The 459,396-nt window shown below is 68.5% G+C and carries 365 protein-coding genes, 6 tRNA genes, 6 rRNA genes, 2 pseudogenes and 1 riboswitch (2 of these 380 only partly in view); of the genes and pseudogenes, 205 read left to right on the top strand and 174 right to left on the bottom strand.

The window, feature by feature from the left end:
- Positions 1-178: the final stretch of a LysR family transcriptional regulator gene (locus ACQ4L4_RS20110; RefSeq protein ID WP_431100652.1), read on the top strand. Its footprint begins 740 nt before the window's first position; only the last 178 of its 918 coding nucleotides appear in the window; the start codon falls outside the window, past its left edge; its stop codon occupies positions 176-178.
- Between the two features lie 126 nt (positions 179-304).
- Positions 305-1,738 carry a chloride channel protein gene (locus ACQ4L4_RS20105; RefSeq protein WP_431100651.1) on the top strand — a complete coding sequence of 478 codons (1,434 nt, stop codon included), beginning with the start codon at positions 305-307 and terminating at the stop codon, positions 1,736-1,738.
- A 37-nt stretch (positions 1,739-1,775) separates the two neighbouring features.
- Here the strand turns inward: ACQ4L4_RS20105 and ACQ4L4_RS20100 are convergent, their stop codons facing one another.
- Positions 1,776-2,675 carry an MBL fold metallo-hydrolase gene (locus tag ACQ4L4_RS20100; protein WP_431100650.1) on the bottom strand — a complete coding sequence of 300 codons (900 nt, stop codon included), beginning with the start codon at positions 2,673-2,675 and terminating at the stop codon, positions 1,776-1,778.
- Between the two features lie 100 nt (positions 2,676-2,775).
- Here ACQ4L4_RS20100 and ACQ4L4_RS20095 point away from each other — a divergent pair, with 100 nt between their 5' ends.
- The gene (locus ACQ4L4_RS20095; RefSeq protein ID WP_431100649.1) at positions 2,776-3,732 is read left to right on the top strand and encodes a LysR family transcriptional regulator; all 957 of its coding nucleotides are present in this window, start codon (positions 2,776-2,778) and stop codon (positions 3,730-3,732) included.
- Here ACQ4L4_RS20095 and ACQ4L4_RS20090 read toward each other — a convergent pair.
- Both ACQ4L4_RS20090 and ACQ4L4_RS20085 read right to left on the bottom strand, forming a co-directional pair.
- A complete protein-coding gene (locus tag ACQ4L4_RS20090) occupies positions 3,713-4,615 on the bottom strand; it encodes a substrate-binding domain-containing protein (protein ID WP_431100648.1) in 903 nt (300 codons plus the stop codon). The genes ACQ4L4_RS20095 and ACQ4L4_RS20090 overlap by 20 nt on opposite strands.
- 27 nt (positions 4,616-4,642) lie before the next feature.
- The gene (locus tag ACQ4L4_RS20085) at positions 4,643-5,596 is read right to left on the bottom strand and encodes a LysR substrate-binding domain-containing protein (RefSeq protein ID WP_431100647.1); all 954 of its coding nucleotides are present in this window, start codon (positions 5,594-5,596) and stop codon (positions 4,643-4,645) included.
- A 137-nt stretch (positions 5,597-5,733) separates the two neighbouring features.
- Between ACQ4L4_RS20085 and ACQ4L4_RS20080 the strand changes: the two genes are divergently transcribed.
- From ACQ4L4_RS20080 to ACQ4L4_RS20065, 4 genes are all read left to right on the top strand, one after another.
- Positions 5,734-6,996, top strand: coding sequence for an MFS transporter (locus ACQ4L4_RS20080; protein ID WP_431104979.1), 1,263 nt, complete (start codon positions 5,734-5,736; stop codon positions 6,994-6,996).
- Positions 6,997-7,148: 152 nt separating this feature from the next.
- Positions 7,149-7,550 (top strand): GntR family transcriptional regulator, encoded by a 402-nt coding sequence (locus ACQ4L4_RS20075; protein ID WP_377159271.1) that lies wholly within the window; start codon positions 7,149-7,151, stop codon positions 7,548-7,550.
- Positions 7,547-8,509 (top strand): ABC transporter ATP-binding protein, encoded by a 963-nt coding sequence (locus tag ACQ4L4_RS20070; RefSeq protein ID WP_431100646.1) that lies wholly within the window; start codon positions 7,547-7,549, stop codon positions 8,507-8,509. The genes ACQ4L4_RS20075 and ACQ4L4_RS20070 overlap by 4 nt, the downstream gene beginning before the upstream one ends.
- Positions 8,506-9,999 (top strand): hypothetical protein, encoded by a 1,494-nt coding sequence (locus ACQ4L4_RS20065; RefSeq protein WP_431100645.1) that lies wholly within the window; start codon positions 8,506-8,508, stop codon positions 9,997-9,999. Before ACQ4L4_RS20070 ends, ACQ4L4_RS20065 begins: the two co-directional genes overlap by 4 nt.
- A gap of 43 nt (positions 10,000-10,042) precedes the next feature.
- On the opposite strand, the gene ACQ4L4_RS20060 is transcribed toward ACQ4L4_RS20065, so the two are convergent.
- Positions 10,043-10,570: a flavin reductase family protein gene (locus ACQ4L4_RS20060; RefSeq protein ID WP_431100644.1), complete on the bottom strand. Its 528-nt coding sequence runs from the start codon at positions 10,568-10,570 to the stop codon at positions 10,043-10,045.
- Positions 10,571-10,605: 35 nt separating this feature from the next.
- Between ACQ4L4_RS20060 and ACQ4L4_RS20055 the strand changes: the two genes are divergently transcribed.
- Positions 10,606-11,568, top strand: coding sequence for a M48 family metallopeptidase (locus tag ACQ4L4_RS20055; RefSeq protein ID WP_431100643.1), 963 nt, complete (start codon positions 10,606-10,608; stop codon positions 11,566-11,568).
- 172 nt (positions 11,569-11,740) lie between these two features.
- Positions 11,741-13,345: a hybrid sensor histidine kinase/response regulator gene (locus ACQ4L4_RS20050; RefSeq protein ID WP_431100642.1), complete on the top strand. Its 1,605-nt coding sequence runs from the start codon at positions 11,741-11,743 to the stop codon at positions 13,343-13,345.
- Positions 13,346-13,391: 46 nt separating this feature from the next.
- Here the strand turns inward: ACQ4L4_RS20050 and ACQ4L4_RS20045 are convergent, their stop codons facing one another.
- Positions 13,392-14,039: an MBL fold metallo-hydrolase gene (locus ACQ4L4_RS20045; RefSeq protein ID WP_431100641.1), complete on the bottom strand. Its 648-nt coding sequence runs from the start codon at positions 14,037-14,039 to the stop codon at positions 13,392-13,394.
- A 187-nt stretch (positions 14,040-14,226) separates the two neighbouring features.
- Here ACQ4L4_RS20045 and ACQ4L4_RS20040 point away from each other — a divergent pair, with 187 nt between their 5' ends.
- The 8 genes from ACQ4L4_RS20040 (at position 14,227) to ACQ4L4_RS20005 (ending at position 25,298) form a co-directional block, all read left to right on the top strand.
- Positions 14,227-15,432: a hypothetical protein gene (locus ACQ4L4_RS20040; protein ID WP_431100640.1), complete on the top strand. Its 1,206-nt coding sequence runs from the start codon at positions 14,227-14,229 to the stop codon at positions 15,430-15,432.
- On the top strand, positions 15,429-15,860 hold the full coding sequence (locus ACQ4L4_RS20035) for a hypothetical protein (protein ID WP_431100639.1): 432 nt from the start codon (positions 15,429-15,431) through the stop codon (positions 15,858-15,860). The genes ACQ4L4_RS20040 and ACQ4L4_RS20035 overlap by 4 nt, the downstream gene beginning before the upstream one ends.
- A 20-nt stretch (positions 15,861-15,880) precedes the next feature.
- On the top strand, positions 15,881-16,156 hold the full coding sequence (locus ACQ4L4_RS20030) for a hypothetical protein (protein WP_431100638.1): 276 nt from the start codon (positions 15,881-15,883) through the stop codon (positions 16,154-16,156).
- Positions 16,157-16,496: 340 nt separating this feature from the next.
- Positions 16,497-18,893, top strand: a complete 2,397-nt coding sequence (locus tag ACQ4L4_RS20025) for an AAA family ATPase (protein ID WP_431100637.1) — start codon at positions 16,497-16,499, stop codon at positions 18,891-18,893.
- A gap of 67 nt (positions 18,894-18,960) precedes the next feature.
- Complete coding sequence (locus tag ACQ4L4_RS20020) at positions 18,961-20,250, top strand: IS256 family transposase (protein ID WP_431100636.1); 1,290 nt, start codon at positions 18,961-18,963, stop codon at positions 20,248-20,250.
- A gap of 79 nt (positions 20,251-20,329) precedes the next feature.
- The gene (locus ACQ4L4_RS20015; protein WP_431104978.1) at positions 20,330-22,228 is read left to right on the top strand and encodes a UvrD-helicase domain-containing protein; all 1,899 of its coding nucleotides are present in this window, start codon (positions 20,330-20,332) and stop codon (positions 22,226-22,228) included.
- Between the two features lie 194 nt (positions 22,229-22,422).
- Positions 22,423-23,925 (top strand): TIGR02677 family protein, encoded by a 1,503-nt coding sequence (locus ACQ4L4_RS20010; protein WP_431100635.1) that lies wholly within the window; start codon positions 22,423-22,425, stop codon positions 23,923-23,925.
- Positions 23,922-25,298, top strand: coding sequence for a TIGR02678 family protein (locus ACQ4L4_RS20005; protein WP_431100634.1), 1,377 nt, complete (start codon positions 23,922-23,924; stop codon positions 25,296-25,298). Before ACQ4L4_RS20010 ends, ACQ4L4_RS20005 begins: the two co-directional genes overlap by 4 nt.
- A 47-nt stretch (positions 25,299-25,345) precedes the next feature.
- Here ACQ4L4_RS20005 and ACQ4L4_RS20000 read toward each other — a convergent pair whose 3' ends face one another.
- Positions 25,346-26,317 (bottom strand): IS5 family transposase, encoded by a 972-nt coding sequence (locus tag ACQ4L4_RS20000; protein ID WP_431100633.1) that lies wholly within the window; start codon positions 26,315-26,317, stop codon positions 25,346-25,348.
- 94 nt (positions 26,318-26,411) lie between these two features.
- Here ACQ4L4_RS20000 and ACQ4L4_RS19995 point away from each other — a divergent pair, with 94 nt between their 5' ends.
- Positions 26,412-30,563 (top strand): TIGR02680 family protein, encoded by a 4,152-nt coding sequence (locus tag ACQ4L4_RS19995; RefSeq protein ID WP_431100632.1) that lies wholly within the window; start codon positions 26,412-26,414, stop codon positions 30,561-30,563.
- Positions 30,560-31,810 (top strand): TIGR02679 family protein, encoded by a 1,251-nt coding sequence (locus tag ACQ4L4_RS19990; protein ID WP_431100631.1) that lies wholly within the window; start codon positions 30,560-30,562, stop codon positions 31,808-31,810. The genes ACQ4L4_RS19995 and ACQ4L4_RS19990 overlap by 4 nt, the downstream gene beginning before the upstream one ends.
- A gap of 341 nt (positions 31,811-32,151) precedes the next feature.
- Here ACQ4L4_RS19990 and ACQ4L4_RS19985 read toward each other — a convergent pair whose 3' ends face one another.
- From ACQ4L4_RS19985 to ACQ4L4_RS19965, 5 genes are all read right to left on the bottom strand, one after another.
- A complete protein-coding gene (locus ACQ4L4_RS19985) occupies positions 32,152-32,691 on the bottom strand; it encodes a hypothetical protein (RefSeq protein WP_431100630.1) in 540 nt (179 codons plus the stop codon).
- Between the two features lie 175 nt (positions 32,692-32,866).
- Positions 32,867-33,175 carry a hypothetical protein gene (locus ACQ4L4_RS19980; RefSeq protein ID WP_431100629.1) on the bottom strand — a complete coding sequence of 103 codons (309 nt, stop codon included), beginning with the start codon at positions 33,173-33,175 and terminating at the stop codon, positions 32,867-32,869.
- 237 nt (positions 33,176-33,412) lie between these two features.
- Positions 33,413-36,421 carry a di-heme oxidoredictase family protein gene (locus tag ACQ4L4_RS19975; RefSeq protein ID WP_431100628.1) on the bottom strand — a complete coding sequence of 1,003 codons (3,009 nt, stop codon included), beginning with the start codon at positions 36,419-36,421 and terminating at the stop codon, positions 33,413-33,415.
- A 244-nt stretch (positions 36,422-36,665) separates the two neighbouring features.
- Entirely contained in the window at positions 36,666-37,151 is a 486-nt protein-coding gene (locus ACQ4L4_RS19970) for a hypothetical protein (RefSeq protein ID WP_431100627.1), read from the bottom strand.
- Positions 37,152-37,309: 158 nt separating this feature from the next.
- Complete coding sequence (locus ACQ4L4_RS19965; protein WP_431100626.1) at positions 37,310-37,903, bottom strand: LuxR C-terminal-related transcriptional regulator; 594 nt, start codon at positions 37,901-37,903, stop codon at positions 37,310-37,312.
- A 281-nt stretch (positions 37,904-38,184) separates the two neighbouring features.
- Between ACQ4L4_RS19965 and ACQ4L4_RS19960 the strand changes: the two genes are divergently transcribed.
- Positions 38,185-39,078 carry a LysR substrate-binding domain-containing protein gene (locus ACQ4L4_RS19960; protein WP_431100625.1) on the top strand — a complete coding sequence of 298 codons (894 nt, stop codon included), beginning with the start codon at positions 38,185-38,187 and terminating at the stop codon, positions 39,076-39,078.
- Between the two features lie 114 nt (positions 39,079-39,192).
- Positions 39,193-40,497, top strand: a complete 1,305-nt coding sequence (locus ACQ4L4_RS19955; protein ID WP_431100624.1) for an epoxide hydrolase family protein — start codon at positions 39,193-39,195, stop codon at positions 40,495-40,497.
- A 58-nt stretch (positions 40,498-40,555) separates the two neighbouring features.
- Here ACQ4L4_RS19955 and ACQ4L4_RS19950 read toward each other — a convergent pair whose 3' ends face one another.
- Complete coding sequence (locus tag ACQ4L4_RS19950; protein WP_377159300.1) at positions 40,556-41,290, bottom strand: response regulator; 735 nt, start codon at positions 41,288-41,290, stop codon at positions 40,556-40,558.
- 234 nt (positions 41,291-41,524) lie between these two features.
- Here ACQ4L4_RS19950 and ACQ4L4_RS19945 point away from each other — a divergent pair, with 234 nt between their 5' ends.
- Both ACQ4L4_RS19945 and ACQ4L4_RS19940 read left to right on the top strand, forming a co-directional pair.
- Positions 41,525-41,968 carry a hypothetical protein gene (locus ACQ4L4_RS19945; RefSeq protein WP_431100623.1) on the top strand — a complete coding sequence of 148 codons (444 nt, stop codon included), beginning with the start codon at positions 41,525-41,527 and terminating at the stop codon, positions 41,966-41,968.
- Between the two features lie 70 nt (positions 41,969-42,038).
- A complete protein-coding gene (locus ACQ4L4_RS19940) occupies positions 42,039-42,797 on the top strand; it encodes a sulfite exporter TauE/SafE family protein (RefSeq protein ID WP_431100622.1) in 759 nt (252 codons plus the stop codon).
- 21 nt (positions 42,798-42,818) lie between these two features.
- Here ACQ4L4_RS19940 and trhA read toward each other — a convergent pair whose 3' ends face one another.
- The 5 genes from trhA to ACQ4L4_RS19915 all read right to left on the bottom strand — a co-directional run bounded on the left by trhA (position 42,819) and on the right by ACQ4L4_RS19915 (position 47,037).
- The gene (trhA, locus tag ACQ4L4_RS19935; protein WP_431100621.1) at positions 42,819-43,451 is read right to left on the bottom strand and encodes a PAQR family membrane homeostasis protein TrhA; all 633 of its coding nucleotides are present in this window, start codon (positions 43,449-43,451) and stop codon (positions 42,819-42,821) included.
- Between the two features lie 54 nt (positions 43,452-43,505).
- Positions 43,506-43,937, bottom strand: coding sequence for a hypothetical protein (locus ACQ4L4_RS19930; protein ID WP_431100620.1), 432 nt, complete (start codon positions 43,935-43,937; stop codon positions 43,506-43,508).
- A gap of 101 nt (positions 43,938-44,038) precedes the next feature.
- Complete coding sequence (locus ACQ4L4_RS19925; RefSeq protein ID WP_431100619.1) at positions 44,039-45,640, bottom strand: S8 family peptidase; 1,602 nt, start codon at positions 45,638-45,640, stop codon at positions 44,039-44,041.
- Between the two features lie 3 nt (positions 45,641-45,643).
- Positions 45,644-46,417, bottom strand: coding sequence for a zf-HC2 domain-containing protein (locus ACQ4L4_RS19920; RefSeq protein WP_431100618.1), 774 nt, complete (start codon positions 46,415-46,417; stop codon positions 45,644-45,646).
- Positions 46,414-47,037, bottom strand: coding sequence for an RNA polymerase sigma factor (locus tag ACQ4L4_RS19915; protein ID WP_377159314.1), 624 nt, complete (start codon positions 47,035-47,037; stop codon positions 46,414-46,416). Before ACQ4L4_RS19915 ends, ACQ4L4_RS19920 begins: the two co-directional genes overlap by 4 nt.
- Positions 47,038-47,098: 61 nt before the next feature.
- Between ACQ4L4_RS19915 and ACQ4L4_RS19910 the strand changes: the two genes are divergently transcribed.
- Positions 47,099-47,815 (top strand): hypothetical protein, encoded by a 717-nt coding sequence (locus ACQ4L4_RS19910; RefSeq protein ID WP_431100617.1) that lies wholly within the window; start codon positions 47,099-47,101, stop codon positions 47,813-47,815.
- Between the two features lie 4 nt (positions 47,816-47,819).
- Here ACQ4L4_RS19910 and trxB read toward each other — a convergent pair whose 3' ends face one another.
- The 10 genes from trxB to ribA all read right to left on the bottom strand — a co-directional run bounded on the left by trxB (position 47,820) and on the right by ribA (position 59,319).
- Positions 47,820-48,779, bottom strand: coding sequence for a thioredoxin-disulfide reductase (gene trxB, locus ACQ4L4_RS19905; RefSeq protein ID WP_431100616.1), 960 nt, complete (start codon positions 48,777-48,779; stop codon positions 47,820-47,822).
- A 73-nt stretch (positions 48,780-48,852) separates the two neighbouring features.
- Positions 48,853-50,820, bottom strand: coding sequence for a protein-disulfide reductase DsbD (gene dsbD, locus ACQ4L4_RS19900; RefSeq protein WP_431100615.1), 1,968 nt, complete (start codon positions 50,818-50,820; stop codon positions 48,853-48,855).
- On the bottom strand, positions 50,817-51,743 hold the full coding sequence (locus tag ACQ4L4_RS19895) for an FAD:protein FMN transferase (RefSeq protein ID WP_431100614.1): 927 nt from the start codon (positions 51,741-51,743) through the stop codon (positions 50,817-50,819). The genes dsbD and ACQ4L4_RS19895 overlap by 4 nt, the downstream gene beginning before the upstream one ends.
- Positions 51,744-51,817: 74 nt before the next feature.
- A complete protein-coding gene (locus ACQ4L4_RS19890) occupies positions 51,818-52,978 on the bottom strand; it encodes a DUF3570 domain-containing protein (RefSeq protein ID WP_431100613.1) in 1,161 nt (386 codons plus the stop codon).
- A gap of 25 nt (positions 52,979-53,003) precedes the next feature.
- On the bottom strand, positions 53,004-53,246 hold the full coding sequence (locus ACQ4L4_RS19885) for a DUF4266 domain-containing protein (protein ID WP_431100612.1): 243 nt from the start codon (positions 53,244-53,246) through the stop codon (positions 53,004-53,006).
- A 47-nt stretch (positions 53,247-53,293) separates the two neighbouring features.
- Positions 53,294-56,113, bottom strand: coding sequence for a choice-of-anchor D domain-containing protein (locus tag ACQ4L4_RS19880; RefSeq protein WP_431100611.1), 2,820 nt, complete (start codon positions 56,111-56,113; stop codon positions 53,294-53,296).
- A gap of 13 nt (positions 56,114-56,126) precedes the next feature.
- A complete protein-coding gene (locus ACQ4L4_RS19875; RefSeq protein WP_431100610.1) occupies positions 56,127-56,627 on the bottom strand; it encodes a CPBP family glutamic-type intramembrane protease in 501 nt (166 codons plus the stop codon).
- Positions 56,628-56,766: 139 nt separating this feature from the next.
- Positions 56,767-57,273, bottom strand: coding sequence for a hypothetical protein (locus ACQ4L4_RS19870; protein ID WP_431100609.1), 507 nt, complete (start codon positions 57,271-57,273; stop codon positions 56,767-56,769).
- 5 nt (positions 57,274-57,278) lie between these two features.
- A complete protein-coding gene (locus ACQ4L4_RS19865) occupies positions 57,279-58,424 on the bottom strand; it encodes an ImmA/IrrE family metallo-endopeptidase (protein ID WP_431100608.1) in 1,146 nt (381 codons plus the stop codon).
- Positions 58,425-58,695: 271 nt separating this feature from the next.
- On the bottom strand, positions 58,696-59,319 hold the full coding sequence (gene ribA / locus ACQ4L4_RS19860) for a GTP cyclohydrolase II (protein ID WP_377159335.1): 624 nt from the start codon (positions 59,317-59,319) through the stop codon (positions 58,696-58,698).
- Positions 59,320-59,536: 217 nt separating this feature from the next.
- Here ribA and ACQ4L4_RS19855 point away from each other — a divergent pair, with 217 nt between their 5' ends.
- Positions 59,537-61,273 carry a M14 family metallopeptidase gene (locus tag ACQ4L4_RS19855; RefSeq protein WP_377159337.1) on the top strand — a complete coding sequence of 579 codons (1,737 nt, stop codon included), beginning with the start codon at positions 59,537-59,539 and terminating at the stop codon, positions 61,271-61,273.
- A 135-nt stretch (positions 61,274-61,408) separates the two neighbouring features.
- Here the strand turns inward: ACQ4L4_RS19855 and ypfH are convergent, their stop codons facing one another.
- The 4 genes from ypfH to ACQ4L4_RS19835 are packed head-to-tail and all read right to left on the bottom strand — an operon-like array spanning position 61,409 to position 65,605.
- Positions 61,409-62,110: an esterase gene (ypfH, locus tag ACQ4L4_RS19850; protein ID WP_431100607.1), complete on the bottom strand. Its 702-nt coding sequence runs from the start codon at positions 62,108-62,110 to the stop codon at positions 61,409-61,411.
- A 15-nt stretch (positions 62,111-62,125) separates the two neighbouring features.
- On the bottom strand, positions 62,126-62,464 hold the full coding sequence (locus tag ACQ4L4_RS19845; protein WP_377159341.1) for a thioredoxin family protein: 339 nt from the start codon (positions 62,462-62,464) through the stop codon (positions 62,126-62,128).
- 32 nt (positions 62,465-62,496) lie between these two features.
- A complete protein-coding gene (locus ACQ4L4_RS19840) occupies positions 62,497-64,875 on the bottom strand; it encodes a sensor histidine kinase (protein ID WP_431100606.1) in 2,379 nt (792 codons plus the stop codon).
- 19 nt (positions 64,876-64,894) lie between these two features.
- A complete protein-coding gene (locus ACQ4L4_RS19835) occupies positions 64,895-65,605 on the bottom strand; it encodes a response regulator (RefSeq protein WP_431100605.1) in 711 nt (236 codons plus the stop codon).
- Positions 65,606-65,771: 166 nt separating this feature from the next.
- On the opposite strand from ACQ4L4_RS19835, the gene ACQ4L4_RS19830 reads away from it, so the two are divergent.
- Both ACQ4L4_RS19830 and ACQ4L4_RS19825 read left to right on the top strand, forming a co-directional pair.
- Complete coding sequence (locus ACQ4L4_RS19830; RefSeq protein ID WP_431100604.1) at positions 65,772-67,127, top strand: SPFH domain-containing protein; 1,356 nt, start codon at positions 65,772-65,774, stop codon at positions 67,125-67,127.
- Positions 67,124-68,914, top strand: a complete 1,791-nt coding sequence (locus ACQ4L4_RS19825; RefSeq protein ID WP_431100603.1) for a hypothetical protein — start codon at positions 67,124-67,126, stop codon at positions 68,912-68,914. Before ACQ4L4_RS19830 ends, ACQ4L4_RS19825 begins: the two co-directional genes overlap by 4 nt.
- 15 nt (positions 68,915-68,929) lie before the next feature.
- Here the strand turns inward: ACQ4L4_RS19825 and ACQ4L4_RS19820 are convergent, their stop codons facing one another.
- The 6 genes from ACQ4L4_RS19820 to ACQ4L4_RS19795 all read right to left on the bottom strand — a co-directional run bounded on the left by ACQ4L4_RS19820 (position 68,930) and on the right by ACQ4L4_RS19795 (position 77,878).
- On the bottom strand, positions 68,930-71,734 hold the full coding sequence (locus ACQ4L4_RS19820) for an endo-1,4-beta-xylanase (protein WP_431100602.1): 2,805 nt from the start codon (positions 71,732-71,734) through the stop codon (positions 68,930-68,932).
- 23 nt (positions 71,735-71,757) lie between these two features.
- Positions 71,758-73,035 carry a TRAP transporter large permease subunit gene (locus tag ACQ4L4_RS19815; RefSeq protein WP_431100601.1) on the bottom strand — a complete coding sequence of 426 codons (1,278 nt, stop codon included), beginning with the start codon at positions 73,033-73,035 and terminating at the stop codon, positions 71,758-71,760.
- Positions 73,032-73,670: a TRAP transporter small permease gene (locus tag ACQ4L4_RS19810; protein WP_431100600.1), complete on the bottom strand. Its 639-nt coding sequence runs from the start codon at positions 73,668-73,670 to the stop codon at positions 73,032-73,034. Before ACQ4L4_RS19810 ends, ACQ4L4_RS19815 begins: the two co-directional genes overlap by 4 nt.
- Before the next feature lie 100 nt (positions 73,671-73,770).
- Positions 73,771-74,985 (bottom strand): fumarylacetoacetate hydrolase family protein, encoded by a 1,215-nt coding sequence (locus ACQ4L4_RS19805; protein WP_431100599.1) that lies wholly within the window; start codon positions 74,983-74,985, stop codon positions 73,771-73,773.
- A gap of 20 nt (positions 74,986-75,005) precedes the next feature.
- Entirely contained in the window at positions 75,006-76,787 is a 1,782-nt protein-coding gene (locus ACQ4L4_RS19800; protein WP_431100598.1) for an IlvD/Edd family dehydratase, read from the bottom strand.
- A 71-nt stretch (positions 76,788-76,858) separates the two neighbouring features.
- Complete coding sequence (locus tag ACQ4L4_RS19795; protein WP_431100597.1) at positions 76,859-77,878, bottom strand: TRAP transporter substrate-binding protein; 1,020 nt, start codon at positions 77,876-77,878, stop codon at positions 76,859-76,861.
- Positions 77,879-78,059: 181 nt separating this feature from the next.
- Here ACQ4L4_RS19795 and ACQ4L4_RS19790 point away from each other — a divergent pair, with 181 nt between their 5' ends.
- Complete coding sequence (locus ACQ4L4_RS19790; RefSeq protein ID WP_431100596.1) at positions 78,060-78,992, top strand: LysR substrate-binding domain-containing protein; 933 nt, start codon at positions 78,060-78,062, stop codon at positions 78,990-78,992.
- Positions 78,993-78,997: 5 nt separating this feature from the next.
- On the opposite strand, the gene ACQ4L4_RS19785 is transcribed toward ACQ4L4_RS19790, so the two are convergent.
- Positions 78,998-82,282 carry a PAS domain S-box protein gene (locus ACQ4L4_RS19785; RefSeq protein ID WP_431100595.1) on the bottom strand — a complete coding sequence of 1,095 codons (3,285 nt, stop codon included), beginning with the start codon at positions 82,280-82,282 and terminating at the stop codon, positions 78,998-79,000.
- Positions 82,283-82,478: 196 nt separating this feature from the next.
- Positions 82,479-83,309: an orotidine-5'-phosphate decarboxylase gene (gene pyrF / locus ACQ4L4_RS19780; RefSeq protein ID WP_431100594.1), complete on the bottom strand. Its 831-nt coding sequence runs from the start codon at positions 83,307-83,309 to the stop codon at positions 82,479-82,481.
- A 117-nt stretch (positions 83,310-83,426) separates the two neighbouring features.
- Between pyrF and ACQ4L4_RS19775 the strand changes: the two genes are divergently transcribed.
- The 6 genes from ACQ4L4_RS19775 to ACQ4L4_RS19750 all read left to right on the top strand — a co-directional run bounded on the left by ACQ4L4_RS19775 (position 83,427) and on the right by ACQ4L4_RS19750 (position 88,328).
- The gene (locus ACQ4L4_RS19775) at positions 83,427-84,194 is read left to right on the top strand and encodes a GNAT family N-acetyltransferase (protein WP_431100593.1); all 768 of its coding nucleotides are present in this window, start codon (positions 83,427-83,429) and stop codon (positions 84,192-84,194) included.
- 131 nt (positions 84,195-84,325) lie between these two features.
- Entirely contained in the window at positions 84,326-85,033 is a 708-nt protein-coding gene (locus ACQ4L4_RS19770; RefSeq protein WP_431100592.1) for a winged helix-turn-helix domain-containing protein, read from the top strand.
- Positions 85,033-86,349 carry an ATP-binding protein gene (locus ACQ4L4_RS19765; protein WP_431100591.1) on the top strand — a complete coding sequence of 439 codons (1,317 nt, stop codon included), beginning with the start codon at positions 85,033-85,035 and terminating at the stop codon, positions 86,347-86,349. The genes ACQ4L4_RS19770 and ACQ4L4_RS19765 overlap by 1 nt, the downstream gene beginning before the upstream one ends.
- A gap of 386 nt (positions 86,350-86,735) precedes the next feature.
- A complete protein-coding gene (locus ACQ4L4_RS19760) occupies positions 86,736-87,308 on the top strand; it encodes an outer membrane beta-barrel protein (protein ID WP_431100590.1) in 573 nt (190 codons plus the stop codon).
- A gap of 307 nt (positions 87,309-87,615) precedes the next feature.
- Entirely contained in the window at positions 87,616-87,897 is a 282-nt protein-coding gene (locus ACQ4L4_RS19755) for a hypothetical protein (RefSeq protein WP_431100589.1), read from the top strand.
- Complete coding sequence (locus tag ACQ4L4_RS19750; protein ID WP_431100588.1) at positions 87,879-88,328, top strand: hypothetical protein; 450 nt, start codon at positions 87,879-87,881, stop codon at positions 88,326-88,328. The genes ACQ4L4_RS19755 and ACQ4L4_RS19750 overlap by 19 nt, the downstream gene beginning before the upstream one ends.
- Positions 88,329-88,490: 162 nt before the next feature.
- Here ACQ4L4_RS19750 and purB read toward each other — a convergent pair whose 3' ends face one another.
- A complete protein-coding gene (gene purB / locus ACQ4L4_RS19745; RefSeq protein ID WP_297526031.1) occupies positions 88,491-89,858 on the bottom strand; it encodes an adenylosuccinate lyase in 1,368 nt (455 codons plus the stop codon).
- A 158-nt stretch (positions 89,859-90,016) separates the two neighbouring features.
- Between purB and ACQ4L4_RS19740 the strand changes: the two genes are divergently transcribed.
- Both ACQ4L4_RS19740 and ACQ4L4_RS19735 read left to right on the top strand, forming a co-directional pair.
- Entirely contained in the window at positions 90,017-92,923 is a 2,907-nt protein-coding gene (locus tag ACQ4L4_RS19740; RefSeq protein WP_431100587.1) for a polysaccharide deacetylase family protein, read from the top strand.
- Positions 92,924-93,141: 218 nt separating this feature from the next.
- Positions 93,142-93,651: a GNAT family N-acetyltransferase gene (locus ACQ4L4_RS19735; protein ID WP_431100586.1), complete on the top strand. Its 510-nt coding sequence runs from the start codon at positions 93,142-93,144 to the stop codon at positions 93,649-93,651.
- 152 nt (positions 93,652-93,803) lie between these two features.
- Here ACQ4L4_RS19735 and ACQ4L4_RS19730 read toward each other — a convergent pair whose 3' ends face one another.
- The 3 genes from ACQ4L4_RS19730 to ACQ4L4_RS19720 all read right to left on the bottom strand — a co-directional run bounded on the left by ACQ4L4_RS19730 (position 93,804) and on the right by ACQ4L4_RS19720 (position 96,993).
- The gene (locus tag ACQ4L4_RS19730) at positions 93,804-94,496 is read right to left on the bottom strand and encodes a glutathione S-transferase family protein (RefSeq protein ID WP_431100585.1); all 693 of its coding nucleotides are present in this window, start codon (positions 94,494-94,496) and stop codon (positions 93,804-93,806) included.
- A 122-nt stretch (positions 94,497-94,618) separates the two neighbouring features.
- Complete coding sequence (locus ACQ4L4_RS19725; RefSeq protein WP_431100584.1) at positions 94,619-95,800, bottom strand: M48 family metallopeptidase; 1,182 nt, start codon at positions 95,798-95,800, stop codon at positions 94,619-94,621.
- A complete protein-coding gene (locus ACQ4L4_RS19720; RefSeq protein ID WP_431100583.1) occupies positions 95,800-96,993 on the bottom strand; it encodes a YjgN family protein in 1,194 nt (397 codons plus the stop codon). Before ACQ4L4_RS19720 ends, ACQ4L4_RS19725 begins: the two co-directional genes overlap by 1 nt.
- A gap of 241 nt (positions 96,994-97,234) precedes the next feature.
- Here ACQ4L4_RS19720 and ACQ4L4_RS19715 point away from each other — a divergent pair, with 241 nt between their 5' ends.
- The 4 genes from ACQ4L4_RS19715 (at position 97,235) to metW (ending at position 102,036) form a co-directional block, all read left to right on the top strand.
- A complete protein-coding gene (locus ACQ4L4_RS19715; protein ID WP_431100582.1) occupies positions 97,235-97,867 on the top strand; it encodes a glutathione S-transferase family protein in 633 nt (210 codons plus the stop codon).
- Positions 97,868-98,068: 201 nt separating this feature from the next.
- Positions 98,069-99,940, top strand: a complete 1,872-nt coding sequence (gene sppA, locus ACQ4L4_RS19710) for a signal peptide peptidase SppA (protein ID WP_431100581.1) — start codon at positions 98,069-98,071, stop codon at positions 99,938-99,940.
- Between the two features lie 239 nt (positions 99,941-100,179).
- The gene (gene metX / locus ACQ4L4_RS19705; RefSeq protein WP_431100580.1) at positions 100,180-101,370 is read left to right on the top strand and encodes a homoserine O-succinyltransferase MetX; all 1,191 of its coding nucleotides are present in this window, start codon (positions 100,180-100,182) and stop codon (positions 101,368-101,370) included.
- Positions 101,371-101,451: 81 nt separating this feature from the next.
- The gene (gene metW / locus ACQ4L4_RS19700) at positions 101,452-102,036 is read left to right on the top strand and encodes a methionine biosynthesis protein MetW (protein WP_431100579.1); all 585 of its coding nucleotides are present in this window, start codon (positions 101,452-101,454) and stop codon (positions 102,034-102,036) included.
- Between the two features lie 24 nt (positions 102,037-102,060).
- Here the strand turns inward: metW and ACQ4L4_RS19695 are convergent, their stop codons facing one another.
- The gene (locus ACQ4L4_RS19695) at positions 102,061-103,086 is read right to left on the bottom strand and encodes a succinylglutamate desuccinylase (RefSeq protein ID WP_431100578.1); all 1,026 of its coding nucleotides are present in this window, start codon (positions 103,084-103,086) and stop codon (positions 102,061-102,063) included.
- Positions 103,087-103,112: 26 nt separating this feature from the next.
- Between ACQ4L4_RS19695 and ACQ4L4_RS19690 the strand changes: the two genes are divergently transcribed.
- The 3 genes from ACQ4L4_RS19690 to ACQ4L4_RS19680 all read left to right on the top strand — a co-directional run bounded on the left by ACQ4L4_RS19690 (position 103,113) and on the right by ACQ4L4_RS19680 (position 106,668).
- Positions 103,113-103,961 carry a lysophospholipase gene (locus tag ACQ4L4_RS19690; protein ID WP_431100577.1) on the top strand — a complete coding sequence of 283 codons (849 nt, stop codon included), beginning with the start codon at positions 103,113-103,115 and terminating at the stop codon, positions 103,959-103,961.
- A gap of 112 nt (positions 103,962-104,073) precedes the next feature.
- Positions 104,074-105,549, top strand: a complete 1,476-nt coding sequence (locus ACQ4L4_RS19685; RefSeq protein WP_377159389.1) for a M20 family metallopeptidase — start codon at positions 104,074-104,076, stop codon at positions 105,547-105,549.
- A gap of 102 nt (positions 105,550-105,651) precedes the next feature.
- Positions 105,652-106,668, top strand: coding sequence for a LysR family transcriptional regulator (locus ACQ4L4_RS19680; RefSeq protein ID WP_377159391.1), 1,017 nt, complete (start codon positions 105,652-105,654; stop codon positions 106,666-106,668).
- A gap of 68 nt (positions 106,669-106,736) precedes the next feature.
- Here the strand turns inward: ACQ4L4_RS19680 and ACQ4L4_RS19675 are convergent, their stop codons facing one another.
- Entirely contained in the window at positions 106,737-107,900 is a 1,164-nt protein-coding gene (locus ACQ4L4_RS19675) for an aminoglycoside phosphotransferase family protein (protein WP_431100576.1), read from the bottom strand.
- 170 nt (positions 107,901-108,070) lie between these two features.
- Here ACQ4L4_RS19675 and ACQ4L4_RS19670 point away from each other — a divergent pair, with 170 nt between their 5' ends.
- The 3 genes from ACQ4L4_RS19670 to rsmA are packed head-to-tail and all read left to right on the top strand — an operon-like array spanning position 108,071 to position 112,688.
- Complete coding sequence (locus ACQ4L4_RS19670) at positions 108,071-110,482, top strand: LPS-assembly protein LptD (protein WP_431100575.1); 2,412 nt, start codon at positions 108,071-108,073, stop codon at positions 110,480-110,482.
- 10 nt (positions 110,483-110,492) lie between these two features.
- Entirely contained in the window at positions 110,493-111,896 is a 1,404-nt protein-coding gene (locus ACQ4L4_RS19665; RefSeq protein ID WP_431100574.1) for a peptidylprolyl isomerase, read from the top strand.
- A gap of 18 nt (positions 111,897-111,914) precedes the next feature.
- Positions 111,915-112,688 carry a 16S rRNA (adenine(1518)-N(6)/adenine(1519)-N(6))-dimethyltransferase RsmA gene (gene rsmA / locus ACQ4L4_RS19660; protein ID WP_431100573.1) on the top strand — a complete coding sequence of 258 codons (774 nt, stop codon included), beginning with the start codon at positions 111,915-111,917 and terminating at the stop codon, positions 112,686-112,688.
- Between the two features lie 125 nt (positions 112,689-112,813).
- Here the strand turns inward: rsmA and ACQ4L4_RS19655 are convergent, their stop codons facing one another.
- The 3 genes from ACQ4L4_RS19655 to ACQ4L4_RS19645 all read right to left on the bottom strand — a co-directional run bounded on the left by ACQ4L4_RS19655 (position 112,814) and on the right by ACQ4L4_RS19645 (position 116,123).
- Positions 112,814-112,936, bottom strand: a complete 123-nt coding sequence (locus ACQ4L4_RS19655; protein ID WP_377159398.1) for a hypothetical protein — start codon at positions 112,934-112,936, stop codon at positions 112,814-112,816.
- 41 nt (positions 112,937-112,977) lie between these two features.
- Complete coding sequence (locus tag ACQ4L4_RS19650; protein WP_377159400.1) at positions 112,978-113,373, bottom strand: barstar family protein; 396 nt, start codon at positions 113,371-113,373, stop codon at positions 112,978-112,980.
- 452 nt (positions 113,374-113,825) lie between these two features.
- Positions 113,826-116,123, bottom strand: coding sequence for an NADP-dependent malic enzyme (locus ACQ4L4_RS19645; protein WP_431100572.1), 2,298 nt, complete (start codon positions 116,121-116,123; stop codon positions 113,826-113,828).
- Positions 116,124-116,433: 310 nt separating this feature from the next.
- Here ACQ4L4_RS19645 and ACQ4L4_RS19640 point away from each other — a divergent pair, with 310 nt between their 5' ends.
- Genes ACQ4L4_RS19640 through ACQ4L4_RS19620 form a run of 5 tightly spaced genes read left to right on the top strand, consistent with a single transcriptional unit; the run spans position 116,434 to position 121,257 of the window.
- Positions 116,434-118,554, top strand: a complete 2,121-nt coding sequence (locus ACQ4L4_RS19640; protein ID WP_431100571.1) for a two-component system sensor histidine kinase NtrB — start codon at positions 116,434-116,436, stop codon at positions 118,552-118,554.
- Positions 118,551-119,207: a response regulator transcription factor gene (locus ACQ4L4_RS19635; RefSeq protein ID WP_431100570.1), complete on the top strand. Its 657-nt coding sequence runs from the start codon at positions 118,551-118,553 to the stop codon at positions 119,205-119,207. Before ACQ4L4_RS19640 ends, ACQ4L4_RS19635 begins: the two co-directional genes overlap by 4 nt.
- Before the next feature lie 46 nt (positions 119,208-119,253).
- Positions 119,254-120,228, top strand: a complete 975-nt coding sequence (gene thiL, locus ACQ4L4_RS19630; RefSeq protein ID WP_431104977.1) for a thiamine-phosphate kinase — start codon at positions 119,254-119,256, stop codon at positions 120,226-120,228.
- Complete coding sequence (locus ACQ4L4_RS19625; protein WP_431100569.1) at positions 120,225-120,746, top strand: phosphatidylglycerophosphatase A family protein; 522 nt, start codon at positions 120,225-120,227, stop codon at positions 120,744-120,746. The genes thiL and ACQ4L4_RS19625 overlap by 4 nt, the downstream gene beginning before the upstream one ends.
- A 10-nt stretch (positions 120,747-120,756) precedes the next feature.
- The gene (locus tag ACQ4L4_RS19620) at positions 120,757-121,257 is read left to right on the top strand and encodes a CinA family protein (protein WP_067281115.1); all 501 of its coding nucleotides are present in this window, start codon (positions 120,757-120,759) and stop codon (positions 121,255-121,257) included.
- A 54-nt stretch (positions 121,258-121,311) separates the two neighbouring features.
- Here the strand turns inward: ACQ4L4_RS19620 and ACQ4L4_RS19615 are convergent, their stop codons facing one another.
- From ACQ4L4_RS19615 to ACQ4L4_RS19575, 9 genes are all read right to left on the bottom strand, one after another.
- Positions 121,312-123,726: a putative bifunctional diguanylate cyclase/phosphodiesterase gene (locus tag ACQ4L4_RS19615; RefSeq protein ID WP_431100568.1), complete on the bottom strand. Its 2,415-nt coding sequence runs from the start codon at positions 123,724-123,726 to the stop codon at positions 121,312-121,314.
- A gap of 7 nt (positions 123,727-123,733) precedes the next feature.
- Positions 123,734-124,348: a methylamine utilization protein gene (locus ACQ4L4_RS19610; protein ID WP_431100567.1), complete on the bottom strand. Its 615-nt coding sequence runs from the start codon at positions 124,346-124,348 to the stop codon at positions 123,734-123,736.
- A 26-nt stretch (positions 124,349-124,374) separates the two neighbouring features.
- Positions 124,375-125,442: a DNA polymerase III subunit delta gene (gene holA / locus ACQ4L4_RS19605; protein WP_431100566.1), complete on the bottom strand. Its 1,068-nt coding sequence runs from the start codon at positions 125,440-125,442 to the stop codon at positions 124,375-124,377.
- A 19-nt stretch (positions 125,443-125,461) separates the two neighbouring features.
- On the bottom strand, positions 125,462-125,980 hold the full coding sequence (gene lptE, locus ACQ4L4_RS19600) for an LPS assembly lipoprotein LptE (protein ID WP_431100565.1): 519 nt from the start codon (positions 125,978-125,980) through the stop codon (positions 125,462-125,464).
- Positions 125,981-125,982: 2 nt separating this feature from the next.
- Positions 125,983-128,616 carry a leucine--tRNA ligase gene (gene leuS / locus ACQ4L4_RS19595; RefSeq protein ID WP_431100564.1) on the bottom strand — a complete coding sequence of 878 codons (2,634 nt, stop codon included), beginning with the start codon at positions 128,614-128,616 and terminating at the stop codon, positions 125,983-125,985.
- A gap of 89 nt (positions 128,617-128,705) precedes the next feature.
- Positions 128,706-129,176, bottom strand: coding sequence for an ExbD/TolR family protein (locus ACQ4L4_RS19590; protein WP_431100563.1), 471 nt, complete (start codon positions 129,174-129,176; stop codon positions 128,706-128,708).
- A 25-nt stretch (positions 129,177-129,201) separates the two neighbouring features.
- Positions 129,202-129,846 carry a MotA/TolQ/ExbB proton channel family protein gene (locus ACQ4L4_RS19585; protein ID WP_431100562.1) on the bottom strand — a complete coding sequence of 215 codons (645 nt, stop codon included), beginning with the start codon at positions 129,844-129,846 and terminating at the stop codon, positions 129,202-129,204.
- 40 nt (positions 129,847-129,886) lie between these two features.
- Complete coding sequence (gene dapB, locus ACQ4L4_RS19580) at positions 129,887-130,693, bottom strand: 4-hydroxy-tetrahydrodipicolinate reductase (protein WP_431100561.1); 807 nt, start codon at positions 130,691-130,693, stop codon at positions 129,887-129,889.
- On the bottom strand, positions 130,690-131,283 hold the full coding sequence (locus ACQ4L4_RS19575) for an outer membrane protein assembly factor BamE (protein ID WP_431100560.1): 594 nt from the start codon (positions 131,281-131,283) through the stop codon (positions 130,690-130,692). Before ACQ4L4_RS19575 ends, dapB begins: the two co-directional genes overlap by 4 nt.
- Positions 131,284-131,366: 83 nt before the next feature.
- Here ACQ4L4_RS19575 and fur point away from each other — a divergent pair, with 83 nt between their 5' ends.
- Complete coding sequence (gene fur / locus ACQ4L4_RS19570) at positions 131,367-131,798, top strand: ferric iron uptake transcriptional regulator (protein ID WP_377159425.1); 432 nt, start codon at positions 131,367-131,369, stop codon at positions 131,796-131,798.
- A 103-nt stretch (positions 131,799-131,901) separates the two neighbouring features.
- Here fur and hprK read toward each other — a convergent pair whose 3' ends face one another.
- The 3 genes from hprK to hpf all read right to left on the bottom strand — a co-directional run bounded on the left by hprK (position 131,902) and on the right by hpf (position 134,014).
- A complete protein-coding gene (gene hprK / locus ACQ4L4_RS19565; protein ID WP_377159427.1) occupies positions 131,902-132,864 on the bottom strand; it encodes an HPr(Ser) kinase/phosphatase in 963 nt (320 codons plus the stop codon).
- Between the two features lie 49 nt (positions 132,865-132,913).
- Complete coding sequence (ptsN, locus tag ACQ4L4_RS19560) at positions 132,914-133,384, bottom strand: PTS IIA-like nitrogen regulatory protein PtsN (protein ID WP_067281138.1); 471 nt, start codon at positions 133,382-133,384, stop codon at positions 132,914-132,916.
- A 288-nt stretch (positions 133,385-133,672) separates the two neighbouring features.
- Positions 133,673-134,014, bottom strand: coding sequence for a ribosome hibernation-promoting factor, HPF/YfiA family (gene hpf, locus ACQ4L4_RS19555; protein WP_067281141.1), 342 nt, complete (start codon positions 134,012-134,014; stop codon positions 133,673-133,675).
- A 742-nt stretch (positions 134,015-134,756) separates the two neighbouring features.
- Here hpf and corA point away from each other — a divergent pair.
- Positions 134,757-135,746, top strand: coding sequence for a magnesium/cobalt transporter CorA (gene corA / locus ACQ4L4_RS19550; protein WP_431100559.1), 990 nt, complete (start codon positions 134,757-134,759; stop codon positions 135,744-135,746).
- Between the two features lie 578 nt (positions 135,747-136,324).
- Here corA and ACQ4L4_RS19545 read toward each other — a convergent pair.
- Positions 136,325-136,939, bottom strand: a complete 615-nt coding sequence (locus tag ACQ4L4_RS19545; protein WP_431100558.1) for a glutathione peroxidase — start codon at positions 136,937-136,939, stop codon at positions 136,325-136,327.
- Positions 136,940-137,122: 183 nt separating this feature from the next.
- Here ACQ4L4_RS19545 and ACQ4L4_RS19540 point away from each other — a divergent pair, with 183 nt between their 5' ends.
- The 4 genes from ACQ4L4_RS19540 to ACQ4L4_RS19525 all read left to right on the top strand — a co-directional run bounded on the left by ACQ4L4_RS19540 (position 137,123) and on the right by ACQ4L4_RS19525 (position 139,976).
- Entirely contained in the window at positions 137,123-138,004 is an 882-nt protein-coding gene (locus ACQ4L4_RS19540; protein ID WP_431100557.1) for a ferritin-like domain-containing protein, read from the top strand.
- Between the two features lie 125 nt (positions 138,005-138,129).
- Complete coding sequence (locus tag ACQ4L4_RS19535; RefSeq protein ID WP_431100556.1) at positions 138,130-138,597, top strand: VOC family protein; 468 nt, start codon at positions 138,130-138,132, stop codon at positions 138,595-138,597.
- On the top strand, positions 138,597-139,481 hold the full coding sequence (locus tag ACQ4L4_RS19530) for a DUF3034 family protein (RefSeq protein WP_431100555.1): 885 nt from the start codon (positions 138,597-138,599) through the stop codon (positions 139,479-139,481). The genes ACQ4L4_RS19535 and ACQ4L4_RS19530 overlap by 1 nt, the downstream gene beginning before the upstream one ends.
- A 54-nt stretch (positions 139,482-139,535) precedes the next feature.
- Entirely contained in the window at positions 139,536-139,976 is a 441-nt protein-coding gene (locus tag ACQ4L4_RS19525; protein WP_431100554.1) for a group I truncated hemoglobin, read from the top strand.
- 88 nt (positions 139,977-140,064) lie between these two features.
- Here ACQ4L4_RS19525 and ACQ4L4_RS19520 read toward each other — a convergent pair.
- The 5 genes from ACQ4L4_RS19520 to rsmB form a co-directional block, all read right to left on the bottom strand.
- Positions 140,065-140,140, bottom strand: a tRNA-Phe gene (locus tag ACQ4L4_RS19520).
- A 75-nt stretch (positions 140,141-140,215) separates the two neighbouring features.
- Positions 140,216-140,944: a response regulator gene (locus tag ACQ4L4_RS19515; RefSeq protein ID WP_431100553.1), complete on the bottom strand. Its 729-nt coding sequence runs from the start codon at positions 140,942-140,944 to the stop codon at positions 140,216-140,218.
- 6 nt (positions 140,945-140,950) lie between these two features.
- Positions 140,951-143,203: an ATP-binding protein gene (locus ACQ4L4_RS19510; protein ID WP_431100552.1), complete on the bottom strand. Its 2,253-nt coding sequence runs from the start codon at positions 143,201-143,203 to the stop codon at positions 140,951-140,953.
- A 71-nt stretch (positions 143,204-143,274) separates the two neighbouring features.
- On the bottom strand, positions 143,275-143,889 hold the full coding sequence (locus ACQ4L4_RS19505) for a DUF4390 domain-containing protein (protein WP_431100551.1): 615 nt from the start codon (positions 143,887-143,889) through the stop codon (positions 143,275-143,277).
- A gap of 30 nt (positions 143,890-143,919) precedes the next feature.
- Positions 143,920-145,284 (bottom strand): 16S rRNA (cytosine(967)-C(5))-methyltransferase RsmB, encoded by a 1,365-nt coding sequence (gene rsmB / locus ACQ4L4_RS19500; RefSeq protein WP_431100550.1) that lies wholly within the window; start codon positions 145,282-145,284, stop codon positions 143,920-143,922.
- A 262-nt stretch (positions 145,285-145,546) separates the two neighbouring features.
- Between rsmB and folE the strand changes: the two genes are divergently transcribed.
- Positions 145,547-146,266: a GTP cyclohydrolase I gene (gene folE, locus ACQ4L4_RS19495; protein ID WP_377159449.1), complete on the top strand. Its 720-nt coding sequence runs from the start codon at positions 145,547-145,549 to the stop codon at positions 146,264-146,266.
- A gap of 54 nt (positions 146,267-146,320) precedes the next feature.
- Here folE and ACQ4L4_RS19490 read toward each other — a convergent pair whose 3' ends face one another.
- Positions 146,321-146,908 (bottom strand): LemA family protein, encoded by a 588-nt coding sequence (locus ACQ4L4_RS19490; protein ID WP_431100549.1) that lies wholly within the window; start codon positions 146,906-146,908, stop codon positions 146,321-146,323.
- Positions 146,905-147,672: a 7-cyano-7-deazaguanine synthase QueC gene (gene queC, locus ACQ4L4_RS19485; protein ID WP_377159453.1), complete on the bottom strand. Its 768-nt coding sequence runs from the start codon at positions 147,670-147,672 to the stop codon at positions 146,905-146,907. The genes ACQ4L4_RS19490 and queC overlap by 4 nt, the downstream gene beginning before the upstream one ends.
- Before the next feature lie 101 nt (positions 147,673-147,773).
- Here queC and ACQ4L4_RS19480 point away from each other — a divergent pair, with 101 nt between their 5' ends.
- Positions 147,774-149,378 (top strand): DUF4139 domain-containing protein, encoded by a 1,605-nt coding sequence (locus ACQ4L4_RS19480; RefSeq protein ID WP_431100548.1) that lies wholly within the window; start codon positions 147,774-147,776, stop codon positions 149,376-149,378.
- A 141-nt stretch (positions 149,379-149,519) separates the two neighbouring features.
- Here the strand turns inward: ACQ4L4_RS19480 and ACQ4L4_RS19475 are convergent, their stop codons facing one another.
- Positions 149,520-150,794, bottom strand: coding sequence for a glutamate-5-semialdehyde dehydrogenase (locus ACQ4L4_RS19475; RefSeq protein ID WP_431100547.1), 1,275 nt, complete (start codon positions 150,792-150,794; stop codon positions 149,520-149,522).
- Between the two features lie 343 nt (positions 150,795-151,137).
- Here ACQ4L4_RS19475 and ACQ4L4_RS19470 point away from each other — a divergent pair, with 343 nt between their 5' ends.
- The 3 genes from ACQ4L4_RS19470 (at position 151,138) to ACQ4L4_RS19460 (ending at position 154,661) form a co-directional block, all read left to right on the top strand.
- Complete coding sequence (locus tag ACQ4L4_RS19470) at positions 151,138-151,548, top strand: BlaI/MecI/CopY family transcriptional regulator (RefSeq protein ID WP_431100546.1); 411 nt, start codon at positions 151,138-151,140, stop codon at positions 151,546-151,548.
- Complete coding sequence (locus ACQ4L4_RS19465; RefSeq protein WP_431100545.1) at positions 151,541-153,916, top strand: M56 family metallopeptidase; 2,376 nt, start codon at positions 151,541-151,543, stop codon at positions 153,914-153,916. The genes ACQ4L4_RS19470 and ACQ4L4_RS19465 overlap by 8 nt, the downstream gene beginning before the upstream one ends.
- A gap of 127 nt (positions 153,917-154,043) precedes the next feature.
- Positions 154,044-154,661, top strand: coding sequence for a LysE family translocator (locus tag ACQ4L4_RS19460; protein ID WP_431100544.1), 618 nt, complete (start codon positions 154,044-154,046; stop codon positions 154,659-154,661).
- 165 nt (positions 154,662-154,826) lie between these two features.
- Here the strand turns inward: ACQ4L4_RS19460 and ACQ4L4_RS19455 are convergent, their stop codons facing one another.
- From ACQ4L4_RS19455 to ACQ4L4_RS19430, 6 genes are all read right to left on the bottom strand, one after another.
- Entirely contained in the window at positions 154,827-157,706 is a 2,880-nt protein-coding gene (locus tag ACQ4L4_RS19455) for a M16 family metallopeptidase (protein WP_431100543.1), read from the bottom strand.
- A gap of 167 nt (positions 157,707-157,873) precedes the next feature.
- A complete protein-coding gene (locus ACQ4L4_RS19450; protein ID WP_431100542.1) occupies positions 157,874-158,740 on the bottom strand; it encodes a GNAT family N-acetyltransferase in 867 nt (288 codons plus the stop codon).
- A gap of 39 nt (positions 158,741-158,779) precedes the next feature.
- Complete coding sequence (locus ACQ4L4_RS19445) at positions 158,780-159,751, bottom strand: AEC family transporter (protein ID WP_431100541.1); 972 nt, start codon at positions 159,749-159,751, stop codon at positions 158,780-158,782.
- A 180-nt stretch (positions 159,752-159,931) separates the two neighbouring features.
- Positions 159,932-161,761 (bottom strand): ATP-binding protein, encoded by a 1,830-nt coding sequence (locus ACQ4L4_RS19440; protein ID WP_377159471.1) that lies wholly within the window; start codon positions 161,759-161,761, stop codon positions 159,932-159,934.
- A 257-nt stretch (positions 161,762-162,018) separates the two neighbouring features.
- The gene (locus ACQ4L4_RS19435) at positions 162,019-162,963 is read right to left on the bottom strand and encodes a pyridoxamine 5'-phosphate oxidase family protein (protein ID WP_431100540.1); all 945 of its coding nucleotides are present in this window, start codon (positions 162,961-162,963) and stop codon (positions 162,019-162,021) included.
- 8 nt (positions 162,964-162,971) lie between these two features.
- Positions 162,972-163,601 (bottom strand): glutathione S-transferase family protein, encoded by a 630-nt coding sequence (locus tag ACQ4L4_RS19430; RefSeq protein ID WP_431100539.1) that lies wholly within the window; start codon positions 163,599-163,601, stop codon positions 162,972-162,974.
- 138 nt (positions 163,602-163,739) lie between these two features.
- On the opposite strand from ACQ4L4_RS19430, the gene ACQ4L4_RS19425 reads away from it, so the two are divergent.
- Entirely contained in the window at positions 163,740-164,654 is a 915-nt protein-coding gene (locus ACQ4L4_RS19425) for a LysR substrate-binding domain-containing protein (protein ID WP_431100538.1), read from the top strand.
- A 20-nt stretch (positions 164,655-164,674) separates the two neighbouring features.
- On the opposite strand, the gene ACQ4L4_RS19420 is transcribed toward ACQ4L4_RS19425, so the two are convergent.
- Positions 164,675-167,332, bottom strand: a complete 2,658-nt coding sequence (locus ACQ4L4_RS19420) for a DNA topoisomerase III (protein ID WP_431100537.1) — start codon at positions 167,330-167,332, stop codon at positions 164,675-164,677.
- Between the two features lie 132 nt (positions 167,333-167,464).
- Between ACQ4L4_RS19420 and ACQ4L4_RS19415 the strand changes: the two genes are divergently transcribed.
- From ACQ4L4_RS19415 to ACQ4L4_RS19405, 3 genes are all read left to right on the top strand, one after another.
- Positions 167,465-167,992 carry an SET domain-containing protein gene (locus ACQ4L4_RS19415; RefSeq protein WP_431100536.1) on the top strand — a complete coding sequence of 176 codons (528 nt, stop codon included), beginning with the start codon at positions 167,465-167,467 and terminating at the stop codon, positions 167,990-167,992.
- 185 nt (positions 167,993-168,177) lie between these two features.
- Complete coding sequence (locus ACQ4L4_RS19410; RefSeq protein WP_431100535.1) at positions 168,178-169,029, top strand: biotin--[acetyl-CoA-carboxylase] ligase; 852 nt, start codon at positions 168,178-168,180, stop codon at positions 169,027-169,029.
- Positions 169,030-169,035: 6 nt separating this feature from the next.
- Positions 169,036-169,728 (top strand): hypothetical protein, encoded by a 693-nt coding sequence (locus ACQ4L4_RS19405; RefSeq protein ID WP_431100534.1) that lies wholly within the window; start codon positions 169,036-169,038, stop codon positions 169,726-169,728.
- A 428-nt stretch (positions 169,729-170,156) separates the two neighbouring features.
- On the opposite strand, the gene ACQ4L4_RS19400 is transcribed toward ACQ4L4_RS19405, so the two are convergent.
- The 3 genes from ACQ4L4_RS19400 to tkt all read right to left on the bottom strand — a co-directional run bounded on the left by ACQ4L4_RS19400 (position 170,157) and on the right by tkt (position 175,629).
- On the bottom strand, positions 170,157-171,935 hold the full coding sequence (locus tag ACQ4L4_RS19400) for a S8 family peptidase (RefSeq protein ID WP_431100533.1): 1,779 nt from the start codon (positions 171,933-171,935) through the stop codon (positions 170,157-170,159).
- Positions 171,936-172,223: 288 nt separating this feature from the next.
- A complete protein-coding gene (gene gap, locus ACQ4L4_RS19395; protein WP_067281231.1) occupies positions 172,224-173,222 on the bottom strand; it encodes a type I glyceraldehyde-3-phosphate dehydrogenase in 999 nt (332 codons plus the stop codon).
- Between the two features lie 310 nt (positions 173,223-173,532).
- The gene (gene tkt, locus ACQ4L4_RS19390; protein WP_431100532.1) at positions 173,533-175,629 is read right to left on the bottom strand and encodes a transketolase; all 2,097 of its coding nucleotides are present in this window, start codon (positions 175,627-175,629) and stop codon (positions 173,533-173,535) included.
- Between the two features lie 180 nt (positions 175,630-175,809).
- On the opposite strand from tkt, the gene murU reads away from it, so the two are divergent.
- The 3 genes from murU to ACQ4L4_RS19375 all read left to right on the top strand — a co-directional run bounded on the left by murU (position 175,810) and on the right by ACQ4L4_RS19375 (position 178,943).
- On the top strand, positions 175,810-176,502 hold the full coding sequence (murU, locus tag ACQ4L4_RS19385) for an N-acetylmuramate alpha-1-phosphate uridylyltransferase MurU (RefSeq protein ID WP_431100531.1): 693 nt from the start codon (positions 175,810-175,812) through the stop codon (positions 176,500-176,502).
- Between the two features lie 529 nt (positions 176,503-177,031).
- Positions 177,032-177,403: a hypothetical protein gene (locus ACQ4L4_RS19380; RefSeq protein WP_431100530.1), complete on the top strand. Its 372-nt coding sequence runs from the start codon at positions 177,032-177,034 to the stop codon at positions 177,401-177,403.
- Between the two features lie 358 nt (positions 177,404-177,761).
- Positions 177,762-178,943, top strand: a complete 1,182-nt coding sequence (locus ACQ4L4_RS19375; RefSeq protein WP_431100529.1) for an ATP-binding protein — start codon at positions 177,762-177,764, stop codon at positions 178,941-178,943.
- A gap of 90 nt (positions 178,944-179,033) precedes the next feature.
- Here ACQ4L4_RS19375 and ACQ4L4_RS19370 read toward each other — a convergent pair whose 3' ends face one another.
- The 4 genes from ACQ4L4_RS19370 to ACQ4L4_RS19355 form a co-directional block, all read right to left on the bottom strand.
- Positions 179,034-180,170 carry a YbdK family carboxylate-amine ligase gene (locus ACQ4L4_RS19370; RefSeq protein ID WP_377159497.1) on the bottom strand — a complete coding sequence of 379 codons (1,137 nt, stop codon included), beginning with the start codon at positions 180,168-180,170 and terminating at the stop codon, positions 179,034-179,036.
- Positions 180,167-181,411 carry a cation:proton antiporter gene (locus ACQ4L4_RS19365; RefSeq protein WP_377159499.1) on the bottom strand — a complete coding sequence of 415 codons (1,245 nt, stop codon included), beginning with the start codon at positions 181,409-181,411 and terminating at the stop codon, positions 180,167-180,169. The genes ACQ4L4_RS19370 and ACQ4L4_RS19365 overlap by 4 nt, the downstream gene beginning before the upstream one ends.
- Before the next feature lie 318 nt (positions 181,412-181,729).
- Positions 181,730-185,089, bottom strand: a complete 3,360-nt coding sequence (locus ACQ4L4_RS19360) for a two-component regulator propeller domain-containing protein (protein ID WP_431100528.1) — start codon at positions 185,087-185,089, stop codon at positions 181,730-181,732.
- Between the two features lie 255 nt (positions 185,090-185,344).
- Positions 185,345-186,325, bottom strand: coding sequence for a potassium channel beta subunit family protein (locus ACQ4L4_RS19355; protein ID WP_431100527.1), 981 nt, complete (start codon positions 186,323-186,325; stop codon positions 185,345-185,347).
- Between the two features lie 246 nt (positions 186,326-186,571).
- Between ACQ4L4_RS19355 and ACQ4L4_RS19350 the strand changes: the two genes are divergently transcribed.
- From ACQ4L4_RS19350 to ACQ4L4_RS19340, 3 genes are all read left to right on the top strand, one after another.
- Positions 186,572-188,347 carry an alkaline phosphatase D family protein gene (locus ACQ4L4_RS19350; RefSeq protein ID WP_431100526.1) on the top strand — a complete coding sequence of 592 codons (1,776 nt, stop codon included), beginning with the start codon at positions 186,572-186,574 and terminating at the stop codon, positions 188,345-188,347.
- Positions 188,348-188,592: 245 nt separating this feature from the next.
- Complete coding sequence (locus ACQ4L4_RS19345) at positions 188,593-189,867, top strand: FAD-dependent monooxygenase (protein ID WP_431100525.1); 1,275 nt, start codon at positions 188,593-188,595, stop codon at positions 189,865-189,867.
- Between the two features lie 76 nt (positions 189,868-189,943).
- Positions 189,944-191,182: an MFS transporter gene (locus ACQ4L4_RS19340; protein ID WP_431100524.1), complete on the top strand. Its 1,239-nt coding sequence runs from the start codon at positions 189,944-189,946 to the stop codon at positions 191,180-191,182.
- 8 nt (positions 191,183-191,190) lie between these two features.
- Here ACQ4L4_RS19340 and ACQ4L4_RS19335 read toward each other — a convergent pair whose 3' ends face one another.
- Positions 191,191-191,400 carry a hypothetical protein gene (locus ACQ4L4_RS19335; protein WP_431100523.1) on the bottom strand — a complete coding sequence of 70 codons (210 nt, stop codon included), beginning with the start codon at positions 191,398-191,400 and terminating at the stop codon, positions 191,191-191,193.
- Positions 191,401-191,759: 359 nt separating this feature from the next.
- Here ACQ4L4_RS19335 and ACQ4L4_RS19330 point away from each other — a divergent pair, with 359 nt between their 5' ends.
- The 7 genes from ACQ4L4_RS19330 to ACQ4L4_RS19300 all read left to right on the top strand — a co-directional run bounded on the left by ACQ4L4_RS19330 (position 191,760) and on the right by ACQ4L4_RS19300 (position 199,992).
- Positions 191,760-192,605 (top strand): Fic family protein, encoded by an 846-nt coding sequence (locus tag ACQ4L4_RS19330; protein ID WP_431100522.1) that lies wholly within the window; start codon positions 191,760-191,762, stop codon positions 192,603-192,605.
- Positions 192,606-192,865: 260 nt separating this feature from the next.
- The gene (locus ACQ4L4_RS19325) at positions 192,866-194,098 is read left to right on the top strand and encodes an ABC transporter substrate-binding protein (protein WP_431100521.1); all 1,233 of its coding nucleotides are present in this window, start codon (positions 192,866-192,868) and stop codon (positions 194,096-194,098) included.
- Between the two features lie 89 nt (positions 194,099-194,187).
- Positions 194,188-195,063, top strand: a complete 876-nt coding sequence (locus ACQ4L4_RS19320) for a branched-chain amino acid ABC transporter permease (protein ID WP_377159516.1) — start codon at positions 194,188-194,190, stop codon at positions 195,061-195,063.
- A gap of 5 nt (positions 195,064-195,068) precedes the next feature.
- The gene (locus ACQ4L4_RS19315; protein ID WP_431100520.1) at positions 195,069-197,015 is read left to right on the top strand and encodes an ABC transporter permease subunit; all 1,947 of its coding nucleotides are present in this window, start codon (positions 195,069-195,071) and stop codon (positions 197,013-197,015) included.
- Positions 197,016-197,042: 27 nt separating this feature from the next.
- Complete coding sequence (locus tag ACQ4L4_RS19310) at positions 197,043-197,765, top strand: ABC transporter ATP-binding protein (protein ID WP_297523854.1); 723 nt, start codon at positions 197,043-197,045, stop codon at positions 197,763-197,765.
- Positions 197,766-197,921: 156 nt separating this feature from the next.
- Positions 197,922-198,797, top strand: a complete 876-nt coding sequence (locus tag ACQ4L4_RS19305; protein ID WP_431100519.1) for a DUF707 domain-containing protein — start codon at positions 197,922-197,924, stop codon at positions 198,795-198,797.
- 319 nt (positions 198,798-199,116) lie between these two features.
- Positions 199,117-199,992, top strand: coding sequence for a histidine kinase (locus tag ACQ4L4_RS19300; RefSeq protein WP_431100518.1), 876 nt, complete (start codon positions 199,117-199,119; stop codon positions 199,990-199,992).
- Positions 199,993-200,036: 44 nt separating this feature from the next.
- Here ACQ4L4_RS19300 and ACQ4L4_RS19295 read toward each other — a convergent pair whose 3' ends face one another.
- On the bottom strand, positions 200,037-200,807 hold the full coding sequence (locus tag ACQ4L4_RS19295) for an SDR family NAD(P)-dependent oxidoreductase (RefSeq protein WP_377159525.1): 771 nt from the start codon (positions 200,805-200,807) through the stop codon (positions 200,037-200,039).
- Between the two features lie 107 nt (positions 200,808-200,914).
- On the opposite strand from ACQ4L4_RS19295, the gene ACQ4L4_RS19290 reads away from it, so the two are divergent.
- Positions 200,915-201,997 (top strand): LysR family transcriptional regulator, encoded by a 1,083-nt coding sequence (locus tag ACQ4L4_RS19290; protein ID WP_431100517.1) that lies wholly within the window; start codon positions 200,915-200,917, stop codon positions 201,995-201,997.
- Positions 201,998-202,028: 31 nt separating this feature from the next.
- Complete coding sequence (locus ACQ4L4_RS19285) at positions 202,029-203,642, top strand: GGDEF domain-containing protein (protein ID WP_431100516.1); 1,614 nt, start codon at positions 202,029-202,031, stop codon at positions 203,640-203,642.
- A gap of 354 nt (positions 203,643-203,996) precedes the next feature.
- On the opposite strand, the gene ACQ4L4_RS19280 is transcribed toward ACQ4L4_RS19285, so the two are convergent.
- The 3 genes from ACQ4L4_RS19280 to ACQ4L4_RS19270 all read right to left on the bottom strand — a co-directional run bounded on the left by ACQ4L4_RS19280 (position 203,997) and on the right by ACQ4L4_RS19270 (position 206,355).
- Complete coding sequence (locus ACQ4L4_RS19280) at positions 203,997-205,289, bottom strand: RNA polymerase sigma factor (protein WP_431100515.1); 1,293 nt, start codon at positions 205,287-205,289, stop codon at positions 203,997-203,999.
- 99 nt (positions 205,290-205,388) lie between these two features.
- On the bottom strand, positions 205,389-205,799 hold the full coding sequence (locus ACQ4L4_RS19275) for a VOC family protein (protein ID WP_377159538.1): 411 nt from the start codon (positions 205,797-205,799) through the stop codon (positions 205,389-205,391).
- Between the two features lie 190 nt (positions 205,800-205,989).
- Positions 205,990-206,355, bottom strand: a complete 366-nt coding sequence (locus tag ACQ4L4_RS19270; RefSeq protein ID WP_377159540.1) for a YciI family protein — start codon at positions 206,353-206,355, stop codon at positions 205,990-205,992.
- A 269-nt stretch (positions 206,356-206,624) separates the two neighbouring features.
- On the opposite strand from ACQ4L4_RS19270, the gene ACQ4L4_RS19265 reads away from it, so the two are divergent.
- The 3 genes from ACQ4L4_RS19265 to ACQ4L4_RS19255 all read left to right on the top strand — a co-directional run bounded on the left by ACQ4L4_RS19265 (position 206,625) and on the right by ACQ4L4_RS19255 (position 209,931).
- Positions 206,625-207,764: a sensor histidine kinase gene (locus tag ACQ4L4_RS19265; RefSeq protein WP_431100514.1), complete on the top strand. Its 1,140-nt coding sequence runs from the start codon at positions 206,625-206,627 to the stop codon at positions 207,762-207,764.
- Positions 207,765-207,845: 81 nt separating this feature from the next.
- On the top strand, positions 207,846-208,655 hold the full coding sequence (locus ACQ4L4_RS19260; protein ID WP_431100513.1) for a LytR/AlgR family response regulator transcription factor: 810 nt from the start codon (positions 207,846-207,848) through the stop codon (positions 208,653-208,655).
- A gap of 142 nt (positions 208,656-208,797) precedes the next feature.
- Complete coding sequence (locus tag ACQ4L4_RS19255) at positions 208,798-209,931, top strand: GGDEF domain-containing protein (protein WP_431100512.1); 1,134 nt, start codon at positions 208,798-208,800, stop codon at positions 209,929-209,931.
- A gap of 13 nt (positions 209,932-209,944) precedes the next feature.
- Here the strand turns inward: ACQ4L4_RS19255 and ACQ4L4_RS19250 are convergent, their stop codons facing one another.
- A complete protein-coding gene (locus ACQ4L4_RS19250) occupies positions 209,945-211,192 on the bottom strand; it encodes a nucleoside recognition domain-containing protein (protein ID WP_431100511.1) in 1,248 nt (415 codons plus the stop codon).
- 290 nt (positions 211,193-211,482) lie between these two features.
- Here ACQ4L4_RS19250 and ACQ4L4_RS19245 point away from each other — a divergent pair, with 290 nt between their 5' ends.
- Together ACQ4L4_RS19245 and ACQ4L4_RS19240 are read left to right on the top strand one after the other, a co-directional pair.
- Positions 211,483-212,865: a hypothetical protein gene (locus tag ACQ4L4_RS19245; protein WP_431100510.1), complete on the top strand. Its 1,383-nt coding sequence runs from the start codon at positions 211,483-211,485 to the stop codon at positions 212,863-212,865.
- Between the two features lie 130 nt (positions 212,866-212,995).
- Entirely contained in the window at positions 212,996-214,390 is a 1,395-nt protein-coding gene (locus ACQ4L4_RS19240; RefSeq protein WP_431100509.1) for a hypothetical protein, read from the top strand.
- Positions 214,391-214,450: 60 nt separating this feature from the next.
- Here the strand turns inward: ACQ4L4_RS19240 and ACQ4L4_RS19235 are convergent, their stop codons facing one another.
- The 8 genes from ACQ4L4_RS19235 to ACQ4L4_RS19200 form a co-directional block, all read right to left on the bottom strand.
- A complete protein-coding gene (locus ACQ4L4_RS19235; RefSeq protein WP_431100508.1) occupies positions 214,451-215,440 on the bottom strand; it encodes an HD domain-containing phosphohydrolase in 990 nt (329 codons plus the stop codon).
- Positions 215,441-215,444: 4 nt separating this feature from the next.
- Entirely contained in the window at positions 215,445-218,528 is a 3,084-nt protein-coding gene (locus ACQ4L4_RS19230; RefSeq protein WP_431100507.1) for an MHYT domain-containing protein, read from the bottom strand.
- 164 nt (positions 218,529-218,692) lie between these two features.
- A complete protein-coding gene (locus ACQ4L4_RS19225; RefSeq protein ID WP_431100506.1) occupies positions 218,693-219,475 on the bottom strand; it encodes a MetQ/NlpA family ABC transporter substrate-binding protein in 783 nt (260 codons plus the stop codon).
- An 88-nt stretch (positions 219,476-219,563) separates the two neighbouring features.
- Positions 219,564-220,253: a methionine ABC transporter permease gene (locus ACQ4L4_RS19220; RefSeq protein ID WP_431100505.1), complete on the bottom strand. Its 690-nt coding sequence runs from the start codon at positions 220,251-220,253 to the stop codon at positions 219,564-219,566.
- Positions 220,250-221,257, bottom strand: coding sequence for a methionine ABC transporter ATP-binding protein (locus ACQ4L4_RS19215; RefSeq protein ID WP_431100504.1), 1,008 nt, complete (start codon positions 221,255-221,257; stop codon positions 220,250-220,252). Before ACQ4L4_RS19215 ends, ACQ4L4_RS19220 begins: the two co-directional genes overlap by 4 nt.
- A 334-nt stretch (positions 221,258-221,591) precedes the next feature.
- On the bottom strand, positions 221,592-222,179 hold the full coding sequence (locus ACQ4L4_RS19210) for a hypothetical protein (protein ID WP_431100503.1): 588 nt from the start codon (positions 222,177-222,179) through the stop codon (positions 221,592-221,594).
- Positions 222,180-222,268: 89 nt separating this feature from the next.
- Positions 222,269-223,165, bottom strand: coding sequence for a carbon-nitrogen hydrolase family protein (locus ACQ4L4_RS19205; protein ID WP_431100502.1), 897 nt, complete (start codon positions 223,163-223,165; stop codon positions 222,269-222,271).
- Positions 223,162-227,370 carry a YhdP family protein gene (locus ACQ4L4_RS19200; RefSeq protein WP_431100501.1) on the bottom strand — a complete coding sequence of 1,403 codons (4,209 nt, stop codon included), beginning with the start codon at positions 227,368-227,370 and terminating at the stop codon, positions 223,162-223,164. The genes ACQ4L4_RS19205 and ACQ4L4_RS19200 overlap by 4 nt, the downstream gene beginning before the upstream one ends.
- Positions 227,371-227,443: 73 nt before the next feature.
- On the opposite strand from ACQ4L4_RS19200, the gene glnE reads away from it, so the two are divergent.
- From glnE to ACQ4L4_RS19185, 3 genes are read left to right on the top strand one after another with little or no spacing between them, the layout of a single operon-like run.
- The gene (gene glnE / locus ACQ4L4_RS19195; protein WP_431100500.1) at positions 227,444-230,212 is read left to right on the top strand and encodes a bifunctional [glutamate--ammonia ligase]-adenylyl-L-tyrosine phosphorylase/[glutamate--ammonia-ligase] adenylyltransferase; all 2,769 of its coding nucleotides are present in this window, start codon (positions 227,444-227,446) and stop codon (positions 230,210-230,212) included.
- An 18-nt stretch (positions 230,213-230,230) separates the two neighbouring features.
- The gene (gene rrtA, locus ACQ4L4_RS19190) at positions 230,231-230,842 is read left to right on the top strand and encodes a rhombosortase (protein ID WP_431100499.1); all 612 of its coding nucleotides are present in this window, start codon (positions 230,231-230,233) and stop codon (positions 230,840-230,842) included.
- A gap of 9 nt (positions 230,843-230,851) precedes the next feature.
- Positions 230,852-231,736, top strand: coding sequence for a DMT family transporter (locus tag ACQ4L4_RS19185; RefSeq protein ID WP_431100498.1), 885 nt, complete (start codon positions 230,852-230,854; stop codon positions 231,734-231,736).
- A 250-nt stretch (positions 231,737-231,986) separates the two neighbouring features.
- On the opposite strand, the gene ACQ4L4_RS19180 is transcribed toward ACQ4L4_RS19185, so the two are convergent.
- A complete protein-coding gene (locus tag ACQ4L4_RS19180) occupies positions 231,987-232,628 on the bottom strand; it encodes a response regulator (RefSeq protein ID WP_431100497.1) in 642 nt (213 codons plus the stop codon).
- A 291-nt stretch (positions 232,629-232,919) separates the two neighbouring features.
- On the opposite strand from ACQ4L4_RS19180, the gene ACQ4L4_RS19175 reads away from it, so the two are divergent.
- The 18 genes from ACQ4L4_RS19175 (at position 232,920) to ACQ4L4_RS19090 (ending at position 263,372) form a co-directional block, all read left to right on the top strand.
- Complete coding sequence (locus ACQ4L4_RS19175; protein ID WP_431100495.1) at positions 232,920-235,919, top strand: sensor histidine kinase; 3,000 nt, start codon at positions 232,920-232,922, stop codon at positions 235,917-235,919.
- A 242-nt stretch (positions 235,920-236,161) separates the two neighbouring features.
- Positions 236,162-244,276, top strand: a complete 8,115-nt coding sequence (locus ACQ4L4_RS19170) for an IPT/TIG domain-containing protein (protein ID WP_431100493.1) — start codon at positions 236,162-236,164, stop codon at positions 244,274-244,276.
- Positions 244,277-244,331: 55 nt separating this feature from the next.
- Positions 244,332-249,908, top strand: coding sequence for an RHS repeat-associated core domain-containing protein (locus ACQ4L4_RS19165; protein ID WP_431100491.1), 5,577 nt, complete (start codon positions 244,332-244,334; stop codon positions 249,906-249,908).
- A 15-nt stretch (positions 249,909-249,923) separates the two neighbouring features.
- Positions 249,924-250,292, top strand: coding sequence for a hypothetical protein (locus tag ACQ4L4_RS19160; RefSeq protein ID WP_431100490.1), 369 nt, complete (start codon positions 249,924-249,926; stop codon positions 250,290-250,292).
- 12 nt (positions 250,293-250,304) lie between these two features.
- Positions 250,305-250,757 carry a hypothetical protein gene (locus tag ACQ4L4_RS19155; RefSeq protein ID WP_431100489.1) on the top strand — a complete coding sequence of 151 codons (453 nt, stop codon included), beginning with the start codon at positions 250,305-250,307 and terminating at the stop codon, positions 250,755-250,757.
- Positions 250,758-251,738: 981 nt separating this feature from the next.
- Positions 251,739-252,191 (top strand): type II secretion system major pseudopilin GspG, encoded by a 453-nt coding sequence (gspG, locus tag ACQ4L4_RS19150; protein WP_431100488.1) that lies wholly within the window; start codon positions 251,739-251,741, stop codon positions 252,189-252,191.
- Positions 252,163-253,341 (top strand): cytochrome-c peroxidase, encoded by a 1,179-nt coding sequence (locus tag ACQ4L4_RS19145; protein ID WP_431100487.1) that lies wholly within the window; start codon positions 252,163-252,165, stop codon positions 253,339-253,341. Before gspG ends, ACQ4L4_RS19145 begins: the two co-directional genes overlap by 29 nt.
- Positions 253,331-254,515, top strand: a complete 1,185-nt coding sequence (locus tag ACQ4L4_RS19140) for a type II secretion system F family protein (protein ID WP_431100486.1) — start codon at positions 253,331-253,333, stop codon at positions 254,513-254,515. Before ACQ4L4_RS19145 ends, ACQ4L4_RS19140 begins: the two co-directional genes overlap by 11 nt.
- Positions 254,512-256,320 (top strand): GspE/PulE family protein, encoded by a 1,809-nt coding sequence (locus tag ACQ4L4_RS19135; protein ID WP_431100484.1) that lies wholly within the window; start codon positions 254,512-254,514, stop codon positions 256,318-256,320. The genes ACQ4L4_RS19140 and ACQ4L4_RS19135 overlap by 4 nt, the downstream gene beginning before the upstream one ends.
- A complete protein-coding gene (locus tag ACQ4L4_RS19130; RefSeq protein ID WP_431100483.1) occupies positions 256,301-257,002 on the top strand; it encodes a hypothetical protein in 702 nt (233 codons plus the stop codon). The genes ACQ4L4_RS19135 and ACQ4L4_RS19130 overlap by 20 nt, the downstream gene beginning before the upstream one ends.
- Entirely contained in the window at positions 256,999-257,553 is a 555-nt protein-coding gene (locus ACQ4L4_RS19125) for a hypothetical protein (RefSeq protein ID WP_431100482.1), read from the top strand. The genes ACQ4L4_RS19130 and ACQ4L4_RS19125 overlap by 4 nt, the downstream gene beginning before the upstream one ends.
- Positions 257,550-258,155: a hypothetical protein gene (locus ACQ4L4_RS19120; RefSeq protein WP_431100481.1), complete on the top strand. Its 606-nt coding sequence runs from the start codon at positions 257,550-257,552 to the stop codon at positions 258,153-258,155. Before ACQ4L4_RS19125 ends, ACQ4L4_RS19120 begins: the two co-directional genes overlap by 4 nt.
- Positions 258,152-258,733 (top strand): hypothetical protein, encoded by a 582-nt coding sequence (locus ACQ4L4_RS19115; RefSeq protein WP_431100480.1) that lies wholly within the window; start codon positions 258,152-258,154, stop codon positions 258,731-258,733. The genes ACQ4L4_RS19120 and ACQ4L4_RS19115 overlap by 4 nt, the downstream gene beginning before the upstream one ends.
- Positions 258,730-261,120 carry a secretin and TonB N-terminal domain-containing protein gene (locus ACQ4L4_RS19110; RefSeq protein WP_431100479.1) on the top strand — a complete coding sequence of 797 codons (2,391 nt, stop codon included), beginning with the start codon at positions 258,730-258,732 and terminating at the stop codon, positions 261,118-261,120. The genes ACQ4L4_RS19115 and ACQ4L4_RS19110 overlap by 4 nt, the downstream gene beginning before the upstream one ends.
- The gene (locus ACQ4L4_RS19105) at positions 261,117-261,593 is read left to right on the top strand and encodes a type II secretion system protein (protein WP_431100478.1); all 477 of its coding nucleotides are present in this window, start codon (positions 261,117-261,119) and stop codon (positions 261,591-261,593) included. Before ACQ4L4_RS19110 ends, ACQ4L4_RS19105 begins: the two co-directional genes overlap by 4 nt.
- Entirely contained in the window at positions 261,568-261,969 is a 402-nt protein-coding gene (locus ACQ4L4_RS19100; protein ID WP_431100477.1) for a type II secretion system protein, read from the top strand. Before ACQ4L4_RS19105 ends, ACQ4L4_RS19100 begins: the two co-directional genes overlap by 26 nt.
- The gene (locus ACQ4L4_RS19095) at positions 261,954-262,490 is read left to right on the top strand and encodes a type II secretion system protein (protein WP_431100476.1); all 537 of its coding nucleotides are present in this window, start codon (positions 261,954-261,956) and stop codon (positions 262,488-262,490) included. Before ACQ4L4_RS19100 ends, ACQ4L4_RS19095 begins: the two co-directional genes overlap by 16 nt.
- A 102-nt stretch (positions 262,491-262,592) precedes the next feature.
- Positions 262,593-263,372 (top strand): class I SAM-dependent methyltransferase, encoded by a 780-nt coding sequence (locus ACQ4L4_RS19090; RefSeq protein ID WP_431100475.1) that lies wholly within the window; start codon positions 262,593-262,595, stop codon positions 263,370-263,372.
- A 60-nt stretch (positions 263,373-263,432) separates the two neighbouring features.
- Here ACQ4L4_RS19090 and ACQ4L4_RS19085 read toward each other — a convergent pair whose 3' ends face one another.
- Both ACQ4L4_RS19085 and ACQ4L4_RS19080 read right to left on the bottom strand, forming a co-directional pair.
- Positions 263,433-264,392 (bottom strand): quinone oxidoreductase family protein, encoded by a 960-nt coding sequence (locus tag ACQ4L4_RS19085; RefSeq protein WP_431100474.1) that lies wholly within the window; start codon positions 264,390-264,392, stop codon positions 263,433-263,435.
- A gap of 99 nt (positions 264,393-264,491) precedes the next feature.
- Positions 264,492-264,734: pseudogene (locus ACQ4L4_RS19080) on the bottom strand (SDR family NAD(P)-dependent oxidoreductase); the annotation flags it as partial.
- 129 nt (positions 264,735-264,863) lie between these two features.
- Between ACQ4L4_RS19080 and ACQ4L4_RS19075 the strand changes: the two are divergent.
- Positions 264,864-265,766: a LysR substrate-binding domain-containing protein gene (locus ACQ4L4_RS19075; RefSeq protein WP_431100472.1), complete on the top strand. Its 903-nt coding sequence runs from the start codon at positions 264,864-264,866 to the stop codon at positions 265,764-265,766.
- Positions 265,763-266,647, top strand: coding sequence for a LysR family transcriptional regulator (locus ACQ4L4_RS19070; RefSeq protein ID WP_431100471.1), 885 nt, complete (start codon positions 265,763-265,765; stop codon positions 266,645-266,647). Before ACQ4L4_RS19075 ends, ACQ4L4_RS19070 begins: the two co-directional genes overlap by 4 nt.
- A gap of 19 nt (positions 266,648-266,666) precedes the next feature.
- Here ACQ4L4_RS19070 and ACQ4L4_RS19065 read toward each other — a convergent pair whose 3' ends face one another.
- Positions 266,667-267,416 (bottom strand): glucose 1-dehydrogenase, encoded by a 750-nt coding sequence (locus ACQ4L4_RS19065; protein WP_431100470.1) that lies wholly within the window; start codon positions 267,414-267,416, stop codon positions 266,667-266,669.
- Positions 267,417-267,659: 243 nt separating this feature from the next.
- Here ACQ4L4_RS19065 and ACQ4L4_RS19060 point away from each other — a divergent pair, with 243 nt between their 5' ends.
- From ACQ4L4_RS19060 to ACQ4L4_RS19050, 3 genes are read left to right on the top strand one after another with little or no spacing between them, the layout of a single operon-like run.
- On the top strand, positions 267,660-268,010 hold the full coding sequence (locus ACQ4L4_RS19060) for a GntR family transcriptional regulator (protein ID WP_377159628.1): 351 nt from the start codon (positions 267,660-267,662) through the stop codon (positions 268,008-268,010).
- Positions 268,007-268,879, top strand: a complete 873-nt coding sequence (locus ACQ4L4_RS19055; protein WP_377159630.1) for an ABC transporter ATP-binding protein — start codon at positions 268,007-268,009, stop codon at positions 268,877-268,879. Before ACQ4L4_RS19060 ends, ACQ4L4_RS19055 begins: the two co-directional genes overlap by 4 nt.
- Positions 268,880-268,936: 57 nt before the next feature.
- Positions 268,937-269,836 (top strand): hypothetical protein, encoded by a 900-nt coding sequence (locus ACQ4L4_RS19050; protein ID WP_431100469.1) that lies wholly within the window; start codon positions 268,937-268,939, stop codon positions 269,834-269,836.
- A gap of 33 nt (positions 269,837-269,869) precedes the next feature.
- Here ACQ4L4_RS19050 and ACQ4L4_RS19045 read toward each other — a convergent pair whose 3' ends face one another.
- The 4 genes from ACQ4L4_RS19045 to ACQ4L4_RS19030 form a co-directional block, all read right to left on the bottom strand.
- The gene (locus ACQ4L4_RS19045) at positions 269,870-270,448 is read right to left on the bottom strand and encodes an NnrU family protein (RefSeq protein ID WP_431100468.1); all 579 of its coding nucleotides are present in this window, start codon (positions 270,446-270,448) and stop codon (positions 269,870-269,872) included.
- A gap of 67 nt (positions 270,449-270,515) precedes the next feature.
- The gene (locus tag ACQ4L4_RS19040) at positions 270,516-270,770 is read right to left on the bottom strand and encodes a hypothetical protein (protein ID WP_377159636.1); all 255 of its coding nucleotides are present in this window, start codon (positions 270,768-270,770) and stop codon (positions 270,516-270,518) included.
- 37 nt (positions 270,771-270,807) lie between these two features.
- Positions 270,808-270,942, bottom strand: a complete 135-nt coding sequence (locus tag ACQ4L4_RS19035; protein WP_377159638.1) for a hypothetical protein — start codon at positions 270,940-270,942, stop codon at positions 270,808-270,810.
- A gap of 169 nt (positions 270,943-271,111) precedes the next feature.
- The gene (locus ACQ4L4_RS19030) at positions 271,112-271,609 is read right to left on the bottom strand and encodes an Lrp/AsnC family transcriptional regulator (protein WP_377159640.1); all 498 of its coding nucleotides are present in this window, start codon (positions 271,607-271,609) and stop codon (positions 271,112-271,114) included.
- A gap of 197 nt (positions 271,610-271,806) precedes the next feature.
- On the opposite strand from ACQ4L4_RS19030, the gene ACQ4L4_RS19025 reads away from it, so the two are divergent.
- From ACQ4L4_RS19025 to ACQ4L4_RS19000, 6 genes are all read left to right on the top strand, one after another.
- Complete coding sequence (locus tag ACQ4L4_RS19025) at positions 271,807-272,901, top strand: saccharopine dehydrogenase NADP-binding domain-containing protein (protein WP_431100467.1); 1,095 nt, start codon at positions 271,807-271,809, stop codon at positions 272,899-272,901.
- A gap of 81 nt (positions 272,902-272,982) precedes the next feature.
- Entirely contained in the window at positions 272,983-274,488 is a 1,506-nt protein-coding gene (amaB, locus tag ACQ4L4_RS19020; RefSeq protein WP_431100466.1) for an L-piperidine-6-carboxylate dehydrogenase, read from the top strand.
- Positions 274,481-275,566: a 2-oxoadipate dioxygenase/decarboxylase family protein gene (locus tag ACQ4L4_RS19015; RefSeq protein ID WP_431100465.1), complete on the top strand. Its 1,086-nt coding sequence runs from the start codon at positions 274,481-274,483 to the stop codon at positions 275,564-275,566. The genes amaB and ACQ4L4_RS19015 overlap by 8 nt, the downstream gene beginning before the upstream one ends.
- Entirely contained in the window at positions 275,560-276,981 is a 1,422-nt protein-coding gene (locus tag ACQ4L4_RS19010) for an FAD-binding oxidoreductase (RefSeq protein ID WP_431100464.1), read from the top strand. The genes ACQ4L4_RS19015 and ACQ4L4_RS19010 overlap by 7 nt, the downstream gene beginning before the upstream one ends.
- An 81-nt stretch (positions 276,982-277,062) precedes the next feature.
- Positions 277,063-277,147 (top strand) — tRNA-Leu (locus tag ACQ4L4_RS19005).
- A gap of 238 nt (positions 277,148-277,385) precedes the next feature.
- Positions 277,386-278,462 carry a LacI family DNA-binding transcriptional regulator gene (locus ACQ4L4_RS19000; RefSeq protein ID WP_431100463.1) on the top strand — a complete coding sequence of 359 codons (1,077 nt, stop codon included), beginning with the start codon at positions 277,386-277,388 and terminating at the stop codon, positions 278,460-278,462.
- 39 nt (positions 278,463-278,501) lie between these two features.
- On the opposite strand, the gene ACQ4L4_RS18995 is transcribed toward ACQ4L4_RS19000, so the two are convergent.
- A complete protein-coding gene (locus ACQ4L4_RS18995; protein WP_431100462.1) occupies positions 278,502-280,055 on the bottom strand; it encodes a tryptophan halogenase family protein in 1,554 nt (517 codons plus the stop codon).
- A 180-nt stretch (positions 280,056-280,235) separates the two neighbouring features.
- Here ACQ4L4_RS18995 and ACQ4L4_RS18990 point away from each other — a divergent pair, with 180 nt between their 5' ends.
- From ACQ4L4_RS18990 to glk, 6 genes are all read left to right on the top strand, one after another.
- A complete protein-coding gene (locus ACQ4L4_RS18990; protein ID WP_431100461.1) occupies positions 280,236-282,683 on the top strand; it encodes a TonB-dependent receptor in 2,448 nt (815 codons plus the stop codon).
- 9 nt (positions 282,684-282,692) lie between these two features.
- Positions 282,693-283,994: an ABC transporter substrate-binding protein gene (locus ACQ4L4_RS18985; protein WP_431100460.1), complete on the top strand. Its 1,302-nt coding sequence runs from the start codon at positions 282,693-282,695 to the stop codon at positions 283,992-283,994.
- Positions 283,995-284,004: 10 nt separating this feature from the next.
- Positions 284,005-285,012: a carbohydrate ABC transporter permease gene (locus ACQ4L4_RS18980; protein WP_431100459.1), complete on the top strand. Its 1,008-nt coding sequence runs from the start codon at positions 284,005-284,007 to the stop codon at positions 285,010-285,012.
- Positions 284,999-285,823 carry a carbohydrate ABC transporter permease gene (locus ACQ4L4_RS18975; protein WP_431100458.1) on the top strand — a complete coding sequence of 275 codons (825 nt, stop codon included), beginning with the start codon at positions 284,999-285,001 and terminating at the stop codon, positions 285,821-285,823. Before ACQ4L4_RS18980 ends, ACQ4L4_RS18975 begins: the two co-directional genes overlap by 14 nt.
- 116 nt (positions 285,824-285,939) lie before the next feature.
- Entirely contained in the window at positions 285,940-287,316 is a 1,377-nt protein-coding gene (locus tag ACQ4L4_RS18970; RefSeq protein ID WP_431100457.1) for a GH1 family beta-glucosidase, read from the top strand.
- 176 nt (positions 287,317-287,492) lie between these two features.
- Positions 287,493-288,488: a glucokinase gene (glk, locus tag ACQ4L4_RS18965; RefSeq protein WP_431100456.1), complete on the top strand. Its 996-nt coding sequence runs from the start codon at positions 287,493-287,495 to the stop codon at positions 288,486-288,488.
- 186 nt (positions 288,489-288,674) lie between these two features.
- Here glk and ACQ4L4_RS18960 read toward each other — a convergent pair whose 3' ends face one another.
- A complete protein-coding gene (locus tag ACQ4L4_RS18960) occupies positions 288,675-290,696 on the bottom strand; it encodes a M13 family metallopeptidase (protein WP_431100455.1) in 2,022 nt (673 codons plus the stop codon).
- Between the two features lie 135 nt (positions 290,697-290,831).
- Positions 290,832-291,836, bottom strand: a complete 1,005-nt coding sequence (locus tag ACQ4L4_RS18955; RefSeq protein ID WP_431100454.1) for a DMT family transporter — start codon at positions 291,834-291,836, stop codon at positions 290,832-290,834.
- A 138-nt stretch (positions 291,837-291,974) separates the two neighbouring features.
- On the opposite strand from ACQ4L4_RS18955, the gene ACQ4L4_RS18950 reads away from it, so the two are divergent.
- The 3 genes from ACQ4L4_RS18950 to ACQ4L4_RS18940 all read left to right on the top strand — a co-directional run bounded on the left by ACQ4L4_RS18950 (position 291,975) and on the right by ACQ4L4_RS18940 (position 295,343).
- Positions 291,975-292,853 carry a LysR family transcriptional regulator gene (locus tag ACQ4L4_RS18950; RefSeq protein WP_431100453.1) on the top strand — a complete coding sequence of 293 codons (879 nt, stop codon included), beginning with the start codon at positions 291,975-291,977 and terminating at the stop codon, positions 292,851-292,853.
- Between the two features lie 74 nt (positions 292,854-292,927).
- Positions 292,928-293,737 (top strand): enoyl-CoA hydratase-related protein, encoded by an 810-nt coding sequence (locus tag ACQ4L4_RS18945; protein WP_431100452.1) that lies wholly within the window; start codon positions 292,928-292,930, stop codon positions 293,735-293,737.
- A gap of 82 nt (positions 293,738-293,819) precedes the next feature.
- Positions 293,820-295,343, top strand: a complete 1,524-nt coding sequence (locus tag ACQ4L4_RS18940) for a 3-hydroxyacyl-CoA dehydrogenase (protein WP_431100451.1) — start codon at positions 293,820-293,822, stop codon at positions 295,341-295,343.
- Positions 295,344-295,440: 97 nt separating this feature from the next.
- On the opposite strand, the gene ACQ4L4_RS18935 is transcribed toward ACQ4L4_RS18940, so the two are convergent.
- Together ACQ4L4_RS18935 and pcaF are read right to left on the bottom strand one after the other, a co-directional pair.
- Positions 295,441-296,277 (bottom strand): IclR family transcriptional regulator domain-containing protein, encoded by an 837-nt coding sequence (locus ACQ4L4_RS18935; RefSeq protein ID WP_377159673.1) that lies wholly within the window; start codon positions 296,275-296,277, stop codon positions 295,441-295,443.
- 570 nt (positions 296,278-296,847) lie between these two features.
- Positions 296,848-298,047, bottom strand: coding sequence for a 3-oxoadipyl-CoA thiolase (gene pcaF / locus ACQ4L4_RS18930; RefSeq protein ID WP_431100450.1), 1,200 nt, complete (start codon positions 298,045-298,047; stop codon positions 296,848-296,850).
- Between the two features lie 200 nt (positions 298,048-298,247).
- Between pcaF and ACQ4L4_RS18925 the strand changes: the two genes are divergently transcribed.
- From ACQ4L4_RS18925 to ACQ4L4_RS18900, 6 genes are all read left to right on the top strand, one after another.
- Positions 298,248-299,546, top strand: coding sequence for an HD-GYP domain-containing protein (locus ACQ4L4_RS18925; RefSeq protein ID WP_431100449.1), 1,299 nt, complete (start codon positions 298,248-298,250; stop codon positions 299,544-299,546).
- A complete protein-coding gene (locus ACQ4L4_RS18920) occupies positions 299,543-301,705 on the top strand; it encodes a putative bifunctional diguanylate cyclase/phosphodiesterase (RefSeq protein ID WP_431100448.1) in 2,163 nt (720 codons plus the stop codon). The genes ACQ4L4_RS18925 and ACQ4L4_RS18920 overlap by 4 nt, the downstream gene beginning before the upstream one ends.
- A gap of 105 nt (positions 301,706-301,810) precedes the next feature.
- Positions 301,811-302,164, top strand: a complete 354-nt coding sequence (locus tag ACQ4L4_RS18915) for a DUF1840 domain-containing protein (RefSeq protein WP_431100447.1) — start codon at positions 301,811-301,813, stop codon at positions 302,162-302,164.
- Positions 302,165-302,842, top strand: coding sequence for a histidine phosphatase family protein (locus ACQ4L4_RS18910; protein ID WP_431100446.1), 678 nt, complete (start codon positions 302,165-302,167; stop codon positions 302,840-302,842).
- Positions 302,843-302,925: 83 nt separating this feature from the next.
- Complete coding sequence (locus ACQ4L4_RS18905) at positions 302,926-304,002, top strand: sterol desaturase family protein (protein ID WP_431100445.1); 1,077 nt, start codon at positions 302,926-302,928, stop codon at positions 304,000-304,002.
- Positions 304,003-304,128: 126 nt separating this feature from the next.
- Positions 304,129-305,082 (top strand): porin, encoded by a 954-nt coding sequence (locus ACQ4L4_RS18900; RefSeq protein ID WP_431100444.1) that lies wholly within the window; start codon positions 304,129-304,131, stop codon positions 305,080-305,082.
- A gap of 91 nt (positions 305,083-305,173) precedes the next feature.
- Here the strand turns inward: ACQ4L4_RS18900 and ruvB are convergent, their stop codons facing one another.
- The 4 genes from ruvB to ACQ4L4_RS18880 form a co-directional block, all read right to left on the bottom strand.
- Positions 305,174-306,238, bottom strand: a complete 1,065-nt coding sequence (ruvB, locus tag ACQ4L4_RS18895) for a Holliday junction branch migration DNA helicase RuvB (protein WP_377159691.1) — start codon at positions 306,236-306,238, stop codon at positions 305,174-305,176.
- 28 nt (positions 306,239-306,266) lie between these two features.
- Positions 306,267-306,836: a Holliday junction branch migration protein RuvA gene (gene ruvA / locus ACQ4L4_RS18890; RefSeq protein ID WP_431100443.1), complete on the bottom strand. Its 570-nt coding sequence runs from the start codon at positions 306,834-306,836 to the stop codon at positions 306,267-306,269.
- A 110-nt stretch (positions 306,837-306,946) separates the two neighbouring features.
- Positions 306,947-307,600, bottom strand: coding sequence for a response regulator (locus ACQ4L4_RS18885; protein WP_067069232.1), 654 nt, complete (start codon positions 307,598-307,600; stop codon positions 306,947-306,949).
- A gap of 141 nt (positions 307,601-307,741) precedes the next feature.
- Complete coding sequence (locus ACQ4L4_RS18880; protein WP_431100442.1) at positions 307,742-309,217, bottom strand: sensor histidine kinase; 1,476 nt, start codon at positions 309,215-309,217, stop codon at positions 307,742-307,744.
- A gap of 92 nt (positions 309,218-309,309) precedes the next feature.
- Here ACQ4L4_RS18880 and ACQ4L4_RS18875 point away from each other — a divergent pair.
- Both ACQ4L4_RS18875 and ybeY read left to right on the top strand, forming a co-directional pair.
- Positions 309,310-310,263, top strand: a pseudogene (locus tag ACQ4L4_RS18875) (PhoH family protein); the annotation flags it as partial.
- A gap of 350 nt (positions 310,264-310,613) precedes the next feature.
- A complete protein-coding gene (ybeY, locus tag ACQ4L4_RS18870) occupies positions 310,614-311,150 on the top strand; it encodes an rRNA maturation RNase YbeY (protein ID WP_431100441.1) in 537 nt (178 codons plus the stop codon).
- A gap of 16 nt (positions 311,151-311,166) precedes the next feature.
- Here ybeY and ACQ4L4_RS18865 read toward each other — a convergent pair whose 3' ends face one another.
- On the bottom strand, positions 311,167-312,261 hold the full coding sequence (locus ACQ4L4_RS18865) for a magnesium transporter CorA family protein (RefSeq protein ID WP_431100439.1): 1,095 nt from the start codon (positions 312,259-312,261) through the stop codon (positions 311,167-311,169).
- Between the two features lie 41 nt (positions 312,262-312,302).
- Complete coding sequence (gene hemB / locus ACQ4L4_RS18860) at positions 312,303-313,310, bottom strand: porphobilinogen synthase (RefSeq protein WP_431100438.1); 1,008 nt, start codon at positions 313,308-313,310, stop codon at positions 312,303-312,305.
- A gap of 221 nt (positions 313,311-313,531) precedes the next feature.
- Here hemB and ACQ4L4_RS18855 point away from each other — a divergent pair, with 221 nt between their 5' ends.
- The 7 genes from ACQ4L4_RS18855 to ACQ4L4_RS18825 all read left to right on the top strand — a co-directional run bounded on the left by ACQ4L4_RS18855 (position 313,532) and on the right by ACQ4L4_RS18825 (position 318,686).
- Complete coding sequence (locus tag ACQ4L4_RS18855) at positions 313,532-313,960, top strand: CopD family protein (protein WP_377159704.1); 429 nt, start codon at positions 313,532-313,534, stop codon at positions 313,958-313,960.
- 7 nt (positions 313,961-313,967) lie between these two features.
- On the top strand, positions 313,968-315,164 hold the full coding sequence (locus ACQ4L4_RS18850; protein WP_431100437.1) for a VanZ family protein: 1,197 nt from the start codon (positions 313,968-313,970) through the stop codon (positions 315,162-315,164).
- Complete coding sequence (locus ACQ4L4_RS18845; protein WP_377159708.1) at positions 315,161-315,493, top strand: (2Fe-2S) ferredoxin domain-containing protein; 333 nt, start codon at positions 315,161-315,163, stop codon at positions 315,491-315,493. Before ACQ4L4_RS18850 ends, ACQ4L4_RS18845 begins: the two co-directional genes overlap by 4 nt.
- A gap of 16 nt (positions 315,494-315,509) precedes the next feature.
- Entirely contained in the window at positions 315,510-316,145 is a 636-nt protein-coding gene (locus ACQ4L4_RS18840) for an alpha/beta hydrolase (RefSeq protein WP_431100436.1), read from the top strand.
- A 13-nt stretch (positions 316,146-316,158) separates the two neighbouring features.
- Complete coding sequence (locus ACQ4L4_RS18835) at positions 316,159-317,328, top strand: D-alanyl-D-alanine carboxypeptidase family protein (RefSeq protein WP_431100435.1); 1,170 nt, start codon at positions 316,159-316,161, stop codon at positions 317,326-317,328.
- Positions 317,329-317,489: 161 nt separating this feature from the next.
- Positions 317,490-318,371 (top strand): aminotransferase class IV, encoded by an 882-nt coding sequence (locus ACQ4L4_RS18830; RefSeq protein WP_431100434.1) that lies wholly within the window; start codon positions 317,490-317,492, stop codon positions 318,369-318,371.
- Between the two features lie 24 nt (positions 318,372-318,395).
- Positions 318,396-318,686: a DUF493 family protein gene (locus ACQ4L4_RS18825; protein WP_377159717.1), complete on the top strand. Its 291-nt coding sequence runs from the start codon at positions 318,396-318,398 to the stop codon at positions 318,684-318,686.
- Between the two features lie 4 nt (positions 318,687-318,690).
- On the opposite strand, the gene ACQ4L4_RS18820 is transcribed toward ACQ4L4_RS18825, so the two are convergent.
- The gene (locus ACQ4L4_RS18820) at positions 318,691-319,359 is read right to left on the bottom strand and encodes a tetratricopeptide repeat protein (RefSeq protein ID WP_431100433.1); all 669 of its coding nucleotides are present in this window, start codon (positions 319,357-319,359) and stop codon (positions 318,691-318,693) included.
- Between the two features lie 62 nt (positions 319,360-319,421).
- Between ACQ4L4_RS18820 and lipB the strand changes: the two genes are divergently transcribed.
- From lipB to ACQ4L4_RS18805, 3 genes are read left to right on the top strand one after another with little or no spacing between them, the layout of a single operon-like run.
- Complete coding sequence (lipB, locus tag ACQ4L4_RS18815; protein WP_431100432.1) at positions 319,422-320,090, top strand: lipoyl(octanoyl) transferase LipB; 669 nt, start codon at positions 319,422-319,424, stop codon at positions 320,088-320,090.
- 32 nt (positions 320,091-320,122) lie between these two features.
- Complete coding sequence (gene lipA, locus ACQ4L4_RS18810; RefSeq protein ID WP_421036719.1) at positions 320,123-321,133, top strand: lipoyl synthase; 1,011 nt, start codon at positions 320,123-320,125, stop codon at positions 321,131-321,133.
- A gap of 51 nt (positions 321,134-321,184) precedes the next feature.
- Positions 321,185-321,364, top strand: coding sequence for a hypothetical protein (locus ACQ4L4_RS18805; RefSeq protein ID WP_431100431.1), 180 nt, complete (start codon positions 321,185-321,187; stop codon positions 321,362-321,364).
- A gap of 7 nt (positions 321,365-321,371) precedes the next feature.
- Here ACQ4L4_RS18805 and ACQ4L4_RS18800 read toward each other — a convergent pair whose 3' ends face one another.
- The 8 genes from ACQ4L4_RS18800 to ACQ4L4_RS18765 form a co-directional block, all read right to left on the bottom strand.
- Entirely contained in the window at positions 321,372-322,886 is a 1,515-nt protein-coding gene (locus ACQ4L4_RS18800) for an efflux transporter outer membrane subunit (protein ID WP_431100430.1), read from the bottom strand.
- Between the two features lie 15 nt (positions 322,887-322,901).
- Positions 322,902-326,087 carry a multidrug efflux RND transporter permease subunit gene (locus ACQ4L4_RS18795; protein WP_431100429.1) on the bottom strand — a complete coding sequence of 1,062 codons (3,186 nt, stop codon included), beginning with the start codon at positions 326,085-326,087 and terminating at the stop codon, positions 322,902-322,904.
- A complete protein-coding gene (locus ACQ4L4_RS18790; RefSeq protein WP_431104976.1) occupies positions 326,084-329,341 on the bottom strand; it encodes an MdtB/MuxB family multidrug efflux RND transporter permease subunit in 3,258 nt (1,085 codons plus the stop codon). The genes ACQ4L4_RS18795 and ACQ4L4_RS18790 overlap by 4 nt, the downstream gene beginning before the upstream one ends.
- Before the next feature lie 19 nt (positions 329,342-329,360).
- Positions 329,361-330,986: an MdtA/MuxA family multidrug efflux RND transporter periplasmic adaptor subunit gene (locus ACQ4L4_RS18785; protein ID WP_431100428.1), complete on the bottom strand. Its 1,626-nt coding sequence runs from the start codon at positions 330,984-330,986 to the stop codon at positions 329,361-329,363.
- Between the two features lie 238 nt (positions 330,987-331,224).
- Positions 331,225-331,734 (bottom strand): TlpA family protein disulfide reductase, encoded by a 510-nt coding sequence (locus tag ACQ4L4_RS18780; RefSeq protein ID WP_431100427.1) that lies wholly within the window; start codon positions 331,732-331,734, stop codon positions 331,225-331,227.
- 111 nt (positions 331,735-331,845) lie between these two features.
- Positions 331,846-333,015, bottom strand: coding sequence for a hypothetical protein (locus ACQ4L4_RS18775; RefSeq protein ID WP_377159729.1), 1,170 nt, complete (start codon positions 333,013-333,015; stop codon positions 331,846-331,848).
- A 294-nt stretch (positions 333,016-333,309) separates the two neighbouring features.
- Entirely contained in the window at positions 333,310-334,080 is a 771-nt protein-coding gene (locus tag ACQ4L4_RS18770) for an alpha/beta fold hydrolase (protein ID WP_431100426.1), read from the bottom strand.
- Positions 334,077-335,342, bottom strand: a complete 1,266-nt coding sequence (locus ACQ4L4_RS18765) for a CaiB/BaiF CoA transferase family protein (protein ID WP_431100425.1) — start codon at positions 335,340-335,342, stop codon at positions 334,077-334,079. The genes ACQ4L4_RS18770 and ACQ4L4_RS18765 overlap by 4 nt, the downstream gene beginning before the upstream one ends.
- Between ACQ4L4_RS18765 and ACQ4L4_RS18760 the strand changes: the two genes are divergently transcribed.
- The 3 genes from ACQ4L4_RS18760 (at position 335,320) to ACQ4L4_RS18750 (ending at position 336,713) form a co-directional block, all read left to right on the top strand.
- Positions 335,320-335,937, top strand: coding sequence for a hypothetical protein (locus tag ACQ4L4_RS18760; protein ID WP_431100424.1), 618 nt, complete (start codon positions 335,320-335,322; stop codon positions 335,935-335,937). The two genes, ACQ4L4_RS18765 and ACQ4L4_RS18760, sit on opposite strands and share 23 nt — an antisense overlap.
- Before the next feature lie 84 nt (positions 335,938-336,021).
- Positions 336,022-336,447, top strand: coding sequence for a PTS sugar transporter subunit IIA (locus tag ACQ4L4_RS18755; protein ID WP_377159735.1), 426 nt, complete (start codon positions 336,022-336,024; stop codon positions 336,445-336,447).
- Positions 336,444-336,713 carry an HPr family phosphocarrier protein gene (locus ACQ4L4_RS18750; RefSeq protein WP_431100423.1) on the top strand — a complete coding sequence of 90 codons (270 nt, stop codon included), beginning with the start codon at positions 336,444-336,446 and terminating at the stop codon, positions 336,711-336,713. The genes ACQ4L4_RS18755 and ACQ4L4_RS18750 overlap by 4 nt, the downstream gene beginning before the upstream one ends.
- Before the next feature lie 145 nt (positions 336,714-336,858).
- On the opposite strand, the gene ACQ4L4_RS18745 is transcribed toward ACQ4L4_RS18750, so the two are convergent.
- On the bottom strand, positions 336,859-337,704 hold the full coding sequence (locus ACQ4L4_RS18745; protein ID WP_431100422.1) for a GNAT family N-acetyltransferase: 846 nt from the start codon (positions 337,702-337,704) through the stop codon (positions 336,859-336,861).
- Between the two features lie 199 nt (positions 337,705-337,903).
- Here ACQ4L4_RS18745 and ptsP point away from each other — a divergent pair, with 199 nt between their 5' ends.
- The 11 genes from ptsP (at position 337,904) to rrf (ACQ4L4_RS18690) (ending at position 351,258) form a co-directional block, all read left to right on the top strand.
- Positions 337,904-339,682 (top strand): phosphoenolpyruvate--protein phosphotransferase, encoded by a 1,779-nt coding sequence (gene ptsP, locus ACQ4L4_RS18740; RefSeq protein WP_431100421.1) that lies wholly within the window; start codon positions 337,904-337,906, stop codon positions 339,680-339,682.
- A 488-nt stretch (positions 339,683-340,170) separates the two neighbouring features.
- Positions 340,171-341,699, top strand: a 16S ribosomal RNA gene (locus ACQ4L4_RS18735).
- 180 nt (positions 341,700-341,879) lie between these two features.
- Positions 341,880-341,956, top strand: a tRNA-Ile gene (locus ACQ4L4_RS18730).
- 19 nt (positions 341,957-341,975) lie between these two features.
- A tRNA-Ala gene (locus ACQ4L4_RS18725) sits at positions 341,976-342,051 on the top strand.
- 301 nt (positions 342,052-342,352) lie between these two features.
- A 23S ribosomal RNA gene (locus tag ACQ4L4_RS18720) occupies positions 342,353-345,233 on the top strand.
- Between the two features lie 177 nt (positions 345,234-345,410).
- A 5S ribosomal RNA gene (gene rrf, locus ACQ4L4_RS18715) occupies positions 345,411-345,523 on the top strand.
- A 382-nt stretch (positions 345,524-345,905) separates the two neighbouring features.
- A 16S ribosomal RNA gene (locus ACQ4L4_RS18710) occupies positions 345,906-347,434 on the top strand.
- A gap of 180 nt (positions 347,435-347,614) precedes the next feature.
- Positions 347,615-347,691: transfer RNA gene (locus ACQ4L4_RS18705), tRNA-Ile, on the top strand.
- Positions 347,692-347,710: 19 nt separating this feature from the next.
- Positions 347,711-347,786, top strand: a tRNA-Ala gene (locus ACQ4L4_RS18700).
- 301 nt (positions 347,787-348,087) lie between these two features.
- A 23S ribosomal RNA gene (locus tag ACQ4L4_RS18695) occupies positions 348,088-350,968 on the top strand.
- Positions 350,969-351,145: 177 nt separating this feature from the next.
- Positions 351,146-351,258, top strand: a 5S ribosomal RNA gene (rrf, locus tag ACQ4L4_RS18690).
- The 16S, 23S and 5S rRNA genes sit together here with 4 tRNA genes alongside, the layout of an rRNA operon.
- A 71-nt stretch (positions 351,259-351,329) precedes the next feature.
- Here the strand turns inward: rrf (ACQ4L4_RS18690) and ACQ4L4_RS18685 are convergent.
- Entirely contained in the window at positions 351,330-352,274 is a 945-nt protein-coding gene (locus tag ACQ4L4_RS18685) for an MBL fold metallo-hydrolase (protein WP_431100420.1), read from the bottom strand.
- 32 nt (positions 352,275-352,306) lie between these two features.
- A complete protein-coding gene (locus ACQ4L4_RS18680) occupies positions 352,307-354,001 on the bottom strand; it encodes a long-chain-fatty-acid--CoA ligase (RefSeq protein WP_431100419.1) in 1,695 nt (564 codons plus the stop codon).
- A gap of 225 nt (positions 354,002-354,226) precedes the next feature.
- Here ACQ4L4_RS18680 and ACQ4L4_RS18675 point away from each other — a divergent pair, with 225 nt between their 5' ends.
- Complete coding sequence (locus ACQ4L4_RS18675; RefSeq protein ID WP_431100418.1) at positions 354,227-355,171, top strand: esterase/lipase family protein; 945 nt, start codon at positions 354,227-354,229, stop codon at positions 355,169-355,171.
- A gap of 12 nt (positions 355,172-355,183) precedes the next feature.
- Here the strand turns inward: ACQ4L4_RS18675 and hppD are convergent, their stop codons facing one another.
- Entirely contained in the window at positions 355,184-356,308 is a 1,125-nt protein-coding gene (hppD, locus tag ACQ4L4_RS18670) for a 4-hydroxyphenylpyruvate dioxygenase (protein ID WP_377159743.1), read from the bottom strand.
- Positions 356,309-356,445: 137 nt separating this feature from the next.
- On the opposite strand from hppD, the gene ACQ4L4_RS18665 reads away from it, so the two are divergent.
- Positions 356,446-356,928, top strand: coding sequence for an Lrp/AsnC family transcriptional regulator (locus ACQ4L4_RS18665; protein ID WP_431100417.1), 483 nt, complete (start codon positions 356,446-356,448; stop codon positions 356,926-356,928).
- Positions 356,929-356,938: 10 nt separating this feature from the next.
- Here the strand turns inward: ACQ4L4_RS18665 and ACQ4L4_RS18660 are convergent, their stop codons facing one another.
- The 6 genes from ACQ4L4_RS18660 to fusA all read right to left on the bottom strand — a co-directional run bounded on the left by ACQ4L4_RS18660 (position 356,939) and on the right by fusA (position 362,244).
- Positions 356,939-357,550, bottom strand: coding sequence for a methyltransferase domain-containing protein (locus ACQ4L4_RS18660; RefSeq protein ID WP_377159745.1), 612 nt, complete (start codon positions 357,548-357,550; stop codon positions 356,939-356,941).
- Between the two features lie 60 nt (positions 357,551-357,610).
- Positions 357,611-358,423 carry an HDOD domain-containing protein gene (locus tag ACQ4L4_RS18655; RefSeq protein ID WP_431100416.1) on the bottom strand — a complete coding sequence of 271 codons (813 nt, stop codon included), beginning with the start codon at positions 358,421-358,423 and terminating at the stop codon, positions 357,611-357,613.
- 234 nt (positions 358,424-358,657) lie between these two features.
- Positions 358,658-358,909 (bottom strand): hypothetical protein, encoded by a 252-nt coding sequence (locus tag ACQ4L4_RS18650; RefSeq protein ID WP_431100415.1) that lies wholly within the window; start codon positions 358,907-358,909, stop codon positions 358,658-358,660.
- A 66-nt stretch (positions 358,910-358,975) separates the two neighbouring features.
- Positions 358,976-359,161, bottom strand: coding sequence for a hypothetical protein (locus tag ACQ4L4_RS18645; RefSeq protein WP_431100414.1), 186 nt, complete (start codon positions 359,159-359,161; stop codon positions 358,976-358,978).
- A 255-nt stretch (positions 359,162-359,416) separates the two neighbouring features.
- Positions 359,417-360,016 (bottom strand): hypothetical protein, encoded by a 600-nt coding sequence (locus ACQ4L4_RS18640; protein WP_431100413.1) that lies wholly within the window; start codon positions 360,014-360,016, stop codon positions 359,417-359,419.
- Between the two features lie 98 nt (positions 360,017-360,114).
- Positions 360,115-362,244, bottom strand: a complete 2,130-nt coding sequence (gene fusA / locus ACQ4L4_RS18635; protein ID WP_431100412.1) for an elongation factor G — start codon at positions 362,242-362,244, stop codon at positions 360,115-360,117.
- 254 nt (positions 362,245-362,498) lie between these two features.
- Here fusA and ACQ4L4_RS18630 point away from each other — a divergent pair, with 254 nt between their 5' ends.
- Positions 362,499-363,671 (top strand): PQQ-dependent sugar dehydrogenase, encoded by a 1,173-nt coding sequence (locus tag ACQ4L4_RS18630; RefSeq protein ID WP_431100411.1) that lies wholly within the window; start codon positions 362,499-362,501, stop codon positions 363,669-363,671.
- A 30-nt stretch (positions 363,672-363,701) separates the two neighbouring features.
- On the opposite strand, the gene ACQ4L4_RS18625 is transcribed toward ACQ4L4_RS18630, so the two are convergent.
- Positions 363,702-364,211: a GNAT family N-acetyltransferase gene (locus ACQ4L4_RS18625; RefSeq protein ID WP_431100410.1), complete on the bottom strand. Its 510-nt coding sequence runs from the start codon at positions 364,209-364,211 to the stop codon at positions 363,702-363,704.
- Positions 364,212-364,299: 88 nt separating this feature from the next.
- Here ACQ4L4_RS18625 and ACQ4L4_RS18620 point away from each other — a divergent pair, with 88 nt between their 5' ends.
- Entirely contained in the window at positions 364,300-365,088 is a 789-nt protein-coding gene (locus ACQ4L4_RS18620; protein WP_431100409.1) for a TetR/AcrR family transcriptional regulator, read from the top strand.
- Between the two features lie 67 nt (positions 365,089-365,155).
- Here the strand turns inward: ACQ4L4_RS18620 and ACQ4L4_RS18615 are convergent, their stop codons facing one another.
- Both ACQ4L4_RS18615 and ACQ4L4_RS18610 read right to left on the bottom strand, forming a co-directional pair.
- Positions 365,156-365,788 (bottom strand): GNAT family N-acetyltransferase, encoded by a 633-nt coding sequence (locus tag ACQ4L4_RS18615; protein WP_377159765.1) that lies wholly within the window; start codon positions 365,786-365,788, stop codon positions 365,156-365,158.
- Positions 365,789-366,041: 253 nt separating this feature from the next.
- Positions 366,042-367,223 carry a GGDEF domain-containing protein gene (locus ACQ4L4_RS18610; RefSeq protein ID WP_431100408.1) on the bottom strand — a complete coding sequence of 394 codons (1,182 nt, stop codon included), beginning with the start codon at positions 367,221-367,223 and terminating at the stop codon, positions 366,042-366,044.
- Between the two features lie 181 nt (positions 367,224-367,404).
- On the opposite strand from ACQ4L4_RS18610, the gene ACQ4L4_RS18605 reads away from it, so the two are divergent.
- A complete protein-coding gene (locus tag ACQ4L4_RS18605; protein WP_431100407.1) occupies positions 367,405-368,466 on the top strand; it encodes a lactonase family protein in 1,062 nt (353 codons plus the stop codon).
- Positions 368,467-368,609: 143 nt separating this feature from the next.
- Here the strand turns inward: ACQ4L4_RS18605 and ftrA are convergent, their stop codons facing one another.
- Positions 368,610-369,620, bottom strand: coding sequence for a transcriptional regulator FtrA (gene ftrA, locus ACQ4L4_RS18600; RefSeq protein WP_431100406.1), 1,011 nt, complete (start codon positions 369,618-369,620; stop codon positions 368,610-368,612).
- A 100-nt stretch (positions 369,621-369,720) separates the two neighbouring features.
- On the opposite strand from ftrA, the gene ACQ4L4_RS18595 reads away from it, so the two are divergent.
- Positions 369,721-370,167: a rhodanese-like domain-containing protein gene (locus ACQ4L4_RS18595; RefSeq protein ID WP_431100405.1), complete on the top strand. Its 447-nt coding sequence runs from the start codon at positions 369,721-369,723 to the stop codon at positions 370,165-370,167.
- Here ACQ4L4_RS18595 and ACQ4L4_RS18590 read toward each other — a convergent pair.
- Positions 370,161-371,162 carry an AraC family transcriptional regulator gene (locus ACQ4L4_RS18590; RefSeq protein ID WP_431100404.1) on the bottom strand — a complete coding sequence of 334 codons (1,002 nt, stop codon included), beginning with the start codon at positions 371,160-371,162 and terminating at the stop codon, positions 370,161-370,163. The genes ACQ4L4_RS18595 and ACQ4L4_RS18590 overlap by 7 nt on opposite strands.
- 121 nt (positions 371,163-371,283) lie before the next feature.
- Here ACQ4L4_RS18590 and ACQ4L4_RS18585 point away from each other — a divergent pair, with 121 nt between their 5' ends.
- A complete protein-coding gene (locus ACQ4L4_RS18585; protein ID WP_431100403.1) occupies positions 371,284-372,165 on the top strand; it encodes an oxidoreductase in 882 nt (293 codons plus the stop codon).
- 27 nt (positions 372,166-372,192) lie between these two features.
- Here ACQ4L4_RS18585 and ACQ4L4_RS18580 read toward each other — a convergent pair whose 3' ends face one another.
- The 4 genes from ACQ4L4_RS18580 to ACQ4L4_RS18565 all read right to left on the bottom strand — a co-directional run bounded on the left by ACQ4L4_RS18580 (position 372,193) and on the right by ACQ4L4_RS18565 (position 375,492).
- Positions 372,193-372,726, bottom strand: coding sequence for a CreA family protein (locus ACQ4L4_RS18580; protein ID WP_431100402.1), 534 nt, complete (start codon positions 372,724-372,726; stop codon positions 372,193-372,195).
- Positions 372,719-373,909, bottom strand: coding sequence for an acyltransferase family protein (locus ACQ4L4_RS18575; RefSeq protein ID WP_431100401.1), 1,191 nt, complete (start codon positions 373,907-373,909; stop codon positions 372,719-372,721). The genes ACQ4L4_RS18580 and ACQ4L4_RS18575 overlap by 8 nt, the downstream gene beginning before the upstream one ends.
- A 207-nt stretch (positions 373,910-374,116) precedes the next feature.
- Complete coding sequence (locus ACQ4L4_RS18570) at positions 374,117-374,464, bottom strand: antibiotic biosynthesis monooxygenase family protein (protein WP_431100400.1); 348 nt, start codon at positions 374,462-374,464, stop codon at positions 374,117-374,119.
- The gene (locus tag ACQ4L4_RS18565; protein WP_431100399.1) at positions 374,461-375,492 is read right to left on the bottom strand and encodes a hypothetical protein; all 1,032 of its coding nucleotides are present in this window, start codon (positions 375,490-375,492) and stop codon (positions 374,461-374,463) included. Before ACQ4L4_RS18565 ends, ACQ4L4_RS18570 begins: the two co-directional genes overlap by 4 nt.
- A 51-nt stretch (positions 375,493-375,543) precedes the next feature.
- Here ACQ4L4_RS18565 and ACQ4L4_RS18560 point away from each other — a divergent pair, with 51 nt between their 5' ends.
- From ACQ4L4_RS18560 to ACQ4L4_RS18530, 7 genes are all read left to right on the top strand, one after another.
- Positions 375,544-376,251 carry an ArsR/SmtB family transcription factor gene (locus ACQ4L4_RS18560; protein ID WP_431100398.1) on the top strand — a complete coding sequence of 236 codons (708 nt, stop codon included), beginning with the start codon at positions 375,544-375,546 and terminating at the stop codon, positions 376,249-376,251.
- Positions 376,248-377,045 (top strand): DUF72 domain-containing protein, encoded by a 798-nt coding sequence (locus ACQ4L4_RS18555; RefSeq protein ID WP_431100397.1) that lies wholly within the window; start codon positions 376,248-376,250, stop codon positions 377,043-377,045. Before ACQ4L4_RS18560 ends, ACQ4L4_RS18555 begins: the two co-directional genes overlap by 4 nt.
- Positions 377,046-377,274: 229 nt before the next feature.
- On the top strand, positions 377,275-379,449 hold the full coding sequence (locus ACQ4L4_RS18550) for a carboxyl transferase domain-containing protein (RefSeq protein WP_431100396.1): 2,175 nt from the start codon (positions 377,275-377,277) through the stop codon (positions 379,447-379,449).
- A gap of 40 nt (positions 379,450-379,489) precedes the next feature.
- On the top strand, positions 379,490-380,686 hold the full coding sequence (locus ACQ4L4_RS18545) for a diguanylate cyclase (protein WP_431100395.1): 1,197 nt from the start codon (positions 379,490-379,492) through the stop codon (positions 380,684-380,686).
- A 228-nt stretch (positions 380,687-380,914) separates the two neighbouring features.
- Positions 380,915-382,030: a calcium:proton antiporter gene (locus ACQ4L4_RS18540; RefSeq protein WP_431100394.1), complete on the top strand. Its 1,116-nt coding sequence runs from the start codon at positions 380,915-380,917 to the stop codon at positions 382,028-382,030.
- A gap of 262 nt (positions 382,031-382,292) precedes the next feature.
- Positions 382,293-382,574: a hypothetical protein gene (locus ACQ4L4_RS18535; RefSeq protein WP_431100393.1), complete on the top strand. Its 282-nt coding sequence runs from the start codon at positions 382,293-382,295 to the stop codon at positions 382,572-382,574.
- Positions 382,571-383,185 (top strand): hypothetical protein, encoded by a 615-nt coding sequence (locus tag ACQ4L4_RS18530; protein ID WP_431100392.1) that lies wholly within the window; start codon positions 382,571-382,573, stop codon positions 383,183-383,185. Before ACQ4L4_RS18535 ends, ACQ4L4_RS18530 begins: the two co-directional genes overlap by 4 nt.
- 19 nt (positions 383,186-383,204) lie before the next feature.
- On the opposite strand, the gene ACQ4L4_RS18525 is transcribed toward ACQ4L4_RS18530, so the two are convergent.
- From ACQ4L4_RS18525 to ACQ4L4_RS18495, 7 genes are all read right to left on the bottom strand, one after another.
- Positions 383,205-384,272: a serine hydrolase domain-containing protein gene (locus tag ACQ4L4_RS18525; RefSeq protein ID WP_431104974.1), complete on the bottom strand. Its 1,068-nt coding sequence runs from the start codon at positions 384,270-384,272 to the stop codon at positions 383,205-383,207.
- 208 nt (positions 384,273-384,480) lie between these two features.
- Positions 384,481-386,031 carry a methyl-accepting chemotaxis protein gene (locus ACQ4L4_RS18520; RefSeq protein ID WP_431100390.1) on the bottom strand — a complete coding sequence of 517 codons (1,551 nt, stop codon included), beginning with the start codon at positions 386,029-386,031 and terminating at the stop codon, positions 384,481-384,483.
- A gap of 100 nt (positions 386,032-386,131) precedes the next feature.
- The gene (locus ACQ4L4_RS18515; protein WP_431100388.1) at positions 386,132-387,676 is read right to left on the bottom strand and encodes a methyl-accepting chemotaxis protein; all 1,545 of its coding nucleotides are present in this window, start codon (positions 387,674-387,676) and stop codon (positions 386,132-386,134) included.
- A 116-nt stretch (positions 387,677-387,792) separates the two neighbouring features.
- Positions 387,793-389,031 (bottom strand): hypothetical protein, encoded by a 1,239-nt coding sequence (locus tag ACQ4L4_RS18510; protein ID WP_431100386.1) that lies wholly within the window; start codon positions 389,029-389,031, stop codon positions 387,793-387,795.
- Positions 389,032-389,102: 71 nt separating this feature from the next.
- Complete coding sequence (gene icmF / locus ACQ4L4_RS18505; protein ID WP_431100385.1) at positions 389,103-392,489, bottom strand: fused isobutyryl-CoA mutase/GTPase IcmF; 3,387 nt, start codon at positions 392,487-392,489, stop codon at positions 389,103-389,105.
- 181 nt (positions 392,490-392,670) lie between these two features.
- Positions 392,671-393,657, bottom strand: coding sequence for a PEP-CTERM sorting domain-containing protein (locus ACQ4L4_RS18500; RefSeq protein WP_431100384.1), 987 nt, complete (start codon positions 393,655-393,657; stop codon positions 392,671-392,673).
- Complete coding sequence (locus tag ACQ4L4_RS18495) at positions 393,654-396,740, bottom strand: PEP-CTERM sorting domain-containing protein (RefSeq protein WP_431100383.1); 3,087 nt, start codon at positions 396,738-396,740, stop codon at positions 393,654-393,656. Before ACQ4L4_RS18495 ends, ACQ4L4_RS18500 begins: the two co-directional genes overlap by 4 nt.
- Before the next feature lie 173 nt (positions 396,741-396,913).
- On the opposite strand from ACQ4L4_RS18495, the gene ACQ4L4_RS18490 reads away from it, so the two are divergent.
- The 8 genes from ACQ4L4_RS18490 (at position 396,914) to cobA (ending at position 407,863) form a co-directional block, all read left to right on the top strand.
- Positions 396,914-397,549: an ANTAR domain-containing response regulator gene (locus ACQ4L4_RS18490; RefSeq protein WP_431100382.1), complete on the top strand. Its 636-nt coding sequence runs from the start codon at positions 396,914-396,916 to the stop codon at positions 397,547-397,549.
- A 332-nt stretch (positions 397,550-397,881) separates the two neighbouring features.
- Positions 397,882-399,105 (top strand): CmpA/NrtA family ABC transporter substrate-binding protein, encoded by a 1,224-nt coding sequence (locus ACQ4L4_RS18485; protein WP_431100380.1) that lies wholly within the window; start codon positions 397,882-397,884, stop codon positions 399,103-399,105.
- A 44-nt stretch (positions 399,106-399,149) separates the two neighbouring features.
- The gene (gene ntrB / locus ACQ4L4_RS18480; RefSeq protein WP_431100379.1) at positions 399,150-400,067 is read left to right on the top strand and encodes a nitrate ABC transporter permease; all 918 of its coding nucleotides are present in this window, start codon (positions 399,150-399,152) and stop codon (positions 400,065-400,067) included.
- A gap of 127 nt (positions 400,068-400,194) precedes the next feature.
- On the top strand, positions 400,195-400,995 hold the full coding sequence (locus ACQ4L4_RS18475) for an ABC transporter ATP-binding protein (protein ID WP_431100377.1): 801 nt from the start codon (positions 400,195-400,197) through the stop codon (positions 400,993-400,995).
- A 183-nt stretch (positions 400,996-401,178) separates the two neighbouring features.
- Positions 401,179-403,599 carry a nitrite reductase large subunit NirB gene (nirB, locus tag ACQ4L4_RS18470; protein WP_431104973.1) on the top strand — a complete coding sequence of 807 codons (2,421 nt, stop codon included), beginning with the start codon at positions 401,179-401,181 and terminating at the stop codon, positions 403,597-403,599.
- 10 nt (positions 403,600-403,609) lie between these two features.
- Entirely contained in the window at positions 403,610-403,990 is a 381-nt protein-coding gene (nirD, locus tag ACQ4L4_RS18465) for a nitrite reductase small subunit NirD (protein WP_377159815.1), read from the top strand.
- A gap of 13 nt (positions 403,991-404,003) precedes the next feature.
- The gene (locus tag ACQ4L4_RS18460; RefSeq protein WP_431100374.1) at positions 404,004-406,949 is read left to right on the top strand and encodes a molybdopterin-dependent oxidoreductase; all 2,946 of its coding nucleotides are present in this window, start codon (positions 404,004-404,006) and stop codon (positions 406,947-406,949) included.
- Complete coding sequence (cobA, locus tag ACQ4L4_RS18455) at positions 406,946-407,863, top strand: uroporphyrinogen-III C-methyltransferase (RefSeq protein WP_431100373.1); 918 nt, start codon at positions 406,946-406,948, stop codon at positions 407,861-407,863. Before ACQ4L4_RS18460 ends, cobA begins: the two co-directional genes overlap by 4 nt.
- Here cobA and ACQ4L4_RS18450 read toward each other — a convergent pair.
- On the bottom strand, positions 407,831-409,003 hold the full coding sequence (locus tag ACQ4L4_RS18450; RefSeq protein WP_431100372.1) for a YbfB/YjiJ family MFS transporter: 1,173 nt from the start codon (positions 409,001-409,003) through the stop codon (positions 407,831-407,833). The two genes, cobA and ACQ4L4_RS18450, sit on opposite strands and share 33 nt — an antisense overlap.
- Positions 409,004-409,351: 348 nt before the next feature.
- Positions 409,352-411,223, bottom strand: coding sequence for a methyl-accepting chemotaxis protein (locus tag ACQ4L4_RS18445; RefSeq protein ID WP_431100370.1), 1,872 nt, complete (start codon positions 411,221-411,223; stop codon positions 409,352-409,354).
- Between the two features lie 179 nt (positions 411,224-411,402).
- Between ACQ4L4_RS18445 and ACQ4L4_RS18440 the strand changes: the two genes are divergently transcribed.
- Positions 411,403-412,185 (top strand): type III pantothenate kinase, encoded by a 783-nt coding sequence (locus ACQ4L4_RS18440; RefSeq protein ID WP_431100369.1) that lies wholly within the window; start codon positions 411,403-411,405, stop codon positions 412,183-412,185.
- Positions 412,186-412,285: 100 nt separating this feature from the next.
- The gene (locus ACQ4L4_RS18435) at positions 412,286-412,609 is read left to right on the top strand and encodes a hypothetical protein (protein ID WP_431100368.1); all 324 of its coding nucleotides are present in this window, start codon (positions 412,286-412,288) and stop codon (positions 412,607-412,609) included.
- A 3-nt stretch (positions 412,610-412,612) separates the two neighbouring features.
- Here the strand turns inward: ACQ4L4_RS18435 and ACQ4L4_RS18430 are convergent, their stop codons facing one another.
- The 4 genes from ACQ4L4_RS18430 to ACQ4L4_RS18415 all read right to left on the bottom strand — a co-directional run bounded on the left by ACQ4L4_RS18430 (position 412,613) and on the right by ACQ4L4_RS18415 (position 414,955).
- The gene (locus ACQ4L4_RS18430; protein WP_431100366.1) at positions 412,613-413,008 is read right to left on the bottom strand and encodes a tautomerase family protein; all 396 of its coding nucleotides are present in this window, start codon (positions 413,006-413,008) and stop codon (positions 412,613-412,615) included.
- Between the two features lie 203 nt (positions 413,009-413,211).
- On the bottom strand, positions 413,212-413,631 hold the full coding sequence (locus tag ACQ4L4_RS18425) for a YybH family protein (protein ID WP_431100364.1): 420 nt from the start codon (positions 413,629-413,631) through the stop codon (positions 413,212-413,214).
- A 102-nt stretch (positions 413,632-413,733) separates the two neighbouring features.
- Positions 413,734-413,982 (bottom strand): hypothetical protein, encoded by a 249-nt coding sequence (locus ACQ4L4_RS18420; protein WP_431100363.1) that lies wholly within the window; start codon positions 413,980-413,982, stop codon positions 413,734-413,736.
- Positions 413,983-414,121: 139 nt separating this feature from the next.
- Positions 414,122-414,955, bottom strand: coding sequence for an oxidoreductase (locus ACQ4L4_RS18415; RefSeq protein ID WP_431100362.1), 834 nt, complete (start codon positions 414,953-414,955; stop codon positions 414,122-414,124).
- 180 nt (positions 414,956-415,135) lie between these two features.
- Between ACQ4L4_RS18415 and ACQ4L4_RS18410 the strand changes: the two genes are divergently transcribed.
- On the top strand, positions 415,136-416,128 hold the full coding sequence (locus ACQ4L4_RS18410; RefSeq protein WP_431100361.1) for a LysR family transcriptional regulator: 993 nt from the start codon (positions 415,136-415,138) through the stop codon (positions 416,126-416,128).
- A gap of 167 nt (positions 416,129-416,295) precedes the next feature.
- Here ACQ4L4_RS18410 and hslU read toward each other — a convergent pair whose 3' ends face one another.
- The 5 genes from hslU to ACQ4L4_RS18385 all read right to left on the bottom strand — a co-directional run bounded on the left by hslU (position 416,296) and on the right by ACQ4L4_RS18385 (position 422,390).
- Complete coding sequence (gene hslU / locus ACQ4L4_RS18405; RefSeq protein ID WP_431100360.1) at positions 416,296-417,645, bottom strand: ATP-dependent protease ATPase subunit HslU; 1,350 nt, start codon at positions 417,643-417,645, stop codon at positions 416,296-416,298.
- A 172-nt stretch (positions 417,646-417,817) separates the two neighbouring features.
- On the bottom strand, positions 417,818-418,378 hold the full coding sequence (hslV, locus tag ACQ4L4_RS18400) for an ATP-dependent protease subunit HslV (protein WP_297525322.1): 561 nt from the start codon (positions 418,376-418,378) through the stop codon (positions 417,818-417,820).
- Between the two features lie 234 nt (positions 418,379-418,612).
- On the bottom strand, positions 418,613-420,367 hold the full coding sequence (locus ACQ4L4_RS18395) for a hypothetical protein (protein ID WP_431100359.1): 1,755 nt from the start codon (positions 420,365-420,367) through the stop codon (positions 418,613-418,615).
- 91 nt (positions 420,368-420,458) lie between these two features.
- Positions 420,459-421,094: an RNA polymerase-binding protein DksA gene (gene dksA, locus ACQ4L4_RS18390; RefSeq protein WP_431100358.1), complete on the bottom strand. Its 636-nt coding sequence runs from the start codon at positions 421,092-421,094 to the stop codon at positions 420,459-420,461.
- A gap of 150 nt (positions 421,095-421,244) precedes the next feature.
- Positions 421,245-422,390 carry a CobW family GTP-binding protein gene (locus tag ACQ4L4_RS18385; RefSeq protein ID WP_431100357.1) on the bottom strand — a complete coding sequence of 382 codons (1,146 nt, stop codon included), beginning with the start codon at positions 422,388-422,390 and terminating at the stop codon, positions 421,245-421,247.
- A 122-nt stretch (positions 422,391-422,512) separates the two neighbouring features.
- On the opposite strand from ACQ4L4_RS18385, the gene ACQ4L4_RS18380 reads away from it, so the two are divergent.
- From ACQ4L4_RS18380 to ACQ4L4_RS18350, 7 genes are all read left to right on the top strand, one after another.
- Entirely contained in the window at positions 422,513-423,397 is an 885-nt protein-coding gene (locus tag ACQ4L4_RS18380) for an HlyC/CorC family transporter (RefSeq protein WP_431100356.1), read from the top strand.
- A complete protein-coding gene (lnt, locus tag ACQ4L4_RS18375; protein ID WP_431100354.1) occupies positions 423,397-424,947 on the top strand; it encodes an apolipoprotein N-acyltransferase in 1,551 nt (516 codons plus the stop codon). The genes ACQ4L4_RS18380 and lnt overlap by 1 nt, the downstream gene beginning before the upstream one ends.
- Before the next feature lie 100 nt (positions 424,948-425,047).
- On the top strand, positions 425,048-426,025 hold the full coding sequence (gene glyQ / locus ACQ4L4_RS18370; protein WP_431100353.1) for a glycine--tRNA ligase subunit alpha: 978 nt from the start codon (positions 425,048-425,050) through the stop codon (positions 426,023-426,025).
- Positions 426,026-426,043: 18 nt separating this feature from the next.
- The gene (gene glyS, locus ACQ4L4_RS18365) at positions 426,044-428,185 is read left to right on the top strand and encodes a glycine--tRNA ligase subunit beta (RefSeq protein ID WP_431100352.1); all 2,142 of its coding nucleotides are present in this window, start codon (positions 426,044-426,046) and stop codon (positions 428,183-428,185) included.
- 64 nt (positions 428,186-428,249) lie between these two features.
- Positions 428,250-428,900 carry a D-glycero-beta-D-manno-heptose 1,7-bisphosphate 7-phosphatase gene (gene gmhB, locus ACQ4L4_RS18360; protein ID WP_377159861.1) on the top strand — a complete coding sequence of 217 codons (651 nt, stop codon included), beginning with the start codon at positions 428,250-428,252 and terminating at the stop codon, positions 428,898-428,900.
- Entirely contained in the window at positions 428,900-429,718 is an 819-nt protein-coding gene (locus ACQ4L4_RS18355; protein WP_431100351.1) for a lysophospholipid acyltransferase family protein, read from the top strand. Before gmhB ends, ACQ4L4_RS18355 begins: the two co-directional genes overlap by 1 nt.
- A gap of 15 nt (positions 429,719-429,733) precedes the next feature.
- The gene (locus ACQ4L4_RS18350; RefSeq protein ID WP_431100350.1) at positions 429,734-430,657 is read left to right on the top strand and encodes a M48 family metallopeptidase; all 924 of its coding nucleotides are present in this window, start codon (positions 429,734-429,736) and stop codon (positions 430,655-430,657) included.
- Positions 430,658-430,975: 318 nt separating this feature from the next.
- On the opposite strand, the gene ACQ4L4_RS18345 is transcribed toward ACQ4L4_RS18350, so the two are convergent.
- Positions 430,976-432,043, bottom strand: a complete 1,068-nt coding sequence (locus ACQ4L4_RS18345; RefSeq protein ID WP_431100348.1) for an MBL fold metallo-hydrolase — start codon at positions 432,041-432,043, stop codon at positions 430,976-430,978.
- Between the two features lie 45 nt (positions 432,044-432,088).
- Here ACQ4L4_RS18345 and ACQ4L4_RS18340 point away from each other — a divergent pair, with 45 nt between their 5' ends.
- From ACQ4L4_RS18340 to ACQ4L4_RS18325, 4 genes are all read left to right on the top strand, one after another.
- Positions 432,089-432,559 carry a MerR family transcriptional regulator gene (locus ACQ4L4_RS18340; RefSeq protein WP_431100347.1) on the top strand — a complete coding sequence of 157 codons (471 nt, stop codon included), beginning with the start codon at positions 432,089-432,091 and terminating at the stop codon, positions 432,557-432,559.
- A gap of 150 nt (positions 432,560-432,709) precedes the next feature.
- Complete coding sequence (locus ACQ4L4_RS18335) at positions 432,710-433,099, top strand: S-adenosylmethionine decarboxylase family protein (protein ID WP_431100346.1); 390 nt, start codon at positions 432,710-432,712, stop codon at positions 433,097-433,099.
- A gap of 41 nt (positions 433,100-433,140) precedes the next feature.
- Entirely contained in the window at positions 433,141-434,430 is a 1,290-nt protein-coding gene (locus ACQ4L4_RS18330) for a YjgN family protein (RefSeq protein ID WP_431100345.1), read from the top strand.
- 16 nt (positions 434,431-434,446) lie between these two features.
- The gene (locus tag ACQ4L4_RS18325; RefSeq protein ID WP_431100344.1) at positions 434,447-435,562 is read left to right on the top strand and encodes a M48 family metallopeptidase; all 1,116 of its coding nucleotides are present in this window, start codon (positions 434,447-434,449) and stop codon (positions 435,560-435,562) included.
- A gap of 152 nt (positions 435,563-435,714) precedes the next feature.
- On the opposite strand, the gene ACQ4L4_RS18320 is transcribed toward ACQ4L4_RS18325, so the two are convergent.
- Complete coding sequence (locus ACQ4L4_RS18320) at positions 435,715-438,975, bottom strand: prolyl oligopeptidase family serine peptidase (RefSeq protein WP_431100343.1); 3,261 nt, start codon at positions 438,973-438,975, stop codon at positions 435,715-435,717.
- Between the two features lie 69 nt (positions 438,976-439,044).
- Positions 439,045-439,749, bottom strand: a complete 705-nt coding sequence (locus ACQ4L4_RS18315) for an alpha/beta hydrolase (protein ID WP_431100342.1) — start codon at positions 439,747-439,749, stop codon at positions 439,045-439,047.
- Between the two features lie 184 nt (positions 439,750-439,933).
- Between ACQ4L4_RS18315 and ACQ4L4_RS18310 the strand changes: the two genes are divergently transcribed.
- Positions 439,934-440,299, top strand: a complete 366-nt coding sequence (locus tag ACQ4L4_RS18310) for a PspC domain-containing protein (protein ID WP_377159881.1) — start codon at positions 439,934-439,936, stop codon at positions 440,297-440,299.
- 148 nt (positions 440,300-440,447) lie between these two features.
- Here ACQ4L4_RS18310 and ACQ4L4_RS18305 read toward each other — a convergent pair whose 3' ends face one another.
- Positions 440,448-441,098, bottom strand: a complete 651-nt coding sequence (locus tag ACQ4L4_RS18305; protein ID WP_431100341.1) for a class I SAM-dependent methyltransferase — start codon at positions 441,096-441,098, stop codon at positions 440,448-440,450.
- Between the two features lie 206 nt (positions 441,099-441,304).
- Between ACQ4L4_RS18305 and ACQ4L4_RS18300 the strand changes: the two genes are divergently transcribed.
- From ACQ4L4_RS18300 to ACQ4L4_RS18290, 3 genes are all read left to right on the top strand, one after another.
- A complete protein-coding gene (locus ACQ4L4_RS18300) occupies positions 441,305-441,751 on the top strand; it encodes a hypothetical protein (protein WP_431100340.1) in 447 nt (148 codons plus the stop codon).
- Complete coding sequence (locus ACQ4L4_RS18295; protein ID WP_431100338.1) at positions 441,748-443,805, top strand: alkaline phosphatase; 2,058 nt, start codon at positions 441,748-441,750, stop codon at positions 443,803-443,805. The genes ACQ4L4_RS18300 and ACQ4L4_RS18295 overlap by 4 nt, the downstream gene beginning before the upstream one ends.
- A 166-nt stretch (positions 443,806-443,971) precedes the next feature.
- On the top strand, positions 443,972-445,243 hold the full coding sequence (locus tag ACQ4L4_RS18290; protein WP_431100337.1) for a hypothetical protein: 1,272 nt from the start codon (positions 443,972-443,974) through the stop codon (positions 445,241-445,243).
- A gap of 43 nt (positions 445,244-445,286) precedes the next feature.
- Here the strand turns inward: ACQ4L4_RS18290 and ACQ4L4_RS18285 are convergent, their stop codons facing one another.
- From ACQ4L4_RS18285 to thiC, 7 genes are all read right to left on the bottom strand, one after another.
- Positions 445,287-445,631 carry a type II toxin-antitoxin system ChpB family toxin gene (locus ACQ4L4_RS18285; RefSeq protein ID WP_377159885.1) on the bottom strand — a complete coding sequence of 115 codons (345 nt, stop codon included), beginning with the start codon at positions 445,629-445,631 and terminating at the stop codon, positions 445,287-445,289.
- Positions 445,625-445,876 (bottom strand): AbrB/MazE/SpoVT family DNA-binding domain-containing protein, encoded by a 252-nt coding sequence (locus ACQ4L4_RS18280; RefSeq protein ID WP_431100335.1) that lies wholly within the window; start codon positions 445,874-445,876, stop codon positions 445,625-445,627. The genes ACQ4L4_RS18285 and ACQ4L4_RS18280 overlap by 7 nt, the downstream gene beginning before the upstream one ends.
- 388 nt (positions 445,877-446,264) lie before the next feature.
- A complete protein-coding gene (locus tag ACQ4L4_RS18275) occupies positions 446,265-447,938 on the bottom strand; it encodes a bifunctional hydroxymethylpyrimidine kinase/phosphomethylpyrimidine kinase (RefSeq protein ID WP_431100334.1) in 1,674 nt (557 codons plus the stop codon).
- A gap of 92 nt (positions 447,939-448,030) precedes the next feature.
- A complete protein-coding gene (locus ACQ4L4_RS18270) occupies positions 448,031-448,816 on the bottom strand; it encodes a thiazole synthase (protein WP_431104972.1) in 786 nt (261 codons plus the stop codon).
- Positions 448,817-448,928: 112 nt separating this feature from the next.
- Positions 448,929-449,147, bottom strand: a complete 219-nt coding sequence (gene thiS, locus ACQ4L4_RS18265; protein WP_431100333.1) for a sulfur carrier protein ThiS — start codon at positions 449,145-449,147, stop codon at positions 448,929-448,931.
- A complete protein-coding gene (locus tag ACQ4L4_RS18260) occupies positions 449,144-450,268 on the bottom strand; it encodes an FAD-dependent oxidoreductase (protein WP_431100332.1) in 1,125 nt (374 codons plus the stop codon). Before ACQ4L4_RS18260 ends, thiS begins: the two co-directional genes overlap by 4 nt.
- A 5-nt stretch (positions 450,269-450,273) precedes the next feature.
- Entirely contained in the window at positions 450,274-452,211 is a 1,938-nt protein-coding gene (gene thiC / locus ACQ4L4_RS18255) for a phosphomethylpyrimidine synthase ThiC (RefSeq protein WP_431100330.1), read from the bottom strand.
- Between the two features lie 150 nt (positions 452,212-452,361).
- Positions 452,362-452,498: riboswitch (TPP riboswitch) on the bottom strand.
- A 247-nt stretch (positions 452,499-452,745) separates the two neighbouring features.
- On the opposite strand from thiC, the gene ACQ4L4_RS18250 reads away from it, so the two are divergent.
- Positions 452,746-453,606 carry a TonB family protein gene (locus ACQ4L4_RS18250; protein WP_431100329.1) on the top strand — a complete coding sequence of 287 codons (861 nt, stop codon included), beginning with the start codon at positions 452,746-452,748 and terminating at the stop codon, positions 453,604-453,606.
- Positions 453,607-453,642: 36 nt separating this feature from the next.
- On the top strand, positions 453,643-455,007 hold the full coding sequence (locus ACQ4L4_RS18245; RefSeq protein ID WP_431100328.1) for a hypothetical protein: 1,365 nt from the start codon (positions 453,643-453,645) through the stop codon (positions 455,005-455,007).
- Between the two features lie 54 nt (positions 455,008-455,061).
- Here the strand turns inward: ACQ4L4_RS18245 and ACQ4L4_RS18240 are convergent, their stop codons facing one another.
- Positions 455,062-456,003: a LysR family transcriptional regulator gene (locus tag ACQ4L4_RS18240; protein ID WP_431100327.1), complete on the bottom strand. Its 942-nt coding sequence runs from the start codon at positions 456,001-456,003 to the stop codon at positions 455,062-455,064.
- A gap of 152 nt (positions 456,004-456,155) precedes the next feature.
- Between ACQ4L4_RS18240 and ACQ4L4_RS18235 the strand changes: the two genes are divergently transcribed.
- The 4 genes from ACQ4L4_RS18235 to ACQ4L4_RS18220 form a co-directional block, all read left to right on the top strand.
- Positions 456,156-456,782, top strand: a complete 627-nt coding sequence (locus tag ACQ4L4_RS18235; RefSeq protein WP_431100325.1) for an FMN-dependent NADH-azoreductase — start codon at positions 456,156-456,158, stop codon at positions 456,780-456,782.
- Between the two features lie 40 nt (positions 456,783-456,822).
- On the top strand, positions 456,823-457,695 hold the full coding sequence (locus tag ACQ4L4_RS18230; RefSeq protein WP_431100324.1) for a pirin family protein: 873 nt from the start codon (positions 456,823-456,825) through the stop codon (positions 457,693-457,695).
- Positions 457,696-457,793: 98 nt separating this feature from the next.
- On the top strand, positions 457,794-459,164 hold the full coding sequence (locus ACQ4L4_RS18225; protein ID WP_431100323.1) for a hypothetical protein: 1,371 nt from the start codon (positions 457,794-457,796) through the stop codon (positions 459,162-459,164).
- An 88-nt stretch (positions 459,165-459,252) separates the two neighbouring features.
- Positions 459,253-459,396 carry the 5' end (the start) of a hypothetical protein gene (locus ACQ4L4_RS18220; protein ID WP_431100322.1) on the top strand. Its footprint extends 3,129 nt past the window's final position, so 144 of the gene's 3,273 nt are visible here — the first part of the coding sequence; its start codon is at positions 459,253-459,255; the stop codon falls past the right edge of the window.

Raw genomic sequence — 459,396 nt, 5'->3', positions numbered from 1 at the left:
GCAGGAGCTGGCCGACGGGCGACTCGTCGAAGTGCTGTCGGACTGGGAGAGTCCGGCGATGACGTTGTCAGCGCTCTATCCGCAGCATCGGCAGCTGTCGCCGCGCGTGCGGGTGTTCGTCGACTGGCTGGCGCAGCTCTACGCGGAGAAGTTCCCGGTGCCGACGACCGCGGCCTGAGGTCTCAGCCCGGTGCCCGGCGCCGGCGCCTGACGGCGATGGCGGTCGTTCGCGTCTCGCAAGCGCGAGGGGCTCACGTGCGCTCGACGACAGGCATCGCCTGATCGGAGCGGGATACTTGCCGTCATGTCTGGCGATCACCAAGCCCCCCATCCTCCCGCCACGTCTCGCCAGGAAGGCGACGGCAGCGACCATCAGGCGTCCGCGCCCACCGACCCGGATTTCCTGTCGGCGGTACGCGACGACCTGGCCGACTGGCGTCAGTGGCTCGCCCGCGCCGTGGTGCTCGGGTTCGCCGTGGCGGCGGGCCTGGCCGTCGTGGTGTTCACCTGGGTCAGCGAGCAGGCGATGGCGGGTTTCGCGGCGCTCCGCGCGTGGTCACCCTGGGCCCCGCTGCTCTGGACGCCGGTGTGCACGGCCGGACTGGTGTGGCTGACCAGACGCTTCGCGCCGGGCGCCGCCGGGTCCGGCATTCCGCAGGTCATGGCAGCCCTGTCGCCGAGGGTCGATCCGGCCCGGCAAGGGCTCTTCGTGTCGCTGAAGCTCAGCGCCGCGAAGTTGCTCCTGGTGTCCGGCGGCCTGCTGGGCGGACTGGCCATCGGCCGCGAGGGGCCGTCGGTGCAGATCGCCGCAGGCGTCATGCAACATGCCCAACGATGGCTGCCCCGGCGCTCACCGCTCAATCACGACGGTCTGTTGGTGGCGGGCGGCGCGGCCGGCATCGCGGCCGCCTTCAACGCGCCGTTGGCCGGGGTGATGTTCGCCATCGAGGAACTCACTCGCAAGATCGAACAGCGAAGCAGCGGGCTCATCATCGCGGCCATCGTGCTCGCCGGCTTGATCGCCGTGTCGGCGTTCGGCAATGCCAGCTATTTCGGCCGCCTGCGGGTGGAGCACCTCACCTGGACCCATCTGCTTCCCGGACTGCTGACCGCCGTCGGCTGCGGATTGGCCGGCGGCGTCTTTTCCCGTCTGCTCCAGCGCAGCCTGCTCGGAGGTGCCGACCGGTTCAGCCGGTGGCGAGCCCGTTTCCCGGTGCGGTTCGCCTTCGCCTGCGGCCTGGCCATCGCGGTCCTCGGGGTGGTGAGCCACGGCGCCACCGACGGCAGTGGCTACGAGTACACCCGGGGCCTGGTGGAAGGCCACCTGGACCTGCCGGTGCTCTACGTCACGCTGCGCATCGTGGCGACCTGGCTAGCCGTCTGGTCGGGCGCGCCCGGCGGCATCTTCGCGCCCTCGCTGGCGATCGGCGCCGGCATCGGCAGCGACATCGCGCAGCTGACCCACACCACGGAGGGCGCCGCGGTCATGATCGCCATCGGCATGACGGCCTTTCTCGCGGCGGTGACGCAGGCCCCCGTCACGGCGTTCATCATCGTGATGGAGATGGTGGACGGTCACTCGATGGTCCTGAGCCTCATGGCGGCCGCGCTGCTGGCCAGTGTGGTGTCGCGCTGGATCAGCGTGCCGATCTACCACCGGCTGGCTCAGGCCCAGCTCGCCAGGTTGCCGGTGGCAGCGGCCGCGGGAGCGGGAGCGCCGGGGCGCGACGGGGCGTGACGAGGCGCAAGTCCTCCCAGGCGGTTGACCTCCGGCCTCACCCCCACTTCATCTCGCCCTTGGCCACCTTGGCGCCAATCTGCAGCGCCACGCCCATGCCCGCATTCGGATAGCGCCGGGTCATGGCGGCGATCAGTGCGGCGCTGTCGGCGGCCTTGGCCAGCTCATCCTCGAACGCCACGAGATAGTCGCGCGTGTATCGGATCGCCGAGCTGTCTGTCGCCGCGCCGGGCGCCAGGTGGCCGGGGACCACCACGGCCGGCTTGCGCGCGGCCATGGCATCGAGCGTCCTGATCCACGCCGCACGCGCCTGCGCACCCTGCGTGTCGGCCGTCCAGACATGAACGCCGGAGAACACCAGCACGCCGCCGACAACGGCGTTGAGCGAGGGCACCCAGAGGTAGCGCCGGTTCTCGAGACCTTCGGCATCCACGATCTCCAGCGGCTGGCCCTCCACCGTGAGGGTCCGGCCGTCGAAGGGCTCGGGCATGACGATGTCCGCCAGGACCTGCGGACCGTTTTCCTTGAGCTGCGGCCCCCAGGTCGCCAGCTTCTTGGCGACATTGCCCTGGATGGCCGCGATCGTCGCCGACGCGGCGATCACCTTGGCGGCGGGAAACGCGGCCTGCAGGGGCGCGAGGCTGAAGTAGTAGTCGGGGTCGCTCTGGCTGATGTAGATGGTCGTGAGTTTCTTGCCGCTGGCCTTGATGGCCTCGGCGAGCGCCCTGCCGTCGGGGAGCGTGAAGCCGCCGTCGATCAGGATGGCGTCGTTGGCGCCGGAGATCAGCACGGGAGCACGGAAGAAGCCGTTCTCGCCGGCAGGGAAGTGCTTCCAGGTCAGTCGTGTCGTTGCAGCCAAGGCGTTCTTCACGCCCAGCATGGCCGTCGCGACACCGGCGGCGCCTGCCGTCTTGATCACATCTCTGCGCGTCGTCATGGGGGTCGTGCCTTCTTCAAAAAAGTGGAGGGGGAGGGTCTGGACCCCATCGTAGGCACCGAGAATTGATCATCAAATACACACGTGACAAACACAATGTATGTCCAAGGCAAACAATATCGCTGAGAACGGCGGGGGAAGCCACGGCAACCTGAGGCGGCTGACCTACTTCGTCGCCGTGGTGGAAACCGGCTCGTTCACGGCGGCGGCAGAGCGCCTGGGCATCACCAAGGCCGTGGTCAGCCAGCAGGTGGCGCGGTTGGAAAGCGAGTTCCGGACCTCGCTCCTGGTACGGACCACGCGCCGGGTGCAGCCGACCGAAACCGGGCGCGCCTTCTACCTGCGTTGCGCCACGATCCTGCGCGAAGCCGAGGAGGCCTTCGACGAACTGGCCGAGGGGTCGACCGAGCCGTCGGGCGTCCTGCGCTTGACGGCGCCGTTCGACTACGGCGTCGGGATCGTCGTACCGGTCATCGCTGCCTTCATGCAGCGGTACCCCGCCTGCAAGGTGGACGCCATCCTGAGCGACCAGACGCTCAACATCATGGACGGCAACATTGAGCTGGCGATCCGTGTCGGCTGGCTGGCGGAAACCGGACTGCAGGCGCGCAAGATCGGCTCGTTCAGGCAAGTGCTTGTCGCCGCCCCCGCGATGGCGCCGCAACTTGCGCCGCTCACCGGACCGGAAGACATCGCCCGGCTTCCTTTCGTCGCCAACACCGCGTTGCGCGATCACCTCCACTGGGACTTCTCCCACGGCGAGACCGAACGCCGGGACGTGACCGTGCAAGCGTCCGTGCGTCTGGATGCGACGCTGGCCGTGCGCGAAGCCGTGCGCCATGGCATGGGGCTCTCTGTCCTCCCGGATTTCGCCGTCGAAGAGGACCTGGCCGCAGGGCGTCTCATCGAGGTCCTGCCCCAATGGCGCCTGCCTTCCGGCGGCATTCACGCGGTGTTTCCGTCGGCGCGCTTCCGCCCCGTGAAGGTGAGAGCCTTCGTTGATCTGTTGGCGGACAGCGAGCAGCGGCGACGGGCCCTCAACGGGTCACAGGCATAGGCACGATGGTCGACGTCGGATGCAAACCGCTCCGCTTCAGGGCATCCGCATTCGCTGTCGCGGCCAGATAGCGAATGAATGCCTGTGCTGGACCGTGATGCCGACTGGAGCTCACCACGCCGGCCGCATAGGGCGTGACCTTCTGAATCTCGTCCGGCAGCTCGCCGACGATGCGGATGCCCTTCACGGCCTGGAGTTCGCTGCGCTGCTGGCATCCGAAGGCTGCCTGGCGTGAGGCAACGATCTCCCCCACAGGCGTCGCCGGGATCTGGCGGCCCTTCGCCTTCACCTCGTCCTCGATGCCGAGCCGCTTCAGCAGCACGTGCTGGATGTACTCCCCGCTCGCGCTGTCCGACCAGGCGATGGAGGCGGCGCCCAGGAACGCCGCCTTGACCTTCTCGACCGTGTCCAGCTCAGGCGCCGGCTCCCCGGCCGGCACGGCGCAGGCGATGTACGAATCGGCGAGGACGACCTTCGTCGCCCCGTCGACCAGCCCTTGCGCGATCAGCTTGTCCAAGGCCGGGCCCACCATGATCACGACGTCCAGCGGCTCGCCGCGGGCGAGCCGCGCCGGAATCGCCTGCTTCGTCTCTCCCATGGAAGGTCCGAACTGCCGATCGACGATCGCGCCGGGCACGTCCTTTTCATAGCGGACGGCCAGCTCCTTGAACGCCTCGGCGAAGCCGCCCGAGGACACCGCGACGATGCGGTCGGCGGCTTGCGCCAGCGGCGCGGCGGAGAGTGCCGCCATCAGGGCGGCACGGAGAACGAGACGACGGCGGTTGGGCGAGGACGGGCGTTGCATGGGGAGGTCCGGAATCAAGATGCCTGGATCTTGAGGACACCCCGTCGATGCGTCCAGTGCAACGTTCAGCACATTCATTGCGCGGCATGCATCACGCCCACCGCGTCAAGCCGATGAAGCGCCCTTTCGGCTGTCCTTCGGCGTCGCGTCCTGCGCCACGCCCGCCTTCTTCAGCGCCTGCACGAGCAGCTTCGCCAGCACCTCGGCCTGGGTCGAGAGCCGATGCCCCTTGCGCGAGATCAGGCCCAGCGTCCGGCTCACCAGCGGCCGGGTCAGCGGCACGCCCACCAGGTCCTTCGACGAGGTCCCGGTCAGCGCGAGCCGCGGAATCGCGCTGACGCCCAGCCCCGCCCGCACGAGCGCCAGCGCCCCTTCCACGTGATTCACCTCGACATGCGTCACCGGCCGAGCCTTGGCCTGCGCCACCGCGTTGTCCAGCAGCATCCGGTTACCGCTATCGGCTGCCAGCGAGATGAAGCGCTCGCCGACGAACTCCTCCCACCCGACCGAGCGCAGCGTCGCCAGCCTGTGCCGCGCTGGCACCGCCAGCACGTAGCGCTCCTTCACGATGGCGGCGAAGTCGATCGACGGCTCCTGCGCGCCGAGGAAGTTGACGCCGAAGTCGGCCTGCTTCTCCACCACGGCCTTGAGCACCTGCGGCGCGCTGTGGTCCAGCATCTTGATCCGCGTGTCTGGCTGCAGCTTCGCGAATTGCGCCAGCACCTCGGGCAGCAGGTGATTCGCCACCGACGGGATGCAGGCCACGGTCACCAGCCCCGCCCGGCGTTCCGCCCGGTCGCCCACGTCGGAGATCGCGCTCTGCAGCGCGGCCAGCGCCTCGCCCGCATGGGTCAGGAACTGTTCCCCGTCCTCGGTCAGGCTCACCCGCCGCGTCGTTCGGTCGAAGAGCCGCACGCCCAGCGCCTCCTCGATGCGGTCGATGCGACGACTCAGCGCCGACGGCGAGATGAACAGCGCCTCCGATGCCGCCCGGAAGTTCATCCGCTCCGCCACCGCGACGAAGGCCGCGAGTTCACCCAGGTCGAAATTGATTCTCATGGCGCATCAATCGTTCCGTTCTTTGCACTTCCCGCAACTTTGAAGGAAAAGCATGATGCCCCACAAGAGAAAAACCGATACCGGAGACTGCCATGACTACTCTGACCGGGTCGACGTCGACCACGACGCCGCCCAGGATGCCCCGCCGCGCCGCGCTCGGCGCGGTGCTCCGCGTGACCAGCGGCAACTTCCTGGAGATGTTCGACTTCTTCCTGTACGGCTTCTACGCGACCTCCATCGCCCAGACCTTCTTCCCCAGCGACAGCGAGTACCTCTCGCTGATGCTCACCTTCGTGACCTTCGGCGCGGGCTTCCTGATGCGGCCCTTGGGCGCGATCATCCTCGGCGCCTACATCGACAAGATCGGCCGCCGCAAGGGCCTGATCCTGACGCTGGCCATCATGGCCTGCGGCACCGTGTTGATCGCCTTCACGCCGGCCTACGCGACCATCGGCGTGCTGGCGCCGGTCCTCGTGCTGACCGGCCGCCTGCTGCAGGGTTTCTCCGCCGGGGTGGAACTGGGCGGCGTGTCGGTCTATCTCGCGGAGATGGCCACGCCCGGCCGCAAGGGCTTCTACGTCAGCTGGCAGTCCGCCAGCCAGCAGGCCGCCATCATGGTCGCCGCCGCGCTGGGCTATGGCATCAGCCAGTGGTTCTCCACCGCGCAGATCAGCGAGTGGGCCTGGCGCATCCCCTTCCTGGTCGGCTCGCTGATCCTGCCCTTCGTGTTCCAGATCCGCCGCTCGCTCGTGGAGACGGAATCCTTCCTCGCCCGCAAGCACCACCCGTCGATCGGAGAGATCGTCGCCTCCATGCTGCGCAACTGGGCCCTGGTGGGGGCGGGGATGATGCTGGTCGTCATGACGACGGTGTCGTTCTACCTGATCACCGTGTACACGCCGACCTTCGGCAAGTCCGTCCTGCACCTCTCCGCCACCAGCGCCTTGCTGGTGACCTTCTGCGTCGGCCTGTCCAACTTCGTGTGGCTGCCGGTGATGGGCGCGGTGTCCGATCGCATCGGCCGCTGGCCGCTGCTCGTCGTCTTCAGCCTGCTCACGCTGCTGACCGCCTATCCGGCGATGTCCTGGCTGGTCCAGACGCCCAGCTTCGAGCGCATGCTTGCCGTCGAGCTCTGGCTGTCCTTCCTCTACGCCAGCTACAACGCCGCCACCATCGTCGCGCTCACGGAGATCATGCCGGTGGAAGTGCGGACCACGGGGTTCTCGCTGGCCTACAGCCTGGCCACCGCCATCTTCGGCGGCTTCACGCCGCTGGTCTCCACCTGGCTGATCCAGACCACCGGCGACAAGGCCGCGCCCGGTCTCTGGATGAGCGGCGCCGCGGCCGTCGGCCTGGCCGCCACCGCGCTGCTCTATCGCGGGATCGTCAAGGCGCGATGAGCGCGCGGCCCTCCACTAGACGTCTCCCGGAAGAAGTCCGGTCACCGAGTGAAGTCCTCCGCCGCCTGCGGGATTGACGCATCGTCCTGTTGTGTATTACTGTACTGATACACGCTGACGATGCCGTCGGCGCCGCCAGTCGCCACTTGCCGATGGACGCCGACCTCCTCTTCAGCATCAACCCGGGCTCCCCCGAGCCGATCTACCGCCAGCTGGTGGAGCAGTTGCGCCGCCGCGTGGCCAGCGGGCAGCTGGTGGCGGGGCAGGAGATCCCGTCCGTGCGCGAGCTGGCGCAGGCGTTGGCGGTGAATCCGATGACGGTTTCCAAGGCCTTCGGGCTGATGGAGGCCGAGGGGCTGGTGGAGCGTCGCCGCGGCTTGCCGATGGTGGTGGCGGCGCAGCATCAGAAGGCGATGAAGACGCGCGGCCGCGTGGAGCTGCTGCGCCCCACGCTGGAGAAGGCCGCCGCGGAGGCGCGCCAGCTGGAGCTGCCGGCGGATCAGGTGCTGGCGCTGTTCAAGGCGCTGCTCGAGGACCAGGGAGAGACGCGATGACTCACACGTTGAAGCAGACACTGCACGAGACGCTCGATCACTCGATGACGATCAGTCCGGCGCAGAGCCGGGCGCTGGCCGATGACGCCCTCGCCGCGCCGCCGGTGAGCGCGAGCGGCCTGAGGGTCGACTTCAAGGGCCAGCCGGGCGTGCTGGCGGGCCTCGACTGGACGCTGGCGCCGGGGCAGGTGGTCGGGCTGCTGGGCCGCAACGGCGCGGGCAAGACCACGCTGCTGGAGACGCTGCTGGGCCTGCGCGAGCCGCAGGCCGGCGAGGTGCGTCTCTTCGGCCAGCCGGCGCTGACCCCGGACGACGCGCTGCGCGCACGGCTGGGCTACGTGCCGCAGCAGGCGGCGCTGTTCGAGGACTTCCAGGCCGGCGACCTGCTGCGCTACTTCCGCAGCTTCTACACGCGCTGGAACGACGCGAAGGTCGACGGCCTGATGTCGCGCTGGGAGATCCCGCGCGACCGTCGCATCGGCCAGCTGTCGCAGGGCCAGCAGCAGCGGCTGTCCATCATCCGCGCGCTGGCGCACGAGCCCGATCTGCTGGTGCTCGACGAGCCGGTCGCCAGTCTCGACGCCGCCGGCCGCCGCGACTTCCTGCGTGAGCTCGTCGATCAGGTGCTGGACCGCGGCACGACGGTGCTGTTCTCGACGCACATCCTGTCGGACCTGGAGCGCGTGGCCTTCAACGTCGCGTTCCTCAGCCGCGGTCGCATCGCGCTGCAGGCGCCGCAGGACGCGCTGGCGGACGAGGTGCGCTTGCTGGCCGGACCGCTGGGGCGGCTGCAGGCGGCGGTCGACGCGCACGGGGGTCAGGTGTTGAGCCGGCGCGACCTCGGCGAGCAGCCGCGCTGGCTGGTGCGTTTCCCGGAGGGGAAGCTCCCGCAAGTCGATGCCGCGCTGCGCTGCGAGGCGCTCAGCCTCGAGGACCTCTTCCTGGAGCTGACGCAATGAACGCGGCGATGAACGCGGCGCTCCCGCTGCCCGGCGCCGGCGGGCACCTCGCGGTGCTGCGCGCGACGGTGCGGCCGCTGCGCCGGATGTGGTGGCTGCTGCTGCCGCTGGCCGCGATCACGGGCCTGGCCTCGATGAAGTCCGCGTCCGCCGCGGGTGGCGCGTTCTGCATCACGGTCGCGATCGCCCTGCAATTCGTGTGGTGGATGTGTGCCAGCGCGTTGAGCATGCAGAACCACCCGGTCACCGCGCGTCTCGTCCCCGGTCACCTGCGCCTGCTGCGCGAGGTCGGGGTCGCCCTGTTCCTCTTGATCGCCATTGCGACCGGGCTGCTGCTGCATGCCGTGTTCGGCCACTTCCCGCTGTTCACGATGCTGGCGGGGGCCGTGCTGGTCAGCTTCTCCACGGCGCTGCGCTGGCCGATCACCTGGTTCGTGTTCTGGGTCTTTCCGTGGATCCCGAGCGCGCTGCTCAAGGACACCGTCGTCTGGCGCGAGACCGTCGCGGTGCTGCGCGACTGGCACGAGCAGCAGCCCGTGACGCAGGCCGCGCTGGCGATGATCGCGCTGAGCGTGATCCTCTGGCACCTGTTCCAGGATGGCGGTCCCGCGCACCTGCGTTCCTGGCAGTCGGCCAAGATGTTCAGCGACCTGATGTCGATGAAGGCGACCTGCGCGACGCGCGCCGCGCGGCCGCCCGTCCACCCGATCCTGCGCCTCCTCGCCAAACCGTTCACCTGGGGCCTGCCGACCTGGACCCGCCACCTGATCCGCACCGCCACGCCGACGGCCGACAGCGTGGCGGCGCGTGCCGAGATCGCCGCCATGCGGAACCTGCACTGGTCGGCGACCGTGGGCGTGGCCGCCGTCATCTTCCTGGCGCTGCTGCTTGCGGAACTCGCGGTGCTGTACTGGCTGCCCGCGCCGCGCGCCGCGACGGTGCTGCACAACGCGCTGCCGGGTGCCTCGTTCGGCGTGATGTGCGCGTTGTTCGGGCCGACGCTCAGCCTCTCCGCGATGCTGCGACGGACCCGGATGGAGCAGTCCTTGCTGACCCTCGTGCCGGGCATGCCGCGCGGCGAGGCGATGAACCGCGTGTTCGCGCGCCGCATGCTGACGCAGTTCCTGCTGGTGCTGGGCTTCGGGGCGGCGGTGTTGACGCTGATGGTGGCGCTCGTGCCCGGCGACTGGCCGCGCGAACAGCCGCTGATGGGCCTGCATTTCGCCGCCGTCGCGCTGCCCGCGGGGCTGCTGTTGTGGCAGGACTGGTCGCGCAAGCGTCAGCCGGGAGCGACGCAGGCCGTCCTGCTCATGCTCGGAGGGATGCTGGTGGCCGGACTGAGCATCGGCGCGAACCGGTTCTTCGAGATCATGCCCTGGCATGTCGTGGCGATCACGGCACCACTGGCCGTCGTGCTGGCCATGTGGCGGTGGCGCATGGTGCGACGCATGGCGCCGTTCTGGCCGGTCGGGCGCAGCGCAGGCGACTGAGCGGTCGAAACGGCCGCTCAGGTCGTCCGTTCAGCTCGTCCGCTCAGATCGGCAGCTCGGTGTAGTACCGCCCGCCGTGGAAGATCAGCGGCTGCGCCTGTTCGGCGCGGGTGCAGGCCTCGACCTCGCCGACGAAGATGACGTGGTCGCCTTCCTCGTACTGGCTGCGGTTGGCGCATTCGAAGACGGCGGCGCAGCCCTCCAGCACCGGCGCGCCGCCGCAGCCTTCCCGGAATCTCACGCCCGCGAAGCGGTCGATGTCGCGCGTGGCGAAGCGCTGCGCGAGTTCCTTCTGATCCGCCGCCAGGATGTTGATCGCGTAGTGCGAGCCGCGGCTGAACACCGGCATCGATCCGGCCCGGCGCGCCAGGCTCCACAGCACCAGCGGCGGGGACAGCGAGACGGAATTGAACGAGTTGGCCGTCAGGCCGACCAAGGTGCCGTCCTCGGCGCGCGCGGTCACGATGGTGACGCCGGTGGCGAACATCCCGAGCGCCGCGCGGAACTCCTGCGGGTCGAGCGGCGAGGTGGCGCAGGTCGGAGACGACGTGATCAGTGGCGACTGGGACATGATGACCGGGATTGTCGCCTGCCTAGAATCTCGCCATGGTTGATGCTGACTTCTCTCCCGATGCCGACGTGCACCTGCCGTCGACCCCCGCCTACGGTTTCGGTCGTTGCGATTGCCGCCGCTGCGGCGCCGACGGCGCGCCGCGCCAGCCCGCGCGGCGCCTGTTCACCGGCCTGATCGCGGCCGGCGGCGCCATGGCGCTGTCGCCCGCCTGGGCCCAGGACGGGGTCGATGTCGGCAAGCAGAGCCGCTTCACGAAACTGATCTCGGCCGAGCAGGTCGAGGCCGCCGCCCAGCAGCAGTACGTGCAGATGATGCGGCAGGCGCAATCGCAGAAGGCGCTGGCGCCGGCCAACAACCCGCAGTTGATCCGCCTGCGGGCCATCGCGCAGCGGATCACCCCGTTCGCGGCGGCGTGGAACCCGCGCGCGCAGCAGTGGCGCTGGGAGGTGAACCTGATCGGCAGCAAGGAGCTCAACGCGTTCTGCATGCCGGGCGGGAAAATCGCGTTCTATTACGGCATCCTGCAGCAGCTGCAACTGAGCGACGACGAGGTCGCGATGATCATGGGCCACGAGATGGCCCACGCGCTGCGGGAACACGCCCGCGAGCGCATGGGCAAGAACATGGCCACCAGCGGCGCGATCCAGCTGGGCGCGGCGATCTTCGGCCTGGGCGACTTCGGCCGCGGCGTGGCCAACATCGGCGGGCAGCTGCTGTCGCTGACCTTCAGCCGCGAGGACGAGAGCGAGGCCGACCTGGTCGGCATGGAGCTCGCGGCGCGCGCCGGTTACAACCCGCACGCGGGCATCACGCTGTGGGAAAAGATGGGACAGGCGAGCAAGGGCGCGCCGCCGCAATTCCTGTCCACGCACCCGTCGGGGCCGACGCGGATCCGCGACATGGAGCGCACCCTGCCGCGTGTGCAAGGCCTCTACGCCCGCGCCGCGAAGCCCGACCAGCGCTACCAGCCGCCCGCGCCGGCGGCTAGGTCCTGACGGACGTCGGCGACGGACCACGGGCAAGCACGGGGAGACACGCCGCGCCTTTCGGGGTCTGATGGCTTGAAAGCCCGATGCCATCGGGCTTCCCTACGGTTAGGTGCTGGCACAGCGATTGCCCACGCGGCCCACGGGGTCCACACTGGCGCCTCGTCCAGAAGGGGGCCACATGCCGGGTCAGGAGCCGTCGTCGCACGGGTCGGGTGCATCCACCGCACCCGAGGAAGGCGCCGCGCACGTCGGAGCCGCGCTCGACTACGTCACCGACGCCGTCATCCTGTTGGAACACGACTGGACCATCGAGTTCGTCAATGTTGCCTTCGAGCGCGCGAGCGGCCGACAGCGCGAGGCGCTGATCGGCAGGAATTACTGGACCTGCCTGGCCGGCGCGATGGGCGAGCGCTTCGATGTCGAGGCCCGGTCCGCGATGCAGACGCGGGCCGCGCACATCTACGAGGAATTCAACGCCCGCCTCAGCAAGTGGTTCGAGTGCCGGGCCTTTCCCTGCGAACACGGCCTGGTGGTGCTCTTCATCGACGTCACGATGCGCAAGGCCGATGAGCTGACGCGCGTGGACTTCGAGGAGAAGCTGATGCGCATCCAGCGGATGGAATCGCTGGGCACGCTCGCGGGCGGCGTGGCGCACGACTTCAACAACATCCTGGCGGCGATCCTCGGACACGCGGGGATGATGCTCGACGAGCTGCCGGCCGCGTCGCCGCTGCGCGCGCACATGCAGCAGATCAAGCGGGCCGGCGACCGGGCGCGCGACATCGTGCAGCGCATCCTGGCCTACGCGCGGGGCGGCGGACATGAGTTGTCCAAGCACCGCCTGCGCCCGCTGGTCGAGGACAGCATCGGGCTGCTGCGCTCGACGTTGCCGGCGTCGGTGCGGCTGACGGTGGACCTGCACGGGGACGACTGCGTGGCGACGGTCGATCCGGCGGAGGTCCAGCAGGTGGTGCTGAACCTCTGCACGAACGCCTGGCAGGCGATGCCGGGCGGCCATGGGCGGCTGCATGTCGGGTTGCGCGCGGTGCAGTTCGACGTGCCGCACGCGTTCGCGATCGGCCGCGTGGCGCCGACGCACTACGCGGAGCTCAGCGTGCGCGACGACGGTCACGGCATGGAGGAGGACGTGGTGAAGCGGCTGTTCGAGCCCTTCTTCACGACCAAGCCGCGGGGTCAGGGCACGGGCCTGGGGCTGCACATCGTGCACGGCATCGTGCATGCGCACGGCGGCGCGATCGACGTGCAGTCGCGGCCGGGGAAGGGCACCGTGTTCTCGGTCTATCTGCCGGTGGTGGGCAGCGAGGCGGCGCCGCTGGACACGGCGGCGCTGGCGCGGGTCGCCGACCCCGGCACGGGCGAGCATGTGCTCTATGTCGACGACGATCCGATCGTGCTGATGATGGTCGAGGCGCTGCTGAAGAAGGCGGGCTACGACGTCCGCACCTATGCCGAGCCGGCCGACTGCCTGGCGGACATCGAGCAGGGCCGCGTGCCGGTGCAGCTGCTGATCACCGACTTCAACATGCCGGGCATGAACGGCCTGGAACTGGCGGTGGCGGTGCGCGCGACCCTGCCGGCGGTGCCGGTGATCATCACGACCGGCTACATCGGGGAAGAGCTCACCGACTCGGCCGACCGCATGGGCGGCGTGGCGGTGTTGCAGAAGGAGCGCAGCTTCGAGGAGCTCGTGGAGCTCGCCGCGTTGGCGCTGCGGGGCTTCCCGGAATCGCGGTTCCTCGATACGGGGTTGTCGCCGCTCTGAGGGCGCCCGGAGGCCGCTGCAAACGCTGTCGGGAGACGGCGAGGCCTCAGCCCCAGCGCCCGCCGACGAAGGGGTTGGTGCGGCGTTCCTCGCCGAAGCTGCTCTCCGGGCCGTGGCCGGGCACGAAGACGGTGTCGTCGCCCATCGGCCAGAGGCGCTCGTTGATGGAGCGGATCAGCGTGTCGTGGTCGCCGCCGGGGAAGTCGGTGCGGCCGATGCTGCCGGCGAAGAGCACGTCGCCCACGAAACAGCGCTTCGCGCTCGCGGAGTGGAAGACGACGTGGCCGGGCGTGTGGCCGGGGCAGTGGCGAACGGTGAGGGTCTCGTGGCCGATCTGGACGGTGTCGCCGTCCTCGAGCCAGCGCGTGGGCGTGAACATCTCGGCCGGCGGGAAGCCGAACATCGCGGACTGCTGCGGCAGTCCGTCGATCCAGAACTGGTCGCCCTGATGCGGTCCGATGATGGGCAGGCCGCGCAGGCGCGCGAGCTCGCCGGTGCCGCCGGCGTGGTCGATGTGGGCGTGGGTCAGCCAGATCGCCTTCAGCGTCAGGCCCAGGCGCTCGACCTCGGCAAGCAGGCGCGGGATCTCGCCGCCCGGATCGACGATCGCGGCTTCCTGCGTGACGTCGCACCAGACGATCGAGCAGTTCTGGCGGAAGGGAGTGACGGGGACGGTCTGGTCGCGGAGGGGCATGGCAGTTGGGAGCTGATAACAAGGTTTCGAACTGAAGGTCAATGTATCGAACCGGCCCCTCCAGCTTCAGCGAATGCAAATGTCAGAGTTTGGAATCCCTTGGCCGTCTGTGCTAACCGCGCAATCCTGCTACAACCTCACGCACAGACGCGACCAGTCCAAAGTAGAAGCGTCCACAGGGAGGAGCGTGAAGGTCATCAGCACCAATGCCGATCTGAGCAAGCAGCTCATGCGGCTAATCAAGAAGTACCCGAAAGTTGCCTTCGCCACTGCATGGGCGTCGGCAGACACTAACGTCTTTAGAGCGTTGGTCGAGCGCCGGGAGCAGATAGTTGGCGCAGCAATCGGTACGCACTTCTATCAGACCCACCCTGACGTCCTGGACGCGTTCGTCGGCTCGGCCAAGGTCAAGTTCATGCTCCAGCCGGACGGGGTCTTCCATCCGAAGGTCTACCTGTTCTGGAGCTCCGAGGCCTGGGAGGTCGTCGTCGGCAGTCCCAACTTGACGGTCGGGGGCCTCACGAAGAACGCGGAGCTGTCGATACTCATCACCAGCGACGACGGTCAGCCCGATCTAAGGCACGAGATTGCTGACGTGATCAAAGGCTACGTGACGGATGGCACCACTATCACCCAGCAGGAAGCCGACCGCTATCGCGGGCTCTGGAAGCTCAAAGCACGGCAGCTCGAAAAGGTCGTTGACGTCTTCGGTAGCAGGCCGACGTCCAAGCCGGCCGTTCTATCCAATGTCATGTCCATGGACTGGGTTAGCTACCTAGCTATGGTCAAAGAGATGGACAAGACCCACGGGTTCAATGCGCGCCTGGCCATGCTCAACACTGTTCGCGAGCAGTTCGACGAGCACGCGCACTTCAACGACATCCCCTTCGACGCTCGTCGTGGCATCGCAGGCCTTGCCAGCAAGACCATCGAGAACTCCGAATGGTTTGGCAGCATGTCTGGGGCCGGCGTCTTCTACGGTCTCATCAACGACGAGCACGAGGCGTTTTCGTTGGCGCTGGACCAGATCCCCAGCACCGGCGAGGTTCGCAAGGAACACTACGACGCTTACATCAAGGAGTACCTGAAGGCCTACCTCAAGGGTCGTGACGGCCTCGGAACGGCCACTCGGCTCCTGGCGATGAAGAGACCTGACGTCTTCTTATGCGTCGACGCAAAGAACATCAAGAAGCTGGCCAAGGATGTCGGCATCGTGCGGGCGGACCAGTTCGACTACGAGCGCTACTGGGGCGAGGTGGTCCTCCGCCTGCGGGAGGCCCCCTGGTGGCAATCACCGGAACCTACCGACCCGACCGAGCAAACCGTGTGGCGCGCACGGGCAGCGATGCTCGACGCCATCTTTTACGAGGAAAAAAAGGCAAAGAAGCGATGAGCCAAAGGTACACGCACGTCCGCTACGCGGAGCTGAACTCGCCCCAACAGGAGACCTACAACTTCCACAAGATCGCGGCGCGCCTGGCCGACTACGGCTTCAATTGCATCCCGCTCAACGACGACTGGCTTGGCGCCGACTTTCTGGCTAGCCACGTCGACGGCAAGACCTTCCTCAAGGTGCAACAGAAAGGCCGCTTTGAGATCAACAAGAAGTACGCGGACAAAGATCTGCACATCGCCTTCAGGCATGGCGATGACGTCTATGTCTACCCACACGACCTCATGATGGATGCCCTGCTCGCCTGGGGAGCAGCCAAGGGGCGCTTGGTGAATACGGACTCTTGGGCCAATGGTGGCTTCAGCTGGAAGAACCCAACCAAGGAGCACATGAAGCTTCTTGCGCCCTACAGGTTCACCGCTCCCTGAAAAACGTACGGAGGCGCAGAGTGAACCTAGATGGTGTGTTCGTCGAGTCGGACGGCAACGACGACGCGCTTGCCAGCGCACACGGCAATCGGAACCTCGAAGCACAAGGGTCCTACAACACGCTGGACTTTGTGGTGCGCTTCAGGCCGGACCTACATCAGATCCTCGAGAGCCATGGGGGAAGGATCTCGCTGCACGGGATGGCATCGTGGGATGCGGCCAAGGCCTTCTCAACCTACCTTCACGAGACCATCACTGGTGGCAGCACGTGGGAACAAGCGCCGGACTCGTGCTGAGCTTTCTACAGCCCGCCTACGCCCACATGAATCGAAAGCAGCTGGACGAGGTGCTTGCGGCATACGGGGCTGTTAAGCCACTTGTTCGGCTCGCGGAGAACCTTCTCAGCGCTGGCGGCAGGCAGGACGAGTCTCTCAATCGCGCATTAAACAATTGGTATGTGCGTTGCACATGCTGGCGGCAAATCAGCATGGCGTTCGTCGCGTAAGCCCGATGTCGGGTTTCGCCGCAAAATTCCGTTAGATGCAGTGAGGAGGCAAGAGCGCTGACGCTCTCAGGAACGCTGCCGGCCGGCGCGCTCAATAAAGCCTCCCCATCGACATTTCGAGGGAGGTCATCATGAAGCTACAGGCCTATCGGCTGCAGAATTACCGCCGACTGCGCGACGTTGTCATCGAGCTCGACGACGAGATTTCCATCTTCGTTGGCGCCAACAACAGCGGAAAGACGTCCGCCGTCCAAGGGCTGTACTCGATGCTCCGTGGGGAAGCGAAGAAATTCGAGCTGTTCGACTTTAGCGCGGCGCTGTGGGCCGAGATCGACGCCATCGGCAGGACGCCCCCAGGCGATGAGGACGCGCCCGAGAAGTTGCCGTCCATCCTCTTGGATCTCTGGTTCCGCGTCGGCGAAGATGACCTCGCCACTGCGATGTCGCTGCTGCCAAGCACGGAGTGGGACGGAAAGTGCGTCGGGATCCGGGTGGCGTTCGAGCCTCGGGATGCCCACGCGCTCGTCCGGAAGTTCCATGAGCTGCATGAGAAGGCCAACAACGCGGCGATCGCGCTTGCGGCCAGGCGCGAGGCAGCCGGGGAGGCGGGCGCGGAACATGCGGCTGCGGTGGTAGCTGACCCTGGCGAGTACAAGCCCTGGCCGGAAAGCCTCACGAAATACCTCACGAAGGAGCTGAGCAGGGAATACACGTTCCGCTACTACGTGCTCGATGAGCGCGCCTTTGTCGGCTATCAGGCAAAGGAAGCCGACTACGAGCCGCTGCCCCTAGGCAAGGAGCCGGGCGGCGCGGCCATTCTCAAGTCGCTGGTGAGAGTGGACTTCCTGCGCGCGCAGCGGCACCTCGATGATCCGGATGCCGGCAGCTCTGATCGCGCCGAGAGCCTGTCGCGACGCCTGAGCAGGTTCTATCACCGCAACCTGGAGAAGCGTGGCGACGACCACGCGGCCCTCAAGGCGCTCGACACCTCGGAGAAGGAACTGAACTTCCACCTGGAAGAAGTCTTCAGTGACACCCTCAAGCGCCTCGCCAAGCTCGGCTATCCGGGCGTGAACAATCCCGAGATCGTGATTCGGGCGGCCTTGGATCCGACCACCGTCCTGGGGCAGGACGCCAAGGTCCACTACGTGATTCCGGGTGCGGCTACCGCTCAACTGCCCGACAGCTACAACGGCCTCGGGTTCAAGAACTTGGTCTACATGGTGGTTGAACTGCTCGACCTGCACGAGCAGTGGAAGGCCGAGGAGGACAAGCGGGCGCCGCTGCATTTGGTCTTCATTGAAGAGCCTGAGGCGCATCTGCACGCGCAGATCCAGCAATTCTTCATCAGGAACGTTTTGCGCCTCCTTGAGGATGCCAACGACCACGCTACGTTTTTCCACACGCAGCTTGTCATCACCATGCACTCCCCGCACATCCTCTATGAACGCGGGTTCTCGCCCATCCGGTACTTCCGCCGCGTCAGCGACCAGTTGGACCATCACACGGACGTGCGCAATCTGTCGCTATTCAAAACGGGCGCGGCCGACGCTCAAGCGCGCGAATTCCTGCAGCGGTATCTGAAGCTGACGCACTGCGACCTCTTCTTTTCCGACGCGGTCATCTTGGTGGAAGGCAACGTCGAACGCCTGCTCTTGCCGGCCATGATCGAGTCGGCGGCCAAGCGCCTGCGTTCTTCTGCCCTGACCATTCTTGAAGTTGGTGGCGCGTTCGCGCATCGGTTCCAGGAACTGATCGCCTTCGTTGGACTCACGACGCTGGTCATCACGGATCTAGACAGCGTGACGGTCAAGACGGACGCCGCCGCGCAAGGCGCAGGAGCTGGCGGCGCCGTCGACGGAGATAACGAGGACGACGACCTGAAGCCCTTCGAGCTCGAAGACGACGACGAAGCAGAACCGGGCGGCAAGAAGAAGTCCAAGAAGCGTGGCAGCACCTGCCATGCGCACGTGGAAGGTGCCGTCACGTCCAACCAAACCCTCATCAGCTGGATCCCGAAGAAGCGGTCAGTGGCCGAACTCTGGGAAGTCACGGCGGAGCAAAAGACGCTGTTGCTGGCCGAGGGTTCCAGCGCTGAGGTTCGAGTGGCTTATCAGACCAAGGTTTCTGTGACGGTGGGTGCGGCGACCTCGCAGCTCTGCGGCCGCACTCTCGAGGAGGCCTTTGGTCTTGAGAACGCCGACTGGTGCCAGGCTGAGGCCAACCGGGCGGTCGGTCTCAAGCTCAGGCGCGCGCCCAGCAGCCCCGAGGAGCTGGCTGAGAAGTTGCACGACAGGGTGGTCGGCAAGAACTTCGACAAGACCCGCTTTGCGCTGGAGGTCCTCGCAAGTGGGCCGCTCAATGGCTGGAAGGTTCCCGCGTACATCTCCGAGGGGTTGGCCTGGCTCGAAGCCAAAGTGGCCCACGAGCTTGAGGCGGACGCGGCCATCGCCACGGAGGTCGCGACGATTGAGCCGACTGCAGCCGGTGTTGTCGCTGTCATTGCTGGCGAGGGGCAGACGACATGAGCAGGCGAGTCGGGCCTGTCCTGAATTTTGTGTGCGAGGCATAACATGACCCGAACCCGGAGCATTTATGCCAATCGACAAACCTCTGAGCAAGACCAAGCTGAGGAACGCCGCGATTGCGGCCAAGTCTGCCGCGTTGCCCAAGATCCCCGATGAGTTGATCGACCAGATCGTGAAGGGCCAGCCGATGACTGGCGAGGAAGTGAATGCCGCTTCGATGGCGTTCAAGAAGGCCCTGATCGAGAGAGCGTTGGGCGCGGAGCTGGGATTCCACCTGGGCTATCCAAGCGGAGCCGACAAGCCCGAGACGACGAAGAATCTGCGCAACGGCAAGACCGGCAAGACGGTGTTGACCGAGGATGGGCCGCTTCGCATCGACGTTCCTCGCGACCGGGATTCGAGCTTCGAGCCGCTGCTGATTCCCAAGCACGAGCGCCGCTTCACCGGCTTCGACGACAAGATCATCGCCATGTACGCGCGCGGGATGACCGTACGGGAGATGCAGGCCTTCTTGGCCGAGCAGTACGGCGTGGACGTCAGCCCTGAGTTGATCAGCAGCGTGACCGACGCCGTGATGGCGGAGGTGGGCGCCTGGCAGGCGCGGCCGCTGGAGCCGATGTACCCGGTAGTGTTCTTCGACGCGCTGCGCGTGAAGATCCGCGAGGACGCGGTGGTGCGCAACAAGGCCGTCTACTTGGCGCTGGGTGTCCTGCCAGACGGCACGCGCGACATCCTGGGGCTGTGGATCGAAGGCACTGAAGGTGCCAAGTTCTGGATGAAGGTCTTCAACGACCTGAAGACGCGCGGTGTCAACGACATCCTCATCGCGGTCACGGACGGGCTCAAGGGCATGCCGGAGGCGCTCAGCGCGGTGTATCCGGCCACGACGCTGCAGACCTGCATCGTGCACCTGATTCGCAGCAGCCTGGACTACGCCAACTGGAAGGATCGCAAGCCGCTGGCCGCGGCCATCAAGCTGGTCTACACGGCGCCAAGCGCCGAGGCCGCTGCGGCAGAGTTGGACGCCTTCGAGGCAAGCGCCTGGGGCCAGAAATTTCCCACCGTGGTCGCTGCCTGGCGCAGGGCCTGGGACCGCGTGATCCCGTTCTTCGCCTTCCCGCCGGAGGTGCGGCGGGTGATTTACACGACCAACGCCATCGAGAGCATCAACGCGCAGCTGCGCAAGATCATCAAGTCGCGTGGCCATTTCCCTAGTGACGACGCGGCGAGCAAGCTACTCTGGCTGGCCTTGCGCAACATCACGGCCGACTGGGGGCGCGCCGCCAAGAACTGGCGAGAGGCAATGAACCAGTTCGCCATCCTCTACGCAGACCGGTTCACAAGGGCCGGCTCGTAGCCTCGTAAAAGCGCCTCAAACACAGAATTTCTGACACTCCCGGCGAGTCGATAGCCCGGACACCGACGCCGACCGCGAGATCCACGCGTGCATTGCCGCGACGCCGCCGCAGCCCTTCGTGGTTCGTGCCGGCGCTGGTTCCGGCAAGACCACCTCCCTCATCAAGGCGCTGGACTGGGTGATGTCGGAGCACGGCGCCAGCATGCGGGCGAAGAAACAGAAGGTCGCGTGCATCACGTATACCGACCTCGCCGCCAACGAAATCCTGGCGGACGTCAACGACGACCCGCTGGTCCATGTCTCGACCATCCATAGCTTCTACTGGTCCATTGCCAAGACATTTCAGGCCGACATCAAGGTTTGGCTGCAGAACGACATCAGCAGGCGGCTCTCCGAGCTGGAAGAAGAGTTCGAGAACTACGGCTCGCGTGTTCGGCAGACCACGCGCGACAGGAACAAGGCCGACCAGGAGCGCTATACCCGAAGCCTGGAGGCTGTGGCTAACGTCAGGACTTTCAACTACGGCGTGGGCAGTGACTACGCGAAGGGCATCCTCGGTCACGAGGACATCCTTCAGCTCGCCGACTTCCTGTTGCAAAACCGCCCGCTGTTCCGACGGGTCGTGGCGCTGAACTACCCATTCGTGTTCATCGACGAGAGTCAGGACACGTTCCCGGGCGTGGTGAAGTCCTTCAAGGAAGTGGAGGCTCAGATGCGGGGCAAGTTCTGCCTCGGGTTTTTTGGCGACCCTATGCAGTCGATCTTCATGAGAGGCGCAGGGGACATCCCGCTCGAAGACCATTGGCGAGCCATCACGAAACCGGAGAACTTTCGCTGCGCCAAGCAGATCCTTGACGTCGCTAACGCCGTGCGCGCGCAGGGCGACGGCATGGAGCAAGTCCGCGGGCTGCACGAGAGGGTCGATGGGAACCTCAAGCCGGTGGAAGGCTCAGCCCGGATGTTCGTCCTGCCGAACACGCTGAACCGAACGGAGGCCCTGGCAAGAGTCCGGGCGTGGAACACGGCGACGAACAACGACGAGGGTTGGACGACCCCAGACAACGCGGTCAAGATTCTTGTCATCGTGCACCGCATGGCCGCCAACCGGCTCGGATTCGGCGGCATCTACTCGGCGCTGAACGACAAGACGTCGGAGGCCATGAAGCAGGGGATGCAGGACGGCACCGGTTGGCCCGTTCGACCCTTCCTCAGTTTCGCGCTACCGATCGTTGTAGCCGTGAAGGCCGGCAACGAGTTCGCAGCAATGAACCTGCTCCGAGAGTTCAGCCCGCGCCTGGCGCCTGACGCACTGGTCGGCCGCCGTGCCGCAGATGTGCTGCGAGAACTGCACGCCGCCGTTTTGAGACTTGTCGCCATGCTGGATGAGGCAGACGCCACCGTTGGCGATATTGCTCTCCATCTCCGCGACGCCGGCCTATTCGGGTTCGACGAGCGCTATGAGCGTGTACTTGGGTTCGTCGGAGGCATTGGCGATGTTGCTCAAGAGGCCGAGACCGCCGGTGCAGCGCCTACCGAAGGGCGATCATCGGATGGGGCAATGCTCAAGTTCTTCGGGTGCGCTGCACAGGAGCTTCGGCCCTATGAGCGCTATGTCTCAGAAGGCTCCCCCTATGCCACGCAGCACGGCGTGAAGGGCGCCCAGTTCGACCGCGTCATCGTCGTGATGGACGAGGAGGAGAGCGACTACCGAACCTACAACTACGAGCGGGTCTTCGCCAGCGCTGATGCCCGTGCTGCAGATCGTGCACGAGCCCAGGACGGTGACGAAAACACCTGGAGCCGAACGCTGCGATTGCTGTACGTCTGCTGCACTCGCGCCCGGCGAGGGTTGGTGCTGACGTTCTTTGTTGCCGACCCGGCGACCATCGTAGAAAACGTCGTGGCGAGTGGGATCCTGCCACGAAGCGCAGTCTTCAAGCAGGAGGCGCTGACTACGCTGCCGCCAGCTAACGAATAAGGGTGATCGTTGCTACAGCGGCGGTGGGGCACGCTAGATGCTTTGTGCGCTTAATGAATTCGATAGGGGTTGCTAGCTCACGCCATGAGCTATTGACAACGTCCTAATTGAGCGCCGATGCGTGTCAGCTTGACGTCCATCGGCACCGTTCGCTTCTCGTCGACTTCGCCGCGACCGCCTGGGGAGGAGGTTCCATGAAGGAAGAACACACAAAGCTGTTCAGCCACGTGACGGCTGACAAGGCTCGCCTCTATCGAAGCATTTTGGGTGTCTTCGCCTCGGCACGACGTCAGTTCAGGCTTTCTCTGAGGCCGGACGAGATCTTGCTGGAGGGCGCTTGGGGTGATGCTCGACCCATGCCTGAGGAGCTTGCGCTAGCGCTGCAGCAGCTGACGGACTGGGGCAATTTGGAGTCCCAGCCGGATACGACGCGGGTCTCGAACTTGGCCGACTTCTACCGAGCGCGCTTCCTTTATCGACTCTCGTTGGGCGGTGAAGCCGTTGAATCGTCGCTTGAGGTGTTCTCAGAGGCTATGAAGCACCGCGCCGAACTTCAGTCGGTAGCGCTCGAAGATATCGCGACGCGGCTAAAGGCACTTCATCTCCTCGTCACCGAGGGCCAGCCCGATGTCATCAGGGTCCATGAGGGGCTGCGGGACCTGGTGCACCGGTTCGAGGGATTGGCTGAGAACGCGCAGGCGTTCATGTCGGGAGTTGCTCGCGGAGTCGATCTGCAGCGCGCGGAGGCCACGACCGTGGCACGCTACAAGAAGCAGCTCATCGATTACATCAACCGCTTCCTGGGTGATCTCGTGCGGCGCTCGGAGAGCATCGGCCAGTTGATTGTTGCGCTTGAACCATTCATGCGATCGCTTCTCTGGGAGGTAGCGCAGCGCGAGGCGACGGATGCGGCACCCGGCAATGAAGCTGATGCCCTAGATGCGACGACTCGGCATTGGCAGACTTGGACCGAGCGTTGGAAGGGACTTCGCGGCTGGTTTCTGAGCACCGGCTATGAGCCCTCCCAATCAGATCACTTGCGAGCGCGGGCAAGGACGGCCATTCCGCAACTGCTCAGCGCGATCGGCGCCGTCAACGACCGGCGCAGTGGGCGTAGCGACAGATCTGCGGACTTCCGCGCCCTGGCCTATTGGTTCGCCGCCTGCGAGAACGACTCCCAGACGCACCGGATGGCGCGCGCGGCTTTTGGGCTTAACCCTGCACGGCACTTCTCGCTGGTTCCGGCCAGCGACGAAAGCGTTTCTCCGAACACGTCTTGGGCTAACGGGCCATCGCTTGCAATTCATCCGCGATTGCGTGAATACGGCGAGGCCAGTCCTCGCGGTGTACTGCCGCGTGAGAGAGACCGGTCTGAGGAACGCAGAGCCCTCGCCAATCAATTTCGGCAGGAAGCCATGCAGGTCGAAGCTGCTCGGGCGCGTCTGGCAACCGGTCGGGCCGGCAAGCTGTCCGAACTAGGAGTCCTCAACCGCGAAGAGTTCGCGCTCTTTCTTAGCCTGCTGGCGGAGGCACTGTCCGAACAGCGCCGGCCTGACATGGCCGTGGAGCGCCTGACGGGCGATGGACTGCTCAAGATCAAGCTGGAACCCCTTGGTGCCGACACGCGGGCCGTCATCGAAACTGAAAACGGTTGGTTCAGCGGTCAAGACCACTTGCTCACGATCTCCGATGCATGAACAAGATGAAGAAGTCTCTGGATAGCCGCAGTATCGGGCGCTTGCAGCAGCACCGGCAGCAAGACGAATTCCGCGCCGCAATTCGCGCGACATTGATGACCCCCTTGATGTCGTCAATGCATCCTGACTTCGCGCTGGTGCGCCGGCATGCCGATGCACTCGGCGATTGGTATATGCGAGAGGCCGGCTGGCCGCTGCTCAGCTACCGCGAAGGCGTGCGGCTGCAGAAGCGGCCGGGCGATACGACTGACGACACGCGTGGGCTATCGGGTTTCGATCGACGTCGCTACGTTCTGTTCAGCCTCGCCTGCTACGTCCTCGATAGAGCGGATGTTCAAGTCACGCTCCGTACGCTCGGCGAGCAGCTGCTGGTCGCTGCGGCTGACCCACTGTTGGAAAACAGATCCTTCACGTTCGATCTCAAGTCGCACCATGAGCGCAAGGAGCTGGTGGCCGTCTGTAAGACGCTGCTGGAGTTCGGGGTGCTCTCGAGAGTGGCCGGCGACGAGGAGGCCTTCGTCCAGGTTTCCAGTGGTGAGGGTGATGCGCTCTACGACGTCAACCGTCGGCTGCTGGCCAATGTGCTTGCGTGCGCCCGCGGCCCGTCAACCTGGCCAGAGGATGAGCAGCCTGTGACGTTCGATGACCGGATGGCTGCCTTGTGCGCCGAGTACGCACCAGACAGCGAGGACGGTCGTACGGCTGTTCTGCGGTTTGCGCTGGCACGTCGGTTACTCGACGATCCGGTCGTCTACTTGGACGAGTTGGACGATGCGAGCCTCGCATACTTCGCCAATCAACGGGGGGCAATGGCGCGGCGTATCTGCGACGCGACGGGTCTTTCCCCGGAGCAGCGACTCGAAGGGACGGCGCTCGTCGACGTTGAGGGTCAGCTGACCGACGTCTCTATGCCAGACGAGGGCACCGATGCACACGTGACGCTGCTCGTAGCTGAGTACCTGTGCTCGCTCTTGAAGGCCTCAGAAGTGAACGGCCCTGTGGAAGCGCCCACAGCGACCATTGACCAAGTCGAGAGCTTCATTGCCGGTGTGCGTGAGAGGTTCGGGAAGCTCTGGCGTGTGGCCGCCCGACAGGCAGGCTCTGAAGGTTACCTGGCCAAAGAGGCGCTGGACCGGCTCGAACGGCTGCATCTGGTGCGGATCGACGGTGGTTCAGTCATTCCGATGCCGGCGATGTTTCGGTTTTCTCTCAAGGATGTCGTAGTGCAGGGGGCAATCTCAAAGTCTGGCTTCGCATCCCCTAGGGACGGTCTGCAAAACCCACCCTTCGCGCAGTCTGAGCCCAAGTGTTTGGCCCGGGCTCATGAGCTGCTCGAGCGCGGTTGGTCGTGTGGAGTTTCAGGTGGGTTTTGATGCGACTTGGACCGCCGCGGCGCCCGTCTGGCGCGTTGCAGACGCACTCATCCCTGCGCTTCCAACAACCTCCGGCGCACCATCCACAGATTGCCCAGCGCGCACAGCATCGTCAGTCGCACAGTGTTCTTGGCCACGCCCCGATAGCGCACCTTGGCATAGCCAAACTGCTGCTTGATCAGCCGGAATGGATGCTCGACCTTGGCTCGCACACTGGCCTTGAGCTGCTCGACCCGTTCCAGCAATTGGTCCGCCGGGTTTGCGCCATTGAGCGCGCGGCGTTTCCCGGGACGCATGGCGACGTGCCAACGAACCTTGCTGTCCTTGAGCTCCTCGCGCTTGGACACGCCCTGATAGCCGGCGTCGGCGAATACGTCCGTCTCCTGCCCGTGCAACAGCCCCGCCGCTTGCGTCACGTCGTTGACGTTGGCCGCCGTGCCGATGATCGTGTGCACCAGGCCGGAATCGGCGTCCACGCCGATGTGTGCCTTCATGCCGAAGTGCCATTCGTTGCCCTTCTTGACCTGATGCATCTCCGGATCTCGCTCGCCATCGTTGTTCTTGGTCGAGCTCGGCGCGGCAATGATGGTGGCATCCACCACCGTGCCGGTCTTGAGCATCAAGCCTTGCTGAGCCAGGCCGGCGTTGATGAAGGCCAACACCTGCGGCGCCAAGTTCTGCTTCTCCAGCAGGTGCCGGAAGCGCAGGATCGTCGTCTCGTCGGGCATGCGCGCGGCACCATCCAGACCGGCAAAGCGCCGATACAGCGGACGCTCATGAAGCTCTTCCTCCATGGCCGGATCGCTGAGGTTCCACCACAGCTGCAGGCAATGGATGCGCAGCATCGTCTCGATGGGGAACGGCGGACGCCCTCCCAGGGCTTGATGCGCGCCTCGCGCGTACGGCTGGATCAGCGCCACCAGCTCGGCCCACGGCACGACGCTGTTCATCTCGTCCAGGAAGATCTCCTTGCGGGTCTTCTTGGGCAGCGGGTCAAAACCAAGCGAGCTTTGATTCATGCCCACATCGTCGACGACCGACGATCAAATCGCCAGTCGGGGCGACCAGAGGTTTTGCAGACCTTCCCTAGTCTTCTGTCTGGTGAGTTTGACCATGATTGATGTTCAAGAGGCGCGGGCCGTCGATCTGCCCATGCCAACGACGCGGAGGTGGAAGCCGCTTCGGCTGGGTCTGATCGCGCTGTTCCACTACGACAGTGAAGAGTTCTGGTTCAACGATGGGCATTTGCTTCTGAGAGGCAACAACGGCACGGGCAAGTCCAAGGTTCTCTCTCTGACGATGCCTTTCCTGCTGGATGCGAACTTGAAATCGTCACGCATCGAACCGGACGGCGACGGTGGCAAGAAGATGTCGTGGAACCTCTTGATGGGCAATGCCTATGACCGGCGCATCGGCTACGCCTGGATCGAGTTCGGCTGCCTCACGGCAACTGGCGAGCCTGAGTTCGTAACGCTGGGCGCTGGGATGCTGGCGACTGCGGCCAAACCTCAGCCGGATGCCTGGTATTTCATGCTGGACGGGGGCTCCAACTCGCCGCGCATGAACCGCGATCTTTGGCTGTTGTCGACGGAGCGGCAGGTGCTCAACAAAGAGCGCCTGAAAGGAGCCATCCAAGGCCACGGGCAGATCTATCCAACGGCCACTGCCTATCGCCGGGCCGTCGATGAACGCCTGTTCGGGCTTGGCACGGCTCGCTATGACGCGCTCATCGACACGTTGATCCAGTTGCGTCAGCCCCAGCTGTCGAAGAAGCCCGATGAGGCCGCGTTGTCTGGGGCGCTGACTCAGGCACTCCCGCCGATCGCTGACAACATGCTGGTGGATGTCGCCGATGCCCTCGGAAAGCTCGAGGACGAGCGTCAAACGCTAGAGCAGTACAACGCGCTGTCGGTGGCGGTGCGGCATTTCGAGCAACGCTACCGGGCCTATGCAGCAACGCGGACTCGACGCGAGGCAAGGCTGCTGCGAAAGGCTAATACGGACTTTGACAACGCAAGCAAGGCCCGCAACGATGCCGAGGAGAAGGCCGTCGAAGCAGCGGAAGAGGAGCGGATCGCCATCGCGGACGAGGCGCAGGCCGATCTCGCCCTCGTAGATGCCCGCAAGTCGTGGGAAGTGCTGAAGGAAGACCCTGCCAACGCGGATGCCACGCGCCTTGACCGCGCTCAAGCACAGGTCACGCGCAGCAGGAGTGAACTCGCAGAAGCCGCGAGGGCCGTGGAGCAAGCCAGGAAGAATGCGGACGCCGCCTCATCGCGGTTTCAGGAGTACTCAAACCGCGTGGACGTGCATGTCAAGAGCGCTGACTTGGCTTCCGGGGAGAGTCTGACGGCGGCCAGTTCAGCGAAGCTCCGGGATGACGTGCTCGAAAACGTGCTTCTCGTGACGGGCGGCGCCCACTTGCACACGCTCGAGCCTAGCGCCTACGAGCGGGAGCGAGCCGCGTTGCACGGTGTTGCCACGGAGCGCCGCAAGGGATTGAGCGTGGTTCGCACACTGATGGCTGCAGTGGACCGTCAGCGCGCCAACTTCGATGGTCGCCAGCGACGACGCGACGAAGCGCTTGATGACCTCCAGGCAGCCCGTGAGGAGCGCGCTGAGACCGAGGAGAAGTTTGACCAAGAAGGGCGCTCACACGTCGAGTCTTGGAGCGAACATCTTGGCAAGCTGCGTGAGCTTCGCGTCGACCAGGACGACACGTTGACGGCAATCGGCGAGTGGGTACTTAACGTGCCGCCGGAACATCCAGGCCGGCAAGCCCTGGACGCAGCCCATGCCTCGGCCGTGGTCACTTTGTCCGACGACGAGGCGGCGATCAAATCGGAGCGCCAATCCGCCCAGCGTCAGCTCCAAACCTTGCAGACCGAACGCAAAGCGCTGCTGCTCGGAACTGACCCCGAGCCACCGGCGCCGACGGCCAGAGATCCACAGGCGCGTGCTCAGCGGGACGGATCACCGTTCTGGAAACTGGTCGACTTTGCAGAGAGGCTACCCGTTGAGAAGCGGGCACCGCTGGAAGCGGCGCTAGAGGCTTCGGGAATCCTGGATGCCTGGGTATCTCCGAACGGGGAACTGGTAGCGGCAGATGGCGAGATGGCGGTGCTTGACACGACGTTGGTGGCTCGAGCTCCCAAAGTGAGCTCACTGGCGCATTGGCTGGTGCCTGTTTCCGTCGAGGGTCAAACCACTTCGGCCGACGTTGTGCAACGCTTGCTCCAAGGCATCGCCTGCGATGAGGCTGACTCCGGAGACGAAGCGTGGATCGGTCTTAACGGGCGCTATCGAATTGGCCCGGTTTCCGGGGCTTGGCACAAGTCGGAGGCCTCCTATATCGGCGCCACGTCCAGAGCGCTGGCGCGGGCACGCCGGATCGCGGAGATCGACGCTTTGCTGGACGAGCTTGACCAGACGGTAGCCTCATTGGAGGCCAGCATCGAGGCGATCACCGCTCGCAAGGATGCCGCGCGCTCTGAGTTGCAGTCCGCGCCCTCCGAGTCGCTGGTGCGGTCTTGGCATCACAAGTGCGTTGCGGTGATTGAAAGCGAGAGACGTTCCGCCGTCCGGCTCGACCAAACCGAGCGCGAACTCGCCGAAGTCAAGGAACACCTTGATGCGGCCATCAACAAGCTGGAATTGGATGCTGCTGACTTGTGCTTGCCGACTAAGGCGGAAGCCCTGGCGGCCATCGAGGAAGCATTGCTGACCTACGAAGCTAGGCTGACAAAGTTCCTTGACGCCGCCCAAGCGCTGAGGACGCTTCGACCGGAGCTTGCGCTGCAAGAGCAGCGACGCGACGAGGCCCAGGCAGCGCTCGAAGAGGCGTCTGGAAAGGAGTTCCAGCGGCAAGAAGAATTGACCATGGCTGACGCGGAGCTTCGAACGCTGGAGTCGACCGTTGGATTGAAAGTTAAGGAGTTGATGGCTGAACTCGAACGCCTGAGGCTGCTGGTCGGGCGGTGTGAGGAAACGCAAGACGGCGCACGTGATGCCAATAAGCGAGCTGGCGAGAGGAGAGCCATCGCAGCCCAGCACTTCGAAAACAAGCAGGCGGAACTGAACGCGCAGACGACAACACGTGCGACTGTGGTGTCCCAGCTGCAGCAGTTTGCGGTCAGCGGCATCTTGGCTGCCGGAGCGCCCGAGATTGCGGTACCGGAATCTGTCGCCCCCTGGACTGTCGAGCCGGCGCTGACTCTGGCGCGGCGACTCGAGCAGGCGCTCGCGCACGTCAACGATAGCGACGATGCCTGGCACAAGGTACAGAAGCACATCAACGATGACCTGAGCGCCCTGCAGACCGCGCTGTCTGGCTTGGGTTACCAATGCACGGGCGAGCAGACCGACTTCGGCCTGGTCGTTCGCGTGGTCTATCAAAACAAGTCCGAGCAGCCCGGCCGCCTGGTCAAGTTGCTCGAACGCGAGATCGCTGACCGCAGCGAGCTGCTAACCAACAAAGAAAAGGAAATCCTAGAAGACCATCTTCAGGCGGAGATCGCTGCCGAGGTGCAGCGCTTGCTCAAGATGGCGGACGACCACGTAAGCGCAATCAACGAGGAACTGAAGAAGCGACCGACATCGACTGGCGTGAAGTTCAGATTGCTCTGGGAGCCGTTGTCTGAGGCGGAAGGCGCCCCCTTGGGGCTGACCGAAGCCCGCAAGCGTCTCTTGAACAAATCCTCTGACCTGTGGTCGACGGAGGACCGAGAGGTCGTCGGTCGAATGCTGCAGGAGCGCATCAAGGCGGAACGAGAGCTGGCTGAGTCAGGTGCTCAGGCGAGCACCTCGCTCAGCGACCAGCTGGCTCGCGCCCTTGACTACCGCAAGTGGCATCGCTTCAAGGTCGAGCGTTGGCAGGCCAATCAGTGGAAGAAGTTGTCCGGACCGGCTTCAAGCGGCGAGCGCGCTCTGGGTCTGACGGTGCCACTCTTTGCCGCCGTCGCGAGCTTCTACGGCCGCGCGGAGGGCGCGACGGCTCCCAGGCTCATGCTGCTAGATGAGGCATTTGCCGGCATTGACGACGCCGCTCGGGCGCACTGCATGGCCCTGATCCGCGAGTTCGATCTGGACTTCATCATCACCAGCGAGCGCGAATGGGCCTGCTATGCAGAATTGCCCGGCGTATCCATCTGCCAGCTCCAGCGCAGGGACGATGTAGACGCTGTCTTCGTCTCGCGCTGGACCTGGGACGGGAAGGCCAAGAAACAGCAGCCCGACCCTGACAACCGTTTCCCAGCGCGTCCATGACCGCCGACTCTCGCCTCCATCGTTTGCTTGGTTCGCCAGATCTGGCTCTACTGCGTCAGCGACTGAGGCGCCGTCTCGAGGACGAGGGCAACTTGCCAAGGCAGGTGCGTTTGCTCAATCTGGTACCACACGAGCGAACGGCGCTGGCAGCGCTGACAGGCGCGGCCACGCGTGCTACGAACTCTTTCACGCTCGATGTGTCCACGGTGGACGCGATGCTCGTGGAAGCGGGCTTGGCGAGCTCGTTGCGAGACGCGCTAGAGAAGCTGGACGGGCAGATAGTCAATCGCGCAGCGCTCGCAGACGAGCAGCGCGCTGGCTGGGCTGCGGTCTTCGAGGGCGTTAGCAACCATTCCCTGTCGTCATGGCTGGCGAGCGCGCTGAACCGGGGGCTTGTGAAGCGTTATTCGGGGACGCGAACCCAGGTCGCCGCTCAACTTCTGAGCCGCGTCGAGCTGGTTCTCAAATTCCTTCCGGCCAACGGGATGACACGCTCGCAATTAGCTGCGGCGGTCTTGGGTGACGCTCACGCGCTGGACCCCGGGCGGCCTGAGTCCTCGATTGTCCTAGCCGTTCTCCGCCACGCACGGCGCGCCAGCGACGAGGAACAGGACATCGAAGAAGATCGTCGCGAGACATGGGCGACAGCGGGTGTAGTGGTCAATGAACTGGCACGGCCGGCACTGTTTCTGAACTTGCCGGTGGTTCCAAGCGATCAAAGTGCTGGGCGGCACCAGCTCGGACCGCTCGGCGAACCCGATTTCATTTCACTTCGCTGGCTGTTGAGGTCGACCCCAGCGTGGAACGTGGCAGAGCGAGACGTCTTCGTCTGCGAGAACCCCAACATCGTGGCGATCGCAGCCGATCAGCTGAGACACGATTGCGCGCCGTTGGTTTGCACGGACGGAATGCCTGGTGCAGCCCAGCGCACGCTGCTGTCCCAGTTGGCCGCAGCGGGTGCACGCCTTTGGTACCACGGAGACTTTGATTGGCCCGGTATCGGGATAGCCAACCTAGTTATCCGTGAACACTCGGCGCGGCCATGGCGGATGAGTGCGGACGACTATGTGAGCGCCACCGCGACAGTGACGACGCCGGTGTCTTTGGCCGGCGCCATGGTCGCAGCAAGCTGGGATGATGAGCTGTCGGCGCAGATGATGGCGCTCGATGTGAGGGTAGCCGAGGAAGCAGTTGTTGATCGCATGCTCATTGATCTTGGGGGCGGAGCGCTGCCTGCGTCGCCATAGTTGCAGCGTCTCTTGGCCTGGGCGGGTTGCAAAAATATGGCTCAGTCCCTGAATGCAAGCGGCCAACTTTTGCTCTACCTGGCCGTCAGACTGCAGCGGGCTCGTTCGAAACATTGACATTGGCCTCCGCCGCCATGCGAATCGAACGGCATCCAAAGTTCAACACTTTGCAGCTCCATATTTCCTAGAAGTCGACTTCGCTTTCATAGGCGACGGAGTTCGAAACTTTGTTATCAGCTCCCTGGAGGTTCTGCTGGGATGCGGACTGAAGGATGCCATGACCCCTCCAAGCAGGACGCGGGCGCCGACGAGGGGTCGATGACATCCTGGCGGTAAAGGAGTCACGTCCGCAGCCGCGCCACCGCCCAGCCCAACGCCGGCCACGCCACCCGGCGGACGAGGAACGAGCTCAGCGCCAGCACCGAGCCAACGAGGATCGGCAGGATCGGGCCGAAGGTCCACGCCATGCCGAGCACGAAGCCGAGCAGGTACTCCGCGCGATACGTGGGCAACGCGACGCCGCTGAGCAGGATCGCGAGAAGCACGACCGCGGCGTGATCGGGCGTTCCGAGGCTGAAGGCCAGCGACAGTCCGATGCCCGCGCAGGCGGCGCCCAGCGCGGCGATCAGGATGGCGCGTGTCGCCGGGCCGGAGGTCGCTCGGCGCAGGAAACGGCCGGAGAGGATCCACGCCAACGCCGGCAGGGCCACGATGCCCCAGCCGTTGGACACGGACGGCAGGTCGGGATTGGCGAGCAGGTGATGGCTGACGATGCCGCCGTGCGTCCACTGCCACGCGAGATGCGCGAGCTCGAGCACCGCGACCAGGATCGTGATCAGCGCGCGGGTGCGGCGCGTGCCCGTGGCGGTGGTGAGGGACATCGCTCGCTCCTTGCATGGAAGAAGCGGCGATGGTCGGTGAGGGGGCCAGGCATTGCGCGGCGAAAGCGACGAGACGTCGAATGCGTCGGATGGGGCGCAATGCGGGCCAACGGAACGTCGCGCCACAGGTCCACGGACCTCCGGCAGCGGCGATCAGCCTGGCCGCGTCGCGCGTTCACCGCCCGGCGCGGAATCCCCGAACTGCCAGCCGCGCAAGGACTGCAACGACCACGAGCGCAACGCCATCGAGGACGAACAGCTCCACGCCCGGACCTGCCCGCTTGGCCAAGTCGGTCGACTGACCGAAGTGGCTCGCGCCGATGCCATAGGCTTCGACGAAGGCCATGGCGGTGATCCACGACGCCGTCGCGGCAATCGCGATGGCGGCTACGGTGGCCACGTTGGCCTTCAGGTAACTCGTCTTCTTCCGGGTGGTGGCCGGCGCATAGTCGGCGCTCGTCGCCACGTCGAGATCTGCCTGCATGTCATTCCTCCGTCTGTCCGAGGAGGCGTTGTATGAGGAGAGCCCGATCGAATGGCCCGGCGTGTCGTGAACTGCGGAATGGGGCGTTGAATGGGGCCGGGTCGAGGCCAGACGGAGTGCCCAAAAGAAACAGCCTGGTGCACCCCCCCCAGCTCGAAGACGCCATGAGCGTCTCTCCGCCGCGGGTTGCGCACCAGGCCGTCGCCTGGGCGGGGGAGTCTCCTCCCCGTCCGACCCTTAGAGCGAGTTGAGGAACGCCAGCAGCGCCTCCCGGTCCGCCGTGCTCAGCTTGACGAAGCGCTGACGGCTGGCGTCGCCTTCGCCGCCGTGCCACAGCACCGCCTCGGTCAGCGTGCGGGCGCGGCCGTCGTGCAGATAACCGACCTTCACGCCGGTGCCCGCCACGCGCTCGGTGTACCCGATGCCCCACAGGGCCGACGTGCGCCACTGGCTGCCGCTCGCCTGCGATTCGGCGAAGTTGTCGGCCAGCTCGCTGCCCATGTCATGCAGCAGCAGATCGGTGTAGGGCTTGATGATCTGGTTGCGCATCTCGGCCAGCTCGGTGCCCGCGCCCGTCTTCATCTCGGCGATGTGGCAGGCCGTGCAACGGATGGTGGAGAACACCTTCGAGCCCGCCGCGACCTTCACCGGATCCACGTCCAGATAGGACAGCGGCGTCACGCCCTTCGGGAAGCCGCTGACCACGCTGCGCTGCGCCGGCACGCCCAGCTGGGCCACGTAGCGCGAGAGCAGCTGCAGCTCGGCCTCGGACACGCCCTTCTCCACCTTCTTGTTGTTGCACTGGGCCGGGCCGGCCAGGCAGTCGCGGTTCGGGTAGACCGGGGACGTGACCGACATGTCCAGCAGCAGCGCATTGGCCGTCTGGTGACGCAGGCTCACCTTGGCCGCCTTCCAGCCGTAGCGACCCACGCGCACGGCGCCGGTCTCCGGGTCGTAGACCAGGTTGGCCTGGCCCTTCACACCGTCCTCGTCCGGCGTGCTGCGCACCCGCGACAGGATGTCCGCGTCGGTGATCGCCTCCAGCAGACCCATGCCGATCACGGGCTGCGCGCTGCGCAGCGAGTACACCGTCGGCGTCGGGCCGTCGAAGCTGACCTTGGGCTTGCTCAAGGTCACGACGGTGCCGTCGGCCAGCGTGACGTTCTTCGTGTCGAAGCCGGCGACGCGCACGCCGTTGCCCCAGTCCTGCGCCGCGCCGGTGGTGAGCGAGCGGGCGTTCATCTGCACGGCCTCGCCGTAGACCGGGTGGGGCAGCTGCTTGCCGTTGCCGTCCAGCGCGGCCACGCGCACGGCCATGGTGTCCAGGCGCTGGTTGAGCACCTGCGGCGCCAGGCTGCGGCCGTTGTTGATGTGGCAGCCGAAGCAGTTGGTCTGGTTGAAGCGCGGACCCTGCAGCTTCACCGCGTCGGTGTTGCGATCGTTGCCCTGCTCGTTGTGATCGCCGGTCCACATGTTGGTGTGGAACCAGCGCCGGCCCTCGACGAAGGTCTGCATGTTCTTCATGCCGATCTGCGTATTCGGCTGCTGGAACATGAAGGTCGAGTTGTCCGCGTAGTCGTAGGAGATCGACCCGGTGCCGCCCGACAGCGTCTCGACCGGCAGCGGCGCGTTGTTCAGCCGCGGCTGGATGCCGTACTGCGGACGCAGGCCGCTGCCCACCACATAGGTCACCTCGTTGGTGTAGTAGCGGAAGTTGCCGTTGTCCTGGATCGCGTCCATCGCCGCGCGGCTGGAGAAGAACGAGCCGGTGAACTCGATCGCGTCGCCCACCTTGAGGTTGCGCGACGGGATGTTGACGCCGTTGGGCACCATCACGCCGTTGGCATTGGGCGCCAGGTCCGAGTGGCCGGGCACGTTGTCCAGCACCACGGAGCAGCCGTCGTTCGCGCCGACGATGCCGCCGTAGCCCGTGGTGGGCCGGGCCAGTGCGCCCTCGGGCGGCTTGGGCACCACCGGGCAGGAGGTCTTGTCGACGAATCCGTCCGTGTAGGTGGTGTTGTCCAGCAGCCGGCCCGGCGACATCCAGCCGTAGCCGGTGACGTTCGGATCATCGATGCGGCGGAAGAAGGAATGACCGCCGCCGCGCTGCGCCTGCTGGTAGTACTGGTTGACGATGATGCTCGGCTTGGTGACGCCGGCCACGCGGCTGTTGTCGATGAACTCGACGCCCCAGGTGCGGTTCTTGAAGTAGTTGGCGATGAAGTTGAGGTACGCGCCCGGGCCCTTGTCCCGCGGCTTGCCGTTGGCGTCCACGGTGTCGTTGGGGCCGAAGCCGATCTCGTTCCAGTCCTCGCCGCGCTCGCGTCCGTGGCGCGAGCGGCCCACGAAGCCGAAGCGGGTCACCAGCGTGCCGTCGGCCAGCGTGAACTGCACCTGCTCCAGCGTGGGCGGCGTTGCCGGCGTGACGACGGTGCTGTTCGCGGGCGGCGTGGGCACGGCCGAGGCGGTGAGCATCGGCAGCGTGTTGTCGCTGCCGGGCGAGCTGAAGCTGACCTCGAGCAGCGAGTAGCCGTACTGCGTGCCGCGGGCCACGCCCTGCAGGCGCACGTAGCGCGCGTTGGCGTTCAGGTTGAAGAACTCCTCGGTCCCACCCTTGCCGCCGGCCACGTAGCGCAGCTGGTACCAGGTCTGGCCGTCATCGGAGACCTGGATCGCGTACTCCTTGCCATACGCGTTCTGCCACACCAGCTTCATGTAGCCGACCGGCGTCTTGGCGCCGAAGTCGAACTGGATCCAGGCCTTGTCGTCGAAGGCGCTGGCCCAGCGCGTGTTCAGGTCACCGTCGAGCGTCTTCTGGGCGGTGTCGCCGTTGTTCTCCAGCGCGCTGGACGTCGCCGTGATTCCGGTGATGGCCTTGCCGGGCTTGCTGATGTCCAGGCCGGTGGGCGATTGCAGCGACGGGGGCAGCGCGGGCGTCGCGGGGCTGCCGCTGTCGCCGCCGGTGGGCAGGCTTGGCGGCGCGGGCGCGGGCGGGGGCAGTTCGGGCTCGTCGCCGACGGGCGCGGACGCCGGGGGCGCGGGGGCCGGACCGGGCGCTGGCGCGGGTGCCGGCGCGCCGGACACCGGCGGGCTGCCGCCTGCGTCCGAGCCGCCGCCACCACCACCACAACCTGCCAGCGTGCCGGCGGCGCTGAGGGCGACGACGGCACTGAAGACGATTCCCCAGGGGCTTCGCGGGGAAGGGCATGCCGACGTCGGGTCAGCCTCTGAAATGTTGTGGCGCATGGCGCTCCTGCAGGTCCGTAGAACGAGACACCCGGGGAGCGCGCACGAACGCCTGACCCGGGTGGACTTTCATCCCGTTCAAGCAGAGAGCGTGCCGGTTGCGGTTGGTCACAGAGTGCGATCAGCGTTGCAAAACGCGAGCGCGTGACGTCTGACCCTAATCCCAAAGAGGTATTTGCGCGGTATGCGGATCGGGCTCAGGGTCAGGTTTTGTCACGTCCGACATCAGACGCGACAAATAGTGTCACTTCGACAGGCTGGCGCTGGCCGTGGTCACGATGAGCGCGCGTTGGCCGGCCGCCTCGATGCGGGCGAGCTGCTCGGGTGTCGCGATCACGAGGCCGTCATGGCCCTGGGTGTCCAGCAGGCCCAGGCGACGCGCTTCGGACGTCTCCGCCCGGACCTGCTGACGGGTCTTGGGCGTGCCGGTCAGCGCGGGCTCGTAGTTGTCGCGCTGCGAGCGCTGGAGCTCGCCGCTCGCTTGCGCGGCGGCGAGTTCGGCCAGCACCTCGGCGCGCGTGCGCGGCGTACCCAGGTCGCTGGTCCGCGAGAACGGCGCATCCTCTTTCCAGTCGCCGTTGTCGCCGGCCGCGTGGGCGCGGATCAGGTCGGCCTGGACCTGCACGCGGGGGAGCGCGGCGGTCTGCGCGGCGGCGGGTTGCGCGATGGCGGCGAGCGTCGCGGCGATGAGGGTGGCGGCGAACAAGGTGCGGGACGTGGCGGTGGTCATGTCGGACTCCAGTGAAGGGTTGGGGTTGGCGTGGGATGGATTTCATCCGTCGCAGGTATCTGGGGTTTGTCCCCGCCCCGTGCTTTCAGCAAGAGCCTGTATGCGCGCCGACGCGCGATACATGGCGGTACAAGCGCGATCCGCCGAGGCCCGCCGCGCTACGCGATGGGCGCGAAATCGTTCGCCAGGCCGCGTGCCAGCGCGATGGCCGCCGCATGGGTGCGCGAGTTGGCGCCGAGCTTGCTCATGATGGCACCCACGTGCGACTTGACCGTGCCGAGCTCGATGTCCAGGGAGCGCGCGATCGTCTTGTTCGACTCGCCGGCGGCCACGAGACGCAGCACTTCCGTTTCGCGCGAGGTCAGTGCCGTGCGCGTCAGGCTGTCGGCCATGCGCTGCGCCACGGTCAGTCCCAGATAACGCTGACCGCGCGCCGCCGCGGTCACGCCTTCGACCAGCTCGCTGAGCGGGCCGCCGAGCAGCAGGTAGCCATGCACGCCCGCCTCGATCGCACCGCGGATGTCGGCCTCGCGCCCGTGGCTGGTCAGAGCGACGACCCGTGCGCCGTCCAGGCGCTGCAGGGCGCGCTGTCCCGGCGCCGCGAGCCGCAGGGCGTCCTGCAGGTCCGAGACCACGACGTCGATGGGCGGATCCTGCCGCCGCTCGTCGACGCCGTCCTTGAACACGTCGATGCCGCCGTGCTCCCCGAGCGCGGCGGTGATGCCCACGCAGAGCAGGGGATCCGGATGCATGACCAGGACGCGGATCCGGGGCGTCGTGGAACGGGGCGTCGTGACATGGGGCGGTTGGGACGGGAACATCATGGACTTGCCTGGCGAAGTGGTCGGAATGCTTGGCGCCGCCGGCATCGGCCGACGGGGTGTCATGGCGCCGACTCTAGAAGTGGAGCCCCCCGCGCAGCAAGACGCTGACCGCCAAAGTGCTTTTGTGATCTCGACAAAGATCGCCGCGGCGATCTAATCGAGTTCGCGCACATGAGAGTCCGGAGGTCCCCATGGATCGGATCGCTGCAATGAACGCCTTCGTCCGTGTCGTCGAGGCCGGCAACTTCACCAAGGCCGCGGAGTCGCTCTCCCTGCCCAACGCGAGCGTGACGCGCCAGATCCAGAGCCTGGAGCAGGACCTGAAGGTGCTCCTGCTGCACCGGACGACCCGCGCCGTCACCGTGACGGCCGAGGGCGCGACCTACTACGAACGTGTCGTGCGGCTGTTGTCGGATCTGGCCGACATCGAGTCCTCGACCCGCCAGTCGAGCGCGAAACCGGTCGGCACCGTGCGTGTCGACGTGCCCGCGGCGATCGCGACGATGGTGCTCGTGCCGGCGCTCGGCGATTTCCGGCGCGCCTATCCGGACGTGAAGATCGAGCTGGGGGTGGGCAACCGCCACACGGACCTGGTCGCGGAAGGTGTCGACTGCGTGATCCGCGCGGGGGAGGTCAGCGAGCAGTTCCTCGTCGCGAGGCGCATCGGCGGCTTCCGCTTCGCCACCTGCGCGACGCCGGCCTTCCTCGACGAGCACGGCACGCCGACGTCTCCGGAAGAGGTCCCCTTCTATCCCACCGTCGGGCTGGCGGGCGGATCGGGCGGGCGCGTGCAGCCGTTCCGCTTCACGCGGGGCGGGGTCCAGCACCGCTTCACGCTCGAGCACACGCTCGTCGTCAACGACACGAACGCCTACCTGGCGGCGGGGCTCGCCGGATTGGGACTGATCCAGGCGCCGTGCTACACGATCGATGCGGCGGTCCTGGACGGACGGCTGGTGTCGCTGCTCGACGAGTGGCATCCCGACGAGAGCCCCGTGCACGTCCTCTATGCGCCGAACCGCTACCTCAGCGCCAAGGTGCGGGTCTTCATCGACTGGACCGTGGACCTGTTCGAGCGCCACGAGCACCTGCGGCGCGGCTGAGGGTTCAGTTCCGCCTACGACTTCGGTCGCAGCGGCGGACGGCGTCAGGTCGGATGTGGTCTCCCTCGGGATCCGCGAGCCTAGCGGCTCCGAACTCCCGAGGACCCACCGAGCATGAACACATACCCGAGCCGACGCCGCCTGCTTGCGGCGGCCGCCGTCGTCGGCGCTTCCAACATGGCCTTGCCCTGGCTGCCCGCCAGCGCCCACGCGGCTGCGCTGAAGGACGCCGCCATCGGCGACAGCACGGCGATCCGCCCCTTCCGCGCCAGCTTTGCACGCGCGGATCTGGCCGACCTGCGCCGGCGCATCGCATCGATGCGCTGGCCCACGCCGGAGACCGTCACCGATGCGTCGCAGGGCGTGCGCCTGAGGACCGTCCAGCAGTTGGCCCGCTACTGGACGCACGGCTACGACTGGCGGCGTCTCGAAGCGCGCCTCAACCGTCATCCCCAGTTCGTCACGACCATCGACGGCGTGGAGATCCACTTCATCCATGTGCGCTCGAAACATGCGAACGCGCTGCCGGCGATCGTGACGCACGGCTGGCCGGGCTCGGTCGTCGAGCAGCTCAAGCTCATCGAGCCGCTGACCGATCCGACGGCGCATGGCGGCCGCGCGGAAGACGCGTTCGACGTGGTGATCCCGTCCCTGCCGGGCCACGGCTTCTCAGGCAAACCGCGGACGACCGGCTGGGATCCCGTGCGCATCGCCCGCGCCTGGGTCGAGCTGATGCGCCGCCTCGGCTACACCCGCTACGTGGCCCAGGGCGGCGACTGGGGCGACGCGGTCACGGAGCAGATGGCCTTGCTCACGCCGCCCGGGCTGATCGGCATCCACGTCAACATGCCGGCGACGCTGCCGCCCGATGTGGCCCGCGCGCTGAAGCTCGGCGAGCCCGCGCCGGCGGGACTGTCGACCGACGAGCAGCAGGCCTTCGACCAGCTCGACGACTTCTTCAAGCACGGCCTGGGTTACGCGCTCGAGATGTCCAACCGGCCTCAGACGCTCTATGCGCTGGAGGACTCGCCGATCGGCCTGGCAGCCTGGATGCTCGACCACGATGCCCGCAGCCAGGCGCTGATCGCCCGCGTGTTCGACGGCCAGGCCGAGGGACTCACGCGCGACGACATCCTCGACAACGTGATGCTGTACTGGCTCACGAAGACGGCGGTGTCCTCTGCCCGGCTCTACTGGGAGAACAAGCTGGAGTTCTTCGCGATCAAGCAGGTCGCGATCCCCGTCGCGGTCAGCGTGTTCCCCGACGAGATCTACGCCGCGCCGCGTAGCTGGACGGAGCGCGCCTACAAGCAGCTCATCCACTTCAACCGCCTGGACAAGGGCGGGCACTTCGCGGCGTGGGAGCAGACCGAGGTCTTCGTCCGCGAGCTGCGCACGGGCTTCGCCAGCCTGCGCTGAGCGCTGTCTGAGCGCCCGACAAGGCGTCGCCCTCGTGCGGCGCCTTGTCATTGCGCGTTCAGGCGCAGGGCGCCACCGCCATCGAGAGCACGTACCCCGCGCTGCGCACCGTCTTGATGTAGCGGGGTTCGCGCGCGTCGTCCCGCAGGCGCAGGCGCAGGCGGCTGACCAGCAGGTCGATCGAGCGCTCGAAGGGCTCCGTCGGGCGACCCTGCGTGAGGCCGAGCAGCTGGTCGCGGCTGAGCACGCGCTGTGGATGGTCGAGGAACACGCGCAGCAGCCGGTACTCGGCGCCGCTCAGATCCACCATCGACTCCTGGTCGTCGAGCAGGTGGCGCTCGACGGTGTCGAGCTTCCAGGTGCCGAACGCCAGGCGCGGGACCGTGTCGGTCGACCGCATGTTGGGCGGCAGCATGCGGGTGCGCCGCAGGACGGCGCGGACGCGCGCCAGCAGCTCGCGTTGCGCGACCGGCTTGACCAGGTAGTCGTCGGCGCCCATCTCCAGCCCGAGGATCCGGTCCACTTCGTCGCCGCGCGCGGAGAGCATGAGGATGGGCATCGTCCGGTGCTTGCCGCCGCGCAGCTCGCGGCAGAGGTTCAGCCCGTCGTCGCCGGGCAGTTCGAGGTCGAGCACGATCAGGTCGAACGGGCCCGACTGCTCGAGCGCCGCGCGCAGATGACGTCCGGTCGCGACCGCCGTCACGTGCATCCCGTGTTGCTCGAAGTAGGCCTTCAGCTGCTCGCGCTGCGCGCGATCGCCGTGGACGAGGAGGAGGTGGTCGCTGGTGTTCATCGTCATGCTCGTCGGAACTCGACGCCCATTCTTCGCAAGGAACGGGCGCGCGCCATCCGACCTTCGTCGAAGTGCCGGCTGCATCGAACGGTCGGCCGGCGGCAGGCCGGGACCGTCTGCGACTTTGGAACGAGGCGTCGATGCCGAACCAGTCGGATGGCAGGCGGTGGCGGCCTCCGTAGTCTTCGATGCATGGACGTTATCAGGACGTTCTCGCGACAAGGAGCGCCGACGATGGCAACACTGAAATTCCAATTCGACACCACGCTGACGCCGGAGCAGTTCATCGCCGGGCTCACGGACTTCGGTCCGGGTCGGTCGAAGATCTTCCGCTTCAGCACCGACGACTTCCTGCGGGTGCATCGTCAGGGGCGCACGCAGGCGGTCGTCACCGAGGGCTCGCCCAGCATCTGGGAGCGGCTGCACTACGACTGGTCCGTCCCGACCCGCGTCGTGCTGACAACGATGGATTCGAATGTCTGGGGCGGCCGGTCGGGACACAGCTACACCTTCCATCCGTTGGCGGGCGGCAGGACACGGCTGGAGGCGGTCGTCGTCCGCGAAGGCCGCAACCTCAAGGGCCGGCTGCTGGGTCTTCTGCTTGGCAGCGTGGGCCGTGGCACCTTGAGGAACGCCTTGGCCGCGGCGATCGCGGCCATGGAGGCGCGGTACGCCTGATGTCGCCGCGCCCCCGACGCACCCATGACAATTTCTTCAATGCAATGAACGAGCGATCCAGGACGACCCCATGGAACTGACCGCCACCACCATCCTGGTCGCCTTCGCCGGCGTCTTCCTGATCTGCTTCATGAAGGGCGCCTTCGGCGGCGGCTTCGCCATCGTCGGCATCCCGCTGCTGTCGATCGTGATGGACCCGGTGACCGCGGGCGGCCTGCTCGCGCCACTGTTCATCGCGATGGACCTCTTCAGCCTGCGCTACTGGAAGCCGTCGACCTGGTCCAGGCCGGACCTGCAGCTGCTCGTTCCCGGTCTGGTGGTGGGCATCGGGGCGGGTTACCTGCTGTTCCGCGTGCTGGACCATCGCGCAATCGCCATCCTGATGGCGGTGATCACGCTGGTGTTCGTCGGCCTGTGGTTCGTGCGAGGCGGCGAGGTGGTGGTGCAGCCGCGGTCGCCGCGCAAGGCCGTCGCCGCGGGGCTGACCTCGGGGATCACCACCATGGTCGCCCACTCGGGCGGACCGCCCCTGGCGATCTATCTGCTGCCGCTCGGCTTGAGCAAGCAGGTCTATGCGGGCACGACCAGCCTGTTCTTCACGGTCGGCAACCTGCTCAAGGCGGCCCCGTGGCTGATGCTGGCCAAGCCGGCGGGCGCCGTCTGGAGCCTGATGGCGATCTGCCTGCTGGCCATCCCCTCGGGCGTCTGGCTGGGGTGGCGCCTGCATGCCAGGCTGGATCAGCGCCAGATGTACAGGGCCTGCTACGCCTTGCTGGTGGTCACCGCCATCAAGTTGCTGTGGGATGGCGTGTCGGGTTACCTGCGCTGAGCAGGGCGGCGGACGACGCCGCTAGACGAGCACGCAGTGCGCCACTGCGCCGAAGTGACAACCGCTGCCCGCCACGACGAACAGGTGCCAGATGCCGTGGGCGTGACGACTGCAGCCCGGATTGGCGAAGAAGTAGGTGCCGGCGGTGTAGGCGGCGGCACCCGCGACGAACAGCGTCACGCACGCCACCGGCAGTTCCTGCAGGGCGGGGATGCACACCATGGTGGCCAGCCAGCCCATCGCCAGGTAGACCTTGAGCATGGGCCGTTCGACATCGCCCCACACAGTGCGCCGGATGCCCCACAGCGACACGATCCAGACGCTCGCCAGGGCCACCCACCGCCACCAGCCGTCGCCGGTCAGGACCGCGAACGGCGTCATCGTCCCGGCGATCAGCAGGAAGATCGCGCAGTGGTCCAGACGGACCCACAAGCGTTGCCACCGGCCCCGGGTGCTGTGGCAGAGCGTGGAGGCCGCGAACAGCGCGATCAGGGCCGCGCCGAAGATGCAGGCGACGGCGAAGCGCCGGCCGCTGCCCGTGCCCAGCGCCTGATGCGCCAGCCACGCGACGGCGGGAAGGGCCGCCAGCAGCCCCAGGAGATGGGTGCCGGCGTTCAAGCGCTCGCCTGGGTACATCGCCGCCTTCACGGTCATGGGATCCCCCAGCGTAGCCCGATCATGTGACGCCACGTCGGGCGTCCGTCCGGTTCAGTCGCGCAGCGCGTGCGCCAGCGTCTTCCGGATGCGTTCGAAGCGATCGGGATCGGTGGCCCGCAAGGTCTTCAGATCCTGCGCGACCCGCTCCAGCCGGTCCTCCGCCCCGTCGGCCTTGAGCGCCTCGATGTCCTCGCGCAACTGCTCGAAGCGTGCGAGGGGCCCGTTCGGGCCATCGGGCGCGCCCTCCGGATACAGCACGTCCATCAAAGCCTGCACCGCGTCGGACAGCCGGCCGAGCTGCCGCCCGTAGCTGTGCTGCGAGACGATGCGGGCCTCGGTCTGCGGCGCGCTCGAATTGAACGCGTTGATGTTGTAGGTGATGGGCAGGATGGGCTGGGTCAGCTGGCTCGGCGCCAGCGTCAAGGCCCGGAAGGGCCAGCCGATCAGCTGCGAGACATCGAAGGACGGCGACGACGTGGTCATGCGGTGCTCCCTGGGTGCGTGTGGCACGCCGAAGCCTACGGAGATCGCCGCGCAGGCGAATCCCTCATCGAGGGGACGCGCGCTCAGGCCGGGATCACGGATCAGGGCAGGCTGCGCGCCGGTGTGTCGCAACGCAGGCCCGCCACGCCGAGCGCCCGCGCCGCCGCGCAGGCATTGATCGAGCCGGACACGCCCATCGAGCCCAGCAGAGCGCGTTTGAGCCGCTCCGCGTCCGCGCCCGGCGCCGCCGCGCGCAGCAGCGCGATCACGCCGGTCGCATGCGCCGCGGCCAGCGAGCTGCCGGCATCGATGTCGTAGCCGCCGCCCGGCACCGTCGTCAGGACCGATCGGCCGGGCGCGGCGAGCCAGCCTTCGGAGCCCGCGGCCTCGCCCGTGCTGGCCACGACCAGCGCGCCGGGCACTTCGCTCGGAAAGCCCCTGCCGAGCCGCCCCGGCGGCGCCGCCGCCACCAGCACCGCGCCGCGCGACAAGGCGTGCTGCGCGAGCTTCGTCAGCAGCGGATCGCTCGGACCGCCCAGGCTGAGGTTGATCACCTCGGCGCCGTCGGCGATCGCCGCGCCGAGCGCCTGCGCCAGCGTGAAGGAGTTGCAGCGCGCCGGCGCCGGGCCCGCGGCCGCGCTGGCGCCCGCCCGCGCGGTGTCCGTCCAGCACGCGCGATAGCTCGTCACCACGGCGCCCGGCGCGACGCCGACGATGCCCTGGTGGTTGTTCACCTTCGCCACGATGAGGCCCATCACCTCGGTGCCGTGGCGCTCCGGCACGGCATCGACCAACGCGCCGCCGCCGGCGACGTAGTCCCGCTGACCCGACACCTGGCCGAGCAGATCCGGATGCCGCGCATCGACGCCGGTGTCGATCACCGCGACCTTCACCCGCGCGCCGACGCTCACCTGCTGCAGCGCCGCCGTGGACATCTGCTGGAAGCCCTTCTGCAGGCCGAAGTAGGGATCGTTGTAGAGCGAGATCGGCGCGGACGCCCCCAGCGCTGAGGCAGGCGGGGACGCCGGTGCGGACGGCGAAGAGGGCGAAGACGGCGAAGACGGCGAAGACGGCGAAGGCACCGGCGCTTCCGGCGCGGGGGCGTTCAGCGTCTCGAATTCGTTGAGCGGCTGCGCCAGCTTGACGCGGGCGTCCTGGCGCAACCGCGCCAGCACCGCGTCGACGTCATCGCCCGCGCCGAGCGCATAGAGCATGCAGCGCAGGTTCAGCGGGGCGATGGTCCAAGCGGACTGCTCGCGCAGTCCGTACTCGCGCGCGAGCGCCTCCGACATCGCCAGGGCCCGCGCGCTGCCGGCGTAGCCCGCCATCCGGCGATAGTCGCCGCGCGCCGACCCGCCGGCGCCAGGCAGCGGCTCGCCGCGGTCCTCGACGGCCAGGATGATCAGACGGGCTTCAGAGGGCGCCTTCGCCGGCGAAGGTGCGGCAGCGGTGATGGCAGTAACGGCCGTTGCCGTTGCCGTCGCCGTTGACGTTGACGTTGGCGCCGACCCCGACCCCGATTCCGACGCCGACGCCAACGCCGACGCCGACGCCGACGATGACGATGACGATGACGCCGCGGCGGACGCGTCGCCGCCGCCCTCCGCCGCACGGGTCGGATTCGCGGACGCCAGCGCGGCGACCAGGATGGCCAGCGCGATGGGGCCGACGGTCCGCAGGCGGCGCGCGATCGGCGACGGCATCGCTCAGCGTCCCGGCGCCGCGGCGCCGACCGGCTCCGCGAGCAGCACGCCCGGCTCCGCGCGCAGGCGTTCCACCATCGCGGGCACGGCCGCCACCGGCGCCGGCTGCAGCGGCGCCAGCAGCAGGCTGCTCGCGTCCTCGTCCGCGCCGACGATCCTCAGGCCGTGGTGCGTCAGCACCTGCCGCAGCCGCCCCATGTCCACACGCTCTTCCGGCACCAGCCTCACGACCGCGCCGGCGGGCAGCGCGGCCGGCTGGCTCAGCGTCACATAGTCGGCCGGCGGATGACCGTCGCTCCACAGGCGCAGTCCGAGCACGCACATCGCCACCGCCTGCACCGCCACCGCCGCCGTCAGCCAGCGCGTCGTGCGCGATCCGCCGTCGTTGGCCGAGGCGCCGCGTCGTCCTTCCACCGGCGTCGCCGGACCCGCGTCGCGGTCGCGCGCCCAGAGGCGGTCGAGGCCGGCCTGGATCGAGGCCTCCTCGGCGTCGCTGACCGTCGTGCCCGCGGCACCGGCAGCACCCGCGGCGCTCGCCGAACGCGGTGCATCCTGCATGCCGCGATGGATGTTGCGCTGGAGTTCCAGCTCATCGCGGCAATGCGCGCAGTGCGGCAGATGCGCCTGCACCAAGCGGCGCTGCTCGGGCGTCGCCGTGCCGGCCACGACCCACGCGATCGCGTCCCACACCTGGCGGTGCTCGTTCGGCTGACCCATCGCCGGATCGCCGGCAGGCAGTCCCGTGGGGTCGGAGGGGGCGTCGTCGTGGGAAGTCATCGGGTCGGTCCTTCGGTGCCGCTGGCCGGGCGGTCTTCGCCGCCCAGCTCGGGCAGCACGTTGCGCAGCCGGACGCGCGCATGGAACATGCGGGCCTTCACGGTGCCGGTGGCGCAATTCATGATACGGGCGATGTCCTCGCAGGTCTCGCCCAGGTAGTACGCCAGCTCCAGCGTCACGCGCTGTTCCACCGGCAACGCGGCCAGCCCGCGCATCACCCAGTCGCGCAACTCGCGGTCGGCGGACTCGTTGACCGAGGGCTCGGCCATCGCCAGCTCCGCCTCGCTCACCGAGGAGGCGTTGATCTCCTGCGCCGTCACGCCGTCGCGCAGCGCCTTCAGCATGCAGCGGTAGGCGATGCCGTGGATCCAGGTCGAGACCCGCGACTCGCCGCGGAAATTGCCCGCGGTCCGCCACACGATCCACAAGGTGTCGTTGACGACCTCCTCGGCCAGGTCCGGCCGGCCGCAACTGCGCAGCACGAAGCGCGACAGCCGCGGCTGGCAATGCCGGTACAGCTGCTCGAAAGCCGACCGGTCGCCGGCCGAGGCGGCCTGCAACCAGGCACGCAGACGCGACTCGGCGGCCGTGTCCGCTTCATTCGGAACAGGTTGAAACATGGGCGACTGATTTCTGCAGAAGTGTCCCTCATGGGTGCCAGAATCGCCGCCGATGGTTGCCATGCCCCGAAAAAATCCAGATCGAGCCCTCGCCCTCCTGGCGGCGGGCCTCATCGCGTCGGGGGCGGCCGCCGCACAGAACTGGGGCGGCACGGTGTCGGCCGTGACGGAACGCGTCTCGCGCGGCAACAGCCTCAGCGGCGACCATCCGGGCGCCACCGCCGACCTCTACTACCGCGACGACCGCAACTGGAGCCTCGGCCTTGGTCTCGGCACGATGCACATGTCCAACGGGGCGAAGGCGGAAGCGGTCATCTCCGCGACCCGCTGGTGGCAGATCGACGACCGCCGCGTCGTCACGCTGTCCGGCGCCCACTACGCCTACGCCGGCGGCGTCAACGCGAACCGGCTGCGCTACAGCGAGCTGTCGCTCGGCGGGCTCTGGGATACCCCCGCGTGGGGGCAATGGGGGGTGACGGTGTCGGTGTCGCCGGACCTGGCCGCGTACTCGTCGTGGGGCTACCTGGGCCATCGCGGCGCGACCATCGCCGAGCTGACCTGGCACCGCCGCCTCGTCGATGCGCTGGCCGCGGACGTGGGCTGGGGCATGGTCTCCAACTGGGGGCATGGCAGCGGCTCGTACCGCTTCGCCAATGCCGGGCTGGCCTACACCGTCGGGGACTGGCGCTTCAGCGCCGCGCGGCTCTACAGCTCGCTGCCGCAACGCGGCGACCCGTCGCTGCAGCGCTGGGTCGCCGGCGTGGCGTGGTCGTTCTGAAGGCTCAGCCCGACTGCTGCTCCAGGAAGCGCTGCGCGTCGAGCGCCGCCATGCAGCCGGTGCCCGCGCTGGTGATGGCCTGGCGATAGACGTGGTCCTGCACGTCGCCGGCGGCGAACACGCCCGGCACGCTCGTCATCGTGAAGAAGCCCTCCGAGCCGCTGCGCGTCAGCACGTAGCCGTCGCGCAGCTCGACCTGTCCGCGGAAGATCTCGGTGTTGGGCTTGTGACCGATCGCGATGAAGCAGCCCTGCAGCTTGATGTCGGTGGTCGTGCCGTCCTGCGTGCTCTTGATGCGCACGCCGGTCACGCCGCTGGCATCGCCCAGCACCTCGTCCAGCGTCTGGAACACGTGCAGTTCGATCTTGCCGGCCTTGACCTTGTCCATCAGCTTGTCGACCAGGATCGGCTCGGCGCGGAACTTGTCGCGACGATGGATCAGATGGACCTTGCTGGCGATGTTGGACAGGTACAGCGCTTCCTCCACCGCGGTATTGCCGCCGCCGACGACGCAGACTTCCTGCTCGCGATAGAAGAAGCCGTCACAGGTCGCGCAGGCGCTGACGCCGCGGCCCATGAACGATGCTTCCGACGGCAGTCCCAGGTATTGCGCGGAGGCGCCGGTGGCCAGGATCACCGCGTCGGCCGTGTAGACCGCGCTGTCGCCGGTGAGCGTGAACGGACGCTTGGAGAAGTCGACGCTGTTGATGTGGTCGAACACGATCTCGGTCTGGAAGCGTTCCGCGTGCTGCTGGAAACGCTGCATCAGCTCGGGACCTTGCACGCCCATCACGTCGGCGGGCCAGTTGTCCACTTCGGTCGTGGTCATCAACTGACCCCCTTGGGCCATGCCGGTGACGAGCAGCGGCTTCAGGTTCGCGCGGGCGGCGTAGAGCGCCGCGGTGTAGCCCGCGGGGCCGGAGCCGAGGATCAGCAGGGCGGTGTGTCGTTGTGGGAGGCTCATGTCGGTTCTGCTCGGTGCGGTTCGGTGCCGGTCGGTGCCGCCGGGTTCGTCCCTGGGGTCAGGTCTGCGCGGGTCACAGCCTGGCGCGGTCCAGGCGCTGGGCGAATTCGTCGGCGGGCAGGAAGCCGATCGTGCGGGCGGCGGCCAGCTCCTTCCCCTGCGCATCGAAGAACAGGATCCCCGGCGGGCCGAACAGCTGGAAGCGCTTGAGCAGCGCCTTCGCCTCGGCGCTGTTCGCGGTCACGTCGGCCTGCAGCAGGCGCGCATTGCGCAGCCGCGTCGCGATCGCGGGGTCGGAGAAGGTGAGGTGTTCCATCTCCTTGCACGCGACGCACCAGTCCGCGTAGAAATCCAGCATCACGGGACGGTCCGTCGACGCGAGGGCCGCATCGAGCTGCGCCACCGTCGTGATGCGCTCGAAGTCCGGCACGGGCGTGCCGCGCGACGCGGCTTCGGCGCTGGCAAGCGGCAGGGCACCCGCGGAACTCCGCGCCAGATGGCGCAGCGGCATCAGCACGCTGTCGCCGCCGGAGAGCGCGCCGCCGATCATCGCGGCGGACCACAGCGCCACCAGCGCGCCGCCCGCCTTGAGGGCGCGCGGCCGGCCGGACTCGAACGCGCCCAGGCAGATCGCCGCGACCAGTGCGACCGCGCCGATCAGGAACATCAGCGCGCCCGTCGGCAGCACCGGCGACACCAGCCACAGCGCGACCGCGATCAGCAGCAGGCCGAAGAAGGTTTTCACGTGTTCCATCCAGCGGCCCGCGCGCGGCAGCAGCGTGCCGGCGGACAACCCCAGCAGCAGCAGCGGCACGCTCATGCCGCAGGCCAGCGCGAACAGCGCGGAGCCGCCCAGCACCACGTCGCGGGTCTGGCTGATATAGACCAGCGCGCCGGCCAGTGGTGCCGCGACGCAGGGGCCCACCAGCAGCGCCGACAGCCCACCCATCAGGAACACGCCGACGTGGCGGCCGCCCTTGATGCGGTTGGAGGCGTTGTTGACGCGGTCCTGGATGAAGCCGGGCATCTGGAATTCCCAGACCCCGAACATCGACAGCGCCAGCACCGAGAGCAGCAGCGCGAAGCTGCCCAGCACCCAGGGGTTCTGCAGCGCGGCGGCGAAGCCGGAGCCGAGCAGGCCGGCGACGATGCCGGCGCTCGTGTAGACCATCGCCATGCCCAGCGAGTACGCGACGGCCAGCGAGAAGCCGCGCGCCCGCGAGACCGGGGCGCCCTGGCCGACGATGATCGACGACAGGATCGGGAGCATCGGCAGCACGCAGGGCGTGAAGGACAGCAGCAGGCCGCCGAGCAGGAACATGCCGACCACGCGCAGCAGGCTGCCCGACTGGAGCGCGGCGGCGCTGCTGTCGACGGGCGCCTGGTCGGCGGCGGAGGTCGACGCCGTCGAATTTGAGGCTGCTGCCGAGGCCGATGTCACGGTAGCGGTCGGGGACGTCGAAGCAGCCGGCGTGGCCGAGCCTCCAGTCCCCGTCGATGCGGTGTCCTCGAGGGGCGCGGACAGCGCATCCGGCTGCGCCTCCCAGCGCGCCTTCAGCACGCCGTCGCCGCCTCGCTCCAGATGCACCAGCGCCTGCTGCGGCGGGTAGCAGAGCCCGCGATCCGCGCAGCCCTGATAACGCACCGTCAGCGTCTTCGGCGCGGCGCCCTGCGGCAACGGCTGCACGACGCGGATGGCATCGGCCCACAGCGTCATCGTCTTGTTGAAGTTGGGATCGAAGACCGCCTTGCCGGCCGGCAGGCCCGGCGCGGGCAGCGTCGCGCCTTCCGCCTCGATGGCGAAGCGCTCGCGGTACAGGTGATAGCCGGCGGCGACGTTGAATTCGACGATCACCGCGGCCGCGCCTTGGCCTGCGGCCCCGCCGTCCGGGGGCAGCTCGACGCGGGCCCGGCCCGGGAAGGCCTGGGCCGGCTCGAGGAACGCGGGCTCTTCGGCCGCCGCATGCGCGGGAGGGGGAACGGTGACGGCCAGCGCGAACGCGGCCGCCGCACCGGCGAGGAAGGTGGGGAGGAGTCTCATGGCGAAGTCAGAGGTTGAAGCAGTTGTTCGGGGTCGTGCGTGCGAACGTGGCCGTCGGCGTCGACGAGCAGGAATCCGACGCCCGGCGCGCTCAGCCGCGAGGGCGCCTGGGTGCCGATCAGCATGGCCATCGTGGCCAGCGCGCCGGCCGCGACGCACAACGGCGCGACGACGCTGACGGCCTGCCAGTGGCGCACCGGCTGGCCGCTGCGCGGATCGAGGATGTGGCAGCAGCGCCGGCCGTCGGGGGTGATGAAGAAGCGCTCGTAGTCGCCGCTGGTGGCGAGCGCACCGTCGCTGAGCGGGATGCGGGCGCAGACCTCGTCCTCGCGGCGGGGATGCCGGATCGCGAAGACCCAGGGCTGGCCATCGGGACGCGGACCGATGACCCGGATGTCGCCGCCGAGGTTGACGAAGCCGTGCCGCAGCCCGAGTCCGCGCAAGGCGGCGACCGCGCGGTCGGCGGCGTACTCCTTGCCGATGCCGCCGAAGTCGATCTCCATGCCTGGCTGCGGCAGCGCGATCGCCCGGCCGTCCCACTGCACGCGGTGCCAGCCGATGCGTTGAAGCTGCAGCGCCAGGGCATCGGGCGTGGGTTCGCGGGCGGCCTTGAAATCCCAGGCGCGGCGCAGGCAGCCGCTGGTGATGTCGAAGAGACCGTCGCTCTGCCGATGCAGCTCGGCGGCGAAGTTCAGCAGTTGCGCCGTCTCCTCGTCGACGGCGACGGCGTTGCGGCCGGCGCGCGCATTGATCGCGGAGATCACGCTGTCCTCGCGGTAGCGCGAGTACTTGCGCTCGATGCGGCGCACCTCGGCCTCGGCGGCCTCGCAGGCGTCGGCGGCCCGGTCCGCCGCCACGCCGCCGAGCACGATCTCGTTGGGCGAGGCCATTGCGGTGAAGGCATGGCGGTGCAGGGACCACATGGCGCGTTCGTCGCTTCCGTTCGTCGTTGCGGGGTCGTCGTTGCGGGTTGGTCGTTCCGGGGTGTCGATGCCGGTCAGAACTTGTGCGAGAGACCGACCTGCAGCCAGTCGGCCTGGAAGCGCGCCAAACCCGGCGAGCCGCTGCCGCCCAGGCGCCAGGCGGCGCGCTGTTCGTAGTGCTCGAGGCTCAGGTCGGCGGTCCAGCTCGGCGCGATCTCGTAGGCGACCTTCATCCCGACGGTGATCGCGCCGAAGGCGGACAGCCGCTGGTCCGGGGACAGGTATTGCGGCGAGGTCGCGGTGTAGCCGGGCGGCAGCGGCGCGCCGAGCGCGCTGTCGTAGACCGGGTCGTAATAGAACTTCGCGGCACGCTGCGTCGTGTAGCGCAGCGTCGGCGTGACCGTCCAGCCGCCGGACAAGGGCTGCACCCAGGCCGTCTCCAGCGTGTTGGCGCGCACGCCGAAGCTGTCGGCGTAATAGCGCCAGCTGCTGCGCAGCGTGGCCTTCCAATCGCTGAAATGATGGTTCCAGCGCGTCATCAGCGTGTACTGCTCGCGCCGGTCGGGGCGACGGTCCGGGAACTTGTACGGGTCCGAGTACATGCCGTGGCCCCAGCTCGCGCCGAGGCTGATCTGCACCAGGTCCACCGCCGTCCAGGCCTGCGTCACGCCCGCGGTCAGCTGCGTGGTGTTGCGGCCGCGGCTGAGGGTCGGATCGTCGGAGGAGCCGATCCAGTCGTCGCTGTACGCGGCGCCGATGTTCCAGGTGGTGTTGTTGTCCTCGCTGGAACGGCGATAGCCCGCGGAGACGGTGCGCGAGCGGTAGTCGTGTTCGGTCGAATACGCCGCGCCGAGGGACCACGCGTCGCGGTCGTTGTAGCGCGTCACCTGGATGTCGCCGGCCTTGCGGGTCTCGTCGAGCCGCGAGGCGCCGGAGACCGCGCTGTGATAACGCGGCGAGGCGCCGGAGACGCTGTCGTTCACCAGTGATCCCTCGACGGACCAGCGGCCGGCGACCGGCACCATCAGGTAGACCGAGGGGGCGGTGACCTTGATGCGGTCGAAGCCCGGCTGGCGGTCGCGGTAGTGCAGCAGCTTGACGGACATCTCGGCCTGTTCGGGCGGGGTCTCGGCCAGGGCCGGAGCCTGCAGCCCGGGGAGCAGCAGCGCGGCGGCGAGCACGCCGCCCCAGGCGTTGCGCCCGCCGGCGCCCGCGTCGACATCATCTGCAGGCATCGCCGTACCGGCGCGAAGGTCGTGCTCAGTTGCAGCCACAGCCACCCCCTCCCACGCCGTTGCCGCCGGACGCGTTTTCCTTGCTCGTGTAGATGTGCTGCGCGAAGCGGTCGCCAAGGACGTCGCCGCCCATCGTCATCTCGGGACGGGCGAGCGCGCCCTTCTCCCAGGGCTGGGGCGGCTGCAGGGCGCAGCCGGTGGCGGCAAGCGCGATCAACGCGAGGATCGCGGCGCGCGCGAGGCGCTGTGGCATCGGACGTGGGGACATGGGGAACTCCTCGAAAGAAAAATCAGGTCGAAGAAGAGCGCGGCGACTCACGACGCCTTCAGCGCGGCGACGATGCGGGCCTCGAGCTCGGCCTCGTCCTCGGCACGGAAACCGCTGTGCTGCATCAGCACGCGACCATCCGGACCCAGCAGCACGGAGCTCGGCATCGTCCTCACCCCGACGCGACGGGCAGAGTCCCCCTTGGGGTCGAAGCCGAGCGAGACGCTGGCGGGCACCTCCTTGAGGAAGGCCTGTGCATCGGCGCGGCTCGCGTCGAGATTCACCGCGACGATGCGCAGACCCTGCGGGCCGTACTTGGCCTGCATGCGGTTCATCCACGGGAAGGACTGGCGGCAGGGGCCGCACCACGATGCCCAGAAATCGACGTAGGTCAGCTTCGCCTTGCCGTCGTGGAGCGGAACCGGCGCGCCATCGGCGCTCGGGACGCTCGCGATCGGGAGAGGCTGGCCGATGTCGGCTGCTTGCGCGTCTTTGGGAGCCGAGGAGAAGACGGCCGTCAGCGCGATGGCCGTTATCGCCAAGGGGGTTGCCTTTCGGAAGGCCGCCTGGACTGCCCGGCGCCAAGCGCGGGCTCTCCACGGTGCAGGGGGCATCCATCCGGGAACCCCCAGCACCATTCCGGCCCCAGCATCACTCGCTGCCGTCGCGTTCTCCGGAGCGGTCATTGCCTGCGCGCTTGCTGGTGCCGTCGCTGCGCGGATGCGCTGATCCTCCGCATCCTCTTGGCTCCCTTTCGCGCGGCGCGGGAGAGGGCGGGGGGCGAGGGTCTGCGCGGTGGTTGCGGTGCTCGTGGTCCTCGTCGCACGGCGGCGCCACAGGATCAATGCGGAGAGGCCGGCCATCAGCAGCAGCAGTGGGTCGGCGGCGCCGGTGCCCGAGCCGATCGTGCATCCGCCACCACCGCTGTTCGAGGGCTCGGTGTTGCCCGGCGTGCCGCGCAGCGCGACCGTCGTCGTGGCCGGCGTCATGTCGCCCTGCAGCGTGAGCGTGCCGGTGTCCGTGCCGGTCGGTGCGGAGGCGGCCGCGCCGGCACCCAGCCAGCGCAGCGTGACCTGGCAGTTCGCACCGGGTTGGACGGTGAAGGGCGCGGCCCCGCAGGTGTTGGTGCCCGTGGTGTCGATCGAGAAGCGGGCGCTGTCGACGCTGATCGCGCTGATGTGCAGGACGCCGGCGCCGCTGTTGCTCAGCGTCAGCGGGCGACCCGTCGTGTCGGCGGGACCGAAGTCGAGAGAGGGCGCCGACAGCTGCAGCGCCGGCTGCGGCGGGGCAACACCGACACCGGTGAGCGTCAGCGGCGCGGGCAGCGAGGCGTTGTCCGCGACGACGGCGGCCGTGGCCGCGCGTGCGCCGACGCCGCGCGGGCTGAAGCCGATCGCGAGGTCGCAGGTGGCGCCGACCGCCAGCGCGGCACCGGCGGTGCAGGTGGAGCTCGTGTCGACGCGGTAATCGGCGGCGGCATCGCCGGCGAAGGCGAAGCTGCCCAAGGTGGCGGCGACGTCGCCGGTGTTGCTGAGCGTGAAGTGCTTGAGGCCGCCGTCCGCGCCCATCGTGACGGAGCCGAAATCGGCGCTCGTGGCGGCGGTCCAGACCAGGATCGGCGTGTTGGCGAGGACGCCGTTGCCGCTCAACGCGACCGACTGCGGCGAGGCGGCGGCGTTGCTGGTGAGGCTCAGCGTGCCGGTGGCGGCGCCGGCGCCGGCGGGGGCGAAGCTGACGTTGACGGCGCAGCTGCCGCCGCCGGGAACGCCGCCGCTGCAGGTGTCCGTCGTCGTGAAGGGTCCGGTGGCGGCGATGGCGCTGAAGCTCAGCGCGGCGTTGCCGGTGTTGGAGACGGTGACCGTCTGCGCGGCGCTGGTCCGTCCGACGGTCAGCGCGCCGAAGCTGAGTTGCGTGGTCGACAGCGAGGAGACCGGCGTGGGCTGCGTCTGGCCGGTGCCGCTCATCGCGATGTTGACGTTGGCGGTGGCGTTGTTGGCCGTGGGCGCGGTCGCCGCGACCGCCAGCGTGGCGGCGCGCGCGCCGGTCGCTGCCGGGGTGAAGGTGGCGGTGACGGTGCAGCTCGCGCCGACGGCGAGCGGCGTGCCGACGGCGCAGCTGCCGCCGCGGCTGAAGTCGCCGGCGTTGGCGCCGGTGACGCCGATGCTGCTGAAGTCCAGGGACGCGGTGCCGGTGTTGCTCAGCGTGACGGTGCGCGCGGCGGAGGCGGTGGCCAGCGGCTGGTTGCCGAAGGCCAGCGTGGTGGCGTCGGCGGAGAGCACGGCCGTGAGCGCGACGTTGGCGGTGCCGCTCAGCGTGATCGGGATGGGCGTGGAGATGCCGTTGTGGCTGATCGTCAGCGCGCCGCTGCGCGCGCCCGCGGCGGTGGGGCGGAAGACGACGCCGACGGTGCAGCTGGTGCCCGCGGGCACGGTGGTGCCGCAGGAGCCGCCCTGCACGGCGAAGTCGCCGCCGGCGACCGCGGAGAGGCTGCCGAGCGCGGCGAGCCGGCTGGCGCTGATGGTGATCGTGGAGACCGCGCTGGACTGGCCGACGGCGGTCTGCGCGAAGCTGATCGACGAGGGCGAGTTGCCGAGGTAGGCCGCGATGTCGGCGATGTCGGTGGCGGAGACCGCGCCGCCCACGCCGCTCATCTGCGGGATCGTGTTGATGGCGTTCTGGAGCATCGCGGGGTTGTTGCGGCCGCGGTCGACGACGGCCGTCGAGGCCACCGTGTGGCAGGCGGCGCAGACCTGCGAGAAGCGGGCCTGGCCGGCGACCGGGTCGGCGGCGAAGGCAGGACCCGCGAGGACCGCGGCCGTGATCGCGACGATCGCGCCGGGGAGGGCGGTGCGCAAGGGATGGGTCATGTCGGAAGCCTCGTCAGGATGAGGAGAGGGAAGTGGGGAAGGCCGATGGAATCGAGGTTTGGCGCAGGGCATCGAGCGGGGCATCGAGCGGAGCGTCGAGCGGGGACGCGAGCACCGGAGCGAGTACCGGAGCGAGTACCGGCAGCAGCGTGGGGGCGGCGAGCAGCCAGCAGGCGTTGAAGCCTGCGTGCCAGGCGATGCAGCGGGGCAGGGAGCGATGTCGTCGGTAGCTGCGGCCGATCCACCAGGCGGGCAGGGCCGTGGCGAGCGCGAGCAGCAGCGCCGGGCTGGTGGGCGTCAAGCCGGGCGTGACGATGGCGAGCACGAGGGCGTGCGTCGCGCCGAAGGCGAGCGCGGTGAGCGCGACGGCATGGCGCCGCGCGGCGGCGGCGCGCGCGGTCGACAGCCGCTCCTGGAGGCCGAGCCGGAAGAGGATCTCTTCGAAGCAGGGCGCGAGCAGGAGCTGCCGGAGAACGACGTCCCAGGGGATCGGGACGGGGAGGAAAGGCGGCATGGGCGCGGCGGAAATTCACGCAGGGGTTCTGCGTAGGTGCCGGCGCGCGGGAGAAAGGTTGCGAAGGGGCGGGGGCGTTACGAGTTGGTCACAAACGGGGGCGAGCGCGTTGGTCCTGGTGCTCTCGTCCGGTCCGGCGTCACGCAGTCTCCAGATCTGCGAAAGAAGCGAACTTCATGGCGTATCGCTTCGTCGCGAGCGTGGCCTTGAAAGCATCGGCTTCGGGGACGGTGATCAGCCCTGCAGCAATGCATTGCCGGAGGAGGCTCTCAGTGCGAAGAAGGCGCTTCTTTCCCAGCAGCTCTGTCGCGATGCGCTCGGCATCCCCCTTCTCATCGGTGGCGACGGCGCAGTTCCGCATATGGGCGATCGCAATGCATGCAGCCTCCCCGGCTTCGATGAATGAGCGCAGGCTGTTGTACAGATCCTCGGTTTCCTCATCGTCGAGATCGCAAGGATGAAGGTGTCCTTCTTCAAAAGCGAGGGAGAGGGCCTTGGCCTGGTTGTCCCAGGTGATTTCGTCGATCACGTGTTGAGGAACGATGAACCCTCGATCATTCAGGCGGTTCAGCAGATCCAACTGCTGAATGTGGATGAAGTTGATCAGGACATTAGTATCCGTCACGACGGTCTGAGTAGTTGTCATCCAGATCACTCCATGCTGAGAACATCAATGAGACCAGCGATGGCTTCTCGACTGAAGCCGAACTCTTCGCCGATCTCTCGCAGCTTGCCGCGCGAGATTCGTTCTTGGCGATAGACCTCGAGGGCCAGGCTCAACATCCGTCCACGACTCTCCTTGCGGCTGTCAGTCTCGGGTGCGTTGAACATTCCCAGCAGCGTTGAATAAGGCTCGCCCTCGCCGTTCGCCTCTTGTGCCGAGAGGGCGTCGAATTCGATTGCCGAGACAAGTTGAAGGTGCCTGATCCGGCGAAGGGCGGATCGGCGGCTGACGCCGAATGCCTGCGCGACCGCCGCGATCTCCAGCAACCCGATCGCCTTTCCAGCGGGGCGATCGATGGCGTGCAGCACGCCGCCTTCAGGCATGAGGAAGGCTGCGGCGAAGGCATCGGCGCGCAGTTCGATCAGGTCTTCCGGTGGACCGATCTTGCTGAGCGAAGCCAGGCGATGCCGGTCCATCAGTACATGACCATATTCATGCGCCAGTGAGAAGCGTCGCCGGGTTCGAGACTGGGCAGCGTTGAATAGGACGAACGCGCCGAAGCGCGGATCGAACAGCGTCACTCCACAGACGTTGTCGGGAAGTGAAACGGCCACGCTCCCCACGCCGTTCGTCTCGAAGAGGTGCTGCATCCGATAAAGATCCCTGTCGCCGAGATTCAGGCGTTCCCGTTCTTCAATCGCGGCGAGCTCTCCCTGACAGGTCGCTTCTGCACGGTCGCATGGCGCAGGAAGATGGAGCGCGGGCCGGAGCGCTGCGGCGCGGTTGTTCCCGATCCTTCCTTCAAGCGAGGAAAACTGCAGGGCATAGGCAATGCCCTCCTGCAGCGATCGCGTCAACTGCATGCGGGCCGTCGGCTGAGAAGTCGACCGGAACAGGGCCGCCAGTTCTCCGTCATCGACGAAGTCTTGGTCGACGAACTCCCAGGTTTTCCGGCCCACCGCGTAGGCGATGCGCTCGAACGCGTCACCGCGTGCGGAGCGCTCTCCGCGTTCGATGGCATCGATGTCCTGCGCCGACAGATCGACGAATTCGCCCAATTGCTCTTGGGTCAGATGGAATCGTTCCCGGGCGATGCGAATCTGCTCGCCTCGCCGTTGCTGCCTCACCGTCATCGCGGCTCCCCGATCGAAGTGGAAAGCAGCAGATCGTGAATCGCGGCGCGCTCATTGACGATGACTCAGTCTCATCGTCTTTCGTGCAGCTCCCACTTGTTTGAGGAGTCCCCATCGCGGCGATGAGTGGGCGACGGATTCAGGCGCGTCGCCGCCCGGCCATTTCCTCGCCCATCACACGCAGCACGGTGCCAGGTGTTGCCGCATTCGCCGACGGATACGCGTCGTAGTCCTCGGCGTCAGTCCGGGATGACTCCGGGGTCGCCCCGGATCACTCCAGGTAGTGCCCCATCCGCTTGCGTTTGGTCTCGAGGTAACGCTCGTTGTGCGGGTTCGCCGCGATGCGCAGCGGCACCAGCGCCTCGACCTCGACGCCGCCCGCCACCAGCGCGTCGCGCTTCTGCGGGTTGTTGGTGATCAGCCGGACGCTCTTCACGCCCAGCAGGCACAGGATGTCGATGGCGTCGGCGTAGTCGCGCTCGTCCTCGGCGTGGCCCAGGCGCAGGTTGGCGTCGATGGTGTCCACGCCGGCTTCCTGCAGCGCGTAGGCGCGCAGCTTCTCGACCAGGCCGATGCCGCGCCCTTCATGACCGCGCATGTAGATGACGATGCCGCCCTCGTCCTTCAGCAGGTCCAGCGCGCTCTGCAGCTGCGGACCGCAGTCGCAGCGCAGCGACTGGAAGACGTCGCCCGTCAGGCACTCGCTGTGCACGCGCAGCAGGCCGCCGCGCGCCTGCAGCGGACCGACCGACAGCACCAGGTGCTCCGATCCCGTCGCGGGGCTGCGGAAGGCCCGCGCCTGGAAATCGCCCAGCGTCGACGGCAGGTGCACCACTTCCCACTCGGTCGCCCCTTGCGTCCCCAACGGGATCTTCTCGCAGTGATTCACAGCCATCTCTCCAGCTTCGCCTCGGCGCCCTCGCGGACGTCCCGGTCGTGTCGTTCGTTCATGTCGTGCGATGCGCGCCCGTCGGAGCGACGGCGCGCACGTGCAAGTCCAGCAATTTAACCCGTCTCAGGGAAAACGCGCTGTCGCGAGGTGGAGAGCCCTCTCGGTCGCCGGGGCCTGGGCATGCAAAATCGGCCGCACCGACACCGCCCCTGGGACGCCCATGACCGCTCTCCCGCCCGCCGCCGCGCCCGCGTCGACGCCATCGCTGCCGACGCCGCGCTTCGACGAATTCCCCCGCTACGACGCGCTGACGCAGCTGCTGTTCAGCTACGCCGAGGCCTGCCCCAACCTGGTGTCGGTGCGGTCCATCGGCAAGAGCTTCGAGGGCCGCGAGATCTGGGTCGTCATCCTGACCAACACCGCGACCGGCAGCGATGTCGAGAAGCCCGCCTTCTGGCTGGACGGCAACATCCACGCCGCCGAGCTCACCGCCTGCACGACCTGCCTCTACTACCTGCACGACCTGCTGAGCAAGTACGGCACCGACCCGCAGGCCACCCACCTGCTGGACACGCGCACGATCTACATGGTGCCGCGCCTGAACCCGGACGGCGCCGAGCTGGCGCTGGCGGACCGGCCGCGCCACATCCGCTCGTCGACGCGCCCGTATCCGTTCGACGAGGAGCCGGTCGAAGGCCTCAGCGTGGAAGACATCGACGGCGACGGCCGCATCCTGACGATGCGCATCGCCGATCCGCACGGCGGCTACAAGAAGCACCCGGACGATCCGCGCCTGATGGTCGCGCGCCAGCCCGGCGAATTCGGCGGCGAGTACTACCGCCTGATGCCCGAGGGCCTGGTCATCAACCACGACGGCTTCAGCATCAAGGTCAACCGCGACAGCGAAGGCCTGGACCTGAACCGCAACTTCCCCGCGGGCTGGCGGCAGGAGTTCGAGCAGGTCGGCGCCGGTCCCTACCCGACCAGCGAGCCCGAAGTGCGCGCGATGGTGGACTTCATGGTGAGCCACCCCAACATCGGCGCGGCGATCAGCTTCCACACGCACAGCGGCGTGATCCTGCGTCCCTGCGGCACGCGCGGCGACGACGACATGGCGCCCGAGGACCTCTGGGCCTTCCAGCGTTTCTCCAAGCTCGGCGAGCAGCACACCGGCTATCCGGCGGTGAGCATCTGGCACGAGTTCAAATACCACCCCAAGGAAGTCATCACCGGCACGCAGGACTGGGTCTACGAGCACCTGGGCGCGCTGTTCTGGGTGGTGGAGCTGTGGTCGCCCAACAAGGAGGCCGGCATCACCGGCTACAAGTGGATCGACTGGTTCCGCGACCATCCGGTCGAGGACGACCTCAAGCTGCTGAAGTGGAGCGACGAGCACTGTGGCGGCAAGGCGCATGTCGAGTGGACCTCGTTCATGCATCCGCAGCTGGGGCCGGTGGAGATCGGCGGCTGGGACAAGATGAACTTCTGGCGCAACCCGCCGCCGCACCTGCGCGAGCGGGAGGCTGCGCGCTTCCCCGCGTGGATGAACCAGATCGCGCTCAGCCTGCCGAAGCTGGAGCTGCTGCGCACGGAGGTCCGCGCGCTGGGCCCGGACACCTGGCGCGTGCGCATGGCCGTGGGCAACAGCGGCTGGCTGCCGGCCTACGTGACCAAGCAGGCGCTGGCGCGCAAGCAGACGCGGGGCGTGATGTTCGAGATCTTCCTGCCGGTCGATCCCGAGGTCGGGCTGGTCAGCGGCAAGCCGCGCATGGAAGGCCCGCAGCTCGAAGGCCACGCGCCGAAGCAGACGCAGCTCGCGTTCCTGCCGGAGCGGGATATCACCGGCGACCGCGCCTACGGCGAATGGACGGTGAGAGCGCCGAAGGGCACGCGACTGAGCCTCGTTGCCTGGGCTGATCGCGCGGGCACCGTGAGAACTGAAGTCACCCTCGATTGACGTTGGTCGTCCTGCGACGACCGCAGCCCTCACCCCTGCCCTCTCCCGCAAGCGGGAGAGGGAGTCCGCCAAGCTGACTCCTCCTTCACCCTCTCCCGCTTGCGGGAGAGGGAGGGGTGAGGGCCAGCGGCCGTGTCAGTGCCTCGGCTCGTTCTTGTCCTGCTCCGCAGCCGTGAGCACGGCTTCGCGCCAGAGGCGCGCCGGGATGAACGTCCGCAGCTGCTCCATCGCGCGCTCGATGAGCGCCGGATGTAGTTCATGGCCCACATGCGGGAGCACGTCCGCCGTGATGTCCGCGCCGAGCGACATCAGCTCGCGCGCGGCGTTCAGCAGCGCCGGGTAGGGCAGCTCGCCGTCGTCCTTGCCATGCAGCAGATGGATGGAGACATCCTTCGGCGCATGCTGCGGCCAGTAGGCAAACGCACCGCCGAAGGCGAGCACGCGACCGGCCAGCTGCTCTTCCTGCTGCAGCGCCTCGAGCGCCAGGATCGCGCCCTGCGAGAACCCCGCCAGCGCGACGCGCCCCCATTCCAGATCGAGCTTCTCCGCCCACCCGCGCACCAGCGCGACCAGCGTCGGCACCGCCGCGCTCAGGCGCAGCGCCCGGAGCGTGTCGTCCCCGTCCTCGGAGTACCACTGGAAGCCCGCGCCGCCGCCCGGGATCGCATCGAAGGGCTCGAAGCCGTCGAGCAGCACCAGCGCGGCGCGCGGGTACTGGCGGTGCAGCGCCTCGGCGAGCGGGCGCATCTGTTCGGCATCGGCGCCGGCGCCGTGCAGCAGCACGAACAGCAGTTCAGGAGCTCCGTCCTTGGGGAGCAGCACATGGGCTTGGGTCATGGCCGCGATTGTCCGTCACGTGCCGTCGATGCGCTCCAGCGCGGCCCGGATATCCGCGGCGTTCGTGGGCCTGACCAGGCGCTCCACCTCCTGCCCGTCGCGCATGAAGATCAGCGTCGGCCACAGCTTGACCTTGAAGGAGCGCCCCAGCGGCTGGCCCTTGCCGTCCTCGACCTTGATGTGCTGGACCATCGCGTGCCGGCCTTCGAAGGCCTGCTCCAGCAGCGGCTGCGCCGCCTCGCAGATGGGGCACCACGAGGCGCCGAACTCGACCAGCAGCGGATGCTCCTTCGACAGCGTGTCGACGGCGTCGCGGATCGGCTCGGTCAGCGCGTAATGGGGATTCATCGGCATGAAGACCTCCTTGTCGATTGAGGCGGCGGGGCTCAGGCCGCGGCGCGGCGCAGGCTCATCTCGAACACCACGCCTTCCGGCACATTGAATGCCCGGATGCTGCCATCCATCTTCGCCAGGTAGGTCTTCGCGACAAAGAGCCCCTGGCCGCGGCGTTCCCCGTTGACCTGCGGGGCGGTGTCGGAGACGCCGTATTCGAAGATCTGGTCGAGCATCGCCGTGTCGATGTGCGGCCCCTGGTTGCGGATGCGCAGCAGGACGAAGCCGGGCTCGCCCGCCTCCAGGGTGATGGCAATGGGCGTGCCTTCGGGCCGGTAGCGGTCGGCATTGCGCAGCACGTGGGTGACGGCGTCCTCCAGCGCGTAGGCCTCCGCGTGCACGGGCTGCGGCTCGGGCAACTCGGTGGCGAAGGTCACGTCGTCGATGCCGGCGTAGTGCGCGTTCGCGGCCACCTCGCGGCAGAAGGCGGCCAGGTCCAGCGCCTCCGTGTGCAGGTCGGCGGACGCCAGCGCCTCGCTCGGCGGCGCGCTGCCGTAGAGCACCTTCACCGCCTGCTGCATCCGCTGCACGTAGCGGTGGCTGGGATCGTCGCCCGCGCCGTGCAGCACCATCAGCGACTGCAGCGGCGACATGATCTCGTGACCGACCGCATGCCACATCTCGCGCTCGCGTTCGGCGCGCAGCTGCTCGCGGCGCAGGCCGTCCTTCACGCGGGTCAGCGCGTCGGCCAGGCTGCCGGCCAGGATGCCCAGCTCGTCGCGGCCGCGCAGGTCGGCCACGTCGAGTTCGCCGATGCGCTGGTCCGCCCGCGCGTCCTGCATGTTGTAGGAGACGGCGGCCGCGCGCTTCGTCAGCACCGCGATGCCGCGGATCAGCCCCAGCTCCACCATCAGCCACGCGAGCGCGACGGCCGCCAGCATCGCCGCCGCCAGCCAGGCCAGCGGGCGCGCCTCCAGCGCCAACTGGCGGTCGAGGCTGCGCAGGTCGCCGCGCAGGTCGAGCCGGTAACGGCCGCTCGGCGTCGCCACGTCGTCGGACGCGGTCAGCCAGCGGATCTCGGTGGCATCGGTGTCGGCGCCGACGCCCAGGACCTCGCCCTGTACCGGCAGGCGGCGCATCACGTGGATCAGCCACGGCAGCGCGCGCTCCGACAGCTCCGGGCCGCGGCGCTCGGCGATCGTCATCGCCTGCTTGCCCAGTCGCTCGATGCGCAGCGTCTCGCCCGGCTGCAACGATGCGCCGATCCGGTCCAGCGACAGCGCGAGCGACGCGCCCGGCCTGGCGCTGTCGAAGAGGATCGGAGCCGGAGCCGGAGCCGGAGCCGGAGCCGAAGCCGAAGCCGAAGCCGGAGCCGGAGCCGAAGCCGAAGCCGAAGCCGAAGCCGAAGCCGAAGCCGGAGCCGGAGCCGAAGCCGAAGTGGGAGTGGGAGTGGGAGTGGGAGTCTGTGTCGACGGGGCGGTCACGCCGGCGGGCATCGGCTCGGAGGCCGCAGCAGACAGCTCGGCGGGCACGATGGACTCCGTGGGCGCGATGGGTTCGGCAGGCCCGAGCAGCTCCACCCGCACCCGCATCTGGTCGAGGTCCGCCGGCGGCCAGACCGGCCGCGCGCGATGGCCCGCGTCGTCGAAGAGCGCGTCCTGGAACGCTTCCACCGGGAGCCGGATCGAATAGAAGGTGCGCCTGGCGCAGTCAGGACCGCTGCTGCCTTCGGCGCAAGGCCCCTCGCGCCAGAGCCAGCCGCGGAACTCGCGCACCGGGCGCGCCTTGCCGGGCAGCTGCGGTCCCGCGCCCAGGAAGCCGGTCAGCCGGCCGCGCTGCGTGCCGTCGGCCGCGGCGGTGCCTTCGAACGGCGCGATCCAGGTCTGCGTGCCGCCGCGCAGCTTCAGCGTCACGCGCGCGCGGTGCACGCCGCTCAGGTCCAGCGCGCCGTGCTCGCGGCCGGCGAGCGGGCCGCTCTCCAGGCTGCCGACCAGGTAGAGGAAACCGCCCGCGTAGGCGTTCGCGCCGACGGCGGCGCACAGGCTCGCGCCGTCGGGCCAGCGCAGGCCGCAGCCGGCCATCTCGACGGCGCGCTGCGCCTTGTTCTGGTCGTCGAAGTCGATCGCCGAGAACGGCAGCAGCACCGGTGCCTGGCCGTCGCGGTCGCCCACGCCCATCGTCGGATTCAGCAGCGCCAGCTGGCCGCTCGGATGGCGCAGCTGCAGCACGATCTCGGCCAGCGACTGCCGGAAGCCCTGCGCATACCGCTGGTAGGCGCGCTGCTTCTGATCGATCAGCACCGTCAGCACCAGGCCGACCGTCGCCAGCGCCAGCAGCAGGAAGGCCAAGTGCACGACCGCGCGGCGGCGGAACGCCGCCAGCCCCAATCGCGGCACGGCCAGCGCGGGCAGTTCGACCGGTCCGAGCTTCATGCGACGTCCATGCCGACCGTCATCGCGGGCCCGACCACCGGAACCCCCGCATCGGCACGTTCTCAATCGCGTCGAAAGTCGGATCGACTTCCTTCAGCGCCTCGCGCAGCGTCGACACGTGCTTGCGCACGTTGTCGCGCGTGCGGCCGCTCTTGACGACGTCGTAGAGCTCCTCGTACGACACCACCTGCGGCGCGCGCTGGTACAGCGTGGCGAGGATGCGCTGCGCCGTCAGCGGCAGGTTGATGCGCTGGCCCTTCCACAGCGGGCTGCGCTGCCAGAGCGGGTCCAGCTGCAGCGCCTCCGGCGCGGCCGGCACCGGCTCGGTGGCTTCGCGGGCGCGGGCGGCGCGCAGGATGTCGAGGAAGGTGTCGATGAACTCGGCCTCGTCGAAGCTGGTCTTCTGCAGGTAGTCCCAGGCGTCGAGCGCCTTCATGATCCCGCGGTAGATGGCGGCCGGCATCGCCGACACGACCAGCACCGGCGTGCCGGCGTTCAGCTTGTTGATCTCGTTGATCAGCGCGATGCCGGCGTTGCGCTCGCGGCCGAGCTCGATGTCGAGCACGACCATCTCGTAGCGCTCGCGCGCCAGCGCGGCCTCGGCGGCGTCGCGGTCGAACCATTGGTCCACCTGCAGCTCGGGCCGCGCGGCGCGGATCCAGCCGGTGAGCTGCTCGCTGGTGGGGCGGTCGTCCTCGATGACGGCGACCTTGTTCCTGGGGATGGCCATGGCGCCGGATTATCGACATCGCCGCGCCCGGCGGCGCGACCCGCCCGTGAAGGTTTCTTCCGGACCGTGAAGGGACCCGCCGACGCCCGCATTGAGGCTTCCGGGGCGTCTGCGGACCATGAGCGTCATCCCAACACCCGAATCAACGGGAACCCCGGAGGACCTCATGAACGACCGCCTGCAATCGATCCGCAACGCCGCCGCGCGGCTCAAGGCTCGGCTGCCCGGTTTCTCCCGCCGCCACCGCGGTGACGAGCTTGGCGACGAGTTCGGCGGCGAAGGCGCCGGCGCTGGTGCCGGTGCCAATGCCGGCGGCCTTGGCCTGCCGCTGAAGCGCGCCGGCGCCGGCCTGGTCCGCTGCCTGCCCTGGCTGGCCGGCCTCACCGCCGTGGCCGGCGCGGTGGCGCTGCTGGTGATGCATCCGCCGGTGCACGAGGTGCCGCGCGGCGCCGTCAGCCTGCGCACGAACATGCTGACCGGCGGCGTGACGGAGGCCCGCTCGGGCTCCATGCTCCAGCTGCCCGGGCTGCATGACGTCCGCGACCTGCCGGTGCGTGATCGCAGCTATCACCCGCAGCGTTTCGCCCGCGCCGACGGCGAGGCGCCGCTCCAGTCGCTCGAAGGGCTGTCGCTGGGCCTGGACCTCACGGTGCGCTGGACCGTCGACACGACGCGGCTGGCGCAGCTGGCGACCTCGCTGCCCGACGACATCGAAGGCGACGTGATCGCGCCGGCGCTGCAAGGCATCGTCTACCGCCAGATCGCGACGCACACGGTGCGCGAGATCTTCTCGACGCAGCGCGGTCCCATCCAGGCCGCGCTGGAGTCCGAGCTGCGCCGCAAGCTGGCGGTCGACGGCATCGTGCTGCGCGGCCTGGAGATCGGCAACGTCGACCTGCCGCAGGAGTACCGCGCCGGCCTGGAGAACCTGCTGTCGGAAGGACTGGCCAGCGAGAAGATGCGCTACACGCTGGAGCTCAAGGAGAAGCAGGTCAAGCAGACCGAGCTGGAGGCGGCGGCCGAGAAGGTCCGCCGCGAGACCGCCGCCGAAGCCTCGGCGCGCGAGCAGATCATCGCCGCCAAGGGCCAGGAGGAGGCGATGAAGCACGTGCTGCCGTTCAAGCAGCGCCAGGTCGAGCAGCGCCAGCTGGAAGCCGAGGCCGAGCGCGTCGCGCGGGTCCGCATGGCCGAGGGCAACGCGCAGGCGCGCGGCATCGAGGCCGAGGGCGAGGCCAAGGCGCGCGAGAAGCTGGCCGACGCCGAGGCCTATCGCCAGTCGCGCATCGGCAAGGTCGCGGTCGACCAGATGGCCGCCGAGGGCGCGCTGCTGAGCCGCCATCCGCTGCTGATCCAGAAGGCGATGGCCGACAAGCTGTCCGACAAGGTGCAGGTGATCATCGCGCCGCCGCCGTCGGACGGCGGGTTCATCGGCAAGACGCTGCTGGGGACGAAGCAGGACGGGCGTCCGGAAGGACGCCATGAAGGTCGCTCGGAAGGCGAAGGCGAGGGGACCTCGCAATGAACCGCCACCGTGCCTCCGCGTTCCTGGTCCCGTCCCTGATCCTGAGTCGAAAGGGTTCCGACATGTGCCGCCTGAAGCTCGTGATGGCCGCCGCGATTGCCGCTGTCGCCGTTCAACTGCTGTGCGTCCACTCGGCCGATGCCGCCACGCCGATCGCGACCGCGACCGCGACTGCTAGCGCGACCACGACCGCGACAGCGACTGGCGACGACGCCGCGCCGAAGCCGCCGATCAAGCGGGTCTCGGCGGACAACGCGGCACCGCGCACCGCGCTGGTGGTGCAGGACAACGTGGCGATGCGCGCGGCGGCGAAGGATTCGTCGCCGGCGCAGGCGCAGCTCTGGCGCGGCGAGGCGCTGGAGATCCGCGGCGAGCGCCCTGACCACTTCCAGGTCTACGACTACCACCGCGAGCGCGGCGGCTTCGTCCGCAAGGCGGCGCTGCTGCCGCTGAACGGCCCGGCCGCGCAGCCGGACGCGCTGCTGGCCGCGCTGCGCGTCGTGCGCCAGCAGCCGGGCGCGGAATCGCTCGGTCTGGGCCTGGCCGCCGCCTACGTGCAGGCGGCGAGCGCGGCGCAGATGAACGGCGTCGACGGCGCGGAGGCGCTCGATGCGATGGGCACGCTGGCCGAGCGGCTGGCCGATCGCGCCTCACGCACGCCAGCGCGGGCGGACGGCGTGGCGACGGCCGCGCCGTCGGCCGCGGAGACGCAGGTCGCCGCGCAGCTCGACGTCGCCGCGCGTTACGGCCTGCGCTTCCGCACGCTGGAGCGCGAGGCCGGCGCGATGCAGCTCTGCTACGACGGGGAGGCGTTCCGCCGCGTGCTGGCGATGCCGGCGTCGACGCCGGAGCAGAAGGCGCGCGCCGCGCTGGCGCTGACGCGCGCCGACTGCCTGGACCCGGTCGCGACGCCGCCGCAGCGCGAGCAGATGGACCAGTGGCGCGCGGACGTGCTCGACAAGGTGGATCTGCGGGATCCGGCGCTGGCGACGCATTGGCGCAACCGCGTGCTGATGCGGCAGTCGGGCGTGTGGAGCAGCCTGGCCTTCATCCGTGCGCGACGGGCCAGCGCCGCGGGCGCCGTGGGCACTGCTGCGGGCACCGCCGCGGCAGTGGCCTCGACCACGACCTTGCAGGTGGATGCTTCGTCGGCCGCATCGCGCCGGGCGCTCGAAGCCTTCGCCCGCGTCGTTCCCGCGGAGCTCTCCGACGACGACCAACCCACCTACAACGACGCCGCCATGCGCGGCAACGCGATGCGCTGGGCCGCGCTGCCGGCGGGTGCGCCGGAGCAGACGCTCGGCCCCGTGAAGTTGAGCGTGGCCGCCGGCCAGCCGGGCGAGACCTGCCTGACGCTGACGATGAACGGCGCGAAGGAAGGCAGCGCGCCGCTGCTGCGCCACTGCGCCTGGGGGCTGGTGATGACGGCATCGGCGCGCATCAACCGCGAGGGCACGGCGATCGCGATCGCCTCGGTGCCGGCGGACGGCTGGCGCGAGCTCTGGCTGCTGCGCCGCACGGCGCAGGGCTGGAAGGTGTCGGTGCTGCCGCCGGTGGCGGCACAGCCCGGCCTGGGCTACGCGGAATTCGCCGGCTGGGTGCCGGGCGGCAAGGAGCTGCTGGTCGCGCGTGAGTCCCGCGCCGAAGGCCGCTACAAGCGCAGCTACGAGCTGGTCGACCTCGACACGCTGGAGACGAAACGCCAGGCCGGCGACGTGACGATGCTGGGTGCGTTCCAGCGCTGGCAGGCGGCGGATTGGCGAGGGTCCAGTTTGAGCGCGAGGTGAGGGAATCTCAGCGCCTCAGTGGCACCTGATGCCTTCCGGAAGCATCCGCGCGAGGGCGGCGAGATCGCGGGCATCGACGACGCCGTTCTGATCCAGGTCCGCATGGCCGAGGAAGCCGGATTGGCCTGGACGCTTGCCGACGGACGCCGTCGCCGCCGCAAGATCCTCGCACGTCGAGTGCGGGCGCGGAGGGCCCGGCATGTCAGGTTCGATGTCGTAGGCGTAGAGCCTCACGCTCGTGCCCTCCCGGGGACTCCTCGCCTGCAAGGCGACGAACCCGCCTTCCGCCGCTTGCCGCTGGCTGATCGCGTTCCCCGCATCCCGGTTCGGCGTCACCCCGTCGACGACCTCCTTCAGCACGAAGTGCTGTTTCACGCCGTTCCTGTCGGTGTACAGGAAGAGCTTCATCTCCCCGGTCTTCGGGTCCACGGGCGTGCTGAACCACACCGCCTGATCCAGCGCCCTCTCGGCGATCTGCGAGCCCTCCTGGCCATTCGTCTGTCGCGTGATCAGCGAATGCTTGTCCGCAAGAACGCTGCCACTGGCGCCATTGCCTCGGAACATGACATGCGGGTAGACATTGGTGCCATGGATGAAGCTCTGCATCGTGTGACCTTCGCGAGTCGCGTACGGTCCCGCGGCAGGGCTCACCGCTTCCTCGAAGACGAACTTGTGGTTGTCCTGGGCCAGGGCCGGTTCACTCTCTGGCGCATTCGAATTGCGCAAAGGCACGAGCGTGCGGCCGCGGAGGATCACAGGCGTGCGCGAGAGCGACTCCGGCGATGCGCTCGTCGCGGGCTTGCTTCTGTTGGTCAGGGCCGCGGCCTGGGTCCGCCCGTTGAAGGCGGAATCCGCCGACACGACCATGTACGTCCGTCCCGGTTCGAGCCGGGTGACGAGTCGCCAGGCCTTTTCCGTCGCCGGATGCTTGTGCAGGCGCAGGCCGGACGGGCTGGCGATCGGGTCTCGTGAGGACAGGACCAAGGTGCTGCGTCCATGCTTGGGCACCGCCTTCATGTCCGTGACGCCCGACGCCCTGGCCATGCCATCGGCGCCATAGGTGGTCTGGTACTGCTTGAACCGGGTCACGCCGTCGCTGAAGCGGACGTCCGCAAAGGACAGCGGCGCTTCCAGCGTGTTGGCCGCGTCCATCCACCCCACGGTCATGTTGCCGAAGGACAGCACGAAGGTCGCCGTGTTCTCCACGCCCACGGCGCGGTAAGCCTCTGCCGGCGCGGGCCCGCGGGCGGTCACCGTCACATGGCAGGGGCTGCCGGGATTCACGGCGCAGTCGGTCGGGTTGAATTTGATCCTCTCGACTGCAAACCCCGGCGGCAGCGAGACGTTGCGCGCGCTGAAGGCGACGTGCCTCGTGCCGGCCGGCACGTGGATGTCGAGCATCGCCTGCGCGTTCCTGCCGCCCCAGGTCCTGGCCTTGAAGGTTTCTCCGCCATACCTGAAGGTCGCCGTGACACCGTGCGGCGGCAGGCCTGCGTCGATGAGGTACTGCTCCGGGTTGGTCGCGGCCCAGTAGGCCTCCTTCGGACGCCCGACGCCAGACCAGGGATACCCGTTGGTGTGATAGCCCGGGTCCGTCATTCCCCACCAGGTGACGCGGTGGACGCCGCCCTTGTATTCGGGGTGACGCCCCGCCGTGCCGCCAGCGTACTCCTTGAGCAGGCTGAACAGTTTGGCGTACTGGACGCCCTGCTCCATGAACAGGGCGTCCATCTCGGGTCCGTTCTGGATGCGCTCGCCCTTGTCCAGACCCAGCGTGGGTGCGAGATCCAGTTCGGTCAGATCGACGTTGACGCCCGTGTCGAGATAGGTCCTGAGGGTCCTTTCGAAGGCGTCCAGGTTGAGCCGCATGTCCCAGTGCCCCTGCGTGCCGATGACGTCGACCAGCGGCCTGGGTCTGCCCTTGGCATCCAGCAGGATCCGGCCCTTGCCCGCGGCCGACTCGGCCGCATAGCGTTCATTGAACTCCTTGACCATCGCGGCGATGGCGGAGGCCTTCGAGGCGCGCTCGTTGTCGTTGAAGTCGTTGTAGTTCAGCAGCGCCGTCGTGTTCTGGCGCGCGTAGTAGAAGGCGTCATACAGGTAGTCCCAGCTTTTCCCGCCCTTGGCATAAGCCTGGGCCCATCGCGACGGGCGCTCTTCGGGGTTGTAGCCCGTGCGCAAGGCGTTTCTCCAGTCGGCGGGGTTGTCGGGGCTGTCCTTGAACGCTTCGTTGACGACGTCCCAGGCGTAGACCTTGAAAGGTTGTTTGTCGAAATGCCCGGCCACGGTCCGGACGTAGTACTCGAGGTTGGCCTTCGCGGTGGGGTAGTCCCACGGCGTTTCCCAGCCGCCGGTCGAGGTCAGGACATTGGGCGCCGGCCATTGCCCCGATTGGTTGTGCCAGAGCAGCACGTGCCCGGTCACCTTGACGCCGCGCGCGTTGGCCGCGCCGATGTCGGCATTGATGCCCGAGGTCAGATTCGTGAGGAAGTTCGGCGCTGGATTGCTGCTCCCGCCATTCCAGAAGTCCGGCTTCATCGCGTTGCTGGGCGTCACCGCGTTGAAGTGCTTCACGGTCATGGCGGCGACCGAGTCCTCGCCCGGCACCACGTCGGCGCCGAAATTGGCGGCACTGAGGTTGGTGCTGCCGATCAGGAAGTGATGCCGGTAGACCTCCTTGAGCGCCGGCCATTCGGCAGGACTGGCTGGCCGATCGACGGCCCACGCGCCGTTCATGATCGCCAGTCCGGCCGGCCAGGCCATCAGCCAGCGTTTGATGGCGAGTCTGCCGGGCTTTGCCAGGTGCATGGCCAGGTGCATGTCTTGTCTCCTTGGTCTGGCGTTCAATAGAACCAGCGCAGCGGCGCCAGCACCGTCTGCGGGAAGAGAACCATGATGAACAGCACCGCGAACTGGGCCGCCATGAACGGCAGCACGCCGCGGGTGACCTCGTCCATCTTCATGCGGCCGACGCCGGCCACCACGTTGAGGATGGTGCCCACCGGCGGCGTGATCAGGCCGATGGAGTTGTTGATGATGAACAGCACGCCGAAGTAGATGGGGTCGATGCCGGCGGCCTTGATCAAGGGCATCAGCACCGGCGTCATGATGAGGATGGTGGGGGTCATGTCCATGGCCGTCCCCACCAGCATCACCAGCAGCATGATGGCCACGAGCAGCAGCGTCTGGTGGTCCAGCAGCGGGCGCAGCAGCTCCACCATCTGCGTGGGCAGGTTGGCCACCGTGATGAGCCATGCCGACACCATCGCCGCGGCCACCAGGAACATCACCACCGCCGTGGTGCGCGCCGCCGCCACGAACGCGCGCACCAGCGCCTGCAGCGACAGTTCCCGGTAGATCACGGTGGCCACGAACATCGCGTAGACCGCCGCGACGACCGCCGCCTCGGTGGGCGTGAAGACACCCATGCGCAGTCCCACCAGGATGAACACCGGCAGCAGCAGCGCCCACACCGATTCGCGCGCGGCGGTCCAGATCTCGGCGCGTGTCTTGCGGGGAGGCAGCGCCAGCTTCTCCTTGCGGCCCACCCACCACCAGGTCAGCGCCAGACCGATGCCGATCATGATGCCGGGCACGATGCCGGCGATGAACAGCTTGCTGATCGACACGTTGGCGGCGACGCCGAAGATGACGAAGCCGATGCTGGGCGGGATGATGGGGCCGATGACACCGGCCGCCGCGATCAGCCCGCCCGAGACCTCCCGTTTGTGCCCGGCCTTGACCATCATCGGCAGCAGCAGGGCCGTCAGCGCCGCGGCGTCGGCCACGGCGGAGCCCGACAACGCCGACAGCAGGCAGGCCGCCACGATCACCACGTAGCCCAGTCCGCCCTTGACGTGGCCGACCAGCGCCAGCGCGAAGTTGACGATGCGCTGCGACAGCCCGCCGACGTTCATGATCTCGCCGGCCAGCATGAAGAAGGGCACCGCCAGCAGCGGGAAGCTGTCGGCCCCGTTGATGAAGTTCTGCGCCAGGATCTGCGCGTCGAAGAGGTCCAGGTGCCACATCAGCGCCACGCCGCTGGCCAGCAGCGCATACGCGATGGGAATGCCGAGCGCCATGGCGCCCACGAGGCTGCCGAGGAAGATGAAGACCGTCATGACCGCGCGTCCCGGGAGGTGCCGTTCGAAGCGTCGGCGTTGGCGTTGGCGTCCGGGCGTGCGTGCGTGGGGTCCCGCCGCGCGTCGGCGCGCGCGAGCTCGGCCTGCAGGCTCTCGAGCTCGGCCTGCTCTTCCGACTCCTTGACCATCACGAGCTCACTTTCTCGGAGATGGCCGCTGAGCAGGCGCACCAGCTGCAACAGCAGCAGGAGGCCGGCACACACCGAGAAGACCACGCCGGATCCGTAGAAGAGCGCCATGGACGCGCCGGTCACCGGCGCCTCCACGTCCAGGTTGATGCGCGCCTGCTGCCAGCTGCCGTCCAGGAACAGCCAGGTCACGTACAGCATCAGCAGGTGGCCCAGCAGCATGCAGGCCTTCTTGCCGGCCAGCGGCAGGCGCGACACCAGCATGTCGGTGCCCAGGTGGCCGCCCTCCTTCAACGCGGCCACCGCCCCCATGAAACACAGCCAGACGAACAGCCAGCGCGACACTTCCTCGCTGACGGCGATGCCGGAGTTGAACGCGTAGCGCAACACGACATTGCCGAACACCAGCACGACCATCACCGCGAGCGCGCCGGCGATCAGCAGGTCGATGGCCCGACAGAACCTGTCGATGGCGACGTCGATCATGGCCTCACCTCCATGCACAGCCCGGCCGTCATGACAGCCCTGACAGCAGCCCTGACGGCAGCCCTCACCAGGGCCCTGACTTCGGCCCTCGGAGCGGACCTCACAGAGCAGCTCCCTGCAGCAGCCCGCGCTCGGCCAGGTTGCCGATGAGGGCTCGCAGGCCGAAGCGCCACGGCGGCGCGGCCTCGCTGTGCGTCACCCGGTTCTGCAGAGCCCCCAGCCAGTGGCTGTGGATGGTGACCACGTCGCCCAGCTTGTGGGTGAAACCGCCGCCCGGCTCGTCGCGATCCTCGATGGGCGCGAACAGCGTGCCCAGGAACAGCATGAAGCCGTCGGGGTACTGGTGGCAGGCCATCGTCTGCGCCACCAGCTCGACGGGGTCGCGGCTGATGCTGGCCATGGTGTTGACGCCGCTCAGCGTGTAGCCGTCCTCGCCGCGGACCTGCAGGTGCACGGTCTCGCGGCGGACCTGATCCAGGCCGAAGCCGTCGTCGAACAGCCGGATGAAGGGGCCGATGGCGCAGGAGGCGTTGTTGTCCTTGGCCTTGCCCAGCAGCAAGGCGCTGCGCCCTTCGATGTCGCGCAGGTTGACGTCGTTGCCCAGCGCGGCGCCGACGATGGCGCCGCGGCTGTTGACGGCCAGCACCACCTCCGGCTCCGGGTTGTTCCAGGCGGAGTCGGACCGGATGCCGATGGCCTGGCCATGCCCGACCGCGGCCAGCACCGGCGACTTGGTGAAGACCTCGGCGTCGGGCCCGATGCCGACCTCCAGGTACTGCGACCAGAGCTTCTTCTGCTGCAGCAGGGCCTTGAGCGCCAGCGCCTCGGGCGAGCCGGGGCGGATGTCTGAGAGGTCGCCGCCGATCAGCGCCGTGACCTGGCTGCGCAGCGCCTGGGCGCGACTGGCGTCGCCGCCGGCCTGCTCCTCGATCACGCGCTCGATCATGCTCGCGGCGAAGGTCACCCCGGCGGCCTTGACGACCTGCAGGTCGCAGGGCGCGAGCAACCAGGGCAAGGCGTCGTCGCGGCCCTCGGCCTTGCTGTTGTCCAGCAGCGCCTCGATGCTGCACAGGAATTCGCCGGACACCGCGCGGACGGCCTTTGCCGGCTGTTCGGTGTCCAGCAGCGTGCTCATGGTGGCGAATTGCTGGGTGACGTCGAACACGCCCTCGGCGCGCAGCGCCACCACGGCCGGGCCGGCGCTCGATCCTGCGCGCCACACACGCGCGACGAGCGTGCCGGCCAGGCCGTCCTGCGGCAGGACGGGGTGGAGGCCATCGGTGCGCACCGGCAGGGCCGTCGTTGTTGCAGTCATTGAGCGTTCCTCGTGCGGTGTCAGTGGTTGTGGCGCGGCGTGCGCTCGGCGATGCGGCGGTACTTGAGGGCCATCTCCAGCGTGGCGCCATCGGCCAGCTGGCCGGTGTGGCTGCGGTAGAGCTCCTCCCACGGCGACTGGCTGGCCGGCACGGGCGGCGGCGCCACCTCGCGCAGGCGGCGCGCGATCTCGTCCTCGGACACCAGCGCGTCGCAACGGCCGGCGTTGAGGTCGACGCGAATCACGTCGCCGGTCTGCAGCCAGCTCAAGCCTCCGCCCACCGCGCTCTCGGGCGAGACGTTGAGGATGGAGGGGCTGTCGGCCGTGCCGGACTGGCGACCGTCGCCCAGCGTGGGCAGGGTCTGGATGCCGCGCCGGATCAGCGCGTCGGGCGGCTGCATGTTCACCACCTCGGCCGAGCCCGGCCAGCCGATGGGACCGGCGCCGCGCATCACCAGGATGCAGCCCTCGTCGATCTCCAGCGCCGGATCGTTGATGCGCGCGTGGTAGTCGTCGGCGCCGTCGAACACCACGGCGCGGGCCTCGAACACGCCCTCGTGGCCGGGCCGGCTGAGGTAACGCTCGCGAAAGCGCTGCGAGATCACCGAGGTCTTCAGGATGCCGAAGTCGAACAGGTTGCCGCTCAGCACCAGGAAGCCCGCCTTGGGCATCAGCGGCGCGTCGAACGGCCGGATCACCTCACGATCGCTGCTCTCGCGGCCCTGGATGTTCTCGCCCACGGTCCGGCCGGTGACGCTGGCGCACTCGCCATTCAGGCGGCCGGCCTTTGCGAGCTCCCACATCAGCGCCGGCACGCCGCCAGCGCGGAAGAAGCGTTCGCCCAGGAACTTGCCGGCAGGCTGCATGTTCAGCAGCAGCGGCAGCTCGTAGGCGTGGTCGGTCCAGTCCTGGGGGCGCAGGTCCACGCCGGCGTGGCGGGCCATCGCCATGATGTGGACCTGCGCATTGCTGGAGCCGCCCGCGCAGCTCACCACCGCCAGCGCGTTGAGGAAACTCTCGCGGCTGAGGATGCGCGACGGACGCAGGTCCTCGAAGGCCATGCCGACGATGCGGCGGCCGGTGTCGTAGGCCATCTGGCCGCGCTCGCGGTACGGCGCGGGAATGGCGGCGCAGTCGGGTAGCGACAGGCCCAGCGCCTCCGCCACGGCGTTCATCGTCGACGCCGTGCCCATGGTGTTGCAGTGCCCGGCCGACGGTGCGCTGGCGCACGCGCGCTGCAGGAACTCCTCTTCGTCGATCTCGCCAGCGGCCAGTTGACGGCGGCTGCGCCAGATCACCGTGCCCGAGCCCACCAGTTCGCCGCCATGCCAGCCGTCGAGCATGGGCCCGCCGGACAGCACGATGGCCGGGATGTCCACGGTGGAGGCGGCCATGATGCCGGCCGGCGTGGTCTTGTCGCAGCCGGTCGTGAGCACCACGGCGTCGATGGGGTAGCCGTACAGGATCTCGACCAGGCCCAGGTAGGCCAGGTTGCGGTCCAGCGCCGCGGTGGGGCGGCGGCAGTTCTCGAAGATCGGATGCACCGGGAATTCCATCGGAATACCGCCGGCGTCACGGATCCCGTCGCGAACGCGTCGGGCGAGGTCCAGGTGGATGCGATTGCACGGGGACAGGTCGGAGCCCGTTTGCGCGATGCCGATGATGGGGCGGCCCGAACGCAGTTCCTCGGGCGTCAAGCCGTAGTTCATGAAACGCTCCAGGTAGAGCGCCGTCATGTCGGAGCGTTGGGGATCGGCAAACCATTCGCGCGAGCGAAAGCGCCGACCGGCTGGGTTGTCCATGGCCATCGTCTTGAAAGAAGAGAACGGGGGAAAGGGGGAAAGCGGCGCCGCCGCCTTCCACTGCTGGCGAACTACTTCCTGGCCGTCGCGGCGCCGCGCACCTTGGCCAGCTCGCCATTGAGTTCGGCGGTGGTGTCTTCGCCGAACTCCTTGCTGAACTTGGTCAGCACCGTCTGGAGTTTGCCGCGCATCCTGGCCTGCTCGGCCGGCGGCAGTTCCGTGATCTGCATCCCGGCCTTCTTCAGCTCGGCCAGAGCCGTCTCGGAGAACGCCCGGATGGTCTTGCGTTCGTGCAGGGTGGCTTCGCGCGCCGCCTCCTGGACGATCTTCTGCTCCTCGGCGGACAGCGCGTCCCAGGTCTTCTTGGACATCAGCAGCACCCAGGCGCTGTACATGTGCCTAGACAGCACCAGGTGCTTCTGCACTTCGTAGAACTTGCTGGCCAGGATGGTCGCCGGCGGGTTCTCCTGCCCGTCCACCGCGGTCTGCTCCATCGCCGAGTAGAGCTCGGTGAAGGGCATGGGAGTCGCGTTGGCGCCCAGGGCGTTGAAGGTGTCCAGGAACAGCGGGCTCTGGATGACGCGCAGCTTCAGGCCGCTCAGGTCATCGGCGCGCTGCACCGGGCGGCGCGAGTTGGTGACGTGGCGGAAGCCGTTCTCCCAGAAGCCCAGCCCGATCAGCCCCTTCTCCGGCAACCTGGCCAGCAGCTTCTGCCCGAACGGACCGTCCAGGACGGCGTCGGCTTCCTTCTCGTTGTTGAAGGTCAAGGGCAGGTTCAGCACGCCGAATGGCTTGACCAGCGACACCAGCGTGGAGCTGTCGGGGATGGTCATCTCCAGCGTGCCGCCGCGCAGCGCCGAGGTCATGCTGACGTCGTTGCCCAGCGCGCCGCTGGTGTAGACCCGCGCCGTCAGCTTGCCGCCGCTCCTGGCCGCCAACTGGTCGGCGAAAAACTTCAGCGCCTGTGCCTGTGGGTGGTCTTCGCTGAGCCCGGTGCCGATCTTGAACACGTGTTCCTTGATCTGCGCCGCAGCGGGGCTGGCCAATGCGACGAGCAGCGCCGCAGCCCAGCCGAGTGATCTGATTTGCATGATGTCTCCGCAGTGGTTGTGCGCGCGCCGCGGCGGCCCCGCCGCGACGCACCGGCTCTCTGTGAGGCCGTTGTTTGTGAGGTGCAGGCTACGTGAGCCCCCCCCTGACGGTCCACTGACTTTTTTGCTAGCATCGATTCCAAATGCTGATGAGTTCACACAGGACTTCGGATCACCCCTGATGCTGGCGCAAGTCTCCCGTTTGCGTTTCCGGCACCTGCAGTTCCTGGACATCCTGGGCAAGACGCGCAATCTGCGCCTGGCCGCCGAGCAGATGCACATGACGCAGCCGGCGGCCACCAAGGTGTTGATGGACATCGAGGAAATGCTGGAGGCGCGTTTGTTCGATCGCCTGCCACGCGGCATGCGACCCAATGAGCTGGGACTCTTCACCTTGCGCTACGCGCATTCGGCGCTCGACGGCCACCGCAAGTTCATCGACGAGTTCAGCACGCTCAAGCAGGGCGGGCACGGTCATCTGACGATCGGCGCCATCTCCGGTTCGGCGGCGCACCTGCTGATTGCCGCGGTGGCCGAGCTTCAGCGCTTGCGCCCGCTGCTGGTGGTGAAGGTGCTGGAGCAGAGCAGTGACCAGCTGATCGTGTGGCTGGCCGAGCGCAAGATCGACGTGATGATCGGCCGGTTCACCGAAGACTCGCAACGCGACCAGTTCCAGTACGAACGGCTGTCCGGCGAGAGCCTGCATATCACCGCGGGCCTGCACCATCCGCTGCGTGGCGCCCAGCCCCCCGGTGTTCGGGAACTGTCGCGGTGGCCGTGGATCCTCTATCCGACGTCCACCGCGCTGCGCAAGGTCTCGGATGGCATCTTCAGCGACGCCGGCTTGTCGCTCACCTCGGGGATCGTGGAGACGCCGTCGTTCCTCTTCGCCCTGGAGCTGTTGCAGAGCACGAACATGCTGTCGCTGCAGCCCGCCGGCCTGGTGGACAAGTATGTGCGGCGCGGCTTGCTCACGCGCATCGCGTCCGAGCTCCCCAACCGCATGCCCGACTTCGGCCTGATCACGCTCCAGGGCGAGCCTCCCGGCACGGCCGTGCTGGCGTTCATGGACGTGATCCGCAGCATTGCAGACCAGGCCCCCGAAACGGCCTAGGCAACTCAGTCTGCCGTGAGCTTCACCAGCACCTGCCGCAGCCGTTGCGCGTCGATCGGCTTGGTGAGGAACTCGTTCATCCCGGCGGCCAGCGCCTCGTCGCGTTCCTGGACCAAAGCCGCCGCGGTCAGCGCAATGATCGGCAGCTGCGTCCCGTCGTAGCGCTGGCGCAGCTGTCGCGTGGCCTCGTGGCCGCTCATGACCGGCATCTGCACGTCCATCAGCACCGCGTCGAAGGGCTTGCCCATGCTGGCCGCGGCCGTCACCGCCTCCACCGCCTGGCTGCCGTCGCTGGCCTGCGAGACCTCCGCGCCCCACTGCTCGAGCATGGCCACGGCGATCATCATGTTCACCGGGTTGTCCTCGACCATCAGGATGCGGCGTCCCGCGAGTTCCGCGTCCTCGGCCGGCGCGTGGCGTTGCGCGCTCACCGGCGCCGGCGCCGCGGGCAGCGGCAGCTCGGCCCAGAAGGTCGCGCCCGCGCCCGGCTGGCTGTCCACGCCCACGTCGCCGCCCATCAAGGTCGCCAGCTCGCGGCAGATCGACAGCCCCAGGCCCGTGCCGCCGTAGCGGCGCGTGGTCGATTCGTCGGCCTGCGTGAAGGGCTGGAACAGCCGCTCGTGCATGGCCTCGGCGATGCCGGGGCCGGTGTCGCTGACCTCGACGCGCAGGCGGCGCTCGTCCAGCCGGCGCACCCGCACCGCCACGCGGCCCTGCTCGGTGAACTTCAGCGCGTTGCTCAGGTAGTTGCTCAGGATCTGCCGCGTGCGCACCGGATCGCCGATCACCCAGGCGGGCACCGCGTCGTCGACGTCGATGCTGAAGCCCAGCCCGCGCGCCTGCGCCAGCGTCAGGTAGCCCATGCGCATCGTCGCCAGCATGTCGCGCAGCGCGAAGGGCACGGTCTCCAGCGTCAGCCGGCCGGCCTCGATCTTGGACAGGTCCAGGATGTCCGACATCAGGCCCGACAGGCTCTCCGCGCTGTCCACCATCTGGTCCAGGTAGTGGCTGCGCGTGTCGCCGTTCAGGTCCGGCTGCTGCAGCAGCCGCGCCAGGCCGACGAGGCCGTTCAGCGGCGTGCGGATCTCGTGGCTGATGTTGGCCAGGAACGCGCTCTTGGCGCGGTTGGCCGCCTGCGCCTCGTCCTTGGCCTGCGCCAGCGCGGCTTCGACGCGCCGGCGCTCGGTCACGTCTTCCATGATCCAGATCGTGCCGCCGCGGCTCGGGTGGTTCGGATCGACGGCCCGCGCCAGGATCCGGCACAGGAAGCGGCCGCCGTCGCGGCGCCGCATCAGGCGTTCGACCTCGACCTGCTCGCCCGCCGCCAGGCGCGGACCGAGCTCGTGGCCGACGGCCTCGTAGTCCTCCGGGCTGGGCCACACCACGTTGCCGGCCTGGCCGATCAACTCGCCCGCGGGCCAGCCGAACATCTCCTCCACCAGCCGGTTGGCCTGCACGAAACGCTGGTCGCGCGTCAGCGCGATGCCGATCGACGCGTTCTCCAGGATCGCCGCGTGGACCAGCCGCGTGCGCTCGGTGTCGCTGACGTCGCGCGAATTGACGACCAGGTAGGACATCCCGTCCATCACGAACGGCGCCGCCGACAGCAGCATCGGGATCGGCTGCCCGCGCCGGTTGACGAAGCTCGCCGGCAGGTCGCTGACGCGGCCGTGCAGGCGCAGCGCCTCGACCAGCCGGTCGCGGTCGGCGATGTCCTGCCAGATGCCGAGCTCTTCCGAGCTGCGGCCCAGCACTTCGTCGGCCGTGTAGCCGCTGACCAGCTCGAAGGTCTTGTTGACCATCACGTAGCGGCCGCTGACGGTCTCGGTCAGCGTGACGATGTCGGGGCTGGTCGCGAACAGGTGCGACAGCAGCGCCTCCGATCGGCGCAGCGCATCCTGCGCGCGCGAGGTCTCGGTCTGGTCGATGAAGAAGGACAGCGTCGCGGGACCGGTGGCCGCGTCCACGCGCACGCTGGTGGCTTGCACCAGGCGCCGGCGGCGCGACAGGGTCCGCAGCCGGAACTCCGTCATCGGCAGCATCGCGCCGACGGGCAGCGACTCGATCTTGGCGGCGCGCTGGCGGGCGCGTTCCTCGTCGCCGGGCTCGTAGTGCGAGAACAGGTCCTGGCCGATCATCGAGGAGCGCTGCGTGTACCCGAACATCGCCATCGCCGCCGGGTTGGCGTCCATCACGCGGCCCCAGCGGTGCAGCACCAGCGGCGACGGCGAGCGGCGGAACAGCTCGCGGTAGCGCGTCTCCGTGGCCACCATGGCCTGCTCGGTCTGGACCTCGTCGGTGACGTCGCGGCCCACGCCCCAGTAGCCGCGGAAGTTGCCCTTGGCATCGAAGCGCGGTTCGCCGCTGATCGACACGTAGTGCAGCGAGCCGTCCTCGGCCGTGCGGCGCATCACCAGGCCGCGGAACGGGCGGTGGGATTCGAGGTCGGCACGGTGCGCGTCGAGTTCCTCGTCGGAGAGCCCCAGGTGCTCGATCTCCCACGGCGCGCGGCCGAGCCGCTCCGCCATCGACAGGCCCGAGGCGCCCGGGTTGTGTTCGGTCAGATGCGTGAAGCGGAACTGGCGATCCATCTCCCAGTACCAGTCCGCCGCCATGTTGAGCAGATGTCGGAAGCGTGCATGCCGGTCGTTGACCTCCTGCATCGCGCGCCGGATCAGCTTGGCCGTGCCCAGGCCGACGACCAGCCCCGAGGTCAGCAGCAGCAGTTGCGTCAGCAGCCGGGCGGTGAGTCCGATCGGCGCCCCGGCGACCGGGATCCAGCCGCCGAGCTCCGCCGAGGCCAGTCCGCCCAGCGCGGCCAGTCCCAGCCCGAACAGCGACAGGCCCGCGCCCAGTCCGATCATGCCGGTGCCCAGCGCGACCATCAGGCCCATGATCCCGAGGCTCGCGGCATTGAGCCCGAGCTGGCGCGACACCGCCAGCGACAGCGCCGTCGCCATCGCCAGGCACATCAGCGCGACCGTCGCCGCGGGACCGTGATGGGAAGGGAGCCGCCACAGCATCGCCAGACCGGCGACGGTGGTCACGAGGGCGAGCGCCGGCGGCAGCAGGCCGCCGAAGGGTTCCGACGCGCCGGCGCTGGCCAGCAGCAGCAGGCCGGCCATGCCAGACAGCAGCACGCACGCGGCCATGAACAGCCGCGCGGCGCGCCATTGCAGCTTCGCGGGCAGGCTGTCGCCGCGCGACAGTTCGTGCCCGACCAGACTGCTCAGATCGTCCTGGGAATCCTTGCTCACTCGTCCCCGCCCCAACTCGTTGTAGGTGGACATGCCCTTTCCCTCCTTGGAAAGGTTCCGGGGCGAGCGGCATGCCGGATTGGCGCGTCGGCCCGGAATTGCAACGTCCGGTAACGGAGTCTCGGCGAGCGGGGGGTGTTCTGGAGAGGCGAGGAATCCCGAAAGCTGCCCAGTCCGGTGCGCGTTCGGGGTTTCTGCCAATTAATTGGCGGGCGTTGCCGCCGGGGAATCAGGCGGCGGCGGTGGGGCGCAGGGCGTCGCGTGTCGCCAGCGCGACACGGCGCGCGGCGGCGGCGAAGTCCTCGCCGGCGGAGGCGTACAACACCGCGCGGGAGGAATTCACGATCACCGTGCCCGCGTCCTTGCGCCAGCCGGCCGCGACCGTGGCCGCGGCGTCGCCGCCCTGGGCGCCGACGCCCGGGATCAGCAGCGGCAGCGTCGGGGCGAGCTCGCGCACGCGTTCGATCTCCTTCGGGTAGGTCGCGCCGACCACCAGGCCCAGCTGGCCGTTGACGTTCCAGTCGCCCTGGGCCAGCGCGGCCAGGTGTTCGAACAGGCGCGGCTGGCCCGGCACGTCGGCCAGGCGCTGCATCTGCCAGTCGTCGCCGCCCGGGTTGGACGTGCGGCAGAGCAGGAAGGCGCCCTTGTCGGCGTAGCGCAGGTAGGGCTCGACGCTGTCGCGACCCATGAACGGCGACAGCGTCACCGCGTCGGCCTGGTAGCGCTCGAAGGCCTCGCGGGCGTACTGCTCGGCGGTGGCGCCGATGTCGCCGCGCTTGGCGTCCAGGATCACCGGCACGTGCGGCGCGTGGCGCTTGATGTGGGCCATCAGCTGCTCGAGCTGGTCCTCGGCGCGGTGCGCGGCGAAGTAGGCGATCTGCGGCTTGTACGAGCTCACCACGTCCTTGGTGGCGTCGACGATGGCGGCGCAGAAGTCGTAGATCCGGCCGGCGTCGCCTTTCCAGTGGGTCGGGAACTTCGCGGGATCGGGATCCAGCCCGACGCACAGCAGGGAGTCGTTCAGGCGCTCGGCGGCCTGGAGCTTCGACATGAATTTCATGTGGGGTATTGTCCCGCTTTTGTGGGGGACGGCGTCCACGGGGACGTCGGCAATGGCGCTGATGATGGCGTCGATGAGGACCCTGGTGATGACGCTCACGGGCGCTGGGAGGCGTGGATGGACGTGTTGAGAACGGCGCGCTTGCGCCTGCGGTGGTTCCGGCAATCGGATGCGGCCTTCGTCCGCGGGCTGCTCAACGAGCCGGCCTGGATCGAGCACATCTACGACGCGCAGGTCCGCACCGACGAGCAGGCCGCGGCCTGGATCCGGGAGCGGCTGGAGGCGCGCTACTGGCTGCTGGGCTTCGGCTTCTGGGCCGTCGAACGGCTGGAGGACGGCGAGCTGCTCGGCCTGGCCGGCGTGATCCAGCGCGAGGGGCTGCCGCATCCGGACATCGGCTACGGCTTTCCAGCGCGCTTCTGGGGCCAGGGCTACGCGCGGGAGGCGGCGGCGGCCACCTTCGACTACTGCCGCCAGGTGCTGGGGATGCGGCACCTGCTGGGCACGACGGCGCCGGAGAACGAGCCGTCCGGGCGCGTGCTGCTCGCGATCGGCATGACCGACGAGGGCCTGCAGCAGACCGAGGCGCACGAAGGCCTGTCGCGGGTCTATGCCTGGCATGACCCCGAGGGGCGGGACGACGCCGGGGAGATCGCGGCGTTGCGCGCCCGCTGGCACGCCGCGCTGCGCGGCCCGGCGCGGGCGGCGCTGATGGCGTGCGTGACGCCGGAGACCGTCGATCGCGTGATGGCCAGCCGCACCGACCTGTCGCCGCAGGCGCTGGACCACCTCGCGCAGCGCTGGGCGCCGATGGCGGACGACCCGACGCTGCGGGCCGTGCGCACCCCCGCGGGCTGGCGGCTGGACATTCCGGCCGACCGTTGACGTCCCCTGTCGGGCCCGGCGGGCGCCGGCCATCACGGCGCCGTCGGGCGTTGGCGGAAACACGCGCGTGCGCATGCGCGCTTAAGCGTGGCTGAAGTCGGCGGGGGAGGGCCTCGCCTATGCTCGGTGCCATGGATATTTCTGCTCAGAGCGCCGCGCGCATCCTGCTCATCGAGGACGACGAGCGCCTGGCCCAGCTGGTCGCCGACGCGCTCGGCAAGGCCAACTACGCGGTGACCGTCTGCGGCGACGGTCTGGCCGGCGAGGCGCTGATGCGGCAGGAGCCCTTCGACCTGGTGCTGCTGGACGGCCATCTGCCCGGCAAGGACGGTTTCGACGTGCTGCGCGACACGCGTCGTGATTTCGCCGGCCGCATCGTGATGCTGACCGCGCGGGACGACGACATCGACCAGGTGCTCGGTCTGGAGGGCGGCGCGGACGACTACATCGCCAAGCCGGTGGCGCCGCGTGTGCTGCTGGCGCGGCTGAAGGCGCTGCTGCGCCGCGATGCGCTGCCGGCGGCGCACCCGGTCGGCGAGGCGCTGCATTTCGGCCCGCTGACGCTGCTGCCGCAATCGCGCGAGCTGCGCCTGAACGGCGAGCCCGTCATCCTCACGACCGCCGAATACGAGCTGCTGAATTTCCTCGCGCACCGCGCGGGTCAGGTCGTGAGCCGTGACGACATCATGCAGGGCCTGCGCGGGCTGGAGTTCGACGGGCTGGACCGCGCGATCGACGCGCGCATCTCGCGGCTGCGCAAGAAGATCGGCGACGACGCGCAGGCGCCGGTGCGGATCAAGACGGTGCGCGGTCAGGGCTACCTCTTCGCGATCGACTGATGGCCGCGATCACGCTGCGCGCCTCGCTGTTGCGGATGGCGCTGGGACTCGGGCTGGCGGTGCTGGCGCTGATCCTGCTCGTCGAGGGGCTGGTGCTGATCGGCGCCTCCGAGGTCACCAACGATTACGTCCGCAACTTCATGCGCGGCACGGTGGACCTGCTGGTGCGGGACCTCGCGCCGCTGGACCCGCCGGCGCGGCGCGAGCGGGTGCGCGAGCTCGACGCGCAGTTCGACTATCCCGTGCGCCTGATCCGCACCGACCTCGCGCAGCTCAGCGCGGACCAGCGCCGCCGGCTTGAACGCGGCGAGGTGCTGGTCACCGGCTTCAACCGCCGCATCTACGCGGCGCTGCCGGGTGAGCCCGATCAGCTGCTGCTGCTCGGCCCGCTCGATTCCAAGCGGGCGGGCGAGCTGCCGAAGGAACTCGCCGCGCAACTGGGCGTGGCGGTCGTGATCGCGCTGGCGGTCGCGCTGATCGCGTGGTGGCAGTTGAGGCCGTTGTGGCGTGATCTGCGCGGATTGCAGCGCGCGGCCGAGCGGCTGAGCGCGGGCCGGCTCGACACGGAATTGCCGCCGCTGAAGAGCCGACTCTTCGCGCCGGTCGCCGCGGCGACGCGCGCGATGCTGGAGCGGCTGGCCGCCGCGATGGCGACGCAGCGCGAGCTGACGGGCGCGGTCTCGCATGAGCTGCGCACACCGCTCGCACGATTGCGCTTCGCGGTCGATGCGCTGGTCGACGAGGACGACCGCGACCGCCGCGAGCAGGCGGTGATGGCCTGCGAGCGCGACATCGCCGAGCTCGACGAACTCATCGACGCGAGCCTGACGCTGGCGCGGCTCGACATGGGCGCGCTGCAGCCGCATGTGATGCAGGGCAACCTGGGCGACATGCTCGCGAAGGAAGCGGCGTCGCTGGCGCCGCTGCTCGACGGCAAGGCGCTGGACACGGACCTGCGGCTGCCCGATGAATTGCCATTCGACGAGCGCCTGCTGCCTTATGCGATCCGCAACGGGCTGCGCAACGCGGCGCGGTACGCGAAGGGCCGCATCCTGATGACGGCGTGGGTCGAGGCGGGCCAGCTCTGGCTCGCGATCGACGACGACGGCGAGGGCGTGCCGCCGTCACTGCGCGAGGCGGCCTTCGAGCCCTTCAAGCGGTTGGAGCGCAAGGGGCGCGGGACGCGCGGCTTCGGCCTGGGCCTGGCGGTCGTGCGGCACGTCGCGCATGCGCACGGCGGGCATGCGCGGCTTGGCGAGGCGCCGCGGCTCGGCGGCGCGCGGTTGCTGCTGTACTGGCCCGCCACGGCCGCCTGAAGACCCAGGCACTGCCACCGCCGCTGGCCCTCACCCCCACCCTCTCCCGCAAGCGGGAGAGGGAGTCCACCAGGCTCGGTCCTCTTCCCCCCTCTCCCGCAAGCGGGAGACGGAGTCCACAGGCTCGGTCCTCTTTCCCCCTCTCCCGCAAGCGGGAGAGGGAAGGGGTGAGGGCCAGCGACCGTCGCAGTGCGCGGACCGCCCCGCGTGAAGCTTCGTCAAGCGCTGCGTGCCCGGCTGTCATCGACCGTCACACAAGCGCTCAACTCGCGCCACAGACGCGGCGAGGCCGAATTCCCAGAATGAGCTCCATGTCGAACGAGCCTGGCGGATGTCCAAGGCAACCCCGGACGACAGATCGGTCAACAGCTCTGAAGGAGTTCCAAATGAACAGCAACAACAACACCCGCACCTCGATCAACGGCAAGAAGGCCGGTCTGCTGGCTGCCGCGGCAGTCGCGCTGACCTTGGGCGTGGGCGTCGCGCACGCTGATCCGGTGACCCCGTATTACATCGGCGGCGACGTCGGCAAGACCACCCAGCGTGTGGACGGCAACGCGCAGAAGCGCACCTCGGACAGCTACAGCATCTTCGGCGGCTACAAGTTCAACGAGAACTTCGCGGCTGAAGTGGGCTACACCGACCTGGGCAAGGTCGACTTCGGCGGCGTGACGGCGAAGAACAAGGTGTACTCGCTGGACGGCATCGCCCGCGCCCCGCTGGGCAAGGGCTTCGGCGTCTACGGCAAGGTCGGCGTGGCGTATGCCGAGCGTGACTTCAGCAACGGCCTGGGCGACAAGGACAAGACCGGCCTGAAGCTGGGTGTCGGCGTCGACTACGCGCTGACCAAGAACGTCTCGCTGCGCGCCGAAGCCACGCGCTTCAACAACATGCCGCAAGCCAACGGCTTCGACAAGAAGGACGATCGTCTGAGCATGGGCCTGGCCTATCAGTTCTAAGACGACCGGACACGGTTGACCGGTGCTGATTCCCCCCGGCACCGGCGCCTGACGGGGCTGCTCCGAGCGACACCCGACCCCCGATTCCCCGGCAGGTGCAAGGGCAGTGCAGAAATGCACTGCCCTTTTTTCATTGCCATCGGACACGCGCGTGTTGTGCTGGCGGTCCGCGCCCGATGTCGACGACGCACACGCGGGTCATGGGCGCCGCGCCTCGTTCTCGATGGAATGCATCCGCGCCGTCACCCGACGGTGTGATTCATCGAATCCGACTTCGTGGATCCGACTTCCTTTCGAGAACATCGACATGAACGCATTGAAATCCTCTTGTGAATCGCGCGACCTGGAGTTCCGCGAGCTGACCGACGCGGAGATCGACACCGTGCACGGCGGCGATTCGTGGGCCGGCACGCCCGAAGGGCGCGCCACGGCCGACGCCACGGCCTGCGCCAACACCATCCTCGCGTGGAGCGGCATCGGCTCCACCGTGGGCGGCATCGGCGGCAGCTTCATCACCGTGCTGGGCGGCTGGGCCATCGGCGGCGGCCTGGCCGCGGAGTACTCCAAGGCATGCAACATCACGCGGTGAACACGGACGTCCCCGCGCGGCCGCGGCCGGGGTGCCTGCCCCGCGCCGTGGCGCGCGTGATCGCCGCGGGCGCGGGCGCCCGGCTCGTGCTCGCGCTGCCGGGATGCTGTGCGGCCTGGTCGTACGCCGGGATCTTCCTGGCGATCCTGGCGGCGTTCCTGTGGGGCGTCGTCGTCTTCCGGGTGACGCTGGTGTTCCTGGCGGCAGCCGCCGGCGGCACGCGCCCCCGGCGCTCGCGGGCAGGTGTCGCCGCGCTGGGGGTCTTGGTCGCGGCGATCGGCGCGGAGGCCTTCCTGGCGATGGCGGGCGTCGCGACTGAACCCGTGGTGGCCGTGGTGCTCGAGGTCATCGCCGCGAGCTGGGTCATCGGCTGCGTGGTGCTCGTCGGACGTCGCTGGCGTCAGCCGCCGATGGTCGATCGGGACGCCTGATAGCAAAAAGGGGCAGTGCCTGTTTGCACTGCCCCATTCTTGCGATCCTGCCGATCGCTCAACGCTGATCGCCCGACGCCGATCGAATGCCGATCCCCCGACGTCGATCGCTCCACGGCGACCGCTCAACGGCGATCGACCGGGTCGAACGGTCCGGATCGATCAGATCCGCTTCGCCAGCGCTTCCGCCGTGCCGGTGTAGTTCCCCGGCGTCATCGCCAGCAGGCGCTGCTTCTCGGCTTCCGGCAGTTCCAGGCCCTGGATGAAAGCCTGGATCGATTCACGCGTGATCGCCTTGCCGCGCGTCAGTTCCTTCAGGCGCTCATACGGATTGGGCAGCGCGTAGCGGCGCATCACCGTCTGGATCGGTTCGGCCAGCACTTCCCACGAGCTGTCCAGGTCCGCGTCCAGCGCGGCCTGGTTGAGTTCCAGCTTGTCGAGGCCCTTGGTCAGCGAGTCGTAGCCCAGCAGCGCGTAACCCAGCGCCACGCCCATGTTGCGCAGCACCGTCGAGTCCGTCAGGTCGCGCTGCCAGCGGGAGATCGGCAGCTTCTGGCTCAGGTGCGTCAGCACCGCGCTGGCCAGGCCGAAGTTGCCCTCGGCGTTCTCGAAGTCGATCGGGTTGACCTTGTGCGGCATCGTCGACGAGCCGATCTCGCCGGCCTTCGTCTTCTGCTTGAAGTAGCCCAACGACACATAGCCCCACACGTCGCGCGACCAGTCCACCAGGATGGTGTTGGCACGCGTCACGGCGTCGAACAGCTCGGCCATGTAGTCGTGCGGCTCGATCTGGATCGTGTACGGGTTGAAGGTCAGGCCCAGCTGCTTTTCGATCACCGACTGGCTGAACGCCTCCCAGTCCTTCTCCGGATAGGCCGACAGGTGCGCGTTGTAGTTGCCCACGGCGCCGTTCATCTTGGCCAGCAGCTTCACCTCGGCGATCACGGTGCGGGCGCGGCGCAGGCGCGCCACGACGTTCGCGATCTCCTTGCCGACGGTGGTCGGGCTGGCGGTCTGGCCGTGCGTGCGGCTCAGCATCGGCGCGGCGGCGTGGGCCTGGGCCATCGCGGTCATCTTCTCGATGACGCGGTCCAGCGCCGGCAGGATGACCTGGTCGCGCGCGGCCTTCAGCATCAGGCCGTGGCTGGTGTTGTTGATGTCCTCGCTGGTGCAGGCGAAGTGCACGAACTCGCCCGCGCCTTCCAGTTCCGCCTTGCCGGCGAACTGCTGCTTGATCCAGTACTCGACCGCCTTGACGTCGTGGTTGGTCGTCTTCTCGATGTCCTTGATCGCCTGCGCGTCGGCTTCGGAGAAGTTCGCCACCAGCGCCCGCAGGAATTCGCGCGAGGCCGTCGACAGCGGCTTCAGCTCCGCCAGGCCGGCGTCCGACAGCGCAATGAACCACTCGATCTCCACCTGCACGCGGCGGTGCATCAGGCCGAATTCGGACAGCAGCGGACGCAGCGCGGCCATGCGCGACGCATAGCGGCCATCCAGGGGCGACAGGGCGGTGAGGGCGGAGAGATTCATGGCGCGCGCGGGCCGGAACCGGCCATTCAGGGGGTGGGACAAACCCGGGGATTCTACAGAGCGGGTCACAATGGCCCCCGCTCCGCGCAGCCACCGGCCGAGGGACGGTGTCCGGCAGGTCCGGCGCGGGGATATCGAGGGAAGGTTCGAGGGAAGGCATGCAAGAGAGAAGTCAACGCAAGGGCGCCGTCTGGATGACCGCCCAAGCGGCCGTCATGGCCGCGGCATCCGCCGTCACGATGACCCTGATGAGCGGCTGCAAGCCCGGCGGCGATGCGCCCCGGCCGCTGGCGCCGGTGGAGGCTGCCTCGGCCAATCCGGCCATCAGCGCGACGCTGCTCAAGCAGAGCGACGAGGTGCTGGCGCGCTACCGCCAGATGATCGTGCTGATGGACGGCGAGTCCGCGCTCAAGACCGCTGAACGCGACGCGGTGCGCGCCGTCGGCATGCTGCTCTTCCACGACATGCAGGACAGCATGCGTGCCCTCGGCGAGACCGCCTCGAAGAGCACCGACCCCGCCGGCGTGGCGGCGCTGTCGGACCTGCTTGATCGCATCGAGCAGGAGCCGTCGTGGTTCGACGCCGACCGGCTCGCGTTCAAGGAATTCCTGACGCAGCTCTCGCAGCAGTTCTCGACCTCGCAGAGCATCGCCGGACTCAAGCTGGCCAAGCGCGCGGGCGAGGACCTGAGCGTGCTGGCCGAGATCGAGAACGCCTACGAGCAGGAGCTGCGCGACACATTCGGCCGCTTCGCACAGCGCGGCATCGTGCCCAAGCGCGAGAAGTGGACCGACTACGTCGCCAAGCTCAAGGGCCTGTATGCGCGCGACCGCATCCTGAAGGACTACGCGACCATCCTGCCGGACCTGCAGGCGCGTCCGAGCATCACGGAAGGGTCCGACGAGGGCGCGGTCTCGACGACCGCGGTACCGACCGTCCAGACGGCGCAGACATCGCCGGCAGCGGCTGCCACCCGCGGTCCCAGCAAGCAGGAACGCGAGTTCTTCGGCCGCCAGCTGCCGCCCAAGACGGTGCTGCTGACCTTCGACGACGGCCCGCACCCGCGCTACACGGACGAGATCCTGGAGATCCTCAAGCGCTATCAGGCGCCGGCCGTGTTCTTCGAGCTGGGCCGCAACCTGGGCAGCGTCGACGCCAACGGCAAGGTCAAGCCCGGCCCCGGCAGCGAGGTCGCCAAGCGCGTGCTCGCCGCCGGCCATCCGATCGCCAACCACAGCTTCAGCCACGGCGTGATGTCGAAGTTCGAGCTCGACAAGGTCCGCCAGGAAGCCAGCTCGACCGAGGCGCTGCTCGACGCCGCCGGCCGCGACGGCCAGGCGCTGTTCCGCTTTCCCTACGGCGCGCGCAACGACGCGGCGCTCGGCGCGATCGAGGCGCTCAAGCTGCGCTCGATGATGTGGAACGTCGACTCGCTGGACTGGTCCGACCCGATTCCCAAGTCCATCGCCGCGCGCGTGCTGGGCGAGCTCGGCAAGCAGCAGCGCGGCATCGTGCTGTTCCATGACATCCATGCACGCACCGTCGAGGCGCTGCCGCTGGTGCTCGACCAGCTCAAGGCCGAGGGCTACAAGTTCGCGGCCTGGAAGGACGGCAAGATCGTCGCGACCGACACGCCCGCCGCGGACGCGGCGGTGCCGGACCTTGCGGGCGCGAACCTCTATCGCGACAGCGTCGCGCTCGTGATCGGCATCGACCAGTACAAGGCCTGGCCGCGACTGCAGCACGCGGTGCGCGATGCCCGCGCCATCCAGGAGACGCTGCAGACGCAATTCGGTTTCCGGCCCGAGAACGTCACCACGCTGACCGACGGCGACGCGACGCGCGCCAACATCCTGCGCGCGCTCAACGGCATGACGCGCAAGGGCGGCGACGGCAAGCTCAAGCGCGACGACCGCGTCTTCGTCTTCTTCGCCGGCCACGGCAGCACGCGCAAGCTGCCCAGCGGGCGCGACGTCGGCTACATCATCCCGGTCGACGCTGGCACCGACGACCTGCAGACCGACGCCATCGCGATGCCGCAGCTGCAGGAGCTCAGCGAGGCGCTGCCCGCCAAGCACGCGTTCTTCGTCATCGACGCCTGCTACTCGGGCCTGGGCCTGACGCGCGGCGGCGCGCCGGGCGGCAGCGCCAACTTCGTGCGCGACAACGCGCGGCGGATGGGCCGCCAGATGATGACCGCCGGCGGTGCCGACCAGCAGGTCGCCGACGACGGCCCGGGCGGACATTCGGTCTTCACCTGGACACTGCTGCAGGCGCTGTCCGGCAAGGCCGACCTCAACGGCGACGGCCTCATCACCGCGACCGAACTGGCGGCCTACGTGGCGCCGGCGGTGTCCGCCATCGCGCACCAGACGCCGGCCTTCGGCAGCCTGCCGGGCAGCGAGGGTGGCGAGTTCATCTTCGAACTCGCGTCCGCGCAGGAGCAGGCGCTCAGCGGCGACAGCAACCAGCTCGACGCCAAAACGAGCGCGCTCGCCAAGCAGGCCGACGACGCCCGCAACGCGCAGCTCCAGCCGGTGGCGCAGGCCTCCGCGCCGACCGGTGCCGCGCCCGGATCTCCGGCGGCCAGCGCGACCTCGGTGCAGGTCACGCTGAAGGGCCTGGACGGTAGCGACACGGCGATCGCCACCAGTGCCGCGCCCGCGCCGACCAGCGCGCGCATCGCGGCGCAGCGCGCCAACGACCGCGGCCTGCAGCTCTACAAGGAGCGCCGCTACGACGAAGCCGAAGCCGCGTTCACCGAGGCGCTCAAGCTGCAGCCGAAGTTCGCGCTCGCGGCCAACAACCTCGGCTTCATCTACTACAAGCGCGACAAGCCGGCCGAGGCCGCGCGCTGGTACCGCAAGGCGATCGAGATGGACGGCAGCCGCGCGCTGGCGCATCTGAACCTCGGCGACGCCTTGCTGCGCGCGGGCGACGACGCGGGCGCGCAGGCCGCGTACCAGGCCTTCATCGAGCTCTCGCCCAAGCATGTGCGGGCCGCGGAACTCAAGGCCTGGATCGAGCATCCGGACAGCGCGAAGAAGCCGGAACCGCCGCGCTGAAACGATGCCCTTCCCGCTGCCGCGTGATCGGCCGGGAGGGGCCTCGAACGGCGACCGATCAGCGATCGGGCCGCGATCGTTCAGCGACTGGAACTGACGGCGACCGGGCGTTGGAAAGGACCGACGGCGGGCGGGTTGTCCCTGATGCGAGGGGCATTCCGCCTGCTGCTTAATCCGTCCTTTCCCGCTCGGTTGACGACTGGTTACCGCTTCGTTCGATGCTTTCCCTGGCCTCCGATGGCGCCGCACCGCGCCTGATCCGTGTGCATCAGATTGATCCCCTTGCCTGGGCGCCGCTGCTGGCGGCCAGCGAGAGCGAGGGGCGGCAGATGCTGCGCCGCCTGATGGACGAATGGCGCAGCGGCGCCAACCGTTACGAGCAGCCCGGCGAGTCGCTGTGGGCCTGGCTCGACGCGAACGGTCAGGTCATCGCGGTGGGCGGGCTCAACGTCGAACCGCCGCCCGGGCGACCCAGCACGGGTCGCATGCGTCGCTTCTACGTGCATCCCGACTGGCGTGGCCACGGCCTTGCGAAGCGTCTCGTGAACGCGGTGCTTGCCAGCGCGCAAGGGCATTTCAGCCGCTTGCATGTCAACTGCGAAGAAGCTGCGTCTGCGACCTTCTGGACCCGTTGCGGCTTCGCGCCCATCGACGCGACCCTCGAGCCCATCGAGCGTCCTGCCCGCTACACCCATGTGCGGCTGTTGCCGCAGTTCCACGCCGCCTGACGACAAGACCTGTCCCTCCCCCGAAGTCCTCGGTAGCAAAACCGTGGCAGTGAGACAGTGATGGGGGACGGGAGGGCGTGGGGTTTTGGCGCTTGACGCCAAGGCCCCATGCCCTCGCGGCCAACGCCCATGCCGACGAAGGAAAGAGCGCCTCAGGAAGTCTTCGCCGGCCAGTGCTTTGCGCAGACCTCGGCCACGTGAGGCAACGCTTCGATGCGCTGGAGCAGCGCGAAGAATTCGGGCCGATTCGCCTCCAGGTGTTTCCTTGACCCTGACCATTTCGACACGATCACTGCCATTGCATCGAGCGCGCCGGGTTTCGCGCCGCTGAGCCACGGCTGGCCGGGGAACATGTCCGCGAAGATTTCCCAGTGCTTGTGCAGCCGCGCTTTCGTGCCGGCGATGATGGCCTCGCGGTCGTCCTTGTCGGTGCGGGTCGAGTAGCGTTCCGGGTAGTCGATGATGCTGATGCAGCTGTAGCAGTTGGCGGCGATGTAGACGAGGCCGCGCAGGATCTGGTCGCGTTGGCGATCGCTGTTGCCGAGTAGTGTCGCGTCCGGGAATCGCAGGCCGAGGTGCATCAGGATGGCGCCGCTTTCCGTGAGCACGTCGCCGTCGGGCGTGTGGAGCGTCGGGATCTGCATCAGCGGATTGAGTGCGCGCAGCGCGTCCTGCTCCGACGCGTTTTCCCATGAGGACGCGTGCACGGTGCGGTACGCCTGGCCGCACCAGCGCAGGCCGATCTCGACGATCGAGGAGCCGGAGCCTTGCGTGCCGTAGAGGACGTAGCCGACGTCGGACGCTGAGTGGGAAGTCGAGTTGGAAGCCGAGGGGGAGGCGGTCATCACGATCTCCGCGAAAGTGGAGCGGAGAGTGTAGAAGCGCGGCCTGTGCCCCCTGCCCGCCGCGCGGCCGGCCCTCGATCAGGGCTGGGTCAGCGTTCGACCAGCGCTCGATGAGCGCTCGATCAGCGCTCGAAGAACCGCATCCGCTCGTCGTCCGCCGGATGCGTGTTGAACGCGATGCGCAGCAGGTCGCCCGCGCCCGCCTTGGCCCGTTCGCCGATGTCGCGTCCGAGGCCCTGGGGCTCGGAGGCACGCTCGGCCCGGGCCTGAGCGGACCGCTTCGACCGCCACTCGCCAAGGCGCTCGAACAGCACCAGCATCGCCCGCGGCGACCGGCCGCTGTCGATCAGCAGCCGCTTCGCCTGCGCATCGGCCGCGCGTTCGAAGTCGCGCGAATAGCTCGCCTGCATCAGCACCGCCGGCGCGCCCGCGAGCAGGCTCGAGAAGTCTCCCACCGCGAAGCCCAGCAACCCGCCCATCAGACTCGCGCGCATTGTCAGCCGCAGGCCATGCTGCTCGCGCACATGGCCGAGTTCATGCGCCAGCACGCCGAGCACCGCATCGGGCTCGTCGCCGAGCAGCTTCAGCAGTTCGTCGGTGACGACGATGTGCCCGCCCGGCAGCGCGAACGCATTCGGGCCGAAGGTCTGGCCGGCGTCGCGGAAGTGCAGTTCGTACGCCGTCGATTCGCCGGGCTGGCTGGCGACCATCGCGGCGAAGCGCTCGCGCCATTGCTGCTGATCGCGTACCGGCGTCTTGCTCGGCTTCAGCAGCAGGCTGTCGATCTGTTCCATAGAGGCGTCGCCGATCGACTGCTCGATCGACGCGGGCAGGTGGCGCGCGATCACGTCCGCGGCGGCGGGCACGCCCCAGTGCCAGGTCGCGCCGCCGACGGCCACGACCACGACCAGCGCCACGATCGAATGCTTCCAGCTGGAGAACCATCGCACCGCGAGTCCGCCCCCCAGCCCGCGTCCCTGCGTCGAGGCGTCGGCCCAGGCGTCCCAGTCGGCGGCGTCCTTGGCCATCAGTACGCCGCCGTCGGGCAGCTGCGCCTGCCGCTGTCCGTGGCGCGTGCGCTCGGGCCATTGCACCGCGCGGATCGGGTAACGGCGTTCGACGCCCTCCAGCGCCTGGTCGTGGACGACCAGCTGCTCGCGGTCCAGCCACAGCCGGACCGGCCGCGCGCGGGCGCTGCGGCCGTCGAACCAGTCGGCGTGGAGCGTTGCGGCCTGCGCGGCATCCGCGGCCTCCACGCCGTCCGATCTGTCCGATCCGTTCGATCCGCCCGCTGCGTCCGGCATCACAGACCCATGTCGATGCCGAAGAAGTCCCCCGCGAGCTCGCCCGCGGCGTCCTGCGAGGCGCTCTCCTGGCCGGCCACCCAGGTCTCGGGATCGCCATCCATCGTCAGGCTCACGGCCTCGAGGCGCATGCGCGCGGTGTGCACCGCGGCGAACGGCCGGTACAGGCCGAGGGTCACCGCCGTCAGCAGCCAGTTCTTCAACGTGAGGCCGGCCAGCGCGCCGAAGCGCAACTGGCTGGTGAAGGAAAGGTCGTCGGTCGTCGTGCGGTTCCAGAGCAGGTTCTGGAACCGCGCCGTGAAGAAGGGGCCGACCAGCGCGAAGAGCAGCAGGTAGGTCAGCCCGAACGACACGAAGGTCGAGATCATGATCACCACCTTCGACCCGCTCAAGGCGCTCGCGCCCACGACCGCCATGGCCGCCAGCATGCCTGCGACCACCACGGCCAGCCCGATGCCGGCGCCCTTGAGGCACAGCCAGTACACGCTGCCGGCGCCCAGTCGCAACTCGCCTTGCTGTGCCGCGATGCGGTAGCCGTTGTGCTGGTAGCGCTTGGCCGCCGCGACGATCCATGGCATCACCAGCGCCATGCCGAGCACGGCCAGCAGCACCAGCAGCTCGACGGTCCCGAAGCGCGGCTTGCCGTTGACCGGCAGCCCGGCCGGGCCGCCGACCGCCTGTGCCGCCAGCACCACGCCCGAAAGGATCCAGATCGGCAGCGCCGGGGCATAGGCGCCCTTGAGCGTCCCCGTGAAGCCCAGGCGCAGGCCGCGCCAGGCGGTGTTGCCCAACCGGAACTGCATGCCCGCGCGCCACAGCGCCGGCCAGATCGCGGCCATCACGACGAAGGCCACCAGTCCCGCCATCGGCGAGAAATGCCCGGCTGCCGAGTACGTGCCCATCAGCACCAGCAGCAGCACATGGCCGCGGAACATTTTCCACGGATCGCCGTGGAAGGTCAGCGCGTGGCCGTCGACCAGCGTGTTGGCGTAGAAGTAGCGGATGCGCCGCGCCTTCGCGAACGGCCAGTACAGGCTGGCCGTGACGATGGTCAACAGCAGGTTGACGATCCAGATCCGGAAGTATTCGCTGCCCGATCCGGTGAACTGGATCTCGAGCTTGCGCTTGCGGTACTCCGACAGCGGCCATCCGGTCAGACCGCCGGTCGCCGCTCCCTCCTCGTGCTCTCGCATGATTCCCTCTCTCTGTCGTTGTGGTGGCCGGTCTCCCGGGGAGCCGATCCGTGTGCATGGGCGCACCGCTTGCCTGATGCGCCGTCGTCGGCCCCCTCGGCCGCGGCCCCGCATCCAGGCGGGGCGGGCGGGAGTGTGCGTCACCGGCGCAGGGGACGGCAATACACCCAAATGAGGGCTGCGCCACTGTCGCGTGCGGGAGTCAGTCCCCGGAGGCGACTCGTTAGAATCCCGCGACACCATGAAGCTCATCGGATCCCTCACCAGCCCCTACGTCCGCAAGGTCCGCGTCGTCATGGCGGAAAAGAAGCTCGACTACCAGTTCGAGCTGGAAGACGTCTGGGGCAGCGACAACATCCTCAAGATCAATCCGCTCGGCAAGGTGCCGTGCCTGGTCATGGAGGGGCAGGACTCGATCACCGGCGCGGTGTTCGATTCGCGCGTCATCGTCGAGTACGTCGACACGCTGTCGCCGGTCGGCCGCCTGATCCCGGAGCGCGGCCGCGAACGCTGCGAGGTGCGCACCTGGGAGGCGCTGGCCGACGGCCTCATCGACGCCTGCGTCGCCGCGCGTCTCGAGCACACCTGGTCCGGCCGCGCGCCGGGCGAGCGCAGCGAAGCGTGGGTGGAGCGTCAGATGAACAAGGTCCTGGCCTCGCTGCAGGCGATGGCCAACGGACTGGGCGAGAAGAACTGGTGCTCCGGCAACCACTTCACGCTGGCCGACATCGCGCTCGGCTGCGCGCTGGGCTACCTGGACTTCCGCTTCGCCCAGATCGACTGGCGCGCGGCGCACCCCAACCTCGCGAAGCACTTCGACAAGCTCATGACGCGTCAGAGCTTCCAGGACACGCTGCCCCCAGCGAACGCCTGACCCGCCGTCGCGCACTGATATCGCGCACGCGTCGCGGACGACACCGGCCGGAGGCCGGACCGTCGTTCGCGGCGCCTCCCTCCGATGGGCGGGCGCGCCACTGACTTCCCGCCCAGGTGTTCAAACGGGCCCACAATGGCCCGATCCGGCTCGACATCCGAGCCGTTCTGACATTCCTTTGACGGATCCCGGGAGGATTGGATGGGTGTGAAGCGAGCGTTGGCGCCGATCGGGCGCTTTTTCGGTGGCGTGTGGTGGTTCCTGAACGGCACGCGGCGCGTGGTGTTCACGCTGCTGTTCTGGGTGATCGTGATCGCCCTGATCTGGGCGGCGGTGCACGGCGGCAAGCCGCTGCAGGACAAGACGACGCTCGTGCTGGACATCCGCGGCGAGGTCGTGGAGCAGTTCTCCGGCTCGCCGCGCGACCAGGCGATCGCGCAGATCAAGGGCGAGGCGCGCGCCCAGACGCGGCTGCGCGACATCCTGCGCGCGCTGGACGCGGCGGCCAAGGACGACCACATCGTGCAGGTCGCGCTGAACCTGGACCAGTTCGGCGGCGCCACGCCGGCCGCGCTGCATGAGATCGAAGCCGCGCTGACCCGCTTCAAGGCGAGCAAGAAGCCGGTGATCGCCGCCGGGCTGGCCTTCGACCAGCGGTCCTACTACCTGGCCGCGCAGGCCACCGAGGTCTACATCCACCCGATGGGCAGCGTGTTGATCGAGGGCTACGGCCGCTATCGCAACTACTACAAGGACGCGCTGGACCGCGTGGGCATCACGCCCAACGTGCTGCGTGTCGGCACCTACAAGAACGCGGTCGAGCCCTACTTCGCCAACGGTCCGTCGCCCGCGACGCTCGAGGCCGAGAGTTATCTGTACGACGATCTCTGGGCGCGGTACCAGACCGCGATCGAGACGGCGCGCAAGCTGCCGAAGGGCTCGGTGCAGCGCGCGATCGACGAGCTGCCGCAACGGCTGAAGGCGGCCGGCGGCGATCCCGCCAAGCTGACGCTGGCCGAGAAGCTGGTCGACGGCCTGAAGACCGAGGACGAGGTCGAGGCGCTGCTCGAGAAGCGCGGCGCCAAGGACGAGAAGCGCCTGCGCCAGATCAACCTGGGTGCCTACGTCGCGCAACTGCCGCCCAAGCTGCCCAAGCCCGAGGGGCAGGTCGGCGTGATCGTGGCCGAAGGCGAGATCGTCGACGGCAGCGCCGGCCCGGGCAAGATCGGCGGCGAGTCGATGTCCCGGCTGATCCGCCAGGCGCGCGAGGACGACAAGGTCAAGGCCGTCGTGCTGCGCGTGAATTCGCCGGGCGGCAGCGCGTTCGCCTCGGAGCTGGTGCGTCGCGAGCTGGAACTGACGCGCGCGGTCGGCAAGCCCGTCGTCGTGTCCATGGGCGGCGTGGCGGCGTCGGGCGGGTACTGGATCTCGATGTCGGCGGACGAGGTGATCGCCGACGCGTCGACGATCACCGGCTCGATCGGCGTGTTCGGCATGCTGCCCACCGGTGAGAAGCTGCTGGACAAGCTGTCGATCCACACCGGCGGCTACACGACGACCTGGCTGGCCAACGGCTATGACCCGCGGCGCCCGCTGGATCCGCGGATGGCGCAGGTGGTGCAGTCGTCCATCGAGCACATCTACGCCGACTTCACCGGCAAGGCGGCGCAGGCGCGCAAGAAGTCCTCGCAGCAGATCGACGCCGTCGGCCAGGGCCGCGTGTGGACCGGCTCGCAGGCGCTGGAGCGCGGGCTGGTCGACAGAAACGGCCTGCTGTCCGACGCGATCGCGAGCGCCGCCAAGCGCGCCAAGCTCGGTGACGACCCGACGGTGCGTTACGTCGAGCCTGAGCGCAGCGCCGTCGAACGTCTGCTGACCAGCATGGGCGACGCCGCGGCGCCGTCGCTGCGCGGCATGGTCATGCATGCGCTGGGCGGCATTCCGGCGGTGCCCGCACCGCTGCGCGAGGCGCAGGTCGACATCACCTGGCTGGCCGAGCAGGCCGAGGCCGGCCCCGCAGGGTCGAAGCCGCCGGTGCGCGCGATCGTGCACTGCCTCTGCACGGCCCCCTGAGCGGCACCGCGAGCGGCCCGGCCCTGCGAAGGGCCGGAGCGCGCGCAGGCGTCTCCGGGCGGCGGCCCGGGGTGCCCAGGGCCACGCGCAGGCGTGGCTATACTTCCGCCGATGGCGCCGATTTGTCCGGCTTGCGGGCGCCCAAGAAATGCAGCTAAAGAGGGACACCCGATCCACGGATCGAGACCCGGTGTTCCGCTTCAAGCAGCGGCGCCGGGTTTTGTTTTTTGGGGTGTTCCATGGGATCTGTCGGTGACGTCACACCGCAGCGGCTGTTGTTCGACGAGCCGCTGATCTTGCGCAGCGGCGCGCGCATCGCCGGTTATGAGTTGATGGTCGAGACCTACGGCCGGCTGAACGAGGACAAGTCCAACGCGGTCCTTGTGTGTCACGCGCTGAACGCGAGCCACCATGTGGCCGGCACGCACGCCGACATCGACAAGAGCGAAGGCTGGTGGGACAACCTCGTCGGCCCCGGCAAGCCGCTGGACACGGACCGCTTCTTCGTCATCGGCATCAACAACCTGGGTTCGTGTTTCGGTTCGACCGGCCCGATGCACCTGAACCCGGAGACCGGCCGCGTCTACGGCAAGGACTTCCCCGTCGTCACGGTGCAGGACTGGGTCGACGCGCAGGCGCGCGTGCTGGACCGTTTCGGCATCCAGAAGCTGGCGGCGGTGCTGGGCGGATCGCTGGGCGGCATGCAGGCGCTGGACTGGTCGCTGCGGTATCCGGAGCGCCTGCGCCACTGCATCGCGGTGGCGACGGCCCCCAACCTGTCGGCGCAGAACATCGCGTTCAACGAGGTCGCCCGGCGGGCGATCATCACCGACCCCGAATTCCACGACGGCTTCTTCTACGAGCACGGCGTGGTGCCGCGCCGCGGGCTTCGCGTGGCGCGCATGATCGGCCACATCACCTACCTGAGCGACGACGTGATGGAGGAGAAGTTCGGGCGCCAGATGCGCTCGGCGGAGCTGGGGTATTCGACCTCGGACATCGAGTTCCAGATCGAGAGCTACCTGCGCTACCAGGGCGACAAGTTCAGCGAGTACTTCGACGCCAACACCTACCTGCTGATCACCCGCGCGCTGGACTACTTCGACCCCGCGCGCGAGCACGGCGGCGACCTGAGCCGCACCTTTGCCACGGCGCTGTGCAAGTTCCTGGTGGTGAGCTTCACGACCGACTGGCGCTTCTCGCCGGCCCGCTCGCGCGAGATCGTCAAGGCGCTGCTCGACAACCGGCGCGACGTGTCCTACGCGGAGATCGACGCACCCCACGGTCACGATGCGTTCCTGCTCGAGGATCCGCGTTACCACGGCGTGCTGCGCGCCTACTTCGATCGCATCGCGAAGGAGCATGAGAAGTCCTTGCCCGGTGGCGCGTCCGCGCCGGTCTCCCACCGTCTGCAGGGAGTGGCGGTATGAGCGCAGCGCAGGGCTGTCCCAAGCAAGCTCACGTCCCGTCGGGGGACTGGACGCGGCGCGCCGCGGACGAGGGGGCCAATCATGAGTGACCGTGCGGTGATGGACATGATCGCGGCGCTGGTGCCGACCGGCTCGCGCGTGCTCGACCTGGGCTGCGGCACCGGCGAGCTGCTGGCGCACCTGCAGGCCACGAAGGGCTGCACCGGCTACGGCGTCGAGCTGGACGATGCGAACGTGCTCGCCTGCGCGCAGCGCGGCGTGAACGTGATCCAGCTCAACCTGGAAGAGGGCCTGGCGATCTTCGAGGACCAGAGCTTCGACGTCGTGCTGCAGCTGGAGACGCTGCAGAACCTGCGCAACACCGAGGCGATGCTGCGCGAAACCGCGCGCGTCGGCCGGATGGGCGTGGTGAGCTTCCCCAACTTCGCGCATTGGCCGAACCGTCTGCAGATCCTCGCGGGCCGCATGCCGGTGACGCGCGTGCTGCCGTACCAGTGGTACGACACGCCCAACATCCGCGTCGGCACCTACGCGGACTTCCAGATCCTGGCGCGCAAGTGCGGGCTGAGGGTGCTGGACAGCTTCGGCGTGCAGGAGGGCCGCCAGGTCCGCGTGCTGCCGAACCTGATGGCCAGCATGGCGGTGTTCAAGTTCGATCGGGACTGAGCCTCGGCGGCCCCGGCGGGGCGCTCACGCCTCGTAGCGCCCCAGCCGCACCATCGTCTGTCCGCTTTGACCGGCGCGGCGCGACGGCATGATCAGCACGCAGTCGTCGTGCGGCGTGACCCACAGGCGATCGCCATCCTCGGCCAGCGGCGTGCCGGCGTTCGGGATCACCTTCAGGTGGTGTGTCGGCACCAGGAACCGGAACTCCGGCGTCACCGCCGTCACGCCTTCGCCGACGCGCACCAGGCGCTGCCGCTCCGGGGACGGCACGCGCAGTCGTGCGTCCGCCCAGGGCGCGTCGACCATCTCCAGGTGCCGCAGGAAGCGCAACGTGACGTCGAGGGCCATGTCGGCGCTCGCCGGTTCCCAATGCGAGCCGCATTCGACCAGCACCGCCTGCCGGGCGCTGCGCGGATCGGCGAAGCCGCCGCGATCGATCAGCCGCAGGCCCGCCGCATGGCCGGTGTCCACCAGCAGCGTCTCCGGCTGGCCCAGCGCCCGCGCCAGCGGCACGCTCTTGTCCGTCATGCCGCAGATCGTCAGCGCCGGCGCGCCGGCCTCCTGCATCGAATGCAGATCCAGCAGCACGTCCGCCGCGTCGATGAAGGGGGCAAGCTCGCGCGCCCGTCGCAGTTCGGCCGAGTCGCGCGGACCGCGCAACACGGCGTCGTCCCAGACCCGGTTCATGTCCTCGTCGACGCAGCGCGACGAGAACGGCTCCATCGCATTGAAACGCCCGAAGGCCTCGACGTTGGCGAAGGCCAGCACCAGTCGGCCGCGCAAGGGCGTGACCCGCTGGCTCAGCAGCGTGTCCAGCGCGATCGCGCCGCACAACTCGTTGCCGTGCGTCAGCGCGACGACCATCGCCGTCGGCCCCGGCCGGCCGGAGTCCAGCACATGGACGAACTCCACGTCGGTTCCCGGGCCGTGCCGCCAGCGTTCGATCGCCGGCGGCTGGAGCCGGACTTCCGGGTTGAAGGGCGGGAAGGACTCGAGCAGGGCGGGCGTCATCGTCTTCGAAACGTGGGGGTCGTCCACGGCGGGGGACATGCCGGGCGATCCTACACTCCGGGCCCATGAAGACTCTCACCGGCCATGACGGCCTCCCGCTGCACTGGCGGGAATGGGGCGCCGACCTGTCGCTGCCCACCCGCGGCACCGTGCTGATCGTCCACGGCCTGGGCGAGCACATCGGCCGCTACGAGGCCGTCGCCCAGCGCCTGAACGACTGGGGCTGGCATGTCGCCGGCTTCGACCAGCGCGGTCACGGCGCCTCCGGCGGTCCGCGCGGGGACATTCCCCGGCATGACAGCCTGCTGCTCGACCTCGCCGCCACGATCGACTGCCTGCGCGCCGACGAGCGCAAGGGGCGGGGCCCCTTGATCCTGCTTGGTCACTCGATGGGCGGCGCGGTCGCCGCCCGCTTCGTCGCCGGCGCCCTGGAGAACGCCCCGTGGTCGCGGCCGGTCGACGGGCTCGTGCTCAGCTCGCCGGCGCTGGACGCGGGCCTGTCCGCCTTCCAGCGCGGGCTGCTCGGCGCCACGCTGCCGCTGGTGCCGCACCTGGCCGTCGGCAACGGGCTGAACCCGTCCTGGGTCTCGCGCAGCGCGGACGTGGTCCAGGCCTACAAGGACGACCCGCTGGTTCACAACCGCATCACCCCGACGCTGGCGAAGATGATCGCCAGCTTCGGCCCCGAGACGCTGCCGCTGGTGCCGCGCTGGACCACGCCGACGCTGCTGATGTGGGCGGGCGCGGACCGTTGCGTCGCCCCCGCCGGCAGTGCCGCCTTCGCCGCCGCCGCTGCCGCGGGCGGCGCCGTGCAGGCCGTGCCCTTCCCGGGCCTGGCGCACGAGATCTTCAACGAGCCTGAGCGCGAACAGGTCTTCGCCCGCCTGCGCGCCTGGCTGGGCTCACGCTCCTAGAATCGACCGATCCAGCCCCCTTTCCCCATCCCCTCACTTTCCGCCCGGACCGGCCGCCCCGCGCGACCCCGGACCCAGCCAAGGCGGCCCACCGGCCGCGCAGGAGACCCGCATGAACGCACGTGATCCGTCGTTGCCGCTGCAGACCGATGAAATCAGCGCCCTGGGCGCCTTCGCCGAAAAGGTCTGGGACCAGGAGATCGTCCCCGCGCTGACCGACTACATCGCCATCCCCGCCAAGAGCCCGATGTTCGACGCCGACTGGCAGGCCAACGGCTACATCGAGCGCGTCGTCCGCGACGCCGCCCAGTGGGTGGAAAGCAAGAAGATCCCCGGCCTGAAGCTGGAGGTCATCCGCCAGGAAGGCCGCACGCCGGTCATCTTCTTCGAGCTGCCGTCGACCAAGGCAGAGAGCACCGACACCGTCGTCCTCTACGGCCACCTGGACAAGCAGCCGGAGTTCAACGGCTGGCGCGCCGACCTCGGCCCGTGGACGCCGAAGTACGAGGACGGCAAGCTCTACGGCCGCGGCGGCGCCGACGACGGCTACGCGATCTACGCCTCGATCACCGCGCTGCTGGCGCTGGACCAGCAGGGCATCCCGCGCCCGCGCTGCGTCGGCCTGATCGAGGCCTGCGAGGAATCGGGCTCCTACGACCTGCCGGCCTACATCGACCTGCTCCGGCCGCGCCTGGGCAACGTGTCGCTGGTGGTCTGCCTGGACTCCGGCGCCGGGGACTACGACCGCCTCTGGATGACGACCTCGCTGCGCGGCATGGTTTCCGGCGTGCTCAAGGTCGAGGTGCTGACCGAAGGCATCCACTCCGGCGACGCGTCGGGCGTGGTGCCGTCCTCGTTCCGCATCCTGCGCCAGGTGCTGGACCGGCTGGAGGATTCCAAGACCGGCCGGCTGCTGCCCGAGTCCTTCCATTGCGACATCCCCGGCGTGCGCTTCGAGCAGGCGCAGGCGACCGCGGCGATCCTGAAGGAAGAGGTCTACAAGCGACTGCCCTGGGCCTGCGGCGCGGACGGCGGCCCCGTGCTGCCGGTGACCTCCGATCCGGTCGAGGTGCTGCTCAATCGCACCTGGCGGCCGACGCTGTCGGTGACCGGCGTGGACGGCTTCCCCGAACTGAAGAGCGCCGGCAACGTGCTGCGCCCGTACACGGCGTTCAAGCTGTCGCTGCGCCTGCCGCCGCTGATCGACGGCAACGAGGCCGCGCTGAAGCTCAAGGCGCTGCTCGAGGACAACGCGCCGTACAACGCCAAGGTCAGCTTCGTGCCGGACGGCCGTGCCGGCGCCTACGGCGCCACCGGATGGAACACGCCGGAGCTGTCGCCGTGGCTGAGCCAGGTGCTGGACGACGCCAGCCAGGCCCACTTCGGCCAGCCGGTCGGCTACATCGGCCAGGGCGGCACGATCCCGCTGATGAGCATGCTGCAGAAGGGCTTCCCGGCCGCGCAGATGATGGTCTGCGGCGTGCTGGGCCCCAAGAGCAACGCCCACGGCCCCAACGAGTTCCTGCACGTGCCCTACGGCAAGCGCCTGACCGCCGCGGTGGCGCAGGTGATCGCCGCGCACCCCTGACGGCTGCGGACCCGGTCTGCGGCCCGTGGGTCGCCCAGGTCCGCTGATCGACGCACAGAGAGGCGGCTCGCGGCGACGCGGCGTCCGCCCGGAGGAGACGGGATGGATCAGGTCAAGGCGATGCGGGTCTTCACCCGTGTGATCGACGAGGGCAGCCTCGCCGGCGCCGCGCGTGCGATGGACCTGGCGCCCGCCGTGGTCACGCGGCTGGTGGCGGACCTCGAAGAGCACCTCGGGGCGCGGCTGCTGAACCGCACGACGCGGCGGCTGTCGCTGACCGACGTCGGCGAGGGCTACCTCGAACGCTGCCGCCGCATCCTCAGCGACATCGAGGAGGCCGAGGCGCTCGCCTCCGCCGCGACCAACGAGCCGCGCGGCACGCTGCGTGTCCTGATCCCGCCGGCCATCGCGATCCATCAGCTGGCGCGGCACATGGCGCGCTTCCATGCGCTGTACCCGCTGGTCAGCGTCGAGCTGGTCGCGCCGGGACCCGTCGACACGCTCGACGAGAGCTTCGACATCACCGTCATCTCCACCCGCAGCCCGCTGCAGGGCGACTTCATCGCCCGCAAGCTGGCGCGCACCGAGGTGATCCTCTGCGCATCGCCCGAGTACCTGGGCCGGCGCGGCAAGCCCCAGCATCCGTCCGACCTCAAGCAGCACGACGTCATGCTGCCGCCCATCCACGAGCTGACCCGCGGCGTGACCTTCGAGCGCTGCGGCGCGGACGGCCTCACCACCGAGAGCTTCTTCGCGATCCCCAGCCGGCCGGTGATGACGACCTCTTCGGTCGACACCAAGTACGCCTGCGCGCTGCACGGGCTGGGCGTGGCGGGGCTGCCGTCCTTCGTCGTCGGCGATGCGCTGATGGAAGGGGCGCTCGAGCGCGTGCTGCCGCAGTGGCGCATCTACAGCTACCAGCTGTGGGCCGCGATGCCGACCCGCAAGTTCGTCCCGGCGCGCACCCGCGCGTTCATGGACTTCCTCGTCGAGATCTTCGGCGGGAAGGACGAGGATCCGTGGCTCACCGCCGCGGGCTGCCCGTCGTATCGGGCGGCGCAGGAGTTCCTGGCCGCTCAGGCCGCCAAGGCCGCCGCCACGCCCGCCGAGGGCGACTGAGGCAGCGCGGCGCGATCGTTGCCTGTCTGGCGAGCACGGCAACGACGCCCGCGCGCCGTCTGCGCCGCTCAGCGGAGGCTGAAGCCGACCTGCGTGTATTGAGGCTGCAGATCTTCGATCAGGCGCAGCAGCGGCGACAGCTCGATGTAGCGCGTCGCCGTCTTCACCACGTAGGCGTAGAAGCGCGGCAGGTCTTCCGCGTAATGCGGCTTGCCGTCGCGGTGCTTGAGCCGGCAGAAGATGCCCATGATCTTCAGCTGCCGCTGCAGCACGGTCCATTCGAGGCGGCGCCAGAACAGGCCGAAGTCCAGCGCCATCTCGTGCGGGTCCTCGCCGTTCGGGTCCAGGCCGAAGAGGCCGGCGCGCTTCGCGCCTTCCCAGTAGCGCACCGCCCAGTCGAGCTCCTCGGCCTCCTCCCAGGAAATGAACGCGTCGCGCATCAGCGAGGCGATGTCGTAGGTGACCGGGCCCATCACCGCGTCCTGGAAATCGAGGATGCCGGGCGTGGCGAAGGACGCGGTGCCGACGGCACTGGCGGCGTCCGCGGCGGTTCCCGCCGGACAGACCATCAGGTTGCGCGGCATGTAGTCGCGGTGCATGGGCACGCGCGGCTGCGCCAGCACGTTGGCCGACAGCAGCGCCACGGTGCGGTCCCAGTAGCCGCGCTGCTTGTCGTTCCAGGTCTTGCCGTGGTGGGCCTGGACGCACCAGTCGACGAAGATCTGCAGCTCGCGGCGCACGAAGGCGTCGTCGAACAGCGGGAGCGCGCCGTCGGCGCGGGCTGCGTCGCTGGTCTGCCAGCGCAGCAGCGCGGCGGTGGCGTCGCGCATCAGCACGCGGGGCGTTTCCGAGTCGCCGGCGCGTTGCGCGGCGAGCAGCGCGTCCAGGTAGGACGCGGTGCCGAGGTCTTCCGTCAGCGCGAAGCCGAGCCCGGCATCGTGCGCGAGCATCTGCGGCACATGCAGGCCGCGTTCGGCCATCAGGGCGCCGACCTTGACGAAACTCGCCACCTGGTTGGGCGAGGCCGGATCGTCCATGACGATCCGCGTGCCGCCGTCCGCCGTGGCGATGCGCAGGTAGCGGCGGAAGCCCGCGTCGCTGCTGGCCGCGGCGAGCGTGTCCTCGCGCAGCCCGTGCGTCGCCACGAGGGGCGCCAGCCAGCGATGGAATCGGGCGGCACGGTCGGCATCGGGCCAGAGCGGGGACGATGCGTGCGGGGCGGAAGGGGTCATCGGCGGGGGAAGCAGAAGGGCCGCTGCGCGAGCGGCCCCGGGGTCGGTGACAAGGCGCTCCGGCGGTCCTGCCGGCTCGCGAGCCTCGTGGATAATGATTCTACAAACCCCGGGCAGCGCGGCGCGATCGACGCGCGGCCGCCTGACCTCTGCAAGACGCTGCCCGCCTGATGCGCCCACCGGTTTCCCGTCCCCGTCCGATCTCGCTGGCTGCCGCCCTGGCGGTCGCGTTGCCCGCGTTCTCCGCGGCTTCCGCGCAAGCGCAGGAGTCCGCCGGCCAGCCGCTGATCCTCAAGTCGGTCAAGCAGTTGCACCAGACCAAGCGCAAGGACGCCCGTCCCGCGATGGCCCTGAGCGCCGACCGCATCACCAGCGACATGGACCAGACCTCCACCGCCGAGGGCGACGTCCAGCTGCGCTACGGCGGCATGCTGCTGAGGTCGAAGACGCTGCGTTACGACTACCCGCAGGACCTGGCCACGGCCGAGGGCGAGGTCGAGCTCAGCCAGAACGGCGCCGTGCTGCGCGGACCGAAGCTGGAACTCTTCGTCGACAAGTTCGAAGGCCAGCTCCAGAGCCCGACCTACTTCTTCGCCGCGACCGGCGGCAGCGGCAGCGCGCGGGCGATCCACTTCCTCGGCGACCAGCGCATGCGGGCCGACGAGGCCACCTACTCGACCTGCCCGGTGTCGGAGAAGGGGGAGAAGGACGCCGCCGATGCCGCCAGCGGAAAGGGCAAGCGCGACTGGGAACTGGTCACCAGCAGCCTGAACCTGGACTTCGATGCCGGCGAGGGCGTCGCCAAGGACGCCGTGGTGCGTTTCCTCGGCGTGCCCATCCTGGCCGCGCCGTCGCTGAGCTTCCCGCTCGGCGACCAGCCCAAGTCCGGCCTGCTGCCGCCCAACGTCAACATCGACAACCGCAGCGGCGTCGAGTACAGCCAGCCCTTCTACTGGAGCATCGCCCCCAACCGCGACGCGACGATCACGCCCTTCGTGATGACGCGCCGCGGTCCCGGTGTCGACACCCAGTTCCGCTACCTGGAGCCGGGGCACCGCGGCCAGATCGACTACGCGCTGCTGCCGCACGACCGGGTCACCGGCATTTCGCGCTGGGACCTGCGGCTGAACGCCGACGGCGACGTGATGCCGAACTGGACCTACAACGTCCACACCGAGCGCGTCTCCGACGACAACTACTGGAAGGACCTGCGCAGCCGCATGCTGTCGCAGACGCCGCGCCTGCTGTCGACGGACCTGCGCACGCAGCGCGACTTCAGCTTCAACTGGGGCGAGATGCAGACCTACGCGCGGGTCCAGAAGTGGCAGCCCTTGCAGGTCGCGCAGGTCGAGGACCAGTTCGCCTCGCCGTACCAGCGTTCGCCGCAGATCGGCGTGCGGCTGCAGACCGGCGCGGACGAATCCGTGCTGGCCGGTTATCTGCCGACCGGCCGCCGCGCGCGGCTCGAGGGCGGCCTGGAGCTCGAGTACAACCGCTTCGACCTGCCCGGCGGCGCGCTGGGCTCGCAGACGCAGACCGGCGAACGGGTGCACCTGCTCGGCCACGTCAGCCTGCCCTTCAGCGGCGCGGCGTGGTGGCTGATCCCGAAGATGTCGATCAACGCGGCGAGCTACAACCTCGACCAGGCGATCGACGTGACCGGCCGGCGCTCGATCGGCCGCACGATCCCGACCTTCAGCGTCGACCATGGCTGGATCCTGGAGCGCAACACCTCGCTGTTCGGCCAGGCCATGCGCCAGACGCTGGAACCGCGCCTGCTGTACGTCAACACGCCGTACCGCGACCAGAGCGCCATCCCCAACTTCGACGCGGCGCCGCGGGACTACAACTTCGATTCGGTCTTCGCGGAGAACCAGTTCTCCGGCGTCGACCGCGTCAACGACGCCAACATGCTGGCCTTCGGCGCGACCACGCGCTGGATCGAGGACGAGCGCGGCGAGGAGCAACTGCGCCTGGGCATGGTCCAGCGCTACCTGTTCCGCAACCAGCAGATCACGCCCGACGGCACGCCGCAGACGCACCGCCTGTCCGACGTGGTGCTGCTGGCCTCGGCGCACTTGAACCAGGCCTGGTGGACCGACAGCACGCTGCAGCTGAACTCCGCCGACGGCAAGGTCGAACGGACCGTGCTGCGGCTGCGTTATTCGCCGGGGCCGTTCCGGACCCTCAGCGCGTCCTATCGCCTGGCCCGTGGGCAGAGCGAGCAGGTCGAGCTGGCCTGGCAATGGCCGCTGTTCGGACCCGACCGCAAGTCGGTCTCCGGTGGACCCGGCTGCGCCGGCGCCTGGTACGGCGCGGGCCGCCTGCAGTACAGCATGCGCGACAAGCGCTTCACCGATTCCGTGATCGGCGCCGAGTACGACTCCGGCTGCTGGATCCTGCGCGTCGGCGCGGAACGCCAGGCCACCGGCCGCGCGGAAACCAACACCCGACTGATCCTCCAATTGGAGCTGGTCGGCCTGTCGCCGCTCGGTTCCAATGCCCTGAAAGTGTTGAGAGACAATATTCCGGGTTACCGTTCGCTGAGCTCCGAGCGCTCGGCTTTTGGCACATATGACTGAACTGCGTTCGATGCGATATCTCAAGCCGGTGGCGGCCGCCCTCCTGTCCCTGACCGCCGCCCTGGCCGGCTCGGCATCCTCGGCGCAGACGACGCGCGCTCCAAGCCCTGCGACCGCGGCTTCCGCGCCTGCCGCGGCGGCGTCCGCGCCGGCGGCCAATCGCCCGGTGGTCGAACAACGGCAACTCAAGCCGGGCGACTACATCGCGGTGATCGTCAACACGGACATCGTGGCGGCGTCGGAAGTGATCCAGCGCACCGAGCGCGCCCGTGAGGAAGCCCGCCAGCGCGGCCAGACCGTCACCAACGAGCTGCTGCACAAGCAGGCGCTGGACAGCCTGGTCGATGAACGCGTGGTCGTGACCTACGCCCGCGAGAACGGCCCGCGCGTGGACGAGCCCGAACTCGACCGTGTCGTCGCCAACGTCGCCACCCAGAACAAGCTGACCCTGCCCGAGCTGCGCCAGCGTCTGGCCGCCGAAGGCATCGACTTCAAGCGTTTCCGCGAGAACCTGCGCGACCAGATGCTGAGCGAACGTGTCCGCGAACGCGAGGTGCAAGGTCGCATCCGCATCACCGACGGCGACATCGACAAGTACCTGGAAGAGCGCCAGGCTGCGTTGCAGGGCCGCGCGCAGCTGAACATCGCGCAGATCCTGGTGCCGGTGCCGGAGGGCCTGGGCGTGGCGGGCGTGGCCGAGCGCAAGGCGCGCGCCGACGCGGCGCTGGCGCGCATCCAGGCCGGCGAGGACTTCGCCAAGGTCGCCCGTGAGGTGTCGGAAGACGCCAACAAGAACCGCGGCGGCGAGATCGGCCTGCGCGCCGCGGACAAGCTGCCCGACGTCTTCGTCGACGCGGTCAAGGACCTGAAGGACGGCGAGGTGCGGCCGCAGCCGCTGCGCTCCGAGGCCGGCTTCCACGTCCTGAAGCTGATCGAGCGCCAGACCGGCAAGGCCTCGATCAACGTGGTCGTGCAGACCCGCGCGCGCCACATCCTGCTGCGTCCGTCCGAGCAACTGAGCCCCGAGCAGGCCACCCGCCGGCTGGTCGAGTTCAAGCGCGCGATCGAGTCCGGTCGCGCCACCTTCGAGCAACTGGCCCGCGCCAACTCGGAAGACGGCAGCGCGCAGGAAGGCGGCGACCTGGGCTGGGTCTCGCCGGGCGGCTTCGTGCCCGAGTTCGAGCAGGCCATGGACGCGTTGCCGCTCAAGGGCATCTCGGACCCGGTGCCGTCGCGTTTCGGCATCCACCTGATCCAGGTGATGGAGCGCCGCGACGTGGTGCTCGACACGAAGCAGCTGCGCGAGCAGGCCCGCAATGCGCTGCGCGAGCGCAAGTACGACGACGCCTACAACGACTGGATGAAGGAACTGCGCGCCCGCGCCTTCATCGAGACGCGCGAGTGGCTGGACTGAGCGGCCGGGACTGAGTTCATGGGACATGTCGCGCGCAAGCGCTTCGGCCAGCACTTCCTGACCGACAAGGCCATCATCGACGGCATCGTCGATGCGATCGCGCCGGGCGAGGACCAGGCGATGGTCGAGATCGGCCCGGGCCTGGGCGCGATGACGTTGCCGTTGCTGCAGCGCCTGCCGGCGTCCAGCCGGCCGTTGACCGTCATCGAGCTCGACCGCGATCTCGCCGCCCGGATGCGCAAGCGCGGCGACGTGACGGTCATCGAGTCCGACGTGCTGAAGGTCGACTTCGCCGCGCTGGCCGCCGAGCGCGGCCGCAAGCTGAAGGTCGTCGGCAATCTGCCGTACAACATCTCGTCGCCGATCCTGTTCCACCTGCTGGGCTTCGTGGACCACGTGGTCGACCAGACCTTCATGCTGCAGAAGGAAGTCGTCGACCGCATGGCCGCCAGCCCGGGCGGCAAGGACTACGGACGGCTGAGCGTCATGCTGCAGTGGCGTTACGACGTCGAGGCGCTGTTCGACGTGCCGCCGGAAGCCTTCGATCCGCCGCCGCGGGTCGACTCGGCGATCGTGCGCATGGTGCCGCTGTCGGCGCCGGCGAAGATCGACGAGGCGTTGCTGAGCGAGCTGGTCGCGTCGGCCTTCTCGCAGCGCCGCAAGCTGCTGCGGCATTCGCTCGGCAAGTGGCTGGAGGCCCGCGGCTTCCAGGGCGAGTTCAACCTGCAGCGTCGCGCCGAGGAAGTGCCGGTGGCGGAGTTCGTCGCGCTGGCGCTGGCTGTCCAGGGCTGAGCGCGTCGCGACTCCACGCGACTGCACGCGATTCCGCGCGATTCGATGGCGGCTCAAACAAAAAGGCCTTCCGTCGCCGGAAGGCCTTCTGCATCGGACCCGAGGGTCAGTCGTTCTTCAACGGATCACGCGGCGCTGAGCCACATGGACGTATCGAAGGCGCTGCACATCATCGGCATGTTCATGCCGAAGTTCGGATTCGGATTCGCCTTGGTGCTCTTGAGCACCGGCTTCGCTTCGGGGGCCACTTCAGTCGCCCGCTCCCATGACCCTTGTTCTTGGGAGCGGGCTACTGAAAAGAATAGAAACACCGGAATGAGACTTTCCGCTCGGCCCAGAAATCGGCGGCCTCGCGGAAGACGTCGAGCAACTGCTCGCGCGCCTCACGGTCGAACTTCGCATGGTCCGGCAACTGGTCCAGCACCACGACGAAACCCGGTTGCGTGCCCGACTTGTGGACCAGATTGGTCATGCAGTCGTACAGCGCTTCCATGTTCTTTCCGAAGTGCGCCGGGAACAGGAAATTGCTGGCTATCAATTCCAGCACGTCCTGTTTGGTCTCCGCTGGAGCCAGGTCGGCGTACAGGAAGTGTTGGCCGGCGTCCTGCGCGGCCTGCATCAAGTCCTCGACCCGGTAGGCTCTGATCGCCTGCACGATGTTGGGACGGACTGTCTGCAAAAGCATTGTCGCGTTCCTCCTAGATGGGGTTCCGAGTTCATGTCCAACCCTCGCCGTGGCCCCGGACAGAACCCGCAGGGGAGCCTGCGATCGTCGGTGGCATGGGTGGGGTCAGAGAGGGTTAACCCTGAACTCTGAAACCGAGATGGTACAGAAACGGACCCGAATGCTCAAGCCGGGGGCTCCCTGAATGCCCTAAAAAGCGGCACTGTGAGCGTGCGCACACATTCGGTCTTTGCTCAGCCAGCGTTGGTAGTCATCCGCCAGAAATCGACTGGTGAGCCGCTACAAACTTTTTATATAGGCAGGGTCGCAGGTCGGGTTTAAAGGCCCTCCGCGGGCCCCGTCCAGGGGCGTGAGGGTCCCGGCGACCGAATAATCTTCGGTCGCCGGGCAATCGTCCGGCCAGGGATGCGAGACCGCGCGCGACTGGATTTCCGAAGGAACCCGTCCGGATCTCAGCGGGCCGCGTTCGCGTCCGCGACGGTCAGGGCCGTCATGTTCACGATGCGGCGGACGGTGGCCGACGGCGTCAGCACATGGACCGGCTTGGCCGCGCCCAGCAGCACCGGCCCGATGGCGATGCCGCCGCCGGCGGCCGTCTTCAGCAGGTTGTAGCTGATGTTCGCCGCGTCGATGTTGGGCATGACCAGCAGGTTGGCTTCGCCCGTCAGCGTGCTCTTGGAGACCAGCTGGTCGCGGTAGTGCGGGTCGAGCGCGGCGTCGCCGTGCATCTCGCCGTCGGCCTCCAGCCAGGGCGCCTGCTCCTTGATCAGCGCCAGCGCGTCGCGCATCTTGATCGCGGACGGGCAGTTGCTCGAGCCGAAATTGCTGTGCGACAGCAGCGCCGCCTTCGGACGCAGGCCGAAGCGCATCATTTCCTCGGCCGCCATCTGCGTGATCTCGGCGATCTGCTCGGCGGTCGGGTCGTAGTTGACGTGCGTGTCGACGAGCATGAGCTGGCGGCCCGGCAGGATCAACCCGTTCATGCAGGCGAAGGTCTTGACGCCGGGGCGCTTGCCGATGACCTGGTCGATGTACTGCAGGTGCATCGCGGTATTGCTCCAGGTGCCGCAGAGCATCCCGTCGACTTCCCCCTTGTGCAGCATCATGGCGCCGATCAGCGTCAGGCGGCGGCGCATCTCGATCTTGGCGAGCTGCTGGGTCACGCCCTTGCGCTCGGTCATCTCGAGGTAGGTCTGCCAGTAGTCGCGGTAGCGGTGGTCGAACTCGGTGTTCACCACGTCGTAGTCGCGACCTTCTTGCAGGCGCAGGCCGAAGCGCTCGCAGCGTTGCGCGATGACCTGCGGACGGCCGATCAGCGTCGGGCGGGCGATGCCCTCGTCGATGACGATCTGCACGGCGCGCAGCACGCGTTCCTCTTCGCCCTCGGCGTAGGCCACGCGCTTGTGCTTGGCCTTCTTCGCGATCTGGAAGATCGGCTTCATCGTCGTGCCGGAGGCGTAGACGAAGCTCTGCAACTTCTCCAGGTAGGCCGGCATGTCGGCGATCGGACGCAGCGCGACGCCGGAGGCTTCCGCCGCCAGCGCGACCGCCGGGGCGATCTTCATCATCAGGCGCGGGTCGAAGGGCTTCGGGATCAGGTACTCGGGGCCGAAGCTCAGGTTCGCGCCCGCATACGCGGCGGCGACGACCTCGCTCTGTTCCGCCTGCGCCAGTTCGGCGATCGCGAGGACGGCGGCGATCTCCATCTCGTCGTTGATCGTCGTCGCGCCGCAGTCCAACGCGCCGCGGAAGATGTAGGGGAAGCACAGGACGTTGTTGACCTGGTTCGGATAGTCCGTCCGGCCCGTGGCCATCAGCGCGTCGTTGCGGATCGCGTGGACGTCCTCCGGCTGGATTTCCGGATTCGGGTTGGCCAGGGCGAAGATGATCGGCGTGGCCGCCATCGACGCGACCATGTCCTGCTTGAGCACGCCGCCCGCCGACAGGCCCAGGAAGATGTCCGCGCCGGCGATCACGTCGCGCAGGCTGCGCTGCTCGGTGGGCTGGGCGTAGATGGCCTTGTCCGGATCCATCAGCTCGGTGCGGCCTTCGTAGACGACGCCGGCCAGGTCGGTCACCCAGATGTTCTCGCGCGGCAGGCCCAGCTTGACCAGCAGGTTCAGGCAGGCGAGGGCGGCGGCGCCGGCGCCCGAGGTCACCAGCTTCACCGACTTGATGTCCTTGCCCGCGACCTTCAGGCCGTTGAGCAGGCCGGCGGCGACCACGATGGCGGTGCCGTGCTGGTCGTCGTGGAAGACGGGGATCTTCATCCGCTTGCGCAGCTCGCGCTCGACGTAGAAGCAGTCCGGCGCCTTGATGTCCTCGAGGTTGATGCCGCCGAAGGTGGGCTCCAGCGCGGCGATCACGTCGACCAGCTTGTCGAGGTTGTGCTTCTCGTCGATCTCGAGGTCGAAGACGTCGATGCCGGCGAACTTCTTGAACAGGACGCCCTTGCCTTCCATGACCGGCTTGGAGGCCAGCGGTCCGATGTCGCCCAGGCCCAGCACGGCCGTGCCGTTGGAGATCACCGCGACCAGGTTGCCGCGCGAGGTGTAGCGGAACGCGTTGGCGGGGTCGGCGACGATCTCCTCGCACGCGGCGGCCACGCCCGGCGAGTACGCCAGGGCCAGGTCGCGCTGGTTGATCAGCTGCTTGGTGGCCGCGATGGCGATCTTCCCGGGGGTCGGGAACTCGTGATATTCGAGAGCGGCCTGGCGCAACTGCGCACGTTTTTCTTCGGACGTGGACATGGGGGACTCTTCTGGTTGAAACCGGTCCGCCGTCGTGGGCCGGGTCGGCGATTGTAGGAGTCCGCCCCGACGGCGGCAGTGCGGACTATGCGTATGCTGCATGTCGGGAGGGCCGCAGGCACATACGCGAAACTGCGCATCGCCAGGGGCCTCCAGCGCGCCATACTGCCTGCCCCGCACGCGCGCGAGACACTTGCCAGGCGCTTGGCGCAGCGCGCCCGGGCGATCCTTTCAATCGCCTTTCATGCTGCGTTCACGCCGCGTTCACGCGTCACGTGCCGACATTCCTTTCGACGCCCCTTCGATCCGCTTGCCTGCTCCGACCATCATGCGGCCCGCCGCTCCCTTCACCCCGTCGGCACCGGGCGCCCGGCCGCGGCGCTGGCGTCGCGCCTTGCTGTGGGGGACGCTGGTCGCGCTGCTGCTGATCGCGCAGTCGCTGCTGCTGTCGCTGACCTTGAGCCATGAAGCGGCGCGCGCCCAGGAGGCGTCGGACCTGGCGGCGGCCGAGGTGACCGCGCGCGCCAAGCAGCTGATCGGCCGCGACCTGCAAGGACTGCAGGGCCTCATGTGGGCCGAGGACGACGACTGGCGCGGCAACGCCGCCGCGCAGCTGCGCCAGACGCGCGTGTTGCTGCGCATCGAGTTGCGCGACTCCGAGCGCCAGGTCCGGCGTGCGGTCGACTCGCCTTACGCGCCGCCGCTGTTCTCCGTCCTGGCACGCGAGCAGCTGCAGATCGAGACCGAACTCGCCTGCATCGCCGCGCTGCGGCAGGGCACGCCGCTGTTCTCGCGCTCGTACTTCGTGCCGGGTCCGGGCGGCGACGGCATGGAGGTCGCCGACCTCTGCCTGCCGCGCGTGCGCGCCGGGGAGCCGCGCTCCTACGTCGTCGCGACGATGGGCCTGCGGCCGCTGCTGGAGGAGTCGATCTCGCAGGACCAGGCGCGCCGCTTCGAGATGTCCTTCGTCGAGGGCGACGGCACGCGCCTGGCGCGCACCGGCCTGACGCGCGGCAGCGGCTTCTACCTGTCGGAGCGCCTGCTCGACCTGCCCGGCCTGAGCCTTCAACTGCGCGTCGACAACGCGACCGGACGGCCGCAGCTGATCCCGAACCTGGCGACGGCGCTGGTGCTCGGCCTGTCCATGGCGCTGTTCGCGCTGGTCATCATCCTGGCGCGCGACACCCGCAAGCGCGCGCAGGCGGAACACGCGCTGGCGGAGTCGCTGGCCTTCCGGCAGGCGATGGAGAACTCGCTGATCACGGGACTGCGCGCGCGCGACCTGGACGGCAACATCAGCTACGTGAATCCGGCCTTCTGTGCGATGGTCGGCTACCCGGCGGAGGAGGTGGTCAACACCGGCCGTCCGCCGCACGCGCCGCCGTACTGGCCGCCGGAGTTCACCGATGAATACTGGCGCCGGCACCACGACCGCGAGGCGCGCTGGGAAGCCGGGCTGCCGCCGCGAGAGGGCTTCGAGACGGTCTTCGCCCGCAGCACGGGCGAGCGTTTCCCGGTGATGATCTACGAGGCGCCGCTGCTGAACGCCGAAGGCCAGCAGACCGGCTGGATGAGCGCGGTGCTGGACCTGAGCGCGCAGCGCAAGGTCGAGGAGCTGTCGCGCCAGCAGTCGGACCGGCTGCAGGCGACGGCGCGGCTGGCGACGGTGGGCGAGATGGCCTCGCTGCTGAGCCACGAACTGAACCAGCCGCTGGCGGCGATCGCGAGCTACGCGACGGCTTCGATCAACCTGATGGTGCGCGAGGCCGACGATCCCCAGACGCCGGCGATGGTGCGCCAGGCCGTGACGCGCATCGCCGAGCAGGCCGAGCGCGCCGGCCGCGTCATCAAGAGCGTGCACGACTTCGTCCGTCGCCGCGAGGCGGCGCGTGAATGGGTGAACGTGGAGCAACTGCTGGACGCGGTGCTGCCGCTGATCCGGTTGCAGGCGCGCAAGAGCGGCGCGCGCATCGAGATGGACCTGTCCAAGGGCCTGCCGCGCGTGCGCTGCGACCGGACGATGGTCGAGCAGGTGCTGCTGAACCTCACCCGCAATGCGATCCAGGCGATGGACGGTCCGACGCCGCTGGCCGACCGGACGTTGATCATCCAGGTGAAACGGCTGCAGCCGCGTTGGCTGAGCTTCGCGGTGATCGACCGCGGGCCCGGCATTCCGCCGGAAGTGGCGCGCCAGCTGTTCACGCCCTTCTTCACGACCCGGACCGAGGGCATGGGCCTGGGCCTGAGCCTGTGCCGCACGGTCGTGGAGCAGCACGGCGGCGCCATGGATTTCGAAAGCCGCGTCGCGCCCGCGTCGCCGACCGGGACCGAGTTCCGTTTCAGCCTGCCGTGCGAGGATGCGCCTGGTTCGGCCCTGAAGTCCGGGACCGAGCGCTTCCCCGTCACTGGATCTGGAGAGTCGTCCGCATGAAGCCGCAGTCCCTGCCGATGGTCTACCTCGTCGACGACGAGGAAGTGGTGCGCGACGCGCTTGCCTGGCTGCTGCGCTCGCGGCGGCTGCTGTCCGAAGGCTTCGGCAGCGCCGAGGCCTTCGAGTCGATGCTGGACGGCCTGCCGCGCAGCGGGCGCGACTGGCCGTCGGCGCCGAGCTGCCTGCTGCTGGACGTGCGGATGCCCGGGATGAGTGGCCTGGCGTTGTTCGAGCGGCTCATCGAGCGCGGCCTGCTGGAGACGCTGCCGGTGATCTTCCTGACCGGCCATGGCGACGTGCCGACGGCGGTCGCGGCGGTGAAGCAGGGCGCCTACGACTTCGTCGAGAAGCCCTTCTCGGACAACGCGCTGGTGGACCGTGTCGAGCATGCGCTTGCGCAGAGCGCGGAGGCGATCGCCGCGCGCGACGCGAAGCTGGCCCTGGGTCATCGCGTCGGCGACCTGACCGAGCGTGAACGCGAGGTGATGCAGCTCGTCGTCCAAGGCCTGCCCAACAAGCTGATCGCGGACCAGCTCAACATCAGCGTGCGCACGGTGGAAGTCCATCGCGCGCGGGTCTTCGAGAAGATGGATGTGAAGTCCGCGGTCGAACTGTCCAACCTGCTGCGCGGCGACAATGCCGCCCATGGGTGATTCTTCTGACGCATCGGGTGCGGGCGGGCGCCGGGATGGCCGGCCACTGGGCGAGTTCGACCTGATCGACCGCTTCTTCGGCCGCGCGGGGCGCGCCGGCCGGACCGAGGGGGGCGCGGTGGCGCTGGGCATCGGCGACGACTGCGCGGTGCTGACGCCGTCGGCGGGCCATCAATGGCTGGTGACGGCGGACATGCTGGTCGAGGGCCGGCACTTCCTGTCGACGGTGTCGCCGCGGCGGCTCGGCCACAAGGCGCTGGCGGTGAACCTCAGCGACCTCGCGGCCTGCGGCGCGACGCCGAAGGCCTTCTTCCTGTCGCTGGCGCTGCCGCGCGTCGACGAGACCTTCCTGGCGGGCTTCGCGCAGGGGCTGTTCGAGCTCGCGGACGCGCATCACATCGTGCTCGCCGGCGGCGACACGACGGCGGGGCCGCTCAACATCAACATCACCGCGATGGGCGAAGTGCCGGCTGGCCAGGCGCTGCTGCGCTCGGGCGCACAGGTGGGCGACGACGTCTGGGTCAGCGGCACGCTCGGCGATGCGCGGCTGGCGCTGGAGGTGTTCCGGGGCACGCTGTCGCTGAGCGCGGCGCAGTTCGACGAAGCCCGCCTGCGGATGGAAATGCCCGAGCCGCGTGTCGCGCTCGGCCGCGCGCTGCGCGGGATCGCGACGAGCGCCGTGGACGTCTCGGACGGGCTGGCCGGCGACATCGGCCATGTGCTGAAGCGCTCCAACGTCGGCGCGACGCTGCGGCTCGCGGACCTGCCGCGCTCGGCGGTGCTGGGCGCGATGCCGGAGGACATCCAGCAGCTGTGCCTGCTGAGCGGCGGCGACGATTACGAACTGGTCTTCACCGCGCCTGCGGATGGGCGCGAGCGCGTGCTCGATGCGGGGCGCGCGTCCGGCACGCCGGTGTACCGCATCGGCCGCATCGATGAAGCACCCGGCCTGCGCATCGTCGATGGCGCGGGCCGTCCGCTGCAGGGCTCGCTGCAGAGTTTCGACCACTTCAAATCATGAGCGCGGTGCGTCCGACTTTCGGCTTCATGGCGAGGCACCCCGCGCACTGGATCGCGATGGGTTTCGGCAGCGGCTTGGCGCCGAAGGCGCCGGGCACGGTGGGCACGCTGTGGGGCTGGGCCGCGTTCGCGATCCTGAACCTGTGGCTGACGCCGCTGCTGTGGGGCGTGGTGATTGCCGCGAGCATCCCGATCGGCTGGTGGGCCTCGACGGTCACCGCGCGGAACCTGCGGACCTGCGATCCGGGCTCGGTCGTGTGGGACGAGATCGTCGCGATCTGGCTCGTGCTGTGGCTGATCATGCCGGCGGGCTTCTGGTGGCAGCTGGCGGCGTTCGGTGTGTTCCGCTTCTTCGACGCGGCGAAGCCGGGGCCGGTGCGCTGGGCTGACGCGCTGTTCAAGATCGAACCCGGACAGCCGGTGACGGTATGGCAAGGCTTCGGCATCCTGTTCGACGATCTCGTGGCGGCCGGATGTACGCTTGTGGTGTTGGCTGGCGCGAGGGTGTTGCTGCAATGAGGAGATCCCCATGCTGTTTCCCGACGAATCCGAACTGATCGAACGCATCGCCCTGGCGCTGATCCAGCGCAAGGAGCGCATGGGCACCGCGGAGTCCTGTACCGGCGGGCTGATCGCGGCGGCGTGCACGAGCCTGGCGGGATCGAGCCAGTGGTTCGAGCGCGGCGTGGTGAGCTACACCAACCAGGCGAAGACGGAACTGCTCGGTGTGCCGGCGGCGCTGATCACCCTGCACGGCGCGGTGAGCGGGGAAGTGGCCGAGCAGATGGCGCGCGGGCTGGTGGCGCACGCGCCGATCGACTGGGCGATCGCGGTGACCGGCGTGGCCGGACCGGGCGGCGGGACCGAGAACAAGCCGGTGGGGACGGTGTGGCTGGCGCTGATGCACGGCCGCCAGCGCGTGCGCGTGTGGAAGGAACACTTCACCGGCGACCGGCATGCGGTGCGCGCGCAGACCGTGCGCGCGGGGCTTGAGGCGCTGTGTGATGCCCTTGAGGACAGAGATTCCTGACAGGCGTCGAATCCAGCACGGTAGCCGACGTTCATCCAGGGCAAGACCTGCCCCTCACAACCCCGCCAGAATGGTGTTCGCTCGCGCGTCTCCCAGGTCCGGCGGCTGCCAGCCGCGGAGCCAATCGGCGAACTTCTCCGCCGGCATCGGCCGCGACAGGTAGTAGCCCTGGCCCTGGTCGCAGCCCAGCGTCTGCAGTAGCGTCCATTGCTTGGCCGTTTCCAGCCCCTCGGCCACCACCGTCAGCCCCAGGTTGTGCGCCAGCTCGATCGTCGAGCGCACGATCTTCGCGTCGTCGATGTCGCGCTCCATGTTCATCACGAAGCTGCGGTCGATCTTCAGCTCGTCCACCGACAGCTGCTTCAGATACGCCAGCGACGAGTAGCCCGTCCCGAAGTCGTCGATCGACAGCTTGAAACCGAGCGCGTGCAACTGTTCGAGGGTCTGCAGCGCGCGTTGCGGGTCGTCCATGATCGCGGACTCGGTGATCTCCAGGCACATCGCCGGCGGCGGCACGCCCGCCACCAGGTCCGCCACCTTGATCGGCAGGTCCTGGTCCATCAGGTCGCGTGTCGACAGGTTCACGCTGATCGGCAGCGCGAGGCCATCCCGTTGCAAGGCCATCCACGCCTGCGCCGAGGCATGCAGCACCCACGCGGTGATCTGGCGGATGAAGCCCGTCTGCTCGGCGAACGGGATGAATTCCATCGGCGGCACCAGGCCGCGCGTCGGATGCTGCCACCGCACCAGCGCCTCCACACCCGAGATCTTCTGGCCGTGCAGATCCACCTTCGGCTGCAGGAACAAGCGCAGTTCGCCAGCGTCGATCGCGTGCCGCAACTCGCTCAGCAGCGACAGCGATTCCTGGCTGGCCGCATCCATGCTCGGTGCATAGACCTCGCAGCCGCTCTGTCCGCGCTTGGCCGCGTGCATCGCCAGCTCCGCGCGCGCCAGCAGCAGCATCGGATCGCGCCCGTGCTGCGGATACAGCGCCACGCCCATCCCCGCCGACAGGTCCACCGTCTGATCGTCGATGCTCAGGGCCCGTTCGAAGTCGCGCTGGATGCGCCTGCAGATCGATTCGGCCCGGGTCGCGCCGGCGCCCTCGATCATCAGCAGGAACTCGTCGCCGCCCACCCGCGCGATCAGGCTCACCTCATCCTTCAGCAGGTGCTGCAGCCGGTCCGCCACCGCGCGCAGCAGCCGGTCGCCGAAGGGACGCCCCAGCACGTCGTTGACATGCTTGAAGCGATCCAGGTTCAGCATCAGCAGCGAGAAGCGCACGTCGCTGTCCGCCATCCGTCTCGCGAGGGCCTGCTGGAACTGCTCCCGATTGGGCAGGTCGGTCAGCGGGTCCCAGAAGGCGAGGCGGTTCACCTCTTCCTCGCGCGCCCGGATGCCCTGGCGCATCGCTTCGAAAGCCTCGGCCAGATCACCGATCTCGTCGCGCGAGGGGCGCTCCACGGGTTGCGCGTAGTCCCCCTGGCCGAGCCGGTGCGCCGCGCTCGCCAGTGCCTTCACCGGGCCGCTGATGCGTCGTGCGGTCAGCACCGCGCCGATCGCGAACAGCACCACCCCGGCCAGGCTGACGCCCAGCAGCATCCATTGCAGACGGCGGTAGGGCGCCACCGCCTCGTCGACCGAGCGCAGCAGCAGCACCGCCACGGTCTTCTCCATGTCGCCGCCGTGTGCCAGCGGCTGCAGGCGTGCCTGGAACTGCTCGCCGTCGAGTTCCAGATGGAAGGTGTGCGTGGCGCGCTCCGCCGTCGCGATCGCCGGCATCGCCTGCACCGCGCGCGCCGTCGCCGCGGGATCCAGCACGCTCGACAGCACCTGCCACTGCCCCGGCGCGGCCTGCGTGAGCAGCACGCCCTGGATGTGAACGATCCGCTTGAGCTCCTCCAGCTGCTCGTTCCTCATCTCGAAGCCGGTGAAGATCCAGCCACCCAGCCCCGCCGCCCGCATGCGCGCGACGACCACCTGATAGGCCTTGCCGTCGAGCAGCAGCAGCTGGCTTTGGGTGCGCCCCTGCTGCTGCCGCGTCACGCCGCGCAGCAGCGGCGCGATCCGGCGCGCGATCGGGTCGGTGGCCGTCACCAGCTCGAAGGCGTCGCTGGCATAACCGATGAAGGCGGCGTCGCCGCGTTCGCTCAGGTTGGTGAACACGTCCTGCAGCGTGGCGCGCAGTTCCTCGCCCTGCAGGCCCTGCGCGACCGCCTCGCGCAGGCCGTGGTCGGACTGCAGCAGGTCGGCCACCAGGCCGCGCTGCTCGTTGTCCTCGTCGATCAACTGGATCAGGATGCGCTCGCTGGCCTCGAGTTCCTCGGCCACCGAGGCCCGCGCGTTGCGACCGATGCCTTCGTTGATGAGCGTGAGGTTCAGCACCTGGACCACCAGCAGCAAGGCCAGGAACAACGCGACGATGCGCCCTTCCAGCCGCCGCAGGTTGAGGAAGTCCGGCCAGCGCATCGCGGCGTCAGTCCTTCAGCTCGACCTTCAGCACGCCCGCCGCCCCCGCGCCCACCGTCATGGGTTGCGCGGTCGGCGCGGCGTTGCCCAGGCGCGTCGCCCACAGACGCAGGCGGTGATCGCCCGCCGGCAGGTTCAGCCTGACCTCGCCCCTGGCGTCGGTGATGCCGAACACCGGCGTGTCGACGACCACGATGTGCGCGCTCATCCGGTCATGGATGTTGCAGCCCAGCTGCGCCACGCCGGCCTTGTCGAAGACCACCGGCTCCGACGGCGTGCCCGAGTACAGCTTGAGCTCGAACTTCTTCGTCGGCGAGAACGAATAGACGTGGTGCCGGACGGTGTCGAAGTTGGGGAAGTTCACCGCCGTGCCGGTCTGCACCACCAGCAGCTGTGGCTGGAACTGGCGGTCCCGCTGGGACATCTCGGCGGTCACACCGGTCGCGGGCCTGGCCGGCTGGCCCTTCAGTTCGACGGCGACGGCTGCGTTCGGCACCGGTGCGCCACCGGCGTCACGGACCTGGATCGTCCAGTCCGCCGCATGGGCGGCCGTGGCGCTCATCAGCGCGCCCGCCAGTGCCGCGGCTGCAATCGACGAGGGGGCGGAACGGGAGGGGCTCATCAGCAACGCGAGAGGGAAGACAAGCGTCAACCATAGCGGGTTTTCTGTGCCGGCGGGCGCAGGGCTTGCTCCAGCATCAGGGCCAATCGCCCCAGCGCTTCCCACGGATCGGTGGGCCATTCCGGGTGACGCAGCCCCTTGACGATGCCGTCGCAGATCTGCGCCGCCACGACCAGCCGCGTCAGCGCCGCGCCGTGCAACTGCGGCACGATGCGTTCGAAGAGGCGCTCCTTCGGCCCCCAGATGCGGGACTCCCGCAAGGCCATCGGCAGTGGCTTGCCCGCGGCCACCGCGTCGTGGACGCGCTTCAGGCCGCGGATGTCCTCGGCCATGGTCCAGTGCACCAGCACCGCGGCCTCGCCCTCGGCCTTCAGGCCGTCGAGCATGCGCAACACCCGACCCACCTTGCCGCTCAGCAAGGCCTCGCTGAGCTTGAAGACATCGAAACGGGCCACGTCGAGGACTGCCGCCTCGATCTGCTGCAGGCTCAGCTCGCCCGCCGGGTGGAGCAGCGCGAGCTTCTGAAGCTCCTGGTGCGCGGCGAGCAGGTTGCCCTCGACGCGATCGGCGAAGAATTCCAGCGCGCGCTGGCCGTCCGGGCCGGCCGCCACCGGCTGCCCCTGCTGCTGCAGCCGCCGGGCGATCCAGGCGGGCAACTCGCGCCGCTCGACCGGGTCGACCTTCACCGACACGCCGGCACTGTCCAGCGCCGTGAACCAGGCGCTGCTCATCTGGGTCTTGTCCAGGCGCGGCAGCGTCACCAGCGTCAGCACGTCCGGCGGCAAACCGTCGACATACCGCTGCAACGCGTCCGAGCCGTCCTTGCCCGGCTTGCCGCCGGGGATGCGGATCTCGATGAGCTGCTTGTCGGCGAACAGGCTCATCGCCTGCGACGCCGCGATCACCGAGGCCCAGTCGAAGTGCGCGCCGCTGACGATGAAGACCTGACGCTCGCTGTAGCCCTGCCTGCGCGCCTCGGCGCGCAGCGTGTCGGCGGCCTCCTGCGCGAGCAGCGGCTCGTCGCCATGCACGACGTACACCGGCTTGAGCCCTTTCGCCAGATGGCCGGCGAGCGCTTCGCCCTTGATCTGCATGCGCGCGGTCCGTCCGGGTTCAGTTGGGCAGGTGCACCGCCGCCAGACGACGCAGCAGCAGTCCCACGGCCTCCACCTGCATCGCCTTCTGCAGCGACGCCTCTTCCTGCTCCTTGGCCAGCGCCGCGCTTTCGCTGTAGTTCATGTCGCGCGTGAGCCGCAGCTCGGTGCGCGGCAGCAGGATGTCCCCGCCCGCCGTGCGCAGCGAGTAGTCCAGCGACAGCCGCAGCTGCCATTCCGTGATCTGCCCGGCCGCGGTCGTCGCCACCGAGGTCTTGTCGCGGATCTCGCGCTCGGCGTCGATGATCACGTCCGCGCGGTTCGGGTCCTCGACCAGGCGCACCGTGCTGCGCTGCACCTGCCGGCGCAGTTCCTGCGCCAGCGGCGAATGCGGGATGAAGCCGGTCAGCGCCAGCGTCTTGAAGTGATAGACCGGTTCCTTGCGCAGCTCGAAGCCGCAGCCCGACAGCAGGCCTGCAGCACCAACTGCGCCCAGGGCGCCCAGGGAAGCGAACGACAGCAGATCGCGGCGCTTCATGCTCACACCACCACGTTGACGAGACGGCCGGGCACGATGACGACCTTCTTGGGCGCCTTGCCTTCCGCGAATTTCTCGAAGTCCGGGCTGGCCAGCGCGATCGCCTCGATCGCGGCCTTGTCGGCCGAGGCCGCCACCTTGATCGCGCCGCGCAGCTTGCCGTTGACCTGCAGCATCAGCTCGATCTGGTCCTGCACCAGTGCCGACTCGTCGACCTGCGGCCAGGCGGCGTCCAGCAGCTCGCCCAGCTCGGCGGCGAAGCCGAGCTCGGTCCACAGCGCGTGCGCGATGTGCGGGCAGGCCGGGTAGATCACGCGCAGCAGCACCGAGAAGCCCTCGCGCACCGCGGCCGACTGGCCCTCGGCCTTGAAGCCTTCCAGCGCGTTGAGCAGCTTCATCGCGCCGGAGACCACGGTGTTGTACTGCATGCGCTCGTAGTCGTACGAGACCTGCTTCAGCACCAGGTGGACTTCGCGGCGCAGCGCCTTGCCGTCGTCGCTCAACGCGGCGAAGTCGACGCCGCCGGTCTTGATCGCCTCGGCGTGCTTCGTGCCGAAGCCCCACACGCGCTTCAGGAAGCGATGCGCGCCTTCGACGCCGGCGTCGTTCCACTCGAGCGTCTGCTCCGGCGGCGACGCGAACATCACGAACAGGCGGGCCGTGTCGGCGCCGTACTCGTCGATCAGGGCCTGCGGGTCGACGCCGTTGTTCTTCGACTTCGACATCGTCGTCATCTCGTACTCGAGCGGCTTGCCGTCGGCCTTCAGCGTGCCGCCGGTCGGCACGCCGTGCTCGTTGCGGGTGACGTCGACCTCGTGTTCCCAGTAGTAGTGCTTGCCGGCGTCTTCCGGCTTGCGGAAGAAGGCGCCCTTCAGCACCATGCCCTGCGTCAGCAGGTTGGTGAAGGGTTCGCTGAACTTGATCAGCTTCAGGTCACGCATGACCTTGGTCCAGAAGCGCGCGTACAGCAGGTGCAGGATCGCGTGCTCGATGCCGCCGATGTACTGGTCCATCGGCATCCAGTAGTCGGTGCCGTCGGCGACCATCTTCTCCGGGTTGGTCGCGTCGCAATAGCGCATGAAGTACCACGAGCTGTCCACGAAGGTGTCCATCGTGTCCGTCTCGCGCTTGGCCGCGGCGCCGCACTTGGGGCAGCTGCAGTCCAGGAAGTCGGCGCGCTTGTTCAGCGGGTTGCCGCTGCCGTCGGGGATGCAGTCCTCGGGCAGCACGACGGGCAGGTCCTTCTCGGGGACGGGCACCGCGCCGCAGGTGTCGCAGTGGATGATCGGGATCGGCGTGCCCCAGTAGCGCTGGCGGCTCACGCCCCAGTCGCGCAGGCGCCAGGTCGTCTTCTTCTCGCCCAGGCCCTTGGTGCCCACCAGCTCGGCCACCTTGTCCACCGCCTGCTTGTGCGTCAGGCCGTCCAGCGCGCCGGAGTTGATGCACACGCCGCGCTGCTTGTCGCCGTACCACTCGGCCCAGGCGTCGGTCGAGTAGGCCTCGTCGCCCACCGCCACGACCTGCTTGATCGCGATGCCGTACTTCTTCGCGAAGGCGAAGTCGCGCTCGTCATGTGCCGGCACGCCCATCACGGCGCCGTCGCCGTAGCTCATCAGCACGTAGTTGCCGACCCAGACCTCGACCTGTTCGCCGGTCAGCGGGTGCGTCACGAAGAGGCCGGTCGCCAGGCCCTTCTTGTCCTGCGTGGCCAGTTCGGCCTCGGTCGTGCCGCCCTGCTGGCATTCCTCGATGAAGGCGGCCAGCGCGGGATTCGTCTTCGCCGCGTGAGCGGCCAGCGGATGCTCCGGCGCGACGGCGCAGAAGGTCACGCCCATGATCGTGTCGGCGCGCGTCGTGAAGACGTAGAGCAGGCCGCCCTGGATGGGCTGGCCATCGTCGCCGGCGATCGCATGCGGGAAGGCGAAGCGCAGGCCCTCGCTCTTGCCGATCCAGTTCTCCTGCATCAGGCGCACGCGCTCGGGCCAGCCCGACAGGTAGTTCTTGTCCGACGGATCGGCGACCGCGGCCAGCAGTTCCTCGGCGTAGTCGGTGATCTTCAGGTAGTAACCGGGGATCTCGCGCTTCTCGATCGTCGCGCCCGAGCGCCAGCCCTTGCCGTCGATGACCTGCTCGTTGGCCAGCACGGTCTGGTCGATCGGGTCCCAGTTCACGACCTGCGTGCGGCGCTCGGCGATGCCGGCCTCCAGCATCTTCAGGAACAGCCACTGGTTCCAGCGGTAGTAGTCGGGCTTGCAGGTGGCGATCTCGCGCGACCAGTCGATCGCCAGGCCCATGGCCTGCATCTGCGACTTCATGTACGCGATGTTGTCGTAGGTCCACGCGGCCGGCGGCACCTTGTTCTTCATCGCCGCGTTCTCCGCGGGCAGGCCGAAGGCGTCCCAGCCCATCGGCATCAGCACGTTGTAGCCCTTCATGCGCAGCTGACGCGTCAACATGTCGTTGATCGTGTAGTTGCGGACGTGGCCCATGTGCAGCTTGCCGCTGGGATAGGGCAGCATGGAGCAGGCGTAGAACTTCGGCTTGGACGCGTCCTCGACGACGCGGTAGGCGTCGCGGGCGTTCCAGTGATCGCGGGCGGCCTGTTCGACCTCGGAGGGGGCGTATTTCTCGTTCATGGTGGCTCGGGCAACGTAGCCGTCGATTGTAGGAGGCCGCGCACGGTCGCCCCATCCACCGTGGGAGGGCCACCCTGCGGGGGGAACGATCAGCGCTTCGGGGGAGTTGCGGCGGCGCCTTTTGCAGGCTCGGCGCCGTCGGCGGGCTCGCCGTGCTCGGCGACGAACGCGATCCGGTTCAGGCCCGCCTTCTGTGCCCAGCCGATCAGCTGCGCGACCTTGCCGTAGGGCACGGACTGGTCGGCGCTCAAGCGCAGCTCGGCATCGGGCTGGCGCTGGGCCAGTTGCGTCAGGCGCTCGCGCATGGCCTTGGCATCGAGCTTGTCCTCGCCCAGCACGTACTCGCCCTCAGGCGTGATCGCCAGCGCGATGAAGCTCGCACCCGGCGCGGGCGAGGCGGCGTCGCTCTTGGGCAGGTCCAGCTTGAGCGCGCTGCCCATCAGCGGCGCGGCGATGATGAAGATCACCAGCAGCACCAGCATGACGTCGATGAGCGGCGTCATGTTGATCTCGCCCATCGGCTTGGGCGCTTCGCGGCGTTCAAGGCGGCCGAACTTCATCGCGTGGTCCGGACGGGAAGGGCGCTCACGCGCCGCCGACGAGCTCGCGCAGGTCGTGCGCGAAACCTTCGAGCTCGGCCTCGCAGGCGGCGACCCACTTGCCGAAGAGGTTGTAGGCCAGCACCGCCGGGATCGCCACGGCGAGGCCGGCGGCGGTCATGATCAGCGCCTCGCCGACCGGGCCGGCGACCTTGTCCAGGCTGAAGTTGCCGGTCGAGGAGATGCTCATCAGCGCGTGATAGATGCCCCAGACCGTGCCGAACAGGCCGACGAAGGGCGCGGTGGCGCCGACCGTCGCCAGCACGACCTGGCCCCGGCTCAGGCCGTTCAGCACGGCGTGCAGCGCGTCGCGCAGGCGGCGCGTCAGCTGCGAGGTCTTCTGCGCGGAGGCCGCCAGCGTGCCCGGCGCGCTGTCCTGCATCGCGGCGTCGATCAGCGGCAGCATCAGGCCGCCGCGATCGAGCGCCTTGAGCTGGTCACGGCCCTGGCCGACGTCGGGCGCTGCCCAGAACACCGGCAGGCCGCGGCCGAGGTCGGTCCGCGCCCGGGCCAGCGTCCAGCTGCGCCAGAAGATCAGGACCCAGCTGCACACCGACATCGTCAGCAGCAGCAGGGAAACGAAACGGGCGACACCGTCGCCCGCTTGCCAGAGATGGATCAGTTCGGTCATCGCGTCGCGGGTCGGGCGCCGATCGTGGCAGCGTGCGGGGTCAGGCGATGCCGAGCACGTCGTTCATGTCGAACAGCCCGGTCCTGCGTTCGCCCAGGAAGCGCGCGGCGCGCAGGCTGCCCTGCGCGAACGTGGCGCGGCTCGACGCCTTGTGGCTGATCTCGATGCGCTCGCCGATGCCCAGGTACATGACGGTGTGGTCGCCGATCACGTCGCCACCGCGCACGGTCGCGAAGCCGATCGTCGACGGATCGCGCTCGCCGGTGACGCCTTCGCGGCCGTAGACCGCGCAGGTCTTCAGGTCGCGGCCGAGCGCCTCGGCCACGACCTCGCCCATCTTCAGCGCGGTGCCGCTGGGCGCGTCGACCTTGTGGCGGTGGTGCGCCTCGACGATCTCGATGTCGTAACCCTGCGCCAGCGCCTTCGACGCCTGCTGCAGCAGCTTGAGCACCACGTTCACGCCCACGCTCATGTTGGGCGCCATCATGACGGCGGCGCGCTGCGCGAACTCGCCGATCTTCGCCTTCTCGTCCGGGCTGAAGCCGGTGGTGCCGATGACGGTCCGCACGCCCAGCTCGGCGCACAGCGCGAGGTGAGCCATCGTGCCTTCGGGACGGGTGAAGTCGATCAGCACATCGGCCTTGGCCAGGCCGGCCCTGACGTCGCTGGAGATCGCGACGCCCGTGGTCTGACCCAGGAAGGCGCCGGCATCCTGGCCCAGCGCGGGGCTGCCGTCGCGATCGAGCGCGGCGGCCAGTTCGAGGTCGTCCGCCGCCAGCACCGCTTCGACCAGCATCCGGCCCATGCGGCCGGACGCGCCGGTGATCGCGATCCGCAGACGGCTCATCGACGGGGCTCCAGCGGCGGGTAGTCGCGCGTCGGGCCGATCGGCTCCGGCGTCGCGGTCGCTGCGGTGCGCACCGGCGGGGGCAGCGCCTTGCGCTCCTCTTCCGTCAGTTCGAGCTTGGGCTCCTTGCCGGAGACCTTCAGCGTGTTGATCGACGCGATGAATTCCTTCTCGGTCGGCAGGTCGTCCGGGGCGTCGATCTTCGACAGCTGATCGCCGTTGAAGGTCAGCAGGATGTGGCGGTTCTGCGGTGCGGCACCCTGGCGCCGGATCGTGAAGACGTAGTCCCAGCGGGATTCATGGAAGACGTCGGCCAGCAGCGGCGAGCCCAGGACGTCGCGCACCTGGGCGCGGGTCATGCCGGGCTTGACCGCGGCAATCTGCTCCTTGGTGACGACGTTGCCCTGGACGATCTCGACCCGATACGGGGTGACCAGGCCGAGCACCTTGTCGCCGCTCACGGAGAGCGCGTCGAACTTGGGCATCTGCGAGCAGCCGCCCAGCGTCAGGAGACCAACAACCAGGCCGGCCACGGCGGTGCCGGAGGCGTTCCGGCGTGCAATGCGGGGGATACGGAAATTCAATGACATGGCACGTCTCGGCCGAGGCGCTAGGGCTATGATCGACGGATTCTAGCGGCACGCACCCACGCTATTCCGCAGGCGCAAACCCCATGAACCGGTCAGACGAAATCAAGAACAGCGGGCTCAAGGCCACCTTGCCCCGCATCAAGATCCTCGAGATCTTCCAGACGACCCAACAGCGGCACATGACCGCCGAGGACGTTTACAAAGCTTTGCTCGATGAGCGCGCGGACATCGGCCTTGCGACGGTCTATCGCGTGCTCACGCAGTTCGAGCAGGCGGGCTTGCTGTCGCGCAATCACTTCGAGTCCGGCAAGGCGGTGTTCGAGCTCAACGAGGGCCATCACCATGACCACCTCGTGTGCCTGACCTGCGGCTTCGTCGAGGAGTTCTACGATCCGCAGATCGAGGAACGCCAGCACGCCATCGCGATGGATCGCGGCTTCCAGTTGCAGGAGCACTCCCTCGCGCTGTACGCGAACTGCGTGAAGAAGGACTGTCCGAACAAGACGGCTCGTTGAGCGGTCCGACATCGGCGATGAAGACGCCGACAACGACAACGACCAAGACAAGGGGCTCCGATGGAGCCCCTTTCTCTTTCCCTGATCCGTTGGGGATCGAGGCTCAGTTCGTGTCGTTGAGGCCCTGCTCGATCGCGCGCTGGTGGCGCTCGACGAACTCGCGGTAGGTGTCGATGCCGCGCAGCTGCAGGATGGTGTTGCGCACCGCGGCCTCGACCAGCACGGCCAGGTTGCGACCGGCATCCACCGCGATCACGACCTTGCGCACCGGCATGCCCAGCACGTCCTCGTACAGCGGCTCGTAGGGCAGGCGTTCGAAGTCCCGCTCCATCGTTTCCTTGCGGACCAGGTGGACGATCAGCTTGAGGCGCATCTTTCGGCGCACCGCCGTCTCGCCGAAGATCGCCTTGATGTCCAGCAGGCCGATGCCGCGGACTTCCAGCAGGTTCATCAGCAGCTCGGGGCAGCGGCCCTCGATCGCCGTCTGCGCGATGCGGAAGAAGTCCACCGCGTCGTCCGCCACCAGGCCGTGGCCGCGGCTGATCAGCTCCAGGCCCAGTTCGCTCTTGCCCAGGCCGGACTCGCCGGTCAGCAGCACGCCCAGGCCGAGGATGTCCATGAACACGCCGTGCCGCGTCGTGCGGTTGGCGCAGACATGCGCGAGGTAGGCGCGGACCAGGTCGATGACGTGGCCGGCGCTCTCGGCGGTGGTGAACAGCGGGATCTCGGCGCGGTCGCACATGGCGACCAGCCGGTCCGGCGGCGCCTGATCGTCGGCGACGATGATCACCGGCGGTTCCAGCGTGACGATGCGCGCGATGCGGCGGTCCAGCACGTCGCCCGAGGCCTGGCTCAGGTAGCCGACCTCGCGTCGGCCCACGATCTGCACGCGGTATGGATGGATGTAGTTCAGGTAGCCGACCAGATCGGCGGCCGACTGCGCGTCGCGCAACGCGGCTTCGTCGAAGCGGCGCTCAGGATGCGCATGCCCCGCGATCCACTCCCAACGCAAGGCCTCGCGGTGCTCCTCGAACAACCGGTCCGCGCTGATGGAGGTGGCTTTCAAGTTCGGCGGCCGTGGTCGTGGCGGTGAGGGGTGTGAGGGATGTCGGCGCTCAGGCGACCGACTTCAGCGGTTCCCAGTCGGCGATCAGGCGATGCACCGTCGCGGCTTCGGGTTCGGTCTTGAGGCGCTCACGCAGTTCGCGGTCGGACAGCATCTCGGCGATCTCGGACAGGATCTCGAGGTGTCTCTGCGTCGCCGCTTCGGGCACCAGCAGGAAGATCAGCAGCGTGACCGGTTCGTCGTCCGGCGCGTCGAAGCCGATCGGCTGCTGCACGCGCAGCACGGCGGCCAGCGGATTCTTCAGCCCCTTGATCCGGCCGTGCGGGATCGCGACGCCGTGACCCAGGCCTGTCGAGCCCAGACGTTCGCGGGCGAACAGGTTGTCCGTGACCGCGGCGCGGGAGATGGAATGGTTGTTCTCGAAGAGCAGCCCCGCGTGTTCGAAGACCCGCTTTTTGCTGGAAGCGTCCACATCGACCAGCACGTTGCTGGCAGGAAGGATGGCGGCGAGACGGTTCATCGGGCATTTGCCGGTCACGACGACCGGCCGGCTGGGAGAGCAGCGCTGCGCACCAGCGGGGCGCAGATTCGAGGGTTGAGGGACAGGATTATAGGAATCCCGCTACCGACAGGGGGTGTGACGGATGCGACGCTCCTGTGAAAAGCTCGTCCCTGGTGTTGCATTGCAACAATTCTTGGCAAAAAGGCGGCCCGACGGGCCGCCTTGCGGGCGGAACCCCGGGAAATCCCCGGGGTCCGGAGCGGGTTCACCGCCCGGCGTGGGCCGTGGCGGGAACCCGGGAGCCGGTCACCCGGCGCTCAGGTCCATGCGCTTGGCCGATTCATGATGATGGTTCTGCACACGGTCCTTGTGGCGGCAGACCTGCCGATCCAGCTTGTCCATCAGCTCGTCGATGGCCGCGTAGAGGTCCTCGTGCGAGTGCTCGCAGAAGATCTCCCGTCCCTTCACATGCAATGTGACTTCCGCGCGTTGGCGTCGATCCTTCTCCTTCTGCTTCTCCACGGTCAGCAGGACGTTGATGTCCACGACCTGGTCAAAGTGCCGGATCACCCGGCTCAACTTGTTCAGCACGTACTCACGCAGAGCCTGTGTCACTTCGAGATGGTGGCCGCTGATGGTCAGGTTCATAAAGCCTCCTTTCACAAGGGCTTGGTCGGAAACGGTGTCGGAGTCGGCGGCGGATGCCGCGGGAAAAGAGCGGTTCAGGGTCTTGGGGGTTTTTGTGCCTTGAGGCGGTGGGGAAATCGATGTGGGTGGAAGGCCACGCCGCCGACAAGGAGTCGGAAGCGTGCGGGAAGCGGATGGGAGATCAGGAGGATGGTGTCGGAATGAACGGTCCGCGAGGGACCCGGAAGGCCGCGAGGGCCGATGGCATGCGGGTTCTGAGGCGACATCGATGAAGAAGACGAGGCCAGTCTGCTCCCGATCCGGGCCTCGGGCAAGTGATCAAAAGCAAGGTTTGGGGGCGAATATTCCCGCCTTGCGGCATGGCGAGGTCCGTGCTCGAATGCTGGATGTTGTGCGGCGGACGCTTCCAGGCGCTCTTCCTTGCCGCTGCCGAGAACGCGATGTGATAATTCCGCGTCCCGATTACTGGAGTTCCCCTTGGACAGCGACCACCCTCGGTGGCCATCCACTCCAGCGTCAATCCGCCGCAGCCCCTGAGCGTTCAGCGTCACCGCGCCAACGCCGCCGCGACGCTTGTCCGGAGTGAGACGGGCCACCTTCGACCTGCATCCCGCGCGCGCCGCTGTCCCGGCGCCGCCCGCTCTCCGACAACTTCCTGCGCCGCGACGATCCCGAGGATCCGTCAACGCGCACTCCGGCTTGCGCGTTCGCCAGAGCGCGTCACCGCCGACGAAGGACCTGCATGCTCAATGTTTTCACGCTGGACAACGGCCGCCTCAAGGGAGGCATGGTCCAGGAGGAGATCGCGACCGCCGCCGAACTGCTCGCGCGCACGGACGACGGTCGTGACCCGGTCTGGGTCGACCTGGAGTCGCCCACGCCGGAGGAGAAGGACTGGATCCGCGAACGCTTCGGCCTGGTGATCCCCGAGGACATCGTCGACGAGGATCTGGAGGAGTCCGCCCGCTTCTACGAGGAGGACAACGGTGAGCTGCACATCCGCTCCGACTTCCTGATCGACGACATGGAGGCGCCCCGCAATGTGCGCGTGGCCTTCATCCTGTTCAACAACGTGCTGTTCTCGGTCCACAACGAGGACCTGCCGGTGTTCCGCCTGCTGCGCCTGCGCGCGCGTCGCATCCCCGCCCTGATCGAGGACGCCAAGGACGTGCTGCTCAAGCTCTACGACGCCGATGCGGAGTACTCCGCCGACGTGCTCGAGGGCATCTACGACAACCTCGAGAAGGTCAGCGCCCGCGTGCTGAAGAAGGACGTCAACGACACCGAGGCCGGCGCGGTGCTCGCGGCCATCGCGCGCGAGGAAGACCTGAACGGCCGCATCCGGCGCAACGTGATGGACACGCGCCGCGCGGTCAGCTTCATGATGCGCAGCCGCATGCTGAACGCCGAGCAGTTCGAGGAATCCCGGCAGATCCTGCGCGACATCGACTCGCTCGATTCGCACACGGCCTTCCTCTTCGACAAGATCAACTTCCTGATGGACGCCACGGTCGGCTTCATCAACATCAACCAGAACAAGATCATCAAGATCTTCTCGGTCGCGAGCGTGGCATTGCTGCCTCCGACGCTGATCGCCAGCGTCTACGGCATGAACTTCGACGGCATGCCGGAGCTCCACTGGAAATACGGCTACGTCTTCGCGATCGGACTGATGATCGCGTCGGTCACCGCGCCCTTCATCTACTTCCGCCGCAAGGGCTGGCTCGCCTGATCCCGTCCAAGTCCGCCCAGGCGCTTGCGGGCCCGGGAGGCGTCTGCGAGGCAGAAATACAAAGGGCTTCCGCGAAGCGGAAGCCCTGGGTAGAAAAGTAGCCTCAAGACGCCCCTGGCCAACGAGGGAGGGAGGGAGGAGGAGGAGAAAGGCCTCGGGATTGCAGCTTCACGAGGAAGCAGGTCTTGCGGCTGAAAGTGGATGCGTCGACTGTACTCCCATCGCTGCCGGGATCGGTGGAAACCCCGAATGCCCTCCTGAACCGCTGCGCCTTCCGGCGCGTTTAAGCGTCCCCAAAGGGAGCGCTGCTATCGGCTGTCGGCGCTGTCGTTTGTCGTCAGCGATGTGTTGAACGAGCCGTCATGGTGCAGCGCATCGCGGTCGATGTCATCCCATCGATCAACGAATAAGTGAGCAACTGTCACCGTTGTCCCGCCTAGCCGGGACAGTTTTCAGGGTGATGACGAGCCTTCGCGACAGGCGCACCGATTGCCTGATCCTGCGCCCTGAAATCAGCTTTTTCGAGAGAAGAGGACTTCGAGGCGCAGGTTTTTCGATTCAGTGGCCCAGCACGCCCCTCACTGCGGTTGCGCCACCAGCTTTTCCACCGCCTGGGTGAACTGGGTGCTGTCGGGGCTCACGCCGGACGCGAAGCTCATGACCTGCTTGCCGTCGCGCGAGATCAGGTACTTGTGGAAGTTCCACTTCGGCGCCTGACCCGTGCGCTTGGCCAGGTCGGCGAACAGCGGATTCAGATCGGATTTTCCGGCGGCCACGTTGCTCTTGCTGAACATCGGGAACTTCACGTTGAAGGTGTTCTCGCAGAACTCGGCGATCTCCTTGTTGCTGCCGTACTCCTGGTTGCCGAAGTCACCGGAGGGAAAACCGAGCACCACCAGGCCCTTGTCCGCATAGCGCGCGGAGAGGGTTTCCAGCGCCTTGTACTGCGGCGTGTAGCCGCAGAAGCTGGCCGTGTTGACCACCAGCACGACCTTGCCGGCGTACTGGCACAGCGCCTGGGGCTTCTCGTCCTGCAGGCGGGGCATCTGCCGGTTGAGCAGTTCAGGGCACGAGGCGCTCGATGCAGTCGTCTCGGCCGCGGGCGCGGCGTGGGCGGACGTCGCGGCGAACGGCGACACCAGCGCCAGCAGGAGCGCGGCTCGCCTGAAGAAGGAACCGAAGGACTGGGTCATGTCGTTATCTCCTGGGATCGGTAAATCCGGATGGTCCGAAGGCTGCGGCGCTGCGTAAGAAGCGAACGTGGCTTCAGGTCCGTTGGAAGCGCGATTAGGCCAGATCGCCCCACGGGCGGATGGCGTAAGGGAATGTCATGGTGCGACCGGTAGAATCCGCCGCGCTCAACAGGACGCAGACAGATGCTTTATCCCGAACTCTTCAAGCAACTCGAGGCCGTGCGCTGGAACATGGACACGGATATCCCGTGGGACAAGTTCGACGCGTCCAAGCTGACCGATGATCAGGCGCGCACGATCAAGATGAACGCGATCACCGAGTGGTCCGCGCTGCCTGCCACGGAGATGTTCCTGCGCGACAACAAGGACGACAGCGACTTCTCGGCCTTCATGAGCGTCTGGTTCTTCGAGGAGCAGAAGCACTCGCTGGTGCTCATGGAGTACCTGCGCCGCTTCCGTCCGGACATGGTGCCGACCGAAGCGGAGTTGCACGAGGTGCGCTTCGAGTTCGACCCGGCCCCCGCGCTGGAAACGCTGATGCTGCACTTCTGCGGCGAGATCCGTCTGAACCACTGGTACCGCCGTGCCGCCGAATGGCACACCGAGCCGGTCATCAAGGCGATCTACGAGACCCTGTCGCGCGACGAGGCCCGCCACGGCGGCGCCTACCTGCGCTACATGAAGCGCGCGATGACCAAGTTCGGCGACGAGGCCAAGGCCGCGTTCGCGAAGGTAGGCGTGCTGATGGCCAGCGCGCGCCGCACGGCCCAGGCGCTGCATCCGACCAACCTGCACGTGAACGCCAAGCTGTTCCCGCGCGACACCATCCAGAGCCGCCTGCCCGATCCGGAATGGCTGGAGCGCTGGCTGGACAAGCAGATCCAGTTCGACACCGTGTGGGAGAACAAGGTGGTCGAGCGCATCCTGCACAACATGAGCCTGCTGATGGAGCGCAGCTTCGCCAGCGTCCAGGAGCTGAACCGCTTCCGCAAGGAACTGACGCAGCGCCTGGCCCAGGCGGCGCAGCAGGGGCAGGGCGGCGACGCGGCGCCGAAGGCGACCTGACCCTCCCGGAGCCCCCCGCTCGCACGAAGGCCCGCTGACGCGGGCCTTTTCTTTTGTCATGGTCGCACCGAGGCGGTCCTCGCACATGGCCCTGGCGCATGCGCACCAGGTCCGCCGCGGCCACAATGCGTCATTCCCTTTCCATTCCTTCCAACGCCATCCGCCGACCGCTCATGAAGTATCTGCACACCATGGTCCGAGTGACCGACATTGAAGCGTCCATGAAGTTCTACCGCGACGCGCTCGGCCTGCAGGAAGTGCGCCGCAGCGAGCACGAGGCCGGCCGCTTCACGCTGGTCTATCTGGCGGCGCCCGGTGACGAGGATGCCCAGATCGAACTCACCTACAACTGGGATCCCGAGGTCTACACCGGCGGTCGCAACTTCGGCCACGTGGCCTATGCGGTGCCGGACATCTATGCCGCTTGCCAGCGGCTGATGGACGCCGGCGTGACGATCAACCGTCCGCCGCGCGACGGCCGCATGGCCTTCGTGCGCTCGCCCGACAACATCTCGGTCGAACTGCTGCAGGACGGCCCCGCGCTGCCGCCGGCCGAGCCGTGGATCTCCCTGCCCAACATCGGCGCCTGGTGATGCTTCGATCGCTGGTCCCCTTGCTGTTGGCCGTGCCGCTGGCCTGCGCCGCGCAGGCACAGGGCAAGCTGCTGCTGACCGGCGGGGTGAGCAGCATCGACGGCGCTGCCGGTGGTGGCCTGACCCCCTGGGCCCTGACCGGCAGCTATGCCACCAGCGGCCAGGTCGGCGCCACGGCCTACTTCACGCGCCTGCCGGTGCAGGACTACAGCCTGTCCGGCTACGGCGCGTCCGTGGCCTTCGGCGAGCGCGCCGAGCTGTCGATCGCGAAGCAGGATTTCAGCGCTGGTGGCACAGGCGCTGCGCTGGGTCTCCCGGGGCTCCAGCTGAAGCAGACGATCCTCGGTGCGAAGGTCCGGCTGGGCGGAGACGCCGTGCTGGACGCCGACACCTGGATGCCGCAGATCGCGCTCGGTGTCGAATACAAGCATCTGGATGCCGGCGGCCTTGCGCCGACGCTGAGCGCGCTCGGCGCGAAGCGCAACGGCGTCGACGTCTATCTGAGCGCCACCAAGCTGTTCCTGGCGCAGAGCACGCTGGTGAACGTGACCTTGCGCGCGACGCGGGCCAACCAGAACGGTCTGCTGGGCTTCGGCGGCACGGCGAGCAGCCGGTACTCGCTGATGCCCGAGGTGTCGGTCGCGTACCTGATCAACAAGCAGTGGGCGATCGGCGCCGAGTACCGCATGAAGCCCGACAAGCTCTACCCGTCGGTCCTCGGCGACGGGCTGCGCGAGGATGACTGGAAGGATGTGTTCGTCGCCTGGGCGCCGAACAAGCACGTCTCGCTGACGGCGGCCTACGTGGACCTCGGCCGTGTGGTGCCCGGCATCCAGCCGCGGAGACAGCGCGGTGTCTACGGGTCGATCCAGTTCGCGTACTGATCCCGGCGCGACGCCAAGTCGCCATCACGACGAATCGACGAGGAGACCTGGACGATGCGATCTGCCCGAAAGATCTGGACGGCCGGCGCGCTGGCGCTGCTGATCGGCGTGGGCGTGCATGTGCATGCGCATGCGGCGGACGACGCGTTGTACCGTTCGCTCGGTGGCGATGAAGGCATTGCCCGCATCGTCGACGGCATGGTCGATCGCGCCTATGCGGATCCGCGCATCCAGAAGAAGTTCGATGGCGTCAATCCGAAGGCGCTGAAGGAGTCGCTGCGCAACCAGTTCTGCATGCTCAGCGGTGGCTCGTGCAAGTACGAGGGCGAGACGATGAAGAACTCGCATGCCCACCTGGCGCTGACCAAGGCCGACTTCAATGCGTTGGTCGAGGACCTGCAGTTCGCGATGGATGACCAGCAGGTGCCCTTCGCGGTGCAGAACCGGTTGCTGGCGCTGCTCGCGCCGATGCATCGGGACATCATCACGCGGTAAGGCGCGGCGGGAGCCGTGCCCTCGATGGCCTGACTGGCGCGTCGGGGCAGAAAGCAGAAAGCCCGGCAGAGCCGGGCTTTCTTGAATCTGGTGGCCAAGGGCGGAATCGAACCACCGACACGCGGATTTTCAATCCGCTGCTCTACCAACTGAGCTACTTGGCCGTGAGACTGTGTCTCTCGCTCCGTTGTTCCAGGTCTTGCGGCCCGTGCCGAACAACGAAGACAGCGACTATAGCACTAAATTCCGCTGCCTCGCTTGTTTCTCGACAAATCGACGCCCAGTTGCTTGAGCTTGCGATACAGGTGGGTGCGTTCCAGGCCGGTCTTCTCGGCCACGCGGGTCATCGAGCCGTTCTCCTTGGCCAGATGGAATTCGAAGTAGCTCTTCTCGAACGCATCGCGCGCCTCGCGCAGCGGGCGGTCCAGTTCGAAGACCTGTTCGGAAGCCAGGCCCTGATGCGGCAGCGGCGTCACCGGGGCCAGGCCGGCCGTCTGGACCGGCAGCGAGCCGGCCGCGATGGGCGGCAGCGTCTCCGGACGCGGATAGCTGTTGCCGATCGCCGTCCCGATCACCGGCGCCGCCGGCGGCGCCGGGCGGGGCGCGGTCTTCACCAGGGCCTGCTCGACCGCGCGCAGCAGCTTCTGCAACGTGATCGGCTTTTCCAGGAAGGCCATCGCGCCGAACTTGGTCGCCTCGACCGCCGTGTCGATCGTGCCGTGGCCGCTCATCATGATGACCGGCATCGTCAACTGCCCGGTGCTGCCCCACTCCTTGAGCAGCGTGATGCCGTCGACGTCCGGCATCCAGATGTCCAGCAGCACCAGGTCGGGACGCGAGCGCTCGCGGCTCGCCCTCGCCTGCTGGGCGTTCTGCGCGAGTTCGATGGTGTGCCCCTCGTCGGAGAGGATTTCGGACAAGAGGGCGCGGATGCCCAGTTCGTCGTCAACAACAAGAATGGTTGCCATGTATGCCTACTGTTCACGCGGCCGAGGCGCGTCCTGCGCAGGGCTCGGTGCAGTCGCGAGTTTTGAAAATGATAACGAAACTTGTGCGCCGCTCGGCGGCTGATCGGCGCCGCTGGCTGCTGGGAGATTCACCAAGCGGATGCGAGCGCCGTGCTCGTCCGCGATTTTCTTCACCACGGCAAGCCCGAGCCCCGTGCCCTTGGTCTTGGTCGTGACGTAAGGCTCGAAGGCGCGCTTCAGCACGTGCTCGGCGAAACCGGGCCCGTTGTCGACGATCACCAGCCGCAGCGCCCGCAGCTCGCCGGCCTCGGTCAATGACTTCTGGGTCCGCACCGTCACGTGGCCGTCCGGGCGATGGCTGACCGCATCCAGCGCGTTCTGCACGAGGTTGTGGATCACCTGCCGCAATTGCGGCGCGTCGCCCATCATCAGCGGCGGATCGGTCGCCAGGTCCGCCTTCAGCTGCCCCGCCTCCTGGGCTTCGGCATACAGCGTCAGCACCTCGGCGACCAGCGCGTTCAGGTCCAGCGGCGAGAGCTTGGCCGCGGGCAGCCGCGCATAGTCGCGGAACTCGTTGACCAGCTGCTTCATCGCCTGGACCTGGTTGACGATGGTGCCCACCGAGCGCACCAGCATCGCCTGGTCGGTGCCCTCGAGCTTGGACTCGAGCTTGAACTGCAAGCGCTCCGCCGACAGCTGGATCGGCGTCAGCGGATTCTTGATCTCGTGCGCGAGCCGTCGCGCCACCTCGCTCCAGGCGGCGGAGCGCTGCGCCGACACGACCTCGCTGATGTCGTCGAACACCAGCAGGCGCGCGCCCTGCGGCAGCAGGGCGCCGCGCACCAGCAGCGTCAGCGCGGCCTTCTCGTCGAGCTGCAGTTCGAACGAATCCTGCCAGTGCTCGCGCTCGCTGGCCTCGGGGCTGCTCTGCAGCTCGAAACGCTGCCAGATGTCCTTGCCGAAGGCCGCCAGCACCGGCAGGTCCTCCAGCGGCCGGCCCACGTAGGCCGACAGCGGCAGCTTCAGGATGCGCGTCGCGCCGGGGTTGACGGTCTCGATGCGGCGATCGGCGTCGAACACGATCACGCCGGCCGTCAGGTTGTCGAGGATGGTCTGCACGTGCGTGCGCGCGCTCTCGAGCTGCGTCACGCTGTGCTCGACCAGCGCGCGTGCGTCGGCCAGCTGCTGCGTCATGTCCGCGAACGAGCGCGTCAGCCCGCCGAGCTCGTCGCGCGAGCGGAACACCGGCTTGGCCTTCAGGTCGCCGGTCGCGACCTCGCGCATGCCTTCGGCCAGCAGCAGCAGCGGCTGGACCAACTGGTTGGACAGCGCCACCGCCAGCAGCAGCGCCGCGAACACCGCGAGGATCAGTACCAGCGTCAACGTGCCCAGGTACATGCGCCGCAGGCCGTCGCGCAGCAGCGAACGCTGCAGGTACTCCTGGTTCGCCGCCGACACGTTCAGCGCGTTGCTGATCACCTTGCCGGAGATTTGCTTGACGACCATCAGATAGCGGTCGCTGTTGGTCAGCTGCAGCGCGCTGCTCGGCAGCAGGGCCAGCGAGCGGATGCGCGCCTCGCCCTGCATCGCCAGCTGCTCGTCCTCCAGACCTTCCAGCCGCGAGGCGATGCCGTTGCTGCGCGCCTGCGAGATCAGCGTGGAATTGGGCCGCGCGGGGATCTCGCTCGACTCGCCGCCGGCGGACAGCACGATCTGGCCGTTGCCCGCGACCAGGGCGACGCTGCGCGCGCCCAACTGGTCGCGCAGCCGCTCCAGCGCCAGCGGCGCCAGCGCGCCGTCTTCCCAGCGCTCGGCCGCGGCGCGGGTGCGAACGGTCTGCTCGGTGCGCAGGTTCTCAAGCGTGTCCTGGCCCAGCGCCAGGCCCGCCTCCAGCGCGCTGGCGAGGCGTTGGTCGAACAGGCTCTCGATGCTCCGGTTCACGAACTGGTAGGAGACCGTGTAGATCAGCAGGCCCGGCACCACGCCGACGATCGCGAAGATGCCTGCGAGCTTGAGCAGCAGGCGGCTGCCGAAGCGGCCGCGCTTCACCCGCAGCGCGAGCCGCGTGCCGGCGACGCCGATGACGACGATCAGCGCGGTGGCGACCGCGACGTTGACCCAGAACAGCCAGACGTAGTGGCGCTCCAGGAAGCCGCGTTGCGCGGTCGTGCTGATGGACAGCAGGAAGGCCAGCATGCCGCTGGCACCCGCGATCGCGGTCACGGAGATCAACCACGCCAGGCGCGCCGACTTGGTCACGGGTCAGGGTCCTTGCTGAATCAGGGGGATCGGAAAAACGACGGAGGAAGAGGACGGCAAGGTGTGCCTGTTCAGGGCTGCGGCCGGTTGGGGGGTGGCGTGGACGGCGCCTCCAGGGTCAGCGTGAGATTGCGGTCGACGCTCAATGCCCAGCCCTGGCTGCCGCCCAGCCCGATCTGCATCGGCCGCGGGAGCTGCGCAGTGTCCAGCTTGTAGCTGAACTCCAGGTAATAGCGGCCATCGTCCTCGATGTCCTTGGCCTCGGCCACGCGCCAGCCGGACACGCCGCGCAGCGACGAGATCGCCTCGCCGAGCGTGTCGAAGCTCTGGTGCAGGCCGCCGGTGCTGACGCGGTACTGCCGGGTCAGCGGCTGCCAGGTCAGTCGCCAGGTCCGGCTGGCCTGGGCGACACGCGCATCGCGCCAGTACCAGCGGTTGCGCAAGACCTGGATCTCGGCGACGAAGTAGATCGCCACGCCCTTGAGCAGCGCCTCCTCGGCCTGCCGGGGCAACTCGAAGCGGGTGCTGAAACTGACGGCCAGGCCGTCCTCGACGCGTTCCGCGTTCAGCACCTGCAGGGCCACGCCCTGGGCCAGCGCCCAGCCGTGCAACGCCAGCAGCGCGCCGACCAGGGTCAGGCGCTGCCACCAGGAACGCAGCGGAACGGGACGGGACGGCGGGGACACGCGGACGGATGCAGGGGGGAAGTTCTCGGGTCAGGTCTTCTGCAGCAGCGCGTAATAGAAGCCGTCGGTGACGGCCGCCGCGCTGGATGCGGAGTCCTGCGGACCATTGTCTGCGAGCGGCAGCAGATGCCCGGCCCCCTGGTCGAACTGACGCGACCGCGCATCGCCATGGCGTTGCAAAAATGCGTCGATCTGGTCCTGGCCTTCGGCCTTGAAGACCGAGCAGGTCGCGTAGACCAGCCGCCCGCCCGGCTTGAGCAGCGGCCACAGCGCCTCGAGCAGTTCGGACTGGATGCGTGCGAGCGACGGAATGTCGTCCGGGCGGCGCAGCCATCGCACATCCGGATGCCGGCGCACGATGCCCGACGCGCTGCAGGGCGCGTCCAGCAGGATGGCGTCGAACGGACGGCCGTCCCACCAGGCGGCGGTGTCGCGGGCGTCGGCGGCCTTCACGGCGCCGTCGAGCTTCAGGCGCTGCAGGTTCTGGCTCACCCGTTCCAGCCGCTTGGCATCGGCGTCCAAAGCCAGCAGATCGAGGCGGTTGCCGGCGAGTTCCTGCAGGTGGGCCGTCTTTCCGCCCGGCGCGGCGCAGGCGTCCAGCACCCGCGCGCCGTCGCCGAGCTCCGGCCACGCCTCGTCCGGGGACAGGTCTTGCGGCCGCCGAAGGCCCAGCACCAGCGGCGCGGCCAACTGCGCGGACGCGTCCTGGACCGAGGCATGTCCGCCGTCGAAACCGGGCAGGGCCTGGACCGGTCGCGGCTCGTCGAGCACGACGGCCTGCGGGAACAGCGGACCTGCAGGGTGCGCGGCGATGCCGGCCTCGCGCAGGCGGGCGAGGTAGCCGTCCAGATCGTCGTGCGCCGGATTGACCCGCAGGGTCATCGGCGGCTTCTGCTGGTTGGCCTGCAGCAGGCGTTGCCACTGGGCGGGCCAGTCGTTGCGAAGGCGGTCCTGCCACCAGCGCGGATGGTTGAAGCGGGCGACGGGATCCGCTTCGGCGGCGGCGACCAGCGCCTCCCGCTCGCGCAGGAAGCGCCGCAGCACCGCATTGACGAAGCCCGCGCTGTTGGGCGCGCGCTGGCGCACCGCATGCACGGCCTGATCGACGAGCGTGTGATCGGCGTACGCGGTTTCGCCGGGCCAGAGCAGCGCCAGTGCGGTCACCAGCAACGCGTCCACGCGCGGCGGCGGATTCTTCGGAGCGAGCGCCGCACGCACCGCCTGCGCCGCGCCGAGCCGGCGCAACACGGTGAAGCTCAGCGCCTGGACGCCTGGGCGGATATCAGCGGGAGAACGGGCGAGCCACTCGGTCAGCGAGTGGCCGTCGCGCACGGCCTGGACCGCGTCGGCCGCACCGGCCAGTAGCCGGTGGAGTGGCGGGGCGCCGCCGGACACGGCGTTCTTGGACGAGGAAGGGGAAGGAGAAGAGGGGGCAGACACCGGTGGAGTTTAGTGGCGAAGGCAGCGTGCGCTTGTGGGGCCGGAATGACTCTGGGGGTTCCCGGAGGGATGCCCCCTGAGTCGTGGAGAGCCCGCGCCAGGCCTCCCGCCAGCAAGTGCCTCGGCAGGAGGAACCCCGCGCCCCGCCAGGGCCCCTTGCTACCCCCAAGAGCCTTGCTTTCGCAATGGCATGAAGATGCCGCGACAATCCCGCCCCATGACGAGCACCCTCATCCTGAGCCCCGAAGAGCTGGCAGCGCTGCCGGCTTCCGACCGCATCCGTTACCGGCTGGTCCAGGCGGGCCGGCGCCATCATGCCAACGACAACATCGCCGAGTTCATCGAGGCCGGCGAGCTCGACCAACTTCAGGCCGAGGTGCAGGCGCGGATGCAGGACGTGCTGCAGTCGCTGGTGATCGACACCGACAGCGACCACAACACGCAGGAGACGGCCAAGCGGGTGGCGAAGATGTTCGTGAAGGAGGTCTTCGCCGGGCGCTACGCGCCGCCGCCGCCGGTGACCGAGTTTCCCAACGCCGAGCGTCTGAACGAACTGATGATCGTCGGCCCGATCACGGTGCGCAGCGCCTGCTCGCACCACTTGTGCCCGATCATCGGCAAGGTCTGGATCGGCCTGCTGCCGAGCGAGCACTCGAACCTGATCGGCCTGTCCAAGTATGTGCGCCTGACCGAGTGGATCATGAGCCGCCCGCAGATCCAGGAAGAGGCGGTCGTGATGCTGGCCAACGAGCTGCAGGACCGCGTCAAGCCGGACGGCCTGGCGATCGTGATGGATGCGGACCACTTCTGCATGCACTGGCGCGGCGTCAAGGACATGGACTCGACGATGACGAACAGCGTCATGCGCGGCTCGTTCCTGAAGGATGCGACGCTGCGCGCGGAGTTCCTCGCGCTGATGAAGAACAAGAAGGCCTGATCGCTCCCGCGATCGGTGACGGGGGCCCGCCTGGCGGGCCCTTCGCGTTTCAGCTCAGAGGCTGCGCGCCTCGCTGAAGCCGACGAAGCTCATCAGCACGCGGGTCGGGAACTGCCGGATCGCCGCGTTGTAGGCGTCGACCGCCTGGTTGAAGACCTGCCGCGAGAACGCCCGCTGGCGGTCGATCATCTTGAGCTCGTCGACGGCGCCGCCGAGGTCCGGATCGGCGCTCAGCTCCGCGTGGTGCTCGACCAGCGACACCATCCGCGTCAACGCTGCGCCGTGCACGGCCGCGGCCACCGCCAGCAGTGCCACCGGATCCGCCGCATAGGGCTTGGCGCGCACCGCCTGCGCGGCGGCCCGGGCCTCGGCCTGCGTCGAGGCCAGCGCGTCCAGGCTGGCCTGCTCGCTGGGCAGACGCTCGCGCAGCCGTTCCAGCAGCAGATCGCCGTGGGCGAAACGGCGCGTCAGCGCGTCATCCAGCTGCGCGTAGGCCTTGCCGATCTCATTGCGCAGCAGCATCACGCGGTTGTAGGCGCCGATGCTCCAGAAGGCCAGCACCGCGGCCAGGCCCCACAGCCACCAGTTCCAGTGAATCGCCTGCACGGTGCTGGCTGCGCTGACGGCGCTGACGGGGATCACGGAGCGACGGCCGGACCGGCCGACGACTTGGCGACCTGGAACTCGTTCCAGCCCTTGGCGCGCAGCTCGCAGGCCGGGCAGTGACCGCAGCCCCAGCCCCAGGCGTGCCGGGTCTTGCGCTCGCCGAGGTAGCAGGTGTGGGTGTGTTCGATGATCAGCTCGTTGAAGGCCTCGCCGCCGAGCGACTCCGTCAACGCCCAGGTCTGCGCCTTGGTCAGGAACATCAGCGGCGTGTCCAGCGTCATCGGCGTGTCCAGGCCCAGGCTCAGCGCGACCTGCAGCGCCTTGAGCGTGTTGTCGCGGCAGTCGGGGTAGCCGGAGAAGTCGGTCTCGCACATGCCGCCGACCAGCACCGACGCGCCGCGGCGATAGGCCAGCGTCGCGGCGAAGGTCAGGAACAGCAGGTTGCGCCCCGGCACGAAGGTATTCGGCAGGCCGTTGGCCTGCAGCTCGATCGCGCGCTCCTGCGTCAGCGCGGTGTCGGAGATCTGGCCCAGCAGGCTCAGGTCGAGCAGGTGGTCCTCGCCCAGCTTGGCGGCCCACCGCGGGAACTGCGCGGTGATCTGCGCGCGCACGGTCTGGCGGCAGTCCAGTTCGACCCGGTGGCGCTGGCCGTAGTCGAAGCCCAGGGTCTCGACCTCGGCGAAGCGGTCCAGCGCCCAGGCCAGGCAGGCAGTGGAATCCTGACCGCCGGAGAACAGCACCAACGCCTTGCGGCGCGAGGCATGGACAGCGGGAATCGGGGCGGTGGCGGCGTCGGACATGGGGAAATGGTAGCCAGGGGACCAGCGGTTGACAGGGAATGCGGCAGGCCGGAAGTGTGCCAGCACCGTGATAGCGTCGTCGGCCTCCAGGAGGAAAAGCAATGCAACGAGTGTTCATGGCGTCGGTGATCGCTGCTGGCATCGCAGCGTTCAGTGTTCCGGTGGTCGCGGCGACTGGCCCATCCGCAGGCGCCGCGCCGCAGGGGTCGTCCGTGATCGCCCAGGTGCTGCTGTATCCGGGCGGCGCCCAGGTGGAGCGCGCCACGCGCGTGCCGGCCGGCGCAACGCAGGCGCGCTTCGCATGCCTGCCGGCGGGCCTGGAGCGCGACGCGATCCAGGTACAGGCTGCCGCGGGCATCAACTTGGGCGAGCTCAAGATCGATCGCGTGCCGCGCGACTCCCTGCCCGAATGCCGTCAGCGCGATCCGCGCGTCCGCGAGGTCGAGCAGCAGCGTGACGCCGTCGAGGCGGAGATCGCCGGTGTCGACCTGGCGCTCGGTTACCTGAAGGGTTTGTCGGACCGGGAGGCCAAGCCCGGCGCGGCGCTGGCCGCGAGCCTCGAAGCCCTGCGGCGCAACGCCCAGGAATTGACGCTGAAACGCCAGGCGCTGAAGGAGCGGCTGACCGACATCGGCAACGACCTCACGGCGGCGAAGGCCGCGGCGCCGACGGCCTCCAGCCAGGTATCGGTGGTGACGCTGCGCCTCTCGACAGGTGAGGGCGGCGACATCGGCCTGTCGTACCGGCTGAGCGGCGCCGGCTGGCAGCCGCAGTACCGTGCGCGGCTGGACACGGCGACCGGTGGTCTCGTCATCGAGCGTCTCGCGCAGATCGCGCAGAACAGCGGCGAGGACTGGACCGACGTGAAGCTGAAGTTGTCGACCGTGCGACCCCGTCAGAGCGTGGCGGTCGATCCGCTGCAGCCGTGGACGCTGGAGCTCGACCGCCCGAAACCGAACGTGCGCGGGCGCCTGTTGTTTGAATCCGCGCCGGCGGCGGCCATGGCGCCCGCGCCGATGGAGCGGATGGTTGAGGTCACCGGTTCCCGGGTCGCGCCGTTGAGCTTCGATCCGAGCGTCTTCGAGGGCGAGTTCGGCGCCGAATACGACCTGCCGCAGCGCGTCACGCTGCGCGCCGATGGCGCGGTATCGACGGTCAGCCTCGGTCGGACGACCGCGGAGGCGCGCCTGCTCGCGCGCGTGCAGCCCAAGACCGAGTCGGCGGCCTACCTCGTCGCCGAGCTGCCGCGTCCGCAGGGCTCGTGGCCGACGGGGCCGGTGCAGCTGTTCCGCGACAACGCGCTCATCGGGCAGGTGCCGCTGCAGTTCGGCACCGAGATGACCTGGACCTTGCCCTTCGGGCTCGACGACCGGCTGCGCGTGCGGGTCGAACCCGACAAGCGCGAGGGCGCCAACGGCGGCTTCATCGGTTCGCGTCGCGAGGTCGTGCTGACGCGTCAGTGGCAGGTCGAGAACCTGCGCAGCCGCCCGGTCACCTTGCAGGTGCTGGAGGCCGCGCCGGTGCCGGACCACGAGGACGTGCGCGTGCAGACGCAATTCACGCCGCCGGTGACGACGGCCGGCTGGCGCGATCGTCCCGGGATCCAGATGTGGGAATTGCTGCTGTCACCCGGCCAGACGCAGCGCTTCCAGGCGGTCTACCGGATCAGCGCGCCGAAGGATGAGTACGTGTCGAACATGCCCTGAATGCCCTGACCCTCGGGTCCGGCATCGGTATCGGTATCGGTATCGGTATCGGCATCGGCATCGGCATCGGGCCAGGGACAGGGACAGGGGCCCGGCCTGGCCTGTCCCGGCCTGCCCACGGATGTCGAGGCCCGGGCCGGATCAGCCCCTGATCTCGCCCTGACCCAGCACCACCCATTTCATCGACGTCAGTCCCTCCAGGCCCACCGGGCCGCGGGCGTGGAACTTGTCGGTGGAGATGCCGATCTCCGCGCCCAGGCCGTACTCGAAGCCGTCGGCGAAGCGCGTGCTGGCGTTGACCATCACGCTGGCCGAATCGACCTCGCGCAGGAAGCGCATCGCGCTGACGTGGTTGGTGGTCAGGATCGCGTCGGTGTGGTGCGAGCCATGTCGGTTGACATGCGCGATGGCCTCGTCGAGCGAGTCCACGACCTTGATGCTGATGATCGGGGCGAGGTACTCGGTGTCCCAGTCCTCGGGCGTCGCGGGCTTGAGCAGGTCGCGCGGCACCGCTTCCAGCAGCGCCAGCGTGCGCTCGCAGCCGCGCATCTCCACGCCCTTGGCCGCGAACACCATGCCGATGCGCGGCAGGAAATCGGCCGCCTGCTTCGCGTGGACCAGCAGCGACTCGGTCGCGTTGCAGGGGCTGTACTTCTGCGTCTTCGCGTTGTCGACGACGGTCACCGCCAGGTCCAGGTCGACCTCGGCGTCGACGTAGCTGTGGCAGTTGCCGTCCAGGTGCTTGATCACCGGCACGCGCGCCTCGCGGCTGATGCGCTCGATCAGGCCCTTGCCGCCGCGCGGAATGATGACGTCGACGAAGGCGGGCATCGCGATCAGCAGACCCACCGCGGCGCGGTCGGTCGTGTTGATCAGCTGCACCGCGTCGCGCGGCAGGCCGGCTTCCTCGAGGCTGTCCGCCACCAGCGCCGCGAGCGCCAGGTTGCTGTGCAGCGCCTCGGAGCCGCCGCGCAGGACGCAGGCGTTGCCGCTCTTGATCGCCAGCGAGGCGGCCTCGATGGTCACGTTGGGGCGGCTCTCGTAGATCATGCCGAACACGCCCAGCGGTACCCGCATCTGGCCGACGCTGATGCCGGTGGGGCGGCGCTTCATGCCGGTGATCTCGCCAATGGGGTCAGGCATTGCGGCGATCTGCTCGCAGCCTTCGGCGACGGTGGCCAGCACCTTCGCGGTCAGGCGCAGGCGATCGACCATCGGCGCTTCCAGGCCGGATGCCGTCGCCGCGGCGAGGTCCCGTTCGTTCGCGGTCGCGAGCGCCGGGCCCGCTTCGCGCAGGCGGCGCGCGAGCGCCTGGAGGGCGAGGTTCCGGGCGGCGGTCGGGGCGGCGGCCATCAGCGTCGCGGCCGCGCGGGCCGCCTCGCCGACGCCGGTCATGTAGGCGTTGAGGTCGGTCATAGGTTTTGGATTCTGACCGATGCCCCGCCGCCGCCGCCGCGCCGGGGCCATCGAAAGCCGAAAGCCAAGCCTTCGCGGTGTCACCCATGTCCTGGCACACCTTGCCACCCATGTCTTCCGTCCATGCGACTCATGGGAGAGGAAGCAAGCGGCGCACTGCGTCGGCCGCTGGCCCTCACCCCTCCCTCTCCCGCTTGCGGGAGAGGGTGGGGGTGAGGGCCAGCGGCGTTGGACGTGCTGAAGCCCAGGCTACGGGTATGTCCCAGGAACCCGGCCCTTGCGGCAGGTCGGCTCGATCTTCTACAGTTGTAGTACGACAAGTGTAGAAACGCGGGATCCGACGATGGACGAGCCGACCAACGACGACGGCAAGGGCGATGTGTCGCTCAGCGAGCTGCAGCTGGCGCTGATGCGCGTGCTGTGGACGCGAGGGCAGGCCAGCAACGCCGAGGTGGCGGAAGCGCTGCGCGAGCAGCAGCGCCCGCTGGCGCACACGACGGTGGCGACGCTGCTGTCGCGGCTGGAGAAGCGCGGCCTGATCGCCAGCGAGCGCGACGGCCGCGCGCTGGTCTACCGCGCCGCGGTCAGCGAGCCGGAGGTGCAGCGTTCGATGGTGTCGGGGCTGTTGAGCACGCTCTTCGGCGGCAAGCCCGAGGCGCTGCTGAGCCATCTGGTCTCCGAAGGCGAACTCGGCGACGATGACCTCGCCAGGATGCGCGCGCTGCTGAAGAGCAAGGGTGGCCGCCATGATTGAAGCCCTGTCCGGCTGGCTGTTGAACTACCTGCTGCACAGCACGGTGCTGCTGGGTGGCGTCTGGGCGCTGGAACGCGCGGGCTGGCTGAAGCACCCGGCGTGGCGCGAGGCGTTCTGGCGCGCGGCCTTCTTCGGCGCGGTGCTGACGGCGAGCGTGCAGCCGCTGACGCAGGTCACGCGGATCGCGTTGCCGGAGGTCTGGAAGGCGGCACAGGAGCAGGGTGCGAGCGCTGCTTCAATGCCGGACGCCGCGCGCTCGGCGATCGTCGAGGGCGAACCGACGCCTGCTCCGGCGCCCTCGCCACCGCCCGCGCCAACGCCTGTCGGGCGCGCGGCCAATCCCCTGACGGTCGTCGCCGACAACGTCGCCGATCACGTTGCCGAACACGTCGTCGACATCGGCGATGACGCGATGGCCCATCGCCGCGAACTCCTGCGCGAGGGTCTCGCCGCCCTGCTGCTGGCCTGGCCGCTGGTCGCGCTGCTCGGTCTCGGGCTGACGCTGATCCGCTGGTTGGGACTGCGCCGGCAGGTCCGCGCGCTGCCGGTCTGCGACGATCCGGAACTTCAGCAGGCCGCCGCGGAACTCGCCGGCATTGCCGGCGTGCGCGCGCCGACGCTGCGCGTGAGCCCGCACTGGGCCAGTCCGCTGGTCGCGCCGGGTGGGCAGATCTGTCTGCCCGCACGCCTGATGCGCACGCTCGACGGCCAGCAGCGTGTCGCGGTTCTCGCGCACGAGATCGCGCACCTGCGCCGCCGCGATCTGGCCTGGCGCCTGGCGGCCCGGCTGGTGTCGCAACTCGGCTGGCTGCAGCCGATGAACCGGCTGGCGATGCGCCGGTTGGACCTGCTCGCCGAACTGGCCTGCGATGCCTGGGCCGCGGCCGAGGCCGGCGCGATGCCGTTGGCCGAGGGCCTCTACGTCTGCGCCCGCGACCTGGCCGCCGCGACCGCCGCGGCCGAAGGCCGACGCGGCGCCCGGCCGATGCCGGTGCTGGCCAGCGCGATGGCCGCCGCTCGGTCCCCGTTGATGACGCGCATGGACGCGCTGCTGGAAGGCTCGCCGCTGGCCGGCACCACGCCCGCCCGCCGCCGTCTCGGCCGCGTGTTGATCGCCGGCGGCCTGTGCGCCATGGCGCTGGCCGTGCCGATGCTGGTCATCGGCAAGGCGCCGCGGCTCAACGTCGACCTGAGCGGAGTCAGCGGCGCGTTCTCGTCGGCGTTCAGCGGCATGAAGGTCACGCGACAGGTCGTGATCGCCGATGGCGTCGAACGTCGCGTGAACTACTCGGGCGACCTGGCGTTCAACGGCGACGAGACCGACGTCGTCTCGCTCGACGACAAGCTCTCGATCATGGAACGCGCCGATGGCGTGACGCGCCGCGTCGAGATCGCCGCCGACGGCAAGGGCGGGCAGGTGCGCCGCTTCTGGCTCGACGACGACATGAAGCCGATCGATGCGCCGGCGCAGGCCTGGATCGCCGGGCAGATCGGCCTGATCGCGGAAAGCGTGCAGGGCAGCGGACCGCGCGTGGAGCGCCTGCTGCGCCAGGGCGGGACCGAGGCGGCGCTCGCCGACATCGGCAAGGCGCAGGACGCGATGGCGCGCCGCACCCGCATCGAGGCGCTGCTCGAGAGCGGGCCGCAGAGCGACGAGACCGTGTCGCAACTGATCGCGCTGGCCGGCCGGATGAAGGACGACTTCCAGCGCCGCACCGCGTTCATCGCGCTGATCCAGCATCGGGCGCTGGCGCCGGGTCAGCAGCGCGAGCTGCTGGCGCTGGTCCCGACGCTCAAGGGCGACTTCGACCGCCGCGAGGTGCTGGTGGCGCTGTCCCCGCAGCTCGCCAACGACGGTGCCGTGATGACCGCCTGGCAGCAGGCGGTGCGCGGCTTCGGCGGCGACTTCGACAAGCGCGCGGCCATCGTCGCGCTGATCGACGAGGACCACGAGGCCACGCCGGACCGCCTGCGCACGGCGATCGCCGCGAGCGGCATGATCCGCGGCGACTTCGACCGGCGCACCGTGCTGGAGGCGGCGGCCCATCAGATGCGCGGGAATGTGGCGCCGTATGCCGCGGCCTATGTCGACGTGGTGCGGGGCATTTCGGGCGACTTCGACCGCCGCTCGGCGCTGACCGCGCTGATGGACGAGACCCAGGTCGATCGCGAGATCGCGCTGCAGGTGTTGCGGGCCACGGGCAGCATGAGCGCCGGTTTCGACCGCGCCGAGCTGTTGATCGCGCTGGCGGAACACCTGCCTGCGGATCCGGACGTGCTGACGCAGTACCGGCAGGCGGCGCGCGGGCTGAGCACGCACGACCGCGGCCGCGTGGAGGCGGCGATCGACCACCTGGCGCCGTCCTGAGATCCCCCTGCGCGTCCCGTGCGTCCTGCGCCGGCTGCGCGGGCTGTGTGACCCCCGGGCGGCGCTCTCCTTGGCCCCGTACCGTGCCTGATCGTTGGCAGCGCCGTGTCGGCGCACAATCGCCGACATGGCACCGCACACCTGGACCCTCTACTTCCTGGCCGTGATCGGCCTGTCGCTGACACCCGGCCCCAACAGCCTGCTCGTGCTCGCGCATGGCGCGGCGCACGGCAGCCGGCGCACGCTGTGGACGATCGCGGGCGGCGCGACCGGCTTCGCGGCGCTGATCGGCTTGTCGATGCTCGGCATCGGCGCGCTGCTGCAGACCACCGCCAGCGCGCTGCTGGTGTTGAAGATCGCCGGCGGCGCCTACCTGATCTGGCTGGGCATCCAGCTGTGGCGCTCGCCGGCCATCCAGCTGCGTCCGGCCGAGGGCGCTTCCGCGGCGCAGGGACGGGGTCGCGTGCTGTTCCGGCAAGGTCTGCTGTCGGCGGTCTCGAATCCCAAGGTGCTGCTGTTCTACGGCGCCTTCCTGCCGCAGTTCATCGATCCTCAGCGCGATCTGCTGGTGCAGTTCGTGTGGCTGGCGGCGACCTTCGTCATCACCGAGGCGATCGTCGAATTCCTGATCGCCAGCCTCGCGCACCGCGTGCGCCCCTGGCTGGAGCGCTCCGGCCGCGGCTTCAACCGCGTCTGCGGCTCGCTGTTCGCGATGATGGGTGCCGCGCTGCCGCTGACCCGCTGACCCGCTGACCCGCCGAAGCGATGAAGCGCCGAAGCGCCGGAGCGATTAAGCGATGACCCGCAGGACGGCGGGCCGCTGAGCGACTGAGCGACACAATGGAAAACGGGCGCCGAGGCGCCCGTTGTCGTTGGTGCCCGCGATCTCAGCGCGGGAGGGAGCCTGTCATCACGGCTTCGCGGCCGAGGCCGGCGCCGACGGCGCGGTCACATCCACCGGCGCGCCCTGCAGGTCGCGGATCTCCAGCGGCTTGCGCCCCAGGGCCTCCAGCTGCGGCAGCACCTTTGCCTTGTCGCCGACGGCCACGACGATCAGCGCGGCCGGATCGACGTAGGTCTTCGTCGCCTTGTAGGCGCTGCTGGCGTTCACGGCGCCGTACTTGCGCGGCAGCGACGTGATGCTGTCCGCCGGCGCGCCGACGGCCCATTCGCTGGCGTAGCTCGAAGCCACGACGCGGTTGGTGTCGAACAGCCCCGGCAGCGCCAGCAGCTGCGCGTTGCGCACGCGGTTCAGCTCGTCGGCGCCCATCGGCTTGGCGCGCATGCCGTCGATCTCCTTGAACATGTCGGTCAGTGCGGGACCGGTGACGTCGGTGCGCACGCTGCCGCGGATGCCGAACAGGCCGCTGTCGCGGTTCATCGTGTAGGCCGAGTAGATGCCGTAGGTGTAGCCCTTGACCTCGCGCAGCTGCGTGTTGATGCGCGACGTGAAGAGACCGCCCATCGCGGCGTTCATGACCTTGATGTCCTCGGCGTCGGGCGTGCCGGCCTTCGGTCCGGGCGCGACGACGCTCAGCGCGGTCTGCGGCGCATTCGGCTTGTCGACCAGGATCACGCGGGCGGCGACCGGCTGCGGCGCGGCGGCGTTGACGGCGGCGGCGGCCGTCGCCGGACGCGCCCAGCCGCCGAACAGGCGCTCGGCCAGCGACTTCAGCTCGTCGGCCGAGATGTCGCCGGCGACCACCAGCGCGGCCTGGTCGGGCCGGTAATGCGTCGCCCAGAACTGGCGCAGCGCGGCGGCGTCGGTGGCCTTGATCGAGGCCTCGTCGCCGATCGCGGCCTTGGCCAGCGGATGGCCTTCGCCGTAGATCACGCGGTTGGAGACGACCGATGCCACGGCCGGCGCCTGCTCGCGCTGCTGCTGCAGCGCGGCCAGGCGCTGGTTCTGCATGCGCGCGATCTCGGCGGCGTCGAAGGCCGGGTGCAGGGTGACGTCCGCCATCAGCGCCAGCGTCTGCGCGAAGTTGCGCTTCAGGCTGCTGGCTTCGATGCGGGCCTCGTCGCGACCCGCGCCGCTGCTGATCGCCGCGCCCAGCGCGGCGGCCTCGTCGGCGATCTGCTGCGCGGTGCGCGTCTGCGTGCCCTGCTGCAGGATGCCGGCGGTGAAGCTCGACAGGCCGGGACGGTCCGCCGGGTTGGCGGTCTGGCCGGCGCGCACGACCAGCGTCGCGCTCACCAGCGGCAGGCCCGGGTTCGGCACGTGGATCAGCGTCAGCCCGTTGGCCAGCGTCAGGCGCTTGCCCTCCGGCAGCACCGAGGCCTTGGCCTTGCCGCCCTTGGGCTGCGTCTTGCGCCAGGCGACATCGGGGTTCATCGACTCGCGCTCGCCCTTGGCGGCCTTCTCGGGCATCGGCGGGGTGGGGACTTCAGCGGCCAGCTTCTGCTCGCCCGGCGTCGCCAGCACGACGACGCGCGCGTTCTTCTTCAGCTGCTGCGCGACGACGTCGCGGATCTTCTCCGGCGTGATCGCCTGGTAACGCGCCAGGTCCTTGCCGATGTAGTTCGGGTCGCCGGCCTGCTGGTTGTAGTAGTTGATCTGGTCCGCCAGGGCCTGGACCTTCTCCAGGCGCGCCAGCGTGCTGGTCTCGATGGCGGCGCGGGCGCGGACCATCTCTTCGGGTGTCGGCGGGTTGACGGACAGTTCGGCGACCGCGTCGTCGACGATCTTCTGGATCTCGTCCAGCGACTTGCCGGGACGCGCGATCACCTCGACCGAGAACACCGAACCCAGCGACAGCGAGTACTGCTGCACCTGCACCGACTGCGCCAGCTGCTTGTCGTAGACCAGCGTCTTGTAGAGGCGGCTGGACTTGCCGCCGCCCAGCACGTGGGAGGCGAGGTCCAGCTCCGCGTCGCCGGGCTGGAACACGGCGGGCGTGTGCCAGGCGATGTCCAGGCGGGGGAGCTCGATGCGGTCGGTCACCTCGACGCGCTTCTCCTCGGTCAGCTTCGGCTGCGGGACGTTGACCGGCGGCACCGGGTCACCGGCCTTCAACGGACCGAAGTACTTCTGCACCAGCTGCCTGGCCTGTGCGGGATCGAAGTCGCCGGCCAGCACCAGGGTCGCGTTGTTCGGGCGGTAGTAGCTGCGGGCGAAGGCCTTGACGTCGTTCAGCTTGATCGACTGGATGTCGGCATGCGAGCCGATCACCGTCGCGCGGTACGGATGGCCCTCCGGGAACAGCGCCTGGTACAGCGCTTCCTCGACGATGCCGTAGGGGCGGTTCTCGACGGACTGGCGGCGCTCGTTGCGCACGACGTCCTGCTGGTTGGCCAGCGACACCGAATCGACCTCGTCGATCATGTAGCCCAGCATGTCCGACTTCAGCCACAGGCCGAGTTCGAGCTGGTTCGAGGGCAGCGTGAAGAAGTAGTTCGTGCGATCGAAGTCGGTGGAGCCGTTGGAATCGGTGCCGCCGGCGGCGTCGATGATCTTGTCGGCCGCGCCGCGCGGGATGTGGCGGGTGCCGGCGAACATCAGGTGTTCGAACAGATGCGCGAAGCCGGTCTGGCCCGGGGCCTCGTTGCGCGGGCCGGCGTGCACCCAGAGGTTGAAGGCCACCAGCGGCAGGCGGTGGTCCTCGACCAGGATCACCTCGAAGCCGTTGGCCAGCTTCACCTTCTCCAGCTTCACGTTGAGCGTGCCGCCGACGGTGGTGACGGCGCTGGTGCCGGCCGCGGCCGGCGCGGCCAGCGCGCTGTTGATGCCGCCGAGGGCGGTCAGGACGGCCAGGGTGATGGCGGCGGGTGCCGCGGGCATGAATCGCATGGTGGGACGCTTCCCTTCAATGTTGGTGCGGGGCACGCTAACCAAAGCGGGCCTCCCTCACAAGTGCCGGAACTCTGAAAGATCAAGGTTTGGCGAGCTGGAACCGATCGTGCGGTCGGTGCCACGTCAAGGCCTCGTCAACACGAGGCCTTGTCCAACGAGCGCTGTCACAGCGGGCGCAGCATCAGTTGTTGATGCAGCGGCTGCGGCACGGCGCCCAAGGCGCGCAGTGTGGCACCGCCAAGGTCCTCGCGCTGCAGTTGCGGCACGCGCAGGCGGCGTTCCGGATACACCGCGGCGATGGCCTGGATCAGCGCGCGGGCTTCGTCCGGTCGCGGCGCGATGAAGCTGTGGACCATCACGGTCTCGTCGGGCAGGCTGAAGACGATCTGGCTGTCGGCGGTCTGCCAGCCGTGATAGTCGATGCCGTGCCGGATCGTGGCCGCGGTCACCTGCAGCGGCAGATCGGGAATGCGCTGCTCGGCGGCCTCCAGCCAGCCCAGCAGATGGGGCATGTCGATCGCATGAGGCGCGCCGGTGGTCGAGGGCGCGGGCGCGATCGTGCCGGGCTCGGCCACGAAGCCGAACAGGTCATGCTGCCTGCGGAAGCCGCGTCCCTCATACAGGCGTCGGGCTCGCTCGTTCTGCGCGAAGACCTCGAGCTCCACGGCCCGCAGCCCTGCAGAGGCTGCGCGGGCGATGAAGTCATCGAGCAGCGCGGGCGCGGCTCCGGTGCCGCGCGCTGCGGGCAGCGCGCCCATGGTCGCGAGGCGCCAGCGATTCGACACCGGCCGCTGCGCGACGAACGCGAAGGCCAACGGCGCGCCGGCCGCGTCGAGCGCGACGCGCGACAGCGGCAGGTCGACGCCCTGACGCGCGAGGAACATCGGCCACTGCGCGAACGGGATCTGGAACGGACCGATCAGGTAATCGGCGAACGCGTCGGTGAACGCGGCATGGAGGACCTCCGGCGCGACCTCGTCGCCGCGGACGAAGGAGAAGTCTGCGCTCGAGGTGGTCGTCGTTTCCGTCATGTCGTCCTTGTGTTCAGAGGCAAAGATCGGAAGGCCCGTTCACGTGAGCCACGCCGGAATCGCTAGCCAGATCGGCGCCGTCGCCGCGAACAGCAGCGTGCCCAGCACGATGGCGCCGGAGGCTTCGGCCTCCAGCGTCCGGTAGCGTTGCGCGAACATCATCGCGTTCGAGCCCGGCGGCAGCGCGGCCATCATGACGATGACGGCGAGCGGCATGCCCGACAGCCCGAAGCCCCAGTGCGCGATGCCCAGCACCAGCGCCGGCAGCACCAGCAGCTTGAGCGCGGCCAGGCCGAGCAGCGTGCGCATCGCGCCGCGCGGCAGGCCGTAGTAGGACAGCGACATCCCGATCAGCACCAGGCACAGCGGCACGACCGCGCTGCCCAGCATCTGCAGCACCTCGACCAGCACGGCGGGCAGCGGGATGCCGGTGGCGTGCCAGGCGAAGCCGCAGAGCACCGGCAGCACGACCGGGTGGATGACGGTGTTGCGCATCGTCGTGAGGATGGTCCGCTTCAGGCTCGCGCCGTGGGGCGTGTGGCGGGCGAGGTCCATCTCGACGAGGACGGTGGCGATGGTCAGCAGCGTCAGCGCGTGCAGGCTGACCACGGTGATGTGGACTGCGAGGCCGCTTTCGCCGAACACGCCGGCGACCAGCGGCACGCCGACCTGCAGCGTGTTGCCGAAGCTCGCGGTGATGCTGCGCACGGCGGGGGCGGCGGGGCTGTCGGGGTGGCGCTTGCGCTCGTACAGGTAGACGGCGACCAGCATCAGCACCACCGGTGCGAAGAAGGCGGCCACGGTGAGCCAGGGCAGTTCGGAGATCTCCACGCGCGCGGTGGTGCGGAACATCAGCGCGGGGACGAAGAGATAGAACGCGATGTTCGAGAGGATGCGGGCCGGGTCGTTCTCGCCGCCGGCCTTGCCCAGCCAGCGCATGTGCCCGACGAACCAGCCCATGCCCGCGGCGATGAAGATCGCCAGCAGCTTGTAGAACAGGACGGCAGTCATGGCGGAGGAGTATGCCGCTGCGCACCTCCCGACCGCGCGCCGCCCGCACACCGCGGTCCTCCAACGACGCCGAAGTCAGCGATCGCCACTGGGGCCGGAATGGTGCTGGGGGTTCCCGGAGGGATGCCCCCTGCACCGTGGAGTGCCCGCGCCTGGCGAAGCGAAGTCCGAAGGGCCGCGTCAGGAAGCCAGCGGCAGCTCCAGCGCGAAGCTGAACTTGCTGCCCTCATCCGGCGAGGTCTCGACGGTGATCTCCCCGCCCATGAGCCGCACCAGTTGCTGGCTGATCGCCAGCCCGAGCCCGGTGCCGCCGGTGCGGCGCGACTGGTCCGCCACCTGCTCGAAGGGCTGGAACAGTCGTTCCATCTGCTCCGGCGCCATGCCGATGCCGGTGTCCGAGACGGTGAAGCGCAGCATCAGGCTACTGGGTCCCTGCGCGACCACGTCGACGGTGAGGCCGATGCGCCCGTGGTCGGTGAACTTCACCGCGTTGGACAGCAGGTTCAGCAGCACCTGCCGCAGCCGCTGCCCGTCCGCCCGCACGCGCGAGGGCAGTTGCGGGTCCAGCTGCACGGCGAAGGCCAGGCCCTTCTCGGCCGCGCGCGGTCGTATCGATTCGCTGCAGATCTCCAGCAGGGCCCGCAGGTCGAGCGGGCTCATCTGCAGCGTCAGCTTGCCGGCCTCGATGCTGGCGACGTCCAGCAGGTCGGTGATCAGCACCAGCAGGTGTTCGCCCGATTCGCGCATCAGCCTGATGCGATGCTGCTGGGCCGGGCTGAGCGAACTGTCCATCTGCAGCAGCTGCGCGAAGCCGAGGATCGCGTTCAGCGGCGTGCGGAACTCGTGGCTCATCGTTGCGAGGAACCGGCTTTTCGCCTGGTTCGCGGCTTCCGCGCGCTGCTTGGACTGGGACAGCTCGACCGTGCGCTCGGTGACGAGCTCCTCGAGATGGTCGCGATGCTGCGTCAGTTCCTGTTCCGCCAGCCGGCGCAGCGTGATGTCGCTGACCAGGCCCTCAATGCGCGGCGCGCCGTCCAGCACCAGATGCAGGCTGAGTTCGACCCACAGGTCGCGGCCGTCACGCGTCGTGACCAGCAGCGGCACCTGCTGCAGCAGCCGGTGGCGCTCCAGCGCGCGGGCCAGCCGGCGGTACTCGTGGTGTTCGATGCGCACCATGCGCCGCAGGGTCACGCCTTGCGCGTCCTCGGGACGCCCCAGCCCCAGCATCTGCGCCAGCGCCTTGTTCACGCGCAGCAGCCGTCCGTGGCCGTCGGCCTGGAAGATGCCTTCGGCCGCGTTCTCGAACAGGCTGCGGTAGCGCTGCTCGCTGCTGCGCAGCCCTTCGGCGAAGTCGAGCAGCTTGGCGCTCATCGCGTTGAGCTGCTCGGTCAGGTCGCCGATCTCGTCGGCATGCTCGGGCTCGATGTGGGCGCCGAGCTCGCCGCTCGCCACACGTTGCGCCAGTCCGCGCAGGCGGGAGACCGGGCGCTCCACCAGCCGCCGCACCAGCACGTAACTGGTCAGTCCGATCGCCAGCAGCACCGTCGCCAGCAGGCTGGCCACCAGTCGCCGCGTCTCGCCCAGGGTCTGGTCGATGTAGCTGCGCGTGTAGACCAGCGTCGCGCGGCCCAGCGCACCCGCCGGGCCTTGCGCGCCGGCGCGGTGGCTCAACTCGAATTCGAGCGAGAGCGGCCGCACCGCCGGCGTCTGGCGCGAGCGCTGCAGCGTCTCCAGCCCCGGCGCCGCCAGCGTGATCGACTGAACCTCCGGATCCGCCATCACGGCGTCCAGCAGCTCCGACAGCGCGGCACTGTCCAGGTTCCAGACCGGCTCCGCGAAGCCGCGCGCCACCAGCTGCGCCATGCGCTGCTGGCGCTCGATCAGCGCCTCGTTGAGTTCGTGCTCGTGGCGGTCGACCCAGTACAGGCCGATCAAGCCCACCAGCACCGTCGCGCTGAGGCTCAGCGCAGCGACCAGCCGCGTCTGGATGCTCAGCGTCGATCGACCCATGACCGCATGCCCTCTCCTGATCCGCAAAATTGTTTGCGGTCGAGTGTCGCGCAAATGCGAGGGGCGTCCGAAGATTGAGGCACGAACCGGCCCCCCAGGATTTCACGGGTTGCGAATTGGGGGAGCGCGAAAGGGCCGCCCGCGTGGCCTGCGATCGAAGCCGGGCGCGACCGGTGCCCCTCTCCGCTCAATCGCCTGCGCATGCTCGGCATTCGCTTCGAGGGGCACCGGTCGCGCCCGGCTTCTCCAACTGGGGACTAACGTGGGTCCGGTTCTGGCTCGGCGGTGAATTGAGGCGCGAGACGCGCTTCGTTCCAGCGCCAGGGCAGGGCGCCGGGGCGGCGCAGCCCGGCCGTGACGCGCAGGGTCAGTCCGTGCTTGTCGTCGGTCCAGGTGACGTCGGACTCGGCGGCCAGGTGCAGCAGCTCGCCGCGCGCGTAGTCCGGCACCAGCAAGCCCGCGCGCGGATGACGCAGCAGGTTGCCCAGCGTCATGAAGAAGCGGTTGCCGGGAAACTCCGGGATCCACAGCGTGATGCCGCCGTCCAGTCGTCGTTCTGCCCGGATGAAGCCGGGCGGGCCGCCGCGGTGCGAGACGTCGACACCGTCCGCGCGCCCGTCGCCGGGCACCGGCGCCGACGCGCTCGCGATGAACAGGGTGTCCGCGGCCTCGATCAGCGCCAGCGCGCCGTCATCGAGCGCCGCGCACAGCGGCTGCGCCAATGCGGGCGGCGCATCGTCCCAGGCCAGCGGATCACGCGCCTGGATGTACTTCGGGCAATTGCCGAAGCTCTGCACGACGCCGACCGACAGACGTTCGCCGGACAGCGCGAGCAGCCGCCCGTTCATGCGGTTGCGCCGGCGGGTGTGCGGCTCGAGCCCGAGCAGCCCCACCGGCGCGCCCGGTCCGCGCGCCCGCAGCGCGGCGAGCGCGGGATCCTGGCCGTCCAGCGCCGCAGCCACCGTCATCGTCCGCGCGTCCGGAGTCGCGACGAAGCCGGGCGGGCCCGCCAGCATCGTCGCCCACGGCTGGCCCGCGGCATCGATCGCGCCGAGCAACAGCGTCGGCAGCTTGTTGAACAGCTCGCGGTGCTGGTCGGGCATGTGGTCCCGGACCACCTGGGGGCCGATCTCGGCCATGCGCGCGCGGACGCCCATCCGTTCCTGCAGCGTCTGCTCGCCGGGGTGCCAGGTCGTGTCCATGGCGGGCCTCAGAACTTGTCCGGCAGCGGCTTGAAGCGCGGCAGCGCCTCGATGCGCGCCAGCCAGCCGCGCAGGCGGGGGTAGTCGGCCAGCGACACGCCGCCCAGCGGCGCCTGCGCCGTGTAGCCGTAGAAGGCCACGTCGGCCAGCGTCGGGCGGTCAGCGATCAGGAAGTCGGTGCGGGAGAGCTGCTCCTCGATGAGCGCGAACAGCCGGTGTCCCAACGCCAACGAGGCCGGATCGACCGGCAACCCGGTCAGCGCGCGGAAACGCGGCGTCGCCGCGCCCGGCCCGAGCAGGCTCACCGACAGGCTGAACCAGCGCTGCTGCCAGGCGGCCTCGATGGCATCGCGCGGCAGCCAGCCGGCATCGGGCGCGTAGCGCGTCGCCAGGTAGACCAGGATCGCGTTGCTCTCCGGCAGGACCAGATCGCCGTCCTCCAGCACCGGCACCTGGCTGAGCGGATTCATCGCCACGAACGCCGGTTGCCGTTGATCGCCGCCGGCCAGGTCGATGTCGACCATCGTGCAGGGCAGGTCGAGCAGGGACAGCAGCAGCTCGACGCGGTGGCTATGGCCGGAGGCGGCCACGCGATGCAGACGGAACGGCGCGGACGGGCGGAGGACGGAGGCGTTCATCGGGGAGGGCTCCAGCGGAGGTCTTCAGAGGCCCGTACCGTAGCTCTTGCAGTCGCTGGCTGGAATGCCGATGGCGGATCATTCAGAATTGCAGCTGCCGAAATAATGTGACGCTGCGGGCTTGCGGCGTCCCTGGACATGGATCACCTCGACCGCCTGCGCTGCTTCGTCGCCGTGGCCGACACGCAGAGCTTCGCCGCTGCCGCGCGACGGATGGGTTGCTCCGCGCCGGCCGCCACGCGCGCCATCGCGGCCCTGGAGCAGCGGCTCGGCGTGCAGCTGTTCCAGCGCAGCACGCGCTCGGTGCGGTTGACCGAGGCCGGGGAGCGCTTCGTCGTCGACTGCCGTCGCATCCTCGGCGACCTCGACGAATCGGAGGCCGCGGCGGCCGGGGCGCAGGCCGAGCCGGCGGGCCTGCTGTCGCTGACCGCGCCGTCGATGTTCGGACGGCAACACGTGGCCCCGCTCGCCGCGGAGTTCCTCCAGCAGCACGCGCGGATCCGGCTGAAGCTGCTGCTGGTCGACCGGGTCGTGTCGCTGCTGGACGAGGGGCTGGACCTGGCGGTGCGGATCGCCCATCTGCCGGATTCAGGATTGACCGCGGTGCCGGTGGGCGCGATGCGACGGGTGATCGTGGCCTCGCCCGACTATCTGCGCCGTGCCGGTGAACCGCGCACGCCGCGGGACCTCGTCGACCACCGGATCATCGCCAGCTACTTCGACGGCCAGAGCATGACGCCCTGGCGCTTCCGCGACGGCCCGCAAGCGCTGTCGCCCACGCTGATGGTGAACGACAACGCCGCGGGCATCGCGGCGGCGGTGGCCGGTGTGGGCCTGGCGCGGTGCCAGGTCTATCAGGCGGCGGACGCGGTGCGGAGCGGCCTGCTGCGCATCGTGCTCGCCAACCATGAAGTGCCGGCGGCGCCGGTGCATCTCGTCCATGCCGCCGGGCGTCGCGTGCCCGCGTCGCTGCGGCTGCTGGTGGACTTCATGGCCGCGCGGCTGCGCGCCGAGCCGGTGCTGGGCGGCGACGCGTTCCTGCGCGCGCCCTAGCGCCGTGCATCGCGAGGGAATCAGCCCTTCGCCGTCGCCTTCTTCGCCGCGACCTTCTTGGCTGCGGGCGTCTTGGCCGCGGGTTTTGCGCCGGTCTTGGCGCCCGGCTTCGCGGCGCGCGGCTCGAACTCGAAGATCACCTTGCCTTCCTTCTTGTCGTAGGTCAGGAAGGCCTTGAACTTGCGACGCGTCTTGTTGGAGACGAAGTTCTCCAGCAGGTCCGTCTTGCCGGTCGCGAGCAGCTTGCTCATCTGCTCGGGCTCGATCGGCTGCTGCAGGATGATCTTGCCGCTCTTGAAGTCGCAGCTGACCTTGTCGCCGACCGCGTGCTCGCAGACGTAGTTGCTGCCGAAGTCGAAGACGCGGCCGTTGCACTTCGGGCAGGGGCCCAGCGGCGTGTGAGCGCTGAAGTCCACCGGCTCGCCGTTCTCCTCGGCCTTCTTCGCGTCCTCGCCGAAGTCGAACTCCAGCTTCCAGTTGTCGATCTCGGCGTCGAACACCAGCGCCAGCTCGGCCGTGAACGGCCAGCCGGCCTTGGAGCGGAAGCCCTCCAGCGGACCGACCTTCTTGTCGCGCAGGAAGGTCTCTACCTCGGCCAGCTCGAAGCTGCGGCCGCCCGGGATCTTGGGGATCGAGAAGCCGCACTCGTCGCCGTTGCCGACCTTGCCGGTGCAGGTGAAGCGGCGGTAGTTCTCCTTGACCACGCCGCCGCACTTCGGACACGGCGTCTTCAGCGTCGCGTAGTCGCCGGGGATGGTGTCGCGGTCGTATTCCTTGGCTTTGCGCACGACCTTCTCGGTCATCGCGGCGATCTCGGCCATGAAGGCCTCGCGCTTGAGGCGACCCTTCTCCATCTCGGACAGCTGGAACTCCCAGTTGCCGGTCAGCTCGGGCTTGGTCAGTTCCTCCACGCCCAGGCCGCGCAGCAGCGTCATCAGCTGGAAGGCCTTGGCGGTGGGGATCATCTCGCGGCCTTCGCGCAGCATGTACTTCTCGGCCAGCAGCCCTTCGATGATCGCGGCGCGCGTGGCCGGCGTGCCCAGGCCCTTCTCGGCCATGGCCTCGCGCAGCTCGTCGTCGTCGACCAGCTTGCCCGCGCCTTCCATCGCCGACAGCAGCGTCGCTTCCGTGTAGCGCGCCGGCGGCTTGGTCACCAGCGCCTTCACCTCGGTGCCCTCGGTGCGCACCACCTCGCCGGCCTTCACCGGTACCAGCATCGCGCCGCTGGTGCCCGGCTCGGCGTTCTCGTCGGTCGCTTCCTTGCCGTAGACGGCCTGCCAGCCCGGCTTCACCAGCACCTTGCCGTTGGTCTGGAACGCATAGGACTTCTCCGGCGTCTTCACCGTCGAGATCCGCGTCGTGACCTGGAACTCGGCCGGCGGGAAGAACACGGCCAGGAAGCGCTTGACGACCATGTCGTAGAGCTTGGCCTCGGCCTCGGTCAGGCTGCGCGGCGGTTGCAGCGTCGGGATGATCGCGAAGTGGTCCGACACCTTGGTGTTGTCGAAGACCTTCTTCGTCGGCTTGATGTAGCCCTTGTCCAGCGCCGTCTTCGCGTGCTGCGCCAGCGCCTGCAGCGGCCCGGGCATGTCCTCGCTGGCGATCATGCGCGCGGTGTCCTGCGCGACGATCAGGTAGTCCTCGGGCAGGTAGCGGGAGTCGGTCCGCGGGTAGGTCAGCACCTTGTGCTTTTCATACAGCGCCTGCGCCAGGCCCAGCGTCGTCTTGGCCGAGAAGCCGAAGCGCGAGTTGGCCTCGCGCTGCAGCGTGGTCAGGTCGTACAGGCCGGGGCTGGCCGTCGTGCTGGGCTTGGATTCCTCGGTCACCGTCGCGGGCTGGCCCAGCGCGGCGGCGGCGATGGCATCGGCCTCCGCCTGCGTCCAGACGCGGTCCGCGCGCTGCTCGGGATCGTCGGCGTTCTTCTTGAACGCGGGGTCGAACCACTTGCCCTCGTACTGGCCGGCCTCGGCGTCGAAGCTGCCGCGGATTTCCCAGTAGTCGCGGTAGACGTGCTTGCGGATCTTCTCCTCGCGCTCGACGACGATGGACAGCGTCGGCGTCTGCACGCGGCCCACGGTGGTCAGGAAGAAGCCGCCGTCGCGCGAGTTGAACGCGGTCATCGCCCGCGTGCCGTTGATGCCCACCAGCCAGTCGGCTTCCGAGCGGCAACGCGCCGCGTCGGCCAGCGGCAGCATCTGCTGGTCGGTGCGCAGGCGCTCGAAGCCGTCGCGGATCGCCTGCGGCGTCATCGACTGCAGCCACAGCCGGCTCACCGGCTTGGCGACCTGCGCCTTGGCGGTGCCGGCGTACTGGACGATCAGGCGGAAGATCAGTTCCCCTTCGCGCCCCGCGTCACACGCGTTGATCAGCGAGGTCACGTCCTTGCGCTTGATCAGCTTGACCAGCGCGTTGAGCCGGCCCTTGCTCTTGTCGATCGGGTTCAGATCGAAGTGGGGCGGGATCACCGGCAGGTGGGCAAAACTCCACTTGCCGCGTTTGACGTCGAACTCCTCCGGCGCCTTGATCTCCACCAGATGGCCGACGGCCGAGCTGACGACGTACGCGTCGTTCTCGAAATACTCGTCATGCTTCTCGAACTTGCCCGACAGCGCGGTCAGCGCCTTGACGATGTCTTGCGCCACCGACGGCTTCTCCGCGATCACCAATGCCTTGCTCATGCGCTTGCTTCTTTCCTCTTCGTTCAGGCGTCCAAGATCTTCATGAACGTCTGCCTACAATCCGGCCTCGCGCGCCTACGTACGTGTGTACACGCGCGCGCACCCATGAATTCAATGTACCGGACTCGCTCCATGCCGCAACCGCGCCCCGCTCCGAGTGTTCCCGCCCCCGCCGACGATGCCGTCGCTCCTCCCGTGACCCGGAGAAGCGCCCGGATCCAGGTCCGGGCCTCCGGCGTGCATGGCCGCGGCGTGTACGCGCTGGTGCCGCTGCAGGCCGGCGAGAAGCTCATCGAATACAAGGGCGAGCACATCGACTGGGACGAAGCGCTGCGTCGCCATCCGCACGATCCGTCGCAACCGGACCATACCTTCTACTTTCACCTTGAGACCGGCGGGGTCATCGACGCGGCGGTCGACGGCAACAACGCGCGCTGGATCAACCACGCCTGCAGCCCCAACTGCGAGGCGCGCGAGCTCGACGGCCGGGTGTTCATCCATGCCTTGACGGACATTTCCCCTGGCGAGGAGCTGTTCTACGACTATGGTCTGGTGATCGACGAACGCTATACGCCCAAGCTGAAGAAGCGGTTCGAGTGCCGCTGCGGCACGCCGGGCTGCCGCGGCACGATGCTGGCGCCCAAGGACAGGAAGCGCTGAGCGGCGTCCAGAGCGGGCAGGGAACGTCGGAGGTCGCCGACGCACCCTGTCAGGTCCTACAGCCACCGATTCGCGGTGCAGGCCCCCGGACGATGACCATCTCCCTCTAGACTCGGACCATTCACGACCACCGGGCCGCTCGGCCCGGGAAGACCAAGACGGATCGCAAGATCACATTCGCGGCGATGCAAGAACATCAGAACTGGGGCGCTGAGGCCCTGTGGCAAGACCTGGAGCCGTTGCTGCCGGGGCTCAGCATCGAGGTGCTGGCGCGGGTCGAATCGACCAACGCCACGCTGATCGATCGCGTGCGCCGCGACGAGGGCACCGTGGCCACGGGGCGCGCCGGCGATCGTCCGTACGGACGGCGCCAGCACGACCTGCACCCCTGCCTGCTCATCGCCGAACACCAGACCCACGGCCGCGGCCGGCAGGGTCGCGCCTGGCACAGCACGCCAGGCGCGTCGCTGACCTTCTCGCTGTCGATGCCGGTGGAGGTCGCGGACTGGTCCGGACTGTCGCTGGTCGTCGGCGCGGCGATCGCCGAGGCGCTCGACCCCGACGGCAGCCGCCTCGGCCTGAAATGGCCCAACGACCTGTGGCTGGACGAGCGCAAGCTCGGCGGCATCCTGATCGAGACCGTGCCCGCGGGCAGCTCGCGCATGGCGGTGGTCGGCGTGGGCCTGAACGTGTCGGACCGCGCGAAGGTCGCGGAGTCGCAGTTGAACACCGGCTTCGCCTGCCTGCAGGAACTGATTCCCGACGTCACGCCGCCGCAGGCGCTGGCGCGGCTGGCGCCGGTGCTGGTGAAGGCGCTGGCGGCGTTCCCGCAGACCGGATTCGGTGCCTGGCGCGAGCGCTTCGCGCGCCGCGACCTGCTTCAGGGCAAGGCGATCACCGCCGGCGCGCTGGAAGGCACCGGCGCGGGCGTCAACGATCGCGGTGAACTGCTGATCGACACCCCGCAGGGTCGCCAGACGGTCAGCGGCGGCGAGGTCAGCGTGCGGCTCGGCGGCGCGTCCGCCGGACAGGGGTAAGCCACGATGCTGCGCGCCGCGGTCGTCCTGCTCTTCGTCGTCAACGTGCTGGTGTTCGCGTGGAACAAGGGGTGGATCGCCGGTGTGGCACCCGCCACGCCAAGACTGGACCAGCAGATCAATCCGGAGCGGCTGTCGCTGCTCAACCAGAAGGCCGTCACGCAGCTCGCCGCGCGGTCTTGCCTGGAGCTGGGGCCGCTGATCGGCGATGAGCTGCTCAAGCGCGCCAATGCGGCGCTGACGGGCGCCGGAATTCCGGCGTCGTCGATCGAGGCCAATGCCGTCAACACCGGCGGCGTGTGGGCGCTGGCGACGATCAAGATGCCGAGCAAGGACTTCCGCGAACGCAAGGAAGAGACCTACCGCGGCGCCAGGATCGCGTTCGAGCCGCTGCAGGGCTTCCCCGACGAGCAGCCCACGCTGGTGCTCAGCAAGCACGACAGCGAAGCGGCGGCGCAGGCGGCCCTCGACGGGATGACCAAGCGGAACTACAAGGGCCTGCGCGTGATGCGTCTGCAAGAGCCGCTGCAGCAGACCACGCTGCGGCTGGCACGGCTGGACGGCGTCCAGACCGGGAAGCTGAATGCGCTGGCCAATCCGCCCTGGGGCGAGAAGCGCAAGGATTGCTCCGTGGAGGCGCCGGCCGCTTCATCCGCGGCAAGCGCGGCGAACGGCTCAGGGTCGGGTGCGAGCCGCTGACGGCAAGACCTGACCCCCTCTGACCGCCCTTGACCCTTGGCCCTTGGCCCCGCTCAGGGGGAGAGTGCTGAAGCCTTCTTACCCCCTCTCCCGCTTGCGGGAGAGCAACCGCGTCAAGCGTCCGCGGACAGGAATGAGGGCGGGGCCGGCGTCGTCGATGGGAGAGCCCGTCGAAGCGCTCTCGCTCCCTCTCCCGCTTGCGGGAGAGGGCAGGGGTGAGGGCCAGCGGCGGTGGAAGTACTGCAGCCCTCTTGCTGCTCCGCCCCGCTTGCGGGACACCGCCTACCTGACGAGTTCCGGGCGTTGGCCGCCTATGCGTGGGGCCCCCGCGGCAAGCGCGGAAACCCCACGCATAGCCGTCCCCAACCAGCTTCGTACTGCCCCGGTTTTGCGACCGAGGACTTCGTGGATGTGGATCTCAGGCTCGATTACTTCGAGCGGATCCTGGCGAGACGCGGCTTCGGCCAACGCAGCGCCACGATCGCCAGGACCAGGCCTGCCAGCCACAGACCGCTCATCGCGCCACCACCGCCACCACCCGACGACGTGTCGGTGGGCGTTGTCGGCGTGGTGGGAGTCGTCGGGGTCGTGGCAGGCGTCACTGCAAGCACGGCCGCATTCGCATCCAACATCCCGGCGCCGCACGTGCTGGTCGTGCAGTTGCACTCGAGCTGCGGTTGCGTGCTGTTGCCCGCCACGCACTGCGCGACACCTGCGGCAGCCGCCGGGAAGGCCCGTGCGGACGATTGCAGCGCGGTCTTGATCTGCGCCGGCGTCAGGCTCGAATTCACCGACAGCATCAGCGCGATCGTGCCGCTGACCAGCGGCGTGGAGAAGCTCGTGCCGGTGCCGGTGTAGTTGAAGGCATTGCTGGCCGCGACCGGCGTGGTCGTGCCGCTGTTGCTGGTGGACAGGATCGGGTACAGGCAGGTACCGGTCGTGTTGACGCAGTTGCCGCCCGGCGCACTGATGGTGATCTGCGGGCCCAGATTGGAGAAGCCGACCTTGGTCCCCGCATGGCGCAGGCCCGCCACCGCGATGACGTTGTTGCAGTTGGCCGGCGTGCCGACGGCGACGCCGCCTTCCTTGGTCGGGTCGTCGTTCTCGACGCCGTTGCCGGCGGCTGCGACGACCGTCGCGCCCACCCCGACGGCCGCGTTGATCGCGTCCTGATAGGTGCCCGAGCAGGTCCCGTCGCCGCCCAGGCTCATGTTGATGACCTTGGCCGGGGTGGTGTTGGTGGGCAGGCCCGGCACGGTGACGCCCGCCGCCCAGCGCATGCCCGCGGCGATGTCGGAGGCCCAGCCGCCGCACTTGCCCAGCACGCGCACCGGCTGGACCTTCGCGCCGTAGGCGAGGCCGGCCATGCCCTGGCCGTTGTTGGCGATGGCCGCGATCAGGCCCGAGACGCGCGTGCCGTGCCAGGAGCTGGAGCCGATGTCGTCCGCCGTGCAACTGGTGCCCAGCCGGCCGCTGTCGATGTCGGACTGGTCGACCCAGTCGCCGGGATCGCTCGGGTCGCTGTCGGCGCCGTCGCCGTCATTGGCGGTCGCGATCACGCTGGTGCCGCTGTTGCCGAAGCCGATCATGTCGTAGCCCTGGACGAACTGGCCGGCCAGGTCCGGGTGGTCCATGCGCGCGCCGGTATCCAGCACCGCGACGACGACGCCCGTGCCGGTCGACTTGTCCCAGGCCGCCGGTGCATTGATCGAGGACAGCACCGTGGCGTCCGGCGCCTTCAGGTACCACTGGCCCGCGGTGACGCCCGCCGACGCGGCGGTCGCATACAGCGGATCGTTGGGCACGGAGAAATGCTTCTGCCAGCGGTCGACCTCGACCGACTCGACATCGCCGTCGGTGGCCAGCCGCTTGGCGAGCTCGGCCGAGCTCATGCCGCTGGCCGTGTAGACGTGGGTGCGGCTGTCCAGGCTGCGACGCGCGTGCAGCGTGGCCGCGTGTCTCATGCCCAACGTGGTGCCGCGCACCTGCGCGATGTCCTTCGCTTCGGAGGCCGTCGCCCGCACGGCGAGCGGCCGTGCCTTGACCGCATCCGCCTGCGCCTTGAAGCGCACGATCACGCGGGCGAAATCGGGTTGTTGATCCGGCTTCAGGGCGGTGCCGGTGACCGCGCCGGCGGTGCCGGCTCCGAACAACCCGAGTACAGCCACGACAGCAGCCAGACGCTTCGGCAAAGACAGCACGGACATGCGGAAACTCCACAAAACTGAGCTAACCAGTTTATGTGTGAGGCCCACAAGAAATTGCTAATGCGATGACACATTTGCTGCGAGGCATCACCTCCAAAGGGGGATTACTCACGCAAATTTGAGTCAGCTAACGTCGAAGTGGTGACCGTTCGTATCGGGGACGGTTTCGGCATGCCGGGAGGCCTTGAAGGACGCCTTGAGAGACGCGCGCGACCCGGACGTGGCGGAAACGAAAAAGCCCCGCCGGGGCGGGGCTTCGGGAGGCGGGAAAGAGGCCGCCGGTGGCGCTTACTTGGCGACGACCTTGACCATCTCGAGCACCTTGTTCGAGTAGCCCCACTCGTTGTCGTACCAGGACACCAGCTTGACGAAGGTGCCGTCCAGCGCGATGCCGGCGTCGGCGTCGAAGATGGAGGTGCGCGGGTCGCCGCGGAAGTCGGTGGCGACGACCTTGTCCTCGGTGTAGCCCAGCACGCCCTTCAGGGCGCCTTCGCTCTGGGCCTTCATTTCGGCGCAGATCTCGGCGTAGGTGGCGTTGTTGTTGAGCTCGACGGTCAGGTCGACGACGGAGACGTCGGAGGTCGGCACGCGGAAGGACATGCCCGTCAGCTTCTTGTTCAGCTCGGGGATCACGACGCCCACGGCCTTGGCGGCGCCGGTGGAGGACGGGATGATGTTCTCGAGGATGCCGCGGCCGCCGCGCCAGTCCTTGTTGGACGGGCCGTCGACGGTCTTCTGCGTGGCGGTGGTGGCGTGCACCGTGGTCATCAGGCCGCGCTTGATGCCCCACTTGTCGTTCAGCACCTTGGCCAGCGGGGCCAGGCAGTTGGTGGTGCAGCTGGCATTGGAGATGATGGCCTGGCCGGCGTAGGTCTTGTCGTTGACGCCGTAGACGAACATCGGGGTGTCGTCCTTGGACGGGGCCGACATGATGACCTTCTTGGCGCCGGCGGTCAGATGCTTCTCGCCGGTTTCCTTGGTCAGGAACAGGCCGGTGGCTTCGACGACGATGTCGGCGCCGACCTCGTTCCACTTCAGCTCGGCGGGATCCTTGACCTGGGTCAGGCGGATGCGCTGGCCGTTGACGATCAGCGTGTTGCCGTCGACCGCCACGTCGCCGTCGAAGCGGCCGTGGACGCTGTCGTACTTCAGCATGTAGGCCAGGTAATCGGGCTCGAGCAGGTCGTTGATGGCGACGATCTGGATGTCCTTGAAGTTCGCCACGGCGGCGCGGAACACCATGCGGCCGATGCGACCGAACCCGTTGATACCGATCTTGATGGTCATGAGGAATGTCTCCTGCGAGTGAAATGAATCGATGACGTCATGGGCGCGTCGCCCAGCCAGTGGACGTCGTGCCGCGGAGGTGTTCGGTCCGGCGCGTCGAGCGGGGCTGCGAGGCAGCGGGCCGGGGCGCCGGGAACCCTCGATTTGAACAGATCGGCGACGACCGACGTTTCGAGCGGGTTACCGGGTTACGAGGAATTTCAAAGCGTGGGTACATCGCCGGTGCGGGACGCTTCGTTCGAAGCTGCACGCCCAGCAAAAAGGGGTGCCGAAGCACCCCTTTGCTGTCGATCGCCGAAGCGGTCGTGGCTTACTTCAGGCGCGCCTTGCCCAGCACCACCTTGACGGTGTCGGCGACGTTCTCCGGCGTGAAGCCGAAGTGCTTGAACAGCACGTTGGCCGGAGCCGATTCGCCATAGGTGTCCAGGCCGACGACGGCGGACACGCCGTACTTCCACCACAGGTCGGTCACGCCGGCCTCGATGGCGACGCGCGGCAGGCCGTCCGGCAGCACGCCCTTCTTGTACTTGGCGTCCTGGCGGTCGAACAGGCTCGTGCAAGGCATCGAGACCACGCGCACCGGGATGCCGGCCACGGCCAGCTGCTGCTGCGCCGCGATGGCCAGCTGCACTTCCGAGCCGGTGGCGATCAGCACCGCCTGTGCCTTCTTCTTCAGGCCGACGTCGGCCGGCTCGCTCAGCACGTAGCCGCCGGTGGTGATGGCGTCGACGGCCTCGCCCGACTTCTTCAGGTAGGGCAGGTTCTGGCGGCTCAGCGCCAGCACGCTGGGGCGCTGGCTGTTGGCCAGGGCCAGCGTCCAGGCCACCGCGGTTTCAGCGGTGTCGGCGGGACGCCAGACGTCCAGGCCGGGGATCAGTCTCAGGCTGGAGACGTGCTCGACGGACTGGTGGGTCGGACCGTCTTCGCCCAGGCCGATGGAGTCGTGCGTGAACACGTGGATCACGCGCTGCTTCATCAGCGCGGCCATGCGGATCGCGTTGCGGCTGTAGTCGCTGAAGGTCAGGAAGGTGCCGCCGTAGGGGATGAAACCGCCGTGCAGCGCGACGCCGTTCATGATGGCGGCCATGCCGAACTCGCGCACGCCGTAGTTGATGTGGCGGCCGCCGTTGGAGCTGCCGTCCTCTTCCAGGCGGAAGGCGGGCGTGCTCTTGGTGTTGGTCAGGTTGGAGCCGGTCAGGTCGGCCGAGCCGCCCAGCAGTTCGGGCATCGCGGCGGTGAAGGCTTCCAGCGCGATCTGGCTGGCCTTGCGGGAGGCGACGGTCTCCGCCTTCTCATGCGCGCCGATGACGGCCTGCGCGGCGACGTCGGCGAAGTTGGGCGGCAGCACGCCGGCGATGCGGCGGGAGAACTCCGCGGCCAGTTCCGGGAACTGCGTCGCGTAGGCGTCGAACTTCTCGTCCCAGGCCTTTTCGAAACCGGTGCCGGCGTCCTTGGCGTCCCAGTCGGCGTAGACCTCGGCGGGCAGCACGAAGGGCTCATGCGACCAGCCCAGCGCTTCGCGGGTCAGCTTGATTTCCTCGGCGCCGAGCGGCTCGCCGTGGGCCTTCGACGTGTTGGCGCGGTTCGGGCTGCCCTTGCCGATGTGGGTCTTCGCGATGATCAGCGAGGGCTTGTCCTTGCTGGTCTTGGCCAGCGCGATGGCGGCGTCGACGGCGTCGACGTCATGGCCGTCGACCGGGCCGACGACGTTCCAGCCGTAGGCTTCGAAGCGCTTGGCGGTGTCGTCGCCGAACCAGGGACCGACCTGGCCGTCGATGGAGATGCCGTTGTCGTCGTAGATCGCGATCAGCTTGTTCAGCTTCCACGAGCCGGCCAGCGAGCAGGCTTCATGGCTGATGCCTTCCATCAGGCAGCCGTCGCCGAGGAAGGCGTAGGTGTGATGGTCGACGATGGTGTGGCCGTCGCGGTTGAATTCCTTGGCGAGCTGCTTCTCAGCCAGCGCGAAGCCGACGGCGTTGGTGATGCCCTGGCCGAGCGGGCCGGTGGTGGTCTCGACGCCGGGGGTGATGCCGACTTCCGGATGGCCCGGCGTCTTGGAGTGCATCTGGCGGAAGGCCTTGAGCTCGGAGACGGGCAGGTCATAGCCGGTCAGGTGCAGCAGGGCGTAGATCAGCATCGAGCCGTGGCCGTTGGACAGCACGAAGCGGTCGCGGTCGGCCCACTGCGGGTTGGCCGGGTTGTGGCGCAGGTGGCGCTTCCACAGCGCGACGGCGATCTCGGCCATGCCCATCGGGGCGCCCGGGTGGCCGGAGTTGGCCTGCTGGACGGCGTCCATCGCCAGGGCACGGATGGCGTTGGCCATCTGGGTGGTGTTCGGGGTGACGACGGCAGCGCTGGTCTCGGCCATGGTGTTGGTCTCGGGCAGGAGTTGGGGCAAACCCGGCATTCTAGTGACCCGCCGCAAACTCGCTTTGGGCGCCCCGCTTCGTTGCGAATCCTCGCCATAGCTGGGCTATGGCTCCGGTTCACGCCTAGCGGTGCATCCCAAAGCGAGTCCGCGGCGGGTCACTAGATCGAGCGGTGAGGTAGAACACTACACTCGCGCTCGATATTTCCTGGATTGACGATGCGAGCCATGATCCTCGCGGCCGGGCGCGGCGAGCGCATGCGGCCGCTGACCGACCACACGCCCAAGCCCTTGCTGAAGGTGCGCGGCAAGCCGCTGATCGAGTGGCACATCGAGGCGTTCGCGCGGGCCGGGATCCGGGACATCGTGATCAACACGGCGTGGCTGCACGAGCAGTTCGAAGCGACGCTGGGCGACGGCGCGCGATTCGGCGTGACGCTCCACTACAGCCACGAAGGCGAGCGCTACGGCCGCGCGCTGGAGACGGGCGGCGGCATCGCGACGGCGCTGGACCTGCTGTGCACGGACGGCGACGACGCGTTCTGGGCGGTGTCCGCGGACATCTTCATTCCCGACTTCGAGTTCGACCCGGCGAAGGCCGCGGCCTTCGCGGCGAGCCCGCTGCTGGCGCACCTGTGGTTCGTGCCGAAACAGCCGCGGCACCCGACGGGGGACTTCGGCATCGACGCGGAAGGCTTCGCGACGATCGATGGCGATCTCGAGGTCTACAGCAACATCGGTCTGTACAAGCGCGCGTTCTTCGACGGCGTGCAGCCGGGGCAGCACCAGCGCATCCGCGCGAGCCTCGACCGCGCGATCCACGCGCGGGCGGTGACGGCCGAGCTCTACACGGGGCCGTGGGCGAATGTGGGGTCGCCGGAGCAGTTGGAAGAGCTCAACGGCAAGGACTGACAACGAGCAGCCTGTTTTGAGATCGCAATTTGCGATCTCAAACGATGAGACCCGGAAACGAGAAACCCGCCTTTTGCACGTCTGCTTGTGCAGAACCCTGGCCGAAACCAGGACGTGGGGCGGGTGTGTTGGGATGAGGTCTACGCGGCAACTTCGGGATGAAGCAAGGGCCGTGTGGCGTCGTTGAAGACGACCTGACAAGACCTGGCCCTTCGGTGGGAAGCGGATCCCCCACACGACCCCACGATGGCGGAATCGCCGGAGCGCTTTGATCTTTATCAGAGAGTGATTCGTCGACCGGTTGCACGATGCACGCAGGTGCTTCAAACACCTTGAGAAGCGCGCCACCTCAGACGTGGTGCGACCCCAATCATTCGATTGCGGGCGAGATGGGTCATTCCGCGAGGATGGCCGCACTTCGTTCTCAGGTGTTTGAACATCTCGCCCACCCCTTCGATTCGATCGACCGCATGTCGCGGCTCGGCGGTCGAAGCCGGTGGTTTCCAAAGTTCTTCGGAGTCTTACGAACATGGGAACCCTGCATCAAACGCGTATCAACGAAGCGCGCGGTCCGATCCGCGATCGCCGTCCGCTGGCGGGCTGCGACGTCGGCTCGCTCATCAGCCTTCAAAACGAATGGGGCATGAGCGACGCGCAGCTCTTCGGCCTGCGCCTCGGCGCCGACGCTTTGTGCCTGCGCACGGACGTGTCCGTCGCCTCGGCAATCGCCAACCTGCGTCACACGCTGGTGTCCGCAGCGGCGACGCTGTCGATGGTCGAGGACAACTGCGTCGAGGGCGATCCGTCTCGCCACGTGGTCGAGAGCGTGCGTCAGTCGCTGCGTGAAGGCCTCGGCATGCTGGGCATCGTCAGCCGCGCGGTCGACGAGGTCCCCGTTTGAGATCGCAGATTGCGATCTCAGAGGATGAGGCATCGTTGTTGAATTGGGGAGGAATCGAAGGGCGCAGTGCAGACTGCGCCCTTCGTCGCTTCGTGAGCGGAAGTCGACGGAGAAAAAGGGCGATCCAGTGACGCGGATCCACCCAGGCTACGCAACAGATTGGTGCACCTGCTGTGGACAAGACCTGACCCTCTTCCTACCTAGGAAGGAGGCGCCAGAAGTCTTTGATTTAAATCAGAGAGCGTTTCGTTCGACGCGCAGAGCATGCGTACTCGTAACTCCGATTGCGGCTCGACAAATCAGAGCGGCGCTCGGCGATCTCGTTCCGCCTCGTTGAATCGATCTGGAGAAGTAGCCTGTGTCCATCTTTCATCGCACTGCGCTGGCCCAAGAGCTGGCAACCCACATCCTGGATGACGACCTTGCGCCTGCACGGTCGGGCCTCTTTCTCGGCGCCCGTCGTCGCACCGGCAAGTCGACGTTCCTGCAGCAGGACCTCTGCCCGGAACTGAAGCGCCGCGGCGCCATCGTCATCTATATCGACCTCTGGGAGGATCTGGATCAGGACCCAGGCGATGTCATCATCGAGGCCATCCGCGCAGAGCTGGCGCAGCATGAAGGTGTTGTCATGCGCCTTGCCCGTTCGGCCGGCTTGGAGCGGGTGAACATGGCCGGCGTCGCATTCACGATGGACCGGGTCGGCCTGGGCAAGCAGGTCTCTCTCGCGAAGGCGTTGGCCGCGCTTTCCGATGAGTGCCAGCGAATGATCGTGCTCATCGTCGACGAAGCGCAACATGCGACCACGACCGAGAAGGGGAGCACGGCGCTCTATGCCATGAAGGCCGCGCGCGACAAGCTGAACATGGGGCCGCATCACGGACTGCGCATCGTGGCGACGGGCTCGAATCGCGACAAACTGGCTGTGATGGTGGAGTGGAAGGACCAAGCGTTCTTCTGCGCACCGATGAAGGAATTCCCTCCGCTGGGTGCCGATTTCCTGGACTGGATCTGCAAACGCGCACCGGCTTCGGCGGCGTTGACCGTGGACGCACTGGCGAGGCTCTTCGAGCGTTCCGGCTATCGTCCTGAGTGGATGCAGGAAGGGCTGAGCGCACTTGCTGCGCGAGACGATTGGACCCCTGCGACTGCAGCCGCCGCCTTTGAGGAGGCCGTCGAGGCGCGCGCCGAGATGCGGATTCAGAGCCTGCTCGGTCTGGTGGGACTGCTCAGCCCGCTCCAATCAGCCGTGCTGCGCGTGCTCGCAGCGCAGGGGCGGCGTTTCGTGCCCTTCTGGGATCGCACCCTGGAAACCTACCGGCTCGTGATCGAGGTGGACGACGGCAACAAGGTCAGCGAGTCCATCAGCGTCGAGAACGTTCGACTGGCCCTGGATGCACTGAAGGACAAGGGGTTCCTCTGGCGTTCTCCCCACGGCATCTACGCCCTGGAGGAGTTCGGCATTCGTGAGGCGCTGGAGGAGGGGCGCCTGCTGACGGAGTCGACGCAGCGTGTCACGCTGATGGGGCGCCAAGCTGCCTGAAGCGGAACGCGGGCTGGATGCCACGCATTCAGCCCGCGAGCAGCACCCCTGCGGCGACCTTCTACGCGAAAGTCGCAGCAGTCAAACCGCTTACCGTGCCGTCCCCACCGGCCTTCCGGCCCACCGCTCGCACTGCTGCCGCACCAGCTCGTTCAACAGCTGTTCCTTCTCCACGACCCCGCGCGCCCACGTCGCGTCGTTGCCCTGCCAGCGCATCTCCTCGCGGACATACCGCAGCGCCGGCTCCGCCTTCAACGCGACCGCGTGCGGCTCCAGCGCGTGCAGCGTGACGTTCAGGTCCTCACGCAGGCTGCGGTGCTCGCCGCTCTTCGGATCGACGAAGGTCCCGTCCAGTCCGAACCGGCACGCCTGGAACCGGTTGAACGTGTAGGGCAGGTAGTCGTCCTCGTGCAGCTCGAACGGCTTGTCGTGCGAGATCCACCGCGCCAGGCACTGGATCAGCGCCGCCAGCGCCGACGCCTTCTCGATCGTCAGTGGCGTGTCGAGCACCCGCACCTCGATCGTGCCGTACTCGGGCTTGGGTCGGATGTCCCAGTAGAAGTCCTTCATGCTCTTCACGACGCCCGTGTGGGTCATCTTCTCGAAGAACACGAGGAAGTCGTCCCAGGTCAGCACGAAGGGCGCGCGCCCCGACAACGGGAATGCGAACACCGAGTTCAGCCGCGCCGAATGGAAGCCGGTGTCATTCCCCTGCACGTACGGCGACGACGCCGACAGCGCGATCAGATGCGGGATGAAGCGCGACAGCCCGTGCAGCAGCCGCAGCGCCTGGTCCGGGCCCTCGCAGCCGATGTGCACGTGCTGCCCGAACACCGTGAACTGCTTGCTCAGGTAGCCGTACAGCGAAGAGATCTCCTGGAAGCGCGGCTTGTCGAAGATCCGTTGCTTGCTCCAGTGCTGGTACGGATGTGTGCCGCCGCCGGACAGGCCGAGGTTGAGCCGGTCGGCGCTGCGCACCAGCGCGTCGCGCGTGACCGTCAACTGCTCCAGCACCTGCTCGTAGTTCGTGCACACGTTGGTGCAGAGCTCGATCATGCTGTCCGTGATCTCGGGCGTGACGTCGCCCGGCACGGTCTCGCCCTTCATCACCCGCAGCAGGTCCTTCGAACCCGGCATCAGGTCGTAGTCGTGGCGGTTGACGATCTGGAGCTCCAGCTCCACGCCCATCGTCAGGGGCTTCGAAATGGCAAACGGTTCGAGGCTCATCGCTTCGCAGCCTCCTTGACTACAGGCGTTTCAGGGTGATGCTCGCCGGCGAGGCGCAGGCCCCATTGCACGGCGATCGGGCCGACCAGCTCCATCAGGGCGATCGTCGACAGGATGACGGGTGCGAGCAGGGTCGCAATCTGCGGATGGTGCAACTGCACCTCGCTGAACAGCACGAGCATCGTGCCCGACACCGGACTCAGGCACACCGCCAGCGCGATGCCCTGGCGGGCGTCGATGCCGCTGAGGCGCGCCATGCTGGTCAGGGCCAGCGCCTTGGCCACCAGGCGCAGCAGCAGCAGCGCCAGCGCCAGCACCGCGCCCATCGCCAGCGCCTGCAGCGTCCAAGCGGAACCCACCGCGACGAACAGCATCAGCACCAGCACCCCGCCCGCCGTGCCGAAGTGGCGCGGCCAGACCCACGGCCGTTCGGTCGTGTTGCGCAGGATCATGCCGGCCAGCAGCGGCACCAGCAGCGTCGACAGGTTCAGCACCCGCGCCACGCTCAGCGCCACCAGCACCAGGCCCAGCAGCATCAGCACCGAGTTCTCGTTGCGCAGGTCCAGCCGGCGCATCAGGTTGGCGGTGAGCCGCGCCAGCAGCGCGGCGACGATGATCGAACCGACGAACGCATACAGCGGCTGCGCGACGGCTTCCAGCCAGTCGCCCTTCTGGTCCAGCGCGAGCCAGCCCAGCAGCAGCTTGTGCGCCAGCACGCCGTAGATCGTGTTCAGCGAGGTCAACGCGAGCATGCGCTCGCTCACCTGACCGGCGGCGCGCAGCTCGGCGCCGACTCTGCCGACCACCGCGGCGCTGGACGCCATCGTCAGGACCGCGCAGCTGAACGAGACCAGCGGACTCACGCCCAGCAGCGTCAGCCCGAAGCCGACGACGACGAAGGACGCGAGCGCCTCCGCCGCGCTGGCGCCCAGCAGCGCCTTGTTGTTGCGCAGCCAGCGCAGGTTCACGCGCGAGCCCATCTCGAACAGCAGCAGCGCCAGCGCCAGATCGACGACGAGCCGCAGCCGCGCGTCCAGCGCGCCGTTGGCGAAGATGCCGTGGCCGAGCGCCGCCAGCACCATGCCGACGACGCTGTAGCCGACGACGCGGGGCAGGCCCAGGCGGCGGTTCACGAATTCGCCGAGCACGCCGGCGGCCACCATGGTCAGCGAGGCCCAGAACAGCCAGTCGGGCCGAGGCGGCCAGCTGCTGAACTGCAGGAAGTTCGCAAAGTCGTTCATCAAAACGAAGGTTCTCCTCGATTCGTGGACGGCGGCCAGCTCCGGATGTCCGGAGGGCCGGGGGACAGCCCCCGATCATCGGGCCAATCCGGTCGCCATGGCGGCGATCCAGGACAGGCGCTGGCAGCCTTTACTTGTCGGCTTTACCGATTGCCGGTCATCGGCCATCGGGTGGGAGCGTCAATTGCCGTCTCCGCGCCGGTCTCGTCGCACGTGGGGCAATCGGCGGACCGGGAGGTGATCCGGATGAGCCGTGCCGCAGGGGTCAGGACTTGCCGGCGTCGATCCTCCGCGAGGATGCGGATCGGGGATCGGGAATCAAAGGGCCGGCGGCGAAGAGCGCACGACCGTCAGGTCGCCGCTCGTCAGCCAGTCTGCCATCGATTCGCGCGAGTGCTGGCGCAATGCGCCCTCGAGGTCGGGGACATCGTCCCGCGGCGGGATGCCGATGACGCCTTCCCACCCGTTGCGGCCGCCGCGCTTGACCGCGTACAGGGCCTCGTCGGCGAGCGCGATCGTCGCGGCCCAGTCCAGCGCGCGCGGGAACGCCGGCGCGAGCGGGAAGGCCGCGAAACCCACCGAGCAGGTCACGTCCACGGTCCGGCCTTCGCCGAGATCGAACGGCGCGCCGCTGACCTGCAGGCGCGCTCTTTCGGCGAGTTCGGCCGCATGCGCCCGGGACGTGTCCCGCGCGACGATGAGAAACTCCTCGCCGCCCCAGCGAACCAGATAGTCCGCCTCGCGGAACACCACGGTGAGCCGCTCGCGCATCTGCTGCAGCACCGCGTCGCCGGCCGCGTGGCCGAGGCGGTCGTTCAGCGTCTTGAAGTGGTCGAGGTCGAGCAGGAAGAAGATCAGGTCGCCGTCGTCCGGCGGCGCCACGCGGTCGCTGTGCGCCTGCTCATGACGGCGCACCGCGAGCGCCACGTCCGCGTCGATGTGCTGCGTCAGGAAGCGGCGGTTGCGCAGCCCGGTCAGCGGATCGGACAGGCTGGATTCCTCCAGCGCCACCGTCTTCGCCTGCAGGTCGAGCGAGAGCCGTTCAAGCTCCGCCGTCCGAGCCCTCACCTTGATCTCCAGCGCCATCTGCGAACGCCGCAGGTACGAGGTGCGCAGCGCCACCAGCAGGTAGACCAGCGCGATCAGGGTCGCGCCGCCGAGCGTGCGCGCCCACCACGTCTGCCACCAGTCCGGCAGCACGCGCACGGGGATGTCGAGCTCCAGCGGGCTCCACACGCCGTTGCGGTTGGTGCCCCGCACACGCAGCCGGTACTTGCCCGGGTCGAGGTTCGTATAGACCGCGACGCGCAGGTCGGCGCCGGTGCTGATCCACTCCGGGTCGAAGCCCTCCAGCTGGTAGGCATAGCGGTTGCGTTCGGGCTCGCTGAAGTCGAGCGCGGCGAACTCGACGCTGAAGCTGCGGTTGTCGGCGCCGATGGTCAGGCCGTTCTCGGGCAGCTTGCCGGCGGCCAGGCGCTGGCCGTCCACGCGCAGCTCGGTCGTGACCAGCGCGGGCTGATAGGCCCAGGCCTCGAAGCGTTCGGGCGTCACCACCAGCACGCCCTTGCTGCCGCCGAACAGCAGACGTCCGTCGCGCGTCTTCATGTAGGCGCGGAACCAGCCGGTGCCGATGTCGACGCCGTCGGCGTTGGTCAGCTCGTAGTAGTTGTCCTTGGCCGGGTCGTAGACGAAGTTGTGCGACCAGATGCGGCCCTCGCCGTCCTCGAGCAGGTTGGCGCCGAAGGCGCGGCCGAGCACGCCGTGCTTCTCGCTGATGCGGTCGAACTCGGCATCGCGGCCGTCCCAGCGCGTGAGCAGGTGCAGCCCCGCCGCGGTGTCCACCCACAGGCGCTGCTTCGAATCGACCAGCAGGCCGACGATGGAGTGATGGCTCAGGTCGCGGCCCGGCCGGGCGCGCGCGACGACCAGTTCCGTGCCGCCCGGGGCGATCCGGTACAGGCCCTTCTCGGTGCCGACCCACAGGCCGCCGTCCTCGGTCTCGGACAATGCGTTCACGTCGCCGGTCAGCGGCTGGCCGCCTTCCTGCCGGAGCCGGATCGGTGTCGTCAGTCCGGCCTGAGCGCCGTGTGCGCCTTGAGCGCTTTGAGCGCTTTGAGCGCCCTGCGCCGGCGAACCCGGTGGCAAGCGGAAGAGCCCGTCCTGCGTGCCGATCCACAGCGTGCCGTCGCGGCCGGCGAGCAGCCGTCGCGCGCGGCCCGTGCCGGCCTGGATGACGCGCAGCAGCTGCCGTTCACGCGTGTACTGGTGCAGGCCGCCGTCGCTGCCGAGCCAGATCGTCCCGTCCTTCATCTGGACGAGGCTGGAGATGCGTCCGCCCGACAAGCCGCCGCGCTGACCCGGCGCGGGGCGCAGCGTCGCGATCGAGCGCAGTTGCTCGTCGAGCACGGTCACGCCGCTCTCGTTGCTGCCGAGCCAGATCTCGCCGCTGTCGAGCTGCACCATCGCGCGCGTGCTCGGGTCGATCAGCTGCGCCTGCCTGCCGGGATCGCGGCCGCGCACCCAGGTGCTGGTGTTCGACGGGTTGTGACGCTGGAGGCCACCCCCGTATCCGCCGGTCCAGATCCAGCCGGCGCGGTCGCGCATCAGCGCGCGGACCTCGTTGCCGCCGAGGCTGCCGCGGTTGAGCGGATCGTGCTTCATGGTCCGCAGCAGCTCGCCGCTGGCGACGGCGCGCAGCTCCAGCCCGCCGTTGCGGCCCAGCCAGAGGTGGCGATCGTCCAGCGCGACGAAGGTGTTGACCGAGCCGTTCACCGCTTCCTCGGCGCGCTCGAGCAGCGTGCCCTCGCCGGTCTTCGGATCGACGAGGGCGAGGTCGCCCTGCTGCGTGCCGGCCCAGACCCGGCCGTCGGGCGCGAGGAACAGGCTCAGCACGATCTTGTTGGCGAGACCCGGCTTGCCCGGCGTGGAGAACACCGGCTCGAAGCGGTCTGAGCCGGCGCGCTTGCGCGCCAGGCCCTTCCAGGTGCCGACCCACAACGAGCCCTCGCCGTCGACGACCAGCGACTGGACGCGGTCGTCGGGCAGGCCGCCCAGCGCGCGGTCGGCCTGGCGGAAATGCTGGAAGCGGCCCTCGACCGGGTCGTAGCGGTCGAGCCCGTGACCGATCGTCCCGATCCAGAGCTGGCCGTCGCGATCCTCGGCCAGCGCGCGGATCGTGCCGGCGGAGACCGCGCTGCGCGGCAGCTGGGGATTGGCGTCGGAGCGGAACAGCGACAGCTTCTCGCTCTGCGGATCGTAGGCGGCCAGGCCGTCGGCCTCGGTGCCGATCCACAGGCGGCCGTCGCGCGCGACCAGCAAGGCGCGGATGAAACCCAGGCTGCGCGCCGAGCGCACGCCGTTCTCGATCGGAGCGCCGGGCTGGCGGAAGTTGTAGCCGTCGAAGCGCACCAGGCCCGCGCCGGTGCCGATCCACAGGAAGCCGGTGCGGTCCTGTGCGATCGCCGAGATGATGTTCAGCGGCACCGGGGCGTCGATGCCGACGGTCTCGAAACGCGGCTCAGCGAGCAGCGACACCTCGGGCGGCGCGGGACGGTCCGCGCGCGCCTCGTCCGGGAATGCGGCGGCACCGCCCGGCGTGAGCGCCATGGCCGAAGCCAGGACCAGCACGACGGCGGCGCACAGACTCGACAGCAGGGGAAGGGCACGTCGTCGCAACATCGCGCGGGATGCTAGCTGGCCGCCCTGCAGGATTGCGGCACCGGCGCGACAACCCCGCCCCGTCAATGAGGGGCTTGGCGGGCGGTCTGCGGACAAACCCCGAGGCCGGGGCGAAGGATGGTGCAGGCGGCGACAGCCTGCGTGAGGCCAGGCGCGGGCACTCCACGACGCGGGGGGCATCGCCTCCGCGAACCCCCCGCATCATTCCGGCCCCACGGGCACTCGCTGCCCGCGGGGCAGAGGCCTGCTCTGCGACTACTTGGCGAGGGGCAGGGTGATCGCGTCGATGCGTGCCAGGATCTCGGGCGTCAGCTTCGGCGTGACGGCCAGCGCGCCCAGGTTGTCCTGCAGCTGCGAGAGCTTGCTCGCGCCGAGGATCACTGTCGACACGCGCGGGTTGCGATTGATCCAGGCGATGGCCAGTTGCGCCAGCGTGCAGCCCAGTTCGTCGGCGATCTTGCCCAGCTCGGCCACCGCCGCATTGCGCTGCGGTTCCTGCAACTGCTCGCGCAGCCAGGACATGCTCTCCAGCGCGCCGCGGCTGCCCTCGGGGATGCCGTTGCGGTACTTGCCGGTCAGCAGGCCGGAGGCCAGCGGGCTCCACGTCGTCAGGCCCAGGCCGATGTCCTCGTAGAGGCGGGCGTACTCCTTCTCCACGCGCTGGCGGTGGAACAGGTGGTACTGCGGCTGCTCCATCACCGGCTTGTGCAGGTGATGGCGCTCGGCGATCTCCCAGGCGGCGCGGATCTCGTCGGCGCTCCACTCGCTGGTGCCCCAGTACAGCGCCTTGCCTTGCGTGATCATGTCGCTCATCGCGCGCACGGTCTCCTCGATCGGCGTGTGCGGGTCGGGACGGTGGCAGTAGACGAGGTCGATCTCGTCCAGCCCGAAGCGCTTGAGCGAGCCGTCGATGGCCTGCATCAGGTACTTGCGGTTCAGCGTGTCCTTGTAGTTGATCGTGGTGCCCGACTTGTCGATGCCCCAGTAGAACTTCGTCGAGACGACGTAGGTGTGGCGGCCCCAGCCCAGCTGCTTGAAGACCTGGCCCATGATCTCCTCGCTCTTGCCGAGCGCGTAGGCCTCGGCGTTGTCGAAGAAGTTGATGCCGGCGTCGCGGGCCGCGGCCATCAGCTCGACGGCCGAGCCGGTATCGACCTGGTTGTGATACGTCACCCAGGAGCCCAGGGACAGTTCGGATACCTGCAGGCCGCTGCGGCCGAGTCGACGGTATTGCATGCGTCTTTTCTCCTCTTAGAGGCGCGCAAGGTTAGCGGAGCCCGGCGCGGCTGTCAGACGGCATGTCGAATGCCCCGTTCCCGTGGGGACGTCCCTGTCATCGCCCCGCTGTCGCGCTGCCGTCACCCTGCCGTCACCCTGCCGTCGGGTTGTCGTCGTCGTGTCACCGTGAACACGAACACTGCGCCGCGCACATGCGACTGCACGTGCTTCATCCTCATCACGCCAGCCTCCGCTCGCCCGACCATGACCAAGAAGCCCCTGCTGAACCTGCTCAAGAACGACGAGCCTGCCTCGTCCTCCGAGACCATCGATCACACCCGGCGCCATCTGGTGCGTGGCGCGCTGGCGGCCGGCGCATTGGCCGGCCTGCCGCTGGCCGGCTGCGGCGGCGACGGCGGCGATGCGCCGCAGGTCGCGGTGGTCTTCAGCCACGGCGTGGCCAGCGGCGATCCGCTGAGCGACCGCGTGATCCTCTGGACCCGCGTGCTGGCGCAGGACAGCGCCGACGTGCGCGACGTCCCCGTGAGCTGGGAAGTCGCGAGCGATGCCGCCTTCGCGTCCATCGTGGCCAAGGGCGACGCGACCGCGCGCGCCTCGAGCGACTTCTGCGTGAAGGTCGACGCCACCGGGCTGCAGGCCGGCGTGCGTTACTGGTATCGCTTCAAGGCCTACGCGGCGACCTCGACCGTCGGTCGCGCGAAGACCTTGCCGACCGCCAACGTGGCGCAGGTGCGGCTGGCGGTGTTCTCGTGCTCGAACTATCCGACCGGCTACTTCAACGTCTACGCTGAGGCGGCCAAGCGCGCCGAGACCGACAGCTACGACGTCGCGGTCCACCTGGGCGACTACATCTACGAGTACGGCCCCGGCCAGTACGCGAGCGGGAGCGCGCAGGCCCTGGGCCGCGTGGTCGAGCCGCAGAAGGAGATCGTCGCGCTGGCCGACTACCGACGCCGCTACGCGCAGTACCGCGCCGACGCCGATCTGCAGAAGCTGCATGCCGCGCTGCCGATGATCGCCGTCTGGGACGACCACGAGGTCGCGAACGATGCCTGGAAGAACGGCGCCGAGAACCACCAGCCGGCCACCGAGGGCGACTTCGCCGCGCGCCGCGCCGCCGCCGTGCAGGCCTGGCACGAATGGCTGCCGGTGCGCGACGGCAGCGATCCGCTGACCACGTACCGCAGCTTCAACTTCGGCGCGCTGATGTCGCTGCACATGCTGGACACGCGGGTGCTCGCGCGCGACAAACAGCTCGACTACGCCGACTACATCACCGCGTCCGGCCTGGACAGCGCAAAGTTCCAGACCGACATGGCCCGCACCGACCGCACGCTGATGGGCGCGACGCAGAGCCAGTGGCTGCAGGCGCAGATGCAGGCCTCGACGGCGACCTGGCAGGTGCTCGGACAGCAGGTGCTGATGGGGCGGATGAACATCCCCGCGCCGATCCTGTTCGAGGCCAACGCGCCGGGCACCGGCGTGTCGGTGTCGCAGTACGCGGCGATCGTCGCCAAGGCGCAGAGCAATCCGGCCGGCCTGACGCCGCAGGAGCAGGCGGTGCTCGCCGCGCCCAGCATTCCCTACAACCTCGACGCGTGGGACGGCTATCCGGTGGCGCGCGAAACCTTGCTCGGCACCGTGCGCCAACTGGACAAGAACCTGGTCGTGTTGGCCGGCGACACGCACAACGCCTGGGCGAACGATCTGCTCGACGGCGCGAACCGCCAGATCGGCGTCGAGTTCGCGACCTCGTCGGTCACCTCGCCGGGCTTCGAGGAATACCTGCCCAAGGAGAACCCGCAGCAGCTCGCCGGCGCGCTCACGCAGCTGATCGGCCCCCTGGTCTACGCGGACACTTCGCGCCGCGGCTACATGACGGTGACCGCGACGGCGACCGAGTGCCGCTGCGACTGGATCTTCGTCAGCACGATCCTGAGCCGCGACTACACCGCGACGGTGGCCCAATCGCTGCGCACGCTGCCCGGCGCGACTGGGCGCAAGCTGGTCGCCGTCTGACGCCTACTCCCCCTCCCGCTTGCGGGAGAGTGGGCGCAAGCTGGTCGCCGTCTGACGCCTACTCCCCCTCCCTCTCCCGCTTGCGGGAGAGGGCGGGGGCGAGGGCCAGCGGCGGTGGCAGTGCAGAACCCTTCCCGCTTGAGCGTGAGGGTCGCACGCGTCTCTCGGTCCCAAGGGAGCCGGCGCTATAGTCGTCAGCAGCTGGTTGCCTGACGCAGCCGGCATCAGTTTCCCGGGTCGACGTCATGTCCCAGCCTCCAGTCTCCGATGCCACTTCCGCCGCGGCCGCCGATGCCTTCGATGCCTCCTTCGACGGCAACGCGCCGCCGCTGCGCCTGGCGGTGATCGGCGCGGGCCCGGCGGGCCTGGCGCTGGCGCTGCTCGCCGCGCGTTACCTGCCGCAGGCGCAGGTCAGCCTCTTCGACGCCCGGCCGCTGGAGCGCGACGTCTCCGGCGATCCGCGCACCATCGCGCTGTCGCTGGGCAGCGTGCAGCTGCTGCAGCGCCTGCGCGTGTGGCCCGCGGCGCAGGCACAGGCGATCCGCGAGGTCCACGTGAGCCAGGCGCCGCCGACGCTCTCCAGTCCCTGGTTCGGACCGTCGGGCGAGCCGGAGGTGCACATCTCCGCCGCCGAGCAGTCGGTGTCGCAGCTCGGCGCGGTGCTGGCCTACGGGCAACTGGTGGCACCGCTGCAGGCCGCCTGGCAGCAGGCCAGCGCGCTGGAGCCCAAGCGCCTGATCAGCCGTTTCGGCCAGGCGGTGGACGGCATCAAGCAGGACCGTCCCGATGAGGTCGAGATCGACGCCGGCATCGCCGAGCGCTTCGACCTGGCGGTGGTCGCCGAGGGCGGCGTGTTCTCCGAACAGGCCCGCAAGGCGCTGGCGCACGACTATCGGCAGAACGCCTGGGTGGGCACGGTGACGATGTCGCCGGACAGTCCGGCGGGCGTCGCCTACGAGCGATTCACGCGGCGAGGCCCGCTGGCGCTGCTGCCGCTGCCGGACCGCGAGGGCCAACGTCGCGCCGCGCTGATCTGGTGCCAGCCGCAGGACGAGGACGAGGTCGCCGGCCTGACCGACGCGCAGCGGCTGACGGTGATCCAGCAGCAGCTGCCGGACCGCGTGGGACGTCTGCAGGGCATCGGTCCGCTGAAGTGTTTCCCGCTGGGCCTGAACGCCGAGCGCACCTTGGTCGAGGGCCGCCGCATCCGCATCGGCAACGCGGCGCAGACGCTGCACCCGGTGGCGGGCCAGGGCCTGAACCTGGGCCTGCGCGACGCCTTCGCGCTGGTCGAGGCGCTGCGGCGCGATCCGCGCATCGACATGGCGCTGCGGCGCGTCGAATGGCAGCGCGCGCCGGACCGCTGGGCGACGATCCTCACGACCGATTTCCTGGCCCGGACCTTTGCCTGGCGCTGGCCGGGGCTGCCGGCGGCGCGCGGCCTGGGCCTCGCCGCGCTGCAGGCCCTGCCGCCGCTCAAGCGCGCGCTGGCCGGGCAGATGATGTTCGGCCGCCGCTGAGCCTGCGCATCGAGCCGTTCCGCCGAGCCATCCCGACGCCCCTTCCATCGAGCCGCCGCCGACCACGCCCCTTCCCATGAGCAGTCCCCCGGGCGCGGCCAGTGCCGCCGCCTCCCTCCACGACTACGCCGAACCCGGCACCACCGCCTACCGCCGCATCGCGTTCGCGCTGTTCCTGGCGGGCTTCACGACCTTCTCGCTGCTCTACAGCGTGCAGCCGCTGCTGCCGCTGTTCGCGGCGGAGTTCCAGGTCGGCGCGGCGGCGAGCGCCTTGTCGCTGTCGCTGGCCACGGGCGCGCTGGCCTTCGCGATCCTGTGCGCCGGCGCGCTGTCCGAAAGCATGGACCGCAAGCGGCTGATGTTCGCGTCGATGGCGATGGCCGCGGTGCTGAACCTGATCGCCTCGGTGGTGCCGAGCTGGCACGCGATGCTGGTCGCGCGGGCGATCGAGGGCCTGGTGCTCGGCGGCGTGCCCGCGGTGGCGATGGCCTACCTGGCCGAAGAGATCCACCCCAAGGGCCTGGGCCGCGCGATGGGCCAGTACGTCGGCGGGACGGCCTTCGGCGGCATGATGGGCCGGGTCGGCGTGAGCGTGCTGAGCGACGCCTTCGGCTGGCGGCCGGCGCTTTTCGTCGTCAGCGTGCTCGGGCTGGCGGCGGCGATCGGGTTCTGGTTCCTGCTGCCGCCGTCCAGGCACTTCGTGCGACGCAGCGGCGTGAAGCTGTCGGAGCACGTGGCCGCGTGGCGCGGCCACCTGACGCATCCGATGCTGCCGCTGCTGTTCGCGATGGGCTTCCTGATGATGGGCATGTTCGTCGCGGTCTACAACTACGCCGGCTTCCGGCTGATGCGCGCGCCGTTCTCGCTCAGCCAGAGCGCGATCGGATTGATCTTCTGCGCCTACCTGTTCGGCATCGCCGCATCGGCGACGGCGGGCGGCCTGTCCGACCGCTTCGGGCGCGCCCCGGCGCTGCTGTCGGGCATCGCGCTGGCGACGACCGGCGTGCTGCTGACGCTGACGACCTGGCTGCCGGCGGTGATCGTGGGCATCGTGCTGCTGACGATCGGCTTCTTCGTCGCGCACTCGGTGAGCAGCGCCTGGGTCGGCGCGCTCGGCGGACGCAGCAAGGGGCATGCGGCGTCGCTGTACCTGCTGGCGTACTACATCGGCTCCAGCACGCTCGGCGCGATGGGCGGATGGTTCTGGGACCATAGCGGATGGGGCGCGCTGGTGGGGTACGCGCTGGCGGTGCTCGCGGTCGCCGCGCTCGCCGCCAGCAGCTTGCGTCGCCGGGCGATGCAAGCTGCTGTCTGACGGCTGGATCAGCCGAAGGTGCCCGCGCCCGAGCCGGCGCCGGTCTGGAATTCAGCCGCCGCGCCGGACTCGTTGTGGTCCCGGATCGCGTCCCAGGCCAGGTCCAGCAGTTTCCCGCCGCCCCAGCCCCGGAGGAAACCGATGACGCAGACCGGGCCGAGGAGGCCGCCGCTGACCTGATCCATCAGGCCCAGGTCCAGTTCTTGGATGTCATTCATGTCGTTGCTCACTTCCTTCAATGGAGTCAAGAACGGTCCGCGGATCGAGTGCCGCGGACCGGACGGCGTGAGTAGCGACCGTGCCATGGGGCTGCATGACACCTCGGCGGGGCGTGGCACGGATCACGGCGAGTGCAGTCGGCAACTTCAGGTCATTTCGCGCCGCGTGCGGATCCGAAGAATGCGGTCTCCCATGATTCTCGAGAGGCGCCATGCACAACGACGCTGTCCTTGCCCCATCCACGCCCACGATCCCCCGGTTCCCGGAAGAAGATCTCCATTTCTCGCTCCCCGCGCACGCTCGTCCGGCCGCGCCGTTCCGCGATGAATTCCTCGGTCCCGAGCCCGGGCTCTCCCCGATGCGAGCCGGTCGATGCACCGTCATCCAGGCGCTCGCCCGGCCGCCGGATCGCGCGTTCCTGGCCGAGTTCCTCGTCGATTTCACCTGGGCGTCGTCGTTGCTCGAGGGGAGCAGCTATTCGGTCCTCGACACGGCCGCCCTGCTCAAGTGCGGGCAACGCAACGCGTCCAAACCGATGGACGAGGCCGTGCTCGCGCTCAACCATCAACGCGCCGCGGAGCATCTCTGGTCGGACCGTGAGTGGAGCGTCGACAACCTCTGCCGGATGCATGCGCTGCTGACCGACGATCACGGCCTGACGGAGGTCTGCGACTCCGACCACTTCCTGCCGATCGAGCAGCGAGGCCGGCCGAGGGAGTTCCAGGACATCCGTCTGCGTCAGTCGGCCTATCTCCCGCCCTTCCGTCCGGGCACGGGTCACGCGACCTCGCTGCTCGGGCAGGTGATGGCCGTCGCCCGCACCTTGCATCCCGTGCAGGCCGCCTTCTACCTGCTGACCCGCGTGGCCTACATCCAGTCCTTCGCCAACGGCAACAAGCGGACCGCCCGCATCGCCGCCAACCTGCCCTTGCTGGAGTCGGGGCTGCTGCCGCTGTCCTACGTCGACGTCGACAAGGCCGAATACCTCCGCGGCATGGTGGCGTTCTATGAGCTGGGCAGCGCTCGCGTCCTCGAGCGGACCTTCATCCGTGCCTACGCGAAGTCGGTCGTGCAGGCGAGTCAGGTGCCCGCAGCCTGGCGCGCGAACGGCTTCAACGCCGACGAGGTCAGCGAGCGGCTCGCCGAGTACATCACCACCGGCCGACGCCCCGCCGATCCGCAGGCCGCGGTCTTCCTCGCGTGATCCATCCGACCCGCCAGACGCCATCGCCAACGCCGTCCGGGCGCACCTCGTTGGTGATCCCTGTCGACACGTCCAGCTACCTGACACGACGCTGAACACCCCGATCGGGGTTTTCGATTACGTAGTCGCCTGCGTGCATTTGGACACGCTTGATGCACCATGCGCCGAGAAGGCTGACGCCGGGCGTCCGGCTGCTGTTTTGCCGCGCTCCAGGGTTGGCATTCCGACCCCTCATGGACCAAGACCATTCGGAGACAAACATGAAGTTCAGCGCGCGTTGGATCACCGCTACCGCACTGGCCGCCGCCAGCTTCGCCGCCCTCGCGGCCGACCCGATCAAGATCGGCGTTTCGGGTCCCTTCACCGGCGGCTCGTCGTCGATGGGCGTCAGCATGCGCGACGGTGTGCGATTGGCAGCTCAGGAAATCAACAAGAACGGCGGGGTCTTGGGTCGCCAGATCCAGCTCATCGAACGCGATGACGAAGCCAAGAACGAACGCGGCGTCCAGATCGCCCAGGAGCTGATCAACCGCGAGAAGGTCGCCGCCACCGTCGGCTTCATCAACACCGGCGTGGCCCTGGCCGCGCAGCGCTTCTACCAGGACGCCAAGATCCCGGTGATGAACAACGTGGCCACCGGCTCCGTGATCACGCAGCAGTTCAAGGACGCGCCCGACAACTACGTCTTCCGCAACGCCGCCCACGACAGCATCCAGGCACCGATGATCGTGGAGGAAGCCATCACCCGCCGCGGCTTCAAGAAGGTCGCCATCCTGGCCGACTCGACCAACTACGGCCAGCTCGGCCGCGCCGACCTGGAGAAGGCCCTGGAGCTCAAGGGCATCAAGCCGGTCGCCGTCGAGAAGTTCAACATCAAGGACGTCGACATGACGGCCCAGCTGCTCAAGGCCAAGGAAGCCGGCGCCGAGGCCATCCTGACCTACGGCATCGGCCCCGAGCTGGCGCAGATCGCCAACGGCATGACCAAGCTCGGCTGGAAGGTGCCGATGGTCGGCAGCTGGACGCTGTCGATGGCCAACTACATCGACAACGCCGGCCCCGGCGGCGAAGGCGCGCGCATGCCGCAGACCTTCATCCAGGAACCGACGACGCCCAAGCGCCAGGCCTTCATCGTCAACTACCTGAAGACGTTCAACCCGAAGAACAGCCGCATCGACTCGCCGGTGTCGGCCGCGCAGGGCTATGACTCGATCTACCTGCTGGCCGCCGCGATCAAGCAGGCCGGCGGCACCGACGGTCCCAAGGTCAGGGCCGCGCTGGAAGACCTGAAGGCGCCGGTGGAAGGCGTCGTGACGACCTACAACAAGCCGTTCACGAAGACCGACCACGAGGCCATCACCGCCAACATCCCGGTGTTCGGCGAAGTGAAGGGCCAGCGCGTCGTCTACGCCTACGAGTCCGACTTCAAGGCCGCCTCCGAGATCAAGGTCAAGGACGTGAACGCCAAGGGCGCGCTGACCCAGAAGAAGTGACCCACTGAAACGGCCGCCTCGTGCGGCCGTTTTTCCGGGCGCCGTCCACGCGACGTCGCCTCCGATTTCCCAGCAGTTCCGGACTCCGTATGCAGATCCTGACCCAACTGGTGTTCAGCGGCATCGCGCTCGGCATGATCTACGCGGTCATCGCCTTCGGCTACCAGCTGACCTTCTCGACTTCCGACACCCTCAACTTCGGCCAGGGCGACGCGCTGATGCTCGGCGCGCTGGTCGGGCTGACGCTCGTCGGCCACGGCGTCAACTACTGGCTCATGATCCCCATCGTGTGCCTGTTCGGCGCGCTGCAGGGCGCCTTCGTCGAGCGCATCGGCGTGCGGCCCGCCATCAAGATCAAGTCGGAGTTCGGCTGGATCATGTCCACCATCGCGCTGGGCATCATCTTCAAGAACGTGGCCGAGAACGTCTGGGGCCGCGACGACCTGAAGTTCCCCTCGCCGCTGCCGGAGGCGCCGATCAAGTTCCTCGGCGCCAACGTGCTGCCGATGGAGATCCTGGTCGTGGGCGGCGCGCTGGCGCTGATGCTGGCCGTCGAGCTCTTCAACCGCCGCTCGATCTACGGCCGCGCCGTCGTCGCGACCTTCAACGACCGCGACGCCGCCAAGCTGATGGGCATCAACACGGGGCTGGTGATCACCTTCTCGTATGCGCTGTCGTCGCTGACCGCCGCCTTCGCCGGCGTGCTGATCGCGCCGCTGACGCTGACCGGCGCCACGATGGGCGCGGTGCTCGGCCTGAAGGCCTTCGCCGTGGCGATCATCGGCGGGCTGACCTCGGGCATGGGCATCATCGTCGGCGGGATCATCCTCGGCATCGCCGAGACGACGACGGGCTTCTACCTGTCCACCGGCTACAAGGACGTGCCGGGCCTCGTGCTGCTGCTGATCGTGCTGGCGTTCAAGCCGGCCGGCCTGTTCGGCAAGACCGCGATCAAGAAGGTCTGAGCCTCATGAGTGTCATTGCCAAGATCAATCCGAAGAAGTTCATCGCGGGCGCGGTGGCGCTTGTCGCGCTGCTCGCGTTCCCGCTGGTGTCCGGCAACCCGTACTACATCCACCTGGTCGAGACGATCCTGATCTACGCGATCGTGCTGTTCGGGCTCGACATCGTCGTCGGCTACACCGGGCAGGTGTCGCTGGGCCACGCGGGGCTGTTCGGCGTGGGCGCCTACACGGCCGGCGTGCTGGTCATGAAGTTCGGGCTGCCGATCTACCTGACGCTGCCGGCGGCGATCGCGGTGACGGCGGGCTTCGGCGCGCTGCTGGCGCTGCCCGCGCTGCGCGTGACCGGTCCCTACCTGGCGATGGTGACGCTGGCCTTCGGCACCATCATCCAGATCCTCATCAACGAGATGGACTTCCTGACGAACGGGCCGATGGGCATCACGCTCACCAAGCCCAAGCTGATGGACCACACGATGACGGAGGACGAGTACTACTGGCTCGTCGTGGTGATGCTGATCGCGTCGCTGGTGTTCGTGCACCGCGTGCTGCGCTCGCACCTCGGGCGCGCGTTCGAGGCGCTGCGCGGCAGCCCGGTGGCGTCGGACTGCATGGGCGTCTCGGTCTACCGCTACAAGGTCTACGCGTTCGTGATCAGCGCCGGCCTCGCCGGCCTGGCGGGCGCGCTGTACGCCTACTCCGAGCAGTACATCTCGCCCAACACCTACAACTTCGAGCTGACGGTCTTCTTCCTGCTGGCCATCATCATGGGCGGCCGCAAGACGCGGACCGGCGCGCTGCTCGGCGCGGCGATCATCGTGGTGCTGCCCAAGCTGCTCGACGACCTGGAGCTGTTCCGCTACGTGTCGGTGATCTTCGCGATCGTCGTGGCGGCGGTGACGGCGGTGGCCTGGCGCCGCGGCAAGGTCAGCGGCGTGCAGGCGGCGATCCCCGTGGTGGGCAGCATCGCGCTGGCGGCGCTGTCCTTCGTGCTGCAGACGATGACCGACTGGCGGCTGTCGATCTTCGGGCTGATCACGCTGTTCGTCGTGTACTACCTGCAGGACGGCATCGTCGGCTTCGTGCGCAACGCGCTGCACCTCAAGGCCAAGCCGGTGGGCGAGGGCGGTCCGGTGGCGGAGAAGCCGTCCGATGCGATCTCCCAGGCCACGGGCGCCGGCGCGGGCGACGAGGTCCTGATCGACGCGCGCGGCGTGCTGATGCAGTTCGGCGGCCTGAAGGCGCTGAACAACGTCGACCTGCAGGTGCGGCGCGGCACGATCCACGGCCTGATCGGGCCGAACGGGTCGGGCAAGAGCACGATGATGAACGTGCTGACCGGCATCTACGTGCCGACGGCGGGCGAGCTGAAGTTCGTCGACCGCTCGCTGGTCGGGCGGACCTCGGCGGACATCGCGCTGTCGGGCATCGCGCGGACCTTCCAGAACGTGCAGCTGTTCGGCGAGATGAGCGCGCTGCACAACGTGATGGTGGCGCTGCATCACAGCTTCGGCAGCAACCTGGTGCAGGTGGCGCTGCACTCGCCGCGCTATACCGAGGAGGACGCCAAGGCGCGCGCTCGCGCGTTGAGCCTGCTGGACTTCGTCGGCCTCGCGGACCTGGCCCTCGAGGAAGCGCGCAACCTGCCCTACGGCAAGCAGCGGCTGCTGGAGATCGCTCGGGCGCTGGCGCTGGATCCGCGCCTGCTGCTGCTGGACGAGCCGGCGGCGGGGCTGACCGCGCCGGACATCAAGGAGCTGATGCGCATCATCGGCAAGATCCGCGACCACGGCATCACGGTGATCCTGATCGAGCACCACATGGACGTGGTGATGGGCATCTGCGACGTGGTGTCGGTGCTGGACTTCGGCCAGAAGATCGCCGAGGGCAAGCCGGCGCAGGTGCAGGCCGATCCGAAGGTGATCGAGGCCTACCTCGGCGGCCAGGCGGTTTGAGCGCGGAATGCAACGGAACGAACTGACATGCTGAAGATCGATCAACTGCATGCCGGCTACGGCAAGGTCGAGGTGCTGCACGGCATCTCGGTGGAAGTGCCCAAGGGCAAGGTGGTGACGCTGATCGGCTCGAACGGGGCCGGCAAGACGACGACGATGCGCGCGGTGTCGGGAATGATCGCGCCGAGCGCCGGCCAGATCACGCTCAACGGCAAGCGCATCGACGGGCTGGAGTCGTATCACATCGCCCGGCTGGGGCTGGCGCATTCGCCGGAAGGGCGCCGCGTCTTCGCGACGATGAGCGTCACCGACAACCTGCGGCTGGGCGCGTTCCCGCGCTACACCGGCGCGCGGCCCAAGGGCGACGTGGAGGCCGACCTCGAGAAGGCGATGGAGCTCTTCCCGCGCCTGAAGGAGCGGCGGCAGCAGCTTGCGGGCACGCTGTCCGGCGGCGAGCAGCAGATGCTCGCGATGGCGCGGGCGACGATGCTGAATCCGGAGGTCGTGCTGCTGGACGAGCCGTCGATGGGCCTGGCGCCCATCCTGGTGGACGAGGTGTTCCGCATCATCGCGCGGCTGAAGTCGGAAGGCGTGACGATGTTGCTGGTGGAGCAGTTCGCCGCGGCGGCGCTGGCGGTGGCGGACTACGGCTACGTGCTGGAGAACGGCCGCATCTCGCTGCACGGGCCCGCGGAGAAGCTGCGCACCGATCCGGCGGTGAAGGCGGCGTATCTGGGCGGCGGGCACTGACGGGCGGACCACCGTTCGTATCAGCGTCGACACGAACGGTCTCGAACGTGTCGGCGGCTCGGCGAGCCGTCCAAACCTGCGATACGTCGCACCGCTTCAATGGGGGGCACCGCGCGGCCGTCGCCGCGACGGTCCCCGCCCTTGTTGGAGCGACCGATGCCGACCCTCTCCCTGCCTGACCGCCCGCGCCGCAATCTCGTGATCGTGCGTGCGGGTGATTGCTCGCTGCATCCGCAGTGGGTGGCCGCACCGCGGCGCAACTTCGATCTGCTGGTGTCGTACTACGGCGCGATCGACGGCCTGCATGCCGACACCTGCGACCTGTACGAGCGCCGCCGCGGACCGAAGTGGCCGTGCCTGGGCGAGCTGCTGGACCAGCACCCGCAGCTGGCCGAACACTACGACGCGGTCTGGCTCCCCGACGACGACCTGGCGGTGGACACGGCGACGATCTCCCGCATGTTCGATCTCTTCCATGCGCACGGGTTGGCGCTGGCGCAGCCGGCGCTGACGCGCGACTCGTACTTCACCTTCGACACGCTGCTGCGGCAGGACGGCTTCCTGCTGCGCCACATGGGCTTCATCGAGGTGATGGCGCCGATCTTCTCGCGCGACTCGCTGCTGCGCTGCCAGCCCTCCTTCCACCGCAGCCGGATCGGCTGGGGGCTGGACTTCGTCTGGCCGGGCCTGATCGACAACGCGGACCGACGCCGCATCGCGGTGCTGGACGCGACGCCGGTGTGGCACACACGACCGGTGCGGGGCGGCGATCTCTACAAGAACCATCCGGACGCGGATCCGAAGGAGGACGAACGCCGCGTGCTGGCGACCTACGGTCGGGAGGCGTCGCGCTTCTTCGCGAAGTACCAGTTCTTCGGCGGCGTGCGCGAGGTGCGACCGCCGCTGGGACAGCGCCTTGCGCTGGCGCTGCGCGGGCTGAACGCGAAGCGGCGCTGGGCGCGCCGACGCCGGCAGCTGCTCGAGCGCGGCATCGTGACGGCGGAAGGCGGGGAGACGACGGGGACGGTGTGAATCCGGCAGCGCCCTACTTGAAGCAGTAGGAATCGCGCGCACGTCGACCGCGAATGCGCAGGTGTCGTCAGCGCCTCGACTGCATAGAGTGACTGCATCGCCCAACCGGGCCTGAAGCAGTCGAGGTGCATGCATGACGACAGAATCCCATCGCGAGCCGGACCGCCCGCCCGTGGAGGCGTGGCAGGCGCAAGGCCTCTATCCGTTCTCCGGCGATCCCGCAACGACTGTTGAGGTGATCGAGCGTCAGCTCTTCGATGAAGCGGCCTGGCACTTGTCTCGCTTCCATCCGGTGTTCCCGACCCTCACGCCCGAGGCCGTGGCGCTGCAGTTCCGGCTGTTGCGGCAGGCGGTCGAATGCGGTCCGGAAGAGCTGCAGCTCCTGCTGACCGAGGTACTCAACCTGCCCGCTGAGGAGCGGCAGATGATGGCGGAGCTCCTCAAGGATGTGTCGTTGTCGTCGGTGATCCGCGAATCGCATGTGGTCGCGCAGCGGCTGCAGTTGCTCGATGGACTCGAGACGCTCCTTTTTGACAAGCAGCTCCAGCCGCACGTGAAGGAGCGCGGCGAATTGCATCCCATCGTCGCGCGCAACCCGTGGCTCTTCGGTGACGAATTCGCTCTCTCCGTCGACAACCGGTCGCTCACGGAGGTGCTGCGCAAGCACCAGAAGATGCTGGGAGGCGAGATCCAGATCGACAAGCCGCTCGAAGGCCCGAAACAGAAGCTGGCCATCATCGACCTCATGTTCTCCCGCGCGACGCGTCGTCATCAGCCGTCGACGCTGGAGCATCTGGTGGTGGAACTCAAGGCGCCGCGGGTCAGGATCTCCGAGGACGAGATCGATCAGATCAACCGCTACGCCAAGCGCGTGTCACGCGATGAGCGCTTCCGCGGCGTCGAGGTCAAATGGTCGTTCTGGCTGGTGGGTCGGGAACTCGCGAGGGGCGCGCGCGAGCACGCGGAGTTGGAGCGGGAAGTGCATCTTCCGTACAACTTTTCGGTCCGCGTGACAACGTGGGCGGAGGTGATCGACGAGAACCGCGCACGTCTCCAGTTCCTGCAGGAAACCCTCGACTACAAGGCCAGCCGGCAGACGGGATTGAAGCACCTTCAGCGGCGTTATCCCGACTGCCTGGGCGAAGTGGTCCAGCGCGCGCGTGAACCGCAGGGACTCTATGCGCGCGGGAGGTGAGCCTGGGCGAAGAGGCAGCATCGCCGCCGCCTTCGCTCACGCCATCAGACAAACATGCCGCCCGACGCCTCCACGCGCTGCGCGGTGATCCAGCCGTTGTCGTCGGACAGCAGCGAGGCCACGACCGGGCCGATGTCGTCCGGCAGGCCGGCGCGGCCGAGCGCCGTGACCGAGGCGATGAAGCCGTTCACCTCCTTGTTGTCGCGCACCGCGCCGCCGCCGAAGTCGGTTTCGATCGCGCCGGGCGCCAGCGTGTTCACGCGGATGCCGCGGGCACCGAACTCCTTGGCCATGTAGCGGGTCATCACCTCGACGCCGCCCTTCATCGTCGCGTAGGCGCCGTAGCCGGGAATCGTGAAGCGCGCCAGGCCGCTGGACACGTTCAGCACGCTGCCGCCGTCGTTGATCAGCGGCAGCAGCGCCTGCGTCAGGAAGAACGGACCCTTCAGGTGCACGCGCATCAGTTCGTCGAACTGGTCTTCGGTCGTGTCCGCCATCGGCGTGTGGACGCCCATGCCGGCGTTGTTGACCAGGTGGTCGAAACGATCGCGCTGCCAGTGCTGCTTCAGCGTCTGCTTCAGCGCCTCGGCGAAGGCCGGGAAGGCGCCGCTGTCGCCGACGTCCAGCTGCAGCGCCGCCGCGCGTCCGCCGAGCGCGCGGATCTCGTCGACCACGGCCTGCGCTTCGCCCTGCTGGCTGCGGTAGGTCACGATGCTGTCGATGCCGCGGCGGGCCAGATGGACGGCCGCATTGCGGCCCAGGCCGCGGCTGCCGCCGGTGATCAGCGCGATCTTGGTGTTGGAGGAAGTGGTCATGGTGAGCTCCTGTTCGGACGGGTTGATCGGATGCAGGAACTTTATTGATCGACGAATGGCGTATAAACCACCTAAGTCTGATTTGACCGTTCGTCCAAGGTGAACAAATGAGCGACGCCAACCTCCTTTCCTCACCGACCTCCGCAGCCCGTTCACCGACCGCGCCTGCCCCTCCGACGGCGCCGGGCACCGCGTCGGGCACCGCGTCGGGCACCACGCCGGGCGCCACGCCAGGCGCAGCGCTGGCCTCGCCGCCGCCGTCCCTGGACACGCTCCAGGTCTTCGTCCGCGTGGCGGAGCTGGCCAGCTTCACGCAGGCGGCGCAGAGCCTCGGCCTGCCGAAGGCGAGCGCCTCGACGGCGGTCCAGCGGCTGGAGGCCAGCCTGGGTACGCGGCTGTTCCACCGCACGACGCGGCGCGTGCAGCTGACGCAGGACGGCCAGGCCTGCTACGAGCGCTGCAAGGACCTGCTGGCCGATCTCGACGACATGCAGACGATGTTCCAGCCGGCGGCCAGCGGGCTGCGCGGCCGGCTGCGGGTCGACATGCCGATGCGGGTGGCGCATGACATCGTCGTGCCGCGCCTGCCGGAGTTCCTCGCGGCGCATCCCGGATTGGAGCTGGAGCTCAGCAGCACGGACCGGCGCGTGGACCTCGTGCGCGAGGGCTTCGACTGCGTGCTGCGGGTCGGACCGCTGAGCGACTCGAGCCTCGTCGCGCGACCGCTTGGCGGGATGGAGATGGCCAACCTGGCCAGCGCCGGATACCTCGCCGCCTTCGGCGTTCCGCAGTCGTTGGAGGATCTCGCGCACCATCGGCTCGTCCAGTACGCCACGACGCTCGGTCAACGCTGCCCGGGTTTCGAATGGTGCGATGCGTCCGGCGCGACGCGCTTCGAGCCCATGGCGGGGGCGCTGACCGTGAGCGATTCCGGCTCGTACACGGCGGCCTGTCTTGCGGGTCTCGGCATCACGCAGGTGCCGCGCCACGGCTTCGAAACGGAAGTGCTGGATGGCCGGCTGGTCGAGGTGCTTCCGCAGTTCCGGCCCGCGCCGATGCCGGTCCACCTGATCTATGCGCACCGCCGGCAACTGCCCCGGCGCGTCCAGGCCTTCATGCAATGGCTGGCCGACCTGATGGTCCCGCGCCTGTTGCCGCTATCCTCTGCGTCTCCGGCCCTGACGGCCTGAACCGCTGATCACCTTGCGTTCCGATCCCCTCTTGGACCCGCTCTCCGCCCCTTCCCAGCAAGCCCGCGCCGCGCTGCAGGCCGGTGACGCCGTCGCCGCGCAGGCGCCCGGCGAGGAGTGGCTGCTGCTGGCGCTGGAGGAGGGGGACGACGCGCAGCGCGCGCAGGCGCTGCTGCACCTGGCGCGATGCGACCGCGTGCTGCACCGGCCAGGTGACGCACGGGAGCGGAGCGAGCTGGCGGCGCGGCTGTTCCGGCAGCAGGGCGACGCGATCGGCGAGGCTGGCGCGTTGTCGGTGCTCGCGCACAGCGCGTCGACGGCCGGGCATCACGAGGAAGCGATCGAGGCGGCGCTGCTCGGCCTGCGGCTGGCGCAATCGCGCGGTGACGGCGCGGCGCTGGTGGTGGCGCTGCAGGACCTCGGCGCCTGCCACGTGTGGGCGCGCAATTTCGACAAGGCGGCCGAAGTGCTGCGACAGGCCGCCGACGCGGCCAACGCGTGCAAGCCCCGGCTCAGTCCGCTGATCGCCTGCCTGTGGCTCGCGTTGGGGTCACTCCTTGCCTATGCCGGCGAGCGCGAGCAGCGCGGCCAGTTGCCGCCGCTGGGGCCGCTCGAGGGCCACCTGATCAACGCACGGCATCTGCTGTCCGAAGGCGATGCCGAGACGCATTGCTGGTGGACGTTGATGCAGACGATGGCGCAGATCTGGAAGGGCGCCACGGCCTACGCGCAGCCGGAGCTGCAGCAGACATTGGCGCAACTGCCGGAGCAGGAGCGCCACTGGCTCGTCGCCTTGGCGGGCTGGGTGCAGGCGGAGCTCGCGTGGGCGCGACGGCTGTGGCCGCAGGCGCGGCGCGCGGCGGCGCAGACGGTGACGGCGGCGGACGCCGTGCAGCACGAGCCGCTGGCGCAGCTCGGCGAGCTGATCGCCAGCCAGATCGAGGAACAGCAAGGGCAGCCGCAACGCGCGCTGCAGCGGATGCGCGCGCTGCGCGAGCGCGAGGCGCGCGTGCGGATCGCGAGCCTCGCGAGCCGCGAGGCGACGGTGCAATGGCAGCTCGACGCACGCCGCAGCGAGCGCGACCGCGCGCAACTCGCCGATGAGGCGCTTCGTCTGGAAAAGCTGTCGATGGAGGATCCGCTGACGGAGCTGGCGAATCGCCGCAGCTTCGAGGATCACGCGCGGGCGCAGCTCGCCGGTGGTGGTGTGGTGAGCCTGGCGCTGATCGACGTCGACCATTTCAAGCAGGTCAACGACCGGCACTCGCACCTGGTCGGCGACCAGGTGCTGAGCCAGATCGCGCGCCTGATGCGGCAGCATGTGCGGGAGCACGACGTCGCCGCACGCCTGGCCGGCGACGAGTTCGTGCTGCTGCTGCGCGGCGCGACGGAAGAGATCGCGCAGCAGGCCTGCCTCCGGCTCGACGAGGCGGTGCGCAAGCACGACTGGAGCACGGTGTCGGAGGGCTTGCAGGTGAGCATCAGCATCGGTGCCGCGCAGCGCCAGGAAGGCGACACGCTGGAGACGCTGATGGCGCGCAGCGACGCCGCGATGTACGCCGCCAAGCGCGAGCGCAAGAGCGCCGCGATGGCGGGGACGTGGCTCACCGATGAGAGCGAAGGCGAGGGCGATTCGCCGGATTGACTACTGCGCGTTGCAAGAGTGCAAAGAGTTGCGAGTTCGCTGAAAGAGCGCTGTTCCTAGACTGCGAGCCTTTCTACAAAGGGCTTTGCATGTACGACGAGGACATCGACATCGGCATCGACATCGCAGCGATCAAGCAGCTGCAAGGTCCCGCGCGCTGGGAACGCCTGAAGGAGCTACAGCGGAAGCTGTTGGCTATGGCCGCGGCGCGGCCGCTACCTTGGACTGAAGAGGAGGGGCCGCCTCCCTCGATGTTTTGCCGGTGTGGGAGTAGCGCCTGTCTCATACGGCTAGGCCGCGAGGAGAACTCGCTCCGAGGAACGGAGTTGCGAGAGTTCTTTCTCTGAAGGGGCCTCAGTGCCCCTGCTCCCTTGCCCGTTTGAGCAGCAGCTCCCGCTCGCGCTCATTGCCGGTCATCGCGGCGGCGCGTTCGAATTCCTCTTTGGCCTCGGCATTGCGGCCGAGCTTGGACAGCAGGTCCGCGCGCACGCTGGGCAGCCAGTGGTACTGCTTCAGCGCGGGCTCTTCCATCAGGCGGTCGACGATCTCCAGACCGACCGCGGGACCAAAGGCCATCGACAGCGCCACCGCGCGATTCAGCTCCACCACCGGTGACGGATGCCGCACCGCGAGCGCCTCGTAGAGCGCCGCGATGCGCGGCCATTCGGTGTCCTCGGCGCGTTGCGCCCGCGCGTGGCAAGCCGCAATCGCCGCCTGCAGCGCGTACGGTCCCAGGCCTTGCCCATCGTCCAACTCGGCGGCCAGGCGGTCGGCCGCCTCCAGCGCCGTCAGGCCGCGTTCGATAGCCGCCGCATCCCACGTCGACCGGTCCTGCTCCAGCAGCAGCACCGGCTGCCCCTGCGCATCGACACGCGCCGCGGCGCGTGAGGACTGCAGCTCCATCAGCGCGAGCAGGCCGTGCACCTCGCTCTCCCTCGGTGCGAGCTTCACCAGCATGCGCGCCAGCCGCAGCGCCTCGTCGCACAGGTCCTGGCGGATCCAGCGCTCGCCGCTGGTGGCCGCGTAGCCCTCGTTGAAGATCAGGTAGAGCACCTCCAGCACGGCGGCCAGCCGCTCGGTCAGCGCCTCGCCACGCGGCAGCTCGAACGGCACCTGCGCGTCGCCCAGCGTGCGCTTCGCGCGGACCAGCCGCTGCGCCACCGTCGGCTCCGACTGCAGATACGCGCGGGCGATCTCGCCCGTCGTCAGTCCGGCCACCATCTTCAGCGTCAACGCGACGCGCGCTTCCAGGCTCAGCACCGGATGGCAGGCGCAGAACATCAGTCGCAGCACGTCGTCGCCGATCTCGCGCGCCGCGCGGTCGTCGTCCAGGCGCTCGACGAAGTCCGGCACGATCATCGCCTCACGCGCGTCGAGCTCATGGCCGAGCTGCTCCAGCTTGTCGCCGCTCAGCTTCACGTGGCGCAGCCGGTCCAGCGCGCGGTGCTTGGCCGTCGTCATCAACCAGGCGGCGGGCTTGTCCGGCAGGCCCTGCCTCGGCCAGGTCTCCAGCGCGGCGACCAGCGCGTCCTGCGCCAGCTCCTCCGCCAGCGGGACGTCGCGCGTCAGCCGCGACAGGGCACCGATGATCTTGGCGGACTCCTGCCGCCAGACGGTCGTGATCGCGCGATGGGTCTCGTCGGTCATGCGCGCGATCGTACGGCCACAGGCCGCCCCATGCCGCACGACATGCCGCCGCCGAGGGCGCGGCGGCCGCCGCGCGGTCGCGCGCGGGCCGGCCCGGCCTCAGGCGCCGGGGAACTGCGTGATGTCCATGTACATCAGCTCCCAGATGTGCCCGTCCGGGTCCGCATACGCCTGCGAGTACATGAAGCCCATGTCCTGCGGCTCGCGCGGCACGGTGCCGCCGGCGGCCAGGGCCTTGGCGATCAGCTCGTCGACCTGCGCCTTGCTCTCGCAGGACAGGCAGGTCAGCACCTCGGTCGTCGCATGCGCGTCCGAGATCCTGCGCGGCGTGAAGGTCTGGAAGAACTCCTCCACCAGCAGCATCGCGTAGATGTCGTCCGAGATGATCATCGACAAGGCCTGCTCGTTGGAGAACTGCGGATTGAACTCGTAGCCCATCGCGCCGTAGAAGCGCTTGCTGCGCTCGACGTCCTTGACGGGCAGGTTCACGAAGATTTGCTTGTGTCGCATGGGGGAACTCCTCGATGGGTGTGAAGTCGTCGGGCCCGTGCGGGTGGATCGGTGGTCGCATCGTGCCCTCCTGATGGCGGCGCTCCGCTTCCGGAGCGTCCACACTGGCACGACGACGCAGCCCCGCCGGTTTCGACAGGACGCGACGCGATCCTGGAAAAAAACTGAGGGGAGTCCTCGGGAGGAGGCCTCAGGCCTTCGACTCCGCGTAGCAGGGGACCAGCGAGCGGACCTCCACCGTGCACCACTCCGCCGCCGGACATTCGCGGGCGATCGCGAGCGCCTCCTCGCGCGTCGTCACGTTCAGCCAGAAGAAGCCGCCGACCATTTCCTTGGCCTCGGCGAACGGACCGTCGATCGTCGTCATGCGACCGTCGCGCTTGGCCACGCGGGTCGACCCGTTGACCGACTGCAGCGACTGCGCCGCGTGCAGCAGCCCCTTCGCCTGGAGCTGCCCGGCGTAGGCGGTCATGCGGTCGTAGGCCTCGCGGCCCTCCTCGGGCGTGCGCGCCTCGCGCTGGCCGACAGGTTCGTTGATCAGCAGGATGTAGCTCATGCGGGTCTCCGTGGAATGCGGGCGGAATGCCGGGGGAAGGTGGACTCGGCGGGAGTCGCCCGGATCTGCGGGCCATTTGTGCGGGCGATTTGTGCGTGCGATTTCTGCGGGCTATTGGACACCACGTGCCCCCGGCACTGTCAAAGGTCAGGGCATGAGGCGCCGGCGACGGGCCGGTCCACGCCGCCCGCCGTCGATCCGCCCGGCGCGCTGTCGATCCGTCGTTTCCCCGGGCCGGGCCGCCGCGGCGGCTCCCTACACTGCGCCGCATGACTCCCGCCCCCTCCCGGCCCCTCTGGCGTGACGCCCGCCGACTGCGCGCCTCCTGGCATGCCTGGCTGAGCAACGACGTCCAGCCCAGCGGCCCCGGATGGCTGCAGTGGGTCTGGACGCTGCTGTTCTCCTGCGCGCTGGCGGTCGGCTTCACGGTGCTGGGCTTCCTCCTGAACGCGCGCTCCGCCCGCTGGTCCGATCCCGCGATGTGGGCCTGGTGGTACGGGAAGAACGTCATCGTCTGCGTGACCATCGGCCTGGTGATCCAGACGCTGTTCACGATCCTCGTGCCGCTCTTCGGCGGCCGCGCCCGCATCCGCGGCTGGGCCAACTGGAAGCGCACGGTGTTCTTCTCCGCCGTGCCCCTGCTGGGCGTGCTGATCGGCTGGGTGCCGGGCATGTGGATGGCGGGCCTGGCGAACTGGGTGCGGATGGACTGGTCGCAGGGCGGGAAGATCATCGGCATCACCTCCGCGCTCTCGCTGTGCATCACCTTCGCGTTGCACCACTGGTTCGCGTCGAGGCACCGGCAGCTCACCGCCGAGCGCCGCGCCACCGAAGCGCAGCTGAGGCTGCTGCAAGGCCAGATCGAGCCGCACTTCCTGTTCAACACGCTGGCCAACGTCCACTCGCTGATCGACTACGACGCGCCCAAGGCCAAGGAGATGCTGGGCGCCTTCACCGCCTATCTGCGGTCGTCGCTCGGCGGCCTGCGTCGCGAGACCGGCCCGCTAGACGACGAGCTGTCCCTCGCCACCGCCTACCTGACGGTGCTGCAGACGCGGATGGAAGACCGTCTGCGTGTCGAGATCCACGCCACGCCCGAGGCCCGCGTCGTGCCGCTGCCGCCGATGCTGCTGCAGCCCCTGGTCGAGAACGCGGTCCATCACGGGCTCGAGCCCAAGATCGAGGGCGGCACCGTGCGCGTCGATGCCGCGCTGAGCGGCGGTTTCCTCGTGATCGAGGTGCGGGACGACGGTGTCGGCCCCGGCGCCTCTCGCCGCACCGGCAACGGCATCGCGCTGGCCAACCTGCGCGAGCGCCTGATGACGCACTACGGCGACCGCGCGTCGCTGACCCTCGTTCCCGCCGAGCCCGGCTGCCGCGTCACGCTGCGCGTGCCGCTGGACACCTGAGCGCCTGAGCGCCTGAACGCTTGAACGCTTGAACGCTTGAACGCCCGACGGCCTGACTCACTTCTTCTTCCCATGCCGACCATGACCGCACCCACCGCGCTGATCGCCGACGACGAACCTCACCTGGCCCGCGCGCTCGCGGCGCAACTGGCCGCCGTCTGGCCGGAGCTCGACATCGTCCACATCGCCCGCAACGGCCAGGAAGCCGCCGAGCAGATCGCGGCGCTGCAGCCGGACCTGGCCTTCCTCGACATCCAGATGCCGGGCCTGACCGGACTCGAGGTCGCCGAGGGCATCGAGGGGGCGACGCGTGTCGTCTTCGTCACCGCCTACGACCAGTGCGCGGTGCAGGCCTTCGAGCAGGAAGCGATCGACTACGTGCTCAAGCCGGTGGAGGCGGAGCGGCTCGGTCGCACGGTCGAGCGGATCCGCCGCGCGCTGGCGAAGCGGGACGCGGGCGCGGCCGGCGCGGCTGGCGATCACGGCGAGGACGGCGTGGACGCGCGCCTGCTCGCCGCGCTGCAGCGCCTGCACGCGCCGGGCGGCGCGACGGCGAGGGTCGCGGGGCCGCTGCGCTGGGTGCGCGCGACGCAGGGCGACCTGACGCATCAGGTCCCCGTCGACGAGGTGCTGTTCTTCCGCGCCGACGACAAGTACACCTGCGTGCAGACCGCAACGACCGAGTACCTGATCCGCACGCCAATCCATGAGCTCGCCGCGCAGCTCGACGGTGAACGCTTCTGGCAGGTGCACCGCTCGACGATCGTGAACCTGGACCATGTGAGCGGCACGCGCCGCGACGAGCTGAGCCGGCTGTTCGTGCGCGTGCGCGGCCATGCGAGCGAGCTGCCGATCAGCCGCGCGTACGTGCATCTGTTCAAGTCGATGTAGGCCTCAGGGCGGTTGGCGGCCCGTTGTCGGCCTGTTGTCGGCCGTTTGGTGGCCGTTTGGTGGCCCGTTGGCGGCCGGAGTCGGGCCGCGGCGGCGAGGCGACCGAGGTCCCGTCACGGGCGCCGCCTACACTGACGGGCACATGCAGCTCGATCCCCGCTCGATCACCGTCATGACCGCGCTGATGGCGGCGATCATGGGCGGCGTGCTGCTCGGCGTGCGGCGCAACTATCCGCCGACGATCCGCGGATTGCTGCCCTGGGCGCTGGCGCCGATGACCTGCGCGCTCGCCGCCGGCGTCTACGCGTTGCAGGGCCTGCTGCCGGAATTCGTCGTGGCGCAGACCGGCAATGCGCTGCTGCTCACCGGTTGCGGGCTGTTCTATTTCGGCTCGCAACGCTTCTTCGGACAACGCGTGACCTGGCGCCTGTGGGGCGCGATCGCGCTGCTCAGCCTGGCCGTGCTGACCTGGTTCCTGGTCTGGCCGGACTACCGCGTGCGCATGGTCGTGTTCACCGGGACGATGACGGCCTGCGTGCTGGCGCATGCGCGGCTGGTCCTGCGGGACGGCCGCGGTTTCGCGGCCCGCCTGATCGGCGCGACGCTGCTGCTGCAGGCGCTGGTCCTCATCGCGCGCGGCGTCGCGACCTTCTGGGTCGACGGCACGCAGTCCTCGCGTTTCGCGATGACGGCAGTGCAGACGAGCTACATCGCGAGCTACTGCTTCAGCGTGCTGCTGCTGAGCGTGGGCGTGCTGCTGATGGCCAGCGAGCGCGTGCGCGAGGAATTCGAGCTGCTCGCCACCCGCGACGCGCTGACCGGCGCGCTGACGCGTCGCGCGCTGCTCCAGGCCGGCGGCGAGGAATTCGATCGCTGGCGCCGCTACGGGCAGCCGCTGTCGCTGCTGCTGCTCGACATCGACCACTTCAAGCTGGTCAACGACCGGCACGGTCACCAGGCCGGCGACCGGGTACTGGCCGGCGCGGTGGCGGTGATGCGTGAGCAGCTGCGCGTGACGGACCGGCTCGGCCGTTATGGCGGCGAGGAGTTCGTGATCCTGCTGCCGTCCACCGATGCCGAGGCCGCGCATGCCTCGGCCGAGCGCGTGCGGGCCGCGCTCGCGACGCACGCGCCGGAACCCGGCATCCCGCCGTGCACGGCGAGCCTGGGCGTGGCCTGGGCGCTGCCGGGGGATGTCAGCCTGGACGCGCTCCTCGCGCGTGCCGACGCGGCGCTCTATCGCGCCAAGGCGAACGGGCGCGATCGCGTCGAGTGATGCCGGCGCGGCCTCACTTGAAGAACCAGTACCCCACCACGATCGCGCCCACCAGGCCGACGAAGTCCGCGAACAGGCCGCAGGTCAGCGCGTAGCGGGTCTTCTTGATGTTGACGCTGCCGAAGTAGACGGCCAGCACGTAGAAGGTGGTTTCGGTCGAGCCCTGGATGATCGCGGCGAGCTTGCCTTCGAAGCTGTCGACGCCGTAGGTCTTGAGCACGTCCACCATCAGGCCGCGCGCGCCGCTGCCCGACAGCGTCTTCATCAGCCCGACCGGCAGCGCCGGGACGAAGTCCGTCGGCAGGCCCAGCGCGCCCACGCCGGCGGCAATGCCACGCACGACGAACTCCATGCAGCCCGTCGTGCGGAACACCGAGATCGCCACCAGGATCGCGATCAGGTAGGGAATGATCTGGATCGCGACGCCGAAGCCCTCCTTGGCGCCCTCGACGAAGGACTCGTAGACGTTGATGCGGCGCCACGCGCCGACGGCGACGAACATCACGATGATGCTCAGGATCACGCCGCTGCCCAGCACGCCGATGTACTGCGACATCACCTCCGGCGGGTAGCTGTGCAGCCAGCCGAAGACGCCGGCCATGATCGCGATGAAGCCACCGACGAACACCAGCACCGGCACGCTGAACAGGTTGATGCGCTGCACCCAGGCCACCGCGATCAGCCCCGACATGAACGAGATGAAGGTGGCGATCAGCGTGGGCAGGAAGATGTCGGCCGCGTTGAACCCGACCAGGCCCTGGTCCACCGCCATCGCCTGCCGGATCGCGATCACCGTGGTGGGGATCAGCGTGATGCCGGCGGTGTTCAGCACCAGGAACATGACCATCGCGTTGCTGGCGGTGTCCTTGCGCGGGTTGAGTTCCTGCAGCTCCTTCATCGCCTTCAGGCCCAGCGGCGTGGCGGCGTTGTCCAGGCCGAGCATGTTGGCCGAGAAGTTCATGACCATCGAGCCGCCCGCCGGATGGCCGCGCGGCACCTCCGGGAAGATGCGGCCGAAGAACGGGCCCATCGCCCGCGCGAACAGCTGGATCACGCCGGCGTTCTCGCCGACCTTCATCAGGCCCAGCCACAGGCTCATCACGCCGACCAGGCCGAGCGAGATGTCGAAGCCGGTCTTGGCCGTGTCGAAGATGCCGGTCAGCACCTGCGTGAAGATGGTCAGGTCGCCCTGGACCAGCCGCGCCAGCGCGACCGCGAAGCCGATCAGGAAGAACCCGATCCAGATGAAGTTGAGCACCATGGGCGCGCATTATTCCGGCCCCGCGCGCATCGGGCCGACGCGACTGGGGATTGCGAGCATCACCTTGTGGGGGCGGGTCATAACCGCCGCGGGACAGGACGGGGGATCACGTCGGGCGGACGCCGGACCGTCGCATCCGTCGCGCGCACGACATCGGCACACCTGGGGCCGGCGGGCCCGATGCCGGGCAGTCGAGGGCCGAGCTGCCCCTGCTCGCGGTCATTGAGCCGCGAGGGCGGTCTTCGAAGAATGGCCTGGCCCTTCCTGTCGTCGAAGGGCTGGAGACCGTCATGTCGATCCTTTCCCGCTGCCGAGGGCCCGCCGGCCCGATGTCCCACGCCAGGCGCCCCCGCATCCGCCGCGGACGCGGTCCGTGGATGCTCGGCGCCCTGCTGGGCACGATCCTCGCCGCCGAGGCGGCCGCGGACGCACCGCGGCGTCCCGCGCCGTCCGCGACGCTCTACCAGGTGCCCGTGTGGGTGCTGGGGCGGGATCATTGCTCCGCGACGCAGATCTCGCCGCGCGTGGCGTTGACCACCTACGCCTGCGCCGTCGGCGCGTTGTCCCCCGCGGGCGATGGACGCGTCCAGCTCATGCAGCGCGTCAACCGGCGGCCGTTGAGCGGACGCCTCATCGAGGACCGCCTGCTGCGCAACGCGCCTCCGGCAGGATTGCAACTGATCCTGCTGGACGAACCCCCGTCCTGGGAGCCGCTGGGCACCACCGGCGCGCCGATCCCGAGCTATCGGCGCGAGCGGGAACTGCTCCGAGACCCGGCCGCGCCCAGCCCCGCCCGGTGGGAGGGCACGCGCCTCTATGCCTACGGACCCACGCCGACGCGGGTCGATCGCACCGACACGCCCATGTTCATCCGGAGTTATCACGGCGTGACGGGCTCGGGCCTGCGATTCGGCGATGAGATCCACCTGCCGCTGACCTACCGCTCGCTGGACTTCCACCGGCGGACGGAGCCGGAGCGTTTTGCCTCCGCCCCCGGGCGAGTCGCCGCCGGCACGGACGTCCTCGGCGAGGACGTGACAGCGGCCTTGGGCGGCCGCGACGACGTGTCGCGCGCCGACCGCTGGCTGATCCCGCTGGTCGGAACGGCGACGGACGGCATCACCCGCTCCGACCGCCCGATGCCCTTGCCCGGTCAACCGGCCGTGCTCGACGCGCCCTTCCTCGGCGCCAACCAGGGCGCCGGCCTGATGGCGACGCGCGCCTCGCCCGAGGACGAGTACTACCGGCCAGGTGCGCTCGTGGGGCTTCTGGCCGCACCGGGCACCTTGCATCTCCGTCTGGCCCTGCATTGGCCGGAGGTGCACCGGGTGATGCTGGCTCAGGGACTGCAGGCCGATGCCGCGCATCTGGCGCGGCAGGTCCTGGATGCGAAGCCGCCGGAGAACGGCAATGCCGAAAGCGGAGCGCCGGGCGACATCTTCGAGAGCGAGGATTCCCGGACCGGCGTGACGAGCTTCTATCGACTGAAGGCGCGGATCCCGGACGGGTCCTCCTGGTGGTTGCCCAGGACCGGGAACGACAGCGATCCGTGGTGGGAGCCGCTCGGCACCGCGCTGCCGACGCGTTGGCATGTCCTGGGCTGGCGCGCGCCGCAGTCGGGCCGGGCGCCGGAAGTCGACGACATGCCGGCCGAGGATCCCGCCGTGCCATGACCTCGACCGGGAGGAGACCTGACCCCGGTCGATCGACGCGGGTCGCGGTCCGGCTCAAGCGCATTGGGCCGGCGCGGCCGACTTCGAAGAATGGCCAGACCCTTCCTGGGTGGAAGGGGTGGAGTGCCTCATGAATGATCGTCTCTCCCGGCCCTGTCGTGGCCTGGCCCGCTGGCTGCTCGCGATGCTGCCGCTGATCGGCGCGGGCGGCGTCGGCGCCAGCGTCACCACCGGCGTCAACAGCGGCGCCCGCATCGAGATGCCGCCCGCCTGGCTGCTCAGCAACATGCATTGCTCGGCGACGCTCATCACGCCGCGCGTCGCACTGACGGCGCAGCGTTGCGTCGAGGGCTGGTCCCACCACAGCTTCCGTCACCGCGGGACGGATCAATGGCAGACGGGCGTGGCGGTGACGTATCCCCGCCGGCTCGGGCCGCTGGGCGATGTGGCACTCGTCCTGTTCGACGCGCCGTTCGACGCGCCGTTCGGCGGCGGCATGCCGACCACGGTGCCCCTTCCCAGCTATCGCCTCGAGCAGCGGCTGCTCTCCGATCCTTTGCCGATGACCGGCGAACGCATCAGGACGACCCTGGCAATCTACGGCCAGGATCACGATCCTGGCGGCGTCTGGACCTCCGCGCGTCGCAGGACGACGTATGTGGCCGACACCGAGATGCCCCTCATCCATCGTTCCTTTGCCGGGATCCGCGCCTGGAGGACCTCGGATGACCTCTACCGGCACTTCTTCTTCCCCTACAGCTACTTCTGGCAGTCGGCGGCCGCCGGCCTCCATGCGTCGCTCTATGAGACGCCCGCCGGTCAGGGCGGGCTGGCGTTCAGCGACAGCGACACGGACGACCTGATCGTGGGCCTCACCGGGCACACGGCCGGCTGGGGCCGGTTCGCGGTGTCGCCCATCGATGCCGGCGACCGGGGCGGCGCCATCCTCGCGACCCGGCAGGTCGGTGAATGGCTGGTGAGCACCGTCTCCGGCACGGTCGTCCATCCGCGGCTGAGCGCCTATTGGCCTTGGGTCTACAGGACGCTGATGGCCCGGGCGATGCGCGACGACGCGGTGCAGCTGGCGAGGCAGGTGCTGGGCACCGGCCGCTGGGGCGACAACGATCAGCGCGGCACCCTCGGCGACATCCATGTCTACGAGAACCCGTACAACGGCGATGTCGAGTTCTTCCGGCTGGCGGCGCTCGACGGCGATGGACGCTACGGGTACTTCTCCACCAGCAAGACGGACAACCTCCACTGGGAATACCTCGGGACGGATCTGCCGGACAAGCTGCAGGCGACGACGCCGGTGCATGCCTGGGGCGAGAACGATTTCCGGGGCACCCTCGGCGAGGTCTTCATCCATGCCAACCCGTACTCGAATCGCGTCGAGTATTTCCGGTTGAAGGCGCTGGACAGCGGTCAGCGCTACTGGCTGCTGCCGAGGGACGCCGGCGACACGTTCTGGTGGACCTATCTCGGCACCGATCTGCCGACGCGCACGCTCAAGTTCGTCGAGTGATCGTGACGTCCCGCGGCGATCCCGCGCGGCGCCGGCGCAGGCGCAGGCCCAGTCGCCGGGTCAACTTTCGAGGAAGCGCTCCCGCACTTCCAGCACCTGCGGCAGCACGCTGATGAAGAGCTCGACCAGCGCCGGGTCGAAGTGCCGGCCGGCCTGCGCGCGCAGGTGCTCGACCGCGCGCTCGATCGGCCACGCCGGCTTGTAGGGCCGGATGCTGGTCAGCGCGTCGAAGACGTCGGCGATGGCGACGATGCGGGCCTCCTGCGGAATCGCCTCGCCAGCCAGTCCTTCCGGATAACCGCTGCCGTCCCACTTCTCGTGGTGCGTCAGCGCGATGCGGCGCGCCAGGCCCAGCAGCCCGGTCGTCTGGTCGCCGAGGATCTCGGCGCCGATGGCCGGGTGGCGGCGCATCACCGTCCACTCGGCCTCGGTCAGCGGACCCGCCTTCTGCAGGATCGCGTCCGGAATGCCGAGCTTGCCGACGTCGTGCATCGGCGCGGCGTGCAGCAGATCGTCGGCCTCCTGGTCGGTCCAGCCCGCGGCCAGCGCCAGCAGGTGGGCGAAATGGCTCATGCGGACGACGTGCCAGCCGGTTTCGTTGTCCTTGTATTCCGCCGCGCGGCCCAGCCGCTGCACGATCTGCAGCCGCGTCTCGCGCAGCTCGTCGGCGCGCACCAGCGACAGGTGCGTGCGCACCCGCGCGCGCACGACCGGGGGGCTCACCGGCTTGGCGATGTAGTCCACCGCGCCGGCCTCGAAGCCCTCGGTCTCGTCGCTCGAATCGGCCAGCGCGGTGACGAAGATCACCGGCGTGCGCTTCGTCGCCGGCTGCGACTTCAGCACCCGGCAGACGTCGAGGCCGGACAGGCCCGGCATCATGATGTCCAGGAGGATGAGCTGCGGGGACTCGCTCTTCGCGAGCTCCAGCGCCTTCTGCCCGTCGCGCGCGAACAGCAGCCGGTAGTCGTCCTGCAGCACGTGGCGCAGCACCTGCAGGTTGGCCGGCTCGTCGTCGACGAGCAGCAGCTTGGGGCGGTGATCGGCGATCACGGCGTCATCCTCGCGCGCCCGAGGCCGCCGACGAGGCCGCGCTCAGCTGCCTGCGCAGCGACTGCAGCAGCAGCACGGCCGCGTCGAAGTCGAAGTCGTCCAGCGCCCGCGCCAGCGGCGCGATGCGCTCGGCGCCGAAGGCAGCACGCAGCGCGGCCAGCGATTCGTCGTCGAGCTCGCTGCGCTTGAGCGCCGCCGCCAGCCGGTCGATCAGCGTCTTCTTCTCGCGGATCTCCTGCGCCACGGCGACCGCCGCGGCCGACGGCTCCGCCATCGGCATCGGCGCGCTCGCGGCGAAGCCCGACGGCGTGCCGTCCAGCTCCACGATCGCGTCCAGCGTGTGCTGCAGCGCCATCGCCAGCGTGTCGACGAGCGCCATCAGGTCTTCCTGCCGGCCCAGCCGCAGCGCCGATTCGACCGGCTGCGCCGCGGCGAGCAGTTCCGGCATCGCCAGACTGCCGGCCACGCCGCGCCAGCGGTGCACCAGCCCGCGCATCTCGATCCATTGCCGGCCGTGCGTCAGCTGATGCAGCCGCGCGACGCCGTCGCGCTGCTCCTCGGCGAAGCGGCGCAGGCCGCGCTGCCACGCGGTCACGCTGCCCCACAGCCGAAGGCCCTGCTGCCAGTCCAGCGGACCCGCCATCGCGCCCGCGATGCGGGCATCGATCGCATGGCGCGTCGTCGGCACCGGACCGGCCAGGGCCGGCGAGCGGCCCGGCGTCAGGCCCAGCACACGGGCGATCTCGGCGAACAGCCGCGCCGGGTCCAGCGGCTTGACCGCGAAGCCGTCCATGCCGGCGGCCAGCGCCGCCTGGCGGTCTTCTTCCAGCACGCTCGCGGTCAGCGCGACGACCGGCGTGTGGCCGCGACCCTGCGCATGCTCGAAGTTGCGGATCCGGCGCGTCGCGCCCAGCCCGTCCAGCCCCGGCATGTGGACGTCCATCAGCACCGCGTCGAAGCGTTCGTCGGAGAAGGCCTTCAGCGCCTGCAGCCCGTCCGAGGCCAGCGTGACCTGATGGCCCTCGCGGCCCAGGATGATCTGCAGCAGCTCGCCGTTCTGCGCCACGTCGTCCGCCACCAGCAGGCGCAGCGGCGGCAGCGTCACGGCCGCCTCGGTCGCGTCGGACTCGGCGCGCGCGGCATCGCCCGCCGGCAGCGGCAGCCAGACGTGGAAGGTGCTGCCCTGGTCGACTTCGCTCTCGACGGTGATGCGGCCGCCCATGCGCTCGACCAGCTGGCGCGAGATCGTCGTGCCCAGCCCGGTGCCGCCGAAGCGGCGTGTCGTCGAGGCGTCGGCCTGCGCGAAGGCGTCGAAGATCCGGTCCAGCCGGTCGGCGGCGATGCCGATGCCGGTGTCGATGACGGCCAGATGGATCTGTCCGCCCTCCTGGCGCATGCGCAGCGTCACCACGCCCCGCTCGGTGAACTTGATGGCGTTGCCGACCAGGTTCAGCAGCACCTGCTGCACGCGCAGCGGGTCGCCCTTGAAGAAGCGCGGCTCGGCGCCCGGATAGTCGAGGTGCAGCGCCAGGTTCTTGCGTTGCGCCAGCAGCCGCAGCGAGTCCAGCGCCTGCTCGCAGACGGTGCGCAGCGAGAAGTCCACGACCTCCAGTTCCATCGCGCCCTTGTCGAGTTTGGCGGTGTCCAGGATGTCGTTGAGCAGCGACAGCAGCGAACGCGCGGAGCCCCGCACCGTCGTCAGATGGCGGCGCTGCGAGTCCGTCAGCGTGGTGTCCAGCAGCAGCTCGGTGAAGCCGAGGATGGCGTTCATCGGCGTGCGGATCTCATGGCTCATGTTGGCCAGGAAGGCGCTCTTGGCCGCGGCGGCGGATTCGGCGCGTTCCTTGGCTTCCTCGAGCTGGCGCTGCAGGCGCTTGGGTTCGGTGATGTCGAGGATCACCCCGTCGATCCACTGCGCCGCGCCGCGGGCGTCGCGTACCGCGCGACCGCGCTCGGACACCCAGCGTTCGCCGGCCTCGCGGGTGTGGACGCGATACTCGATCGAATACGGCGCATCGGCGGCCACCGCGGTCTCGACCGATGCGTTCACGCGCTCCTGGTCGTGGCGGTGGATCAAGGCGGCGAAATGCTGCCGGCCCTCCAGGAAGTCCTGCGCGGGCCAGCCGGTCAGTTCCTCGACGGCGTCGTTGATCAGCAGCATCGACCAGTTCTCGTCCATGCGGCAGCGGAAGGTCACGCCCGGGCTGTTGGCGATGACGGTGCGGTACTTGGTCTCGCTGTCGCGCAATGCCTGCTCCATCGTGAGCATGCGACGGCGCTCGTCCATCAGGTCGGTGTTGAGCCGGCGCAGCGCCAGCAGGCCGTTGGCGCCGGCGGTGATGGCGCTGATGGCCAGCGCCATCACGGTCACGGCCAGGGCCAGCCAGCCCGCGTTCGCGACGCTGGTGTTGCAGGGGCCGTCGCCCAGCCCGACGAAGCGCGCCGCGCCCATCGCCGTGTAATGCATGCCGGCGATCGCGCAGCCCATCACCAGGCCGCCCAGCGCGATCGCCCAGTGGCGGTGGATCCGGCCGGCCAGGCCGAAACGGATCCACAGCGCCAGCATCGCCAGCAGCACCGCCACGACGATGGAAGCGGCGAACCAGAGGGGGTCGTAGCGCAGCGCGAGGGACATCTCCATCGCCGCCATGCCGGTGTAATGCATCGTGCCGATGCCGGCGCCCACCAGCACGCCGCCGACGACCAGCCGCCAGCCGTCGAGCTGGTGACGGGCCAGCAAGGCCAGCGCGACCCAGGACGCGATCACCGCCGGCACCATCGAGATCGCGGTGATGTGGGCGTCGAAGGCGACCTGCGCGCACAGTTCGAACGCCAGCATGCCGATGAAGTGCATCGACCAGATGCCGCCGCCCAGCGCCAGCGCGCCGGTGGCCAGGATGGCCTGGCGGCGCCAGCCCTTGGCCGGCTTGGCCACGCCCGCGACCTGCAGCGCCAGCGCCGAGGTCAGCGAGGCGACGACCAGCGACAGCAGCACCAGCGGCCAGTCGTAGCGGCCGGTGAGCAGCAGCGTCGGGGCGCCGTCGCGGAACAGGAAGAACTGCGGCAGGACCGCGAGGAGGTCGGACACGGAGGGGGCAGGTCGTGCGCTCGCGCGAGCGCACGACCCGGGCATGGGAGGAGAGCGCCATGGTGCCAAGAAGCGGCGTTCGTCATACGGCACAAATGCGCGACTACTCGCCCGCAAATGCAAACGCCCCGCGAATGCGGGGCGTTTAGCGGAGCGTCCGGAGATCAGAACGCGGGGACGACCGCGCCCTTGTACTGCGTCTGGATGAAGCGCTTGACCGCCTCGGTCTGCAGCGCGGTAGCCAGCTTCTTCACGGCCGGGGCGTTCTGGTTGTCGTCACGCGTGACCAGCCAGTTGGCGTAGGGCGACTCGCCGCCCTCGATCGCCAGCGCGTCCTTGGACGGATTCAGCTTCGCTTCCAGCGCGTAGTTCGTGTTGATCAGCGCCAGGTCGACCTGCGGCAGGATGCGCGGCAGCGTGGCGGCCTCGATCTCGCGGAACTTCAGCTTCTTCGGGTTGTCGGCGATGTCCTTGGTCGTGGACAGGATGTTGGCCTTGTCCTTGAGCTTGATCACGCCGGCCTTGTCCAGCAGCAGCAGCGCGCGGCCGCCGTTGGTCGGGTCGTTGGGAATGGCGACGGTGCCGCCCTCGGGCAGCGCGGCCAGGGTCTTGTGCTTGGTCGAGTAGGCGCCGAAGGGCTCCACATGCACCGCGGCGACGGCGACCAGGTGCGTGCCCTTGCCCTTGTTGAACTCGTTCAGGTAGGGCTTGTGCTGGAAGAAGTTGGCGTCCAGGCGCTTCTCGGCGACCTGCACGTTGGGCTGGACGTAGTCGGTGAAGACCTTGACCTCGAGTTCCACGCCCTGCCTGGCCAGCTCGGGCTTGACGAGGTTCAGGATCTCGGCGTGCGGCACCGCGGTGGCGGCGACGGTCAGCTTCTCGGCGGCGGCGGTGCCGGCGGCCGCCAGGGACAGGGCCGCGACGGCGGCGGTGAACAGCTTCTTCATGGGTAGAACTCCTCTGAGGGAACGGTGCCGCGCGCCTGCTTGGGGCGCCCGGCGATGGAAGGGGGAGGCGGGGTGCGGGTAGACGTGACTAGCGATGGGAGACGCGGGTCACCAGCCAGTCGCCGAACATCTGCAGCAGTTGCACGAGCACCAGCAGCAGCACGACGGTCACGACCATGACCTCGGTCTGGAAGCGCTGGTAGCCGAAGCGGATGGCCAGGTCGCCCAGGCCGCCGCCGCCGATGACGCCGGACATCGCCGTGTAGCCGACCAGCGTGATGGCGGTGACGGTGAGCGCGGAGACGAGACCGGGCAGCGCCTCGGGCAGCAGGCCCTGCCACACGATCTGGCGCGTGCTGGCGCCCATCGCGAGACCGGCCTCGACGATGCCGCGGTCGACGCCGCGCAGCGCGGTCTCGACCAGGCGTGCCAGGAAGGGCGTCGCACCGACGACCAGCGGCGGGATGGCGCCGGCCACGCCGAGCGAGGTGCCGGTGACCAGCAGCGTGAACGGGATCAGCACGATCAGCAGGATCACGAAGGGCAGCGAACGCAGCACGTTCACGACGAAGGACAGCAGCGTGTACACCTTCGGCGAGGACACCAGCCGGTCGCGGTCGAACAGGTAGAGCGCGATGCCCAGCGGCAGGCCGAGCAGCGCGGTGAACAGCAGCGAGCCGCCGAGCATCAGCAGCGTGTCGCCGCCGGCGGCGGCGATCTCGGGCCAGTCGATGGCCTTCAGCGTGTCGAACAGGGAGGGGGGGGTGGCGAGGCTCATGCGCGCAGCTCCTCGACCTGCACTCCGCGCTCGGCCAGCAACTGGCGCGCGGCCGCGTGGTCGCCGCCGCTGACGGCGATCGTCAGCTGCCCGTACGGTTGCTTCTTGATCCGGTCGATGCGGCCGGCCAGGATGCCGAAGTCCAGATTCGCGTGACGGGCGACTTCGCCCAGCAGGGGCTCGTAGGTGCGTTCTCCGAAGAAGGTCAGCCGCCAGAGACGGCCCGCGACATGCGCGTAGTCGTCGCGCTGCTCGCCTTCGTCGACGTGTTCCGCGGCGAGGACGAAGCGCTTCGCGGTGCCCGAGCGCGGATGCAGGAAGACCTGCGCCACGGGACCCTGTTCGACGATGCGGCCGCCCTCGAGCACCGCGACCCGGTCGCAGACGCGGCGGACCACGTCCATCTCATGCGTGATCAGGACGATGCTGAGCTTCAGCTCGTCGTTGAGCTCGGCCAGCAGGTCCAGGATCGAGCGCGTGGTTTCGGGGTCGAGCGCGCTGGTGGCCTCGTCGCACAGCAGCACCTGCGGGTCCAGCGCCAGCGCGCGGGCGATGCCGACGCGCTGCTTCTGTCCGCCCGACAACTGCGCGGGGTACTTGTCGGCCTGGTCGGCGAGACCGACCCGGGTCAGAAGCGCCTGAACCCGCGGGGCGATGCGGGCAGCGTCCCAGCCGGCGATGCGCAGCGGCCAGGCGACGTTCTGCGCCACCGTGCGCGAGCTCAGCAGATTGAAGTGCTGGAAGATCATCGCGATCTTCTGCCGGGCCGCACGCAGGCCGGCAGCGTCCAGCGCCTGCAGGTCCTGGCCGGCCACGACCACGCGGCCACTGTCCGGCCGCTCCAGCAGGTTGATCACCCGCAGCAGCGTGCTCTTGCCAGCGCCCGACGCGCCGATGATCCCGAACACCTCGCCCGATTCGATCTTCAGATCCACGCCCTGGAGCGCCAGAACGCGGCGACCTTCGACGTCATACGATTTGTGCAGGTTTTGGAGTTCGATCACGGAAAAATGAAGGACGCTAGCGGCAGGTGACACCCGTTGCCGTCGTGCGCCTCTCTTTGGGGCGGAAACCGTGATGCTTAGGGATTACCCGACGTTTGGCAAGCAATCAATGCTTATATGCATATGCCGGGGTGGGGATTCTGCTGAATTCGTATAACGGGAAGGGAGCTTTCAGCGTCCAGGCCCGGGGGCTGTTTCGGTGTCGGACGAATTTCCTTCGGCGGTTCGGGCGTTGGCCGCCGAGGCATGGGGCCCCGGACGCAAGGTCCGAAACCCCACGCCTCACCGTCCCCAACCACTTCCGTACTTCCCCGGTTTTGCTACCGAGGACTGCCTACGTTGGAAGAGCGAGGGAGGCGAGCTCGCGGATCAGGTCCGCAATGTTGTTGCGTAGCGCGGACTCCGTGGCGATGCGCAGCTGCTCGCTCGGGTTCAGGCTGTCGTCGATGCCGGCCTTCTGCGTCGTGCGCAGCGTCCGCTGATAGAGCACCTTGCCGCCGCCAGCGGCACGTTCCGTCAGTGTGTAGCGGACGGAGAGGGCGACCTCGGGCAGCACCGGCACGTTCGGTTGCGCGAGCGCCAGCACTTCGACCTGCAGCTGGTAGCGGCCGGTGTCGGGAACGTCCGGCATCAGCCCCAGGCGTCGCAGCGACTCCTGGTAGGTCTGGTTCAAGGTCATCGCGTTGATGCGGCTGCCCCACCACATCGAGGTCTCCTGACCGCCGGTGACCGGCAGCAGGTCGATGTTGCGCCGCAGTTGCGGACTGATCCACGAACGCAGCTGCAACGACTCCATGTCGGTCAGCGAGGACTCCAGCGGCCGCGCCGGCGTGCCGCATCCCGCCAGCAGCGCGCAGGCGCACGCCGCGGCAGCCAGTTGGGCCAGCGCGGAACGAAGAGGAGCGGGGCGACGGTCGATCATGCCGGGCATCTTGCCTCCGCAAAGCGGGCGTCGATCGCCTGAAGTGGACCGCTTTCGGGGCTCAGTGTCCGAGGCTCGGCGTTCGGCGCTCAGAGCCGCCGATGCTGCAGCGCCGGCAGTTGCTCGCGCACCTGCGCGATGCGCGCCGGATCGATCCTGGCCACCGCCAGGCCTTCGCCTTCGGGCACGCAGGCCAGGACCTCGCCCCAGGGGTCGACGATCATGCTGTGGCCCCACGTGCGGCGGCCGTTCTCATGCGTGCCGCCCTGCGCCGCGGCGATGACGTAGGCCTGGTTCTCGACCGCGCGGGCGCGCAGGAGCAGCTCCCAATGCGCCTGTCCGGTCGTGAAGGTGAAGGCCGCCGGGACGCTGATGAGGTCGAGCGGCCGCTCGCCGCCGAAGCTCATCGCGCGGTACAGCTCCGGGAAGCGCAGGTCGTAGCAGATGGAGAGCCCCACGCGCAGCGTCGGTCCGTCGGGGATCGCCACGTCGACGGTCACCGGCGCCTCGCCGGCCTCCAGCACGCGGGCCTCGTCGTAGCGCTCGCGGCCGTTGTCGTAGCAGAACAGGTGGAGCTTGTCGTAGCGCGCCGTCAGTGAGCCGTCCGGCGCGAAGACGCAGGTGGTGTTGCGCACCCGCTCCGCCGGTACCGGCGCGCCGTCGATGGCCATCGGCAGCGTGCCGCCGAGGATCCACACGCCGTGCTCGCGCGCCGCGCGGCTGAGCGCGCCCTGGATGGGCGCGTCGACGTCGCCGGGCCGCTCGGCGAAGGGCAGCTTGTCGGTGTCCTTGTGGCCCATCAGGCAGAAGTACTCGGGCAGCGACACCAGCGCGGCGCCTTGCCGGGCGGCCTCGCCGATCCAGTGGCGGGCGCGCTCGAGGTTCTCCTCCAGCCGGGTGCCGGCCACCATCTGGATCGCGGCGACGGTGACCGGGGCGGCGGCGCGCGGCCCGGCGCTGGGGGAGGCGGTGGATGGCGTGCTCATGGGGCGGTCTCTCCTTGCGGGGCGGCCGTGCTGTTGTAGCTGCCCTGCGGCTGGGCGCGGCGCGGCAATTGCTCGATGCGGGGATCGGACCAGGTGCCGGTGACGCGGAATTCCTCGCTGCTGGCCGCGGCCAGCGGCTTGCGCAGCAGCCACTGCGCCAGGAAGGCGCCCAGCCCGATCGCGGGGTTCACCGCCGCATAGGCGAGCGCGGCGCCGCCGGCATTGATCTCGGGCAGCACCAGCACGTGCAGGTCCTGGGTCTCGGCGGCAAGGTCCGCGCTGCCTTCCATCAGCACCGCGGCCTGCAGGCCCTTCATGCGCAGGTTGTCGCTGCGGGCCACGCCCTTGCCGATGCGGATGTCGCCGGTGACGTTGTCGAAGGCGAAGCCCTCCGAGAACACGTCGCGGAAGTCCAGCATCAGCCGCCGCGGGATGGACTGGAGGCTCAGCACGCCCAGCAGTCGCCCGACGCCGGGCTCCGCCTTGAGGAACTGGCCCTTCTCCATCGCGACGCTCAACTGGCCACTCATGCTCGCGTAGTCCGGCGAGAGCGGCGAACCCTGCCAGGCCACCTGGCCGGTCAGTTCGCCCTTGCCGCCGCGCAACACCTGGCCCTGGCCGAGGCGCTCCATCAGCTTGCCGGCGTCCGCGACGTCCAGCTTCCAGTCGAGCTCCGTGCGGCGCAGCGCCTGGCCGGGTTCCGGCGCCCACTTGCCGGACGCGCTCAGCGTCGCGTCCGGGCTCTTGAGCACGAGCCGCCCGAGGCGCCAGTCCCGCGCGTCGCTCTGCTGCTGGGCATCGATTTCCAGCCGGCCCAGCCGCTTGCCGCGGAGCTCGAAGTCCTCGACGACGATGTCCAGCGTCGGCACCGACTTGGGCTGCTTGTCGAGCAACTGCTCGACGCCGTCGACGTCGCTGCGGGGCACGGACAGCCGGGACAGCCGCGCATAGACGCGGCCCGGCTGGTTGGGTTTCGCGGCCCGCACCTCGATCAGGCCGCTGAGCTGCTGCGCGTCCATCGAGACCCGCCAGCCCGCGCCGGCGTCGTGCGAGATGCCGGCGGTGACGGCGTTCAGCGTGCGACCCGCCACCTGCAGCGTCTGCGCCTTCAGCGTCAGCTGTGACGGCGCGTACCCGCCGTCGGCCATGCCGTCGGTCGCGCTGTCGAGCGCCGTGCCTTCCTTCCCGCCCGTCAGCCCCGGCAGCGCGGTCTGCCAGGCGTCGGCGTTGAACTGGTCGAAGGTGGCGCGGGCGACGACGCCCTGCGCCGGCAGCTCGGGCAACTTCTCGCGCACGGAGACGGCGCCGCGCAGGACCTTCGCCTCGTGCGTCGTCACGTCGCGCTGGTAGAGCGCCTGCACCGGGCCGGCCTCGACGCGCAGCTCCTCGCGCTGCGTGCCGGCCGGCGCCGCGATCGCCCGCGTGGCGATGCGCAGGGGCCAGGTCTCGTCGGCGGACTTGTGCATCGGCGCCGGCAGGTTGACCGCGATGCCCTGCATCGGACTGGTGACGGCAACTTCCGTCTGCCCGCTCTTGAGCACGCCCAGCTCGAAGCGCAACGAGGTCTGTCCCGTCATCACCGACGCGACCTGTTGCAGCCCCAGTTCGGGCGCGTTGCGCAGCGCCTCGGCCGTGACCGTGCCCAGCGCCGCGAAGCGCATCGAGCCGTCGGGCAGGCTGCCGCCCTCGAACGTGGCGTCGCCGCCCAGCACGCGCGCCTGCCCGCCGCGGATCTGCAGCCCCTTCTGGTCGAAGCTCACCAGCGCCTTCGCCTGGCCGAGCAACGGGGTGTCGGGCCGGATGCGCACGTCGTTGCCCGTCAGCGTGACCAGGCCCTTCACCGTCGTGTCGTCGATGTGCATCAACGGCAGCCGCAGGTTGAGCTTCAGCGCCATCGGGCCGGTGGCGGTCGCGTTGTCCAGCACGTGGCTGGTCAGCGCCGCGACCGGCGAGTTCTTCACGTAGCGCAGACCGTCGACCAGCGCGCCGCGCGCCTGGCCGTCGATTTCCAGGACGGGCGCGTGGTGGTACAGGTCGGGGATCGATCCCTGGACGTTGAACAGCTCCACGCCCATCAGCTTCGTCTTGGCGTTGCGGATGCTCATGGCGGCGCGGTCGAAGATCAGCTCGGCGTCCAGCTGTTCCATCGCCGGCCACGGGGACTGGAAGGCCGGGTGCTCGTCGTCGGCCGGGTGGCTGGGCACATAGGCCAGCGTCAGGTTGCGGACCTGCCCGGACACGCGGAACTGGCCCTTGCTGCGCGGCGCGTCGAAGGGGAAGTCGAGCAGGTCGCCCTGCAGCCGCACCTGGATCTTGTGGACGGTGCCGTCGCGGATCGCGTCGCGGACATACCGTCGCGCCTCGTGGCCCATCGACGCGGGCAGGTAGCGCAGCACCCGCGGCGCGCTGATCTCGTCGATGCGGCCGGTCAGGTCGAGCTTGCCCGCGTCGTGCGGACGCTTGCCGTCACCGCTCTGCCAGGTGCCGTCGATCTCCGCGCGCAGGTCGTCGTTGGCGATCCGGACGCCGTTGAACTGCACCGACCAGCGCGTGCGGGGCTCGTCGGGGGCCGAGGCCGCGGTCGAGATGGAGGCCGCCGCGAGCGGGCTGACCGCAGGCTTCGCGGGCGTCGGCAGCACTGTGGCAAGGGCCGGCGCGCGCTTGCCGCCGACGGGCGCCGGACGCTGCGCCTGCCAGCGCAGGGTCGCCTGCGCCTGCTTCAGCGGCAGGGACGGCTCTTCGAAGACGCCAGGCAATGTCACTTCGCCGTTGTTGATCGCCAGCGTGGCGCTGCCGCCCTGCTCGTTGGCGTCGAACTGGAGGTCGGCGCCGCTGACGCCGGGCCGGCCGGTCGGCGGCGAGGAGCCCGGGTCCGCGGGTGCTTCCGGCGCCGCGGCCGTCAGGTGCAGGCCCTGCAGCTGCCCCTTGGCGCGGTAGCTGCGCGGCGCGTCGAGCGTGCCTTCCCAGTGGAGCTGCAGCGCGTTGAGCAGGCCGCCGGGTTTCATGTCGGCGATCAGCTGGCGTTGCGACTCGGCCAGCGGCAGCCGGGCCAGGATCTGTGCCCCGAGGGTCAGGTCCAGCTGCTGCGCCTGGAAGTCGCCTCCGGTCAGCGCCCCGGTCTTGGGGTCGCGTTTCACGTCCAGCAGCCAGTCCGAGCGCGGCCAGTCGAGGCCGTCGCCCGCCTGGAAGCCGAGCCCCTTGGCCTCCAGCGACAGCGATTGCGGCGTCTGCTTGAGCACCAGCCGGCCGCCGATCTTGGCCAGCGCGAGCTCCGGCAGTCCCGGCGCGACGCGCAGCTTCACCGCGCGCAGGCCCATGTCCAGCGTCAGGCTGCGCGGCTCGCCGCGATCCACTTCCAGCCAGGCGCGCAGCGCGCCGTCGCCTTCGTTGAGCTCGAAAGGCAGGTCCACGTAGCGGCGCAGCTCGCTGACGTCGGTACGCGGCAGGTGGCCGAAGAGCTGCCCGCTCCAGCGCTGCACCGCGCCGGGCCGGTCCAGCAGCGACTGGGTGAATTCGCCGCGCAGCGTGAAGCGCTCGCCCCAGCCGGCCGGCGGTGTCGCATCCAGCCGCAGCCGGTGGCGCCGCAGGCCGTTGCGCAGCACCAGGTTCAGGTCGAAGAGCTCCAGCGGCGGCGCCGCGCGCAGCTCGTCGACCCAGCGGATGCGGCCGTGCAGGATGACGAATTCATGCTGCTCGAAGAACCAGTCGGCGGCGTCGTCGGAGGCCTGCGTGTCGGACGGACCGTCGACGCTGAGTCCGGCGACGAAGACGCGGCCCTTGGCATCGCGACGCAGCAGCAGCTCGGGGCTGTCCAGCAGCAGCTGGGAGAAACGCAGTTCGAGGGCCAGCAGCGAGCGCGGCGACAGCGCGGCGCTGACGCGCGGCAGGTGCAGGGCTTCGTGGCCGGCGGCGTCGGTGATCCGGACGTCGCGCAGGTCCAGCGTGGGGATCCAGCCCGAGGATTTGGCGCTGATGGCGCCGATCTTCACAGGTACCCCCAATGCCTGGGTGGCTTGCTTTTCGAGCTCGGGTCGCCAGTCGTCGATGTGGGGCAGAATCGCCCAGTGCAATGCCAGCCAGGCCGCGATCAGCAGGGAGAAAACCCCTGCCGAAGCCAGACCGAGCCAGAGGGCGCAACGTGCCCACCAGCGTCGTTTCGCGACCGCGGAACCGGAGTCAGGACTGGTGGCGGCGGACGAAGACATGTAAGGGTGGACGGCGGTCGCCGAATCTAGCACAGCCATTCCGGCCATGAGCCAGCGAGAGCATTCTTTACCGATGGATTCAGTTGCCTCGGCAACCTCGGACCCGGCAGGCGCCACGACGCCCGCCGCGTCCGCGGACCACAGCCGTTTCGTTCAGCGCATCCGCCGCCGTTACGCGGCTGAATTGCCGTTGCTGCCGCCCGGGCTGCCGGACGACGTCACGATGCGTGCCGTCGTGGACCGGCTCCGGCAAGCCGGGCGCCCGCTGCCCGCCGCGCTGCGCGTGATGCGCCAGTTGGTGATGGAACGGCTGGCCGTGCTCGACGTCGAGCAGGGCGCGCCGATGACCGACGTGACGCAGGCGATGACGCACCTGGCGGAGGTGACGCTGGACATCGGCGTCGTGGCCTGCCGCGCCGAACTCGACGCCCAGTACGGCGCGCCACGCGACGCCGCCGGCCAGGACATCGACTTCTGGGTCGTCGGCATGGGCAAGCTCGGCGGGCGCGAGCTCAACGTGTCCTCCGACATCGACCTGATCTATGTCTACGAGGAAGACGGCCAGACGGAAGGCAACGGCGCCGGCGGCCAGAAGATCTCCGCGCACGAATACTTCGCCCAGCTGTCGCGACGGCTGTCGACGCTGATTGGCGACGTGACCGAGGACGGTCAGGTCTTCCGCGTCGACCTCGCGCTGCGGCCGAACGGCAATTCCGGCCCCCCCGCCGTCAGCATGGCGATGCTGGAGGAGTACTTCCTCGTCCAGGGCCGCGAATGGGAGCGCTTCGCGTGGTTGAAGAGCCGCATCGTCGCGCCGCGCGAGAGCGTCAAGAGCGGCCGCGCGATGCAGCTGCGCAGCCTGGTGACGCCCTTCGTCTACCGGCGTTATCTGGACTACGGCGTCTTCGAAGGCCTGCGGCAGCTGCACCGCAAGATCCGCGACGAGGCCCAGCGACGCGCCGCCGGACGGCCCGAGCGGGCCAACGACGTCAAGCTGTCGCGCGGCGGCATCCGCGAGATCGAGTTCATCGTCCAGCTGCTGCAGGTGGTGCGCGGCGGGCAGTTCCCGGAGATCCGCACCCGTTCGACGTTGAAGGCGCTGACGCGGCTGGCCGCGCGCGGCCTGATGAAGCCCGAGACCGCCACGGCGCTGGCCCAGGGCTACGACTTCCTGCGGCGCGTCGAGCACCGCATCCAGTACCTGGACGACCAGCAGACCCACTGCCTGCCCGCGGCCGACGAGGACATCGGCTGGATCGCGCGCAGCCTGAGCCTGACCTGCAACAGCCACGCCTGTCCGCTGCTGGACAAGCTGATGGAGGTGCGGGAGCTGGTGGCGACCGAGTTCGACGCGCTGCTGCACGACGGCGTCGCGCCGGGCGGCAAGGGCAATTGCAGGAACGGCATGTGCGGCGGGCCGCCGCTGCCGATCGACAGCGAGGAATTCCTCGACAAGCTGCCTGCCGAACTGGCGGGCAATGTGCGCCGCTGGGCCCAGCAGCCGCGCGTGCAAAGCCTGCGCGAGGAATCCCGGCTGCGGCTGGCCAAGCTGGTCGGGCGCGCGGCGCAGGCGGTGCGCCAGGGCGAGTGCACGATGGACGCGGCACAGCGCTTCGTCGACTGGATCGAACCGCTGCTGCGCCGCGAGAGCTACCTGGCGCTGCTGGTCGAGCGGCCCCCCGTGCAAGGCCGGCTGCTGCGCCTGCTGGGACTGGCGCGCTGGCCGATGCGCTACCTGATGCAGCATCCCGGCGTGATCGATGAGCTGGCCGACGCGCGACTGCTGAACGAGCGCTTCGACGGGCCGGCCTTCATCCAGGACCTGCAGGCGCGTCACGACGCCTGGGCCGAACACGGCGAGGCGAGCGAGGATGCGCTGCTCGACAGCGTGCGCCGCGCGCATCACGCCGAGGTCTTCCGCACGCTGGTGCGGGACGTGGAAGGGCAGATCAGCGTCGAGCAGGTCGCCGACGAGCTGTCGCTGCTGGCCGATGCCACGCTGCAATGCGTGCTCGCCTGGGCCTGGGACCGGCTCAAGCAGAAGCACCGTCCGGCACCGCGCCTGGCGGTCATCGCCTACGGCAAGCTCGGCGGCAAGGAACTGGGCTACGGCAGCGACCTGGATCTGGTCTTCCTCTTCGACGACGAGGACGACAACGCGGCCGAGATCTACGGCGCCTTCATCCGCAAGCTGATCACCTGGTTGACGATCCGCACCGCGGCGGGCGAGCTCTTCGACATCGACACGGCGCTGCGGCCCAACGGGAACTCGGGGCTGCTGGTGACCTCGCTGTCCTCGTTCGAGAACTACCAGGGCGGGCGCGGCAGCAACACGGCGTGGACCTGGGAACACCAGGCGATCACGCGCGCGCGTTTCTGCGCCGGCGACGCGTCGCTGGCCGAGCGTTTCGAGGCCACGCGCCGTGCGGTGCTGACCGCGCCGCGCGATCCGGCGGCGCTGCGCGAGGAGGTCGTCGCGATGCGCGAGAAGCTGCGCGCGGCTCGGACCGTGCGTGCCGGCTTCTTCGACGTCAAGCACAGCCCGGGCGGCATGGTCGACGCCGAATTCGCGTTGCAGTACCTGATCCTGGCGCACTCCGCGCAACACCCGGAACTGCTGGCCAACGCCGGCAACATCGCGCTGCTGCAGCGCGCCGAGTCGTTCGGACTGCTGCCCGCCGACGTGGGCCGCGCAGCCGCGGACGCGTACCGCGAGCTGCGTCGCGTGCAACACCGGGCGCGGCTGAACGAGCAGTCGACCTCGCTCGACGGCGAGGCCGCCGAGGCGCTTGCGCCGCAGCGCGACGCGGTGCTGGCGCTCTGGCGGGCCGTCTTCGGCTGAGTCGCGGAGCGGGACCGGATGCCGGGACGCGCTTGGCTCCTCGTCGCGATGGCGTTGGCCATCGGCTCGATGGTCGCCTGGATCCAGCCGCCGCAAGTGCAGGCCGCGATGGCGTGGCGCCCCGAACTTGCGGCGACCGAACCCTGGCGTGCCGTCAGCGCGGCGTGGCTGCACTGGAGTCCGCAACACCTGATCGCCAACCTCGCCGGCTGCGCCGTGATCGGGCTGCTCGGCATCGCCGCGCGGCTGACCGCGCGTGACGCGGCGGCGTGGCTGCTGGCGTGGCCGCTGACGCAGTTCGGCCTGCTGATCGAGCCGTCGCTCGAGCGTTTTGGCGGCGCGTCCGGCGTGCTGCACGCGGGGGTCGCGGTGGCCGCGATCGGCATGATGCGGATGCGGGCGTCTCACGGGCGGGAGCGCGTGATCGGCTTGCTCATCGGCATCGGACTGGCCGTGAAGGTCGCGGCGGAGCGGCCCTTGTCGGGGCCGGCCTTGCGGCATTGGGACGGCTGGAACATCGCGATCGCGCCGCTGGCGCACCTGACGGGGCTGATCGCCGGCGTGGCGACGGCGCTGCTGTGTGCGTTGGCCGCGCGGGCCTGGGCAAGTCGCACTGACCGCCGGGCATGATCCGGCGCCATGGAACGCAAGCAGCATCTCGACAGCACGGCGGTGGTCATCCTCCTGGGATGCTGCGTGCTGTGGGGCCTGAACCAGGTCGCGGCCAAGGCCGCGCTGACCGAGATCGGTCCGCTGTGGCAGGCGGCCTTGCGCTCCGGCCTGGCCGGCGCGCTGGTCTGGGGCTTTGCCGCGGCGCGCGGCATCGCGCTGTTCCGGCGTGACGGCAGCCTGCCGGGCGGGCTGCTCGCGGGCCTGCTGTTCGCGGCCGAATTCGCCTGCATCTTCATCGGCCTGCAGTACACGACGGCGTCGCGGATGGTGGTCTTCCTCTACCTGTCGCCGTTCGTCGTGGCGCTGGGCATGCCCTTGATCTCGCCGGCCGAGCGGCTGACGAAGCGCCAAGCCGCGGGACTGCTGGTCGCCTTCGGCGCGGTGGCCTTTGCGTTCGGCGAGGGACTGCACGGGACCGGGCAGACGATGCAGTGGCTGGGCGATGCACTGGGGGTGCTGGCCGCGCTGCTGTGGGGCGGAACGACGCTGGCGATCCGCGCGACGAAGCTGTCGTCCGCCAGCGCGGAGAAGACGCTGCTGTACCAGCTGGCGATCTCGGCGATGGCGCTCGCGGCCGGCGCGATGGTGGCCGGCGAGTCGCTCCCGCTCGACTGGTCCTGGCGCCTGCTGGGGCTGTTCGGTTTCCAGGCGGTCATCGTGTCGTTCGCGAGCTACCTGCTGTGGTTCTGGCTGATCCGCCACTACCCCGCGACCAAGCTGTCCAGCTTCACGCTGAGCACGCCGTTGTTCGGCCTCATCGCAGGCGCGCTGCTGCTGGGCGAGCCGATCACGCCACGGTTGATGCTCGCGCTCGCGGGCCTAGCGGTGGGGATCGTGATGGTGAATCGTTGAGGCTGCTCAAGGCGAATTGAGGAAGTCGAGGAAGCGCCTACCGCTCGCATCGCCGTCCGTCGATTCGCCTGCTCGAACGCCGGGAGGGCCTCGCCATCCGACGGTGACCCCCTCGCTGCCGGATTCGCCGGCTTCGAGCAGGCACGCCTCGTCGCCATCACGCCGTCCATCGACATCCAGATGGGCCGGGTGGGCAGCGGGACCTGAGGGTGCGGGGCAGGCCGCTTCCGGCCCGGCTGCGGTCAGGCGTTCAGAGTTCAATGATCCCGCGCTTCAACGCGATCGTGACCGCGTGGGTGCGGTCCTTCGCCGACAGCTTGCCCAGGATGGTCCGCATGTGGACCTTCACCGTCTCCTCGGTCAGCGAGAGGTGCTCCGCCACCTCCTTGTTCGCGTGACCGAGCGCCACCAGGCGCAGCACCTGCGTCTCGCGCAGCGACAGCGCACGGCTGCCGGCGTGCTGCGCGATGGCGGCCTCGATGGCCGGCGGCACCATCATCCGGCCGGCATGCACGCCGCGGATGGTGTCCAGCAGCTCGGTGCGCATCAGGCCCTTGAGCAGGTAGCCCACCGCGCCGGCCTTGATCGCGCGCGCGGCCTGGAAGTCGCCGGGAAAGGTCGTGAGGATGACGATCCGCGCCTGCGGGAACTCGCGACGGATCGCGGTCATCGCCTCGATCCCGTCCATGTCCCGCATGCGCAGGTCCATCAGCGTCACGTCGGGCTGGTGCTGGCGGAAACGCGACAGCGCCTCCAGGCCGGTGGTGGCCTCGGCCACCATGCGCATGTCGGGCTCGGCGTCGATGACCGTCGTGATGCCGCTGCGCATCAGCGCATGGTCGTCGACGGCCATCACCGTGATGGGGGAGGAGATCGGGGCGGAGTCGTTCACGCGCGGTCAGCGGTCAGGTCGGGAGCGCCGGCTCGTGGGCGCAAGGGCCGAAGCGTAGCCGCAGCCGACGGTCCGGATCGCCCCTGGGGCTACTCCCGCTCCCTCGAAAGAGTTAGCCCGGAGGTGTCGCGCCGGCGCCTCGCGCCACCCCCGCGGCTCGCCCGATCCGGGCGCCGCTTCTGCTAGTGTTCCGGCCCCATGACGTTGTCGCTCGTGATGTCCGCTCCCATGTGCCGTACGCCCCGGGCTTCGCCGGCGGCGACGGCGGCGTTGCGCGCGATGGCGACGCTCATGACGGTCGCGAGCGGGGCCTGGAGCGCGATCGGGCTGGCGGTGCTGGCCGCGACGCTGCTGCTGGTCGCCGTGCCGGTCCGGGCGCTGGACCACGGGCTGGCCATGAACCAGTTCCATCACCGCGCCTGGACCGCCGAGGACGGCGTGCCGATGGAAACCTGGACCATGGCCCAGACGCCGGACGGACTGCTCTGGATGGGCGGACCGAACGGCCTGACGCGTTTCGACGGCGTGCGCTTCGAGCGCTTCCGCCCGCCGCCGCCGCAGGAGTTCCCGTCCGGCACCGTGGCGAAGGTGCTGGCGACGTCCGGCGGCGATCTGTGGGCCGCCTTCTTCCCGCGCGGGCTGGTCCGGATCCGCGGCGACCAGGTCTGGCGCGTGCCGGTGACGGAGGCGGTGGCGACCGCCCGCATCCGCTCCATCGCCGAGGATGCGGACGGCGCGATCTGGGCGGGCGGTGCCACGGAGCTCTTCCGCTTCCAGAACGACCGCTGGGAGCGCATCGACGCGTCCTGGGGCGTGGAGGGCCGCGCCATCGACGGCGCGGTCGTCGACGGGCGCGGCACCGTCTGGATCTGCGACAACGAGCACCTGCTCGGACTGCCGCAGGGCGAGACGCGCTTCCGCGCCGTCGGCGACTGCAAGGAGGCGACCAGCCTGCAGGTGCTGCGCGGCGAGACCTGGCTGGTCTTCGCCAACGAGATGCGCAAGGCGCCGGCGCTGTCGCGGATGGCCATCGCGCGGGACCCGCGGCTGTCGACGCGGCGGGGGTCGTCGACCGTGGTGGACCGCGACGGCAATCTGTGGACCGTGTTCTGCCCGGCGGGACTGTGTCGCCGCCGGCTGCCCTGGCCGCTGGAGGGCGACCGCGTGCCGCTGACCGGCGAGTACGAACGCTTCGCCGCGCCGGAGGGCCTGTCGGGCGACTTCGGGATGATGATCCTCGAGGACGTCGAAGGCAGCCTGTGGGTCGCGACCAAGACCGGCCTGGACCGCTTCCGGCGGGCCGCGCTCGTGCCCGCGCGGATGCCGCGCGCCACCAGCAACTTCGCGCTCGCGGCGGATCCGGGCGGCGGGGTGACGGTGGCGGCGTACTCGCCGGTGGCGTCGACCGTGTGGCGGCTGTCGGGCCCTGCGGGCGAGGCCGAGAAAGTGCCGGCGCCGCCGGGCGCGCAGATCACCGCGGCGGGCCGCGACGGCCAGGGGCGGCTCTGGCTGGTCGGACCCGCGGGACTCTGGCGCCGCGAGGGTACGCGGTGGGAGGGGATTCCCAGACCGCCGGGCGTCGGGGAGCGCTGGATCAGCGGCATCGTTCCGTACGGCGACGGCCTGATGGTCGCCTTCCAGCGCGGCGGCGTGCAGACCTGGGAGAACGGCCGCTGGCAGCCGCTGTCGTTGCCGGGACAGCCGTCGCCGCTGGAGGCCGCGGTGGCGTGGGCCGGCGACGGCACCTACTGGTTCGGACTCAAGGACAACCAGGTGCTGCGCTGGGCCGACGGCCAGGTGCGCAGTTTCGGGCCGGCGCAGGGCGTGGATGTCGGCGACGTGCTGCTGGTCCATGCCGGCCGATCGCGACTGCTGATCGCCGGCGAACGCGGCGTGGCGATCCTGTGGGACCACCGCTTCGTGCCATTGACGACCGAGGTGCCGGAGACGCTGGCCGGCGTGTCCGGCATCGCCGAGACCGCGGACGGCGACCTGTGGCTCAACGGGCGCAAGGGGGCGGTCCATGTCCGGCGCGAGGACCTGCTCAGCTTCCTGGGGGATCCCGGCCAGCCGCTGAAGGTGGAGGTGCTGGACACGCTGGACGGCCACCCCGGCGGCGCCACCGCCTTCTGGCCGCAGCCGAGCGTGGTGGAGGCCGCGGACGGCCGGTTGTGGTTCGCGGGCACGACCGGCGTGGCGTGGCTGGATCCGCGGCGGTCACGGCGCAACGCGGTGCCGCCCGTGGTGCGGATCACCGGGCTGCGCGCCCATGGCGTCGAGTACGCGCCGGGCGCGAAGGTGACGCTCCCGAAGCACGCCGAGATGATGGAGCTGCGCTTCTCCGCCGCGAGCCTCGCGGTGCCGGAGCGGGTGAGCTTCCGCTACCGGCTGGACGGGGTCGATACGCGCTGGCGCGACGCGGGTCCGCGGCGGGAGACGGTCTACAACAGCCTGGGACCGGGCAGCTACCGGTTCCACGTGCTGGCCGTCAACAGCGACGGCGTCGCGGCGCCGCAGGAAGCGATCCAGGACATCGTCATCCCGGCCGCCTGGTACCAGACGGCGCTGTTCCGCGTGTTGTGCGTGGCGGCGGTGATCGCGCTGATCTGGGCCTTGCACCGACTGCGCCTGAGGCAGGCCGCGCGGCGGGCGCGCGAGAAGATGCGCACGCGCATGGCCGAACGGGACCGCATCGCCCGCGAGCTGCACGACACGCTGCTGCAGGGCGTGCAGGGGCTGATCCTGCGGTTCGAGGCGCACTCCGCGCAGTTGCCGGCAGCGCATCCGGTGCGCGCGGCGATCGATGCGGACCTGGTGATGGCCGACGACGTGCTGGACGAAAGCCGTCGCCGCGTGATGGCGCTGCGCGGCTCCCAGCAGGGGGGCGCGAGCCTGCCGAGGGCGCTGGAGGACATCGCGTCGCAGCTGGCGCGGGACTACGACGGCGAGTTCCGGCTGGAGATCGTCGGCCGCGAGCGGCCGCTGCGGGCGGAGGTCCGCGATGAGCTGCGCCTGATCTTCGGCGAAGCGCTGTTGAATGCGTTCAGGCACGCGCGGGCGAATCGCATCACGATGACCTGGCGCTTTGGATGGTGGCGACTGCGCGTGGAGCTGCGCGACGATGGCGAAGGCATGCCGCCGTCGCTGGCCGCGAGCGGCCGACCAGGGCACATGGGACTGGCGTCGATGCGGGAGCGCGCGCGAGCCGTGGGCGCGCGCCTGACGATCACCAGCACGCCGGGGCAAGGCACGAGCGTGACCTTGACGATGCGTGCATCGCACGCGAGTTGATGGGTTGCAAACTTTTTCTTCACGGGCCACTTGCAAAGCACTGATGGCTGTCGGCAGAATCCGCCCCGCCGGACGTCCATCGAAGAATGAACCGCCGGCAAAAGGGAACGATTCCAAAGCAAACACGGAATCGGCAGGGAGGAAGCCGCTGAGCTAGTGACAGGACTTGCGCCGTGAGGTGCCAGGTCTTGCTGCGCGCGTGCGCCCGTACTCCCCGCCGGTGACCGGACAGGGAGTTTCAAGTGAGCTCGACTCGGCAAGACCTGGTGGTGTCAACCAAGCGCGGCGTGCATCGCGGCATGCGGCGCGGCGTATTGGCGGGTGGCTGGGGCGCGGTGGCGCTCGCGCTGCTGATGGCCGGGTGGAGCGCTGCGCGCGCCACGGGCTACGTGTACGACGACCTGGGCCGGCTGGTGCAGGTGGTGCTGCCCAATGGCAGCGGCACGCAGTACGTGTACGACGCGGCGGGCAACATCACGGCGGTGCGCGCGGTCAACGCGGGCACGCTGAGCATCACGAGCTTCACGCCGGAGTCGGGCGCGCCGGGCAGCAAGCTGACGGTCAACGGCAGCGGCTTTGCGACCAGCATCGCGGGCAACACCGTGACCGTCGGCGGCGCGAGCGCCATCGTCACCGCCGCGACGGCGTCGCAACTGACGGTGACCGTGCCGGCGAGCGCCGCAACCGGGCCGGTGGGGGTGACCACGGGCGGAAGCAGCGTGACCTCCGCCAAGCCGTTCACGGTGGTCAGCAGCAAGACGCCGACGATCGCGAGCTTCACGCCGGTGCTGGGCACGACCGGGACGGTGGTGACCTTGACGGGCACCAACATCCAGACGACGGCGTCCGACAACCGGCTGCTGTTCAACACGAGCGGCCTGGCGACGCTGAGTGCCGCCACGGCCACGACGCTGACGACCAAGGTACCGTCGGTCGGATCATCCGGGCGCCTCACGCTCTCGACGCCTTACGGCAACGCGCTGAGCACCGCCGACTTCCTGGCCGTGCCGGACAACCGCACGCCGAGCAACGTGGCCGCGTGGACGCGCATCGCCGTGGGCGGCGCGGGCGCGACGCTGGGCATCCCGGCCGCAGGCAAGCACGCCGCGGTGATCTTCGACGGGACGATCAATCAACTCGTCACGCTGGACACCAGCGGCAGCACGCTGGGCGGAGCGCTGGGCTATGCGGTGTACGGACCGCAGGGCACGCAACTGGCCACCGGCAGCGTGAGCGCATCACAGCCGCAGGCCTATCTGCCGACGCTGACCGCGGCGGGTACCTATGCGGTGTTCTTCGATGCCGGCGCAGCGGCCACGCTCAAGGTGGCCGCGACGGTCGACCAGAGCTTCGCGATCGATGCGGGCCGGACGACCATCCGGGACGTGTTCCCGGGGCAGACCGCGTCGGTGCCCTTCACGGGCACGGCGGGACAGAACCTGGGCTTGTCGCTGAGCGGGCTGACGTTCACCGGCACGGGCGCGACCGCGGCGGTCACGCTCCAGGTGGCCAAGCCCGACGGCACGGTGTGGCAGAGCAACACCAGCTGCGTGACGGCCAATCCCGGCGCAGCGTGCGAACTGAACCTGAGCGGCTTGCCGGTGAGCGGTGCCTACGCCATCCGCGTGCTCAACCCCGCGGGCAACCGGCCCATCGCCGCAGGCGTGCTGACGCTGAGCAGTGACAAGACCGGCACGCTGGTGGATGGCCAGGTGCAGTCGCTGGCGGTGCGCACTGGCCAGAACGGCCGCATCACCTTCGCGGCTACGGCAGGGCAGGTCGCCACCGTCTGGCTGGGCAACCATGCAACCAATCCGTCGGTGGACATTCCGGTCACGGTGCTCAAGCCGGACGGCTCGTCCGCCTTCACGCAGTCGCTGGCGGCGAGCGTGCGTGGCGGATACCTGACGGTCCTGGCCGCGCAGAGCGGCAATCACGCCGTGTTCGTCGATCCGGCCTATGGGGCGTCGGGCAACCTCGAACTGGTCCTCAACCCGGCGGTGACGACGCTGACGGTCGATGGCGCACCGGCGTCGCTGGCGGCCTCGCCAGGCGCGTATCTCGTGTTCAACGGCGTTGCCGGGCAGAACCTGGGCCTCGGCCTGACGGGGCTGAGCTTCCCCGGCGGCGGCCTGGCGACGCTGACCGTCCGCAAGCCCGACGGCAGCGTGCTGTCGGAGGCCAGCTGCTCGTCGGCCAGCCCGGCCAGCGGCTGCGATCTGAACCTGAGCAACCTCCCGGCGACCGGTCTCTACCGCGTGCAGCTGATCTCGACTTCCGCCGCTCAACCGAGCGCCGCGACCTTCGTCCTCAGCAGCGACAAGGTCACCACGCTGACGGCGGCCACGCCGGCCACGGCCACGCTGCGGGCGGGACAGAACGGCCGCTTCACCGTGCAAGGCACGGCGGGCCAACCGATGAACCTGTGGGTGGGGCAGGGCGTTTCCGATCCCGCGGGCGTCAGCATCGCGGTCAACGTGTCGCGTCCCGACGGCTTGAACGTGGGATCCACGACTCTGTCGACCAGCAGCAACGGCATGGCGTTCACGATCCCGTCGGCGCCCGTGACCGGGACCTACACCGTGTTCGTCGATCCGGGCTTCGGCGCGGGGGCGACCGTGCAGGCCTTGTCCGAGCCGGTGGCGACGCCCGTCGCCGTCGATGGCGCCACCGTCAACATCGCGGCCACGACCGGCGGCTACGGCACCTTCACCGCGACCGCCGGCCAGAATCTCGGCCTGGGGGTGAGCGGCCTGGCTTTCGCCACGGGTGTCAGCGGCACCGCGACGCTGCGCATCGTCCAGCCCAATGGCTCGGTCTGGCTGAGTGCGACTTGCGCGAGCGCCAACCCGGGTGGCAACTGCGAGGTGAACCTGCCCAATGTGCCCGCCACCGGCACGTACAGGATCCAGCTCGTCGGCAACAGCGCGCCAATCACGACCGCCAACGTCACGCTCAGCACCGATGCGATCGGCGTTCTGCCGCAGGATGGCAGCACCAACCTCGCGCTGCGTACTGGCCAGAACGGACGCTACACGATCGCTGGAACCGCCGGCCAGCAACTGACGCTGACGTTCAGCACGCTGAGCACGACGCCGGCCGGCCAGGCCGCGATGCTGACGCTGCTCGATCCGAGCGGCAGCAGCGTCTGGCAGTCGACGTTGAATGCCGCGTCGGTCGGCACGGGCATGACGCCGCCGCTGCTGCCGGGCACGGGCAACTACACGCTGTTCGTCGATCCGTCGTACGGCTCGGCGCTGACGGGCGCGCTCTTGCTGGGCAACACCCCGGTAGTGCCGCTGCCCGTCGACGGCGCCCCTGCCGCGCTGGGAGGCACCAAGGGGCTCTACGCCTCGTTCACCGGCAGCGCCGGCCAGAACCTGGGCCTGGGTTTGACCAATCTAACTTTCTCGGGCGGGGCGAATTCTTACGTCAGTCTGTACGTCTACAAGCCGGACGGCTCGCCGCTTGTGTCCGGCACCACCTGCTACGCCGGCGTCGCCCCCTGCGGCGTCAACTTGAGCCGCCTGCCGACAACCGGCAACTACCTGGTCCGGGCGGTCCCGGTCGGCGCCACGGCGGTGAGCTCGCTCACGCTGACCCTCAGCAGCGACGTGTCCGGCACGCTGACGGCGGGCACGCCGCGGGCGGTGACGCTTCGTTCCGGTCAGAACGCGACGCTGAGCTTCGGTGGCACCGCAGGACAGCCGGTCACGGTCCGCATGAAGGACCTGTCGACCACGCCGGCTGCGTTGAACGTCAACCTGTCGGTGCTGCGCTCAGACGGGTCGGTGATCTCGACGGTCAGCGGTTCGACCAGCTCGGACGGCAACCAGATCCACGTACCCAGCCTGCCGAGCACCGGCAACTACGTCGTCTTCGTCGATCCGGAGTACGGCGCGGCGGCCGCGCTGTCCGTGGTGGTCGACGGCGCCGGCGACATCGTGCCGGACGGCGCTGCGGTGGGCCTGCCGGTGCCGATGGCGGCTGGCAGTGCGAAGACGCTGCAGTTCAGCGGCACGGCGGGTCAGTCCGTCGGCGTAGGACTCTCCGGCCTGGCCGGTACGGGATACGTGGCACTGGAACTGCAGGGACCTGCCGGCGCCAGTTCGCTGACGTCGGCTACCTGCTATGCCAACAGCGGCGGCACGGGGGCCTGCGGCCTCAACCTGACGCTGCCGGCGACGGGCTCGTATCTGATCCGCTCGCGCGTGAACGGCGGCAGCGTCACCGCCGGGTCGGTCACGCTCAGCAACGATGCGACGGGCACGCTCAGCGCAGGCACACCGGTCGCGCTGAACCTGCGCACCGGCCAGAATGGCCGTCTGGTTCTGCCGGCCACGGCCGGTCAGCCGGTGACGCTGCGATTCCGCAACATGACGACCGCGCCGGCCGGCTTGAATGTCGGTGTGTCCCTTTACCGTCCGGACGGGGTCCTGGTCACCTCGGTCAACGGGACGACGTCGGGCGACGGCGGCTACCTGCGCGTGCCGGCCATGCCGGCCAGCGGGAACTTCATCGTCTTTGTCGACCCTGAGACCGGCAGTGCCGCAAGCCTGTCGATGGTGCTCAATCCGGCTGCCGACATCGCCATCGACGGCGATCCGGTAGCGCTACCCGTGCCGATGGCTGCGACGACCGGCAAGGGATTGCTGTTCTACGCGACGGCGGGCCAGAACCTCGGTGTGGGGCTCTCCGGCGTGAGCAGCAGCGGTGGTTATGTGGTGTTCTCGGTCGTCGGTGGCGACACGGGCACCACGTCTTACGGGCAGGCCACCTGCTATCCGGCCGAAGGCAGCTGTGGCGTCAACCTGACGGGCCTGCCTGCCGGGGCCTACCTGATCCGCGCCCAGGCCGGCGGCGGCACGACCACGGGCGGCACCGTGGTGCTGAGCAACGACGTGGGAGGACCATTGACCGCGAACACGCTGCTGCCGCTGACCCTGCGTGCAGGCCAGAACGGGCGAGTGAGCTTCGAGGGCACGGCGGGCCAGCCGGCCACATTGCGGTACGCGGTGACATCGACGACGCCGGCGAGCCGCAACATCTCCGCCACGCTGTATCGCCCGGATGGCGTGGTGTTGACCAGCAACAGCGGCACAGTGTCGAGCGACGGCAATCAGATTGCCGTCGGCAGCCTGCCAGTGAACGGTACCTATACGTTGCTGCTAGATCCGGAGTACGGCAGCGCAGCCTCGGTGTCGGTGACGCTCAATCCGCAAGACGACCTCATCGTGGACGGCGCGGCGGTGAACCTGCCGGTGCCGATGGCGACGGGCACGGCGGCAAGCCTGACCTTCAAGGCCACGGCGGGTCAGAGCCTGGGCTTGGGCCTCGGCAGTCTGACCGGGACCGGGTCGGTGAGCTTGTCGGTCCAGGGGGCCGCGGGCACGATCGTCAGTGCGAACTGCTATCCGGGCGACGGCGGTTGCGGCCTGAATCTGCCCAACCTGACGGCCGGCCAGTACCTCGTCCGCGCGCAGATCAATGGCGGCACGATCACCGGCGGCGCCATCACGCTGAGCAATGACGTGGGCGGCGCGCTGAGCACCAACACGCCGATGCCGCTGACGTTACGAGCGGGCCAGAATGGGCGGATGACGTTCGCGGGCACTGCGGGTCAACCGGCGACGCTGCGCTACAGGGTGTTGTCGACCTCGCCCGGCGTGCGCAATGTCTATGCCACGCTGTATCGGCCCGACGGGAGTTCGCTGACGTTCAACTATGGTTCGCCGTCGAGCGATGGCAGCCAGATCCATGTCGCCAGCCTGCCGACCACCGGCACGTATACGCTCGTGCTGGACCCTGACTACGGCGTTGGCGCCTCGGTGACGACGACGCTCAACCCGGCGGACGACATCGTCGTAGACGGCGCGGCGGTGAACCTGCCGGCGCCGATGGCGACGGGCACGGCGGCGAGCCTGACCTTCAAGGCCACGGCGGGTCAGAGCCTGGGCTTGGGCCTCGGCAGTCTGACCGGGACCGGGTCGGTGAGCTTGTCGGTCCAGGGGGCCGCGGGCACGATCGTCAGTGCGAACTGCTATCCGGGCGACGGCGGTTGCGGCCTGAATCTGCCCAACCTGACGGCCGGCCAGTACCTCGTCCGCGCGCAGATCAATGGCGGCACGATCACCGGCGGCGCCATCACGCTGAGCAATGACGTGGGCGGCGCGCTGAGCACCAACACGCCGATGCCGCTGACGTTACGAGCGGGCCAGAATGGGCGGATGACGTTCGCGGGCACTGCGGGTCAACCGGCGACGCTGCGCTACAGGGTGTTGTCGACCTCGCCCGGCGTGCGCAATGTCTATGCCACGCTGTATCGGCCCGACGGGAGTTCGCTGACGTTCAACTATGGTTCGCCGTCGAGCGATGGCAGCCAGATCCATGTCGCCAGCCTGCCGACCACCGGCACGTATACGCTCGTGCTGGACCCTGACTACGGCGTTGGCGCCTCGGTGACGACGACGCTCAACCCGGCGGACGACATCGTCGTAGACGGCGCGGCGGTGAACCTGCCGGCGCCGATGGCGACGGGCACGGCGGCGAGCCTGACCTTCAAGGCCACGGCGGGTCAGAGCCTGGGCTTGGGCCTCGGCAGTCTGACCGGGACCGGGTCGGTGAGCTTGTCGGTCCAGGGGGCCGCGGGCACGATCGTCAGTGCGAACTGCTATCCGGGCGACGGCGGTTGCGGCCTGAATCTGCCCAACCTGACGGCCGGCCAGTACCTCGTCCGCGCGCAGATCAATGGCGGCACGATCACCGGCGGCGCCATCACGCTGAGCAATGACGTGGGCGGCGCGCTGAGCACCAACACGCCGATGCCGCTGACGTTACGAGCGGGCCAGAATGGGCGGATGACGTTCGCGGGCACTGCGGGTCAACCGGCGACGCTGCGCTACAGGGTGTTGTCGACCTCGCCCGGCGTGCGCAATGTCTATGCCACGCTGTATCGGCCCGACGGGAGTTCGCTGACGTTCAACTATGGTTCGCCGTCGAGCGATGGCAGCCAGATCCATGTCGCCAGCCTGCCGACCACCGGCACGTATACGCTCGTGCTGGACCCTGACTACGGCGTTGGCGCCTCGGTGACGACGACGCTCAACCCGCCGGACGACATCGTCGTAGACGGCGCGGCGGTGAACCTGCCGGCGCCGATGGCGGCGGGCACGGTGGTGAGCTACGTGTTCAGAGCCACGGCCGGACAGAATCTGGGCCTTGGCGTGAGCGGTCTGGCGACCACCGGCACGGCGAACCTCAGCCTGCAAGGTCCGAACGGCAGCAGCAACAACAGGAGCTGCTACGGAGGCGACAGCGGTTGCGAAATGAACCTGCGTAACGCGGTGGCGGGGTCGTACCTCATCCGCTTCCAGACCAACAGCTCGACGGTAACGGCCGGGGCCGTCACGCTGAGCAACGATGCGGGCGGGGCGTTGACGGCGGGAACGCCGAAGCCGCTGAGCCTGCGCGCGGGGCAGAACGGGCTGCTGACTTTCACCGGCACGGCGGGGCAGCCGGCGACCTTGCGCTACACGGTGGCGTCGACGACACCGGTCAATCGGACGATCTACGCCACGCTGTATCGACCGGACGGAACCTTGATCACGACTGCGTCAGGTGGCCAGGCGAACGATGGCAGCCAGATCTACGTGGCGAGCCTGCCGACGAACGGCACCTACACGCTGGTGCTGGACCCGCAGTACGGGGCGGCTGCCACGATGACGGCGACGCTCAACCCGGCGGACGACATCGTCGCCGACGGTGCGTCGGTGAACCTGCCAGTGCCGATGGCGGTGGGTTCGGCGGCGAGCTACGTGTTCAAGGCTATGGCCGGGCAGAACCTGGGCCTTGGCGTCAGCGGCCTGGCGACCACCGGAACGGCCAACGTCATCGTGCAGGGGCCGGACGGCAACACCAACACCAGGACCTGCTACGGCAGCGACGGCGGTTGCGAATGGAACCTGACCAACACGATGGCGGGTTCGTATCTGATTCGCTTCCAGGCCAACGGTACGTCCGTGACCGCCGGGACGGCGACGCTGAGCAGCGATGTCACGGGAACGATGGTGGTGGGCACGCCGTATCCGCTGACAGTGCGCCATGGCCAGAACGGCCGGCTGACGGTGACTGTGCCGGCGGGGGCGAGATCGCTGGTCGTGGGTACGCCGTCGACGACGCCGACTGGCAAATACGTGCTGGTGCAGGTGCTCAACGCGAGCGGCTCCATCGTGGCGAGCAGCAATTACTCGACCAGCGGAGGCACGCTCAGTCTCGGGACATTGGCCGCGGGGACCTACACGGTGGTGGTGGATCCTAGTTTCGGCGCGAGCGCGTCGGTGACGCTGACGATGCAGTGAGCGGATCGAGCGATCCAAGCACACGCGAACAAGAGATTCACGCAAGAGGGTGGCGATGAAAACAGGAATGATGACTTCGGTGTCGCGGCTGGCGACGGCCTTGGGGCTGGCGGGCGTGATGCTGCTGGGGACGATGTCCTCGTACCCGGTCAATGCCGCGAATGCGGCGCAAGGTGCGCAGGGGCAGTCGATGTCGACGGCCAACTCGCCGGCGGCCGCAGCTGTGCTGCAGTTGCTGGGCGCGCGCCCCGCGGCGACGACGGGACAGAGCGCAACGCAGTTGGCCGATGGCGGCTGGCTGTTGTTGGGCGGAACGGCGGGCGCGACAGCGAGCATCAGCTCGAGCGGTGGTTCAGGGGGGACCTCGAACGGAACCTCCAGCGCAGGCGGCAAGCCCACTGCAGGAGCATGGCGCGTTGACCCGGTCAAGGGTGGCACAACGGCGCTGAGCGCGCAGCTCAACGTGGCGCGCAGCGGCCACACGGCCACGCTGCTGCCCGACGGCACGGTGCTCGTGCTGGGTGGCACGTCGGCGGGCGGTGCGGTCACGAGCGTGGCCGAGCGCTTTGATCCTGTCAGCGGAAGCTTCAATGCGCTGGGCGCAGTAGGCGTGCTCGCTCGCAGCGGCCACTCGGCCACCGTACTGCCGGACGGGCGCGTGCTCATCGCTGGCGGCGTGGATGCAAAGGGCGCGGCGGTGCGCGAGGTCGAGGTCTACGACCCGTTGACCGGCGGTATCGAACGCGCGAGCGACAGCGTGACCCGCCAACAGCATCGTGCGGCACTGCTGCCCGAAGGCGGCGTGCTGCTGTGGGGCGGCGCGGACGCGCAGGGTCAGGCCTTGCCACGCGGTGCGCTGTACGACGCGGCAACGCAGCGTTGGAGCGCGGTGACGGCGGAGGTCGCGGCCAAGGCGGCGCAGTCGCTGGGCAGCGCTGCGGCGCCTGCCGTGCTGGAGAGCCAGCCCGCCAGCGGCGCGGCGCAGGTGCCGGTGGCGCAACGACTGATGGTGCGCTTCAGCAAGCGCATGGACGTGGGCAGCTTGAATGCGGCCACGGTGACCCTGGTCGGCCCCAACGGCGCCGTCAAGCTTGACGCCGTCGGCGTCGAAGGCGGCGTGCTGCTGTTCGTGACGCCGCGCCAGGAGTTGTTGCCCAACGCGGCATTCACGCTGTTCGTGCAAGGCGCCAAGGACGAGTTCGGGCAGGCACTGCCCATGCAGGCCATCGGCTTCCGCACCGCGGCGCTGGGCAAGCCGGGCAAGGGCAATGGGGTCACGCCCGGCAGCGCTGCTGCGACCCCCGCGCCGGTGACGGCGGCACCCAAGCCGACGCCGGCTGCTTCGGCGCCGGTGGTGATGGACGAGGACGAGCGCTGGATCCCGGGTCAATCGAACTTCGGCGGGAACTGGACCAGTGGACGCCGGCACCAGGCCGAGCGCACGATGCCGCAGCAGGCCCGCGTGCGCTGGGCGCTGCACGGAGACCCAGCGTTCGCCAAGCTGCGTCCGGCGGACGTGGCGGCCAAGCGGCTGCCGCGCGCGCCGCAGTCGAGAGTCGGAGACGGCACGTCGGTCAGCGGCCAGGTGCTGCGGCTCAACGGCAAGCCGCTGGCCAACGTGACGCTGGCCATCGGCGAGCGCCGCACGCGCACGGACGCCAACGGCGAGTTCACGCTGCGCAACGCGCCGTCGGGCCGCCAGATCCTGGTGATCGACGGGGGCACGGCCAACAACGGCGATTACAAGTACGGCCGCTACGAGTACGGCATGGAGGTCACGGCGGGCGAGGACAACGCGCTGCCGTTCGTGAGCTGGATGACGCCGCTGGACACGGCGCACACGGTGACGATCGCGTCGCCGACGACCGCTCCGGTGGTGCTGACCAACCCGGCGGTCCCGGGGCTGGAGCTGCGCATCCCCGCGGGCACGGTGATCCGCGACACGCAGGGCAAGATCGTCACGGAGCTGAGCCTGACGGCCATCCCCGTGGACCAGCCGCCGTTCCCGCTGCCGGCGTTCCCGGTGCCGGTGTACTTCACGGTGCAGCCGGGCGGGTCGCACCTGGTGGGCATCGATGCGAAGAGCGCCAAGGGCGCGCAGCTGATCTACCCGAACTTCGCGGGCTCCAAGCCGGGCACGCGGGTGAACTTCTGGGACTACGACGCGAAGGAGCGCGGGTGGTTCATGTACGGTCAGGGCGCGGTGTCGGCCGACGGCAAGCAGGTGGTGCCGGATCCGGGTGTGGTGATCTATGAGTTCACGGGGGCCATGATTGCGAAGCCGGATATCGCGCCGCCGCTCGGACCGGACACCGATGGTTGCGAATGCGGCGACCCGGTGGACATGTACACAGGCCTCTTCCTCAACAACGAGACCGACGTCGTTATCAACGACGTCATGCCGATCACAATCAGCCGTTCGTTCCGCCAGGCCGACGAGACCTCGCGCGCTTTCGGCATCGGGACGGGATTGAGCTACGACACCTTCCTGGTGGGCAATGCCTATCCGTACACCTATCAGAACTTGGTGCTCTCGAATGGCGGACACGTGTGGTTCCAACGCGTTTCATCGGGGACCAGCTACACCGACGCGGTGTACAAGAGCCAGGACTACTCTGGGGGGCTCTACACGGGTGCAATCCTGAAGTGGGACGCCAGCTATCCTGGTGCGACGTGGAGCATCACGTTGCGGGACGGAACCGTCTACTACTACCCGATGTCCTACAACGCGGCGGACTATCGCAACGCGGCCGCCATCGCCATCAAGGACCGCAACGGCAACCTCACGACGCTGTCGCGATCCAGCGGCAATCTCACTAAGGTGACGTCGCCCAACGGGCGCACCGTGACGCTGACCTACGACACGGTCAGCCGTATCACCAAGATCACGGACGACATCGCGCGCGAGTGGAAGTACGAGTACGACACGCAGGGACGCCTGATCAAGGCGACGGATCCCCTGAATAACAGCCGGCAGTACACCTACGAATCCAAGGTCCTGGATCCATCGAAGTCCATGGCGGGAATTACGTCGATGACGGCGATGCTGACGGTGGTGGACAAGCGTGGCAACACGATGGTGACCAACGCCTACGATGATGCGGGCCGCGTGGCCAAGCAGACGTATGCGGACGGCACCACGATGAGCTTCGCCTACGGCACGACGCTGACGAAGATTCCTCCGCGCACGGTGTTCACCTGTTTCGTCAGCGGCGGGGGGCCCGGCATCGACCTCACGGATGCCTCCCGTAGTTGCCAGCAGACCGTCGATACGGCGGTGGTGAATCAGGTGGATGTGACAGATCAGCGCGGGACGGTGACTCGGCTCGTGTTTGACGAACAGGGGAAGCTGGCGAAGAAGATCGAGGCAGTCGGACTGCCGGAAGAGCAGACCCGACTTTATAACCGGGACGCCGCCACGGGCCAGATCCTCAACGAGGTTGATGCCTTAGGGCGGAAAACCGCATACGAGTACGACGCACTCGGAAACGTGACCAAGACGACCCGGCTAGCGGGAACTGCGAATGCGGTAAACACGTCGTCGGTCTACGAAACAATCTACAGCAGACCGATCACATTGATCGACGCCAATGGCAATGCCTCGTCAATGCAGTACGACGCGTCGGGCAACTTGACACGGATTGAGAACGCCATGGGCGAGGCCGTGAAGCTTAGCTATGACCATCAAGGAAAGCTCATTGGCATTGAAGACGCTTTGCATCACCGTTCGACGTTCTCTTATACAGGCGGAGATTTGTCCGCCTATATCGATGCGCTAGGAAATAGGTCAACACTGTTCGCGGATTCGGTGGGTCGAATCAAGGGCATCACAGATTCATTAGGCAACTCTCGATTCGCGGCTTTCGACGCCATGGATCGTCTGATTAGCCTGACGGATTCCATGGGTGGCACGATGCGTCTTCAATACGACGCCAATGGCAATGTGCTGGCTCAAACAGATGAAAATCTAAACGTAACGTCATTCACCTATGACAAAAGAGATCGGCAGCTGTCTCGGAAGGACGCGTTGCAGCAGACAAGCAAGCGTCTTTACGAACCCGGGGGGATAGACAGCCAGCGAGTAGATCGCAAAGGTCAATTGAAGTCGATCGTGTCCATCGACGGCCTAGGACGCCCAGTGAAAGTGGGTTTTGGCGCAACCGAGAGCAACCCTTCATCATTCAAAAGCACGGTCAGCTATACCTGGGATAAGGCGGATCGCGCAACGCAATTCGTAGATAGTGTGTCTGGAACCATCGTTCGCACTTACGATGACTTTGACCGGCTGTTGAGCGAGACCTCACAAAACGGAACGGTAAGCTACACATATGACACAGGCGGCCGCCGGCAGTCGATTGCAGTTTCGGGGCAGCCGACTGTGCGTTACACCTGGGACGCCGCCGACCGTATCACAAGGATCTCGCAAGATGCCGGTTCAGTTAACGGAAATACCGCTCAGGAGATTATTTTTAGCTATGACGAAGTCGGCAGGCGGAGCCGAGTTTTCATGGCGAATGGGATTGTGCGGAAATATTCCTATGACGCTCGTGGTCAAATTTTGGGCATCTCCTATGCAAACTCTAATGGCGTGGTATTTGAAGACATTAACTATAGTTATGACGCTGGCGGTAGACGAGTCTCGGTCGAAGGTAGTCTTGTCGGCGCGACAGTTGATGCCGAGGTACTAAATACGGAATTCGATTCTAATGGCCGCCTGATCAAACGTAACGGGCAGACCTTGAGTTACGACTCAAATGGAAATTTGACTAATGATGGGCAGAGGATCTACGTCTGGGATGAGCGCGATCGGCTGGTAGGCGTAAGTGGGGAGAATGCCACAACCTATCAATATGATAGTCTTGGACGAAGGTTGTCACGTTCAGTAGCTGGCTTTACCACCCTGTTTGTTTCCGACGGTGCAAATCTGGCGCAGACCATAGTGAATGGTGTGCCGGTGGCCCATGTGGGAGGGCTAAATCTCGACGAGTTGTATGCTGTTTACCGTGGAGGGATGTCAAATCATCTTTTAATCGACGCATTGGGGAGCACTTTGGCTACAACTGATGCACAGCAGATGGTGGTGTCCCGCAACACCTATAGCGCATATGGCCGCGCGGCATTAGTTGGAAGCGATATGAGCGATGGCCAATTTACAGGTCGAGAAAGTGACAAAAACGGTCTACTCTATTATCGAGCGCGCTACTACAGCCCTGAATTGAGTCGATTCATTTCGGAGGATCCGATCGGATGGAGTTCGGGGCAGTCGAATCTCTATGCATATGTAGGCGGCGATCCAATTAGCCGGTCGGACCCTTCGGGTTTGTGCCCAATGTGCCTTATTCCGGCACTCCCCTATGTTGGAGAGGTTCTCGTTCTTGGCGCTGCATGGTGGATATCACAACAATCGAAGACGCCGAATGAGGGTACTCCTGGTTCCTGGCACACCAATCCAGGTAGTGGTCAGGAGCGACTTTATGGTCCCAATGGCAGACCGGAGGTGGACATCGATTGGGACCATGACCATGGCCAAGGTCAACCGCACAACCACAATTGGGGTCCGAAGGGGCGCGAAGTTCCGGAGGGAGGTTTTTCGCCTTGGCCGCGTGGGCGGGGAAATCCTGCTTGTAAATGAACTGAGAGGAAGTATATGAATGAAACCGTCGCATTGTTTATGGACGAAGGCAGTGTGATGACCGTAGAGGGGCTCGCGCAATGCATGCCTGTGTGGCTTGCTGATACGTCCGCTCATGTGGAACTGAAGAATCGTTTGAAGAGTAAATCTCCATTAATAGCCGCGACGTGGTTCCCGATTCGGGGCGGAGAGACTTTGGAGGAAGCGGCGGGGCGAATTGTTTTTTCACTGGACGATCATTACAACGATCTCGCGCAAGGTGTTGGATATAAGTATCTTCTAGTTTTCGGCGTGAGGTTTGAGGCGGTCATCGAGAAAAGCTTTCTTGAATTAGACTTCCATCGATTCGAAAACACATGTTTCGGCTTCACCGCAGCGAAATAGCATGTGTTGGCTGTGAAGGAGGTCCATGCCACATTGCTCGCCGCAATTGAATCGGAGCTCCCTCTGCGGCTCGACGAGGTCGATCAGTATTGGGGCAGCTGTGTCATGCTGGGTGGTCGCACGCCTGGCGGTTCTCCGGCCTATTTGCGCGTCTATCTCTGCGACTGGAAACTGGCGCGCGACGATGATCTTTTCGCCACGTCGGACGGGTCGGTGCAAGAGAACCGGGACGGTCTGTGGGGGCTCCTCGGCACGCAGCTGATGTCGTTGAAGATTTCACTGAAGCGCCGACGAGTGAGGTCGGACTTCGATTCAGGGCACGTCCTGATGATGTACGTGAATCTGGAGGCCTACGGCGAGGATGCGACGCTCTTCTTCTCGAGCTGGCCGATCGGAATGATCTCGTTCAAGCACACGGTCGGAATTGCGCTTGAACCGCACGCGGATCCGATGAATCCGAATTGAAGTGGTCGGAGCTGCGCGCAAATGCGTCCGAGTGAGTCGACAGTCCGGCGCGCGATCATTGGCACCTTCAGTTGACACCGGGCAAGGGTGTTCCTCCAATCGGACCCGCAAATGGCCCCATTCCCCTCGTTTATCCAAAGCCGAAACCGAAAGCCAAGTAGCCGATGGTTCGCCGCATGGTGCTTCGCCGTTGCTTGTGTCCCTTGCGCGGCCAAGCCGGTCGAGATCGACTTCTTCCGGGAGTGGCTGCCAGCGAATGGCGTCATGGTGTCGGAGCAAGTCTTTGTGGGCGTCTCATGTGGTGCGCTGGTTCTTGCATTCGCGCTGGGGGCGAAGCTCTGTTTGCGAGAGGCACGGAAGCTTGGCCCGAGCAGGTCGCTCGTCAAATGAACAAGATGCGCGCATTCAGGCTCGCATCCGCCGCGCTGTTCGTGCTCCTCTGCGTGGTCGGCCTAGTACTCGCTCTCTTACGGCTGGGAAGCTAGGTCTTGGTCTTTCCCGACAGCCCGTTCTGGTCCGCCATCCCCAGTCTGACGATCATGGCGTTCATGCTGCTGCGGTGGCGACCCCTAACGCCGCAGAACTGGATCGGCGCTGGATCGGCGCGGGCTGTGCAGCTATGGCTTCCATAACTGGGCCAAACTGATGACCCGGTACGACGACGGCAACTGGAGCGTCACACGGACGCCATTGAGGCCTGGCCATCGTGGGTCTGGCGCGGGCGCGCGTGTTCGCGACCCGTCACCGCAGGTAACGATTTCCTCTCCCGCCATGCGCTTTCCCTCATGCCTCTCTGCCCCCCTTCCATGCCAGAATCCGCTCGCAAAGAACAAGACTGACTGAGCTTTTGAAGCGCCCTCTCCGGGCGCTGCAAAGGGAGGAACCCACGAACCGGAACCGACGCCGCCCCGCGGTGCAGCGAGGTGCGCCTGACCGGCGCGTGGGCAGGCCCGTCCGCGGGCAACGACGACGCTGTACACGATGTTTGCCAACGCCCCGACCGCTCGCGCGCACCGGTCCCCGGTCTCCCGCCATCGCGGCTTCACCCTCCTCGAACTGCTGGTGGTGATCGTCATCATCGGCCTGCTCGCCGCCTACGTCGGCCCGCGATACTTCTCCCAGATCGGCAAGTCCGAACGCGGCGTCGCCAAGGCCCAGATCGACGGCCTGGCCAAGGCGCTCGACGCCTACCGCCTCGACACCGGCCGCTACCCCGCCAGCGAGCAGGGACTCAACGCCCTCTACACCGCCCCCGGCGACGAGCCGAAGTGGGCCGGGCCCTACCTGCAGAAGGCCGTGCCGGCCGACCCGTGGGGACACGCCTACGTGTACCGCTCGCCCGGCCAGGGCAACACCGACTTCGATCTTCTTTCCCTGGGCAAGGACGGTCAGCCCGGAGGCGAAGGTGAAGCCGCGGACATCTCCTTCCGTTGAGCGCCCGACGTCGCGGCTCAAGGCCGCGGCGCTCGCGCTGCTGACGGTCGCCGCCTGCACGACCGGCGGACTGGCCTCGATGCTGGTCAGCGCCGGCACGCCCGCGCCGCCCGCCCGGAGCGCCGCCGTCGACCCGGTCGCCGCGCTCGGCGAAGAACTCTTCTTCGACCCCCGCCTCAGCGCCGACGGCCGCGTCAGCTGCGCGTCCTGCCATCTGCCGGACAAGTACTTCAGCGACGGCCTGCCCGTCTCCAAGGGCGTCGACGGCAAACCCGGCGCGCGCAACGCCCCGAGCCTGCTGAACGCGCTCGCGAACGGCTCGCAGTTCTGGGACGGCCGCTCGCCCACGCTCGAGCATCAGGCCCTGCAACCCTTCACCAACCCAAACGAGATGGGCCTGCCCGACCTCGACACGCTGGTGCGCCGCGTCGCCGACGATCCGGCCTACCGTCAGGCCTTCGCGCGCGCCTTCGGCACCGCAGCCCGCAGGGACGGCATCACCGCGCCACGCATCGCCGACGCGATCGCGCGTTATGAACGCACGCTGGTCGCGCCACCCGCCCCCTTCGACCGCCACACCGACGCGGCGCCCGCGATGTCGCCCGAAGCGCTGCGTGGCTACCGGCTCTTCACCGGCTACGCGAAGTGCGCGTCCTGCCACACCGTGAACGGCGGGAACGGCGTGAACAGGCCTTCGGCTCCGTTCACGGATGACACGTTCCACACGCTGTCAGTTGGCCTCGAACGCATCGCCGGCGACCTCGCCCCGCTCTCGCTGGAGGTCGTCCGCCTGCGCGAGAACGGCCGCAGCGCCGACGACGTGCTCGTCGAGCTGCCGCAGGCGTCCCCGCTCGGCCGCTTCATCCTCACGCTGAAGGCCGGCGACATCGGCGCCTTCCGCACGCCCAGCCTGCGCAACGTCGCCGAGACCGCGCCCTACATGCACGACGGCAGCCTGCCGACGCTGGAGGAGGCCGTCGACCACGAGGTCTACTACCGCAGCTCCGAACAGGGCCGGCCGATGCTGCTCACGCCCACCGAGCGCCGCGAGCTCGTCGAGTTCCTGCGCACGCTCTCGTCGCCGCGCGACGAGGTGGCTGCGCTCGGACGCCCCGTGCCCCCATCCGTGCGGAGGGACCATGCGTTTTGAGGTCCGCGGCGTCGGCGCCGATCACGCCATCACCACCGTTAGCCTCGAGGCCGTGAGCGCCGACGAGGCGAGGCGCGCCGCCGAGGCCCTCGCGCTGCGCGTGCTGCAGGTGACGGCCCGGCCGGCGTCGGCGTACAGCCTGCGCCGCTCGCGCTTCTCGCTGCTGCTGTTCAGCCAGGAGTTGCACGCGCTGCTCAACGCCGGCCTCGGTCTGGTCGAAGCCTTGCAAGGCCTGGCGGAAAAGGAGACGGCCGGCGATACCCGCACCGTGCTCGACCACCTGCTCGTCCGGCTGCGCGGCGGTCAACGCCTGTCGACCGCCCTGACCGACCTGCCGCATGCCTTCCCGCCCCTGTTCATCGGCCTTGTGCGCGCCGCCGAGACCACCGGAGAGCTGCCGCGCGCGCTGACGCGCTACGTCGACTACCGAGCCCGTGTCGAATCGGTGCGCGCCAAGGTCATCAGCGCCTCGATCTATCCGCTGATCCTGATGGCCGTCGGCGGTCTGGTGACGCTGTTCCTGGCGGGATACGTCGTGCCGCGCTTCGCTGCCGTCTACCAGGACAGCGGTCGCGAACTGCCCTGGGCGTCCAGCCTGCTGCTGGCCGCCGGCACCTTCCTCGGCGCCCATGCGCTGTCCGTCCTCGCCGTGACGGTCGGCGTGCTGGGCGCCGCCGGCGCGGCACTGATGCGGGCCGTGCGCAGCGGCGCCCTCGCGGCCTGGGCGGCCAGCCTGCCGTGGCTGGGCCGGCACGTGCGGCTGTACGAGCTGTCGCGGCTGTACCTCACCCTCGGCCTGCTGCTCGAGAGCGGCGTGCCTGCTGTGCAGGCCATGGAGATGTCGCGCGGCGTCACCGCCCCCGCCATGGCGCGGCGGCTGGCCGACGCCCGCCTGCGCGTGCAGGCCGGCGGCGCATTCTCCGAAGCCTTCGAGACGCTCGGCCTGACCACGCCGATCTCGCTGCGCATGCTGCGAGTCGGCGAACAGTCCGGGCAGCTCGGCCGCATGCTGATGGAGGCCGCCGCGTTCTACGACGGCGACGTCGCCCGCTTCGTCGAGCGCTTCACCCGGGCCTTCGAGCCCCTGCTGATGTCGGCGATCGGCTTGATCGTCGGCCTCATCGTGCTGCTGCTCTACATGCCCATCTTCGATCTCGCCGGGAGCCTCGGATGAATGCCGCCGTGATGCCGCTCGACGCCGACAACCACCCGGAGAAGGACACCGACAGGAGCTCCGACGCGGACGCCGCGCTCGACGTCCTGCAGCCGCGCACGGCCGGGGCCGATGGGCCCGATGCGACCGCGGCTCTCGCGAGGTCGCCGCTCACGCTGGCCGATGTCCGCGCGGCGCGTCCACTGGCCCAAGCCGACGGGGGTCCCTTGCTCGACGCCCTGGCGTCACGCCACAGTCTCCGGGCGCAGGACGCCGCGCGCGACGTGGCCGCGCTGGTCGGCTGGCCGTGCGCCGACACCGCGCGGCTGGATGCATGCCAGCCGATGTTCGACCGTCTGCCGATCGCGCAAGCGCTGCAGCGGCGCTGCGTGCTGGTCCGCGACGGCGAGCAGGTGCTGGCGGTCGTCGCCGATCCCTTCGACGAGGACCTGAAGACCTGGCTGCGCTGGCGCACCGATCCACCGCCGCGGCCCTGCCTGGCGCCGGAAGCCGACATCCGCGCCTACCTCGCCAAGCAGGAGGCGCAGATCCGCGCCGTCGACGCCATCGCGGCCGAATCGCAGGACGGCGCGGCGGTGGCGTCAGAAACCGAGGTGCTGTCCCTTGCCATGCTCGGCGAAAGCAGCAGCCCGGCGGTCAAGCTCGTCAACTCCACGCTCTACGACGCGCTGCGCGCGATGGCATCCGACGTGCACCTCGAGAGCACGCCTGCCGGCATGAGCATCCGCTACCGCATCGACGGCGTGCTCGATCACGCCACCAGCATCTCCGGGCGCGAACTCGCGGCCCAGGCGATCTCGCGCATCAAGGTCCTCGCGGAACTCGACATCTCGGAGCGGCGCATCCCCCAGGACGGCAGCTTCCGCGTCGAGGCGCAGGGCCGCGAGATCGACCTGCGCGTCTCGGTCATGCCCAGCGTGCATGGCGAGGACGCCGTCATCCGGATCCTCGACAAGCAGACGATGGTGCAGGCGCATGGCGCGCTGTCGCTGAAGGCGCTCGGCTTCGACGACGGTGCGCTCGCCGCGCTGCGCCGGCTCGTCGACGAGCCCTACGGCATGCTGCTGGTCACCGGACCGACCGGCTCAGGCAAGACCACGACGCTCTATGCCGCGCTCGGCGAGGTGCACGACGGCCGCGACAAGATCATCACCATCGAGGACCCGGTCGAGTACCAGCTGCCGGGCGTGCTGCAGATCCCCGTCAACGAGAAGAAGGGGCTGACCTTCGCGCGCGGTCTGCGCTCCATCCTGCGCCACGACCCGGACAAGATCATGGTCGGTGAGATCCGCGATCGCGAGACCGCCGAGATCGCCGTGCAGTCCGCGTTGACCGGCCATCTGGTGCTCAGCACGGTGCACGCGAACAACGTGTTCGACGTGTTCGGCCGCTTCTCCCACATGGGCATCGATCCCTACGCCTTCGTGTCGGCGCTCAACGGCATCTGGGCCCAGCGGCTGGTGCGCAACGTGTGCCCGGCCTGCGCGCGGGAGGCCGCGCCGGCGCCGGCCCTGGCGCACCGGCTCGGGCTCGATCCCGCGGAGCTCGCCGACGGTCGCTGGCGCGAGGGCGGCGGTTGCGGCGAGTGCCGCGGCACCGGCTACAAGGGGCGCACCGCGATCGCCGAGATCCTCGCCTTGAACGACGAGATCCGCGAACTCATCATCGAGCGCGCCTCGGCGCGCCGCATCAAGGAAGCGGCGGCCCGTCACGGCACGCGCACGCTGCGCGACGTCGCGCTCGAACTGGCGCGCCAGGGCTGGACCACGTTGGAGGAGGTGAAGCGTGTCACGCTTCAGTCGTAGGAAGCCGCTAGCGATCGAGCTCTCGCGCCGGTCCGTCCATCTGGGCGGCGCAGAGGCGGCGTTGGCGCCGGCGCGCCCCTGGTCGTCCCAAGAGGAATTGCGCGCCGCGCTCGCCGACGCGCCGCGTGGCGCGCCGTGGCGCGTGCTCGTCGGGGTGGCGTCGGCCCGTCATTTCATGGTCCGCCCGCCGGTGAACGCACGACGGCTCGCGGACCTGCGCGCCATCGCCGCCCTGCGCTTCGAGGACCTGCACGGCGACAGCGCCGCGGACTGGTTGATCGAAGGCGACTGGGACGCGCGCCGGCCCTTCCTCTGCTGCGCGATGCCCACGGCCTTGTTGCGGACGCTGCGCGACGTCGCGAAGCAGTCGGGTGCCGGCACGCCGAGTGTGGAGAGCGCGTTCTGCGCCGCCTGGAACGCGGCGGGCGCCCGGAGCGTGGATGACGCGGACTGGGTCCTGCACACCGGCCTCGACGGCACCTTGCTCGCGGCCGCCGAGGCGCGGCGCGTCCGCGCGATCGGCGATCTCGACTGGCGCCCCGGCGAAGACGAGGAGGCGCTCTGGCAGGCGGCCGAGCGCCTTGCGATGGCCTGGTCGCTGTCGCCTCCGGCCGGCCTCGTGCTGCTCGGGCAGGGCGGCGGCGCACCGCGCCGGTGGACCCGTGCCGGAGGCCCCGCATGAAGCCGCTGCGATTGCGTTTCTCGGCGCCGTGGCGGCAGCGCCTGGGTGCCGGGCCCGTGGCCATGGGGGTGCTCCTGGGCGCCTTGGCGTGCCTCGGACATGAGCTCTGGACGACGCTGCGTCTCGACGCGCAACTGCGCGAACAGCGCATCGCGCTGGCGGCTGCGCAGGCGCCGCGCCCGGCGGCCGGGTCGCGGGCGGCGTCCGCTCCCGGCATTCCCGCCATCCAGGTGGTGGCCGCGAACGCGGCGATCCGTCGTCTCAATCTCCCCTGGCGCGAGGTGTTCGACGGACTTGAGGCGGCGGCCGGCGAACAGGTGAGCGTCGTCTCCATCGAGCCCGAAGCCGACAAGCGTCTGCTCCAGGTCGGCGGCGAGGTCGCCACGCCGGACCGGATGCTGGACTTCGTGTCCCGGCTGAAGCGACTCGACGCCTTCGAGCAGGTCGTGCTGCGGCATCACGAGGTGGCGTCCTCCGGACCGTCCGATGCCCGGCCGCTGAAGTTCATCGTCGCGGTCACCTGGCGCGATCCCCAGGAGGCGGCACGATGAGGTCGCCGCGCCTGTGGCTCGAGATCGCGTTCGCGACCGGCCGGTTGCCGGCGGTGCCGTTGGTCGCCGGCCTGCTGCTCATCGCCGCGTCGACGCTGCGCCTGCATGTCCTGCCGGAGCAGCGACGGGAGCAGGTGCGTCTCGGCATGGCGATGGACGACGCGCGCGCCGCCGCGCTGCGCACCCGGGCGATCGCCGGCGTCGCGCCGACGGACGAGTCCCAGCGGTGGCACGCGTTCCTCGCGTCGCTCGGCCCCGCCGAGCGCTCCGAAGAGCAACTGCGCACCCTCTTCCTGCTGGCCGAGGACGCCGGATTGACGCTGCGTCAGGCGGACTACCGCGAGTCGGCGGCGTCCTTCGGGCAGGTCCGGGTCCTGGAGTTCGTCCTGCCCGTCGAGGGGCGTTACGAGCAGATCCGGCAGTTCGCCGAACAACTGCTGCTGCGGGTGCCGTTCTGCGCGCTCGACAGCATCCGCCTCGCCCGCGCCAACGCCGGCGAGGCGCGCGTGGAGGCGAAGCTCCGCTTCACCCTCTACCTGCGCGATACGTCCGCGCGCACCGCCGTCGATCGTGACGGCCAAGCGCGGGGGAGCGGGCGATGACCCCGAAGCGTATCGCCTTCTATGCCTGCGTCGCGACGGCCCTCGGCCTGGCGCTCTGGCTCGACCCGGCGCCCGGCACGGCGTCGTCCGAAGTCGTGCTGCCGGTGTCGCGCGTGGCGGCGACAGGTCCGGCTGCCGCCACAGTGCCGTTGCCTGCGCCACAGCGGACGCCGTCGGCCATGTCCCCTTCGGCGGCGGGGCGAGGTGGCGCCGGCACCTCGGTGAACGGAGCGGCCAACGCGGCACCGCGCCTGCTCGCGCAGCGCGATCGCGCCGACATGTTCGGCGACGCCGCGACCCGGGAGGCGCCGATGTTCCGCGCCCGAGGCTGGGGCGCGCCCGCGGCGCCGGTCGCGGCGAGCTCCGCCGTGGAACTGCCGTCGCTGCCTTTCACCTATGTCGGCAAGCAGCAGGTCGGCGGCGAGTGGCGCGTCTTCCTGCAGGACGCCGACGACATCCACATCGTGCAGGCCCGGGACACCGTGGCCGGCGCCTACCGGGTGCTCTCGGTCAAGCCGCCCACGATGACCCTGGAACACCTGGCGACGCACACCGTCCAGACCCTCGAGATCGAATGAACCCCGTCCACTCCCAGGCCGTCCGTCGGCCGCGCGTCCTGCTTCGCGCCTGCGCCCTGGGCGCGGCGGTCCTGCTCGCCTGTGCGTGCACGACCTCCGCGCCCGATGTCGATCGGGCCCGGCTGACGTTCGACGAAGGCCGCATCGAAGAGAGCCTCGCCCAGCTGCGCGAATCGATCGCGGAGCGCCCGCGCGATCCCGGGTTGCGGCTGACCTACCTGACCCTGCGCGAACGCGGCATCAACGACCTGCTTGCCCAGGCGGCGCGGCAGACCGGCGAGGCGGCGGTCGGCGAGCGCGCGCGCCTGTACCGGCGGGTGCTCGCGATCGACCCCGAGAACAGCCGCGCCCGCGGCGGCCTGGCCGCCCTCGAGCGCGACGCGCGCCTGGCCAAGGACCTCCTCGACGCACAACTGGCCATCGACTCGCGCGATCATGCGCTGGCGCTGACCCGCCTGCGCGCGCTGCTGCGCGAGGAGCCGCAGCACGCCAAGGCGCGCGCGATGCTGCAGGCGGTGCTCGACAAGACGACCCAGCCCGCCGTCGATCCGGCGCTGACGCAGGCGCTGCTCAAGCCGATGAACATCGACTTCAAGGACGCTTCGCTGAAGCAGGTCTTCGATGTCCTGGCCCGCACGGCCGACATCAGCTTCGTCCTGGACCGGGACATCAAGCTCGATCAACGGGTCACGCTGTCCGTCAAGAACGTGCCGGTGCGCGACGCCATCGACACCGTGCTGATCACCAACCAGCTGGAACAGCGCGTGCAGGGGCGCAAGACGATCGTGGTGTATCCCAACACCCCGGCCAAGCAGAAGGAGTACCAGCCGCTGAAGGTGCGCACCTTCTTCCTCGCCAATGCGGACGCCGAACAGATGGCCAACACCTTGAAGACGGTGCTGAAGGCCCGCGACGTGGTGGTGGACAAGGCCCAGAACGCCGTCGTGCTGCGGGACACGGCGGGCGCGGTGCAGATGGCCGAGCGGCTCGTGGCGCTGGGCGATCTCCCGATCGCCGAGACGATGATCGAGATCGAGGTGCTCGAAGTCAGCCGCGACCGGTTGAGCAACCTCGGCGTGCAGTTCCCGCCCTCCGCGGCGCTGACGCCCTTGCCGCTGACCAGCGGCGGCAGCCTCACGGTGGACGACATCCGGAACCTGACTCTGGGTCGCATCGGCGTGTCGGTGGGCGCGACCACGATCAACGCCAGCGGCCAGGACGCCGACGTCAAGACGCTCGCCAATCCGCGCATCCGGGTGCGTAACAGGGAGACGGCCAAGATCCTGATCGGCGACCGCGTGCCCAACATCACTTCGACGGCGACCTCGACCGGTTTCGTCTCCGAGAACGTGCAGTACATCGACGTCGGCCTGAAGGTGGAAGTGACGCCGACGATCAGCGTCGACAACGAGGTCGCGTTGAAGATCGCGCTGGAGGTCAGCAGCGTGGTCCGCCAGGTGACGACGCCCAACGGCACCAATGCCTACCAGATCGGCACGCGGTCCGCGTCGACGGTGCTGAGGTTGAGAGACGGCGAGAACCAGGTGCTGGCCGGGCTGATCAACGAGCGCGACAACAGCACGGTCAACAAGGTGCCCGGGCTGGGGGACCTGCCGGTGGCGGGGCGGCTGTTCTCGAGCGACAACCGTACGAAGACGTCGTCCGAGATCGTCCTGTCCATCACGCCGCGGCTGGTCCGCGGCATCGCCCGTCCCGATCCCGGCCTGCTCGAATTCGAGTCCGGAACCGACGGCAACCTGAGGAGCGGCGACGGCGAACCGGCTTCACAGGCAAGCCAGGCAGGCCAGGCCGGCGCGCTGTCCACCGTCGAGCCTGGCGTCCGCGGGGCCACGGGCGGCCGGTCCGACGCTGCGACGCCGGGGTCGTCGGGATCGACCGACTCGTCGTCGGCGGGCGCTGATCAGGGCAGGCGCGAACCGACGCCCGCGGCGGCCGGCGGCGCGTCCATCCAATGGTCCGCGCCGGCGCGGGTCGCCACCGGCGGCGAGTTCAAGGCCGATGTGGTCCTGAACGCCGGGCAGCCGCTCACGTCCATGACCCTGGTGCTGGCCTATGACCCCGGCGCGCTGCGGGTGAGCGGCGTGTCGGAAGGCGCCGCGCTCAGCGGCGACGGCACGATGACCACATTCAGCCAGCGCGTCGACGCCGCCACAGGCCAGATCTTCATCAGCGCCGCGCGGCCTCCCGGCGCGCCCGTCGCCGCGGCGCAGGGCAGCGGCGTCTCGATCGGGTTCGTCGCGGGGCCGAACGCCGGCGACACGCAACTCCGCGTGGTCTCGGCCGCGCTGTCCGGGCCGGACGGCGCCGCGCTGCCGACCGCGCTGCCGGCGCCGCGCCCGATCAAGCTGGAAAGGGCCGGCAAGTGAGCTCGGCGGGACGCGGGTTCACGCTCATCGAGCTGCTGGTGACGCTGGCGGTGCTGTCGGTGCTGGCCACCCTGGTGCTGCCGGTGGCCCAGATCGAGTCGCAACGCGTGCGCGAGCGCGAGCTGTCGCGCGCGCTCAGCGAGTTGCGCCACGCGATCGATGCCTACAAGAAGGCATACGACGAAGGGCGCATCGAGCGCAAGGCCGACGCGACCGGTTATCCGCCGACGCTGGAGGTGCTGGCCGAAGGCGTCGAGGACGTTCGCACGCCCGACAAGCCCCGGATCTACTTCCTCCGTCGCGTGCCGCGCGACCCGATGTCCACCGATGCGTCGGTGCCGGATGCGCGCACCTGGGCGCTGCGCAGCTATGCCAGCGAGCCCTCGGCCCCGGCGGAAGGGGAGGATGTGTATGACGTGCATTCGCGATCGACGCGGGTCGGACTCAATGGCCAGGCCTACCACCGCTGGTGAGCGGCGTCGCGGCCGCGGATTCACGCTGATCGAGCTCCTCGTGGTGCTGGCGATCGTCGCGCTGCTGCTGTCGCTGGCGCTGCCCCGCTATTTCCGGCATCTGGAGGCGGCCAAGGAGACGGTGCTGCGCACCAACCTCCGCGAGACGCGCGACCTCCTGGACAAGTACTTCGCCGACACGGGGCGGTATCCGGACACGCTCGACGAACTGGTCACCGCGCGCTACCTGCACGCGGTGCCCTACGACCCGGTGACCGAAAGCACGCAGACCTGGGTGCTCGTGCCGCCAGACGACGCCGCGCTGGGGGGCGTGCGCGACCTGCACAGCGGCGCGACCGGCGCGGCGGCGGACGGCACGCCGTGGTCGCAACTGTGAGGTCGCGCCGCGTTGACGGCGGCTTCACGCTGGTCGGCCTGTTGCTGGTGCTGGCCGTCGTCGCGCTGTCGCTGACGGCCGTCGTGTCCACCGCGGCCATCGTCAAACGCCGGGATGCCGAGGCCGCGTTGCTGGAGCGGGGTCGCTGGTACCGGGAGGCCCTGCTGGCGTACGCGCGCAACACACCACCCGGCGCGCCGTCGCGCCCGCGCAGTCTGTCGGAATTGCTGCGCGACCCGCGCCATCCGGAGCCGCGCCGGTACCTGCGCGATCTGATGCCCGATCCAATCACGCTGCGGGACGACTGGGTGCTGCTGCTGGATGCGGAGGGCGGCATCGCTGGCCTGCACAGCGCGTCGGCACGTCCGCCATTGAAGGTCGACGGATTCCCGCCGCCGTTCCAGGACTTCGCCCATCGCGCGCGCCTGGATGAATGGGTGTTCTGGGGGCAGCCAGCGGCGGGGGTCATGCCCGTGCCCGTGCCCGTGCCTGGTGCGGCTCCGGTGCTGCCGTTGCGGTGACGTCAAGGGCCGACGCGGCGCAGGTTGAATTCATGACTTGCAGATGCGCTGCCGGATGAGCGCTACGCTCCTCCAGATCATCGACCTGCAGAAGGAGCCCTCATGAGTTCAAGACTGTTCGCACTGGCCACCGTGACCGCCGCCGCGCTGATGTCGTCGCTGGCCATGGCGCAGACGCCCGTCGTCGACGCCGCCGTCTCCGCGGCGGTGGCGGATGCGACACGACCTGCCAAGGACGTCCAGCAGGACGCCTCGCGGCGACCGGCGGACCTGGTCGCCTTCTCCAAGGTGAAGCCCGGCGACAAGGTCATCGACGCGGTGCCCGGCGGCGGGTACTGGACGCGGATCTTCTCGACGCTGGTGGGCCCCAAGGGCAAGGTCTACGCCTACGTGCCGAGCGAATTCGCCGTCTTCAAGTCCAACCCGGCGGCCACCGCCAGGGCCATCGCTGCGGAGCCGGGCCACGGCAACGTGGAGCAGACCTCGAGTCCGCTGGCGCAGCAGCCGCCGGCGTCCATCCACAACACGCTCGACGTGTTCTGGACCTTCGAGAACTATCACGACTTCCACGACAGCTTCATGAAGGGCGCTGACGTGAACGCCTACAACAAGGCGGTCTTCAGCATGCTGAAGCCGGGCGGGTACTACATCGTGGCCGACCATTCGGCCGTGGCGGGGTCAGGTCTGAAGCACACCGAAGACCTGCATCGCATCGACCGTGAGACGGTCAAGGCCGAAGTGGAGAAGGCCGGATTCGTGCTCGACGCGGAAACCGATGCGCTGGCCAATCCCGCCGACGACCGCACGCTGAAGGTGTTCGATCCGGCGATCCGGGGCAAGACGGATCGCTTCGTGCTGCGGTTCAGGAAGCCGGCGCAGTAAGAACTGTCGGGGCATGCGGCTCGCGCCGCCTGTTCCTGCCGCTCCCGCTGGATTGCGTGCTCAGGGCAGCAGGACGATCTTGCCGATGGTCTGACGACTCTCCAGGGCGCGGTGCGCCTGCGCGCCGTCGCGCAAGGCGAATGTCTGCGAGAGACGCAACGTCACGACGCCTGATCGGATCCAGCTGAACAATTCCGTTGCGCGAGTCCGGCGCTCTTCGGCGGTGGTGAGCACGTTCCACAGATCACCGCCGACGAGGGCCAGCGAGCGATCCATGAGCCGCCGGGGATCCACCGGCGCCGGGTCGCCCGCCGCCATGCCGTAGAACACGATCGTGCCGCCGGTGCGCGCGGCATCCAGGCTCTCGCGCAGCGTGGTGCCGACCGAGTCGTACACGACGTCCGCGCCGCGCCCGTCGGTGAGCGCCTTCACGGCCTGCAGCCACTCTTCGGCCGGGATCACCACGTCGGCGCCGGCCTCGCGCACGGCTTGTCGCTTGGCGTCGGTCGAGGCGATGCCGATGACGCGCGCGCCCAGGTGCTTCAGGATCTGCACGAGCAGCAGCCCCACGCCGCCCGCCGCCGCGTGCACGACGGCCCATTCCCCGGGGCGGACCGCGTAGCTGTCGCGGCACAGGTACTGCGCCGTCAGGCCCTGCAGCAGGCAACCGGCGGCCGTCTCGAAGGACGTCTCGTCCGGCAGCGGAATGAGCCGGTCCACATCGACCGCGCAGAGTTCCGCGTTGGCGAACGGGCTGTCCGCGAAGCCGACGCGCTGACCGGGCCGCAGGCCGCTGCCCTCGGGCGCCGCGACGACCTCGCCCGCGCCTTCGTAGCCCAGGATCCACGGCGGTGATCCCGCCAGGTGATAGTTGCCCTTGCGCCGATAGACGTCCGCGAAGTTCAGGCCGATGGCGCGCATGCGAACGAGCGCCTGATCGGGGCCAGGAACGGGATCGGGCACCGCTTCGTAGCGGAGGACGTCGGCATCGCCGAACTGGTGGAAGACGAGTGCTTGCATGGAGGGCCCGGAGGGATGGTCGAAGCGCGGCTCGTTCTACAGCGACCTCGTCAGGCCGCCGTCGACGCGCAGGTTCTGGCCGGTGATGTAGCCGGCCCCTTCGATGCGACCCCAGCGAGCCAGCGCCTGATCGACGAGCCCTTTCAGATCCGACTCTGACTGGTTGGAGCCGGTGACGCCGATGCCGCCCAGTTCGCGTCCGAGGGCTTCGCCCTTGCCCGACGAGGAGAGCACGGCGACCCGGAAGCCGTCCTGGGCGAGGCGGCGCGCCGCGGCGGCGCCCATGCCGCTGCCGCCCGCGGTGATGATGGCGACCTTTTCTACTGTCGTATCGGCTGTCATGGTGCTCTTCCTGTGTCGTGCCGCCGCCGGATGGCGCCTGCCCACGTGGATCGATACGCTATCAGCGCCGTCTCGATCCGGCGAGCACGCCCACCTACATTCATCCAGTAGAAAAGCTACAGTCCATCCATGAACACACCGCTGGTGGGGCTCCCGTCGCTGAAGGCGCTCCGTATCTTCGAGGTCGTGGCGCGGCACCTGAACTTCCGGCTCGCGGCCGAGGAACTCGACGTGACGCAAGGCGCCGTGGCGCAGCAGATCCGTGCCCTCGAGGCCGACCTGAGCATCAAGCTCTTCGAGCGGCATCCGCGCGGCCTGGCGCCGACCGGTGCCGGCGCGGCCTACGCGCGTCGCGTGCGACTTGCCCTGGAAGAGATCGCCGACGCCACGCGCCTGCTGCGCCCTGGCGACCGGCACGTCACGATCAGCGTGGCGCCGACGATCGCCACCAAGTGGCTGCTGCCGCGATTGCCGCGCTTCACCGCGCGTCATCCTGATATCGACCTGCGTGTCCTCGCGACGGAACGCGTGTCCAGCTTCCACGCGGAGGGTGTCGACCTGTCGATCCGGTGTGGGCGCCCGCCGTTCGGCCCGGGTGTCGAGGCGCGGCTGCTGTTCGAGAACAACCTGATCGCCGTGGGCAGTCCGTCGTTGCTCGCCGGCGCGGCGGCCCTGACGCCGGAGCGGCTGGCGAGCTGTCCGCTGATCCACGACGGGCATGACTCCTGGCCGGCATTTCTCGCGCAGGCGGGCGTGGCGGCTTCGCCGTCGAAGGGCACCCGCTTCAACCAGACGGGCCTGGCCATCGACGCGGCGATCGCCGGGCAAGGCCTGGCACTCACGGGCAGGTTCTTCATCGAGTCCGACCTGGCGGCCGGCCGCTTGGTGCAGGTGACGCCGCAGGTGCTGCACCTGGGCCTCGACTACTACCTCGTGTCGCCACGGCGCGCTCGCGGAGACGCGCCGTTAGGGGATGTCGCCGCGTGGCTGGTCGAGGAGGCGGCGAGTGCTGCTCAAGGCTGCGTCGCATGAACGACAAGCTGCTTGCCCTCCGACTTTTTGCGCGCGTTGCGCGCACCGGGAGTTTCTCGGCCGCCGCTCGAGAACTGGACGTGTCCCAGCCTTCAGTCTCGCGGATCATCGCGGCGCTCGAGCAGGACGTGGGCGCGGCGCTGGTCACCCGCACGACGCGGGCGCTCACGCTGACGGATGCCGGCACGGACTATCTGGCGCGTGTCGAGGCCATCCTGGCCTCGCTCGAGGAGGCCGATCACGTGGCTCGCGGGTCGCTGGAACTGCGCGGCTCATTGCGGGTCGCCTTGCCTGCGAGCTTCGGCGTGCGCGAGATCGTTCCCTTGCTGCCGGGTTTCCTGACACGCCATCCGCTGCTGAACGTCAACCTGTTGATGAACGATCAACGGCAGGACACGCTCAGGGAGGGCGTCGATGTCGCGTTGCGTCTCGGCGATCTGGCGGATTCGAGCGCGACCGCGCGCCTCATCGGTCGCACGCATCGCTTGATCGCGGCATCGCCGGCCTACCTGAGAGCCAACGGCACGCCCACGACGCCGGCCGACCTCGCGACTCACACGGCCATCGTCGGCCCTGCGGGAACGAGTGCCGCGGGCTGGTGGTTCCAGAAGGACGGCCGGGACATGACGGTCCGCGTCGACAGCCGGCTGAGCGTGTCCGTCAACGAAGGCGCCGTCGCCGCTTCTGTGGCGGGGATGGGCGTCGTGACGACGGCGTTGTGGGGATGCCGCGCCGAACTCGCGACCGGCGCGCTCGTCCAGTTGCTTCCCGACTGGACCATGAAGGACGTCGAAGTCCACGGCATGTTCACGCCGGGCCGGCCGCCGAAGCCGTCGGCCCGGGCATTCGTCGAGTACCTGATCGCCGAACTGCCGCGCTAGCGCGGCAATCCAGACCTGATCAGGCGCGCTGTCCACCAGAGGCCGTGATCCGTTCGCCGGTCACCCAGGCCGAGTCGTCGGAGGCCAGGAACCGCGCCACGCGGGCGATGTCTTCCGGTTGGCCCGGGCGGCCGAACGGGATCGAGGCGATCACGGCCTCGACGGCCTCCTTCGGCCAACCCAGCGCGGCGATGCCTTCGGTGATGGTGGCGCCCGGTGCGATGCTGTTGACGCGGATCTTCTTCGGCGCGAGTTCGACCGAGGTCACGCGCGTGACGGCGTCGACGGCGCTCTTGGAGGCCGCGTAGATCGCCGAGTTGGGCATGTAGCCGACGCTGGCGATGGAGCTGATGTTGATGATGCTGCCGCCGTTCGGGCCGAAGTGCTTGGCGGCCTCCTGCGTCGCGGTGATCAGGCCCAGCACGTTGGTGTTGAACTCGCGATGGAACTCCTCCTCCGTGGCGTCCTGGACGGCACCGAAGGCGTAGACGCCCGCGTTGTTCACCAGAATGTCGAGCTTGCCGAAGGCGCGCTTGGACTCTTCGAACAGCCGGCGGATGTCGGCGGTCTTGGAGAAGTCGGCCTGGATGGCGACGGCCTTGCCGCCCGAGCTCTGGATGTCGGCGACCAGGGCGAGCGCGGCGTCCTTGCTGGTCGCGTAGTTCACGACGACTGAGGCGCCGGATTGGGCGAATAGCTTGGCGATGCCAGCGCCGATGCCTTTGGAGGCGCCGGTGACGATGGCGACCTTGTCGGTGAGTGTGGTCATGGATTCAATCTCTGGATGACGGCGCCGGGGTGGCGTCGGGATGAACTTTGGTTCATCGTCCAGTGAATGAGTAGGTGCGGGGACGACTAAGACTTATTCGTTGAGAGGGGGGAATCCCCTGCCAAGGCTGCTCCGCTTCATCCCCCCTTTTCTGCAGTCTGTCGCCCCCCGCTAGGGGAGCACGGGGGGGCTTGATATGGTGTGCTACATCAGCAACACACCGGCGCTTCCGCGCCCCGCGTCATGCACAGCTGGAACGATCAAGCGCCGATCTATCAGCAGCTCGCCGACCGACTGGCGTCGCAGCTGCTCGACGGCGATCCCCCCGAAGGCGAAGCGCTGCCCTCCGTGCGCACGCTCGCCAGCCAGTACCTCATCAACCCGCTGACCGTCAGCCGCGCGCTGCAGGCCCTCGTCGACGAGGGCCTCGTCGAGAGCCGCCGCGGCCTGGGCATGTACGTCCGCGACGGCGCCCGCATCCGCTTGCTGCACACCGAGCGCGAGCAGTTCCTCCAGGAGGAATGGCCCCGGTTGCGGGAGAAACTTCGCCGCCTGGGCCTCCGGCCCCAGGACCTGAATTGGGAGGACGCATGAAGACGCTCATCGAGGCCAGCCACCTGAGCCTGAACTACGGCCGCAAGGCCGCGCTGCAGGACCTGACCTTCACCATCCCCGCCGGCCGCGTCGTCGGATTGCTCGGCCACAACGGCGCCGGCAAGACCACGCTGATGAAGACCCTCGTCGGACTCAAGCGCGCCGAAGGCGAGCTCCGCGTGCTCGGCCTGGATCCCCATGCGGACCGCGCCCAGCTCCTGACCTCGCTCTGCTACATCCCCGACGTGGCCGTGCTGCCGCGCTGGGCCAAGGTCTCCGAGCTGATCCGGCTGATGGCCGGCCTGCAACCCGCGTTCTCCGCCGACCGCGCCCGGCAACTGCTCAAGCGCACCTCGGTCACGGAGAACGACAAGGTCAAGCAGCTCTCCAAGGGCATGGTCACGCAGCTGCATCTCGCGCTGATCGCGGCCATCGACGCGAAGCTGATGATCCTCGACGAGCCGACGCTCGGCCTGGACGTGATGTCGCGCAAGAGCTTCTACGAGATGCTCATCGACGAGTGGTGCGACGGCGAGCGCTCGGTGCTCATCTCCACCCACCAGGTCGAGGAGGTCGAGACCCTGCTGTCCGACGTGCTGATGCTCGACGAGGGCAAGCTGGTGCTGAACATCTCGCTGGCGGAGATGGACGAGCGCTTCGTCGCGCTGTCCCATGACCCCGACGCCGCCGAGCTGGTCGCCGCCAACCACCCGCTGCTGCGCTACCGCGTCCAGGGCCGGCCCGCCGCGCTCTTCGACGGCGTGCCGCCCGATGCCGTCGCGCATCTGGGCCAGCGCGTGCGCCCCAGTCTGGTCGACCTGTTCATGGCGCTGACCCGCAAGCCCGAGCGCCAGGCCACCGAAGCCTGACCGGCCTCATCGCCACGCTTTGCGACCCGCTGCGACCCTCTTCAAAGGACCATCCCCATGACGCTCTTCAACACGCTGCTGCTGCGCGAGTGGCTGCAATACAAGCGGGCCTGGATCGGCCTGGTGCTGGCGCCCGTGCTGGTGCTGCTGGCGCTGGTGCCGTTCAGCCAGGTCGACGACATCGACGTGCCGAGCCCGGAGCCGGTGGCGCTGATCGCCGGCCTGCTCACCGTCGGCCTGGTCCTGGCGCTGGCCCTGGCCGTGTCCGTCTACCAGCTGATGGGCCTGGCCCGCCGCGACCAGCAGGACCGCTCGATCGAGTTCTGGTCCTCGCTGCCCGGCAGCCATGCGGCCAGCATCGGCGCGCCGATCGTTGCCCACGGCATCCTGGTGCCCGTCGCCGCCACGCTGCTGGCCCTGGTCGGCGGCGCGATCGTCGGGTCGGCGATGGCGTTCAAGGAATTCGGCCTGGCCGCGCTGCAGCAGACGCAGTGGTCGGCGCTCTTTGCGGCCACCTTGTGGCTCGGGCTGCGGCTGGCCGTCGGGCTGGTACTCGCCGCGCTCTGGCTCTCGCCGATCGTGCTCGCGCTGATGGCCGCTTCGGCCTGGCTCAAGCGCTGGGGCGCGCCGCTGCTCGTCATCGCGGTCTCGGCCTTCCTCAACATCTACAAGAACGAAACCGCCGCCGAGGTGCTGCGCAACGCGCTGATCACGCAGGTCGCGGGGGTCGGCGCATCGCTGGTCCAGACCGGGACCAGGCTGGTGATCGACTCGGACCGCGAGGGCCATCTCAACATGCAGGACTTCTTCGACATGCTCTACCGTTTCCCGGACTACGCCCGGGATGGGCTGCCGCAGGTGCTGCAAGCCGCGTGGCATCCGCAGTTCGTCGGCGGTCTGGTGATCGCGGGCCTGTGCTTCTGGCTGCTGGTCCTGCAGCGCAAGCGCAGCCTCTGAGCGGACAGGAAGCGCCCGCCGAGGGCGCTTCCTTCATCCCATCGTCGGGAAGGGACTGACGCCGATGATCAGCCGGTGCAGCCCCATGACGAGCGCGATCCAGGCGACCACGCCGATCGCGACCGCGATCGCCGTCCCCTTGGCGGTCCCCGCGGGCGGCGGCGGAGCGCCACGGCGCCGGGCCGATCGGAAGTCCAGGATCGCCCAGGCCAGGAAGGCGCCGAACAGCACGAGGTCCGCGACCGTGTTGTTGGCCAGCAGGTGACCGAAGGCCCACAGCTTCACGGACAGCAGCATCGGGTGATGCAGCTTCGCCTTGATGTGGTTGCGGGGGACCTGCGAGGCCGCCAGCAGGATCAGCGAGGGCAGCATCAGCAGCCCGGCCAGATGGCTCATGCCGCGAGGCGTCGCCCACAGCGGGTGCGGATCGGGCCGCGCCTGCCCGTAGCCCCAGATGATCAGCAGCAGGCCGATCACGGAGAGGGCGGTATAGCTGAGCTTCCAGCGTTTCTCGCCCCACGCGGCGAGGCGGACGTCGCGCCAGGCCGGCGCGACGATGCGGACCGAATGCGGCCCGAGGAAGAGGATCAGTCCGAGGATGAGTGCCCACATGGTGAAGTCGCTCCTTTGCGGCGCGGACTATGCGCCTGCCGGGAGGACATCACCAGTGCCTGGCGGATCAAGAGACCCTTGTCGCGGACGGCTGGAATGCGGGAGAAGCCGGCGTCGTGGCGGCGGGCTCCCCGGTCGGGGCACGGACCTGGCGCAGATCGCCTTCGGCATGGTCGAGCCACGCCATGGCCGCCAGCAGGGCCAGCACCGCGACGGCGATGCCGATCGCGGGCAGCAGCAGGCGTCGCCAGCGGTGGGCGGCAATGGGCGGCTGTGCGGGCACCGGCGGTGCGGCGCCGTGGAGACGGGCAGGGGCTTTCATGGCGGAACTCCGGTGGACGTGGAGGTCGCCGCGGCGCTCAGGGGAGCACGGCGCCGAGACCCCACAGCAGCGACGGATAGACCGCGCCCCAGGCCACCGCGAGGATCGCGAGGGCCTTCATGCCGACGAAGATCGGCGGGACGTACTTGGCGGTGACGGCGGGCTTCGACATGGTGCGCTCCTTGAGCTGGCGACTCATGAATTGCAAACGGCGTGCCAGCTCGGCGCGTTGACGGGCGCGGGCGTCGAAAACATGACGTTACTCACGCATCACGAGACCGACATGGTCCGCGCGGCCGGGCTCACGCGCGCTTCACGCCGCGAGCTTGCCGCCGCGAGCGTCACGCGCTCCGGTCCACCCGGAGCGCCAGCAGCACCGAGGTGTGCGTCTTGATCACGCCCTCGATGTCGCCGATCTCGTCGAGCAACGCATCCAGTCGCGCCGTGCTGTCGGCGCGCAGCGTGGCCATGTAGTCGAACTCGCCGCTGACCGACGCCAGCTGGCGCAACTCCGGCAGTCGCGAGAGTCGCTTCACCACCTCGCGCCCGGCGCGGGGCTGCACCGTGATGCCGACAAAGGCCTGCACGCCACGCTCGACCGCCTCGCCGCCCAGACGCACGGTGTAGCCGGCGATCAAGCCCTCGGCCTCCAGGCGCGCCAGCCGCGCCACCACGGTGGTGCGGGCCACGCCCAACTTGCGTGCAAGGTCGGCGGTGCTTTCCCGCGCATTCGCCTGCAGCAGCGCGATCAGGTCGCGGTCGGTCCGGTCGCGCAGGGTCGCGGGCGACGAGGGGAGCGATTCGGACGCCGGGTCCGGCGCGGTCTTCCTGGCATTCATGGGCGAGGCCTTCGACAGGCTGTGACGGAGTTCTCGGGATAAACCCTCGTTTTCGCCGGAATGAATGATCCGGCTGACGAATCGTCAGTATCGACCTGTTTTCCGTCGAACTCGTGCTTTCTTTCGTCAGCGGAGGTTCCGACACTGCCCGCATCGCATCTGAAACCTCATCCGCACAGGATCACAAGGAGTACGACATGAAAGTGGCACTGCTGGGCGCCGGACACATCGGCCAGACCATCGCGCGACTGCTGCAGGGCAGCGGCGACTACCAGGTCACCGTGATGGACAAGAACGCCGGCGCGCTGAAGCTGCTGGCCGGCCAGGGCGTCGCGACGAAGACCGTCGACACGGAGGACAAGGCCCAGCTCGCCGCCGCGCTGCGCGGCAACGACGTGGTCGTGAACGCGCTGCCGTACCACCTGGCCATCACCGCCGCGCACATGGCGCTGGAAGCCGGCTGCCACTACTTCGACCTGACCGAGGACGTGGCCGCGACCAAGGAGATCAAGCGCATCGCCGAAGGCGCGAAGACCGCCTTCATGCCGCAATGCGGCCTGGCGCCGGGCTTCATCGGCATCGTCGCGCACCACCTGGCCAAGAGCTTCGACTCGCTCAGCGACGTCAAGATGCGTGTCGGCGCGCTGCCCGCGTTCCCGACCAATGCGCTGAAGTACAACCTGACCTGGTCGGTCGACGGCCTGATCAACGAGTACTGCCATCCCTGCGAGGCGATCCACGACGGCGCCCTGATCGCCGCGCTGCCGCTGGAAGGCCTGGAGCACTTCTCGCTGGACGGCACGGAGTACGAGGCCTTCAACACCTCCGGCGGCCTGGGCACGCTGTGCGAGACCTGGGAGAACAAGGTCCGCAACCTGGACTACAAGACCGTCCGTTATCCGGGTCACCGCGACCTGATGATGTTCCTGCTGGACGACCTGGCGCTGAAGAACGACCAGGAGAAGCTCAAGGACATCATGCGCAAGAGCATGCCGGCGACGATGCAGGACGTGGTGCTCGTGTTCGTGACGGTGTCGGGCATGAAGAACGGCGTGCTGATGCAGGAAGTCTTCGCCCGCAAGATCTTCGCGGAGCGCGACGGCGCGCAGCCGCTGTCGGCCATCCAGATCACCACCGCCGCCGGCATCTGCGCCGCGGTCGACCTGTTCCGCGAAGGCAAGCTGCCGCAGTCGGGCTTCGTCCGTCAGGAAGAAGTGGCGCTGCCCGATTTCCTCGCGAACCGTTTCGGCAAGGCGTATCAGCAGTCCCGTCAGGTTGAATCGATCGGCTGATCGATCGGCTGATCGATCGGCTCGATCGATTCGATCGGCTCATCGCACGACCCGCCTGAACGGCTGAAGGAGAATTCCCCGATGACTTCCACCACCACCGACCTGCTGGCCGCCCTGGGCGTGCCGGCCGCCGCCGTCACCGGCGGCTCCATGACCGTCCGCAGCCCCATCGACGGCGCCGTGATCGGCGCGGTCCACGAGGCCAAGGCCGCCGACATGACCGCCGCGATCGCCAACGCGCAGCAGGCCTTCCTGGCCTGGCGCACCGTGCCGGCGCCCAAGCGCGGCGAACTCGTTCGCCTGTTCGGCGAGGAACTGCGCGCCAACAAGGCGGCGCTGGCCCGCCTGGTCTCGCTCGAAGCCGGCAAGGTGACCAGCGAAGGCGAAGGCGAAGTGCAGGAGATGATCGACATCTGCGACTTCGCCGTCGGCCTGTCGCGTCAGCTGCACGGCCTGACGATCGCCAGCGAGCGTCCCGGCCACCGCATGATGGAGCAGTACCTGCCGCTGGGCGTGGTGGGCATCATCTCGGCGTTCAACTTCCCCGTGGCGGTGTGGGCCTGGAACTCGGCGCTCGCGCTGGTCTGCGGCGACACCTGCGTCTGGAAGCCCAGCGAGAAGACCCCGCTGACGGCGCTCGCGACTCAGGCGCTGTTCGAGAAGGCCGTCGCGCGTTATGAGGGCGCGCCGAAGTTCCTGTCGCAGGTCCTGATCGGCGGCGCCGGCGTCGGCGAAGCGATGGTCGACGATGCGCGCGTGGCGCTGGTTTCGGCGACCGGCTCGACGCGCATGGGCCGCGCGGTCGGCCCGCGCGTCGCGGCGCGTTTTGGCCGTTGCCTGCTGGAGCTGGGCGGCAACAACGCCATCGTCGTCACGCCGAGCGCGGACCTGGACCTCGCCGTGCGCGGCATCCTGTTCGGCGCCTACGGCACGGCCGGCCAGCGTTGCACGACGACCCGCCGCGTGATCGCGCATGAATCCATCCATGACGAGCTCGTCGCCCGCCTGGACCGCGCCCGCGCGCAGCTCAAGATCGGCAGCCCGGTCGAGCCCGGCAACCTGATCGGCCCGCTGATCGACAAGGCCGCCTTCGACGCGATGCAATCGGCGCTGGCCGCCGCGCGTGAACAAGGCGGCGAGGTCAGCGGCGGCGAACGCGCGCTGGCGTCGCAATATCCGGAGGCGTTCTACGCGGTGCCGGCGCTGGTCCGCATGCCGGCGCAGTCGGCCATCGTGAAGCACGAGACCTTTGCCCCCATCCTGTACACGCTGAAGTACAAGACGCTGGACGAGGCGATCGCGCTGCAGAACGACGTGCCGCAGGGCCTGTCCTCGGCGATCTTCACCAACGACATCCGTGAAGCCGAAACCTTCGTCAGCGCCAGCGGTTCCGATTGCGGCATCGCCAACGTGAACATCGGCACCTCGGGCGCGGAGATCGGCGGCGCCTTCGGCGGCGAGAAGGAGACCGGCGGCGGCCGCGAATCCGGCTCGGACGCGTGGAAGGCCTACATGCGCCGCACGACCAACACGGTCAACTATTCGCGCGAGCTGCCGCTGGCGCAGGGTGTGAAGTTCGATGTCTGATCTGACGGCGGAATTGAAGGCCCGCGTGGCCGAAGCCGCCGGCAGCGGCGTCTTCCAGGTGTTGAGAGCCGCGCTCGGCGAGGGGGCGGCCTCCGCCGCCTTCGCCCGCGTGCAGGTGGTGCCGGGCCTGCGGCGTCCCGCGGGCGAGCGCGTGTCGCGCGCCGAGCTGGCGCAGGCGCTGAACATGGCGCTTTTCCTCGACGTCACCGATCGCGTGCCGATGGCCGCGGCCTACGTGGCCGACCTGCAGCGCGACGGGCAACAGCTGGTCTTCGACCACGGCGCGCTGCGCACGGTGGCGTGGCCGTCCGGCGCGCTGCCGCCGGGCGAGGCTGCGATCACGCGCGTGCTGCGTCCGCTGGGCTTCACGATGGCGGCGACGTATCCGCTGCCGCGCCTGAAGATGACCGGCCGCGCCTGGCGCCACGCCGACTTCCCCGAGGACATCGCGCAGTTCTTCGTCTCGGAACTGCACCCGGAGCGCTTCTCCGGCAGTTTCCAGGGTGCGGTGACGCGGGTGCTGGCGACGTCGCAGGACCCGCTGACACCGGGCGATCTGGCGCTGCTGGAACAGCTCGCGCGCGACGGCGATCTGCCGACGGCGTCCGCGGTGGCGCTCCTTCCCCAGCTGGTCGGCTGCTTCGCGCGGCAGCATGCGCTGTTCGAGGCGGACGACTACCAGGTGCTGCTCGCCGAGTCGGCCGAGATGGCCTGGATCGCGACCGAAGGCAACGCCTTCAACCACGCGACCGATCGCGTGGCCGACATCGAGTCGGTGGTTGCGGCACAGCGCGCGCTCGACCGGCCGGTGAAGGACGCGATCGAGACCTCCGCGACCGGGCGCGTGCGCCAGACCGCGTTCAAGGCGGCGCGCGTGATGCGCGAGTTCCTCGATCGCGGCCAGCGCGTGATGCTCGAAGTGCCGGGCAGCTTCCACGAATTCATCCAGCGCGCGCCGCTCGATGAGTCCGGTGCGCTGGACCTGGCCTTCGACGCGGGCAACGCGACCGGCATCTTCAAGATGACGGCCGGCGCGGCCAAGGACGCCGACACGACGGGCGAGGCCGCGGCGTGCTGAGCTTCCAGGCCGGCGGCTTCCTCGCGGAGGCCATCGCCGTCTGCGGCGAAGCATTCGTTCAGGTGGGCGCGGACATCGAGCCCCGCTTCCTGCAACCGGCGCGTTATGCCGCGGGGCGGGCCGCCGCGCTCGTGCGTCCGGGCAGTCGCGACGAGGCGGCGCGCGTGCTGGCGCTCGCGGCCGCCTGCGGGCTTCGCGTGGTGGTGCAGGGCGCGCACACCGGGCTGGTCCGCGCGGGCACGCCGGACGATGCGCACGGCGAGGTGCTGCTCAGCACCGAGCGGCTGCGCGAGGTCTTCGAACTCGACCTGCTCGATCGCACGCTGCGCGTGTCGTCGGGCTTCCGGCTGTCGGAGATCAACGAGCGTCTTGAGCCGCACGGCCTGTGGTTTCCCGTCGACCTCAGCGCCGATCCGTCGATCGGCGGCATGGTCGCGCACAACACCGGCGGCACGCGGATGCTGCGCTACGGTGACGTGCGCGCCAACACGCTGGCGCTGGAAGTCGTGCTGGCGGAGCCGGCGGGTCAGGTCTTGCGTCTGGGGCAGGGGCTGCAGAAGGACAACTCGGCGCTGGCGCTCGGACAGCTCTTCATCGGCTCGTCGGGCAGCCTGGGGCTGGTCAGCGAGGTGACGATCAAGCTCGCGCCCTTGCCGCGCCAGCGGGCCGTGGCGCTGGTGGCGCCGGCGTCGCTGGCGGAGGTGTTCCCGCTGTACGCCGACGTGATGCAGCGTTGGGGCGGGCTGGTCTCGGCCTTCGAAGGCATCAGTCGCGCGGCGCTCGAAGCCGGGTTGCATGGCCAGGATGTCGCGCGCTGGTTCGAAGGGCAATTGCCGGACTACGCCATGCTGATCGAACTCAGCAGCGAGCTGCCGGCGGATCAACTTGCGCTCGATAGGCTGCTGCAAGGCTGGCTCGAGGGCGAGTTCGAATCAGGGCGGGTGCGCGATGCCGTGCTCGACGCCGACGAGGCGATCTGGGGACTGCGCCATCGCATCAGCGAAGGACTACGGGTGCAGGGCAAGGTGATCGGGCTCGATCTCTCGCTGCCGCGCAAGCACTTCATGGCGTTCCGCGAGCGCGGGGCGGCGTGGCTGGCCGAGCGCTTCCCGCAGGTCCGGCTGGCCGACTTCGGCCACCTGGGCGATGGCGGGATGCACTTCAACATGGTGTGGCCGGCGACGGCTGGCGCGCTCACGCCGGAGCAAGAACTGACCCTGCGCGAGGGCCTGTACGCGCTGGTCGCGGCGCTGGGTGGATCGATCAGTGCGGAGCACGGGGTCGGGCCTCAACTGCAGGCGGCGTACCGGGCGCATTGGGAGCGGGTGGAGCCGGGGATGCTGGATTGGGCGAGGAGAGTACAGGTGTTGTGGGATCCGCACGCCCGTCTTGGAAAAGTGAGTTGGGGTGGTTGAATCGCTTGTCAGTGTTCAAAACCATGCTAAAGTCCGATTCCTCGCTGCAACGGAAGTTGTGACGGGGAAGAAATCCTGAAAGCCCAGGTGGCGGAATTGGTAGACGCACTAGTTTCAGGTACTAGCGGGTAACTCCGTGGAGGTTCGAGTCCTCTCCTGGGCACCAAATCTGAAAAGCCGGCTTCTAGCCGGCTTTTCTCATTCTGGCCGCCCAGGAAGTGATGTCCGGGGGACATCACGGGAGGACTCGAATGGTTTGGACCGTGAGGTCCAAACCGGGGTCGCGCTTGCGTGACCGAGTCCTCTCCTGCGGGGTCAGCGAGCGGAGTTGATGTGCTCCGGGGCTCCCCCGCCCACGCCGATCGTTTCCCTATGGCAAAGTCGGGCGAGCCTTCCGGATCCATATGCCGCCACGTAAACCCGCCACCATCATCGACGTTGCCCGAGAAGCGGGGGTCTCCATCAAGACGGTATCCCGGGTTCTGAATCAGGAGCCCGGTGTCCATACCGAGACCCGCGAGGCGGTCCTGAAGGTCGTTGCCGACCTCAAATACCGCCCGAAGCAATCCGCCCGCAGCCTCGCCGGCGGCCGCTCCTTCCTGATCGGCCTGCTGTACTACGACCCGTCCGCGGCCTTCGTCGGCGGTGTCCAGCAAGGCGCGACGCTGCGCTGCCGCGAAGCCGGCTACCACCTCGTCGTCGAGTCCCTCCACAACGACGCGCCCGACCTCGCGATGCAGGTCGACCGCATGGTCTCCGCGCTGCGCCCCGACGGCATGATCCTCACGCCCCCGCTGTGCGACCACCCCCAGGTCCTGGCCGCCTTGCGCGAGAGCCAGACCCCTTGCGTGCTGATCTCCCCCGCCGCCGACCAGCCCGACCACCCGAGCGTCCGCATGGACGACGTCCATGCCGCCGAGGAGATCACCAACCTGCTGATCAGCCTGGGCCACACCCGCATCGCGATCATCAAGGGGGCGAAGGAGCAGGTTGCTTCCAAGCGCCGGTACCAGGGCTACCTGTCCGCGTTGAAGGCGCACAAGCTGCCGCTCGACAAGGACCTGGTGGTGCAGGGCGACTTCACCTTCGACGCCGGTGTCGAGGCCGCCTATCAGCTGCTGAGCCGTCGCCAGCGTCCGACCGCGGTCTTCGCGAGCAACGACGACATGGCGCTGGGCGTGCTCGCCGCGGCGCAGCGCCTCGGCCTGGCGGTGCCGGGCGATCTCTCGATTGCCGGCTTCGACGACACACCCGCCGCCGCGCGCGTGTGGCCGCCGTTGACGACGGTGCGCCAGCCGATGGACGACATGGCGCGCGTCGCGGTGGACCTGCTGATCGGCGCGCCGCGCGATGCCGATCCGGATGTGGAAGCCGACGAGGCCGCCAAGCCCAGGCACCGCGTCCTGCCGCATGAGCTGGTCGTGCGCGACTCCACCGCGGTGCTCGGCACGACCACCGCGCCGCGCCTCAAGAAGGCCTGAGCGCTTCGAAGGCCCGAGGCCCGTCCTCACGACGAGCCTTCAGGCGGCCCGCCGCCCCGTCCGCGCGAGGAGTTGCTCGATCAACACCCGATGCGGCGGCAGATCCCGCAACGCATGCGCGCCGAGTTGCGCGATCGTCGCGAACTCCCGCCGGGCCTCCTCGCTGCGCATCAGCGCGGCGGCGCCGGTCCCGAGCTGGGTCTCGAATTCCATCCCGTAGAGCACGTACTGCCAGCTGGCCGGCAGGTACATCTCGACGTCGGTGATGAAGTCCAGCCGCTGCGGCGGCCGGCAGCGCCACATCGCGAGCTTCTCCTTCAGCGAATCCGTGAACGACGCCGGATCCGCGTTGTCGCGCCAGAACGCGGTGTCCGTGCGCCGCGTCAGTCCGTAGTGCAGCTTGATGAAGTCGACGATCCGCGCGTAGCGCTCCTTCATGAACGCGTTGAAGTGTTTCGCCACCGGCGCCGTGTCGCCGTTGAACGGGAACAGCTGCCCGATCAGATAGGCCGCCGTCTCGATGAGCCCGATGCCCGACGACTCCAGCGGCTCCAGGAACCCACCCGACAAGCCGACCGCCACGCAGTTCTTCACCCACTGCGTCTCGCGGTAGCCGATGTTGAGCGCGAGCTTGCGCGGCGTCAGCGCCTCCGACGCCGGGCCGATGTAGCGGCGCAGCGCGCGCTCCGCCTCGACGTCGTCGCAGTACCGGCTGCTGTAGACGTGACCGATCCCGCGGCGCTCCTGCAGCCCGATGTCCCAGATCCAGCCGTGGTCCTGCGCGCTGGCGATCGTGTACGACGCGATCGGCGCATCGGGCTTCGCATACGGCACCTGCATCGCCAAGGCGCTGTCGACGAACAGCACGTCGCTCATCGACTTGAACGGTGAGCCCAGCGCCTCGCCGATCAGCCGCGCGCGGAAGCCGCTGCAATCGACATACAGCCCGGCCGTCAGCGTGCCGGCCTCCTTCGTGTGCACCGCGGCGATCGCGCCCTGTTCATCGAGGGCCACGCGATCCACCGTCGCGATCACGCGCTTCACGCCGAGCGCCTGCCCGTGCTCCGCCAGCAGCGCGGCGAAGCGCCCCGCGTCGAAGTGATACGCATAGTTCAGCGGCCCGAGGAAGTCCCCGTCGCTCGCGCGTTTCGGTCCATGCCTGGCATCGGCCACCGCCTTCTGCAGCGTCACCGCCTCCGCGAACGCGCGCCCCTCGCCGGCCTCGCCCATCAGCCAGTACGGCAGCAGTTCCGGCGCGCCGGGGCGCTGGCTCGGCTGGCTGAACGGATGGAAGTAGTGATCGGCGCCGGGCGTCCCCGGCGGCCGCACCCAATGCTCGAAACGGATGCCCTGCTTGTACGTCGCCGAACAGGCCTCGAGGAACTCCGCCTCGGCGATGCCGATCGCCGACAGCGTGCCGCGGATCGACGGGAAGGTCCCTTCGCCCACGCCGATGATGCCGATGTCGCTGGACTCCACCAGCGTGATGCGGACGCCGCCGTGCGTGGTGCCGAGCTGTCGCGCGAGGAACGCGGCGGTCAGCCAGCCGGCCGTGCCGCCGCCGACGATGAGGATGTCCTGGATGGGCTGCATGCGCTTGTCTCCTGATGTTGTGGGGCGCGGTCCGATCTACGGGTAAATGATAGTGAGAAAAATGACAACGATGTCAATCGACCCGTTGACAGCGTTGTCATGCCTTGCCTACGATGCACTCAAATTACAAGAACAAGACCCGGAACAGAGCTTCGTATCGAAAGCCCACCAGGAGACAACATGACTGACCGCCTCATCCGCCGGCCGCGCCTCGGCCTGTCCACGCCTGTCCAGATCGCGGTCCTCGCGCTGATGGCCGGCGCCGCCCACGCCCAATCGACCGAAGCTCCCGCGCCTGCGCCGCAGGCCGAAAGCAGCAGCACCGCCGCGTCCTCGACCGACGCCAAGGAGAACAAGGCGCTGCCGCAGGTCGTCGTCACGGCGACCAAGCGCAGCACCTCGCTGCAGAAGACCCCGATCGCGGTGACCGCGATCAGCGCGTCGACCATCGACGACGCCCACGTCAAGAGCATGCTCGACGTGTTCAACCTCGTGCCCAGCATGCAGGGCACGGGGCAGGGCGACCACGGCATCGTGAGCATCACGCTGCGCGGCATCGGCAACGACTCGGCCAAGACCGAGTACGCCGACCCCGAGGTCGCGCTGTTCGTCGACGGCGTCTTCGCGCCGCGGCCCGAGGGCGCCGCGACCATGCTGTTCGACCTCGACGGCATCGAAGTGCTGCGCGGCCCGCAGGGCACGCTGTGGGGACGCAACTCCACCGTCGGCACGATCAACATGAAGACGGCCAAGCCGGTGTTGAAGGACAACACCGGCTACGTCGAGCTCGGCACCGGCAGCTACAACCGCCTGGGCGCGAAGGGCGCGATCAACATCCCGCTGGGCGACACGCTCGCCGCGCGCGTCGCGTTCATCCACGAGCAGCACGACGGCTACGTCGACTACCAGAAGCCCACGCAGTACACGCTGGCGCAGCAGCAGGCGGCGTACAACGCGGGCAACACGGCCGGCACCTTCCCGCCGTTCCAGCCGATCAACTACAACCTGTTCACCACCGGCGGACCGAAGTACAACGCGCAGGACCAGACCGCCGCGCGCCTGAGCTTCCTGTGGCAGCCGATCAAGGCCTTCCGCTGGGACGTGTCGGTCGAGCAGTTCGCCGACCGCGGCACGCCGGCGATGAGCCTGATGCAGACGCCGCGCGAAGGCCAGAAGTTCTGGTCCGCGCTGATCGACACGGCGCCGTCGCTCAAGCGCGACTCCACGTCGATCCGCAGCCGCGCGGAGTACGACATGGGCGGCATGTCGCTGGCCTACGTCGCGGGCTACACGCACTTCAAGGGCTCGGGCACCTACGACCAGGACCTCGGCGTGCAGATGCCGACCAGCTTCACGACCGGCGCCAACCACCAGGAAGACAACACCGTCTGGACCAGCTACCGCAGCCAGAGCCATGAGCTGACGCTGCAGAGCACGCAGAAGCAGACCATCGACTGGGTGCTGGGCCTGTACTACGCGGCCGAGGACAACGGCATCCGCTTCGACATCCCGATCATGAACGGGACGCAGCAGGGCACGGTGAGCTGGCAGGGCTCGTTCATCCAGCCCAAGGAGACGGTGGATTCGAAGGCCGCCTTCGGCCAGGCGACCTGGAACCTGACCGACGCGTTCCACGTGACCGGCGGCCTGCGCTACACGCACGACGACCGCAAGAACATCGGCGGCCGCGGCTGGACCTGGGCCTACAACGCGGCGGCGCCGCAGATCCCGCTCAATCCGACGATCGATCCCTCCGATCCGGCCAACGGCTACCAGGCCGGCAACATCAACGACGCGCACTACAAGGGCAGCAAGACCACCTGGCTGGCGCGCGCGACCTACGACATCGACAAGAACTCGATGGCCTACGGCAGCGTGTCCACCGGCTACAAGTCCGGCGGCACCGGCGACGGCGGCCTGCCCTATGGCCCGGAGACGCTCACCAACTACGAGATCGGCTACAAGACCTCGCTGCTGGACGGCCGCATGACCTTCAACGTCAGCGCGTACCACATGAAGTTCAAGGACTTCCAGTTCAGCGCGCCGGTGATCGTCAACGGCAACCGCCAGTTCGCGTACTCCAACGCGGAGGGTGCGAAGGTGTCCGGCCTCGAGATCGAGACCGCCTGGATGATCACCAACGACGACAAGCTGATGCTGTCGGCTTCGTACACGAAGACCAAGCTCGGCGCGCTGGTGGCCGCGTCCAACGACTACCAGCTGCCGACCTGCTTCGACCCGACGCTGGGCGGCACCTGCCTGAACGTCACCGGCAACGAGCTGCCGCACGCGCCGAAGGTGGCGATCCAGCTGATGTACGAACACGTCTTCCCGCTCGCCAACGGCGATCAGGTCGCGCCGCGCATCAGCTACCACTACCAGTCGGCCAACTGGCTGTCGGTGTTCAACCTGGGCGAGGGCGATCGGCAGAAGGCCTATTCGACGGCGGACATCAGCGTGCGCTACACGTCGAAGAAGAACTGGTATGTCGACGGCTTCGTGCGCAACGTCTCGGACGAGAAGATCAAGACCAGCGCCGGCAGCGCGGTCAGCTTCGCCAATCCGGTCTGGACCGCGCAGTACGCGGCGCCCCGCACCTTCGGCGTGAACGCGGGCTACAACTTCTGAGCGCTCGCTGTGCCGACTGTCCACCTGAACCGGCGATCGGCAGCGTGCGCGCTGCTGGCTGCCGGGGTGGCCGCCGCCGTTCCTGCCTCGCTCCCTGCGGCGGCCCAGGTGCTCCCGACGCGCACGCCGACCTCGGTGCTGCGCGTCGCCACATTCCCCGATCTCGATCGCGCCGCGATCGCCGCCGCGCCGCGCTGGCGCGCGCTGCATCCGGACGTCGAGCTCAAGTTGCTGTCGATGCAGTACGCCGATCACCACCTGTCGATGACGACCGCGCTGGCGACCGGCTCCGGCCTGCCCGACGTGATGGCCATCGACCTGCGCTACATCGGCAAGTTCGCCGGCTCGGGCGGATTCGTCGACCTGAACCAGGCGCCGTTCAACGCGGCCGCGCATGCGGACGAGTACGTCCGCTTCGCGATGGCGCAGGGCGTGGGGCCGACCGGCGCGCAGGTCGCGATCCCCGCCGACATCGGCCCCGGCACGCTGATCTACCGCAAGGACCTGCTCGACCGGGCCGGTGTCAGCGAGGCGGAGATCACCCGCGACTGGTCCTCGTACCTCGCCGCCGGCGAGCGCATCCGCAAGGCCACCGGCGCGTACCTGATGGCCGATGCGGCCGACCTGCGCGACATCGCGCTGCGCCAGGGGCTTCAGGACGGCGAGGGCCTCTACTTCGATGCGGAGGGCCGCGTGCTCGTCGAATCGGCCCGCTTCCGCCACGCGTTCGAGCTCGGCCGCGCCGCGCGCCGCGCGGGCCTGGACGCGCGCGCGATCGCGTGGACCAACGACTGGGCGGCCGGCTTCAAGCAGGGCCGCATCGCGACGCAGATGATGGGCGCGTGGCTCGTCGGCCAGCTGCGCAACTGGATCGCGCCGCAGACGGCGGGGCTGTGGCGCTCGGCGCCGCTGCCCGGCGGCGTGCAGGCGGCCTACGGCGGCTCGTTCTATGCGATCCCGAAGAAGGCCGCCAACAAGACGGCCGCCTGGGACTTCATCCGCTTGATGACGGCGGACGCGCAGGTGCAGCTCGAGTCGCTGAAGGTGCTCGACAGCTTCCCCGCGATGCGCGCGGTCCTGCGTGATCCGGTGATGGACGAGCCGATCGCCTTCCTTGGCGGCCAACGCGCGCGCCAGCTGTGGCGCGAGACCGCGTCGCAGATCCCCGCGATCCCGGTGAACCGCTTCGACGTGCTGGCCACGACGGTGATCCGCGACGAGTTCGAGCGCGTCATCGCCAAGGGCAAGGCCATCGCGGAGGCGCTGGCCGACGCGCGCCATCTCATCGAACGCCGCGCGCGCCGCCGCTGAGGTCACACGCATGTCCGCGCGTCGATTCCCCTCGCTGTCCGCACTGCGCTGGCCATCGTTCCGGTTGCCGGCGCTGCGCTCGCGGCGTCTCGCGCCATACCTGTTCATCGCGCCGTTCTTCGCGCTGTTCCTGGTGTTCAGCCTGTTCCCGCTGGTGTTCTCGATCTACCTGTCGCTGCAGCAGTGGAATCCGGCCGAGGGCCTGCACACGATGCACTGGGTCGGGCTGGAGAACTACGGCTACGCGCTCACCGACCCTTGGTTCTGGGATGCGCTCTACAACACCGCCTGGTTCGCGCTGGTGGCCGGCGTTCCGCAGCACCTGGTGGCACTGCCTCTGGCGTTCTTCATCCATCGCCGCTTCAAGCGCGGCCGGGACCTGATCGTCGGCGCGTATTTCGTCCCGTACATCACGTCGAGCGTCGCGATCGCGCTGATCTTCACCACGCTGTATTCCAAGGACTACGGCCTGATCAACGCCGCGTTGGCGGAACTGACGCGCATCCCCTTCATCGGCAGTCCGCTGGCCTCGCTGACGGCGCTGAAGGACGGCGGCATCGACTGGCTCGGAGACGCCGACGTCACGCGACCCGCCGTGGCCTTCGTCGTGTTCTGGCGCTACCTGGGCTGGAACCTCGTGCTCTATCTGTCGGGCCTGCAGGTCATCGACAAGGACCTCTACGAGGCGGCGACGCTGGACGGCGCGACCGAGTGGCAGCAGTTCTGGCACGTCACGCTGCCGCTGCTCAAGCCGATGATGTTCTTCGCGGTGACGCTGACGATCATCGGCAACCTGCAGCTGTTCGAGGAACCGTTCATCCTCGTCGACGGCGAGAAGGGCGTCGCGTCGTCGGTGATGACGACGGCGATCTTCATGTACCGGACGGCGTTCTCGGACGGCGACTTCGGCACCGCGTCGGCGATGTCGTGGTTGATGTTCGTGCTGATCGCCGTGCTGACCTGGGTCAACGCGCGGCTGTTCGGCCGCGATCCGCGGAGTCGCCATGGCACGCGGTAAGAAGAACTGGTTGGCCGCCCTGATCGTCGCCGGGGGCGCGCTGCTGCTCGTGGCTCCTCTGTACTTCACCTTCGTCTTCGCGACGCACGGTCGCACGGACATCTTCAACACGCCGCCGCCGCTGTGGTTCGGCGACGCCGCGCCGTCCAACCTGCGGCTGCTCGAGGAACGCCTGCCGTTCTGGCGCAACCTCGGCATGAGCCTTTACGTCGCGTCGATGACGACGGTGCTGAACCTGCTGTTGTGCTCGCTGGCCGGTTACGCCTTCGCGATCTACGAGTTCCGCTTCAAGCGCACGCTCTTCGCGATCGTGCTCGGCTCGATGATGCTGCCGGCTTTCCTGCACATGATCCCGAGCTTCATGGTGATGGACGCGCTGGGCTGGATCGACGAGCCCCGCGCGCTGTACGTGCCGGCGGCCGCGAGCGCGCTGGGCATCTTCCTGATGCGGCAGTACATCGGCTCGGCAATCCCGCCCGACCTGATCGACGCCGCGCGCATCGACGGCTGCGGCGAGCTGCGCATCTTCTGGAGCATCGTGCTGCCGCTGCTGACGCCCGCGCTGGGCACGCTGGGGCTGATCACCTTCATCGCGAGCTGGAACAATTTCGTCGCGCCGCTGGTCGTCATGCGCTCGGCCGAGAACTACACGCTGCCGCTCGCGCTGCGCTCGATGCAGGCGCCCAACAACACCGAATGGGGCGCGCTGATGATCGGCAGCGCCATCGCGATGCTGCCGCTGCTGGTGGCGTACTTCTTCAGCGCCCGGCGGCTGGTCGCCGGGCTGACCTCGGGAGCCGTGCGCGGCTGAGGCCGGCACGCTTCTCGCCACCGACCGCCGGAAACGCCATGTCTTCTCCCGCGATTCCTTCGACCTCCTCGATTCCCTCGATTCCCTCGATCCCTTCGACCACGACTGCCACCACCATGCACGCGAACGACGCCAACCCCGCCGCAGACACCGCCACCTTCCGATCCCTGATCCAGTCGTTGCCCGCGGACTTCCAATGGGGCTCCGCCACCAGCGCCGCGCAGATCGAGGGCGCGGCCCGCGAGGACGGCAAGGGCGAGTCGATCTGGGACCGCTTCTGCGCCCAGCCGGGCCGCATCAAGGACGCCTCCAACATCGACGTGGCCTGCGACCACTACCGCCGTTATCCCGAGGATGTGAAGCTGATGAAGTGGCTGGGGCTGGACGCCTACCGCTTCTCGTTCTCCTGGCCGCGCGTGCAGCCGCTGGGACGCGGCGCGTGGAACGAGGCCGGCTTCGCGTTCTATGACCGGCTGATCGACGAATTGCTCGCTGCGGGCATCAAGCCCAACGCGACGCTCTACCACTGGGACCTGCCGCAGGCGCTGGACGATTCGATCGGCGGGCTGCTGTCGCGCGACGTGGTCCCGCTGTTCGCCGAATACGCCGCCGAGATCGCGCGGCGCTTCGGCGACCGGTTGTCGACGATCGCCACGCTGAACGAGCCGTGGTGCTCGGCCACGCTGGGCTACGAGACGGCGCAGTTCGCGCCCGGCCACACCAACCGGGGCGAGGCCTACCAAGTCTCGCACCACCTGCTGATGATGCACGGCGCCGCGATGCAGGCGATGCGCGCGGTCGGTTCCAAGGCCCAGCTCGGCATCGTGCTGAACCACACGCCGTCCTTCCCGGCCGACCCGCTGAGCGAGGACGACCGCCGTGCCGCGCGCATCGACGACGGCACCAACGTGCGCTGGTACATGGACCCGGTGTTCCGCGGCCAGTACCCGGCGGACATCGTCGAACACCTGGGCGCCGACGCGCCGAAGATCCAGGACGGCGACCTCGCGCTGATCCAGCAGCCGCTGGACTTCCTGGGCATCAACTTCTACACCCGCAGCGTGCTCAACGGGCAGCAGCAGTTCGTGACGCCGCCGGGGGAGCTCGGCTTCACCGACATGGGCTGGGAGATCTACCCGCAGGCGCTGACCCAGCACCTGCTGCGCATCACGCGGGAGTACACGCCGCCGCCGATCGTCATCACCGAGAACGGCATGGCCAACGCGGACAGCGTCGTCGACGGCCGCGTGCCCGACGCGGCGCGCATCGCCTACCTGCGCGGCCACCTGGAAGCGCTGGCGCAGGCGGTGGCGCTGGGCGCGGACGTGCGTGGCTATTTCTATTGGAGCCTGCTGGACAACTTCGAGTGGAACTCGGGCTATCTCAAGCGCTTCGGGTTGTTTCACGTCGACTATGCGTCGCAGCAGCGGCTGGCCAAGGACAGTGCGCACTGGTATCGCGACGCGATCGCGGCATTCAAGGCCGGTCGCTGAAGGGCGCGTTGAGGGGGGCGTTGAGGGGCACGTTGAGCGCGACGCGCTAAACACCGGCCGCGACGACATCCGTCACCGGGATCCGGCGACGGACTGTGGCAGCATCCATGACTTTTCGGGGCAGGCGACCCACTTGCCCCGCGAAGGCATGGAGCATCGGTGAAGGAGCACAAGGCATGACACAGGGCGCAATGGCGCCGGCGCGGTTGCTGGCGGATGTGGGCGCGACGCACGTGCGTTTCGCCAGCCAGGGCGGTGCGGCCGAGCCGCTGGAACACGTGGCGCGGTATGTCTGCCAGGACTTCGACACGCTCGCGGACGCAATCTTCTATCACCTGCATCGCGAGGGCCTGCCGACGCCGCGCAGCTGCGCGATCGGCATCGCGACAGCGGTCACCGGCGACCACGTCCGGATGACCAATCACCACTGGAGCTTCTCCACGCGGGCGTTGCAGTCGGCGCTCGGGGCGGAGCGGCTGCTGGTGATCAATGACTTCACGGCGCTGGCGTTGGCGTTGCCGACGATCGGGCCGCAGTCCACGCGCAAGGTCGGTGGCGGCGAAGCCGTCGTCGGCGCGGCGCGTGGGTTGGTCGGACCAGGGACGGGATTGGGCGTCTCGGGGCTGTTGCCGTCCGAGGATGGAACCTCGATGGTCGCCGTCGGCGGCGAGGGCGGGCACGCGACGCTCTCGTCCTACGAGCCCGAGGAGCGCGCCGTGCTCGACCTGCTGCATCGCCGCTTCGGTCATGTGTCGGCGGAGCGCGCGGTGTCCGGGCCCGGGCTTGAAAATCTCTACACGGCGCTGGCCGAACTGCGCGGACTCAAGCTCGCACCCGGCGAAGGTCGGACCGCGCCAGCCATCACCGCCGCCGCGCTCGCCGGCGAACCCTTCAGCAGCGACGTCGTCAGCATGTTCTGCGCGCTGCTCGGCGACATCGCCGGCCACGTCGCACTCACGCTGGGGGCGCGCGGCGGGCTCTACATCGGCGGTGGCATCGTGCCTCGCCTCGGGGAGTGGTTCGATCGCAGCCCGTTCCGGGCGCGCTTCGAGACCTGCGGACGGCTGACCTCCTACCTGCGAGCCATCCCGACCTTCGTCGTGCATGAGGCCGATCAGGCGCCGTTGCTCGGGGCGAGTCGCGCGCTTGACCGGGATGTGTTGACGCACTGAGGGCGGTTGTCCTTCTTCGGCCGGGGCGTTGGCCGCCGATGCATGGGGCCTTGGCGTCAAGCGCCAAAACCCCACGGATCGCCGTCCCCCATCACTGTCATCCTTCCACGGTTTTGCGACCGAGGACTGCAATGAAAAACGGCCGGGGACTTTGTGGTCACCGGCCGTTCGTTGCGGGGTCAGGCGTTACCAGATCCGGATGCGGTCCTCGCTGGGCTTGAACATCTTGTCGCCGGGCTTGGTCTTGAAGGCCTCGTGGAAACCGTCGTGGTTGACGGCAGCGCCGTTGGCGCGGAACTCCGGCGGCGAGTGCGGATCGATCGTCAGCAGCTGCAGCTTGCGCTCGTCACGCGCCTTCTCGCGCCAGGCCTGCGACCAGCCCATGAAGAAGCGCTGCTCGCCCGTGTAGCCGTCGATCACCGGAGCCGGCTTGCCGCCCAGCGAGCGCAGGTAGGCCTTGTAGGCGATCTGCAGGCCGGACAGGTCGGCGATGTTCTCGCCCAGCGTCAGCTTGCCGTTCAGGTGCTTGCCGGCGATGGGCTCATACCCCTCGTACTGCGCGACCAGCTTCGCACCGATCGCGTCGAAGGCCTTCCGGTCGTCGTCGGTCCACCAGTTGCGCAGCTTGCCGTCACCGTCGAACTGGCTGCCCTGGTCGTCGAAGCCGTGGCTGATCTCATGCCCGATCACCGCGCCGATGGCACCGTAGTTCACGGCGTCGTCCGCCTTGGTGTTGTAGAAGGGCGGTTGCAGGATGGCGGCCGGGAAGACGATCTCGTTGAGCGTCGGGTTGTAGTACGCGTTGACCGTCTGCGGCGTCATCAGCCACTCGCGTCGATCGACGGGCTTGCTGGCCTTGGCGGCCTGGCGCTTCCATTCGAAGGTCGACGCGCGCAGGTTGTTGCCCACCGCGTCGCCCGCCTTGACTTCCAGCGCGGCATAGTCGCGCCAGACGTCGGGGTAGCCGATCTTCACCATGTACTTCGACAGCTTGTCCTGCGCCTGCGCCTTGGTCGACGGCGTCATCCAGCTCAGCTTGTCGATCGACTCCTTGTACGAGGCCAGCAGGTTGTTGACCAGCTCCACCATCCGCGCCTTGTCCGCCGCGGGGAAGTAGCGCGTGACGTAGACCTCGCCGACGGCCTCGCCCAGCGCGCCGTTGACGTTGCCCACCGCCTGCTGCCAGCGCGGCAGCGGGCTCTTCGCGCCGGTCAGCGCGGCGCCGTGGAAGGCGAAGTGCGCGTCGCGGTAGACCTTGGGCAGCGTCGAGGCGTTGGCGTCGATCGTGCGGAAGGTCAGGTAGAGCTTGAGGTCGTCCAGCGGAGCCTCGCCCAGGATCTTCGCGGCGCCCGTCAGGTAGCTCGGCTGCGAAGCGGAGAGCTTGTCCAGGCCCGGCAGCGAGGCGGCGGTGAAGAAGGCGTTCCAGTCGAAGCCCGGTGCCTTCTGCGCCAGCTCGGCCGGCGTCATCGGGTTGTAGGTCTTCTGCGGATCGCGCAGCTCGACCTTGTCCCATTGCACCTGGGCCAGACGCTCCTCGAGCGCCAGCACGCGCTGCGCGCTGCCCGCCGGATCGGCGATGCCGGCGGCCTTTGCCAGCTTCTGCAGGTAGTCGACGTAGGCGCCGCGCGCCTTGGACAGGCGCTCGTCGTCCTTCTTCAGGTAGTAGTCGCGGTCCGGCAGGCCCAGGCCGCCTTGCCAGGTCTGCAGGCGGTTGATGGTCGGGTCCTGGTAGTCGGCCTCGATGCCCAGCGGCACCGGCGAGTCGACGACGCCGGTCTGCGCGCCCAGCCAGGTGGCCAGCTGCTCGCGTGTCTGGATCGCGGCGATGCTGTCCAGCAGCGGCTTCACCGGCGCGAGGCCGGCCTTGTCGATCGCCGCGGTGTTCATGTAGGCGGCGTAGTAGTCGCCGATCTTCTGCTCGACGGTGCCGGCCTTGGCCTTCTTCTTCGAGAGGTCCTCGATGATCGAGCGGGCCCGCTTGTCGGAAAGGTCCGCCAGCAGGTGGAAGGCGCCATAGGAGGACTTGTCGGCGGGGATCTCGGTGGTCGAGAGCCAGTGGCCGTTGGCGGCGCGGAAGAGGTCGTCCTGCGGGCGGACCGACTTGTCGTAACCCTTGAGATCCAGACCCGATTGCGGCTGTGCCGCCATTGCGAAGCCGCCCAACTGCATCAGCAGGGCGAGGGTGGTGAGGCGGAGGACATTCTTCATCGCAAGCAGCTCTTGAGCGCGGGCCGAGCCCGACGAGGCCGCCAGCCTATGCCAGAAGACAGCCCCATGACAAAAGGCATGAGGCCGTCTGTGGCGGCCGTCGCACCGGGGCTTTCCAGCTTGCCGGCAGGCGCATCAAGTGGCTGGGCACCGCCCGCCGGTGCTCGCCATCGCCCCGGCCTTTACCTCCGCTTTACCGGGGGCATGGTCCGCTGTTCCGGTGAGGCCGGCGACTCGCGCTGCCGATGCCGGCGAGCGCGTGCTCAACGTGAGGGCCGCGATGACGAGCGCCGCGCCGATCCACTCCTGCATGGCCGGATGCTGGCCCAGCGCGACGCTCATCAGCAGCGCCGACACCGGCACGCCGTTCAGGAACAGCGTCCCGCGCGAAGCTCCCAGTTGCCGCACGCCGAAGTTGAACGCCACCACCGCCGCCACCGTGGGCACTGCCGCGATGTAGATCAGATGCGGCGCGACGGTCGTCACGTCTTGCCAGGCAGGCGCGTCGACCCAGCCGCCGGCGGTGGCGACGAGCGCGAACGCCACCTGCCACGGCAGCGCCGCGATGGCGGTCAGGCCGGTGTATTCCAGCGGACTGAGGTCGGGCACCTTCGCCGCGCCCCGCGTGTAGAGCACCCAGCCGACCGTGCCCAGCAGCGTCAGCGCGTCGCCGAGCAGCATGTGCGGCGGACCGTCGGTGCGCCCCAGCACGCCGGAGACGAGGATGACGCCGCTGAGCGCCAGCACCGCCGCGCCGGCCACCGCGATGCCCGGCCGCTGACCGTCGAGCAGCCAGCGCAGCAGGATCGTCGTCATCGGCATCGTCGCCATCAGCACCGCGCCGTGCGAGGGCAGCGACAGCTTCAGCCCCTCCAGCACCAGGATGCCGAAGAAGCCGTAGCCCAGCACGCCGTAGCGCGTCAGCGTGCCCCAGTGGGCGCGGAGCTTGGCCCAGGGCCGTTCGCCGAAGAAGACGACCAGCAGCGTCATGCCGACCCCCGCGAGCAGGTAGCGCACCGCCGTGAACCAGAGGGGATCGAGCCGGCTCAGCACCGGCTTGCCGACGAGGAACAGGCTGCCCCACGAGACCGCCGCGAACAGCATCGCGACGGTGGCGGCATAGGGGTTGGAGAGGCTCATGGCGCCCTTCGCTTTCGCAAGACTTCGATGGGAGGGAAGTCTGGGCGCCGCCTCGCGCGGGGTCTATGCGCATCTTTGGAACACGCGTTCCGGGAATGTGAACAACGGTCCCGCGGCGGCTTGTCAGAATGCGGACCCATGGAGCTGTACCAGCTGAAGAGTTTTCTGGCCGTGGTGGCCGAACGCAACCTGACCCGCGCCGCGGAGAAGGTGTTCACGTCCGTGCCCGCCGTCAGCGCGCAGATCAAGGCGCTGGAGGAGGAGCTCGGCGTCCAGCTGTTCGAACGCAGCTCGCGCGGCATGACGCTGACGATCGCCGGCGAGAAGCTGGCCGAGGAAGCTCGACGGACGCTGGACGCCGCCCAGCGTCTGCGCCAGGCGGCGGCGCAGATCCGCGGCGACGTCCAGGGCGTGCTGCGCATGGGGACGGTCAGCGACCCGATCTCGCTGCGCCTGGGCGAGGTGCTGGTCAAGCTGGCGGAACGGCATCCCGGGATCGGGCTGCAGCTGATGCAGCGTCTGTCGCTGCACAGCCTGCAGGCGCTGCGCCGGGGCGAGGTCGATTGCGCGTACGTGCTCCACGACGGCGAGACCGCCGAGGGGCTGATCGTCAATCGCCTGCGTCGGATGGAACTCGCGGTCGCGGTGCCGCGCCGCTTCGCGGACCGCGATTGGCCGGTGTCGCGCGACGCGCTGCTGTCGCTGCCGTGGATCGGCACGCCGGTGGACTGCGGTCTGCGCGCCGCGGCCGAACGCCTCTTCCAGAGCGCCGGCCGCGAGCCGCCGCACAGCCTGATGGCCGAGACCGAAGCCGCCGTGCGCGGCATGGTCGCCAGCGGCCTCGGCGCCGCCGTGCTCCGGCTGGATCAGGCGCAGGCCGCCGTCAACGCCGGCGAGTTGCGCATCTGGCCGCACTGGCAGGACGAGACCTGGCTGTGCTGGCTCCAGAAGGATGGCCCCGAGGAGCATGCGCTGACCGCGCTGCGCGAGCTGGTCGAGGAAGTCTGGCGGGAATGAACGAACGTTCGGCTTGATTTTTCGACCGACCGGTCGGGCTGCGATACTCCATTGATCACAACGGAGACTGCATCGTGGAGACCCTGCAGATAACGACCGACGCGCGTGGCGTGACCCGCGTGACGATGAACCGGCCCGAGGTGTTCAACGCCTTCGATGAAGTGATGATCGCGGACCTCGATGCCGCTTTCGTGCGACTCGGCCAGGATCCTGCCGTCCGGATCGTGGTGCTGGAGGGCGCCGGCAAGGCCTTCAGCGCCGGTGCCGATCTCCAGTGGATGAAGCGCGCGTCGGAAGCGACGCAGGACTGGAACGTCGAGGACGCGCGCCGATTCTCCGGCATGCTGGACCGCATCGCCCGCTGCCCGAAACCGACGATCGCGAAGGTCCACGGCGTGGCGCTGGGTGGGGGCGTCGGATTGACGCTGGCCTGCGACATCGCCGTCGCCACGGCCGGCGCGCAGTTCGCCGTCAGCGAGGCCCGCTTCGGGATCCTTCCGTCGGTGATCGGCCCCTACGTGATCAACGCCGTCGGCCCGCGTGAGGCGCGTCGGCTGGCGTTGACCGCCAGTCGCATTGCCGCCGCCGAGGCACTGAGAATCGGCCTGTTGCATGAGGTCGTCGAGAGCGACGCGGCCGGCGGACTTGACGGCGCCGTTGAGCGCTGGATCGCGGAGCTGCTGATGAACGGCCCTCAGGCGCAGGCGGAGATCAAGACGCTGTTCGCGCAGCTCGAGGTCGGACCGGTGAGCGGCGAGGTCCGCGAGTTGACGGCACAGACCATCGCCCGCGTGCGCATGGGCGCCGAGGCGAAGGAGGGCTTCGCCGCATTCCTCGCCAAACGACCTCCCGCCTGGGCGCCGAAGCCCGACGGTGCAGCGTGAGGTGACGGGACGCGGGTCGGCGCGCGATGCGCCGCTTCGCAGGATCGATGGCGAGACACGAAGAGAAGATCAGGAGACAGCAATGGCGAAATCGACGGGATCCTGGCGCATCGCGACGGCCGAAGCCGCGCAGGCGCCGGTGGCGGTGATCGGCGCGGGCGTGATGGGCGCGGGCATCGCGCAGGTGGCGGCGCAGGCCGGTCACCCGGTCCAGCTGATGGATCTGCGTGAGGGCGCCGCCGCTGCGGCGATCGCGCAGATAGGCAAGGCGCTGGACGGACTCGTGTCCAAGGGGCGCCTGGAGGCGGCGGAACGCGACGCGGCGATGGGTCGGCTCTCGCCGGCCGCGGCGACGGTTGAATTGAAAGACGCGGCGCTTGTGATCGAGGTGATCGTCGAGAAGCTCGAGCCCAAGCAGGCGCTGCTGCGTGAACTCGACGCCCTGCTGCCGCCCGATGCGCTGATCGCGTCCAACACCTCTTCGATCAGCATCACCGCGCTCGCCAACGGGATGGCGACGCCGCGCCGCCTGGTCGGCATGCACTTCTTCAATCCGGTGCCGCAGATGAAGCTCGTCGAGGTGGTCGGAGGCGCGGAGACCGCCTCCACCGCCGCGTCGGCGATCGAACAGTTGTCGCGCCGCTGGGGCAAGACGCCGGTGCACGCGAAGTCGACGCCGGGGTTCATCGTGAACCGCATCGCGCGGCCGTACTACGCCGAAACGCTCGCGTTGCTGCAGGAACAGGCCGGCTCACCGGCGCAACTGGACCGCGCGCTGCGCGGCGCCGGCTTTCGCATGGGGCCTTGCGAGTTGATGGATCTGATCGGACACGACACCAACTACCTGGTGACGCAGTCGGTGTTCGAGGCCAACTTCGGCGACAAGCGATATCAGCCGTCGCTGGTGCAAAAGGCGCTGGTCGACGGCGGCCGACTGGGACGCAAGTCCGGCAAGGGCTTTTACAACGGGGTGCCCGCCGTCGCGCCACCGGCCGCTCCCGCCGAGGAGGACGTCGGTGTGGTCACGCTGGCGGGACAGGGCGTGTTGATCGACCGGCTCGGCGATTGGATGATGACGCGCGGCGTCACGTTCGAGCGCGATCTGACGGCGGACTGGCATGGCGTGGCCATCGAGGGTCTGCAGTTGCACTTCACTCGAGGGCGTTGCGCCGCACAGCTGGCGCATGAGCGCAGCCAGCCTGGCCTGGCCGTGATCGACTGGCCGCTGGTTCCTGACCGCATCGACGGCCTGGCCATCGCCTTTGCGCCGCGCATCGAGGCGGCCTTGCGGACGCGCGCCGAAACGCTGCTGCGCAGCCTCGGCTGGGAGCCTCTGGTCCTGCGCGACGTGCCCGGACTCGCCGTTGCGCGGACGATCGCGATGCTCGTCAACGAAGGCGCTGACGCGGTCTGGCAAGGAGTCTGCGACGAGGCCGGCGCCGACACGGCGATGAAACTCGGCGTCAACTATCCGGCAGGCCCCTTCGAATGGCTCGCGCTGCTCGGTGCGTCGGTCGTCGTCGACATGCTCGACGGGCTCTTCGACGCGTATCGCAGCGAGCGCTACCGCGTCAGCCCGCTGCTGCGGCAGCGCCTGTGGGCTTGAGCGACAGGACAGCAGCGACCGGACCTGGATCCGGACATGAAAAAAGCGACCCGCGGGTCGCTTTTTCATTGGCGCTTCCTAGATCTGTCCGGACGCCTCAGAGCAGCATGCGCAGGTGCGCTTGCGCCTGCAGCAGCGGCGGCAGGCAGTGCTCGACCATCTGCTCCATGCTCATGCGCGTCGCGTGGACGCTGATGGCCATCGCGGCGACGGTGTCGCCCTTGTAGTTCTTCAGCGGCACGGCCACCGAGCGCAGGCCTTGCTCCAGCTCCTGGTCGATCAGCGCGTAGCCCTGGGCGCGGGCGCGGGCGATCTCGATGCGCAGGCGTTCCGGATGCGTGATCGTGTGCGGGGTCAGCGCGGTCAGTTCCTGGCGGGCGATGAAGGCGTCGACTTCCGCTTGCGGCTGGGCCGCCAGCAGCACGCGGCCGTTGCCGGTGCAGTAGGCCGGCACGCGAGTGCCTGGCTGCAGCGTCGGGGAGACCACGCGGCCCGCGCTCGTCGCCGAGATGCAGATCACGTCGTTGCCGTCCAGCACGCCGGCCGACGAGGCTTCCTTCATCGCATATGCCAGCTTGTGCAGCTCGGGTTCGATGATGCGCGGCAGGCGGGCGGAGTGCATGTAGCTCTGGCCCAGGCGAAGCACCTTCGGGGTCAGCGCGAACATCTTGCGGTCCTGCGAGACGAAGCCCAGATGGGTCAGCGTCAGCAGGTAGCGGCGGGCGGCCGCGCGGGTCAGGCCGGTACGGCCGGCGACCTCGCTGATGGTCAGTCTGGGGCGTTCCTGATCGAAGGCTTCGATCACGGCCAGGCCTTTTTCCAGGCCGGCCACCAGATCACGCTTCAGCGGACCGGTACGGACTTCAGCGTCAGGGGAGGGGACGACCGCCTGGATGGCGGTCAGTTCATCATCGTGGGCTCGTGCAGCGGACATGGCGGGGAGGGAGGACGTGCGTTTGACGCCCAAATCTGCTGGGCGTAAGCAGGTGATGTCCACGACTATAGGGACAACCCTGTGAAGAATGTTTGCCAGGGCAAATGTTTTATCCGCCAATCGCACGCCAATGCATCAAGTTGGTGCATTTTCTGCGCAGAACGCCCCACCGCCTTGGTCAGGTGGTGTACGTGGGCGTTCAGCGGGAAAAAGGTGCGCGAAACCGCGGTCGGTGGTCGCTAAGCAGGCGGTCAAGAGTCAGACATCATGCTTGTCACCGCATACCCGACATATATGAGCGGTATGCGCCATCAAACGAAGTCAGTATCACACGCGGTGTGCGATTGGCGCCTACGTGGTCCTACGTGCGCCCATGACTATTTCTTTGCCGCCCCCAACCTTTGGCTATGGGTCCGTTCGCAGTGGCCGGCTTGATCAGCGCTCCCGCGCTGCACCAAAATGAGGTCGGACAACCTGGGCGACTGCTGGAATCTTCAAACGCTGACCGGAGTGCCGGGTTCAGCCATGAACGAGGGACAAGGAGCCGGTCGCCGCCGGCTCCCGAGCCGGTCAGAGGCGCTCGACGACGACCGCGATGCCCTGGCCCACGCCGATGCACATCGTGCACAGCGCGTAGCGGCCCTGGATCCGGTGGAGCTGGTTGATCGCCGTCGTGACCAGCCGGGCGCCACTGGCGCCGAGCGGGTGGCCCAGCGCGATCGCACCGCCGTTGGGGTTCACGCGGGCGTCGTCGTCCTGCAGGCCGAGGTCTCGCAGCACTGCCAAGCCCTGGGCGGCGAAGGCTTCGTTCAGCTCGATGACGTCCATCTGGTCCAGGGTCAGGCCGACCTGGGCCAGGACCTTCCGCGTCGCCGGCGCAGGGCCGATGCCCATGATGCGCGGCGCAACGCCGGCCGTCGCCATGCCGAGCACGCGTGCCCGCGGGGTCAGGCCGTGCCGGGCGATCCCGGCTTCGCTGGACATCAGCAGCGCGCAGCTGCCGTCATTGACCCCGGACGCGTTACCCGCAGTCACGCTACCGTCCGGTCGGACGACACCCTTGAGCTTGGCCAGCGCCTCCAGGCTGGTCTCGCGCGGGTGCTCGTCCTGGCGCACGACGACGGCATCGCCCTTCTTCTGGGGAATCGTGACCGGGCAGATCTCCGCGTCGAAGAAACCGCTGCGCTGCGCGGCCAGCGCCTTGGTTTGGCTGGCAAGCGCCATGCGGTCCTGCGCGTCGCGCTCGATGGCGAAATCGACGGCGACGTTCTCGGCTGTCTCCGGCATCGCGTCGACGCCGTACTGCGCCTTCATCCTCGGATTGATGAAACGCCAGCCGATGGTGGTGTCGTGGATGGCACTGGCGCGGGAGAATGCGGTCTCCGCCTTGGGCATGACGAAGGGCGCGCGGCTCATGCTCTCGACGCCGCCGGCGATCATCAGGTGGGCTTCTCCGGCCCGGATCGCTCGGGCGGCGCTGCCGACGGCGTCCATGCCGGAGCCGCACAGCCGGTTCAGCGTCACGCCGGGCGCGCCGATGGGCAGGCCAGCCAGCAGGGCGGACATGCGCGCCACGTTGCGGTTGTCTTCGCCCGCCTGATTCGCGCAGCCGTAGAACACGTCGTCCAGCGCTTCCCAGTCCAATGAGGGGTGACGCGCCATCAGGGCCTGGATCGGCACCGCACCCAGATCGTCCGCGCGAATCGACGACAGGGCGCCGCCGTAACGCCCGAAAGGGGTGCGCTGCGCATCGCAGATGAAGGCGTGCATGAAAAGTCTCCTGTATCTTTATGAGAATGCGAGGTTCGGAGGATCATAGGCGGGCACAGGAAAAACCTGTGACAAGTTGCACGATCCCCTCGTGATCATGCGAAACACCGTACGGTTGACGCGCTTTTGATTTAAGTTGCGCCCCTCCGCAGCCGAAGCTGCTGACGAGGGCGTCCGAACCGGGACGCGGAACTACAAGAATGAAGGACAGATCGGCAGACCCGCTCATCGATGTGAACCAGCTGAAAGTCGGGATGTTCATCCATCTCGACCTCGGCTGGATGTCGCATCCGTTTCCGCTCAGCAGCTTCAAGCTGAGTTCGGAAGAGCAACTGCTGATTCTTCGTCGCCTTGGCCTGAAGCAGGTGCGCTGGAGTCCGGGCAAGAGCGACCTGCCGCTGGACGCGACGCCGATGCCCGCGCCGTTGCCCGCAGCGGCCGTCGTCGAGGAAAACCGCAGCGCCGAGGACGAGGTCCGTGAACGCCATCGCCGCCTGTTGGCCGAGCAGCGCGAGGCGCTGCTGCTGTGCGAGCGCCAGTACGCCGAGGCTGCGAGTGCCCTGCGCGACCTGATGGACCTGGTGCCGCGCGAGCCGACGGACGCGCGCGACCGGTCGTCCGCGTTGTCCCGCGCGCTGCTGGACAAGATGCTGGTCGAGGGCGACATCAACATCCGGCTGCTCAACGAAGGCGCCGGCGACCGCGGCACCGCGCATGCGCTCAACGTCGCCGTGATCGCGATGCTGCTGGGCCGCGCCTTCGGCCTCGGCCGCGACGAGATGCTGGACCTCGGACAAGGCGCGCTGCTCCACGATATCGGCAAGATGGAGCTGACCGCCCGCTTCCGTCACCGTGACGACAGCTTCACCGCCGCCGAGGTCGCCGCCTACCAGCAGCACGTCGCCAAGGGGGTGGTGCTGGGGCAGAAGATGGGCGTGGGGGCCGGGCCGCTGCTGATCATCGCGCAGCATCATGAGCACGCCGACGGCAGCGGTTTCCCGCAGCGCCTGAACGCCGACCGCATGAGCATCGGCGCCCGCATTGTGGCGCTCGTCAACCGTTTCGACGGGCTGTGCAATCCGCTGCTCAGCTCCAAGGCAATGACCCCGCACGAAGCGCTATCCCTGATGTTCGCGCAGGGACGCAGCCGTTTCGACGCCACCATGCTCAACGCCTTCATCCGGATGATGGGCGTGTATCCGCCGGGCTCCGCCGTGCAGCTGACCGACGACCGCTACGCGCTGGTCGTGGCCGTCAACTCGTCGCGCCCGCTCAAGCCCAAGGTCATGGTCCACGACCCCAAGGTGCCGCGCGACGAGGCGCTGGTGCTGAACCTGGAAGAGCTGCCCGACCTCGGCATCCGCCGCAGCGTCAAGCCGCAGCAGTTGCCGCGCGCCTCGCTGGACTATCTCAGCCCGCGCAGCCGCATCGCCTACTTCTTCGAGTCCGCCGGTGCGACCTCCCTCCCGCCGTCACCCCCCGGGGAGATGGCTGCGTGAATCTGCCGACCCGAGCCACCGCCGCATCTCCCGCGGTGTTCAACACCGCGTTCCTGCCGCTGATCGACGGCCTGCAGGAGGCGGTGTGGCTCGTGGACGCGCGCACGCATAGCGTTGTGGCAGTCAACCACGCATCGCAGCAGTTGCTCGGACTGCAGGCCAGGGACCTGGTCGGAAGCAGCGTCGAATCGCTGGCTGCCACGCCGGAGGATGCGCTGTTCTGGATGGACGCCGCGATCGGCCGTCGCGAGAGCCTGCACACCGACACGATGATGCGTCACGCCGACGGGCGCATGCTGTGGGTCTCCCGCCGCATCAGCTACGTCGCGCAAGCGCAGGGCGACGGCCTGTGGCTGATCGCGATGCGCGACCAGACCCAGCAGCGCCAGCATGACGAGGAGCGAGAGACGCTGCTCGCCGAACTGCGCGCCACGCTCGAATCCACCGCGGATGGCATCCTGGTCACGGACCTGGCCGGCCGGATCCGCAGCTTCAACCAGCGGCTGGCCTCGCTGTGGGGCATCCCCGAAGACCTGCTCAACGACCGCAATGACGACGCCGTCCAGGCCTGGATGCGGCGCAGCGTCGTCGACGGTGCCGCCTACGCCCTGCGGCTCGGCGCGATCCAGGAATCACCGCTGCTGCACACCAGCGACAACATCAAGCTGATCGACGGCCGCGTGCTCGAGCGCGTATCGCTGCCGCAGTGGAGCCGGGGCCGGCCGATCGGCCGCGTCTACTCGTTCCGCGACCTCAGCGAGAAGCTCGCCGCGCACCAGCGCATTGAAGAGCTGTCGCACAACGACATGCTCACCGGGCTGCCGAATCGTCGCGCGCTGATGGAACGCGTCGACTACGCGCAGGCCATGGCACGCCGCGAGACGACCCCGTTCGCGCTGCTCAACGTCGACCTCGACCGTTTCAAGCAGATCAACGACACGCTAGGCCACTCCTACGGGGACCGCGTCCTGAAGGAAGTGGCGCTGCGCCTGAAGGAGTCGCTGCGCGAGGTCGACACCGTCGCGCGGCTTGATGGCGATGAGTTCGCGCTCCTGATCCACCAGGCGGATGCCCGCGGCGCCGAGCACGCGGCGCGTCGGGTCCAGGAGGCGATGTCACGCCCGTTCTGCTTCGACACGCTGAGCTTCACGGTCACCTGCAGCACCGGCATCGCGCTGTTCCCCGGCGACGGCGCCAGCGCCGAGGAACTGCTGGCCAGTGCCGAGCGCGCCATGCACTGGGTCAAGGAAAGTGGCCGCAGTGCCTTCCGCTTCCACCAGCCGCGCAAGGACGTGGACTTGCTGTCGCGCATGCGGCTGGACCACGCGATGCGACAGGCGCTCCAGGAACACGAGTTCCGCCTGCACTTCCAGCCGCAGGTCTCGCTGGAGACCGGCGAGCTCATCGGTGCCGAGGCGCTGATCCGCTGGCGCGATCCGCTGCGCGGCGACGTGCCGCCGTCCGAGTTCATCCCCGTGGCCGAGGAGAGCGGCTTCATCGTCGCGATCGGTCAATGGGTGCTGCAGCAGGCGGTGGCGCAGGCCGCGGCCTGGCTCCAGAAGGGGCTGCGCGTACCGGTGGCGGTCAACGTGTCGGCGCTGCAGTTCCAGCAGACGCAGTTCGTCGAGCAGGTGGCACAGGCGCTGCGCGCTTACGACCTGCCGCCGTCGCTGCTGGAGCTGGAGCTGACCGAATCCGTCCTGCTGCGCGATGCCGAAGAAGCCCTGCATCGGATGGAGGCGCTGTCGGAACTCGGTGTGCTGACGGCCATCGACGATTTCGGTACCGGCTACTCCAGCCTGGGCTACCTCAAGCGCTTCCCGATCCAGCGCCTCAAGATCGACCGCAGCTTCGTCAAGGGGCTGCCGGGGGACGCGAGCGATGCAGGCATCGTCAACGCGATCGTCCAGATGGGCCGCGCGCTGAACCTGAAAGTCATCGCCGAGGGTGTCGAGACCGAGGCGCAGCGCGACTTCCTGGCTCGCTGTGGCTGCCACGAGTACCAGGGCTTCCTGTGTGCGCCGGCGCTGGAGACGCGGGCCTTCGAGGAGCGTCAAACCCAGATCGCGGCGCAGGCGGAGGCCGGAAGGCTGGCCCGCGGACAGGCGGTGGCGCCGCGTGCCGCGCGCGCGTCCGTGCATCTGTTGCGCGGCGGGTGAGCCGCACTGCGCTCGAAGCTGCATCGGGATCGACCCGGAGATCGGGCGAAACGGGGTCGGGAGGTCTCTCCACTGCCTTCCGCGCGAGGGCGGCACAATGCGCCGATGGCCGCCGTTGACGGCCGGGAGACACGCGTGCTGTACAAGTTCAAGTCGAAGGCCGGGGCTGATGTCATCATGTTGGCCGCCCATGGCGAGCAAGCGCTGCAGGCCCTGGGCCGCAGTCCCGCGCCCCAGGGGATTCTCCAGGCGTCTGACCTGCCCGCGCTGATCGCGCAGGGAGAGTCCGCGATTGCCGAGGAGCAGCGAGCGCTGGATCGTGCCGCCGACGAGGCCCTGGCCGACGGCCGCAAACCGCCGCCCAAGCCCGAGGTCACCTTGCGCCAGCGCCTGTGGCCGCTGCTGGAACTGATGCGTACCGCGCAGGCCGCCAGCACCGACGTGGTCTGGGGCGTCTGAGTGGACTCGACCCTGATCCTGGCCATCCGGCATGGCGAGACCGCGTGGAACCGCGAAGGCCGTTTGCAGGGCCACTTGAACCTCCCGCTGAACGCGCTGGGCGAGCGCCAGGCCGAGCGGCTCGGTGCCGCGCTGGCCGACCATCCGATCGACGCGATCTACGCGAGCGACCTGGATCGTGCCGCGGTGACGGCCCGGCATCTGGCGGCGCCGCACGGCATCGATGTCCAGTTCGATGAGCGACTGAGGGAGCGCGCTTTCGGCATCCACGAGGGCAAGCTCTGGACCGAGATCGAATCCGGTTTTCCTGAGGACGCCCTCCGCTGGCGCCGGCGTGAGCCGGACTTCGAGCCGCCCGGCGGCGAGAGCCTGACCACGCTGTACGCGCGTTGCGTCGCCGTCGTGTCCGAACTGGCCGAGGCGCATGCGGGGCAGACGATCGCGATCGTTGCGCACGGCGGGGTGATGGACTGCCTATACCGGGCCGCGACCCGCATCGACCTGCAGGCGCCGCGCAGTTGGGTCCTCGGCAACACGAGCATCAACCGGCTGCTGTACTCGCCGCAAGGATTCAGCCTGGTCGGATGGAACGATGATCACCATTTGCAAGGCCTGACGCTGGATGATCCTGGCGTGCCGGGCTTCATGCCGGCCGCGACGGCGACAGCCAAGGCCTGAGCGCCGGATCGCCGGCTCCCACGAGGGACGGCGGCCGCGGAGATCGACAGAAGCGCCGCATCGAGCGCTCATCGAGGAGACACATGACCGACGCACAGATCATCGTGCTGGCCACGCCGGTGTTCTTCGCCCTGATCGGGCTTGAGTACTGGGTCGGCCTGCGCCGCGGCCGCAACACCTACCGCCTGAACGATGCAGTGAGCAGCATTGCACTGGGCATGCTCAGCCAGGTGGTGGGCGTGCTGACCAAACTCTTCACGCTGGGGATCTACACCTGGGTCTTCGAACGGGCGGCCTTGACCCACCTCGACGCAGGCGCCTGGTGGGTCTGGCTGTTGGGGCTGCTGCTGTACGACTTCCTCTACTACTGGCACCACAGGCTCGGCCACACGACCGCGCTGCTCTGGGCTGCGCATGCCGTCCACCACCAGAGCGAGGACTACAACCTTTCCACCGCATTGCGCCAGACCGGGAGTGGCTGGCTGGTGGGCTGGATCTTCTACATGCCGATGGCGATCCTCGGCTTCCCACCGCTGGTCTACGCAGTCGTCGCGCTGATCGACCTGCTGTACCAGTTCTGGGTGCACACGCAGCAGATCGGCAAGCTCGGCTGGTTCGACCGCTGGTTCTGCTCGCCGTCCAATCACCGCGTGCATCATGCCGTCAACGATCCCTATCTTGATCGCAACTACGGCGGAATCCTCATCATCTGGGACCGGATGTTCGGCAGCTTCCAGGAGGAACTGGATCGCGAGCCCTGCGTCTACGGCACCCGGGATGCGCTGAAGAGCTGGAACCCCTGGACCGCCAATGTCCAGGTCTACGCCAAGCTGCTGGCCAAGACGCGACGCACGACGCGTTGGCGGGACAAGTTGCGCCTCTGGTGGGAGCCGGCGCACTGGGAGCCCGGTGTCGGCGCCCGCATAGCGCCCGGATATGACCCGCACACCAGGCCGCTGTTCGACCCGAAGGTCGCGTCCTCGCACGCCTGGGCAGCGGGAGTGATGTTCCTGCTGCTGCTCGTCGCCGTCGCGCTGTTCCTCTGGAACGCCCATCGACTTGGTCCGATCGAGCAGATCGCCGTCCTCGCCGGACTTCTGGCGGGACAGGTGCTGACCGCGCGTCTGCTATCACCCGCCGACCCCCTCGTTCACCCCTAACGGGGAACTGTTGCAATTTTGCGTCGGGCGTTATGGGTGCGTGCAACGCACTTCTATACTCCGCACACCTTGCAGTAAAGCCATTGAGCCAGACCGGCTGAAACCTCCAACTGGATGAAGGTGGGTATGAAAAAGATTGCATTCGCTGCGGCCATCGCGGCTCTTTCCGCTCCCGTGTTCGCGCAGAGCTCCGTCACGCTCTGGGGCCGTATCAACACCTCGGTGGAAAGCATCAAGACCGGCAATGCCGATCGCGTCGCCTCGGTGATCAACAACAACTCCCGCCTGGGCTTCAAGGGCACGGAAGATCTGGGCAGCGGCCTGAAGGCCAGCTTCGCGCTGGAACACGGTCTGAACTCGGACGACGGTCGCCAGACCAGCTCGGCGTTCTGGAACCGTGAAGCCAGCGTGCAACTGGCCGGCGATTTCGGCGCGATCCGTCTGGGCCGCTGGACGCCGGGCTCGTACTACGCCACGGCGGACTACGTGTCGATGCACAACCACGACACCGGCACGTCGGAAGACAAGCTGTACTCGGGTGCCGGCTTCACGCAGACCAACAAGGTCGGCTACTTCACGCCGAACATCAGCGGCTTCAACGGCGAGTTCACGCTGCACGCCGGTGAAGGCGTCGACCCGCGCGGTTACGACGTCGCCCTGAACTACGACCAAGGCCCGGTGCACCTGGGTGCTGGTTACAGCAAGCAAGGCAGCGCCAAGCAGTACGCGATCCGCGGCCTGTATGAACTGGGCGCCTTCACCTTCGGCGGCTACGCGCAGCGCGAAGAGTCGGGCACGCCGCAGTCGGCCGGCGCGAAGGATTCGCGTTGGATCGGCCGTGCTGCCGTGATGTACACGCTGGGCCAATCGGAATTCCACCTGAACGTCGGTGGCACCAAGGCGGGCGCGTACTCGTTCAACAGTGGTCGTAACGGTGGCAAGCAATACACGCTGGCCTACAACTACAACCTGAGCAAGCGCACCAAGGTCTACGCGTTCTACACCGCCGTGGACGCCACCACCGCGAACAAGCGCGACGACCTGAACTCGTTCGCCCTGGGCGTTCGTCACAACTTCTGATCTCCGGATCACGAAGCAGAAAGGCGCTCCTCGGAGCGCCTTTTTCATTGGTGCGTCGGTGCGCCTGTTGTCTTGCAGGTTCCCCCGGCGCTCATTCAAGCTCGAACAACTGCCCCGCCTGCTTCGGCGGAGCGACGCCGAGGTGGCGATACGCCGCCAGCGTTGCGATCCGCCCGCGGGGGGTGCGCTGCAGGAAGCCCTGCTGGATCAGATAAGGCTCGATGACGTCCTCGATGGTGCCGGGCTCTTCGCCGATCGCCGCAGCGACGTTGTCCAGCCCCACCGGCCCGCCGTCGAAGCGGTGCACCACCGCCTCCAGCAACTTGCGGTCCATCAGGTCGAAGCCCAGCGGATCGACGTCCAGCATCGCCAACGCCTTCTCCGCGATCGTGCGGGTGATCGTGCCGTCGGCCTTGACGTCGGCGTAATCGCGGACGCGACGCAGCAACCGGTTGGCGATCCGCGGCGTGCCGCGCGAACGCCGCGCGACCTCGAGCGCGCCTGCCGGCTCGATCGGTGCGCCGAGCAGCGACGCAGACCGCGTCACGATGCGCTGCAGTTCATCGGCCGTGTAGAACTCCAGCCGAGCGACGATGCCGAAGCGATCGCGCAGCGGGTTGGTCAGCATGCCGGCGCGTGTGGTCGCGCCGATCAGTGTGAACGGCTGCAGGTCAAGCTTGATCGAACGGGCCGCCGGGCCTTCGCCGATCATGATGTCGATCTGATAGTCCTCCAGCGCCGGATAGAGGATCTCCTCGACGACCGGCGAAAGCCGGTGGATCTCGTCGATGAACAGCACGTCGTTGCGCTCGAGGTTGGTCAGGATGGCGGCGAGGTCCTTGGGCTTTTCCAGGACCGGCCCGCTGGTCTGGCGCAGGTTGACGCCCAGTTCCGCGGCGACGATGTGGCTCAGCGTCGTCTTGCCCAATCCCGGCGGTCCGAACAGCAGCACGTGATCGAGCGCCTCGCGACGCTTTTTCGCGGCGCCGATGAAGATCTCCAACTGCTCCCGTGCCTTGGCCTGGCCGACGTACTCGTCGAGCAGCTTGGGGCGCAGTGCGCGCTCGATCGCGTCCTCGTTCGGCGACGCCGGTTGTGCGCTGATCAGGCGGGCCTGTTGCGGCGCGGGCGTGAAGTCGTCGGTCTGGATGCTCATGGTGGGAGGGTACGCCGCGCGCGCGGATTCATGACAGGTGCTTCATCGCCAGCTTGATGCCTTCACTGACGCCAATGTCCCCCGGCAGCGTCTTCAGCGCGGTACCGGCTTCCTTCTCGCTGTAGCCCAGCGCGACCAGCGCCTGGAGGATGTCGGCCTGCGCGTCGTTGGCCACGGACACCGGCAGCGACAGGTCGGGGCCTAGCTTGCCCTTGAGTTCCAGCAGCAGCCGTTCGGCCGTCTTCTTCCCGATGCCCGGGACCTTCACGAGACGGCCGGCCTCCTGCCGGGACACGGCCTGCGCCAGGTCGCCGACCGACATGCCTGACAGCAGCGACAGCGCCATCTTGGGGCCGACGCCGCTGATCTTGATCAGCAGACGGAAGGTGCTGCGCTCTTCGGCGGTGAGGAAGCCGAAGAGGACGTGGGCATCCTCGCGGATGCTCAGGTGCGTCAGCAGCGTGGCGGGCTCGCCCAGGCCCGGCAGATTGAAGAAGGTGCTCATCGGCACGTCGACTTCGTAGCCGACGCCTTGCACGTCGATGAGGACCTGCGGGGGCGATTTTTCCGCAATGACGCCGGTGAGCTTGCCGATCATGGGCGCGGATTATCCGCGTTCGGCGGCGATTCGACGGCGATTTGCTGGATGTTTGTCCAGTATTTTCCCGAGGCGTGCGGCCAGGCCTCGAGATCCGGCGCGCAAAGCGCTCAGTTGCGGCCGAAAAGCCCCAGGCGCTGTGCTTCCAGCGCCGCCTCGGCGCGCGAGCTCACATTGAGCTTGCGGTAGATCTGCTTCACGTAATCGGCGATCGTGTGGCGCGACAGGCCCAGTTGCACGCCGATCTCGGGCAGCGTGAAGCCCTTGGCGACGCGCAGCAGCACTTCCGTCTCGCGGTCCGTCAGCGAGACCTCGTGCAGCACCTGCGCGGCCTGTGGCCGGCGTTGCGACGTGAAGTAGGCGATGACCTTGCGCGCGATCGACGGGGACAGCGGCGGCTCCCCCTGGCTGATGCGCTGGAGCTGCTCGACCAGCAGTTCGCGCGACTGCTCCTTGAGCAGGTAGCCGAAGGCACCGGCCTGCAGGGCAGGGAAGAGGTGCTCGTCGTCGTCGTGGATGGTGACGATCACCGACTGGACTTCAGGCTGTTTCTCGCGCAGCGCGGAGATCACGTCGACCCCGGAACCGTCCGGCAGGCCCAGGTCCAGCAGGGCCAGCGTGAAGCGCTGCGAGTTGACCTGCTGCAATGCGTCCTGCACCCGCGAGCACTCGGTGACGACCGCGTTGGCGAAGACCTGTTTGACCAGGACCTTGAGCCAGGCGCGGATTTCGGGAATGTCTTCGAGGAGCAGGATGTGGTTCATGGCGCGGATTCTTGCTCAGGATTGTCGTGCGGGCGGAGTGCTCGCTGACTTCCTGCAACGGTACGGCTTTCTGGAGGGACTGACCATCCTGATCAACGCCGGACTGTGGCGCCGGCGGCAATGGATCACGCTGGCATGCGATCAGAGCGGGATCGTCAGCCGGATGACGGTGCCCCAACCGGGGCCGGATTCGACCAGGCACTGACCATGCATCTGCTTGGCGCGTGCCTTCATGCTGGCCATGCCGTGTCCCTTGTCCAGGCGACCTTCAAGCTCCAGCGGAATGCCCTGGCCGTTGTCCTGGATCACCACCGAGAAGTAACCGTCCTGCGCCGAGCAACTGATCACGCAATGCGTGGCGCCGCTGTGCTTGATGATGTTGCTCACCGATTCGCGCAGGATGCGCGTCGTCTGCACGTAGGCGCGGGCGGGGAAGGTGTGCTCGATGTCCTCGGCGGGCGATTTCCACTCGGCCAGGATGTTGGCCTGGGCCAGGCGCGAGACCACCTCCGCGCGCCAGTCCCCCAACGCGTCCAGCAGTTGCACCGGCTTGCCGGTCAGGCCACGCACCGACAGTCGCATCTCCTCGAGCGCCTCGCGCGCGAGCGTGGAGATCCGGTCCGACTCGCTGGTGTGGACGATGGTCAGCAGCTTCGCACCGAGGTCGTCGTGCAGGTCGGCGGCGATGCGCTTGCGCTCGCGTTCGGTGACCTGCTCCAGCTTGGTTTCCGCGACCTGATCGAAATGGCGCTCCAGCTCGGCGATGCGCTCCTGCAGACGCAGCTCACCTTGCAGGACGGCGAGCTCGGACTGCGTGAGGGCGCGGGCGAACTCGCGCACGCGATGCAGGCCGAGTCCCAGCAGGCACAGTGGCCCGAGGATGCCCGCCAGACCGCTGCCCGGTAGCGTCCATGCGGCCAGCACCGCGAGCGCGCCGAAGCCGATCAGCACGCAGCTGAGGATGAAGTCGGACTGCGGGTATCGCTCCTCCAGCGTCGGGAGGAACATGTCCTGCCACAGATGCCAGAGATGCCAGCCCATCGCGACCAGCAGCTGGGCGCCCAACCACCAGAGCGCGAAGGAGGCGATGCGCGTCGCCGGCACCGGCAGCAGCAAGGCGGCAGGAAAGAGCAGTGCCTGGGCCAGCAGCGCGCGATGCATGCGGCGATCGCGTCGTCGCATCCGCCGCATCAGGTAATGGACGGCGCACCACAGCAGCCACGGCGCCAGGATCACCGCGATCCCCGTGCGCCAGGACGACAGGGGCGCGAGGCCGACCGTGACGACCCATCCCGGCATCAGCACGAGCAGCCAGCTGATGTGACGCTGGGCGCGGCGTTGCCAGATCAGCAACCCCAGCACGAAGGCCATCAGCACCAGCGCGGACTGCAGACCGTAGGCGAGCTGTGGCGCCAGGCGCGTCCATAGCGTCGCGAAGGAATCGGCGGTGACGCCGTCGGCGCCGGCGACCGCCGCGCCCGCCACCTGGGCGAGACAGACCGGCACGGCCAATGTCAGCGCGGCCGCGGCGCCGAACGCCGCAGGTCTGGATCCTCCCTGTGCCGGCACGGCATCGCTGTGGCCGGCGTCTCCTTGTTGTTCCGTGATCCGGTGCATGGGGGGCGATTGTGCAGGCGCAGCAAGCGCGCGGCGCACCGGCGCGCGACAATACCGCCCTCAACCCCCCTGAATACGGAGCCTCCTCCGCCTTGAACCTGCGCCACGCCTTCACCCCCGCCGACAACCGGCGTCTGTCGCACCTGTGCGGCCCGCTGGACGAGCATCTCCGCCAGATCGAGGCGGCGCTGACCGTGCGCATCACCCACCGCGCCGAGCACTTCAACATCGAGGGCGACCGCGCTCCGGCGCAGCGCACGCTCGCCTTGCTGGAGTCGCTGTACGCGCGGGCCGACCGGGCCATTCCCGGCGAGAGCCTGCGTCTGGCGATCGTCGAGGCCGCCAATGACGTGGCCGCGCCGACGAAGCTTGCCAACGGCGAGGACGCGGATGGCGACAACATCGTGCTGCGCACGCGCCGCGCCGACCTGGCCGGCCGCACGGGCAACCAGCATCTCTACCTGCGCAGCATCCTGTCGCACGACATCAGCTTCGGCATCGGCCCCGCAGGAACGGGCAAGACCTTCCTCGCGGTGGCCTGCGCGGTGGACGCGCTGGAGCGCTCGACCGTGCAGCGCATCATCCTGACGCGCCCGGCCGTCGAGGCGGGTGAGCGCCTCGGCTTCCTGCCCGGCGATCTGACGCAGAAGGTCGATCCCTACCTGCGCCCGCTCTACGACGCGCTCTACGACCTGATGGGCTTCGATCGCGTGACCAAGGCGTTCGAGAAGGGCCAGCTGGAAATCGCGCCGCTCGCCTTCATGCGGGGGCGCACGCTGAATCATGCGTTCGTCATCCTCGATGAGGCGCAGAACACGACGCCCGAGCAGATGAAGATGTTCCTGACGCGCATCGGTTTCGGCAGCAAGTGCGTGGTGACCGGCGACACGAGCCAGATCGACCTGCCGCGCGGCATGCACAGCGGGCTGGTCGACGCGGAGCAGGTGCTGGACGGTGTCGAGGGCATCGCGATCACGCGCTTCACGCGCGCGGACGTCGTGCGTCATCCGCTGGTCGCGCGCATCGTGCAGGCTTACGAGGACCAGGCGGAAGTGCTGGCGCGCGAGGAAGCGCGCGCGCAGGAAGAGTATCGCGCGCAGTTCGCGGAAGAGCGCGAAGAGCGTCGTCTGAGGGCATTGCGGATGCGCGAGGCGGCGCTTCGATTCGATGAGGCGCCATCGGCACCGCCGCCGCCGCCTTCGCCCGCGACGGTGAAGAAGGCGCCCCCCAGGAAGCCCGCGTCCAGGCCGGCGGCGAAGAGCTCGGCGACGAAGCCCGTCGCGACGAAGACTGTCGCGAAGAAGGTGGCCGCGAAAAAGGTGGCCGTCAAGAAGCCCGCTGCGAAACAGGCGGCGGCCAAGTCTGCCGGCAAGTCCGCGCGAAAGGGAGCCGCGCGATGAGCCGCCCCGAATTGAGCTTGTCGCTGCAGTTCGCGGACCCGCGCCACAAGGCGCTGCTGCCGCGGCACAAGGTGATCCGCTGGATGCGCGCCGCGCTGGAACTGCCGGGTGAGATCACCGTCCGTATCGTCGACGCGGAGGAGGGGCAGTCGCTCAATCGCGAGTACCGCTCGAAGGATTACGCGACCAACGTGCTGACCTTCGACTACACGCACGAGCCCGTCGTCGCCGCGGACCTGGTGATCTGCGCCGAGGTCGTCGAGCGCGAGGCGAAGGAGATGGGGCTGGACCTCGCGGCGCACTACGCGCACATGCTGGTCCATGGCACGCTGCACGCGCAAGGCTACGACCACGAGGAAGAGGACGAGGCCGAGTGCATGGAAGCACGCGAGACCGAGGTCATGCTGGACCTCGGCTTCGCCGATCCGTACGCGGCGGCGAAGGCCAAGCCGGCCGAACCGGCGAAACCGGCCAAGAGCGCAAAACCCGCAAGGGCTGCAAAGGTCGACAAGGTCGCGAAGGCGAAGCGCTGAGCGCTTCGCGTGCGCGCTACTGCTGCGTGCCCAGGTAGCGCTTGCGCCAGAAGAAGGCGCCGAGCGCGAGGGCGGTGACGACCATGCCGCCGACGGCGATCCAGAAGCCGGTGGCCCGGTGGATCAGCGGCAGGGTGTCGAAGTTCATGCCGAAGACGCCGGTGATCAGGTTCAGCGGCAGGAAGATGGCCGTCAGCACGGTCAGCGTCCGCATGATGTTGTTGGTGCGCTCGCCGGTGAGCGAGAAGTGCATCTGCACCGAAGTCTCGGCTGAAGTCTCCAGCCGCCGCACATGGGTCAGGACCCGCTCGACGTGTTCGAGCACGTCGCGCGACCGCACGCGCAGCAGCTCGCGCTCGCGCTCCGCGCGCGCATCGCCGACGGGCCATTCGCCGAGCGCATCGATCCATTCCTGCACGGCACTGCGCTGGTCCTCGCAGAGGTCTTCCAGCCGCGACAGCGTGTCGCGGGCGTGCAGCACCACCGGCCAGTCGCGGAAGTGGCCGCGCCGATCGAGCAGCAGGTTCTGCAACGTGGTCAGCTGACGGGTCAGCAACCGGCGCAGATCCAGGTAGCTGTCCACCATGTGGTTGACCATGCGCAGCATCAGCTCGGCCGGGCTGTGGGGCAGGCGGGTGCTGCCGCGCAGGTCGCGACCCTCCTGCTGCGCGCCGAGCTTGCCGGCGAAGTGATCCCGCAGCGAGCACTCTCCCGGATGCACCGTGATCAGCACGCGGTCGAAGACGGCGAAGCCGACCGGACTCGTGTCGATGGCCTTCAGCGCCTCGTTGACCGCCGCGGCGTGTCGGGGCTCGTCGTCGGACAGGTACTGCTCGCTGCCGGGCATCGTCGCGAGCCGGCGGAAGACCATCAGGTCGTACGAGCTCGTGTAATCGAAATGCGAGGGCAGCTGCGGATTCATCAGATCCGAGACATGCAGATCGAGCAGTTGCGCGCCGGCCCAGCGCATCAGCCGCTGCTGCAGCGTGCCGAGCTGGAGCTCGAACTCGCGCCGCGGCAGCCCGATCCACAGGAAACCCTCGGGCGGGAGTTCGTCAGGCAGCGCGGCGAGCTCCTCGTAGAGCGCGTCGCTGAGATGGAAGATGCGCATGCGTCGGTCGGGCAGCCGGCGTTCCCTGGAGCCGTCGAAGCTCAGGCGCCGGCGCGGATCAGGCGCGCCGCGTCCATCGCGAAGTAGGTCAGGATGCCGTCGGCGCCGGCGCGCTTGAAAGCGAGCAGCGCTTCGAGCATCACGGCGTCGTGGTCCAGCCAGCCGTTGGCCGCGGCCGCCTTGATCATGGCGTACTCGCCGCTGACCTGATAGGCGAAGGTCGGGACCTTGAACTCGTCCTTCACCCGGCGGACGATGTCCAGATAGGGCAGGCCGGGCTTGACCATCACCATGTCGGCGCCTTCGGCCAGGTCCAGGCCGACTTCGCGCAGCGCTTCATCGCTGTTGCCCGGATCCATCTGATAGGTCTTCTTGTCCGCCTTGCCGAGATTGCTGCGCGAGCCGACCGCGTCGCGGAACGGGCCGTAGAAGGCGCTGGCGTACTTGGCGCTGTAGGCCATGATCCGCGTGTGGATGTGGCTGTCGGCCTCGAGCGCCGCGCGGATCGCGCCGATCCGGCCGTCCATCATGTCGCTGGGCGCGACGATGTCCACGCCCGCCCGGGCCTGGACCAGCGCCTGCTGCTTGAGCAGCTCGACGGTGCGGTCGTTCAGGATGTAGCCCTGCTCGTCGAGCACGCCGTCCTGTCCGTGGCTGGTGTACGGGTCGAGCGCCACGTCCGTCAGCACGCCCAGGCCGGGCACCTGCTCCTTGAGCGCCCGCACGACGCGGGGAATCAGACCGTCCGGGTTGGTCGCCTCGATGCCGTCGGGCGTCTTCAGCGCCGTGTCGATCGCGGGGAAGAGGGCGATCACCGGGATGCCGAGTTCGACGCATTCCTGCGCGACGGGGATCAGCCTGTCCAGGCTCAACCGGGACACGCCCGGCATCGACGCGATCGGTTCGACGCGGTTCTCACCCTCATGGACGAACACCGGGAAGATGAAATCGCTGGCGTGCAGGCGGTGTTCGCGGACCAGCGCCCGGGTGAAGGCGTCGCGACGCAGGCGACGGGGGCGGCTGGCGGGATAGGGGGCAGGAAGTTGCATGATTTCCGAGAAGTACCACCAGCATGAGGGGTCACTAGGTGGAAAGACGTAGATTCCGAAATTCGGCAGATCTGTTAAAGTCGTTCTTGAATGATAGCCGCTCGGCTGTCGTTCCCTGCTTTTCCTCCCTGAGCAGGAGCCTTAACGTGATGACAGCGATAAGGCTTTCCGACCCCGGCTGTGAAGCCGGGGTTTTTTTTCGCGCCCTCCATAATGCCGCGATGCTCTGGATCAAAGCGCTACACATCATTTTCGTCGCCGCGTGGTTCGCCGGCCTCTTCTATCTGCCACGGATCTTCGTGAACCTGGCCATGGTGCCCGCCGACAGCCACGCCGAGCGCGAACGGCTGTTGATCATGGCCCTGAAGCTCTACCGCTTCAGCTCGGGATTGATGCTGCTCGCCCTGGCCTTCGGGCTGACGCTGTGGCTCTACTACGGCATCGGGCGCGGCCCGGGCAACGGCTGGATGCACGCCAAGCTCGCGCTCGTCGTCGCCGTCATCGGCTATCACCACGTGTGCCGCGCGTTCCTGCGCAAGTTCGAGATGCTTGCCAACCGTCGCAGCCACAAGTGGTTCCGCGTGTTCAATGAGGTCTCGGTGCTGATGTTCGCGGCGATCGTGATCCTGGTCGTCGTCAAACCCTTCTGATCCGGTGATGCATCGGCGCAGTTCCGCCACCTGGCTGGCCCTGTGTTACGCCGTGCTGGTGGTCTACGCCAGCCTGTACCCGTTCTGGCCTTGGCGGATGCCGCCGAGCCTGCCCTGGCCCGGCTTCGTCGGGCTGCCCTGGCCGCGCTACTGGGGCAAGTTCGACATCTGGGTCAACGTCGTCGGCTATTGGCCGCTCGGATTGCTCTGCTTCGCCGCGGTGAGCCGCGGCAGCGGCAGCCTCGTGCGTGCGCTGCTGCTGACGGTGGTCGGGCTGCCGCTGCTGTCGTTCTCGATGGAGACGCTGCAGTACTTCCTCCCGGGCCGCGTGCCGTCGCTGGCCGACTTCCTGTTGAACAGCGCCGGCGCCTGGCTGGGCGGGCTGTGCGCGTGGGCGGTGCTGGGACTGGGCGGGCTGCGGCGCTGGAACGGCTGGCGCGAGCGCTGGTTCGTGCCGCACAGCGCGGGCGCGCTGGCCTTGCTGGCGCTGTGGCCGGTGGGGCTGCTGTATCCGGCGCCGCTGCCCCTGGGGCTCGGCCAGTTGTTCCCGCGTCTGCGCGAGTGGGCCGAACTGCTGCTGGAGAACACGCCCTGGGAGCTGGTTCCGAAAGAGCTGACCGACGAGCTGCCGCTGCCCCCGGGTCTGGAGGCGATCGCCATCGCCATGGGCGTCCTGGCGCCGTGCCTGCTGGCGCTGTCGGTCGCGCGACCGGGCAGGCGTCGCGGGTTGCTGGTGCTGGGCGCGATCGCTTTGGGCGTGACGACGACGGCCTGGTCGACGGTGCTGAACTTCGGCCCCGATCACGCCTGGGCCTGGCTGACCGCCACGACCGCGCCGGGCCTGATCATCGGCGGCGTGCTCGCGATGCTGGCGGCGTTCATGTCGCGGCGCGCGAACGCGGCGTGGGGTCTGGTCGTGCTGACCGTGCTCATCGCGCTGATGGCCGAGGCGCCGTCCGACCCGTACCTGCTCGAGAGCCTGCAGTTCTGGGAACAGGGCCGCTTCGTCAATCTTTACGGACTGGCGCAATGGGTGGGGTGGTTGTGGCCGTTCGCGGCGCTGGCGTGGCTGCTCTACGGCGTCACGCAGAGCGATCGATCAGGCCCGCCGCCTGCCATTGGGCGGTCTGAAGGACAGGCCGATCGTGACGGACCGCACGAACGGCCGCTCGGTGGAAACCCTGAAACTACAATCGACCGATGAGCTCTGCCAGCTACTACCAACGCCACATCTTCTTCTGCCTGAACCAGCGCGAGAACGAGAACGCCTGCCTTCAGCACAACGCGCAGGAGGCTTTCGACCACTGCAAGAAGCGCGTGAAGGCCGAGAAGCTGGCCGGCAAGGGCGGCGTGCGCGTGAACAAGGCGGGCTGCCTGGACCGCTGCGCCGGCGGGCCGGTGGCGGTGGTGTACCCGGACGCGGTCTGGTACTCGTTCGTGGACAACAGCGACATCGACGAGATCGTCGAGCGCCACCTCAAGCATGGCGAGGTCGTCGAGCGATTGGTGCTCGACGATTCGGTCGGCCGCTGATCGGGAGCCCGCTCGCATGAATGCACAGACCCAGCGCCGGCAGATCGCCGGTCCGGCCGGCGAGATCGAATGCGCCATCGACGAACCCGCGGTCGACGCGGGCCCGCTGCGCGGCGTGGTGGTGATCTGCCACCCGAATCCGACGCAGGGCGGCACGATGGACAACAAGGTGGTGCAGACGATCGCGCGTGCGTTCGTGCACCTGGGCTATCGCGCGGTGCGCTTCAACTTCCGCGGCATCGGCAAGTCGGCCGGTGCCTGGGACGAAGGCCGCGGCGAGGTCGACGACGCGCTGGCCGTGATCGCCGCGTTCCGCGATCCGGCGCAGCCGCTGGCGCTGGCCGGCTTCTCCTTCGGCGGCTTCGTCGCGTCGCAGGCGGCGCTGAAGCTCGAGCAGGCCGCGGAGCGTCTGCTGCTGGTCGGTCCGGCCGCGAGCCGTTTCGGCGTCGCGACGGTGCCGGCCGATACCGTCGTGATCCACGGCGAACAGGACGATGTGGTGCCGCTGAGCGCGGTCTTCGACTGGGCGCGCCCGCAGGCGCTGCCGGTCATCGTGGTGCCCGGTGTCGGGCATTTCTTCCATGGGCAGTTGCCGCTGCTCAAGAACTTGGTGCTGCGCGGCTGGCATGCCGTCGGCGACGCGCGCACCTGAGGATTCCTCCCGAATGAAACGCTTCCTTGCTTCCCTGGCCCTCGGCTTGGGCCTGTCCAGCTTCGTGATGACGACCGGCGCCTCGGCGCAGGCGCTGACGCCGCCCGAGATCGCGGCGCGCAACTTCGTCCTGCTGGACCTGACGACGCACCAGACGCTCGCCGAGCGCGACGCCGACACGCCGCAGGATCCCGCCTCGCTGACCAAGCTGATGACGGCCTACGTCGTCTTCGACGCGCTCAAGGCCAAGCGCCTGACGCTGGACCAGACGCTGACCGTCTCCAGGCGCGCCTGGGACGAACGCAAAGGCGACCCGTCGCTGATGTTCATCGACACGACCATGACGCCCAAGGTCGACGAGCTGCTGCGCGGCATGATCATCCAGTCGGGCAACGACGCGTCGGTCGCGCTGGCCGAAGGCGTGGGCGGCACCGTCGAGCAGTTCGTCGCGATGATGAACAAGCAGGCGCAGGCCTGGGGCCTGAAGAACACCGCGTTCAAGAACGTCACCGGCATCACCGAGCCCGGCCACAAGACGAGCGCGCGCGACATCGCGGTGATCTTCTCGCACGTGATCCAGGACTTCCCGCAGTACTACGCCGACTACTACTCCAAGCGCGAGTACACCTTCAACAAGATCCGCCAGTCCAACCGCAACATGCTGCTGGGCCGCGATCCGTCGGTGGACGGCGGCAAGACCGGCTACACCGATGCGGCCGGCTACTGCCTGGCCGCCAGCGCGCAGCGCGACGTGCCCAACGGCAAGCGCCGCCTGCTGAGCGTGGTCATGGGTACGGCCTCGAAGGAGGCGCGCGCGACCGAGAGCCAGAAGCTGCTGAACTGGGGTTACTCGGCCTTCGACGCGGTGCGCCTGTTCGAGAAGAACCAGCCGATCACGACCGTCAAGGTCTGGAAGGGCGCCGCGCCGGAAGCCAAGCTGGGCGCGGCCGACGCGGTCTTCGTCGCGGTGCCGCGCGGCGAGGGCGGCAAGCTCAAGACCGACATCCAGCGCACCGACCCGCTGGTCGCGCCGCTGGCGCTGAACCAGCGCGTGGGCACGCTGAAGGTGACGACCGCGGGTGGCGCGCCGGTGGCCGAGGTGCCGCTGGTCGTGCAGCAGGAGGTGCCGCTGGCCGGCATCTTCGGCCGCGCCTGGGACGCGATCCGGCTCTGGATCAAGTAAGACCAGAAGACCCGCGGACCAGCGGGGTGGCTGGCGCCATGGCCCGGTCGGGCCGTGGCGACGGGCCTGTCGGCCAAGGCCCCTCGCTTGCCGGGGTTGGCGAGCCGGGCCGGCGGCGTACAGTCGGTGGCTTCGGCGTGACCACACAGCGGGAGCCACTGATGACCATGCCCTGGGTTGACCTGCCCTGCTACCTGAACGGCCACCTGGGCCGGCTCGGCGATGCCCGGGTGCCGGTGATGGACCGGGGATTCCTCTTCGGCGACGGCGTCTACGAGTCGATCCCTGTCTACGCGCGCCGGCTGTTCCGCGTCGACGACCACCTCGACCGTCTCGGTCGCAGCCTGAAGGCGCTGCGCATCGAGGACCCCTACGAGCGTGAAGCCTGGCTGGACCTGTTCCGCAGCCTGGTCGCGCACCTGCCGGAGGTCGACGACCAGATGATCTACCTGCAGGTCACCCGCGGCGTCGCGGCGCGCGGCCATGCGATGCCCAAGGACCTGGAGCCGACGGTGCTCGCGTACACACAGCCGCTGCACGCGCTGACGCCGGAGCAGCGCCACCAGGGCCTGAGCTGCGTGACGGCGCGCGATTTCCGCTGGCAGCGCGGCGACATCAAGAGCATCTCGCTGCTGGGCAACGTGCTGGCGCGGCAGGCGGCCGCCGATCAGGACGCCGACGAGACCGTGCTGATCCGCGACGGCTACGTGACCGAGGGCTCGAGCAGCAACGTCTGGATCGTGCGCGACGGCGCGCTGCTGACGCCGCCGCCGGGCGAGACGCTGCTCGAAGGCATCCGCGTGCGTCTGCTCAAGGAGCTCTGCGAGGAACTCGGCATCGCCTGCAACCTGCGCCCGATCGCGGAGACCGAGCTGAGCACCGCGGACGAGATCCTGCTGACCTCCGCCAGCAAGGAAGTCGCGCCGGTCACGCGGCTCGACCACGACCAGGTCGGCCATGGCGCGCTGCGCGGCAAGCCGGGCCCGGTCTACGCGAAACTCCACGAGGCCTATCAGCGGGCCAAGGTCTTGCAAAGCCGCTGACCGACTCCACTTGAGTTCCCCATCATGACCAGCTTCAACAACGCCCCGATCCCGCCCGAGCAGTCGCTCATCGAGTACCCGTCGCAGTTCCCCATCAAGGTGATGGGCGCGCATGTGGAGGGCTTCGTCGAGGCGATCGTCAGCGTCGCGCAGCAGTTCGACCCGGCCTTCGACGTGTCGAGGGTGGAGAAGCGCCCGAGTTCGGGCGGCAAGTACCTGGGCGTGACGATCACCGTCACCGCGACCAGCCGCGAGCAGCTCGACGAGCTCTATCGCACGCTCACCACGCACCCGATGGTGAAGGTGGTTCTCTAAGCGCTCAGACCGAGCCGGCGTCGGCGGCCAGCGCGTCGTCGACCGCCTTGAGCTTGTAGGGCGCGGCCTCGTCGCCGTTGCGTGCGGCGATGTCGTACCAGTAGCGCGCCAGGCGCAGGTCGCGCTCGACGCCCAGCCCCGACTCGTACATCGACGCGATCAGGTACTGCGCGCCGACGTCGCCGCCCTTGGCCGCTTCGCGGTACCACTGCGCGGCCTGCGGGAAGTCTTTCCCGGCACCACGACCGAGATAGAACGCGGTGGCCACGGCCACCTGCGCGTCGACGCTGCCGTGCTCGGCCGCCTTCAGGTACCAGGACTGGGCCTGGACCAGGTCCTGCTTGCCGTCGGCGCCTTGTTCGTGGAACTGGCCCAGCGCCAGCTCCGCGCGGACGAGGCCACGGCCGGCGGCGCGCACGAGCAGCTGGCGCGCCAGCTTGGGATCGGGCTTCGGCACTTCCGCGCGCAGATGCATCATCGCGAGGTTGTAGTCGCCCAGTGCCAGGCCTTGCTGCGACAGCGCGCGGAACTGCTTCTCGGCGGCGCGGAGGTCTCCGCGCTCATAGGTCGCGAGGGCCTGTTCGAGCGTGACGCTGGCGGCCGACGCGGTACCGCCGTGCAGCGCGAGGCAGCAGACCGCGAGCGCGGCAAGGGCCGTGATGTGACGCGGCATGGCGCGGCTCCTGAATGTCCCGATGGCGCAGATGCTAGAGCCATCGCGGATAGCATGCCGACATGCTGATCAAGACCCTGGGCCGCGTCGACTATGCGGCCACGCTGGACGCGATGCGCGCCTTCACGGACGCACGCGGTCCGGACACGCCGGACGAGCTCTGGCTCTGCGAATTCGACCCCGTCTACACACAGGGCCTGGCCGGCCAGGCCGACAACGTCCTGGATCCTCAAGGCATCCCGGTGGTGCAGACCAACCGCGGCGGACAGGTGACGTACCACGGCCCCGGTCAGGTGGTCGCCTACCCGCTGGTGGACCTGAAGCGGCTGGGCATCTTCGTCAAGGAATACGTCTTCCGCCTCGAGACCGCCGTGATCCAGACGCTGGACGGCTTCGGCGTGACGGGTCACCGCGTGGCCGGGGCGCCCGGCATCTATGTACGGCTGGACGACCCGGGGGCGCATGCCGCCCTGACCGGGCCGGCCGACCCGGCGGACCCGTTCCGAGGGCTGGGCAAGGTCGCGGCGCTGGGGATCAAGATCAGCCGGCACTGCACGTATCACGGCGTCGCGCTGAATGTCGCGATGGACCTGAAGCCCTTCCTGGGCATCCATCCGTGCGGATACGCAGGGCTTCAAACGGTGGACCTCGGTACACTCGGGGTTTTCACGGACTGGGCCACGGTGGCCCAGCGGTTCGGAGATCGGCTCGCCGCCCAGCTCCAACCCTGAGGCCCGGAACAAGGCAACCGAGAGAACGCCTGATGGCAACCGAGAACGTCACCCACGAAGCCAAGAGCGCGTCCGACTACGACGCGACCGCCAAGCAGAAGGCGCAAGCCAAGACGGCGCGGATCCCGATCAAGATCATTCCGGCGGAACAGCTGAAGAAGCCGGACTGGATCCGCGTGAAGGCCGGCTCGCCGTCGACGCGCTTCTACGAGATCAAGCAGATCCTGCGCGAGCACAAGCTGCACACGGTCTGCGAGGAAGCGTCCTGCCCCAACATCGGCGAGTGCTTCGGCAAGGGCACGGCGACCTTCATGATCATGGGCGACAAGTGCACGCGGCGCTGCCCGTTCTGCGACGTCGGCCACGGCCGGCCGGATCCGCTGGACGTGGACGAGCCGCTGAACCTGGCCAAGACGATCGCGGCGCTGAAGCTGAACTACGTGGTGATCACCAGCGTGGACCGCGACGACCTGCGCGACGGCGGCGCCGGCCACTTCGCCGAATGCATCCGCAAGGTGCGCGAGCTGAGTCCCCGCACGCAGATCGAGGTGCTGGTGCCCGACTTCCGCGGCCGCATGGACCGCGCGCTGGACATCCTGAAGGCCGCGCCGCCGGACGTGATGAACCACAACCTGGAAACCGCGCCGCGCCTGTACAAGGAAGCGCGTCCGGGCTCGGACTACCAGTTCAGCCTGAACCTGCTGAAGCGTTTCAAGGAAGCGGTGCCGGGCGTGCCGACCAAGAGCGGCATCATGGTCGGCCTGGGCGAGACGGACGAGGAGATCCTCCAGGTCATGCGCGACATGCGCGCCCACGACATCGACATGCTGACGATCGGGCAATACCTGGCCCCGTCGGGTCACCATCTGCCGGTGCGTCGCTACGTGCATCCGGACACCTTCAAGATGTTCGAGGAAGAGGCCTACAAGATGGGCTTCACGCACGCGGCGGTCGGCGCGATGGTGCGCTCCAGCTACCACGCGGACCAGCAGGCGCATGCCGCGCTGGAGAAGGTGGAAGCGGAGAAGGCGTCCGCGGCCTGACCCATCGCACGCCATGAAAAACGGCTCCCTGGCGGGAGCCGTTTTGCTTTGATGCGCTCGCTGCCGCTGCCGCTGCCGCTGCCGCTGCCGCTGCCGCTGCCGCTGCCGCTGCCGCTGCCGCTGCCGCTGCCGCTGCCGCTGCCGCTGCCGCTGCCGCTGCCGCTGCCGCTGCCGCTGCCGCTGCCGCTGCCGCTGCCGCAGTCCTGCTTCGGCTGGGGAGAAAGCCCTTGAGCGCCCGTCAGGCCGGCGTCCAGCGCCCCGCCACGTTCTTCAGCAGCAGGTTGATCGCCGCCAACTGCCGGTTGCGCACCGACAGCAGCGAAGCCTCCGCGTTGAAGGCGCTGTTCTGCGCGGTCGTGACGTCGAGGAAGGACACCGTCCCCGCACGGTACTGGTCCGTCACCAGCTCCAGGTTGCGCTGCGCGGCGTCGAGCGCCTCCTGCTGCAGCCGCGCTTCCTCGCGCAGATGGTTGGTGAGGATCAGGTTGTCCTCGACCTCCTGCAGCGCGGTCAGCACCGTCTGGCGATAGGTCGAGGTGGCGACCTCCGCGCTCGTGCGCGCCTGCGCGCTCGCCAGCTTGCGCTGGCCGCCGTCGAAGATCGCCTGCGCCAGCGACGGCCCGAGCGACCAGAACAGGTTGGGCGCCGACAGCAAGTCGGTCAGCGTGCTGTTGCGATAACCGGCGCTGCCCGACAGCGTCAGCGACGGGAAGTACGCCGCGTCCGCGACGCCGATCTGCGAGTACGCCGCCGCCACACGCCGCTGCGCGGCCGCGATGTCCGGCCGGCGCTCCAGCAGCTGCGACGGCAGCATCTCCGGCACCGCCGGCGGCTTGGGCAGCGCCGCGTTCTTCGCCAGGTCCAGCGCCGACGGCGGCAGTCCCAGCAGAACCGCGATCGCGTGCTCCAGCTGGCCACGCGTCGAGCGAGTCTCCAGCAGCTGCGCCTCCGCCGAGCGCAGTTGCGTCTGCGCCTGCAGCACGTCGCTGCGGGCGGCAACGCCGCTCTGGTAACGCGCCTGCGTGAGGTCGAGGAAACGCTGATACGCCTTCACGCTGCGGTCGTAGAGCGCTTCCTGCGCTTCGGCGGTCCGCAGCGAGAAGTAGGTCTGCGCCAGCGTGGCCTGCGCGCTGAGCCGCGCCGCGGCGAGGTCGTCGGCGCTCGCCTGCAGCGTGGCGCTCGCGCCTTCGCTCGCCAGGCGCAGCCGGCCCCAGAGGTCGGGCTCCCAGCTCGCGTTCAGCGAGGCTTGCACGCTGTTGGTCGGTCCGCGGTTGATCGAGCCGTTGGTGACGTTGCCGTCCGGGCTCGCGCTGCGCGTGCCGGAGACGCCGACGGACAGCGTGGGGAACAGCGCCGAGCGGCTCCCCTCCAGCGCGGCGCGGGCGCCGGCCACCTGCGCGATGGCCGCCTTCAGGTTCTCGTTGCCGATCACCAGGCGGTGCTGCAGGTCGTTGAGCACGGGGTCGTCGAACAGCGTCCACCACTGCTCGGGGACCGGCTCGGCGGCGGCGGGCCGTGCCTGCTTCCAAAGCGCGTTCTCCTTGAACTGCGCCGGCGCCGCGACCGGCGCGGGCGGATCGACGCGCGTGACCGCGCAGGCGCTCATCAAGGCGACCAGCGTCGTCATCGCCGCTGCCGCCGCGATCGTGTGGAGGGCGGCCGCGCGCGGACGCGCGGCCGCCTCGGAGGCGGAGGCGAAGGTGGCGTTCTTCATCATCGGGGTCTGCATGTCGCTCTGCATGACTGTCTGCATGTCTGTGTGCATGGCTCAGCCCTGCAGGGTCGGAGCCGCGGGCGGCTCGGGATTCATCGGGTGAGCGGCGTCTGATGCGCTGTCGGCCTTCGCGGCCTTCGCGGCGCGCTTGGCCGCGCGGCGCTTCATCACGCGCTGGCGCAGCCGCTCCATCGTCACGAAGACGACCGGCGTCGTGTAGAGCGTCAGCACCTGGCTCAGGATCAGGCCGCCGACGATCGCGATGCCCAGCGGCTTGCGCAGCTCGGCGCCGTCGCCGCTGCCCAGCGCCAGCGGCACCGCGCCGAAGATCGCGGCGAAGGTCGTCATCAGGATCGGCCGCAGCCGCAGCTTCGCGGCGCGGAAGATCGCCGCGCCCGCCGTCAGGTGCGCCGTCGTGCGCTGCCGCGCGATGGCGAAGTCGATCATCATGATCGCGTTCTTCTTGACGATGCCGATCAGCAGGATCACGCCGATCAACGCGATGATGGAGAACTCCGTGTTGAACATCATCAGCGCCAGCAGCGCGCCCACGCCCGCCGACGGCAGCGTCGACAGGATGGTCACCGGATGCACCAGGCTCTCGTAGAGCATGCCCAGCACCAGGTAGATCGCGATGATGGCCGCGCCGATCAGGATGGGCTGCGACTTCAGCGCGTCCTGGAACGCGTTGGCGGTGCCGGCGAAGGTGCCGCGCACCGAGACCGGCACGCCCAGCTCCGACATCGCGTTGTTGATCGCGTCCGTGGCCTGCGACAGCGACACGCCCTCGGGCAGGTTGAAGCTGATCGTCGACGCCGGCGAGCCGCTCTGGTGGTTCACCGACAGCGGCGTGTTGGTCGTCTCGAAACGGCTGAACGCCGACAGTGGCACCTGCGCGCCCGTACTGCTCGTGACGTAGAGCTTGCGCAACGTCTCCGGCCCTTGCAGGTACTGCGGGGCCAGCTCCATCACCACGCGGTACTGGTTCAGCGGGTTGTAGATGACGCCGACCTGGCGTTGGCCGAAGGCATTGTTCAGCGTCGTGTCGATGGTGCTCACCGTCACGCCGAGCCGCGCGGCCGCGTCCCGATCGATGACCAGCGAGGTCTGCACGCCCTTGTCCTGCTGGTCGGTGTTGACGTCGGTCAGGTCCGGCAGCTGCGACAGCGCGTTGCGCACGCGCGGCTCCCATTCGCGCAGGACCTCCAGGTCGTCCGCCTGCAGCGTGAACTGGTATTGCGCGTTGGCCTGCCGGCCGCCGATGCGGATGTCCTGCACCGGCACGAGGAACAGGTTGGCGCCGGGCTCATGCGCCATCTTGTCGCGCAGCCGGTTCACGACCTGGTCCGCGGAGACCTTGCGCTCCTTCAGCGGCTTGAGCGTGATGTAGAAGTTGGCGCCGTTGCGCTGCCCGCCGCCGGTGTTGCCGTTGACGTTCTCCACCGCCGGATCGGACAGGATGATCTCCATGAAGCGGTCGACCCGCTTGCGCATCATCTCGAAGGAGCTGCCCTGGTCCGCCTGCACGCCGCCAATCAGCACGCCGGTGTCCTGCTGGGGGAAGAAGGTCTTGGGGATCGCGCCGTAGAGATGCACGTTCAGGGCGACCACCGCCACCAGCGACAGCAGCGCCACCGGCTGGTGCCGCAGCGTCCACATCAGCGAGCGCCGGTAGCCGCGCGCCAGCGCGCGGTTGAAGCGTCCCGCGGCGCGTGCGAACCAGCCCTTGCGTTTCGTCGCGGCGCCCGGTTCGGGTTCCTTGCGCGGCTTCAGCACGCGCGAGGCCATCATCGGCGTCGTCGTCAGCGACACGATCATCGACACCAGGATCGAGGCCGACAGCACGACGGCGAATTCGCGGAACAGGCGCCCGACGACGCCGCCCATCAGCAGGATGGGGATGAACACCGCCACCAGTGACAGGCTGATCGAGATCACCGTGAAGCCGATCTCGCGCGCGCCGCGCAGCGCGGCCTCGACGGGCTGCAGGCCCTGCTCGATGTAGCGGGTGATGTTCTCGAGCACGACGATCGCGTCGTCCACGACGAAGCCGGTGGCCACCGTCAGCGCCATCGCCGACAGGTTGTCCAGGCTGTAGCCGCACAGGTACATGACACCGAAGGTGCCGGCCAGCGACACCGGCACGGCCACCGCCGGCAGCAGCGTCGCGCGCCAGCTGCGCAGGAACAGCAGCACCACCAGGATGACGAGGCCGACCGCGATCGCCATCGCGCGCTGCACCTCGTCCAGCGAGGCGCGGATGGTGGGCGTGCGGTCGCTGATGACCTTGAGGTCGATCGCGGGCGGGATGGAGGCCTGCAGCCGCGGCAGCAGCTCGCGCACGTGCTGCACCGTCTCGATGATGTTGGCGCCCGGCTCCTTCTGGATGAACAGCAGGATCGCGGGCTGGCCGTTGGAGGCGCCGTAGTTGCGCACGTCCTGGACCGAGTCGCTGACGTCGGCCACGTCGCGCAGCCGCAGCGCGGCGCCGTCGCGGTAGGACAGCACCACCGGCGCGTACTCGGAGGCGGTGCGCGCCTGGTCGTTCGCGCCGACCTGCCAGTAGCGGCCCGACTCCTCGACGGCGCCCTTGGGCCGATTCGCGTTGGTGTTGGTGATGGCCTGGCGCACCTGGTCCAGCGAGATGCCGTTGGCCGCCAGCTTGTCCGGATTGAGCTCGACCCGCACCGCCGGCAGCGCGCCGCCGCCGACGTTGACCTGCCCGACGCCGCCGACCTGCGCCAGCCGTTGCGCGAGCACGGTCGACGCGGTGTCGTACATCTGGCCGCGCGTCAGCGTCTGCGAGGTCAGCGCCAGGATCATGATCGGCGCGTCGGCCGGGTTCACCTTGCGGTAGGTCGGGTTGCTCGGCATGCCTGTCGGCAGCAGCGTGCGCGCCGCGTTGATCGCGGCCTGCACGTCGCGCGCGGCACCATCGATGTCGCGGCTCAGGTCGAACTGCAGCGTGACGTTGCTCGATCCGAGCGCAGACCGCGAGGTGATCTCGGTGACGCCGGCGATGCTGCCGAGCGCGCGTTCGAGCGGCGTCGCCACGGTCGCGGCCATCGTGTCCGGACTCGCGCCCGGCAGCGAGGCGGACACCGAGATCGTCGGGAAGTCCACCTGCGGCAGCGGCGCGATCGGCAGGAAGTGATACCCGAGCATCCCCGCCAGCGCGATGCCGATCGTGATCAGCGTCGTCGCGACCGGCCTCGCGATGAACGGCGCTGAAATATTCATCGCAGGTCTCCGCCAGGACCCGCCGGTCCGACGGGTCCGGCCGGAGCGATCGGGCCGACCGGACCGATGGGCCCGGCAGGATCGGCGATCTGGGGCGCGTCCGGACCGCGGCGTTCCTCGGCGGCGCGCGTCGCGCGCTTCACGCCGCGGCGCTCGCGCCAGCGCTGCGCCATGCGCGCGAAGCCGAGGTAGATCACCGGCGTCGTGAACAGCGTCAGCAGCTGGCTCACGATGAGGCCGCCGACCATGGTCACGCCCAGCGGGTGCCGCAGTTCATGGCCGACGCCGGTGCCCAGCATCAGCGGCAAGGCGCCCAGCAGCGCGGCCATCGTCGTCATCAGGATCGGGCGGAAGCGCAGCAGCGAGGCCTGGTGGATCGCGGCGCGCGGCTCGAGTCCCTGCTCGCGCTCGGCCTCGAGCGCGAAGTCGATCATCATGATCGCGTTCTTCTTGACGATGCCGATCAGCAGCACGATGCCGATGATCGCGATGATCCCCAGGTCCAGCCCGCCGAGCAGCAGCGCCAGCAGCGCGCCGACGCCCGCCGACGGCAGCGTCGACAGGATGGTGACCGGGTGGATGTAGCTCTCGTAGAGCACGCCCAGCACGATGTACATCGTGACCACCGCCGCCAGGATCAGGAACAGCGTGCTCGACAGCGAGTTGCTGAAGGCCTCCGCCGCGCCCTGGAAGCTGGTCTCGACGCTGATGGGCAGGTCGAGCTGGGCCTGCTCCGCCTTGATCGCGTTCACCGCATCGCCGAGCGCGACGCCCGGCGGCAGGTTGAACGAGATCGTCGCGGCCGGGAACTGCGCGACATGGTTGATCGCCAGCGCCGCGGGGCGCTCGACGATCTGCGCGACCGAGCTCAGCGGCACCTGTACCGAGGTGGTCGACGCCGTGCCGGTGGCACCGGTCGTCGTCGTGCTGCCGGGCACGTACAGGCCTTCGAGTGCGCGCGGTCCGCTGCGGAACTCCGGCGCCGCTTCGAGCACGACCCGGTACTGGCTGGACTGCGTGTAGATCGTCGAGATCAGGCGTTGGCCGAAGGCGTTGTAGAGCGCGGTGTCGATCGCCGCGATCGTCACGCCGAGCCGGCCCGCCGCCTCGCGGTCGATCTGCACCCAGGCCTGCAGGCCCTGGTTCTGCAGGTCGCTGGCGACGTCGGCCAGTTGCGGCAATTGCTTGAGCCGCTCCAGCAACTGGTCGTTGGCCTTCTGCAGGTCGCCCGAGTCCGGCGAACTCAGCAGGAACTGGTACTGCGTCTTGGAGATGCGGTCCTCGATCGTCAGGTCCTGCACCGGCTGCATGTAGGCGGTGATGCCCGGCACCTGCCGGTTCGCGTCGCCCAGCCGCGCGATGATCTCCGTCGCGGACGCATGACGCGTCGAGAACGGCTTCAGCGTGATCTGCATGCGGCCGGTGTTCAGCGACGCATTGGCGCCGTCGACGCCGATGAAGGACGCGATGTGGTCGACGTCGGGATCCTTCAGGAAGACCTCGGCGAGCTTCTGCTGGCGCTCGCTCATCGCGTCGAAGGAGGTGCTCTGCGTCGCCTCGGTGATGACCTGCAGCAGGCCGGTGTCCTGCACGGGGAAGAAGCCCTTGGGCACGACGACGTACAGCAACGCCGTCAGCGCCAGCGTCCCGAAGAAGCCCAGCAGCGTCAGCACCGGACGGTCCAGCACCCAGTCCAGGCCGCGGCCGTAGGCCCGGATCATGGCGTCGAACTTCTCGCCGAACCAGGTGCCCAGGCGCGAGTGCTTCTGCTCGACCTCGGGCTTCAGCAGCCGGGCGCTCATCATCGGCGTCAGCGTCAGCGAGACGAAGGCCGAGATCAGGATGGACACCGCCAGCGTGATCGCGAATTCATGGAACAGGCGGCCGACGACGTCGCCCATGAAGAGCAGCGGGATCAGCACCGCGATCAGCGAGACCGTCAGCGAGATGATGGTGAAGCCGATCTGCTTCGAGCCCTTGATGGCCGCCTCCATCGGCGAGTCGCCCTCCTCGACGTAGCGGGCGATGTTCTCGATCATGACGATCGCGTCGTCGACGACGAAGCCGGTCGAGATGGTCAGCGCCATCAGCGTCAGGTTGTTGATCGAGAAGCCGGCGAGGTACATCACGCCGAAGGTGCCGATCAGCGACAGCGGCACCGCGACGCTCGGGATCAGCGTGGCGCTGCCGCTGCGCAGGAACAGGAAGATCACCGCCACCACCAGCACGATCGCGAGCAGCAGCTCGATCTCGGTGTCGTCGACCGAGGCGCGGATCGTCGTCGTCCGGTCGGACAGGATCTGCACGTCGACGGATGCGGGCAGCGTGCCCTGCAGCTTGGGCAGCAGCGCCTTCACGCGGTCGACGGTCTGGATCACGTTGGCGCCGGGCTGACGCTGCACGTTCAGGATCACGCCGGGCGTCGTGTCGGCCCAGGCCGCCAGGCGCAGGTTCTCGGCGTCGTCGACGATCTCCGCGACGTCGTTCAGGCGCAGCGGGTTGCCGTTCTTCCAGGCGATGATCAGGTTCTGGTATTCGGCGGCGGAGCGCAACTGGTCGTTGGCATCGATCGTCGACGCGCGCTGCGCGCCGTCGAAGCTGCCCTTGGCCTGGTTGACATTGGCCGAGGCGATGGCGCTGCGCACATCGTCCAGCGACAGTCCCAGCGCCGCCAGCGCGCGCGGATTCGCCTGGATGCGCACGGCGGGCCGCCGGCCGCCGGCGATGCTGACCAGACCCACGCCGTCCACCTGCGACAGCTTGGGCGCGAGCCGGTTCTCCACCAGGTCGTGCACCTTGATCACCGGCAGCGATGGCGAGGTCACGGCGATCGTCATCACCGGCGCGTCGGCCGGGTTGACCTTGCTGTAGACCGGTGGCATCGGCAGATCGCTGGGCAGCAGGTTGCTGCCGGCGTTGATCGCGGCCTGCACTTCCTGCTCGGCGACGTCCAGCGACAGGCCCAGCGAGAAGCGCAGCGTGATCACCGAGGCGCCGCCCGAACTCGACGAGGTCATCTGGCTCAGGCCCGGCATCTGGCCGAACTGGCGCTCCAGCGGCGCGGTGACGGTGGTCGAGATGACGTCGGGGCTCGCGCCCGGATAGAGCGTCGTGACCTGGATGGTCGGGTAGTCGACCTCCGGCAGCGCGGACAGCGGCAGCAGCCGGTAGGCGAGCAGGCCGGCCAGCAGGATGGCCAGCATCAGCAGCGAGGTCGCGACCGGCCGCTCGATGAAGGGACGGGACGGGTTCATGGCCATGGCCGGGCCTCGATCAGTTGCCGCCGCCCGAGGCCGCCTGCCGCTTCGCGCGTTCGGCGCGTCGCTCGGCGATCCAGGCTTCCCGCTCGGCGGGACTCATCTTCATGACCTTCTCTTGGACATCGGGCGGCAGGCGGTCCAGCCAGGCGGGACGTTCGCCGCCGGACTGCGCCGCATCGTTGCGAGCCTCCGCCGTCGGCGCGCGCAACGCGGCGTCGGCCGGATTGCCGGAGCCCTGGGGCGACGACGCGCCCGAAGCCCGACGGCCTTCGCCCCACGCGCCGGAAGCGGCACCGCCCGGTGCGCTCGCGCCACGGCCGCGACGCGGTGCCGCGTTCGCGCCGGCGCGCTGCTTCGGATCGGTGGCGATGACCTCGACCTTCGCGCCTTCGCGCAGCCGGTCGACGCCGTCGATGACGACGCGATCACCCGGTTCGACCTTGCCGTCCACGGCCATCCAGTCGCCGTCGACCGCGCCGGTCTGCACGACCCGCGTGGTGACGGTGTTGTCCGCGCCCACGACGTAGACATAGAAGCCCTGCGCGCCGCGCAGCACCGCGGCGGCCGGCACGGCCAGACGGTTCTGCTCGGTCGCGAGCTGCAGCTTCACGCTGACCGACTGGTTGGGAAACAGCGCGTCGTCGTCGTTCGGGAACAGCGCCTTGAGCTTGATCGTGTCGGTGGTGATGTCGATCGCGTTGTCGGCGGTCGCGAGCTTGCCGGTGGCCAGGCGCGTCTTGCCGTCGCGGCTCCAGGCCTCGACCGTCATCGCGGTCTTGCCCTTCAATCCGGCACTGACCTGCGGCAGCAGCGCCGAGGGGACGGCGAAGGTCAGCGCGATCGGGCGCGTCTGCGTGATGCTGACGATGCCGTTGGTGTCGCCGGTCTGCACGACGTTGCCGATGTCCGCCTGCTTCAGGCCGACGCGGCCCGAGATCGGCGCCTGCACCCGGCTGTAGGTGACCTGCAGCCGCGCGCTGTCGACGGCGGCCTGATCGGCCTTGACCGTGCCGACAAGCTGGTTGACCGTGGCCTGCTGCGTGTCGACCTGCTGGCGCGCGATCGCATCCTTGGCGAGCAGATCCTGGTAGCGCGTGAGGTCGATGCGGGCGTTGTCCAGCGTGGCCTTGTCGCGGGCGAGCTGGCCTTCGGCCTGGCCCAGCGCGGCCTGGAACGCGCGCGGGTCGATCTGCGCGAGCGTCTGGCCGGCCTTGACCTGCTGGCCTTCGGTGAAATGGATCTGCTGCAGCACGCCGCTGACCTGCGCGCGCACGACGGCGGTGTTGGACGCGCTGATCGTGCCGATCGCGGCCGCGGTGTGGCGGATGTCCTGCAGCCGCGCGGACATCACCGAGACGGGCTGCACGCGGTTGGCGGCGAAGCGGCCGCCACGACCGGGACCACCCCCACCGGGGCCGCCGGCGCCGCCCGGTCCGCTGGCGGCCGAGGCGGGTCCGCCCGTCGCGCCGTCGGCGCCGCGGCCCTTCCACCACCACCAGCCGCCGGCCGCGACGGCCAGCACGAGAAGGCCGAGGACCCAGGGCGTCGCCCGACCTCGCTGTCGCCGGTGCGTGAATGCGTGGGAAAGCGGGGAGCTGACAGTCCCCGGCGTGCCGGGCAGGTTCTTGTTCGTGTTCATTCGGGCGGGCGATGCTTGCTATGTCGCTACCCTAGTATCTGGCGACAGCACCCTGGTGTACCCGAGGAAAAGAATCGCAAAGCGTCGGAGCTAACCCGCGCATTCGAGGGGATCACGAGGGGGGCATCGACGCCGTCCTGGCCTCGCGTCGACCGGCGATCCGCGCCTGGTCGACGGGGCGGTCCGGCCATGAAAAATGCCGCTCGAAAGCGGCATGGATCGGTGGGGCGGAGTGGGCTCAGCTTTCGGCGAGCAGCTTCTCGATCGTGCCGTGCAGCGCGGCGAAGTCGGGTTCGCCGACGAAGCGCTTGACGATCTCGCCGCGCTTGTTGATCAGGAAGGTGGTCGGCGTGAGCTGCACCTTGCCGAAGCTGCGGGCGATCTCGCCGGTGCTGTCCATCGCGACGCCGAAGGGCAGGTTGCGCGTCTCGGCGTAATTGGCGACGTAGGCCGGCGGGTCGTAGCTCATGGCCACGGCCAGCGTGTCGAAACCCTTGTCCTTGTACTTCTGGTGCGTCGCGACGACCTGCGGCATTTCCTTGACGCAGGTTGTGCAGGAGGTCGCCCAGAAATTGACCAGCATCACCTTGCCGGGCCACGCCTGCGCGGAGGCGTGCTTCGAGCCGTCGAGCAGCACGTAGTTCACCTGCGGGGCAGGTTCGGGCTTCAAGCCCTCATAGGCGAGGCCGGCGCCGACACCGACGGCGGCAACCAGCAGCAGGAGTCCGGACCAGCGAGGCAGCTTCATGGTGCGCGAGTGTATGCGCGAGGGTGTCGGCCCGCCACTTTGGAGGGGCTTAAGCCGGGTGCCCGCCCAAGGCGGCGGCGAGGGGCGGCTCCGGGTCGGCTTGCCTGGGCGTCAGAGCGCCTTGGACAACTCGAACAGCAGCACCGACGGCAGCGCGTCCTGCAGGTTCTGGCGCGAGATCCGCGCCATGTGGTCCGCCGTGGCCGTGGACAGCTGCGTCTGCTGATCGCCGTCCAGCACTTCGATGAAGCTGAAGCTGGGCACCTCGCCGGTGATGTCGGCGCGCAGGCGGTCGAAGTCGGCGTCACGCATCGACTGCTCGAAAGCGATGCCGTGTGGCAGCCCCTCCTCGCAGAACTGCAGCGCCTCGTCCATCGAGCCGACGGCGTCGATGATCAACCCCATGTGGCGCACGGCGTTCTGGATCTCCTGACGCACCTCGCGGCGCGGCGAGACGATCAACAGATGGCAGCCCGCCAGCGGCTTGGAGTTGTGCGACGGCGTGGGATCGTCGAGCTCGGGCCGTTCCGGCCGAGCCGGCGGCGCCAGTTCGTGCGGCGCGGCGGGCTCGTCGACGGCGACATGCGGAAACTCCAGCGTCAGCATCGTGATGCCGGCTTCATCGTCGCGCAGCGGCAGCGCGCCGAGCGTCAGCGCGGTCTGCTCGATCAGGCGCCAGTGCAGCGAGTTCAGCGACTCCGGCGGCGCGTTGATCACCGCCGACGGGGCACTGCCCAGGTCCAGCGAGCGGTGGGCGAAGCGACACATCAGCCGCGCCTTGGCCGGCCACGGCGTCACGTCCAGCCGCATCTCCAGCGAGGAATGCGTGTTGGCGAGCGCCCAGTCCATCACCGCGTTCAGCAGCGAGAACAGCAGCGACGCGTCGGTGACCACCTCGATCGGCTGCAGCAGCTGCCGGATCTGGATGCCGCGGGCCTGCGTCTCGCGGCTGCGCTGCGTCAGCACGCCGCGCAGCACCTGCGTCAGCGGCACGCGCTCGCGGGACAGCCTCAACCGTCCCGATGCCAGCCGCGCCAGCTGCTGACTCACCATGCCCGCCTCGCGTGCCTGCGCCACCGAGTCGCGCAGCGCCCGCAAGCCCTGGCGATCGATCTGGCCCGTGCTGATCAGCGTGTGGATCCGCTCCAGCGCCGCGCTCAACGGGCCGGCGATCTCGGCGCCGAGCTGCTGGACGATGTCGCCCCATTGCGAATCGCTCGGGGGCTGCGCCATGTCATTGGCAGCCAACGGCGCGGCAATGGAGGGGGGCGGGCGGGACATGCTCTCTCGTTCTTGTGAGCCTCCGGCGGCATGCCGGGGCAGGGAGGCGCCATGGTTCCGCGCGGTCCCGGGGGAGGCCATCCCGTGACTCGGGGGCAATCGCCCCCCTGGGTGGATGGCGTGAAATGGCTCACGATTGCTCGAGTGGCGGGGGCGGATGGCGGACGTTCCTGGACTGCTTGCGCCGAGCGTTGGCCGCCAGGTCATGAGGCCCCCGCGGCAAGCGCGGGAACCTCACGACCTGCCGTCCCCAACCACTGCCGTCCTTCGACGGTTTTGCTACCGAGGACGCCGTCAGGGCTCCTGGGCCTGGCGGTCGGCGAGCATCAGAAGCCGCTCGGTGAGTTCCTTTGGAGCGGAAACCATGACCTGATGACCGGTGGGGATCTCGAAGAGTTCCCAGCCGGGCTGGTTGCGGGCGCGCTCGCGCGCGGCGGCGATGGTGAGGAGGGCCGGACGGTTGCAGTCGATGAAGGTGCGTGGGCGCTTCAGCCACGCCGCCTGGTCGAAGTCCAGCGGGCTGTCGTAGACGCCGCCCGGCTGCGGGCGCTGGCAGCGCATCATCCAGTCGAAGTCGTCCGGCTTCAGGCCCATGCCGTTGGGCTCGGTCACCGGCAGGTGGCCGAACTTCGAGATCAACTCGCGACGCTGGATCTGGGTTTCCGGCGTGTGGCGGCTGGACCAGGACTCGCCCGGTTCCGGCACCACGGCGTCCAGGTAGACCAGCCGCGCGATGCGGTCCGGCATCTGATCGGCGACGCCGGTGATCACCATGCCGCTGTAGCTGTGGCCGACGAGCAGGACATCGGCCAGTTCCTCGCACTCAATGACCGCCTTCACATCGTCGATGTGCGTCTGCAGGCGGATGTCCGCGTGCGGCTGATGGGCCCGTTCGCCGACGCCGCTCAACGTCACCGGGAACACCTGATGCCCGGCCGCACGCAACGGTCCGAGCACCCGCTTCCATGCCCAGGCGCCCAGCCAGGCACCGTGCACCAGCACGATGTTCACGCCCTGGCCGGGAGATTCCTCATTCCGGACCTGCGCCGGATCCTTGCTGCTCATGCGATGACCCCTTCCTCGCGCCATGCGGCGATCGCGTCGGGGCCGTGTCCGAGTTCGGCGAGGACCTCGTCGGTGTGCTGCCCCATCAACGGCGGGGGCAATCGGTAGGCCACGGGTGTCTCCGACAGCTTCATCGGACTGGCGACCACCCGCAGCGCATCGCTCTGCGGATGCGCCATCGACACCACCATGCCCCGGTGCTGGACCTGCGGGTCGTCGAAGACTTCAGCCAGGTCGTTGATCGCGCCGCCCGGGACCTTGGCCGCTTCCATCGCATCGAGCCAATGCTGCCGAGGTCTTTCGGCGACGCGGGCGGCCAGCAGCGGGACCAGGTCGTCCCGATGCCGGACCCGCTGCGAGTTGGTCGCGTAGCGCGGATCACGGGGGAGGTCAGGCAGGCCGAGGAGTTCGCAGAACTTGACGAACTGACCGTCGTTGCCCACCGCGACGATCAGGTGCCCATCGCTGGCCTGGAAGACCTGGTACGGCACGATGTTCTGGTGGGCGTTGCCCATGCGGCGCGGCGCCTTGCCGGTCGTCAGGTAGTTGGCGCCGAGGTTGGCCAGCATCGCGACCTGCGTGTCCAGCAGCGCCATGTCGACGACCTGACCCTGGCCTGTCGCGTCCCGGTGGCGGAGCGCGGCGAGGATCGCGACCGTCGCATACATGCCGGTGAAGAGATCGGCCACCGCCACGCCGACCTTCTGCGGCCCGCCGCCGGGCAGCGCGTCGGCCTCGCCGGTGACGCTCATCAGTCCGCCCAGGCCCTGGACCGCGTAGTCATAGCCGGCGCGATCACGGTATGGCCCGGTCTGGCCGAAGCCGGTCACCGAGCAGAACACGAGGCGCGGATTGATCTCGAGCAGCGCCGCGGCGTCGAGCCCGTAGCGGGTCAAGTCGCCGACCTTGTAGTTCTCGACCAGAACGTCGGCCCGCCGCGCCAGCTCCCGGATCAAGTCCTGACCCCGTGGGCTGGCGATGTCGATCGCGACCGAGCGCTTGTTGCGGTTCGCGCCGAGGTAGTAGGCCGCCTCGGCGGTGTCCTGCCCGTCCCGGTCCTTCAGATAGGGAGGCCCCCATCCGCGGGTGTCATCTCCCCCTGGGTGGCCGCCCTTTGGCGGGCGCTCGACCTTGATCACGTCCGCGCCGAGATCGGCCAGCGTCTGCGTGCACCAGGGGCCGGCCAGCACGCGGGAGAGATCCAGCACGCGCACGCCCGTCAGGGCCATGGCGGAGGGCGTGGGGGAGTTCGCTTCGCTCATCGGGGCATTGTGGGGGATGCGGCGGCGGGCCGCGCCGGGGCGCGCGCGGCGTCGTCACGGCCTCGATAATCGTCCGATGCGTTCGTCTTCCCTGCTTGTTTCGATCATCCCGCTGGTGCTGGCCGCCGGGTGCAGTCCGGCGTTGAACTGGCGCAAGGTGAGTCCGGAAGGCGCGCAGGTGCAACTGATGTTTCCTTGCAAGCCAGACCGCGAGGAGCGTACGCAGCCCGGCCCGGCGGGCCAGGCGGTCGCCGTGCGGTCACTGAGCTGCAAGGCGCGGGGGGCCCAGTTCTCGTTGACCTGGACGGATCTCCGGGATGCCGGGGCGACGTCCGCGGCGATGCGTCGCATGCATGAGGGCATCGCCCGGCAGATGGCCCCGCAGGCGTCCGCGCCCTTGGGCGTGCGCGGTATCGCGGCCGATCCGGAAGCGTTCCAGCAATCGTTCGAGGCCCGCGCCGGCCAGCCCCGCCAGCAGGTGCGGCAGGCGGTGTTCTCCCGCGGGGGACGGCTGTATCAGTTGCTGATGCAAGGCGAACGCCTCGACCCGGAAGCCTGGGACGTATTCCTCGGGTCGGTGGAACTGCCGCCTTGAGGGTGGGGGGCTGCATCCTCCCCACGATTGAGGGTTTGTGCGAGCCACGCCCGCACCATGCTGCGCCGCACGATAATGATCGCCATGTCCGGCCTGCTGTTGATCGCTCACGCCCCGCTGGCCACCGCGCTGAAGCAGGTGGCCGAGCACACGTTCCCGCATTGCTCGCTGCAGCTGAGGGTGCTGGACGTGACGCCTGAGATGAGCGCCGACGACGTCGAGTCGCAGGCGCGCGCGCTGATCATCGCTTCCGGACACCAGCAGACCCTCGTGCTGACCGACGTCTACGGCGCGACACCGACGAATGCGGCGCTGCGCCTGCAGGGCGAGCAGGTGAAGGTGTTGACCGGCGTCAACGTGCCGATGCTGTGGCGCTCGTTGTGCTACGCCGGCGAAGGCCTGGAGGCGCTGGTCCAGCGCGCCAGCCAGGGCGGCACCCAGGGCATCCTGTGCGACGCGACGGCGCCCTGCGCCTCCAACAATTCCTCGTCCCATCCTTCCTGCACATGATCAAGTCGACCCTCACCATCAGCAACAAGCTGGGCCTGCATGCCCGGGCCTCGGCGAAGTTGACGAAGTTGGCGGGAGGATTCAAGGCGGAGGTCTTCATGACCCGCAACGGCCGTCGCGTGAATGCCAAGAGCATCATGGGCGTCATGATGCTGGCGGCGGGCATCGGCGCGGAAGTCGAACTCGAGACCTCCGGCGAGGACGAACAGTCCGCGCACGATGCGATCACGGCGCTGGTCAACGACAAGTTCGGCGAAGGCCAGTAAGGCGAACGCCAGCCCCTCCAATTGCCCCGACGAACCACGCGGTCCGAAGAAGCCGGAGCGCCGGTACCCTGCGGAGCGAATGCCGAGCGTGAGGAGGCGATTGAGCGGAGCGGGGTACCGGCGCTCCGGCTTCGCAGCGCTGTGCTCAACGCCCCAGGAAGTGCTTCCGGTACCGCGCCGGCAGATCCGCGATGCGCATGATCATCGGCAGGTCTGCGGTATTGAAGTCCGGATCCCAGGCCGGCCGGCCGAGGATGCGCGCGCCGACCCGCAGGTAGCCCTTGATCAGGGGCGGTGGCTCGACCACCAGGTCCTGACGCAGTTCGTCGACCGGCAGCGGCAGGCGCGGGCGCACTTGCCAGGCGATGTCCGCCATGTGACTGGCGTCCAGCTGGCGCCACAGGCTGGCGGCGTAGTGACCGCCGTCGCGCATGCTGATGCTGGCGCAGCCGATCATCGTGTCCAGGTCGTTGCGCACCATGAATTCGGTGAGGGCGCCCCACAGCGCCATGATGGCGCCGCCGTTGCGATGGTCCGGGTGGACGCAGGAGCGGCCCAGTTCAACCATGCGCGGACGCAGCGAGCGCAGGCGGGTCAGGTCGAACTCGGTTTCGCTGTACAGCCCGCCGGCGCGGCGGGCCGCCTCCGGCGTCAGCACCCGGTAGGTGCCGATCACCTCGCCGGGCTGCCCGTGCTTGTCGAGCGTGCGCACCAGCAGGTGCTCGCAGAAGGGGTCGAAGAGGTCGATGTCATGCCCGGTGGGCGCGCCGACCGGCACGCTCAGGCGCGCGCCCATCTCATCGACGAAGACCTGGTACCTCAGGCGCTGGGCCTGGCGGACTTCGTCCTCCGTGCGCGCCCAACCCACGTGGAAGCGAGTGCGCGCAGCATCGACAGCGACGTCTTGCGAACTGGCTGGAAGTGACCTCCGAGGCGCTTCGACAGGGCGCAGATCGGAGAAGGGCAGGGTAGGCAGCGGCAGATCCCTCATGGCAAAGCCTCGCTGAAGTGATGGCCGCGATGCTGAGCGGGCGGGGTGACGCGTCGGTGACCCTCAAGTGAACGAACCGTGACAGTCGCGGCCTCGTCACGTTCATGCATCGGGGTGATTGACGCCGGCTCCACAGAGGTTTTCGCGGAGTTCACCTTCGTCCACCGGGGGATTCGGAACCCGCTGCTAAAGTCGGCGCATGAGTTTCCAGGTCTTCGGCATTCCCGTTTCTCGCGGCGTGGCGATCGGCCGCGCGGTGCTGGTCGCTTCCAGCCGCGTCGACGTCGCGCATTACTTCATCGCCGCCGCCGATGCGGAGCAGGAGTACGCCCGCCTGGTGCGGGGCCGCGATGTGGTCACCCGTGAATTGCAGGGGCTGAAGGCCGAACTGCCGGAGGACGCGCCGCACGAACTCGACGCGCTGCTGGATGTCCACCTGCTGCTGCTGAACGACGAGGCCCTCGTCGACACGGCGCGCGACTGGATCGTCGATCGTCACTACAACGCCGAATGGGCGCTGTCGGCTCAGCTGGAAGTCCTGGCGCGTCAGTTCGACGAAATGGAAGACGACTACCTGCGCGAGCGCAAGGCGGATCTGGAACAGGTCGTCGAGCGCATCCTGGCCGCCCTCGCCGCGGAACTGGACGATGCGCCCGCCGGCGGACCGGCCGCGGTGGTGGCCCGGGACTTCGCCGGAGAGGATCCGCTGCTGCTGGTGGCCGCCGACATCGCGCCCGCCGACATGATCCAGTTCAAGCGCAGCGTCTTTCAGGGCTTCATCACCGACATCGGGGGGAAGACCTCGCATACCGCGATCGTGGCGCGCAGCATGGCCATCCCCGCCGTGGTGGGGACGCGAGAGGCCTCGCGGCTGATCCGCCAGGACGATTGGGTCATCATCGATGGCGACGCGGGGACGGTGATCGTCAACCCGTCCCCCATCGTGCTGGAGGAATACCGCTTCCGGCAGCGGCAGTCGGAACTGGAGAACGCACGTCTCGCGCGTCTGCGGCACACGCCGGCGATCACGATGGATGGGCAGCGCATCGAACTCCACGCCAATATCGAGCTGCCGGGCGATACGGTGGCGGCGCTGGCTTCCGGCGCAACCGGCGTGGGCCTGTTTCGCAGTGAGTTCCTGTTCATGAATCGCGACGGCGACCTGCCCAGCGAGGAAGAGCAATTCGCCGCCTACAAGAGTGCGGTCGAAGCGATGGCCGGTCTGCCGGTGACGATCCGCACGGTTGATATCGGCGCCGACAAGCCGCTGGACCGGATGTCGGTCAACGAGCTGCGACACGAACATGTGCTCAACCCGGCCATGGGCCTCCGGGCGATCCGGTGGAGTCTCGCGGAGCCGAGCATGTTCCGCCAGCAACTGCGCGCGATCTATCGGGCGAGCGCGTTCGGCAAGGTGAAGCTGCTGATCCCGATGGTCGCCCATCTCGGGGAGATCCGTCAGGTCCAGGAGGCCGCCAAACGTGTGAAGGTTCAGCTTGACGATGCGGGTCAGCCTTATGGCGAAGTCGAACTCGGTGTGATGGTGGAGGTGCCCGCGGCGGCGATCATGCTGCCGCAACTGCTCAGGCATGTGGACTTCGTGTCGATCGGGACCAACGACCTCATCCAGTACACGTTGGCCATCGACCGCGCCGATGAGGCGGTCGCCCATCTCTATGACCCGTGGCATCCCGCAGTCCTCCATCTGCTGGCGCATTCGATCGCGCAGGCACGAGCGGCCGGGAAGGAAGTCAGCGTCTGCGGCGAAATGGCGGGCGACGCCGCCTTCACCGATCTGCTCCTGAGCATGGGGCTGACCAGTTTCTCGATGCACCCGTCGCAGATCCCTTCGGTCAAGCAACGGATCCTGCGGGCGGACGTGCCGCGGCTGGCTGCTGCGCTGCCTCGCATCCTGGAGAGCGATGAGCCGGCGAAAGTCGCTCTGGAAGTACTCGCGCCGCAATCCCGCCTGCATTGAGCCGCGCGCCCTCGGGCGGCTGCGGTCGAACATCGCACCTCCCAAGCAAGTCGTATTGGGGGAGTTGCACGGGTGAAAAAACTCGTGCTAGACTAGCGGTCTTCGCTGTTCACGACAACGTTCTGAACGGCGGCCTCGGAGGGTATGCCGAGGTAGTCAAGTGAATAACTAGCAAAAGCCAGTTTTCATTTGGCGGCGAGATTCTCGCAGTCGCTGATGAAAATAATTTCTCTGACTGCTTGACGGGTTCGAAAGAAATCGTTCATAATCTCGCTTCTGCGCTGCTGACGACAAATCAGCGGTGCGACGAGGCAAGGCGAAAAGCCTGAAGCGAAAGCTGCTTCGATGTTCTTTAAGAATTTACAGCCGATAAGCGTGGGCGTCTGGACGAGCGACCTGAGAAGGTTAAATCGCTAGATGCTCACGGAAGATATGAATGAAGCTATGAAAGTAGTCTTTGTTCGATTCCGTTGAGTTTATTCAAGATCGAACTGTAGAGTTTGATCCTGGCTCAGATTGAACGCTGGCGGCATGCCTTACACATGCAAGTCGAACGGTAACGCGGGGCAACCTGGCGACGAGTGGCGAACGGGTGAGTAATATATCGGAACGTGCCCAGTTGTGGGGGATAACTGCTCGAAAGAGCAGCTAATACCGCATACGACCTGAGGGTGAAAGCGGGGGATCGCAAGACCTCGCGCAATTGGAGCGGCCGATATCAGATTAGGTAGTTGGTGGGGTAAAGGCCTACCAAGCCGACGATCTGTAGCTGGTCTGAGAGGACGACCAGCCACACTGGGACTGAGACACGGCCCAGACTCCTACGGGAGGCAGCAGTGGGGAATTTTGGACAATGGGGGCAACCCTGATCCAGCCATGCCGCGTGCGGGAAGAAGGCCTTCGGGTTGTAAACCGCTTTTGTCAGGGAAGAAAAGACTCCTACTAATACTGGGGGTTCATGACGGTACCTGAAGAATAAGCACCGGCTAACTACGTGCCAGCAGCCGCGGTAATACGTAGGGTGCAAGCGTTAATCGGAATTACTGGGCGTAAAGCGTGCGCAGGCGGTTATGCAAGACAGATGTGAAATCCCCGGGCTCAACCTGGGAACTGCATTTGTGACTGCATGGCTAGAGTACGGTAGAGGGGGATGGAATTCCGCGTGTAGCAGTGAAATGCGTAGATATGCGGAGGAACACCGATGGCGAAGGCAATCCCCTGGACCTGTACTGACGCTCATGCACGAAAGCGTGGGGAGCAAACAGGATTAGATACCCTGGTAGTCCACGCCCTAAACGATGTCAACTGGTTGTTGGGAGGGTTTCTTCTCAGTAACGTAGCTAACGCGTGAAGTTGACCGCCTGGGGAGTACGGCCGCAAGGTTGAAACTCAAAGGAATTGACGGGGACCCGCACAAGCGGTGGATGATGTGGTTTAATTCGATGCAACGCGAAAAACCTTACCTACCCTTGACATGCCAGGAATCCTGCAGAGATGTGGGAGTGCTCGAAAGAGAACCTGGACACAGGTGCTGCATGGCCGTCGTCAGCTCGTGTCGTGAGATGTTGGGTTAAGTCCCGCAACGAGCGCAACCCTTGTCATTAGTTGCTACGAAAGGGCACTCTAATGAGACTGCCGGTGACAAACCGGAGGAAGGTGGGGATGACGTCAGGTCATCATGGCCCTTATGGGTAGGGCTACACACGTCATACAATGGCCGGGACAGAGGGCTGCCAACCCGCGAGGGGGAGCTAATCCCAGAAACCCGGTCGTAGTCCGGATCGCAGTCTGCAACTCGACTGCGTGAAGTCGGAATCGCTAGTAATCGCGGATCAGCTTGCCGCGGTGAATACGTTCCCGGGTCTTGTACACACCGCCCGTCACACCATGGGAGCGGGTTCTGCCAGAAGTAGTTAGCCTAACCGCAAGGGGGGCGATTACCACGGCAGGGTTCGTGACTGGGGTGAAGTCGTAACAAGGTAGCCGTATCGGAAGGTGCGGCTGGATCACCTCCTTTCTAGAGAATGACGAGACCGTCGGGTTGCTTAGGCAGCTCGGGAGAGTCGAGTTGAAAAATGCGAGTTCAGCGCGCCCACACTTATCGGCTGTAGACACACAACAGTGAGTGAGAAAACGCGTGAGCCTGGCGAGCTGGCCTTGCCGGTTGGCGCGATACAGGAGCACGCATGAAACGCGTGGGTCTGTAGCTCAGTCGGTTAGAGCACCGTCTTGATAAGGCGGGGGTCGCTGGTTCGAATCCAGCCAGACCCACCACGAGGGTCGTCAAGATCTTGGGGGATTAGCTCAGCTGGGAGAGCACCTGCTTTGCAAGCAGGGGGTCGTCGGTTCGATCCCGTCATCCTCCACCAATCACTTCACATGGGTGGCAAACCACAGCGTCAAGAATGGCGTTGTGGTTTGCCAGTCTCGACATTCATGTCGGCTGTTGTTCTTTAACAATTCGTAGAGTCGAATCAGCGTTGCTGGCGGAAAGCCGGCGCTCGTAAAGGGGCGTCCGGCACCGTGCCGCCAGCGACATTTGATTGCGTCAACAAACTTCAACTCTGAAAAGAGTAGAAATTGAAGAACGGCGAACGCGTGATACTCAAATAAATGCTCAAGTTGTTGAGCATCTGTCCTTGACGACATCTGCGGATGTCAAAGTTATAGGGTCAAGTGACTAAGTGCATGTGGTGGATGCCTTGGCGATTACAGGCGACGAAGGACGTGATAGCCTGCGATAAGCTTCGGGGAGCTGGCAAATAAGCTTTGATCCGGAGATTTCCGAATGGGGAAACCCACCTCGTTTAGAGGTATCGCACACTGAATACATAGGTGTGCGAGGCGAACCGGGTGAACTGAAACATCTCAGTAGCTCGAGGAAAAGACATCAACCGAGATTCCGAAAGTAGTGGCGAGCGAAATCGGAGTAGCCCTCGTGTTTTAGCAGTTGGCATATCAGAACGGAATGGAAAGTCCGGCCATAGCGGGTGATAGCCCCGTATGAGAAATGTCGATTGTGGAACTAGGCACGAATAGAGTAGGGCGGGACACGTGAAATCCTGTCTGAATATGGGGGGACCATCCTCCAAGGCTAAATACTCGTAATCGACCGATAGTGAACAAGTACCGTGAGGGAAAGGCGAAAAGAACCCCGGGAGGGGAGTGAAATAGATCCTGAAACCGCATGCATACAAAAAGTAGGAGCCCGCAAGGGTGACTGCGTACCTTTTGTATAATGGGTCAGCGACTTACATTCAGTGGCGAGGTTAACCGAATAGGGTAGCCGTAGAGAAATCGAGTCCGAATAGGGCGATTTAGTCGCTGGGTGTAGACCCGAAACCAGGTGATCTATCCATGGCCAGGATGAAGGTACCGTAACAGGTGCTGGAGGTCCGAACCGACTAGTGTTGCAAAACTAGCGGATGAGCTGTGGATAGGGGTGAAAGGCTAAACAAACCTGGAGATAGCTGGTTCTCTCCGAAAACTATTTAGGTAGTGCCTCAAGTATTACCTTCGGGGGTAGAGCACTGTTTAGGCTAGGGGGTCATGGCGACTTACCAAACCTATGCAAACTCCGAATACCGAAGAGTACAGCTTGGGAGACAGAGCACCGGGTGCTAACGTCCGGACTCAAGAGGGAAACAACCCAGACCGCCAGCTAAGGTCCCTAAAATTGGCTAAGTGGGAAACGAAGTGGGAAGGCTAAAACAGTCAGGATGTTGGCTTAGAAGCAGCCATCATTTAAAGAAAGCGTAATAGCTCACTGATCGAGTCGTCCTGCGCGGAAGATGTAACGGGGCTAAGCCAGTTACCGAAGCTGCGGATGCACAGTTTACTGTGCGTGGTAGGAGAGCGTTCTGTACGCCTGTGAAGGTGGGTCGTGAGGCCTGCTGGAGGTATCAGAAGTGCGAATGCTGACATGAGTAGCGTTAAAGGGGGTGAAAAGCCCCCTCGCCGAAAGCGCAAGGTTTCCTACGCAACGTTCATCGGCGTAGGGTGAGTCGGCCCCTAAGGCGAGGCAGAGATGCGTAGCTGATGGGAAACAGGTCAATATTCCTGTACCGATCAATAGTGCGATGTGGGGACGGAGAAGGTTAGCTCAGCCGGGTGTTGGATGTCCCGGTTCAAGCCTGTAGTCGTGCCTGGTAGGCAAATCCGCCGGGCTTAGATGAGGGGTGATAACGAGTCTGCTTGCAGACGAAGTGAGTGATACCCTGCTTCCAGGAAAAGCCACTAAGCTTCAGCTATTGACGACCGTACCGCAAACCGACACTGGTGCGCGAGATGAGTATTCTAAGGCGCTTGAGAGAACTCTGGAGAAGGAACTCGGCAAATTGACACCGTAACTTCGGAAGAAGGTGTGCCTTTAGTAGGTGATCCATTTACTTGGTGAGCCCAATGAGGCCGCAGAGAATCGGTGGCTGCAACTGTTTATTAAAAACACAGCACTCTGCAAAGACGAAAGTCGACGTATAGGGTGTGACTCCTGCCCGGTGCTGGAAGATTAAATGATGGGGTGCAAGCTCTTGACTGAAGTCCCAGTAAACGGCGGCCGTAACTATAACGGTCCTAAGGTAGCGAAATTCCTTGTCGGGTAAGTTCCGACCTGCACGAATGGAGTAATGATGGCCACACTGTCTCCTCCAGAGACTCAGCGAAGTTGAAATGTTTGTGATGATGCAATCTCCCCGCGGAAAGACGGAAAGACCCCATGAACCTTTACTGTAGCTTTACATTGGACTTTGAACAGATCTGTGTAGGATAGGTGGGAGGCTTTGAAACCTGGTCGCTAGATCAGGTGGAGCCAACGTTGAAATACCACCCTGGTGTGTTTGAGGTTCTAACCTTGGCCCGTTATCCGGGTTGGGGACAGTGTATGGTGGGCAGTTTGACTGGGGCGGTCTCCTCCCAAAGTGTAACGGAGGAGTTCGAAGGTACGCTAAATACGGTCGGAAATCGTGTTGATAGTGCATTGGCATAAGCGTGCTTGACTGCGAGACTGACAAGTCGAGCAGGTACGAAAGTAGGACAAAGTGATCCGGTGGTTCTGTATGGAAGGGCCATCGCTCAACGGATAAAAGGTACTCTGGGGATAACAGGCTGATACCGCCCAAGAGTTCATATCGACGGCGGTGTTTGGCACCTCGATGTCGGCTCATCTCATCCTGGGGCTGTAGCCGGTCCCAAGGGTATGGCTGTTCGCCATTTAAAGAGGTACGTGAGCTGGGTTTAAAACGTCGTGAGACAGTTTGGTCCCTATCTTCCGTGGGCGCTGCAAGATTGAGAGAGCCTGCTCCTAGTACGAGAGGACCGGAGTGGACGCACCTCTGGTGTATCGGTTGTCACGCCAGTGGCATCGCCGAGTAGCTAAGTGCGGAAGAGATAACCGCTGAAAGCATCTAAGCGGGAAACTCGTCTCAAGATGAGTCTTGCCGGGGCCTAGAGCCCCCTGAAGGGTCGTTCAAGACCAGGACGTTGATAGGCTGGGTGTGGAAGCGCAGTAATGCGTTAAGCTAACCAGTACTAATTGCCCGTGAGGCTTGACCCTATAACTTTGACACTCAAAACGTCAGGGTGAGTGGTCACGCAGATCGACGCGCATCCCGCTCATGCTGGGAATGCCCGATCAAAACCGTTCTTCAAACCTGAAGACGCAATCAAACCAAGCTGATTTGACTCTACCGAATTGGGCCTGCTGAGCCCCTCAGCAAGCCAACCAGTCAAGCCTGATGACCATAGCGAGTCGGTCCCACCCCTTCCCATCCCGAACAGGACCGTGAAACGACTCAGCGCCGATGATAGTGCGGATTCCCGTGTGAAAGTAGGTCATCGTCAGGCTAATATCCGGAAGCGCCCGGTCTGAGGACCGGGCGTTCCTTTCTCTGCTTGCAGAGATCAGCGCTTCGCGGAGCGTTGATCTCTGGAGCTGAGGCGGTGTCGATCGGATCATGAGAATGATCGTGAAAGACGCTTGACAAGTTCAAACGAACTCGTTTATAGTCTCATCTCTGCGCTGCTGACGACAAATCAGCGGTGCGACGAAGCAAGGCGAAAAGCCTGAAGCGAAAGCTGCTTCGATGTTCTTTAAGAATTTACAGCCGATAAGCGTGGGCGTCTGGACGAGCGACCTGAGAAGGTTAAATCGCTAGATGCTCACGGAAGATATGAATGAAGCTATGAAAGTAGTCTTTGTTCGATTCCGTTGAGTTTATTCAAGATCGAACTGTAGAGTTTGATCCTGGCTCAGATTGAACGCTGGCGGCATGCCTTACACATGCAAGTCGAACGGTAACGCGGGGCAACCTGGCGACGAGTGGCGAACGGGTGAGTAATATATCGGAACGTGCCCAGTTGTGGGGGATAACTGCTCGAAAGAGCAGCTAATACCGCATACGACCTGAGGGTGAAAGCGGGGGATCGCAAGACCTCGCGCAATTGGAGCGGCCGATATCAGATTAGGTAGTTGGTGGGGTAAAGGCCTACCAAGCCGACGATCTGTAGCTGGTCTGAGAGGACGACCAGCCACACTGGGACTGAGACACGGCCCAGACTCCTACGGGAGGCAGCAGTGGGGAATTTTGGACAATGGGGGCAACCCTGATCCAGCCATGCCGCGTGCGGGAAGAAGGCCTTCGGGTTGTAAACCGCTTTTGTCAGGGAAGAAAAGACTCCTACTAATACTGGGGGTTCATGACGGTACCTGAAGAATAAGCACCGGCTAACTACGTGCCAGCAGCCGCGGTAATACGTAGGGTGCAAGCGTTAATCGGAATTACTGGGCGTAAAGCGTGCGCAGGCGGTTATGCAAGACAGATGTGAAATCCCCGGGCTCAACCTGGGAACTGCATTTGTGACTGCATGGCTAGAGTACGGTAGAGGGGGATGGAATTCCGCGTGTAGCAGTGAAATGCGTAGATATGCGGAGGAACACCGATGGCGAAGGCAATCCCCTGGACCTGTACTGACGCTCATGCACGAAAGCGTGGGGAGCAAACAGGATTAGATACCCTGGTAGTCCACGCCCTAAACGATGTCAACTGGTTGTTGGGAGGGTTTCTTCTCAGTAACGTAGCTAACGCGTGAAGTTGACCGCCTGGGGAGTACGGCCGCAAGGTTGAAACTCAAAGGAATTGACGGGGACCCGCACAAGCGGTGGATGATGTGGTTTAATTCGATGCAACGCGAAAAACCTTACCTACCCTTGACATGCCAGGAATCCTGCAGAGATGTGGGAGTGCTCGAAAGAGAACCTGGACACAGGTGCTGCATGGCCGTCGTCAGCTCGTGTCGTGAGATGTTGGGTTAAGTCCCGCAACGAGCGCAACCCTTGTCATTAGTTGCTACGAAAGGGCACTCTAATGAGACTGCCGGTGACAAACCGGAGGAAGGTGGGGATGACGTCAGGTCATCATGGCCCTTATGGGTAGGGCTACACACGTCATACAATGGCCGGGACAGAGGGCTGCCAACCCGCGAGGGGGAGCTAATCCCAGAAACCCGGTCGTAGTCCGGATCGCAGTCTGCAACTCGACTGCGTGAAGTCGGAATCGCTAGTAATCGCGGATCAGCTTGCCGCGGTGAATACGTTCCCGGGTCTTGTACACACCGCCCGTCACACCATGGGAGCGGGTTCTGCCAGAAGTAGTTAGCCTAACCGCAAGGGGGGCGATTACCACGGCAGGGTTCGTGACTGGGGTGAAGTCGTAACAAGGTAGCCGTATCGGAAGGTGCGGCTGGATCACCTCCTTTCTAGAGAATGACGAGACCGTCGGGTTGCTTAGGCAGCTCGGGAGAGTCGAGTTGAAAAATGCGAGTTCAGCGCGCCCACACTTATCGGCTGTAGACACACAACAGTGAGTGAGAAAACGCGTGAGCCTGGCGAGCTGGCCTTGCCGGTTGGCGCGATACAGGAGCACGCATGAAACGCGTGGGTCTGTAGCTCAGTCGGTTAGAGCACCGTCTTGATAAGGCGGGGGTCGCTGGTTCGAATCCAGCCAGACCCACCACGAGGGTCGTCAAGATCTTGGGGGATTAGCTCAGCTGGGAGAGCACCTGCTTTGCAAGCAGGGGGTCGTCGGTTCGATCCCGTCATCCTCCACCAATCACTTCACATGGGTGGCAAACCACAGCGTCAAGAATGGCGTTGTGGTTTGCCAGTCTCGACATTCATGTCGGCTGTTGTTCTTTAACAATTCGTAGAGTCGAATCAGCGTTGCTGGCGGAAAGCCGGCGCTCGTAAAGGGGCGTCCGGCACCGTGCCGCCAGCGACATTTGATTGCGTCAACAAACTTCAACTCTGAAAAGAGTAGAAATTGAAGAACGGCGAACGCGTGATACTCAAATAAATGCTCAAGTTGTTGAGCATCTGTCCTTGACGACATCTGCGGATGTCAAAGTTATAGGGTCAAGTGACTAAGTGCATGTGGTGGATGCCTTGGCGATTACAGGCGACGAAGGACGTGATAGCCTGCGATAAGCTTCGGGGAGCTGGCAAATAAGCTTTGATCCGGAGATTTCCGAATGGGGAAACCCACCTCGTTTAGAGGTATCGCACACTGAATACATAGGTGTGCGAGGCGAACCGGGTGAACTGAAACATCTCAGTAGCTCGAGGAAAAGACATCAACCGAGATTCCGAAAGTAGTGGCGAGCGAAATCGGAGTAGCCCTCGTGTTTTAGCAGTTGGCATATCAGAACGGAATGGAAAGTCCGGCCATAGCGGGTGATAGCCCCGTATGAGAAATGTCGATTGTGGAACTAGGCACGAATAGAGTAGGGCGGGACACGTGAAATCCTGTCTGAATATGGGGGGACCATCCTCCAAGGCTAAATACTCGTAATCGACCGATAGTGAACAAGTACCGTGAGGGAAAGGCGAAAAGAACCCCGGGAGGGGAGTGAAATAGATCCTGAAACCGCATGCATACAAAAAGTAGGAGCCCGCAAGGGTGACTGCGTACCTTTTGTATAATGGGTCAGCGACTTACATTCAGTGGCGAGGTTAACCGAATAGGGTAGCCGTAGAGAAATCGAGTCCGAATAGGGCGATTTAGTCGCTGGGTGTAGACCCGAAACCAGGTGATCTATCCATGGCCAGGATGAAGGTACCGTAACAGGTGCTGGAGGTCCGAACCGACTAGTGTTGCAAAACTAGCGGATGAGCTGTGGATAGGGGTGAAAGGCTAAACAAACCTGGAGATAGCTGGTTCTCTCCGAAAACTATTTAGGTAGTGCCTCAAGTATTACCTTCGGGGGTAGAGCACTGTTTAGGCTAGGGGGTCATGGCGACTTACCAAACCTATGCAAACTCCGAATACCGAAGAGTACAGCTTGGGAGACAGAGCACCGGGTGCTAACGTCCGGACTCAAGAGGGAAACAACCCAGACCGCCAGCTAAGGTCCCTAAAATTGGCTAAGTGGGAAACGAAGTGGGAAGGCTAAAACAGTCAGGATGTTGGCTTAGAAGCAGCCATCATTTAAAGAAAGCGTAATAGCTCACTGATCGAGTCGTCCTGCGCGGAAGATGTAACGGGGCTAAGCCAGTTACCGAAGCTGCGGATGCACAGTTTACTGTGCGTGGTAGGAGAGCGTTCTGTACGCCTGTGAAGGTGGGTCGTGAGGCCTGCTGGAGGTATCAGAAGTGCGAATGCTGACATGAGTAGCGTTAAAGGGGGTGAAAAGCCCCCTCGCCGAAAGCGCAAGGTTTCCTACGCAACGTTCATCGGCGTAGGGTGAGTCGGCCCCTAAGGCGAGGCAGAGATGCGTAGCTGATGGGAAACAGGTCAATATTCCTGTACCGATCAATAGTGCGATGTGGGGACGGAGAAGGTTAGCTCAGCCGGGTGTTGGATGTCCCGGTTCAAGCCTGTAGTCGTGCCTGGTAGGCAAATCCGCCGGGCTTAGATGAGGGGTGATAACGAGTCTGCTTGCAGACGAAGTGAGTGATACCCTGCTTCCAGGAAAAGCCACTAAGCTTCAGCTATTGACGACCGTACCGCAAACCGACACTGGTGCGCGAGATGAGTATTCTAAGGCGCTTGAGAGAACTCTGGAGAAGGAACTCGGCAAATTGACACCGTAACTTCGGAAGAAGGTGTGCCTTTAGTAGGTGATCCATTTACTTGGTGAGCCCAATGAGGCCGCAGAGAATCGGTGGCTGCAACTGTTTATTAAAAACACAGCACTCTGCAAAGACGAAAGTCGACGTATAGGGTGTGACTCCTGCCCGGTGCTGGAAGATTAAATGATGGGGTGCAAGCTCTTGACTGAAGTCCCAGTAAACGGCGGCCGTAACTATAACGGTCCTAAGGTAGCGAAATTCCTTGTCGGGTAAGTTCCGACCTGCACGAATGGAGTAATGATGGCCACACTGTCTCCTCCAGAGACTCAGCGAAGTTGAAATGTTTGTGATGATGCAATCTCCCCGCGGAAAGACGGAAAGACCCCATGAACCTTTACTGTAGCTTTACATTGGACTTTGAACAGATCTGTGTAGGATAGGTGGGAGGCTTTGAAACCTGGTCGCTAGATCAGGTGGAGCCAACGTTGAAATACCACCCTGGTGTGTTTGAGGTTCTAACCTTGGCCCGTTATCCGGGTTGGGGACAGTGTATGGTGGGCAGTTTGACTGGGGCGGTCTCCTCCCAAAGTGTAACGGAGGAGTTCGAAGGTACGCTAAATACGGTCGGAAATCGTGTTGATAGTGCATTGGCATAAGCGTGCTTGACTGCGAGACTGACAAGTCGAGCAGGTACGAAAGTAGGACAAAGTGATCCGGTGGTTCTGTATGGAAGGGCCATCGCTCAACGGATAAAAGGTACTCTGGGGATAACAGGCTGATACCGCCCAAGAGTTCATATCGACGGCGGTGTTTGGCACCTCGATGTCGGCTCATCTCATCCTGGGGCTGTAGCCGGTCCCAAGGGTATGGCTGTTCGCCATTTAAAGAGGTACGTGAGCTGGGTTTAAAACGTCGTGAGACAGTTTGGTCCCTATCTTCCGTGGGCGCTGCAAGATTGAGAGAGCCTGCTCCTAGTACGAGAGGACCGGAGTGGACGCACCTCTGGTGTATCGGTTGTCACGCCAGTGGCATCGCCGAGTAGCTAAGTGCGGAAGAGATAACCGCTGAAAGCATCTAAGCGGGAAACTCGTCTCAAGATGAGTCTTGCCGGGGCCTAGAGCCCCCTGAAGGGTCGTTCAAGACCAGGACGTTGATAGGCTGGGTGTGGAAGCGCAGTAATGCGTTAAGCTAACCAGTACTAATTGCCCGTGAGGCTTGACCCTATAACTTTGACACTCAAAACGTCAGGGTGAGTGGTCACGCAGATCGACGCGCATCCCGCTCATGCTGGGAATGCCCGATCAAAACCGTTCTTCAAACCTGAAGACGCAATCAAACCAAGCTGATTTGACTCTACCGAATTGGGCCTGCTGAGCCCCTCAGCAAGCCAACCAGTCAAGCCTGATGACCATAGCGAGTCGGTCCCACCCCTTCCCATCCCGAACAGGACCGTGAAACGACTCAGCGCCGATGATAGTGCGGATTCCCGTGTGAAAGTAGGTCATCGTCAGGCTAATACCCCGCCAAACCCCTCGATCAGCCATGGTCGAGGGGTTTTGCCTTTTCCGGAAGCAATCTCCGACTTCAACCGCTCGCAGCAGAGATTGTTCGAATTGGCGTCGAGTCCTGTCGCAATGCGCCGGCAAGTACGAGGTTCTGCACCAACTGCGCTGCCCAACCATGTAGCGGATCCGAGTCAAAGAACCGTCTCCAGGTCTGGACCAGGATAGGTGTGCTCGCCAGCCACTCGACCAAGTCCTCCGTTGGGCAGGCTTGAGCTTCGAGCATGTGGAAGACTGTCAGCGCCTTAGCCGCATGCATGGCGTGTTTTCGAGGCTCGCGCTGGAAATACTCGAGTCTTCCGCGTGCAGAGCTCAGGGCGGCTTGTGCATCTTTAAATGGCGAGCCATGACCCGGGATAACGATTCGAGGGTCGAGCGATTCGATGAGGTCCAGCGTCACGCCCACTTGCGCGAACGCGTGTTCGCCGTCGAGCTCCGGAAAAACAATGCCGAAACCCCGTTCCCATAATGCGTCAGCCGAGATCAGTGTCCGGTTCTCCGGCTCAAAAAGGATCACCGAGTGAGGATCATGGCCTGGTGCCGAATGAATCTGCCATTCGTGCCCACCTTGGTACAAGGCTTCGCCGGGAATCAGCTTGCCCGTGGGGCTGAACTGTTCACAGTATTGGCCAGTGGCGCGAAAACTGAGTGCGGACTCGTCCCAGGCCAAGATTGCCGCGAATTCGCCCGGGGGGATCAAAACTGGGCAACGATACTTCGCCGAGAGGGCCGCGTTTCCACCGCAATGATCCGAGTGCAAGTGACTGTTGGCGATCAGCCGGAGCTTTTCACCCGGCCGGAGTGATTCCGCGATCAGTGCGAGCGTCTGTTCACGATGGGACGAGTACCCGGTATCCACCAGGACCGCACCTTCCTCAGGTGTCACGCCATGAAGCAAAATGTTGTTGGAGGAGAGCCATCCGCGCTCCAGCACGGTCATGCCGGCAGGAAGGTCTGGATGGCTCATCGCTCCGCGTCTCGCCAAGTCCAATCGAACTGCTACTGGCGCAACTCGCGCCTGAGGATCTTGCCGACATTCGTCTTGGGCAACTCATCGCGGAACTCGATGTACTTCGGACGTTTGTAGCCGGTCAGTTGCTTATGACAGTAGGCGGACAGGTCCTCTTCCGCGAGCGCCGAATCCTTCTTGATGACGAAAAGCTTCACCGCCTCACCTGAATGCTGATCGGGAACTCCGATCGCCGCGCATTCCATTACCCCGGGATGCAGATTGACCACCTGTTCAATTTCGGTGGGATATACATTGAATCCGCTGACAAGGATCATGTCTTTCTTGCGATCAACGATGCGCGTGAAGCCTTCGGCATCCATGACGCCGATGTCGCCGGTTTTGAAGAATCCGTCCGGGCCGATCGCCTGAGCGGTGTCTTCCGGCCGATTCCAATAACCGGCCATGACTTGAGGCCCGCGGATGCAGATCTCTCCGCGCTGCCCCAATGGCACGTCATTCCCGTCGTCATCGCGGATGGCAATCTCGGTATTGGGGACAGGCAGCCCGATCGAGCCGTTGAACTGATCGAGGTCGAGGCGGTTCACCGTCGCGACAGGAGACGTCTCTGAGAGTCCATAACCTTCGACCACGGGACAGCCGGTGATGCGAGCCCATTTCTCCGCCGTGGCCTGCTGCACTGCCATGCCGCCGCCGTTCGAGATCACCAATTCGCTGAAGTCCAGCTTGGCGAAGGCGGGGTCGTTCGCCAAGGCGTTGAACAGCGTATTGACCGCGGGGAACATGTTCACGCGGTAGTTGCGAAGCGTGGCGATCAGCCCTGGAATGTCGCGCGGATTGGGAATCAGCAGATTCATGATCCCCATCCGCGCGCCCAGCATGTAGCATGCCGTCAGCGCGAAGATGTGATACAGCGGCAGCGCGCAGACGATGGTCAGCGGTTTGTCGCCCAGCTTGTTGAGCATCGGCGCGAACCACGCCTCGCTCTGCAGGATGTTGGCCACGACATTTCGATGCAGCAGCGTCGCGCCCTTGGACAGGCCGGTCGTGCCGCCGGTGTACTGGAGGAAAGCGGGATCCTCGGCGCCCACCTGCACCGGCCTCAACGACTGGCCTGCCCCTTCCGCAAGCGCCTTGTTGAAGCGCGTGACGCTGCGGCCGCCGGTCAATGGCAGCCGGAATTCCGGCACCATCTTCTTGACATGTCGAACCGCGAAGTTGATCAGTGGTCCACGCCACCAACCGAGCATGTCGCCCAAGCCCGTGAGCACCACGTGCTTCACCTGCGTTCGGTCGATGACCTCCGACAGCGTCTTGGCAAAGTTTTCGAGGACGATGATCGCCTCGGCGCCGGAGTCTTTCAGCTGATGCTCGAGCTCGCGAGGCGTGTACAGCGGATTGACGTTCACGACGACGTAACCTGCGCGCAGGATCGCGGCGATCGTCACCATGTACTGCAGCACGTTCGGCATCATGATGGCGACGCGAGCCCCCCGCGCGAGACCGCGGTGCTGCAACCAGGCGCCCAATGCGGTCGAGAGCTCATCGACCTGCGCGAAGGTCAGACGCTGATCCATGCAGGCGGCCGCATCGCGGCGCGCGTGCTTGCGGAAGGCCTCCTCCAGCAGGGCCACCAGCGAAGGATAGACATCGACGGGGATCTCGGCAGGAACGCCCGGCGGATAGTTCTTGAGCCAAGGCTTGTCGGTGTGGGTTTCGGTCATGTCTCCTCGTCGCGTTCTTGATGTTGGGGAGGGGGCTGGCCCCCGAGGAACTGCCGATGCTGGCGGCTGACGCGGTCTCGTCGTAGCGGGGATGCCCTAGGCCGACGCGTCACGTGAGGGACAACGTGGGTGTTCCGAGGGGCGGTGCACGCCGCCGCAGAATTTTCCGAACTCTCGGCGACGCCGAACCCACCTCTACACTCGACGCTTTGCCCGGGAGCCCGGATGAACGGCAGGCTGCAGCGCCTCACTTCCCTGTTTCGCTGGATCGTCGGACCGCTGCTGTCCGCGTGGGCGGGCGTTCTCTGGACGCCATGGATCGGTCTCTCCGTCCTCGCGCTGTTCGTGCTGGGGCCGCCTTTGACGATGCTGCCGCAGTTCCTGGTTCTGCGCGTCATTCCGCCGGCGCCGGGGCTCCCGACCGCCCCGCTCGGCGACCTGCTGCACGCATGGTGGCGCGAAGTCGTCGTGGTGACCAAGGTGTTCAGCTGGCAGCAACCGTGGGCAGAACACCAGGAACCCGATTTCATCCCCGACGCGGCGCAGGGACGAGGGCAGCGCGGCGTCGTGCTCCTGCACGGCTATGGCTGCAATCGCGGCTTGTGGAACGGATGGATGAAGGCGCTGCGCAAGCGTGGCATTCCCTTCATCGCCATCACCCAGGAGCCCGCGTTCGGCTCGATCGATCGTTACGCGCCTCAGATCGAGGCCGCCATGCACGCGCTGCAGGCGTGCACGGGACAGGCGCCGTTGATCGTCGCGCACAGCATGGGCGGATTGAGCGCTCGCGCCTGGTGGCGCAGCCAGGGCCATGCCTTTGATCGCATCCATCGCATCCTGACGCTGGGCACCCCGCATCACGGCACGCTGCTGGCGAAACTCGGCACCACCGAAAACGCTCGCCAGATGCGCGGCGATTCGGAATGGCTGAATCAGATGGCGCGCGAGGAGCCAGCCCAGTTGGCAGGTCATTTCGATTGCCTCTACGGGCACTGCGACCAGATCGTGTTCCCGGCGGAGACCGCCATCCTGCCCGGCGCCCGCGTCCTGCACCTCCCGGCGCGGGGACATCTGCAACTGGTGTTCGAGCCGCAGGCCTTCGAACGGGCGATGCAACTGCTCGAAGAGCCCGCCCAGCGTGCACCCGAAAGGGCGAGCCGGGCGGGCTGAGTCAGGCCAGGGTCAGGCGTCGGCCTTCAGCACGCCGCGGCGGATCTGGTCGAGCTCGATGCTCTCGAACAGCGCCTTGAAGTTGCCCTCGCCGAAGCCTTCGTTGCCCTTGCGCTGAATGATCTCGAAGAAGATCGGGCCGATCACTTCCTTGGTGAAGATCTGCAGCAGCAACTCGTGCGGCGCGCCCTGATGCGCGGCGCCATCGATCAGGATGCGCAGGCGGCGCAACTCGTCGAGGTTTTCGCCGTGCTCGGGCAGGCGCTTCGACACCAGGTCGTAGTAGGTCTCGATCGTGTCCTGGAAAACCACGCCGGTCCCCCGCATGCCTTCGATGCTGCTGTAGATGTCGTCGGTGCCCAGTGCCACGTGCTGGATGCCTTCGCCGTGATACAGGTCCAGGTATTCCGCGATCTGGCTCTTGTCGTCGCTGCTCTCGTTGATCGGGATGCGGATCTTGCCGCAGGGGCTGGTCATCGCCTTGGACTTCAGGCCGGTCAGCTTGCCCTCGATGTCGAAATAGCGGACCTCGCGGAAGTTGAACAGTCGCTCGTAGAACTCAGCCCATTCCTTCATGCGTCCGCGGAAGACGTTGTGGGTCAGGTGATCGATGTAGGTCAGGCCATGACCCTTGGGCGTCGACTGCACCGCCTTGCCCTCCGCGTCGAGCAGCGGAACGAAGTCGACGTCGTAGATGCTGATGTTGCCGATCTCGCCGGCGGCCGCGCCGTTCTTGCCTTGCCAGCGGTCGACGAAGTAGATCAGCGAGTCGCCGATGCCCTTGATCGCCGGGATGTTCAGCTCCATCGGGCCGGCCTTGTTGTCGAAGCCCCAGGCGCCCAGTTCCAGCGCGCGGCGGTATGCGGAGGCGGCGTCCTTGACGCGGAACGCGATCGCGCAGATCGACGGGCCGTGCAGGCGCGCGAAGCGCTGTGCGAAGGCGTCCTGCTCGGCGTTGATGATGAAGTTCACATCGCCCTGGCGATACAGCGTCACGTTCTTGTGGCGGTGGCGCGCGACGGCGACGAAGCCCATCGAGGTGAACAGCGCGCCGAGCGCGGCGGGATCGGGCGCGGCGAATTCGATGAACTCGAAGCCGTCGGTGCCCATCGGGTTGTCCCAGGGGGTGAATGCCATGTTTGTCTCCAATACCCGGTCAAGGGGATCTGGTCAGAAATGCGATGGCGTCACTGTAGAAGGTGGGGGGCGCAGGAATTCTGCGATCCACGTCGTCCTCGTGGGGTGAGGCGCAGGAATCCTGCAAGAATCCCGACATGGACAAGCAGATCGAGCTCGATGCGATCGACCGACGCATCCTCCACGCCCTCCAGGCCGATGGCCGCATAACCTACGACGCGCTGGCGGCGCAGGTCAACCTGTCGTCGTCCGCGGTGCTGCGGCGGGTCCGGAGGCTGGAAGAAGGCGGCGTGATCACCGCCTACGTGGCGCTGGTGAATCCGGAGCGGGTGGGGCTGGGGCTGACGGCCTACATCAACGTCCGACTGGAGAAGCACACGGAGAGCCACAAGCGCACGCCGATGGACCTCTTCCGCGCCGCGGTCCAGACCTGGCCCGAAGTGGTGGAATGCGCCGCCCTGACGGGGGAGATGGATTACCTGCTGCGTGTGCTTGTCGAGGACATGAGCCACTACGCGCGCTTCATCAGCGACACCCTGTTGCGTCATCCCAGCGTGCAGGACTGCAAGACGAGCTTCGTGCTGGACCGGTTGAAGAACACGACGGCCTTGCCGGTGTGAGTCGGAGCCGTCAGCGGCGTTCCAGCACCACCGCCAGTTCGAACCACCCCCGCTCGTGGGGGCGTTGCAGATAGGGCGGCGCGGGCCACTTCCAAAGCGAGAGCGGGAACAGGGCCCTCACCGCGTTGATGTCGCAGTGGTACGGCGGGCCGACGACCTGGCCGAGCTCGGACTCCTCGCGCCGCGCTTGCATGAACAGGCCCAGCAGCCGCCCTCCCGGCTTGAGCCAGCGCTGCAACTGCTCGGCGTAGGTCGTCCATTGATCGGGGTGCAGGGCGCAGAGGCAGGTCTGCTCGTAGACCAGGTCGAGCGGCTGATCCGGACGCCAGGCCAGCACGTCCGCCTGTTCGACCCGGCCCGGCAGGTGCGCTTCCTTGAGCTTGGCGCGCGCGCACTCGACGGCCGCCGGTGTGTAGTCCAGCCCGGTCACGTCCAGCCCCGCCTGCGCCAGCACGGCGAGTTCGTGGCCGCGGCCGCAGCCTGGCACCACGATGCGCTGGCCCTTGCCGAGCAGACCTTCGCCCATCCATGCCGCCAGTTGCGGATGCGCGCTGCCGCGGTCCCAGCCGGTCTGACCGGTCTCGAACCGCTGTTGCCAGAACGCTTGATCGGGGCCGGCCATGTTGTCTCCTCGCGCGGTGTCCGCGTTCCTGCGAAGCGGACAGCGTAACCGGGCGCGGGGTCAGATGACGCCGTCGACCTCGTGGACGAGTTTCAGCGTATGGGCCGGTGAGAGGCTCATCAGCTGGCCGATCTCGATGAGATCGTCCGGCACGGCCGGGTTCTCCCAGCTCTGTGCGGTGTGTCGCGCCAGGCGGACTGCCAGCATCACGCTGCGGACCTGCGGGTCGTGGACCTTCTTGTCATCGACGATGTGGGCGAGCAACTCCGGCAGACGCCAGGTGCGCATCAAAGCCTGCTCGAGATCGCCGAGTTCCACGTTGAGCACCGCGCGCTGCGCCGCGACGCTGCGCAGCGTCGGGTCGGCCTCCTGACGGCGTCGGATCTCGAGCGCGAGGTCCGGCGCCTCGCACCACAGCAGCATCTCGGAGAAGTCGTGGAGCAGCGCGGCGCTATGGATGACGGCTGCGTCGGGATCGGCGCGGTGGGCGGCAAATCCCAGTGCGAAGCGGGCCGCGCGCTCGGCGCGGTGCAGCACGCGCTGCACGCCGGCCAGCGCGTCCGGCCGGTCCGCCAGACGCTGCTCGACCGTCGGCTGCTCGCCGAAGGCCTTGAAGAAGGGGGTGATGCCCATCAGCACCAGCGCGGCCGTGACCGTCTCGGTGTCGGTCAGCAGCCGGCTGGAGCGCTGCGACGCGGCATGCGCCAGCAGCTTGAGCGTCATCAGCGGGTCCTTGCTCAGGAACTCGCCGAGCAGGTGCGCGTCGACCGCGTCCTCATTCGCGCGCCAGAGTTCCAGTTGCTCGGCCGTGCTGGCCAGCACCGGAATCTCCATGTCGCGGAAGCGGGCCGTCCACGCCGCCAGATCCGGCAAGGGCCGGGTCAGCGGCTGGAACGGCGTCCGCGGCGCCGGAGGCGGGGAGGGAATCGGCGGATTCCCCGGCCCGCTCCCGGACGGGGCAGACGCAGCGGGCGGAGCGCTCTGGGTCATGAAGCGGGGTCGTCGCGTGGGCGGCGATGCACGGTGAATGTTGTTCATCGTATATCGGCTCGGCGCCGGCGAGCTTGATCCCCACCGCGGCCACGGCGACCGCGAGCCAGACCGGCATCACAGCCGTTGCACACCCGCGAGGGTGCCCTGCAGTTGGCCGTCGACGTAGATCCGGCCGGCGCCATCGGCATCGGCGTGGAACTCGAGCCCTTCGGCCGGTGCTTCCCGACGCGCCGCCGGAGCGACGTGCCAGGCCCAGCTGATCAGGCGCCCGCCGGCGCTGAGCAGCAGGACCGCCAGCCAGCCCCGGAGGCTCTGCTGGCGGACCAGACCGTGCATGCGGCCTGGCATCAAGGTGATCTCTTGCATTTCTTGTCTCCCGGGGCGGCCTGCGCCGGACCGGGAGGACATCCCGTTCCGTCGGAGGCTACCCTTTCAAGGGCTGAAGTCGTCGTGCCGCTGAAGCGCGCGCTTCAGGGCCTGCTGTTCCTGCTGGCGGCGACCGCCGCCGGTGGGGCCGTGACGGCCCGCGGAACGGCCGTGGCTCAGGGCCACGAAGGGATTGCGCGGCTTGCGCAGGGTCATTGCGAGACGCGGACGGGGAGTGGTGAACTGGGCCATGGCAAGCCTCCTGTGATGACAGACGAAAGGGGACGGAAAGGGGTCGGACAGCGTGAGCGCCTCGGTCCCGGGACGGCGCCAGACAGCGCGGCCGTTGCGGCGGGGGCTCAAAAGTTGCGCAGATGATAAACATCTGATTATCAAGCGCAAGAGGTTTTCATCAGACGTTGTCCCTGGGCGACGGGACGCGCCCAGGCGGGCGCCCACCGGGCCGGTGTGGCGTGAGCAGGGGCGGGAGAGTGCGGAAGAAGCGCGTCAGCGCTTCTTGGACTTCAGCGGTGCGATGCTCCGCTGCAGCTTGTGCCAGTCGTCGACGTCGGAGGCCGCAGGCACGACAGCCTTGGGTGCCGGCAAGGGCGGCGCATTCGGCGCGGGCGGGGTGAGCACCTCGCCCAGCAGATCCAGCAGGCGCGTGCGCGCCCGTTGCGGATGACGGCGGTAGTAGGTCAGCACCAGACCGACGATGAAGCGCTCGTCATCGTCCTGTGGCAGGCTGGGAGAGTTGTCCGCCGAGCCTGGCCGGCTTGCGCTTGATAAAGCCGCGTTGCTCTGCAAGGTACCGCCGGCCGCCGGCGCGGCGGTGCCGAGCGGGCCGTGTTCCTGGTCCATCCAGCCGTTGGGCTTGTGGGTCAACTGCTCGAACTGGCGGGCCAGCCGCTCTCCGATCTGCCGCGAGCGACTCTTGATCTGGCTCCAGTAGCTGGGCTGGATCTGCAGGCGCTCGGCAAAACGGCGCTCAAGGCCGCGCAGGGCGGCGGCATCGGGATGTTTGATCGTCGCGGAGACAAATTCGTCGAACAAGCGCATCGCGTTGTCCAGGCGGATCTGCGCGACGTCTCGGTGGGCGGAACACATCTCCCAATGATAAAGCTTCGTTCACAAACGCCCGGCACCCACCCTGGGGCCGGCGCCGTGCCCATCGGCGTGGTAGCGCTACGGTGGGGGAGCGGGGGCTACTCCTCCTCCTTCAGGTGGTAGCCGGCCGCCAACTGGGCCTGCGTATTGGGGGGCACCGCCTCGTAGTGGGACAGCACCATCGTGTAGCGCCCCTGGCCGCTCGTCATCGCGTTGAGGCGGTTCTGGTACGCGCTGAGCTCGGCCAGTGGCGCCAGCCCGTCGACGCCGATCAGTCCAGGCACGCTGCTGCGTGTCCCGAGCACCTGACCGCGCCGCGACGCCAGGTCGCCGGTGATGTCGCCGGTCGCGTTCTCGGGCGCGCTGATCTCGACCTGCACGATCGGCTCCAGCACCACGGGCCTCGCTTCGCGGACCGCCGCGATCAGCGCCTTCTTGCCCGCCGTGATGAAGGCGATCTCCTTGGAGTCGACCGAATGGTGCTTGCCGTCGAAGACCGTCACCCGCAGGTCGACGACCGGATATCCGGCCACGACGCCCTGCGCTAGCGCCTGCCGCACGCCTTTCTCGACCGCCGGCATGAACTGGCCGGGGATCGTCCCGCCCTTGACCTCGTCGCGGAACTCGAAGCCTGCGCCGCGCTCCAGCGGCTCGATGCGCAGCCACACCTCGCCGAACTGCCCCGCGCCGCCGGTCTGCTTCTTGTGGCGGTAATGGCCCTCGGCCTTCGCCGAGATCGTTTCGCGATACGCGATCCGTGGCGGCTGGGTCTGGACGTCGAACTTGTAGGTCTCCTTGAGCCGGTCGAGCAGCACTCGCAGATGCAGCTCCCCCAGCCCGTACACCAGCGTCTGTCCGCCCTGAGGGCCGAGGCCCTCCTCCTGGCCGCCGCGTTCCAGGCGCAGGCACGGGTCCTCCTCGACCAGGCGCGCCAGGACCTCCCACAGCCGCTGCTCGTCGCCATGCCGGCTGGGTCGGATCGCCACGCCGTGCACCGGCGTCGGCAACGCGATCGGCGCCAGGTGCAGATGCTCGTCCTCCTGCGCGTCGTGCAGCACCGCGTCGTAGTGCAACTCGTCGATCTTGGCCAGCGCGCACAGGTCGCCGGGCAGCGCCTGCTCGATCTCGACGTGCTCCTTGCCCTGCAGCATGAACAGATGGGCGACCCGCACCGCCTTGCGCGCGTGGCCGACGAACAGCTGGGCGTTCTTCCTCAGCGTGCCCTGATGGACGCGCAGCATCGCGAGCTTGCCGAGGTAGGGGTCGGACTGGATCTTGAAGACATGGGCGACGACGTGCTGCGCCGGATCCATCGCGACGATCAGCGGTTCCGCCTCGTCGCCTTCGCGTCGCATGAACTGCGGCGGGTTCGCTTCATAGGGGTTGGGCAGCAGCTTCTCGATCACGTCGAGCAGTTCCGCCACGCCCGCGCCGGTGCGCGCGGACACGAAGCACACGGGGATCAGGTGTCCCTCGCGGAAGGCCTGTTCCAGCGGGGCATGCAGCTCGGTGGCGGGCACGTCGCCGTCGTTGAGGTAGCGGTCGACGAAGTCCGGATCGACCTCGACGACCTGCTCCACCAGCGCGCGATGCGCCGCCTCGACCGAGCCGAAGTCGCTCTCCCCGCTGCAGCCGAAGAAGCAGTCCTGCACCCGCGCGCCGCCCGCGGCGGGCAGGTTCAGCGGCAGGCACTCCCGCCCGAAGGCCGCTTGCAGCTGCCCGAGCAGCGCCTGCGCGTCGACACCCGGCGCATCGATCTTGTTGACGATGATCAGCCGCGTGAGGTCGCGCCCCGCCGCCGCGTCCATCATCCGTTGGACCATCAGCTCGAGGCCGTTCTGCGCGTTGATGACGACGGCGACCGTTTCCACCGCCTCCAGCGCCGGCAACGCCTGCCCGATGAAATCGGGCGCGCCGGGCGTGTCGAGCAGGTGGATGCGCAGGCCCTCGTGCGTGATGTGCATCTGCGAGGCCTGCAGCGAATGCAGCATCCGCCGCTCGAGTGGATCGTGGTCGCTGACCGTGCTGCCTTTCTCGATGCTGCCGGCGGTCTTGATGGCGCCGGCTTTCAGCAGCAGGGCCTCGGCCAGCGTGGTCTTGCCGGCGCCGGCCGGGCCGGCCAGGACGAGGGTGCGGATCGCCGCGATGCCGGGATGCCGGGCCACCGCGGCGCCGCCTGGGCTGCCCGCGGGGGCGCCTTCCGTGTCGGGGGAGGGAGTGGGGGACATGGCTCGTTCCTCTCAGGCAAGAGTTGGACGTGGGTCTGGAGCCGGACTGCGGCCAGCGTAGAGGAAGCGCAGGGCCTGCACAAGCAGGGGCATCCGGCGCGGTCCCGGGCGCGCATGGTGATTGCCCCTCTCGCGGGAGCGTCTGGAGACGCCGATTTCATTCGCTTGCAACGCCGTCGCGGACGCGGCCTAGACTGGCCGCCTTCACGGTGTCGTGACACCGGCACGGGCGGCAGGCAACAAGGAGAACGGACATGAGCGTGGCGGAATGGATGTCGACACTGGCAGTCGCGATGGCGGCCACGGCGTGCGGTGGCGGTGGCGGCGGCGGCGGGGATGACACCGCCGCGCCGACCCAGCCCGGCGGCGGCGCGGCGGCGCCTTCGATGCAGACGCTGAACAGCATGCTCGACCGTCCCTGGGGCCTGACGCAGCTGCCGGACGGCCGTCTGCTGGTGACGCAGAAGGGCGGCACGATCGTGCGGCTGTCCGCGGCCGGCAAGACCGAGGCGACCGTCGCCGGCGTGCCCAAGGTGCTGGACAGCGGCCAGGGCGGGCTGCTGGGCATCACGATCGATCCGGACTTCGCGACCGCCGGCAGCAACTGGGTCTACTTCTCCTACTCGGAGCCGGGCACCGGCGCCGAGTCCGGCAAGGCCGGCACCACGGTCGCGCGCGGCCGGCTGGAGGGCGACGCGCTCACCGGCGTGCAGGTGATCTTCCGGCAATCCCCCAAGGTCGACGGCACGGGGCACTACGGCTCACGGCTCGTCTTCGCGCGCGACAAGACGCTCTACATCACGACGGGCGAGCGCATGAAGGGCAGCCCGTCGCAGGACCTGCAGCAGACGCTGGGCAAGGTGATCCGCGTGAACCGCGACGGCAGCATCCCGGCGGACAACCCGAGCTTCGCCGCGGGCGCCAAGCCGGGCATCTGGAGCTACGGCCACCGCAACATCCAGGGCGCCGTGCTGCATCCGCAGACCGGCGAGCTGTGGATCACCGAGCACGGACCGCAAGGCGGCGACGAGGTCAACATCGCGCGCGCCGGCCAGAACTACGGCTGGCCGATCAAGAGCTACGGCTGCGACTACGGCTCGCCGGTCGGCGACGCCTGCCGCATCGGCGGCGGCACGCATGCGCCGGCCTATGTCGAGCCGCTGACGACCTGGACGCCGATCTCGGTCGCGCCGGCGGGGCTGGTCTTCTACACGGGCAGCATGTTCCCGGAGTGGCGCGGGCAGTTGATCTCGGGCTCGCTGGCTGGCACCGCGCTGTGGCGCATCGCGCTGAACGGCGACACGGTGAGCGGCAAGGAGAAGATGTTCGGGGATCTCGGCGAACGCTTCCGCGACGTGATCCAGGCGCGCGACGGCGCGCTGCTGACGGTGACCGATGGCGGCAAGCTGATGCGTCTGTCGCGTTGAGGCGCTGATGCGCTGATGCCTGACCAGCGCTCAGTCCAGCCGCTTCCAGTACAGCGCGGTGGCTTGCAGTTCGCCGCGCGGGTTGGCGGCGAAGCACGGGATCTCGCCGGTGCGCTGGAAGCCTTGCGACTGGTAGAAGGTCTCCGCGGCGGACTGGGCTTCCGTGTCCAGGGTCAGCAAGCTGAGGCCCGCGTCGCGCGCGGTCTGTTCCAGCGTGGCCATCAACTGGACGGCGAGGCCACGTCGCCGCGCGTCGCGGTGGACCATCAGCTTCATCACGTCCGCACGATGGCGCTGATTGGGTTTGCCGCAGATCGCCAGCTGCACCGTACCGAGCACCCGGTCGCCTTCGCGCACGATCCACAGGCGATGACGCGGCCCGAGCTGTTCGAACACGCCTTCCCAGTACTCGCGCATCTGGGCCTCGTCGACGTCCTCCAGGAACCCCAGCGAGCCGCCGCCATCGATGACATCGAAGAACAGCTCGCCGAGCGCCGGCATCCAGTCGCGGTCGGTGCCGCGCAGTTCGATCAGATCCATTTTCTGTGGCATCGTTGATGCTTCATTCAAACCGTTGATCAAATACTAACCAATGGTTAGCAAATCCACAAGTGGCGGCCGCGCGCCGATGCCGGACCCGCGTCCGAGCGGTCCGAAAGGCCTGCACAACACGTCGGGCGTCGTGCAGGACCGGCCGGATGGTTCGGCCGACGCGAGACCGCAGGCGAAGCCCCAGCCGCGCGTGCGGCAGAAGGTGGCCAAGCCGGAAGGTCCGCTCAAGCGTCAGGCGCAGCGAAAGGCCTTGAACGAGGGCGACCTCGACGGCGACGCCGCCCTGGGTCTCGGCGGCGATGGGGACGTGCCGCAGACCGCCTCCCAGCAGCGGCGCGCCGCGCACAAGCTCGCGCTGGAGGCAGGGATCCTGGCCGCGGCGCGCGAGCTGTTTGCGGAGCGCGGCGCCGACGCGCTCACGCTGCGCGAGGTCGGCGCGGCGGTGGGCTACTCGCATGCGACGCTCTACAGCTTCTTCCACGACAAGGGGGAACTGCTCGCGCGCCTGGCCGAGGACAGCCTGCGCACGCTGCTCACGCGCTTGCAAGGCGCGGCGGACGGAGCCGCCTCAGGCGGCGAGGCTGCCGCCGTGGCGCGGGCCTTCGTGAACTGGGGGTTGCAGCACCCGCACGACTACCGGCTGCTGATGCTCGACACGCCGGTCGCCCTGCGCGAATCGCTGATCGCGGGCCTGGACGGATTGATCGCCCCGGCGGCGTTGCCGGCGCCGCGCGCCGCGGCGCTCTGGGCGGGGCTGCACGGCCTGGTGATGCTGGAGCAGGGCGGGCTCGCCGCGCTGGGCGGCGTTGCCGCGCGAGCGAAGCGCATCGAAGCGCTGCTCGCGGGCCTGCTGGCAGGGCGCTGACGCACGCGCTGCCGCTCGGGCGCGCCAGGACGCCGGGCGCCGGCGTCCGTGTGCCGGCGCGCGAGGCTCAGACCAGATGCGGCAGGCGCTTGTAGTACAGCGCGGCGGCCTGCAGCTGGCCCTCGGCGCCGTGGCAGTGATCCGGGATCTGGCCGGCGCGCTGCCAGCCGAGATGCGCGAACACCGCTTCCGCCTGCGAGTCCGCGCAGGTCTCGAGTTGCAGCAGGAATCGGCCCTGCGTCGCCGCCGCGCACTCCAGGCGCGACATCAGCTGTCCGGCCACGCCGCGGCTGCGCTCCTGGCTGTGCACCATCAGCCGTTGGACTTCCCCACGGTGGTGCGCATTCGCCAGCGGGCACAGCGACAGCTGGACGGCGCCCAGCAGACGGCCCGGACCTTCCGATTCGCAGGCGATCCAGAGCATGTGGTGCTGGCCCAGCCGCGCGAAGACACCGTGCCAGTAGTCCAGCGCCTGGTAGCGCGACAGCGGAGCCAGGAAGCCCAGCGTGGCGCCGAGATGGACGTTGTCGATCAGCAGGTTCGTCAGGGCGGGCAGCCACTGCAGATCGCGAGAGGTCAGCTTGACCACCTCCATCGGCGCGCGCTGCAGGTGCTGCGACGCGGCGGCATCGCTGGCCAGCGGATTGAGGGCGCGAGGGGCTCGAGCGTGAACGGCCGTGGGACTGAGGGCGACATGCATGTGCGGGAACTCCAGGGCGAGGGTCTACGGCATCCCGACCGATCTCGTGGATCACGGCGGGACCTGGAAAACCCTGACGCAAACGTCATGCCAACCGGGCGTTGGCGCATGTCGACTGGGCGATTGCCGCGCGAGTGGCGTGGCGCGCGTGAACCGCGTCACGTCTCATGGCCTCGCGGGGAGGTGGACGGGGGCCGATCGGACCTCGTCCCGACGCCGTCGTGCCCGCCGGGGCCGTGAGCCGAGGGAGTGCTCAGGCCGGAACGGCCACGCTGAGCTCGGCCTCGAGCCCCGGTTCGGCGCACAAGCGCCCCTTTCCCTGGCGTTTGGCGGCATACAGGGCCGCTTCGGCGCGGTGCAGCAGATCCTCGATGTTGCGGTCGCCATTGCGCAGCTTGGCCCAGCCGGCGGAGTAGCCGAGCGTGAAGCCGAGCTCGCGCGGCGCGAGCTCGAGCAAGGCATCGCGCAGCCGGCGGTCGAGCGCGGGCGGCCCCACCAGGTCGGAGCGCGCCATCAGCACCGCGAAGCGTTGGCCGTCGATGCGCGCGACCACGTCGCCCAGGCGCTTCTGCTCGTCCAGGCAGCGGCCGAACAGCGCGATGGCCTGATCGCCCTTGGCCTCGCCGTGCGTGGTGTTGATCGCCTTGCAGCCGTCGACGTCCATGACGAGCAGCATCAGCGGCTCGCTGTAGCGCCGGGCCATCGAGATCATGTCCACCGAGCGCTGCTGGAACGCACGGCGGTTGGCCAGCCCGGTGGACGCGTCGATCTGCGTGAGGCGGCGCAGCTCGGCCTCGCTCTCGCCGCGCCAGGCCACGAGGATCGCGACCGCGGCGGCCAGCACGCAGACGTTGGCGACGACGGCGAAGACCATGTTGAGCGGATGCGGGGCGTCGAAGCGGGGCAGGTTCGCGGTGTCGAAGCCGGCCAGGTAGGCTCGCGACAGGTTGAGCACGGCCAGCAGGCCGAGGCTGACGGTGAACAGCAGCCGCCAGCGCAGGTTGCCGACCGGGCCGCGCTTGACGGGCTGCATCAGGCTGGTGCCGAGCGCGAGCATCTGCAGGCCGATGCAGCCGTTGGACCAGGCCAGGCGCAGCGCATAGTTGTCCCAGCCGGCGCCGTAGCCGACCATGACCAGCACCGGCATGCCGTACTGGAAGAGGCGGCCGAGCCGCCCCGGCAGCCAGCGGTCGGCGGCCATCCACAGCAGCGTGACGCTGAGGCTGAGCAGCCCGAGCGCGACGATCGACGTCAGGCGCGTGCCATCGGGCGGCAACAGCAGTAACGCCCAACCGGTGGCCTGCGCGACCGCGCTGAGCTGCGCGCGACGGGCGGCGATGCTGTCGCACCAGCCGAGCAGCAGCGGCAGCAGCAGCGCCAGCGCCAGGGACTGGATCAGCATCAGGCTGAACAGCGTCGGGACGTCGAAGCGCATACGCGGCACCCGCCGGCGAGGGCGGGCTGGAGCTGGTCATGACAGGGCATTGTGGCCGTGTCGGCGCCCGTGCGGGGTGGGGCTTGCGCGGAGGGGCGCCGGAGGGTGGCCCGCCAGAGGGGCGGCGACGTCCCGGCGCTACGCCGGCAAGGCCCCGCGCGGCACGTACAGTCGCGGCTCGATGAACACCTCGACGTCCACGACCATCGCCGCCCCGCCCGAGGGCCTGCCGTTCGCCTACGCCGGCGGCTATGCGCCGCAGTGCACCGGCATCCATGCGCTGGTCCGCGACGCCGACGGTCGCGTGCACGCGCGTCTCGCGGCGGCGACGCCGGGCGGCCCGACCTGGCTGCACCTCGCCGAAGGCGGGCGACGGCTGCATGCGCTGCTGGAAGACGGGCATGCGCTGGCGACCTTCGACGTCGATGCGGAGGACGGCGCACTGCGCCTGCTGTCTCGACAGGCGACCGGCGGTGCGTTGCCGGTACATCTGGCGCTTGATGCGCAGTTGGACCATGCGTGGATCGCGCATTACGGCGACGGCACGCTGCGCCGCGCGGCGATCGGCGCGGATGGCGCGCTCCAGGGACCCGAGCGGGTCATCGCGCCGCGAGTCGGTGCCGACCCCGCTGCCGATGCGCATGCGCACATGGTTCGCCGCCACCCACGATGGCCGCTGATGCTGGGAAGCGACCTGGGGCGCGACCTGCTGCGGGTGTGGCGGCTCGAGGGCAGCGCTGCAGACCCGGTCGAACTCGACGGCCTGACGCTGCCGACGGGATCGGGTCCGCGCCACTTCGTCTTCCATCCCCGAGATGACGCGCAGGTCTATCTGCTCAACGAGCGGGCCAACGCGCTCGACTGGCTGGGCCTGGACGGGGAGGGGCGTCTGACGCATCGACTGCGGCTCAGCAGCCTGCCGGAAGGATTCGAAGGCCTGACCTACGCCTCGGACCTGCTCGTCGCGCCGGATGGCCGCCGGCTCTTCGCGCTGAACCGGCTGCACGACGCGATCGCCGTCTTCGACCTCGACGAGCAGGGGCGGCCGTCATGGCGCGGCGAGACCTGGGCACAAGGCAGCTACCCGCGCAGCGCGACCTTCAGTCCGGACGGCAGGGAGCTGTGGGTCTGCCTGCAGCGCAGTCATCAGGTCTGCGTGTTCCGGCTCGACGGCCAGGAACTGCCGCGCTTCGACGGTCGATTCATTGCCATGCCAGGCGCGGCCTGCGTCGTGTTCCGCTGAAGCTCGACCACCCGACCACCCGACCACCCGACCACCCGACCACCCGACCACCCGACCACCCGACCACCCGATCGACCGTCTCTTCACTCGATCGCTCGATCGCTCGATCGCTCGATCGCCCGACTACCAGACCACCGACACGATCAGCCGAACTGACGACGGTAGCGAGACGGTGCCGGCAGGCCGATCAACCGGAAGTGCCGGCGCATCGATTCTGGCGAGCCCAGTCCGGCGAGGTCCGCGACGGCCTCGACGTCGAGCGCTCCACGGGTCTCGAGCAGCTCCTTCGCGATGGCGACGCGCTCGCGGGTCAGCCACTCGAGCGGCGCGAGTCCGGTGGCGTCCTTGAAGCGGCGCTGCAGCGTGCGGGCGCTCATCGCGACGTGGCGGGCCATCGACGCGACGGTGTGTGCCTCGCGCGGATGCGCGCGCAACCAGTCCTGCAGCACGGCGATGGGACTGGATTCATCCGAAGGCATCGGCCGGGGAACGAATTGCGCCTGGCCGCCTTCGCGGTGCGGCGACATCACCAGCCGCTGCGCCACCGCGTTGGCGACGCGTGGACCGTGATCTCGGCGCACGAGGTGCATGAGCATGTCGAGACCGGCGGCGGATCCCGCCGAAGTGACCAGTTCGCCCTCGTCGACGTAGAGCGCGGACGGGTCGACGTCGATCAACGGGAACTCCTGCGCGAGCCGCTCGGCATATCGCCAGTGCGTGGTCGCGCGCCTGCCGTCGAGCAACCCCGCATGCGCGAGCACGAAGACGCCGGAGCAGATCGTGCACAGCCGCGCGCCGCGCGCGTGAGCGGCGCGCACGGCCTTGAGCAGCGCCTCGGGCGGCCGCTCCGCGGCGTCGCGCCAGCCGGGGATGACGATGGTGTCAGCGCGGCGCAGCATCGCCAGCGTGTGCGGTGCTTCGACACGGACACCGCCGGTGCCGCGCAGCGGCCCGGGCTCCGCGGCGCAGATCGCATGCTGGTACCAGGCGACGCCCAGCTCCGGACGCTCGAGCGCGAAGAGCTCGACCGCGCAGCCGAACTCGAACATGCAGAGCCGGTCGTACGCCAGTATCGCGACGAGATGCGGCTTGTCCGCGGCGGAGGCTGCGTCGGAACGACCGGCGGCTCGGGCGAAAGCGGGCGAACGGGGCATGGCGCGATCTTACCGATTGACGTCGTTCCGGCCACTCGTCCGAAGCGAGGCGCTTCGCGACACTGGCTGCCGTCGAACCACTCCGTTGAAGGAATTCCCGATGAGCTCGAACATCTCCGCCGTCCCCGCCGCTCCGAGCGCCCAGGCGCTCGCCCACTTCGAGCAGGCGTTCGCCTTCGAGACCGACTGCTGGGACGTGCACGACGCGTTCACGCGTGGCGTCGAGGACTTCGTGCTGCTCGACGTCCGCAGCCACGAGCTCTTCGCCCGCGGTCACGTGCCCGGCGCCGTGAGCCTGCCCCACGGCAAGATCACCGAGGGCAAGATGGCCGCCTACCCGATGGACACGCTGTTCGTCGTCTACTGCGCCGGTCCGCACTGCAACGGCGCGCACCGCGGCGCGATCCGGCTCGCGAAGCTCGGCCGACCGGTGAAGCTGATGATCGGCGGGCTGACGGGGTGGATCGATGAGGGGTTCGAGGTCGCAAGCATCGAAGCGCCGGCGGCGCCCGCAGTGCCCGAAATGCTCGAAGGCGCCGCTCAATGAGACGACACAAACGGCCCCTCGTCCTGCTCCGGGAGGGCGAACGAGGCCTTCAGCCGCGCCACCTCCGCCTGCGGCGTCTGTCCGAAGAGCCGGCGGAACTCGCGGCTGAACTGTGAAGCGCTCGCATAGCCCACGCGATCGGCGGCCGCCGCGGCCGTCATGCCCTTCTGCAGCATCAGCAGCCGCGCCCGGTGCAGGCGCGTCGACTTCAGGTACTGCATCGGCGTGGTCTGCGTGACCGTCTTGAAATGCGCGTGGAAGGCGGCCAGTCCCAACCCCGCCTCGCGCGCCAGCCGCGAGACGTCGAGGCGCTCCGCGTAGTCCGCGTGGATGCGCCTGAGCGCCAGCGCGATGCGCCCCAGGTGCCCGCGTTCGCCGAGCACGGTCCGCAGCGTTGCGCCCTGCGGGCCGCTGAGCACGCGGAAGTACAGCTCCCTCAGCAGTGCCGGACCCAGCACGGCCACCTCGACGGGATCCATCATCGCTTCCAGGAAGCGCAGCAGCGTGGCCTCGATCCGGTCGTCCATCGGCGAGGCCTCAAGTCCGAGCGGATCGACGGGCTCGACCTGTTCGTCGTGCCCGACAGGTTCGACCTGTTCGACCGACCCGAGCGCACCCGGGCCGCGGTCGCGGGTGCCGCCGCCCTGGTCGATCGCCAGGGCGACTTCCGCGGCCAGCCCAGGGTCGAGACGCAGGTAAGCGGCCAGCAGCGGCGCCTCCTGGCTCGCATCGGTCTCCATCGTGAACGGCACCGGCACGGCGACCACGAGGTAGTGGCGGGCGTCGTAGACGATCGTCCGATCGCCGATGAAGCCGCGCTTGCGGCCCTGGCAGACGAAGACGATGCCCGGCTCGTAGAGCACGGGCGTGCGGTCGAGCGGGCGGTTGCTGCGCAGCCATCGGACCGAGTCGAGGGGGCTCACGGTGTAGCCCTCGGTCGGCGCGAGCTGGAGCAGCAGGTCGCGGATCTGGCGTTGGCGGGTGGCGTCGGACATGGGATGTCCGGTGATTCTCGACCCTCGCGGGGCCCGGCCCGAGGCCGCATGGAGGAATAGGCAAGACCCGTGGGCGCACAGGCCTGCGCAGGCGGCGCGCCGATTCCTAGCATTCCCCTCCATGAACACGACCCACGCACTTCCTTCGCAGTCGTCGGAGCGATCCGGCAAGACCTTCCTCATCACCGGCGTCAGCAGCGGCTTCGGGCGCGCCATCGCGGATCGCGCGCTGGCGGACGGCCACGTCGTCGTCGGCACCGTGCGCGACGCCGAGGCGGCACGCGACTTCGAACAACGCTGCCCGGGCCGGGCGCATGCGCGGCAGCACGACGTGACGGCGCTGGCGCTCGCGCAGCCGCTGGTGGCCGCCATCGAAGCCGGGATCGGCCCGATCGACATCCTCATCAACAACGCGGGCTACGGCCACGAGGGCATCCTGGAGGAGAGCCCGATCGAGGACCTGCTGCAGCAGTTCCAGGTCAACGTCTTCGGCGCGGTCGCGATGATGAAGGCGGTGCTGCCGTTCATGCGAGGCCGGCGCGCCGGTCGCATCGTCAATACGACGTCGATGGGCGGCTTCATCACGATGCCGGGCATCGCGTACTACTGCGGCAGCAAGTTCGCGCTCGAAGGCATCTCCGACGCGCTGGGCAAGGAAGTCGCGGCACTGGGCATCAGCGTCACGGCGATCGCGCCGGGGTCGTTCAGGACCGACTGGGCCGGGCGGTCGATGGTGCGGTCGGCGCGCAGCATCGCCGACTACGACGCGGTCTTCGATCCGATCCGCGCGCGGCGGCAGGCGGTGAGCGGTCGTCAGCTGGGCGATCCCGCACTGGCCGCGGGCGTGATCGTGGACCTCGCCGTCGGAGAAGCTCGGCCGCCCGCGCATCTGCTGCTGGGCAGCGATGCGCTCGGGCTGGTGCAACAGAAACTGGCGTCGATGAACGAGTCGATCGAGGCTTGGCGGGCGGTCACCGTCAGCACGGACGCGCCGCTCGAGTGACGTCCGCTGGCGGCGGCTCCGGCGTCGTCACTTCACCGGAATCACCGTCCCCCGATCCACCGGCACGGCCGTCACGCTGTTCTGCGGCGAGCCTTCGATCACCCGGTCCGAGTAGGTCAGGTAGACCAGCGTGTTGCGTTTCGGGTCGACCATGCGGACGACGCGCAGCCGCTTGAACACCAGCGAGGAGCGTTCCGAGAACACCTCCTCCTGCTTGGGCAGCGGCTTGGGGAAGCTGATCGGGCCGACCGCGCGGCAGGCGATCGACGCTTCCGACTTGTCCTCGGCCAGGCCGAGGCCGCCCTTGATGCCGCCGGTCCGTGCGCGTGACACGTAGCAGGTCACGCCGTTCACGGCGGGATCGTCGTAGGCATCGACGACGATCTTGTGGTTCGGGCCGATGAACTTGAACACCGTGCTCACTTCGCCGATCTCCTCGGCGCTGGCGGCGACACACGCGGAGGCGACGAGCGCGAGCACGGCGGCACCGGTGGACAGGATCGCCGCGCGGCGCGGACTGCGGACAGGGCGGGTGGGACTGGAAGGACGAGGGCTACGCATGCTGGGGACTCCTTGGATCCGCCGTTGTAGCACGCTGTGTGCCGACGAATTGCGAAGGGATCCAACGGTCCCGCAGGCGCATGAAGGGGGACTCCACCCGCCGGTACAACAGCCATCCGCCGAGTAGACAAGCCGCTGCGATCACCGGCACCGTCCAACCCGAGGCCCGCATCAGGCCGAGCGCCGCCAGCGGCTTCACGAGTGCAAACGCGATCGGCTTGTGGGTCAGGTACAGCGCATAGGACCAACGCGCCAGCGCGTTGGCACCAGGAACCTGGAGTCGCGTCATCGGTCCTTGCGGCGCGAGCACGGCCAACACCATCAGGCCGAAGCTCCAGGCCAGCGCGCTGTAACCCCAGCTGCTCATGGCATGGCCGTAGCCGTAGCCATCGATGTAGTAGAAATTCAGCATCAAGGTCAGCATGCCGAGGCTCGCCGCCGCGCCGATCGCGAGCAGCGTCTTCGCGCGCCGCATCAGCGCCGACCAAAGATCCGCGTGGCCATGCTTCAGCAACGCGATCGCGACACCGGGCAGGAACTCGTCCAGTCGCGCGAGGCTGCCGTAGTACAGGTGCGGGTAGTAGCCCAGCGACGGGTCCTGCGTCCCGTACAGGCGCCACAGGTGATCGCGCCAGAGGATCGCCGCGAGGGTCAGCACGCCGATCAGCGACCACGCCAGCGCGCGGCGGTGCCGCTCCAGCGCGGCACCCAGCATCAGCGCCGCGGGCAGCACCAGGTAGAACTGCTCCTCGATGCACAGCGACCACGCGTGCGAGAACGCCGTGCCCGGCGTCAGCGCGATGTTCTGCGTGAAGGTGAGGAAGCGCCACAGCGGCGGCGGCTCGCGTCCGCCCATCACCTGCGGGAACAGCCAGTAGAGCGCGAGCACCACGTAGAAGTTGGGCAGCGTGCGCAGCAGGCGCCGCCCGTAGAAGCGCGGCAGCGAGAGCTGCCCGCCGCGCGTCATCCCGCCAATCAACTGGTTGGCGATCAGGTAGCCGCTCAGCACGAAGAACAGGTCGACGCCCGCCCAGCCGATGCTGCTCAGCCAGCCGAATGTCGGCGTGCCGCTCACGAAGACCTGGTAGTGGTACGCGAAGACCAGCAGGATGGCGGCGGCGCGCAGCGTGTCCAGGCCGTGCTGGCGTGGCGAACCCGGGGCGGGCAGGGAAGGCGATGACATGGGCGGGGTCCGGCCTCTAGGCCGTGTCGTGTGAGCGGCGGCGATTCTCGGCGCGCTGCCCGACGCCGGGCGCGATCGTGCGACGAAATCGTCGCGCGGGACGATCAGACCCGAGCGGAAGGCGCGTTACGCCCGTTACGCCCATCAAGCCCATCAAGCCCATCAAGCCCATCAAGCGCGTCGAACGCGTTGAGCGCGTTGAGCGAGTCAGGCGCGGTGCCGCTCCCGACTGTCCGAGGGAGCCTGCTCACGCTCGGTCATGCCGTAGTCGCGAAGGACGGCGGCGACGCGCAGGCGGTAGTCGGCGAAGACGCCCGCGCGGCCTTCGGATTGCGCGCCGCGGTGCGCCTCGATGCGGCGCCACTCGCGCACCGCCTCCTCGTCGCGCCAGAAGGACAGCGACAGCAGCTTGTCCGGGTCGGTCAGGCTCTGGAATCGTTCGATGCCGAGGAAGCCGTCGACCTCCTGCAGCAGCGGCTTGAGTTCGGCGGCGAGTTCCAGGTAGCGGTCGCGGCCGTCGGCGCTGGGGATGACTTCGAAGATGACGGCGATCATGGGTGGGGCTCCTCGTGCGGGTCGTCCAGGAACTGCGGAATGTCCATGTTGGGCAGCGACAGCGGCGCGGCGGGTTCTGGCAGTCGCAGGCCCGGCTGACTCGAGAGCCAGGCCAGCGCCGCCTGGATGCTCGTGAGTGCCAGGCCTTGCCCGGGGCAGCGATGCGCCCCGTCGCCGAAGGGATGATCGGTGCCGGCGAGCGGAACGCTCACCGGTGCGGCAGGCTCCTGCCGCACATCGAAACGTCGGGTCACGCGGACCGCGCCGCCGTCGCGGGCGATGCGCAACAGGTCCTCGCGCGTCGGCACGCGTCCGGTCGACCGCCCGTCGAGCAAGGCATGCCCGAGCAGCGCGGCGCCGGCTTCATGGCTCTGCCAGATCAGCGCCAGCCGGTTGGCGGTGAACGTGGCGCGATCGGTCCATCGGACGGGCGGCGCATGCCTCAGCAGGGTCCATTGCAACGGGGCATCCGGCGAACGGCGCTCCGCGTCGTCGAGCGCGGTCAGCAGCGTCGTGACCGCCGCGCCACCCGCCAGCACGGCGTCGGCGTCGGCCTGCGCGCCGAGTCCCACCGCCATCGCGCGCAGGCCGGCATGCAGTCGATGTTGCGCGCCGACGTCGTTCATCTCGATGCCGAGCAGGCTCGCCGCCGTCGACGCCGGGACGGCCCAGGACCAATGCAACCACCCGCCTTGCAGCGCGATCGCGGCCTGCCGTCGTGCATGGGCGCGGATATCGTCGTCCGAGAGCGCCATCAGCGCACGTGTCAGCGCGGCCTTCTCGGGCGCGTGCGCGGCGTCGTCGCGCTGTCGCAACCAGCACGCGAAGACCTCGGCCAGCGGTCCGCCGTGCGCCTGCAGCGGCGGCGGCAAGGGCTCGCCCGGCGGTCGCATGCGCAGCGCGGGATCGAGCAGCGGGGGCATCGGCGGCGGCACGGCGCGGTCCCGGGACGGGTCCTCGGCAGCTTGCGGCGGATGGAAGGGACAGGCATTCATGGCGGAGGTCTCGGCGGTCGGTGGCAACGGCATGGGGGAATCTTCGCGATGGATCGCCAGGAACGCTTCGCTTAGCATCGAAGCATGATTGACGCCCCCACCGCCGACGAGGCGCTGGCCCACATCGCCGCCAGCATGGCCGAGCCGGTGCGCGCGCGCATGCTGTGCTGCCTGATGGACGGCCACGCGCGCACGGCGACCGAGCTGGCCGCCGTCGGCGACGTCGCCGCGTCCACCGCCAGCGCGCACCTGGCCAAGCTGCTCGGGCAGGGACTGGTCGGCTGCATGGCGCAGGGCAAGCACCGCTACTACCGGCTGGCCGGCCCGGAGGTCGGCCAGGCGCTGGAAGCGATGCTGGTGCTGGCCGGTCTGCCGCGGCCGCGTTTCGAGCCCAGCACGCCGCCCGCGTTGCGTCAGGCGCGGCGCTGCTACGACCACCTCGCCGGCCATTGGGGCGTGCGGCTGCACGACCACGCGCTGCGCCTGCACTGGATGACGCCCGATCCCGACGAGGTCCGCGGCTATCGCTTCACCGGCGGGGGCCTGGACGCGTTGCGCGAGCTCGGCGTCGATGTCGACGCCGCCACCGGCGCGCGCCGTCGTCGGCTGGCCTGCGCCTGCATGGACTGGAGCGAGCGGCGCCCGCACCTGGGCGGCGCGCTCGGCGCCGCGTGGCGGCAGGCGATGCTGACGCAGGGCTGGCTCGATCCCGACCCCGACAGCCGCGCCCTGCGCGTGACGCGCCGCGGACAGACCCGACTCGAACGACTTCTGGAGGACACGACGACATGAGCACCTCGATCCACGTGGGCATCGGCGGCTGGAACTTCGAGCCCTGGCGCGAGACCTTCTATCCCAAGGACCTGCCCGCCTCGCGCGAGCTGGAATACGCCAGCCGCAAGCTGAGCGCCATCGAGGTCAACGGCACCTACTACTCGACCTTCAAGCCGGCGACCTTCGCCAAGTGGCGCGACACCGCGCCCGAGGGTTTCGTGTTCTCGCTCAAGGCCAACCGCTTCGCGACCAACCGGCGCGTGCTGGCCGAGGCCGGCGAGTCGGTGATGCGATTCATCGACAGCGGCGTCGCCGAGCTGGGGCCCAAGCTCGGACCCATCGTCTGGCAGTTCGCGCCGACCAAGCGCTTCGATCCGGCGGACTTCGGCGCTTTCCTGAAGCTGCTGCCGAAGGACTCCGCCGGCGTGGCGCTGCGGCATGCGCTCGATGTCCGGCATGAGAGCTTCCGCTCGCCGGAGTTCCTGGCAATGGCGCGCGACCACGGCGCGGGCGTCGTGTTCACCGAGTCCGACGACTATCCGCCGATCCCCGACCTCACCGCCGACTTCGTCTACACGCGGGTGATGCGCACGCGCCCGGAGCTCGTCACCGGAGTCACGGAGGAGGAGCTCGACGGCCTCGCCGCCAGCGCCTCGCGCTGGGAGTCCGGCGGCCAGCCCGACCGGCTGCCGCTGGTCGAGGCCGACCGCGCGCCGCCCAAGCGCGCGCGCGACGTGTTCGTCTTCTTCATCAGCGGCGCGAAGGAACGCGCGCCGGCCGCGGCGATGGCGCTGATCGAGCGCCTGTCCTGAGCCGGACCAGCCGGACCAGTCGGACTGGCAGGACTGGCAGGACTGGCAGGACTGACCGGACCTGAGCCGGACCTGAGCCGGACCTGAGCCGGACTGGAGCGGGACTGGAGCGGGACTGGAGCGGGACCTGCGCGGGACGGACGCGGGCGCGCCGCCGCCCGCTGTCAACTTCGCGGCAGCGCGCCGCCGGCGGGCCGCCTAGAGTCGGCGGTCACCCGGGAGGTTCCGCATGCCGTCGCTCGTCGCTCCGTTGTCCGCCACCGTCCAGCAGTGGCTCGTCGCCGTGGGTGAGATCGTTCGACGCGGCCAGCCGGTCGTGCGGCTCGAGGCGATGAAGATGGAGCACGAACTGTCCGCGCCGGCCGACGGACGCATCGAGGAGCTCTTCGCCGCCGAAGGCGAGCTGGTGCGCGAGGGCAATGCCTTGATGGCGTGGCAGGCCGCGTCTCCCGCATCTGCATCCGCATCACCTGCACCCGCACCCGCACCCGCACCCGCACCCGCACCGGCACCGGCACCGGCACCGGCACCGGCACCGGCACCGGCACCGGCACCGGCATCCGCACCGGCATCCGCATCCGCAGCCGCAGCCGCAGCCGCAGCCGCAGCCGCAGCCGCAGCCGCAGCCGTGCCCGTCGTGCCCGTGCCTGCACCTGCCCTTGCATCTGCGTCCGCGGCGGAAGCAGCGGGCGAGGCTGCGGCGGCGGCCCGCCACGGCGCCCCGAACGACAGGATCGTCGAATCGTCGACGACCGGCGAGCGCGCCGACATTCGCGCATGGCGCGAGCGTCATGCGCTGCTGGCCGACGAGGCCCGGCCCGACGCCGTCGCCAGGCGGCACGCACTGGGCCAGCGCACGGCGCGCGAGAACGTCGATGCCGTCTGCGATCCCGGCAGCTTCACCGAATACGGCGCGCTCGCGATCGCCGCGCAGACCGCGCGTCGTCCCGGCGAGGACCTGCGGGCCCAGACGCCTGCCGACGGTGTCGTGACCGGCATTGCGCGCCTGCGCGGCCGGCCGATCGCCGTGATGGCCTACGACGCCACCGTGCTCGCCGGCACGCAAGGCTTCCGCAGTCACCAGAAGACCGACCGGCTGATCGAGCTCGCGGAGCGCCGCCAACTGCCGTTCGTGCTGTTCGCCGAAGGCGGCGGCGGTCGGCCCGGCGACACGGACATGCCGGTCGTCGCGGGCCTGCATGTCGCGACCTTCGCGCGACTGGCCGCGCTGGCCGGGCAGGTGCCGACGATCGGCGTCGCGGCGGGACGCTGCTTCGCGGGCAATGCCGCGCTGCTGGCCTGCTGCGATCTGGTCGTCGCCACGCGCAGCAGCAACATCGGGCTCGGCGGTCCCGCGATGATCGAAGGCGGCGGCCTCGGTCGCTTCGAACCCGGGCAGATCGGCCCCGCGCCCGAACTCGCACGGGCGGGCGTCGTCGACGTGCTGGTCGACGACGAACAGCAGGCCGCCGATCTCGTACGAGCCTTGATGGCGTGGATGTGCCGGCTGCCCGCAGCCAACGCGGCCCCTGCCACCGGCTCAGGCGATGCAGCCAACGCGGACGCGTCAGCCACCGCAAGCGCTGCAAGCGCTGCGGCCTTCGCAGCTGCCGAACCGGACCAGGCACCGCTCGACGACGCGATCCCCGAGATCCGCCAGCGGGCGTACCCGGTCCGCGACATCCTTGCGCGTCTCTTCGACACGGGCTCGCTGGTCGAGCTCGGTCGCGGCAGCGGCGACAGCGTGATCACCGCCGCCGCCTTTCTCAAGGGCCAGCCGGTGGCCGTCGTGGCGAGCGACTGCGCCGTGCTGGGCGGCGCGGTCGATGGCGCCGCGTCGCGCAAGCTGGCGCGCTTCTGGCGGCTGTGCGAGCGTCTCGGCCTGCCGGTCGTCAGCCTGATCGACAGCCCCGGCTTCATGGTCGGCCCGGAGGCCGAATCCACCGGCCAGCTGCGAGAGGCCGGCGAGCTCTTCCGTGCCGCGGCGGCGTTGACGGTGCCGCTGGTGGCGGTGGTGATGCGACGCGCGTTCGGGCTCGGCGCGATGGCGCTGGCCGGCGGCAGCCTGCACCGGCCGATCGGCTGCGCCGCGTGGCCGCGCGGCGAATTCGGTGCGATGGGACTGGAAGGGGCGGTGCGGCTCGGCTACCGCAAGGAACTGGCGGCCGTGCCCGACGGGCCCGAACGGCAGGCGCTGTTCGAGCGCCTGCTCGCGGCGCAGGTGGCGCGAGGCCAGGCGCTGGCGATCGCCGAGACGCTGGAGATCGACGCCGTGATCGCGCCGCGACAGACGCGCGACTGGATCGCCGGGCTGATCGGCGCGGCCCCGGCGACGTCCTCCGCCGGCTCGCCGGCCCACCCGCAGGCAATGACAGGTCCTTCACGCGCGACGCCTGCGATGTAGGGGGGCAGCCGGCGCGCGCCGATCACTACACTCACGCGTCATGGCGTCCATCCACATCCCCACGCTGATGTTGGCGCTGCTGAGCGGTTTCGCGATGCTCGGCGTGCAGCTGTGGGCGGCGCAGCGCAGCCGGCTGCGCTACCTCGACCTCGGCGTGTGGACCTGGGGCTCGTGGACGCTGCTGGCCGGCTTCACGATGCTGTCGGCGCGCGTGGTGCTGCCGGTCTGGGTGTCGGCGCTGCTCGGCAACGGGCTGATCGCGCTGGGCATCGTGTTCTACAACGAGGCCATCCATCGGCATGTGCTGGGCCGTTCGCTGCCGCGCTGGATGTGGTGGGGCGGCCCGACGGTGGCCTGGGGCCTGACGGCATGGATGCTGGCCTGGCCGCTGGCGGCGCGCACCAGCGCGATCTCGCTGGTCTTCGCGACCCTGCTGCTGCCGGCGGTCTTCGTGCTGCTGGGGCCGGGCTGGCGCGGCGAATCGTCGCTGCGCGCCGTCGGCATCACGCTCGTGGCCGCGGCGGCCAGCCTGCTGCTGCGCAGCCTGCACGCGATGACGAATCCGGAGGAATACCTGGACCTGATGCAAGGCAGCCTCGGCCAGGGCCTGACCTTCCTCTTCAGCTTCCTCTGCCTGATCGGCGCGGGTTTCGGCTTCGTGCTCGCGAACTTCGAGCGCATCGCGCGGCGCATGGAGGAGGTCGCCTCCACGGACGGCCTCACCGGCTGCCTGAACCGGATGACCGCCGACGCGCTGCTGCGGCACGAGCTGGAGCGCGGCCGGCGCGAGGGCACGCCGCTGGCCTTCGTGCTGCTGGACCTGGACCACTTCAAGGACGTCAACGACTGCCACGGTCATCACGCCGGCGACGACGCGCTGCGCGCGTTCGCGGCCGAGGTGCGGGCGCGGCTGCGCGCGTCGGACGTCGTGGGTCGCTGGGGCGGCGAGGAATTCGGGCTCGTGCTGCCGGCCACCGACGGATCAGGCGCGATCCGGCTGGTCGAACAGATCCGCGAAGCGGTGGCGACGCTGCAACTGTGCGACGGCGACGGGCGTGCCTTCACGCTGACGGTGTCGGCCGGCGTCGCGGTCGCGGAGCCCGGCGACCAGGTGAGCGCCGATCAGCTGTTCATGCGGGCCGACCGCGCGCTGTATCGCGCCAAGGACGGCGGGCGCAACAACGTGCAGGTGCACGACAGCAACTGGGAACTCGGCGCGGGGTCGTCCGCGGCGTGAGCCTGCGCCGGGCGGCGACCTGGGCGCGGCCGGGCGCGCGGGGCGGGCCTTCACGATCAGCGGCATCGCGCGTTTCAGGATCGCCTTCTGCGCGGCCTTGGGCGGCAGGTCCTGGGCGCGCGGGGCGGCGTGGTCGATGCAGGCGTCGACGCGCGGATCGAGGGTCGGCATGGCGGCCGAGCGGAGCGCTTCCGAGGTCGCCGGACCAGCGTGGTCTATGCTCGGTCCATGCATGTGAAGCGCTCCAACTCCCTCCTTGCCCGCCTGCCGGCGGCCCTGCCCATCTGGTCGCTGCTGGCGCCGCTGGCCGCGATCCTCGCGCTGCTGGGGCTGACGGCGGGCGCCACCTCGACGCTGGTGCTGACGGTGGTGAGCGTGCTGCTGATCGCCGCGGTGCTCGCGGCGGTGCATCACGCCGAGGTCGTCGCGCATCGCGTGGGCGAGCCGTACGGCTCGCTGGTGCTGGCGGTGGCGGTGACCATCATCGAGGTGGCGCTGATCGTGTCGCTGATGCTGGCCGGCGGGGAGTCGACCAACGCGCTGGCGCGCGACACGGTGTTCTCCGCGATCATGATCGTGTGCAACGGCGTGCTGGGGTTGTGCATCCTGGTCGGCGGCTGGAAGCATCAGGAGCTGGCCTTCCGTGTCGAGGGCACGAGTCCGACGCTCGCGGTGCTGGCCGCGCTGTCGGTGCTGACGCTGGTGCTGCCGGCGTTCACGACGAGTTCGGCCGGGCCGACGTTCACGACCACGCAGCTGCTGTTCGCGGGCGGCGTGTCGCTGGTGCTCTATGGAGCCTTCGTGTTCGTGCAGGCGGTGCGGCACCGCGACTATTTCCTGCCGGTGGCCGGCGTCGACGACCAGGACACGCATGCGCCGCCGCCGAGCTGGCGCGTGGCCGGCACGAGTCTGGCGCTGCTGCTGGTGTGCCTGGTCGGCGTGGTCGGTCTGGCGAAGCTGCTGGCGCCGACGATCGAGCGCGGCGTGAGTGCGATCGGCGCGCCGCCGTCGCTGGTGGGCGTGATCGTGGCGATGCTGGTGCTGCTGCCGGAGACGGTGGCGGCGGTGCGCGCGGCGCTGCACAACCGGCTGCAGACCAGCCTCAACCTGGCGCTGGGTTCGGGACTGGCCAGCATCGGGCTGACGATCCCGACGGTGGCGGTGCTCTCGCCGCTGTTCCCGCACTCGCTGGTGCTGGGGCTGACGCCGTTGAGCATGGTGCTGCTGTTCCTGACCTTCATCGTCGGCGGCCTGACGCTCGGCGGCGGCCGCGCGACGGTGCTGCAGGGGGCGGTCCACATGGTGGTGTTCGTGGTGTTCCTGTTCCTTGCGGTGTTCCCGTGATCCCCTGATCCCGTGATGCGTCGCCGACTCGCGCGACGTGTCTGAATGACGAGAGCCGCCCAAGGGCGGCTCTTCTATTTCCGGGTAGTCAACGGCCGATGAGCTTGCCGCACATCGGCTCCCAAGCTTCTTTGCTCTGACTTTGATCGATTCGTGGCGCGGAGTCGGATGACAACTTGCCGTCCGTCTGTCGGATCTAAAAAATACGCGGTTTCTCGTACAATGAGAGCCTGGCGTGAGTGGACCAAAGGGATACAGGGCGGTGAAGCAAGCGGTCATTCGCGCGCTGGAGTCGGGTGCCTTCCGACACGAAATGCGGACTTCCTACGATGAGAAGAACCTGCTGGGCTATGGCGAGGTGACTGTGAGTCAGGTGGTGAAACTCATCAAGGACAGCACCGGGACGGAGTACTCGTGTTCCCCACTTCATGGGGATCCGTCCTACGACTGCCATCTGCTCAAAACGGGAGGCTGGTACGTGAAGTTCTACTTCGCGGACCCGCACACCGTGTTCATCAGCGTTCATCGGATGAAACTGTCATGAAGATCTTTGAGGTTGGAGAACATAGCAAGGCCTACTGCCAAGACTGTCGCAAGATGGTTCGAACTACCTTCGCGCGAAGGGACGTGCCTTTCAGCGACGGGCGAGGTGTCGCACGAAATGTGCTCGTTGGCGTGTGTGATGAATGCGAACGGGCGATCGAGGTGCCTCCGCAGACGACTCCGGCGTTGGCCAAGGCTCGCAAGGCTGCGACGCAGGCCATCGAGGCGAATCTGCCGGCGCCTTACATCGACGTGCTGGACAGCGCGGTCCTTCGAATCGACGGGCAGGCGTCTACGGACTTCCGCCGTGCCCTGCTGACGTACTTCGTTCACAAGATCGCGCTTGACGAACGCGGGCGGACGCTGCTTCTACTGTCGCACCGCAAGGCGATCGAACTCTTCCCCGAGGAGCGCGGCGTAGTTCGTCGGCGCCTGTCAATGAAGGTGCCTCCACGGGTCACCGATGACTTCCGAAGGTTGGAGGCGTCCACGGAGCTGAACACTACCGAGCTGCTGAAGTCCGTCGTGTTCCTGATCCGTCAGCGTGTTTTGGAAGAGCCCAAGCCGCGTTTGATTGGCGAGTTGCAGGCGTTGTCCGCGATCTGGGCGTGATCACCGGGGGCGAGGTTGCTCAGCGCGGCCATCCCTCCGCCTTCGCCCCGTACTCCCACGTGAACGGCACGCCGGTCTCGCCGAGCACGCGGCGCACGATCGCGGGGTAGAGCCGTTCGGCCATCACGTCGTTGGACAGCAGCACGACGCAGGCGCGGCGATGTTCGAGGCACACCATCGTGTTGCCCGTCTGGTCATCGTGGCCGCCCTTGAAGTAGCCGCGGCCTTGCGGGCCGTCGAAGACGACGACGCCCAGTCCGGCCGCGAGGTCCGGCCTGCGTTGTGACGCAGGCAGCTCCGGCTGCAGCGTCGGGAACTGCGATGCGGTCGTGATCGGTGCCTGCGGGCGCGTCATCTCCGCGCGGCTGCGCGGCGAGAGGCCGTCGCCACGCGCAAGCCCCGCCGCGAAGCGCGCGAAGTCGTCGATCGTCGTGTCCATCGAGCCCGCCGCGCGCACGCGGCTGCGCGCATCGTGCGGGACCCAGCGGCGCGCTTCGGTCACGCCGTCCGCGAGGTTCGTCGCGAAGTCCGCGCGCCACTTCATCGCCGTCATCGTCATGCCGAAGCGGTCGAAGACGCGGCGCTGCATCTCCTGGCCGAGGTCCAGCTTCAGCCGGCCTTGTTCGAGCACGAACTGCAGCAGGATCAGACCCTCGCCGGAATAGGCGTAACGGCTCCCCGGATCAAAGTGGAAGCGCAGCTTCCCGTCCGGCTCCAGGAACGCGAAGTTGCCGAAGCCGCCGCGATGCGAGAGCAGCAGGCGTGGCGTCAGCGCCCGCCAGCGTTCATCGCCGCGCAGGTCCGGCCACGGGCCGTAGCGGGCATCCTTCGGGTAGTCGGGCAGCGGACGGTCCAGCAGGGTGGCGATCGAGGCGTCCAGATCGACGCGGCCCTCGTTGGCGAGCTGCATCACCGTGTAGGCGAAGACCGCCTTGGTCAGCGACGCACCGTACATGACCGTGCCGGTCTGCAAGGCCTGACCCTCCGCGTTGCGATGACCGTAGCTGCGCACCGCGCGGATCTGACCGTCCTCGATCACGGCGAGCGCCAGACCTTTCACCTCGCCCGAGGTGATCGATTCCCTGATCAGGGCTTCGGCGACATCGAGGCCGGCCGCAGCGGTGACGGCGACTGGCGTTACGTTGGTCGTGGCGGTCGTGGCGGTCGTGGCGGTCGTGGCGGCGGTGTGAGTCTGAGGCTGCGCACAGCCCCCGTCGAGGCGGTCAAGACGGCCAGCGCCGAACCAGCGATGAGCGCGGCACAGGTGGCCGCGACCGAAGGCCCTCCTCGAGGCCTCATGCCGCCAGTCGGAAGGTGCTCACCAGCGCGTTGAGCTGTTCCGCCTGCGCGCGCAGGCTGCCCGCCGCCGCGGCCGATTCCTCGACCAGCGCCGCGTTCTGCTGCGTCATTTCGTCGAGCCGCTGCACGGCGACGTTGACCTGGCCGATGCCGTCCTTCTGCTCGGCGGCCGCCGTGGCGATCTCGCCGACGATGTCGGCCACGCGGCGCACGCCCTGGACGATCTCGCCCATGGCCAGTCCCGCGTTCTGCGCCAGGCGCGTGCCGGTATCCACGCGCAGCACGCTCTCGCCGATCAGCGCCTTGATCTCCTTGGCCGCGCCCGCCGATCGTTGCGCCAGCGCCCGCACCTCGCCGGCCACGACCGCGAAGCCCCGACCCTGTTCGCCGGCGCGCGCCGCCTCGACGGCCGCGTTCAGCGCCAGGATGTTGGTCTGGAACGCGATGCCGTCGATGGTCCCGATGATGTCGTTGATGCGGCGCGAGCTCGACTCGATCTGCTGCATCACCGCGACCACCTCGCCGACGACGTCGCCGCCCTTGGACGCCGACACGCGCGTCGCGCTCACCAGGTCGTTGGCCTGCTGGGCCGAGCTCGCCGTGTTGGCGACCGTGCCGGTCAGCTCTTCCATCGACGACGCCGTCTCCTGCAGGTTGGAGGCCGTGGCCTCGGTGCGCGCCGACAGGTCCTGGTTGCCGGTCGCGATCTCGCGCGTCGCGACATTGATCGTCTCCGTGCCGTCCCGCACCTGGCGCACCATGCGCCGCAGCGACTCCTGCATCGCGCTCAGCTCGCGCAGCAGCACGCCGATCTCGTCGCTGCGGTCGACGACGATGTCCTGGCTCAGGTCGCCGCTGGCGATGGTCTGCGCCACCGCGCCGGCCCGCACCATCGGCGCCCGCACCGAGTGAGTGATCCGCCACGCGATGAAGATCCCCAGCACGACCGCGACGCCCGTCAACGTCAGCATCAGCGTCGCCGCCTGCGCGGCCTGCTCACGCTGCTGCGCGGCGAAGTTGTCGGTGTCCTCCGAGATCAGCGTCACCAGCTTCTCGACCGATGCCAGGTAACTCGCCGCCACCGGGATCAGCGTCTGGTCGACCTGCCGCCCGCCGGCCTCCGGGTCCGCCTTGATCGCGGCCATCACGCCCTTGCGGATGTCGACGTAGCGCTGCCGCTCGGAAGCGATCACCGGCAGCTGGGCCTTCTGCTCCGGATCGTCGATGACCTTGTCGAGCTCGGCCTGCAACTGGTTGATGCGTTCGGTCGTACGCGTCATCTCGGAGGACAGGAAACCGCTGAGTCCCTCGTGTCCGCCGGACTTGGCCATCGCCATCACGCGGTTGAGATTGAGCTCGGTGGCGGCGCGCCAGTTCGTGGCCATCAGCCGGCGCTGCTCCAGCGTGTGCAGCTGGTCGCTGAGCCGCACCATCTCGCGCAGCTTCATCACGCCGACGCCGGTCATCAAGGCGGCCATCGCGAGCACCGCCGCGAAGCCGACTTGCAACAGGGTCGTGATCTTCATCCGGCTCAGGACCTGCAGCATGTCGTACTCCAACAGCGATGGTGCAATCGATTATGGGAGTGCCGCTGCGGGGCGGCAACACGCGGGAGAACCCGGCCCCCCCGGCCCCGGGGGCGCGCGCTCACGCGAGCCGGAACACCCGCACCAATTCCGCGAGTTCCTTGGCCTGCTGCTGCAGGCTGTCCGCGGCCGCGCTGCTTTCCTCGACCAGCGCGGCGTTCTGCTGCGTCACTTGGTCCAGCTGCGTGACCGCGTCGCCGATCTGCTGGATGCCGCGCGACTGTTCGTGGCTGGCGGAGGCGATCTCGCCGATCAGCACGCTGACCTGGCGCACCTGGTCGACGATGCCCTGCATCGCCGCGCCGGCGTTGTCGGCGAGTCCGGAGCCGGACTGCACCTGCGCCACGCTGCGCCCGATCAGCGCCTTGATCTCGCGCGCGGCCTGCGCCGAGCGCTGCGCCAGCGCGCGCACCTCCGAGGCGACCACCGCGAAGCCCTTGCCCTGCTCGCCCGCGCGCGCGGCTTCGACCGCGGCGTTCAGCGCCAGGATGTTGGTCTGGAAGGCGATGCTGTCGATGACGCCGATGATGTCGGCGATCTGCCCGGACGAGGTGCTGATGTCCTGCATCGTCCGCACGACCTGCTGCACGACGCCGCCGCCCTGGCTGGCCGCCGCCGCGGCGCGCGTCGCCAGCGCATCCGCCTGGCCGGCGGTGGAGGCGTTGTTCTGGACCGTGCTCGACAACTGCTCCATCGACGCGGCCGTCTGCTGCAGGTTGGCGGCCTGCTCCTCGGTGCGCTGGCTCAGATCGAGGCTGCCGCTGGCGATCTCGCTGGAGCCGGTCGCGATGCTCTCGCTGCTGTGGCGCACGCGGCTGACGATGTCGCGCAGCGAGCCGGCCATGGCGCCGAGCGCCGCGATCAGCCGCGCCGCCTCGTCCCGGCCGGGCGTCGCGTCGCGATTGCGCAGGTCGCCCTGCGCGACGGCCTCGGCGAAGTGGACCGCCTCCTGCATCGGCGCGGTGATCGAGCGCGTCGTGAACACGCCGGCGCCCAGCGCGATCAGCACCGCCGCCAGCGCGGCCGCCAGGCTCCAGCCGCGCACCGAGGCGGCGGTGGCTTCCGCCGTGCGGAAGGACTCGGCCCCGACACGCACCTGCAGCGCCAGCAGGGCGTCGATCGCGACCTTCGCCTGCGCGCCCAGCGTCACGATGCGGTCGCCGTAGATCGATTGCGCCTTGGCCGAGTCGCCGGCCTTGACCGCGTCGCGCGCGGCCAGCAGCCCCTGCCGGACGTAGTGGCCGCGGACCTCGGCGAAGGTCGTGGCCAGCTGCTTCTCCTCGTCGGTGAGGTAGGTGGCCATGTAGTCCTTCCACAGCGCGGTGATCGTCGTGATGTTGGCCTGCAGCTGCGCGTCCAGCGTCGGCAGCTGCGCCGGGTCGCGCATCATCTCGGTCACCAGGATGCGGTTGCGCAGCATCAGGCTGTCGATGTCGCCGATCTGCTTCAGGGGAATGGTCCGATCCTCGTAGATCGTCTTGAGGTCGGCGAAGACGAGGCTGCTGCCGCGGATGCCGAGCGCCGAGACGGCGAGGATCAGCAGCAGCATCAGCCCGAAGGCCAGCGACAGGCGCTTGCCGGTGGTGAAGCGACGCAGGAAGGGCATGGCGGTCTCCGGCGGTTCTTGTGAACGACGATGGCAGAGCCGATTGCACGATATGTGCCAGCGCAAGGGAAGCCCCGCGCCCCGGCAGACGCCAGCCGCCGTCGCCGTGCCCGGTGTCACGACGGATCGTCCGCCTGCGAAAGCGGGTCCGCGAAAGTGACGCGCCGGGATCGCGGCCGCGCCGTCAGCGCTTCCATCTGCAGCAGGCCCATGCGGCGCAGCACATCGCCCTCGGGCAGACGCACCTGCCATTCGGCAAAGTTCAACATGGCCTCGCCGAAGCCCTGGCCCCCCTCCCAGGCCTTGCGCAGGCCGGTCGCCGCGGCGTGGCGTGCCTTGCACGCCTCGTCGATGCACTTCGCCTGCGTGTAGAAGTCGTCCGGCCAGGCCCATCGCTGGAGCTTGGCCAGCGTGACGAGGTCGCGCGGCGGCCGGATCGGTCGGAACGCGCCGCGGGGCGGACTGGCGATGTGCCATTGATCGTCGAGGAGGTGGGCGATCCGCAACAGGTCCTGCTCGTCCAGCCCTTGCTTGAGGTAAGGCGGAGGCGCCAGGCGGAAGGGAAGCATCCGGAGCAGCAGGTCCTCGATGGCGATCGAGCCCGGCGCGGGAAGCAGTTCGCGCGGCACCATGCGCAGCGCACGGCCGATCGTGAGCTGCTCCTCGGCGTTCGGCTGGATCCTCGGGTGAGCGCCCTCCTTCCGGTGGTCGTCGACGCCGGAGCGGCCGAACCAGGAGGCAAACAGGTCGGCGAGCCGGCGCGACAAGTCCCCGAACGCCTTTGCCGGCGGCAGTTCCAGCCGGCAGTCGTCGCTGCACAGGGCGTCGCGCAAGGCGGCGACCGTCATCAGGCGCGTCGGGGCGACGTCGGTGTCCTCCCGCGCCAGGGGCACGCAGCTCGGGGCCCGCTCGGTCAGGCGGAACAGCACCGGGATGCCGGACGGGTTGCGCAGGTACGGGAGTGGGTCCGTGGTCTCGAACAGGCGCAGCGCCGTGTCGGTCGGCAGGTCCACGAGGGTGCGCTGCGCGTCGACATGCGGCGCGCTGACGCATTCCGTGCCGGACAGCTCCCGCAGGAAGCGGTTGACCGTGGAGGCCGTGCAACCGTCGGGCAGCGCCACCACCGGCGGATGGTCGGCGGGGTGCGGAAACGCGTGCTTTCCCAGCAGCCGCAGGAAGCCGTCCGGCAACTCGTCGAGCGTGGTCGGACGCAGGTCGCGCAGATCGGCGACGGACGTGCCGGCGCCGGTCAGGCGCAGCAGCACCGGATGGAGGATCGTCCTGTCGCCGCCGCGGCGCGACAAGGTGGAGAACGCCTGGACGAGCGCGGAGGGGAGAGCGGAAGGTGGCAGCATGGCGGGAGACCTCGACGAAGGTCTCCCCTAGTGCCGGACCGGCGGACGCGCGGCGCGCGCCCGCGGATCACTCACATGCTGCGCCGGTACTGCCCACCCACTTCAAACAGTGCCGCGGTGATCTGTCCCAGCGAGCACACCCGCACCGCGTCCATCAGCACGTCGAAGACGTTGCCGTTGGCGATCACCGCCTGCTGCAGCCGCTTGAGCATGGCCGGCGCCTCGGCCGCATGGCGCGCGTGGAAATCGCCCAGGCGCGCCAGCTGACCCTGCTTCTCCTCCTCGGTCGAGCGCGCCAGCTCGATGTGGTCCGGCACCGGGTCGCCGTGCGGGTTGCGGAAGGTGTTCACGCCGATGATCGGGTACTCGCCGGTGTGCTTGAGCATCTCGTAGTGCATCGACTCTTCCTGGATCTTGCCGCGCTGGTAGCCCGTCTCCATCGCGCCCAGCACGCCGCCGCGCTCGGCGATACGCTCGAACTCGGTCAGCACCGCCTCCTCGACCAGCTCGGTGAGCTCGTCGATGATGAACGCGCCCTGGCTGGGGTTCTCGTTCTTCGCCAGGCCCCACTCGCGGTTGATGACCAGCTGGATCGCCATCGCGCGACGCACCGATTCCTCGGTCGGCGTGGTGATCGCCTCGTCATAGGCGTTGGTGTGCAGCGAATTGCAGTTGTCGTAGATCGCGATCAGCGCCTGCAGCGTGGTGCGGATGTCGTTGAAGGCGATCTCCTGCGCATGCAGCGAGCGGCCCGAGGTCTGGATGTGGTACTTCAGCTTCTGGCTGCGCTCGTTGGCGCCGTACTTGTCGCGCATCGCCACCGCCCAGATGCGGCGCGCGACGCGGCCCAGCACGGTGTACTCGGGGTCCATGCCGTTGCTGAAGAAGAAGCTCAGATTGGGCGCGAAGTCGTCGATGTGCATCCCGCGCGCGAGATAGGCCTCGACGAAGGTGAAGCCGTTGGACAGCGTGAACGCCAGCTGCGAGATCGGGTTCGCGCCCGCCTCGGCGATGTGATAACCGCTGATCGACACCGAGTAGAAGTTGCGCACGTCGTGGTTGACGAAGTACTGCGCGATGTCGCCCATCACCTTCAGCGAGAACTCGGTCGAGAAGATGCAGGTGTTCTGGCCCTGGTCCTCCTTGAGGATGTCCGCCTGCACCGTGCCGCGCACGTTGGCCAGCACCCAGGCGCGGATCTTGGCGGCCTCGTCGGCGGTCGGGTCGCGGCCGTTGTCGGCCTTGAACTTCACGAGCTGCTGGTCGATCGCGGTGTTCATGAACATCGCCAGGATCGACGGCGCCGGGCCGTTGATCGTCATCGAGACCGAGGTGGTCGGGTGGCAGAGGTCGAAGCCGTCGTACAGGACCTTCATGTCGTCCAGCGTCGCGATGCTGACGCCGGAGTTGCCGACCTTGCCGTAGATGTCGGGCCGCGGCGCGGGATCGGCGCCGTAGAGCGTGACCGAGTCGAAGGCCGTCGACAGCCGCTTGGCCGGCAGGCCCTCCGACACCAGCTTGAAGCGCCGGTTGGTGCGGAAGGCGTCGCCCTCGCCGGCGAACATGCGGGTGGGGTCCTCGCCCTCGCGCTTGAACGCGAACACGCCGGCCGTGTACGGGAAGCTGCCCGGCACGTTCTCCAGCATCAGCCACTTCAGCAGCTCGCCCTGGTCCTCGTACGGCGGCAGCACGACCTTGCGGATGCGCGTGCCCGACAGCGAGGTCGACACCAGCGCCGTGCGGATCTCCTTGTCGCGGATCTTCACGACGTACTCGTCGCCGGCGTAGGCCTGCTGCATGTCGGGCCACTGTGCGAGCAGCTGGCGCGCGTCGGCGTCGAGCTTCGCCTGGCGGGACGCGGCGAGCGCTTCGAGCGCGGCGACGTTGCCCTGCGCATCGCCCTTGGCGTCGGACTGGCCGAGCATCGCGGCGCTGGCCGTCAGCTGCTGGATCTCGCGGGCCAGGCGCGCTTGCGCGCGCGCCCGCTTCTTGTACGAGCGCACGGTGTCGCCGATCTCGGCGAGGTAACGCGAACGCGCCGGCGGCACGATGGGTGTCTGGTGGGTGCTGAAGCGCGTGGCGGCGACCGGCAGGCGGCCATCGCCGTCTCGCAAGGGCAGGCCGAGCTCGGCCAGGCGCGGCTTCAGCGCCTGGTAGAGCGCGGTGACGCCGTCGTCGTTGAAGCGGCTGGCCATGGTGCCGAAGACCGGCAGTTCCTCGGCCTTCTTGCCCCAGGCCTCCTTGTTGCGCTGCACCTGCTTGGCGACGTCGCGCCAGGCGTCGGCCGCGCCCTTGCGGTCGAACTTGTTGATCGCGACGAACTCGGCGAAGTCCAGCATGTCGATCTTCTCGAGCTGGCTGGCCGCGCCGAACTCCGGCGTCATCACGTACATCGGCACGTCGACGTGCGGCACGATGGCCGCGTCGCCCTGGCCGATGCCGGAGGTCTCGACGATGACGAGGTCGAAGCCCGCGACCTTGGCCGCGGCGATCACGTCGGGCAGCGCCTGTGAGATCTCGGAGCCGAAGTCGCGCGTCGCCAGCGAGCGCATGAAAACTCTGTGAGCCCCCACGCTTGCCCCTTGCGGGGCTGCGCTGCCCCCCGAGGGGGCTGCGTGTCCTTGGGACGGCCCGGCGGACACGCGCTGACCGGCCGACCACGGCGCGATCGCGTTCATGCGGATGCGGTCCCCCAGCAGCGCGCCGCCGCTCTTGCGGCGCGACGGATCGATGGAGATCACGGCGATGCGCAGCGCGTCGTCCTGGTCCAGGCGCAGGCGGCGGATCAGTTCGTCGGTCAGCGAGGACTTGCCCGCGCCGCCGGTGCCGGTGATGCCCAGCACGGGCGTGCGCAAGCCCTTGGCGGCCTCGCGCAGCGACTGGGTGAAGGCCGCATCGGCGCGCCCGTTCTCCAGCGCCGTGATGGCCTGCGCGAGTCCGCGCCAGGCCGCTTCCGAATGGCCCTGCAGCGCCGCGATCGTCTTCGGCGCCGCGGCGCTGAGGTCCTGGTCGCAGCGCATGACCATCTCGCCGATCATGCCCATCAGGCCCATGCGCTGGCCGTCCTCGGGGCTGAAGATGCGCACGCCCTGGTCGGCCAGGTCGCGGATCTCGGCCGGCACGATCACGCCGCCGCCGCCGCCGAAGACCTGGATCTTCTCGCCGCCGCGCTGGCGCAGCAGCTCGACCATGTACTTGAAGTATTCGACGTGGCCGCCCTGGTAGGAGCTGACCGCGATGCCCTGCGCGTCTTCCTGCAACGCGGCGGTGACGACCTCGTCCACCGAGCGGTTGTGGCCCAGGTGGATGACCTCCGCGCCCATGCTCTGCAGGATGCGCCGCATGATGTTGATCGCCGCGTCGTGCCCGTCGAACAGGCTGGCGGCGGTCACGAAGCGGACCTTCTGGGTGGGGCGGTACTCGGCCAGGGCCTTGTACTCGGCGGACATCTCGGTCATGACGTGTGTCTCCGGCTGGGGGCGCGGTCGCCTGCGCGGGATGAGGATGGTCCCGCCGCGGCGCCTGTCGTGGGTCGACCCCTTTTGGGGATCGATGTTGCGCGCCGATTCTAGATTCCGGTTGACGTTTACGTAAACGAGAGATGACCGGGGTTGTTCACCCGCGAAGGGCGGGGAATCCCTAGGGTGTCGGGGAATTTGGCCGACGGAGGCGACGCGAGCGGCCCAGCGCGAGCAGCGCCAGCCCGAGGGCCATCAGCGCCCAGGTGCGCGGTTCGGGGACCGTCGCCGCAGCCAGCGAGGCGGCGTAGTTGATGCCGACGTCGTTGAAGGCGGTCACGTCCGCCATCGGGCGGCCCTGCGCATCGGTGACGCCGACGATCCCGTCCCAGCCGAAGCTGTGGGAGAAGTCGGTCAGCCCGGCGCCCCAGGCGGTGATGCGCGAGTCGGTGTCGGTCAGGCCGACCACGGCCGTCGCATAGAGCGAGCTGCGCCACTGGATGTCGATCGCTTCGCCGAAGGTGACGGGCACGGTGTACGTGAAGGTGCCGACGCCATCGCCGGAGGCATAGCGGCTGCGCTCGCCGTTGTAGAAGTAGTTGACCTCGTAGCTGTCGACTCGGAACGGCGACGTGGTGGCCGCATTCAGCGTGAGCGCCGTCTGCCAGGAGGTCTCCCCGCCATAGACCCCGCCCGGCCCCTCCAGGACGGAGGCGTAGCCGTCGGGCCAGCGCACGCCGTCGACGACGATGCGGAAGCTCATCGTGCCGGTCGTCCCGGACACGCAGGCGGGGCAGGTGATCGCGAAGTGGTCGCTCCATCCGCCTCCCACCACCGCGGAGCCCACGGCGACGCCGGAGCCGTCGCGGCTGTCGAGGAAAGCGCTGGCCTGCGCCTTCAGGCGCGCGTTGCCATAGGTGAATTCGCCGCGCGCCTGGGCCTGCGCGACGCTGCTGTGGCCCGGCGCCTCGCCGTCGGCGGCGGTCACGACTTGGGCGAAGAGCGGTGATTCGGCGAAGCGCTCCTCCAGCCGCCGCTCGTCCTGCTCGGAACTCGTGCGGCTGATGCCGTTGCCCCAGGTCCAGAAGTTGGCACCCTGCGCGCCCGCGGCGGTGCCGATCAGCAGCGCGGCCAGCGCGCCTTGGCGCCATGCGGTGGCGGGGTTCACGCGCAGAGCTCCGGCGCACGGCCGCGCCCGCGCGCGGTCCGTCCCCACGCGCCCATCGCCAGCAGGCCGAGGGCCATCAGCGCCCAGGTGCCGGGTTCTGGCACGGCGGCGGCCGCGGCTGCGGCGAACGAATACCGGTAGTCGATGCCCGCGGCGTTCAGCGCGGTGAATTCGCGCAACGGCACGCCGTTCGAATCGACCACGCCGTCGAAGCCGTCCCAGAACGTGGAGCGGGAGAGGTCCGCGGTCGACATCGCCCAACCGTCGACCGAAGGCTGGCTCTGTTCCGACACGACGGCCATCACGCCGGCGCTGCTGTGCAGCTCGAGGTGGATGGGCTGGCCGAAGATGAAGAACACCGTCATGTGGCGATAGCCTGGGCCGAACGACGCATCGCCAAAGGTCTCGGTGTAGTCGTTGTAGAGGATGTCCATCCGCTGCCCGCCCTCGAACACGCGGCCGGGGTTGTTCGGCGGGAAGGGCTCGCCGTGGGGCCAGTCAGGCGGTGGCGTGTCCCAGGGCACGCCTTCGGCTTCGACGCTGACCCCGGCGCCGCGGTCGACATAACCGGCATGGAGCGCGTCGGGGCTGTCCACACCGCCGGCCAGGTGCGTGACGCCGTCGACGTAGACCCGCGCCGAGAAGTAGCCGAGCGTGCCGGCCACGCAGCCGTCGCAGTCGATCACGAAGCTGTCGCGGCTGATGGCCGACGACGAGCCCCAGGCCTGCGCCGCCTGTTCCGGCACGGTCGTCGACAGCTGGCTCGCGCCCTGCGCGAACGCCTGGGCGTAGCCGTAGCCGGCGCGTCCCCAGGTCGAGAGCTGCACGCTGCCCGCGAGGTCGGCGGTCTGCGCCATCTGCGACAGCGCGCCGTCGACGCGCACGTTGCGCAGGCTGCCTTCGCGCGTCTGGGTCAGCTGCTGCCCCGCGAGCGAGGTCGTGAGCGTCTGGCTGGTGAGGAACTCCGGTGCCTGAGCTTGCGCCAGCATCGGCGCCCCTGCGATGGGAATGGCGATGGCGCCAACGGACAACGCCGTCGTCAGCGCCGATCGCGCATGGCGACGCAAGCGCCAGCCCAGCATCGCCAGCCCGGCGGCCATCAGCGCCCAGGTGCCCGGCTCCGGCACGGCGGCCGCGTTGGCGAACGATCGCGCGTAGTCGACGCCCACCGCGTTCAGCGCGGTGAAGCCGTTGACCGCGTTGCCCTGCGCGTCGAACACGCTGGTGATGCCGTCCCAGTACATGCTGCGCGTCGCATCGGTCTCCATCGCGCCGTGTCCGCTGAACGGCGTGGTGTTCTCGCCGGTGTAGACGCCGCCGAGCACCGCCGCGCGCAGACTCATGTCGAGGTGGATCTCCTCGCCGAAGACGAAGTCGATCGACAGCTCCTGCAGTCCCGCCGACACGCGCGGGCTTTCCTCGATGCCGGGAACGTCGTTGTGCAGCGTGTCGAGGCGGTAGTACTCGAGCGATTTCTGGCCGGGATTCGGCGGCCCGGGGATGTCGGGCGGCGTCGGATCGGGCACGCCCTCGGCGCGGATCTGGAAGCCGGTCGACCAGTTGGTGTCGGCGAGGTAGCCGCCGGTCGGCGTCGGCGACTGGCCCAGTCCGCCATTGCGCGCCGTGGCGGCGTCGAAGTAGACGCGGAAACTCATCGATCCCGAGGTTCCCGCCGCGCAGCCTCCGCATTGGATGATGAAGCTGTCGGTGAGGGAGACGGTGATGTCCCCGCGCACGTAGGTGCCCTGATCCGGTCCCTGCGCCATGAGCGACGTCGAGCCCTTGGCGTAGGACTGCAGATGACCGTAGCGCGCCGCGCCCCAGCCTTCGACGCGGGCATCGGAGGACAGCGCGGCGTCGCTGAATCCGATCGCATCGTTGAACCGCCGCACTTCGCCGGGGGACAAGGCGCCGCTCTCCTGGCCGCTCCGACCGGTCGCGCCAGGCGCCCCGAGGTCGTAGCTGTAGCCGACGGAGAAGGACTGGGCCTGAGCGGTGCCCGCCAGGCCCACGAGTCCAAGGCCGGCGATGCCCCCGAAGGCCGCGAGCAGTCTGCGGAGGGCCGGCGCGCGGACACGCCGCTCATGCCGCTCACACCGCTCACGCCGGCGCCGAGCGATCAGTGCCAGCAGCCCCAGGCCGACCGCCATCAACGCCCAGGTCCCCGGCTCGGGCACGACGACGGCGAACGACCGCGCGAAGTCGACGCCACCGGGATTGAAGGCGGTGTAGCCGGCGACGTTCAGCCCGTTGTTGTCCAGCACCGAGGTGATGCCGTTCCAGTACGCATCGTCGGGCCCGACCTGCATGGCGAGCGCGGCCCAGGTGGTGGCGTCGTGCGGCAGGGCCTGACCGGTGCCGCCGGAGAAGCCCAGCGTCATGTTCCAGACGAAGTGGATGGGCTCGCCGAAGAGGAAGTCCAGCGTCATCGTCTGCAGGCCGGCCGCCGAGCCGGTGACGGTGGTGGTGAGCGCCCCCCGGTCGAACTGGTGTTCGGTACGTGTGAACAGCTGCGTGTAGACGTCCTGCCCCTGGCCGTCCCGGATGCCGTCCGCGTGGGTGATCAGGGTGCTGCTCCAGATCGAGTAGCCGCCGTAGTTGCCCGCGGAAGTGCCCGCGATCTGTCCGCCGGTCCAGTCCACGCGCGCGTCCGCCTGCAGTGCCAGCGTCAGCGATCCGCGTGTGCCGGCCACGCAGGTGGGACAGGTGACGACGAAACTGTCGATCGTGTAGCCGGTCACCTGACTGTCGGTGAACATGAGTGCGGATGCGCCGGCGCTCGCCGTGATCATGCCGGCGGAGACATCGAACGTCATGGCACCCGGCCGCATGAAGCCCCGGGTCCGGGAGAAGCCGCTCGTGACGAAGCCGGGGCCCGATTCCAGCGTCGCGCTCGACGTCGAGACGACGCCGGGACTCGTCGACGACGCATCGGCGTCGGAAACGTTGGTCGTCAGGCCGATGGACCGGCTCTCCGCGGTGAGCGAGTTCTCCGCGGCGACGACCGAGGCCGGCAGACCGAGCAGGCCCGCGATCACTGCGACGATCGATCCGACCTTCGTGCCGGTGTGATGACGGGTCATGGCTTCTCCCTGAACCGCGCAGCCTGGCGCGGTTGTCGCGACGGTAGTCCGACATGCCCGTCGGCGGAGCCCCCGGAAAGAACGACGATGGGCACGTGGCCTGCACCCCCATGGGAGCGCCGATTGCTCGCGGTCCGCGCGCGACGAGGCACGGAACTTGCGCGTTGCCCGGCGTGAAGCCGCCGCCCGCCCCCGATGCCAGCCCGCCGCCCGCGCATGCCGCGCATGCCGGCTTGCGCGTGCTGCTCATCGACGACGGCGCCCATCGCGTCGACCTGCTGCGCGACGAACTGGTGCGCCAGGGCTGCGAGGTCGTCGGCGTCATCGAGCAGGCCACGCTGATCCACGACTGCGTGCTGCGCCTGCAGCCGGACGTCGTCATCGTCGATGCCGAGTCCCCCACGCGCGACACGCTGGAGAACCTCGCCACGCTGTCGACGAAGATGCCGCGCCCCGTGGTCATCTTCGCGGAGGACGAGGACCGCGCCCCGATGCGCCGCGCGATCCAGGCCGGCGTCAGCGCGTATGTGGTGGCGGGGCTGCAGACGCAGCGGCTCGCCCCGGTGCTGCACGTGGCGATCGCGCGCTTCGAGCAGGACTTCGCGCTGCGCGAGGAGCTCAGCAAGACGCAGGCGCAACTGGCCTCGCGCAAGCTCGTCGACAAGGCCAAGGGCATCCTGATGCGCGAGCAGGGCCTGGACGAGGACCAGGCCTATCAGCGCCTGCGCAAGCTCGCGATGGACCGCGGCGAGGCGCTCGCGCAGGTCGCCCGCCGCGTGATCGACGCGCACGACCTGCTGCGCGGTTGAGCGTCATCGCACTCACCTCGCGCGCGACCTGCCGGAGGACCCGATGCACCACCTCGTGCACCGCGACGGCGCATGGATGCCGCCAGACAGTGCATCGCGGGGCGCTTGCGCGATGAGGCCCTGCGCGCTTCCCTCTGGGCGGCGTCGCCTCGAGCTCGTGGCACGCTTCCTGCAATGTCCTGCTCAAGCCCCCGCAACGGCGTGGGGGCCGTCTGGAAGATTTGGGCAAAGGCGTCCGATCGGTTCCGCTTCGACGAAGCGGGACGGTCGCGACGCCTTTTTTGTTTTTCCCCCGGAGGTCTTGAATGCAACACGGTTCCCAGGAGGGTCTGATGAGCGCTGAGCGTCGCAAGCTGCTCGCCACCGGCGCGGCGCTGGGCGGGCTGTCCGCGCTGCCGGGCGGCGGCGCGTTCGCCGCCGGCTCCGACAAGCCGGAGAAGGAGGAGGTCCGCATCGGCTTCATCCCGCTGACCGACTGCGCGTCGGTGGTGATGGCCGCCGCGCTGGGCTTCGACAAGAAGTACGGCATCAAGATCATCCCGACCAAGGAAGCCTCCTGGGCCGGCGTGCGCGACAAGCTCGTCAACGGCGAGCTCGACATGGCGCACGTGCTCTACGGCCTGATCTACGGCGTGCAGCTGGGCGTGGCCGGTCCGAAGAAGGACATGGCCGTGCTGATGACCCTGAACAACAACGGCCAGGCGATCACGCTGTCGAAGAAGCTGGCCGAGGCCGGCGCGGTGGACGCGGCCTCGCTGGCCAAGGTCATGAAGAAGGACAAGCGCGACTACACCTTCGCGCAGACCTTCCCGACCGGCACGCACGCGATGTGGATCTACTACTGGCTGGCCGCCGCGGGCGTGAACCCGATGAAGGAGGCCAAGGTCATCACCGTGCCGCCGCCGCAGATGGTGGCCAACATGCGCGTGGGCAACATGGACGGCTTCTGCGTCGGCGAGCCCTGGAACCACCGCGCCATCATCGACGGCATCGGCATCACCGCCGCCACGACGCAGGACATCTGGAAGGACCATCCGGAGAAGGTGCTCGGCACCACCGGCGACTTCGTCAAGAAGTACCCCAACACCGCGCGCGCCGTGATCATGGCGGTGCTCGAGGCCAGCCGCTGGATCGACGCCAGCCTGTCCAACAAGCAGAAGATGGCCGAGACCATCGCCGACAAGGCCTACGTCAACACCAGCGTCGACGCGATCAACCAGCGCATCCTGGGCCGGTACCAGAACGGCCTGGGCAAGACCTGGGACGACCCCAACTACATGAAGTTCTTCAACGACGGCCAGGTCAACTTCCCCTGGCTGTCCGACGGCATGTGGTTCCTGACGCAGCACAAGCGCTGGGGACTGATCAAGGAACACCCGGACTACCTGGGCGTCGCGCGCCAGGTGAACCAGATCGAGCTCTACAAGCAGGCGGCATCGGCGCTCGGCGTGTCGGTGCCGAAGGAGACGATGCGCTCGGCGAAGCTGTTCGACGGCGTCGTCTGGGACGCCAAGGATCCCGCCAAGTACGCGGACTCCTTCAAGGTCCGCGCATGACGGGCTTCCTCACCTCTCCCTTCTGATCGATGCAGGAGTCCGCCATGGTCAGTGCCGTTTTTCATTCCCCCGGCGATGCGAACAGCGAGCCGGTCACCGTCTCCGTCGCGACGCCCTTGCCGCTGGCGCGCGACGCGGCCAACGAGCCGGTCGCCAAGGCGGAGCCCGTGCGGCCGCCGCGCGCCGGCATCGACTGGCGCGCCGTCTGGATGCGCGTGCTGCCGCCGGTGTGCGGCCTGGGCCTGCTCTGGCTGGTCTGGTACGTCGCGACGATGAAGGGCGGCGAGTTCCCGACGCCGGGCGCGACCTGGGACGCCGCGGTCAAGCTGTTCGCCGATCCGTTCTATCGCAACGGGCCGAACGATCAGGGCATCGGCTGGAACATCCTGAACTCGCTGCAGCGGGTGGCGCTGGGCTTCGGTCTCGCGGCGGCGGTCGGCATCCCGCTGGGCTTCATCATCGGCCGCTTCGAATTCGCGAGCCGCATGCTGTCGCCGCTGATCAGCCTGCTCAAGCCGGTGTCGCCGCTGGCGTGGCTGCCGATCGGGCTGCTGGTGTTCAAGAGCGCCAACCCGGCGGCGATCTGGACCATCTTCATCTGCTCGATCTGGCCGATGGTCGTCAACACCGCGGTCGGCGTGCAGCGCGTGCCGCAGGACTACCTCAACGTCGCCCGCGTGCTGCGCCTGTCCGAATGGAAGCTGGTGACGCGCATCCTCTTCCCCGCCGTGCTGCCCTACATGCTGACCGGCGTGCGGCTGTCCGTCGGCACCGCGTGGCTGGTGATCGTCGCGGCCGAGATGCTGACCGGCGGCGTCGGCATCGGCTTCTGGATCTGGGACGAGTGGAACAACCTCAACGTGCAGCACATCCTCATCGCGATCTTCGTGATCGGGATCGTGGGCTTGTTGCTGGAGTGGTTCCTGATGGCCCTCGCCAAGCGCTTTTCCTTCGATGACTAGGCCCACCCCCTACCGGCTTCGCCGGCCCCCTCAAGGGGGCGAGCCCGGTGGCCTGGCGGAGCCAGTTCCACGGGCGCCGCTTGATATCTCGGCCCGATCCCGGGCCTCTTGATCCGAGGAGACTTCGATGAGTCCGTTCATCCGTGTGCAGCAGGCCGAGATGGTTTTCACCAGCCGCAAGGGCCGCTTCCATGCGCTGCGCGAGATCGACCTCGACATCGCCAAGGGCGAGTTCGTGACGCTGATCGGCCATTCGGGCTGCGGCAAGTCGACGCTGCTGAACCTGATCGCCGGTCTGCTGCAGCCCACCGACGGCGGCCTGCTCTGCGACGGCCGCGAGATCGCCGGCCCCGGCCCCGAGCGCGCGGTCGTGTTCCAGAACCACTCGCTGCTGCCGTGGCTGACCTGCTTCGACAACGTGCTGCTGGCGGTGGAGTCGGTCTTCGGCGGCCGCGAGCTGCGCCCGCGCCTGATGGCGCGCACCGAGGAGGCGCTGCACCTCGTCGGCATGAGCCACGCGATGTTCAAGCGTCCGCATGAGATCTCCGGCGGCATGAAGCAGCGCGTGGGCATCGCGCGGGCGCTGGCGATGGAGCCCAAGGTGCTGCTGATGGACGAGCCCTTCGGCGCGCTGGACGCGCTGACGCGCGCGCACCTGCAGGACGAGCTGCTGAAGATCGTCGCCGCGACGCACAGCACGGTGGTCATGGTCACGCACGACGTGGACGAGGCGGTGCTCCTGTCCGACCGCATCGTCATGATGACCAACGGCCCGGCGGCCACGATCGGCGAGATCCTGCCCGTCACGCTGCCGCGGCCGCGCGACCGCGTCGCGCTCGCCGAGGACCCGACCTACGTCCATGCGCGCAAGGCGGTGATCGACTTCCTCTACACGCGGCATCGGCACGTCGAGGCCAAGGCCGCCTGATCCCGAGCGCTCCGTTCCTCGCCGGGGCCTTCGCGGCCCGGCGTCGCGGAGCCCTGTCCGAAGGAGACTCCCATGACCACGATTTCCGAGACGACATCAGCGACCACAACCGCGACAACAGCCGCGACAACAGCCGCGACCGCAGCCGCTGCCGCACCGGCCAGGACGCGCCAGCGGCTGGTGATGGTGGGCAACGGCATGGCCGGCGTGCGCACGCTCGAGGAGCTGTTGAAGATCTCGCCCGATCTCTACGACATCACCGTCTTCGGCGCGGAGCCGCATCCGAACTACAACCGCATCCTGCTGAGTCCGGTGCTCGCCGGCGAGCAGACGCTGGACGAGATCGTCCTGAATCCGCTGTCCTGGTACGACGAGCACGGCATCACCTTGCACCTCGGCAAGATGGTGACGACGATCGACCGGATCAAGCGCAAGGTCATCGCCGACGACGGCACGGAAGCCGAGTACGACCGCCTGCTGATCGCCACCGGCTCCACGCCCTTCATCCTGCCGGTGCCGGGCAAGGAACTGGCGGGCGTGATCGCCTACCGCGACATCGCCGACACGAACGCGATGATCGAAGCGGCGACGAAGTACCGCCACGCCGTCGTCATCGGCGGCGGGCTGCTGGGCCTGGAGGCGGCGAACGGCCTGATGCTGCGCGGCATGCAGGTCACGGTCATCCACATTGCCGGCTGGCTGATGGAGCGCCAGCTCGACGACCAGGCCGGCGAGCTGCTGCGCAAGTCGCTGCAGGAACGCGGCCTGCGCTTCCGGATGGGCGCGCAGACGGAGGCGCTGATCGGCGACAAGGACGGACGGGTGATGGCCGTGCGTTTCAAGGACGGCGAGGAGATCCCCGCCGACCTCGTCGTGATGGCCGCCGGCATCCGCCCCAACACCGCGCTGGCCGAGCGCGCCGGCCTGCACTGCCATCGCGGCATCGTCGTCACCGACACGCTGCAGACGGTCACCGATCCCCGCGTGTACGCCGTCGGCGAGTGCGCCGCGCACCGCGGCATCGCCTACGGTCTCGTCGCGCCGCTGTTCGAGCAGGGCAAGGTCTGCGCGAACCACCTGGCACAGTTCGGCATCGGCCGCTACCTCGGCAGCCAGACCAGCACCAAGCTGAAGGTCACCGGCATCGACCTGTTCTCGGCCGGCGACTTCATGGGCGGCGAGGGCACCGAGGAGATCGTGATGAGCGATCCCTTCGCCGGCGTCTACAAGAAGCTCGTCATCAAGGAGGACCAGCTGGTCGGCGCCTGCCTGTACGGCGACACCGTCGACGGCAGCTGGTACTTCAAGCTGCTGCGCGAGGGCCGCAAGATCGGCGACATCCGGGACAAGCTGATGTTCGGCGAGAGCAACATCGGCGACGTCGGCCACCAGGGGCATAGCAAGGCGGCCGCGATGGCCGACAGCGACGAGGTCTGCGGCTGCAACGGCGTCACCAAGGGCGCCGTCTGCAAGGCGATCAAGGAGAAGGGCCTGTTCACGCTGGAGGAGGTGCGCAAGCACACCAAGGCCAGCGCGAGCTGCGGCTCCTGCACGGGGCTGGTCGAGCAGCTGCTGATGTTCACGGCCGGCGGCGACTACTCCTCGGCGCCGAAGAAGAAGGCGATCTGCGGCTGCACCGACCTCAGCCACCAGGAGGTGCGCGACGCCATCTTCGACCAGCACCTGATCAAACTCGGCGACGTCTACGAACGCCTGGGCTGGAAGACGCCCAACGGCTGCGCGACCTGCCGGCCGGCGCTCAACTACTACCTGATCTCGTCGTGGCCCAAGGAGGCCGTCGACGATCCGCAGTCGCGCTTCATCAACGAGCGCAGTCACGCGAATATCCAGAAGGACGGGACCTACTCGGTGATCCCGCGGATGTGGGGCGGGGAGACGACCGCCGATGAGCTGCGCCGGATCGCCGACGCAGTCGACAAGTACAAGATCCCGACGGTGAAGGTGACCGGCGGCCAGCGCATCGACCTGCTGGGCGTGCGCAAGGAGGATCTGGTCGACGTCTGGCGCGACATCGGCATGCCCAGCGGCCATGCCTACGCCAAGGCGCTGCGCACGGTGAAGACCTGCGTCGGCTCCGAGTGGTGCCGCATGGGCACGCAGGACAGCACGCAGATGGGCAAGGACCTGGAGCGCGCGATGTGGCGGATGTATGCGCCGCACAAGGTCAAGTTCGCCGTCAGCGGCTGCCCGCGCAACTGCGCCGAGGCCGGTATCAAGGACGTCGGCATCATCGGCGTGGACTCCGGCTGGGAGATGTACGTCGCCGGCAACGGCGGCATCAAGACCGAGGTGGCGCACTTCCTGGTCAAGCTCAAGACCTCGGAAGAGGTCATGGAATACACCGGCGCCTTCATGCAGCTCTACCGCAAGGAGGGCTGGTACCTCGAACGCACCGTGCACTACGTGAGCCGCGTGGGCCTGGACCATGTGAAACGCCGCATCCTCGACGACGCCGAGGGGCGCAAGGCGCTGTGGGCCGAGCTGCAGTTCGCGCTCGACGGCGAGCCGGATCCGTGGTTCGAGTTCGCCAAGGCCCAGGTCGACGTGCGCCAGTTCGAGCCGGTCGCCACCGTTCAAGCGTGAGGAACACCCCATGACGAACTGGATCTCCGTCTGCACCGTGGCCGACATCCCCGTGCTGGGCTCGCGACGCGTCGCCCGTGAAAAGGGCCCGCAGGTCGCGCTGTTCCGCACCGCCGACGACCGCGTGCATGCGCTGCTCGATCGCTGCCCCCACAAGGCGGGGCCGCTCAGCCAGGGCATCGTCTTCGGCAATGCGGTCGCGTGTCCGCTGCACAACTGGACCATCGCGCTGGAGAACGGCTGCGCCCGCGAGCCGGATGAAGGCCGCACGCCGGTCTTCCAGGTGAAGGTCGAGGACGGCGTCGTGCTGCTGGACCGCGACGAACTGGACACGGTCGGCATCGATCTGCCGCCTGTGAAGGCCGGCCCCTGCACCCGGGTGGCCTGCTGAGAGGCCGGTGGCGATGAGCCCGGACGTCCGCACCACGCGCTCGACCTGCCCGTACTGCGGCGTGGGCTGCGGCGTGCTGATCGACGCGACGGGGGACGGCGCGGACGCCCGGATCGTCGGCGTGCGCGGCGATCCGGCGCATCCGGCCAACTTCGGTCGGCTCTGCACCAAGGGCTCGACCTTGCACATGACCGCGACGCCGATGGTGCGCGCGCAGCAGCGCCTGCTGCAGCCGGCATGGCGGGCGACGCGCGACGCGCCGCTCCAGCCGATGGCCTGGGACACGACGACGCAGCGTCTTGCCGATCGATTGCTGGCGATCCGGGCGGAGCACGGCCCGGACGCGATCGGCCTCTACATCTCGGGCCAGTTGCTGACCGAGGACTACCACGCGTTCAACAAGCTGGCGCGCGGGCTAATCGGCACCAACAACATCGACAGCAACTCGCGGCTGTGCATGAGCTCGGCGGTCGTGGGCTACAAGCAGTCGCTGGGCGCGGACGCGCCGCCCACCTGCTACGACGACCTGGAGCGGACGGACTGCCTGTTCATCGCCGGCGCCAACACGGCGTGGGCGCATCCGATCCTTTTCCGCCGCATCGAGGCGGCGCGCGCCGCGCGGCCGGCGATGAAGATCATCGTCGTCGACCCGCGCCGCACCGAGACCGCCGAGTTCGCCGACCTGCATCTGGCGCTGAAGCCCGGCAGCGACATCGCGCTGTTCCACGGGATGCTGCACGCGGCGATCTGGGAGGGCTGGATCGACGCCGCGTTCATCGAGCGGCACACGAGCGGCTTCGACGCGTTGAAGGCGCTGGTGCGCACGATGACGCCGGCCGAGTCGGCGCGGCTGACCGGGATGAAGGAAACGGACATCCTGCAGGCGGCGCAGTGGTTCGCCCGGTCGCCGTCGACGCTGTCGCTGTACTGCATGGGCCTGAACCAGAGCAGCAGCGGCGCGGCGAAGAATACGGCGCTGATCAACCTGCATCTCGCGACCGGCCAGATCGGTCGGGCGGGCGCGGGGCCGTTCTCGCTCACGGGCCAGCCGAATGCGATGGGCGGCCGCGAAAGCGGCGGCATGGCGACGCTGCTGCCGGGTCATCGCGACCCGGGCAACGCCGCGCATCGTGCGGAGGTGGCGGCGCTGTGGGGCGTTGACGCCTTGCCGGAGCGGGCGGGCAAGACGGCGGTCGAGCTGTTCCAGGCGGCGGCGCGCGGCGAGCTCAAGGCGCTGTGGATCGCGTGCACGAATCCGGCGCAGTCGATGCCCGACCAGGCGCTGGTGCGCGCGGCGCTGGAACGCTGCGAGCTGGTGATCCTCCAGGAAGCTTTCGCGGGCACGGCGACGGCGGCGTTCGCCGACGTGGTGCTGCCGGCGGCGACCTGGGCGGAGAAGGAAGGCACGGTCACCAACAGTGAGCGCCGCATCAGCCGCGTGCGTGCGGCGCTGCCGGCGGCCGGCGGGTCGCGCGCCGACTGGCGCATCGTGCGGGACGTGGCGCGTCGCATGGAGGCGGCGCTGCGACCGGGGCAGGCCTCGCTTTTCGCCTGGGACCGGGAGGAGCAGCTCTGGCTGGAGCATCGCGAGGCGACGCTCGGACGGGACCTGGACATCGGCGGTTTGAGCTACCCGATGCTGGAAGAGGCACCCCGCCAGTGGCCCTGGCCCGCGGGCGCGAACGCGGCGACGACGAGGCTCTACGAGGACGGCGAGTTCGCTCACCCCGACGGCCGGGCGCGCTTCATCACGAAGCCCTTCGCGCCGACTGCGGAGGTGCAGGACGCCAGGTTCCCGATGGCGCTGAGCACCGGACGTCTGCGTGACCAGTGGCACGGCATGAGTCGGAGCGGCACCGTCGCCAGGCTCTTCGCCGGCGAGCCGGTCCCGGCGGTGACGATGCACCCGCAGGACATCGACCGGCGCGGCTTGACGGCCGCTTCGCTGGTCCGCGTGCGGTCGCGGCGCGGCGAACTGATCGTGCCGCTGCGCGCGGACGAGGGCGTCGGCGCGCAACAGGCGTGGCTGCCCATGCACTGGGGCAGCGAATTCCTCGGCGGGCGCGGCCTGTCGGGCATCAATGCGCTGACACAGCCGGCGTACTGCCCGGATGCGCGGCAGCCGGAGCTCAAGTTCACCGCCGTGGCCGTCGAGGCCGTCCACCTGCCGTGGCGTGTCTTCGGCGCCGCATGGGTCGGCCCGGGCGAGGGCGCGGCGCTGCGCAGCCAGCTTCGCGCGTTGATGGCGGAGGCGGATTACGCCTGCTGCCTGCCAGGCCCCGCGCAGGACGCGCAGGAAGGGTTGGATGAGCTGGAGGGATGGAGCCTGGAACTCGCCTTCGCGGAGCCGCCACCGGCACCGCTGGTGCAGGCACTGGCGGCGGTGCTGCAACTGAACGGCGTCGGTGTGTTGCGCTACGCCGATGGGCGCCGTGGGCGCAGTCGATCGTTGCGGCTCGACGGCGAAGGGACCGAGGCGAAGCTGCAGTCGCTGATGCGCGTCGGGGAGGGCGGCGAAGCGGCCTGGCTCGACACGCTCTGGCGCGAGCGTGCGCCGGTGGCGCCGTTCGGGCGCCGCCTGCTGGCGCCCGATGCGGCGTCGCCCGCCATGCCCGTCAGCCCGCAGATCTGCAACTGTTTCAACGTGCGGGAAGACGCCATCGGCGCCTGCCTCCGGCGACTGCCTGAGGGCTCGCCCGAAACCCGTCTCGCCGCGCTGCAGGGCGAGTTGCGCTGCGGCACGCAGTGCGGCTCCTGTCTGCCGGCGCTGCGTCGTCTCGTGCACACCGCGGCATCGGCCACAACGATGACCACGACGACGGCAGTCACAGCAACGACGGCAGCAACGACGGCCACGACAGCGACGGTCACGACAAGGTCGGACGCGGGAACTGCCACGCCGCTGTCGCCGCCGATCCTGGTCATGCCTGTCTCGAACGAAGTGAAGGAACCGACATGAACCCGATCGACAGCGCGATCGACAGCCCGATCGGTGCCCCGATCGCCCGCCCGCCGTGTGTCTCCCTCGTCGGCGCGGGACCCGGTGACCCGGAACTGCTCACGGTCAAGGCGCTCAAGCGGCTGCAGCAGGCGGAGGTCGTGCTGACGGACGATCTCGTCGACAAGCGTGTGCTGGCGTGTCTGCCGACCTCCGCGCGCGTGTTGCGCGTGGGCAAGCGCGGCGGTTGCGTGTCGACGGAGCAGCGCTTCATCCACGAACTGATGATCCGCGAGGCCAGGGCCGGCGCGCGCGTCGTTCGCTTGAAGGGCGGCGACCCGTTCGTGTTCGGACGCGGTGGGGAGGAAGTCGACGCGTTGCGCGAGGCGGGGATCGAGGTCGAGGTGATCAACGGCCTGTCCGCCGGGCTGGCGGCGCCGGCGTCGGTCGGCGTGCCGGTCACGGACCGGCGTTGCACGCCGGGCGTGGCCTTCGTGACCGGGCACAACGGCGAGCACGGCGTCGCGCCGGACTGGGCGGCGCTGGCGCGCAGCCGGCTCACGCTGGTCGTGTACATGGGTCTGACGCGTGCCGCGGTCATCGCTCAGTCGCTGCAGGACGGCGGACTGGCCGCCGGCACGCCGGCGGTGATCGTCAGCGCCGCGCACACGCCGCGTCAGCGCGAGTGCTTCACGACGCTCGCCGACCTGCCTGCCGCGATCGAGCGCGAAGGTCTGCCGAGTCCGGCGCTGCTGGTCATCGGCGACGTGGTGGCGCTGTCGCCGCAATGGCGAACGGACCTGGGCCTCGAGGGCTCGACGTCCGCCCCGGATGAAGCGGCCGCCGTGTCCGTCAGGGCTGCAACGGCCGCGACGGCCGCAATGGCCGATGACATCGATGACTCACGCGTCGCCGCGCGCTTCCAGGCGGCGTAGTCTGAGCATGATCAGCATGCCGACGGTGAGCACGGCTGCGGTCAGCCACAGCGACGCGCTGTAGCTGCCGCTGGCCTGCGCCATTGCGCCCGCGAGCGCAGGCGCGGTGACCTGCGCGACGCCGTAGCTCAGGGTGAGACGCGCCATCGCCTTGCCGGGATTGCCGGGCGAGCGCCGTCCCACGAGCGCGAGCGTGAGGCTCACCAGTCCGATGAAGGTCGCCCCGTAGAGCAGCGCGCCGGTGAGCGCGGCGGCGAGGCCGCCGGACAGCATGGGCAGGACGACGGAGACGATCTGCAGCGCGAAGGCGGCGAGCAGCGCGTTGAGATCGCCGAAGCGGCGGGCGACGCGGTCCCACAGGAACACGGCTGGCGTGGCGGAGAGTCCGACCAGCAGCCACGCCCAGGGGCCCTGACCGTGAAGCAGCGGCTGGCGCTCGACGATGGTCACGGTGAACGTGGCGCTGATGACGAAGCCCCAACCGGCGCAGAAGTAGCCGGCGATCATCCAGCGCATCCACCGGGCGCTGGGCGCGCCGGCTGCGAACGTCGCGGTCGCGGGGGGCGGCACGGGCGGACGCCACCACCAGGTGATCGCGAGCAGCGGCACGCCGATGACGACGAAGCCCCACCAGTGGCCGGCCCAGTCGAGCGCGAGCCGGTCCATCGCCATGGCGCCGATCGCTGAGACGACGATGCCCAGGCCCAGTCCCATGAAGTGGACGCCGAGTTCGGGGCGTCTGCCGGCGCGCATCAGGAAGCCCAGCACGAGGCCGGAGCCGAGCAGCATGCCGGCGGCGCCGCTGAGGCCGCCGAGGTAGCGGGAGACCGCCCACAGCGCCAGGTTGGGCGCGAGCGGCATCAGCGCGGTGGCGACGAGGCCGAGCAGCATGCCCCAGAAGTACAGCCGCGAGCGCCAGCGCGGATCGTCGATGAGCGCGGCGAGGACGGCGCCGCTCATGTAGCCGGCGTAGTTGACGGCGGCGAGCGTGCCGCCCATCGCGTCGCCGAGCGCGGCCTGCTGCTGCATCAACGGCAGCACCGGCGTGTAGGCGAAGCGCGCCAGGCCGATGCTCAGGATCAGACCGGCGATGCCGCCGGTGGAGACTTGCCAGGGATGGAGGGGACTGGCGCTGCGCATCGCTCACGAATCGATGAAGGAGGTCAGTCGCGACTAAGGCATTGCGTCATGTCACGACGCTCATGAATCACGTCGATCACGCGTACATGATCTTCGGTCTCAACATAGAAGACCTCCTGAGGGGACTTGTGCCCAACGCGCCAATTCGTCGGGCAATCCGAGGTTAAGAGTAGCCATCGTGGCGATGTGGCGGTCGGGGACGGGAGAGGGGCATCGTCGGGATGCGGGATGAAGTGCATGCTACGTCCGCAAGAGTTGGAGGAGGGCAGTCAGCCTAAACCTGTCGCGGACGCCAAAAACCCATTCCCAAAGCAAAACGACCTCTATTCAAGAGGTCGTTGCGCCAGATCAAAAAGTTTCCCAATCGCCGTCGGGAGCAGCCGTTGCGCTGGGTCCCGATGGCTTTGGGGCCGCCGGTTTTGGTGTATGCGACGCGGCGGGCGCTTTCGGCGCGGGCGCCTTGGGGACAGGCCTTGCCACCGGCTCAGGCGCGGACGCCTTGGCCGCGGTCTTCACGACCGGCGTCTTGGTCGAAGTCGACGGCCGCGGTGCCGGCGGCTTCTTCGCGACGGGTGTCGCCGCCGGACGGGGAGCAGTCGCCGGTCTGGCGACCGGTGCCGCGGCACGCGCGACCGGCGCGGGCGCCGCGACGACGCTCGTGGCCTCCTCCTGCGTCGGCTTGGGATCGCTGACCTTGAAGTGCCCCACCAGCGCGGTGAGCTTGCGCGCCTGCTCGCTGAGCGACTCGGCGGCGGCCGCCGATTCCTCGACCAGCGCGGCGTTCTGCTGCGTCATCTGGTCCAGCTGCGCCACCGAACCGTTGACGCTGCCGATGCCCTGGCTCTGCTCCACGGTGCTCGCGCTGATCTCGCCGATGATGTCCGACACGCGCTGCACGCTGGCGACGATCTCGTTCATCGTCGCGCCGGCGTTGCGCACCTGCTGCGAGCCGACCTCCACCTTGGTCACGCTGTCGCCGATCAGCGCCTTGATCTCGCGCGCCGCGCCGGCGCTGCGTTGCGCCAGCGCCCGCACCTCGGACGCGACCACCGCGAAGCCCTTGCCGTGCTCGCCCGCGCGGGCCGCCTCGACGGCCGCGTTCAGCGCCAGGATGTTGGTCTGGAACGCGATCCCGTCGATGGTGCCGATGATGTCGTTGATCTTCTTGGCCGACGCGTCGATCTGCGCCATCGTGCCCACCACGTCGCCCACCGCCGTGCCGCCGCGCTCCGCCACCTCGGCGGCGCTGCCCGCCAGCTGGTTGGCGGTGCGCGCGCTCTCGGCGCTCTGCTGCACGGTGCCGGTCAGCTGCGACAGCGACGACGCCGCCTGCTGCAGGCTGGACGCGGTCTGCTCGGTGCGCAGGCTCAGGTCCTGGTTGCCGCTGGCGATCTCCTGGCTGGCGGTCTGCATGCCGTCGGCGCTTGCGCGCACCTCGCGGATGACCTTGCGCAGCGAGCTCTTCATCGCGGCCAGCGCGCGTTGCACGTCGCCGATCTCGTCGTCGCGGTAGTCGCGCTCGACGTGGAACAGATCGCCCTCGCCGATGCGCTCGGCTTCGGACATCAGCGACTTCAACGGCGCCGAGATCGTCCGCACGAAGTACGCCGTCGCCAGCGCCAGCAGGCCGACGATGACCGCCATCAGCGTCGCCACGCCCCACAGCGTGCGCATGCGTTCGGCGCCGGCGGCCTCGCGCAGCGACGCGGAGCGCTTCTGCTGCAGCGCGACGAAGTCCTGCTGCGCGGCCAGGTACTGCTCGATCGCGGGCACGACCTTCTGCTTGAGCGCCTGATGCGCGCCGTCCGTGTCGCCGCCGGACTTCAGCTTGTTGGCATCGTTGCGCGCGGCGATGTAGGCCTTGCGCTGTTCGGCGATCTTCGCCATCGCGGCCTTGTCGTCATCGCCGTCGGCGAGCGACTCGAGCTGCTTCTGGATGTCGCTGATCGTCTCCGTGGTCCGGGCGATGTCGGCCTTCATGGCGTCGGTGACGGCGTTGTCGTTGGCCGCCAGCCCGGCCTGCACGCGGCTGGCGTTCGCCTCGGTGAGGCCGCGCCAGCGCAGCGCGAGCTCGAAGCGCTGCTGCTGCTTCTCCTGTGTCGCCTGGGCGACTTCCAGCAGGGCGCGGGTCCGGGAAGCCGCTCCCAACGTCATGACGACGGTCACGACGGACATGACGGCGACGGGGATCCACAGTCGCGTGGCGATGGAGAACTTCATCGGTCCGGAGCCTTGTTGTTGTGACGACGGCGTTGCCCCGGGATGGGGCGACGAGCCTCGATTCAATCCTAAATCGGCTCTCCGGTGCACCGGCTTGAGGACAAACACTGCTAACCTGCCGCCCTGTCCCTCACGGCACCGACATTTCCCCAAGAACCGCACGGATTCGCGCAACGCCCATGAGCTTCCTGGCCATCGACATCGGCAACACCCGCCTCAAGTGGGCGCTTTATGCCGGCCCGCAACCGGGCAGTCCGATGCTGGCGCACGGCGCGCAGTTCCTGGAGAACATCGAGAAGCTCGCCGAGGAGGACTGGGCGAAGCTTCCCGCGGCGCCCGGCAGCATGCTCGGCAGCAACGTCGCCGGCGACGCGATGCGGCATCGCGTCGAGGAGCAGATGGAGGAGATCTGGGACATCGAGCCGCGCTGGGTCGCCTCGTCGGCGCAGGCGGGCGGCGTGACCAACGGGTACGACCATCCGGGGCGCCTGGGCGCGGACCGCTTCGTCGCGCTGATCGGCGCGCGGCACCATGTGGTGGCGCGCGGGCGCGGACAGGCGCCGAAGCCGGCGCTGGTGGTGATGGTGGGCACGGCGGTCACGGTGGACGCGCTCGATGCGGACGGCCGGTTCCTCGGCGGACTGATCCTGCCCGGACACGGGATCATGCTGCGGTCGCTGGAAGGCGGCACCGCCGGCCTGCGCGTGCCGACCGGCGAGGTGCGCGAGTTCCCGACGAACACGTCGGACGCACTCACCAGCGGCGGCAACTACGCGATTACCGGCGCGATCGAGCGCATGCATCGCCACATCCTCAAACGCTGCGGCCAGGCGCCGGTCACGCTGATGACCGGCGGCGCGGGCTGGAAGGTCTCGCCGGCGCTGGACATCCCGCACGAGCTGATCGACTCGCTGATCTTCGACGGGCTGCTGGCGCTGCAGGCGCATCGGCTGGCGCTCTGACTTCGCGCCCCCGGCTGTCCCCTCGCTGCGGGACGGTGCGGATCGACCCTCGCATGTGACACTGGTTTCGTCCGTCACCGTTCACGCCAGGGAGCATCGAATGAGCGAGATGAAGACCATGTTGCCGCTGATCGCCGCGGTCGTCGGCACGGCGATGTCGATCGGGCTCGGAGGTTGCGCGACCTCCCATCACCACTGGGAGAAGTCCGACGCGCCGATGTCGCAGGTCGAGAAGGACAAGGCCGAATGCGAGTACGAGGCCAAGGCCGCGACCGCGAGCTACTCGACGGCGAGCTCCGGCAAGGAGAGCGGCAGCCAGGCCATGGGCAAGGCCGTCGGCGACGGCATCGTCATCGCCGAGAAGCGCATCGAGCTGACCAACGAGTGCATGAAGGTGCGCGGGTACCGACCGCGGGCCTCGTGAGCATCACACGTCGACCTTGAACCCGAGGTCGATCTCCGACGCCGGCACGCCGCCGCGCAGGCCCCAGTTCTCGCGCTCCACTTCGTTGAGCGTGATCGTGATGTGGTCGGCGGGAATGTCGAGCGCGCCCAGCCGCTCGACGATGCTGCGATAGAGGCGACGCTTCGCCTCGATCGTCCTGCCGGCGAAACCGGTGACCGTGACCAGGGTGTAGCACTCGGGGCGCGACAGACGCGGCGGATGGATGAACCGGTGCGGCTCGTAGGCGACGAGGCGCACGCAGCGGTCGTCCGCCGGAATCTGGAAGCCCTCGATCAGCGCGGCCTGCACGGCTTCGATCAACTGGACTTCCTGCTCCTGCGAGTAGAAGCGGCGGACTTCGATGAGGGTGCTCGGCATGGGCGTGGCTGTGGCGGGCGACGGGCCCTGCAGCTTATCTCGACCCATGCGGAGAGTGACGTGGAAGTGCGGCATGACGGGATGGGTGTCCACTCGTTGAGGAGAGGCCAGTCTCGTCATGCCCTTCGAGGGCAGCATGAGCCCGCGGTGAGGTCGGTGTGAAGTCGAACGCCCCCCGACGTCCTCGGCCCTTCATCGACGCTTCAGCGGCTCACCACCTGCTTGCTCTGGAAGTCGACCGGCACGGACGTGTGCTGATGGACGACACGCCACGTGCCGCCGTCGTTGCGCAGGAGCACGGTGAGGCGGTTCTCCGTGGACCGCAACGCCCGGCCATCGGCGTCGAGCGCGGCGAACTCCAGCATGGCCGAGCCGCCGGCCACGTGGGCATCGTGCCAGGTCTTGACGTCCTTCGCCGTGACGCGCACACGCACGTCCCGGATGCCTTCGAACCAGCCGGCGATCATGCCTGCCCAGTCTTCGCGGCCAGCGAACTCCCAGCGGTCCCAGCTGTCGAAGACCTGGACATCCTCGGCGTACAGGCCGACGAAGCGCTGCAGGTCGCGGTCGAAGACTGCCGCGGCGTAGTCGCGCAGGAAGGTGTGAACGGGATCGTCGGTCATCGCGGGCTCCTGGAGTTCATCGAAGGTAGATGACGAACGACGAGCGAGATCAGCGGTTTTCGACATGAGCCGGTCGCAGAGGTTCCGCCCGGTCCGGTGCCATCACCGCACGCGCTGCTGATGCCGCGCCCAGTCGCGTTTCCACGCCACGACGTTGTACAGCAGCACCGAGGCCGACGACGCCCAGAACATGCCGAGCCAGATGCCGACGACCTTCAGCGTGAAGGCCATGTCGCCGTCGCAGCGGCCGATGGCGTTGCAGGGCGACGGGACGTAGACGTCGATGAGCAGAGCGGTCGAGACGTTCCACACCAGCAGCCCGATGAGCACGGAAGCGAGAAAGCGGTTCATGGCGAGACGAGTCCTTTCCTGAGGTGAAGGACCCAGTCTCGCCATGGGGTTCGAACTCAGCATGAGCCCTGTGTGAGCTCAGGGTGAAGGCGGCGGACGCGGCACGGCAGGCGTCCCGCGCGCCGCGATCACTGCACGATCACGTGGGGAAGTCCGTCGACACCGCCAGCTCACGCCACTGGGCGAGTTCCCCCGCGACGAAGGCGTTCTTCTGCTCGATCGCCGCGACGGTGTCCGAGCCGAACGGCATGCGCAGCGGCGGCTGTTCCGCGTCGACGACCTGCAGCAGGGCCTTCGCCAGACGCGCCGGATCGCCGGGCTGCTGATGGTTCAGTTCCGCCGCGATGCGGCGCACCGCGCTGACCGGCGTGTCGGCGTAGTCGGGTATCGTGGCCGGGGCCGTCGTCAGCGAGCCGCCGTCGAGGAAGTCGGTGCGGAAGTAGCCCGGCTCGACGATCGTCACGTGGATGCCCAGCGGCTTCACTTCATCGGCGAGCGCCTCGCTGATGCCTTCGACGGCGAACTTGGTCGAGGCATAGACGCCGAAGCCCGCGGCGCTGCGGTAGCCCCCGATCGACGAGATGTTGATCACATGCCCCGCGCGTTGCTGGCGCAACTGCGGCAGCACGGCCCGCGTCACCGCCAGCAGGCCGAAGACGTTGGTGCGGTAGAGCGCCTCGACGTCCGCGGCGCTGGTCTCTTCGATCGCGCCGAGCACGCCGAAGCCGGCGTTGTTGACGACCACGTCGATGCGGCCGAAGCGCTTGACCGCCTGCTCGACCGCGGCGCGGGCCTGCGCCTCGTTGGTGACGTCGAGGTTCGCCGCGAGCAGGTGAGGGTGGTCGCCGAACTTGTCGATGATGGCGCGGGCGTTGCGCGCCGTGGCGACGACGTTGTCGCCGCGCTCGAGCGCTTCCTTGACGAACAGGGTGCCGAAGCCGCGCGAGGCGCCAGTGATGAACCAGGTCTTCATGGGGAACTCCTTGTGGGTAGAGGGGTGGGGCAGGGATGCGAGGGACCGTCGGTCACGCGCCGGACTGGCATGTGGCGCGGTATGGAACGAACTCTAGGAACCGGCGATTGATGCGTCTATGCTCAGGAATTGAAACGAGCTAGTGGCGAATCTTCATGAATAAGCATTCGGACGGTCCCCGTGACTGAGCGTCCCAGCCTCGCGGAGCTGACCGCCTTCCTGGCGATCGTTCGCCATCAATCCTTCCGCGCGGCGGCGGATGAGCTGGGGATGTCGCCGTCCAGCCTGAGCCATCTGGTGCGGGGTTTGGAGGAGCGGCTCGGCGTGCGCCTCTTCAATCGCACGACGCGCAGCGTGGCGCCGACCGATGCCGGCCAGCAGCTCGCGCGCGACGTCGGGCCGATCCTGGCGGAGCTGGACAACGCGCTGGGCGACCTCGGCTCGCTGAGCGGGCGCACGTCGGGCCGGCTGAGGATCAACGTCTCCGAGATCGCGGCCGGCGAGTTGATGCGGGACATCGTGCCGACGTTCGTCGGACGCCATCCGGACGTGCAACTTGACCTGGTCACCGAGGGCAAGCTGGTCGACATCGTCGCCGAGGGCTTCGATGCGGGCGTGCGGCTCGGCGAGGCGCTGCCGCAGGACATGGTGGCGGTGCCCTTCGGTGGCGACGTGCGATTCATCGTGGTCGCTTCGCCGGACTATCTCGCGAAGCACGGCACGCCACGCACGCCGGACGCGCTCGCCGAGCACCGCTGCCTCCGCTTCCGCCTGCCGAGCGGAAAGATGTACCGCTGGGAGTTCGAGCGCCAGCGGCAGTCGCTGAAGGTCGACGTGCCGGGCTCGCTGACGCTCGATCACATCGGGCTGATGGTCGAGGCGGCGGCGAAGGGCATGGGCCTCGCGTACGTCTGGTCGACGAAGGCCGAAGCGGAGATCGCCGCTGGCCGCCTGGTGACGGTGCTCGACGACTGGACGCCGCCGATCCCCGGCCATCACCTCTACTACCCCAGCAGTCGCTTGATGCCCGCGGCGCTGCGAGCGTTCATCGAGGTGATCCGGGAAGTCGAGGCTCAACGCGCGCCGGCGAAGGCGCGGGTGACGGCGACGTCGGCGCTGGGAAAGGCGAAAGGTCGGACAACGGCTGTCAAGGCGCTCGCGAAGCGGGGCTGAAGCGCGCGCTCAGGAGCCGGCGACGAAGTCGCCGATCACGCCGGCTCCCAACATGCCCGCAGCACGTCGCGGAACAGTTCGGACAACAGCGGCTCGACTTCTCCTGCCGCGCATCGGAGAGGCTCCGGCTGGAGAGACGGAGCGCCCGAGCGCCGCGGGCCTGGTCCTCAGAGAATGAACCGGCTCAGATCCTCGTCCTGCGCCAGCGCGCCGAGCTTGTCATCGACCTGCGCGCCGTCGATCGTCACCGTCGTGCCGGCGTGCTTGTGCGCGTCGAAGCTGATGTCGTCGAGCAGCCGCTCCAGCACCGTCGCCAGGCGGCGAGCGCCGATGTTCTCGGTGCGCTCGTTGACCTCGTAGGCGATCTGCGCCAACCGGCGGATGCCGTCGGCGCTGAGCTCCAGCGTCAGGCCTTCCGTCGCCAGCAAAGCCTGGTACTGCTTCACCAGGCTCGCGTGCGTGCTCGACAGGATCGCCTCGAAGTCGCCCACCGACAGCGACTTCAGCTCCACCCGGATCGGGAAGCGGCCCTGCAGCTCGGGGATCAGGTCGCTGGGCTTGCTCAGGTGGAAGGCGCCCGAGGCGATGAACAGGATGTGGTCGGTCTTCACCATCCCGTACTTGGTGTTCACCGTCGTGCCTTCGACCAGCGGCAGCAGATCGCGCTGCACGCCCTGGCGCGACACGTCGGCGCCGCCGCTGTGCTCGTTGCGGGTCGCCACCTTGTCGATCTCGTCGATGAAGACGATGCCGTTGTCCTGCGCCATGGCCAGCGCGGCGGTCTTGATCTCGTCCTCGTTGACGAGCTTGCCGGCCTCTTCCTCGACCAGCAGCTTGCGGGCCTCGGCGATCTTGAGCTTGCGCGTGGTCTTCTTCTCCTGACCCATCTGCGAGAACAGGCCCTTGAGCTGCTCGGCCATCTCCTCCATGCCCTGCGGCCCGAGGATCTCCATGGAGGGCTTGGCCTCGATCAGCGCGATCTCGATCTCCTTGTCGTCCATCGAGCCCTCGCGCAGGCGCTTGCGCATGACCTGGCGCGCGGTGTTGTCCGCGCCGCCGCCCTCCGTCGCCGACGGGGCGAAGCCGGTCGAGGACCGCGGCGGGGGCACCAGCACGTCCAGGATGCGCTCTTCGGCCGCGTCCTCGGCCCGCGCGCGCTGGAAGCGCATCTGGCGCTCGCGCTCCTGCTTGACGGCGATGTCGACCAGATCCCGCACGATGCTGTCCACGTCCTTGCCGACGTAACCGACCTCGGTGAACTTCGTCGCCTCGACCTTGATGAAGGGCGCATCCGCCAGCTTTGCCAGGCGGCGTGCGATCTCGGTCTTGCCGACGCCGGTCGGGCCGATCATCAGGATGTTCTTCGGCGTGATCTCGCCGCGCAGCTTCTCGTCCACCTGCTGGCGACGCCAGCGGTTGCGCAAGGCGATCGCGACGGCGCGCTTCGCATCGGCCTGGCCGACGATGTGCCGGTCGAGTTCGGAGACGATTTCCTGCGGGGTCATGCTGCTGCTCATTGGAGCCCCTCGTTCGATGAGTACATCGACCGATCCCCCGAGGGGATGGCCACTTGCTTGGGGCGGCCCGGCGCCGCGTGAATGAATTGGAGCCCCTCGTTCGATGGGTACATCGATCGATCCCCCAGGGGGATGGCCACTTGCTTGGGGCGGCCCGGCGCCGCGTGGCTGTTCATTCGAGGACCTCGATCGTGTGATTGCCGTTGGTGTAGATGCAGATCTCGCCGGCAATGACCAGCGACTGCTTGACGATGTCCACCGCGCTCAGCTCGCTGTGGTTGAGCAGCGCCTTGGCCGCCGCCTGCGCATACGCGCCGCCGCTGCCGATGGCGACGATGCCCTGCTCGGGCTCCAGCACGTCGCCGTTGCCGGTGATGATCAGCGAGGCCGTGCGATCGGCCACCGCCAGCATCGCCTCCAGCCGCCGCAGCACGCGGTCGGTCCGCCAGTCCCGCGTCAGCTCCACGGCCGCGCGCACGAGGTTGCCCTCGTACTTCTCCAGCTTGGCCTCGAAGCGCTCGAACAGCGTGAACGCGTCCGCCGTCGCGCCGGCGAAGCCGGCCAGCACCTGGTTCTTGTGGAGCTTGCGCACCTTGCGCGCCGTCGATTTGACGACGATGGTGCCCAGCGTGACCTGACCGTCGCCGCCGATCGCGACCTGGTTGCCGCGGCGCACGCTGACGATGGTGGTGCCGTGGTACGGCGGGAGCGGGGAGGAATGGTCTTGAGACATGGGCGATCCAAACGTCTTGAACGTCGTGAAGACCTCACGTGGGTTCCCTCGCGGAAATCACAAGGTGAGGAGACGGTGAGGAAAAGGCTGCGGCGCCGCGTGTGCGAAAGCCGGTTGACGAGGTCGATGATCGGACATCCGAATGAACAACGGGGCCAGAAGCCCCGTTGTCGCGAAGGTCGCGAAGTGTGAAACCGCCAGGACGGCCAGGACGGCCAGGACGGCCGTAGCGCCTCAGACGTGCCGGACCTTGACCCGCGCGTGTTCGTTGATGCCCATCGCGCCGAAGAACAGCGCGACCAGCCGGTGCGCATCGCTGAACTGCACCGCGCGGTTCTCGCTGCGGCGGGCCAGGACCCAGTTCAGCAGGTCGCCGGCGGCCATGAAGTCCAGGCGGATCAGCTTCGGGCAGGCGATCGTCACCAGCGACGCGCCGCCCAACTGCTCGGTCATCAGCGCCAGCGTCTCGCTGATGTCGCCGCTGAGCTGGCCGGACAGTTCCATCAGTGCCGCCGTGTTGACCGCGTCGGTCATCGTCGACTCGAGGAAGGCGATGCCGGTGTCCATCGCCGCCGGCTGGATGGACGACGGCGAACTGGTCGACAGCGCGTTGCCGCTGATGCGGACATGGCACAGCGCCTTTTCCCAGCTCGGCGGCGAGACCTCGTAGGTCACGCAGTAGTCGATCGCGACCTCGTCGAACTGGTCCGGGCGATTGGCCAGGCGCAGCGCCTCGAGCCGCAGCATCCAGAGGATGGGGTCCGCGTCGCGGCTGCCCACCGGCGCCTGGTCCCGCAGCACCTGGAAGAAGTGGTCGCCGGACAGCCAGCGCAGGTCCAGCGCCTGTTGCGCCCAGGCGCGGAACAGGTCGCGCAGCTTGGCGCAGGCCTCGATGTCGATCTGGCGCAGCGGCGCCCAGTCGATCACCCAGGGCATCGGCAGGTTTTCGCAGCGCGTGCGCATCTGCGTCACGGCCTCGGTATCGATGTATTCCGGCGAGGTCCAGGACACGCTGCTCGCGCGGCCGCGCGGGGCGCGTTCCGCCTGCACCGCCTCGGCCACCAGCTTGGGCAGCGAGAACCATTGCGGCGACGACAGCCCGAACTGCTGCGCGTAGTCGTTGGCCAGATTCTCGAACTTGCCCTGCTGGCCGGTCGCCCGGTAGAGGTCGAACAGCACCAGCCAGGTCTCGGGGTGCTCGTGGCGCGCGCCGCCCTCGCGGGTCAGGTCGATCAGGCTGCGCTCGCAATGCTCGTAGTCGGCATTGGCGAAGGCGATGACCGCCTCGTCCAGCTCGGCGTCGTGGACGACCTCGCTGACCTCGACCTGCGGATCCGCGACGTGGAAACTCAGCGTCGGGATCTCCTTCTTCAGCTCGGGGATCGGCGCCGGAGCGCCGGCCGGTGCCGGCGGCGCGATGCCGCCGCCCATCGACGCCGCGGCCGGCGCGGGCGTCAGGTCCAGGCGTTCGATGTCGGCGCGCGGCGCGTGGTCGGAGACGCGCGCGCCGATCTGGTCCGCCGGCTGCGTCGCCGCGAAGTTGATCGGACGCGTGCTCGTCTCGAAGAAGCCGGGCGGATGCTGCCCCTGGATCTGCGTCGGGACGAAGCCCTCGCCGACCATCTGCTGCTCGATCTGGTCGATCTTGGCCTTCACGGTGCCGTCGTCGCGCCGCACGCCCTGGATCTCGCTGATGCGGCCCAGTTCGTCGATGCCCGAGGTCGCATGGCCGCCCAGGGCGGCCAGCTGCTCGGGCGTCAGGCCTTCACGGCGGATCTTGCGCAGCATGTCGAGTTCGCGCTTGCGCACGAAGTCGTTGCGGCGCTTGCGCTCCACCATCGCCCGCAGCTCGGCCTTCGCGGCGTCGGCCTCGGGGTCGTCCTGGCGCGAGTTGATCTCCGCCCAGTCGGTCGTCGGATTGGCGACGAAACGCGCCACCTTGCGGAAGAAGCTCTCGCCTTCTTTGGTGCCGTCTTTGGGGTCGGACATGCTCTAGCGGACCTTGCTCTTCGCAGTGTTGCGCGGTGATGCGCAGTGTTGGCGGTTCTTCCTGTGGCCTGGCGGACGAAGCCCGGGCGACTCAGTCGCCGAACATCTTCTGCTTCAGCTCGCGGCGCTGCTGCGCCTCGAGCGACAGCGTGGCGGTCGGACGGGCGATCAGGCGGCCCAGGCCGATCGGCTCGCCGGTCTCGTCGCAGTAGCCGTACTCGCCGCTGTCCAGGCGCGTCAGCGACTGCATGATCTTCTTCAGCAGCTTGCGCTCGCGGTCGCGGGTGCGCAGCTCCAGCGCGTGCTCTTCCTCGATCGTGGCGCGGTCGGCCGGATCGGGGACGATGGACGTGTCCTCGCGCAGGTGCTCGGTCGTCTCGCCGGCGTTGGACAGGATGTCTTCCTTCAACTGCGTCAGCTTGGCGCGGAAGAAGTCGACCTGCTTGTCGTTCATGTATTCGGTGTCGGGCATCGCGAGCACTTCGGCATCGGACAGTTCGGCACCGGCCTTGGTTTTCCAGGCAGAGGAGAGTTTGGGATCGGCTTTCACGGCAGGTCGGCTGTTCTGGTTCGTTGATGTCGGGGTCGAGGGCCGGACGGGGCTGTCCAGCAGTGAGACCGTGCTGTCGGGGGCGTCCGCCTCGGCGGACTTGTCCTCCGCCGCGGCCTTGGACGCCTTCGAGGGAGTCTTGGTCGCAGCGGTCTTGGAGGCCGGGGTCTTGCTCACGTTCACTCTCCTAGCGGCTCTTTATACCTGCTCGACATGAGAAGCCGGGGCTTCCCGCCGTTGGCGCAGGGGCCTGGTTCGGGCGCGGCGGATTGTAGCCACCTCCGCCAACGTCCCGGCGATGGCCTTGAACCATCGGTCAGTGTGGCACTAAGCCAGACACCCTTCCAGCCCCTGCATGAGGATGTCCTTCGGCAAATCGATACCGATGAACACCATCTTGCTGACCTTCTTTTCATCCGGCAGCCACTTCGGACCGAGATCCGAGCCCATCAACTGGTGCACGCCCTGGAAGATGACCTTCTTGTCGGTGCCGTTCATGTTCAGCACGCCCTTGTAGCGCAGCATCTTCGGGCCATAGACCTGCACGATCGCGCCAAGGAAGTCCTCCAGCTTGGCCGGATTGAACGGCCGTTCCGAGCGGAAGACGAAGGACTTGACGTCGTCGTCGTGGTGATGGTGGTGCGGATGGTCGCAGGCTTCGCCGGGGGCGTGGTCGTGGCCTTCGTGGCCGTGATCGTGGCCGTGATCGTGCGAATGACCGTGGTCGTGTGCGTGATCATGCCCGTGATCGTCCACGGCCAGGAACTCCGGATCGATCTCCAGCTTGGCGTTCAGGTTGAAGCCGCGCAGGTCGAAGACGTCCTTGATCGGCACCTCGCCGAAGTGGACCTTGGACTGCGGCGCGCGCGGGTTCATGTGCTTGAGGCGGTGCGACAGCGCGTCCACCGCCGCGGCGTCGACCAGGTCGGTCTTGCTCAGGAAGATCTGGTCGGCGAAGCCCACCTGGCGGCGTGCTTCCTGGCGCGTGTCGAGCTGGTCGTTGGCGTGCTTGACGTCCACCAGCGTCAGGATCGAGTCGAGCAGGAAGGTCTCCGCGATCTCGTCGTCCATGAAGAAGGTCTGCGCGACCGGGCCCGGATCGGCCAGGCCGGTGGTCTCGATGACGACGCGCTCGAAATCGAGCTCGCCCTTGCGCCGTTTCGCGGCCAGATCGGCCAGCGTGGTGCGCAGATCCTCGCGGATGGTGCAGCAGACGCAGCCGTTGCTCAGCTGGATGATCTGCTCCTGGGTCTCGCTGACGAGGATGTCGTTGTCGATGTTCTCCTCGCCGAACTCGTTCTCGATCACGGCGATCTTCTGGCCGTGCGCCTCGGTCAGCACGCGCTTGAGCAGCGTGGTCTTGCCCGAGCCCAGGAAGCCCGTGAGGATGGTGGCGGGGATCAGGCCCGTGGCGGCATTGCCGGCCGGACTCGTGGTGGACGCCTGTGCGGCGGTATCAGGGACGGACGACATGGTGGAAGACCAATCTGTAAGGAAGCCTGGGCCCGGCAACTGAGGGCGGATGACTGTGTTTCAAGCGAATGTCAATGTCAATCGGTTATTCTGGCGCCTCTTCAACGACGGCACACACCCCAGTGTCTGAACCTCAGCCTAGTCGGCCCGCCAAACATGGCGGGCGTGGCAATGAACAACGCGGCCTGCTCGAACGCGTCCTCGAATTCCTGCACCCCGGGCCCGACTCGACCAGCGAGCTGATCGAGAACTTCGCCGAAGCGGAGGAGCGCGACCTGATCGCGCCCGAATCGCGCCAGATGCTCGAGGGCGTCCTGCGGATGGCCGAACTCAGCGCCGGCGACGTGATGGTCGCCGCGCCCCGGATGGACCTGCTGGACATCCAGTGGGATCCCGACGACCTGCTGGCCAACGTCATCGACACCGGCCACTCGCGTTTCCCGGTGTACGACGGCCAGCGCGACAACATCATCGGCATCCTGCTGGCCAAGGACCTGCTCAAGCTCCAGCGCGCGCCGGAACTGAACCTGCGCGCCCTGTTGCGCCCGGCAGTTTTCGTGCCCGAGAGCAAGGGCCTGAACGAACTGCTGCGCGATTTCCGCTCCAACCGCAATCACCTGGCCATCGTCATCGACGAATTCGGCAACACCGCGGGCCTGATCACCATCGAGGACGTGCTCGAGGAGATCGTGGGCGAGATCGAGGATGAATTCGACGTCGGCGACGGCGATGCCGGCATCTACACGCTGGCCGATGGCAGCTACCGCGTCGCCGGCGACGCCGACGTGGCCGCGGTCAACGAGTCCTTCGGGCTGTCGCTGTCGGTGGCCGACTTCGACACCATCGGCGGCCTGGTCGCGCACGAGCACGGCCGCGTGCCGCGGCGCGGCGAGACCGTGGAGGTCGCCGGGCTGCGCTTCTCGGTGATGATCAACCGCGGCGGCGCCGTGCGCTGGTTCAAGGTGACCCGCGCGCCCGCTTCCGAGGCCGACGACCACAGCGGCTGATGCGCCGCGGATCTCGCTTCGACGGGCCCCGCGGGTCCGACGGATCCGATCGCCCCGCCCGCCAGGGATGGCGCGCGTGGCTGTGCCATCCCGCGCTGGCGCTCGTCGTCGGCGTGCTGCACACGGCCTCGTTCTCCCCCAGTCCGGCGTGGTGGCTGCAGCCGCTGGCGCTCGCCTGGCTGATCGCGGCCTGCGACGGCGCCAGGCCGCGCCGCGCCGCGCTGACCGGCGCGCTGTTCGGCGTCGGCTGGCTGGCCTCCGGGCTGTGGTGGCTCTACATCAGCATGCACGACTTCGGGCATCTGCCCGCGGCCGTGTCCGCGCTCGCGGTGCTGGCGCTGGCGCTGTTCCTGTCGACCTACTACGCCGCCGGCATGGGCCTGGCCGCGCGCTGGTCGGCGGGCGCCGCGCCGTGGCGGCGCGCGCTGGCCTTCGCCGGGCTGTGGCTGGGGGCGGAACTCGTCCGCGCCACCTTCCTCACCGGCTTCCCGTGGATCGCCAGCGGCTACGCGCATGCGCAGGGGCCGCTGGCCGCGTTCGCGCCCTACCTGGGCGTCTACGGCATCACCGCGCTGGCGGCGCTCGTGGCGGCGGCGCTGGCGCTGCGGCGCTGGGCGCTGCTGGCCGCACTCGTCGTCACCATCGGCGCGGGGCAGTTCCTGCCGCAGGACTTCACCCGGTCCACCGGCACGCTGGCCGTCTCGCTGGTGCAGCCCAACATCCCGCAGGATCAGAAGTTCGATCGCGCGCGCTTCGACCAGAACCTGGACCAGTTGATCGCGCTGATCGATGCCGCGCGGGGTCAGGTCGTGATCACGCCGGAGTCGGTGCTGCCGGTGCCGCTGGCCTTCCTCGACGAGGAACACGTCGAGCGCCTGCGCCGCGGCGCCGAGACGCGCCCGCTGCTGCTGGGCACCTTCCTGGGCAACTCGACGGACGGCTTCGTCAACTCGCTGGTGGGCGTGGGCTTCGCGCGGCGCTACGACTACGGCAAGCGTCATCTGCTGCCCTTCGGAGAGTTCATCCCGCCGGGCTTCCACTGGTTCGTCAAGGCGATGGACATCCCGCTGGACGATCAGGCCAGCGGCACGCACGAGGGCGCGCTGCCTTTCGCGGGACAGCGCCTGCGGCCGCTGATCTGCTACGAGGATCTGTTCGGCGAGGACGTCGTCGCCAGCGCGCTCGACAGCGGCGAGCCCGCCGCGACGGTGCTCGTCAACGTCAGCAACCTGGCGTGGTTCGGGCCGCGCATGGTGCAGGACCAGCATCTGCAGTTCTCGCAGATGCGGGCGCTGGAGTTCCAACGCCCGATCGTGCGCGCGACCAACACCGGCGCGACCGCGCATGTCGACCACCGCGGCCGCGTGCTCGCGCGGCTGCCGGCGGAGCAGGCCGGCGTGCTGGAAGTGAGCGTCGACGGCCGCAGCGGCGTCACGCCGTATGCGCGCTGGCTGGCGAAGCTCGGGCTGTGGCCGTTGTGGGCGCTGGCCGCGCTCGGCGTGCTGCCGGTGCTGGGCCGTCGCCGTCCCGCGTCGACGCGCCTGGCCTGAACGGGGTCCGCGTCCCTGAGACGGGACGCCGGTGCGCGGCACGAGGCGCACATAGAATCGGTCGGTTTTCTCCAACGCCCGCCGACGGCCCGACGTCCCTATGCTGACTTTCCAGCAACTGATCCTCCGCCTGCAGGAATACTGGTCCCAGCAAGGCTGTGCCCTGCTGCAGCCCTACGACATGGAAGTCGGCGCCGGCACCAGCCACACCGCGACCTTCCTGCGCGCGCTCGGTCCCGAGCCCTGGAAGGCCGCCTACGTCCAGCCCAGCCGCCGCCCCAAGGACGGCCGCTACGGCGAGAACCCGAACCGCCTGCAGCACTATTACCAGTTCCAGGTCGTGCTCAAGCCCGCGCCGGCCAACATCCTGGAGCTCTACCTCGGCTCGCTGGAGGCGCTCGGCTTCGACCTGAAGAAGAACGACGTCCGCTTCGTCGAGGACGACTGGGAGAACCCGACCCTCGGCTGCTGGGGCCTGGGCTGGGAGGTCTGGCTCAACGGCATGGAGGTGACGCAGTTCACCTACTTCCAGCAGGTCGGCGGCATCGACTGCAAGCCGATCACCGGCGAGATCACCTACGGCCTCGAACGGCTGGCGATGTACCTGCAGGGCAAGGAGTCCGTGTACGACCTGGTCTACACCGACGGCCTCACCTACGGCGACGTGTTCCATCAGAACGAGGTCGAGCAGTCGACCTACAACTTCGAGCACAGCGACGTCGACTTCCTGCTGAACGCCTTCGGCGCGTATGAGCGCAAGTCCAAGGACCTGATGGACGCGCACCTGGCGCTGCCCGCCTACGAGCAACTGCTCAAGGCCGGCCACACCTTCAACCTGCTGGACGCGCGCGGCGCGATCAGCGTGACCGAGCGCGCCGCCTACATCGGCCGCATCCGCAACCTCGCCCGCGCCGTGGCGCAGAGCTATCTGGAGAGCCGCGCGCGGCTCGGCTTCCCGATGGCGCCCAAGGACTGGGCCGACGAGGTGATCGCGCAGATCGAGAAGAAGAGCGCCGAGGCGGCCGCCAAGTCTGAAAAGGCTGCCGACAAGGCTTCGGACAAGAAGACCGCCGCCTGACGACGAGGAAGACCCCGCATGAACACGAAGAATCTGCTCGTCGAACTGTTCGTTGAAGAGCTGCCGCCCAAGGCGCTGAAGAAGCTCGGCGAGGCGTTCTCGACGGCGCTGACCGACTCGCTGAAGGCGCAAGGCCTGGCCGAGGCCGGCGCCGCCGTGACCGCCTTCGCGACGCCGCGCCGGCTGGCCGTTCACCTGACCGGTGTCGGCGCCAAGGCCGCCGACTGCGCCGTGCAGCAGAAGCTGATGCCGGTGGCGGTGGCGCTGGACGCGTCGGGCAACGCGACGCCCGCGCTGCTGAAGAAGCTGGCCTCGGTCGGCGCGGACGCGTCGGTCGTCCCCAGCCTGAAGCGCGCGCCGGACGGCAAGGCCGAGGCGCTGTTCCTGGACACCGTCGTCGCCGGCGTCACGCTGAAGGACGGCCTGCAGAAGGCGCTGGACGAGGCGCTCGCCAAGCTGCCGATCCCCAAGGTCATGACCTATCAACTGGCCGACGGCTGGAGCGACGTCAAGTTCGTCCGCCCCGCCCACGGCCTGATCGCGCTGCATGGCGATGAACTCGTCGAGATCAGCGCGCTCGGCCTGACTTCCGGCCGCACGACGCGCGGTCATCGCTTCGAGACGACCGTCGCCTCGATCGAGATCAAGAGCGCCGACACCTACGAGCAGCAGCTGCGCGAGGAAGGCCGCGTCATCGCGTCCTTCGAGCAGCGCCGCAACGACATCGTGCGTCAGCTGCAGGCGCAGGCCGAGCCGCTGGGCCTGACGCCGATCGACGCGCCCGAGCTGCTGGACGAAGTGACCGCGCTGGTCGAGCTGCCCAACGTGCTCTCGTGCCAGTTCGAGCCCGAGTTCCTGGCCGTGCCGCAGGAATGCCTCATCCTGACGATGAAGGCCAACCAGAAGTACTTCCCGCTGCTGGACGGCCACGGCAAGCTGACGCACCGCTTCCTGGTCGTCAGCAACGTGCATCCGGACGACGCCTCCAAGGTCGTCGAGGGCAACGAGCGCGTCGTGCGCCCGCGCCTGGCCGACGCGAAGTTCTTCTTCGACCAGGACCGCAAGAAGACGCTGGCCTCGCGCGTCGAGGGCCTGGGCAAGGTCGTGTACCACGGCAAGCTCGGCAGCCAGGGCGACCGGGCCGAACGCGTCCGCGCGATCGCGCACACGATCGTCAACCAGCTGCGCATGGCCCAGCACCCGTACACGGCGGAAGCCAAGGACGAGTTCGACATGCTCGACAGCAAGGTCAAGGAAGCCGCGCTGCTGGCCAAGACCGACCTGCTGACCGACATGGTCGGCGAGTTCCCCGAGCTGCAGGGCATCATGGGCGGCTACTACGCGCGCCATGAAGGCCTGCGCGACGGCGTCGCCAAGGCTATCGAGGACCACTACAAGCCGCGCTTCGCCGGCGATGCGCTGCCGCGCAACCACACCGGCACCGTCGTCGCGCTGGCCGACAAGCTGGAGACGCTGGTCGGCCTGTTCGGCATCGGCCAGCTGCCCACCGGCGACAAGGACCCGTTCGCGCTGCGCCGCCACGCGCTGGGCGTGATCCGCATCCTGGTCGAGAACCACATGCACCTGTCGCTGCCCGAATTGATCGAGGGCGCGCTGCCCGCGTTCGGCGAGCTGATCCAGGACCCGAGCGAGCCGCTGCTGGGCTTCTTCGCCGACCGCCTGGCGGTCAGCCTTCGCGACCAGGGCTACAGCGCCCAGGAAGTCGACGCGGTGCTGGCGCTGAACCCGGCCCGCCTGGGCGATGTGCCCAAGCGCCTGGGCGCCGTGCGCGCCTTCGCGGCGCTGCCGGAATCGGCCTCGCTGGCCGCGGCCAACAAGCGCGTGGGCAACATCCTCAAGAAGGTCGAGGGCGAGCTCCCGACCGAAGTGACCCCCGCGCTCCTGACCGAGGCCGCCGAGAAGGCGCTCGCCGACGCGCTGGCCGGCGTGAAGCCGCAGGCCGACGCCCTGTTCGAGCAGCACGACTACGCCGGTTCGCTGAAGGCGCTGGCCGCGCTGAAGGCGCCGGTCGATGCGTTCTTCGACGACGTCATGGTCAACGCCGAGGACCCGGCCTTGCGCGCCAACCGCCAGGCGCTGCTCAAGCAGCTGCACGAGGCGATGAACCGCGTGGCCGACCTGTCGCGCCTGGCCGTCTGAGCGGCGGCTGATCGTTCCCCGTCGTCGCCCTTCGTCGTCCAAACGCAGTTCACTGGAGACCCCGATGCCTACCCGGTCCGACCATCCGCACGGCATGAAGCTGGTGATCCTGGGCCGCGACGGCACGATCAACCGCTACCGCGACGACCACGTGAAGTCGCCCGAGGAACTCGAGCCGCTGCCCGGCGCGCTCGAGGCCGTCGCGCGGCTGAACCATGCCGGCTGGCACACCGTCATGGCCACGAACCAGCCCGGCATCGGCCGCGGGCTGATCGACATGGCCTCGCTGAACGCCGTCCACCTGCGGCTCAACCAGCTGCTGGCGGAGAAGGGCGGCCGGCTCGACGCCGCGTTCTTCTGCCCGCACGCGCCGGAAGACAACTGCAACTGCCGCAAGCCGCTGCCGGGCCTGATCGAACAGATCGGCGAACGCTTCGGCGTGGACCTGAAGAACGTCCACATGGTCGGCGCCAGCGTGCGCGACCTGCAGACCGCGCGCAACGCCGGCTGCGTGCCGCACCTGGTGCGCGGCGACCGGCTCGCCGGCGTCGAGGAAGCGCAGCTGCAGGAGCAGATCGCGCTCGTGCCCGGCTCGCGCGTGCACCAGGACCTGGCGGCCTTCGCCGAAACCCTCATCCACGCGGAACGCCGCGCCCGCGCCGAGTCGCGGGGCGAGTCCGCCGAACCCGATACCGCTCCTGGAGACCTGGGCTGATGCTCGTTGCGCTGCGTTCCTTCCTCTTCGTCCTCTACCTGATCGTCACCGTCGTCCCCTGGGGCAGCGCGGTGGTGCTCTGCTCGCTGTTCCTGAACAGCACCCAGCTGTACTGGATGTGCGCCAACTGGCTGCGCGTCGCGATCTGGGGGGCCAAGCTCATCTGCGGCGTGCACTGGCGCGTCCGCGGCATGGAGCACCTGCCCACCGACCCGAAGCAGTCGGTGATCCTGCTGTCCAAGCACCAGTCGACCTGGGAGACCTTCGCCTACCCGATGCTGATGCCGCGGCCGCTGGCCTACGTGTTCAAGCGGGAACTGATCTACATCCCGTTCTTCGGCTGGTCGATGGCGCGGCTCGACATGATCCACATCGATCGCAGCAAGCGCAGCGAGGCCTGGAACAAGGTGGCCGCGCAGGGCAAGCGGATCGCGGCGCTGGGCCACTGGATCATCATGTTCCCGGAGGGCACGCGCGTGGCGCGCGGCAAGGCCGGCGACTACAAGACCGGCGGCTCGCGCCTGGCGGTCGAGACCGGCGTGCCGGTGGTGCCGATCGCGATGAACTCCGCGACCTGCTGGCCGCGCAAGAGCTTCCTGTTGAAACCTGGCACGATCGATGTCTCCATCGGTCCGATGATCCCCAGCACCGGTCGCGCGCCGGCCGAGCTGATGAAGGAAGTGCAGGCCTGGATCGAGGCCGAGATGCGGGTGCTCGACCCCGCGGCCTATCCGGCGTCCGCGTCGGGCGAGGTGCCCCAGGCACCGCCCACGCCGCCTGCGCCACCCGCGCCGCCGCCCACGCCGGCCGCCGCCTGATTACACTCGCAGCCCATGCTGCCTTCCAAGCTGCGGGGACTGGGCGCGCTGCTGAACAACTTCACGCAGCTGTCGCTGTTCGACACCGAGCCCCAGCCCCAGCCCGTTCCTCCGACAACGTCGCCGCTGCCCCCGCCGGAGCCGCTCGCGCCGACGCCGCGCTCGCGTGGCGATGCCGGCGCGTCGACGCGTCAGGTCTTGCTCCAGGGCCAGTCCATTCCCTATGAACTGAAGCGCGCGCGGCGCCGCAGCATCGGCTTCACCGTGAGCGAGGACGGCCTGCGCGTGTCCGCGCCGAAGTGGGTGCCGCTGGGCGACATCGACAAGGCGCTGCAGCAGAAGGGCGAATGGATCCTGCGCAAGCTCGTCGAGCAGCGCGAGCGCGCGCGACGCACGCAGGCCGCTCGCGTCCATTGGGGCGACGGCTGCAGCCTGCCTTACCTGGGCGAACCGCTGATCGTGGTGCTCGATCCGTCGCAGACGGGCGCCCGGCTCGACGAAGGTCAGGCCGATCCGCAACCGACGCTGGCGACGGTGCCGCGACGCATGCTCTACCTCGGCCTGCCGCAAGACGCGACCCCCGATCAGATCCGCGACACGGTGCAGGCCTGGTTGCAGCGCCAGGCGCGGCAGCGGTTCGAGCAGCGTTGCCGGCACTTCGCGGGGCCGCTCGGCGTCACGATGACGGGCTTGCGGCTCTCGTCCGCGCAGACGCGCTGGGGCAGCGCCAGCGCGGACGGCATGATCCGGCTCAACTGGCGGCTCATCCACTTCTCGCCGGCGCTGATCGACTACGTCGTCGCGCATGAACTCGCGCACCTCAAGGAGATGAACCACAGCCCGCGTTTCTGGGCGGTGGTGAGATCCGTGTTCCCCGACTACGAGCTCGCGCGCGATCGTCTCAAGCAGGCCGTGCTGCCGCTGATGGACGAGGCCTGAGGCGGGCGGACGCAGTACGTTTCGGGCTTCCCCCTTCAGGGGGGCTTGTAGCTGATTTGAGTGGGGGTACACACTGCGAGTTGCTGTCATCACTCGCATCTGAGTCAGAACTTCCTCCCGCGTTCCGCTCCCGGCGGCGCTTTGGGTTCCCCAGCCGACAGGCTGCGTCAGGACAACCCGCGCTCAGAGCCGACAAGCTGATGCATAACAAGGCGCAGCGCCGCCGTCCCGTGATCGGGGCGGCGGCGACTGTCTTTCTGGGGGGCGTTGTCTTGCGCCGTCGCGCACGGACGCCAGCGTGGCGTCGCGGTCGCGGCCTCAGGCCGAGAAGCGATGGATCCCGTCCTCGTCCAGCGTGCGCCGCAGCAGCCCGCCCAGCCACAGGCGATTCAGGTGGGCCACTGCCTCGCCCATCGCGAAGGTCGTCTGGTGCAGGTCCAGTGGCCGGCGGAACATCATCGGCAGCAGCTCCGCCGCATGACAGGGCTTCGCCGTGCAGGCCTCGAGCACTTCCGCCAGACGCTCCCGATGGTGCTCCTCCAACTGATCGATGCGCGCATGCAGGCCGCGGAACGGCTTGCCGTGGGCGGGCAGCACCAGCGTGTCGGCGGGCAGGGCGGTCAGCCGCGCGAGCGAGTCCAGGTAGAGCTGCAGCGGATCCGCTTCCGGCTCCACATCGACGACCGACACGTTGGTCGAGATCCTCGGCAACACCATGTCGCCGGCGATCATCACGCCGAGCCCGTTCCCCTGCGTCTGGCTGAACAGGCTGATGTGCTCCGGCGCATGACCGTAGCCGACGAGGCAGCGCCAGTCGTGGTCGCCGATGCGCACCGTCATGCCGTCCATGAGCCGGCGGAAGGCGGCGGGGATCGCCGGCACCATGCTCGGGTAATAGCTGGCGCGGCCGCGGATCTTCTCCAGTGCCGCGGAGTCGGTCAGCCCATGGCTGCCGAAGAACGCCGCCGCCGCTTCGCCGCCCATGCCGACCGTCGACGACGAGGCGACCCTCGCCAACTGATAGTCGGTGGCGCTGATCCACAGCCGGCACTGCCAGCGCTCGGTCAGCCAATGGCCGAGTCCGAGATGGTCGGGATGGAAGTGCGTGACGATCACGCGCAGCACGGGCAGGCCGTCCAGGCGCTCGGCGAAGACGCGCTCCCAGTTCGCCTTCGTGGTGTCGTTGTGGATGCCGCAATCGACGATGGTCCAGCCCTCGCGACCGTCCAGCACATCGCGCAGCAGCCAGAGGTTGATGTGGTCCAGCGCGAAGGGCAGCCCCATCCGCACCCAGCGCACGCCGGGCAGCAGGTCCAGTGCTTCGCCGGGACCTGGCAGCGTGTCGCCCAGGGGGTAGGAGAGTTCCGATTCGCGAGGATTGGCCATGGCTTTAGACTTACGTTTACGTCAACGTCATTTGCCAGTGTAGCCATGAGCCCCTCACCCCGCCCGACCCCGGCCGATGACCTGCCCGAGGACGCGCTGCCGGAGGCCGGCGACGACGCGGGGCCGCTGTTCACGATCACCGAACTGGCGGCCGAGTTCGACATCACTCCCCGGGCGATCCGTTTCTACGAGGACATGGGACTGCTGACGCCCGCGCGTGCTGGTCGCAACCGTGTCTACACGCAGCGCGATCGCACGCGGCTGAAGCTGACGCTGCGCGGCAAGCGGCTGGGCCTGTCGCTGCAGGAGATCAAGCAGCTGGTCGACATGTACGACAACCAGTCGGACACCGTGCCGCAGGCGCGCGCCTTCCTCGGCGTCCTGGAGCAGCACCGCCGCCAACTCCAACAGCAGCTGAACGACATCGAGATCACGCTCGAGGAAATCGCCCAGCACGAAGAGCGCTGCCACGCGCTCCTCGCCGACGCCGGCGCCGAACAACAACGAACCGCCTGACTCGGTCCCAAACCGCGGCAGTACGCCAGTGGTGGGGGACGGCTGTGCTTGGGGTTTTGGCGCTTGCCGCCGGGGCCCTGCGCTCTGGCGGCCAACGCCCCGGTCTCCGCAGGACAGCCCAGCGCAGGACAGCCCCTAAACTCCCAGCCAATGAACGGCTTGCACCTCACCGCCGACCTGGCCGGCTGCGCGAACGGAGATCTGCTCACGGACGGGTCAGGTCTTGCGCGGGCGATCCGCGCGGCTGCGGAGGGCGCCGGCCTGAGCGTCGTCGGTGAACACTGGCACCGCTTCCCCGACGCGCCGGACGGCCAGCCTGGCGGCATCACCGGCATGCTGCTGCTCGCGGAGTCGCACGTCGCGCTCCACACCTGGCCCGAGATCGCGTCGGTCACGCTGGACGTCTACGTCTGCAACTACGGCGGCGACAACTCCGCCAAGGCGCGCGCGCTGATGGCGACGATGGTGGCGCTGTTCGCGCCGGCCGACGCCCGGGAGCACACGCTCGTCCGAGGACGGCTCGGCGCCGAGGCCCTTTAGTAGACTCTCGCCCGGGCCGCCAGAGCCCGGGAGCAGAGGGATTGATCGAGAGCAACACCGAGCTGACGTTGGTGCCCAAGGCGCCGACGCCTGCGAAGCCTGTGCCTGCGCCTGTGCGCGGGGCGGCGCCGGTGCGTCCGGCGGCTGCCGCGGCGTCTGCTGGATCGATGGCCGGCTCGATCGCCGGATCGACCGCGGGATCCCCCGCGGCCTCCGCCGCCCGCAACGCGCCCGTGGCCAAACGCCATGCGCAGCGGCTCGAGTTCACCGGCACCGGCGGCGACTACTTCCGCGTCTGGATCGTCAACGCGCTGCTGACGCTGGCGACGCTGGGCGTGTATTCCGCCTGGGCGAAGCGCCGCAAGGCGCGCTGGTTCGCGCGGCACACGCTGCTGGCGGGTGAACCCTTCGACTTCCACGGCGACCCGCTCCGCATCCTCGCCGGACGCGTGATCGCGTTGATCCTGCTGATCGCCTACGGCCACGCATTCGAATGGTCCGCGGTGGCGGGCTTCGCCATGCTGGCGGTGCTCTACGCGGTCGGACCGATGCTGTTCGCGGGCGCCCAGCGCTTCAAGCTCGGCAACACCAGCTGGCGCGGCCTGCGCTTCGGGTTCCAGACGAGCGCGGTCACCGTCTACGCGTCCTGCCTGCCGCTGCTGGTGGCGTGGACGCTGGTCTCGCTCGTCGCGAGCTGGGGCTGGCGTCCGCTGGTCGACGGTCTGTCGGCGCTGACGCTCATGCTGCTGCTGCCGCTCGCGCATGGCCGGCTCAAGCACTTCCAGCATCGGCATGCCCGCTATGGCACGCTGGCTTTCGACTTCCAGTTGTCCGTGGACGCGTTCTACAGGTTGTACGTGCGCCTGGGCCTAGCGCTGATCGTTGGCTGCGTGGTGGCCGCGGTGCTCGGTGTCGGCGTGTCCACCGCGCTGAAGCTCGTACCGGGCATGGCAGAGGGGCCGTTCAGCACAGTGTTGCCGATGATGGCGTTCGCCGTGGTCTGGACCTTCGCCTGGCCGGTCTACGCCGCGCGGCTTCAGCAACTGACGTGGACCCACACCCAGCTGTCGGGCGGCATCGGATTCGCCTATGCGATCTCCGAGTGGGCGCTGTTCAAGACGCTGCTGACCCACGGCCTGCTGACGCTGCTGACGCTGGGCCTGTACTGGCCCTTCCTGGCCGTTCGGATCGCCAGGCTGCGCATCGAGGGCCTGGTCGTGCTGTCCGACACCCCGATCGGTGAACTCGTCGTGACGGCGCCGCAGCGTCGCGGTCGCGGCGCGATCGGCGACGGCGCCGCCGAGGCCTTCGGCCTGGACATCGGCTGGTGAGCGCGCAGGACCCGCCATGAAACCGCAGACCCTCACCGCCACCGCCCGCTGGTTCGACGGCGCCGGGAACCGGCCGCACGAGGTGCGCGTGCGCCTGAGCCGCAATCACTTCGAATTCATGCCGTGGCCGCCGCGCCCGCAAAGCTCGTCGTCGATGCCGCCGTCGGAGGCCGAGCTGGCCGCGTCGCGGCCGTCGATGCCCGGCCTGCGCCGCTACGCCCGCAAGGCGCTGCAGGTCGGCGAATGGTGGCGCGGCCGCCCGACGCCGGTCGGCCTGCCGGACGGCGGCACGGTCTGGCTTCCCGCGGACAGCGCGATGGGACGGGTGCTCGGCGGCCAGTCGCTGATGTCGTTGATCATCGGCAGCTGGAGCCTGGCCGCGTGCGCGCTGGTGGCGCTGATCGCGCTGGTCGTGTGGTTCGACCGCCAGGGCATGGGGCTGCTGGCGCGCGCCGCGCTGCCGCTGATTCCGACGCAACTCGACGACGCCGTCGGCAAGCGGATCGAACAGCAACTCGAGTCCACGTGGCTGAGGCCCTCCCACGTGTCGGCGCAGCGCCAGCAGGCGATCCGCGCGCGCTTCGCCGAGGTCGCTGGACGGGTGTTCCCGGGCATGGCCCTGGACGTCCGCTTCGCGCGCCAGGGCGACCTCCCCGGCTTCAACGCGATGGCGCTGCCCAACGGCACCATCCTCGCCTTCGACGGTCTGGTGGAGCTGCTAAGCGACGACGAGCTGATCGCCGTGCTCGGTCATGAGGCTGGACATGTGAAGCACCGCCACGCGATGCGCCATCTGATGAAGGGGGCAGGGCTGCTGTCGGTGGCGGGCGTCGTGCTGGGCGACTTCTCGCCGGTCGCGGCAGGGGCGCTGGCTTCGGCGCAGACGCTGCGCTACACGCGCGACGCGGAGCGCGAATCCGACGCCGAGGCGCAGCGCCTGATCCTGCGCGAACATCTGCCCAACGAGACGCTGGTCGGGGCCTGGCTGAAGGTGCTGGAGCAGATGCGACGGGACGGCCGCGTTGACAGCGGCAGCGGCAGTGGCACCCCGTGGATCGCGATGCACCCGCCGATCGGCGAACGCATCGAGAGCGCCCGGCACGCGGCGCAGAACGCGGAACCGCCGCGTTGAGACGTTGAGGCCTTGCGAGAGGCCGCCCGACTGCCGGCTTCAGGGCGCGGGCCCTCCCAGGGCATGGGGCGTCCCTCCGGGAACCCCAAGCCCTGTGCGTGCCCCAGTAAGAGTCGTTCGTGCGACGGCTTGGGGCTCGTGGTGGACGGCGGCTACTTGGCGCTCGTGCTCGTCGACGATTCCTGGCCTTTGGCCACGGCGGTCTCCGGCGGGGAGGTGGCCGGCTTGAACTGGCCCATCACGTCGCGCTTGCCGCGTTCGAGGTAGGGCACCGGCTGGTCCATCCACGTGGGCCGTGGACTGCCGAGCAGGTAGTGATCGAAGAACTCCGCCATGTGCACGGTGAAGTGCTTCATGTTGTCGCGGTCGCGCAGGCCGTGCTTCTCGCCGTTGTAGTTGAACCAGTACGCCTCCTTGCCCAGGCGGCGCAGCGCGGTGAAGAACTCGATGCCCTGGTACCAGGGCACCGCGTCATCCTCGTCGTTGTGGATCGTCAGGTAGGGCGTGGTGACCTTGTCCACACGGAAGATCGGCGAGTTCTCCAGGTACAGGTCCGGGCGCTCCCAGGGCGTGGCGCCGATGCGGCTCTGACCGTGCTCGTACTGGAACGCGCGGCTGATGCCCGCGCCCCAGCGGATGCCGCCGTAGCCGCTGATCATGTTGGCCATCGACGCGCCGGCCTCCGCCGCGCGGAACTGGTTCGTGTGCGTGATCAGGTAGTTGATCTGGTACGCGCCCCAGCTGTGCCCCTGGATGCCGACGCGCTTGGGATCGACGTAGCCCTTGGCGATCTGCTGTCGGATCGCCGGCAGCACCGTGTTCATCGCACTCTTGCCGGGCTGCCCCGTCGTGTAGACGATGTCCGGCCGCAGCACCAGGTAGCCGTTGCTGACGTAGCGCGTGACGTTGATGTTCTGGGCCGGTGCCGGCGGGATGTAGCGGTACCGGTTGTCGGTCATCTTCTCGTAGATGTAGACCATCATCGGGTACTGCTTCTTCGGGTCGAAGTCGGCCGGCTTGGCCAGCAGCGCGCGCAGCTTCTTGCCGTCGGCGGCGGTGTACTCGACCAGCTCCTGCGTGCCCCAGGCATACCGCGACTGCTGCGGGTTGGCGTCGCTGATCTTCTGCGGCTGCTGGAACGCCAGCGTCGAGGTCCACAGGTCCGGGAACTGCGTGAAGCTCTGCTGCGTGAAGACGATGCGGTCCGCGTCCTTGGCCTTGATCAGGCCGCCGATCATGCGGTCGTCCTGGATCAGCGCCTTCGGCACACCACCGGTCGCGTCGACGCGGTAGTAGCCGCTGGCGCGCGTGATGTCCTGCGTTCCCGCCAGCGTCAGCGCATCCGCGGGCAGGGGCTTCTTGTCGGCGTCCTCGGGATCGAGCGGCACGACGCGCAGCTGCAGCTGCTGCTTGCGGCCCCAGCCCTGCGTGAGGTTGCGGGACTGGCCGGTGGCCGGCTGCACGGCCCAGAGGTCGAACTTGTCGTAGACGACGACGCTGTCGTCGTCCGCGGTCCAGCCGGCGCTGCCGTACGGTGAGGGCAGGTCGGGCACGTCGCGGTCGTCGTTGTCGAAGCGCGACTTGATCTTGCCGGTGAGGTCGATGGCGGCGGCGGTGTCGGTGCGCCAGGCCATCCAGCGCGCGGCCGGCGCGTCGAAGCCCAGCACGTAGCGGCCGGCCGGCGACAGCGTCGGCGCATGGCGCAGCTTGCGCGCCAGCGGCTTGGCCGCGCCGGTGTTCAGGTCGACGGCATAGGCGTCCATGTAGGCACCTTCCCACGACATCAGCTGGCGATACGGCAGCTCGCTCAGGCCGAGCGCGACGGTGGCGTTCTCGTTGACCTGGATCGTGGGCAGGTCCTTCGTCGCGAGCTGCACGAAGCGCGCCGCGTCGACGTCGTTGCCCAGGTGCACGACCGCGCGGTAGCTGCGCGTGCGCTCCCGCTCGGCCTTGGCCTTCTGCGCCGACTGCAGCTCCGGATCCTTCCAGTGCCAGAGGTCGACCTTCATCGGCTCGGGCGCATCCCTGGGCTCGAGCGCGGGGAGCGCGGCGGTGCCGAGGAACAGGCGCTGGCCGTCCTTGCTGAAGGCGAGCGCGGCGTGCTCGCTCGGTGTCCAGCCGGCAGGCATGCCGGCGGTCTGCGCGCTGACCAGCACCGCGGCGCGCTCCTGGCCGGCCTTCCACAGGAAGAGCTTGAACGGCGTGGGATCGGGCTTGTCGGCCTTCTCGTCCTTCTCCTCCTCCTTGTCGTCGGCCCGCTTCGCCTTCTCCGCGGCCTTGGTCTCGGCGACGTGATCGCGGCTGCTGACGAACGCCAGGCGGCGGCCGGCCTCGTCGAAGCGCAGCTGCTTGTAGCTGCCGGCGCCCGACATCACCGCGCGCGCCTGCGTCGGCGCGGCCGGGTCGATCAGGTAGACGCCCTCCCGAGCGGTGTCATCGGGGGCAGGTCTTGCCTCGGCGACGACCGCAGGCGGAGCGTCCGATACGGTGGATGCGCCGGGGACGCCCGGGGCGCCCGATGCGGACGCTGCGGGCACAGCAGGCGCGCTCGGCTTGGACGCGTCCTTCTTCGCCGGTTCCTTGACGGACACGACGTAGGCCAGCAGCGTTCCGCCGTTGTTCCAGGCGAAGTCCGACGCGTCCTTGAAGGTGTTGCGCTGCTTCGTCTCCGCGTCGATCAGCAGCAGGTCGTTGCCGGGGACCTTCTTGGCGGATGGCGCGCCGCCTTCTGCGGGCGCTTCCTGATCACGCGGACTGGCGTCGAGATCGGCATCGACGCCGGCATCGATCCCGGCATCCATCCCGGCGTCGACCTTGGCCGCCGCCGCCTTGGCGTCCTTCGTGCCTTCCTTCTTCGCCGGGGCCTCCAGCAACAACGCCAGATGCTGGCCGCCGTCCTTGCCCCAGGCGAAGCGCTTCACGCGGTCGACGGTCTCGACCTTGCCGGTGCTCAGGTCCATCCAGGCCGCGCCGGCCTTGGGCGCGTCGTCGCCCTTCTTCTTCTTGTCCTTCTTGGCCTTGTCGAGCTCGGCCCGCGTCGGCTGCACGGCGAAGGCGACGAAGCGCCCGTCGGCGCTGAACTGCGGCGAGGTCCCGCGCGGCGCGCGGTACTCGCGGCCGTCGGCGACGTGGCGCACGACGAGCTCGCCATCGGCCTCCTGCGCGACCAGCGCGTAGGCGATCCACTGCCCGTCGCGGCTCAGCTGCGTGTGCTGGATGCTGCGCCAGGTGGCGTAGACGTCGTGCGTGATCGGCAGCTTGGCGGCGATGGGCTGCGCCACCGAAGCCGCCGCCGCGGCGACCGGCGTGGCGGGCTGCGGCGGCGTGGCCGCGGACAACGGCGCGAGCGGCGCCAACGGCAACAGGGCGAACGACAGCGCGGGAAGCGAGGACAGGAGGGACCGGTTGGACATAGGACGGAAGCAGAAGTCGAGGAATTGGGCGGGCAGGCTTCGGGAGCCGAGGGACAGGAGCCGCGCGGATCAGCCGCCGGCTGAGTCCGCGGCGCCCGCGGCGGTCAGCGTCTTCACGAGCCAGGCCTGCAGGTCCTGGATCTCGTCCATGCTGACTTCATGGGCCATCGGGTACTCGTGCCACTCGATGTCGTGGCCGAGCCGGCGCAGCTCGTCCAGCGACGCGTGCGCGCGGGCGGGCACGACGACGCCGTCGCCGCTGCCGTGCGCCAGGAAGATCGGCGTGTCCGCGTTGGCGGCGTGGCGCTCGGTCTCGGTCGTCCCCAGCATGGGCAGGTAGCCGGACAGGCCGACGAGTCCCGCCAGCCGCTTCGGATACCGCAGCCCGGTCATCAGCGTCATCGCGCAGCCCTGCGAGAAGCCCATCAGCACGACGCGCTCCGGCGGGATGCCGAACTCGCTCTCCTCGCGGGCGATCAGGTCCTCGATCAGGCGCTGCGACACGCGCAGGCCGTCGGCGTCCTCGCGCTGGCTGAGGTCGCCGTGGCGGATGTCGTACCAGGCGCGCATGCGCATGCCGCCGTTGATGGTGACGGGGATCTCGGGCGCGCTCGGCAGCACGACGCGCAGGCCGCCCAGCGCCAGCACCGGCGACAGGTCCAGGGCCTGGACCACGGGCACGAAGTCGTTGCCGTCGGCGCCCAGGCCGTGCAGCACCAGCAGGCTGAAACGGGGCGCCTCGCGGGTCTGCAGTTCGATGGTTTCGAGGTTCATGGACGGGAATGCTAGTCCGCCGCGCGGCGCCGGTCCTGGGTGGAAACGCCCTGTCGCGCCTCATCCGCTCCGCATCGCGCCCAGATGCAGCCGGTCGCACGCGCCTCGCGGTGGGCCGGGCCGGTGCGTAGTCTCCACCCCATCGCATCTTCCGATGCACGACTCTCCGGGAAAGGAGCCCACCATGTCCGACAGCGAAGAACTCAGCCGCCTGGCCGATCTGCATCAACGCGGCATCCTCAGCGACGAGGAGTTCGCCAAGGCCAAGGAGCGCGTGCTGAACGCCAGCGCCCGGTCGTCGAGTTCGACGTCCTATGCCTACGCCACGCCGCATGGCGGCAGCAGCGGCGCGCCGGTGGTGAACGCGATCAACACCTTCCGTCGCAGCCGCGACGACCGCTGGATCGGCGGCGTGTGCGGCGGGCTCGCCCGGCTGAGCGGGCTGGCGGCGTGGTTCTGGCGCATCGTGTTCGTGGCGCTCACGACCTGCGCCGGGGGTGGGGTGCTGCTCTACTTGCTGTTGTGGATCTTTGTGCCGCTGGAGGATTGAGGGAGGCCGCCTGCCTGCGGAGGGTGGGGCGTTGGCCGCCGAGGCATGAGGCCCCGGAGTCAAGCTCCGAAACCTCACGCCTCACCGTCCCCAACCACCACCGTCCTTCGACGGTTTCGCTACCGAGGACCCCGTGAGGCTGTGAGGGCTAGACCGAGCCGGTCAACACATACGCGGAGGCGAGCCAGCGGCGCTCGACCTCCGCGTTCTTCATCCGGGACTCCAGCAGCCGCCATGGGCACTCCAGGCCGTCCATGCGCACGATCGAGTGCATCGCCGCACCAAGCACGAACAGGTTGCTCACCGGCATCCATGGCGGCGCCCAGGCGAGTCCCGCCGCCACGACGCGAGCACCGGGCTTGAGCGCCGAGAAGGCGCGCTCCAGGCCTTCCTCGCTCTGCAGCACATCGTGCGTGAAGAAGAAGAGCGCAGCGTCCGCGCGGCGCTTGCCGAGCGCTGACGCGTAGTCCGCGTCCTCCGCGGCGGCGGGAAGGAAATCGATCGATGCGTCGAGGTGATCGACCCGCGCGCGCTGCCGCGCCTGACGCATCATCGTCTCGCAGGGCTCGACGGCCACCACGCGGCCGGTGCGTCCGACGGCTCGGCTGAGGCCGGGCAGACTCAGCCCCGTGCCCGCGCCGACGTCGAGCACGGTCTGCCCCGGTTGCAGGCCGAGCAGTGCGATCGCCTCGCGCCGCAGCGGCGCCACCGGCATCAGCTCGTAGTCGTAGACCGCCGCACGGCGCGCGTACAGCGCGTTCAGGGCTTGAAGCCCGGACCGAGGGTCTGGCGTGTTCATGGAGTCCCTTGTGCTGGCGGACCAGCTTCGCGGCGTGCGACCCGCGGTGTCAAGCAAGAAAAACGGAGCGTCACGGAACCGTCATGCGGGGCCGAAAGAATCGCGTCCCTATGTGCGTCCAACTCACCACAGGTACGCGGCTTGCCCGCCGTGCCGCCCGCTCGATCGCCGCGCTGTGCGCCGCGGTCGCCCTTCTGCCCCTCTCCATGTCCGGGGCACACGCCGAGCCCGCCCCCGCCGATGCGGTGGCCGATCTGAAGTTCGCTCAGTTCTTCAAGTCGCCGATCGGCCCGGCGGGCCTGGAGCTCTCCGACCAGCTGCGCGCCGCCGATGGCCGCCCGGTGCGACTGGTCGGCTACATGGTCGCGCAGGAACAGGCCAGGCCGGGCCGCTTCTGGCTCACGCCGCGCCCGGTGCGCATGAGCGAACACGCCGACGGCGAGGCGGATGACCTGCCGGCGGCCACGGTCACCGTGCTGCTCGATCCGGCCCAGCGGGACCGCCTCGTCGCCCATCGCAACGGACTGGTGACGCTCACCGGCACGCTGTCGATCGGCCGCGTCGAGGACGAGACCGGCCGCGTCTCCTGGATCCGCCTGCAGCTGCCGACCGACGCCCTTTCCGATTTCCCCGACTCGAGCTCCCAACGATGAAACATCTGCCTTCCCTGCTCGCCGGCGCTTGCGCGTTGCTGGCGCTGAGCGCCGCGAACAACGTCGTGGCGGCTCCGACCGTCACCCGCCTGACGCCGCCAAGCGAGCGCTTCTCCAGCGGCCAGCCGGAGCCCGTCATCGCGCGCTTCCTGCCCGGTCAGCGCTTCGACCTGCAGGCCACGATCAAGCCGGACGCCGGCCAGCGCATCACCGCCGCGCGCTTCGTGATCGATGGCAAGCCGGTGGACGCGACGGTCGCGTTGCGCGACTGCGCCACCGGCTGCGTGAAGGGCGTGAGCGCCGAGACCGCGATCGCGACGATCCGCGCGGTGAGCCTGGAGAAGGCCGGCCGCCACGAGTTCAGCGTCGAGGCCACCCAGTCCGACGGTCAGAAGGTCGCCGCCATCGGCAATTTCGACGTGGTGCCCTTCACCGCGGCGATGGGCCCGAAGGTCAAGAACATCATCATCCTGCTGGGCGACGGCATGGGCGCCGCGCAACGCACCGCGGCCCGCATCGTCAAGGGCGGCTACGCGCAGGGCAAGGTGATCAATCCGCTGGCGATGGACACCTTCCCGGCGACCGGCATGGTCAAGACGGCGTCGTTGAACTCGGTGGTGACGGACTCGTCGCCGGGCATGACGTCCTACGTCTCGGGCAACAAGAACAACAACAATGAAGAAGGCGTGTTCCCCGACGACACCGTCGAGGCCTTCGACAACCCGCGCATCGAATACCTGTCGGAGTACCTGCATCGCACGCAGGGCAAGGCGCTCGGCATCGTGACGACCGCCGATGTGTTCGACGCGACGCCGGCCGGCAACGCGGTGCACACGAGCAACCGCGGCGCGGGCACCGGCATCGTCGACCAGTTCTTCGACGACCGCTCGCGCACCGGCCTGACGGTGCTGCTGGGCGGCGGCCGCAAGTGGTTCCTGCCCGCGGGCACGGCGGGCTCGGAGCGCGCCGAGGGCAACGACTACGCGTTCTCGTCGACCGACCCGCACACGTCGGAGATCGTCAAGCGCTGGGGCGCCGCTCCGGGCGCGAAGGACAAGGGTCGCGACCTGATCCAGGAGTTCCAGTCCGCCGGCTACCGCTACGCGCCGACGAAGACCGAACTCGAAGCCGCCACGGCGGGCGCGGGCGCGGACAAGCTGCTGGGCCTGTTCGCGTTCTCCAACATGAACGTGGCGCTGGACAAGATCGACGGCCGCCGCGGCGCCAAGAAGGGCCTGGCCGGCGGCAGCGTCGTCGACGACTACGGCTTCCCCGACCAGCCGATGCTCGACGAGATGGCCAAGGCCGCGATCGCGACGCTGAAGAAGCAGTCCAAGGGCTTCGTGCTGATGATCGAGGGCGCCTCGATCGACAAGCAGGCGCACAACATGGACAGCGAGCGCTGGATGCTCGACACGATCGAGTTCGACCGTGCCGTGCAGGTCGCGCAGGACTTCGCCCGCGAGAACGGCGACACGCTGGTCATCGTGACGGCGGATCACGAGTGCTCGGGCGCCGCGCTGATCGGCGGCTCGATGCTGACCGACCAGGCGCTGCTGGACGCGGCGAAGAAAAAGGGCGCGGCCAACCTGCGCGACAAGGTCGTCGGCGTGTACGAGAAGGCGGGCTTCCCGCGTTACCGCATCGCCGCCGACGGTTATCCGGAAGCGACGGACATCGACTACCGCCTGCTGGTGGGATACGGCGCGAACGCGGACCGCTACGAAGACTGGCGCACCAACGCGACGCCGCTGCGTGATTCGCAGCAGCCGCTGGCCAAGTCCGAGCCGCTGAAGTGGTACCCGGCCAACGCCGCCGAACGCGACGACGCGACCGGCGAGTTCCTGGTCACGGGCCAGGTGCCCGGCGAGCAGGCGGTACACACCGCGACGGACATCCCGCTGTCGGCCTTCGGCCCGGGCGCGTTGGCGTTCACCGGCGTCATCGACAACACGGACGTGTTCTTCAAGCTCGCGCAGGCGGCGGTGAAGGGCGCGACGGCGCCGGCGGATGCAACCGGCGCGAAGCGGCCGGCGAAGCTCACCAAGCAGTGATCGTCATCGCCCGGCAGCGACTTCAATGGCGGGGCCCGTAAGCCCCTGTCCTGCGCAACTCGCAACTGCGTCACTCGCAGACAACCGCGACGAGATCTGCGAGGCGGCGAACCAGAGGGGACAAGTTCCGACAAATGAACTTGTCCTTTTTCTTGCCGCTTTCGCCATGAGAACTTCGCACAACACCAATCCCAACCCGCCAGCCGCGATCACGCCGATCATCGAGGCGCACGGCGTTGAAGCCGGGGCCGCAGCGCCAGCCGGTGAGGCGTCGACATCGCCACGCATCAGTTTCCGCGGCGACATGCCCCTGGACGACTTCATTCGCGAGCAGGGTCCGCAAGCCGTCGCCCAGGTCGTCTCCGCCTGTGAACGACTGTCCGCCGTCGCCGACGCTGCCAATGTGCCGGGACTCCGGCAAGCGCTTCAACGTGAAGTGGTCGATCCGTTGTCCGATCTCCGGGCCCAGCATGTCGGTGTCCGGCTGGGTTATCAGAAGCTGGCCCTGGAAACATTGCTCCGTCGCCTCGAAGGCCCGGGGGTGGACGGCGAGCGACGCGCCGAGGTCTTGAAGAAGCTGGAACAGCGCCTTCGCCTGCCAGAGTTCGATGTGGCTTCCACGATCCTGAAGGCGTCTCGCTTCAGCTTGAGCCATCCGCTGTCCGCTTGGCTCAAAGAGCGGGCCACGTGCAAACGGCAGGGGGCCATCCTCAACTTCGCGATTCGCGCGCCAATTGCCGTGGGGCGCTCACAGCACGACGTCGTCGGGTACGCGAACGCTTTGAGCCAACGTCTGGAAGTTCCCGAGATGGTCCACCATCCTCGACTTCCCCGCGGCATGGCCGTCAGCGACGACATGGCCAACCGTTGCTTCCTGGCGATGGAGACGGCGGCCGACAAGATTCCCAAGATCGCTCAGGAGATGGCTGCCTTTCACCTGCCACTTCTTCCCGCGCCCGTCTCGGGGAACCTGCGAAGTCTCGACGTCTCGGACATTGATCAATTGGAACGCCTCGCAGAAGCGCTGTACGCGGATCCACTGGGCGACGTGGTTGCGAAAGGCATCGAGTTGGTCGGCCCGCAAGATGGGCGGCATTTCAGCGCCGATCCATCGACGCTGGCCTACCACTACTGGCAAATCCTGCAAGGGCTGGGCGAAGGCGGCGAGGAAGTTCCCGAGACGCTCTGGCAGGGACCGGACGAAGCGGGGAAGCCGATGCGTATCGTTCAGGTGGACGACGCCTTTGTAGTCAGCATCGTCGACGCAGGTCTGGATCAAAGGGTGCGGGGCATCAGCGAAAGGGATGCGGACCAGCTTGAACAGAGCGTCGGCTTTGCTTCGCTGCCGCCGAAGACGCGCGAACTGATCACCGACGCGCTGAGGCGGTCGATCGCGCCGACACCGTCACGGGAGGCCCGAGAGCTACGGTGGCAATGAGCGCGACAGACCCTCGTCGGCTGCTGCACCGTCGCTGTCGAAGTCACTGCAACAGGCCTGACAGCCGCGCCAGCGCATCGTCGATGACCTCCATGGGCACCTGCTCGATGCGTCGCGCCTTGCGCGCGTGGAGGTCCAGCATCCGGATCTTGTTGACCAGCGCCGCGCCCTGCGTCTTGCATCCTGTGCCGGTCAAGGTCACGGCGAAGCCAGCATGACGAGCGAAGTCGCCTCCCTGCGTGATGGGCGCCACCAGGACGTCTCCGAGCGCGTTGAACTCCTTGGTCGTCAGGACCAGGGCGGGGCGTGTCCCGCGCTGTTCGAATCCCAGCGCGGGATCGAGAGGCACCGCGACGATATCGCCGCGGTCAAAGACTTTCCTCACCACGCTTCACCGCCTTCAGGCTTCATGCGATCCCAGTCCGCCATGTCCGCCGGTGGCGCTGCGGAGAGATCGCACTGGGCAATCATCTCGGCCAGCGTGTACTTGCGTTTCGGGGTCAGGACGATGCGACGGTCGGACGTGGTCTCCAGCGTCAGGGCATGACCCGCGGCCAGACCCAGGTTGCGGAGCACGGTCGGCGGGAGGATCAACGCGGTACTGTTTCCCATTTTTTTCAACACCACTTCCATGAGCGCCTCCCTTCCATTGCAGCCTGGGTCGGATTCTAGAAGGGCGATGCAGTTGACGTAAAACAAAGTTGTACGTCCGTTGCAGCGCCGGGCGACCCTTCGGGAGGCAGTGGAAGGAGATGACGATGTGGGCCGCCCGGCGTGCATCGAACGAGCCCAGATCCTGCACCCGAGACCGGCAGTTGGAAATCGCGCCAAGGGGGGCACTCCAAATGGCGAGACGCAGGAGCAACATCCCTCCTCGCATTTCTCATACCGGGAAACCTTGGCAACACTGCCCCGTTTGCGGCGCGTGGATCGAGCGGCGATCGCGGCGATCGCCGCCATCCACCACCCAACGCCCGCACCAGCGCCAGCTGGTTCTCCAACTCGCTCTGCAGGATGCGGATCAGGTCGTCGTCCTGCGCGAAGAGCTTGCGCCGCGCGTCGATGACTCAGAAGCAGGTGACGACAAGCGCCCCTTCGCCACCATCTCCTCCGCCGCCCGCACCAGGCACATGGCCGTCGCGCCGGCGGCCAGGCCGGCGCGCCACTGGCGTTCCTCCAGCACGCCGCCAATGCCGACCACCGGCGCGCCCGCCATGCGCGCCCACCAGCGCAGCTGCGCCAGCCCTTGCGGCAGCCACGGCATGTCCTTGGTCGTCGTCGGCCACAGCGGGCCGCAGGCGATGTAGTCCGGCGCCACGCCGCGCGCGCGGGCGAGCTCCCACAGGCTGTGGCTCGACAGGCCCAGGCGCACGCCTTGCCGCGTGCGGCGCTGCTGAAGATCGTCGCGGTCCTCGCCGCCCATCCCCGCCCAGTCCTCCTGGCCGAGGTGCAGCGCCCGCGCGCCTTCGTCCAGCGCCAGCCGCCAGTGGTCGTTGATCCACAAGCTCGCCGACCGGCCCGCCATGTCGCGCACCGCCTCGCGGATCGCCGAGCGCAGCGCCTCGTCATCGGTCGACGGGCCCCGCTTGATGCGCAGCTGCAGATGCTCGAACTGGCCGCTGAGCGCCAGCGCCGTCACGCGCTCCGGACGTTCCGTGATCGCGTACAGGCCCGTGGCGAAGGGCGCCGGACGGCGCGACGCCGGCCACATCACCTCGCGCCAGCGCGTCAGCGTCGCGCGATCGGGCGCCGTCTCGTCGTCGGAGCCCATCACGGGCATCGCGCGGGGGTCGTCAACGAAGCGTCGGTCCGGGCGCAGCGGTCCCGCGCCCGCACCCGCCGCGTGGCCGTCGCGCAGCGCGCTCCAGGTGAGCATCTTCGCGAGGATCACCGCGTCGGGCACGGCGAAGCCGCGCGCCAGCGCGGCGGCCGCCGCGGTCGCGAAGGTGCAGCCGCTGCCGTGGTGATGCGGCGGTCCGCCGTTGCGGCCGGACAGGCGCGGCAAGGCGATCCATCCCGTCGCCAGCGGACTGTCCAGCCAGTCCATCGCGAGCCCGTCGACCTGCGCCGCATCGTCGCCGCCGGTGATGCAGACCGCCTGCGCGCCCATCCCGCGCAGCATCGCGGCCAGTTCCGGCACCGGCAGCTGGCCCGTCGCGACGCCGAGCAGCCGTTCCGCCTCGCGCCGGTTCGGCGTGATCAGCGCCGCGCGCGGCACCAGTTGATGGCGATAGGCGCCGAGCAGGTCGTCGTCGCAGAACGCCGCGCCGCCCGCGCTCGCACCGAGGACCGGATCGACGACCAACGGGGCCTCGCCGATCTGCGCCAGCAGCGCGTCGACCGTCGCCGCGCTCGCGAGCAGGCCGGTCTTGACGACGCGCGGCGGCAGGTCCTGGCGCAGCGCGCTCAACTGTGCCCGCACCTGGCTGGCGGGCAGCGGGAACACCGCGTTCACGCCTTGCGAGTGCTGCGCCGTGACGGCCGCGACGACGGGGCACAGGTGGACGCCCATCGCCGCCGCCGCGCGCGTGTCGGCGCTCAAGCCCGCGCCACCGCCGCTGTCGGTGCCGGCGACGCTCCAGATGATTGGCGGCGTCGGATCCTCGGTCCACGGCGTCAGCGTCAGCAGATCCGGGTCGACGGCCGGCGCCCATGGCGAGGGCAGACTCGGATGAGGCACCAGAGGCGATGGCATCGACGTCGCCGGAGATTCGCGACGTTCGAAGTCTCCGAGGCGCTCGGCTCGATCGGCCCGGTCTCCGTGTGCATCGCGTTCGTTCTTGTCGTTCATGCGTCCCCCAGCAGGAAGGCGTGGCCGCTGACGGGCGTGCTCGCGACCGCGAAAGCCTGAGGCGCCATCAGGCCCGCGTGCAAGGCCCGACGCCCTGCGCGCACCGCGTCGCCGAACGCGCCGGCCATCGCGACCGGATCGCCGGCCTGCGCCACGGCGCTGTTCAGCAGCACCGCGTCGAAGCCCAGCTCCATCGCGCGTGCGGCCTGCGACGGGGCGCCCAGGCCCGCGTCGATCACCAGCACGGTGTCGGGCAGGCGCTCGCGCAGCGTGCGCAGTCCGTGCAGGTTCAGCAGACCCTGGCCCGATCCGATCGGCGCGCCCCACGGCATCAGCAAGGGACAGCCGGCATCCAGCAAGCGCCGGCCAAGGATCAGGTCCTCTGTGCAATAGGGGAAGACGACGAAGCCCTCGCGCACGAGTTCGGTCGCCGCGGCGACCAGCTCGAAGGGATCGGGTTGCAGCGTGTGGTCGTCGCCGATGACCTCGAGCTTGATCCACGCGGTGCCGTAGAGCTCGCGCGCCATGTGGGCGAGCTGCACCGCCTCGCGCGCGCTGCGGCAGCCGGCGGTGTTGGGCAGCAGCCGGGCGCCCTGCTCGCGCCCGGCCGCGAGCGCCTGCGCCAGCGCGCCGTTGTCGCCCGCCTGCAGCGTGCGCTTGAGGCCGACGGTCAGCAGCTGCGTGCCGGACGCGCGGATCGCGTCGCACAGCGTCGCGGGGCTGGGGTACCCGGCCGTGCCGAGGAAGAAGCGGCTGTCGAGCGCGACGCCGTCGATCAGCAACGCGTCGTTCGAGCGCGGCTCGGTCGAGCGCGTGTCGGTCGAGCGCGTGTCGATCACTTGCGCGTCGGTCGACCGGGGAAGGGTCGGTTGCGAATGAGCGGTGAGCGGCACGTCAGCCTCCGACGATCGGTTGGAAGAAGAGCACGACGTCGCCGTCGTTGAGCGCCGTGCCCGCGCGCGCGTCTCGGGCGACGAAGCGGCCGTTCAGCGCGGTGGCCACGGCGTCGGCCTCGCGTCGTTCGAGTTCGAGCAACTGCGCCAGCGTCGCGCCGGCGGGCATCGCCACGGCGCGGTCGTCGAGCCGCACGGTGATGCGGGGGAGGGCATTCATGGGGAAGTCTCCAGGAGAGGGGCGGCCAGTCCGGCGTCGTCGAGCAGCCGCTCGACCAGCGCCGGCGCGAGCAGCCAGCCGTGGCGGTACAGGCCGTTGAGCCGCAGCAGGCCGGGCTCGTGATGGGTGAAGGGCAGGTTGTCCGGCAGCGCCGGCCGGAGATGCCGATCGAGCCGCACGATGCGTGCCTCCGACAACGCCGGCAGCACACTCTGCGCTGCGGCCATCAGCTCGACGGCGGAGCGCAGCGAGACGGGACTGCGGTCCTCGCTCTCGATCTCGCTGGCGCCGACGACGAGCTCCTCGTCGGAGCGCGGCACGAGATAGACGCGATGCCGCGGATGCAGCAGCCGGACGGGCCGGCGCAGACCGTGATCGGGCAGCGAGAGCGTGATGATCTCGCCGCGCACGCCGCGCAGCGGCAGCGGCGGCCGGGCGCCGAGTCCGCGCGCGTCGATCGCCCAGTCGCCGCGCCAGCGCCCGCCGTCGGCGAAGTGCAGCTCGCCGGGCAGCACCTGGTCGACCGCCCGCGCCCAGTGCCAGCGCGCGCCTGTCGCGCCGTCGTGCAGCGCGGCCATCGCGGGTATCGGCGCGATCAGGCCCTCGCGCGGCAGCAGCCATCCGCGCAGGCCCGGCGCGAGCATCGGCTCATGCGCGCGCAACGCATCCGCATCGAGCGGCTCCGCGCCCGGCATGCGCATCAGCGCGCGCTGGGCCGCACCGAGGTCCGCGCGATGCGACAGCAGCAGGCAGCCGTCGATGCGCAGCGGCACCGGCTTCGACGCTGAACTCGAACTCCAACTCGAGCTCGAGCTCGAGCCAGAGCCAGAGCCAGAGCCAGAGCCCGAGCATGACGCCGATCGCGACAGCGCCGCGACGATGCCCGGCCACAGCGCCAGCGAGCGCCAGCCCAAGGCGGCGATCTCGGCGCCGCCCTGTTCCTGCTCGGCGAGCGGACTCAGCATGCCGGCGGCGCTGAAGGCGGCCGCGCCGTGCGCGTCGAACGCGGGCTCGGGACCGGGCATCGCATCGAAGACCTCGACGCGGTGTCCGGCCCGCGCGAGCGTCCACGCGAGCAGCCGCCCGGCGAGCCCCGCTCCGGCGATGGCGATCGCGGCCATCGCGCTCAGGCCTGGCGGATCGGGATGTAGAGCTCGCCGCCGCCAGCCAGGAACTCGGCGCTCTTCTCCCGCATGCCTGCTTGCGCCGCGGTGTCCGCCGCATGACCGCCATGGCCGTCGGCCTCGCCGTTCGCGGCCAGCTGCGCGCTGTACTCCCGCACGTCCTGCGTGATCTTCATCGAGCAGAACTTCGGTCCGCACATCGAGCAGAAGTGCGCCACCTTCGCGCTGTCCTTGGGCAGCGTTTCGTCGTGGAACTCGCGCGCCGTCTCGGGGTCGAGGCCGAGGTTGAACTGGTCCTCCCAGCGGAACTCGAAACGCGCCTTGGACAGCGCGTCGTCGCGCGCCCGGGCCGCCGGATGGCCCTTGGCGATGTCGGCCGCGTGCGCCGCGATCTTGTAGGCCATCAGGCCCTGCTTGACGTCGTCGCGGTCGGGCAGCCCCAGGTGCTCCTTGGGCGTCACGTAGCACAGCATCGCGCAGCCGAACCAGCCGATCATCGCGGCGCCGATGCCGCTGGTGATGTGGTCGTAGCCCGGCGCGATGTCCGTGGTCAACGGGCCCAGCGTGTAGAACGGCGCCTCGTCGCAGTGCTTGAGCTGCTCGGTCATGTTGGCCTGGATCATGTGCATCGGCACATGCCCGGGGCCTTCGATCATGGTCTGCACGTCATGCTTCCACGCGACCTTGGTCAGCTCGCCCAGCGTGCGCAGTTCGGCGAACTGGGCCTCGTCGTTGGCGTCCGCCAGCGAGCCCGGCCGCAGCCCGTCGCCCAGCGAGAAGCTGACGTCGTACGCCTTCATGATCTCGCAGATCTCCTCGAAGTGCGTGTACAGGAAGTTCTCGCGGTGATGCGCGATGCACCACTTCGCCAGGATCGATCCGCCGCGCGACACGATGCCGGTGCGGCGCTTGACCGTCATCGGCACGAAGGGCAGGCGCACGCCGGCGTGGATGGTGAAGTAGTCGACGCCCTGTTCGGCCTGCTCGACCAGCGTGTCGCGGAACAGCGCCCAGGTCAGGTCCTCGGCCACGCCGCCGACCTTCTCCAGCGCCTGGTAGATCGGCACGGTGCCGATGGGCACGGGGCTGTTGCGCAGGATCCAGTCGCGCGTCGTGTGGATGTTGCGGCCGGTGGACAGGTCCATCACCGTGTCCGCGCCCCAGCGCGTCGCCCACACGAGCTTCTCGACCTCTTCCTCGATGCCCGAGCTCACGGCCGAGTTGCCGATGTTGGCGTTGACCTTGACCAGGAAGTTGCGGCCGATCGCCATCGGCTCGACTTCCGGATGGTTGATGTTGGCCGGGATGATGGCGCGGCCGCGGGCGACCTCGTCGCGGACGAACTCGGGCGTAATGATCCCGGGGATCTGCGCGCCCAGGCCCTGGCCGCGCAGGCGCTGCTCGCGCTCGGTGTCGGACAGGTACTCGTGCATCCAGGCGCGGCGGCCGTTCTCGCGGATGGCGACGTACTCCATCTCGGCGGTGACGATGCCGCGGCGCGCGTAGTGCATCTGCGTCACGTTGGCGCCGGACTTCGCCCGGCGCGGCGGACGCGTCAGCGCGGCGCTCTGCGCGCGCAGCGCCTGCTGCTGCGCGGCTTCGCGCAGGCCGTCGTCGAAGAGCTGGATGGCGCGGCCGGTGTAGGGCTCGGTGTCCCCGCGCGACTCGACCCACGCGGCGCGTGTCGCCGGCAGGCCGCGGCGCACGTCGGTCTCGACGGCGGGATCGGTGTACGGGCCGGAGGTGTCGTACACCGTCAGCCGTTCGCCGTTGGTCAACGCGATCTCGCGCAGCGGCACGCGCAGTTGCGGATGCAACACGCCGGGCTCGTGCGTCTTGGTCGACGCAGGCAGCGGCGCGCGGCTGGCGGCGAGGCGGTCGTGGAAGGCGGCGGCGGCCGGGGGCAGGTCTTGCTGCAGGTCAGGCGTCGAGTCGGGCATCAGGGTCTCCGGTTGGGCGCCGGAGGCTGGACTGACGGGGACGTGTGGACGTTCGGAACAGACCCCTTCCTGGGCGGGGGCGCACGGGCGCGGTGCGGGACCGCTGGGCGTTGGTGCGGGCCTGGGGGGCTCGCGATTCGCCGAGGTGCGCCTGGAAGGGCGGGCTCTTCTTACGCCGGTACGAACCGGATCAAGTTCAGCGGGTCCACGGCTTCATCGCCATGTCTCAGCCCGTGCCGGCGATGCGCGAAACGCGTCGTCGACCCAGGGCTCCCCGGAGCAGGCGCGCAGTATAGGTCCGGTCGCGCGCGGCGCGGCGCGGATGTGAATTCCTCGACGGAACCCCGGCGCCATGGGGCTTCCAGGCTGCTGTTACATCCTGATTCCGGGGAAACACCGAGGGGGATCCACCCAGGTGACTTCTTACACTGCGGCGCTCATGCCGGGGCGCGAAAGAACCACAGCAACAAGCAGTAGACAAGACCGGCGTTGTCTCCAAAAGAGAGCAACCAGCGCAATCGAGAGGGTGGAGTGATGAGCAGCCGTAGTCTCCCGAGCGTCCGACGCCGCGGCCTGGTCGCGTGCCAGGTGTTGACCCAGGCCCTGACCTGGGGTCTGGTCGCGATGACCGCGCAGGCGCAGACCGCGCAACCCGCGCAGACAGCACCGACCGCGGCGGCCACGTCCGCCGCGCCGGTCGATCCGAAAGCCGCGATGAGCGACGTCGACCGCGCCAAGCGCGATGCCGACAAGGTGTTCCAGTGGATCAAGTTCCACGCGGAGAAGGGCGAGAAGAAGCCCGCGCACGAAGCCAAGGCCGAGGCGCCCAAGCCGGTCGCCCGACCCGTGGCCACGGCCGCGCCGGTCGCCGCGCCCGTGGCGCGTCGTCCGGAACCGGACCCCGCCGCCGAGCGTGCGCTCGCGGCCCGCAATGCCGCGCCCGATACGGCGCCGGTGCCAGTCGTTGCCACGGCGTCGCCCGCGCCCGCGGCGATCGGTCAATCCGCCGCGCAGACGATCGCGCCGCCGACGCCGGTGCCGCAGCCGATGTCGGAAGCGCCGACGCCGCAGGTCGTGTCGATGGCCGCGCCGTCGACCGCCGCGCCGGCCGGCAAGGCGCCCGAGCCGGAGCCCGATGACGAACCCGTGCCGCTGAAGCTGCTGCGCAAGGTCGATCCCGAGTACCCCCGCTCCTTGCTGGCGCAGCAGCGCGCCGGCTCGGTGCTGGTGCAGTTCACGGTCCGGCCGGACGGCTCGGTCGATGGGGCGCAGGCCATGCGCTCGCCGGATCGCAAGCTGAGCACGGCCGCGATCAACGCGGTCAAGCAGTGGCGCTTCGGACCGATCCCGGCGCCGCGTCAGGTCAGCGTGGAGATCGGCTTCCAGGTCGAGTGACGCACCGGCGATCGAAGACGTGAACCGCGAGGGGGTGTGCAGCGCACCAACCCCTCCTTGTTCATGCTTCCCGGGGTGTTCGCCGTGTATCCATCGTTCTCTCAATCGCCGCCGTTCCTGAGCTTCGACTGGCCGTTCCCGTCGACCACGCCGTCGGAGGTGTCCGCTCGCAGCGACGTGAACGCACCGGCGCGCGATGAGTTGTCCGTCCTCTTCCGCCGGCTGAAGGCGTCGCTTCCGGCGACTGGCCCGCATGGGGACGTGACGCAGGCCATCGGACGACAGGCGGCGGGGTGGACCGATCCGCGCTCGGCCATGGGCCCTGCGCAGGCGCAGATGTCCGGTGCCGGCAAACGCCTCCTGGTCGAGCTGTGCCAGGCCCTGGAGGCCAATCCGCGGCCCGACATCCAGGTCCTGGCCTGCCACCCTCTGCGTGCCGGCTTCGTGCCCGGTACGGACCTGGATCCGCGCGCCGTCACCGCGATCGGACGGGCGCTCTCCGCGGTGATCGCCGCCAACGATCCGGACCTTGCGCTTCGTCGCCGCGAGCAGGCCCTGTCGAAGCTGGAGGCCTGGGCGCGCACCTGCAGTTTCCCGGGTGTCACGCCGGCCGACGTGGCGCGGAGTTTCCTGCAGTATCTCGGCTTCGACGAGACGTCCGAGGTCTCCGACAAGCGCGAGTTCTGTGCGATGTCGGCCGATGCCCAGACATGCGACGCGGCCGCTGCGGCCTGTGCGGGGCTCCTGCCACGGCGCCCGGACTCCTCGGTGCCCGAAGAATACTTGCATGAACGCGTCGAGGAACTGCGCCAGCTGGCCGTCCAGTTTCGCGTCGGGCCGGTGGAATCGCTCGACCGGTTCATCGAACGATTCGCCGGGCGCAGTCCGACAGGCGGGCAGGTCGACCCGGTAGGCAATCTGCATCGCTTCGGGTTGGAGGCGCTGAAGCACCTGTGCTCGCGGGCGAAGCAACGGGGCTGGAAAGAGGAGGGCAAGGTGCGTGACGTGCTCGAGCGCGTGCTGCATGGCATCGGAAGCGCCGAGGAACCCGCGGCGCTTCTGCTGAGCGCCCTCCGATACCGTCTGCCCAGGTTGGATATCCGGCCCGGCGACAGTGATGTGGAGGACCAGGCTCGTGTGCGTGTGATCCGCGATGCCGTGGAACGCAGCGCCGAAGGACCGCTGATGAACTGGTCGGCGCGGGAACGAGAAGCCCTCGTCGAATCGGCGGTGGCCAAGGTGGCGGAGCTGCTGGGGATTGCCCTGAGCGTGCCCGAAAGCCAGTGGTCGACGACCTCGGGGCTCATCGATGTCTCGACGGACAACCTGGCGGCGCTGCTCCAGAAGACCCGTGACGAGGCCGGACGTGCCGTCGACCGGCGGTCCTCTCATCGTCATTGACGACCCTGGGTGCGCGGCCGTCCAGGTCGCGGCGCTTCGGACCGCTGCCGGCGCCTACATCCCGTACATCGCCGCCTGATCGAACGGCGTCAGCGCCGCGGCCATCGCGTCCAGGAACAGCCGCGTGCGCAGCGGCATCAGGCGGCGCTGCGGGAACACGGCCCAGCAGGTCGACGGCTCCGCGCACCAGGCCGGCAGCACGCGCAGCAGCTCGCCGCGGTCGACGAAGGCCTGCGCGTACTGGTTGCCGACCCAGGTGATGCCCAGGCCCGCGCGGGCCATCTGCAGCAGCATGTCCGGCGCGTTGACCAGCGTGCGGCTGTCCGGCACGCCGACCCATTCGATGTGCTGGTCCGCCTGTCCGTCGACGATGCCGAACAGGCGCCAGGGCAAGGGCTCGCCGGCGCGGCTCAGGATCATCAGGCCGTGCATGCTCAGCAGGCCCTCGGGCAGTTGCGGCTCGCCGTGCCGTTGCAGGTAGTCCGGCGCGGCATACAGGCCGCTGCTGAACATCGCCATGCGCCGGGCCGCCAGTTGGCTGTCCGGCGGCAACTGGCCCATGCGCACGGCGATGTCGAAACCTTCCGCGATCAGGTCCACGCGACGCGGTGACAGGTCCAGCTCCAGCTGCACCTCCGGGTAGTCGCCGACGAAGCGGCTCAGCATCGGGATCAGCATCTGGTTGGCGAAGTCCGCCGGCATCGACACCCGCAAGCGCCCCGTCGGCCGCTGCTGCCGATGCAGCGCCAGCGCGAGCGCGCCGTCCACCTCGCCCGCCAGCACGCGCGCATGCTCCAGCACGCCCTGGCCGAACTCGGTCAGCGTCAATCGCCGCGTGCTGCGCTGGAGCAGCTTCTCGCCCAGCCGCTCCTCCAGCGCCGCGATCCGGCGCGACACGGTCGACTTCGGCAGTTGCAGCCGCTCCGCCGCGCGGCTGAAGCTGCCGCTTTCGATCACGCGGGCAAAGACCAGCAGGTCGTCGGCATCGAGGCTCATGGACGAGGTGCTTTCAAGGCAATGGGATTGTTCGTTGAATGGAACAATCTTATCCAGTACGACGTCTTCCGGTGCCGGCAGGGGATCAATAGAGTTCACTCCATCCCATCACACCCCGGCTGATCCAGCCGAAACGCCCGGAGAAACGCACCATGAACATCCTCCAGATCAACTCCAGCGCCCGCCGTCTGCATGAGGGCCAAGGCTCGGTCTCGACCCTGCTGGCCAATGAAGTCGTCGCCCAGCTGGTGGCCCGCAATGCCGGCGCCACCACGGTCGTCCACGATCTGGCGGTGCGCCCGCTGCCCGCGATGGACGAGGCCACCCTCGGCGCGCTGTTCACGCCGGCCGACGCCCGCACCCAGGCCCAGGCCGACCGCGTGGCCTTCAACGACCAACTGATCGCCGAGCTGAAGGCCGCCGACGTCATCGTGCTGACCGCGCCGATGATCAACTTCGGCGTGACCTCGCAGCTGAAGAACTGGATCGACGCGGTCGCCCGCGCCGGCGCCACCTTCAAGTACGGCGCCAACGGCCCCGAAGGCCTGGTGACCGGCAAGCAGGTCATCGTCGTCAGCACGCGCGGCGGTGTGTACCGCGGCCAGCCGGCGGACAACATCGTTCCCTACCTGCAGCTGACCCTGGGCTTCCTCGGCATGACCGACGTGAAGTTCGTGCTGGCCGAAGGCCTGAACATGGGCGAGGAAGCCGCGGCCAAGGGCCTGGCCACCGCCCGCGAAGAAATCGCCGCGCTGTTCGGCGAAACGCAAGCCGCCTGATCCCGAAGACCATCCAGCATTTCAACGAAAGGAATCCATCATGACCGCCGCCACCCCTGTCACCTCTCTTCGGACGCCCCGCCAGGTCGAGCGCCTGGTGCAGGGCAGGGCCACCAGCGACGGCGCCGGCGTCAAGCTGACGCGCGTGCTGACGCAGGACCTGCAGCGGCGCCTGGATCCTTTCCTGATGCTGGATGCCTTCGGCACGGACAACGCCGACGACTACATCGCCGGCTTCCCCGACCATCCGCATCGCGGCTTCGAGACGGTGACCTACATGCTCGAGGGCCAGATGCGCCATCGCGACTCGGCGGGCAATGAAGGCCTGCTCGGTCCCGGCGGCGTGCAATGGATGACCGCCGGCCGCGGCGTGGTGCATTCCGAGTTGCCCGAGCAGCAGGAAGGCCGCATGGAAGGCTTCCAGCTGTGGCTGAACCTGCCCGGCCGCGACAAGATGCGCGACCCCTGGTACCGCGACATCGCCAGCGCCGAGATCCCCGAGCTGACGCTGCCGGGCGCGACGGTCCGCGTGATCGCGGGCGAGAGCCACGGCGTGGCCGGCGCGATGCAGCGCGATGCGACGTTGCCGATCTACCTCGACGTGCATCTGGAACCGGGCGCGACCTTCGAGCAGGCGCTGCCGGCGACGCACAACGCGTTCCTGTACGTGTACCGCGGTGCGCTGCGCTTCGACACCGGCTGCCTGGTGCCGAGCGGCCGCATGGCGATCCTCGCCAACACGGCGGGCTCCGATGGCGCGCGACTGACGGCCTCCGATGAAGGCGCCCGCGCGATCCTGATCGCGGGTCAACCGCTCGGCGAGCCGATCGCGCAGTACGGCCCGTTCGTGATGAACACGGAAGGCGAACTGCTGCAGGCGGTTCGCGACTTCCAGGCGGGCAAGTTCGCCTGAGGACAGGGCCGGTACCGAGGGTTCGGTACCGGTCCGCTTGTCGCCGGAACCAGAACGGCTGGGAGTGAACTGATACGGCCTCACTTTTTGGAGCCGCCATGTATCACCAGCCCACCTCTCTGCGCGTGGCTGCGGGGCCGTCGATTGCGTCGATCCCCGACGTCGATGGTCACGCTGTTGCGCCCGTCCCTGCCCGGATCAAGTTCGCCAGAGCGTCGAGTTGTTTCGTGGACCACATGGACATCCAGCCGAATCAGATCCAGGAATGGCTGGACGATTCAGACGGGCGGCCGGCACTGTCGTGCACTCTCCACTGGCTGCAGACCTTGCTGCCCGGAAAAGGCGAAGAGGCGGCCGTGAGGCGCGGCCTCGCCAACCTCGACCGCCGGCTGACCGATCCTGGGCAGCAGCTGACGGGGGGCGACCTGTACACGCTGTATGGGTCGCTCAAGCGCAGCGTGAAGCAGCTGTGCCAGGGGCTGGAAGCTGACCAACGCCCCTCCACGATCGCGGCGGCTTGCCGCGAGTTGAATCCGGTGTTTGGCGTAGCGCGAGGACTGGGCGAGGTTGTCGAGATGGCAGAGGCGACCGAACGCGCGGTCTCGGCAGTGGCGGAACAGTCGGCTTCGCCGCAGCGTCGTTGCGAGGCACAGGCACCGCGGCCCGTGCCGAAGCCCAGGCGGTTGTTGCCCGCCGGGTCGACGACGCCGGCCGTCCCGTCACCCTCCGCTCCCGCTGCGAAGCCGCTGCCCAAGTCCGATGATGTGGTGCTCACGCAGGCTCTGACGGACATGGGAGAGGAGGGCGTTCGAGCGTGTTACGCGCAGCTCGGTGCCGCCTTTGATCGCCTCATCAGCTTGATGCCGCCGGGCACGAATCCCTTGCTGAAGAGCGGGGTCGCCAAATGGCGCGACAGTTATGCGACTCCGGCAGACGGCTTTGGACGGGAGCATGCCGAGATGCTCCTCGGTGGCCGCCTGATGTTGACGGCACTCTGCAATGAACTGGACAAGCTCGATCGCGATCGTCGCCAGGGCGTATTCCGTAGTCTGGAGCGGCTCATGCCTCAGGAATATGTCCATCCCAAAGCTCGCTCCTGCTCGTATGGCTCTCATGTCAGCATGCTCGCCAATGTGCTGACTGATGCGGAGAGCACCTCCGAACTCGGGAGCCCCCATCTGGAAGAACGCCGATCGGCCTTCGAGGCGTTGGTCGCGCCGCTGCTGACGAGGGAGCTGGTGACCAAGGAAGACGTCCGTCGCGGCATGTTTGAGCTGGGCTTGGCACCCGACTGGGCGGTCCATGGCGCCAACTCCAAGATGCACCCTGTCTACAACAATGCAGCCTGGCAGGTCTGTCTGGAGAGTGTTCTCGGCCCTGTCGAGCCGCACCCACTGGCCGACGTCGGCAAGGCCAGTCTGATATTGGCGCTGATGAAGCGCTACAGCATTGCAAAGCTTCCGACATGAACACGGCAGTGCTCGACGGGTGATCCGACACGTTGCTCAACACGGTCCCGGGCACGACAAAGCGGAGCTCATCGCTCCGTCGTGCCCCATGTCGTCGTTCCTTGTCGCCTCTCCGCTCGCCCCCGATGGCGCCTTCGATCCGCACTTCGGGTTCGCGCCCGGCATCGAGCCGGACCTCGCGCCCGTCGCGCCGGCCAAGGGCGTCGAGGCCGGACGCGATCCGGCGCGGATC

The organism is Roseateles noduli (genome assembly GCF_050626985.1).
GTDB classification, from domain to species: domain Bacteria; phylum Pseudomonadota; class Gammaproteobacteria; order Burkholderiales; family Burkholderiaceae_C; genus Roseateles; species Roseateles noduli_A.
This window is presented reverse-complemented; position numbering and strand designations above follow the sequence as displayed.

Excerpts from the sequence above, each read along its gene's own strand:
- ACQ4L4_RS19740 (WP_431100587.1), top strand. The coding sequence starts at position 90,017 with ATGCAAGAGAGAAGTCAACGCAAGGGCGCCGTCTGGATGACCGCCCAA.
- ACQ4L4_RS19965 (WP_431100626.1), bottom strand. The coding sequence starts at position 37,903 with ATGCATCCGGATCCCCTGCTCTGCGTGGGCATCACCGCCGCGCTCGGG.
- ACQ4L4_RS18880 (WP_431100442.1), bottom strand. The coding sequence starts at position 309,217 with ATGCACCGGATCACGGAACAACAAGGAGACGCCGGCCACAGCGATGCC.
- ACQ4L4_RS18835 (WP_431100435.1), top strand. The coding sequence starts at position 316,159 with ATGAAACGCTTCCTTGCTTCCCTGGCCCTCGGCTTGGGCCTGTCCAGC.
- ACQ4L4_RS18385 (WP_431100357.1), bottom strand. The coding sequence starts at position 422,390 with ATGTCGTCCGTCCCTGATACCGCCGCACAGGCGTCCACCACGAGTCCG.
- ACQ4L4_RS19790 (WP_431100596.1), top strand. The coding sequence starts at position 78,060 with ATGCTGGCGCAAGTCTCCCGTTTGCGTTTCCGGCACCTGCAGTTCCTG.
- ACQ4L4_RS19175 (WP_431100495.1), top strand. The coding sequence starts at position 232,920 with ATGACGGTCGCGAGCGGGGCCTGGAGCGCGATCGGGCTGGCGGTGCTG.
- ACQ4L4_RS20065 (WP_431100645.1), top strand. The coding sequence starts at position 8,506 with ATGAACGCGGCGATGAACGCGGCGCTCCCGCTGCCCGGCGCCGGCGGG.
- ACQ4L4_RS19040 (WP_377159636.1), bottom strand. The coding sequence starts at position 270,770 with ATGAAAGCCCCTGCCCGTCTCCACGGCGCCGCACCGCCGGTGCCCGCA.
- ACQ4L4_RS19680 (WP_377159391.1), top strand. The coding sequence starts at position 105,652 with ATGGATCAGGTCAAGGCGATGCGGGTCTTCACCCGTGTGATCGACGAG.
- ACQ4L4_RS18575 (WP_431100401.1), bottom strand. The coding sequence starts at position 373,909 with ATGTCATCGCCTTCCCTGCCCGCCCCGGGTTCGCCACGCCAGCACGGC.
- ACQ4L4_RS20105 (WP_431100651.1), top strand. The coding sequence starts at position 305 with ATGTCTGGCGATCACCAAGCCCCCCATCCTCCCGCCACGTCTCGCCAG.
- holA (WP_431100566.1), bottom strand. The coding sequence starts at position 125,442 with ATGCAGATCAAGGGCGAAGCGCTCGCCGGCCATCTGGCGAAAGGGCTC.
- ACQ4L4_RS19090 (WP_431100475.1), top strand. The coding sequence starts at position 262,593 with ATGAGTTCAAGACTGTTCGCACTGGCCACCGTGACCGCCGCCGCGCTG.
- ACQ4L4_RS18885 (WP_067069232.1), bottom strand. The coding sequence starts at position 307,600 with ATGAACCACATCCTGCTCCTCGAAGACATTCCCGAAATCCGCGCCTGG.
- ACQ4L4_RS19765 (WP_431100591.1), top strand. The coding sequence starts at position 85,033 with ATGGCCGCGATCACGCTGCGCGCCTCGCTGTTGCGGATGGCGCTGGGA.
- ACQ4L4_RS19995 (WP_431100632.1), top strand. The coding sequence starts at position 26,412 with ATGATTGATGTTCAAGAGGCGCGGGCCGTCGATCTGCCCATGCCAACG.
- ACQ4L4_RS18915 (WP_431100447.1), top strand. The coding sequence starts at position 301,811 with ATGGCCGCCGTTGACGGCCGGGAGACACGCGTGCTGTACAAGTTCAAG.
- gspG (WP_431100488.1), top strand. The coding sequence starts at position 251,739 with ATGTTTGCCAACGCCCCGACCGCTCGCGCGCACCGGTCCCCGGTCTCC.
- ACQ4L4_RS19685 (WP_377159389.1), top strand. The coding sequence starts at position 104,074 with ATGAACGCACGTGATCCGTCGTTGCCGCTGCAGACCGATGAAATCAGC.
- ACQ4L4_RS18260 (WP_431100332.1), bottom strand. The coding sequence starts at position 450,268 with ATGGCCGCGATCGCCATCGCCGGAGCGGGGCTCGCCGGGCGGCTGCTC.
- ACQ4L4_RS19795 (WP_431100597.1), bottom strand. The coding sequence starts at position 77,878 with ATGCAAATCAGATCACTCGGCTGGGCTGCGGCGCTGCTCGTCGCATTG.
- ACQ4L4_RS19820 (WP_431100602.1), bottom strand. The coding sequence starts at position 71,734 with ATGCACCTGGCCATGCACCTGGCAAAGCCCGGCAGACTCGCCATCAAA.
- ACQ4L4_RS19990 (WP_431100631.1), top strand. The coding sequence starts at position 30,560 with ATGACCGCCGACTCTCGCCTCCATCGTTTGCTTGGTTCGCCAGATCTG.
- ACQ4L4_RS19930 (WP_431100620.1), bottom strand. The coding sequence starts at position 43,937 with ATGACCACGTCGTCGCCGTCCTTCGATGTCTCGCAGCTGATCGGCTGG.
- ACQ4L4_RS18770 (WP_431100426.1), bottom strand. The coding sequence starts at position 334,080 with ATGAGCAGCAAGGATCCGGCGCAGGTCCGGAATGAGGAATCTCCCGGC.
- ACQ4L4_RS19635 (WP_431100570.1), top strand. The coding sequence starts at position 118,551 with ATGAAGCCGCAGTCCCTGCCGATGGTCTACCTCGTCGACGACGAGGAA.
- ACQ4L4_RS20000 (WP_431100633.1), bottom strand. The coding sequence starts at position 26,317 with ATGAATCAAAGCTCGCTTGGTTTTGACCCGCTGCCCAAGAAGACCCGC.
- ACQ4L4_RS19350 (WP_431100526.1), top strand. The coding sequence starts at position 186,572 with ATGACCAAGAAGCCCCTGCTGAACCTGCTCAAGAACGACGAGCCTGCC.
- tkt (WP_431100532.1), bottom strand. The coding sequence starts at position 175,629 with ATGCCGGGTTTGCCCCAACTCCTGCCCGAGACCAACACCATGGCCGAG.
- ACQ4L4_RS18420 (WP_431100363.1), bottom strand. The coding sequence starts at position 413,982 with ATGAACCGCTTTCTCGCTTCCGTGCTCATCGGGCTGCTGGTGTGGAAC.
- ACQ4L4_RS19330 (WP_431100522.1), top strand. The coding sequence starts at position 191,760 with ATGCGAGCCGGTCGATGCACCGTCATCCAGGCGCTCGCCCGGCCGCCG.
- ACQ4L4_RS18780 (WP_431100427.1), bottom strand. The coding sequence starts at position 331,734 with ATGAAGCTGCCTCGCTGGTCCGGACTCCTGCTGCTGGTTGCCGCCGTC.
- ACQ4L4_RS18300 (WP_431100340.1), top strand. The coding sequence starts at position 441,305 with ATGTCCGGGGCACACGCCGAGCCCGCCCCCGCCGATGCGGTGGCCGAT.
- ACQ4L4_RS19525 (WP_431100554.1), top strand. The coding sequence starts at position 139,536 with ATGCGATCTGCCCGAAAGATCTGGACGGCCGGCGCGCTGGCGCTGCTG.
- ACQ4L4_RS20050 (WP_431100642.1), top strand. The coding sequence starts at position 11,741 with ATGCCGGGTCAGGAGCCGTCGTCGCACGGGTCGGGTGCATCCACCGCA.
- ACQ4L4_RS19545 (WP_431100558.1), bottom strand. The coding sequence starts at position 136,939 with ATGACCCAGTCCTTCGGTTCCTTCTTCAGGCGAGCCGCGCTCCTGCTG.
- ACQ4L4_RS19615 (WP_431100568.1), bottom strand. The coding sequence starts at position 123,726 with ATGCGCTGGCCGGACTTCCTCAACCTGCGGCGGCTGGAAGGGCGCATC.
- ACQ4L4_RS19840 (WP_431100606.1), bottom strand. The coding sequence starts at position 64,875 with ATGAAGCTCGGACCGGTCGAACTGCCCGCGCTGGCCGTGCCGCGATTG.
- ACQ4L4_RS19120 (WP_431100481.1), top strand. The coding sequence starts at position 257,550 with ATGAGGTCGCCGCGCCTGTGGCTCGAGATCGCGTTCGCGACCGGCCGG.
- ACQ4L4_RS18240 (WP_431100327.1), bottom strand. The coding sequence starts at position 456,003 with ATGAGCCTCGATGCCGACGACCTGCTGGTCTTTGCCCGCGTGATCGAA.
- ACQ4L4_RS19050 (WP_431100469.1), top strand. The coding sequence starts at position 268,937 with ATGACGCTCTTCAACACGCTGCTGCTGCGCGAGTGGCTGCAATACAAG.
- ACQ4L4_RS18960 (WP_431100455.1), bottom strand. The coding sequence starts at position 290,696 with ATGAAGAATGTCCTCCGCCTCACCACCCTCGCCCTGCTGATGCAGTTG.
- ACQ4L4_RS19100 (WP_431100477.1), top strand. The coding sequence starts at position 261,568 with ATGGCCAGGCCTACCACCGCTGGTGAGCGGCGTCGCGGCCGCGGATTC.
- ACQ4L4_RS18425 (WP_431100364.1), bottom strand. The coding sequence starts at position 413,631 with ATGACCGACGATCCCGTTCACACCTTCCTGCGCGACTACGCCGCGGCA.
- trxB (WP_431100616.1), bottom strand. The coding sequence starts at position 48,779 with ATGAGCCTCCCACAACGACACACCGCCCTGCTGATCCTCGGCTCCGGC.
- ACQ4L4_RS19055 (WP_377159630.1), top strand. The coding sequence starts at position 268,007 with ATGAAGACGCTCATCGAGGCCAGCCACCTGAGCCTGAACTACGGCCGC.
- ACQ4L4_RS19650 (WP_377159400.1), bottom strand. The coding sequence starts at position 113,373 with ATGCTTTTGCAGACAGTCCGTCCCAACATCGTGCAGGCGATCAGAGCC.
- ACQ4L4_RS18630 (WP_431100411.1), top strand. The coding sequence starts at position 362,499 with ATGAGCGTGGCGGAATGGATGTCGACACTGGCAGTCGCGATGGCGGCC.
- ACQ4L4_RS19475 (WP_431100547.1), bottom strand. The coding sequence starts at position 150,794 with ATGACCGACCTCAACGCCTACATGACCGGCGTCGGCGAGGCGGCCCGC.
- metW (WP_431100579.1), top strand. The coding sequence starts at position 101,452 with ATGAGTGACCGTGCGGTGATGGACATGATCGCGGCGCTGGTGCCGACC.
- ACQ4L4_RS20070 (WP_431100646.1), top strand. The coding sequence starts at position 7,547 with ATGACTCACACGTTGAAGCAGACACTGCACGAGACGCTCGATCACTCG.
- ACQ4L4_RS19455 (WP_431100543.1), bottom strand. The coding sequence starts at position 157,706 with ATGCGATTCATGCCCGCGGCACCCGCCGCCATCACCCTGGCCGTCCTG.
- ACQ4L4_RS19185 (WP_431100498.1), top strand. The coding sequence starts at position 230,852 with ATGGAACGCAAGCAGCATCTCGACAGCACGGCGGTGGTCATCCTCCTG.
- ACQ4L4_RS19865 (WP_431100608.1), bottom strand. The coding sequence starts at position 58,424 with ATGACGGTGAGGCAGCAACGGCGAGGCGAGCAGATTCGCATCGCCCGG.
- ACQ4L4_RS19065 (WP_431100470.1), bottom strand. The coding sequence starts at position 267,416 with ATGACCACACTCACCGACAAGGTCGCCATCGTCACCGGCGCCTCCAAA.
- ACQ4L4_RS19920 (WP_431100618.1), bottom strand. The coding sequence starts at position 46,417 with ATGACTTCCCACGACGACGCCCCCTCCGACCCCACGGGACTGCCTGCC.
- lipA (WP_421036719.1), top strand. The coding sequence starts at position 320,123 with ATGGCAACCGAGAACGTCACCCACGAAGCCAAGAGCGCGTCCGACTAC.
- ntrB (WP_431100379.1), top strand. The coding sequence starts at position 399,150 with ATGGTCAGTGCCGTTTTTCATTCCCCCGGCGATGCGAACAGCGAGCCG.
- hpf (WP_067281141.1), bottom strand. The coding sequence starts at position 134,014 with ATGAACCTGACCATCAGCGGCCACCATCTCGAAGTGACACAGGCTCTG.
- ACQ4L4_RS18440 (WP_431100369.1), top strand. The coding sequence starts at position 411,403 with ATGAGCTTCCTGGCCATCGACATCGGCAACACCCGCCTCAAGTGGGCG.
- hslV (WP_297525322.1), bottom strand. The coding sequence starts at position 418,378 with ATGTCTCAAGACCATTCCTCCCCGCTCCCGCCGTACCACGGCACCACC.
- thiS (WP_431100333.1), bottom strand. The coding sequence starts at position 449,147 with ATGAATGCCCTCCCCCGCATCACCGTGCGGCTCGACGACCGCGCCGTG.
- ACQ4L4_RS18675 (WP_431100418.1), top strand. The coding sequence starts at position 354,227 with ATGAACGGCAGGCTGCAGCGCCTCACTTCCCTGTTTCGCTGGATCGTC.
- ACQ4L4_RS19800 (WP_431100598.1), bottom strand. The coding sequence starts at position 76,787 with ATGGACAACCCAGCCGGTCGGCGCTTTCGCTCGCGCGAATGGTTTGCC.
- ACQ4L4_RS19480 (WP_431100548.1), top strand. The coding sequence starts at position 147,774 with ATGCAACGAGTGTTCATGGCGTCGGTGATCGCTGCTGGCATCGCAGCG.
- ACQ4L4_RS18520 (WP_431100390.1), bottom strand. The coding sequence starts at position 386,031 with ATGCTGCAGGTCCTGAGCCGGATGAAGATCACGACCCTGTTGCAAGTC.
- ACQ4L4_RS18395 (WP_431100359.1), bottom strand. The coding sequence starts at position 420,367 with ATGTCCGACCCCAAAGACGGCACCAAAGAAGGCGAGAGCTTCTTCCGC.
- ACQ4L4_RS18755 (WP_377159735.1), top strand. The coding sequence starts at position 336,022 with ATGTCCGGCCTGCTGTTGATCGCTCACGCCCCGCTGGCCACCGCGCTG.
- ACQ4L4_RS18485 (WP_431100380.1), top strand. The coding sequence starts at position 397,882 with ATGAGCGCTGAGCGTCGCAAGCTGCTCGCCACCGGCGCGGCGCTGGGC.
- ACQ4L4_RS18515 (WP_431100388.1), bottom strand. The coding sequence starts at position 387,676 with ATGCCCTTCCTGCGTCGCTTCACCACCGGCAAGCGCCTGTCGCTGGCC.
- ACQ4L4_RS19450 (WP_431100542.1), bottom strand. The coding sequence starts at position 158,740 with ATGACGGAAACGACGACCACCTCGAGCGCAGACTTCTCCTTCGTCCGC.
- ACQ4L4_RS19410 (WP_431100535.1), top strand. The coding sequence starts at position 168,178 with ATGCAAGAACATCAGAACTGGGGCGCTGAGGCCCTGTGGCAAGACCTG.
- ACQ4L4_RS19420 (WP_431100537.1), bottom strand. The coding sequence starts at position 167,332 with ATGAGCAAGGCATTGGTGATCGCGGAGAAGCCGTCGGTGGCGCAAGAC.
- queC (WP_377159453.1), bottom strand. The coding sequence starts at position 147,672 with ATGTCCGACGCCGCCACCGCCCCGATTCCCGCTGTCCATGCCTCGCGC.
- ACQ4L4_RS18235 (WP_431100325.1), top strand. The coding sequence starts at position 456,156 with ATGAACATCCTCCAGATCAACTCCAGCGCCCGCCGTCTGCATGAGGGC.
- ACQ4L4_RS19690 (WP_431100577.1), top strand. The coding sequence starts at position 103,113 with ATGAAGACTCTCACCGGCCATGACGGCCTCCCGCTGCACTGGCGGGAA.
- dapB (WP_431100561.1), bottom strand. The coding sequence starts at position 130,693 with ATGAGCCGTCTGCGGATCGCGATCACCGGCGCGTCCGGCCGCATGGGC.
- ACQ4L4_RS18430 (WP_431100366.1), bottom strand. The coding sequence starts at position 413,008 with ATGCCGAGCACCCTCATCGAAGTCCGCCGCTTCTACTCGCAGGAGCAG.
- ACQ4L4_RS18315 (WP_431100342.1), bottom strand. The coding sequence starts at position 439,749 with ATGAACCTCGAAACCATCGAACTGCAGACCCGCGAGGCGCCCCGTTTC.
- ACQ4L4_RS18290 (WP_431100337.1), top strand. The coding sequence starts at position 443,972 with ATGAGAACTTCGCACAACACCAATCCCAACCCGCCAGCCGCGATCACG.
- ACQ4L4_RS19750 (WP_431100588.1), top strand. The coding sequence starts at position 87,879 with ATGCAACATCACGCGGTGAACACGGACGTCCCCGCGCGGCCGCGGCCG.
- ACQ4L4_RS19060 (WP_377159628.1), top strand. The coding sequence starts at position 267,660 with ATGCACAGCTGGAACGATCAAGCGCCGATCTATCAGCAGCTCGCCGAC.
- ACQ4L4_RS19955 (WP_431100624.1), top strand. The coding sequence starts at position 39,193 with ATGAACACATACCCGAGCCGACGCCGCCTGCTTGCGGCGGCCGCCGTC.
- ACQ4L4_RS19815 (WP_431100601.1), bottom strand. The coding sequence starts at position 73,035 with ATGACGGTCTTCATCTTCCTCGGCAGCCTCGTGGGCGCCATGGCGCTC.
- thiC (WP_431100330.1), bottom strand. The coding sequence starts at position 452,211 with ATGCCCGACTCGACGCCTGACCTGCAGCAAGACCTGCCCCCGGCCGCC.
- ACQ4L4_RS20100 (WP_431100650.1), bottom strand. The coding sequence starts at position 2,675 with ATGACGACGCGCAGAGATGTGATCAAGACGGCAGGCGCCGCCGGTGTC.
- ACQ4L4_RS19265 (WP_431100514.1), top strand. The coding sequence starts at position 206,625 with ATGACTCCCGCCCCCTCCCGGCCCCTCTGGCGTGACGCCCGCCGACTG.
- ACQ4L4_RS20010 (WP_431100635.1), top strand. The coding sequence starts at position 22,423 with ATGAAGGAAGAACACACAAAGCTGTTCAGCCACGTGACGGCTGACAAG.
- ACQ4L4_RS19205 (WP_431100502.1), bottom strand. The coding sequence starts at position 223,165 with ATGAGCACGCCATCCACCGCCTCCCCCAGCGCCGGGCCGCGCGCCGCC.
- amaB (WP_431100466.1), top strand. The coding sequence starts at position 272,983 with ATGACTTCCACCACCACCGACCTGCTGGCCGCCCTGGGCGTGCCGGCC.
- ACQ4L4_RS19440 (WP_377159471.1), bottom strand. The coding sequence starts at position 161,761 with ATGGGTCGATCGACGCTGAGCATCCAGACGCGGCTGGTCGCTGCGCTG.
- ACQ4L4_RS18975 (WP_431100458.1), top strand. The coding sequence starts at position 284,999 with ATGGCACGCGGTAAGAAGAACTGGTTGGCCGCCCTGATCGTCGCCGGG.
- ACQ4L4_RS19975 (WP_431100628.1), bottom strand. The coding sequence starts at position 36,421 with ATGCGCCACAACATTTCAGAGGCTGACCCGACGTCGGCATGCCCTTCC.
- ACQ4L4_RS19000 (WP_431100463.1), top strand. The coding sequence starts at position 277,386 with ATGCCGCCACGTAAACCCGCCACCATCATCGACGTTGCCCGAGAAGCG.
- ACQ4L4_RS19280 (WP_431100515.1), bottom strand. The coding sequence starts at position 205,289 with ATGACCGACGAGACCCATCGCGCGATCACGACCGTCTGGCGGCAGGAG.
- ACQ4L4_RS19345 (WP_431100525.1), top strand. The coding sequence starts at position 188,593 with ATGTCCCAGCCTCCAGTCTCCGATGCCACTTCCGCCGCGGCCGCCGAT.
- ACQ4L4_RS20080 (WP_431104979.1), top strand. The coding sequence starts at position 5,734 with ATGCCCCGCCGCGCCGCGCTCGGCGCGGTGCTCCGCGTGACCAGCGGC.
- ACQ4L4_RS19775 (WP_431100593.1), top strand. The coding sequence starts at position 83,427 with ATGGACGTGTTGAGAACGGCGCGCTTGCGCCTGCGGTGGTTCCGGCAA.
- ACQ4L4_RS19430 (WP_431100539.1), bottom strand. The coding sequence starts at position 163,601 with ATGAACGCCTCCGTCCTCCGCCCGTCCGCGCCGTTCCGTCTGCATCGC.
- ACQ4L4_RS18445 (WP_431100370.1), bottom strand. The coding sequence starts at position 411,223 with ATGAAGTTCTCCATCGCCACGCGACTGTGGATCCCCGTCGCCGTCATG.
- ACQ4L4_RS19255 (WP_431100512.1), top strand. The coding sequence starts at position 208,798 with ATGCAGCTCGATCCCCGCTCGATCACCGTCATGACCGCGCTGATGGCG.
- ACQ4L4_RS19585 (WP_431100562.1), bottom strand. The coding sequence starts at position 129,846 with ATGACCGAACTGATCCATCTCTGGCAAGCGGGCGACGGTGTCGCCCGT.
- ACQ4L4_RS18865 (WP_431100439.1), bottom strand. The coding sequence starts at position 312,261 with ATGCGCATCTTCCATCTCAGCGACGCGCTCTACGAGGAGCTCGCCGCG.
- ACQ4L4_RS20020 (WP_431100636.1), top strand. The coding sequence starts at position 18,961 with ATGCCAATCGACAAACCTCTGAGCAAGACCAAGCTGAGGAACGCCGCG.
- ACQ4L4_RS19030 (WP_377159640.1), bottom strand. The coding sequence starts at position 271,609 with ATGAATGCCAGGAAGACCGCGCCGGACCCGGCGTCCGAATCGCTCCCC.
- ACQ4L4_RS19340 (WP_431100524.1), top strand. The coding sequence starts at position 189,944 with ATGAGCAGTCCCCCGGGCGCGGCCAGTGCCGCCGCCTCCCTCCACGAC.
- ACQ4L4_RS19715 (WP_431100582.1), top strand. The coding sequence starts at position 97,235 with ATGAAGCTCATCGGATCCCTCACCAGCCCCTACGTCCGCAAGGTCCGC.
- ribA (WP_377159335.1), bottom strand. The coding sequence starts at position 59,319 with ATGGCTGTGAATCACTGCGAGAAGATCCCGTTGGGGACGCAAGGGGCG.
- ACQ4L4_RS19970 (WP_431100627.1), bottom strand. The coding sequence starts at position 37,151 with ATGACCACCGCCACGTCCCGCACCTTGTTCGCCGCCACCCTCATCGCC.
- ACQ4L4_RS19015 (WP_431100465.1), top strand. The coding sequence starts at position 274,481 with ATGTCTGATCTGACGGCGGAATTGAAGGCCCGCGTGGCCGAAGCCGCC.
- ACQ4L4_RS19110 (WP_431100479.1), top strand. The coding sequence starts at position 258,730 with ATGAACCCCGTCCACTCCCAGGCCGTCCGTCGGCCGCGCGTCCTGCTT.
- ACQ4L4_RS19045 (WP_431100468.1), bottom strand. The coding sequence starts at position 270,448 with ATGTGGGCACTCATCCTCGGACTGATCCTCTTCCTCGGGCCGCATTCG.
- ACQ4L4_RS19590 (WP_431100563.1), bottom strand. The coding sequence starts at position 129,176 with ATGAAGTTCGGCCGCCTTGAACGCCGCGAAGCGCCCAAGCCGATGGGC.
- ACQ4L4_RS19355 (WP_431100527.1), bottom strand. The coding sequence starts at position 186,325 with ATGCAATACCGTCGACTCGGCCGCAGCGGCCTGCAGGTATCCGAACTG.
- ACQ4L4_RS19945 (WP_431100623.1), top strand. The coding sequence starts at position 41,525 with ATGGCAACACTGAAATTCCAATTCGACACCACGCTGACGCCGGAGCAG.
- trhA (WP_431100621.1), bottom strand. The coding sequence starts at position 43,451 with ATGACCGTGAAGGCGGCGATGTACCCAGGCGAGCGCTTGAACGCCGGC.
- ACQ4L4_RS18900 (WP_431100444.1), top strand. The coding sequence starts at position 304,129 with ATGAAAAAGATTGCATTCGCTGCGGCCATCGCGGCTCTTTCCGCTCCC.
- ACQ4L4_RS18625 (WP_431100410.1), bottom strand. The coding sequence starts at position 364,211 with ATGGATCTGATCGAACTGCGCGGCACCGACCGCGACTGGATGCCGGCG.
- ACQ4L4_RS19835 (WP_431100605.1), bottom strand. The coding sequence starts at position 65,605 with ATGGCCATCCCCAGGAACAAGGTCGCCGTCATCGAGGACGACCGCCCC.
- ACQ4L4_RS19925 (WP_431100619.1), bottom strand. The coding sequence starts at position 45,640 with ATGCCGTCGCCGATCGCGCGCCGCCTGCGGACCGTCGGCCCCATCGCG.
- nirB (WP_431104973.1), top strand. The coding sequence starts at position 401,179 with ATGGTGGGCAACGGCATGGCCGGCGTGCGCACGCTCGAGGAGCTGTTG.
- ACQ4L4_RS19885 (WP_431100612.1), bottom strand. The coding sequence starts at position 53,246 with ATGTCCCCACGTCCGATGCCACAGCGCCTCGCGCGCGCCGCGATCCTC.
- ACQ4L4_RS19335 (WP_431100523.1), bottom strand. The coding sequence starts at position 191,400 with ATGAATGACATCCAAGAACTGGACCTGGGCCTGATGGATCAGGTCAGC.
- pyrF (WP_431100594.1), bottom strand. The coding sequence starts at position 83,309 with ATGAAATTCATGTCGAAGCTCCAGGCCGCCGAGCGCCTGAACGACTCC.
- glyQ (WP_431100353.1), top strand. The coding sequence starts at position 425,048 with ATGCTGACTTTCCAGCAACTGATCCTCCGCCTGCAGGAATACTGGTCC.
- ACQ4L4_RS18850 (WP_431100437.1), top strand. The coding sequence starts at position 313,968 with ATGCATCGGCGCAGTTCCGCCACCTGGCTGGCCCTGTGTTACGCCGTG.
- ACQ4L4_RS19720 (WP_431100583.1), bottom strand. The coding sequence starts at position 96,993 with ATGCGAGAGCACGAGGAGGGAGCGGCGACCGGCGGTCTGACCGGATGG.
- ACQ4L4_RS19785 (WP_431100595.1), bottom strand. The coding sequence starts at position 82,282 with ATGTCCACCTACAACGAGTTGGGGCGGGGACGAGTGAGCAAGGATTCC.
- ACQ4L4_RS19825 (WP_431100603.1), top strand. The coding sequence starts at position 67,124 with ATGAACCGCCACCGTGCCTCCGCGTTCCTGGTCCCGTCCCTGATCCTG.
- sppA (WP_431100581.1), top strand. The coding sequence starts at position 98,069 with ATGGGTGTGAAGCGAGCGTTGGCGCCGATCGGGCGCTTTTTCGGTGGC.
- ACQ4L4_RS19805 (WP_431100599.1), bottom strand. The coding sequence starts at position 74,985 with ATGACTGCAACAACGACGGCCCTGCCGGTGCGCACCGATGGCCTCCAC.
- ACQ4L4_RS18775 (WP_377159729.1), bottom strand. The coding sequence starts at position 333,015 with ATGTCCCGCCCGCCCCCCTCCATTGCCGCGCCGTTGGCTGCCAATGAC.
- ACQ4L4_RS18475 (WP_431100377.1), top strand. The coding sequence starts at position 400,195 with ATGAGTCCGTTCATCCGTGTGCAGCAGGCCGAGATGGTTTTCACCAGC.
- ACQ4L4_RS18320 (WP_431100343.1), bottom strand. The coding sequence starts at position 438,975 with ATGTCCAACCGGTCCCTCCTGTCCTCGCTTCCCGCGCTGTCGTTCGCC.
- ACQ4L4_RS19620 (WP_067281115.1), top strand. The coding sequence starts at position 120,757 with ATGCTGTTTCCCGACGAATCCGAACTGATCGAACGCATCGCCCTGGCG.
- ACQ4L4_RS18560 (WP_431100398.1), top strand. The coding sequence starts at position 375,544 with ATGATTGACGCCCCCACCGCCGACGAGGCGCTGGCCCACATCGCCGCC.
- ACQ4L4_RS18565 (WP_431100399.1), bottom strand. The coding sequence starts at position 375,492 with ATGCCGTTGCCACCGACCGCCGAGACCTCCGCCATGAATGCCTGTCCC.
- ACQ4L4_RS18855 (WP_377159704.1), top strand. The coding sequence starts at position 313,532 with ATGCTCTGGATCAAAGCGCTACACATCATTTTCGTCGCCGCGTGGTTC.
- ACQ4L4_RS18955 (WP_431100454.1), bottom strand. The coding sequence starts at position 291,836 with ATGAGCCTCTCCAACCCCTATGCCGCCACCGTCGCGATGCTGTTCGCG.
- ACQ4L4_RS19240 (WP_431100509.1), top strand. The coding sequence starts at position 212,996 with ATGAATGATCGTCTCTCCCGGCCCTGTCGTGGCCTGGCCCGCTGGCTG.
- ACQ4L4_RS20060 (WP_431100644.1), bottom strand. The coding sequence starts at position 10,570 with ATGTCCCAGTCGCCACTGATCACGTCGTCTCCGACCTGCGCCACCTCG.
- ACQ4L4_RS19735 (WP_431100586.1), top strand. The coding sequence starts at position 93,142 with ATGCTTTCCCTGGCCTCCGATGGCGCCGCACCGCGCCTGATCCGTGTG.
- ftrA (WP_431100406.1), bottom strand. The coding sequence starts at position 369,620 with ATGCCCCGTTCGCCCGCTTTCGCCCGAGCCGCCGGTCGTTCCGACGCA.
- ACQ4L4_RS18745 (WP_431100422.1), bottom strand. The coding sequence starts at position 337,704 with ATGAGGGATCTGCCGCTGCCTACCCTGCCCTTCTCCGATCTGCGCCCT.
- nirD (WP_377159815.1), top strand. The coding sequence starts at position 403,610 with ATGACGAACTGGATCTCCGTCTGCACCGTGGCCGACATCCCCGTGCTG.
- pcaF (WP_431100450.1), bottom strand. The coding sequence starts at position 298,047 with ATGCACGCCTTCATCTGCGATGCGCAGCGCACCCCTTTCGGGCGTTAC.
- ACQ4L4_RS18785 (WP_431100428.1), bottom strand. The coding sequence starts at position 330,986 with ATGAACACGAACAAGAACCTGCCCGGCACGCCGGGGACTGTCAGCTCC.
- ACQ4L4_RS19360 (WP_431100528.1), bottom strand. The coding sequence starts at position 185,089 with ATGTTGCGACGACGTGCCCTTCCCCTGCTGTCGAGTCTGTGCGCCGCC.
- ACQ4L4_RS19980 (WP_431100629.1), bottom strand. The coding sequence starts at position 33,175 with ATGCAGGCAGATCTCGACGTGGCGACGAGCGCCGACTATGCGCCGGCC.
- ruvA (WP_431100443.1), bottom strand. The coding sequence starts at position 306,836 with ATGATCGGCAAGCTCACCGGCGTCATTGCGGAAAAATCGCCCCCGCAG.
- rrtA (WP_431100499.1), top strand. The coding sequence starts at position 230,231 with ATGCCGGGACGCGCTTGGCTCCTCGTCGCGATGGCGTTGGCCATCGGC.
- ACQ4L4_RS19985 (WP_431100630.1), bottom strand. The coding sequence starts at position 32,691 with ATGTCCCTCACCACCGCCACGGGCACGCGCCGCACCCGCGCGCTGATC.
- ACQ4L4_RS19540 (WP_431100557.1), top strand. The coding sequence starts at position 137,123 with ATGCTTTATCCCGAACTCTTCAAGCAACTCGAGGCCGTGCGCTGGAAC.
- ACQ4L4_RS19425 (WP_431100538.1), top strand. The coding sequence starts at position 163,740 with ATGGATCACCTCGACCGCCTGCGCTGCTTCGTCGCCGTGGCCGACACG.
- hppD (WP_377159743.1), bottom strand. The coding sequence starts at position 356,308 with ATGGCATTCACCCCCTGGGACAACCCGATGGGCACCGACGGCTTCGAG.
- ACQ4L4_RS19960 (WP_431100625.1), top strand. The coding sequence starts at position 38,185 with ATGAACGCCTTCGTCCGTGTCGTCGAGGCCGGCAACTTCACCAAGGCC.
- ACQ4L4_RS19415 (WP_431100536.1), top strand. The coding sequence starts at position 167,465 with ATGCCGCAACCGCGCCCCGCTCCGAGTGTTCCCGCCCCCGCCGACGAT.
- ACQ4L4_RS18530 (WP_431100392.1), top strand. The coding sequence starts at position 382,571 with ATGAAGATCTTTGAGGTTGGAGAACATAGCAAGGCCTACTGCCAAGAC.
- ACQ4L4_RS19315 (WP_431100520.1), top strand. The coding sequence starts at position 195,069 with ATGAGTGTCATTGCCAAGATCAATCCGAAGAAGTTCATCGCGGGCGCG.
- murU (WP_431100531.1), top strand. The coding sequence starts at position 175,810 with ATGCGAGCCATGATCCTCGCGGCCGGGCGCGGCGAGCGCATGCGGCCG.
- ACQ4L4_RS18805 (WP_431100431.1), top strand. The coding sequence starts at position 321,185 with ATGCGCTCGCTGCCGCTGCCGCTGCCGCTGCCGCTGCCGCTGCCGCTG.
- ACQ4L4_RS19380 (WP_431100530.1), top strand. The coding sequence starts at position 177,032 with ATGGGAACCCTGCATCAAACGCGTATCAACGAAGCGCGCGGTCCGATC.
- lnt (WP_431100354.1), top strand. The coding sequence starts at position 423,397 with ATGCGCCGCGGATCTCGCTTCGACGGGCCCCGCGGGTCCGACGGATCC.
- ACQ4L4_RS18685 (WP_431100420.1), bottom strand. The coding sequence starts at position 352,274 with ATGAGCCATCCAGACCTTCCTGCCGGCATGACCGTGCTGGAGCGCGGA.
- ACQ4L4_RS19950 (WP_377159300.1), bottom strand. The coding sequence starts at position 41,290 with ATGAACACCAGCGACCACCTCCTCCTCGTCCACGGCGATCGCGCGCAG.
- gmhB (WP_377159861.1), top strand. The coding sequence starts at position 428,250 with ATGCCTACCCGGTCCGACCATCCGCACGGCATGAAGCTGGTGATCCTG.
- ACQ4L4_RS19910 (WP_431100617.1), top strand. The coding sequence starts at position 47,099 with ATGCCCCGAAAAAATCCAGATCGAGCCCTCGCCCTCCTGGCGGCGGGC.
- ACQ4L4_RS18650 (WP_431100415.1), bottom strand. The coding sequence starts at position 358,909 with ATGCAAGAGATCACCTTGATGCCAGGCCGCATGCACGGTCTGGTCCGC.
- ACQ4L4_RS19140 (WP_431100486.1), top strand. The coding sequence starts at position 253,331 with ATGCGTTTTGAGGTCCGCGGCGTCGGCGCCGATCACGCCATCACCACC.
- ACQ4L4_RS19305 (WP_431100519.1), top strand. The coding sequence starts at position 197,922 with ATGCCGACCCTCTCCCTGCCTGACCGCCCGCGCCGCAATCTCGTGATC.
- ACQ4L4_RS19610 (WP_431100567.1), bottom strand. The coding sequence starts at position 124,348 with ATGAGCCCCTCCCGTTCCGCCCCCTCGTCGATTGCAGCCGCGGCACTG.
- ACQ4L4_RS18665 (WP_431100417.1), top strand. The coding sequence starts at position 356,446 with ATGGACAAGCAGATCGAGCTCGATGCGATCGACCGACGCATCCTCCAC.
- ACQ4L4_RS19770 (WP_431100592.1), top strand. The coding sequence starts at position 84,326 with ATGGATATTTCTGCTCAGAGCGCCGCGCGCATCCTGCTCATCGAGGAC.
- ACQ4L4_RS18640 (WP_431100413.1), bottom strand. The coding sequence starts at position 360,016 with ATGTGTTCCGCCCACCGAGACGTCGCGCAGATCCGCCTGGACAACGCG.
- icmF (WP_431100385.1), bottom strand. The coding sequence starts at position 392,489 with ATGACCGAGATGTCCGCCGAGTACAAGGCCCTGGCCGAGTACCGCCCC.
- ACQ4L4_RS18450 (WP_431100372.1), bottom strand. The coding sequence starts at position 409,003 with ATGCGCAGCGCCAGTCCCCTCCATCCCTGGCAAGTCTCCACCGGCGGC.
- rsmA (WP_431100573.1), top strand. The coding sequence starts at position 111,915 with ATGGGACATGTCGCGCGCAAGCGCTTCGGCCAGCACTTCCTGACCGAC.
- lptE (WP_431100565.1), bottom strand. The coding sequence starts at position 125,980 with ATGAAGCGCCGCGATCTGCTGTCGTTCGCTTCCCTGGGCGCCCTGGGC.
- ACQ4L4_RS18800 (WP_431100430.1), bottom strand. The coding sequence starts at position 322,886 with ATGCAGACAGTCATGCAGAGCGACATGCAGACCCCGATGATGAAGAAC.
- ACQ4L4_RS18460 (WP_431100374.1), top strand. The coding sequence starts at position 404,004 with ATGAGCCCGGACGTCCGCACCACGCGCTCGACCTGCCCGTACTGCGGC.
- ACQ4L4_RS19890 (WP_431100613.1), bottom strand. The coding sequence starts at position 52,978 with ATGCCTGCAGATGATGTCGACGCGGGCGCCGGCGGGCGCAACGCCTGG.
- ACQ4L4_RS18355 (WP_431100351.1), top strand. The coding sequence starts at position 428,900 with ATGCTCGTTGCGCTGCGTTCCTTCCTCTTCGTCCTCTACCTGATCGTC.
- ACQ4L4_RS18950 (WP_431100453.1), top strand. The coding sequence starts at position 291,975 with ATGGAGCTGTACCAGCTGAAGAGTTTTCTGGCCGTGGTGGCCGAACGC.
- ACQ4L4_RS18620 (WP_431100409.1), top strand. The coding sequence starts at position 364,300 with ATGCCGGACCCGCGTCCGAGCGGTCCGAAAGGCCTGCACAACACGTCG.
- ACQ4L4_RS20085 (WP_431100647.1), bottom strand. The coding sequence starts at position 5,596 with ATGAGAATCAATTTCGACCTGGGTGAACTCGCGGCCTTCGTCGCGGTG.
- ACQ4L4_RS18225 (WP_431100323.1), top strand. The coding sequence starts at position 457,794 with ATGTATCACCAGCCCACCTCTCTGCGCGTGGCTGCGGGGCCGTCGATT.
- dsbD (WP_431100615.1), bottom strand. The coding sequence starts at position 50,820 with ATGAGACTCCTCCCCACCTTCCTCGCCGGTGCGGCGGCCGCGTTCGCG.
- ACQ4L4_RS19400 (WP_431100533.1), bottom strand. The coding sequence starts at position 171,935 with ATGTCCGTGCTGTCTTTGCCGAAGCGTCTGGCTGCTGTCGTGGCTGTA.
- ybeY (WP_431100441.1), top strand. The coding sequence starts at position 310,614 with ATGAGCCGCCCCGAATTGAGCTTGTCGCTGCAGTTCGCGGACCCGCGC.
- ACQ4L4_RS19295 (WP_377159525.1), bottom strand. The coding sequence starts at position 200,807 with ATGACCACTTCCTCCAACACCAAGATCGCGCTGATCACCGGCGGCAGC.
- hslU (WP_431100360.1), bottom strand. The coding sequence starts at position 417,645 with ATGAGCAGCAGCATGACCCCGCAGGAAATCGTCTCCGAACTCGACCGG.
- ACQ4L4_RS18845 (WP_377159708.1), top strand. The coding sequence starts at position 315,161 with ATGAGCTCTGCCAGCTACTACCAACGCCACATCTTCTTCTGCCTGAAC.
- ACQ4L4_RS18935 (WP_377159673.1), bottom strand. The coding sequence starts at position 296,277 with ATGTCCGCTGCACGAGCCCACGATGATGAACTGACCGCCATCCAGGCG.
- ACQ4L4_RS19035 (WP_377159638.1), bottom strand. The coding sequence starts at position 270,942 with ATGTCGAAGCCCGCCGTCACCGCCAAGTACGTCCCGCCGATCTTCGTC.
- ACQ4L4_RS19895 (WP_431100614.1), bottom strand. The coding sequence starts at position 51,743 with ATGTGGTCCCTGCACCGCCATGCCTTCACCGCAATGGCCTCGCCCAAC.
- ACQ4L4_RS19160 (WP_431100490.1), top strand. The coding sequence starts at position 249,924 with ATGAATGAAACCGTCGCATTGTTTATGGACGAAGGCAGTGTGATGACC.
- ACQ4L4_RS19275 (WP_377159538.1), bottom strand. The coding sequence starts at position 205,799 with ATGCGACACAAGCAAATCTTCGTGAACCTGCCCGTCAAGGACGTCGAG.
- ACQ4L4_RS19210 (WP_431100503.1), bottom strand. The coding sequence starts at position 222,179 with ATGATCGACCGTCGCCCCGCTCCTCTTCGTTCCGCGCTGGCCCAACTG.
- ACQ4L4_RS19535 (WP_431100556.1), top strand. The coding sequence starts at position 138,130 with ATGCGTCATTCCCTTTCCATTCCTTCCAACGCCATCCGCCGACCGCTC.
- ACQ4L4_RS18590 (WP_431100404.1), bottom strand. The coding sequence starts at position 371,162 with ATGTCCGACGCCACCCGCCAACGCCAGATCCGCGACCTGCTGCTCCAG.
- ACQ4L4_RS20035 (WP_431100639.1), top strand. The coding sequence starts at position 15,429 with ATGAGCCAAAGGTACACGCACGTCCGCTACGCGGAGCTGAACTCGCCC.
- ACQ4L4_RS20055 (WP_431100643.1), top strand. The coding sequence starts at position 10,606 with ATGGTTGATGCTGACTTCTCTCCCGATGCCGACGTGCACCTGCCGTCG.
- ACQ4L4_RS18790 (WP_431104976.1), bottom strand. The coding sequence starts at position 329,341 with ATGAACCCGTCCCGTCCCTTCATCGAGCGGCCGGTCGCGACCTCGCTG.
- glyS (WP_431100352.1), top strand. The coding sequence starts at position 426,044 with ATGAACACGAAGAATCTGCTCGTCGAACTGTTCGTTGAAGAGCTGCCG.
- ACQ4L4_RS19320 (WP_377159516.1), top strand. The coding sequence starts at position 194,188 with ATGCAGATCCTGACCCAACTGGTGTTCAGCGGCATCGCGCTCGGCATG.
- ACQ4L4_RS18305 (WP_431100341.1), bottom strand. The coding sequence starts at position 441,098 with ATGAACACGCCAGACCCTCGGTCCGGGCTTCAAGCCCTGAACGCGCTG.
- ACQ4L4_RS18830 (WP_431100434.1), top strand. The coding sequence starts at position 317,490 with ATGACCATGCCCTGGGTTGACCTGCCCTGCTACCTGAACGGCCACCTG.
- ACQ4L4_RS18230 (WP_431100324.1), top strand. The coding sequence starts at position 456,823 with ATGACCGCCGCCACCCCTGTCACCTCTCTTCGGACGCCCCGCCAGGTC.
- ACQ4L4_RS18585 (WP_431100403.1), top strand. The coding sequence starts at position 371,284 with ATGAACACGACCCACGCACTTCCTTCGCAGTCGTCGGAGCGATCCGGC.
- ACQ4L4_RS18940 (WP_431100451.1), top strand. The coding sequence starts at position 293,820 with ATGGCGAAATCGACGGGATCCTGGCGCATCGCGACGGCCGAAGCCGCG.
- ACQ4L4_RS18540 (WP_431100394.1), top strand. The coding sequence starts at position 380,915 with ATGCATGTGAAGCGCTCCAACTCCCTCCTTGCCCGCCTGCCGGCGGCC.
- ACQ4L4_RS19075 (WP_431100472.1), top strand. The coding sequence starts at position 264,864 with ATGAACACACCGCTGGTGGGGCTCCCGTCGCTGAAGGCGCTCCGTATC.
- ptsP (WP_431100421.1), top strand. The coding sequence starts at position 337,904 with ATGAGTTTCCAGGTCTTCGGCATTCCCGTTTCTCGCGGCGTGGCGATC.
- ACQ4L4_RS18795 (WP_431100429.1), bottom strand. The coding sequence starts at position 326,087 with ATGAATATTTCAGCGCCGTTCATCGCGAGGCCGGTCGCGACGACGCTG.
- ACQ4L4_RS18545 (WP_431100395.1), top strand. The coding sequence starts at position 379,490 with ATGGCGTCCATCCACATCCCCACGCTGATGTTGGCGCTGCTGAGCGGT.
- ACQ4L4_RS19125 (WP_431100482.1), top strand. The coding sequence starts at position 256,999 with ATGAAGCCGCTGCGATTGCGTTTCTCGGCGCCGTGGCGGCAGCGCCTG.
- ACQ4L4_RS19830 (WP_431100604.1), top strand. The coding sequence starts at position 65,772 with ATGAACGACCGCCTGCAATCGATCCGCAACGCCGCCGCGCGGCTCAAG.
- ACQ4L4_RS19070 (WP_431100471.1), top strand. The coding sequence starts at position 265,763 with ATGAACGACAAGCTGCTTGCCCTCCGACTTTTTGCGCGCGTTGCGCGC.
- ACQ4L4_RS19245 (WP_431100510.1), top strand. The coding sequence starts at position 211,483 with ATGTCGATCCTTTCCCGCTGCCGAGGGCCCGCCGGCCCGATGTCCCAC.
- ACQ4L4_RS18605 (WP_431100407.1), top strand. The coding sequence starts at position 367,405 with ATGAACACCTCGACGTCCACGACCATCGCCGCCCCGCCCGAGGGCCTG.
- ACQ4L4_RS18680 (WP_431100419.1), bottom strand. The coding sequence starts at position 354,001 with ATGACCGAAACCCACACCGACAAGCCTTGGCTCAAGAACTATCCGCCG.
- ACQ4L4_RS19645 (WP_431100572.1), bottom strand. The coding sequence starts at position 116,123 with ATGTCCACGTCCGAAGAAAAACGTGCGCAGTTGCGCCAGGCCGCTCTC.
- ACQ4L4_RS18610 (WP_431100408.1), bottom strand. The coding sequence starts at position 367,223 with ATGCGCTTCGACGTCCCGACGCTGTTCAGCCTGATGCTGATCCAGTCC.
- ACQ4L4_RS19845 (WP_377159341.1), bottom strand. The coding sequence starts at position 62,464 with ATGCCGATGAATCCCCATTACGCGCTGACCGAGCCGATCCGCGACGCC.
- glnE (WP_431100500.1), top strand. The coding sequence starts at position 227,444 with ATGGATTCAGTTGCCTCGGCAACCTCGGACCCGGCAGGCGCCACGACG.
- ACQ4L4_RS18335 (WP_431100346.1), top strand. The coding sequence starts at position 432,710 with ATGAACGGCTTGCACCTCACCGCCGACCTGGCCGGCTGCGCGAACGGA.
- ACQ4L4_RS18980 (WP_431100459.1), top strand. The coding sequence starts at position 284,005 with ATGTCCGCGCGTCGATTCCCCTCGCTGTCCGCACTGCGCTGGCCATCG.
- ACQ4L4_RS18750 (WP_431100423.1), top strand. The coding sequence starts at position 336,444 with ATGATCAAGTCGACCCTCACCATCAGCAACAAGCTGGGCCTGCATGCC.
- ACQ4L4_RS19870 (WP_431100609.1), bottom strand. The coding sequence starts at position 57,273 with ATGACAACTACTCAGACCGTCGTGACGGATACTAATGTCCTGATCAAC.
- ACQ4L4_RS18275 (WP_431100334.1), bottom strand. The coding sequence starts at position 447,938 with ATGCCATCGCCTCTGGTGCCTCATCCGAGTCTGCCCTCGCCATGGGCG.
- folE (WP_377159449.1), top strand. The coding sequence starts at position 145,547 with ATGACGAGCACCCTCATCCTGAGCCCCGAAGAGCTGGCAGCGCTGCCG.
- ACQ4L4_RS19880 (WP_431100611.1), bottom strand. The coding sequence starts at position 56,113 with ATGACCCATCCCTTGCGCACCGCCCTCCCCGGCGCGATCGTCGCGATC.
- hemB (WP_431100438.1), bottom strand. The coding sequence starts at position 313,310 with ATGCAACTTCCTGCCCCCTATCCCGCCAGCCGCCCCCGTCGCCTGCGT.
- ACQ4L4_RS18615 (WP_377159765.1), bottom strand. The coding sequence starts at position 365,788 with ATGCATGTCGCCCTCAGTCCCACGGCCGTTCACGCTCGAGCCCCTCGC.
- purB (WP_297526031.1), bottom strand. The coding sequence starts at position 89,858 with ATGAATCTCTCCGCCCTCACCGCCCTGTCGCCCCTGGATGGCCGCTAT.
- ACQ4L4_RS18340 (WP_431100347.1), top strand. The coding sequence starts at position 432,089 with ATGAGCCCCTCACCCCGCCCGACCCCGGCCGATGACCTGCCCGAGGAC.
- ACQ4L4_RS19135 (WP_431100484.1), top strand. The coding sequence starts at position 254,512 with ATGAATGCCGCCGTGATGCCGCTCGACGCCGACAACCACCCGGAGAAG.
- ACQ4L4_RS18415 (WP_431100362.1), bottom strand. The coding sequence starts at position 414,955 with ATGAAGACCTGGTTCATCACTGGCGCCTCGCGCGGCTTCGGCACCCTG.
- ACQ4L4_RS19810 (WP_431100600.1), bottom strand. The coding sequence starts at position 73,670 with ATGATCGACGTCGCCATCGACAGGTTCTGTCGGGCCATCGACCTGCTG.
- ACQ4L4_RS19915 (WP_377159314.1), bottom strand. The coding sequence starts at position 47,037 with ATGTTTCAACCTGTTCCGAATGAAGCGGACACGGCCGCCGAGTCGCGT.
- ACQ4L4_RS19470 (WP_431100546.1), top strand. The coding sequence starts at position 151,138 with ATGGACGAGCCGACCAACGACGACGGCAAGGGCGATGTGTCGCTCAGC.
- ACQ4L4_RS19725 (WP_431100584.1), bottom strand. The coding sequence starts at position 95,800 with ATGCCGGACGCAGCGGGCGGATCGAACGGATCGGACAGATCGGACGGC.
- ACQ4L4_RS18825 (WP_377159717.1), top strand. The coding sequence starts at position 318,396 with ATGACCAGCTTCAACAACGCCCCGATCCCGCCCGAGCAGTCGCTCATC.
- corA (WP_431100559.1), top strand. The coding sequence starts at position 134,757 with ATGCTCAATGTTTTCACGCTGGACAACGGCCGCCTCAAGGGAGGCATG.
- ACQ4L4_RS19220 (WP_431100505.1), bottom strand. The coding sequence starts at position 220,253 with ATGAGCCTCGCCACCCCCCCCTCCCTGTTCGACACGCTGAAGGCCATC.
- ACQ4L4_RS19855 (WP_377159337.1), top strand. The coding sequence starts at position 59,537 with ATGACCGCTCTCCCGCCCGCCGCCGCGCCCGCGTCGACGCCATCGCTG.
- ACQ4L4_RS19405 (WP_431100534.1), top strand. The coding sequence starts at position 169,036 with ATGCTGCGCGCCGCGGTCGTCCTGCTCTTCGTCGTCAACGTGCTGGTG.
- ACQ4L4_RS18280 (WP_431100335.1), bottom strand. The coding sequence starts at position 445,876 with ATGGAAGTGGTGTTGAAAAAAATGGGAAACAGTACCGCGTTGATCCTC.
- ACQ4L4_RS19875 (WP_431100610.1), bottom strand. The coding sequence starts at position 56,627 with ATGCCGCCTTTCCTCCCCGTCCCGATCCCCTGGGACGTCGTTCTCCGG.
- ACQ4L4_RS18325 (WP_431100344.1), top strand. The coding sequence starts at position 434,447 with ATGAAACCGCAGACCCTCACCGCCACCGCCCGCTGGTTCGACGGCGCC.
- lipB (WP_431100432.1), top strand. The coding sequence starts at position 319,422 with ATGCTGATCAAGACCCTGGGCCGCGTCGACTATGCGGCCACGCTGGAC.
- ACQ4L4_RS18580 (WP_431100402.1), bottom strand. The coding sequence starts at position 372,726 with ATGCGTAGCCCTCGTCCTTCCAGTCCCACCCGCCCTGTCCGCAGTCCG.
- glk (WP_431100456.1), top strand. The coding sequence starts at position 287,493 with ATGACACAGGGCGCAATGGCGCCGGCGCGGTTGCTGGCGGATGTGGGC.
- ruvB (WP_377159691.1), bottom strand. The coding sequence starts at position 306,238 with ATGAGCATCCAGACCGACGACTTCACGCCCGCGCCGCAACAGGCCCGC.
- ACQ4L4_RS19225 (WP_431100506.1), bottom strand. The coding sequence starts at position 219,475 with ATGAAGAAGCTGTTCACCGCCGCCGTCGCGGCCCTGTCCCTGGCGGCC.
- ACQ4L4_RS19465 (WP_431100545.1), top strand. The coding sequence starts at position 151,541 with ATGATTGAAGCCCTGTCCGGCTGGCTGTTGAACTACCTGCTGCACAGC.
- ACQ4L4_RS19940 (WP_431100622.1), top strand. The coding sequence starts at position 42,039 with ATGGAACTGACCGCCACCACCATCCTGGTCGCCTTCGCCGGCGTCTTC.
- ACQ4L4_RS18970 (WP_431100457.1), top strand. The coding sequence starts at position 285,940 with ATGCACGCGAACGACGCCAACCCCGCCGCAGACACCGCCACCTTCCGA.
- ACQ4L4_RS18995 (WP_431100462.1), bottom strand. The coding sequence starts at position 280,055 with ATGCAGCCCATCCAGGACATCCTCATCGTCGGCGGCGGCACGGCCGGC.
- ACQ4L4_RS20045 (WP_431100641.1), bottom strand. The coding sequence starts at position 14,039 with ATGCCCCTCCGCGACCAGACCGTCCCCGTCACTCCCTTCCGCCAGAAC.
- ACQ4L4_RS19115 (WP_431100480.1), top strand. The coding sequence starts at position 258,152 with ATGACCCCGAAGCGTATCGCCTTCTATGCCTGCGTCGCGACGGCCCTC.
- ACQ4L4_RS18250 (WP_431100329.1), top strand. The coding sequence starts at position 452,746 with ATGAGCAGCCGTAGTCTCCCGAGCGTCCGACGCCGCGGCCTGGTCGCG.
- gap (WP_067281231.1), bottom strand. The coding sequence starts at position 173,222 with ATGACCATCAAGATCGGTATCAACGGGTTCGGTCGCATCGGCCGCATG.
- ACQ4L4_RS18555 (WP_431100397.1), top strand. The coding sequence starts at position 376,248 with ATGAGCACCTCGATCCACGTGGGCATCGGCGGCTGGAACTTCGAGCCC.
- ACQ4L4_RS19695 (WP_431100578.1), bottom strand. The coding sequence starts at position 103,086 with ATGTCCCCCGCCGTGGACGACCCCCACGTTTCGAAGACGATGACGCCC.
- ACQ4L4_RS18660 (WP_377159745.1), bottom strand. The coding sequence starts at position 357,550 with ATGGCCGGCCCCGATCAAGCGTTCTGGCAACAGCGGTTCGAGACCGGT.
- ACQ4L4_RS19575 (WP_431100560.1), bottom strand. The coding sequence starts at position 131,283 with ATGTCATTGAATTTCCGTATCCCCCGCATTGCACGCCGGAACGCCTCC.
- ACQ4L4_RS19165 (WP_431100491.1), top strand. The coding sequence starts at position 244,332 with ATGAAAACAGGAATGATGACTTCGGTGTCGCGGCTGGCGACGGCCTTG.
- ACQ4L4_RS19445 (WP_431100541.1), bottom strand. The coding sequence starts at position 159,751 with ATGACTGCCGTCCTGTTCTACAAGCTGCTGGCGATCTTCATCGCCGCG.
- ACQ4L4_RS18925 (WP_431100449.1), top strand. The coding sequence starts at position 298,248 with ATGAAGGACAGATCGGCAGACCCGCTCATCGATGTGAACCAGCTGAAA.
- ACQ4L4_RS19760 (WP_431100590.1), top strand. The coding sequence starts at position 86,736 with ATGAACAGCAACAACAACACCCGCACCTCGATCAACGGCAAGAAGGCC.
- ACQ4L4_RS19435 (WP_431100540.1), bottom strand. The coding sequence starts at position 162,963 with ATGGACACGACCTGGCACCCCGGCGAGCAGACGCTGCAGGAACGGATG.
- leuS (WP_431100564.1), bottom strand. The coding sequence starts at position 128,616 with ATGAACGAGAAATACGCCCCCTCCGAGGTCGAACAGGCCGCCCGCGAT.
- ACQ4L4_RS19625 (WP_431100569.1), top strand. The coding sequence starts at position 120,225 with ATGAGCGCGGTGCGTCCGACTTTCGGCTTCATGGCGAGGCACCCCGCG.
- ACQ4L4_RS19675 (WP_431100576.1), bottom strand. The coding sequence starts at position 107,900 with ATGACCCCTTCCGCCCCGCACGCATCGTCCCCGCTCTGGCCCGATGCC.
- ACQ4L4_RS20075 (WP_377159271.1), top strand. The coding sequence starts at position 7,149 with ATGGACGCCGACCTCCTCTTCAGCATCAACCCGGGCTCCCCCGAGCCG.
- ACQ4L4_RS19025 (WP_431100467.1), top strand. The coding sequence starts at position 271,807 with ATGAAAGTGGCACTGCTGGGCGCCGGACACATCGGCCAGACCATCGCG.
- ACQ4L4_RS20090 (WP_431100648.1), bottom strand. The coding sequence starts at position 4,615 with ATGAATGTGCTGAACGTTGCACTGGACGCATCGACGGGGTGTCCTCAA.
- ACQ4L4_RS19460 (WP_431100544.1), top strand. The coding sequence starts at position 154,044 with ATGGCACCGCACACCTGGACCCTCTACTTCCTGGCCGTGATCGGCCTG.
- cobA (WP_431100373.1), top strand. The coding sequence starts at position 406,946 with ATGAACCCGATCGACAGCGCGATCGACAGCCCGATCGGTGCCCCGATC.
- ACQ4L4_RS18645 (WP_431100414.1), bottom strand. The coding sequence starts at position 359,161 with ATGGCCCAGTTCACCACTCCCCGTCCGCGTCTCGCAATGACCCTGCGC.
- ACQ4L4_RS18345 (WP_431100348.1), bottom strand. The coding sequence starts at position 432,043 with ATGGCCAATCCTCGCGAATCGGAACTCTCCTACCCCCTGGGCGACACG.
- ACQ4L4_RS18510 (WP_431100386.1), bottom strand. The coding sequence starts at position 389,031 with ATGCTGCCACCTTCCGCTCTCCCCTCCGCGCTCGTCCAGGCGTTCTCC.
- ACQ4L4_RS19260 (WP_431100513.1), top strand. The coding sequence starts at position 207,846 with ATGACCGCACCCACCGCGCTGATCGCCGACGACGAACCTCACCTGGCC.
- ACQ4L4_RS19310 (WP_297523854.1), top strand. The coding sequence starts at position 197,043 with ATGCTGAAGATCGATCAACTGCATGCCGGCTACGGCAAGGTCGAGGTG.
- ACQ4L4_RS19665 (WP_431100574.1), top strand. The coding sequence starts at position 110,493 with ATGCGATATCTCAAGCCGGTGGCGGCCGCCCTCCTGTCCCTGACCGCC.
- ACQ4L4_RS19200 (WP_431100501.1), bottom strand. The coding sequence starts at position 227,370 with ATGTCTTCGTCCGCCGCCACCAGTCCTGACTCCGGTTCCGCGGTCGCG.
- ACQ4L4_RS19325 (WP_431100521.1), top strand. The coding sequence starts at position 192,866 with ATGAAGTTCAGCGCGCGTTGGATCACCGCTACCGCACTGGCCGCCGCC.
- ACQ4L4_RS19370 (WP_377159497.1), bottom strand. The coding sequence starts at position 180,170 with ATGAGCCTCGAACCGTTTGCCATTTCGAAGCCCCTGACGATGGGCGTG.
- ACQ4L4_RS19085 (WP_431100474.1), bottom strand. The coding sequence starts at position 264,392 with ATGCAAGCACTCGTCTTCCACCAGTTCGGCGATGCCGACGTCCTCCGC.
- ACQ4L4_RS18990 (WP_431100461.1), top strand. The coding sequence starts at position 280,236 with ATGACTGACCGCCTCATCCGCCGGCCGCGCCTCGGCCTGTCCACGCCT.
- ACQ4L4_RS20025 (WP_431100637.1), top strand. The coding sequence starts at position 16,497 with ATGAAGCTACAGGCCTATCGGCTGCAGAATTACCGCCGACTGCGCGAC.
- ACQ4L4_RS19250 (WP_431100511.1), bottom strand. The coding sequence starts at position 211,192 with ATGGTGCTCAACTTCATCTGGATCGGGTTCTTCCTGATCGGCTTCGCG.
- ACQ4L4_RS19515 (WP_431100553.1), bottom strand. The coding sequence starts at position 140,944 with ATGGCAACCATTCTTGTTGTTGACGACGAACTGGGCATCCGCGCCCTC.
- ACQ4L4_RS18310 (WP_377159881.1), top strand. The coding sequence starts at position 439,934 with ATGTCCGACAGCGAAGAACTCAGCCGCCTGGCCGATCTGCATCAACGC.
- ACQ4L4_RS18550 (WP_431100396.1), top strand. The coding sequence starts at position 377,275 with ATGCCGTCGCTCGTCGCTCCGTTGTCCGCCACCGTCCAGCAGTGGCTC.
- fusA (WP_431100412.1), bottom strand. The coding sequence starts at position 362,244 with ATGTCCCCCACTCCCTCCCCCGACACGGAAGGCGCCCCCGCGGGCAGC.
- ACQ4L4_RS19530 (WP_431100555.1), top strand. The coding sequence starts at position 138,597 with ATGCTTCGATCGCTGGTCCCCTTGCTGTTGGCCGTGCCGCTGGCCTGC.
- ACQ4L4_RS19730 (WP_431100585.1), bottom strand. The coding sequence starts at position 94,496 with ATGACCGCCTCCCCCTCGGCTTCCAACTCGACTTCCCACTCAGCGTCC.
- ACQ4L4_RS18435 (WP_431100368.1), top strand. The coding sequence starts at position 412,286 with ATGAGCGAGATGAAGACCATGTTGCCGCTGATCGCCGCGGTCGTCGGC.
- ypfH (WP_431100607.1), bottom strand. The coding sequence starts at position 62,110 with ATGACCCAAGCCCATGTGCTGCTCCCCAAGGACGGAGCTCCTGAACTG.
- ACQ4L4_RS18350 (WP_431100350.1), top strand. The coding sequence starts at position 429,734 with ATGCTGCCTTCCAAGCTGCGGGGACTGGGCGCGCTGCTGAACAACTTC.
- ACQ4L4_RS18840 (WP_431100436.1), top strand. The coding sequence starts at position 315,510 with ATGAATGCACAGACCCAGCGCCGGCAGATCGCCGGTCCGGCCGGCGAG.
- ACQ4L4_RS19755 (WP_431100589.1), top strand. The coding sequence starts at position 87,616 with ATGAACGCATTGAAATCCTCTTGTGAATCGCGCGACCTGGAGTTCCGC.
- ACQ4L4_RS19365 (WP_377159499.1), bottom strand. The coding sequence starts at position 181,411 with ATGAACGACTTTGCGAACTTCCTGCAGTTCAGCAGCTGGCCGCCTCGG.
- ptsN (WP_067281138.1), bottom strand. The coding sequence starts at position 133,384 with ATGAACCGTCTCGCCGCCATCCTTCCTGCCAGCAACGTGCTGGTCGAT.
- ACQ4L4_RS18570 (WP_431100400.1), bottom strand. The coding sequence starts at position 374,464 with ATGATCGCCGTCATCTTCGAAGTCATCCCCAGCGCCGACGGCCGCGAC.
- ACQ4L4_RS18765 (WP_431100425.1), bottom strand. The coding sequence starts at position 335,342 with ATGAGCGAAGCGAACTCCCCCACGCCCTCCGCCATGGCCCTGACGGGC.
- ACQ4L4_RS18295 (WP_431100338.1), top strand. The coding sequence starts at position 441,748 with ATGAAACATCTGCCTTCCCTGCTCGCCGGCGCTTGCGCGTTGCTGGCG.
- ACQ4L4_RS18595 (WP_431100405.1), top strand. The coding sequence starts at position 369,721 with ATGAGCTCGAACATCTCCGCCGTCCCCGCCGCTCCGAGCGCCCAGGCG.
- ACQ4L4_RS20095 (WP_431100649.1), top strand. The coding sequence starts at position 2,776 with ATGTCCAAGGCAAACAATATCGCTGAGAACGGCGGGGGAAGCCACGGC.
- metX (WP_431100580.1), top strand. The coding sequence starts at position 100,180 with ATGGGATCTGTCGGTGACGTCACACCGCAGCGGCTGTTGTTCGACGAG.
- ACQ4L4_RS19670 (WP_431100575.1), top strand. The coding sequence starts at position 108,071 with ATGCGCCCACCGGTTTCCCGTCCCCGTCCGATCTCGCTGGCTGCCGCC.
- ACQ4L4_RS18820 (WP_431100433.1), bottom strand. The coding sequence starts at position 319,359 with ATGCCGCGTCACATCACGGCCCTTGCCGCGCTCGCGGTCTGCTGCCTC.
- ACQ4L4_RS19270 (WP_377159540.1), bottom strand. The coding sequence starts at position 206,355 with ATGAGCTACATCCTGCTGATCAACGAACCTGTCGGCCAGCGCGAGGCG.
- ACQ4L4_RS18905 (WP_431100445.1), top strand. The coding sequence starts at position 302,926 with ATGACCGACGCACAGATCATCGTGCTGGCCACGCCGGTGTTCTTCGCC.
- ACQ4L4_RS20005 (WP_431100634.1), top strand. The coding sequence starts at position 23,922 with ATGAACAAGATGAAGAAGTCTCTGGATAGCCGCAGTATCGGGCGCTTG.
- ACQ4L4_RS19290 (WP_431100517.1), top strand. The coding sequence starts at position 200,915 with ATGAGCGACGCCAACCTCCTTTCCTCACCGACCTCCGCAGCCCGTTCA.
- ACQ4L4_RS18495 (WP_431100383.1), bottom strand. The coding sequence starts at position 396,740 with ATGACCCGTCATCACACCGGCACGAAGGTCGGATCGATCGTCGCAGTG.
- fur (WP_377159425.1), top strand. The coding sequence starts at position 131,367 with ATGAACCGGTCAGACGAAATCAAGAACAGCGGGCTCAAGGCCACCTTG.